The sequence below is a fragment of the Rhizobium sp. Root1334 genome (assembly GCF_001426665.1).
Classification (GTDB): Bacteria; Pseudomonadota; Alphaproteobacteria; order Rhizobiales; family Rhizobiaceae; genus Pararhizobium.
On the sequence record NZ_LMEY01000001.1, the window covers coordinates 680,617 to 1,136,941 of the forward strand.

The window sequence follows — 456,325 nt, forward strand, 5'->3', positions numbered from 1 at the left end:
TTCCCGTCGCAGCGGGTGCTGGCGAACTAGCCAAGGAGGAATGGGAGACGGCGGCAGTCACGTGCCAGATGGTGGCGGTTGCCGGTTCTGCTCGCGCCAGGAGACGGGACTGAGGGACGTGACCCGCCGGAACTCGCGGTTGAAGTTCGATTTCGTCTGGAAGCCGCATTCGAACATGACGGCAGTCACCGGCATGCCGGTCTCGCGGAGCAGCCGGCAGGCCTCGGCAATTCGAAAATCATTGATGTACTGAGAGACGTTCTTGCCCGCGAGCCGGTTGACCGCGCCGGAAATCTGGCGGGCCGGGACGCCTGCGCGCCGGGCCAGCCGCGACAGGGTCAGGTTTTCGTCGCGTGATAATTTCTGATCCACCAGCAGACGATCGATCTTATCAAGGATGTCGCGGTCCTGTGCAACCAGAGACAGGAGGTGGTCGCCGCTCGGGACCGGCACGGGAGCCGCACGCTCACGGGCGGCGACAAGAGCGGTGACGCCCAGCAGGAACAACCCCAAAAGATTGGCATTGCCGATGAGCAGCGCCATATTCTTCCCCTTGCTCCACTCGAATTCCAGCAGGATTACCAGGTCGAACAAGGCTGAAAGGCAAAGCCAGGCAGCGGCCAAAAACAGGGCGCGATGCGCGGCAATAGCGCCTTCGAAGCGCGCATCGTCCAATCCGTCGGCACCGCCGCGGGCAAGATCCAGTAGCGCGAGCGCATATCCGACGAACAGAGCGATCAGGGCAATATCGATCAATTCGGGCGCCAGAAGCAGCAACGCGACCATCGCGAATGGCGGCGCAGCATGCATCCAGCTCATCCTGCCAGTTGCCGATCCCTCATGATGAACCAAACTGCGGAAACTTGCCCATACGAGAGGCGGTACAGCGCTCGGCAAGATTGGAAGGATGAATTGCAGCGTCTCGATGCCGTAGCCCCATCGCAAGCCGACAATAATCGACTGAACCGCACAGACGGCGACCAGAGCCAGGAATGGCCGGTTTCCCTTGGAAGGTTCCGTGCTGCGCAAGATCGCGGCCAGCAGGATGAGGAGCAGCAAGGCGACGACAAACGGCAGGGGCACGAAGATCAAGGGACGTCCTTTGCGTGGCATTCAATGCGTCAATGTTGGCCCATATCGCGATTCGAGACGACCTGGATCGTGATCTAGGAAGCGGTCAGGCCAAGCAACCGTGATCATGCGGATGTTCGACCAAACCAAGCGAGATCCTCATGAACCTTTTTCAAGCCTTTTGTTCCCTCATCCTTCCCATCACATTCGCCGTTCCCTGCCATGCAGCCGAAGTCGGCATGCGCCAAATCAGTGTAGCCGCGCCTGAGCGCGAGCGCGATCTTACCGTTACTGTCTGGTATCCTGCAGAGGCCGGCGGCGAGCCTGTCCTTGTCGGCGACAACAAGATCTTCAAGGGCGCACTCGCCTTTCGCGATGCGCCGCTCATCAAAAGGAACTTTCCGCTCGTAGTGATGTCGCATGGCTCGGGTGGCCGTATCGAAGCCATGACCTGGCTTGCGACCGAACTCGCCAAGGCAGGCTTTGTCGTTGCAGGCCCCAATCATCCCGGCACGACCAGCGGCGACTCGACCCCGGCCGACACGCCAAAACTCTGGGAGCGCACGCAGGACCTGTCCGCAGTGATCGACGCCCTCACGACGGACACGCATTGGAGCGGCGCTATCGACGCTGCCCGCATCGGGGTCGTCGGCTTCTCGCTTGGCGGGGCCACCGCCATGGAGATCGCAGGCGCCCGGGCCAGCCTGGATGCCTATGCGCGCTATTGCGACACCTACACGAAATGGGATTGCGCCTGGTTTTCAGGCGAAAAGGGCTATGTGAACGACGAGCCGGTCAAGGTCGATAAAGTCGATCTGCGGACCATCGACAAGGCCCGTTTCGACCAGTCAAACCTTGATCGCCGTGTTCAAGCCGCCGTTCTCGTCGATCCGGGCCTAGCGCAGGCTTATGAAGCGGAAAGCCTGAAAGAGATCGTGATCCCGATGAGCTTCATCAATCTGGGCAGCAGCGGCACGATCCCCGCAGCCGTGATCGCCGACCGGTTGGCGAAGCTGCCTCCACAAGGTTCCTACGCGACGGTGGCCGGCGCCGACCATTTCAGCTTCCTGCCGGAATGCAAGCCGGGTGGAGCGGAAAAGCTGGTGACGTTTGGCGAGGTCGATCCAATTTGCACCGATAGCGGCACCCGCTCGCGGGCGGATATCCATACCGAACTGACGGGGCTGATCCGAGAGGCCTTGCGGAAGACGCTCAAGGATCGCCCCTAACACGGCATCTGTACCGTCGAGCAACGAAAAAAAGAGGCAGCTTAAAAGCTGCCTCGATAAGTTGAATGCTAAAACAGGTGCTCGAGAGGTAATGACATCATGTCTGCGCTGGCATCTCTGCCAAAGCCAACCCCACATCGGGTGGCCTCAAGTTGAGATCAACATGCGCTGCCATTCGTAAACAAAACCTTTCCAGCTGACCCGCAAATTTTAAGTATCGGCCCGGAAGACCTAAGCTTTGGTTAATTCGGCGAACTTGAAATCGTTAACGCCGCCGCTCAATTTCCAAGCTCGGCGAGGTTGGCGTAGAGATCGAGCGCTTCCGGATTGGCCAGTGCTTCCTTGTTCTTGACGGGGCGGCCGTGCACGACTTCACGTACTGCAAGCTCGACGATCTTTCCGGATTTGGTCCGCGGAATATCGGTGACGGCGATGATCTTGGCCGGCACGTGTCGCGGCGAAGCTCCGCTGCGGATTCTGGCCTTGATCGCCTTGACCAGATCGTCGCTCAAGACGATCCCTTTCGCCAACCGAACGAACAGGATGACGCGCACGTCGTCGTCCCAGTCCTGGCCGATGCAGATAGCTTCCGCCACTTCGTCCATCTGCTCGACCTGATTGTAGATTTCGGCCGTGCCGATGCGCACCCCGCCCGGATTGAGCGTCGCGTCGGAGCGGCCATGAATGACGATGCCGCCATGTTCGGTCCACTCGGCAAAATCGCCGTGGCACCAGATATTGTCGAAGCGCTCGAAATAGGCAGCCTTGTACTTGGCGCCCTCCGGGTCGTTCCAGAACATCACCGGCATCGAGGGAAACGCTTTGGTGCAGACAAGTTCGCCCTTTTCCTGGCGCACCGGCTGGCCGTCATCATCCCAGACATCCATAGCGAGGCCCAGACCCGGCCCCTGGATTTCGCCACGCCAGACCGGCTTCAGCGGATTGCCGAGCACGAAGCAGGAGACGATATCCGTGCCGCCGGAAATCGACGCCAGCTGGACATCCGGCTTTATGCCTTCGTAGACGAAGGAGAAGCCTTCGGGCGACAGCGGCGAACCGGTCGAGGTCATCAGCCGCAGCGACGACAGATCATGGGTGGAGACCGGCGTGAACCCGCCCTTGCGCACGGCGTCGATATATTTTGCCGAGGTGCCGAAGATGGCGAACTGCTCGTCGCGGGCATAATCGAACAGCACGTTGCCATCGGGATGGAACGGCGAACCGTCGAACAGGCAGAGCGTTGCGCCGAGAGCCAGCCCGGAGACCAGCCAGTTCCACATCATCCACCCGCAGGTAGTAAAGTAGAACAGCTTTTCGCCCTCGCGCAGCCCGCAATGGAAACGATGCTCCTTGAGATGCTGCAGCAATGTGCCACCGGCCGAATGGACAATACATTTCGGAACGCCGGTCGTGCCGGAAGAGAAGAGAATATAGAGCGGATGCCCGAATGGCAGTGCAGCGAATTCAAGCTCGCCTGCAGTAAAGGGCTTGATGAAGCCAGCCAGTGTCCTGCCATTGTCGAGCGAAGCAGCGAGCGTTTCGGCATGACCGGCATAGGGGATGATCAGGGCAGGCACGCCGAGTTTCCGGGTAACCGCCTGGGCCTTCGCCGACACGTCCTGCAGCTTGCCGGCATACCAGTAGCCGTCACAGGCGATGAACAGTTTCGGCTCGATCTGGCCGAACCGGTCGAGCACGCCCTGCTCGCCGAAATCCGGAGAACAGGACGACCAGATGGCACCGATGGACGCCGTTGCCAGCATCAGCGCAATGGTTTCCGGCATGTTCGGCATCATCGCGGCGACGCGGTCACCCTTGCCGATACCCTCTGCCTTCAAGGCCTGCTGCAGTCTTGAGACCAGCGCCCGCAGTTCATCGAAGGACATGCGCGACTGCACCTTGTCCTCGCCCCGGAAAACCAGAGCATCACCGCTGCCGGTATGGCGCAGGAGATTTTCGGCGAAATTGAGCGTGGCGTCCGGAAAAAACCGCGCGTCGAGCATGACGTCGCCGTTGATCAAAACTCGTTCGCCGCGATTGCCGATGACGCCGCAATGGTCCCAGACCGCCGTCCAGAAGTCGGCACGCTCGGTGATCGACCACTGATGGAACCCATCATAGTCCGCAAAAGTCTTCGAAAAGCGTTGTCCGCACCAATCGATGAACGCCTTCATCGGCGTCTGTTCGATGAATTCTGCCGACGGTATCCACAGGGGCCGATCTGACTGCATTTTTTCCTCCGCTTCCCAAGCCAGCCTCTATATCATGCTGCGACGCAAGATAAACAGGCCGGGCAAATGAAGGCTGTGGCAGTTGCGACATTTCGCGTGTCAACCGTTTGATTTCCGAGCGATGAAAGCCTATCCAGAGGCCTTCAAAACGATTGAAAGTGCCCCGGACGGCCATGAGGCAATTCTTCACCATCGCTAGCAGAAAAATCGGATGGAAAGAGTTCTTTCTATCGCGAACCATCGCCTGGCTGCTTGTCGGTGCGGTTATCCTCACCGCCCTTTTCAAGATCGCCCTGCCGCTGTTCGTCTCCACCGCCAGCGTCAAAACGAACATGGAGAATGTTCTGTCGTCATGGACGGGCGCGCGGGCAAATATTGTGGGCGACCCGCAGATCAGCTTCTGGCCGCATCCGGTCCTGACGCTGCGCAATGTCACTTTCGAAGGCGGCGATGCGGCCGCCCCGGAACTGCTGGCGAAGGCTGACGCGATTGCCGCCGGTTTCGACATTCTCGCTGCCCTGCGCGGCACGCCCCTCTTTTACGACTTTCATCTGGTCAATCCGGTTTTCAAGGTGGAACGCCGGCTCGACGGAACGTTCAACTGGCGCCGTGCCGGCTGGATGGCTGATGCGATCGCCGATGCCTCGGGCAAGACGCCGTCGCCCGCCCGCAACACGCCGCTCGGCGATATCGAAATCATCAACGGCACACTCGAATTGACAGATCGTGTCACGTCCAGCGCCCATCGCGTCACGGCGATAACCGGTGCCGTGCAATGGCGGACGCCGACCGCGCGACTGAATGCCAGCCTTTCAGCTGTGATGAACGGCCAGCCTGTTCAATGGTCCATCACCTGCGACGAACCGCTGATGCTGCTATCGGGCCAGAACGGCACACTCCAGACGGCGTTCAGCTCCATACCGCTCACCTTCAGTTTCGACGGCAACGGCAATATTTCAAACCACCCCTTCGCCATCGGCCAGCTTCAGCTCAAAGCAAGATCGACCAGCACGCTGGAAGCCTGGTTCAAAGGCCAGCCATTGCCACCCGCTGGCACCGGTGCCATTGCCGTCAATACCAGCGTGACGATGTCGGCGCAGGCCTGGAAAATGGACAATCTTTCGCTGTCCCTTGATGAATCCAACGCTACCGGCGTTCTTGGCATCGCCTGGAACGAGACGCGCGGGCCACGCATCGATGGAACGTTGGCCTTCGATCAGCTTGACCTGGCGCAGATTATTTCGTCCGCACAATCCGGCTCTGTACTCCCCCTCGACAGGACGCTACTCCAACAGTTCAACCTTGATCTCCGCCTGTCGGCGCAGGAGGTCAGCTATGACACGGCCGCCCTGACGGATGTTGCCGCCGGCGTCATGGTGGAAAATGGCCGCGCGTCCATCGATGTCGGCGACGGCACTTTTGCCGGAGGCACGATCAGCGGCCGCATCGTTTTGGCCAACGGTGGCACCGAAGGTGGTCAGATGCAATTCGCCCTGAAGAATGCCGACCTCGCCCCCGTTGCGGCCAGCCTTGGACTGACAGGGCCGCTGCCGCTGGGCCGAGGTATTCTGAGTGTCGATCTATCCGCCGACCGTCCCTTGCAGACACTGACCAAAGACGGCATTTCCGGCGAAATTCACTACTCAGCAAACAATGGCACCGTGGTGAATTTCGATCTGCCGGAGTTTGAGCGTCTTGCCGCGCAGGGCCGCGCCTTCAGCATCAGCCACGCCACCAATGGCTCCTTCCCCTTTATGACAGCGGATATCGCCGCGACCTTGCGCAAGGGCGTTGTCGAACTGACGAGCGCGGATATCACGGGCGAAGGCCGGACGCTGTCGCTTGCCGGGACCATTCCCGTCAGCAGTGGAACGCTTGCGCTGGTCGGCGGCGTCCGGGCTGGCGATGACCCAACGCCTGCGACGCGTTTCTTTGTCGATGGCTCCTGGCCGAACCCACTCATTTCACCGCTGCCTGCGATTATCACACAGCCATGACCGGCGCAGATCGGTAAGCCATTCGCGGCATTTATGAGATCACCAGCGAGCAAACGTGCGCGCAAATATCCTTGCACTGTATTCCTGCCGCACGAGAGAGAATGCGAACGCGGCTGACGCGCCCGCTGTCTTCCCCTCAGTGTGCGAAAGCGGCCTGCTCGTCCTTGACACGCTGGATTTCCCGGCGGCGGGAAACCACCGAGGCGATCAGCACACCCATCGCGACAATGCCGATCAGGATGGTGCAGACAGCGTTGATTTCCGGCGTCACGCCCAACCGCACCTGACTGTAGATCCGCATCGGCAGCGTGGTGGCGCCGGGGCCGGAGGTGAAGCTGGAAATCACCAGATCGTCCAGCGACAGCGTGAAAGCGAGCACCCAACCGGAAAACACGGCCGGCGCGATCACCGGCAGGGTCACCTGCAGGAAGGTTGCGACCGGCGTGGCGCCGAGATCCATCGCCGCCTCCTCGATCGAACGGTCGAAGCTCAGAAGCCGGGATTGCACGACGACGGCGACAAAGCACATGGTGAAAGTGATATGCGCCAATGTCAGCGTCCAGAAGCCGCGATCAAAGCCGATGGCAACGAACAGAAGCAGCATCGACAGGCCGGTGATGACTTCCGGCATGACGAGGGGCGCGTAGATCATTCCGGAAAACAGCATGCGGCCGCGAAAGCGCGTGTAGCGCGTCATGGCAAGTGCCGCCATCGTACCGAGAACCGTTGCCACCGTTGCCGAGATCAGGCCGACCCGGACGGTCACCCAGGCGGCATCGAGAAGCGCCTGATTGTGGAGCAACTGCACATACCACTTGGTCGAGAAGCCCGCCCAGACGGTGACCAGTTTGGATTCGTTGAAAGAGAAGATCACCAGCAGAACGATCGGCAGATAGAGGAAAGCGAAGCCGATGACGATCGAGGCGATGTTGAAACGGGACCAGCGCTGCATGACTATCTCCCCTCGCTATCGGCTTTGGATTGCGCGTGCTGGAAGAACATGATCGGCACCACGAGGATGAGCAGGAGGATGGTTGCAACAGCAGCCGACACCGGCCAGTCGCGGTTGGCATTGAACTCGTTCCACAAGGTCTTGCCAATCATCAACGTTTCGGAGCCACCGAGCAGATCGGGGATGACGAATTCGCCGACGGCCGGAATGAAGACCAGCATGCAGCCGGCGACAACGCCGGGCATCGACAAAGGAAACGTCACGCGCCAGAACGCCCGGATCGGCGTGCAGCCGAGATCCTGGGCAGCCTCCGTCAGGCTGTGATCCATCTTTTCCAGCGACGAATAGATCGGCAGCACCATGAACGGCAGGTAGGAATAAACGATACCGATATAGATCGCCCAGTTGGTGTTGAGGATGATCAGCGGCTGATCGATCACCCCGAGCGTCAGGAGCAGTTGGTTGAGCAGCCCTTCCGGCTTCAGGATGGCGATCCAGGCGTAAACGCGAATCAGAAAGCTTGTCCAGAACGGCAGGATGACCAGCATCAGCAGCGTCGGGCGAATGGTGTTGGGCGCCTGCGCCATGCCGTAGGCGACCGGATAGGCGATCAACAGGGTCAGGAATGTTGAAACCAAAGCAATCCAGAGGCTGGATATATAGGCCTTGGCATACAGCGCGTCTTCGGTCAGCCAGATATAGTTATCGATCGAAAACTGCTTGATGTTATCGATAATGCCGCCAATGCCGGATGCGAGATCGAAAACCGGCAGATAGGGCGGCATCGCCACGGCGGTTTCCGACAATGAAATGCGGATGACGATGAAAAACGGTATCAGGAAGAAGAATAGCAACCAGGCATAGGGGATGATGATCACCAGCCGGTTGAACAAAGCCGATCCGAGTTTTGCCATGGCCTCAATCCTTCAGCACGACGCCGGCATTTTCATCGAACGATATCCAGACCTCCTGGTCATAGCCGATCGGATCCTCGACCGCGCGAACGGCGTTCAGCGAGGATGCCTTGATGACCTTGCCGTCCTTTAGCTTGACGTGGAACACCGTCATGTCACCGAGATAGCCAATATCCCAGATTTCCCCCTGGACGGCATTGAGGGGGGCACAGGCGGGCCGGTCGCGGCCGACGCGAATCTTCTCCGGACGCACGGCAAAACCGGCATTGGCGCCGACTGCGGGTAGTTCGGCGGAGGCGACGCGGACGGTAAAACCACTTTGCGTGGCGATCTCGACAGTGCCGTTACCGGCGGATGAGACCGTGCCGTCGAAAATGTTCACGTCACCGATGAAATCGGCGACAAAACGGGAGTTGGGCGCTTCGTAGATTTCCGGCGGGGTTGCGACCTGCACCACCTTGCCATGTGCCATGACGGCGATGCGGTCGGCCATGGTCATCGCCTCTTCCTGGTCGTGGGTGACGACGACAAAAGTCAGGCCGAGTTCCTGCTGCAGGTCCATCAGTTCGAACTGGGTTTCCTCGCGCAGCTTCTTGTCGAGCGCGCCGAGCGGCTCATCCAGCAGCAGCACCTTGGGGCGCTTGGCCAACGAACGGGCGAGCGCCACGCGCTGGCGCTGACCACCCGAAAGCTGGTGCGGCTTGCGCTTGGCAAACTTGTCGAGCTTCACCAGCTTCAGCATCTGATCGACGCGGGCGGCGATATCGGCCTTCGGCATGCCGTCCTGCTTGAGGCCGAAGGCAATGTTGTTTTCCACCGTCATATGCGGAAACAGCGCGTAGGACTGGAACATCATGTTGACCGGCCGCTTGTAGGGCGGGATGCCCGCGAGGCTCTGTCCATCAAGGATGATTTCACCCGACGTCGGTTGCTCGAAGCCGGCCAGCATGCGCAGCAGCGTGGACTTGCCGCAACCGGATGCGCCGAGCAGTGCGAAGAATTCGCGCGGGTAGATGTTGAGCGAGAGATCATCGACCGCGGTGAAGTCGCCGAATTTCTTGGTGACGTTCTTGACGGCGATGAACGGTACGGATTTCGGATCGGCCCAGGGAGCAAAGGAGCGCCGGATACTGCCAAGTGACTTCATCATCTATCCCCAAATGACATGCACAAACGGCGCCTTCCCCAGCGCCATAAAAGAAAATTGCCCGGATTTTCAGGTCCGGGCAATTCTTTTCGACTTACTGGCCGGTGACCACTTTGGTCCAGAGCCGCGTCACCAGACGCTGCGATTTGGCGTCATAGGGTGTGACCGTGAAGAGCTTGGCAAGCACCTCCGGTGTCGGATAGATCGCGGTGTCGTCAAGCACTTCCTTATCGACGAACTGTTGCGAGGCCTTGTTGCCGTTGGCGTAGAACACCACGTTCGAGGCCTTGGCGACGACTTCCGGCTTCATCATGTAGTTCAAGAATTCATGTGCTTCGGCGACATGCGGCGCATCGGCCGGAATGGCCATGACGTCGAACCACATCTGCGCCCCGGTCGGCGGGATGACATAGTTGACCGTCACACCGGCATTGGCTTCGGCAGCGCGGTCGCGTGCCTGGAAGACGTCACCCGAATAGCCGACAGCCAGGCAGATATCGCCATTGGCCAGCGCATTGATGTATTCCGACGAATGGAACTTGCGAACGTAAGGACGAATGGACGTCAGAAGCTCTTCCGCCTTCTTCAGATCGTCCGGGGTGCGGCTATCGGGATCGAGGCCGAGATAGGACAAGGCGGACGGCAGGACATCTGAAGCAGAATCGAGGATGTGAATACCGCAATCCTTGAACTTGGCAGCAACTTCGGGCTTGAAGATCACGTCCCAGGTCGGCGCATCGTCGGTACCGAGAATCTGCTTCACCTTCTCGACATTGTAGCCGATGCCGGTCGTGCCCCACATATAGTCGACAGCATATTCATTGCCAGGGTCGTATTTCTGGATGCGTTCGGAAATCACGTCCCACATGTTGGAGAGGTTCGGCAGCTTCGACTTGTCGAGCTTCTGGAAGACACCGGCTGCGATCTGGCGCTGCAGGAAGCTTGCCGTCGGCACGACGACGTCATAGCCGGTGCCGCCTGCCAGCAGCTTGGTTTCAAGGATTTCATTGCTATCGAAGACGTCGTAGACGACCTTGATGCCGGTTTCCTTGGTGAAATCTTCCAGAATGCTGGCATCGATATAATCGGACCAGTTGTAGACATTGACCACGCGCTCCTGCGCGGTGGCAATCGTTGCGGACCCTGCGAGGATCAACGCGGCAAAGGCGGTGGCAATCGTACGCGACATAGAATTCCCCTTGGTTTTATCGGGTCAGTATAGGCCTGCTGCCGTCGCCTGCCTGTCTGCCCCTCCGTATGCGCGTTTGGAAGGTAGGCATGTTTTCAAACAACCACAAGCGCTTTTACTGGTCCCACGCGAACCATCCAGAGGCAGCGCAATTTTAGCACTCACTGGCAAAAGCCGAATCTTTTCAGTGCGGCATGACAGGCCTGAGACCGGAATGGCCGGACGGCGCACGCAGATTAACCATAAGCTCAGATCGAGCTCGAACCGCGGCGTTTACGATTGCTTAACCATGCCCGGAATGCGATTTTGCGCCGCAACGGTTGTGCGTTTCGGAGTTGGCCATCATGAGTGTGAAGTCGCAGCGGATCGACCCACGGGAGTTGAAGCGGCTGTCAGTGTTGCAGTCCCACAGTACGCTTCTTGCCATCGGCTTCGACTGGGTGTTGATCGCCGGCGCCATCGCCGTCAGCAAATATATGCAACATCCGCTTGTTTATCTCGCCGCCGTGCTGGTCATTGCCGGACGCATGCACGCGTTCGGCTGCCTGATGCATGAGGCAGCCCATTACCGCATCATCAAGAACCGCAAAGTCAGCGACTGGATGAGCGACCTTTTGCTGGCATGGCCGATCATGGCGACGGTGGACGGCTATCGCATGAACCATCTTGCTCATCATCAGCACACCAATACCGATGATGACCCGGACTGGGCTGCCAAGCTCGGCATGGCACAGTTCACCTTCCCGCAAAAAGTCTGGCGCGGCGTCGTGCAACTGCTCGGCTATCTCGTCGCAGTGAATTCCGTTCGCGATATCCTGCACATGGCCAAGCGCATCGCCAAACACGACCGCTCGACGCGGACCTACAAGCTGCTGCGCATTGGCTTCTACGCCGTTGCTGCCATTGTCTTCTCGGTCTTCGGGCTCTGGACAGACTTCCTGCTGTATTGGCTGGTGCCGTTCTTCACGTTCTTCTGCCTGTTCCTCTACGTCCGCAGCGTTGCCGAACATTTCGGCAGCATGGACTACTCCGATGAACTGGGCAGCTCGCGCACGGTCTATCCCTACGTGTGGGAAAAGCTGTTTTTCGCGCCCCACAACATCAACTACCATCTGGAACACCATCTTTATCCCGGCGTGCCTTATTACAACCTGCCGGAACTGCATGCGATCCTGATGAAGAACCCCACCTATGCCGCCAAGGCGCACATCACCCGTGGCTATACGACAGGCCTGCCGGCAGAATGCTTTGCGCCAGATGCGCCGCTGCTGCCCGCGCATCATCCGGTCAGCTACTGATTACTGGAAATCGAAGGCGCTCAAACCCGTCACCATTTCATCGAGCCCAAGTGGCCGGGTGACCGGCGGTTCGGCACGGGCAAGACAGCCCTGCCGCTCGCAGAGGCGGCAGGCGGTACCACCGGCGACGATCGCAAGTGGCGCGCCGCCATAAACGGTGTCCGGCGCATGGGCGGCATCGCAGCCGATCAGGATCGCGGTGCGGCGAACGCGCTCCTGAAAATTCGCCCGCGGTCCCTCGACAGTCCGGGCGATGGTCAAAAACTCCCCGCCTCCGAAAATCTCCACCTTGTCAGCCAGAACCTGCCCGGCTTGCGCAAATGCCGTGTGGACATTGAGCTTGGGACAGTCGCCACCGAAACGCGCCTGCGGAAAGCCTGATGCACCAGCCTTGCGCAGCCGGTTCCCGGCATGATCGATCTCCATCATAAAGAACGGTACCCCTGCAGCACCGGGCCGCTGCAACGTCACCAACCGGCTTGCGACTTGTTCGAACGACACCTGGAACCGGGCGCTGAGGACATCAATATCGTATTTCGTCCGCTGTGCTACGGTGAGAAATCCCGCATACGGCATCATGATCGCATGTGCCGCATAGCGGGCAAGCTCGAAGCGCCCGATGCGGCGCGCCTCACCCGTCGAGAATGCCAGCTGCTGGAGATCGGCGGCGATCGCTTCCGGAAAGGCGATCTGCGCCGCCTCCATGGCGATTTCCCGCAGCTGATCCTGTGCCGACAGCCGCTCGGACAGGAACAGCCGCATCGAATGACGATCGAAGCGGCGGCGCAAATCCGGCATGACATGCACCGGCAGCACCCGGACGGTCAGACCATGCTCCCTGCGCAGAAAGCCTTTCAAGGCACCGGCAAGATCGTCGCCGGGAGAGAGCTGTGAATGAAAGGCTTCGGCGGCCTCGTCTATCCCGGCAAAATAATGCGGGCGGTTTTCGAAGATGTCGCGCACCTCGTCCATCGGCAACCGCGCATCCGACAGAGCCGCCATATGCCCCTGATCGGACAGGAGCGCACTCAGATCCTTCAGCCGCAGCGATTGCTCCCGATAGGCACGATAGAGCTTGAGAACGCCCATTGCTGCATTGGGGGCAGCTTCCGCAACTTCGATCAGCTCCTGGTCACCCGGCAGCTCGCCGGAGAGCAGCGGATCGGCAAAGACTTCCCGCAATTGCGTGACGCTGCTCGTTGCCTCGCCCTGCAACTCGTCGAGATCAACCTTGTACACCGAAGAGAGCTTCAACAGCAGCTGCACCGTCAACGGCCGTTGATTGCGCTCGATCAGGTTGAGGTAGGACGGCGAGATGCCGAGCGCCTCGGCCATCGCCGTTTGCGTCAGCGACAAACCATTGCGGATGCGCCGGACGCGGGCACCGGCAAAAATCTTGTTCTCAGCCATTTGTCACACCTGTTACAAAATCGCGGACATTCGAAATCTTTACATCATTTACAAAATGACAAACGCCTTTTGTAAAAGGCAAGACATGATAACCCTTTTCAACGCCGCGACAATCCTTTTGTTCTCGCCGTTTTGTGCGGCGCACTGTAAAACTCGTCACATCAAATTCGTGGATCGGACGGTCATTCAACCAAAGTCGAATGACACTCTGAAGTTTGCAGGAGGAAATCTATGACTGATTTTTACAATCTCATTCCCGGCGCACCGCAGGGCCGCTTCGACGGGCTGGACCGCCCTTACACCGCCGAAGACGTCAAGCGACTGCGCGGCTCCGTCCAGATCCGCCATACACTGGCCGAAATGGGGGCCAACCGGCTGTGGCAACTGATCCACGAGGAAGATTTCGTCAATGCGCTCGGTGCAATGACCGGCAACCAGGCCATGCAGCAGGTCCGCGCTGGCTTGAAGGCAATATACCTCTCCGGCTGGCAGGTTGCCGCCGACAGCAATACCGCGTCATCGATGTATCCCGACCAGTCGCTTTATCCAGCCAACGCGGCACCGGAGCTGGCGCGGCGCATCAACAGGACGTTGCAACGCGCCGACCAGATTGAAACGTCCGAGGGCAAGGGTCTTTCGGTCGACACCTGGTTCGCACCGATCGTTGCCGACGCCGAAGCCGGTTTCGGCGGATCGCTCAACGCCTTCGAGATCATGAAGGCCTTCATCGAGGCCGGTGCTGCCGGCGTCCACTATGAAGACCAGCTGGCATCGGAAAAGAAGTGCGGCCATCTTGGCGGCAAGGTTCTGATCCCGACGGCGGCCCATATCCGCAATCTCAATGCCGCGCGGCTTGCTGCCGACGTCATGGGTACGCCGACGCTGGTCATCGCCCGCACGGACGCCGAGGCCGCCAAGCTGCTCACCTCCGATATCGACGAGCGCGACCAGCCCTTCGTCGATTACGATGCCGGCCGCACCACGGAAGGCTTCTATCAGGTCAAGAACGGTATCGAGCCCTGCATTGCCCGCGCCATTGCCTATGCACCCTATTGCGACCTGATCTGGATGGAGACCGGCAAGCCGGATCTCGAACAGGCCCGCAAGTTTGCCGAAGCCGTGCACAAGGTGCATCCGGGCAAGAAGCTTGCCTATAATTGCTCGCCGTCATTCAACTGGAAGAAAAACCTCGATGACGCGACGATCGCCAAGTTCCAGCGCGAGCTCGGCGCCATGGGCTACAAGTTCCAGTTCATCACGCTTGCCGGCTTCCACCAGCTGAACTTCGGCATGTTTGAGCTGGCCCGCGGTTACAAGGACCGGCAGATGGCTGCCTATTCGGAGCTTCAGGAGGCGGAGTTCGCCGCCGAGGTCAACGGCTACACCGCGACCAAGCATCAGCGCGAAGTCGGCACCGGTTATTTCGACGCTGTTTCGATGGCCATCACCGGCGGCAAGTCCTCGACCACAGCCATGCATGAATCGACCGAACACGAGCAATTCCGCCCGGCTGCGGAATAGAGGAACTCCGCTCCCCGCCATTCTGGAGGTGGGGAGGGCAACCAAAACGTCCCTTCAAGAACCCCACATAAGAGGAGAAATGCGATGACAGTCCAGGCCACTATCAAGACACATGTCAAGGAACGGGCGGAGGAGCAATCCTCGGCCATGACACCGGAACAGCAGGCAATGATCCGCATGGTCGCCAACGACCTGCACAGGCTCAACCAGGCTGTCATGAAGGCCGTGGATGCCGGCGTTTCCGTCGAACTCGTCCGTTCCGCCCGTCATCATGGTGGCGAAGGCAACTGGGGCGACCTGCTGATCCCCGTCATCGTGACGCAAGGCCGAGGCTGAGGCATGGCGCTCTGTCCACAAAGATTCCGGCGGGACTTTTCTCGCCGGAATCTTGCATTTTCATACAGTTCTACAGGCTTCGGCTTGGCCTCTTTCCGGCAAACAGATCGGCGTGGCTTTTCAGCAGCCGGAACAATCGGTCCGAGACCGTGCGGATTTCGCGCCGGTGACGATCTTCGCTATTGGTGACGATCCATTGGCCGTGTCGCAGCTGTTTCAGCTCTTCACCCGCCCGCTCCAGGCCGGGATCGAGATCGCCGACGAAACAGGGCAACACAGCCTGCCCCGCCCCGGCCTTTGCAAGATCGAGCAGCGAGCGCGGGCGGCTGACGATGACAGCGATCGAGGCTGCTGCCTGCTCATGCGGAAAGCGTAGATAGGGCGAGATGGCATCCTCTTCGGATACTGCAAGCCAGGCCGATGAAAGCCCTTCCGGCGCATTACGCTGACGGTAGGCAGCATAGGCGACATCGCCGGTATGACGGCTAGCCAGATTTGGCTCTTCCGGCGCCACCGCGCGCACACCGACATCGCTTTCCCGGTGCGCCAGCGTTGCCCGGCGCTCGGAGACGGACATATCGAGGCGAAAACCATCGCGCTCGCTCCAGATGGCCTGGATGTTTTCGCAGACCAGCCAGGTCACCCAGGTTCCGGCCATCAACCGCACCACCGACGCGCCATGCGCCTCCTGCCGCCAGCCATCGACCTTACGGACAACAGCATCCATTGCTTGCAACTGCTCGAAAAGAGCCTGGCCATCGGCGGTCAAGCGGTAGCCGGTCTGGCTGCGGACAAACAACTGCCGCCCAATTCCCTGTTCAAGATCAAGAATGCGACGACCAACCGTCGCCGGGCTCAAACCATTGGCCTGCGCAGCGCCGGTCAGTCCGCCATGACGCGCCACAGCCAGAAATATCTGATAGGCATCCCAATTTATGTCTTTCATAATTGAAAAACATACTCCGTTTTCTTGCGTTTATAAACTGATTTTTGAATCATAGGTTCGAGGCGTAAACGGAGTGCGGCTGAACCGCCTCCCCACCCAGATTGAAGAAAGTTGGCTGCAGGACACCTTGTCCGGCAACGGCTTTCCATTGCCGAAGGAGACCTGCGATGCCAGAAATGATGGGAGTAGTTTTGTTGGCGGATATGCTGGCGAAAGACGGGCGCAAACAGCACGAATTCCAAGAAGTGATCAACCGGAACCGCCTGCCTAACAGGATGTCCAGCGCGTTGCGCCTGCTTTGCCTGCGCTGGGTGCGGTAAGGCGGCAAACAGAAAGCCCGACGATTAAACGCCGGGCTTTTCCTCGTTCAATTGTCCGTTTGATCAGGCCGCGCGGCCGATCTGATGACCCGTACTGACAGGCTCCAGGCGGAACTGTTCGACCAGCATCATCAGCGTATCGGCCTGATTAGCGAGTTCGCGGCTGGCGCTGGTCGCCTGATCGACCATGGTGGCGTTCTGCTGGGTCATCTGGTCCATCTGGTTGACGGAGCCATTGACCTCATGCAGGGCTGCCGCTTGATCGCGGCTGGCTGTGGCGATCATTTCGACATGGCTGCTGACCGAGACGATCTGCTGGCTGATCGAGGCAAGCACGGCGCCGGTTTCCTGAACCAGCTGCGACCCGGAATTCACCTCGCTGGCAGACTTGTTGATCAGCCCCTTGATCTCGCGGGCGGCTCCCGCCGAACGCTGCGCAAGCTCGCGGACTTCCTGCGCAACCACCGCGAAACCCTTGCCCGCATCGCCCGCCCGTGCGGCCTCGATACCGGCATTGAGTGCAAGAAGGTTTGTCTGGAAGGCGATCTCGTCGATGACATCGATGATCTGCTCGATCTGGTGCGAGGCATCTTCGATCCGCCCCATTGCTGCAATCGCATTGCTGACGACAACAGCCGAGCTGTCCGCGCTCTTCTTGGTATGTGTGACGGCAACATTGGCCTCGTGCGCCCGTTCGGCCGATGAGCGGACAGTGACGGTGATCTGGTCGACGGCGGCAGCCGTTTCTTCCAGTGACGCGGCCTGCGCCTCGGTGCGCTTCGACAAGGAATCCGCCGATGCATGCATGTCATTGCCGCTACGCTGGATCGACAGGGCATTGTTGCGGATCTGCAGGAGGGTGTCCTGCAGGCGGATCAGCGATCCGTTGAAGTCCATACGCAACTGCTCGAGGCGCCCGGTGAACGGCGTGTCGATTTGCTGCGAAAGGTCGCCCTGCGCCAGGCGGCCAAGGCCGGCGGCAAGCTGGCTGACGGCGAAATCGATCTGGCTGTCGAGCGTACGCTTTTCCGTATCATTGCGGGTGCGTTCGGCATCGGCCTGCGCACGCTGCTCTTCGCTTTCGGCTTCGATGCGGACCTTGGAAAGGGCGTTTTCCTTGAAGATGCCGAGCGCCCGGGCCATGTCGCCGATTTCGTCACGGCGAGCCCCGCCATCGATCGAGGTATCGAGCGCACCATCAGCCAAACGGCGCATGGCGGCGGTGATCTGGCCGATCGGGCCCTTCAGCGTCAGCACCAGTGCACCGCCAGCGAGAAGCGCGATCAGGATACCCACGACCGTCGCGAAGACGGAAACCTGGTTGGCCTTGTCGCGCTCGACCGAAGCGGTGGTTTTCTGGCCTTCGGCAAACGCCGTCAGCTGTCCCCAGATATTATCGATTTCCGCTGCTGCGGCGGTGAATTCGGCTTGGCGGGCGGCGCTACTGTCAACGAGCGCGGCACTGTCAGCCTGCATTTTCTCCGTCACCGGCTTCACAGCAGCGACGAGATTGTTGAAGAACGGCAAATCGCCAGCCGACTGGGCCAGGCTCTGGATTTCCTGTTTCATGAGACTGAACTCGCGCATCAACCGTTCTTTACCGTCGGCATCCGTCTTTTCCAGAAAGCTCGCGGCTGCGATGCGGATCGAGTAGACGGAGTTGACGATCGAGCGGGTGCCGGAAAGGACAGAATTTGCCTTGACGAGCGCTGCATCCAGCCTGCCGAACGTTGCTGTTGCATCACGCATTTTCAAAGTCGCGGCGCCGTTCAGCTGGATGCTCGTCTGGCGGAAGCGGGCCATCAGCCTGCCGATCGCAACGGCGGCTTCGTCGGACTTGTCGCCACTGTCCAGCAGTGTCTTGATCTCACCGATGGTGGTCTTGAAGGTTTCAGAAACCGCCTTCTGGCTTTGCGGCAGCCCCGAACTGATCTTGCGCAGGACCTTGGTCAACGCACCATGGGAATCGGCCGCGACCTTTATCTTGTCTTCGGCAGTGGCAGCCTTGGCAAAACTCGTGTTGAATGCAGCGAGCGTGTCGCTGGATGAGGTCAGGCGTTCCGCCTCGCGCAGCAGCGACTTTGCCGCCTCCTCGTCCTGACGGACGCCCTGCTCCATGGTGGTTGCTTCGTCGAGGATTTTCATCTGTGCAGCGAGCAGCAGGCGGAGGCTTCCGTTGATGGACTGGCGCAAGGCCACTTCCTGCTCGTAGAGCCTCCACAGGCCATCAACCCGCTCGCCTATCGTCGTACTACCGTTCAAGGCCTGCTGAAGCTGGTCGCGACCGTTCTCGTCATCAACCTGTTCAAGCGTCCCTTCGAGAACCGCACGCTGGGCCGTAATCTTCTCAAGCACGGCCTGGCGAGACTCTTCGGTCGTATTCTTCAGGAAGCTGTTCATACCCGCATAAACGTCCTTGAAGCCGCTCAGCGACTGCAGGACGCTATTGGAAATCTCCATGCGCCCCTGCAGCAGGCCGGACGCATAAAGCCCGGTAATACCGACAGCGCAAATGCTGACGACGAAGGGCAGAATGAACAGCAGCACCTTGGTCTGGATTTTGAAGCGGGCAAGAATCTTGTCGATGAACATGAACGCACCTTGGCTCGCAGCCTGCGTCCGCTCCCCAAGCCGTGAGAGGCTTCCCCGGTGCGCCAACAAGCTGGTGATTTAATTGAAAAATCATACGGCGCATCGCCGCCAGCCTGCCAGGCATTCATTGCATGATCGGCCGCCTCCCGGGGCTAAGATCACGGCAGGCTCCGTTGCGAAACATTCTTCAACGGCAACAATTAATATTTGAATAAATGCGGTCTAAATCGTTTCAGATTGACTCTACCGCATATCCGCAGGGAGCGCGGCACAGGATCGTCACAACATGACAGCATGACGCATAGCGCACTTTGATCGCTATCATTCCGAGGCCGGAAGCCGGATCGAATGCTTAGAAGGACCAGAAAGACGGCAGGGCCACGAGCGCTGCAAGAGCGAACACGGCGATCACTGAAGCGCGGATCAGCAAAGTCTTGCGCGCTGCGCTTTCGTCGGCTTTCGCAATTGCGATTGCGCGGGCTGTGGAACGGCTGCGTGACTGATTCATGGCATCATTTCCTTTCGACCTAAGCAACAATAGACCCGGATGATCCGGACCGCCAGCCCACTTCCTGTTGCAACAGCTCACGAAAGAGCAAAAATGTCACGTTTCTGAAACAATTCCTGAAAACTGCATCCTTGCCGCGCCGCAAAGCCGTGGAGCCAGCGTTTCAAACAGGTTCCGCCAGATATCTTAACAATGGCTGAAGCGGCCTGCGCTTTGTCCGGTCATGCCGCCTGTCCCGCCGAAAAGCCCGATGCCCAGGCCCACTGGAAATTGTAGCCGCCGAGCCAACCGGTGACATCAACACATTCACCGATGAAATAGAGGCCGGGAACGTCGCGTGCCCGCATGGTGCGGGAATCGAGCACCCTTGTATCGACACCGCCCAGCGTCACTTCGGCCGTGCGGTAACCTTCCGAGCCGGCCGGCGTGATGGCCCAGTCCTTGATCGTCAAGCAGAAAGCATCGATGGCCTTGTCGGAGAGATCGGCGAGCGGCCGGTTGCTCAGCCCGGCGGCCTCGGCAAAAAACTGCGCCAGCCTTTTCGGTAGAGGTTCGGCCAGCGCCGTCTGCAGCGCCTGACGGCCATTCTCCTTGCGCGCCGCCTTCAGCACAGCAGCGATATCGACATGCGGCAGAAGGTTGAGGCGGATATCGCCACCCTCGCGCCAGTAGGAGGAGATCTGCAGGATGGCAGGTCCGCTCAAGCCCCGATGGGTGATCAGCAGAGCTTCCTCGAACATCGTCTTGCCGCAGCGCGCCTGTGCATCGACGGCAACACCGGCAAGCGCACTCAAGCTTTCAAGTTGGACGGGATCGAGCGTCAGCGGCACCAGCCCCGGACGCGTTTCGACCAGCGGCAGGCCGAACTGCTCGGCAATCCTATAGGCAAAACCCGTCGCGCCCATTTTAGGGATAGACTTGCCGCCGCTGGCAACGATCAGCGAGGAACAATCGATCGCCCCATCCGCCGTCACGATGCGAAATCCTGAAACGGCTTTGTCGATCGTCCGGATTTCTGCGCCCAACCGCAGCACCGCGCTGGCCTCCTTCATCTCCGTCAGCAGCATGCGGATGATGTCCTTGGCCGTATCGTCGCAAAACAGCTGGCCGAGCGTCTTTTCATGCCAGGCAATATTGTAGCGATCGACCAGGCTGATGAAATCATGTGGCGTGTAGCGCGCCAAAGCCGACTTGCAGAAATGCGGGTTGGCTGACAAGAAATTCTTCGGGCTCGCATGGATATTGGTGAAGTTGCAGCGCCCGCCGCCGGAGATGCGGATCTTCTCGCCCGGCGCCTTGGCATGGTCGAGCACGATGACGCGGCGGCCGCGCTTGCCCGCCTCGATCGCCGCCATCATGCCGGCTGCCCCTGCCCCGATTATCACCACGTCAAACTGTTCAGCCAAGACATCCATTCCTGTTTCAGTTTCCTTTCGAAGGCAAGGACGCCAAAGTCAATCGCTGTTGCTGTGATGCGTGAGAATACAGCCTGTGCGGCAGAAAAAGTCCCAGCTTTCACCCTAGCCAATTGCCAAACTGTGGTTATGATGCCTCATCCGAACCCAAAACCGGTGATTTATGCCCGTCAGAAGAAATGCTGCCCAACCAACTGCAAGGACTGTCAAGAGCTCGAAAATACCCGCCGCACTACAAGCTCCACGTGGGGTAAAAACCTGGAAAGAAGCCGCCGACTGGCTGAAGATCCGCGGTATCGAAGATATCGAATGCATCACGCCCGATATCGCCGGCGTTCCGCGCGGCAAGATGATGCCGTCTTCGAAATTTACGTCCAACACATCCCTTGCCCTTCCGTCGGCGATCTACCGCCATACGATTTCCGGCGAATATCCCGAAGAGACGGGCAATTTCCGCTATGACAGCCGGGACAGCGACATCAAGCTGGTGCCCGACCTTTCGACCCTCTCGGTCGTCCCCTGGGAAAGTGACCCGACGGCGCAGGTGATCTGCGACATTGCAGGTTCACAGGGCGAAAAAGTTCCCTACACGCCGCGCAACGTTCTGAAGCATGTGCTCGACCTCTATCATCAAAGAGGCTGGAAGCCGGTGGTCGCACCGGAAATCGAATTCTATCTGGTCGCCAAGAACGAGGACCCGGATTATCCGCTGCATCCGCCGAAAGGCCGCTCCGGACGCGCCATCCAAGGCGGACAGGGTTACTCGATTGCCGGCGTCAACGAATTCGACGAACTGATCGACGACATCTACCATTTCTCGGAAAAGCAGGGTCTCGAGATCGACACGCTGATCCATGAGGAAGGTCCGGCACAGCTGGAAATCAACCTTCGCCACGGCGATCCGATCGAGCTTGCCGACCAGGTCTTCCTGTTCAAGCGGACCATCCGCGAGGCGGCGCTGAAGCACGGCATCTACGCCACCTTCATGGCCAAGCCGATGCAGGCGCAGGCCGGGTCAGCGATGCACATCCACCAGTCCGTCATCGAAGTGAACACAGGCCGCAACCTGTTTTCGAATGCTGACGGCTCGCCGTCCAAAGAGTTTTTCTCCTTCATCGGCGGCATGCAGAAATTTGTCCCGAAGGCGCTGTCGATGATGGCCCCTTATGTGAACTCGTACCGGCGGCTGACGCCAGACATGTCGGCACCGGTCAACAATGCCTGGGGTTACGACAACCGGACGACGGCGTTTCGCATTCCCGTCTCAGAACCTGTCGCCCGGCGTGTCGAAAACCGCCTGCCGAGTTCGGATGCCAATCCCTATCTGGCGCTCGCCGCGTCCCTCGGCTGCGGCTATCTCGGCATTGTTCAGGGACTAGAGCCATCGGCACCGGCAGATGCGTCGGCAGATAAAGGGACGATTGACCTGCCCCGGGGCCTGCTCGAAGCGGTATCGCTGCTCGAGGCAGAGCCGGCTTTCGCCGAGATCTTCAGCCCGGAATTCATCGCCATCTATGGCGGGGTGAAGCGGGGTGAGTTTGAAACCTTCATGCAGGTGATCAGCCCCTGGGAGCGCGAATTCCTGCTTCTCAATGTCTGATATGAAAGGCACAGCCATGCCCTGGCAAAGCCCGATCTCACCGGGGATTTCCTGGTATGAGTCCAACGTCGCCGAGCGGCCGGAATACCCGGCTCTCTCAGGCTCGGTGGAAACTGATGTCGCCATCGTCGGCGGCGGCTTCACCGGGCTGCAGGCGGCCTACAATCTGGCGAAAAAGGGTGTTCGCGTCACGTTGATCGATGCCTATCGTTTTGGCGATGGCGCCTCCGGCCGCAATGGCGGCCAGCTCGGTACCGGCCAGCGCTGGTCTCCCGAAGAGATGGAAGGCACGCTCGGCTTTGAGCGGTCCAAGGCGCTGTTTGATCTTGCCGAGGACGCGAAGAAACATCTTCTCGACTTTGCATCCGCGCATGACATCGACATTGAATATGTCGAGGGGCAGATGAACGTCTGTCATAAATCACGTTCAGAAAAGGAGTATCGCGACAGCGTCGAGATCGCCGCAACGCGTTATGGCTATCCGCATCAGAGCTTCATGGGCCGCGACGAAACCGTGACGCGGCTGGGCTCGAAGCGTTACCTGTTCGGCATCCGCGATACCGGCACCGGCCATATCCAGCCGATGAAACTGCTGGTCGGGCTGGCAAAGCAAGCGGTACTGGCCGGTGCCTCGCTGCATGAGCAGACCAAGGCGTTGAAGATCAATCAGGCCGGCGGCCGCGTCAGCATCGAGACGGACAAGGGCACGATCAGTGCCGACCGCGCTTTGATTGCCTGCAACGGCTATATCGGCAATCTCGAGCCGGTGACGGCGCGCCATGTCATGCCGATCCGCTCGTTCATCGGCGCCACCAAGGTGCTCAGCGACTTTCCGGATGTGCTGCCAGGGGGCGAGGCCGTTGCCGATTCGCGCTTCGTCGTGCGCTATTTCCGCAAATCCAAAGACGGACGCCTGCTGTTCGGTGGCCGCGAGGCCTATACGGCCGACAATCCCCGTGAGATTTCCGAGCATATCCGCCGGCAGATCAGCGAAATCTACCCGTCGCTCGCCAATGTGGAAATGACCCATGCCTGGGGCGGTTCGGTCGGCATCACGTTGCCGCGCCAGCCTTTCGTGCGCGAAGTCATGCCCGGCGTTACCTCGATTGGCGGCTATTCCGGCCATGGCGTCATGCTGTCAAACTATTGCGGCAAGCTCTATTCCGACATGGTCACTGGCAACCGCTCGGACCTCGACCTGTTCCGGGAGCTGAACATTCCAGCATTTCCCGGCGGCACGCGGTTCCGTTCCGTGCTTTTGTTCGTTGCACTCAGCTGGTATGCCTTGCGCGACAAATTTTAAAAGCCGCATCTGAAAAGCGGGTGAAACGCAATTTGTTGCGTCGCACCCTAGCGCTTTTAAATCGATTAGATTATACACTCCTCAGACCAGAACGAGATCGAGATTTCTCATGAGCAGCCAGATCATTCCTGTGGAACCCTTTGACTATGTGGTTTTTGGAGGCACCGGCGACCTTGCCGAGCGCAAATTGCTTCCAGCCCTTTATCATCGTCAGCTGGATGGCCAACTGAGCGATCCGACACGCATCATCGGCGCTTCGCGCAGCGTGCTCAGCCATGAAGAATACCGCAAATTTGCCGCTGATGCCCTCAAGGAGCACCTGAAGACAGGCGAGTATGACGAGGCGCAGGTCAAGATCTTCACCGACCGCCTGTTCTACGTGCCGGTCGATGCCAAATCCGATGGTGGCTGGGATCAGCTGAAGGCGCTTCTCGATGAAGGCAAGGACCGCGTCCGCGCATTCTATCTTGCGGTAGCACCCGCAATCTTCGGCGACATCTCGGAAAAGATCCGCGACCACAAGCTGATCACCAAGACGACGCGCATCGTCGTCGAAAAGCCGATCGGCCGCGACCTTGCCTCGGCGCTGGAACTCAACGACACGATCGGCAAGGTCTTCAAGGAAGAGCAGATCTTCCGTATCGACCATTATCTCGGCAAGGAAACTGTGCAGAACCTGATGGCGCTGCGCTTTGCCAACGCATTGTACGAGCCGCTGTGGAACTCGTCCTACATCGATCACATCCAGATCACGGTTGCCGAGTCGGTCGGGCTTGAAAGCCGTGCCGGCTACTATGACAAGGCTGGCGCCCTTCGCGACATGGTGCAGAACCATATCCTTCAGCTCCTCTGCCTGGTCGCCATGGAAGTTCCGCCGTCGATGAACGCCGAAGCCGTACGCGACGAAAAGCTGAAGGTCCTGCGCGCGCTGAAGCCGATCAATCCGGGCAATGTCGAGAAGATGACGGTGCGTGGCCAGTACAAGGCTGGCGCTTCGGCAGGTGGCGCGGTCAAGGGCTACCTCGAGGAGCTCGAAGGCGGCGTCTCCAACACCGAGACCTTCGTTGCCATCAAGGCCGAAATCAACAATTGGCGTTGGGCCGGCGTTCCCTTCTACATCCGCACCGGCAAGCGCATGGCCGGCCGTATGTCGGAAATCGTCATCACCTTCAAGCCGATCCCGCATTCGATCTTCGACGAGGCCGCAGGCCGCATCGAGGCCAACCAGTTGATTATCCGCTTGCAGCCCGATGAAGGCGTCAAGCAGTCGCTGATGATCAAGGACCCGGGCCCGGGCGGCATGCGCCTGCGCAACGTCTCGCTCGACATGACGTTTGCCGAAGCCTTCAATGCCCGCAGCGCCGACGCCTATGAGCGCCTGCTGCTCGACGTGGTGCGCAACAACCAGACCCTGTTCATGCGCCGCGACGAAGTCGAAGCCGCATGGCGCTGGGTCGATCCGATCCTGAAGTCCTGGGAAGCCGTCAACCAGCAGGTCCAGGCCTACACAGCCGGCACCTGGGGACCGAGCCAGGCCATCGCGCTGATCGAGCGGGACGGCCGCACCTGGCATGAAGTGATCTGAGGACGAAAGCCATGACGGCTGCGATGCATGTATTCGACAATGGTGCTGATCTGGCTGAGGGCCTTGCGGAAGCAGTGGCTGCAGCCCTGTCATCCGCTGTTGCAACGCGCGGAGAAGCGTGCATCGCCGTCTCCGGCGGCTCGACGCCAAAGGCGTTTTTCAAGGCGCTGTCCGGCAAGGCCATCGACTGGGCCAAGGTCACCGTGACCCTGATCGATGAGCGCTTCGTCGCACCCGACAGCGACCGCTCGAACGAGAAGCTCGTCAAGGACAACCTGCTCACCAATGCTGCAGCCGCAGCGCGCTTCCAGCCGCTTTATTATCCGGCGGCGACGGCTGAAGAAGCAGCGGCCGCCGCGGTGAAACAGACTGCCACGCTCGGCTGTCCCTTCGATGTCGCCATTCTCGGCATGGGCGGCGATGGACACACGGCCTCGTTCTTTCCGGGTGGTTCGCGCCTTGCGGAAGCACTTGATCCGGCAACGCCCCGCGGCGTGATGACGATGGAAGCCGAAGGAGCCGGCGAGCCGCGTCTGACATTTACATTCTCCAGCCTTCAGGATGCCCGACTTCTGGTGCTCCATATGGAGGGAGCGGCCAAGAAGGACGTTCTTGCCAAGGCTGAAGCGCCCGGTGACGAGGCGGAGATGCCGATCCGGGCGATATTGCGCCGGGCCGCCTCCCCGCTTCAGATTTACTGGGCACCCTAAAGCGGGGCGCGATCTCTGAGGATCGCTTCCTGCGCTTTGGGCCTTTGATTTTACGCATGTCGTTATCGCAAAACCGCTGACCACTTTTGCGCGACACGCTTTAAGCCCGCAATCCGGGGACCCAAGACCCGGATAACCGCAACCATGCCGACCACAGGAGTGCCGACCACTCCGGAACAGGATTGCCATGTCCGCCGACAGCCGTATTGCTGCGATTACCGCCCGCATCGTTGAACGCTCGAAGCCCTACCGCGAGCCCTATCTTGCTCGCGTGCGTTCGGCTGCATCCAAGCGTGTCACCCGTTCGGTTCTCGGCTGTGGTAACCTGGCTCATGGCTTCGCCGTCTGTTCCCCCTCCGAGAAAGTGGCGCTCTCGGGCGACGAAGTACCCAATCTCGGGATCATCACCTCCTATAACGACATGCTGTCTGCCCATCAGCCGTTCGAAACCTATCCGGCCCTGATCCGCCAGGCGGCCCATGAAGCCGGTGGTGTGGCGCAGGTGGCTGGCGGAGTTCCGGCCATGTGCGATGGCGTCACCCAAGGACAGCCGGGCATGGAGCTTTCGCTGTTTTCCCGCGACCTGATCGCCATGGCGGCAGGCGTCGGCCTGTCGCACAACATGTTCGATTCGACCGTCTATCTCGGCGTCTGCGACAAGATCGTGCCCGGCCTGATGATTGCCGCCATGACCTTCGGCCATCTGCCCGCCGTGTTCATTCCGGCCGGTCCGATGACAACAGGCTTGCCGAACGACGAAAAATCGCGTGTTCGCCAACTGTTTGCCGAAGGCAAGGTCGGCCGCGAGGAACTTCTGGAAGCAGAATCCAAATCCTACCACGGCCCCGGCACCTGCACGTTCTACGGCACGGCCAATTCCAACCAGATGCTGATGGAGATCATGGGCTTCCACCTGCCCGGCGCTTCCTTCATCAATCCAGGCACGCCGCTGCGCGACGCGCTGACGAAGGAAGCCACCAAGCGGGCGCTAGCCATTACCGCGCTCGGCAACGAATACACCCCTGCCGGCGAAATGATCGACGAGCGGTCGATCGTCAACGGCGTTATCGGCCTACATGCGACTGGCGGCTCGACCAACCACACGATGCACCTCGTCGCCATGGCCCGTTCGGCCGGTATCGCGCTGACATGGCAGGATATTTCCGAGCTTTCCGACATCATCCCGCTGCTCGCCCGCGTCTATCCGAATGGCCTGGCAGACGTGAACCACTTCCACGCCGCGGGCGGCATGGGTTACCTGATCAGCCAACTCTTGAAGCATGGCCTGTTGCATGACGACGTGCGCACCGTCTTCGGCCAGGGGCTGGATGCCTATGCGATCGACGTCAAGCTTGGCGCTAACGGTACCGTCGCCCGCGAACCGGCACCGGAGGTCAGCCACGATCCAAAGGTGCTTTCGACCGTCGAACATCCCTTCCAGCATTCCGGCGGCTTGAAGATGCTGACCGGCAATCTGGGCAAGGCTGTCATCAAGATTTCGGCGGTCAAGCCGGAGCGTCACGTCATCGAAGCACCAGCAAAAATCTTCCACGATCAGTCGGAACTGCAGGCGGCCTTCAAGGACGGCAAGCTGGAGGGTGACTTCGTTGCTGTCGTCCGCTTCCAGGGGCCGAAAGCCAATGGCATGCCGGAATTGCACAAGCTCACCACTGTGCTCGGCATCCTGCAGGACCGCGGCCAGACGGTGGCGCTGGTCACCGACGGCCGCATGTCCGGCGCCTCCGGCAAGGTGCCGTCGGCCATCCACATGACGCCCGAGGCCAAGGATGGCGGACCGATTTCGAAAATCCGCGAAGGCGACATCATCCGGCTGGATGCCATTCACGGCACGATCCAGGTGCTGGTCGATGCTGCCGAGTTGGCCAGCCGGGCGCCGGCCGAAGCCGATCTGTCAGAGAATGACTTTGGCATGGGCCGTGAAATGTTTGCGCCTTTCCGCTCGGCCGTCGGCGCCGCAGAACACGGCGCGAGCGTCTTCTTTCACTGAAAGCTACGCCCTCGACGGAAAATCGAGGGCTTAGCAAACTTAAAGTTTTACGGTAGCGGCCCGGGATGCATGTCACTCCGGCCATCGTAACGTTCGATGTTCAGTTCGAAAATATCGATGCCTTCAATACAGCGCGCGTTCACAGACACGCGTTCACCCGGATAGCCGCTGCGCATCAGGGCAACGCCGCATGTCGCGCAGAAATGGTGGCCTTCGGTGATGCTACGCCAGACATAGGTAGAAATCCGGCGTTTTTCGTTGACGAGTGTGATCTTGCTTGCCGGAACCTTCCAGTGCAGGAAGCCCGAGCGGCGACATGTCGAGCAGTTGCATTCGACCACCTCGGAAATCTCGGCATCGATTTCAAAGCAGATATCGCCGCAATGACAGGAAAGGCGATAGGGTCGTTTCATCGGTCATCGTCTCGCTTCAATCACTCGGCATCTATCAATCCGCCTCCCGCAGATGAAGTCAAGCGCTTGCGCGCATGGGAAAGCCGGCACCCTCCTCTCCGAGACGGAGGAGAAATGCCAGCCCAACCACAGAGCGATGCAGCAGGAAGATCAGCTATAGATATCGAGCACGCGATTACGATGATTGGGGTGTGTCGAATAGACGAAGATCCGATTGAGATCGCGCTCGGACATAAGCCGCAGGAACCGGGCTTCGATGATGTTGTTGGCATGCACGCGCTTGACGATGCAGCCGACCATGCCGATGCGGGCGCTGGGAATATCGAGATAGAAATTCTGCGGCAGCTTGAACTGCGTGGCGATGCCCAGAACCGCACTGCTTTTCGATATTTTCAGCAGTTCACAGCGGCGGGAGGTGAGATTGAGCATACCGTTTTCAGTGTACTCGATCCGGGCATCGTTGCGTGTGTCCTCCATCGGGAAGTTGGCTTCCCGGTCGTACATGAACGACTCTTCCCGGCTGAGATATGTCGGTTTATCTGATGTCTGTCCCCGCATCTTTTTCTCCATGCACCTTTGTTTTTTTTGAACTTTAGCGCTGGAGATTTAACAGAGCGTGAGTCAGCGTCCGATTGTGGCACACCGCGCGTAAAAAAGCCCGCCCGGAATCACACGCCCAGGCGGGTCTTGAGGATACTGGACCGCTCTATGCCCGGTAGCTTTTTCCATTCTCATCAAACAGATGCAGCTTTGCCTTGTCGGCCGTAAAGCGTACCTTCTCGCCCCGCTTGATGTCGAGGATACCAGGCACCTTGGCGATGATCGGCTCGTTGGCAACCAGCCCTTCGATATAGAGAAGCGTCACTTCACCCAAAGCTTCGATGATGGCGACCGTGCCTTCGAACAGGAAGCTGTCGCCAGTCGAAACACGCAGGTCTTCTGGCCGCACGCCGAAACTTGCCGCCTTGCCGTTTTCAGAGGCGGCCGTTGCGATATCAAGCACGTCCTTCTTGCCGCCCGGCAGTTCGACGGTGGTTTCAGCGCCGGTTCCAACAATCTTGGCCGGAATGATGTTCATCGCGGGAGAGCCGATGAAGCGGGCCACGAAAAGGTTGGCCGGGCGTTCATAGAGTTCCAGAGGCGGGCCGACCTGCTCGATGTGCCCCGCCGAGAGTACGACAATGCGATCGGCGAGCGTCATCGCCTCCACCTGATCGTGCGTAACGTAGATCATCGTCGTATCCGGCATGGACTCGCTCAATTTGGCGATCTCGATACGGGTTGCGACACGCAACGCAGCATCGAGGTTCGACAGTGGCTCATCAAACAGGAAGACCTTCGGGTTGCGGCAAATGGCACGACCGATGGCGACGCGCTGCCGCTGACCGCCGGAGAGCGCCTTGGGGAGGCGATCGAGATACTTGGTGAGTTGCAGGATATCGGCGGCCGAGCGCACGCGGCGGTCGATCTCTTCTTTGGATTCCTTGGCGATCCGCATACCGAAGGCCATGTTGTCGTAGACCGTCATGTGCGGATACAGCGCATAGGACTGGAAGACCATGGCAATGCCACGCTGCGATGGCGGCACATCGTTGACCTGACGGCCAGCGATATACATTTCGCCACCAGAGATTTCCTCAAGGCCGGCGATCATCCGTAGCAGCGTCGATTTTCCGCAGCCGGAGGGGCCGACGAAGACGACGAATTCGCCCTGCGTGATATCCAGATCGATGCCATGGATGACATCCACCGCGCCATAGGACTTGCGGATATTCTTCAGTTGCAAACCTGCCATGTCATCCTCCCCTTCATTCTCTCGTTTCTGACCGGTTCTCCATTCATCCGAACCGGTTGATCCCATTCAGTCGACCCGGGCAAAAAAGCCGCTCCAGGCCGGTAGTGTGATGGTGTCGCCGGTCAATGCCGATCCGAATCCATGGCCTTCGAGCACATCGAGCTTTTCAACCGGCCGTTCGATGGTCACCGCTTCGTTGCTCATGTTGAACAGGCACAAAATCGTCTCGTTGCCGGACTTGCGTTCAAAGCCGAGCAGCGGCGCTTCGTAGGCGCGAAACTCGATGTCGCCCTTGGCAAAGGCCGGATGCTGCTTGCGGAATGCGAGAAACCGCCGGTAGTGGTTGAGAACCGAATTCGGGTCCGTCTGCTGTTCTGAAACGGCGCGGGCGAGATGTTCTTTCGGCACCGGCAGCCACGGCTTGCCCTCGCCAAAGCCACCGTTGACGGCATTCTTGTCCCAGACCATCGGCGTGCGGCAGCCGTCGCGGCCCTTGAAATCCGGCCAGAACTGAATGCCGTAGGGGTCCTGCAGATCTTCAAAGGCGAGCTCGGCTTCGGTCAGGCCAAGCTCTTCGCCCTGATAGATGCAGACCGAGCCGCGCAGGGTCATCAGCAGACTGGCCAGGAATTTTGCATGCGCATCCTGATCGGCGATGCCCTTGCCCCAGCGGCTGACATGGCGAACAACGTCGTGATTGGAAAACGCCCAGCAGGCCCAGCCTTCCGGGGCTGCGCGGGCAAAATCGTGCAGCACCTGCGCGACGCCGGCCGGGGTCAACGGATCGGGCGCCAAGAATTCGAAGGCGTAGCACATGTGCATCTTGTCATTGCCGGACGTATACTGCCCGGCGATCTCAAGACCGATCTGGCTGTCCCCGACTTCGCCGACGGCGGCAATCGCCGGGAACTCGTCCATGACGGCGCGGAAGCGCTTGAGGAATTCGAGGTTTTCCGGGCGGTTCTTGTCGTAGAGATGTTCCTGATAATTGTATGGGTTGACCGCCGGTGCCGTATTGGCATTGCGGCGCTCAGGCGCCAGCGCCGGGTTGTCGCGCAGTTCCAGGTCGTGGAAGTAGAAGTTGATCGTATCCAGCCGGAAGCCATCGACGCCCCGTTCCAGCCAGAAGCGCTCGACCGCCAGCAGCGCGTCCTGCACTTCGGGATTGTGCAGATTGAGGTCCGGCTGCGAGGTCAGGAAGTTGTGCATGTAATATTGCAGACGCGTGGGATCCCACTGCCATGCCGAGCCGCCGAAGATCGACATCCAGTTGTTCGGCGGCGTGCCGTCTGGCCTGGAATCGGCCCAGACATACCAGTCCGCCTTGGGATTGAAGCGGCTCGACCGGCTTTCGGCAAACCACGGGTGCTGATCGGAGGTATGGGACAACACCAGATCGATCATCACGCGGATCCCGAGGTGGTGGGCTTCGGCGATCAGCGCATCGAAATCGGCAAGCAGACCGAAGATCGGATCGACGCCCGTATAGTTCGACACGTCATAGCCGAAATCCTTCATCGGCGAGGTGAAGAACGGCGAGATCCAGATTGCATCGACGCCCAGCGAGGCAACGTGCGGCAGGCGGGCGGTGATGCCTTTCAGGTCACCGATGCCGTCACCGTTCGAGTCCTGGTAGGATCGCGGATAGATCTGGTAGATCACCGCACCCCGCCACCAGTCCCGGTCGGCCTGCAATGTGGAGCCACTTGTCTGGGTCATACTCATAGTCATTCCTGTAGAAGTCTTTGTTTGTGAAGTCTCAGCCGCCCTTGACCGATCCCGCCAGCAGGCCGCGCACGAGGTAGCGCTGCAGGGTGAAGAAGACGATCAGGGGTACGATGATGGTGATGAAGGCCGAGGCCGTCAGGATTTCCCAGTTGCCGCCGCGCGAACCAAGCAGGTTGACCAGGCGACCCGTGAGGACCAGCTCGTCATTACCGGTTCCAAGGAAAACCATGGCGACCAGAAGATCGTTCCAGGTCCACAGGAACTGGAAGATCGAGAAGGATGCGAGAGCGGGGAACGACAGCGGCAGGATGATCTTGATAAAAATGTCGAAATCGCTGGCGCCATCGACGCGGGCCGATTCCATGATCTCGCGCGGCAGGCCGGCCATGTAGTTGCGCAGGAGGTAAATGGCGAGCGGCAAGCCGAAGCCCATATGTGCCAGCCAGATGCCGACATAGGTCTTGGCCGGAACACCGAAGAACGCGCCGACACCATTGTACAATTTCAACAGCGGGATCAGCGACATCTGCAGCGGCACAACCAGCAGGCCGACAACGACGGCGATCAGGATCGCCCGGCCGGGAAACTTCATCCAGGCCAGCGCATAGGCAGCGAAGGCAGCGACCAGGATCGGGATGACCGTTGCCGGAATGGCGACGGTCAGCGAGTTGATGAACGACGCCCCGATGCCGGCAGCCCGCATCACTTCGCGGTAATTATCGAAGGTGAAGCGCGGCGGAACGGCAGCAGTATAGAAAATACGCTGGCCGCGGGTGCCTTCCATGCGCGTAGGCGAGACGATTTCATAGCTGCCATCGTCCTTGACGGTCAGCGTCTGTCCGTCGCCGATATCAGCGACGGCGCCAACCTCAAAGGCGGTGGGCTGCAGCGGCCGGAAGCCGAAGGCCGAGACCTTGGCATCGCTGCCCTCCAGCAGATTGCCGGCGATAACGAACTTGCCGTCACGTTCTATCTGCGTTTCGGGGGAAGCCGCGCGGCCGGTCATGTTCTGTGATGAGGTCGACAGAGCCGTCCACCAACCGGAAACGGCAAGCTGATCCTTGTCGCGCAACGACGAGATCAAAAGGCCGGCGGTCGGCAGGGTCCACAGAGTGACAAGCAGGATCACGGAAAGATGGACGACCCAGATGAGGGGGGAGCGGGAAGAAGCAATCATCTCAATGGCCCTCCATTTCCTTGGCTGCGTTGCGGATGTTCCAGATCATGATCGGGATCACCAGCACCATGATGATGACGGCGATCGCAGCGCCGCGGCCGAAGTCACCGCCCCCGCGGAACATCCAGTCGAACATCAGATTGGCGAGAACCTGGCTTTGCCACTGCCCGTTGGTCATGGCGAGAACGATGTCGAAGACCTTCAGCACCAGAATGGTGATGGTGGTCCAGACAACGGCGATCGTGCCCCACATCTGCGGGATCATGATCTTGAAGAAAATCTGCAGGCCATTGGCGCCGTCGATGACAGCGGCCTCGATTGTCTCCTCCGGAATACCGCGCAAAGCGGCCGACAGGATCACCATGGCGAAGCCGGTCTGGATCCAGATGAGGATCACCATCAGGAAGAAATTGTTCCAGAAGGGTAACGTCACCCAGGCTTCAGGCGTGCCGCCGAAATAGACGACGACAGCATTCAGGAGACCGATCTGCGCCGTGCCTTCGGCACGATAATCGTAGATGAATTTCCAGATGACCGAGGCACCGACGAAGGAGATCGCCATCGGCATGAAGATCAGCGTCTTGGCGATATTGCCCCACCAGATGCGATCGGTCAGCGCTGCGATGATCAGGCCGAAGAACGTCGCGGCAGCGGGCACGACCAGCAGCCAGAGGAAGTTGTTATAGATCGACTGGCGGAATTCGCCGTCGTTGAACATCCAGATGAAGTTGTTCAGACCGACGAAATTCTCGCCCGCCCTGTCATGCAGACTGAGCCAGACGGAAGCGATCACCGGATAGATGAGATAAATGGTCAGCGACAACAACGCCGGACCGAGGAAGAGCCATGGCCGGATGGCATTGGTGATGCGCAGATTGCGTGAGGCGACCGGCCCCGTCAGGCCTTTCGAAGGAAACAGCTTGTCGAGTATCCAGTTCGTGCCGAAGAAATAGGCGGCGCAGCCAAGAACGCCGGCGGCCATCGTGGCAATGGCAAAAATCAACTGCTGCATGGCAACGTCCTCCCCAGGAATAAGGCCGGATCAACGGCCTGCCCGCCCCTTGGCCTATGGCTCCCGGCTTTTCGGGAGATCATGTGCGGCCAGAATGATCACGTCACTCGCATGCCCGAACCTAAACGGCGGCCGGCAAGGACGTGTTCATTTCAACGGGCTTCTTTTGTCAGCTTTCCCCAAGCCGTTCCGCCGTACCAACTCTACCGGGCGGCTTGGCGAACAGCACTTCAGGCTTCGCAGTCTTTTGAAGTGCGGCTCCGGGGTTTTCGCCGGGAGCCGCTGCGTATCAAGCGATCCTACTTGATCGAATCCCAAGCCTTCTGGACGCCGTCCGCGACATCCTTGGCCGACTTGCCGCCAACGTAATCGACCATACCGGTCCAGAATGCGCCGGCGCCAATCTTGCCAGGCATCAGGTCGGAACCGTCAAAACGGAAGGTCGTGGCGTTGAGCAGGATTTCTCCCTGCTTCTTCATCGGGCCGTTGGCATAAACATCCTTGTTCGCACTCTTCAGCGGTGTCAGGAAACTGGTCTGGGCCATCCAGACTTCATGCGCGATCGGCGTTTCAAGGAACTCGATGAAGGCGCGTGCTGCCGGCGTATCCTTGGTGATCATGGCCAGCGTGCCAGCACCGAGAACCGGATTTCCGAGTTCGGGCTTGCTTGCGTAAGGCGGCATATAGAAGAAGTCTGCGTCTTCGCCAACCTTGGTACCTTCCGGGAAGAAGGACGGGATGAACGATGCCTGATGATGCAGGTAGCACTTCGGCGGCGACGCAAACAGGCCCTTCGGGCTGTCGCGGAAGTCGGCGGAGGCAACCGCAGCGGCGCCACCATCAACGTTCTTGTCGTTCTTGGCGAACCAGCCGAATTCATCAATGGCGCCGACGACAGCCGGGTCGTTGAACGGAATGGCATTGGTGACCCACTTGTCATAGACGTCGGCCGGCTGCGTGCGCAGCATCATGTCTTCGACCCAGTCGGTGGCCGGCCAGCCGGTCGCACCGCCGGAACCGAGACCAATGCACCACGGCGTGCCGCCATCGGCAACGATCTTTTCGGTCAGCGCCTTCAAGTCTTCCATCGTCTTCGGAACTTCATAGCCCGAATCCTCAAAATTTTCCGGCACGTACCAGACCAGCGACTTCACGTCGATCTTGTAAGGAAACGCGTAAAGAGCCTTCTTGCCGTCCTTGCCGGCATAGGTCGAAAGATCGACCCACGACTGACCGGCAGCATAATTGTCGAGCAGCCACTTCTGGGTCTCGTCGCCGAGCGGCGTCAGATAGCCCTTCGAAGCGAGATCGGCGATCAGGCCCGGCTGCGGTAGGATGGCGACATCCGGCGGGCTGCCGGCCTGCGTGTCGATAACGATCTGCTGTTCATAATTCTCGGACGAGGAATATTTTACATCGACGCCGGTCGCATCGCGGAAGTAATCGAGCATGGACTGCGCCAAGGCTTCGTCTTCGCCACGCCAGGGACCGAAGATGGTCAGCGTCTGACCCTTCAGGTCATGACCCTTCTTGAACTCTTCGAAGCTTGCCCAGTTGAATTTTGAATCTTCGCCCGGCTTGAATTTCAGCTCGGCGGCGTTGGTGGCACCCGCCACAAGCGCAAGCGCCGCCACTCCCAACAAGAATGTTCTCTTCACGTCATTTCCTCCCAAGAAAGACCCGACCCATTGATGCCGGGCGAACACCGCAGCGCCGCCAAAATTCAAAGCGCTTTGAGTTTGCTAACAAACCATTGCGACAGGCACCAAGTCAAGAGCTTTCCCTTAAAGGTCGAATTAAGGCCCACTTCCTGCAGTGCAGCGAAGGTTTGCAATGCAATGCAGCTGATTTTTCTGGTTGATGCGTAAAGCCGATGATACAAAATCCGTCGCGCGTTGGAGTTTGAAAGCAAAAACAAAATACAAATCAAAGCGCTTTGGGAGTGCGCGCTTGCCATGAACGTGAATTTGAAACAGCTGGCGGAGATGTTGGGCCTGTCGCAAACGACAGTCAGCCGGGCACTCAACGGCTATCCGGAAGTCAACGCCGAAACACGCCAGCGTGTCTTGAGCGCGGTCCGCGAAACGGGCTACCGGCCAAACCGTGCGGCTCAAAGACTGGCAACAGGGCGCGCAGGCTCGATCGGGCTGGTCATGCCGATCGCGCAAGGCATCGATTCCGATGTGCATTTCGGCGAATTCCTTGCCGGGCTTGGCGAAGAATCCGTCCGGCACGATTTCCATTTCGTCATCAATCCGAGCGCGCCCGACGACGAGGAGGCGACCTTCAAGCGGCTGGCCGCCAGCGGCAATGTCGATGCCCTGTTTCTCGCCTATGTGCGGGCCAACGATCCGCGCATCGCCATGCTGAAATCCCTGTCGATCCCCTTCGTTGTCCATGGCCGGGCGGTCGGCCAGCCCGCCGACTATCCGTTTCTCGATATCGACAATACCGGTGCCTTTTATGATGCGACGCGATTGCTCATTCAGTTGGGGCACCGGCGGATTGCGCTGATCAACGGCCCGGGAAACCTGACCTTCTCCATTCGCCGCCTGAAGGGAATGCGCCGCGCACTCGAGGAGAACGGGCTGCAGTTCGATGAAAGGCTGGTTCAGAATTCACTGATGACCGACGAATATGGTCACCGCGCCATGCAACAGTTTCTTGAACAGGGTGAGCCGCCGACCGCCGTTCTTTGCTCCAGCACCGTGATCGCGCTTGGCGCAGTCAGGGCAATCCATCGGGCCGGGCTGCAGATGGGCGAGGATATTTCGCTGATTGCCCATGACGACGTGCTGCCGATGCTGAAACCGGAAAACTTCAGCGTACCGCTGACGACCACGCGTTCATCACTTCGGGCGGCAGGATCACGGATCGCCACCCGGCTAATCTCGCGCATCTTGAAGACGGGAGATTATCCGGAACAGGAGCTGTGGCGAACGGAACTGATCGTCAGGGCCTCGACCGGCCCTGCTCCGAAATCGTAAGATCGTCCGCTTTTTCCGGATCAGAACTTTGGTGCGGTCTTACCGGCCTTGCGGTAGGCGGCGATGACCGTGTTGGCCATCAGCATCGCGATGGTCATCGGGCCGACGCCTCCAGGCACAGGCGTAATGACAGCGGCTACCTTTGCGCATTCCTGGAAGGCAACATCACCGACCAGACGCGACTTTCCTTCACCTTTTTCAGGCGCAGCAATACGGTTGATGCCGACATCGATGACGGTGGCGCCGGGCTTCACCCAATCGGCCTTGACCATCTCCGGGCGGCCGACAGCGGCGACCAGAATATCGGCATTGCGGCAGACACCCGGTAGATCCTTGGTGCGCGAATGGGCGATGGTCACCGTCGCATTGGCGGCAAGCAGCAGCTGCGCCATCGGTTTGCCGAACAGGTTGGAACGGCCGATGACGACGGCATTCAGCCCCGAGAGGTCCTCTCCATGCGTGCGCTTGACGAACACCATGGCGCCAGCAGGCGTGCAGGAGACGAGACCGCCATCGAGATCGCCCGTCGCCAATTTGCCGGCATTGACGACATGCAGACCATCGACATCCTTTTCCGGCAGAATGGACTGAATGATCGGTTCGGAATTCAAATGTTTTGGCAGCGGAAGCTGGACGAGAATGCCGTGCAGGCTCTCATCCCTGTTAAGTGTCTGAACGAGAGTAGCCAGTTCTTCCTGCGTCGTTTCCTCCGGCAGCGTATGCTGAACCGAGGTAAAGCCGCATTCCTTGGCCATCTTGCTCTTGGAGGAGACATAGGCGTGGCTTGCCGGATCATTTCCGACGATGACGACGGCGAGACCGGTCTTGACGCCGGTCTGTTCGGTCAATGCCTGCGATGCGGTTTTCACGGCATCGATCACCGACGCTGCAACTTGCTTGCCATCAATCACGGTCGTCACGGAGTTCTCCCAGATTCTCGTTTGTTCTGTTCAGTCTAGTTTCAGCAAAAAACAGCGCTCGCCTCAATGCGTCCTATGCTGTTCAGATCGAATAAATTCACCACTGATCCGCGCCAGGTCCAGCATAAACATCACGACGATTTGCATTCCTATCATTCATGAGGGATTTCTGCCTGGGGCAAGTCAGCCTCTATGGATACAGAGCGCTAATACCGCCGGCCGCCGGCCCGCTGTTTCGCATAGTGCTCGACACGCGATCGCAGCGCGCGCAGGTTTTCCTGCACTTCGGCGATATCGCCGTTGTCCGTGGTGCTATCCTGCATTTCACGCAAATAGTCCCGCAGACTGGCCGCATCTGCCTCGTCGTTTCGCGGAGGAAACGCTGACAGTGCTGCGGCGGACGCGGCTACGTGATGCGCCGATGGCATCCGCGCCCGGTAGGCCACAGGTGCGGGCAATGGATCCTCGATCTCCTGCCGTGTTCCCGGACCATCCGGGTGATGATCGTCCCTTCCGGGAGGATCACGCTGTGGAGCCACGGCAACCGGCCGGCTCGAACGCTGGAGCAGATCCTTGAGGCTGCGGTAGGCGCCGAGCGCGATGCCCAGCCCGACCCCGGCGATGAAGCCGGCCATCATGCCGCCGATCGCAATCAGCTTGCGGGACGGCCCGGTAGCCTGAAGCGGCGGCTGCGCCGAGGCGATCACCCGGATATTCTTCGAGGTCAGTTTCTCCTCCTGGCCGGTTTCACTCGCCCGCTTGAGGAAGGATTCGTAGATCGTCCGGGTTGCGGTGGCCTTGCGCTCCAGCTCCCGCAGCTCGATGAAGCCGGTGGAGGAGTTCATCTGCTGTGCCTTCTGCACCGCCAGTTGCTGGACGAGATCCTTTTCCGTCCGCACCGCGCGGTCGAGTTCGGTCTTCGCCGTTGCGGCGATGCGGCGAAGCGCGTTGCCAATTTCGGAGCGTGCGACCTCAAGCGACTGGACAGCAGCCAGGCGCTGCGGGTGCCGCGGCCCAAGGCTCGCATCCAGCGCACCCAGCTGGGCGCGCGCCTCGGAATACTGCTTGCGCAGATCCTGAAGCGTCACGGAACTCACCTCTTCGGGAAATGCACCGCTCAAGACGTCGTTCAAGCTGATCCTGGCCGCCAGGTCGACCTTCGCCTGCGCATCGGCGATGCGATTGCGGACGGCACCGACCTGATCATTGAGGGCCAGCAACTGCTTGTCGAAGATCAACTCGCCGGCGGCACCGACAATGTCGTGGTCGGCCTTGTATTTCTCCACCGCATTTTCAGCCGCGTCCAGTTCCGTGCGCAGATCGGCCAACCGGCTGTCGAGCGCCTGCGTCGTCCGCTGGAAGAAACCGGATTGGGCAGCCTGCTCCTCGCTGAGGAATGTCGACACGAGGCGATTGGCGATCAGTGCCGATTTGGCCGGATCCCGGCTCTTGACCTCGATGGTCACGATGAAGGTTTTCGGATCTCGCGATACGGAAACGGCGTCGCTCAATTTTTCCAGTGTGCGCGGGTTGACGCCGGACGCTGGCGCCGGTTGCGCCTTGCCGGGGGAAACGATGTCGCGAATGACGCCGATGCCGTCGGAAATGCCGCCCTTGCCGCTCGATACGCCGCCGAATTCGGCATCGCGGTCCAGCCCCAGATCAATGGCAACCTTTTCCAGAACGGTCCGCGAGCGCAACACTTCGAGCTGGCTGTCGACAAGCGCCAGGATCGCTTCAGTTGCCAGGCTTTCCTTGGATAGATCGGAATCCGTCAATCGGACTTCGCGCGGATCGACATAAAGCTTGCTTTGGGAAACGTAGACACTCGGGGTCGACATGGCGATCAACACACCGCCGACGGCACCCGCCACCGTCAGCACCACGATGGTCTTTCGCAGCTGCCAGACGGAAGACATGATGGTGGCGATATCGATCAATGGCCGGTCCTGCGGCTCTCCATAATAAACTTCAGCGCTCACGGCAGGCTGGGAGAGGACAGCATCGGCTTGCACTGGGCTGGCCAGTGTTGCTTTTCCTGCCTTGAACCAGCCGGAGAAACGCCCGGGCGGCTTTTCCACTGATGCTTTGGCAGGCTGCTGATCATTGCCCGGTATTTTCAGCTTCACGGCAGGACTGCCAAGACGGTCCAGCAACTCGCTGGCGGTCCGCGCCACCGGCGCTCCGCCACGCGCCGACATGCGCGAACGCAAAGACGACCCCGCCTCCCTCGATCCAGGGCCGGCCGGGGAGCGATGCACCACAGTCCTTTTGTTGTCTTCCGGATCGAACATCGATGCCTGCAAACGCCCGCAATTGGGCAAAGTGACGAATTGTGAACGAAGCTTAAGTTTTTATGGAAAACAAACCGTTAACAGACTGCAAATTCATCTCCGGGGAGACCACGAAACCGCAGGGCCACACCCCTCATTAAGCTTTCCCGGCTAGAACGGGCCAGCACATCCGGACCATCCTCGTGATCGATTTCGCAAAGACCCTCTACGCACGCCATAAAAGCGTCATTCACGCCTATATCTCGATGACGAGCGGGTCTGCGGGCAGGCTTGTGCTGTCGCTGGTCTATTTCATCTGCATTGCCAACGGGCTTTCGATTGCCGAGTTCGGCTTGTTTGCCACGGCATCGGCCGCAGGCATCATGATCTCCCGCGTGCTTGCCTTTGGTTTCATGTCGCCGCTTTACCGGGTGGCAACCGTCAAGCCCTTGCTGGTCGGCATCTATAGCGCCGGCTTCGCCGCCGGCGCGCTTCTGTCGCTGCCCTTGATCGCTGTCCTTTGTCTTGCGGTCTATTATGCCGTTTTTGCAGGCGATGTTGCGCTTGTGGTTTTCAGTGCCTTGATGGCCGCCGAAATCCTTTGCTGGCGGGGGCTTGAGGTCGTTGTTATCGTTCTCAACGGTCTCGGGCGCTTCGGCCGCGCCGCCCTTCTGGTGGTGATCGGTACAGGCATCCGCACCGTTGCCGCGCTCGCCTTTTCGCTGTCGCACTCGGCATCGCTCGATACCTGGTCGTTTTTCTATCTTGGCGCCAACTTTGCTGCTCTCGTGATCGCGCTGGTGTGGTTTTTTCCGAAAGTCCGGCTTCGTTTTCGCCCGGCGCTCTATATTCGCCGTTGGGCGGATTCGGTCACGGTGGCTGGCGCCGAAGTGCTGTTCTATATCCAGTCGGAATTCGACAAGATCGCGGTTCTTGCAATCGGCGGGCCGGAGGTTTCCGGCATATATGCGATCATCATGCGGCTTGCCGACCTGACGGCGCTGCCGGTGCGCTCGTTCAATACGCTCCTGGTGCAGAAGATCATGCGCACGCCCGCAACGATCTCGTCCTGGCGCACCCGGCTGACGATCGAGACACTGGTAGCTGCCATATCCTTCCTGGCAATTGCAGCGATGGCGGGATATCTCTGGATCTTCCCGAGCGGCCTGGGAAACAACGTCGCCGAGGCTGCGCCCTATATGATGGCGGTGCTATTGGTGCCATCCTTCCGCAATCTTGTCGAATATCACTCCGAATTGCTCTACGCGACCGGCCGAACGGTACGCAGGATGGCCAATCTGGTGATTGCAGGCATCATCAAGGTCGCGCTGCTCGCCGCCGTTTTCAAGACCAGCACGGATGTTGCCTATTGGGCGCCGCTTATCAATGCTGTCTACCTGGCCCTTTACGCCGCATCCTTTACCCTCACCTATTCCGCTCTGCGCAGCCAAACCGGCCGGGTCATCTGACAGGATCAGGCGGCGCGTTCGAGAACAACGTTCCGGATGTCGGTGAGATCATGGCCGACGAAGGATTGGACGCCGATCCCGATCTGATGCGGTCCCATATCCCGCATGAAATGCCTGAGCCCGCTGATATCGCGCGCATAGCTATCGTCGAACCAAAGCACGTGGCAAAGCCCTTCGGCAGACGCGACATGGCCCTCCCCCATCAGCACCTCATCGACAAAGCGGCCATAGATCAGGCATTCTGAAAACTGGCGCGAACGAACGATGGCGCGTACCCAGTTGCAGCCATGGAGGGCCTCGACATGATCGAGCAGAGCCCGGCAGGTGTCGGTACGCCACGCAATCAGCGTATTGATGTAATCGTTGGCAGGCAGGCTGAAGGGACCGATGCCCAGCAGCCGGTCGGAATGAGCAAGCCACTCGAGATGATTGGAGCGCATGCGCTCGCCGATAGCCCCATCCTGGCGATAGAGCGTCAGGCGGCCGCCCTGCCAGAGGTCGGCCGGATCGAAATCGCGCAACAGCACCACGTCGGAATCGACGGCAAACATCGTTGCCTCGCCGATATGCCGTGACAGTGCCAGACGGCGCAGTTGCTGGGCATGCCAGCCTCGCAGCGGCAAACTGTATGGGCTGATCCAGAGCTTGCGCCTACCGGCTGAAAGCGGATCGGGAATGGCCCGCAGCCACCACGGCAAAAGATCGCTCTCGCTGATGACCTGGCGCCGTGAGCCTTCCAGCTGCCGGAACAATGCCACGTCGAAGGGCGCCACGAGCAGATAATGAACCCAGTCGCCCTTCAGCCGCATATCCATGCTTTCACACAGCAGCCGGCAGCGCTCGAAATCATTGGCGTAGGAGGCTGTAGCGACAGCAGTGCGCATGATGGTTTCCGTTAGAACGATCGTGACCCGGCACGATGCCCGTCCACTCGCGATGGCGGCTCTCGCCCGCTCAGCTTATGGCGGAGAATATAATATATGAACAACGGATTGCCGAGCAGGTAACGCCGCCACAAACGGCGCGGCTCATGCACCAGCCGATGCAGCCACTCCAGCCGCAGGCGCCGGACGGTGGGTGAAGCGCGCGGCACCTCCTCGGCCATGAAGTCGAAGAGCGCACCAACGCTGATCACCAATCGGGCGTGTCCGGGGCCGACATGGCGGTCGATCCATTTCTCCTGCTTCGGACTGCCCATCGCAATCAACAGGATATCCGGCTTCACAGCGCGGACCTTGGCCATGATCTCATCGGATTGCACTGGGTCGAAAAAGCCATCGGAAACAGCAATGAACTGGTGCCATGGCGCGTGTTTCTGGAAATTTTCGGCGGCGCGTTTCAGCACGTCCGCTCGCGCACCGACCATGGCAATGCGCTTCGGCGCCGTCATGTAGGTCATCAGTGCCGGGACGAAGTCGGTACCATTCAGGTTGGCTGGAAAGGTCTTTCCGTGGAACAGCCAGGAAGCAAGATCGACGCCATGCCCATCCGGCAGGACAATGTGCCGACCGAGCACGGCCCGGTATTCCGGATCATGCATCATCAAATTGGCATTGTGGGCATTGAGGAACGATATGACTGTCTGCCCGATCGGCAGCGAGGCGACTTCGTCGGCAAATGCGAAAGCGTCCGCCCAACCGAAATCGCAGACCGGCATGTCGAGGATCATGCGCTGCGAGGCAACGATCGATGTACCCGGAAAAACGTTCATCGAGATTTGCCCCCCTCATGCACTGCAAGACTGTAAGATGCGCTGACAACTTTGGTTGCCCGCGGACGCGCTTCATCTCTCGTAAAAGCCGGGTCAGATGCGGCAGTCGTTTTGCCGAACCACGACAACCCCTCATCCAGCGTCTCAAGCAGCTTTGTTTTCTGAGCCTGATGAAAAATCGCGCCCGATAGGCGCTGATGGTTGCCCGCCCGCACTTGCGCGACCTTGTCGATCAACAGTTTCGCGAATTCGGCAGGATCGTCGGCGACCGAGCAGTTGCCGGGTAACGCGCCGATGCCGCGCAGGGATGCGCGCGTGGCAACGCTCGGCATGCCAAGTTCGAAAGTCTCGATGGTCTTCAGTTGCACACCGGTGCCACCACGGCTGATCAGCGGCAGAACGGCGCCGGAGCAGACGAAGGCGCGGGCATCAGGCACCCTGCCAAGCAGGCGCACGCCGGGATGGGCAATCACGGGTGCATCCGGCAGCTGGCCAGCAATGCCGATCGTCATCTCGGCCGACAGCAGCGGCACGACCTTTGACAGAAACCAATCCAGGCCGAGCCTATTGGACTGCCAACTCCAGGTTCCAATCAGCGCCAGATCGTATTGCGGCAGTTTTTCCGGGCCGCCTTGAGCAAGGTCCCATCGAGTGACAAGCGGCAGGACGGTTGCGCGGCTGGAGACGGCATGGCCAAAGCCAAGGCGATCGGCTTCCGCAAATGTCCAGATCACCGAAGCCGCCTGTGTCAGCGTCCGCTCAAGCCGTTCGAGATAGTACGCTTCGCGCCTGAACAGCCAGCGCTGCAAAAGACTGGAGGCGGTGGCAGCGTTTTCACGCGCCGAGCCTGCTTCGACATTATGCGCGATGTAGATCGTCTTGTGTTTCTGGAATGCGGCGGCAAAGGCGCCGGGCAATTGCACGGAGTTGAGGACGATGCCGTCGAACGGCTGCAGGCGCTGCAACAGGGCCTCGACATGCGCGCGGCTAACCTCGAGCATCTTCGCCGAAGACAGCGTAGTGCGATGAAGGCATGCCTTTGCCAGCCAACGCAGCTTGGCGGCAGCGCCGACCTTTGCATTGGTGACTTCCAGTTGGCCCAGCAGATGAACATCTTCGTGCGAAGCAGCGGCCTGTCCCGGCTGCAGATAGCCGATGACGCTCACCTTGTGGCCAAGCGCGCGAAGACCGTCGAAGACGGCGCGGTTTGCGATGTCGAACCCCGATGAAGGGTTCTCCACCGGCACCAGCGAGGAAACGAAGACCAGATGCATGCTGCCACGTGAGACTTGAGAACAACTGCCCGGACTGTAGCAACACGGCGTGAAGCGAGCTTTAAACCATTCATTCGAAAGCGAATTTGGAAATTCAGCATCTGTTTAGGAACATTTGCTTTAGTGCTTGCCAGTTCTTCGCCTTCAACAGGTAGCCGCCATGACCCCGCCCGCCCAGGATGTGACCGAATTCTACCGGACGGCGGTCGATAGCCGTGACAGTATTGAACTCGTCGTCACACTGCCGACATTCCGGCGTCCTGAGCATCTGCTCAAGACCCTGAAAACCGTTATTTCGCAGGCTCCAGGCTGCCCTTTTGCGATCGTGGTCATGGAAAATGACGCGGATGGGCTGGAAGGCGCGAATGCCGCAAAAATGTTCTTCGCCGACCACCGGGTCAACGCGCTGGTGGTGATCGCGCATCAGCGCGGCAACTGCCATGCCTACAATGCCGGCTGGTCGATGGCGCTTGACGTCTACCCCAATCTGCAGGCTATCGCCGTGATCGACGATGATGAACTGGCGGCACCCGATTGGCTCGACAGTCTCGTTTCAGTACACCGGCAGACGCGTGCGGATCTTGTTGGCGGACCGCAGCTTCCAGATTTGGAGGACAAGACCCGCAATGACCGCAAGCGGCACCCGGTCTTCATGCCCCACTATGACACGACCGGCCCCGTCCCGATCCTATACTCTTCAGGCAATGTCCTGATTACGCGCCCTGTTCTCGATGCCATGCCGCGGCCGTTCCTCGACCCGTTGTTCAATTTCATCGGTGGCGGAGACAGCGATTTCTATCGCCGGTGCAAGGAGAAAGGCTTTTGCTTTGGCTGGGCAGCGGAAGCCTGGGTGGCCGAAACCATTCCGGCGCGGCGGACAGAACTGTCCTGGATCAGATCACGAAGCCTGCGAAACGGGGCAATTTCCGCCTTGCTCGAACATCGCGCTACCCCCGGCTTTGCCGGACGGGTGAGGACGATCGCCAGATCCCTGGCCCTTTTGGCCGCCTCGCCGTTTCGCGGCATTTCGCTCTGGAAATCATCCGGCCTGCCTTCGGCCGGCCTCTACCATTTTTATGTGGCGTGCGGGCGGCTGATGATGGAGTTCGGCTTCGTCAACGAGCAATATCGCAACCCGGAGAAAAACTGAGCCGTACGCCGTGTCCGTTCAGTGGCCTGCGGCAGCCGCGCGCTTTTCGCTTTCCGGCATCTCGTCGTTGGCCACCTGACCATTCTTGTCGACGATCGGCACGGGCTTGCGCTGTTTTTCGTTCGCCGCATTGGCGACGCGGGCAACGTCTGCTTTCGACAGATATTCGAGCTGCTCGACCAGAACCTGGAAAATCACCTCTTCACGCAGCTGCTTGTTGAGCTGGTCCTTGACGATCGTCTTGAAGCTGGCGAGATCGAAATTGCTGGTATCCGCGACGTTGATCAGTTTCTGGCCGACCAGAATGTCGAACAACGCATTGGTCACCGATTGCTTGAACGGCACTTCCATGGTCTTGGCCTTGGCCTTGTCGACCGAGAACGAGAGTTTTGTCAGAAAGTAGCCCTGCACCGCGCCATCGGTGATGACCGGTACGGTGATCAACTCGCCCGGTATGTATTCCTGCAATGCGCGGCGCTCAGCCTCCGCATCCGATTCCACCGGTGCCGACGCATGCTGGATCGAAAAATAGACGGATCCGAGCGATACGGCGCAAATCCACACACCGGTGAAAACAAGCTTCAGCATCAGAAATCGCCGTAGCGGAACTGCTGTTCGGTGTAGATGCCATCCGCGTCGGCGTCCTGAACAGCCGCCTTCAGCAGGTCGACCACCGAACGGCAGGCTTCCATATGGGCGTTGACCTTCTGCGAATTGGTCATCAGCTTGGTCTTGATGTGCCGGGTCTGCGATACGAATGCCGGCGAAATTTCGTCCGGCGAAGCGTCGCGATGCAGCATTGTCAGTTCATAGAGGCACCGGCTCTTGCGGGCGTTCGACGTCTTCAGATCGAAGCTCGGATCGACGCCGATCCGGGTATTCTCATTGTCGAGGATCATTTCAAGCCGCCCCAGTACATTCTGGATACGTACGTCACTCGATGCTGCAACTTCCATCATTTGGCTCCCATTGGCGCTTTCGGCACGCAGGGCCCAAACCCTTGGCGTGATGAGTGCGCGAAACTTCTTTAAAATCAGCCCGGCCGATGACCGGCCCCGCCTCAGGCTTGATCGTTATTGTCCTGCGTGCCCGTGAAATTGGCGACCGCCTTGCGCTCGTATTCCTGAACCATGCTCAGCGCGACATTGCTGCTATTCCCATCGAGCGATGCATTGACCCGGTCGGGGCCTTCACCGACGATGCGGTCCGTGACCATGCGCTCGGCTATGCCGACACCATCGCCCTGCGCCATGACGTTACCGATCTGCTCGGCCATCATGCTCTTCCACATGTCGCCAGACGTACCCTTGCCGTAAACCTCTTCGCTTTCGGTGGGGAGCATCGACTTGACGAAGTTCTGCAGCACCATGGCTTCGAACTTGCGGTAGCTTTCCGGAATCTTCTTGGCCTCGGCGCGGTTGGTGACGTCGCCAAGACTGTTAGTCGGGCTGTCCTGGTTGAGGACCGCAACCGTGTTGGCAAACCCGTTCCCGTTCTCGGCGAGGCTGGTCGCCTGGAACGCCGCCCGATTGGCCTTCAGCCGCGCCTGCGCTTCCTGCACTTGAGCTGGATCCGCGGCGCGCACGACATCCAGCACCAGGTCGCTTGGAGGAGAAATGGCCATGCGGTATCCTCTCGGTTACGAAGCCTGCTGCAAGCGCCTCTGTCAAGGCCAGCGGTAACTCCATAAAATCAATATCTTAAAGAACGGATCGGCCGTAATATGCCACCATTCCTGCCGGTACTATGACCGGCCAACCTTACCGGAAGCTGGTGATCCGCTCATCACGTGCTGATCGACGAGGTCATAAATGGCGTCGTCGGCTTCGGTCCGGTCTTCCAGGACGCGAGCGTCCTTCATGTTTTCCTCAAGCCGGTCGCCCTTGGCCCGTTCTTTCAGAACCCTGGCCTCATGCCCTTGCTGGATATCCAGAAGCATCTGGTCCTTCATCGCAAGGCGGCCGAGCTGCGAGGCGTAGTGTCCGGAAAACATCGCGTGCAGCGGACTTGCCGATCCCATGGCATCGACGACCACGTCGATTGTATCGGCAAGATCGCGGCGCTTCCTTGCGGTTTCGGCAAGATCGTTTTCCGCCATCTGTTCCAGGTGCCGCTGGACGGCCACGAGGCGCTTGAGTTTTTCGGATCGGCTCTTCATCTGGCTAGATCCCTTGCATCATCGAACCGAAGCCATCGGCAAACAGTTTCAGCATCGCGGCGATACCAAGATAGAGCAGGAACATGCCGCCCATGATGAGATAGGGCAGCGAGATGAAGTAGAGCGGCATCTGCGGCGCAAGCTTGTTGACCATGCCGATCGCGACGTTGAACAGCAGGCCGTAGATGATGAAAGGGCTCGCCAGCCGCAGCATGATATAAAACGTGGTCTCCAGCGCATTGGTCAGCGTGATCAGCACGCCCTGCGGATCAAAGCCGACGCCGAGCGGCATCACCTTGTAGGAATCGACAAGGCTCGACAGGATGACATGGTGGAAATCCAGCATGAACAGAACCATGAGACCGGCAAAGCTGATCAGGTTGGTCAGCTGGTTTTCCGCCGTGTCTTCCAACACGTCGTTGGCCGGAGGAGCATTGAACCCCATCATCATCGTGATCACCGTGCCGGCAAACTGCAGACCAAGCACATAATAGCGTGCGATCAGTCCTATCACGCCGCCAACAACGGTTTCGGTCGCGACGATGTAGATATAGGTATGACCCTTGCCGGAAATCTGCGGATAGATCTCGTTCCACATGATCGGCAGGATCGCCATCGAGATTGCCACGGCCACGAAGAGCCGGATCTGCACCGAAACGCGGGCGGTGGAAAATCCGGGCATGACCATGATGCAGGCGCCGATCCGGCAGAATGCGGCGAAGAGCGCCAGCACTGTGCCTTCCGGATCGGTGATCATGAAATCGAGCCGATGATCTTTATCTCGAGGCCCTTGGCGAGCTCGACATGCGAGAGAACCGGCAATGTTGCAAAAAGACGCTCGATGATCATGCGGACATAAGAGCGGGATTCGGGCGAACTTACCAGTACGAACGGCATGCCGCGGTCAAGATGTTCACGGATAACCTTGGTCGCTTGCTCGCTGAACTCCTCCAGATGGCGCGGATCGATGTCGAATTCGACGATATCGCCCTTGGCGTCGCGCTTCAGCGCCTGATGGAAGACCATGTCCCATTTGCTGCCGAGACGCAGAACGCGCAGTGTGCCGTTGTCGGCGAGATCGCCGCAGAGTTGCTGCGACATACGCACCCGGACATGCTCGACGATCTGCTCGGTTTTCCTGACATGCGGCGCGAGTTCGGCGACCGCTTCGAGGATCAGATGCAGGTTGCGGATCGAGACGCGCTCGGCCAGAAGCAGCTTCAGCACGGCCTGCAGGCCCGAATAGGACATGTGCGAGGTGCAGATTTCGTCAGCGAGCTTGCGGTATTCCGGGTCCAGCCGCTCGATCAGGATCTTGACGTCCTTGTAGGACAGAAGCTGCGGCAGGTTGTTACGGATCACTTCGGAGAGATGCGTCAGTACCACCGACACGTTGTCGATCGGGTGGAAGCCTTCGCGCTTCAGATCCTCGGTAAAGGTTTCAAGGATCGACACGGCGGGCATGCCGAATGCGGGTTCGCGAATATCGTCGCCTGGAACGCTGGGCTTGCGGCCGCCGCCGGTAACGACGATGACCTCGCCGACGCGCACCGTGTTCGACGCGATCGTCGTGCCGTGGATACGGACGTGATAGGCCTTGTCCGGGATGCTGATATCGTCGGAAACCTTGATCTCCGGGACGATGAGCCCGTATTGGCCTGCGAACTTTCGGCGCATCTTGCCGACACGGAAAGCCAGTTCCTGATGAGCGCCGAGCAGGCGTGTGGAGACCTGCTTGCCGAGCAGCAATTCGATCTCGGCTGTCTTCAAGACCGACTTGACCGAGTCCTTTTCGCTGTCCGTCTTCAGCTGCGCCGTCTGCTGGTCCTGATCATGCTTGAGCTTGTTGGCCGCAGCCAGCTGACGGGGAATGACCCAGCTGAGGAAGGCCATACCGCCGCCGAGAACAGCGAACGGAATGAACGGGAGACCCGGCATCAGCGCCAGCATCAGGATCAGGCCTGATGCGACCATCAGCGCGCGCGGATAACCGGCAAGCTGATTGATGACGGCCTGATCGGTGGAACCGGAGGTGCCGCCACGCGATACGAGCAAGCCGGCAGCGAGCGATACGATCAAAGCCGGAATCTGGGAAACCAGGCCGTCGCCGACGGACAGCTTGACGAAGACGTCGGCAGCTTCGCCGATCGACATGTCGTGGCGCGCGTAACCGATGATGATGCCGCCAAAAACGTTGATGGCGGTGATGAGAAGGCCGGCGATCGCATCGCCGCGCACGAACTTGGACGCACCATCCATTGAACCGTAGAAGGAGCTTTCCTCCTCCAGTTCGCGCCGACGGCGTTGCGCTTCCTTCTCGTCGATCAGGCCGGCGGACAGATCGGCATCGATCGACATCTGCTTGCCGGGAATGGCATCGAGGGTAAACCGCGCGCCGACTTCGGCGATACGGGTGGCGCCCTTGGTGATGACGATGAAGTTCACCGTGATGAGGATCAGGAAGACGATCAGACCGATGACAAAATCGCCACCCATGACCAGTTCGGCAAAACCGGCGATGACACCGCCGGCCGCATCATGTCCTTGATGACCATGCGAAAGGATGACGCGCGTTGTCGCAATGTTGAGCGCCAGCCGAGTCATGGTGGAGATCAGCAGGATGACCGGAAAGGACGAGAAATCCAGCGGCTTCTGAATCCAGAGCGATACCATCAGGATGAGCACGGAGAATGCGATGGAGAAAGCCAGCCCGACGTCGATCAGAAATGGCGGTATCGGCAGGAAGAGGATCGACAGGATCGCTACGATGCCGAGCGCGAAGCCGACGTCGCGGCCTTTGGGCGCGACTTTCGGAATGATCAGAGCAGGAGGTTGTGCCATCGGAAATTCCGTCTCTTCATGAGAGGCGGACAGCATTCATACCTGCTGCCCATACTAAGCAGCAGGCCTAACGCACCAAACTTGCGCGAAGGTGGCATCGATGTCGAAAGGAAGGGGATGACACGCTTTTCTCAGCATCATCCGTTTCAATTTCGCCGGAAGGTCAGAACCCGGTTTGAATGCGGGAAAACACCACGTCGGTGAAAATCGAAATCTGCGCACCGACAAAAGAGGCGGAAAGCGCGATGGTGACAAGCACAGCAAGGATTTTAGGAACGAAGGTCAGGGTCATTTCCTGAACCTGGGTCAGCGCCTGAATGAAAGCGATGACGACGCCGACAATCATGGCGGCGAGAACGGCGGGCCCGGAAGCGACGACCACTGTCCAGATCGCCGCTTGCACGATATCGAGGGCATCCGCCTCATTCATTGGCTATCACTTTATGGTAACACCCGGGCCTACGACAAGTTCCTTGCCGGTATCGAGCACCGCGATGATTCCATCCGAGTATAGCTTTACTTCCTTGACGACACCAGTTGTCTTGCCATCGGCGCTGGTCACTGTCTTGCCGATCACGGCATTGGCCTCACTGAGCGACGTGCGCTGCAGCAGGCTTTCCAGATTGGTGTTCGTCTTGATCGTCTGTTCAACCTGCGAGAAGGTCGCCAGCTGGGCGATCTGCTGGGTCGAATCCATCGGCTGGGTGGGATCCTGGTTCTTCATCTGGGCCACGAGCAGCTTGAGGAAGCTGTCATAGTTCAGGCTGGCCTTGGCGGAATCGTTTCCGGATTCCGTTCCCGACGCGGTCGGCACATAACTGTTCGCCGAATTGACGCCACTTACCGCCATGGTGCGATCTCCTTGCGAATCTGCTCGATCGTTGCAGGGGTGATTTCCTGGTTGTTCAGGATCCGGTCTTCCAGGGCGTAGAGACCACGGATCGCCTTCAAAGCATCGAAGGCGCGGCCTTGCGTCACCATTCCGTCGATTTTCTTCAGCTCGGAAACGATCTCTTCGTTCTTGAAGCAATTCAAAAGCATGACGACCGACTTGCGGAACATGTTCGTCGACTGCTCGGCGCCTTCCGGATTGATCAGGATCATCTGTGCGATGAAATAGAGCTGCTTCAGCGGGGTCGTCGCATCTTCCGGCTGCAGGACATGGTTTTCAAGCAGGAACGTCACGTCGTTCAGGAATTCGACGGCAACCTTGCGGTCGACACGCAGCACGGCCCCGTTGACAAAAATCCGTTCGCCAGACTTCAGCGAAATACGCAGTGTGCTTTTCATTTGAGTCCATCCCTGATGATGGTTGTGATATCGATAATGCCCTGGAAGTTCGAGGATTCGCGCTTGCGGATCTTCTCTGTCTCACCGAGAATCCAGATGGCAATGGAAATAAGGTTGGCGCGCAGTTCGTCGTTCAGCTGATTGTCCGAAGCACGAAGATCCTCGATGAACCGAATCCAGACCCGCCTGGTATAGTAGATCGCCTCGATGGCCTCTCTTGAGTAGCCCTGCTGTCGCTTTGCGGCCGCGAGCAGCGTGATCGATCGGTCGAGCACTTGCCGTTCCCGATCCTTGGAGTCGGCAACGCCATCCTCCATGATCTCGGCATATGAAAACTGATACATTCAGACATCCTTCATGTTTGTCCTGGTCCTCACCGCATCAGAGGAAATTAATCAAACTCAACTGCTGAAGCCGCGCGGTCAGCGTGTAGGAGGTCTCAAGCTGGCTCTGCAAAGTCTTGAGCATGGTCGATGCTGCGAAGGTATCGATGCCCTCAAGATCAAGCTGATTGGCCTTGATGATCTTGGTTTGCGCCTCGATCGAGGTGTTGGCTTTCTTGACGCGCTCCTGCGACAGACCAAGATTGCTTTGCATGCTGATCAAACCGGTGACAGCTTCACCCATGAACTCGATAGCCTTGCCGGTGACCGCGCCACGAACGTCGTCGCTCAAGCCGACGCTGAGAAGTTCAGTCGAGATGAGGCTGGCCAGGGCGAACTTCCGTGCACCCTCGGCATTGAGGTTTGCGGAACTTTGAATGACTTCATTGGCGCTGATGCGGCTCGTCATGTTCTGGCTGGAAGCGTCCGACCAATCCGTCCACTTCGATCCGGCAACCGACGGATCCGCGTACATCGGCGCCAGCGAGTTGTCGATGAAGTCGGTCATCTGCGCCTTGGTGAACTGGTTCACTGAGTTCAGCGGCGGAACCTGAACCGGCTGTGCCGCGATAAAGGTCGACAATGCCGCATCGTAGGAAGCCTTGGCAGCGGAGGTGGGTGTGTATTCCGTGAAAGGCTGGACATCGGTGTTGATGCCCGAGAACAGGTATTCCCCATTCAAGGATGTGTTGGCAGCCGACGTGAACGTCGTCATCGCCGCAGCGTTCTGGTCCTGCGCGATTTTCAGAAGATCGGCAGTGCTGTTGTCTCGGAAGGCCATCAGCGACGACAGCGACTTCTGGGCCGCATCCTGCATCGTCTTCAAGGCTTCCTGAGAACCGGCAAGTCTTTGCGTGACGATGGAATTGGTGCTCTTCAACGTCGCCAACCGGTCAAGCTGCGATGAGATGTTGACGGATTTCGAGGTGGAGGCCCCAAGTGCCAGACCGTAATCGGCATGAACGCCGGTCGACACCTCGTCGTTCAGCTTCATCATTTCCACCTGACCTCTTTGGATGGTCAGGCGCATGGCGTTTTGAACAGCCAGATTGGAAACGAAAGACGTTTTCATGATTTTATCCTACAGCTTGCAGAAGGGACGTCATCATGGCGTCCACCGTACTGACCAATTTCGCCGATGCTTTGTAAGACTGCTCAAGGTCCAGCAATTGCGACAGTTCCTCGTCAAGGCTAACGCCTGTGACGTTGCTCAACGCATCTTGCGTGCGCGACAGCATGGCCATCTTGTTGTCGTTGGCAGTTGAGGCACCGCTCCTCAATTCTTCCAGCCAGCCGATCGAGGAAGCCGAAAAATCCAGGATGCTGCTTGAACCGTCGAGCCCCGTGGCCGGATCGAACTGCATGTCGGCGCTAAGCGATGTCACGAACCCGTCGAGAAGCGCTGTATAGCCGGAGTTTCCGGTGGTATTTGACTTGTAGGTAGGACCGTTGAAGCCACCGTCACGGACATATGTCGGGTTGCTTGTAGCCAGCGGATTGATTGTGAGCGACGCCGCCATACCGGGGACTGCCGTGCCAGCTGCCGGCACAGTGCCGCCTGCCCAGGTGAAAAGACCGGGCAGTGCTGTCGTGGCAGGCGTCGTGTTTTCCTGAAACAATGTGACCAGACCGCGTGCGATCTCGTCGAGCTGCGACTGAAATTTCGGCGCTGTCTCGTCGCGCAGCTGAAGCAGGCTGGCGAGCTTGCCTTCGCCAGACGTATCGGCCCCCTTGCCGGCCTTCAGCGCCACGCCATCGACGTAAATCGCGTTGCCGACTGTGGTTGCGCCGAAACCGGGGGTCGGCTGAAACGTCACAGTGCGCGCGGTGTTTTCAAACAGGACCGTACCATCGGACGTAAAGATGACCGTATCGTTGTTGGCGCGCGTGACCGTCGAAATACCAACGACCTCGGAAATCTGGCGAAGCAGCTTGTCGCGCTGGTCGAGCGCATCGCTTGCATCCGAACCACTGGCCGCCGCGCCCTGCACCGCACTGTTGGCTTTTTCGAATTCGGCCAGCAGCCCGTTCAACTTTTTGACAGACGCGTCGATTTCCTTGTCCGCATCATAGCGTACGTCCTGGACGGCGGAAGACGTCTTGTTCAGCGACTTGGCAAGATCCGCTGCGCTCGACACCGTCGTCGCCGCAATGGACGTATTACCGGGTGTCGCCGCAAAGGTTTGCAGGCTGTCACGGAAGGATTTGAGGTAGTTCGACGGCGAGGTTTCATAACCGTTGCCGCCGAGCGCCGCCTTCACCGCTTCCAGACCCGTCAGAAGCGCATCCTGGGCGGAAGCTTGCGAAATGCTGATGGAATGCTGTTTCATCAGCGCGTCGTTCTGGGCACGCTGAATGGATACGATCTGCGCGCCGTTGCCACTCGTGCCCAGCATTGCCATGCGGCGCGAATAATCCGCATTGCTGACATTCTGGATATTCTTCGAAACGAGCGCCGTTTGGGCGGCCGTGTTGTTGAATATCGTCTGTGCGGTGTTGATGGCTGATGACAGCGACATGACGCAGACCGTACCTTTTCAATTATCGCTTCAGGTTCACAAGAACGTCCAGCAGGTCGGCGCCCGTCTGGAAGACCTTCGAGTTTGCCGTGTAGCTGCGCTGGGATTCGATCATCGCCGTCAGTTCGTTGGCGATATCGACGTTGGAGCCTTCAAGGGCGCCCGACTGGATGCTGCCGAAATCGCCGGAGCCAGCAAAACCGGTGACGATGACGCCCGAATCGACCCCCTGCGAATAAACGTTGCCGGACTGCGGAACGAGGTTGTCCGGGCTCTGAACGGTGGCCAGCGCCACGCGGTAGCGCGGATCGAGCTTGCCGTTTTCGTACTTGACGTAAACGATACCTTCCTTGTCGATCTGGTAGCCAGCAACCTTGCTCGGGGCATTGCCATCGATGGAGCCACCATCGGGGTTAAACTTGTAGCCGAGCTGCGTCGTTTTGGTGAGATCGATCGCCAAGGGCGCTAGCGTCGCGCCGGTGCCAGCAAAAGGCCCCTGAGCCGAGGTTGTTAGGGTCGCCGGCGAAGTAGCCAAACTCCCGTCAGCATTGAAGCTGAGAGCCGAAGTGCCGATCGTGGTGCCTGATGTCCGGTCAACCACCTTAACGCTCCAAGCGTTGGCAGCTGTCTTGGTATAAGTAAAGTCGAGTAGGCGCGAGTTCCCCTGGCTGTCGAACACGCTAAGTGACGTCTTCGATTCGTCACCGATCGCATCGCCGGAATTCAAATTTGCGCCCATGGCGCCAGCTGTCGAGCCCTTGGCAACGAGACCATCAGAGGAGAGATTGACCTTCGTCAGGCCGTCAAAGCCGTTGACCACTACCGTCGGATCGACGCCCGCCTTGTATTCGTAGCCCATCAGCGTGTAGCCGGCGGAGTTTACCAGGTCGCCATCGCCGTTCTGCGTGAAAGCGCCGGCACGTGTGAGGGCATTGGCCCCATTGGCACCCGAAACGATGAAGAAACCACCGCCGTTGATGGCCATGTCTGTGCCTGATGTCGTGTAGCTGGTCGGGCCTTGCTCCGAAATGCTGTAACGCACCTTGGTTTCGACACCGCCGGAATTGTACGAACCGTTGCTCGTTGGCAGGATCAGCGAAGAGAACTCCGTCGAAGCGCGCTTGTAGCCGGTGGTGTTGGCGTTGGCGATGTTTTCAGCGACCGTCCCCAGGCGGTTTGCCTGAGCATTCATGCCGGAACCACCGGTTCGCATCATTCCGTAAAGACTCATGTCCGATCCTCGTTTTCGTCGTTATGGCGAGACTATGGGGTGGGCCTTGCGTGAACCTGTCTTGGGATGCCAGGTGCGCGGCTCCAAAACCCAATTGCAGGATCAGCTCCAGTCGATGCAGTAGCCAAGGAAACGCTTGGAATCGATCGGATCGAAACCCAGCCGCTTGCGCAGCTTCTTGCGCAGCTTGCTGATATGGCTTTCGACGACGTTTTCTTCGACATCCTCATCGAAAATGCCGTAAATCGCGTTGAATATCTGCGACTTGGAAACGCGACGCCCCCGGTTTGCGACCAGATATTCGAGAATACGGCGCTCGCGGCGCGGCAAGGCAAAAACCTCGCCCTGGACTTCCGGATCACGGCCGTCAGAAAAGACCCGGATCGGGCCGATGTCGGTGAAATTCACCAGAGCCTTCAGGCGGCGGCGGATTGCTGCTGCCCGCGCCAGGATCTCGCGCGGATGGACCGGCTTGCGCACCACATCATCGACGCCACAGTCGAAAAACGCCAGTGTCGTTTCCAATGAAGGACTATCGCTGATTGCAATGACCGGCGCCGTGGAACGATCCCGGATAGCGCGTGGAAGGCTCATCGCCCTTTCGCCCTGGCCAATCAGGAACGCCTCGACGGCGTCGATATCGCTATCGGCCGCCTTTGAAACCCAATCACCGAATTCGCTTGGATCGAACCCTTGGGAAGGCACGCCCTCCCGTCCAAACAGTGAAGTATATCCGTCTTTCACGAGCTCACGCTCATCAACCACTACGATCATTCGTCCGCCTCCGAATCAGCATGGCACCACTATGGTTAAGAGGTACGAATCGGGGGATTCATGAACAACTATGGAATGTTAGTGGCTGAAATTAATACTAGATTAAGATTTGTGTACCGATTTGAACTAGATATAGTGGCACCAGGCGAATATGGCACTAATTTTCATGTGGAAACGTTAACGGCATATTAAGAAATCGCTTGTGGTCATTTTTCTAACTCAATGTTGACGCAATCGTCCGAAGCGGAAATTATTTTGCTAATTCACGCAGTGATTGAGTTATTGACAGAAGTTCGACGCGTTCGTTGTCCATTTCCCATAGCCCGTAGCAACCAGATTGGCGATCACCCGGCAGACATATTTCTTCTGTGCGGGATCATTGTTGGGGCCTGCATGATAACGGGCGACTGCCATCGTCCAGGTCTCATGCCGCGCGTGAAGCCTGGAGAGAAACTGAGCGGCATATTCGACATTCTTTCGCGGGTTGAGCATCTCGTCCGGCGAGCTGAAATTTTCTCCGTGGAAATAGTAATTGATCTGCATGCAACCAAGATCGATCAGTTTGGCACCCTGCGCCCGCGCCGCCGCAAAGCGCTGCAGAACGTCTCCGGCGCTGTTTTCAAAGTAAGCCTTGCCCTCGATATTCATCGCAAACGGCTGAAGCGATCCCTTCCTGCCGGTCTCCGTCAAACCGACAGAATAGAGAATGCCCGCCGGTATCTGATACTTCGCCGCCGCCGCCGTGATCTCGCTTTCGCAGACACCGGCGCTCGCGAATACGCTACATGTAGACGTCACCAGTGCGGTTAAGCTCAGCCCCAGAAGACGCATCGCCCGTCCCTTCATTGCCCGTCCACCTTCCGCGACCTTGTTCCTGACCGCCATTGTCATTGCGCTGCCCTCTCGAGCCATCCCCAGCCGCCTCGCGGCCCTGCTGCCCCGCCTGAGGCTGTGCCTGCTGCTGCGCGTTGTTGCTGCTGGAGGTATCCGAGGCATTGAAAACGATGTTGACCTGATCGACGGCGAAACCCTGCGCGCGCAAGGCCCTGACCATGGCGGACTGATCGTCGCTCAATTGCCGGAACGCATCACCGGTTTCCACCTTGATCTCAACCTGCAGCTCGTCATCCTTGAGCCTGAGCGTCGCGGTCACCATGCCGAGGTCGATCGGGTGCATCTGGATCTTCAAGGTGTTGAGAACTTTGCCGGTGGAGGCCTGCGTCAACGGTGTCTCGGCCCCAGTGCCACCCGGCTGTAGCGCACGGGCCCATTCCGGATTGCCAGCGATCTGGTTGGTTACGGCCGCCGCATTGCTGGAAGGTGCTAAGCCGAGATACCGGCGCGCTTCCAGCACGGTGACGTTTTCAGCCTTGGCAGTAGCGGCAGACACGTCGTTCTTGGCGACAGTCCTGTCTCCGTCCGACGCCAGGCTCATGGACACCGCCTGCCCCTTGCCATCGGCGCGGGCGAAGCGGAACACTTGATCGGTTCCGGCCTCAGTGGCGTTCTTGACCGCGTTCGCATCGCCAGCCATCTGCGCCTCGGCCTTGACCGCATCCTTCCCGGCAGGCTTCGCCTTGCCGGCCCGTTCGGCCAGCGCCTGGAATTCAGACATTCCCCGCGTCGCTTCTGCTCCAGCAGGCTGGTTTGCAACAACCGGTTTCTGGGCTGCATCCAGAAGACTGAGCAGTTGACTGACATCGCCCGTCACCGCGTCCATCGCTTCATTCTGCGGGTTCTCCGCCGATGCCTCATCGGGTTTTGCAGTTTTATCGCCGGTCTTGGTGGCGCCTACTTCAGCATTCTTCAACAGGCTGGCACTCTTTTCCCCGATCGGCCCATCAACGGTTTTGCCCGCGTCCTCACCAATTCCTGCAAAGTTTGCCTGCATCAGGGAGAACTTTTGCGCATGATCGCCCTTTGCTGCGGCCAAAGAACCTTGCGCCGGGATTGTCTTGCCTGAGAGGTGAGCGTCCGCCGTGCTGGAAGAGCCGAATGAGGATTTCATGAAGCCATCGCTTTCCGTAGCAAGATCCTGCAGCGACGGAAGAGCCTTCGCTTCGGCGTCGGAAGCCAGCGGATCGATGCCGCTCTCCTTGGCCGACGCAGTAAGCTTTTCAGCCGCGGAATCGGGCTTCGATGGGAGATCGTCGGCAATGGCCGGCTGCTTCTTCTTGCCGGCATCGGCGAAAGCACTTTCGAAGGCCGCCTTCTGATTGGCGGCGTCCATGTCATGCGACTTGCCTGACGCGTTGGCGCCCGCCTTGCCCGAGCGTACCGGACTTGCGGCCAAAAGGTTATCGTCCACGAATGTCATGGCTGGTCTTCCCCCTTCAGGAGAGAATCGATCTCGTCGAGCTTCGAGCGGCCTGTGCTCAGAAACGCATCGAGAACCGGATCAACTGGCCCCTGCTCAGACGAGGCCGCCTGCGGCACCGCATTGGGTTGAGCCGCTTTCAAAGCCGCTTCCGATGCCGGTGTTGCAAACGGGCTGTCACCGCTGCCGGTGGCCACTCCGCTCTCTTCCATGGTAATATCGGATTTGACATTAGAAACAGATGCTTGCGTCAAGCTTTCCGGATTGGGTGCACGCAGCACTTCCTCCGCGATGACCCTCGCCGCCTCACGCAACGCGCGATCCCTGGGCGAGAGTTCCGCTTCGGGAATGGCGCTGATGTCCTTGACCGCTTCAAGAATGCCTTTGGAGGGAATACCGACAAGGCCGGAATAGAGGCTGGCCAAGGCCTTGGGACCTGCATCTGCGGCATCGGAGAGATCTTGCGCCCGCGTCGACGCGAGCGTTGCCAGTTCCTGCATGCCGCCGATCGCTGCGCGGCGAGCAATGCGCAAATAGACCTCGCGCTGCCGCGGCTTGTCCATGAAGCCAAGAATTTCCTGGATCTTTATTTCCGTCTTCTCATTGTAGTTGGCAACAGCCAATTCGACGAAAACATCGGCGAACTGGCTGGCATAGGGAGATGTCAGGAAGCGCCGGGCATAGGAGAGCGAATAGGCAAAGCCCTTGTCCGGCATGCCGCCCCGGGTTGCCAGCGCGATCGAACGCCGCAAGGCAGCTTCCTCGATATTGGTACCCGGTGAGGTCAGACGCGCCCAATCGTAATATTGCACCGATTTCGCCGGGTTCTGCTGGGCTGTCGCATTTCCTAGCACCAGATAGAGATAGGGGCCGACCCGTGAATTCCGGTATTCCGGAACGGCTTTCGCCAAGCTTTCCACCATCAGCCCACCCTTGCCGGCCAGATAATGGCTCAGCGCGTCGATGACGCGGGTATCGAAATTGCCTTCGATGTCGTGGTTGGCAAGGTAGGACAACGTTTCCGGATTGCCGCCGCTCATCGCATAGATGAAGGCAGCATCGACATTGCGCGGATCATCGAAGACCGTGGGATCGGCCTCGCGCAACCGCTTGTCGATCGCCGCCAGCATGAAGCGCTGCATTTCGGCTGCTGAATGATCGCCGAGCACGATGGCGTCCTGGATTGCCTGCAGCGAGCGCAGCATCTTGTAGGGCGCCAAGTCCTCCGGACCTTGCGCATGCACGGCCGTCGCCGGGGTTGTCCCGACGGCACATGCACAAAGAAGGAGGGTGCGGATCGCCTTCAGCATAACCATCAGCCCTGGTTCGTCTGCAGCAGGATTTCGATACGACGATTGGCCGGTGCCAGCGGATCCTTGGTATCTTGGAGGCGCTTGTCGGCAAAGCCGCTGATCTGGCTGACGCGGCTCTCCGCAAGGCCGCCGCGAATGAGCATATAATAGGCGCTCTGGGCGCGATCGGACGACAGCCGCCAATTGTCATAGGCGCCCTTCTTGAACGGCCGTGCGTCCGTATGGCCCCGAATGGCAATGGCGCCGCTGCGAGCCGATAGGAGCTTTCCGATCTTTTCCATGGCGATGACCATGTCCTTTTCAGGTACGGCCGAGCCGAGCCCGAACATCGGCGTGTCGGCCTGCTCACTGATCGTCACCAGAAGCCCTCCCTCCGTTGGCGTTACCAACAGACCTTCGGCGAGCTTACCGGCGGAACCGCCGATTTCCTTTTCGATATCGGCCTTAAGGGACTTGGCGGCATCTTCACCGGATTTGACCGGCGTCGTGCTTTCGGCGGCAGCAGGCGCATCAATTGCGGACTTGTCCGATGCATCCTTCTTGGCGGCCTCGGACTGATCTGCCAAGGCTGCAATCTCTTGCTTGGATGCGTCCGCCGGACCGTTACCAGCCTTGGCTTCGAGACTGTCGCCACCTTTTTCCGCGTTCTGCAACTCGACCTGTTTCGTCCAGAAGTCAGGGTCGAACGGATCGCGGTAGGCTTCGCCACCATCTGCACCGGTCGCGGGTCCAGACGTCGATGCGCCACCCTCACCCTTGGCGCTGATATTGGCATTGCGGCCGACTTCGTTGACGATTTCAGACATGACCGAATAGGGATTTTCAAAGAAGTCGGCGTCGGAATACTGGGTTTCCTCGCCTGACGTCGCAGTCATGTCATCGCCGCTTTTCGCCGATCCGCCGGTCTTCGTCTCCGTTCCATCGACCTTCGACTTCATCTGGTCTTCTTCACCCTTGGCATCCTTGGCCGGCTGCTTGACGCCTTTTTCGGACGGCTTTGCGTCGGTCAGTTGCACGGGGTTGAAATAGGACGCGAGCGCCGCCTTCGTCTGCGGGTTGGCGGCATTGATCAACCACATGACGAGAAAGAACGCCATCATCGCCGTCATGAAGTCGGCATAGGCAATCTTCCAGGCGCCACCGTGATGTCCGTCGTGGCCGCCACTGTGACGCTTGATGATGATGATTTCGTTCTTGCCGTGGTGGTGGCCGTCATTCTCGCTCATGCCAGCACCTTGCCTACGGTATCGGCCCAGGCGGCCATACGCGTCACCAGAATGGAATCGCCGAATTCGACCGAAAGATCGACATCGTCGGTTTCCAGGTGACGGAAAATCAGGGTTTCATCATTGAGGTGACGTTTCAGCGCCTCGAAGAGCGGCGCAGGCCCCTTGACGGTGATCTTGACGCCCTCGCCGGCGCCGATCGACAAGGTGATCATCCGGGCGAGATCGGCGATAGACTTCTGCAGCAGCACGCTGTCCATGACGGGCGCCAGCACCCGTGCCGTCTGATCTGACAGCATAGCCGCAAGCTGCGACCCCATGTCGGAAAAGCGATCGTAGATCATCGCGGCGATTTCGTTTTCGCAGCGCACGCGCATGGCCTCAAGTTCGGCAGCGTGGCGCGCATTCAGTGCGCTGATTTCAGCCTCGTTTAGCGCAAGCTGCTCCTTTTCCGCTTCCCGCCGCCCCTGCGCGAACGCCTCACTGCGCTCGGCGTCAATATCGATCTGGGGCTGGGCCTGCGGCTTCATGACAAAAGCACCATCAGCCGGGAAGTCGTCGTCCAGATCCGGAAAATACCTTGGCGGAACCAGGGACAGCTCGACCTTCGGCGCGCTGAAATCCTTGAGATAGCGGGAGATGGACGCGCTCATCGGCGGCCTCCACAGTCCGTGGTCAAGACCGGGTCAGCCATCCATACGGACCGCGTTGGGCTAACAAGCCTGAAAACAAAAGTCTGTGACACTTCCGGAATGTCTCCTTCAGGACCCAGCGGAGCAGGAGTGCCGCAGGCCCGAACATTTTCAATCCGTACCAGCCTGCCGCCGGAAGGACCGGCAGTACAGACAGCATACAACGGCAGCACAACAATCATCTTGGCTGGCAACCCGGATGAGGATGGCTGCGATTGGAGACTATCCGGTCAAACTTGTGCGAAAATGTAGGTCAGAGATATATCAGCCCGGCGGAAAATCTCCGGCAGGCGAAACCGGCAAAAGGTGTTGGACCGCACCTGGGCAATAGGCGCGGTCCAACCGTTTCCACCTGCCGATGACCGGCGGCCTGGCGGAAAAGAGGCCGTCCCCTCACGAAAGGGGGAACGGCGGCAGGGGTGCCGAGACCGGTTTCATGCCCGCCGGTCCGGCGCGTTCAGGCTTACTGTTGGAACAGACGCAGGATGTTTTCGGAATTGGTGTTGGCAATCGACAGTGCCTGAATGCCCAGCTGCTGTTGCGTCTGCAGCGCCTTCAGCCGGGTCGATTCCTCGTTCATGTCGGCATCCACCAAACGGCCCACGCCCTTGTCGATCACATCCATCAGATTGGCGACAAAGTTTTCCTGCATGTCGATGCGGCTGGTGATGGCACCGAGCGTCGAAGCGGAGTCGGTCAAGCTACTGAAAATGGCATCGACAGCTTTGATCATGCCTTCGATATCATCATAGCTGGTGCCAGCCGTCAGTTCGATGACATTACCTGCCGCCGCAGTGCCGCCGCTAAACGCAAGCAGCTTATAAGTTGCAGTTGCGGTCGTCGTGCCGTTCGGCTGCGTGACCACAACGCCCTTGGTCAACTGCCCCTTGGAGGCATCCTTGGTATCGATCAGGATTGACGCAGCAGTGTCGTAGTCCAACGTCGACACCGACACCGTACCGTTCGTCGAGCGGTTGAAGGATGCCACGATGGACTTGGTACCCGCCGGCGTCGTGCTGTCATTGTACAGCCAGTTTTCGCCCGAGAACGACGCGGATTCAGCTGCGGATGCCAGCTGGTTCTTGAGCTCGGTCAGTTCCTTGTTGATTTTCGTCTTGTCCACGCCCGGTTCGCGTGCGGCGACCAGCTTGGCCTTGATCTCGGACACGACATCAATGGCGGAACTCATACCGGCATAGGATGTGTCAACCTTCGCAGCACCCAGCCCGAGCGCGTCCTGAACGGTCGAGAGAGCGGCGTTGTCGGAGCGCATGGTGGTCGCGATCGACCAGTATGCAGCGTTGTCGGCTGCGGTCTCGACGCGATAGCCGGACGAAATGCGGTTCTGCACTTCTTCCATGTTCGTATTGATCGAACGCAATGTCTGGAGAGCCGCCATCGCGGCGGAATTGGTCAAAATGCTGGTCATGGTCATTGCCCCAGTTCGAAATTAAACGGAACATTCCGGATCGGACCGGCAGCGACGGGACCAGCGTCATGCAAACTGCCCCATGTTTTGCCCAGGGACAGCCTATCGCTCTTAACGAACACTTAACAATCATATGGTTAACAAATCATTAAGCGCGTTAGCAAGTGCGTAATCAAAATGAACAAAAATAAAGATCAATTGCCATTTCGTTAACGACCGCGATACGAGGTAAGCAAGCACGAAAAAGCCGCGCCCCTTGTGGGACGCGGCTTGTAGGCTATCCGGCGGGCCAAAGGTGAACTTAGCTCGCCGACGCTATCGTCTTGCCTGTTCCGATTAACGGAAGAGCGAGAGGATGTTTTCCGAATTGGAGTTGGCGATCGAGAGCGACTGGATCCCGAGCTGCTGCTGTGTCTGCAGGGCCTTGAGGCGGGTCGACTCTTCGTTCATGTCGGCATCGACGAGGCGGCCGACGCCCTTGTCGATCACGTCCATCAGAGGGCCTTGAGGCGGGTCGACTCTTCGTTCATGTCGGCATCGACGAGGCGGCCGACGCCCTTGTCGATCACGTCCATCAGGTCGGCCATGAAGTCGTCCTGCATCGAGATGCGGGTGTTCGTGGCGCCGAGCGTGGCAGCAGCATCCGTGAGGTTGGTCAGCATCTTGTCGACGGCGCTGATCATGCCTTCGATGTTGTCGTCGCTGGTTGTTGCCGTCAGTTCGATGACGGTACCCGTTACGCCGGTACCACCAGCACTGACCAGGCGATACGTAGCAGCAGCCGTCGTTGCGCCGCTCGGCTGGGTGACAGCAATGTCCTGGGTCAGCCGACCCTTTGTGGCATCCTTGGTGTCGATCAGAACCGATGTCGAAGCATCGAATTTCAGAACGCCAACCGCAACGTTGCCAGAAGCGTCACGTGTGAAGGAGCNGACCCTTTGTGGCATCCTTGGTGTCGATCAGAACCGATGTCGAAGCATCGAATTTCAGAACGCCAACCGCAACGTTGCCAGAAGCGTCACGTGTGAAGGAGCCGACCATTTCCTTGGTACCGAGGGCAGCGGTCGAGTCGTTGTAGAGCCAGTTTTCACCGGAGAAGGAAGCCGACTGCGCCGTCGAAACCAGCTGGTTCTTCAGTTCCGTCAGTTCCTTGTTGATCTTCAGCTTGTCAACNGTTGTAGAGCCAGTTTTCACCGGAGAAGGAAGCCGACTGCGCCGTCGAAACCAGCTGGTTCTTCAGTTCCGTCAGTTCCTTGTTGATCTTCAGCTTGTCAACACCCGGTTCGCGGGAAGCAACCAGCTTGGCCTTGATTTCCGAAACGACGTCGATAGCGGCGTTCAAACCGGTGTAGGCGGTGTCTGTCTTGGCAGCGCCGAGACCGAGAGCGTCCTGAACCGTGGAGAGAGCCTTGTTGTCCGACTTCATGGTCGTTGCGATCGACCAGTAAGCGGCGTTGTCGGCAGCGGTTTCGACGCGCAGGCCGGAAGAGACGCGGCCCTGGGTCATTTCCATGCCGGAATTGATCGAGCGCAGCGTCGAGAGTGCTGCCATTGCAGCCGAATTGGTGAGAATGCTTGTCATGGTAATACTGCCCCTTTTGAACAGGTGAAAATGGAAGGGACATTCCGGTCGTTACCGGGAAACAGCGGCCAGCCTCATGCCTGCTAACGCGTTAATTTCTTTGGTTAACCCGCTGTTTCGATGGGCATAGAAAACACCAACATGGTTAAAGAAAACCTAAAGACGGAAAACATTTTTTCGCGGCAAAGAAAAAACCGCACCTCTTGCGAGATGCGGTTTTCGATAGGTCGCGGGATCCGCCGTTTGGGGGGGATGGCGGCCCCGTACCTTTTTTCGATTAGCGGAACAGCGACAGGATGTTCTGCGAGTCCGAGTTGGCGATCGAGAGAGCCTGGATGCCGAGCTGCTGCTGTGTCTGCAGGGCCTTGAGGCGGGTCGACTCTTCGTTCATGTCGGCATCGACGAGGCGGCCGACGCCCTTGTCGATCACGTCCATNTTGAGGCGGGTCGACTCTTCGTTCATGTCGGCATCGACGAGGCGGCCGACGCCCTTGTCGATCACGTCCATCAGGTCGGCCATGAAGTCGTCCTGCATACCGATACGCTTGTTGGTAGCGCCCAGCGTTGCAGCGGAGTCCGTCAGGTTGGTCAGCATCTTGTCGACGGCGCTGATCATGCCTTCGATGTTGTCATCGCTGGTTGTTGCCGTCAGTTCAATGACGGTACCCGTCGCACCTGTACCACCAGCGCTCACCAGGCGGTATGTGGCAGCAGCCGTCGTTGCGCCGCTCGGCTGGGTGACAGAGATGTCCTTGGTCAGCTGACCCTTTGTGGCATCCTTGGTGTCGATCAGAACCGATGTCGAAGCATCGAATTTCAGAACGCCAACCGCAACGTTGCCAGAAGCGTCACGTGTGAAGGAGCCTAGAGCCAGTTTTCACCGGAGAAGGAAGCCGACTGCGCCGTCGAAACCAGCTGGTTCTTCAGTTCCGTCAGTTCCTTGTTGATCTTCAGCTTGTCAACGCCCGGTTCGCGAGCAGCAACCAGCTTGGCCTTGATTTCGGAAACAACGTCGATGGCTGCGTTCAAACCGGTATAGGCAGTGTCTGTCTTGGCAGCGCCGAGACCGAGAGCGTCCTGAACCGTGGAGAGAGCCTTGTTGTCCGACTTCATGGTCGTTGCGATCGACCAGTAAGCGGAGTTGTCGGCAGCGGTGCCAACCTTCAGGCCGGACGAAATACGACCCTGGGTCGTTTCCATGTCGGAGCTGATGGAGCGCAGCGTCGAGAGTGCTGCCATTGCAGAAGAGTTTGTCAGGATGCTTGTCATTGGGGTTGTCCCTCTAGATACAAAATACAAGATTGGGGACATACCGGACTAAATACTTACCGGTGATAACGGCTCGGCATCATGCCACTCGGTCCCTGTTGGTCAGGAAATCCAAATCCGTTATGTGAGGGCAATGTCGCAGGCAAACGTTGCGATATGTTTAAATGCCCTGCGGACATGCGCGCTGCACCGGTTGTCCGCGCATGCAGCCAAGATCGCAGACAATCAAAAATTATTGTTACAATTCAATTAGTTGGAAATTTCCGCCAAGACGTTTCCATCTCAAAAAAGAGACGAAACGTTAACCACGACGGCGAGATCAGCTGAACGATCGGACCAAACTGCCGACCAGGAGGTTCCAGCCGTCGATGAGCACGAAGAAGAGGATCTTGAAAGGCAACGAGATCGACGTCGGTGGCAGCATCATCATGCCCATGGCCATGGTGATGGTGGCAACGATCAGGTCGATCACCAGGAACGGCAGCATGATCAGAAAGCCGATCTCAAACCCGCGCCTGATTTCCGAAATCATGAAGGCCGGCACCACGGCACGCAGATCGACCTTGTCTCCGACGACGACAGTCTGCCCCTTCTCTTGGGCGATATCGATGAACAGTTGCAGATCCTTGTCGCGGGTGTTTGCGAGCATGAATTCGCGGAACGGTTCCGAGATGCGCGTCATCGCCTCCGTTTCCGTGATCTGGTTCTGCAGCAGCGGATTGACGCCATTCTGCCAGGCCCGGTCGAAGGTTGGCGCCATGACATAGAAAGTCATGAACAGCGCAAGGCTGACCATGATCATGTTGGACGGCGTGGTAGCGAGCCCCATGCCGGTGCGCAGGATCGCAAACGCAATGACGAAGCGCGGAAAGCTCGTCACCATGATGAGAATGCCAGGCGCGACCGACAGGACGGTCAAAAGGCCGAATGTGCGGATGATCCACGACGCCACCGAGCCGTCGATAGGCGTGTTGAGGATATCGGCGGGAAAGCCTTGCGCTCCCGCGATACCTGACATCGCCACCATGGCGGCTATGAATGCGATAGTCCGGATCATGAGCGAATCATTGAATAACGAATGTCCTGAAGATGACATTGGTTACGCGCCCTTCGGAGCGAAGGTCAACCCGTTCTTCGATGTCATCCTTGAGATACTGGAATCCGCGTGGCCCTTGTATCTGCTGCAGTGACACAGTTTTGAGGTAGGCAGCGATGTCCTGATGTATCTGTTCCGCCATCGCCACGTCGGGCGCACCTTTGAAAAGAAGAGCAACTTCAAGCCGGATCCAGTTTTCGGTCGGATAGGCAAGATTGGTGGTGATCGCGTCAAGCTGCACGACGCCGTTGGCCTCGGTTGCGATCTTCGGCAACCCTTCGTCCTTCTTGCCGGCTTCGCCCTCGGGTTTCTGGCCGGCGTTTTTCAGGGCGACTGCTGCCTTGGCGTCCTCGACGATCTTGGCCTCTTCGGCGGTCAGCGGTTTGGGCGCCAGCATGCCACCGATCAGCCAGCCGCCGCCACCGGCGATCATTGTCAGAACCGCAAGCGCGGCGATCATGATGACCGGCGACGACTTCTTCGGGCCGCCAGTGGCGAGATCGGCTTCTTCCATCTTCAAAATCCATCAAGAGTTGGCGCTTACGCGGCACTGCCTGCCGTCAGATCGGCGAAACGATGTCCATGACCTGCTGGCCCCATGGCGGTTGCTGAACCTCGGTCAACCGGCCGCGCCCACCATAGGAGATGCGTGCCTCGGCAATCTTCTCGTAGGAAATCATGTTCTTCGCATCGACGTCGTAGGGCCGTACGATGCCGGCGACATTGAGAATGCGAATTTCGTGGTTGACGCGGACCTCCTGGGAACCGCTGATCAGGAGATTGCCGTTTTCGAGAACGCCCGTGACGACAGCTGCGACCAGGAGGACAAGCTTTTCGGAGCGCTCCGTCGTGCCCTCGCCCTTCGACTTGGTGTTCGAGCCATAGTCGAGCCCGCCATTCCAGCCAAAGTCGCTCGTCTGGGACTTACCATTGGCGCCGATTTTGAAACCGCTGTCATTGGTGCGGCTTCGATCCGTCTTGTTGTCGAACGAGGCCTTGTCGTCGATGCGGATATCCACAGTCAGGATATCGCCGACCTTCAGCGCGCGGGCATCCTTGAACAGGGCCGACTGATTATCGCTCCAGAGCGAATAGCCGTTCATGACCTGGCGCGGCTCCTTCGGATACATCGCCATCTGCGGCGTCTGCGCATATTGCAGTCCGCTACCGATCGGGCTCATGGCCGGAGCCCTGCCGATCTCGTTGAATGTCTGGTTCTGGCAACCTGCCAGCATGCTGGCGGCAAGAAGAACCGAAATCGGATATCTCATGACGGTTCCTTCGATGTATCCGGGTCTGTGGCGCTCGAGATGACATTGGTGACGACCGCTGCCTTCTCATTGCTCATTTCGCTTAGGATCAGGCTCGACTGGCGCGGTGGAAGCGACATGATGATCGCCGCAGCGACACCGGGATTGACAAGCTCCAGCTTGGCCGCCGCCGCATCCGCCTTCATTGTCTTGTAGATTCCGACGAGACCGATCTGCGCCTGCTTGAGAAAATCGTTACGGCGCTTCAGCCAGTCCTCGTATTCGGAGCGGCGCTTCTCGAGCGTCGCGATGCGTTCATCAATCTCGAACTGCAGCTTCTCAAGATCCTTCTTCTGCAAAAGATACCGCTGGTCACGTGCCGCGTCGGCGATGTTGGTGCAGAACCGCTGGATCTCGTCGCCATTGGCCGGAATAGCTGCGGCCGGTGCGGCAACCTCCTGAGCGAACGCGCCGGGAATGGCCAACATGGTGCAGCCGGCGGCGATCATCATCAGGCGGCGGCGCAGGCCACTGGAAACGCTGGGTAGACGATGGGTCATCATTGCAAGACAAGCTCCGCCTGAAGGGCACCCGCTGTCTTGATGCCCTGGAGAATTGAGATGATGCCGTCCGGCTTCACCCCGATACTATTGAGGCCGGAGACGAGCGAACGCAGGTTGGAGCCGTTGAGGATAGCCACCGTGCCACCGTCCTCGGAGGCCTGAATTGTCGTGTTCGGCTCAATCTCGGTACGGCCGCGCGAGAATGGTTCCGGCTGCACGACGGTCGGCGTTTCGGTTACCTGGACTGTCAATGTTCCATAACTGACCGCGACCTGATTGATCCGCACGTCCTGGCCGATGACAATTGTGCCGGTTCGCTCATTGATGACCACGCGCGCAGGCACATCGGTCTCGACAACGAGATTCTCAATATCGGCCATCAGGCGGGACAGATCAGCCATCTTCGGCTTGTCGATGACGACGGCCTGGGAATCACGAGCCTCGGCAATGCTACCGCCGAATTGGGTCTTGCCGTAACGATTGATGGCAGCCGCCATGCCGACCGCAGTCGAAAAGTCCGGATTTCTCAACTGCAGAACAAGATTGAACCCATCCTTGAATTTGGCTGGGAGTTCACGCTCGATGATCGCACCGTTCGGAACGCGGCCGGATGTGGTGATACCCTGCGTTATGGACGCGGCATCGCCCTGCGCACTGAAACCGGTCACGACGACCGATCCTTGCGCCACCGCATAAATCTGACCGTCAGCGCCGGAAAGGGACGTCATGACCAGCGTGCCACCGCGAAGCGATGTGGAATCACCAAGCGACCCAACCGTCACGTCGATGCGGCTTCCGGGGCTGGCAAAAGGCGGTAGGTTGGCAGTAACCAGGACCGCCGCAATGTTCTTCGAACGGGATTCGTTGTCCTGTGTCGAAATACCGAGATTCTGCAGCATGGCGCGCAAGGATTGCGCGGTAAACGGCGCGGAGCGCAGGCTGTCGCCGGTACCCTGAAGTCCGACCACCAGGCCATAACCGATCAGCTGGTTTTCGCGGCCAGCCTGTAACGAGGCGATATCCTTGATGCGCGATGCGGCCTGTGCCGGCGCGATCGTCATCGAAAGAACCGCAGCGATTGCCAGGCACCATTTGCCGAAACGAAAGATCATTTTGCCACCACGTGAATTGTACCGTCGTCCATCACCGTTCCGGAGACGATGATGCCGGAATCGGTATTGCGCACCCGGATCAGATCGCCGACTGCGGCATTTTCCAGCGGCGCACCGCCGGCTGTGATCGTGAGGGGGCCGTTGGAAAAGACGATCCGGACCGCCTTTCCGCGCTCGACCGCATAAGGCTCGCGCAATGCAGAGACGAGAATGACGCGCCCCTGAAGCAGGGTGCGGCTCGTCACCTTGCCAGTCACCTGGTCGGCCGAGACCGCATAGTCGCCGGTCAGAGCCGGGTTAGTGACCTCGACCTCTTCCAAACGATGGGCATCAATGACTTCACCAGGATAGATCGTCTGGGTCGGAATGACCGCCATGCGCCTTTCGGCCAGAACCGGTTGCGAAGACAGCAGTCCGGCACACATGACGCCAGTGACGCCCAGCACCCGCAAAATCAAATTCCCGCAGGTAGCGACAGCCTTAAGCCGCGGCAGATTGGCAGTCCGGCGAAACGTCATGTTTGCCACTCCCTCTTTTATCTCAGGTTCTTGCTGACCGTCGCGGCCATTTCGTCGGCGGCCTGGATGATCTTGGAGTTCATTTCATAGGCGCGCTGAGCGGAGATCAGGTCGGTGATTTCCTTGACCGGATCGACGTTCGACGCTTCGAGGTATTTCTGCTTGATCTGGGCATAACCCGGATCGGCCGGAGTGCCGATCACGGCCTCGCCCGAAGCCGGCGTCTGCTTGAAGAGATTGTCGCCCTGTGGCTCGAGGCCCGCCTCGTTGACGAAGTTTGCGATCGTCAGCTGGCCAAGCACGGTCGGCGTGGTGTCGTTACCCACACGGACTGAAACTTCACCGGACGCACTGACGGTAATTTCGCTGGCGTTCTGCGGCACAGTGATTTCCGGAACGACCGTATAGCCATCGATGGTGACGAGCTGGCCATCCGCATTGGTGTTGAAAGCGCCGGCGCGGGTATAGGCCGTCTCGCCATCCGGCGTCTCGATCTGGAACCAGCCGCGGCCGATCAGCGCCATATCCAGGCTGTTGCCCGTGCTGATCAGGCTGCCCTGCAGATGCAGATTGCGGACGGCGGACGTCTGCACGCCGAGACCGATCATGGCGCCTTCCGGAACGATCGCCTGGTTGGCGCGGTTCGGCACGCCCTGGGCGCGCTCGGTCTGATATAGAAGGTCGGAGAACTCGGCCCGTGCGCGCTTGTAGCCAGTCGTGTTGATGTTCGCGATATTGTTCGCGATCACTTCCAAGTTCAGCTGCTGGGCATTCATGCCTGTCGCGGCGATCGAAAGAGCCTTCATTACATTTTTCCTTTAGATCGGCATGCGTGCGATTTCGAGATAGGCGCTGACGACCTTGTCCCGGATGGCGATGGCGGTTTGCAGCGACTGCTCGGCGTTCATCACGGAATCGATGACTTCGCGGGTATTGGCTTCGCCGCGGATGCCCTGGATCGAGTTGACTTCCGACTGCCTCAAGCCGTTGGTCATCTCGGTCGCCATGTTGCCCATCACCTCGGCAAAGCTCTGCGACTTGCCAGCAGTGGCCGCGCCACCGAGAATGCTCTGGGCCGACGAAGCGCTCGACGTGGACGTCGCGTCCTTGACGGTCGAAATTGCCGCGTTGATGGTCTTGATTGCGTCGATCATTATTGTGATGCCCTGAGAAGGTCGATTGTTGCGGAGATCAGGTCACGTGCCTGCTTCGTTGTCTGAAGATTGGCCTCGTAGGAGCGGTTTGCTTCCCGCATGTCGGCCATTTCGATCAGCACGTTGACGTTCGGCATCTTGACCATGCCCTTGTCATCGGCTGCCGGGTTGCCCGGATCGAATTCGACGGAGAAGTCGGAATCGTCCGTTCCCAGGCGCTGAACTTCAACGGTGGAGGCGCCGCTGGCGCGATCGATTTCCGCTGCGAAACTGACCGTCTTGCGGCGATAGGGATCTGTGCCCGGCGCATCACCGCTGGAGCGCGCGTTGGCAATGTTTTCGGAAACGATGCGCAGGCGCGTCGATTCCGCTTCGAGACCGGAGGCCGAAACCTTGAGAGCTGAAACGAGAGGATCCATCGCCGTTATTTCCGTACCGTCATGAGCATCATCCGGTGAAACGCCTTTACGAGCCCCGCATTGAGCTCATAGTCGCGCTTGATTTCACCGGTTTTCATCAGTTCCTTCTCCAGCCGGACGCTGTTGCCCGACTGCTGAACCTCGACATCGTCAAGCATGCTGGTTTCCGTCACCTGCGCGGCGCTGCTGCCATCGGTAAAGTGCGCGGGATTGGTGGCTGCCATCTGAAAGCCGGTTTGCTGCATCACGCTTTCGAACGGCTTGACGTCCTTGGCTGCGTAATGCGGCGTGTTGGCATTGGCGACATTGCCGGCGACGACGTTCTGGCGGACTGCCAGCCATTGCGCCTGCCGGGACGCGAGATCGAAAAGCTGTATAGGTTGCATCATGCGACTCCATGCTTGTTGCTGGAGAACCTAGGTACGCAATCTTGCGTGGGACTGAATTGGATGGCGTATTGGAAGCGCGGCGGCGGCAGGCTTTGCAAGGTGATGCTTTTTGGCACTGCATTGGCCTGCCCGGCACAAGAGGCGGGAGCGGCAGTGCGAACGGCCTTGCCCATTTCCGGTCAAAGGACCGGAAAGCATGGATCATACTCGATGATCAAGAATCACAGGTTTGATCAGCCTGATCGTCAGATCAATCCGCCTGAAAAACATCCCCCTTGGAAGTGATCATCACCCAGCGCCCGTCGCGCTGCTCCAGTGTGGCAAGCCGGCTGTTGTCGGGAAGTGCGGAGCCAATACGGACAATGTACATACCGTTGCTGTCTTCGATCAATGCGCGACCGTTGGCAACGTGCATCAGCTTGAAGCTGGTCGCAGAAGGGAATGGCTGTTCCAGGTCATCCTGGACGCCGGGCTTTTTAGGCCCCTCAGAATTCGGGACCGTGGCAGTCGTCAGCTGGTCGATGGCAGACTGTGTCGCCGCATCGCGCTCCAACATGGCTGTCGGAGATGCGGAACCGCCCGGGCCTTCGCGACCCGGCACATCGCGCGTATTGCCCTGCCAAAGTGCCGGCATCGAGAACTTGTCCTGGTGCAGGAAGGCATACCAGGGAAAGAATGTGGCAGCCGCGGCGAGCGCAACACCCGTCACACCCAAAGCCTTGTCGATCAGCGGCGTGCGTTCGCTACGCTTGCGCTGCGGCACGATTTCATCGGCGTCATAATCAATCATGACCTATCCCCTCCGCATGTTTCCGACCTGACCGGCGTTGGCTGCCGCCTTCAGCGCATTGGCGAGGTCGGTGAACGCATCGAAGGCCGGGCGCTCGCCGGGTGTCTGTTTCAAAATGTCGTAGATGACGGGGACCTGCTTGATCGCCATGTCCAGATCCGGATCACTGCCCGGCCGGTAACCGCCGATCAGGCGTAGATCGCGCGTTTCCTCGAAGCGGTGAATAAGCGACTTCAGCCGCCCGACAAGCTTTTCCTGATCCGGCGTCCAGGCTTTTCGCGCCAGGCGCGAGACGGAAGCAAGCGGATTGACCGGCGGGTAGCGCCCTTCCTCGGCAAGGCTGCGGTCCATGACAATATGGCCGTCGAGAATACCGCGGGTCGAGTCTGCGATCGGATCGTTGTGATTGTCACCGTCGACGAGGATCGAGATGATCGCGGTGATCGTCCCCGCCCCTTCCGCACCCGGACCTGCCCGCTCCAGCAGCCGCGGCAGCTCGGTAAAGACCGACGCAGGGTAGCCGCGGGCAATCGGCGGCTCGCCCGATGCGGTGGCGACTTCGCGGATGGCATGGGCAAAACGGGTGACGCTGTCGACGATCAGAAGCACGTTGTCGCCCTGGTCGCGGTAGTGCTCGGCAATGGTGATGGCCGTCAGCGGCGCCATCTTGCGCAGCATCGGGCTTTCATCGCTGGTCGCGACTACGGCGACCGACTTGGACAGGTTTTCGCCGAGCGTATCCTCGATGAATTCGCGGACTTCACGGCCACGTTCGCCGACCAGCGCAATGACAACCTTGTCGAACGCATCGGCACGCGCCAGCATCGACAGCAAGGTCGACTTGCCGACACCGGAACCGGCGAAGACGCCCAGACGCTGGCCAAGGCAGAGCGGAGAAAAGATGTCGATCGCCCGCACACCGGTACGAAATCCGTGCTCGACCCGCTTGCGGGTCATCGACGGCGGCGCAGTATTGGAGATCGGCCGACGGACATCGCCCTGCAGCAGGGGGCCGCGTCCATCAATGGGTTCACCGAGCGAATTGATCGTGCGTCCGCACCAACTTTCCGTCGGCGCAATGCGGAAGGCACCCTTGCGGATCACCGTGTCATGAATGCCGATCGGATCGCCCGGTTCGATCGGGCAGACAACCACTGTTTCCTGCTCGACCTTGACGACTTCGCCAAGATGGACGCCGGTTGAACTCTTGTGGGCTACAAAATCGCCAAGGCGGACATGCCGGGACAGCCCGGTGACGGTATAATATCCCGCCGAAATCGACTGGACGTGGCCGCCGGGTGCGATCGAGAATTCCGGATTGGAATAGCGCCCGACGAGGCCGCCAAGCGCTGCAAGCGATGTCGACGAATTGCTGATCTGGATCTTGTCGTTCTGCATGCCGGTTCCTGCCGTCTGCCGCAATGCCGGAAAAGCACCGGGGCGTGGCGTTGGTCCTGTCGAAAATCTGAAATGCTACTTGCTGCCGCCGAGTGTCTTGATCGCTTCGCTCAGCGACGTTTCGCTGTCGCGCATCAACGCCGAGATATTTTCGAAGGCGCGCGATACCATGATCAGCTGCGACATTTCCTGAACCGGGTTGACGTTGGATTCCTCGACATAGCCCTGCATCACGCCGACATCGAACCGATCGACAACCGGCTCCGGTGCGGAGTTTGGAATTACGGCGCTGTTGTCATGGCGGGCAAAGCCATTGGCGAAATTGGCTTCGTAGAGCCCGAGCACTGCAACCTGGGTTCCATCCTGCTGAATGGCGCCATCGGCACCAACCTTGATTTCACTGGCTTGCGAGTTGAGCTGGATCGGCGCGCCGCCTGCATCAAGAACCGGGTATCCGCGCAGCGTGACCAGGTCGCCCGTTTCCGTCATTGTGAAGCGGCCATCGCGTGTCAGCGCCAAGCCGCCGGGCGTTTCAATCTGGAACCAGGCGTCCCCCTTGACGGCGAAATCCAGCTGATTGCCCGTCTGACTCAGACCACCATTGTTGGTATTGAGAAATTCCTTGCCCTCGGACACGAACGACACCTTCGTCGGGCGCGTGTCACCGAGCACCTGATTGAATTTCACTTCCGTCGAGCGGAAGCCGACGGTACTGGAATTGGCGACATTGTCGGCCAGCGTGTTCATGCGTTTTTCAAGCGCCATCTGCGAAGAGACGGCAACATAGAGACCGGTCTGCATTTCAGCGTCCCCCGAGTTTCAGTGTATTGATGGAAAGGAGGAGATCGGAGGAAATGCCATAACCGCTGGATGAGCCAAACACGGCCAGCGGGTCATAAGGGTCCGAAGAATTGTTGAGTTCCCAAAGAGCGGTAAACCGTTCGAGCAGTTTCGACAGTTTGGCCGGGTCCTTGAAATCCTTGATATCGATTGCCTTGTCGATGGCGGCTGCCTGCTTGTCGATATCGGCAGCGGCAAACTCGTCCGGCATCTGCAGCAGGGTGCGCGTGACCTGCGCCAGCGCGTCGTCGGCCAGCAATCCGAAGGCGCTGGTAATGGTCGGCGCAGTGCGCTCGAAATAGAGCGCCAGCCGGACGCCGGCATTGTCTTCGCCTGCGGTCTGTTCCAGGGTCTGGCGCATGTATTTGTCCGCCACGCCCTTTTGGGCCTTCTCGAAAGAGGTTGCCGCCGTGCCGTTGCGGGCAAAGTTCAGCGATTCCACCAGGCTCGAATAGCGGCTGTCGGTGAGCTGCTTGGCAAACGCATCATCCTTATCGACGCCTTCCGTCAGAACCTTGCGCATGAACGCCTTGGCGTACCCCATGTCCTCAAGGCCGTGCGCCTTGATCGCGTAATTATAGAGCCGCGTATCGGCGAAGAAGTCGTCGACGGTTTTGACGTTGCCGATATTGGCGAGGTAATATTCGGTCTCGCGCGCCACATCCGGCTGCTCGGACACCCGCTCCAGCGACTTGCTGAGATTGCCTGCGATCATCTGGTAGCTGGTGTAAGTCGTCGTCACGACGTTTCCCCGTTCATCCATTTTAAAGACGCATTGCGCGCCGGTTGAACGGAAACCTGACGGTTGTTGCTTGCGCGAACCTGATTCCCTGCAAGGCCGCGCAAAAGTGGCCAACAGCCAGCCTCACGCAAGGCTGACGGCCTAACGATACCGTCGAAAATCCACCATTGCGGCAGGTATCGAAATGAACATCATCATCGGGCTCCTCTTGACATTGGGCTGTATCCTCGGCGGCTTCATTGCCATGGGCGGCCATATGGAGGTCCTGAATCAGCCCTTCGAGCTTGTCATCATCGGCGGTGCCGGCATTGGCGGCTACATCATGGCCAACTCCATGAAAACGCTCAAGGATACCGGCAAGGCGCTGGGCGAGGCTTTTGCCCACAAGGTGCCGAAGGAGCGCAATTATCTGGATACGCTGGGCGTGCTCTACAGCCTGATGCGCGACCTGCGCACCAAGTCGCGCAACGAGATCGAAAGCCACATCGACAATCCGGACGAATCCTCGATCTTCCAGTCGGCTCCAACTGTCCTGAAGAACAAGGAACTGACAGCCTTCATCTGCGATTATGTCCGTCTCATCATCATCGGCAATGCCCGCAGCCACGAGATCGAGGCGTTGATGGACGAGGAAATCAACACCATCACCCATGACAAGATGAAACCCTATCACGCGCTGACCACCATGAGCGACGCCTTCCCGGCCATCGGCATCGTCGCCGCCGTTCTCGGCGTTATCAAGGCCATGGGCGCCATCTCCGAATCCCCGGAAGTGCTGGGCGGCAAGATCGCCGCCGCACTCGTCGGCACCATGCTTGGCATCTTCCTGTCCTACTGCGTCGCCAGCCCGGTCATCGCCAACATCAAGGCTGTTCGCGACAAGCAGAACCGCCTCTACATCATCGTCAAACAGACGCTGCTTGCCTACATGAACGGCTCGGTTCCGCAGGTTGCGCTCGAATACGGCCGCAAGACCATTTCGGCTTACGAGCGTCCGTCGATCGATGCCGTCGAGCAGGAAATGATGAACCCTGGTGGCGGCGGCGAAAGCAAGGCGGCCTGATCCGATGACCTCAGCGACCCAGAACAACGTCTATACCTTCGACCGCAAACTGCTCGCCCGGATGACCGGTGCGCTCGGCGATACCAAGACGATCAGTAAACTGTGCAGCGATCTCGGCCACGTCTTTGCCGAGTTCCTGCCCGATATTTTCCACAACGAGACCGGTCTCGACATCGAGATCGGCTATGCTGGCTTCGATATGGGCCTGAAGAGCGAGCTGATCGCCAATCTCGGCAATGGCGTTGCATTGTGCGACACCTCGTTGCGTAACTGGTGCCCCGATTTCGTCATCAGCTGCGATAGCCCGGTCATCATTACACTGATGGAAATCCTGCTCGGCGCGCCGGCAAATGCCATCGAGGAACCGAAGCCCAGGTCGCTATCGAACATCGAGCTCGATGTTGCGACGATGATCTTCGAAAAGGTCGCCGATGTGCTGAAATCGGCAGTCGCGGTTGCCGGCAGCTTCGAACCCGTCGTCGGACGCCCTTACAATGCCAGCCAGCGGCCGGCTCCGGATCCAGACGTCGCCGATGTCTACGCCGCCTGCATCAACGTGACGATGGGCCTTGGGCCCGTTCTTTCGACCTTCTCGATCATCGTGCCGCAGCAGACCCTGTTGAAAACGGCCGTTGTCTTCCCAAAAGGTGTTGGTCAGGGTCGCAAGGCCAAGGGCGCCTGGGGCGAACAGCTTGAACAGCAGGTTCGCCGTTCGACGGTAAGCCTGGAAGCGCGCATCAAGCTGCAGAGCCTGACGCTGGATACAATCAGCCGCCTTCAGCCCGGCGACGTCATTCCGTTCCAAGATGCCAAGGATGTGCGCGTCGAGATCAACGCCAACGGCCGCGATCTCTATATCTGCGAATTCGGGCGCGCTGGCACAAAATACACGGTGCGGATCAAGGATACCCACGGTTCGGAGAGCGACATTCTCCACCACCTGATGAGTTAAAAACCCCCTGCCTTACCCGGCAACATGGTTGGGGCAAGTTTCAACTGGAATAGTTTGCACATGGCACCGAAGAAAGCACCAATAGAAGACCAGGCGATCCTGAGCGGCGGCGATGCCGAGCTCGATCAGGCCATCGACGATCTGCGTGGCGTCCTGCAAAGCGATGCCACCGGCACCACGCCGGCCTCGGATTTCGGCATGGATTTCGCAACCACCTCGACGGTTGGCGAGACATCGGATTTCGGCAGCACATTTTCGGCCGAAACTGATCTCAGCAGCTTCGGCGGCGATTTCGGCGCCAGCAACAGCTTCGCCGACCTGACCCAGACTTCGGCCGCTCCAAGCTTCGACGCCGGCTCGTTCGGCGAAACCACATTCGGCGGCGGCACGTTCGAAGACCAGCCCGCTGGCGAACCCGGCAGCGGCATGACGGCCAATCTCGACCTGATCATGGATATCCCGATCGATGTCCAGATTGTTCTCGGCACCAGCCGCATGCAGGTCTCCGGCCTGATGAACCTGACGGAAGGTGCGACGATCGCACTCGACCGCAGGATCGGGGAACCGGTGGAAATCGTTGTCAATGGCCGGGTCATCGGCCGCGGCGAAATCACGGTTCTCGATGAAGACGAAACGCGTTTCGGTGTAAAGCTCATCGAAATCAAGGGTACCCGTAAAGTTTGAACCCGGTTAGGGTCATGAGGATCAATCCATGATGGATTTCGACAATTTCGAGGCTTCAGCGCCCACAAGGCCACTCACCCAAATGGACAAGGCCGCTGCGGTTCTGCTTGCAATGGGCAAGCCCATTGCCGGTAAGTTGTTGAAATTCTTCACGCAGAGCGAATTGCAGGGCATCATCGCTTCCGCGCAGTCGCTCCGCTCGATCCCGCCCCATGAACTGGAGATCCTGGTGAACGAGTTCGAGGACCTGTTCACCGAAGGTGCCGGCCTGATGGACAATGCCAAGGCCATCGAAGGCATTCTCGAAGAAGGCCTGTCACCGGACGAAGTTGACGGCCTGCTTGGCCGCCGCACGGCATTTGCCGCCTATGAAGCCAATATCTGGGACCGCCTGCAGGATTCCGACCCGGCCTTCGTCGCCCAGAGCCTGGGCAAGGAACATGCGCAGACCATCGCCTATGTCCTGTCGATGATGCCATCGACCTTCGGCGCAAAGGTCCTGCTGCAGCTGCCGGAGAGCGGCCGTGCCGACATCATCAACCGTGCCGTCAACATGAAGAGCGTCAGCCCCAAGGCTGCCCAGATCATCGAGGCTCGCGTGGTCGAGATGATGCGCGAGATGGACGCCGAAAAGAACTCGATCGGGTCGATCAAGATTGCCGAGGTCATGAACGAGCTGGAAAAGACCCAGGTCGATACGCTGCTTGCCTCGCTGGAATCGATCAGCACCGAATCGGTCAAGAAGGTTCGTCCGAAGATCTTCCTGTTCGACGACGTTCTCTATATGCCGCAGCGCAGCCGCGTCCAGCTGTTCAACGACGTATCGGGCGACATCATCACCATGGCCCTGCGCGGCTCCGGCATGGAACTGCGCGAATCGGTCCTCGCCTCGATTGGTGCGCGTCAGCGCCGCATGATCGAATCGGATCTAGCGGCCGGCGACGTCGGCATCAACCCGCGCGATATCGCCATTGCCCGCCGCTCGATCACCCAGGAAGCCATTCGCCTGGCAGCCAGCGGCCAGATCGAACTGAAGGAAAAGGAAGCCGTGGCCGCCTGACCGGCCGCTTCACCGCCGGACGGATATCTGGAGCCCTTCAACCAAGCGCGGTTGGAGGGCTTTTTGCTGGGCGCCTGCCCGTGTCCGTCTACTTTCTGTGAAGCATTGGTTTCCCGCGCATATCTTCCTTGCATGCCCTCCTGCCCCGGCTCACAACAGCTTTGACAGCAAACACTGCTGCATCCCCATGCAAGAGGTCTTCATCCGATGTCGGACGATCAGGACAAAGACAGTAAAACAGAATCGCCGACCGAGAAAAAAATCACCGACGCGATGGAGAAAGGGAACACCCCGTTCTCGCGCGAGGTCACCATGTTCGCCTCCGTCGTCGCCATCTACATCTTTGTCGTTTTCTTCCTGCCGCAGGGCTTCGCCACGGTCGCGGAATCGCTGAAGGATATTTTCGAGCAACCGGAAGCCTGGCGTCTCAACACATCGAACGATGTGGTTGCATTGATCATGCACCTCTTCGCGAAGGCAGGCACCTTGCTGATCCCCTTTTTCGTGCTTCTGATCGTGTTCGGGATCGGTTCTTCCATTTTGCAAAACCTGCCGAGCCCGGTTCTTGATCGCGTCGCACCCAAGATGAACCGGATTTCTCCGATTGGCGGATTCAAGCGGATCTACGGGATTCAGGGCATCGTCGAATTCGCCAAGGCCTTTGCCAAGGTGGCCGTCGTCTCGCTGATCATCGTCCTGACACTCTGGAACGACTACTACGCCACGCTCGATTCGATGTTCTCGGACCCGTTGACGATCTTTTCGACGATGTCGAAGGACTTCAACAAAATCATGATCGTCATCCTGATCTCGACCGCTGTCATCGCCATCGCCGATTTCTTCTGGACACGGCACCATTGGTACACCGAACTGATGATGACTAAGCAGGAGGTCAAGGAAGAGCTGAAGCAATCCCAGGGTGACCCGATCATCCGTGCGCGGCTTCGCTCGATTGCCCGCGACAGGGCCCGCAGGCGCATGATTACCTCGGTTCCGCGGGCCACGCTCGTCATCGCAAACCCGACGCACTATGCCGTTGCGCTGCGTTATGTCCGCGAGGAAGGCGATGCGCCGATCGTCGTTGCCAAGGGGCAGGACCTCGTCGCGCTGAAGATTCGCGAAATCGCCGAGCAAAACGGCATCCCTGTTTTCGAGGACCCGCCTCTCGCACGCTCAATGTTTGCGCAAGTCTCGGTGGATAGTGTGATTCCACCGGTGTTTTACAAGGCAGTCGCTGAACTCATTCACCGGATCTATGCAACGCAGCCGAAACGGATGACGTGATCCCAATGAAAAAATGCGAATATTCGGAACAACGCGAGAAAATAGTAGCCGACGCCATTCGTCCTGTCGCGACGGAGCTGCGGCTGATCGATGCCGCCGACTTTATCGCGATGCTGCGTTTTGAATCGCATGGGAGCCTGGCGGACCTGGTGTCATCGGCCGCAGAACTCTATTTTCTGCCCGGTACCGTCAACTTCGGTATCGGCGGCAACTATTCCCTGGACTGGGGCACGGAGCCAGAGATCACCCTTGATCTCGAACTGAAGCCGGATGGCGTCACCGTCTATGCACAACTTGCCCTGGGCAAGGACACAGCCGGTCTCGAAATCAACCATATCGCTTTTCAAAGCCCGTCCACCGATCCGGACGAGAATACGGCGTTCCTGGCCCAGAGCCTGAACGCGGCGAAATTCGTCAAATCCTATCCGACCGCTCTTGCGAGCTGATCTTCGGATACCCGGCCATGACGGCCGAAAAATCCCTTTAGCTGATATAACCGAGACGAATGGCCTTCGCGATCGCCTGGATTCTGTTGACCGAATCCAGCTTGGTGGTTGCGGCGCCGAGATATGCGTTGACCGTGTGAACCGACAATCCCATCTTCTCGGCGATTTCTTCGCTGATATAACCGTCTCCGGCCATCTGCAGGCAGCCGATTTCGCGGTCGCTGAGCGATTCCGACGGAAGCATGCGCCGTTCGTCGGCGGCGAGAAGATCGGTCATAATCTGGCAGCTGCGTCCGTGCAGATCGATGATTGCCTCGCTCGACACGTCGATATAGCTGCCCATGAAGAGCACATAGCCATTGCCCTGCGCACCAAGCCTGACCGGCAAGGCAATCCCGGAATAGGGCAAGACGCGAGCGGAAAGGCGCTGGGTAAAGCGGGCGAAATCCGGCGTCTCCGCCGTCTGGTGCTCGCCCATGCCGTTCCACAGGATCGGCAGAAGCGACGCATCGAGATGCGCCAGCATCTCGCCACCATAGGCAGCCACCAGTTCGTGCGCCATCGCTTCGCTATCGACGCCCCAATTGTCGAGGACGCAGCTCAGCTTGCGCGTTGCCGGAAGGCCGTTTCCATTCAGCCGCAGAACTGCGAAATTCTTGGCATTGATCTGCTTCTGCATCGCTTGCAACCGCGCAACAAGCGTCGCCGCCTTGGATGCCCTCGCCTGCAACCGGCCAGCCTTGGCATCGTCGCCCGTTCTCGCATGGGGGAGGAAATAGGTCACGGCCGCCTCCTAGACGAGATTGTTGCGAACGGCATAGGCGATGGCCTCGGAGCGGGTCTTCGTCGCCGTCTTGCGCATAACGCTGGTGATGTAGTTGTTGATCGTGTTGCGCGAGATACCGAGGATCACCGCAATCTCGTCGCTGGTCTTGCCCTCGGCGATCCAGAACAGGCATTCGAGTTCGCGTTCCGTCAGCTCGAAATCACGATCGGAACGCACGCCGCGCTCGGTCGTGAAGCTGGCGAAGTAACCGGTCAGCAGACCGACATCTCTCAGGTTTTCCTGCGAAAGGATGACGTCCTGCGGAAAGAGCAGCATCAGCGATAACCGCGCGCGGCCGACATTAAAGGTTATGGCGCAATATTCGCGGCTGATCCCACGGCTGATGTCGATGTCATCCGGCAGGCCCATGAACACCGGCTGCATGACCGAAAGGCATTTCTCCATCTCATTGGTCTTGGAGTGGAGTTGCGACATCACCTTTCCGAGGCGCTTGACGACGTCGAACGGCCAGTCTGAGCATACGACAAAATCCAGACCGTCATCCTGGGACAAATCATAGCGCGCGAGGAGATAGTGGGTTGCTCCCACATAATCCGTCAGCGCCGCCAGCCCTTTGCTCAGATTGCCGCGCTCGGCGAATTCGCCAAGCCTGCGAATGAGCTGTTCTTTGGAAAGAACCCGCCCAACACCGCGCGTCGCCGACCCTGGCAATGGCCAAGCCGCAACCTCTGTCTGTAGAGCATCCATGACATTAACCCCCGTGATGGATTCGTCCGTGCTCAAAATCGCCTTCGCCGCCGCCGGCAATAGCATCGAAGCGTCCGCATTCTTCGACACAAGCGAATCAGTACGCGAATCACTACATAAAATGTACATCGCCCCTTGCGAAAAACTACTGCCTCCTTATCGGGATTTACATTTCCGAGGAACCGTGAATCGATTCGCGCTCCGGCAACGACAAAAGGAATGCTCTCAGCGAACAACCGGAGGAAAATTCTCTTTAATCTATGTAATTATTATGATTTTCAAAAAACCTTCAATCAGAAACTCATCCAATCTCGCCTGAGAAACGGCGCAACACCTCCGAGCAGGTGTAAAAATCGCAAAACAAATCACCGCCGATTGAATCTTCATCTTTTGTCAAGTTTTCATTTTTTTATTTGTTTCTGGCGTTGTTGCGAAATTGCATCATCGAAATAGAGTGTTTAAATTACAGAACAAAACGTAAACTAAAGAAATTCTGGCCATAACCCCCGAATAATATTTCATTAAAACCGGAACATTACTGAATCTGGGAATCAATACCTGGCTTGCTCCACGCACAACGGCAGACAAACCCGATTTTCCCCAGGGAAAAATTAACGATTTGTTAAATATAACGAATCCGGGAGCGCCATGTTACATCGTTCGAGCAACACTCGATTCTTGCAACCCGCCCTTAGTGAGAAGGCAATACAGAAAACAGGGCCGCATCTAGTTTTTTCAGAGCAAAATCCTGTTGCTGGCCGCAGACAGGAATCCGGATAGCCTGAGCGACTTCGGGCTCATATCCCGGCAAATCTCTCCCATTCATCTGACGTCTCAAGTTGAACCGTGCATTTTTCTACGGAAAAACCCGCCGGCAAGGGCGGGTTTTCGTTGTACTTGATACGAGACGAAAAAGGCGTCTGTCTCAGGCTGCTTTTTCGGCGACCCACTTGCGCAGGATCTTGGCGGCGCGCTCTTCACTGATTTCGACCATGCGAGCGAGCCGCCGTTCCGGGCCTTCCTTTACGCGCCGGTTGAAGCCACCTTCGCTGTCGTCGCCGAGGCTGAGCAGGTCATCGGTGCTGTCAAAGCCGAAGTCCGAACCGAAGCCTTCCATTAGCGCTCCTCCGGCGCCGCCGTTCGCAGCGGGCGAGAAGTCCGGCAACTCCAGGCCAACGGGTTCGTTATCGTTGAGTGCAACACCCGGACCTGTCAGGCCCATCGAGCGAGCCAGCGGGCGCATTCCCATCCAGACCACCAGGAAGGCCACCAGGATGAAGGCAAGCGCGTTGATGATGCCGCCGAGATTGCGGGTCAACGTCTCCATGATGCCGGGGCCTGCAACCGCTTCATCGAGCAACTGCGTGTTGACGAAATCCATGGCCGTTAGCGTGATCATGTCACCGCGCGCCGGGTCGAGGCCAACCGCCGAGGCAACGATTTTCTGCATGTCCTGGATATAGGCGTCGATCTTTGCCTGGTCGGCACCCTCGCCGACCATGGCGGCAACCCGGCCGCGATTGACCACGACGGCGACCGAGAGCTTTTCGAGTGTATAGCTGCTCTTGACGGTGGCGACGGTCTTCGAGTTGATCTCGTAATTGGTCTGCTCTTCCTTCTTCTCGGTCTGGTCGTTCGACTGAGGTCCGGTAGCGCCACCGGTCGGAGCGGCTTGCGGTACGTTCTGCTGAACCGTCGCCGCATTGTCTGCCTGCTGCTGACTGGACTTCTGCTGTTCCTTGGTTACCCGTGTCGAGCGCTCGACGCGCGATTCCGGATCGAAGACCGTTTCCTGGATCTGCTGCGTATCGGTATTCAGCTTGGCGGTGACGCTGGCGCGGAAATTGTCCATGCCGAGGAAAGGCGTCAAAGCTTTGTCGATATTGTTTTCTATTTCCTTCTGGACATTCTGGATGATGCCAAGCGACTGATTCATGGCGCTGTTGGCAGGATCGTCACCCGATGCCAGGAGCTGGCCGGTCGAATCGAGGATCGTCACGTCGTCAATACCGAGGCCCGGAACGGATGAAGCCACCAGATGGCGGATCGAGGCGGCGGCATTGCGGCCAATGTTGGCACTGGCACGGATCATCACCGAAGCCGTTGGGTTCTGTTCGGCTTTTCTGAAGCTGCCGCGGTCGGCCATGACGATGTGGACGCGGGCGGCGGAAATTCCGGAGATCTGCTGGATGGTGCGGGCGATTTCACCTTCAAGGGCGCGGACGCGGGTGACTTCCTGCATGAAGGAGGTGAGACCGAGGGAACCGACGTTGTCGAAGAGCTCGTAACCGGCATTGGCGCTGTTGGGCAGGCCACGTTCGGCCAGGTACAGGCGGGCCTTGCCCGTCATGCCGACCGGAACCTGAATGCTCGCGCCATCAGAGCCAACCTCGAAATTGATATTGGCTTCGGCGAGGGCAACACTGACCTGATTGAGATCGTTGCTTTCCAGCCCGACATACAGCGTTTCATAGGAAGGCTTGTTGACGTAAAGGCCCGCGGCAAGAACGATCGCCACCGCGACAACACCGGCTGAAATCAGCGCGATGAGCTTGCCTTGCCCGAGACTGGCCAGGTTCTTCGTGACCGTCGAAAGTTGATCCAACAGATTCATTCTGTTTCCGCACCCAGTGGCGCATGTTCCGTTCAGACAACATCGCCTGGGGAGTAAACATGCGCAGATCCAAACATTCGGGTTGCTGATGGATTCGACACATGCGGCTTCGTCAAATCACGCGCAAATCTACCAGTCCCGATTGGCACACTAGAAAACGAAACTTGCGCGAACTTGTCTTGGCCCGCCTGAACCGACTTGTTTACCACCTCACTGCAGGACGATCTGGCTTCTATCGCGGACCGTTTCGAGCCGATTGCAGACGAGGCACCTTTGGCCAAACAGCACAAAAAAGCACAGCCGACAGGATCGAGCCAAGCCGCCGGCTGGCTACAAAATCTTGCCTTAAAAACGGAATGCATCAATGATCATCTTGAAAGCAGGGGAATTCTGCCGCCTGCCCGGGTAGCAGACATAATGGCCTCGAAACGCCGGCAACTGCTCAATCCAACGCGAGCTCTGCGACTTCCACCGCTCACGGGAAACGATTCCGTCCAGCAGGCCTGACATGGCTCACGACCGCGCATCCAACGCTGACTGGCAACGTCAAATTCATGAATTTCTATCGGTTCAATGGTATCGAGGCAATCGGCGCATCCGTTCCCGTTCGACCATCATGCCAAAGGTCCATTGGCTATCAAAGCCAACCGGGAAGCCGTGACGCGACGCGGCCGTTCACAGCGGCCTCGACGCAATCGACCAGACTGCCGAAGCGGACGGTGCGGTTGCTGAGGCCAGGGCCGTAATGGGCATATTTGCCGGAGTTGGTAATGAGCGTGCGAGTGTGCACCGGGAAAACAGGTTCACTGATCGAGCACCAGCAGAGATCCGGCACGATGCGCACGCCACTTTGTTCGAGGCGTGATAATGTGCCGTCCTCACGCGCATCGGTGATCACCTGGCGGCCTGCGGTGACGATGACGGTGACATCCGGGTGGCGCTTGCGCCCGGCGAGCCCTGCAGCCAGCGCCCGGCATTCGTTCAGCGAGGCATGCGGGCTACCGATAGCAACGAGCTCGACCTGCTCCGGGCCTGCGTTCAGCCGTGTCCAGGCCTGCGCCATCTCGGCGCGGGTGATGGTTTTGCGGCTTGCCCCCGGCGCTGCCGCACCTTCGGCTTCGGGCGTTACGCCCTCGACATGCAACATCGGCGCGGCCGACGTCGTGCCGAAGGCAGCGCACAGCGCCTTGAGATCGTCTGTCGAGGGTTGTGCCGAGGCGAGACCGCGCAGCAACGGGATGCGATCGGGCGCTGCATGGCCGGCGAGATAACCGATCAGCGGCCAGAAGGCGTCATCGACATTCTCGGGCAGCTCGACGTCAATGACTGTCCGGGCCTTGCGGTTTTCCGTCAGATAGACGCCGGAAAGTGGCGCACGGCCGGTGAGCGCGATGCAAAGGTCGAGGAAATCCGGATGTTTTGGCGTGCGGGCTCCGAGCACGGAGTTAGCAAAGATCACCGCGTTGGATTCCGCCCAGGCAATCGCCTCACCCGCCTGCGGCGCGCTGTCCAGAAGATAGGGGGAACAGGTAAATGTCGGACGGCAACCCATGCGGACATAGGCATCGGCAAGGCGGGCTGCCGGATTGCCAAAGGAACTGGACACACCTTGCGCCTGCCAGTTGGCATGATCGACCGAGATGGCATTCATGGTGGTCGGCACGCAAACCCTGGCTCCCATATCCGCCATGCGTTCGGCAAAAGTGAGATTGGCCGGGCTGGCATAGATGCAGCCGTCGATATGCCCTTGTGTCACGTCGGTCAGACAGCGTGCGCCCTGCTGGGCAGCCATGGCGCAGATGATCCGCATGGCCTGCTGGATCGCCTGGCCCTGCACACCTTCAAACATTGCACGGTCGTTGTCGCTGAGATCGAGCGTCGCAAGGCGCGGCGGCAAAACCGGAATCGACAGGCCATCCGCCTCGATCGAGTTGGCAGTGATCCGTGCGGTTTTGGCCCGCGACAGCGCCGCAAAACTCTCAGGCGCGAGGCGCAACACAGGAAGCGGCTTGCCGAACATTTCAGCGGCAATCAGCGCACCCAGTGTCAGCACGTCCTCGGCTTCGCTGAATACCAAAGCCGCTGGCGCCCGGCCGGTGAGGATCAGATCGAGAAGCACGCCCGATCCGGTGCAGGACCCACGGCTCGACGGCATCATCAGGATGCCGCCGGTCAGACAGACCCCGTGGAGGGGATGATGCACGTCGATAATGCTTCCGGTTTCCGGGGAAACACCGCCCCAGAAGCTCAGGGGCTCCGATGAGGCGATAACCGGTCCATCAGCGGTGCCGGCAAGGATGCTGTTCGCGTGCATCAGGTCACTCACTTGACGACAAAACCATGGGCAAAGGGATCGCGGTCATCGATGAAGATCGTGTTGATACCCGTCATCCGGGCCCAGCCTGCGATCGAGGGGATGATCGCATCGCGATCGGCCACCTTCGTTGCCGCTTCGACCCGTCCCTTGAACAGCGAACCGATGATCGACTCGTGGATGAATTCGTCGCCAACAGCGAGCTTGCCCTTGGCGGCCAGCTGCGCCATGCGCGCCGAGGTACCGGTGCCACAAGGCGACCGGTCGATGGCCTTGTCGCCGTAGAACACGGCGTTGCGGGCATGGGCGGTTGCATCCGTCGGCTTGCCGGTCCACTGGATGTGGCTCAAGCCACGGATTTCGGGATGTTCGGGATGAACGAACTCGTATTTTTCGTTCAGCGCGGCGCGCAGCTTGGGGCTCCAGCCAATGAGTCCGCCCGCCGTATGATCGGCCATATCGCGGAAATTCTTCTGCGGCTCGACGATGGCGTAGAAGTTGCCGCCATAGGCAACGTCGACGACGATTTCGCCCAGACCTTCGACCTCGGCCGTCAGGCCTTCGGCATAGAGGAAGCCGGGAACGTTGGTCAGGCGGACTTCCTCGACGAAGCGGCCTTCCTGGCGATAGGTGATATCGACCTTGCCGGCCGGCGCATCGATTGACAGCTTGCCGGGTTCGCGCGGCATGATCAGGCCGTTCTCGATCGCCATGGTGATAGTGCCGATCGTGCCGTGGCCGCACATCGGCAGGCAACCGGATGTCTCGATGAACAGAACCGCGACGTCGCAGTCCGGACGGGTTGGCGGATAAAGGATCGATCCCGACATCATGTCATGGCCGCGCGGTTCGAACATCAGGCCCGTGCGGATCCAGTCGAATTCGCGCAGGAAGTGGGCGCGCTTCTCCAGCATATTGGCGCCCTCAAGGCGCGGGCCACCGCCGGAAACGAGGCGGACGGGGTTTCCGCAAGTATGACCGTCGAGGCAGGAAAAGGTATACGTGGCCATGGTGAAAGACCTTATCAGAAGCGTTGAGGCGAAAGGGATGTAATGTCGATGGCTGGTGTCTTACCAGTCAAAAGATCGGCGACCAAACGGGCGGTGCCTGCCGATTGCGTCAGGCCGAGATGACCGTGCCCGAAGGCATGGATGACCCGGGGCGTTGACCGGGCGCGGCCGATGGCGGGCAGGCTGTCGGGCAGCGAAGGACGGAATCCGAACCACTGTTTGCCGCCCTCAGTCTTCAGGCCGGGCAGGAAATCCTTGGCCTTCTTCAGCATGGCTTCCGAACGGCGGAAATTCGGCGGCAGTTCCAAGCCACCCAGTTCGACGGCGCCGCCGACACGGATGCCGGTGGACAGGCGCGTGACGACAAAGCCGTGACCACCAAAAGTAACCTGAGTCCGTAGATCGAACGCATCGGCGTGCAGCGTGGTGTTGTAGCCACGTTCGGTTTCCAGCGGAATGCGCTCATCAAGGCTACGGGCAATACGGTGGGAAAAGGCACCTGCCGACAGCACGACCTGCGATCCACGGCGAATTTCACCGCCTTCGGCGATGATCTCGACACCATCCTCGACCGGCCGCAGCGCGGTCACATTGGCGCGCTCCAACACCCCACCCTGGCCGCGGAAATAATCTGCCAGCGCAAGCGTGTAGAGTTTGGGATCGGCAATCGAAAACCAGCCAGGTGTGAAGGTTCCGTGGGTAAAGCGCGCATCGAGCCCCGGCTGGATATCGGCCATGCGGGATGCGTCGACATGGTAGAATTCGATACCGTGTGCTTCACGGACTTTCCATCCGGGCAGCGAGGCATTCAGCTCCGCCTGACTTTCGTAGACCTGCAGATTGCCGTCCTTGCGCAGCATGGGCAAAGTGCCGGTGCGCTGCAGGAAAGGCTCAAGCTCGGCCCTCGAGAGGTCCATCAATGCCGTCTGCACTGTCGTGGACTTTTCCACCTGCGCAGGCGAACACGCCCGCCAGAAGCGGAACATCCATGGGGCAATCTTGAACGCGTAAGCCGGTGGAACGGACAACGGGCCAAGTGGATCCAGCAGCCATTTCGGTGCCTTTTTCAGGATTCCCGGCGACGCAAGCGGCAGGATATCCGTAAAGGCAAAGGCGCCGGCATTGCCGGCGGAGGCGCCGGCTGCCGGACCTTCACGGTCCAGCACCGTAACCGTCATCCCGCGTGCCTGGGCGGCAATCGCCGCCGAGAGCCCGACCACTCCGGCGCCGATAACAATGACGTCTGGATGCGCCATTAGCGGACGCTCGCCAGGAACGCCTGAGTATCGGGATGCTGTGGCGCCCCGAAGAGCTGATCCGGCGTGCCGATTTCCGCCATGACCCCCTGATGAAAGAAGGCGACCCGGTCAGAAACATCGCGGGCGAAGGCCATCTCATGGGTGACGCAGATCATCGTCATGCCCTCTTCGGCAAGCATTTTCAGCGTGTCGAGGACTTCGCCGACCAGCATCGGGTCGAGCGCCGAGGTGACTTCGTCGAACAGCATGTATTCCGGCGACATGGCCAGTGCGCGGGCAATCGCCATGCGCTGCTGCTGGCCGCCCGACATGCGGCTCGGATAGACTGTCAGCTTTTCGCGCAGGCCGACATGGGTCAGCTGCTTCACCGCGATCTCTTCGGCCTTTTCCTTGGAAAGGCCGAGCACCTTGCGCGGCGCCAGCATGACGTTTTCAAGCACCGTCAGGTGCGGGAAAGCATTCCATTGCTGGAAGACGATGCCGACCTTGCGGCGCAGCTTGTTGAGATCGGTATCCTTAGCATGAACAACCGTGCCATCGATGGTGATCTGCCCGGCATTGATCGGCTCGAGGCCGTTGATGCAGGTCAGAAGCGTCGACTTGCCCGATCCGGAGCCGCCGATGATGGTGACAACCTCGCCCTTGTTCACGGTGAGGTTAATCCCCTTCAAAACCTCCAATGTGCTGAAGGATTTGCGAACGTCTTTAATTTCAATCATTGGGGGACCACCGTTTTTCGAGATACCCGCCAAACCGGGCGATGGGGAAGCTGATGACGAAGTAGATTACGCCGCAGATCAGAAGGATGAACAGCGGCTCCTGCAGGCGGGTAACCAGAATCTGCGACGCGCGCAGAAGCTCGATAAGGCCAAGCCAGAGAACCAGAGCAGAATCCTTCATGACACCGAGCGTCAGGCCGATCCACGCGGGAAGCGAAACGCGGGTGGCAAGAGGCGCCACGATATAGCGCATGTCCTGCCACCAGGTCATGCCGAGCGAACGGGCCGCGCGGCGGGTCGTTGCCGGGACGGCTTCAATGCCGCCGCGGATGATTTCCGAACAATAGGCCGCCGTATAGAGCGACAGGACCACGCAGGATGTGGTGAAGGGCGCCCAGCCAAGCTTGGCAATGGCCTGGATCGCGTTGCCAAGCACGAGCTGGATCAACAGCGGCACCGAGCGGAAGACATCCAGCACGAATGTCAGCGGTGCGGCCCAGACGGCACCCAACTGGACACGAAGAACACCGAAGATGATTCCGAGCACGGTACCGGCGGTCACGGACACTGCGGTGACCGCAAGGGTCATCGCCGCGCCTTGCGCCAGAAAGGCGAGGTCATTCCAGCTGAGGGTGGTATCAAACATCTCTCACCTCTCTCAGTAGCGGAACATGCGCGCGGCAAGCAGGCGCGCGGCAAGTGTCACAAGCTTGGCGATGATGTAATAGATCACCGCGGCAAGAGCGAAGAATTCGAAGGTGCGGAAGGATCGCGCGTTGAGTTCCTGCGTGATACCAGCCAGATCGGTGTTCATGCCGACGGTGACACCCAGCGATGTCATCAGGATTGCCCAGACCATCTGGTTGGTGACCGGCAGGAAGGCGATACGCAACATCTGCGGCAGGACGATCAGCCGGAAGGCCTGAACCGGCGTCATACCAAGGGAACGGCCTGCGCGGGTCTGGGTGTCTGGGATAGCTTTCAGCGCACCGCGAAAATTTTCCGCCAAATAACCCGCGTTGTTAAACGCGATGCCGACCAGAAGTGCCGTGTAGGGGCTGAGATGGATGCCGAAATTGCCGAGGCCGAAATGGGCCATGTAAATCTGGAACAGTGCGGGCGTGTTGCGCGCGATCTCGACCCAGGTGGTCGCAAATCCGCTGAGGATGCGATTGCCTGAAAGGCGAAACGCGGTCAGGGTCAAGGCAAGTGCCAGCCCGATAACCATCGACAGGAGCGCGATCTGCAGCGTGACGAGAGCGCCGTCCAGCATCTGCGGCAGCGCTTTGAATGCCTGGTTCCAATGAAAGGTGTAATTCAACATTGCCGTTTCATCTCCTGGAAAAGGACAGCGGCGCGAGTGTTACCCGCGCCGCCAGCGAAACGATTTGATTAGCGATAAACGCCATTGACCGAAAGGGACGGAACCTCGCCGCCAACCCACTTGCCATACAGCTCGGCATAACGGCCGGTACGAACCTGCTGGTTGATGAAGAGGTTGAGGTAGTTGATCAGCCCGTATTCCTCGCGGTTGGTGAACAGCGCAACGTAGTCGATATCGAACGGCGCCTTGCCGACGACAGCGATGCCGGGGAACTTGCCGGTCTTGACGTTGGCCTGTGCTACCGTCGAGGTGGAAACGGTCGCATCGAGCTGGCCCTGGCTCAGCGCCAGGAACACGTCAGCCTGCGTCTGGTACGGACGGAACTCACCGGCGCCCCAGGCCTTGACCTGTTTTTCCAGAGCAATGGCTTCATAGGTGCCGGCAGTGGCGCCGACGACCTTGCCCTTCATGTCTTCAAACGACTTGACGCCAGACTTCTCGTTGGCAGTTACGGCCATTTCAAAGGCGAAGTAAGGAACGGTCATGCCGACGGTCTTGGCACGCTCAAGCGTGTCGGAGGTCGAGGCAACGCCGACATCGACGCGGCCGGACATCAGGGCAGGAATACGCTCGGGGAACGGTGTTTCAACGATTTCGGCGGTGACGCCGAGGGCCTTGGCCAGATCGTTGCAATAATCGACGTCGAAGCCGATCGGATTGTTGCTTTCGTCACGCGATCCCATCGGCGGGAAATCCAGCACGACGGCGCAACGCAATGTGCCCGAGGAAATAATATCGTCCAGCTTATCGGCGTGGGCCTGGCTGGTCAGAACGGTTGTAGCCAGGAGGCTGAACGCGAGGACCGAAAATTTCATCTTAATCTCTCTCCCTAGATTGATGCGCCGATCTGCGGCAGGCGCACTATTTCGATTCATTGCGTGCAAATCAATGATAAAATACAAAACGTATACAAAAAGTACGCAAATATTCGTCTTCACTGACTTGCACGCAACATTCGGAAACACAAGGCGGGCGCAGCCGCACGATTATTTAAGCAAATCCTTAGGCAATAGCGCCTTCGGCAAATTCTGGTAGGACACCGGCCGCAGGAACCGGCGGATCGACATGGTGCCGACGCTGGTCGCCCCGAAGTTGGTAGAAGCCGGATACGGACCACCATGGACCATGGAATCGACCACCTCGACACCTGTCGGGAAGCCGTTGACGAGGATGCGGCCAGCCTTCCGCTCCAGCAGCGGAAGCAGCCGTTTCGCTGCGTCAATGTCGGCGTCATCCATGTGCAACGTCACCGTCAGCTGACCCTCGATCGCCCGCGCGACGCTTTCCATTTCCTCCTGCGATTTCACCCGCACCAGTAGGCCAAGCGGGCCAAAGACTTCTTCGCTCAGCGCATGATCGGCCAGAAAACGGTCGCCGGTCGTTTCGAACAGGTTGGGAGACGCGGCACGGCCGGTTGATTCCGTGACCAGCAACGGCTCGACCGTGTTGCGGGCGGAAAAACCTGCCTGTCCGTCATGATAAGCCTTGGCAATTCCATCGGTCAGCATGGTCTGCGGCGCAACCTTGCCCAGCGCCTCGACGGCGGCCGCGGCAAAGCGGTCAGCATCGGCACCATCGATCACAACGGCAACACCGGGATTGGTGCAGAACTGCCCTGCCCCCATGGCCAGCGAACCTGCCCAGCCCTGACCAAGCGCCTCCGCCCGTTCCGCGACCGCGGCAGGCAGCAGGAACATCGGATTGACCGAGCCGAGCTCGCCGAAGAACGGAATCGGTTCAGGCCGTGCGGCGCAGAGATTGAACAGAGCGCGGCCACCGGCCTGCGAACCGGTAAAACCGACCGCCTTGATCAGCGGGTGCTGCACCAGCGCGTGCCCGACATCGCGGTTACCACCCTGAATGAGCGAGAACACGCCCGGGTGAACACCAGTACTACGAATGGCCGCTTCAACCGCCTGTGCGACGATTTCACCCGTACCCGGATGGGCGGAATGTCCCTTCACCACGACAGGGCAACCGGCTGCGAGTGCCGCCGCCGTATCGCCACCCGCCGTCGAGAAGGCCAACGGGAAATTTGACGCGCCGAACACCGCAACCGGACCGACAGGGCGCTGCATCAGGCGAATCTCTGGACGTGGAGCTGGCTGGCGGTCCGGCAAGGCCGCGTCGAAGCGGCGGTCGAGATAATCGCCGCTTTCGATATGGCTGGCAAACAACCGCAACTGGCCGGTCGTGCGGCCGCGCTCGCCGATCAGGCGGGCTTCGGGCAGGCCGGTTTCCTGGCTGCCGATTTCCGTGATCTCGTCGGCGCGCGCATCGATCTCGTCGGCGATGGCGCGCAGGAAGGCAGCGCGGGTGCTGCGGTCGGCAGCGCTGAAACTCCAGAACGCAGCTTCAGCGGCTTCGCAGGCACGATCGACCAGTTGTGCGGTTCCGATGGCGAACTGATGCACCGGCCCTTTGGCGGGCGAGGATGCAAAAGTACCGGCTCCATCGAGCCATTCGCCTGCGACAAGGTGTTTTCCGCTGGGGATGAAGGGCATGGACAGATCCTTTTTTCGAAACTGGCGCGCAAGCGGCAGGCTATGCTGGGCCGGATTATGTTTGGCAAACTTGTATACTTTTTGTATGCAGGATATCAACTCATTTAGATGTTACTGCGCCTAAAAAGGAGGGGCACACTATGAGCGATACCCACACCCTGACGATCGCCGATCTGGAGGAGCGCGTAAAAGCCGTCTTCATCAAGGCCGGGCTGAGCGCGTTGCAAGCCGCAGCCATTACCCGCGTTATCGTTGCCGCCGAACGGGACGCCTGCAAATCGCACGGCATCTACCGGATCGAAGGCGCACTGCGCACCGTCAAGGCCGGCAAGGTCAACCCGACCGCCAAGCCCGAACTTCTACCACAGCAGCGGTCTGCTGTCGTCAAGGTTGATGCGAAGGGCGGCTTTGCCAATGCGGCGTTCGAACTGGGCCTCCCGGTTCTTGCCGAACGCGCCCGCTCCAGCGGCATTGCAGCCCTCGCCATCAATGACTGCACCCACTTCTCCGCCCTTTGGCCGGAAGCCGAGGCGCTGACAGAGCTCGGGCTGGCCGGTATCGTCATGTGCCCCAGCTATGCGACAGTCGCACCAAGCGGTGGAACGAAGCCACTGCTCGGCACAAACCCGCTGGCTTTCGGTTGGCCACGCCCGGGCAAATCCCCTTATGTCTTCGACTTCGCGACATCGGTTGCGGCGCGCGGCGAAATCGAGCTGCACAGGCGAGCCGGAAAAGCTCTGCCGGAGGGCTGGGCGATCGATGCCGATGGTCAGCCGACCACGGACCCGGAAGCAGCGCTCGCCGGTGCCATGTTGCCGTTCGGCGAACACAAGGGCTCGGCGATCTCCACAATGATCGAGCTTCTGGCCGGCATCATGATCGGCGACCTGACCAGCCCGGAAGTGCTGGATGCGCTTGGCTCGACTGCCCTTGCGCCCGCCCATGGCGAGCTGATCATCGCGTTTTCTCCCGAAGGTTTTGGTGGGGATCGTCCAGGCAATCCGTTTGCCCGGGCCGAGGTTCTGTTCGAGGCAATGGTCGGCCAAGGCGCACGCCTGCCCTCGCAGCGCCGCTACGCAGCGCGCGCGAAATCGCAGACCGGCGGCATCATCCTGACCGCTTCCGAGATGGAGCAGTTGGACCGGCTGCACGCGCTTGGATTGGACGCTGTCTAACAGCATCCCGTCACCGGCCTGCGCAATCACCGCAGGCCCCACAAATGCGAAGGCCCTCTGATCACTCAGAGGGCCTTCGTTAATTCAGGAGAGCGTCAGCTCAGCCCTTGTACTTCTGGACGGCGCCGGGAAGCTTGCTCCACTCGGCATACCAGCCGTTGAACAGCTTGAACTGAGCCTCGACATAGCCGCGCTGGCTTTCGGTCAGCGCATCGGTCGCGTTGAAGTGCAACGTGTATTCCTTGTCGCCCTTCAGCACCATCATGTGCTTGAAGTAGAGAACGAGGTCTGCACCTTCATCGAACGAGGACAGGACGGCAAGCGCCTGTTCCAGCTCTAGAGCGCGCAGACGCGCATCGGCGTCACCTTCGGCAGCTGCTTGCGACAGGTTGCAAAGGTGCAGGACTTCCTTCGGAAGAACGTTGCCGATACCGGTGATAGCACCAGTCGCACCGCAATTGACGAAACCGTGGAACACGGCAGTATCAACGCCGATCATCAGCGAAACACCGTCCTGGCTGGTGATGTATTCGGCCGCGTAACGCATGTCGGCCGCGCCACCGAATTCCTTGAAGCCGATGAGGTTCGGATGCTCGGCGCGCAGAGCGAAGAACAGGTCAGCGCGGGTGGCAAAACCGTAATAGGGGCTGTTGTAGATAACGGCCGGAAGGTCCGGAGCTGCAGCGAGGATGGCCTTGAAATGGGCCTTCTGTGCTACGACGGAAGAGCCGCGCGACAAGACCCGCGGAATGACCATCAGGCCCTGGGCACCAACAGCCTGGGCATGCGCGGCATGCTTGACGGCCAGCGCACTGTTGACGGCGCCCGTACCGACGATAACCGGAATGCCGGCCTTCACCAGGCGCTCAACGCCTTCCATCCGCTGCGCGTCTGTCAAAAGCGGCCAATCACCCATCGAGCCGCAATAGACAACGGCCGACATTCCCTGGGCAATCAACTCTTTTCCCTTGCGCACGAGGGCGTCGAAGTCCGGGGTACGGTCTTCTTTGCAAGGGGTCATCAGCGCGGGGATCACGCCAGAAAAGATTTTGGCCGTCATAACAAACTCCTTTTGACCTTGCCGGACGGGCAGAGAATGGCGCGCACCTTTGCAGCCCCGATCCTGTGCCTCTGGAGCCATATTGCACGTTGTATATTATTTGTCGACAAGAATTTTATCGATCAGAGCGCCACGTCGAGCCTGTCTTCCCGGGCAAACAATTTCTGGATCTGATGAACGATCTGCTCAGCGTGCAATTTCGCCAGACGGTCTGCTTCCTCGATGTCGCGATTGGCAATGACGGCGATAATATCATCGTGCTCTTCGACGAAACGCTGCGGCAACCGGTCGTCGTAAGACTGATAGTACAGCCTCAGCATCCGCCGCCCCTCGTCCAGAAGCCGGTTGAACAATCCCGTGAAATACGCGTTGCGACCCGCTTCGGCGATGGCAGAGTGGAACGCGGCGTTGGTGGCGATCATCGCCAGCGCGTCCTGCGCCTGCACTGCAGCGGCGAATTCGGCCTGATGCGCGCGGATTACCTTCAGGTCTTCCGGCCTGTGATATTGCGCTGCCAGCTTCGTGGTGACGCGGTACATCAGCACAAGCGCATCGAAGAAGGTGTGCATGTTGAGAAAGTCGATATTGGCAACCATCGTCGAACGGTTGGGCAGCGTATCGATCAACCCTTCGCCGGCGAGCCGCACCAAAGCCTCGCGGATCGGGGTTCGCGACATCTTGAAGCGTTCGGCCAGCTGCACCTCATCGATCGGGCTGCCGGGCGGCAGCACGAGATCAAGAATCTCGTCGCGCAAGAGGTCGTAGACCATCTTGACGCCGGAGCCGCGCTTGCGTTCGGGAATGGGGCTGGTGTCGATATCTGTCATGTCATCAATCCTGTGTCGACAAAAGGAATACTTTTCCCTGTCTGCAGGATCAACCGTTTCCGCAAGCGCGATCGGCAAAGGTGGCAACAAACTTGGTGATGATGCGTTTTTGCGACTTCAACCAGTCCGTGCGAGCGCCATCCCGCCCCGGGTTCCCGTCTCAGGCATTGCCCGCCGTCAGGCCCGCTGATCTTTCAGAAAGGCAACAAGGGACCGTCCGGCATCCAGAACGTGATCCCGCGTCAGCCGGGACGCAAGGCTGGCATCACCGTTCAGGCAAGCCTCGAGAATAGCTTTATGCTCACGGTCAGCCCGCATCACCCCATTCGTCAGCGTCAACTGCGCCCGCAAATAACGATCGATCCTGTCGAGCGATGTACGAACGATCTGCAGGTAGTAAGGCCGTCCGGATGCCGCATAAAGACTGTAGTGAAAACTCCGGTTGATTTCGCCCCACCGGGCGGAATCGGTCTCCCGGCTGAATTCCTCGCAGTATCTGCGCGCAGCAGCCAAGGCATCCTCACCGAGATTTGGCACGGCAAGCCGCATGACCTCGGCTTCCACAAAAGCGCGGAATTCGAAGATTTCGTCGATCTCTTCGATCGAAAGCCCGGCGACCACTGCACCCTTGTAACGCTCTGTGGTGATCAACCCATGCTGCTCCAGCCGCGACAGAGCCTCGCGCACGGGAATCCGGCTGGTATTGAACATCTGCGCAATCTGATCCTGCCTGAGATTCTCGCCTTCGGCGAGGTCACCCTCGATGATCGCCTTGCGCAGCGCGTCATAGACAATATCGGCTGCGGATGCGGCCTGCCTGACATCGACGGCGGCAAGTTTCATGAATTCAAATCCCGTTGTTTCAAGCGCGGCGCGCGGTGTCAGTTCCCATCCTTGGGTCATAGGTGCAATTCGGGATTCAGGCAACGGAGCGGATATTCTCAGCCGATCCATTTTTGATATTGTATATTGGATCCAATTTTTCTAACAGTGGGACACAGGCTCTGCTACCCGCTACAATCTTCTTGGGCAGATGGCGGCCGGATCGCAATTTTTTCAGGGAGCAGACTATGCGCAGCAGCAAGGTAATCCACATCGTTTCCTGCCATGCCGAGGGCGAGGTTGGCGACGTCATCGTTGGCGGGGTCGCGCCGCCACCCGGCAAGACCCTGTGGGAACAGCGGAAATTCATTGCCGAGGACCAGACGCTGCGCAACTTCGTGCTCAACGAACCGCGCGGCGGCGTATTCCGGCATATCAATCTCCTGGTACCACCGAAGGACCCGCGGGCGACGATGGGCTTCATCATCATGGAGCCGGAGGACACGCCGCCAATGTCGGGCTCCAATTCCATCTGTGTCTCGACCGTTCTGCTTGATACGGGTATCGTGCCGATGCAGGAGCCGGAAACCAGAATGGTGCTGGAAGCACCGGGCGGCTTGGTCAACGTGGTTGCCGCCTGCCGCAATGGCAAGGCTGAGCGCATTACTGTTACCAACGTGCCTTCCTTCGCGGCCAAGCTCAATGCCAGGCTCGAAGTGGAAGGTCTTGGCACGCTGACAGTCGATACCGCCTATGGCGGCGACAGCTTTGTCATTGCAGACGCGCGTTCTCTCGGCTTTTCGGTCACGCCCGACGAAGCTCGCGAACTGGCCGAAACCGGAATCAAGATCACGCGCGCCGCCAACGAACAACTCGGGTTCTCCCATCCCGAAAATCCGGAATGGAACCATATTTCCTTCTGCCAGCTGACCTTGCCGGTCGAAGAGCGCGACGGCATGCTGCATGGGCGCAATACGGTGGTGATCCAACCGGCCAAGCTCGACCGTTCGCCAACGGGCACCGGTTGCTCGGCACGCCTGGCTGTGTTGCACGCCCGCGGCCAGATCAAGCCGGGACAGAAGTTCCGCGGTGAATCGATCATCGGGTCGCATTTCGACTGCCAGATTGTCGGCGAAACGACCGTCGGCGGCCAGAAGGCGATCGTGCCCGAAATCTCCGGCCGCGCCTGGGTGACCGGCACGCATCAGGTCATGCTCGACCCAGCCGATCCATGGCCGGCCGGCTACCGCCTCGCCGATACCTGGCCACGCAAGCAATAGGAAACTGCCGACGCCGAGGGCTCTGGATATTGCAGAGCCCTCGGCGTACGCGATGCCTGGGCTGTCTGGGTCACCGACCTATAAAGCGCATCCAGATTTTGGCCGAAGCGAGTTTGACGAGAGTAACGCAGTTTTCGCTTTGACGGTAACGGCACGTTCCCGATCGTCGACCGAGTCGGCACCGGCTACATCACCATGGATCAGATGCGCCAGCACTACGCCGGTCCCGGAAAGTTCAACGCCACGCCTGACGCACCGAAGGCCTTACCCTTCAACGACTTCGCTGATCTGCACGATGGGGGCGATGTCCGTATAGCGGGCGACGTCCGCGGAGATTTCCGCGCGGTGGGGACCCAACGCCTCCTGAAATGTCGCCAGACTCGGCGAGTAGACGTGGCACGCCGCGACAAACTGCGGCGCGCTTCCTGGTTCGCGACCCGCAAGGCCCTTGTCGATCTCGTAGCGCAGGCAGGCATCGCCGAGCCGTTCCTGGAGCAGTGGCATATGGCGGGTGCGGTAGTAGTCGTGATCGAACTTCGAGCCACCATCGGCCGGATAGTAGACGCTCATCTTGATCATGGTCGGGCTCCTGTCTGAACGCCGAGCGTTCGAGGGGCCTTTCTAGCTCACCGACGTGTAAAGCGCATCCAGATTCCGGCTGAAGCGAGCTTGACCAGAGCAAGCAGTTTTCATTGTACTTTCCGAAGCGGGTGCGACCGCACGGAAGCCCTCTAGCATTGGAAGCCGAAAATCGCAGATCTTATCGGAAAGGCATGCTGTTCGCGCGGCATGCGCGCTCTGGGGCGTTGAGATCGCTTTTCACCCTCGATAACGTGGATGTAGCAAATGAACGCCTCATCCGCGGCCCGCATCAAAGCGTCAGGGACCACATCCGCCGGCCCGGCTCCCTGGAGAGCATCCAGGCAGGCCTCAAGTGCATTTGTGTAGGCACCGCCAGCGGTCGATGGCCATTGGTGAATCAGCATCGCCGCCGCATCATCGACGGATTCGACCATTTTGTATCGCTCTCCAACACCCATGAGCAGCCAAAGTGGAGGAAAATGGCGCGACTTGTCCGGACTCATGACACAATTCCTCGCGTTGCGTTTGTATATTAGCAAATACGCAAGAAACATTCCAGTTAAGCCGGGGGCGCGCTGCCGCTGCTTATCCAACAATCCGGGTTAGGCTGCGCATCCGGTCCGGCCCCAAGCAAAACGATTGTGTAGAAAGAAGCCGTCGCAAAGAAATGCAACGCATCTGCGGAGGGTGTGGAAGCGTTTCCGGACAACGCTTCCACACCGGTAGACTTAAGCCGCCAGATGTTCAAACAGCCGTGCCACCGCCTCCGCACCAGGATCGATATGACCTTCGAGTTGTTTCGCATTGATATAGGCGGCTCGTCCGGCCTTGGCCTTGAGCATGGTGGCCGTGAGGTTCGCGCCAGCGCGTGCGGCCGCGGCCGCCGGTTTGAAACCCTTCTCAAGCGCATCGAGCGCCGGTGAAAGTGCGTCCACCATCGTCCGGTCGCCGAGGTGGGCACCGCCGATTTCCTGCATACGGGCAAGTCCCGCCTTTAGTGAATCGGCCATCGGCAGACCGCTTGAGGCGGCATCACCGGCGGCCGCAAAGAAGATGGCGAGCAGAACACCGGACGATCCGCCCATCGTCTGGCTCAATTCCTGGCCGATGGCGCGATAAAGCTGGGTGTGATCCGAGAGCGGCATGCGGTCGATGGCATTGATGAGCGCGCGCGCAGCGCCTGCGAGCGTGGATCCTGTGTCGCCGTCACCGGATTTGGCATCCAGCGCGTTCAGATCCTCTTCGGCCGAGATCAATACCTTGCAGCAATTGATCAGGAAGTCGCGCGTCTCCTGATGGTTGGACGGTTGGGGTGTGATCGGTGTCAGTCCGTCCGGCAGCATTTCGATCCGGATGGGTTTGACGGCCGACAAGCCAGGCCAGGCCGCCATCGTAACCGGTGCGCCCAATGCCTCTATGTCCGCCTCGTCGGCTGGATAGAGCGAGATGGAAAAGCCCTGCATGTCGAGGGATGTCATCATCGGCGCCGGTCCGACGACATGGGAAATCCGGTTGCCGATCGACGAAGCGATCAGTTCGTGGGTCAGCACCGACATTTCGAGGGCGGAGGTGCCACCAAGATTATTGATCAGCGCAACATGCGGCCTATCCTCGATGGCCGCGGCCAGTTTGCTGACGACTGCTCCCATCGCCGTTCTTGCATCGACAAATGCGATCTGTTCCACACCGGCTTCCCCATGGATACCGAGCCCCAGCTCGGCCATACCGGCAGGAATACGATCTTCCTTCGGCGAGCCAGGAACCGTGCACGTGTCCAGCGACATGCCGATACTTTTTGCTCCAGTGATCACGCGCCGGGCAGCGGCCGTTACCGTTTCGAGATCCGCGCCTGCCTGCGCAAGCGCGCCCGCGATCTTGTGGACGAAGAGCGTTCCCGCCACGCCGCGCGCCTGCGGCAGGTCGGGCAGAGCAACGTCATCGCCAACGATGACCATGTTGACATTCAGGCCAAAAGCGCGCGCGCGCTCAGCCGCCAATCCGAAGTTCAGCCGGTCACCGGTATAGTTCTTGACGATCAACAGACATCCAGCCGGACCTGTGACAGCCAGAATGCCGGCGAGAACCGCATCGACACTCGGCGAGGCGAAGACGTCGCCACACACGGCCGCGGTCAGCATTCCCTTGCCGACGAAACCGGCATGCGCCGGCTCGTGTCCAGAGCCTCCGCCGGATACCAGCGCCACCTGCGACTTGTCCCAATCGCCGCGCAGAACCACGCGAATATGCGGATAGCCGTCAAGACGCACCAAAGAGCCGCCGCTGACGGCCAGCAGACCATCGATCGCCTCGGTGACCACGTCTTCCCGCTTGTTGATGAACTGTGCCATATCTGCTCCCTTACCCTAAGCGCATGCCGTCCGCGTCGAAATAGAGCGGCTTGTCCGGCTGGATTTTGACGATGTCTCCGCTCTTCAGCCTGGTATCGGCGTCGGTCACGGTGACGATGTCGTTTTTCTTGAATACCAAATGAAGGCGCGTCTGGTCGCCGAGATGCTCGACCCGTTTGACCAGTGCCTCCTGACCGTCGCCCTGGGTGATATGCTCAGGGCGCAAGCCGATGCTCACCGCTCCCGGCGGCGAGCCGGGGAACGTATCGGCGGCAAGCACATTGATCCGCGGCTGACCGAGCCTTGTCGCGGTGTAGAGGCTCACCGGCCGCTCATAGATTTCGCGCGGCGAGCCAAACTGCACCAGCCTGCCTTCGTGAAGAACGCCGATATGGGTCGCCATCGTCATCGCCTCGATCTGGTCGTGGGTGACGTAAAGCAAGGTGGCACCCGAATTGGCTTGGATACTCTTGAGTTCGATGCGCAGATCGGCCCGCAGCTTGGCGTCGAGAGAGCTGAGCGGTTCGTCCATGAGATAGATTTGCGGATTGCGCACCAGCGCCCGGCCGATCGAGACGCGCTGCATCTCGCCGCCCGAAAGATTGGTCGCCTTGTTGTCGAGCTTGTGAGAAATCTGCAGCATCTCCGCGATCGATTTCACCTTGCGGTCGATATCTGCCTTCGAAGTCCTCAACAGAGGTGATTTCAACGGGAATTCGAGGTTCTGGCGCACGGTCAAATGCGGATAGAGAGAATATTGCTGAAACACCATCGCGACATTGCGCTCGGCGGGCGTAAGGTCCCTGACGGAGCGGCCGGCAAAATAGATGTCGCCACTGTCCGGCTTGTCCAGACCCGATACCATGCGCAGCGCCGTGGTTTTCCCAGCGCCGGTCGGCCCCAGGAGAACGACGAAGGAACCGCCGGGGATCGTCAGGGACAGATTGTCGAGCGCCGCGTGGCCGGCAAATGTCTTCGTCACATTTTCAAGAACCACATCAACCATGACGCAAGACCCTCTCATTGGCTTCAGACAGCAGCGCCTGCCCTTTCATATCGTCGAAGATGGTCAGCGTTTGCGGATCGAATTCAAGACCGATGATCTCGCCCGACGTTACGGACTGCTTCGCAGGCGTGCGTGCCTTGATCTCCCCGTTGGGTGTGGCCATCGTGACGATCTGGGTCGTGCCGAGATATTCCGTGGCGAGCACCCGTCCGCGGTAGGCCGAGGCATCGGAAAAGCGGATGTGCTCCGGCCTGACCCCCAGCGTCAACTTTCCGCTGGCCCCCTGACGCGACAAGGGAACCGTAACCCGGTGTCCGGAAAGCTCGATGACATTGCTTCCGATACCGATCATGCCGTCAAAATCGAAGAAGTTCATCGCCGGGGAGCCGATGAACTTGGCCACGAATTTGGTGGCTGGCCAATCATAGATGTCCTGCGGCTTGCCGAACTGTTCAACGACGCCGTGGTTCATGACGACGATCTTGTCGCCCATCTGCATCGCTTCAAGCTGATCATGGGTGACGTAAACCGTTGTCGCGCCGATGCGATCGTGAAGGGCGCGCAGCTCCTCGGCCATATGTTCGCGAAATTCCGCATCGAGGGCACCAAGGGGTTCGTCCATGAAAAAAGCCTTCGGCCGGCGCACGATGGCACGGCCAAGCGCAACGCGCTGGCGGTCACCGCCCGACAGCCCGCCGACCGGCCGGTCGAGAATATTCTCGATCTTGAGGATACGCGCCACCTCTTCCACCCGCGTTTTCGCCTCGGCGCGAGACATTCCCTGGCTCAGCAGCGGATAGGAAATGTTCTTGCGTACATTCATATGCGGATAGAGCGCGAACATCTGGAAGACGAAGGCAATATCGCGTTGACTTGCCGGCTTCATGCCGACTTCCTCGCCATCGATATAGATTTCACCGCTGGTCGGCAGTTCGAGGCCCGCCATCATGCGCAACGTTGTGGTCTTGCCGCAACCCGACGGTCCAAGCAACATGAAGAACTCGCCGTCCTCCACGGTGAACGAGGAGGACTGGACAGCAGTGAATGCTCCGAACTCCTTGCGCACATTCTGAATTCTGATCTGTGCCATGGTTACTCCGGAAAATGACTGACGATGATGAACATCACGGTGCCCACCAGGGTGACGATGAAGGACGCGGAGTACAGCGACAGGGCGAATGGTTGCATCAGCATGAACACACCGAGCGCGATGAGGATCGATGCGACCATCTCCCAGGCGCCGCGCCTGAACCCGCGCAATCCCTTTATGAATTCCGTCATTTGCGGACAGCTCCAAATGTAATGCCGCGCAGCAGGTGCTTGCGAAGGACAATCGTGAAAATCATGACGGGCACGAGAAACAGCGTCGCGCCTGCGGCCACTGCTGGCCAATCCTGACCGCCGACACCGATGATGGTTGGAATGAAAGGTGGCGCGGTCTGGGCCGTGCCCGAGGTCAGGAGAACGGCGAAGGCATATTCGTTCCAGGCAAAGATCAGGCAGAAGATTGCCGTCGATGCGATGCCGGTCATGGCCTGCGGCAGGACGACCTTGTAAAACGCCTGGAAGCGCGTGTAGCCGTCGATCAGCGCCGCCTCTTCGTACTCGATCGGAATCTCGTCGATAAACCCCTTGAGGAGCCACACCGCCAGCGACAGGTTGACGGCCGTGTAGAGCAGGATCATGCCGGCATGAGTGTCATTCAGCCCGAGAGACCGGAACATCAGGAAGATCGGGATGGCGACGGCGATCGGCGGCATCATGCGCGTCGACAGGATGAAGAACAGCAGATCATCCTTGAGCGGAACCTTGAAGCGCGAGAAGGCATAGGCCGCTGCCGTGCCCAGCACGATGCACAGAACGGTCGAGCCGAAACCGATGATCATCGAATTCGAAAACCGCTCCAGGAAGCGCGATGGCCCGGCAATCACGAAACCATCCTTGCGCACGATACGGTCATACCAGGTGTTGGGTTCGCCGAGCTCCTTCAAATCCTGCTCCGTCGCCCGGGTGCGGGTAGTGAACAGGTTGACATAACCTTCAAGGGTTGGCTGGAAGACGGTCTTGGGCGGATAGGCGATGGCATCTGACGGTGACTTGAAGCTCGTCGCGATGATCCATAGGAGTGGCAGGATCGTGATCAGGGCATAGATAACGACAAGCGTTCCGGCAGCCCATTTCTGACGAACGGAAGGTTCTGTAACGGAATAGCTGCTCATCTTTGCTTCACCTTGTTCAGGGCTTTGACGTAGATCGACGCGAGGCCGAAGACTGTCACGAAAAGGATGACCGCGTAGGCCGACGCATATCCAGTGCGCCACTTTTCGAAGGCTTCCCGCTTAAGGTTGATGGACGTCAGTTCCGTGATCGACCCAGGCCCTCCCCCCGTCAGCTGAACCACGAGGTCGAACATCTTGAAGTTCTCGATGCCCCGGAAGAGAACTGCAAGCATCAGGAACGGCAGCACCATCGGAATGGTGATCGTCCAGAACTGCCGCCATTTGCTGGCGCGGTCGCACTCGGCCGCCTCGTAGATGCTGCTGGGGATGGAACGCAGGCCCGCCAGGCAGATCAGCATGACGAACGGCGTCCACATCCAGGTATCGACAATGACAATCGCCCAAGGGGCGAGCGAGACGTCGCCGATCATCGAAAAGGCGGAAGGGTCCGTACCAGTGAGATAACCGACCGCGTAATTGAACAGGCCGATTTGCGGCTGGTAGAGGAATGTCCAGAAATTGCCGACCACCGCGGGGCTCAACATCATCGGCAGGACGATGACCGTCGTCCACAGGTCGTTGCCGCGAAATTTCTTGTTGATCAGATAGGCCAGCGCGAAGCCGATCAGCACCTGCAGGACGATAGTCCAGATCAGGAAATGCGCCGTCGCCTGCATCGTCTGCCAGATATCCCCGTCCGTGAGGACGCTGATGTAATTTTTCAGCCCGACAAACTGAACCTCGGCATTGGGGCGGTTGACCCGGAAATTGGTAAAGCTCAGCCGCACTGTCCATATCAAGGGAAAGATGTTGACGGCGAGCAGCAGGAAGATTGATGGCGCCACGAACAGCCAGGCGATCGCTCTATCGGAGAGCCCTTGGCTGCGTTTGGACACGACAGGCGACGTTTCGCCCACGGCCCGGTCGGCCGATGAATCGAGCATGGTATTCCCCTAAATCAGAAGCAGCATAGTTCGCAGGACCGGCTGGCAACCAACCGGTCCTGCACAGACACCCGGAACCGCGGGGAGGTCACGCGGTCAGCGTCTAGTACTTGCCTTCGTCTTCGAAGATCGTCTTCCAGTCATCGACAAGACCATCAAGCGCTTCCTTGGCGGTGCCCTGCCCGGCAATGACGTAGTTGTGGAAGCGTTTCTGCGACGCCTGCAGCAGCGAGGCATAGGACGGCTCGGCCCAGAAATCCTTCACGATTGCCATGGAATCAAGGAAGGTCTGGGCATAGGGCTGGCTTTTGGCAAAACCCGGATCCTCGACCACCGCGCGCAGCGCCGAATACCCACCCAGCTGCCACCACTTGGCCTGGACGTCAGGCTGGGCGAACCACTTGATGTATTCAAGGGCTGCATCCTGCTTTTCGGAAACAGCAACCACCGAGATGCCCTGTCCGCCAAGCTGAGCGAACTGCTTGCCATCCGGCCCCGCCGGGTTGGGGAAGTAGCCGGACTTGTCGCCACCGACATTGGGGTCAGCATTGATGCCAGGCCAGGTGAAGGCGAAGTTCATCTGCAGCGCCACCTGGCCGGATTTATAGGCGTCGATGTTCTCCGACATATAGGCGTCGGATGATCCGGGAGGAGCGCAGCAATTGTAGAGCTCCTTGTAGAACTCCAGTCCTTTTACCGATTTGTCGGAATTGACATATCCGTCGAGTTCGTAGGGCTTGTCCGGGTTCTGGTATTCGAAGCCGTAGCTGTAGAGCACGTCCATTGCGCCCATGGTGATGCCTTCGGAGCCGCGTTCGGTATAGATCGCGGCGCCATACACGGTCTTTCCGTCAATCACGCGGCCCTGGAAGAATTCCGCGATGTGCTTCAGTTCTTCGAAGGTTTTCGGAACAGCAAGATCGTGGCCATATTTCTGCTTGAACTCGGCCTGCAGCTCGGGCCGCGAGAACCAGTCCTTACGGTAGCTCCAGCCGACGACATCGCCGAAAGCGGGAAGCGCCCAGTAGTTCGGCGTTCCCTTGGGCCATTCGGAATAGCCCGTGACGGTTGCCGGAATGAAGTCGCTCATCTTGATGCCTTCTTTGTCGAAGAAGTCATTGAGCTTCACATACTGGCCATTTTCTGCCGCGCCGCCGATCCACTGACTGTCACCGATCATCAGATCGCACAGCTTGCCGCCGGAATTCAGCTCGTTGAGCATGCGGTCTGCGAAGTTTGGCCAGGGAACGAATTCGAAGCTCATTTTATGGCCGGACTTGGCCTCAAAATCCTTGCTGAGCGCTACCAGCGCATTGGCCGGATCCCAGGCAGCCCAGCACAAGGTCAAGTCTTCCGCCTGAGCCGATGTTGCCGCTCCCAGCGACATCAGTCCGGTCACGACGCCGGCCGCTAATGCCGATTTCAGATATGAACGTGGCATGAAATCTCCTCCCTAGTGACACTCCGACCTCCATCGGCACGTGTCTGAACGCTCTTGGCGAGCACAACTAAGGCCAGCCCAGCGGACAAGCCCTCCCTCCAACACCCGGCTTCGCAGTCTGTCGACCGCCTTCGCCGCCGTCGTTGGCATGGTATAACTGAGGTGCGCACCTCAGTGCAAGATGATTTTGAGGTGCGCACTTCAATTTCTTGCTTTTTTGCGCAGACTGATGGAAAACAGGATCGGGCCAATGCGTAAGAACGGAAGACTATAGATGATACGACCCACCGCGAAGGATCTGGCCGAAGCCGCCGGCGTCAGCTTGGCAACGGTCGACCGGGTACTGAACGACAGGCCGAATGTCAGCGCCCGGGCGTCACGGAGGGTTCATGAGGCCATTGAAAAAATTGGCTTTGTCCGCAATCTCGCCGCAGTGGCTCTTGCCCGCAACAAAATCTATCGGTTCCGCTTCGTCCTGCCGAGCAAGGGAGATCAATATCTGCAGGAACTGCTTCAACGTGTGGCCGAAGCAAGCCGGACACTCAAATCCGACCTGACGGAAATTACCGTTGATCAGATTGCGACCGACGACCCCTATCAACTCTCACGGCATCTGGCGGCGATCGAAACCGAAGACGTGGATGGCGTTGCCGTCATGGCGCCGGAATCGCCACAGGTGCGCGATGCACTCGGCCGCCTGATGACGCGCGGCATTCATCTTGTCCAGTTTCTATCCGGCCAGGAAAAATTGAAGACCGCGGATTTTGTCGGCGTCGACAACTTCGCCGCTGGCGCAACCGCCGGCAGGATCATCGGCCGCTTCCTCGGCAACGAGCCCGGCAAGATCATGATTGTCGCCGAAACCATGGTGGCGCGCGACAGTATCGAACGCCGCCGCGGCTTCGACAGCATCATCAACGAACAGTTCCCGCACCTGCGCGCATTGCCATCGCTTGAGACCTATGGGGACCAGAGCCGGGCAGCCGCAATCATACAAAATGTCGTTGAACGCCATCACGATATCCGGGCGGCCTATGTCCTCAGCCCGGAAAGCCGAATCCCGGTTTCAGCGATCTCGCAGCACGCCGACCTGCAGAAAGTGACTGTTGTCGTCCACGAACGCACACCGTTCAGCGAGGAAGCCCTACGCACGGGCCGCATCGATGCCATCATCGCGCAAGACCCCGGCCACGCCGTCCGCAGCGCTGTCCGCATCATGCGCGCCCGCGCTGATCTGCGCGACCCCATAGCCGCGCAGGAAAAAATCAGGATCGAAGTTCTGCTGAAAGAGAACCTGTGAGCAAAACATCCAGGCGGGCCGCAACGGGCTTCCGTTAAATCCAGAAATGCGGCGATGCCTGGATACCGTTGAGGTAGAACCGGCCGAGATCATGCGCACAGGGTCGAACGCGCACCAGCAAAACCTCAACCTTCGCAGTGATTTCGTTCCAGCCAGCGCTTCGTAGCGCGGTCTGCATAGCCGTTTCTGCACATGTTTCCGGCTGATGGTCGGCGCGAGCGGCAGGCATGGCGTGACGTTCGAGAAAACGTGTCGCCCATCACGCGCCAACCGTCTTGAGCTTGTGCTCGGCCTGCAATTCACGCCGTTTGACCGCCTCGATGTCACGATAACCGTCAGCTGGATGGGTCTTGGGCAAGTAAGGTCCGTCACCGAACAGCTTTTCCCTGAGCGTCCCCGGCTTGTAGGCCGTGGGGTATGCGCCGCGCTTCTGCAATTCCGGCACGATATGGCCGACGACATCCTCAAAACTGTCTGGTGTCACCGCATAGGCTATGTTGAAGCCGTCGACACCGGTATCCTCTACCCACTCCTGCAGGATGTCGGCAATCCGCTCAGGTGAGCCGACGAAGACAGGCCCCATGCCGCCGATGCCGCCGAACTGTGCGAGTTCATCGATCGTCCACGATTTGTCGCCGCCGGCAATGTGCTCGACGAAGGAGTGGATCGCATTGGTTTCGATCTTCTCCACCACGTCAGTCCGCGCATATTGGCCAAAGTCGATACCGCTCCAACCAGACATGAAGGTCAGCGATCCGTCATAGGAGACGTAGCTCTTGTACTCCTCGAACTTCTTTTGCGCCTTCTCTTCGGTTTCGCCGGTGATGATGGTGATCAGCGTGTAGATAAACACCTTTTCCGGATCGCGGCCCGCCTGGGCGATGCGTTCCCGAATGTCGGCGACATAGCCCTTGAGCACTGATCGGGTCGGGGCGGCGACAAAGATGCACTCGGCATGGCCAGCGGCGAAAGACTTGCCGGGGCCTGACGCGCCGGCCTGATAGAGCACCGGCGTCCGCTGCGGCGAAGGCTCGCTCAGATGATAGCCCGGCACATCGAAATACTTGCCCTTGTGGCCGATCTCGTGAACCTTGGCCGGGTCGGTGAAGATGCGCTTCTCGCGGTCGCGCAGAACCGCACCCTCTTCCCAACTGCCCTCGAAGAGCTTGTAGAGCACTTCGACATATTCATTGGCGACCTCGTAACGGTTGTCATGGCCGCGAAGACCGCCTTGGCCGATATTCTTCGCTCCGCTCTCCAGGTAAGACGTTACGATGTTCCATCCGACCCGGCCTTTGGTGTGATGATCAGCCGTCGCCAGCCGGCGAGCGAAGGTGTAGGGGTGCTCGAACGAGGTTGATGCCGTGATGCCGATGCCGAGATGCTCGGTGGCGAGCGCGATCGGGGCGGCAAGCTGCAGCGGATCGTTCACGGGGATCTGCGCCGCCTGGTGGATCGCATGATAATTCGACCCCTTGTAGACGTCGTAATAGCCGATGACGTCGGCGATGAAGATACCATCGAAGATGCCGCGCTCCAGAGTACGGGCCAGATCCTGCCAATAGTCGAGATCCTTGTATTTCCACGACAGGTCGCGCGGATGCGACCACAAGCCCGGCGACTGGTGGCCAACGCAGTTCATGTCGAAAGCATTGAAACGGATTTGACGGGCCATGGATATCTCCGGTTTGCAGACTGACAGCATTGGAAATGCCGCCATAACCCGGACAAAAATAGTCGTAAATCGCCACAAATACAGATAATCTATGTTTTTTATATTCTAAATGGGGGAATCGAATTCCAGTGCGACGCCTCCCGATGAGACCCCGCAAGCCTTAAGTGATGATCGATGTGGTAAGCATTCGCAGCGCGAAAGATAGCGGCGAAACGCTGCGGCCCCGCGCGATCGGCCCATATGTCCGCAACCTGTATGTAGCGATACGGATTGTTGCGAAAAACTGAGATATAGATTGCTTCATTCACTTCAGCATTAGGACAGGTGCTACCTTTGCCGCCGATTGAAAACACCGGCAGTCCGAGGTGGCTTAAAACAAAACCACCGCCTCAAGACGATTGTCGAGGCGGCGGTAAACGCACGAGAGAAACGTTGGTCGCGGCTAAAAGGCCTCGAAATCTCCCGCAGCTTCGGTCAGCGGCTGCGAATGGCCATGCCGCAGCATGCCGTTGCCGAGCGACTTCTGCATATCGGCAAGCTTGACGAGATTGAGGGCGGTGGTCACATCGACAAGCCACGACTGCGGAATGGCCGCGGTGACGGTGTCGATGAACTCCGCAAGCCCGCGTGTCTTCTGAACGGCCAGATCGATCCCCTGCAAGACCTTTATCCGATCAGGCGATTCCAGAACCGCCTCGCCGTGGATATCGCTGAGCATCGGCTCTATCCGCTCGATGAGATAAGCCACATCGTAGAGTTCCGAAACGATGCGCATCATCACGTCCGGGAGTGCCTCATCGACGTGAGGCATATGGCTCTTCATTTCAGTCAGCATTTCACGCCCTCACGCTGGCAACCAATGCCGTTCGGAACTACCCCCACCGAACGGCTACGCTAAACACTTTGCCAAAGCACATCCCGGGCTTCCGGAATGTGACCCAAGCGCTAGAAAAACTCGATCGCATTGTCGACCGGCTTCGGCACCGGCCTTGGGCGCTGCTCCTGCGCCACGGCTTTCTGCGCTTCCACGCCCGTCAGCGCATATTGCCGGGCCCGGCCGCTCAGCGGCCAGTATTCAAGCTTGCGGCCGTGATCGCCACCAGTGCTCTCGCCGACCACCTGGATCCCCTCGTCCATCAGGAACTGGCGCGCGAACAGCGCGTTCTGCTCCCCGACATTCGAGAAGCGGGCGATCGTCTTCGCACCACCAAAGATTTTCGCCTCCAGCCGTTCGCGGCGGGCTCCTTTCTTCAGGAGCCCGTTGATCAGCAGCTCCATCAAATGCACGCCGTAACGCGTTGCATCGCCGCCCGACGAAATGGCATCCGCCGAGCCCGGCAGAAGGAAATGGTTCATGCCACCGACGCCTGCGACCGGATCGCGCATGCACGCTGCCACGCAGGAGCCGAGGATGGTCGAAAGCACGACATCTGGATCGTTGACCACCTTCCATTCGCCCTGGATGACATGCACACGCCTGGTCGCAGCCTCAGTGATCATTTCAATGCCCCAAATACGGCTTCGATTGCGGCCTTCATCTTTTCAATGGTGAAAGGCTTGGCGAGCACATTGTTGGCTCCGAGCGCTGCGGCCTTGGTGACCAATGCACGGTCGCCCTGCGCCGTCAGCATGATGAAGGCGGCCTTCTTCGTGGCCGGATTGTTGCGCACGGCAGCAAGCAGGCCAAGGCCGTCCATCTTCGGCATGTTGAAATCGGAAATCACCAGGTGATGCGGCTGCGCTGCCATGATCTTGGCACCCTGCTCGCCGTCGCCGGCAACCGTGATCTGCTTGAAACCGAGCTGCTGCAAGGCATCGCCCAGCAGCAGGCGGCTGGTGACCTGATCATCAACGATCAGAACTTTGATTTTTTCCGCTAGGGACATTATTCGCTTCCTTCTCTTCGGGCGGCAGTACTTTTCAGGACTTCTTCCCCGATTGAGCCGAGGGGGAGTTGTGTTTCGACGGCACCCAGTTCGTAGGCAACCCTCGGCATTCCATACACAACACAGGTTTTTTCATTCTGACCGAATGTGCGGGCACCTGCGTGGCGCATTTTCAAGAGACCGGATGCGCCATCACGGCCCATTCCGGTCAAGATCACACCGACTGCGTTGCGGCCTGCAAGTTCCGCAACGGAATCGAACAAGACATCTACGGACGGGCGGTGACCGTTGACCGGTTCGCGGTCCAGCAGGCGGCAGCTGGGTGATGTTGGATTGACGACCTGGAGGTGGCGTTCACCGCCTGGGGCCAGATAGATCTTGCCGATCTCTAGCCGAGCGCCATCCGTTGCTTCCGCAACCGTTGGGGCGCAGATGCGGTTGAGACGCTCGGCAAAGCTCTTGGTGAATGTGTGCGGCATATGCTGCGTGATCACCGTCGGCGGGCAATTGGCCGGGAATTTCTGCAGAACCGTGATCAGGGCTTCGACGCCTCCGGTGGACGATCCAATCGCGACAATCTTGCGGCCGGCCCGGTAGTCGGAAGCCGCATTGGTGCTGGCAGCGCTTGGAGCCGCGACCTTGTTGCCGGAAATGATGAACTTGCGCTGCGAGCGCGCCGCAGCCTTCACCTTTTCGGCAAGATCGCGAAACGGATGCGGATCGCCCGGCAACGGTTTGCCGACGCAATCGAAAGCCCCGATTTCGAGAGCCGCCAGCGAGGCTTCCGCGCCCTTGTGCGTCAAGGTCGAAACCATGATCACCGGCATGGGACGCAGACGCATGATCTTTTCGAGGAATTCCAGCCCATTCATGTTGGGCATCTCGATGTCGAGCGTGATGACGTCCGGGTCGAGATCCTTGATCGCCTGGCGCGCCTGCATGGCGTCGGCCGCCTGGCCAATGACCTGGATGTCGGGATCGCTGCTCAAAATAGCCGTGATCAGCCCGCGCATGGTGGCCGAATCGTCAACGACAAGAACGCGCGCAGCACTCATGAGCGGCCTCCATGTGGTTTACCGGTGTAGCGATAGGTGGTGATGCCGATATTGTCGAACACCGACTTCGCGTCGCCGGACACGCGTTCGGAATGGCCGATATAGAGATGACCCTTGGGGTTCAGCATGCCGGCAAAGCGCGACCAGATCTTCATCTGGGTGGGCTCATCGAAATAGATCACGACGTTGCGGCAGAAGATCACGTCGAACTGGCCCTTGAACGGCCACTGTGCCATCAGGTTGAGTTCGTTGAAGGTGATCAGCTTCTTCACCCGGTCATCGACCTGCCATTTCTGACGGCCGTTGACACTGGTTTCCGTGAACCACTGCTTGCGCATGGCCGGGCTGACGGTTTCAAGAGCCGTTGCGTCATAGCTTCCGGCCCGGGCCAGCGCCAGAATCTTCGGATCGATATCGGTTGCAAGAATACGGAAATCGAGGTCGGCCGCATTCGGCAGCATCGACAGAACCGTCAGCGCAATCGAATAGGGCTCCTGCCCGTCCGAGCAGGCAGCCGACCAGATACGCACCCGGCCACCGTTCTTCGCGCGGGCGATCAGTTCCGGCAGGACGTCCGATTTCAGGTGCTCGAAATGGTGGTTCTCACGGAAAAAGCGGGTAAAATTCGTCGTCAGGTGCGAAAGCATGTCGCGGCGCTCGGCGGCACCGGCAGGCGATGAGACCAGCTGGCAATATTCGCGAAAACCCTTCAGGCCGATATTGCGGATATGCTTGGAAAGCCGCGAGTAAACGAGCGAAGCCTTCGATTCATTGAGATAGATGCCGGCATCGGCATAGATCATGGCAGCGATCTCCACGAGGTCGCGGCGGGTCAGCGGATATTCTCCGCTCGCCAGGCACTCGTCCGGGGGCAGCTTGCTGTCAAAGGCGGCCGGCATGCTCATGCAGCTTCACTTTCGTAATGAGGAAAGACGGCCTCAAGCTCAATCAGGCAGATCATCCGCCCTTCGATCGCCAGGATGCCGCGGGCAAATGTCCGCTCGAACTCGGAGGTCATATCCGGCGTCGGTTGGATATCTTCGTCCTTGATCGTCAGGATGTCGGAGACCGCCTCGACCAGAAGGCCGACGAGCCGGTTCTTGACTTGCGTGACGATGATGACGTGGCGTACCGTCGGCTCGGCCGGCGCCATGCCGAGACGGGCGGACAGATCGATGATCGGCAACACTGCACCGCGCAGGTTGATGACGCCCAGAACATACTGTGGCGCATGTGGCATCGGCGTCGCCGGCGTCCAGCCGCGGATTTCCCGTACAGACATAACGTTGACGCAGAATTCCTGATTGCCCATGCGGAACGCGATCAATTCGCGCCCGCCATTCGCCAGACTTTTTGCCAGATACGTCATAGTCTTACCCTGCGGCGGCCAGCGATGTTTCGTGTTGCAAGGACTGGCCGCGCGAGGCTGCAACAACAGCATCGACGTCCAGAATAAGGGCTACACGGCCGTCGCCGAGAATAGTGGCGGCGGCGATGCCGGGCACGTGGGTGTAGTTGGCCTCGAGGCTCTTGATGACGACCTGACGCTGCCCCTGGATGGCATCGACCATCAGAGCACGCTGGCCACCGCCTTCGGATTCCACCAGAAGGGCGACGCCTTCGACCGGATTGGCCTGGGTTGCACGGAAATTCAGAATACGGCCGACATCGACCAGCGGGCAGAACGAATTGCGGATCGAGATCAACCGCTGCGTCGCACCGAAGGAATGAATCGCTGCGGCATCCGGCTGCAAGGTTTCGACAATCGCGGTCAGCGGCACGACCAGCGTCTGGCCGGCAACGGTGACGACCATGCCGTCGAGAACGGCCAGCGTCAGCGGCAGGCTCATGGTGAAGACCGAGCCATGGCCAGGCTTCGACGAGATGTTGATACGCCCGCCGAGCGCCTGGATGGAGCGCTTGACCACGTCCATGCCGACGCCCCGGCCGGACAGGTCGGAAACCTTGTCGGCGGTTGAGAAGCCGGCGTGGAAAATCAGGTTGTCGATTTCCTCGTCCGACAGATTGGCATCGGCGGCGATCAAATCGTTGTCAATCGCCTTCTGGCGCACCTTCTCGCGGTTGATGCCGGCGCCGTCGTCGGAGAGTTCGATGACGATACGGCCAGAGCGGTGCTTGGCGGTCAGCTTAACGGTGCCTTCGGCATTTTTACCGGCGGCAATACGCTTTTCCGGCATTTCGAGACCGTGATCGACCGCGTTGCGGATCATGTGGGTCAGCGGTTCAGCGAGCTTGTCGATGACGGTCTTGTCGACTTCAGTGTTTTCACCCTCGGTGACGAGGCGGACCGACTTGCCAGTGATATCGGCAATTTCACGGACAGTACGAGCCATGCGCTGGAAGACCGGCTTCACCGGCTGCGCGCGGATCGCCATGACCGAGTCCTGGATCTCGCGGGTGAGTTGCTGCAGCTCTTCGAGACCCATATTGATCGAGGAAACACCGTTCGAATCGTTCTCGATGACGCTCTGCGACAGCATGGCCTGGTTGATGACCAGTTCGCCGACGAGGTTGATCAGCCGGTCAACTCGATCGAGATCGACGCGGATGGTCGGAGCGGCGGCAGACGAAGCCTGCTGGGCATTGTTCTGGGCAGCGGCAGCGGCTGCACCCTTGTCAGCGGCGGGAGCACGCGACGCGCTGGCCGCCATCTGAACGACATTGGACGCAGCTTCGGCGGCCGCGACGGCTTCCTGCACGGCGGCGATCTGCTCTTCTTCTTCAACCACGCCAAGCGGCGCATCGGGCTCGTCGTCGAGCGCAGAGAGGTCAAACGGCACCGGCTGCATTGGCAGGTCGTCAGCGACAGCCTCCGAAGCCTCGCCCGTTTCGTGCGCCGTTACTTCGAGATCGCAATCCCACTCGGCGAATTCGAAGACCGAACGGATGGCATCTTCGCCCTTGTCGGTTTTGATCGAAACTTTCCAGGAGAAATAGGCCGCTTCCGGATCCATCTGGTCAAGGGATGGCAGGCCATCCATATTGCAATGGATGCTCATTTCACCGAGGCGCGAGAGATCGCGCAGGAGCAGCGTCGCCTCATTGCCCTTGGTATAGAGTTCCGACTTCGGCTTGAAGACAATTTCATAGGACGGAAGATCGGCTACAGCCTCATCTTCATCGCCGAAATCGTCAAAGGAGAAGGCGACGGGAACGAAGCCTTCATCGTTGCTGACTGGAGCCGGCGCGACAGGCGCCGCAACCGCTTTCGGGGCAGCCGCGACGGGAGCGGCCGCCGGAGGCGCCTCGCCCTTGGCCAATGCCTCAAGTTCACGGATCAGTTGCGCCGAACGCGCCTGATCGACACTGCCGCCGTCGCGGGCGACATTGGTGAGGTCGGCCAGCACATCTGCCGATTTCAGCATGACCTTCAGGACATCCTGGTTTGGTTCCAGCTTGTTGGAACGAACGCAATCAAGCGTGGTCTCGAACACGTGCGCGAAAGAGACCAGATCATCCAGCCCGAACGCTCCGGCGCCACCCTTGATGGAGTGGACCGCACGGAAAACCGCGTTCACCGTTTCCGGATCGCGATCGCCGTCATTGAGCCTCAGGAGACCGGATTCCAGTTCGGCGAGCTGCTCCTCGCATTCCTGAAAGAAAATCTCTTTGATTTCGTTCATATCCATGGCGGGAATCCTGGCGTTAGGCGGTTACGCGCTCGATTGCATCGATCAGCTTGGTCGGATCGAACGGCTTGACGATCCAACCGGTCGCGCCGGCCTGGCGTGCGCGGTTCTTCTTTTCCGCGTCGCTTTCGGTTGTCAGAACCAGGATCGGGATTGCCCGGAATTTCTCGTTCTTGCGCACGCCTTCGATGAAGCCGAAGCCATCGAGACGCGGCATGTTGATGTCGGTGACGATCACATCCGGATTGGCATCTTCAAGAACTTCGAGGCCCTCGATGCCGTCTTCGGCCTGGATCGTTTCGAAACCGGCATTGTTCAATGTCACCAGAAGCATGTTCCGGATGGTTCTGGAATCGTCGACTGTGAGAACTTTCTTTTTCATGTCTCAAATCTCCTTTGCCATCAGGTGGTCGATATTGACCCCGATGAGCTGTGTCGTTTTCGTAAATGCGTCCGACACCTTGGCGAAGGTGAAAGACTGATTATCCTCTTCCCAGCTTTTTGCCCCAGCCATCAGGACCTGAACGCAGAGGGCTCCGACGCGCTCGACCGCGGATGCATCGATCGCGAGCGGATTGCCGCGTAGAGCCATCAGCTTGCCATGCAGCGCGTTGGCCTCGTTGAGGTCGAGGACCGGAGCGAGGCTCAAACTTTTCCGAGCGGCTTTCTTGGCTGCCATCTCTACTTTCCTTGTCTGGCTGAGAGTAATTTACACGGATGGTTCAACTGGTTTTCAGTGCGCCCACGCGAACGCAGATACTGTCCCTCAACGATCGCCAGTCTCGGCAATGTGTGTTTGCAACGGCTCTGCATCAGCGCGACCACCCGGCAAGACGGCCCTGAAGACCATAACTGTCATCGAAGCCGTCATTGTTTTCGCCCGCGATTTCGCCCGGCCGTCCGGCTGGCGCAATCACCGCAGGCGTCGAATAGGACGATGTGAAGGCGGTCTTCGGCGCCTGCCGCTGGACATGGAACTGGCGAATGGTCTGGCCGAGCTCGAGAATGACGGTATGCAAGTCGTCGCAAGTTTCCTTGGCGCCCGCCGCCTGCTGGGCACTGGCGCCGATTTCGGCACCGATGCGACCGAGATCGGATGTTGCGGCCTGAAGACCGGTGACCTGTTCGGCGGTTTCTTCGGCGATACCGGCGATCGCATCATTGATGCCGCGCACCTGCTCGACGATATTGCTGATGGCGTCCTGGGTGCGGCCAACACGCTCGACCCCCGCCTCGACCTGGGACTTGGTGCTCGATACCAGCTGCTTGATTTCACGGGCCGCATCACCAGAACGCTGCGCCAAGGCGCGCACTTCCTGGGCAACGACCGCAAAACCGCGGCCGCTTTCGCCAGCACGCGCCGCCTCGATGCCGGCATTCAGCGCCAGCAGATTGGTCTGGAAAGCGATCTCATCGATGACACCGATGATCTGTCCGATTTTTTCCGCAGACGCTTCGATATCGGCCATCGCCGAAATGGCCTGTCCGGCAATCTCGCCGCTGTGTTCAGCCGACTGGCGGGTCACGGCAACGCTCTTTTCGGCCGCCCGCGTCTGGGTGGCATTGTGCTTGACCCGGTCGACGATAGCACCGAGCGACCGGACGGTCTCGCCGAGCACGTCCGACTGCTGTTGCGCAACCTCGGCAAAGTGTCCAGTCTGACCGGCAAGATTGCGCGACGATGTTTCGAGCGTGACGGCGCGGTCCGCAAGACCGATGAATTCGTTCTGGATGGCGTCGAGCGCACCATTCAGGCCCTGGGCCAACGGCTGGTATGCCGTGGCCACGTCTTCGGACGTGCGGACGGAAAGGTCGCCGCGGCCAAGCGCCTGGGTGACATCGCCAAACAGAGCCAGTGCCTCGGCTTCGCCTGCCTTGCGCTGTTCGGCCAGCTGGCGCTGGTGGCTGTGGCGCTGTTCGTTGAAGCGCAGGGAAACGCAAATCTCGGTATCGACGAACACGGTGCGGACGAGGGCAGCGACGAGATCCGTCAATTCCTTCCTGCTCGCCTTGCCAAGCGACAGCATCGATTTCGGCCAGAACTGCTCGATCATCGAACAGATCAGGCGTTCGAGCACAACCGAATGGCCGGCAATCTGCCAGCGCGGGTCAAGGCCCATCTTGCTTTCGGTATCCGACAATACCTTGACGCGCTCGGCATAGAGGCTGTCGAAGCGGGCGTCGGTCAGCACGCTCCAATGCGACGACTGGAGGTCATGCAGCCGGTCGATCTGGCGGTCGCTGGTGAAATGGCGCGCGGCATCCGGAAAGGTCTGAAGACGCTGGAACAGGTCGCGCAACGCAAGCTCGACCTCTGTTCCAAGCGACTGGCGGTGTTTTCGCAAAACGTCGGTCTGGTCTTCATCAAGCCCGGCAAAACGCAAGCGCTCCAGCAGGCTGCCTGCCTGAGCTTTCCTCGTCTGATCTGGCGATGTTTCCTGCCTCACGCTTTTCCCCGGTCCGGTATCTCATCTCTGCAAACCGCATGGCTTTCAGAGGTATCCTGTAGAAAATCAAACTCTTGCGGCATGTCCGCATGCCGTGAACGGCGCACAGTGCATCCACTCGTCACCGGATGTTCGAAAGGGGCTTTGCCCAAGCATGCCGTCTTGCAAGACGCCAAGTGGCGACGGCTATTGCCGGCTGGCCACGGCGATCGGCCGCTTCGTTCCCAAGAAATATCCGGTGAAAGTGCATACCGGGTCAGAACCGGTTCGTCGGTACGGCGTCATGCCTTGCGGGGAAGTAGATTTTCCCACTCCAACGTGTACGACCATGTTTATGGTTAATTCCTTGCTTGAAGGTTAACGGTTGATAGTCCGTATCTTCTTTCACTAAAATTGGCGGCATATTGCCTTCACGGGGCGCAACCGCCTGTGAAACGGGGGTTTGTGCGGCATTGGAGAAACAACAGGTTTTCAATGGTAAAACTTGGCAGTTGAACTTGAGACACCCCGCCATTAACTACTGCCTATTCTGACCGGCACAAGCCATACGCAAGCATAGCCGGCCAAGGTGAAGCGGCATCATGATGATGACGTAGAAGGAACGGGCAATGATTGTTCTGGGACTAAGCGCTACGCTTATCGCCACCCTGACACTGGCAGCAGTCTCCATCCTCCTGACTATCGAGGATGATAGCAAATCTGTGAACGCCCGGATCTTCTAGGATATAGTCAAATCATACGTCGGTCCGGCAGCATATTTGTGTTGCAGGACATGCCGTATTGTTGCGTGTCCTTGGACACGCGAAGTGCCGCAGACCTTGAAGGCTGCAGCCGCCAGTTTGCCCCTCGTTTTCCCACGGTTCCTTGAGCGCCAACGCTACAGCCGGTGAGACCCGCCCCGAAGGGCGGGCCGCAGGGTCATTCGGCTGGAGCGTATTGCGCGCCTGCCGGGATTTCGGCACGGCGCGGCAGTGTCAGGGCAACGATCAGCCCCAAAACGGTTCCCACAGCAGCCAGATAGACGGCGAACCGGGTCCCTTCGATCAGCCCGGCCACGGCCGTTTGGCCGGTCGCTTCGCCGACGCCGTTGGCGACAGCAACCAGAATGGCGAGGCCGACGGCCAATCCAACCTGCAGGCTGGTCGATGCCATGCCCGACGCCACGCCCTGTTCCTCCTGCGCAACCCCAGTTGCCGAGACGATCCACATGGCAGTCCACACCATGCCCTGGCCGACACCGAGCACAGCCATGCCCGGGACAAGCCCCGCATAGCCCCATTCCGGCGAAATCCCGTAGGCGAACGCAACCATGCCGGCGACGCTGAGGACCTGGCCGATCACCAGGCTTGTGCGAACGCCCGAGCCCGTCGCCATGCGCTCGCCCAGTTGCGTGCCCACGAAGATGGCAATGGCTGGAACGAGGAAGGCCAGGCCAGTCCACAGGGCGTCAAAGCCGAGCATGCCCTGGAAAAGGACGGTCTCGAAGTAGGGCAACGCACCCAAGGTGGCGCCGAAGAACAGCGTCAGCAGCATGCCCGCCAGCGCGTAGCGGTTGGACAACAGCCGCAATGGCATCAGCGGATCATCGCTGCGGGCTTCGATGACGAAGAAGGCTGCCAGCAGGATCAGACCGGCAACCAGAGCCACCAGGATCGAAGACGACGCCCAGCCAACTTCCGGCCCTTCAACGAGGACGTAAACCAGCAGCGTAATGCCGATTGTCGCGGTCAGCGCACCCGGAAGATCGAAGCTGCGATGCGAGCCCTGGCTGACATCACGCGGCATGACGATCAGGGCACCGGCGATGATGATGACAACGAGTGGCACGTTGACGTAAAACACGGCAGGCCAGCCATAAGCACTGGTGAGGATGCCGCCGAGAAGAGCGCCGACCGTCAGGCCGGAAGCACCGGCACCGCCCCAGATCGCCAGGGCGCGGTTGCGTTCTCGCCCCTCGGCAAACAATGTGGTGACGAGAGACAGGGTTGCGGGAAACAGCAAGGCGCCGCCGACACCCTGGATGGCCCGGGCGATGATCATGGCACTTGGACTTGCCGCCAAACCACCGACCAGCGAGGATACGCCGTACAGCGCGAGGGCAAAGATGAAGATACGGCGGCGGCCGAGAAGGTCGGCGGCGCGGCCGCCCAGAAGCAGGAAGCCGCCAAAGGCGACACCATAGGCGCTGACTACCCATTGCAGGGTCTGGCGCGAGAAACCAAGTTGCGCGCCGATGTCAGGCAATGCGACGAAGACGATATTATAGTCGACAGCGATGACGAGCTGGGCAAAGGCGAGCAGGAACAATGTCCAGCCCAGCCGCCGGTGACCGCCGGTTGCGGGTGATGGTGACATGATGGATATCTCTTTGTTGCGGGAGCAAGGCTGCGCAGTCTTGATGATTTGATAGTACGGATAGAATCGTACAATTGTCAACGTGACGCAGTCAAAAAGTTTGACTGTACGCGAACTGTTTATTATCTTCGCATGATGAACGACCATCATCCCACGCGTGAAGACCTTCGCCTGCCCGACATCCTTTTGGCTCTGGGAAACCCCATCCGGCTGGCCGCGGTCAAACAGATTGCGCTCGGCGAGTGTATCTGCAGCGATTTCGTGACCGATGTTTCGAAATCGACGATGACGCATCATTGGCGCGTGCTGCGCGAGGCCGGGGTCATCCGGCAACGGCCGGAGGGCCGGGTCATCTATATGTCCTTGCGGCAGGATGACCTGGAGGCGCGGTTTCCGGGCCTCTTGTCAGCAATCTTCTGCGCCGACAACAGGGCCGGATCGGCATAAGCGACGCATGCGTCCCCGGCGCCGTCTATAAAGACTGGATGTGTTTCATCCAGCTTGCCGCATAGGCAACATACGTTTCAGGAACGGAACCTTTAAATTCCACCGTGTGCGCCTGCGCCTGGCTGGCATCGGCAAGACAGGCGGCGCCAAGGCTGGTCCCGGTGGCACTCTGGCTGCCGATCAGCACCGGCCGGCCGGTCGCCGCCTTCAGCATCCGCAGATAACTCGAATTGACCGCAAACGGCCCTTCGACCACGATCTCACCTTGAGCGCCGATCAGTTCGAGCGAACTGGCCGTCATCATCGCCAGATGGAAAGAAACAACGGCGAGCCGCTGCGGGCCTGTCAACGAGGCCTCGTCGCAGGTCCAGCGCGCCTTGGCATGCGGGAAAGGCCCCGAACCTTCCGGCACCGATGGCAGAAGCATCCATTGGGCAGCCGCCACGTGCGCCTCGACATCCTCCGAAACCGCGACTGCCGGATCAGTGATCAGCGTCGAGAATGCCCGTCCGCCCATGAACCGCGCCGATGGGACGGGATCGCCGAGCGCATTGACGTTGATCAGCGTGTCGCGCGCTTCGTCCAGCGCCACTTTCCTTGCGCCCATCGCCATCATCACCACCCAGGTCCCGGTGGACACAACCGAGAAAGGGGCGGCCCGCGTCAGCACATGCGGAAGCAGCGAGGAATTGGAATCGTGAATGCCGCAATAGACCGGCAGACCGATGGGTAGGCCGGTGTCCCTCGCCGCCTGCGGTGTCAATCCACCCAGAACATCGCTGGCGCGCCGAACGGGTGCAAACAGCGGCCGCCAGCCGCGAGTGTCGACCATCGTGGAGAAGTCGGCAAAATAGGGATTCCACAGATCGGTATGGCAGCCGAGCGACGTCAGTTCGGTGGAAAGAACACCGGTCAGCCGGTAGGACCAATATTGCGCATAGGTCAGGATGCTGGCGACATCGGCAAACTGGTCAGGGAATGTCTGTTCCTGCCAGTAGATCTGCGCACCGATGTTCAATCCCATTGGTAGCCGCGCCGCGCCGGTCTCGGCAAAGAGCGGACGTACTTTGTCATAGTCACCGGACAGTGTGTCAGGGCCGGTGAATTCATAATCCAGTAGTGGCAGGGCGAGATCGCCGTTCTTGTCGAGCAGCACCGCTGTTGCCCCATGGGTGGTCACCGAGATCGCGTCGAACGGCGTCTCGGCATTCAGTGCGGCGAGACTTTCGGTGATGAAACGCCACAGGCGCTCGACATCGAAATGCGGATAGAGACCTTCGGTCACGACGCCGTTGGCGGTCTTGCGCACCGCCGTTTCCTCGAACCGGTCGAGATCAACCAAGGCGACCTTGGCATTCGTCTTGCCGATATCGATGACGGCGATGGTCTTCATGGGATCACTTCATATGAAAGACGGGAACAAGCGGGACGGCGACCGGTTCGTTATCGGCCTTCGTCTCCATGATGTCAGCCATATAGGCCCACCATTTCTGCATCACCGGATGTTTGGGCAGATCGGCCATGGTGTGATCATCCCGCCGCCAGAGAACACCGAACAGCAGGTTAGTCTCTTCATCGAGATGGATCGAGTAATCCGACACCCCGGCCTCCGCCAGCAACGCGGACAGTTCCGGCCAGATCGCGTCATGCCTCGCCTTGTATTCTTCAGTCATGCCTGGGTTGAGCCGCATGCGAAAAGCGTATTTTTCCATAATATCCTCAATGCGCCCTGCGGCGGCGTGCGCGTGACCACAGGATCGGCAATGCGATGACGGAAATCAACAACACGCCGATGAAGATCGACATGACGATACCCGGTACATTGAGAAGCCCGAAGCCGAAGGTGACCATGCCCATGATGAAGGCGGCAAGCACGACGCCCGGAATGGTACCGGAGCCGCCGAGAATGCTGACACCACCGAGCACCACCATTGTCACCACTTCCAATTCGACACCGAGCGCGATCGACGGACGCGTGGAGCCGAGGCGCGAGGTCAGGCAGATCGAGGCAATGCCGGCCATCAGGCCCGTGAGCAGGAACAGGATGAACTTGACCCGGCCGACGCGGACGCCGGAAAACAGCGCCGCCGTCTGATTGTTGCCGATGGCATAGACGGCGCGGCCAAAATTGGTCTTGTGCAGCAGCACGCTGTAGACAATTGCGAAGAACACGAACAGCGCGAATTCGAACGAGAAGACCCACCAAACATAGCCTTGGCCGAAATAGGCGAAGCTGGCCGGATAGCCCGTATAGGCCTGATCGCCCAATATGATGAAGGACAGGCCGCGAAACAGGCTCATAGTGCCGATAGTCACCACGATCGATGGCAGGCCCAGACCGGTGATCAGCAGGCCGTTGATAGCACCGCAAAGCAGACCGGTGCCGAGACCGACGACGACAAGCATCGGCATATCGGCGCCCATGGTGACGGCAAGCCCCATGGCGGTCGAGGACAAAGCGATGATCGAGGCGACGGAGAGGTCGATCTCGCCGGAAATGATGACCAGAGCCATGGCGAAGGCAATCAACGCCTTTTCGGTGAAATTGAACGTCGCGTCGGACAGGTTCCACGGATCGAGGAAATAGGGCGACGCGAAGGAATTGATCGCGAAAATCGCAATCGCCACCACCAGAAGCAGGCTCTCCCAGCTTTTTAGCGCCCGGCTGCCCCGACTTTGCAGCCGGTCCGGAATGATCCGGGGTGAAAGATGCGCCTCCGCCATCAGACCGCCTCCGCTTTCTTCAGAATGACACGTCCCTTGCGCTTTTCGGTGCGGGCGTTGACGGCAACAGCGATGATGATCACCGTTCCGGAAATCGCCAGCTGGGCAAAGGGCGAGATATTGATGACCGGCAGAGCATTCTTGATGACGCCGAGGAACAGGCCGCCGAGCACGGCACCGCCGACCGAACCGATGCCACCGGCAATCGAAATGCCGCCAATGACGCAGGCCGCGATGATATCGAGTTCGAAACCGGCGGCGATATCGACGTAAGCAACGGCATAGCGCGATACCCAGAGATAACCGGCGAGACCCGCGAGACCGCCGGACAGGCAATAGGCGAAGAAGCGCGTGCGGCCGACATCGATGCCGGTATAGACGGCCGCATGCGGATTGCCGCCGACAGCGAAGAAAGCCCGGCCGACCGCCGTGCGCGTCATCAGGATATAGACGGCGGCGATTGCCAGAACTGAGAGCCAGGACAGAACCGGAAAGCCGATCAGTGATGTGCGTGGCAGCGCCTTGAAGGCATCGCTCATCTGATGGGCGTTGATCCACGCGCCCTTGCTCAGAAGGAAAATGCTCCCGCGAAAGATGGTGAGCGTTCCGAGCGTCACGACAATCGGCGGGATTTCCAGCTTCCAGACCAGCAGGCCATTGATCGAACCGAGGAGAGCGCCAAGGGCCACAACCACCAAAATGACCAGCGGAATCGGAATGCCCGGAAACGCCGCATTGAGCATGGCGGCGACCATGCCGCACAGCGCCAGATTGGCCGCCATCGACAGATCGATGCAGCGCGTCAGAATGACGGCCATCTGGCCGAGCGCCAGAATGATCAGGATCGACGTGTCATTATAGACACGCGCCAGATTGGCAGGCGCGATAAAGCCTGGGAAACGCAGGGTAATCGCCGCAAGCAATATAGCGATGGCGACGACCAGCAGGATTTCGCGGTTCTTCAACAATTTTGCCATCACGCAGCCTCCCCGATGCCAGCGGCGGCCCGCACCAGCTTTTCAGCCGTCAGTTCGGCACGCTCAAAACGCCCGGCAATGCGGCCTTCGCGCATGACGATGACCCGGTCGGCCATGCCCATGATTTCGGGAATTTCCGAGGAGACCATGATGACACTCAATCCCTGCCCTGCCAGTTCGCTCATGAAGGCATGCACCGCAGCCTTGGAGCCGATATCGATGCCCTTTGTCGGTTCATCGAGGATGATCACTTTCGGCTGCGTCGCCAGCCATTTGGCGATCACCACCTTCTGCTGGTTACCGCCTGACAGTGTGCCGACATCCTGATCGAGCGAGGCAGCGCGAAGATCGAGGCGCTGCGTATAGTCGCGCGCCAGGGCAAACTCATTGGCGAGCTTCAGGAAACCGGCCCGTGAAGTCTTCTGCAGCGAAGGCAGCGTGACGTTCTGGAAGATCGGCAGGCCGATGATCGCGCCTTGACGGCCGCGCTCCTCCGGTACGTAAACGATACCGGCCTCGATCGCCTCGGCGGGAGATCGGATGACCAGCACTTCGCCGTGAAGTTTGACCGCACCCGCGGATGGCCGGGTGATACCGATCAGCGACTGCATGAATTCGGAGCGGCCCGCACCGATCAGACCGTAGAAACCAAGGATTTCGCCGCGGCGCAGCTCGAAATTGATGTCTTCGAATTCAGTCGGATGACGGTAGCCCGAAACCGTCAGCACCGGTTCGCCGATATCGACATCGACCTTCGGGAAGACCTGACCGACATCGCGGCCGACCATCATTTTGACCAGCTGATCCTGGGTGACGTCGGCAATCAACCCCTCGCCGACCATGCCACCATCACGGAATACGGTGTAGCGGTCGGCAATGCGGAAGATTTCATCGAACTTGTGGCTGATGAACAGGATCGCCTTGCCGTCTGCTTTTAGCCGGTCGATCAGTTCATAAAGCTCATGGATTTCCTTGTGCGACAGGGCAGCCGTCGGCTCGTCCATGATCACGACGCTGGCGTCGATCGACAGGGCGCGGGCAATCGCCACCATATGCTTGTTGGCAATGCCGAGGTCGCGCAGCCGGATGGTCGGATCGATATCCGCACCGACACGGCGCAGCAGGTCACGGGCATTGTTATTGAGCGTCGTCCAGTCGATCAGCCCGAAACGGCCGCGCGGCGCATGGCCGAGGAAGATGTTTTCAGCGACCGACAGTTCATCGAACAGCACGGTTTCCTGATGGATCGCCGTGACACCGGCGTGTGCGGCGGCCATGGCCGTCGGGAAATGGGTTCCTTCCCCATTAACCCGGATCGTGCCGCCGTCCGGCTGGTAGATGCCGGTGAGGATTTTCACGAGCGTCGACTTACCCGCGCCGTTTTCGCCGATCAGCGCCGTGACGGAGCCGGGATACAAGGCGAGCGAGACGCCGGACAGCGCTTTAACGCCCGGAAAGGACTTGGAAATGCCCTCAAGCGCGACAGCGGGTTTCATCCGCGATGTGGTCGTTTCCTGCAGCAAGAGGCAATCCACCGGTGTGATTTGAAATTGAAAATTATCGGCAGGCTATCGCTTGCGCGATTGCCCCTCACCCTAGCCCTCTCCCCGCAGGCGGGGAGAGGGGATGACCGAGGCCGCCGCTTGTTCCTTCTCCCCGTTTACGGGGAGAAGGTGCCCGACAGGGCGGATGAGGGGCATCAGCCTGCGAGTAGGCCTTCAAAAATCAGAAGATCTTGGCGAACTCTTCGACGTTCTTGGCATCGTAGACGAACGGGTCGGCCATGGCGCCTTCGTTGTTGTCGTCGAGCTTGACGGTGCCCATGCGGCCCATCTTCAGTTCGGCGCCCGGCTTTGCTTCCGCACCGCCGATCAGGTCATAGGCGATCATGGTGGCGGAATAGCCGAGGTCGATCGGGTTCCAGATGGCGAAGGACTTCGACGAACCGGCCTTGACGTGGCCCGCCATTTCCGAGGGAAGGCCGAGACCGGTGACGTTGATCTGGCCGACCTTACCCGCGTCTTCAACGGCCTGCGCTGCCGCAACGATGCCGACGGAGGTCGGAGCGATGATCGCCTTGAGGTTCGGGTAGGACTGAATGAGGCCCTGCGTTTCGCGATAGGACTTGTCGGCAAGGTCATCACCGTAAACGGTGGCAACGACATTGATGCCCTTGTAGTTGCCCTGAACCTTCTTCATTTCCTCGATCCAGGTATTCTGATTGGTCGAGGTGGCCGTTGCAGAGAGAACGGCGACGTCACCGCCATCCGGCAGCTGGTCGGCGGCAAGCTTGATGATCATATTGCCGATCAGCGGGCTGGACGACGGGTTCAGGTGCATCGAACGTCCTTCCTTGGCGACACCCGAATCCCAGGAAATGACCTTGATGCCGCGGTCCATGGCCTTCTTCAGCGCCGGAACCAGGGCATCGGTGTCGTTGGCCGAAACTGCAATCGCATCGACCTTCTGGGCGATCAGCGAGTTGATGACCTCGATCTGGCCTTCGGCCGTCGTCGTCGTCGGGCCGGTGTAGATCACCTCGACATCGCCGAGTTCCTTGGCCGCTTCCTGGGCGCCCTTGTTGGCCGCTTCAAAGAAGCCGATGCCGAGCGCCTTGACGACCAAGGCGATCTTCTTGTTTTCCGCATGCGCCGCGCTTGTCATCAGTGCCAGCGAAACCGCTGTCGTGACCATCAATGCCTTGAAAATTTTCATGACGTTCTCCTCCCTGAAGCCGCGCGGTCACAATGATCGCGTTCATTCGGCCGTATGCTCTCAAAACTTTGCCAGCCGGCTTGATGCCATCGGCGGTTCCCACTCCCCTCCTCCCGCCGACCTTATGCCGACGAGGAAGCATTCTCTTCAACAATGCCCGAGCGCGTATTGGCGATGACCAAGCCGACGCCTGCATCTTCGAGCATCTGGACATGCCGGTCCTCGATGCCCGAATCCGTGATCACCGTGGTGATGCGCTTCAGCCCACACAGAATGAGGCTGGAACGTTTGTGAAATTTCGACGAGTCGATCAGGACAACGAGTTCATCGGCCTGGTCGATCAGCTTCTGCTCCGCCTGGATGAGCAGCGGATCGCCTTCCATCAGGCCGAGCGGGCCGAGCCCCTGCGCACCCATGAACATGCGGCGCGCATAAAAATTGCGCGTCACGTCATTATCGAACGGGCTGAGGATGATGTTCTGCTCCCGGTAGATCGTGCCGCCGGAGAGCATCACGGTGTTCTTTGAGTGCTTGAGCAGGTGCTCGGCAATCGGAAAGGAGTTGGTGAACACCTGCATGCGGCGATTGGCGAGGAAATGCACCATCTGGAATGTCGTGGTGCCGCCATTGATGATGATCGGCTCGCCATCCTGACAGAGCGCCACGGCCTCCTTGGCAATCGCCTGCTTCTGGCGGGCATGCAAGCCCTCGTTGACACTGAACGGGCGGCCGGCAAGGCCGACGAACTGCGGTGGATTGATCGCTTCAGCACCACCGCGCACCCGGCGCAGGCGTTTTTGCACATGCAGCGCCGCGATATCCCTGCGGATCGTCGCTTCAGAACTATCGGTCAGATCGACCAGTTCAGGCACGGTGATGACCGGCTTGTCCTGGACCGCTGACAGAATGATCCTGTGTCGCTCTTTCTCGTGCATTAGGTTCCTCCAATATTGTCTATGCTTCCATCATGACCGCGCATTGTCAATCACAAACAATCATATTTTTTCATTGTGCAGTGCAATATGATTGTTTTTGATCGTTTATGATTGACATGCGGCCGAATTTTGTGTGATCTGATCGCAACGAATGCGCCCTTTGCCCCGCAAAATCCAGCAGGCCAGCGCAAAATTGACCGGGAGGAATGATCGATGCTCGACAAGCAACAAGGCTCGCGCCTTGCCAATCTCTGGGATGACGCCAAGGCAGCCGCGATGAGCGAGCCGGAACGGCTTCTCTATCGTTCCAACCTGCTCGGTTCCGACAAGCGCATCACCAATTACGGCGGCGGCAACACCTCCGCCAAGGTCATGGAAAAAGACCCGCTCGGCGGCGGCACGGTCGAGGTTCTCTGGGTCAAAGGCTCCGGCGGTGACGTCGGCACTATCAAGATGGACGGCTTTTCGACACTCTATATGGAGAAGCTGGAAGCGCTGAAGGGCCTCTATCGTGGCCTTGAGCATGAAGACGAAATGGTCGGCTATCTGCCACACTGCACCTTCAACCTCAATCCGCGTGCCGCTTCGATCGATACACCGCTGCATGCCTATGTGCCGAAGAAGCATGTCGATCACATGCATCCGGATGCGATCATCGCCATTGCAGCATCGAAGAACAGCCGGGAACTGACCCAGAAAATCTTTGGCGCCGATATCGGCTGGCTGCCCTGGAAGCGTCCCGGCTTCGAGCTTGGCCTTTGGCTTTCGAAATTCTGCGCTGAAAATCCGAACGCACGCGGCCTGATCCTAGAAAGCCACGGGCTCTTTACGTGGGGCGACACAGCCAAGGAAGCCTACGAGACCACCGTCGAGATCATCAACAAGGCGATTGCCTGGTTCGAGACCGAGAATACCACTCCCGCCTTTGGCGGCGCAGTAAAACTCGTTCTGCCGGCCACTGAGCGCCGCGCCATTGCGCTGAAACTGATGCCGGTCATTCGCGGCATGATCAGTGCCGACGAGCGCAAGCTTGGGCATTTCGACGATAGCCAGGCCGTGCTTGATTTCGTCACATCGAAAAACCTAGAGCCACTGGCAGCGCTCGGCACGTCCTGCCCTGACCATTTCCTGCGCACCAAGATTTGCCCACTGGTGATCGATTTCGATCCGGCCTATCCGGACATCGACAAGACGCTGGCCGGCCTTGAAGCCGCGATCGCCGAATACCGCGCCGGTTACGCCGCCTATTACGAACGCTGCAAGCGCAGCAACAGCCCTGCCATGCGCGACCCGAATGCGGTCGTCTATCTCATCCCCGGCGTTGGCATGATCACCTTTGCCAAGGACAAGGCAACGGCCCGTATTTCCGGCGAATTCTACGTCAACGCCATCAATGTCATGCGCGGCGCATCCGGCGTCTCGACCTATGTCGGCCTGCCGGAACAGGAAGCCTTCGATATCGAATACTGGCTGCTTGAAGAAGCCAAACTGCAGCGCATGCCGAAGCCGAAAATGCTGGCCGGCAAGATCGCGCTGGTCACCGGCGGCGCCGGCGGCATCGGCAAGGCGACAGCTCACCGCCTGATGCAGGAAGGCGCGTGCGTCGTGCTTGCCGATATCGATGAGGCGGCGCTTGCCTCCGCCTTGGGCGAACTCGGTGGCCGCTACGGCAAGGATTTCGTCCGCGCTGTCACCATGAACGTCACCGATGAAGCCGCCGTAGAAAAGAGCTTTGCCGACACGCTTCTCGAATTCGGCGGCCTCGACATCCTCGTTTCCAATGCCGGTCTCGCCTCTTCTGCGCCGATCGAAGACACGACGTTGGCGCTGTGGAACAAGAATATGGATATTTTGGCGACCGGGTATTTCCTGGTATCGCGCGAAGCCTTCCGTATCTTCCGCAACCAGAAGGCTGGCGGCAACGTTGTCTTTGTCGCCTCCAAGAACGGCCTTGCCGCCTCTCCCGGCGCATCCGCCTATTGCACGGCCAAGGCTGCCGAAATCCATCTCGCCCGCTGCCTGGCGCTCGAAGGCGCGTCCGCCCAGATCCGTGTCAACGTCGTCAATCCGGATGCCGTTTTGCGCGGTTCAAAGATCTGGAGCGGCGAGTGGAAGGAACAGCGCGCCGCCGTCTACAAGACGGATATGGAAGGACTGGAAGCGATGTACCGTGAGCGATCGATGCTGAAACTCAGCGTCTTCCCGGAAGACATTGCCGAAGCGATCTACTTCCTCGCCTCCGACATGTCGGCCAAATCGACTGGCAACATCATCAATGTCGATGCGGGCAATGCCCAGTCGTTCACGCGCTGAGCCGGAGAAGCCCCATGACACGGATGATCAAACAAGACGTCATCGACGCCGACAATGCTGCGCACCTTGCCGACCTGAAGGCCGATTACGATCACCTCGGGACGCAACTGGCGCGTCGGGGCATCGATATCGGTGCCATCAAAGCGAAAGTATCTGCTTACGGAGTTGCCGTTCCATCCTGGGGCGTTGGCACCGGTGGCACCCGCTTTGCCCGCTTTCCCGGTACCGGCGAGCCGCGCAACATTTTCGACAAGATCGAGGATTGCTCGGTCATCCAGCAACTGACGAAGGCGACGCCGACGGTCTCGCTGCATATCCCGTGGGACAAGGTCGATGACCTGAAGGAACTCAAGGAAAAGGGCAACGCGCTGGGTCTCGGCTTCGACGCGATGAACTCCAACACCTTCTCCGACGCGGCCGATCAGGCGCATTCCTACAAGTTCGGTTCACTCAGCCATTCCGATGCGGCGACACGCCAGCAGGCGGTCGATCACAATCTCGAATGTATCGCCATCGGCAAGGCGCTCGGCTCCAAGGCACTCACCGTCTGGATCGGCGACGGCTCCAACTTCCCCGGCCAGAGCAATTTCACCAAGAGCTTCGAGCGTTATCTCGACGCGATGAAAGCGATCTACAAGGGACTTCCGGAGGACTGGAAAATCTTTTCCGAGCACAAGATGTTCGAACCGGCCTTCTATTCGACCGTGGTGCAGGACTGGGGCACCAACTATCTGATCGCCCAGGAACTCGGCCCCAAGGCCCATTGCCTGGTCGATCTTGGCCACCATGCACCGAACGTCAATATCGAGATGATCGTTGCCCGGCTGATCCAGTTCAAGAAGCTCGGCGGCTTCCATTTCAACGATTCGAAATATGGTGATGACGATCTGGATACGGGCTCGATCGATCCTTATCGCCTGTTCCTTGTCTTCAACGAATTGGTCGATGCGGAAACGCGCAAGGCCGATGGCTTTGCGCCAATGCACATGCTCGACCAGAGCCATAATGTCACCGACCCAATCGAAAGCCTGATGAACTCGGCGACCGAAGTCAGCCGCGCCTATGCGCAGGCACTGCTTGTCGATCGCAAGGCGCTGGAAGAATATCAGGATGGCAACGACGCGCTGATGGCCACGGAAACGCTGAAGGCGGCGTTCCGCACCCATGTCGAGCCGATCCTGGCCATGGCGCGCTACGAGGCCGGCGGCGCCATCTCGCCGGTTGCCGCCTACCGGGCCAGCGGTTACCGCACCAAGGTTTCCGGCGAACGGCCAGCCTCAAGGAGCGGCGGTGGCGGGATCGTCTAAACCGTCCGTTGATCCAACAAGAGCGCCCCTCATCCGCCCTAACGGGTCCCTTCTCCCCGTTAAAGCGGGGAGAAGGGACAAGCGGTAAACTCCGTCATCCCCTCTCCCCGCCCGCGGGGAGAGGGCTAGGTGAGGGGCAATCCATGAATTTGCTGCTTATGCGTTGGAATCGCCTATATTTCTGAAAGCTTCCCCTTATCGCGAACCGGTTCCTGCACTAGTTTCTTTCAAAGATACAACGGAAAGGAACCATCCATGGGTATCGAGAGCATTGTTGTCTTTCTTATCGTCGGCGCCATTGCCGGCTGGCTTGCAGGCTTGATCGTTTCGGGTTTCGGCTTCGGCCTGATCGGGAATATTGTCATTGGCATTATCGGCGCGTTCATCGCCGGCACACTCTTTCCCTACCTCGGCGTTAGCATCGGCAGCGGTATCCTGGCAGCCATTATCCATTCGACAATAGGCGCCGTTATCCTTCTCGTGCTGATCCGCGTTATCAAGCAAGCTTGAGGCGTCATGGCATCGTGCCGGTTTGGCCACCGGCATGCCCACGACCTTTCTTCAGGAGATATCATGTCTGACGTTTACGATCCGCGGATCGAACAAGCAATTCAATCCTTCATTTCCGATCATCCCGGCATGCACACACGCGACGAGGCAATCGCCGCGATCCTGATCAACTGGTTCACCAGCCATGGCTACCTGCCGCACGACCAGGAAGGCATACGTCCGGAAAATCTTGACGCATCGAACGACGACTGAAAGATTACCCGCACTCTATCGCCCGGGCCATCCGGGCGGCCCCCATCAGAAAAGCCACACCATCCAATGAGCATCTCTTCCGTCAAGACCTTCTTTGCCGAACACGCCCCCGATATTGCCGTCATCGAGCTTGCGCAAAGCACCGCCACCGTGGCGCTTGCGGCCGAGGGCCATGGTGTCGAGCCGGCGCAAATCGCCAAGACGCTGGCCTTACGGGTGGCAGATGAAGTGATCCTGATCGTCACGCGCGGCGATGCCCGGCTGGACAACAAGAAGTACAAGGCCCGATTTTCGACCAAGGCCCGCATGCTCGGTTTCGAAGAAGTCGAGGAAGAAACAGGTCATCCCGTTGGCGGCGTCTGTCCCTTCGGCCTTGCCAAGCCGCACAAGGTCTTTTGCGACATTTCACTGAAGGCCTATGACGAGGTGGTACCTGCCGCTGGCGCCCCGCATGCAGCAGTGCGGATCAATCCGGAGCGGATGGCCCGCCTGGCCGCCGCAGAATGGATCGATGTCTCAGAGACCTGAGGCTTACCCGCGCGGCTCGGGTGCGCCTGCCTTGGAATGAACACAAATGTTTCCTTGAAGTTAATATCAGTCGCGGTACACATCGCCCCGTGAAGCGCGCTTGCTGCTTCCCTTTTCTGACATGACGAAGGAGTTGACGACGCAATGAACAGGCTTGTTTGCCCGCTCTTGCTGATCGCCGCGATTGCGGCGCCGGCAGCAGCCATGGATCAGTCACTGGTCAAGCAATTCGAAAAACTCGACCCGCAGACCCGCCTGGAACAGCGATGCGACACGGAGGCAATGTGGAAGATCAGCGCCGACCAATCATCGTTCAAGCCTGACAAGGTCATTGCCTACACGTTTGCGGACCCGATCGTCGATGCCGACAATCTGAAGGCGCCGGGCGCCGTGTTTCGCAGCAAAGGCGAATGGTACAAGCTGAAATACAAGTGCAGCACCGGCCCCGACCATATCGAGATTCTGTCGTTCAATTACAAAATCGGTGACCTCATCCCGCATGACCAGTGGGACGCGCATTATCTCTATCCGTGAGCAGCGCTTTTGCTGCTATAGAGCGATGAACAGGACCATGATAGCGCCGAAAGACAGCGCAGCCATGATGTTCAAGAGTGTCTTCATGATATGGTCGGTCATGTCGAACATCCTTTGACCCGCAGGAATGCGTGAGACCGTATGGCTCCCGGCCTGCGGTGATCTTTGCCCGCCTCGGCAGGATTATTCCGCCGATTGCGCCAAATCTCTTCTCAAGTAACGCACCAGCGAACGATTCAGGTGCACCCAAAGAACGATTCCGCCCAAATTTGCGCCTCAAAGGTTAAAATTTCGCCACACCCGCCTTCGGCGTCGGTAATATTTGTTAACCATGACCGGCTTGCAAAGCTCGTAAGGCCAAAAGCGCAGATGCTCTGTCGGCAGCATCCATCATGAATGCACGATGTAAATGATGGTTCGAACGATAGTCCGGCAACGACGGCCAGCCATCCCCTCCAAGATGCGGAACAACAGTCAACGCACCACCTCAGCACCGCAACGGCGCACGATCCCCGCGAGTGCGGCAATCGGAATTTTCAGCCTGATGGCCGTTCAGGATTTCGGCTTCTGTTCCTCACGGACGGCTTCGTCGTGATACCAGTTGCTGTAATCGACGGTAAGGACCTGCTTCGGCCGGATATCCGCGATCGTGGCAGACTGCTCGAAGCGGCGGCCACCCAACTTCCGCCCACCGGCGGGGAACTCGATAATCTTGGCCGTATCGGCCGGAGACATCATTGCCATAGTGCCTTTTCCTTTTTCACAGACCTCAATGGGGCTGCTTGCAACGAGCATAACAGACTCGCGCGCGATTTGCGCGGATTGATTAAAAAAAAATCAATCCGCCTAAAATATAGGCTATTTTTTAGGCATGGCGCTTTTCGGGGAATTTTCGAGATAAATTTTGGGCGTATGCACTCAAGTCAAATTGTCGCAAGCTCTGCGCATTTTTTACTCAGGACGCTCCCTTCTCCCTTAAACAAGAAGAGAAAGACACGCCGAAATCAAGAAAACCGGTGCAAAAAGCTCAATCATGCCAGCGCCTTCAATGCAGCCAACCGCTTTATGATTTTGATGCGTCCCGCATATCCCCTTCTGCCTCAACAGCAAGAAAACCGAGTGAAACGGCGCCCTCTCCCGAAACTGGCACGGGCCATGCATGTAGGTTGTCAGCCGTTGGCGGCGCAGCATGACTTAAACGATCCGGATGCTGTGCATCAGCAACCCATGAGAGGTTAGAAATGACGAAATTTAAGCTCGAGTATATCTGGCTCGACGGATATACCCCGGTCCCGAACCTTCGCGGCAAGACACAGGTCAAGGAATTTGACGCATTTCCGGCGCTCGAGCAGCTGCCGCTCTGGGGCTTCGATGGTTCCTCGACGATGCAGGCTGAAGGCCGCTCGTCGGACTGCGTACTGAAGCCGGTTGCGATCTATCCGGATCCGGCCCGCACCAACGGCGCGCTCGTCATGTGCGAAGTGATGATGCCGGATGGCGTCACCCCGCATGCTTCCAACAGCCGCGCCACCGTCATTGACGACGAAGGCACCTGGTTCGGCTTCGAGCAGGAATATTTCTTCTACAAGAACGGCCGCCCGCTCGGCTTCCCGGAAACCGGCTATCCGGCTCCGCAGGGTCCATACTACACCGGCGTTGGCTATTCGAATGTTGGCGATATCGCCCGCACGATCGTTGAAGAGCATCTTGATCTCTGCCTCGCGGCCGGCATCAACCACGAAGGCATCAATGCCGAGGTGGCCAAGGGCCAGTGGGAATTCCAGATTTTCGGCAAGGGCTCCAAGCGCGCCGCCGATGAAATCTGGATGGCCCGCTACCTCCTGCAGCGTCTGACCGAAAAATACGGCATCGACATCGAATACCATTGCAAGCCGCTCGGCGACACCGACTGGAACGGCTCGGGCATGCACGCCAACTTCTCGACCAAGTACATGCGCGAAGTCGGCGGCAAGGAGTATTTCGAAGCCCTGATGGCCGCCTTCGAAAAGAACCTTCTGGATCACATCGCCGTCTACGGCCCCGACAACGACAAGCGCCTGACCGGCAAGCACGAAACAGCTCCGTGGAACAAGTTCTCCTACGGCGTTGCTGACCGTGGCGCGTCGATCCGCATCCCGCACTCCTTCGTCAACAACGGCTACAAGGGTTACCTGGAAGATCGCCGCCCGAACTCGCAGGGCTGCCCCTACCAGATCGCTTCGCAGATCCTGAAGACGATTGCCGAAGTTCCGACCGCAGGCAGCATTTCGGCCGCAGCCTAAGTTCGGCAGCAATACCGGATGGACTTTCATGGCGTCGCCTGTTCAGGGCGGCGCCATTTCTATTACGACTGTGCAGAACTCAGACAGAACCGGCCATCGCGCCAGGGCCGACACCTCCTCGTGCTTCGAATACGATAGGCAACTTCCGACACTGGTATTCGCGCTTCACCGTGACTAAGTTTGTCGTTCAAAGTGCCGAAGACCACGACAGGATGTATTCATGCAAGTTCCATCCAGCGCCGCTTCCAGCCTGCCTCGCGAGAGCGCTGACACGCTGCCGGGCGACAGCAGCAGCATCATCGACTGGCTGATGACCGAGACGCGCGACGAGCGTTTCATCGACAATATCTTCGTTGAGATGTGCGCCAGGCTCAATCAGGCCGGTATACCGGTCTCTCGCGGCACGCTTCACTTCCGCATCCTTCACCCGCAATGGCTGGGTGCGCGAATCCTGTGGCAGAGAGGCATGCAGGAAGCTGATATCCAAACCTTCGGTTTCGGCATCGAAGATAGTGACCGCTATCGCCACAGCCCCGTCAACGACATCCACAGCGGCGCAAAGGTGGTCCGCCAGCGCCTCGAACCGGCAGCCTCCGCCAACGCCCCACCCTATCCTCTTTATGATGAACTGCGCGCTGAAGGTCACACGGATTACATCGCCTGGCCGCTAGAGCATACATTGGGCAAGCACCACATCATTACCTTCGGCAGCGACCGGCCGGGCGGCTTCACCGATGACGATGTTGCGGCGCTGGCCGACTTGCTGCCGGCCTTTGCGCTGGTCAGTGAAATCCGCCTGAAAAACCGCCTCGCCCGGACACTGCTCGAAACCTATGTCGGGCCGCATGCAAGCGAGCAGATCCTTGCCGGTGCCACCACGCGCGGCAGCGGGGTTACGGTCCGCGCTGCGATCCTGATCTGCGACCTGCGCGACTTTACCGGCATTTCCGACATGTGGCCGCGCGACGACGTTATCGAGCTGCTCAACGGCTATTTCGACGCCATGGCCGAGCCAATCGAAAAGCACGGCGGCGAGATCCTGAAATTCATGGGCGACGGCCTGCTGGCCATTTTCCCGCTCGACAAGACCAGCGCGTGCGGCGATCTTCTTGCGGCGATCCGTGAAGCGCAGGCCGCGATGGCGACGCTGAATGAGGAGAACGTCAAAAAGGGCCATCAAGCCCTTGGTTATGGCATCGGCGTGCATGTCGGTGACGTGATGTATGGCAATATCGGTTCGCGCAGCCGCCTCGACTTCACCGTCATCGGCCCGACGGTCAATGTCGCCTCGCGGCTCGAAAGCCTGACGAAGGAACTCAAGCGGCCAGTCCTGCTGTCGCAGGCTTTTGCCGAAATGGCCAAATGCCAGACCGACCTGGAGAATCTCGGTTCCTACACGCTAAGGGGTCTCAGTGAGCCGATTGGGGTCTTCGCTTTCTGATGACCGTCCGCCTACCTGTACAGATAGGTGGAACCGGGACCTCCCGGATGAATCATCGACTGTACCGCTTCCCCGGTCAACGCCGGGGCTAGCACCGTCGCGCTTTCCGGCGCCGGCATGGTCAGCTTTCCAGCGGCGATATAGAGCAGGAACGAGCCGATCTGATAGGGGAAGATCACATCGATTTCCGCAAAAGAGCGCACGAACAACAGGGTGGAAATGCCAAACAGCACCAAGGGTTCAAAACCCTGCCTCTCGGCCAACACTCTTTTGAGATGACCGAACAGACCTGCAAGAAACAGCGCGGTCAAAAGAAGAAGCCCGATCGCGCCGGTTTCGACCATCGTTTCGATATAGGTATTGTGGAAATGAAAACCGCCGCGGGAACCGATGAAGAACTCCTCCCACAACCGTTCCGGTTCGGAAAAACCCTGTACCCAATAGGCCTGATAGCCGATACCGATCACCGGCGATGCGCGTGCCGCCTCAATTCCCTGTTGCCATAGATACGTGCGGCCGGTGAGGGTCGAGTCCTTGCCGAAAGCACCGAGAACACTGTCGATCGCGCCACCATATATGGCCCCGATCACAACTGCCGTACCGAAGATGGTGGCGGCAACGAACAGCAGCTTGCGGCTTTTCGGCGGCAGCAGCGAAAATACCTGCATGCCGACGGTGATCCCAAGGACTGCGACCGTTGTCAGAACCGAAGTTGCGGACTGCGATGCATAGAGACAATAGGCCGCAAGAAGACCGATCACCCCACAGACCGGAAGCCACAGCCCTCGCTGCTTCAGCAGCACGACCGCCGAGAAACTGAAGAAGACCGCAAGCGACGCATAGAAGCCGAGCTGGTTCTTGGAATCGAACGCCCCGACGAAACTAACTGTCCCGTCGAGCGGATCAAAATGATAAACGCCGAACAGCAGTGAATAGAGCAGCACCAAGCCGGCACCCGTGACCGAGCCGAGCGTCAGCGTTTTTACATCCAGTGCCCGCATGGCAATCAGCGCGCAGATGACATGGGATAGATACTGAATCCCCGCTCTTGTCGTGGTGCCAGGTGCGGCCGACCAGAAGACGGAGAGCAGCGCGAAAACTGCAAAGGCGAAGATCCAGATATATTTGACGTAATTTCCCAGTGCCCGTCGGTAGTCAACAAGCACCAGAGGCAGCCAGACGGCGTAATAGACCAAGATCGAGATCTGGCCGAAGCGCCCGGAATAGGCGAAGACGAAATAGGAAATGGTGAGGGCGAAAACCCCGTAGAGGAAGTTTTCGCCCGGCTTCACAAGACTGGCCTTCGCAATCTTCATTCCGATCGCCTTACTGGGTATTGAGGGCCGGTTCGACCTTCACGACATCGCCGGGCTGCACGGGTGTTCCCTCGTCAGCCGCGATCCTGGTCGATTTTCCATCCTTCTGGCGGATGATGGAATAGTTGATATCGATAGTCCTGCCAGGCTTTGGCGTCTGGGCGGCATCGGCCGACTGAACCAGCGCCTCCGTCATCAAATCACGGCTGGTGATCAGTTTCAGGGCCAGCGTGTCCAACTCGGCCTCGGTATTCTGCAGTTCCTGGGCAAGCTGTGCGTCCCAGTCGTTGCGCAGGTTGGTCTCATCCTGGCTAGCCTGACTGACGGCCTGCTTGGCCTTCAGCGAAGCGGTATCGATATCGAGCAAGGCGGCCTGAAGATCGGCGGCCCGCTGCTCGACGGCAAGCTTTCGGGCACTGAGCGCCAGCCCCTTTTCCGCCAAAACATCGACCCGCCCCTTGTCTTCGACCACAAGTTCCAGCTGCCGCGTCTGTGTCACAGACTTTTTGCCAAGCGCTTCGATTTCGCTTTGCAGGAGCGATTTGAGTTCGGCCAGCGCGGTCAACTGCAGCTTCTGCCGTTTGTCGCGAGAGACCATCAGCGCCATTTCGCTTTCAAGAAGGTCAGGCGCCGCTGCAACGCCCTTCAACTCGGCGGGCAGGGTAATCTCGGTCTTCTCGGCGATCTCCGCCTGTAGCCGCGCGCGGCGAACCAGAAGCCGGTTTCGCTCGGTGATCTGCACCGACGAATCCCCCTGCGCGTTGATGAAATCACGCGCAAACCGCTGGCCGTTTTCGCCGCGGCGCAAGCCACCACCCAAGCTGACGGCCTTGAGAACCGTCAGATCGGGTGCAAACGGGTACTCGCCCGGCGTTTGAACTTCGCCTGCGAGGTAAATCGGCCGGTATTGAGCAAGCTCGACGGACGCTGATGGGCGATCGGGCAAGCCGAACAGCTTTTGCAATTGCAGACCGACTTCGTCGGCGATCTCAGAGGTGGTCTTGCCGGAGGCAGGCACCGTTCCAAGGAAAGGCAGGGAGATGGCGCCAGAGGCGCCGACCGTGTAATCGCCGCTGACAGCAGACCAATCCCGGACCGACCCTTCCGCCGTCTGCCATTCCGCGACGCGTATTCTCAGTTTATCCATGGCTCCGAGCGTATACTCGCCAGCAAAAGCGCCATGGATGCCGGACACGCTGATGGCGATGGCGAGCGCGGAAAGACGCGCAGCGCCCCGGACTTTCCGGCCGAGGGCTGGAAGTCCCTGGTGAAGACTTCTCTTCATGAAATTTCCTCACTTAACAACAAAGCCGATCCCGGCGTTATGACGGAAGCGGCATATTCACGCTGAATGACTGTGATCAGTAACTGCCCCGGGACAGGCAGACAGCAGGAATTGTCTTCGCAACGATGACCACATCGTTGATGAGCGACCAGTTGGTCACATAATGCGTATCGAAGGCGATACGGGCGGCATAGGAAACGTCGTTGCGGCCGCTCACCTGCCAGAGCCCTGTCAGACCAGGGCGTGACTTCAGATAGAAGACCGCTGAATGTTCATAAAGCTCGAGCTCGTCTTCCACGACAGGACGCGGACCAACGACACTCATTTCTCCACGGATGATGTTGAGCAACTGCGGCAACTCATCCAGGCTCAGCTTACGCAAAACGCTACCGACGACGGTAACGCGCGGATCGTCCTGGAGTTTACGTGTTGCCTGCCATTCCTCGTAGGCCTTGGGATTCTTGTGCAGATGGTCCTGCAGGATCCTGTCGGCGTCCGGCGCCATCGTCCGGAACTTGAGGCAATGGAAGAAGCGGCCATTGTGACCAACGCGGCGGTGTCCATAAAATACCTTGCCGCCATCGGAAAACTTGACGAGCGCCATCAGCAGCAGAAAGAGCGGGCTGAAGACGATGAGCGCCAAGGACGCAGCAAAGATATCGAAACCTCTTTTTGATATTCCCCCTATCGGCCGGTGTCCCCCGGATTCGATGGTCGTAAAATACGGCGAGCTTGCCGATCGAGTCGCAGACTTCATGGGAGAAAGCTCCATTCGGGTTGGCGATTGGTCGGGTTCCCAGCGGGTACTGGGATCAATTACATGTGAGAGTGTAGAGGGAGATTTTGATTTTTAAAGGCAACTTTCACCCCGATGCCGCCGTTCAAAGCAAATGCGGCCAAGATGAATATCAAAGTCACATTTTCCAATGCCTAGATGAAGGCATCATTCTCCGCCTCATAAAGCACCAAAGAAAATCTCCATCGATTTTACATTAGATATCTTCAGTCATATTGCGAAATATGACTTCTCCGAAACGACATAGAGTTGATGTAGATATTTAAAAACTCTTCACCATAGGAAACAATACGTATTTTATTTTCCCTCCGGTAAAAATATTGCACTGCAGCATTAATTTTGCACTGCACTTTTATATATTCGTATTTTCTAATTTTGTAACAAAAGTTGATTGTCAGGGGGGATTTATCCACCACCAGAGGATAGATGCCCTAGAAAATACACGCCCTGAGCGTGGATCATAAGGCAATGCATCCCCAAATGTGGCCGAGCCCTGCCGATACCCACTTTTACATTGAAAAATCGCTCACTGCGGCGAAATTAGCGCTGTATTTCACCGAAAATGGTACCGTTGATGGGCAATCGATAGATGATTTTAAATGCGGGCTAAGAATTCACGCGTTAAATGACCGAAATGTAATGGAACAGAGTGCCTTTGCACGATTGAACCGGCAATGCATGTTCGATATGTTAATAACTGCCTAAGAAGGCAAGGTGGATTTTTCAATGACGTCTGCAAATCAAGACAGAATATTGAGGACAATCTGATGTTTGCACCACGGGTTTTCGTCAGCATGATCGGCGCGCTGGCCGTTTTTGCCATCGTGACCTTTATCCTGACCGGTTCCGCCTGGACGACAGCCTGGCAGACGCTGGTTTGTGCGGTGCTTGTACAGGCTGGATATTTCATTGCCGTGCTATTTCTGGTGGCCAAAGAAGGCCGGGACCGCCGCAACGCCGCGCAACGTCCGTCGCCGGCCTCTCCCTTGCCCGGCGAGGACAAGGAACCGAAGGCAATTCGCGTATCCAACAATCAAGGCCACTTTAATTCCTAACAGGCTTCTGAAGCTGGCTTTGTTTTTTAGTCGACCCGGCACCTTTTCCCGCGTGTAACATCGTCATCTCTTCGCATCTGCAACATCGCGCCTTGCCGCCTGTCCAAAGCCGACCTAGGTTCGGCGCGACAGCGATGAAGGAATGCGATCATGAAACCGAATGCAGACGTCTGCGTCATCATCGCCGCGAAGAACGCGGCTGAAACGATCGGACGGGCGATCATCTCGGCACTCAGAGAACCTGAAACCGCCGAGGTCATTGTCGTCGATGACGGATCGAGCGACGGCACCGGCGATGCCTCCCGAAAGGCCGATGACGGCTCCGGACGCCTGACAATCGCCCGGTTCGAGGTCAATAAGGGGCCGGCTGCCGCCCGCAACCACGCCATTTCGATTTCCACAGCGCCGGTTCTGGCGATTCTTGATGCGGATGACTTCTTTTTCCCCGGCAGGCTGAGCAGTCTCCTGGCGCAGGCGGAGTGGGATTTCATTGCCGACAACATTGCCTTCGTCGATGAGGAGACGGCTGCGGATGCGCATCTTCGGCTTGAGAGCTTCCCTGCAGCACCGCGTATTCTCAGCCTCGACGAATTCATTGAAGGCAATATCTCCAAGCGCGGTGTCCGGCGCGGAGAGATCGGATTTCTCAAACCGCTGATGCGGCGCGATTTTCTCGACGCCCACAAGCTCCGCTATCAGGAAAGCCTTCGGCTGGGGGAGGATTACGATCTTTATGCCCGCGCCCTGACCAAGGGGGCGCGCTACAAGATCATCCACAGCTGCGGCTACGGCGCCGTCGTCCGCGGCGATTCCCTCAGCAGCAGCCACCGGACGACGGACCTGAAGCGGCTCTACGAGGCGGACAGGGCAATTCTTTCCCGGACGGATCTATCCCCCCAGGCAAGGGCACTCATTGCCAGGCACGAACAGCATATTCGCGGACGATATGAGCTTCGGGAATTTCTCGACATCAAGCAGCAATCTGGCTCGAAAACCGCGCTGTTTTACGCGCTTGGCAACCCCGCCGCCATTCCGGCCATCGCCTGCGGGATATTCGCCGACAAGACAGAACGTTTTCGCCGGCAACCTGATGCGGCACCGGTGGCACTCGGCGGAGCCGGGGGCTTGCGCTACCTCCTGCAGCCGCCATCAACTGCCCGGTAGGGCAGTTGATGGCGGCTGCAGGAATGGCTGCGGCTTAGAAATAGTCGCGGCGCACCGAGGCGATGACGTCGAGAAAGCGCTCCTTGCGCGCGGTCAAGGCGTGATCTGCACTCAGCTGCGGTGCAGCACGCGCCGCTTGCCAGAGGGACAGGGCCGAAGGAGCCGCCAGCACTTGTTTGGCGGCAACCCGCAAGGAAGTCTGCTTGGGGGCACGGGCAGCGACGATGACGCTTTCATCGATCTGCCGCTTGTTGGGATCATCGAGCACCGGCTGGTGCGCGTCGAAATCGACGCCCCAGAACTTCGCACCCTTGATGATGGCCTCCGCCCGGCTGGAAACCGGAACATGACGCGGGCGATAGGTGACGCCAACGGTATGGGCCCAATCGTTCCATTTGAAGCTGTTGATGCTGCTGGACGTCGACACGGCCACCCACGGCACACGGAAAGCGTCGGCAAGGATGGCGCCATGCATTGATTCCGCGATGATGACTTCCGACTGGGCGATCTCGCGAATAACGTCCTTCGCGTCGCCACGCGGATCGATGTAATGCAGGCCGACGGTCTGGCAGATAGCTGGCCACATGCCGGCAATCGCCGACTCCCAATGTGGCACAAAGCTCTTTTTGTACTTCTTCGGCAGGCCTTTGAACTCCGGCATTTCGGCGACCATGACCGCCGGATCGATGATGCCGAGCTTGGGATCAACGCCGACTTTCTGCGCGGTCAACGGTCCGCGAACGCAACGGATGTCCCATTCCCGGGTGTCGCTCATATCCGGCAAGGAGCCGTAACCAAAACCACTGCCAAGCACCAGCTTGTGCCGGCCTTCCGGCAAGAGCGCGCGGTTCAGCACCGTGCCAACCCCGACGAGAAGAGTGTCTGGACGAACATCGCGAAATCCCGGGATCAGGAAATCCCAGAGCCACAGATTGAGATCGTCGCCGAAGTTTCCGTGTGCGGATTCCCAATAATACGGGTCCATGACTGTCTCCTTCATGCGTTGCGAAAGGAATTGCGAGCGCGAGACAGGCGATGGCCGTCACGCACGTCGATGGGCGCAGCAAAAAATGCTGCACCTGCGAAGGCTACCGTGATAACTTGCCGACGGCAAGCTGCAGCGCGCTTTGCAGCAGCTTGGGATCGCGCCAGGCCCAGCGGGCAAGCAGATTGAACTGCGGCATCTTCCGCCGCTTGATCAGCCGGGCCTGGCTCCAAAGAGCCTGCCGGCGCGCGGTATGCTTGTAAGAATGGATGGAGGCGATTTCCGCCGGTTTGCGGGAAAAGCGCCCTTCCAATGTGTCGAGCGCAACCCAGGTGTTGAATTGCTGTGACAGGAACTGCGGAGAATCGCTATCGATGCTGTGGAAGATGTTGACACCCTCGCCGCGCACTGCACCTGGCTCGTTGCACAGAATGATGCGGTCAGCCGCAATGGCGCAATCGCAGAAGAACAGCACGTCTTCCGCAGCCAACCGCAGCTCGGCCTCAAAGCGGACGGTCTCGAACAATTTTCGCCCGATCACCATGCAGGACAGGTGCAGGAAGCTCCAGTTACGCAACATGACCTGGGAAAACTCTGGCACTTCCAGAACCAGCGGTTTCTCGGAAAGCCGCATTACCTTTTCGGTCTTTTCCAGTTCGGCCATGTCGAAATGATAGTAGAAGGCATCACCGCCAGTAATGGATGCCCAATAGCAGTCGGCCGAAAAGCGGCTCATCGTCTCATGCGCATTCTGCAGATGGTCCGGTGTCCAAAGATCGTCGGAATCGAGAAAGGCAACGAAATCGGTTTGCGCCGCGACGTTGTTCAAGCCCGTGTTGCGCGCGCCGCCCGGGCCGGCATTCGGCTGCTTGATGACGCGGATGCGCGCCTGCTGTTCGGCGCTCAGGGTTTCAAGATCGGTTTCGATCGGAAAAGGCGACTGGTCATCGACAATGATGACATCGAAATCCTGGAATGTCTGCGCAAAGACGGAGCCCAAGGCTCGGCTCAGAATTCCTGCCTGTTTCTGATAGTACGGAATAACAACTGTAAACTTCGCCATCTTTTTGCCCCTGCGGTTTTCCTAGAAGGTGCTTCCTGGTTCCTCCCATCAGGTTGCGGCTGCGTGTCTAGCGCGTCTCCTCTGTCCTTGATCCTCCCCATCGCCACACAGGATTTACGCCATGCCCCCTACAGTTAACGTCAAATCCGTCACGAGCAATGTCGGTTGGAGTATTTTATCCAAGACAAGTACATTCGGGCTTAAGTTTGTCACGGTGCCGATTTTGGCCCGCATTCTGACGCCGGAAGAGTTCGGCGCCGTCGCGGTGGCGCTGACCGTCGTGCAGTTTCTGGCCATGATCGGCGGGGCGGGATTGACCTCGGCGTTGGTGATCCAGCGTGAGGAAGAGATGGAAACCGTTCACTCGGTCTTCTGGGCTAATCTGGCGATTTCCTGCCTGATGGCGCTCGGTCTTTTCATCTGGGCGGACTTCTTTGCAACCCTTCTCGGCGCGCCGGAAGCAGCCTATCTGCTGAAAATCATGAGCTTTCTCATCCCGCTCCAGCTTGGAGGCGACGTCGCCTATTCGCTGCTCGCAAGACGGATGAATTTCAGCAAGGACGCCGTCTGGAGCATGATTTCCGAGTCGCTCGGCGCCATCGTCGCCGTCGTTCTGGCGCTTTTGGGCTGGGGTGTCTGGGCCTTGATGGCACAGCTTTTCGTCTCGGCACTGGTGCGGCTTTGCGGCCTCTATGCCGTGTCCCGCTACATGCCGCGCTTCGTTTTCCATCCCAAACGGGTTTTGGGCTTAAGCCGCTTCAGCCTGGGCATGATGGGCTCCGAAGTCGCCAATTTCATCACCTTCCAGTCGCCGATGGTGATCATCTCGCGCTATCTGGGCCTTGCCGATGCCGGCGCCTATTCGGCCGCCAACCGGTTTGCCAGCATTCCCAACCAGGTGGTGCTTTCCGCTGTGATGGGTGTCCTGTTCCCGGCCTTCAGCGGCATGATGGACGACAAGGAACGCCGTTCGCAAGCACTGATGTTCTCGACACAAGTGACCACGGTGCTGCTGGCACCGATGATGTTCGGCCTTTGGGCGCTGGCTGAACCGGCGATGCGCGTGCTGTTTGGTCCGCAATGGGCTTATGCCTGGCCCGTGCTGGGATTGCTGGCGCTCTCCAAGGGGATCCTCACGCCTTGCAGCACCTTCATTCCCTACCTCAAGGGCGTGGGGCATGGCCGGGCGTTGTTCTGGTCGGCTATCATTCGGGCGATCGTCACCTGCGCTGCCGTTGCCTATGGTGCAAGCACGGGGACGCTGATCGATGCGATGATCTCGCTCTGCATCGTCAACGCCGTCACGCTGATCGGCTACTCGTGGGCGGTCTTCAGGGCGGATGGAACACCGTTCTTCAAAGGCCTGTACATCAGCAGTCGCCCGATGCTGATGGCCCTGGCGATGGCGCTCGCGGTTCGCTATCTGCTCGATACGTTCGGTTCGCTGATGCCGAACCCCATCCTGCAGATTCTCGCCGGTGCAGCGGTCGGTAGCCTGATCTATGTCTTGGCCGTGCTTCTGTCGGAACGCCTGCTTTTGACGAAAATCTATAAACTCGTCAAAAACAGGCGGGGGTGAGGCAAGGGCGCCTTATTTCGAAACAGGCGCCTTAACATCACGAGGATTTTACAAACCATGACGTGTGGAATTGCGCATTTCCGAAACTAATTTTTGCGCCCGATGAATCTCGCGGCAGCGGATATATAACAATATGCTGATATTCAGCAACATCCTATCCCCACGCATTTTTCCCGGCTCCCAGACGAATTTCCGGCAATTTTCACAGCGGATTTGTTCATCCGGAAATCGCGTGCATTGCAGCATCCAAGTGATTTTTTCTGCTGCAGCGCCATATTTTTCGAGGCGCCCTGCCCTATCTTCGAGATGCAGGTTCAAGTCTGCTCTGGTTGAAACGCCGCTTCGGGGGAAGCGGCCCAACAGGGGATGTCGTCTTGGTTATCGACGCGAATATATCATCGCGGATCAATCTGATGCGCATCTTGCTCATCTCGGGAATTGTCTTTGTACACGTTCCTTTTGATCCGCAGACCAGCCCATTTCTCGGCGCCAATGGCTTCATCGACTGGGTCAGGGTCTTTCTCGGCGACAGCCTTTTCAGGGTTGGCGTGCCGTGTCTGAGCGCGATTTCCGGCTACCTCATGTTTCGCCGCGGGCTTGATGCCTTCGATTACGGCAAGACCATCCGCTCAAAGGCGCGCACGGTTCTGCTGCCGTTCCTGATCTGGAATCTATCCTTTCTGGCGCTGGTGGTGCTGGGCCAAAAGGGCGGCATCGGCTTTGGTTATCTCCCCGACGCAATCAACGCGGCTCCCCGCGATCTGGCAACTCTGAGCTTGGCAACCGAGGGCTTGCCGATCAATGTTCCGCTGTATTTCCTGCGGGATCTCCTCCTGTGCATCCTGCTTGCGCCCGTTCTCGGCATCCTGATCAAACGCTATCCGCTGACGATGCTGGCACTCTTTTTCGCCTATGCCGTTTTGCCGGTCCCGGGTGTCATCTTCCTGAAGAAGTCGATCCTTTTCGGGTTCAGCTGCGGCATCTATGCGAGCCTCCACCAACTCGATATCCGGTCACTTGACCGGCACGCCGCAATGATTTCCGCGCTTTTCCTGACGGCAGCCATCCTGCTCGCGACTGCACTCTATTGGACCGGCCCCGATTATCCTGTGTGGATCGACATGCTGCGCAGCCTCACGGCAATCTGCGGCATAGCCGGCTCCTGGGCAATCTCGGCGATCCTGATCCGCTCACGGCTCGGCCAGCAGCTTTCCGGGTCGGAAGGCCTGAGCTTCTGGATATTCTGCGCACATTACCCCTTGCTCATCGCATTCTGGATGCTGTGGAACCGCACGGCGCATCCCGGTCTCTACCCACTATTCTACTTCGCAACACCCGTTCTGGCCCTCCTCATTCTGGTCGCCTCTCACAGTGTGGCCAAGCGCCTGGCACCCAAGTTGCATGCCGTTTTGACCGGTAGCCGTGCAGGCCGCTCCACCTCCTCGGCAAAGCGCATCGCAGAAAGCGGGCCAAACCAGACGAGTTGGTCCGATACCTCTTCTCCAAAGGAAAAAGCGATACGATGACCCAATCGATCTCGAAAATGCTTCTCGCCCTTTCCGCATTCTCCGCCGCCGTTCCGGCATCAGCCTTTGCGCAAAGCGCGATCAACGGCACTTCGTTCGTCGAGACTTTCGACACGATTGACAACAAGTTCTGGTACGTTTCGGACGGCTGGGACAATGGCGCCCATCAGAACTGCACCTGGTCGAAAGATCAGGTCGCGGTTGAAAATGGTGTGCTCGAACTCACCTTCGAGCAACGCAAGGCCGGCAAGCGCGACTATGCCTGTGGCGAGATCCAGACCCGCAAACGCTTCGGCCACGGCACATACGAAGCGCGGATCAAGACGGCAGAAGGCTCCGGGCTGAACTCGGCCTTCTTCACGTATATCGGACCAACCGACAAGAAGCCGCACGACGAGATCGACTTCGAAGTGCTGGGCAAGGATTCCAACAAGGTGCAGGTCAACCAATATATTTCGGCCAAGGGGGGCAACGAGAAGCTGGTCGACGTTGAAGGCGGTGCCAATGTCGGTTTCAACGATTACACCTTCGTCTGGGAAAAGGACCGGCTGCGCTACTACCTGAACGGCAAGCTGGTGCAGGACGTTACCGACCCCTCGAAAATCCCGGTAAACGACCAGAAGATTTTCTTCAGTCTCTGGGGCACGGATACCTTGAGCGACTGGATGGGCAAGTTCGACTATCAAGGCCCGGCAAACATGCAGATCGACCGGGTGGCTTACACCGCCCCCGGCGAAAAATGCCTGTTTCCCGAATCCCTCACCTGCACGCTCGATTGATGCTTATTAGCATGCGCAACATGAATGTTGCGATGCACAAAAAACTAAACTAAGCTCGGTGGAAGCTGAGCGGGGAACGGGAAGTTTTCATGCTGGATGTACTGTACCTGGCACATGATGTGGCAGACCCTGCGATCAGGCGTAGAACCCTGATGCTTGAGGCGGGTGGTGCGAAAGTGACGCTGGCGGGCTTCCGGCGTGGCGCAGACACACCTGCCGCCAATGGCGTCATCGAACTCGGCGTCACCAGGGATGGACGGTTTGGTCAGCGGATCGCCGCGGTTGCCAAGGCTGCAATGCTTCTGCGTCACAAACTCGGCGGGGCCGCGAGACCCGGCATCATCATTGCCCGCAATCTCGAAATGCTTGCCCTCGCCAACAGGGCGAACGCGGTTTTCGGCGGCAACGTTCCGATCGTCTACGAATGCCTGGACATTCACCGGCTCCTGCTGCGCAAGGATTTTGCCGGCCGCACTTTGCGCACTGCCGAACATTATCTGGGGCGGAACGTCAGCCTCCTGATCACCAGTTCGCCCGCCTTCATCGAAAATTACTTCCGGCCGGTTTCGCGTCTCAAGGCGCCGATACTGCTGCTGGAAAACCAGGTGATCGAGCTCGCAGAAAGCGTTGGCATGCAGACAGCGCGCCCACGCCCGCCACAGGCCGGCGAACCCTGGAAAATCGGCTGGTTCGGCGCCTTGCGGTGCCGCAAATCGTTAAAGCTGCTCGCTGAATTCACCCGTGCCATGGACGGGAAATTCGAAGTGGTGCTGCGCGGACGCCCCGCCTATTCGGAATTCGACGATTTTGACGGCTTCGTCGAAAACGAACCTTTCATGCACTTCCACGGAGCCTACAAGAATCCCGAGGATCTTGCCCAGATTTACGACGACGTGCAGTTCTTCTGGGGTATCGATTTTTTCGAGGAAGGCTTGAACTCCAGCTGGCTGCTGCCGAACCGGCTGTACGAGGGATGCCGCTACAACGCTGTCCCGATCGCCATGCGCGGTACGGAAACGGCGCGCTTCATCAGCGCCAAGCATATCGGCCTCGTTCTCGACAGCGATGACAGTGCTGCACTGGCCAACCTCTTTTCCGGCATGACGCGGGAACGCTATTTCGCCGAATTCGGCAAGGTTGCCGCCACCGGGGCATCGGCGTGGATCTTCGATCGGGCCGATTGCCAGCGGCTGGTGAACCGGCTTGCCGCGCTGCGGGCCAGCGATGCCCACGCCGCATCACTCCATGAGCTCTCCCAAACGCACAGCAACAAGGGTGGACTGCTATGAGCGCCGATGATTTCAAGCATGGCCGCAGCCTGATTGTTATTCCTTGCCTCAACGAGGCCAGATATATCGAAGCCCTGATCGCCAAGCTCGCGAGTGCGATGCAGGACCTCAACGCCGATCTGGTCGTTGTCGATGGTGGCAGTACCGATGGCACACGCGAGATCGTGGAGCGAATTTCGACCGTCAACCCGAAGGTCCGGCTGCTGGACAATCCAAAGAAGATCCAGAGTGCTGCCGTCAATCTCGCGGTCGGGACGCTCGGTGCTGATTATGAATACATGATCCGCATCGATGCGCATGGCGAGTATCCGGCTGACTATTGCCAGCGCCTGATGGAGGATGCCGTTGTAACCGGCGCGGATTCCGTCGTCGTTGCCATGCAGACCGTCGGCTTCAGCACTTTCCAGAAAGCCACCGCCTATGCCCAGAATTCCAAGCTCGGCAATGGCGGCTCCAAACACCGTACGGGCGCCATCGGGCATTGGGCCAATCATGGCCACCACGCACTGATGCGGATTTCCGCGTTCCAGGCGGTTGGCGGTTATGACGAAATGTTCAGCCATAACGAGGACGCCGAGTTTGACTATCGCCTGAACAAGGCGGGCTACCGGATCTGGATGACCGACAAGACCAGCATGATCTACCACCCGCGCAGCACAGCAAGAGCGCTTTTCCGCCAGTATTTCGGCTATGGCCGTGGCCGGGCGAAGAATTTCCTGAAGCACCGCGCCATGCCGAGCATCCGGCAGATGTTGCCGCTTGCCGTCGTTCCCGTCGCCGTCGGCGCCCTGCTGGCGGTCATCAGTTGGGCCGCCGTCATTCCGTTTGGCCTCTGGGCCGTGGCCTGCCTTGGCTACGGCGTGTGGATGGCGCTGGGCGAAAAAAACCCATACGGGCCACTGGCCGCCGTTTCCGCGATGGTAATGCATTTTGCCTGGTCGGCCGGTTTCTGGCGCGAACTTCTGGATTTCCGTAACCGCCGGGTCGCCTCATGAAAACAGGTAGCGACCTTATCCATATCGATATCGGCGTCTGCACCTATCGACGCCCGGAACTCGAACAGACGCTGCGCTCGCTGGGCGGCATTGCCGTGCCTGAAAACGCTCAGATCCGCATCATCGTGGCTGATAATGACGACACACCGAGTGCGAAAGCGCGGGTAGACGCCTTGCGTGCCGTCATTCCTCACGAGATCGCCTACGTTCATTGCCCGGCTTCCAATATCTCGATCGCCCGCAATGCGTGCCTCGACAATGCCAGGGGAGATTTCCTGGCATTCATCGACGATGACGAGACGGCGAGCTCGGACTGGATTGCCCGGTTGATCGAGACGGCGCAGGCAGGCCATGCAGATGCTGTGCTCGGTCCGGTAAAGGCCACGTACGGTACGGATGCGCCGGGCTGGATGCAGCGCGGCGACTTTCATTCGACATTTCCGGTGTGGGTCGGCGGCCGGATCATCACCGGCTATACCTGCAATGTTCTACTTCGCCTTGCCGCGCCTTCGCTTGCCGGACGCCGCTTCAACCTGGCGCTTGGCCGCAGTGGGGGCGAGGACACAGAGTTCTTTACCCATATGCACCGCATGGGCGGAAAAATCGCCTATGCGCCAGAGGCCTGGGTTGAAGAACCGGTGCCGGCTAAACGCGCGGCCTTTTCCTGGCTTGCCAAGCGAAAATTCCGCTTCGGCCAGACGCATGGCCGGCTGATCGATGACGGGACAGGCGCTGTGGGCAAAATCCGCCAACTGGCGCTTGCGGCGGCAAAGTCCGGTTTCTGCGCGCTGGCCAGCGCCATTCTGTTCTTCTCTTCCGTTCGCCGTAACCGGTACGCCCTGCGCGCTTGCATGCATGCGGGGGTCGCCGTCGGGCTTCTCGGTGTCCGGGAGATCGAGCAGTACGGCGCAGCGGAAGCAAGGACGTCCTGATGGACCAGCAACTCCAGGCGACATTCATCATTGCAGCCTTCAAGGCGCAGGACACGATCGAGCGCGCTATCGACAGCGCGCTCGCCCAGACCGGTGTCAGCGTCGAAGTCATCGTCATCGACGATTGTTCGCCAGATGACACGGCCGAGATCGTCGATGCCTATACCGATCCGCGCGTCCGGCTGATCCGGCTTGAAAAGAACCGCGGTCCCGGCGGCGCCCGCAACGCAGGCCTTGCCGCCGCGCGGGGGACGTGGATCGTCATTCTGGATTCAGACGATGCGGTTTCGCCGGACCGCACCGCGCGCATGATCGCGCGGGCCAAGGCCGCCAACGCCCAGATCGTCGTCGACAATGTCGATGTCGTGCCGCTCGACGGCCAGATGAAGCGGATGTTCGAAGGGACCGATCTGGCCGCAATGGAAACGCTGACGCTTCCGGCTTTCATCGGCTCGAACGTGCTGTTTAAGTCTGAGCACAATTACGGCTACATGAAACCAGCCTTCGAGCGCCGGTTCCTTGAAGAGCATGGCTTGCGTTTCGACGAAAGCCTGCCGATCGGCGAGGATTATCTGCTTCTGGCATCGGCGCTTGCAAAGGGCGGCCGCTGCGCCGTCGAGCCAACAGCCGGCTATACCTACTATATCCGCAGCGGATCGATTTCCCGGGTGTTGAAGCTGCACCAGGTGGACGCGATGCTGGCAGCCGATGCCGCGTTTCTCGAAAGCAACCGGCTGGATGCGGCTTCGATGGCAGCGCAAGCCCGGCGTCACCGCAGCATGGAGGACGCCCGGTCCTTCATCATCTTGGTCGATCAGATCAAAGCACGCTCTCTTTTCGGCGCGGTCAAGACCGTGTGGAAAAATCCGGCGGCAGTCTGGCATCTGCGGATGCCCATTGCCGTCAGACTGCGGCGCCTGGCGGCGCCGTTCACTGCAATTCACTCTTTCGGTCCCCCGCCGGAAACGATGAATAGAACCACTCCGGGCAACAGCCCGCACAAGAGCAAAGGATAGTTCTATGGCTCCTATCAGACCCGTTCGCAAAGCCGTAATTCCAGTCGCCGGAAACGGCACCCGGTTTCTGCCGGCAACCAAGGCGATGCCGAAGGAAATGCTGACCATCGTCGACAGACCCGTCGTGCAATATGCCGTCGAGGAAGCCATGCAGGCCGGTATCGAGCACATCGTGTTCGTGACCGGCCGCAACAAGCAGGCGATCGAGGACCATTTTGACGATGTACCGGAGCTGATCTCGTCCTTGACGCGTTCAGGCAAGGATGCCCAGCTTTCCGAATTGGCGCGCATGCTTCCGGCTGCCGGCTCCGTCAGCTTCACCCGCCAGCAGGCGCCGCTTGGCCTTGGCCACGCAGTCTGGTGCGCCCGCGACCTGATCGGCGACGAGCCGTTTGCCCTGCTGCTGCCGGACATGATTTCCTACGGTGCCCGCGGCTGCATGGCCGGCCTGATGGAGCTGTATAACGATGTCGGCGGCAACGTCGTCGCCGTCGAACAGTGCGCGCTCGAGGAAACCTCGAAATACGGCATCGTCGGCATGGGCGAGCAAACGCGGCATGGATTTGAAGTGACGCAGATGGTCGAAAAGCCACCCGTCGCCGAGGCACCGTCAACCTACTACCTGAACGGCCGCTATATCCTCCAGCCGGAGATCTTCTCGATCCTCGCCCATCAGCAGCGCGGCGCCGGCAACGAGATCCAGCTGACCGACGGCATGCTGCGCCTGTCGGCAGACCAATCGTTCCACGCCCATCCCTACGAAGGCCGGACCTTCGATTGCGGTTCCAAGCAAGGCTTCATCGAGGCGAACGTCGCCTTCGCGCTGGCGCGCGCCGACATTGGCAATCTGGTGTTCGAATCCGTCCGCGAGATGGTTCTGTCGCACGAACAATCGATGCAGGCTGCGTGAAAACAATGATTATTCAGTGACTTGATGAAACTGGAAGACCTGGTCTCACCCCTGCCGCGTTTTGGGGTGAGAACCAACCACGAAAAAGTACCCGGAGACCAGACGGCCCATGAATCAAAGACCTCTTCCGTTGAACACCGTTCCATCGCTGAAAGGCGATGAGTCCGACACGTTCATCGATCTGAACCGGCTGACCGCAATCGCGTTTCGCCGTTCAAGGGTCGTGGCCCTCTGCGTTGTTCTCTGCTTCATGCTCGGCGTGGCATATCTGGTGTTCGCGACACCGGTCTACACCTCGCAGACGCAAATCCTGCTCGACGAAAACCTGTCTAAATATGCAGAGGAAGCGCCATCGCCCCAGAGCGCCCAACAGGCCGACACCCAGCTTTCCAGCGCGGTCGAAATCCTGAAATCGGGCGAATTGGCACTTCGCGTTACCGACGCGGAAAATCTCGGTGAAAACGAAACCGTTCTCAACCCGCCGCGGTCGTTGATGTCAACGGTGAAAGCAGCTGTCAAATCCCTTACTGGCATGTTCAGTTCAGGGCCGGAGATTTCCGAAGCGGCGGCACGCAACGGCAAGCGGGAAACCGCCGCCGCATATATCCAGCAGGGCCTGACGGTCGAGCGGGTAGCGCGAAGCTCCGTCGTGGCGGTGTCCTACAAATCCACCGATCCGAAACTCGCAGCAACCATTACCCGCGCCTATGCCAATGCCTATCTGACCGACCAGCTGAACGCGAACTTCGACGCTACCGAGCGCGCTTCCGTCTGGCTCCAGGAACGCCTGACCGACCTTGGCCAGCGCGCGCAGGCAGCATCGCTCGAGGCCGAGAAGTTCAAGGCTGACAATGGCCTGACCTCGACACGCGGTGAGCTGATGTCGGAGCAGCAACTGTCCGACCTCAACAGCCAGCTGATTGTTGCGCAGGCCGACAGCGCCAGCGCCTCCGCCCGCTACAACCAGTTCAAGTCTATCATCGACCAGGGCGCCGAAAACGCGGTGAACAACGCGACGATTTCGTCAAACCAGACCGACAATTCGGTCATTCAAGACCTGCGGACGCGCTATCTGGCCATCAGCAAGCGCGAGCAGGCCGTCACGCAGAATTTCAGCGCCGATCACCCCCAGGCCGTCAGCCTGCGGGCGGAGAAGACCGAACTTGCCGGTCAGATCTTCCGGGAATTGCAGCAGATAACCAGCAGCTACCGCAACGAGTTCGAAGTCGCCCAATCTCGCGAGGCTTCCCTGCGCAAGAGTATCAAAGGTGTGGTCGGCAACAATTCCGAGGCCAACCGGTCGCTGGTGCAATTGCGCGGGCTCGAACAGCGTGCGACGGCCCTGAAGACACTTTACGAATCCTATCTCGGGCGCTTCGAGGAAGCAGCCCAGCAACGCTCATTCCCGATTGCAAAGGCCCGCATTATCTCCGATGCCGGAGTGCCAGTCTCGCCATCCAGCCCGAAACGGACGATGGTGCTTGCACTCTCCATCGTACTGGGCTTCATGCTGGGCGCTGTCATTGCCGGCCTGCAGGAATTCCGCGAGCGATTCTTCCGGCTGGAGGAAGACATCAGATCGGTTCTCGGACACAAGTCACTCGGCTACCTGCCGCTGATCGGCAAGAAGACCGTCAGCATGTGGAGCAAGACACGGGAGCGTCTTTCCAAATCGGAACAGGATAAGGCGGACAAGCCGGCTGACGCCGACGTGCCGCTGAACCGCATGACACGGATTGCCGTCGACGCACCGCGATCGGCGTTTGCCGAAACACTCCGCAATGCCAAGCTTGCCAGCGACGTTATCCTGCAGGGCCGCCCCAACCGCGTTATCGGTGTCGTCTCGGCGCTGCCGGGTGAAGGCAAATCGACGATCGCCGCGAATTTTGCCGGGCTGCTTGCGGCCAGCGGTAAACGGACGCTTCTGATCGACGCCGACATCCGCAACCCGGCGATCAGCAAGATGATTTCGCCAGCCCCGAAAACTGGATTGGTGGATGCTGTCCTGGGCGAAGAAGAATGGACGTCGGCGCTCAGGGTCGACCCGCAGACCCGGCTGGCGATCCTGCCGATCGCACCGCGCGACCATCTCTACCATACCAACGAGCTGCTTGCCTCGCAGGGCATGGAGACGCTGATTGCCAATGCCCGCAAGAGTTTTGATTATGTCATCGTCGATCTGGCGCCGCTGGCTCCGGTTATCGACGCCAAGGCATTCTCGCCCTTTGCCGACGGTTTCCTGATGGTCATCGAATGGGGCAAGACGCCTGCCCGTCTGGTTCGGGACGTGCTGCATTCCGATCCGCAATTCAACGCCAAGATCCTGGGCGTCATACTCAACAAGACGGATATGGACGAGCTTGGAAAATACAGCGATTTCGGCGCGGCGGAAAAATACCGCAAGAGCTATGAGAGCTACTATATCGAGCAGCCATTCAAGGCTGCGCGCTGAGGGATTTTCCTCAGCGCAGACCGGGCTGGCGCTCCGCGTCCAGCCCGAAGACCGCCACAAGCGCCATCAGAACAACCACCATCGCAATCGCGGCGGTGCAAACAGCATAGACGATCAGGTACTCCAGAAGGCAGGGCAGAAAAAGCAACACCCGGACAGCGACGGGTTGCGAGCGTGCCCAACCACCCATGCCGTTTCTCATGTAATTTTCGAAACGATGCGTGACGCTCGACATGGCTGATCGCTCCATTAATCTTAAGATAAAATTTACCAAAGATGATGGAGCCAGGCAACCGATACCCGCCTTTAAATCCAATAGGAGCCTGCGCTTTGTGAGGTTTCGCGTCGCATCGCAACCTATCTGGCGTCATGAAAAATAATGCCGGCGGTGTGGCGCATGCCTGAGCGAATGCGGCTGACCCCGTGGCGCAGATTGACCCGGTAATTGCCTCTTGAGCCCTGAACCGGCCGATTGTGAACAGCGAATGCCACTGCATCGCCCTGACGCAACGGCACGACCTCTGCGCGGCTCTGCATGCGCGGGCGCTGCTCCGTCAACACAAACTCGCCGCCGGTGAAATCCTCGCCAGGCTCCGAGAGCAGGATCGCCACCTGGATCGGGAAGGCAAGATCGCCATAGAGATCCTGATGCAGGCAATTGAAATCACCCGGGACATATTGCAGCAAAAGCGGTGTTGGCCGGGCTTGGCCTGCATCGTGGCACTGCTGGAGAAACGCTGCATGCCCGGAAGGATAGCGTTCAGCTATGCCCATGCGCTCGTTCCACGCATTGGCGACGTCGGAAAGGCGGGGATAAAGCGCACTGCGCAAATCCCCAATGAGATCCGGCAACGGATATTTGAAATAGCGATACTCGCCCTTGCCAAAACCGTGACGGGCCATGTGGATATGGCTGCGGAAGTGTTGTTCCTCCGGGTAGAGCCCGGCAATCTGCCGGCATTCCTCGGGGAGTAATAGCTTCTCAATGACCACGCACCCGAAGCCGTTGAGTTCTTTGTCGAGGTGGTTCCAGTCATACCCGGCGATACGCGCCTCGGCGGACAGTGCTGAAGAAACCGGCGGGGTTTTCGAATAGACATTCATGACAGAGCCTCCAAGATTCTCGTGTGACAGCGAAGCTTCTTGAATGACGGTTAGGCAGGCTGGCCGCCACCCGTTTCCTGCACGGCTTCGTTTCGGCTGCGCAGAGAAACGGTAAGATTTAGCTTACATTCCGACGACACAGGCTCCGCCTGTCAATCCCGCTCCTGCCGCCGTCAGGAGCAATTTCTCTCCGGGCAAAACGGGCGCCACTTGATGGGCGAGCGATAAGGAAAGCGGGATGGTGGCAGCGGAGGAGTTTCCGTATTCGCCGATCGTGCGGACGGTCCTTTCAAGTGCGATACCGAGATCGTGACAGACGGCATCGAATATACGGACATTGGCCTGATGCGGAATGAACCGGTGGATATCCGTCACGTCGATCCCGGCGTCATCGAGCGCCCGGCGCGCGCAACCGCTCATCATCCCGACCGCCTGCGTGAACATTTCGCGCCCATCGCGCATCGTCATCAGGCAATCCTGTGCGTCGACATCCGCCGCGAAGGGACGGTTGCTGCCACCGGCCGGAATGGAGATCAGATCGTAGCGGCTCCCATCTGCGGCGAGATCGACACCGAGCAGTCCCGTTTCCTCATCACGCGCGGGCATCAAAACGACCGCGCCGGCAGCGTCGGCAAACAGAACGGAGCTCGCCCGCTCGGCAGGATTGATCCGGCGACTGAGAATATTGGCGGCAACCACCAGCACCGGTCGGCCATGCGCGCGAACAAAGCCATCGGCGAGCGTCAACGCATAGAGGAAACCGGAGCACGCCCCGGCGAGATCGATAGCGCCGGAATTCACCAACCCGAGGCGATGAGCGAGCAGCGGTGCCGATGGCGGCAACAGATGATCGGGCGTCGAGGTGGCGAGTAGCGTCAATGCGATGTCTTCCCGCAAGATGCCAGCGTCTTCGATTGCGGCCTCGCCTGCCCGTGCCGCAAGCCCGGACAGGGTATCGCTGGGTTCGGCCCAGTAACGCGTCCTGATCCCGGTCCGGCGCTCGATCCAGCCCGGTTCAAGACCGAGGCTGCCCTCTATTTCGGCGTTTTCGACACAGCGCCCCGGCACGCTGTGACCGAAACCGGCAAGCCGGGACGAGCGGGCGCCTCTCACAGGCGGCCCGCTGCGAACCATGCCGCTGCCTCGTCAATCGCATCATAGGCCCGGTCAAGGTCGGTGGCAGCGACACAATAGGGCGGCATCAGATAGATCACGTTGCCGAGCGGCCGGATCAGCAGTTTGCGCACACGGAAGAAGGCCCTGAGCTTCGGGCCAACCTCTGACAGATAGCCTCCGGCTGGCACTGTGAGATCAAGCGCGGTGATCGTCCCGGTCTGGCGGACATTGCTAAAGCGCCGATCCGACTCAAAGCGGGCCAACCTCTCCGTTTGCATGACCTCCAGCGACCGGATGCGCTCGCGAACCGGCTCGTTTTCCCAGACAGCCAGATTGGCGACCGCGGCGGCACAGGCAATCGGGTTGGCGGTGTAGGAGCTGGAATGGAAAAATGTCTTCCGGCGGTCGGCCGAAAGATGCGCCTCAAAAATCTCGGCCGTGCACAAAGTTGCCGCCAAGGGCAGCGCGCCACCAGTCAAACCCTTGGAGGTGCACAGGATATCCGGTGCTACACCGGCCTGTTCGCAGGCAAAGACAGTGCCGGTGCGCCCCCAACCGGTCATCACTTCATCGGCGATCAACAAAGTGCCGTGGCGTTCGGCGATCCGCTTCAACTCGCTGAGAACCGAGGCGGGATAGGTGAGCATACCGCCTGCCCCGAGGATGAGCGGCTCGATCAGCAAGGCGGCCACATCTCCCGTCGCACAGAACCGCTCGAAGGCATCCAGCGTCTCTTGTTCGCGGCCGGGCCTGGGGAACGGCAGGCGATCGACGCCGAACAGCATCGGCTCGTAGGCCGCATTGAAGACACCACGTTCGCCAGCCGACATCGTGCCGATCGTGTCGCCGTGATAGCCATGTTCCAACACGCAGATACGGCGGCGCTGGGCGCCGGAATTGTGGAAGAAGCCGAGGGCCATTTTCAACGCGACTTCGACGCAGGTCGAGCCGCTGTCGGAATAGAACGCGTGCGAGAGCCCCCGCGGTGCGACCCGCAACAGGCCGCGCGCCAGCTCTTCGGCTGGTTCATGGGTGTATTCAGCGAATATGATCTGGTCGTAGGTTTCGCATGCCGCCTGGATCGCCGCCGTGATCGCCGGGTGGCGGTGACCATGCGTGATCACCCACCAGGAAGATATGGCGTCGAGAATACGCGCGCCGCTGTCATCGGTCAGGTACGCGCCGCCGGTCTGGACAATGCGTTTCATCGCAGGTTCCAGCGCGTGCTGGGTGAAAGGGTGCCAGACTGGAGAACTCATGCCATTTTCTCCCGGAACGCGGAGAGTTGAAAGTTGTCGCGAAATACCTGGTGCAACGCATCTGGCGTCAACGGATCGAGACGCGGCAAGCGTCCGAGAATAAGCACCTTGCCCATCGCCGCGATGATCCGCTGGGTTTCGGCCTGCTCATCACCGATGAAGGCGACGCCGAAAATGGGAACGGCTCGGTGGCGCAGTGCTTCCAACGACAGGAGCGTGTGATTGATCGTTCCGAGCCCCGTACGGGCGCAGAGGATGACCGGGATCTGCCAACGCGCGAAGACATCGGCAAAGACGACCGTTTCTGTGAGCGGCACCAGCAGGCCGCCCGCACCCTCGATGACCAGAGGCACGGCTGTCTCCGGTGGCGTGATCCGCTCCGGGTCGATCTCGACATCGTCCAGCCGGGCCGCAAGATGAGGCGAGGCCGGTGTTTGCAACCTGTAAGTCTCGGGCAGGATACGGTCCGGCGGCAGGCGGCCGAGCCGATGGACGACCTGACTGTCCGTCTCCTCATCCAGTCCCGATTGCACCGGTTTCCAATAATAACCGCCAAGTGCCGCCGCCAGTGCGGCGGAAAACACCGTCTTGCCGATGCCGGTATCTGTGCCTGTCACCACGAAACGCCTCATGGTTTTTCCTCTGTCATTATGGCCGCCAGCCGAGTGAACATGCGGCTTATCGTTGGCCGGTCGACATTCAGCGTGATGGCGATGCGCAGCCTTGCCGTGCCTTCCGGCACCGTCGGCGGCCGGATGGCGCGGATATCAAAACCTTCCGCCCGCATGCGCGCCGCAACCCGGACGGCGCTTCCATTGTCGCCGATCAGAACCGGCAGGATTTGCGATCCGCTGCCGGCGACGCCGAGTTTCGCGGTCAGTTCGGCATTGGCGAAATTGCGCAGTTCGTCGAAATCGGTGCGGCGCTGCGGTTCATCCACCAGCGCCCGCAAGGCTTCGCGGACCGCAGCCGCCATCAGCGGCGACGGCGCGGTCGAATAAATGAAACCTCGCGCCCGGTTGACCAGGTAATCGCAAAGTACTGCGCTTGCGCCGAGCAGCGCGCCGGAGACGCCAAGCGCCTTGCCGCAGGTGTGAAGGACGATGACATTGGATCGGTTTTTCAATTCGGCAGCAAAGCCGCGGCCATCGGGACCGAAGACGCCAGTTGCATGGGCTTCATCGATCACCAGAAAACCGCCGTGCTTTTCGGCAAGGGCCGCAAGTTCCGTCAGCGGCGCACGATCGCCATCCATCGAATAAAGACTTTCCACGGCAATCCACGGATGGCCGGTTCCACCCTGACTGCGCCACTGTTCGATCGCCTGCGCAAAGGATCCAACGTCATTGTGGGCAGCGGCCGCAGTCTGCGCCTTGCCGGCCAAAATGCCTTCATGGGCGCTGGCATGTACCAGAGCGTCATAGACGACGAGATCGCCTCGCTGCGGCAGCGTCGAGAAAAGTGCCACGTTCGCGGCATAACCGCTGCCGAAATAGAGGACACGCTCTGCTCCGAAGAAGGAGGCCGCCTCAGCCTCCAGCGCTTCGTGCTCCGGGTGATTGCCGCGCAGCAGCCGGGAACCGCCAGCCCCCGTTGGAACGCCGCGCTGAAGGGCAAACGCAATCGCTTTCGCCAGCCGCGCCGATCCGGCAAGCGCCAGATAATCGTTCGAACTTAAATCAGCCCCGGCCTGCGGGACCAACATGCGCCGCCTGCCCTTCCGCTCCAGCCCCGCCAGAGTGGTTTCATAACGGGCAAGGCCCTGATCCATCATTCGCCCGGCCCCAGGTCCATCGGCTTCAGGCCAAGGCGGCGGAACAGGGCCGTGTCGTGATCCTCGCCCGGATTATCCGCCGTCAGCAGCGTATCGCCGGCAAAGATCGAGTTGGCACCGGCGAAGAAACAGAGCGCCTGCATCTCGTCGCTCATCTGCGTGCGCCCGGCCGAGAGGCGCACATGCGAACGCGGCATCAGGATACGGGCAAGCGCGATGGAGCGGACGAATTCGATCGGATCGACCGGCTCGGCATTGGCAAGCCGCGAGCCGGGGATCGGGATCAGCATGTTGATTGGAACGCTTTCCGGTGGTTCCGGCAGGTTGGCGAGCGTCACCAGCATGGAAATGCGATCGTCGGTCGTTTCTCCCATGCCGAGAATACCCCCAGCGCAGACCTTCATGCCGGCATCGCGGACATTCGCAAGGGTATCCAGCCGGTCAGCAAACGTCCGGGTGGTGATGACCTGCGGATAGAATTCTTCCGACGTGTCAATGTTGTGGTTGTAATAGTCGAGCCCGGCTTCGGCCAGCGTCCCAGCCTGCTGCGGCGACAGCATGCCGAGCGTCATGCAAGTCTCAAGCCCGAGCGCCTTGACCCCCTCGACCATCGCGACCAGCGTTTCCATGTCGCGATCCTTCGGGCTGCGCCAGGCAGCTCCCATGCAATAGCGGCTGGCCCCTTCGGCCTTGGCCTTGCGCGCTTCCGCCAGCACCTTTTCCACCATCATCAGCCGGGAGGCCTTCAGCCCCGTCGGAGAGCGTGCCGACTGGCTGCAGTACCCGCAATCCTCGGCGCATCCGCCCGTCTTGATCGACAGGAGCCGGCTGATCTGCACGGCATTCGGATCGAAGTTTTCTCTGTGAACCGATTGCGCCCGGAACAGCAGATCATTGAACGGGGAATTATAGATAATTTTTGCATCAACGAGAGAATGCCGCTCCGTTCCGGCGCTTTCATCGTGCGAATTTTCCTTTAAAAGACCCATTTCAATCGGGAAATCGGCAGAACTTTCGTTTCTCAGCATCATCCACCTAGCATGATAGATTAAAAATAATAATTATCTATAATTTATCCAAAGCCACGGAATCGCAACCGCCTTTTTGGTGTATGGCGTAAAAATTCCCGCAGTACGCGCCTCCATGATCCGGAGAGACGCACCGAAAGCAGTCAAAATCAGGAAAAAAGGAAGTGGAAAATAATTCTCAGCCGACGATGGCGAAGGCATCCCGCGTGGCGCCGGAGGCGTTACGGACGGGCTTCTGGCCTATCCATTGCACGTGACGCTCGAGGACAGGAGCGGCGTTCTCGATATTGCCCTGACGCAGAAAGGTCAGGATGGCGCGGTGATCATGATCGGTGCGCACTTCCCATTCCGACCGCCAACTGGCGAACAGGAACCGGGCACTGGCCGCATGCAGATCGCTGATCGCTGCAAGCAGCCGCGGCATGCCGCAGGGCGTGAGAATCAGCGTGTGAAAACGCCGGTTTGCCTCTTCCCAGGAGCGGACATCGCGGGAATTGTCACCCGCGACCGTCGCTTCTTCAGCCTGATCGAGGATCGCAGGCGTCAGATGCGGTGCCGCGTGGCGAAGGGCTAAAACCTCAAGCGCAGCGCGCATCTGCGCAACTTCGCGCACTTCCTTCAGATCGAAGGACGCGACCCGCACGCCCCGGCGTGGCTCGCTGACCGCAAGCCCCTGCGCCTCCAGCCGCCGGAAAGCCTCGCGCACGGGCACATGACTGGTCCCGAACTCCTCGGCAATATGGTCCTGGCGCAGCTTCGTACCCGGGTCCAATTGTCCGGTGACGATCCTGTCGGCCAGGATGCGGCTGATGCGGCTGGCAATCGTGTCTTCGCTCGCTGAGGTCATGTTTTATAGATAATTTGCCGGGGCGGCGCTGTCGAGGGCGCGCTTGTAATCATTGAACATCTTCACAGTCTTGCGACGGGCAGAGAGCAGCGGCCGGACGACGGCGCACCAAACGGCCCTTGACGCTTCGTCCAAAACTGTGCCTAGATTGGCACATTCACCAGGGGGGTCCCGACAAGGGGCTGAGATTCTGCTGGCGCGAACGGTGGCTTTTGCCACCCTCAAGCAGCGCAGTGACCCGTTGAACCTGATCCAGTTCATACTGGCGTAGGGACGGTGCAAGCGCTGCGACGACTCGGATTCCGTGTGCGGATTCGCGTCAGCGTCTTTTCATCATTCCGGCTCTGATGACTGGGTCTCCAACTTTGGAGCCTCAACCATGACTATTGCCGCCAAGAACCTCACTCCCACCGTTACCACCGGCCCGTTGCCGGCCTCCCGCAAGGTGCATATTCCGGGCGAACTCTACCCGGATATCCGCGTTCCCATGCGCGAAATTGCCGTGCACCCGACCTCTGGCGAACCACCCGTCTCCGTCTACGACCCCTCCGGCCCCTACACCGATCCGGCCCATCTCGTCTCGATCGATGCCGGCCTTCCCCGGCAGCGCCAGGCCTGGGTCACCGCCCGCGGCGATGTCGAGGCCTATGACGGCCGGCACATCAAACCGGAAGACAACGGATTTGCCACCGGTGAACGGCTGACGCCGGAATTTCCGATCCGCAATCATCCCCTGCGTGCCAGAAACGGCAAGGCCGTCACCCAGATCGCCTATGCCCGCGCCGGCATCATCACCCCGGAAATGGAATATATCGCCATCCGCGAAAACCTTGGCCGCAAGCCGCCGGAGGGTGCGCTGGTGCGCGACGGCGAGAATTTCGGCGCCAGCATTCCCGATCACGTCACGGCCGAATTCGTCCGCCAGGAAATCGCCCGCGGCCGGGCCGTCATCCCGGCCAATATCAACCACCCGGAATCCGAGCCGATGATCATCGGCCGGAATTTTCTGGTGAAGATCAACGCCAATATCGGCAATTCCGCCGTCACCTCGTCGATGGCCGAGGAAGTCGAGAAGATGGTCTGGGCGACGCGCTGGGGTGCGGATACCGTCATGGACCTGTCGACCGGCCGTAATATCCACAATATCCGCGAGTGGATCATCCGCAACTCGCCGGTCCCGATCGGCACCGTGCCGCTCTATCAGGCGCTGGAAAAGGTCAACGGCATCGCCGAGGACCTGAATTGGGAGGTTTATCGCGATACGCTGATCGAGCAGGCCGAGCAGGGCGTCGATTATTTCACCATCCATGCCGGGGTGCGGCTCGCCTATATCCCGCTCACCGTCAACCGCGTCACCGGCATCGTCTCGCGCGGGGGCTCGATCATGGCCAAGTGGTGTCTTCATCACCACAAGGAAAGCTTCCTCTACGAGCATTTCGACGAGATTTGCGACATTGCTCGCGCCTATGACGTGACCTTCTCGCTCGGCGACGGCCTGCGTCCCGGCTCGATTGCCGATGCGAATGATGCCGCACAATTTGCCGAACTGGAAACGCTTGGCGAACTGACCCAGATCGCCTGGGCGAAAGATTGCCAGGTCATGATCGAAGGCCCTGGCCATGTGCCGATGCACAAGATCAAAGAGAACATGGACAAGCAGTTGGAAGTCTGCGGCGAAGCGCCATTCTACACGCTTGGACCGCTGACGACCGACATTGCCCCCGGCTACGACCACATCACCTCAGGCATTGGTGCCGCGATGATCGGCTGGTTCGGTACGGCGATGCTCTGCTATGTCACACCGAAGGAGCATCTCGGCCTGCCCGACCGCAACGACGTCAAGGTCGGCGTCATCACCTACAAGATCGCCGCCCACGCCGCCGATCTCGCCAAGGGGCATCCGGCCGCGCAATTGCGTGACGACGCCTTGTCGCGCGCCCGCTTCGAGTTCCGCTGGGAAGACCAGTTCAACCTGTCGCTCGATCCGGAAACGGCGCGTTCCTTCCACGATGAGACCCTGCCGAAGGAAGCCCACAAAGTGGCGCATTTCTGCTCGATGTGCGGGCCGAAATTCTGCTCCATGCGGATTTCCCACGATATCCGCGCCGAGGCGCAGAAGGAGGGGCTTGAGGCGATGGCCGCGAAATTCCAGGCGGGTGGCGCGCTCTATATGCCCCTTAGCCCGGATGGCACCGTTGTGCCAGCCGGAGAGTGACCATGCGTATCCTCGTCAAAGGGGCCGGCGTTGCCGGCCTCACGGTCGCCTGGCAACTCTACCGCCACGGATTCGAGGTCACCATCCTCGAACGCGCCGAAAGGATCGGCACCGGCGCGTCAGGCTTTGCCGGCGGTATGCTGGCCCCCTGGTGCGAGCGGGAAAGCGCGGATGAACCCGTGCTGACACTCGGCCGAGTGGCCGCCGACTGGTGGGAGGCTGCACTCCCCGGCCATGTGCAGCGCTGCGGCACGCTGGTCGTCGCGGGCAGCCGTGACACTGGCGAACTGGACCGGTTTGCCGGCCGCACCACCGGCTGGGAGTGGCTGGACGAAGCGGCGATTGCGGCACTGGAACCGGACCTCGCCGGCCGTTTCCGCAAGGCCCTGTTTTTCCGACAGGAAGCCCATCTTGATCCACTGCAGGCATTGTCCGCGCTGACCGGAGCGCTGGAGGAAACGCGTATGCGTTTCCTGTTCGGCGCCCGGGGCGTCCCAGCGGAAGCCCATTATGACCGCACCGTCGATTGCACCGGCCCGGCACAGATCGGGTTGCTTCCCGATCTTCGCGGCGTGCGTGGAGAGATGCTCCTACTCGAAACCGGCGAGATAAGCCTTTCCCGCCCCATCCGCCTGCTGCATCCACGTCACCCGATCTATATCGTGCCGCGCGGAAAGAACCGTTTCATGGTCGGCGCGACCATGATCGAAAGCGATGATGCCGGCCCCATCACGGCCCGCTCGCTGATGGAATTGCTGAATACCGCGTATGCACTCCACCCCGCCTTTGGCGAGGCGAAGCTTATCGAAACCGGCGCGGGCGTGCGCCCTGCTTATTCCGACAACCTACCGCGCGTAACCGAGGAGGGGCGCACCCTGCATGTGAATGGCCTTTACCGCCATGGCTACCTGCTCGCCCCCGCCATGGCTGGAGAGGTGGCACGGCGTCTCCTTGGAGAACAAAGACAAAGGATGGCTTCATGATTTTCATCATCAACGGCGAGGAACAGCAGGTCGCGGCGGCAACACTCGCCGACCTGCTGGCTGCTCTCGATTACGAAGGCGAATGGCTGGCGACGGCCGTTAACGGTGAGCTTGTGCATCGCGAAGAGCGTAGCGGATTTCCGCTCGGTGAACGCGACCGGATCGAGATCCTGTCGCCGATGCAGGGGGGCTAATGATGTTGACGCTCTACGGAACCTCGGTATCTTCGCGCCTGCTGCTCGGCACCGCCCGGTACCCCTCTCCCGCCGTTCTCGCCGAAGCGGTTCGGGCATCGAGAACCGATATCGTCACGGTGTCGCTGCGCCGGGAAACAGCGGGCAGCCGCACCGGCGGCGCCTTCTTCGAGCTGATCCGCACGCTCGGCGTCCGGGTTCTACCGAATACAGCGGGCTGCCATACTGTTTCCGAAGCAGTTTTGACCGCCAAGATGGCCCGCGACTTGTTTTCCACCGACTGGATCAAGCTCGAGGTGATCGGCAATCATGACACGTTGCAGCCAGACGTCTTCGCGCTGGTCGAAGCGGCCCGCATTCTGAGCGGTGAAGGCTTCAAGGTCTTTCCCTACACCACCGACGATCTTGTCGTGGCGGAAAAGCTGCTCGATGCGGGTTGCCAGGTGCTGATGCCCTGGTGTGCTCCCATCGGCTCGGCCATGGGTCCCGTAAACCTGCCGGCACTGCGTAGCATGCGGGCAAGCTTTCCCGAGGTGCCGCTGATCGTCGATGCCGGTATCGGCCGGCCATCGCATGCCGCCACCGTCATGGAACTCGGTTTCGACGCCGTTCTGCTGAACACAGCCGTTGCAGGAGCCGCCGATCCGGCTGCGATGGCCGCCGCCTTTAGCGGCGCGATTGATGCGGGCCGCATAGCATTTCACGCCGGCATGCTGGAGCCGCGCGACATGGCCGTTCCCTCGACGCCCATCATCGGCAAGGCGGTGTTTTCATGAAGCTTGATCCCTTTTACCTGATCGTCGACAGCGCCGACTGGATCGATCGCCTCGTGCCGCTCGGCGTCAAGCTCGTGCAGTTGCGGATGAAAGACAGCACCGATATTGAGCTGCGAACGGCCATCCGACGCGCCAAAACGGTCTGTAGCGCCCACGGTTGCCAGTTGATCATCAACGACTATTGGCGCGTTGCAATCGAGGAAGGCTGCGATTTCGTCCATCTCGGTCAAGAGGATCTCGCCGAAGCCGATGTCACCGCCATTCGCGCCGCTGGGCTCAAGCTCGGGCTCTCCACCCATGATGCGACCGAACTGGAGACGGCGCTTGCGGCTGCGCCGGACTATGTGGCGCTCGGGCCGGTCTGGCCGACCATCCTGAAGAAGATGAAATGGGCGCCACAGGGGCTGGAGAAAGTGCGCGACTGGAAGACACGCGTCGGCGCGCTGCCGCTGGTGGCGATCGGCGGCATCAATATCGACCGGATCGACGGCGTCTTTGCCCATGGCGCTGATAGCGCCGCTGTTGTCACCGACATCATCCTCAATGCCGATCCGGAAGCGCGGACCCGTGAATGGATTGCACGCACGGCGCGTTTCCGGTGAGGGCGTTTCGATGAACCACGTGCCCCACGTGCTTGTTGTCGCCGGCTCGGATTCGTCCGGCGGCGCCGGGATCGTGCGCGATATCGAGACGCTGGCCGCCTTTGGCGTCAAGGCTTCGGTGGCGATCACCGCCGTCACGGTTCAAACACATAAAGGCGTCGAGCATATCGATGCCGTTCCACCCGACCGCGTGGCGCAGCAGATGCGTGCCGCGCTATCGGCCAATCCAATTGCCGCCATCAAGATCGGCATGCTCGCAACCGCAGAGACGATTGCCGCTGTTGCAACGGTGCTTGCGGACAACCCCGGCATTCCTGTGGTTCTCGACCCGGTTCTGGTTTCGACGTCCGGCCGCACCCTTCTTGCTCCGGCCGCGACGGCCGCGTTACGCGATCTTTTCACGGCATGTACGCTCATCACGCCCAACCTGCCGGAGCTTTCAGTGCTGGCGGCATCGATGGTTGCCACATCGCCCGGCAGTGTGGGTGACCAGGCCCGGAGCCTCTTGAGGGTTGGAGCAAAGGCGGTTCTGGTCAAGGGCGGACATGCCGGTGGCGTGGAAGCCATCGATCTGCTCTTCCAACCGGACCAGATTGATCGATCCTTTGCGTCCCCTCGCCTCGCTGCGGCGATGCGCGGCACCGGCTGCATGCTCGCCAGCGCGATTGCCGCGCGCCTGGCCTTTGGAGACCCGCTCGCGGCGGCAATCGCCCAGGCCAAGGCCTTCGTGCATGGAAAGTTCCGCGAAACGTGAACAGCCATTTACCCGCCGATCTGCGATGATCGCAGGCGAAGAAATACCTTGGGCTGCATCGCTCCATCCTCTTTTGCTAATCTTTCTTAGGGATAGCGCTTCGGACGCGCTATATTTCGGAGGTGAAGACCGTGGTGGAGAGATTCGCGCCGATGCCGCATGACATGAATGGTAAGAGTAACCAGCGTGTAGAAACCGACGACGAGCAGCCCTTCTTCGATCAGCTCCGCATGATGCAGCGAGCCTTTGTCGCCTCGCCCGTCCGCAAGACCATCATATGGCTCTCAATCGGGATCATTACCGTCATATTGGCGACTGCGGTCGGGCAGATCTTGCTGAACCGATGGTACAAACCATTCTACGATACGCTCGAGCGGCGTGATCTCTCCGCGTTTCTAATGCAGTTCATCACCTTCGGCCAGATTGCCGGTACGCTGCTGATCCTCAATGTGCTGCAAACCTGGCTCAACCAGTGGATCCGGATCAAATTGCGTGAGGGGCTGACGCTCGATCTGATCGGCGAATGGATGAAGCCGGCGCGGGCCTTCCGCCTTGCCAATGCAGGCGCCATCGGCATCAATCCCGATCAGCGCGTGCACGAGGACGCCCGTCATCTCGCCGACCTGACGGCGGGCCTTACCATCGGCCTGTTCCAGTCGGGCATTCTGCTTGCCAGTTTCGTCGGCGTTTTGTGGTCGCTTTCGTCCGGCTTCATTTTTCACATTGGCGGCTATGATCTCAATATTCCCGGCTACATGGTCTGGGCGGCCTTCCTTTACGCCGGGACCGCTGCGGCCGTGAGCTGGGTGGTCGGACGCCCGCTCGTCAAGATCAATGGCGACCACTATGCGCGGGAAGCCGCCCTGCGCTTCTCACTGATGCGGGTCAACGAACATATAGAAGCGGTGTCACTGTCCTCCGGCGAGGCCAATGAAAAGCGCCGTCTCCAGCGTGATCTGGCCTCGGTTCTGGAAATCAGCAACAAGCTGATGATGGCCCTGACACGGCTGACATGGGTCACGTCAGGCTATGGCTGGCTTACGGTCGTCGCCCCTATCGTCATCGCAGCCCCCGTCTATTTCAATGGTGATCTCAGTTTCGGCGGCCTGATGATGGCCGTTGGCGCGTTCAATCAGGTGAACACGTCGCTACGCTGGTTCGTCGACAATATCGACAGCATCGCCGACTGGCGGGCAACGCTGCTTCGGGTCGCCGCCTTCCGCTCCGCAATCCTGATGACCGACGAACGGCACGAAAACGACAAGCGCATCGAATTTGCCAAGGCTGAGGGTGACCGCCTGACCATCGACCGCCTGGAAATCGCCCTCCCGTCCGGCTGCATCAAGCTCGCCGACCAGCATATCGAAATCGGGCCCGGCGAACGCGTTCTCGTGACCAGTGATTCGGATGTGGAAAAAGCGCCATTCTTCCGGTCGCTGGCCGGCCTCTGGCCATGGGGACACGGACGCATTGCTCTACCCGGCGGTGACAACATCGCCTTTGTGCCACGAACACCCTATTTCTCACCCGGGACGCTGGAGGAAGTCCTCAGCTATCCCGAAAATCCAGGAAAATTTAAAAAATCCGATCTGGTCTCGGTGCTGTCCAAGGTCGGTTTGAGCAAGCTGCAAAACAGCCTCGATCAGGACATGCGGACAAGGCTGAAACTCAACGAAGTCGAAATCAGGCTTCTGGCCATTGCCCGGCTGGGACTGCACAAACCGGGCTGGATCATCATTGACGAGGCGCTCGATACCCTGGACCGCGATGCCTACCAGCAAGTCCTAACCTTCATGGAGCAGGAGCTGGGCAATGCGGCTATCGTGAACATCGGCAGGGTGGCATCCGGCAACCGCTTCTTCACACGCGTATTGCAACTGCAGGGCAGCCCGGCAGGCAAGGCCATCCGTTTGCTCAGACCCAAAAGCCTTCGCGCGGACAATCCTGAACTGGCGGATTGAACTGACTGCGTGCGCCAACGCAAGCCAGCTTTTGAACTTTCCCCCTTCAAGAAGACGAAGGGGGAAAGCGGGACGATTTAGTTGACGGCTGTGAGCGTCACCGATGTGCCGCCAGCAGCAAGGTTGAGGCCGAGCTGGCCCGTCACGCTGATGGTCTGGAGGTGGATCGAGCCGGACGTGCCGCCCACGAGGACATTGGCGCCGACGCCCGCACCGACCGTGGCTTCAACACTTGCGCCCTGGTAGAGACCGCTGAGCGAACCCTGATGGTAGCCTGCCGTCGGCGCAAGCACCGCCCAGACAAGCTTGCTGCGCGTCGTGAAGCCGAGGTCAACGCCCATCTTCCTGACAGCGCCGGTATAGTGGTCTGTGCGTTCCTTGCCGACTGAGGAATGGAACGTGCAATCGATTTCCTTGGCCGAGCCCAGAACATAGCCGGCGCCACCGCCAACCTCGCATTCGAGGTAGCCGATCTTCACGCCGCCACGCACGTCGCTCTCTTGATAGCTGGGAGCCGGTGCGCCAGTTGCCAGATCGGCAGCCTGAACGGCAATTCCGCCCGTCAAGGCCAGGGTCGCGGTGGTGAGCGCCAAAGCAAGTGTCTTTTTCATCATTCTTTCCTTCTCAAACCGGGGCCGGTAGGGCACGCAGCCGTTCAGTCGATAGATTCATTCACGTCATCGAGTGTTTCGCAGCGATCCCAGCTGGCGCAATGAAGGCGAGACAGGCTGGAATCGGTTGCAGATGACAGGCCTTCAACTGTTTACCGGTTATTAGGACATTTCGAAGGCAGTCCCGGCAGCCCGAGCGGTACGCCCACAGACGCTGGCTGCCCGTCACCAAAATCACACAGAACCGGGCCGCTCCCTATGAAAAAACGAGATTGCTATGGGAGGGGATGGTGAATGCGTTCTGGCACGCCAACACTGATGCCGCATCTGGCGCTCTGGGGAGCTCTATCCCCGCTGACTGACGCTTTGCGAACGCAACGCCAGGTCAAAATGAAAACCCCGCCACCACGATAGCGATGACGGGGCAAATCAAGCGTCGAAACGCTTATTCTTCGATCGTGTATTCGCCCAGCTCACAGAGATCCTGTGTGTCGGTGGTGACGTCGAGATCATCACCCTGGAATTCGAAGCGCATATCGTACTTGCAGACGTCGCGGCCGTCGGCGATGGTGATTTCCATGGTCTCGCCCGCGCCAAGCGCCTGGCTGCCGAAGATATCGTCTTCCCACTTGTCGACGCCGACCGGCGAAGCGTGGAAATTGTTGAGCACCGATTTCGTGCCGTTCTTCAGCGTGAAGACGAGGTCTTCCGCATGAGAGGCACTGGCTGTCAACAACACCGCAGCGGCGGCAACGGCGATTTTCATTCTCTGCATTTTCTACTCCCTAAAGCCCAATCGGCTGCAGGCTTTAAAGCGCTCCAAATGTGAATGCGGCATGAATGAGGCAGGTGTAATTCGGCCCACCCTAATGCGCGCATCGCGATTAATTTTTGACAATAATCACCCTGAAGGAGCAAGCGCCTCGACGCACTGACAACCAATCAACTCATTGTTTTCACATGAAATTATTGAGAATTCATGCTCATTCCCAGCAATCTCCCGGACGCGCTCTCCCTGTGAAAGTCACGCTGAGCCAGCCGCCAATGACGATTCCAGCCCCATGAACATGCAAAACACCCCCAAAGATGGCGCAGCCCGATTAGTCAATTCTGTGCAGCGCCACCCACAAAGCAGCAGAATAGCCTCCACAGACCGCCAGTTGGGTGGACAGCGGACATGGTCCGATAGCTCCGGACATCATATCAAGGATCCATCCCGTGTCACGATCCATCGCTCGATGCCGCGGCCATCGAGATCTGCTCAACGCATCGGAGTGGACGTGTTGCACAGCGGCCGCCGTGGAGAACGACGCTACCTGGCTGCAGCCCGCTGCTTGTCGGCGTGTTTCAGTTCGTTGACGTCGTGCTGCAGCACGAGCGCCTGCAACACGGGATGATCCCAGATCGTTTTGCCCTGCGGGGCCTGCAAGGGCTCGACATCCAGCGGGAAGGCATCAATAAGCTTCTGCGCATCGAAGGCCCTTTCTACCCAGGCCCGATCGATTGCGGCCATCAGGTCTTCCCAGTCGGTCGGTTCACGATGGGACTGCGTATAGACCGGCAACTCGGACATGCCGAGCCCCCGATAGAGATCGATCACCCGCGTATCGAGGTCGCAGCTGTCATCGAGCTTGCGCACGTTCAATCCCTTATGAGGACCGTGCGTTGGAAAGTGAAGGCACGGGATACCGTAGCTTTCTGCGAAGACCATGCCGTGCAGGCTGGTCGAGACGATCCGGTCGCAAGCAAGAATCTCGTCGATCTTGTCCTTGATGGCATTCATCCCGATCGGCGTCACGGTGTTGATGAGATGGACATGGTCGTGCAGATGCTCGGGAATGCCGTAGCGCAAAAGGTCCGGCTTGACGTGGGTTTCCGGGTCGCGGTCGGAAAGCTCCGAAAGATGGACGATGACGCCGAGCTTCCATTTCTTGACCGGCGCAGGATTGTAAAAGCGGGGAAGCAACCAGACAGGATCACCATAAACGCCCACCGACCCTTCCGGTTTTCCTGTGAGGAGTTTTTCCGAATACGGGCCGCGCGTCGCCGTAACATGAAAGCCCGCCTCGCCGGCCACACTGAAGCGGCGGCGATCTTCCATCGGCGCGCTCGGATTTTCCCAAGCCGAAGCGCCGGTACCCCAGAACCAGACCTCGCCGCCGGCAAAGCCGTGGCCAATCGTTCCGACGCAGGCCATGCGCAGCGATTGTGATTTCGACGGAACGCGCTCGATGTCCCGGCCGGACAGAAGCGCCACCATGACAGCGCTGAGCGCATCGCCGACATTGAGGTAATCCATCGTCGATGTGGATCCGGCCCAGGACAAAGGAACCTTGCCATGACGGCGGGTGTAACGCGCAAGATTATTGGATTTCTTGCCGGATGCACGATCCATCAGCGCATTGAAAATCGATCTCACCAGGAATTCCTCTGCAACACGGCCTCGCAAATGGAAGCTAATATACGGATGTCAGCCAGTATACAAAAATGGGACGATTGAACAGTTCATTCGTATTCGCACGTGACGACGCAGCGAACTCCGGGTCGTCCAGCACTCACCGTGCGCGGCAGAGTCAGTATGCTTTCTCGCAAGAGTATTTCGTGTGATGTCAGTTGACTATCGCCGTTCAGTGAATAAACATTTTGGCACAACCGGAGATATGGCTGTGGCGTTATTTGAGTATGTTCAGGATGGTGAAGTGAAGAAAGCTTCTGGGAGCTTCTTCAGAGGGGGGCATACGAACTTTCACCCGACCAACAACTCCTTTTCTCAGCCGGACTTTATTGATGAGTATGTGATGAAGGGCTGGGAGCCGTCATCAAAGTTCGTTACCAAGGACACGCCCATCGTCGCGTTCGGTTCGTGCTTCGCCGCCAACATCAGTAACTATCTGCACAATCGTGGCTACACCGTTCTGACCAAAGGGGACAACAAGGCGTACATTACGCAGATGGGCGATGGCATCGTCAACACCTCCGCCATCCTCCAGCAGTTTGAATGGGCTTGGCTGAACAAGATACCCAAAGGAGATCTGTGGCACGGCTTCAAAGCCCAGGAGTTTGGCTATGAGGAGAGTGTCAGGCTGGACACCAAGGCACTCTTGGATAGTGCAGGGCTGTTCATCATCACGCTTGGCCTATCGGAGATATGGTACGATGAGGTTACCGGAGAGGTTTTTTGGAGAGCCGTACCGAAAGATCGCTACGACCCGGGCAGACACAAATTCAGGGTGGCGACCCACGCCGAAACCCTTGCCAATCTTAAGGCCATCCATTCGATAATCCGGCAATTCCGGCCGGACGCTCATATCGTTTTTTCAGTTTCCCCGATTCCTCTGACGGCGACCTTCCGGCCGATCTCCTGCCTCACAGCCGATGCCGTCTCAAAGGCTGTCATTCGGGGAGCATTGGATGAATTCCTGCGAGGACACGGGGATGATGACCGGCTTCACTATATGCCCAGTTACGAGGCAGTGACCCGCCTTTTCAATAACCAGTGGGAAGTCGATCGTCGTCACGTCCAGCCCCACATCCTGGATTTCAACATGCAGATGTTCGAGTCCTTCTACTGCACCCCAGGACTCTCCAAGGATTCACTGACGAAGACTTTCAAAGCCGCCATAGAGGAAGACTTGAAGATCGGGATGAACGGTCAAGAGAGCGATGGCTTGACCTATTCCGAAATCAGGCGGCAGAAGATAGAGGAAAGGCGGGAAGCCCGCCGTCAAGCGAGAATAAGGGAAAGAGTGTCGGCCAGAGCCGACGCCAAGCGGATGCTTGTACGGGAGGCAGCCGCCCCAGGAAAACCCCAATCCAAGATAAAACGCGTTGCAGGAATCCTTTCCAAGGTCGCTATTGGTCTCTTGGCACTTCAAGGCGTTGTGGAGCTGGTAACCTGAACAATCCTGTTCCAGCCGCCCTGCACCGAAGATGGACTTCGCACGCAATCCAAGACTACGCTTGCCGAAAGCTAGACAGTGGCAACAGCATTGCTGTGTTCCAGAGGGTTTATCCACGAAGAATAATGGTGCTGCTAGAGAGATTTGAACTCTCGGCCTCTCCCTTACCAAGGGAGTGCTCTACCCCTGAGCTATAGCAGCATCGTGCGCTGGATCAGTGTTTGTCCGGCGCGAGCGAGGGCCTATTGCCATAGCTTGTTGCGGAGCGCAAGCAGCAAATCGAAGTTTTCACTGGATGGCGTGTTCGAAAAACACGCCGCTCTTCCGGAGTGCTTGGTTTTGCGGTATCTGAGCGGTCATGCAAGATAATAATGATCAGACACGCAAACACGCTGCAACGCCTGCTGCGCCAAGCAAGCTCGAAGCGGGCAAGCTTGAACCGGGGCATGAGGCCGAGCGGCAGGCCGAGGCACGACGCGAGCGGGCGGCAAAGACGCTGCGCGACAATCTTTTACGGCGCAAGCAGCAAGGACGGGCGCGCCGCGCCGGGGCGGCCGACGAAACATCCGGCCTGCCTGCCGCAAAAACGGACGAATCGGCTGAATAATCCCCCGCCAGCACCATTGACCGGATCCGGGGGCGGATCGCCGGTGGTTGGCGAAGTCATTGTTACGTCCAAGACCACGCCGATGTCGACGGGGCCTGCGGATTAGATCATCCAGACTGTGTGGTGTTGTATCTGCATATCTCCGAATGCGGCTACACCGCCTTTGTTCAATTCGCTTCTCATTTCACGGTGCATCCTTTATGGAGACGCCAATCTCTTAAAAGTCCGGACTATCAGGAAAGGCGGGCGGCGCCCGTAAGGTACCCTATGGATCGCATCAGAATTACCGGCGGCAACGAGCTGCGCGGCATCATCCCGATTTCCGGCGCCAAGAACGCCGCGCTGCCGCTCATGATCGCGTCGCTTCTGACCGACGATACGCTGACGCTCGAAAACGTGCCACATCTGGCCGATGTCGAGCAGCTGATCCGCATCCTTGGCAATCATGGCGCCGACATCTCCGTCAATGGCCGCCGCGAACGCCAGGGCGAAGGCTATTCGCGCACCATTCATTTCACGTCGCGCAACATTGTCGATACGACCGCTCCTTATGAACTGGTCTCCAAGATGCGCGCCAGCTTCTGGGTCATCGGCCCGCTTCTCGCTCGCGAAGGCAAGGCCCGCGTCTCGCTGCCGGGCGGCTGCGCCATCGGCACGCGGCCCGTCGACCTGTTCATCGAGGGCCTGACGGCGCTTGGTGCCAATATCGAGATCGACAGCGGCTACATCAATGCAACGGCCCCAAAAGGCGGCCTGGTCGGCGCGCGCTATGTCTTCCCGAAGGTTTCGGTCGGCGCTACCCACGTGATGATGATGGCGGCGACGCTTGCCAACGGCACGACGGTGATCGGCAATGCCGCACGCGAGCCGGAAGTTGTCGATCTCGCCAACTGCCTCAACGCAATGGGCGCCAAGGTTTCTGGTGCTGGCACATCGACGATTACCATCGAGGGCGTCACCTCGCTGTCGGGCGCACGCCACCGCGTCCTGCCTGACCGGATCGAGACCGGCACCTATGCCATGGCTGTCGCCATGACCGGCGGCGATGTCGTGCTCGAAGGCACCAATGCCAAACTGCTCGACACGGCGATCGAAGCGATCCGCCGCGCCGGTGCCGAAATCACCGAGACCGAAAGCGGCCTTCGCGTCGTGCGCAACGGTGGCGGCATCAAGCCTGTGGACGTGGTGACTGACCCCTTCCCGGGCTTCCCGACCGACCTGCAGGCCCAATTCATGGGCCTGATGACCAAGGCTGCAGGCACCTCGCACATTACAGAGACGATCTTTGAAAATCGTTTCATGCACGTACAGGAACTGGCCCGTCTCGGCGCCAAGATCACCCTGTCCGGACAGACGGCGAAAATCGAGGGTGTCGAGCGCCTGAAGGGCGCCCCTGTCATGGCGACCGATTTGCGTGCATCCGTATCGCTTGTCATCGCCGGTCTGGTGGCCGAGGGCGATACCATGGTTTCGCGCGTCTATCACCTCGATCGCGGTTTTGAGCGACTGGAAGAGAAGCTGAACAATTGTGGTGCGCAGGTCGAGCGCGTCAGCGACTGATCCGGCCTTTCGAATCCGCGTCCACGGTTGCGGATTCGACGCTGGCGTCCTATGTCCTTTCTCATGATGACGGTGGCCTCTGGCTGCCCAGGCAAGGGATGATTGGCATGGACGGTTTGAAGCTGATGGCGCTGGATCAGGAAGATCTGGAGATCGTGTCCGCCCATGTGCAGGACGCGGTCTTCAAGGTTTCCGGCCTCGATTACGCGCCGCGCTTAAAACAGTTGTCCTTGGTCATCAATCGCTTCGTCTGGGAAACGGCCGAAGGTCGCGGCAAGTCGTTCGAGCGCCGCCGCAGCCTGCTCGCCTTCAAGCGCGTCACGGCCGTCCGATCAATCGGCTTCAGCCGCAAGGACGACGAGAAGGTGCTGTCGCTTCTGGCCATCCAGTTCGAACAGAACGGCGAAGGGCCGGACGGAACCGTCGAGTTCATCCTGTCCGGTGAAGCCTCGATCATGCTCGATGTGGAATGTATCGAGGTTCAGCTTGCAGATACCGGCGGTGCATGGGAAACCGGTTTCAAGCCGCGCCATCCCGCCGGCGCCTGATATCCTGACCGCCGGCCCAAGAGGGCCGCGCATCTCTGCCGACCGCGCATAAGGACGTTTCCATTGGCCATCCGTCTCGACTATCTGACCCCGGGCTTCGAAGCCGAATTCGCAGCCTTTCTGACGACCAAGCGGGAAGTGTCCGAAGACGTCAACGCCGTGGTCAAGACGATCATCGATGACGTTCGTCTGCGCGGTGACGTGGCGCTGGCCGAATACACAAGGAAATTCGACGGCCTCGATTTCGCTGTTACCGGCATGGCGGTGACGGCGGACGAGATTGATGCCGCTATCAACGCCGTTCCCTCCGAAGTGCTGGGCGCACTTAAGGTCGCCGCCGTACGCATCGAGGCGCATCACGCCCGCCAGCGGCCCAAAGACGATATTTACGAGGATTCAATGGGCGTCGGCCTCGGCTCGCGCTGGACGGCGATCGATGCTGTCGGTCTCTATGTGCCGGGCGGCACGGCGAGCTATCCAAGCTCGGTGCTAATGAATGCGCTGCCGGCAAAGGTTGCGGGTGTCGAGCGCATCGTGATGGTCGTTCCCGCCAATGGTGGCGTGATCAATCCGGCCGTTCTCGCCGCCGCCCGCATGGCCGGGGTCTCGGAAATCTACCGTATCGGCGGCGCCCAGGCGATTGCGGCCCTTGCCTATGGCACGGCAACCATCGCCCCGGTCGCCAAGATCATGGGCCCGGGCAATGCCTATGTCGCCGCCGCCAAGCGCCAGGTGTTTGGCGCTGTCGGCATCGACATGATCGCTGGCCCTTCGGAAGTGCTTGTGATCGCTGACCGCGACAATGATCCGGACTGGATCGCCGCCGATCTTCTGGCCCAGGCCGAACACGATGTTGGCGCCCAGTCGATCCTGATTACCGACGACGCAGCCTTTGCGGCCGCGGTCGAGGCCGCGGTCGAGCGCCAGCTGCGCACCCTGCCCCGGGCGGAAACGGCGAGCGCCAGCTGGCGTGATTTTGGTGCCGTAATCCTGGTGCCTGATTTTGACGTGGCCGTGCCGCTCGCCAACCGCATTGCCGCCGAACATCTCGAACTTGCCCTCGCCGACGCCGATGCGATGATCCCGAAAATCCGCAATGCCGGTGCGATCTTCGTTGGTCGCCACACGCCGGAAGTGATCGGCGATTATGTCGGCGGCTCCAATCACGTGCTGCCGACCGCACGCTCCGCCCGGTTCTCCTCCGGCCTCGGCGTGCTTGATTATATGAAGCGCACCTCGATCCTGCGGCTCGGCGCCGACCAGCTGCGCGATCTCGGACCGGCCGCCATCGCGCTTGCCCGCTCAGAAGGCCTGGAAGCCCATGCGCGCTCGGTTGCCATCCGCCTCAATCTCGGGGGCGAGGGATGACATCCAGCCACCGTCTCTGCGATGTCCTGCTCGACGAAACCATCGGCCGCTCGACGCCCGATGTCGAGCATGAACGGGCGGTTGCGATCTTCGATCTGATCGAGGAGAATTTCTTCGAGCCGGCCGGCCACATCGGCGGCCCCTACCGGCTCAAACTGTCTCTGGTCGATTCCAAGCTGGTTTTCGCGATTACCACCGAGACCGACGCGGGGGTTGCCACCCATATCCTGTCGCTGACACCGTTCCGGCGGATCGTGAAGGATTATTTCATGATCTGCGAAAGCTATTACGAGGCGATCCGTTCCTCAACGCCAAGCCAGATCGAAGCGATCGACATGGGGCGGCGCGGTATTCACAATGAGGGCTCGCAGACGCTGATGGACAGGCTGTCGGGCAAGATCAAACTCGATTTCGATACGGCGCGGCGTCTGTTCACGCTGGTGTGTGTGCTCTACTGGCGGGGATGACGGTGACGGTCGCTGCTTCCCCCAACAAGCCGCAGCGGAGCGTCAAATCGCCGGGATCGGTGCTGTTCATGTGCGGCATGAACGCGATCCGCTCACCGATGGCGGAAGTGCTGGCAAAGGCGATGTTGCCACAAGGCACCTATGTCGCGTCGGCCGGGGTTCGCCCCGGAGAGCGCGATCCTTTCGTCGATGTGGTTCTGGAGGAGATCGGGCTGACGGCAGGGCGGCACCAGCCGCATACGCTAGACGAACTGGAAGACGACTATTTCGATCTTATCGTCACGCTGGCGCCCGAAGCGCATCATGCGGCACTGGAACTGACGCGGTCGATGGCGATCGATGTGGTCTACTGGCCAACGCCGGATCCGACGGTGGCCACCGGCACCCGCGAGCAGATCGTTTCGGCCTATCGCGAGGTTCGAAATCACATTGCCAGCCTGCTCAAGCATCGTTTGCTTGGACAAATGCCGGATAAGATGGCATAGGGCGCTGACCAAACCGGAAAATGAAGCCGCTGCTGTTCACAAAACCGCGGCGATTGTGTAGTTTCCGCCAAATTTTTAAAAGGCGCGGCACGCGCCTCTACCGAAGCACAGAAAGACATATCCTACATGGCGAAAGAAGAAGTCCTCGAATTCCCGGGCGTCGTTACCGAATTGCTTCCCAATGCAACGTTCCGCGTCCAGCTCGAAAACCAGCATGAAATCATTGCCCATACGGCTGGCCGCATGCGCAAGAACCGCATCCGCGTTCTCGCCGGCGACAAGGTCCTGGTTGAAATGACGCCTTACGACCTGACCAAGGGCCGTATCACCTATCGCTTCAAGTAAGCGCAGTGCGGCCTCAGCCGCAAACTCGAGATCGATGGCCCTGTTGCGATGGCATTGACACATAAGCTGATCCTGGCTTCCGGCTCGCCGCGGCGCGTCGAACTGCTTGCGCAGGCAGGCATCGAGCCGGCGCGCCTGATGCCGATGGATCTCGACGAGACACCGAAGCGCACCGAGCATCCGCGCTCGCTCGCCTGGCGGCTGTCTGCCGAAAAGGCCAAAGCTGCGCTCGCTGCCATCAAGGGCGAGCCCGGCTGGGAGGGGAGCTATATCCTCGCCGCCGATACTGTCGTGTCCGTCGGCCGCCGTATCCTTGGCAAGCCGGAACTGGTCAGCGAAGCCTCAAGCGCGCTGCACCTTCTGTCCGGTCGCAGCCACCGCGTCTATACCGGCGTCTGCCTGATCACGCCGGACAAGACGGTGCGCCAGAAGGTCATCGACACCAAGGTTCGTTTCAAGCGCCTTTCCAGTCACGACATCGACAGCTATCTGGCGTCCGGCCAGTGGCGCGGCAAGGCAGGTGCTTATGGCATCCAGGGCATTGCTGGCAGCTTTGTCGTCAAGCTGGTGGGCTCCTACACCAATGTCGTCGGCTTGCCGCTCTATGAGACCGTCAGTCTGCTTTCAGGCGAAGGCTACGACGTGCATGACAGCTGGATGAAGGGCTAAGGCCATGAGCTCAGACGAAACCAAGGGCGCCTCCAACGTGGCGCCACTGCGCAAGACCGTGCCCTGCCCCGAGTGCGGGCGCCCGTCGCACCGCGAACACTACCCCTTCTGCTCTGACCGCTGCCGCAATGTCGATTTGAACAGATGGTTGACCGGCTCTTATGCGATTCCAGTCGCCGACGATGAATCAAAAGCCAACGGCGAGGATTGAGAACGCCCGGATTTTCGCGGGATATCCGTTGTTTTTCAATTATTTGCATCAAATGACATTTTCCTGTCGAAAAAACGTCATTTGGTGCTGGACACCGCCGAACAAGATGTTATAACCCCGCTCGCTTCCGGGGCGAAACCAACGCCCCACGGTTCTGAAAGCGGAACCATTGCCCGCAAAGGCAGGATGCCCGGATAGCTCAGTTGGTAGAGCAGCGGATTGAAAATCCGCGTGTCGGTGGTTCAAATCCGCCTCCGGGCACCATTCACTTGCTGAAAACGCCAAGTCTTTGGAAACCCGTTGATCCCGCTTACGCTGGCAACACGTTAATGAACGTCCAAAATACCTCTGCAAAACTGCGTTTTTCCTTCAAGGCCTTGCTTCGGAAAAATCGAGCCTCGTCTGTCTGTACCCGACTGACAGGAGAACTGTGACATCTATCCGATGCCACAGCAGATCCTACTATATCGTCAGCGGATTTTCGCAGGCCGGGTGCGGATTGCGCCGGACATGCGTCAAACTCGGCTCTGCAGGTATGCAACGCCAGAGATCATCATCGAAGGTTTTCAAGCGCGCGCGCCAATAGTCCTGGTCTCCACCTTGAGGCCCGAGTTTGACCGGGAGCGATACTCACCTCAAAGCCGCCTTCGCGTCGATCTCCGCGAATATGGCATCGAATCGTGACCGGGCGCGGGCTGGGACCTCCAATGCCCGGATAGCGCTGGTGAGTTCGGCTTCACCCACCTTGATCAGCATGATCATGCCCATGGCGAAATGCGGTGAGCACTTGATGCCGTAAAAACCTGCTTGGTCGAAGGTAACCTCGATCTCCTCGTTGATCTTGCCCTTGAAGCCGGCATAACCCTCCGGAACCATGCCATCGATCGACGCGGCATTATGGCTCTTGTTGGTGGCAATGAACTTGACCCGATCACCGGGCTTCAACTCGATGTAGTCGGGCTCGAAAACCATCGACCCCTTCTCTCCGCGATTGCGCATCTTGACCTCGAACGTCTCGGCCAAAGCGGGGAGCGAGGTCGAGAACAGGAGAGTTGCCGCAATAAGGGTTCTTGTGATTGAGATCATGATATTCTCCGGATGGACTGCTGGACAGGAACGGACGTGCCCGGCGCGCGATAGCGGATATGGCACCCGGTTTCCCCCTCATGTTCGATGTCGGCATCCACGCCGAACACGCGCTTGATACAGTGTGCATCCAGAACCTCGCGCGGGCTGCCGAGTGCCGCCAGACTGCCCCTCTCCATGACGGCGATGCGATCACAGAACATGGCCGCATGGTTGAGATCATGCAGGGCCGCGACCACGGTAAGGTTCTGCTCGCGCACGAGATGCAGCAGGCCGATCTGATGGCCTATATCGAGGTGGTTTGTCGGCTCGTCGAGCAGCAGGATGGAGGGCTGCTGGGCGAGCGCCCTGGCAATGTGCAATCTTTGACGTTCACCGCCCGAAAGCGTATGCCACCATCGCCCGGCAAAGCCTTCCATATCGACATTGCGGATCGCCTCGTCGACGATTGCATCATCACTCTTCGACCAGGGTGATAGCGGGCCGAGATGCGGGGTCCGGCCAAGCTCGACGGCCTGGCGCGCAGTGATGCGCTCAGCGGTTTCGGCCTGCTGCTCGACAAGTGCTATCCGCTTGGCGATCTCCCGGCGGCCAATCGAATGGATTGGCTGACCGTCCAGCAAGACGGTGCCCGAGTGGGGCTTGCGGATCCCCGACAGCAAAGACATCAGGCTGGTCTTGCCCGAACCGTTGGGGCCGACAATACCGAGAAACTCGCCGGGGACGACATCCAAAGACACGTCATGAAGAATGGTGGCACCACCGGCCGACCACGAAACGTTTTGCGCGGAAAGGTTCACGCCGGCGCCCTCCTGCGGCTGAGGATCAAGGCGAAGGCTGGGGCGCCAAAGAGCGCGGTGATGACGCCGATCGGCAGGACCTGCCCCGGTATGATGACCCGCGATATGATATCGGCAGCGATCATGAAGACGGCGCCGATGAGGGCAGATGCAGGGATAAGCAATCCATGCCGCACGCCAACGACCATCCGGGCAGCATGCGGGATCACCAGCCCTATGAAACCGATCGAGCCGACAATGCTGACCATGACCGCCGTCATCAGTGCCGACACGCCGATCAGGATGGCGTAGACGCGGCGGACATGAATGCCCAAAGAGGCGGCCGATTCCGAGCCGAAGGTGAAGGCGTCAAGCGCGCGCGCCTGCCAGAGGCAGACCGCAAGGCCGATCACGGCGACGGGAAGCGCAAGCGAGACGTCAGTCCAGCGGACACCGGAAAGGTTTCCAAGCAGCCAGAACATGATACCGCGGGCCTGCTCCGCATTGGCCGCCTTCGTGACAATGAAGGACGTCAGCGCATTGAAGAGCTGCGAACCGGCAACACCGGCCAGAATGATCGCGCTGGTGCCCCGTCCGGCGCGCAAGGCGAGCAGGCTGACGAGGCCAAAGGCGATCAGAGCTCCGGCGAATGCGCCTGCAGGCATCGTCAGAAAACCCGCTCCGAAGCCGAGAATTGCCACGCCGACCGCGCCGGTCGAAGCCCCGGCGGAAATGCCGAGAATATAGGGATCAGCCAATGGGTTCCGGAGCAGCGCCTGCAACACGACACCGGAAACCGCCAAGGCCGAACCGCAGCAAGCGGCGACAACGGCGCGGCTCATCCGGTAGTTCCAGACAATACCCTGATCGAGCGGATCGAGCGGATAGCCCGCGTTCCAGAGCCGATTGGCCACGGTCTTGGCGACGATGTCCATGGGAATGGCAGTCTCGCCGATCGCCGCGCCCAGCCAGAGCGCTGCGACCAGAACGACAAGCGCCAGCAGGATGGCGCTTGTCTTTGAGAGGGAAGAGGTGATGGCGATCACTTGTTGAGGCCGGATGCGGCGATCGCGTCAGCGAGCACCTCGATGCCCTCGATAGTGCGGATCGTCGGGTTCATCGCCTGGGCGTCCATGACCACCACGTGCCCCTCCTTGACGGCAGGCATCAGGCTGGCAACGGGATCGGTCGTCAGGAATTCCTGCTTGACCGCGATGTCATCGGCCGGAAAGCGGCGGCGGTCCAACGCGCCCGCCACGATGATGGTCGGGTTTGACTTGGCAATCGTTTCCCAGCCGACCGTCGGCCATTCCTCTTCGCTGTCGATGACGTTCTTGATACCGAGTGTGCGGAGAATATAGCCCGGCGCACCATTCCTGCCCGCGACATAAGGGTCGATGTCCTTCTCGGCGCTTGAGAACCAGAACACGGCAGAGAGCTTGTCGTTGGCGGTGGTGATCTTTTTGCGAGCCGCCTCTTCGCGCGCCTTGAGATCGGCGATGACCTTCGCGCCCTGGTCCTGAACGTCGTAGATTTTCGCGAGTTCGGCGATTTCCTGATAGATCAGGTCCATGGTGAAGACACCTTTGCGGACACCGTCGCCACCGCTCGAATTGTCCTTGCCGACACAATCCGATGGCGAGACATAGACGGGGATGGCCAATTCCTCAAACTGCTGCGGCGTACCAACGACGCCTTCTGGGCCAATCATCCACTCGAACTGGGCTGTCACCAGATCGGGTTTCTTGCCGATGACGCTCTCGAAGCTTGGATCATTATCCGCCAACCGTTCGACCTTGGCATTGATCTCCTCGTACCCTTTCAGAACAGGGCCGATCCACAGCGCCGTGCCGACCATTTTTTCGTGAACGCCGAGCAAGTAAAGGATTTCGGTGGTGCTTTGTCCGATTGAAACAGCGCGTTCTGGAGCCTGATTGACGGTAACCTCACGGCCGCAATTGTGGAATGTCAGCGGATACTGGGTCTTCTCGGCAAAGGCCTGCGTCGATGCAAGGGCCGCAAGAACTGCGGCATTGGCCAGCACGACCAGCGATTTGCCGATATGCCGGGATGTTTTGGAAATGAACATTTAGTCCTCCGGATGAATCACGCCTCTGGACGGATTCTGTGAGGGCAAAGACGTCGTGGCGAACAACACCAAACACGGCATGTTCGCTGCCGAAGCCTTTCAGCCCGCGATGAAACAGATGCCGCGTGGTGGGAAATCCGGGAGAATACGTATGAATACGCTGTTAGGCCGGCAGGAAACCGTCATCAAATTCTCCTGTTCAGGGCATCCCCGCCCGTGACGTTGGATCGATCTTTTGACGGCAGGTCTCCTGGCTTACGGATATCTGCATCTCATCTGCCTTCCCGGGAGTTCTCCCAGTGGCATGACGCATTTTCGCGTCACGAGGATGAGCGGCAATCCGCTTACAGTTGCGGGGGCAGCCACGGTCTAGGTCCCTGCTGGGTCGTCCTCACCGTGTTCCCTATTAATCCCCTCGGAGTCATCGCTCGGGGAACCGTCGGCGGCGAGTTAGCATCAGGCATCAAGGCGCGTCAAGGCGAAACAGATGGCGTCTTGCGCTTTACGGTTGATTCTCGATTTGCTCTCAAAACCGGCTGACTGAAGCTTGGCCGACGAAGCTTCTTCCCCAAAACCAAGCGCCTCAGGCCGAGTTTATCAGTCCATTGACTCTTGCTTGAAAATGGAACATAAAGTGAACAAATGAGGCAATGCAGGCCGGCAGGCATCGTATCCTTGCTTGGCAGGATCACTCCACCGGATAACCGTTGAGGTAAGACATGAGCCATGTTGATGAAATTACGGCGCGGACACAGGCGGTTCTGGCGCGGTCGAGGGCATTCCGGGAGCGTTCGCAGGCGATGCGGGAAGAGCACAAGGCTCTGATCGAGCGCGCCTCGATCAAGTCGGGCCAGCTTCATTTCGTCTTTCCCGCGTCAAACCAGGACAGACCCAAGCACTAGGAAACCAACTCAGCGCCAGACCTTCCGCCGCGAACGGCCACGCTTGAATGTGCCGCCAATACCGCTACATTCTTTCGATGAATGCCCTCGCGGAGTAGACCCGATGAAACCTCTCATTTTCCTGAGTGTAGCCGCGCTGATGCTGGCCTCGTGCACCGCGCCGGATGTCGAGCCGATCCCGGGCAGTATCACTTATGGCGGCCAGCCGCGCACGAAGCTGACGAAATCACCGGTCGGCAGTGTCGTGCACAATTCGTTCCGCACCGTGACCGGCGTTGCCTACGAAACCTATATCATCCAGCCGGATCGCTCGCTGAAGCTGATCCGCCGCGAAATCCGCAGCGACTTTTTCGATCAGAATTGAGCTCCGGCGCCGCTTCAAGCCGCGGGTGCAGCTCTTGGCGACCGCGCCACCAACCGCGCATAGTCGATTGCCGATAGCATATTGACGTGATTGGCCTTTCCCGTACCCGCGATGTCGAAGGCCGTGCCGTGGTCGACCGACACCCGGTCGATCGGCAGGCCGAGCGAGACGTTGACGGCGGTCTCGAAGGCAACCAGCTTGATCGGGATATGTCCCTGGTCGTGGTATTGCGCGACGACGAGATCGAAGGCGCCGCCATAGGCGCGGGCATAGACTGTATCGGCGGAAATCGGGCCGACCACATCGATGCCCTTGGCCTGCGCCAGTTCAACTGCAGGCGCCAGGAATTTCGTGTCCTCATCGCCGAACAAGCCGCCCTCGCCGCAATGCGGATTGATGCCGGCGACGGCGATACGCGCCTTTTTGCCAAGACGCAGAAAATGGCGGTGCCCCGCCTCGATCGTCGCCAGCACACGCTCGACAGTCGCCCGTTCGATGGCGGTGCGCAGCGAAACGTGTGTCGAGACGTGGATGGTGTTCAGGCGCTCGGATGCCAGAAGCATGAAGGAGCTTTTCGATCCGGTCAGATGCGCCAAAAGGCCGGTATGGCCGTCGAAATGATGGCCGGCGAGGTTCATTGCTTCCTTGTTGATCGGCGCGGTGACGATGCAATCGACTGCGCCGGACATGGCCAGCTCAACCGCGCGCTTGATGTAACGTACGGACGCATCCCCAGCGACCGGGCTCACCTTGCCGATCGCAGGCAGGCTGCCATCAATCGCAACTTCATCGACGGCGATCGTGCCTGCGGCGGGCGTGGCGGAAAAATGCAATTCCGTTCCCGTTACCCTGTTGGCCCGTTCCAGCGCCTCGACATTACCGACGATGACGAAATTCGCCCTGTCGGCTTCGGGCAGCGCGGCCAGCGCCTTAACGATGACTTCAGGCCCGACGCCGGCCGGATCTCCCAGCGTAACGGCTACGCGCGATGTGCTCATGTTCAGTCCTCCGTGCGGCGCAGCGGCCGTTCCTGCGCTCCGGCTTGGCCGCGGCAGGCCTGTTCCAGTCAATAGGCGGCTTGATAGATCGAAAGAATGTCGGCGCGCTCAAGATCGCGCGGATTGTTGTCCAGCAGGCGGCGGATGGCAAAGGCATCATCAGCCATGACACCGAGATCCGTTTCCGGTACGCCCAAGGCCGAGAGCCGCATCTCGATACCGAGTCCCGCGCAGAAACCGGATGTGGCGTCAAAAACAGAAGCCTGATCCGCACCAGCCTTGAGATTGAGTGCCGCAATCACCTGCGCCGTCTTGTCCACGACGGCCGGAGCGTTGAAAGCCAGCACGTGCGGGAAGATCAGGGCATTGGCGGCGCCATGCGCCACATGCCAGCGCGTGCCGAGCGGATAGGCAAGCGCATGGCCACCGGCAGTATTGACCGGGCCCAGACAGAAACCGCCATAGAGCGACGCAAGCGACAGGCCCGCCCGCGCCTCGGCGTCAGAACCATCAGCAACGGCGCGAGCGAGATAACGGCCGACGAGACGCACGCCCTCTATCGCATAAAGGTCGATCATCGGATGCGCCTTGCGATTGGTAAAAGCCTCGACACAATGGGCCATGGCATCGACGCCGGTTGCAGCAGTCGTCGCAGCAGGCACCGTGAAGGTCAGACCGGGATCGATGACTGCAATGTCGGCGAGCATATGGATGCTCTCGACGGCAAGCTTGGCCTGCGTTGCCGGATCGGTGACCAGGGCGCGAATACCCGCTTCGCTGCCGGTTCCGGATGTGGTCGGCACCTGCGCCAACCCGGCACGGCGGCGCGCAGCCACCTTGCCCGCACCAACGACGTCGCGCAGCGTCTGGGTAGAGCCCGACAGCACTGACACAAGCTTGGCGAGGTCCATGGCGCTACCGCCGCCGAAACCGACGATCAGATCGGCCTGCGCAGCATTGGCTGCCGCAAGCACCAGATCGAGATTGTCCGCATCCGGCTCAGGCTTCACCTGTGAGAAAACAGTGACATCTCCCGGCAACTCAAGCAAATCGACACGGGATGCGTTGAACGCATCGGATATGACGAGAATGCGCGCGAAGCCCTGACTTCTGGCCCAGCTTCCAAGCTTTGCAGCCACACCGACGCCAAACTCTATGATCTCCGGCCGGATAATCGTGATGGGAGCACTCAAGCTGGTCATGGACATGTCCTCGTTGTTTTCGTCGCCAGATCCATCGAGGACCGCAACCAACATGTAAATTTGTTACATATAACCGCTATACATGGCAAGCACCAAGCTGCAGCGAGACCGCATTTTATCTCCATCCATATGCATTTTCCGAATTCAGGATGGTGCACGACAGAGAAAAAACTGCTGTTTTTATTGGGATATTATCGTTTAACTCATAAGATTCTTCGCCAAGCGCGACAAATCTTGTAGCGGGAGGGGAGCATGTCAAAACGGATGAGAGATCTTGTAAACAGACGTACGAATTCCGTGTCAACCGCCGCGGAATTCGTCAAACAGATACATACTTGTCAAAATTCTACCTGGGTGGTGCCCGATTTTTCACAGTTGTAAAAACCTCTTTTTCGTCTGCAACCCGGATGCGCCGCGCGTTAACCACTGCAACAGGGCCTCAAAAACCGTATCCGGGCTCCAGCCGCACATATTTGATCGCCCGGCGATAATAGGTGTAGGCGATATGGAGCGCGCCATCCGGCCCCTCGACAATCGATGGATAGGAATATTCGCGGTTGAGGGCATCCTTGGAATTGTTGGTGAGACAATAACCATCGCCGGTTTCCAGATAATCCGGGATACCAAAGGTCTCTCCACCATCACCAGAAAAAACAAGGCTCATCGGCGCACGAGGCACACCCCAGATCGCCCTCGGCCGGCCATCGGCGGCAGATACCGTCTCAGCTGGCACGGCCTGCGCCCCCTCCTCCGCCTCGATCTCGTCATACAGAGAATGGCGCCGGTCACTCGATGTCAAAGCATTGGAATGATTATAGATCAGCGCGATTCGGCCATCCTTGAGGGCCGCCGCCTGGATCGATGAATTGTTGTTGGGCAGCCCGGTTTCCGCCGGTGCGCTCCAGGTGATGCCATCGTCATCGGAATGGCTACACAGGATCTGCGCGGCAAACCGGTTGCGGAAAAAGGCGACCATTCGTCCATCACCGCGCGGGACGATATTCATGTGGACAGCCCCGACACTGTCAGGCAGGTCGATCATATCCCAGCTGGCTCCAGCATCACGGGAGATCAGAACGGCGGCGGTATCGGCATCACCGGTCCAGCGCTGGCCGGGCTCGCCAATGCAACGGAAAACAGGCAACAACCAATCGCCCCTCGCGGTGACGATAATCGGCTGGCGCACGAATGTGCCGGGATGATCGCAGAGAATCTCGACGGGACCGAATGTGCGCCCGCCATCAGTGGAGACCCGCCGTTTGACGACAGCACCATCCTGGTTTCCGGAGGTCTGCGACGTGAAGATCAGCCAGATATCGCCATCCGGAGCCGTGAAAATCAGCGGGTTCTGCTCGGACTTCTGCGGATCATCCGACATTTTTTCAGGTTGCGACCAGGCGTTAGAACCTGGCTTCAGCCGCGACATGTAGATCGAGATATCGCCCATGCCCTCCATGGTGCCACCGAACCAGACGCAGGTCAGAGTACCATCGGCGAGATAGGCCAGATTGGCGGCGTGGTTCTGCACACAGGGCGACGGCAGGAAGGCGTCAAAACGATGCTGCCGGGCGCCATGCGGACCAACAAGGCCGTTCATAAGCGGCGGAATTTCCTCATGCTTCAAACCCGAACCGGCTGTCATGACACAATCCTCTTTACGGCAGCTGCGCAAACTTGACCGCGAGATCAGCCTGATCTGCAGCACTCAAAGCCATCAGCGGCGGACGCGGGCGTGCCCAAGCGGAGTTGCCGTTCTTCAGTCCGACCATCGCCTTGATTGTCGGGATCTGGACATAAGAATTGGACAGTGAGCGATAGGCATTAATGCGCGCCTGCGCTGCCTCGACATCGGCTGCGCGTGCCGGATCCTTGGCATGGTCGTAAACGGTACGCAGGGAGTTTGCGACCAGGTTGGACGTTGCAGTGATGCACCCCGCCCCGCCGGCCTTGATCAGCGGCAAGAGCAGTGGATCAGCACCTGCAAGCACGGAAAAACCCGGGAATGCGGCAAGAAGCGCTTCCATATTGGCGAAATCACCAGCGGAATCCTTGATGCCGACCACCGTATCCGGGAAGGCTTCGATCAGCCGGCCGATCAGCGGCAAGCTGAGCGGAACGCCGGATACCTGGGGAATGTGGTAGAGCACGACCTGCAGCCGGTCATCGGCGATCGCTTCGATGATCCGCGCATAGGCGGCAAAAAGGCCCTCGTCCGAAACACCCTTGTAATAGAAGGGCGGCAGCATGACGACGCGGGTGACGCCAACGGACAGCGCATGCCGCGTCAGTTCAACAGTCTCGGGAATGGCGGCAACGCCGGTACCCGGCATCAACTGATCGCCGGATATCCCGACCTTCAGCGCCGCTTCCAGGATATCGCGGCGCTCGGCGGACGAAAACGAATTGGCTTCACCGGTCGTACCCAGCAAGGCCACACCGTGACACCCTTCACTCAAGAGCCGCTGGCAATGGGCCGTGAAAAGACCAAGATCCGGCGTGTCGTCAGCATTGAGCGGCGTCGTGGCGGCGCTGTAGACGCCGGTAATCCTGTGAATCGTCATTTTTGCAAATTCCTCCGCGGCGCCGCGCCATCCCGTGACTGCAGCCCTCCCGCTTTTTCCTCAACCATGACAACTTGTCAAGAAAAAATCCGGGTTAAAAATTTCAACACAAAATTATCATATTGAAAAATATGTATTTTATTTTTGATTCCTTACATCAATCGAATATGACTCGGAATTAATGTTGACATATTTACAATAAAAATCCAATGTCCGGCCTCATCATGGCGCGGCAGACTGTCCGGAACCGGCAGAAGGAGGGCGCGATGACAGCATCTATTGGAGGATCAGATGTCTAATCAGAACAAGGAAGGCGGCTCGTCGCAGCCGCAGATGACGCGCCGCAACGCCTTGAAACTCGGCCTCGGCACCAGTGTGGCGCTTGGCCTGTTCGGCCTGAATGCCCGGATCGTCATGGCCCAGGAAGGCCAGGTACTCAAGGTCGCAAACCCGGCCTTCAACCAGGATTGGTCACCATTGCGCGGCGGTGGCGTGCCGTATCGCTGGAATTCCGCCTGGTGGGCGTCGCCGATGTATTTCGACTCGAAGGGCGAACTGCACCCTTACGTCTTTACAAGCTGGGAGCCGGATGCCGACAGCAAGACATGGACCTTCAAGATCGATCCGAAGGCCGTTTTCTCGGATGGCAGCAAGATCACCGCTGAAGACGTCAAGGGTTCCTGGAATGTCTCAGCCATGCCGAACACCAAGAACCAGCGCGCCGACCAGGTCTTGAGCAAGGTTGCAGGCTATGCCGATGTCAGCGCCGGCAAGGCCAAGGAAATTTCCGGTATCGCAACGCCGGACGAAGGTACAGTCGTCGTCACCCTGTCGGAATCCGACCCGATCTTCTTCATGCGTCTCGGCAACCATATCGCGCCGATCACCAAGGCCTCGCAATCTCGAGGCGAAGATGGCGAGGAAATCACCGACTGGTACATGCCTGATAGCAGCGCCGTCTATTCCGGTCCCTTCAAGCTGACCAGCATCGATCTCGATGCCGGCAAACTGGTGTTCGAGCCCAACGAAAACTTCTTCGGTCCGAAGCCGAAGCTCGCCCGTATCGAGATCGACTCGATCGAAGACAACGTCACCGCGACATCGCTCCTGAAGTCCGGCGAATACAATGCCCATACGGAACTGGTCACCTCGACCATCATCCAGGACCTCGGCGCGAGCTTTGCCGAAGGCCCGCTGATCCCGACCAGCCAGCATTTCTGGTTCAACTCGGCGCGCGCGCCGATGGACGATCCGAAAGTCCGCCAGGCGCTGATTATGGCCGTCGACCGCGATGGCCTGATGAAGGCGTCCTTCCCGGATGGCCCGCACAAGAAAACCGACCAGGTCATCAACTCCGTTCCCGGCGCCGACAATTCCGGCTTCGAGCCTTATCCCTACGACCCGGAAGGCGCCAAGAAGCTGCTGGCCGAATCCAGCTATGGTGGCCCGGAACGTCTTCCCAAGCTGCTCTTCGTCGGCGTTTCCGGTCCCGCCATCGAGGCTGCCGCCCAGTTCATCGCCGAGCAATGGCGCCAGAACCTCGGCATCACCGCCGTCGATATGAAGCCGCAGCAGGATGCCTATGCAGGGCCTGACCAGAATGCGGTGCAGATCTTCCGCGACGACGTCGGCACCCGTGTTCCCGATGCGGTGTCCTATCTCGCCGGTTCCATCGCCTCGACTTCGTCGAACGCGCAGAACAAGCTTGGCGGCTACAAGAACGACAAGGTCGACAGCCTGCTGGCGGAAGCCGCCACCAAGTCAGTGGACGATCCGCAGCGTGTGGCTCTGGCGCTAGAAGCCCAGAAGGCCTTCCGCGAAGACTGGAGCTTCATCCCCTGGTACGCGCAGGCGATGTCGCGCTGGGCGACCGACAAGGTCACCGGCATGGACAAGAACCTCGACTGGCAGGTTGTTGCCCCCTGGGACATTTCGGTCGCTGGCTAAGGCGCCGCGCTGACACCTTATTCTGTGCGGAGGCGGAAACCGTTTCCGCACAGATTGCGAATGCTGGAGTATGATTGCGGCGCTTGACCCCGCAGGGCAAAGCTCGAAGCTTCATCTTCTGAAACCAAGGGTGGGAGACTGCCATGCTGCGTTACATCGCGACCCGTTTCGTCGTCTGGATACCATCCGTCCTTCTTGTCATGCTCGGCGTTTACGCGCTGGCCTATTACGGCGCCGGCGACCCGATCAAGTTGATCTTCCTGCGCGCGCCCGGCGACGTTGCCTATAATCCCGAGCGCATCGAGGCGATCCGCGAAAGCGCTGGCCTCAACCGGCCGTTCCTCATCCAGTTCGGCAGCTATATCTGGAACCTGCTGCACGGCAATTTCGGCAATTCGCTGAGCTCCGGCCGGTCCGTCTGGGCGATGATTTCGGCCGCGGCTCCCGTATCCTTCAAGCTGGCGCTCTGCTCCGTCATCCTGACCGCTGTCGTTGCCATTCCTCTCGGGCTGATCGCAGCGCTCAACCAGAACACCCGCACCGACTATGCCATTCTCGGCTCGGCGCTGTTTCTCTGGGCAATCCCGGCCTATGTCGCAGGCCCGATGCTGATGGTCATGCTGATCATGATCCTGCCGGGCTCCGCCGTACCCTATGGCTGGGGCGGTGTTTTCGACGTACGCATCCTGCTGCCGCTGCTCGTTCTTTCCTTCCAGCCGATCGCGCTGATCGTGCGCCAGACCCGCGCCGCCGTGATTGAAGTTCTGTCGGAAGATTTCGTCCGTACTGCCCGGGCCAAGGGCGTGCCGGAAATGATGGTGGCACTGCGCCACATCCTGCGGCCGGTCCTGACGCCCGTTGTCACCCAGCTCGGCCTGATCATGATCACCATCGTCAACGGCGCCATCTTCGTCGAGCTGGTCTTCGGCCTGCCCGGTCTTGGCCGCCTCACCGTTCAGGCGCTGACCAATACCGATTATCCCGTCATCCTCGCCATCACGCTGATCGGCTCGTTCCTGGTGATGATCTCCAACCTGCTTGTCGATGTGCTCTATCCGTTACTCGACCCGCGCGCCAACGATACAAGAAGGAGCCGCTGACCATGTCCGTCGTTCCCATGCCCGGCACCGCCGCCGAAATCGAACCACCCGTCAGCCTCTGGCGCGATGCCTGGCACCGGCTGCGCCGCAACAAGCTCGCGGTCTTCGGTCTCGCCGTCGTGGTCATCCTGGCTTTTACCGCATTGTTCGGGCCGTACCTGACGCCCTACGACTTCCTCAGCCAGGACCTGAATTCGCGTAACCTGGCCCCGTCCTTGTCGCATCTGTTCGGCACCGACGACCTCGGCCGCGATGTCTTCAGCCGCGTTGTCTACGGTACGCGCACAGCGTTCCTCGTCGCCATCGTCGTCACCTTCATTGCTGTGGTGATCGGCGTAACGCTCGGCGCCTTGGCGGGCTTCTTCGGCGGATGGCTGGACCGGATCGTCATGTGGCTGACCGACATGACCATGTCGATCCCCAACCTTCTGCTTGTCGTCGTCATCAATGCCTCGCTGAAATCGCCAATCACCAGCTGGATGGAAAGCCGCTACCTCGCAACGCTCAATCCGGTCTACCGCGAAACCATCTGGGTGGATTTCCTGCTGGTTTTCGGCTCGATGGCGTTGATCTCCTGGCCGCCCTATGCCCGTCTCGTCCGCGCCCAGGTTCTGTCGATCCGCTCGCGGCCTTATATCACCGCAGCCCAGGCGCTGGGGCTGACCAACCGCATCATCCTGATGCGCTATGTCGTGCCGAATGCGCTGGGTCCGCTGATCGTCGCCGTCAGCGCCGGTCTCGGCACCGCCATGGTTCTGGAAAGCGCCTTCTCGTTCCTCGGCGTCGGCGTCAACCCGCCGACTCCGAGCTGGGGCAACATGATCTCCGACGGCCTGCGCGTGTGGCAGCATTATCCGCATCTGCTGGCAGCACCTGCCGCAGTCCTCGGCCTTGCCTCCGTCGCCTTCTCCTTCCTCGGCGACGGCCTCAACGATGCCCTCAATCCGCGCGGAGCGAAGTGATGATGATGGCCAACGATATCCGCCCAGAACCATCGGCCAAGACCGGCGAGCGCCTGCTCGACGTCAAGGGCTTGACCATCGAGATCGACACCCGCAATGGTCCTGCCACCATCGTCGATGGCATCGACCTGCACGTGAACAAGGGCGAGACCCTTGGCATCGTCGGCGAATCCGGCTGCGGCAAGAGCCTGACCATGCTTAGCATGATGCGGCTTCTGCCCAACAAGATCAAAGTCACCAAGGGCGAAGCCAATTTTGCCGGGCGTGACCTGCAGAAAATGTCGAATTCGGACCTGCGAAAGGTGCGCGGTGGCGATGTCGGCTTCATTTTCCAGGATCCGATGACCTCGCTCAATCCGGTGATGCGCATCGGCCAGCAGTTGGCCGAGCCGCTGATCTATCACCGCGGCATGTCGAAGGCGGAGGCACGCAAGCGGGCAGGCGAACTTTTGAAGCTTGTCGGTATTCCCGGCGCCGAAGATCGTCTCGACGCCTATCCGCATGAACTCTCCGGCGGTATGCGCCAGCGCGTGATGATCGCCATCGGCCTTGCCTGCAATCCGCAGCTTTTGATCGCCGACGAGCCGACCACCGCGCTGGACGTGACGATCCAGGCGCAGATCGTCGATCTGGTGAAGGACCTGCGCGACAAGCTCGGCATGTCGGTTGTCTGGATCACCCATGATCTGGCGCTGATCGCCGGTCTGGTCGACCGCATCAACGTGCTCTATGCCGGCACGGTGGTCGAGGACGCACCGGTCGATGCGTTGTTTGCCAATCCGAGCCACCCCTATACGCAAGGGCTGCTCGCCTCGATCCCGAAACTGTCCGACGAGCGATCGACGCGTCTCAGTTCCATCGGCGGCACACCGCCAGAACCCGGCCGCCGCCCAAAAGGCTGTCCGTTCGCGCCGCGCTGTCCGCTGGCGGAAGCGATCTGTCATGAGCGCGTTCCGTCCCTGGAAGGCCTTGGCCAAAACGGCGCGCACCGTGTCGCCTGCTTCGTCGCCCAAAGAAAATTGGAGGCCGCGTGATGGGTGCTCAGCCGCTGATGCGCATCGAAAATCTGGTCAAACACTTCCACGTCCGGCTCGGCGCGTTCGGGGAGCGGGCCGCCACCGTGCATGCGCTTGATGATATCACCTTCGATATTCTGGAAGGTGAGACCTTGAGCCTTGTCGGGGAATCCGGCTGCGGCAAGTCCACCACCGGCTTCACCCTGCTCAATCTGCACCGGGCCACCGAAGGCAAGGTGATTTATCAGGGCAAGAATATCGTCGAACTCGGCGAAAAGGCCATGCGGCCCTATCGCCGCCAATTGCAGATCGTCTTCCAGGACCCCTATTCGACGCTCAACCCGCGCATGACCATTGGCGAAGCCGTCGGCGAACCGATCCTGTTTCACAAGCTTGCCACCAAGGCCGAGCTGAAGGACCGGATCGCGACACTGCTTGCCGATGTCGGCCTGCCGCCACGCTTTGCCTCCCGCTATCCGCACGAACTGTCCGGTGGCCAGCGCCAGCGCGTGGCGATCGCCCGGGCGCTCGCTTGCCAGCCGAAATTCATCGTCTGCGACGAGGCGATCTCGGCGCTCGACGTTTCCGTGCAGGCGCAGATCATCAACCTGCTGCTTGATCTGCAGCAGAAATACGGACTGACCTATCTGTTCATCGCCCATGATCTCGCCGTCGTCCGCCATATCAGCGACCGCGTCGGCGTCATGTATCTCGGGCGTCTTGCCGAACTGGCCACCCGCGAGGAATTGTTCGAGCACCCATTACACCCCTATACCAAGGCCCTTCTCTCAGCCGTACCGGAGGCCGATCCGGCGCATGAGCGCAGCCGCCAACGGCAGATCCTGCAGGGCGACGTGCCAAGCCCGCTATCTCCGCCATCCGGCTGCCGCTTCCACACTCGTTGCCCCATCGCTATGGAGATCTGTGCCAAGGCGGTGCCGGAATGGAGGGAGGCCCGCGCAGGCCATATGGTCGCCTGTCACGCCGTCACCGAGGGCCTGCCCGGATGACGCTGCAAGCCGCCATCATTGCCGACGACCTGACAGGCGCGCTCGATACCGGAACACCCTTTGTCGAAGCAGGCCTGAAGGTGGCGGTGGCGATCGACATCGAAGCCGTGGCCGAAGCGCTGGCGCGCGATCCAGATGTGGTCGTGATCAGCACCGCATCACGGGCGCTTTCGGCTGACGAAGCGGCGCGCAAAGTGCAGGCAGCTGTTGCCGCGCTGGGCTCGGTCATGCCACCCATTTTGTTCAAGAAGATCGATTCCCGGCTGAAGGGCAATGTCGCGGCGGAAAGCCTGGCGCTTGCGGAAGTTGCCGCCCGAAGCCGGATCGTCGTGGCGCCGGCCATTCCGGATCAGCAACGCTTCACTATTGATGGCGCCGTCACCGGCCGGGGCGTCGACACACCACTGCCGATCCACCTCTTGTTCCCTACCGGCGCGCTTGCGGTTGATGTTCATGATGCCCGTACCGATGCCGATCTGGATGATCTCGTTCGGCAAGCCAACTGGTCAACCGTGATCGCCGTCGGCGCGCGCGGCCTGGGGAGCGCCCTCGCCCGTTGGCTGACCATTGCAAACACCCCTGCTCCATCATTGTCACTGTCATCAAAGACGTTGTTCGCCTTCGGATCCCGTGATCCGATTACATCGGCGCAGATCAACCATCTCGCCGACCATCGCCACCTCGCAGCGATCGCCGATGCGCCTGCAGGCGAGCTGTCTGCACATGATATCCTCGCACTTCCAGCCGTGGCACGATGCTCCGGCGCACAGACCTCCAGTCCCCAACAGGTCGTTGCCCGCTTTGCCGACGGCATCCGGCATGTGGTAGAGAAAACACGGCCTGACATGTTGATGCTGGGCGGCGGCGATACCGCCCTGGCAATCCTGAAAGCGCTCGGTGCCAGTGTGCTGACCCCCAATGGCGAGATCGAAGCGGGCATTCCCTGGTTTCAGATCGAAAGCACCGACGGCGGGACAATCAATTGCGCGGTCAAATCGGGGGGCTTCGGGACGATCGATTCTTTGCTAAAACTCATTCCCGAGAATCGGTTAAGTCAAACAACATCCTCTCTGACAAGGATCGAAAAACAGGCGTGATGAAGAAAATGGCGCAGGATGTCCCCGCAGTCGAAGAGCCCGGCCCAAACGCCAAACCGGAGCGTGCTAAATCCGTGCGCCTGGTTGATCGCGTCGCTGACCAATTGCGTGAGCGTATCCGTTCCGGCAATTATCCGCCGGACTCGCGCCTGCCCGGGGAACATGAACTGGCATCTATCATGGGCGTTTCCCGGCCGATCGTGCGCGATGCGCTGGGACGATTGCGCGAAGAGGACATGGTCTATTCACGCCAGGGAGCCGGCACCTTCGTCAGCGCCCAGGCATCCCCGGCCACGCACCTCGCCTATTCGCCAGTCAAGACAATTGCTGACATCCAGCGCTGCTATGAGTTCCGCCTGACAATTGAACCGGCCGCCGCCTTTTTCGCCGCCCAGCGGCGCGACGAAGCCGCCATCCTGAAGATCGCCGCCGCCCTTGCCGACTTGCGCGAAGCGACAAGCCATCAGTTGCATCGCACCGACGCCGACTTCGTTTTCCACAGGAGTGTGACGGAGGCCGCCAACAATCATTATTACACTGCCTCCATCGAAGCTCTGAAGCCTCACATCGCCGTCGGCATGCATCTGCATGGCTTGTCGCTGATGGGCCCCCGTCTTGGACTGGAAAAGGTCTTCGACGAGCACAATGCCATCTATCAGGCGATCGCCGATGGGCGCGCAGACGATGCGCAGAAGGCCATGCGCCTCCACCTCGAAGGCTCCCGCAACCGCCTGTTCGAGGACCGCGTGCTGGACCTATCCTTCTGACCAGACGGAAAGGAAGAGGCCGGCGCTTCGGCTTTTCGTGTTTAGAAAAACACTGTCAGTCGCGATCAACCTGGACATCCTACACGACGCGCGCGTCACCAAACTTGGCGTTTGAATTTCGACCTGGGCTATTGTATTCCATGGGAATTCTAACGGCCAAAATTGTGATCACCTTTTTAAAACGACAATCATTGCTCATAATTCATAGACATATCCGACCAATGATGCCCAATGCGCCTTTCTGGCAACAGGTCCTCCAAAACGATTACCGCCTGACTTGATAATTGTCTTGGGGCCCACCATGCGCCGTGTATGTTCCCAGGAGAGGGGTTGAAACCTCGTGAACATGATTTAAAAAGCCACTAATATAGCTGACACCAAAGCAATGACGAGATGATCTGCGGACCCGGAGAAGAAGTTCCAATTGCTTTTTCGCGTATCAAGTGCAATCAGCAAGACAACTTACAGCAATCTAGAACGTTCGAGAAAATATGACAGTTGAAATCATAGGGCGCGCATGTCTCGCCCCTGGAGCGAATTCGCCACAGGCGTTGTTTCGAGTTTTGCGCCAGGGCAAATGCACGGTCACGCGCATTCCGTCTGATCGTTGGGACCTTGCGCGCTTTTGGCATCCCGTCATCGGCAATCCGGGCAAGACCTATTCCTTCGCCGCCGGGGTGCTCGACAGCATTTATGATTTCGATCCGGCAGTCTTCGGCATGTCGCAGCGCGAAGCCATGCACATGGACCCGCAACAGCGGGTTTTGCTGCAACTGGCTTGGCGCGCGCTCGAAGATGCCAACATCTCGATCCCTTCGCTGCACGGTGAAAATGTCGGTGTTTATATTGGTGCGTCGAACCTCGACCACGCCAATCTCACCGTCGAGGATCCGGCCGCCGCCGGCCCCTACTTCATGACTGGAAACACGCTCTCGATCGTTTCCAACCGTATTTCCCATATTTTCGGTCTGAGCGGACCGAGCATGACGGTCGATACCGCCTGCTCCTCGTCGCTGGTCGCGCTCGATCAGGCGATGAGGGCACTGAATGCAGGCGAAATCGACACTGCTATCGTCGGCGGCGTCAGTATTCTTGCCCACCCGCTGCCGTTTGTCGGGTTTGCGCAGGCGCGCATGCTATCCCCGGAAGGGCTTTGCCGCGCCTATGACAATGATGGTGCCGGCTATGTCCGCGCCGAAGGCGGTGTCGTGTTCGTTCTGCGCCGGTCCGACAGGGCACGGCAGGAAAAGGACCGCAGCTACGCCAAGATCGTCGCGACCGGCGTCAATTCTGCCGGACGCACCAATGGTATTTCCCTGCCATCGCGCGAGGCCCAGGCCAATTTGTTGCGCTCCATCTATGAAGGCAACAATATCGATTCCAACCAGGTTGCCTTCGTCGAAGGCCACGGGACAGGTACCAAGGTCGGCGACCCCTCCGAAGTCTGGTCAATCGGCACGGTGATCGGCGCCAACCGGCGTGCGCCGGTACCGATCGGTTCGATCAAGTCAAACATTGGCCACACGGAACCGGCGTCCGGCCTGTTCGGCATGCTTAAGGCCGTCATGGCACTTGAGAACAACTACCTGCCGGCATCGCTGCATTTCGAAACCCCCAACGAGAACATCGATTTCGACGGGTTGAACGTGCGCGTTACCGCAAACCCGATCGAACTGCTGCGCGGCAAGCGCGCCCGTCTTGCCGGGATCAACTCCTTCGGTTTTGGCGGCGCCAATGCTCACGTCGTCATCAGCGATCCGGATCCCGTCCAGGAAGAACGCAGCCGCAACAACGCGGCTGGCCATGTCTTCATGGCAAGCGCCCATACCGCCCATAGCCTCGAGGAGTTGCTGAAGTCGTACAAGTCGACGTTCGCCAAAACCTCAAAGGATGAAGCTCGGACTGTAATCGCCGCGTCCGGTGTCAACCGCACGCAGATGCGCCACCGTTTTGCGGCGCGCAGCGATCATCCGGAAGACATCATCCGCGCCATTGCCAGCCATCTCGAAAAGCCAGCCTCCGATATCGGTGAAACCGGTGAAGCCGTAACGAAGGATGCGAAGGTTGCGTTCGTATTCTCCGGCAACGGTTCCCAGTGGGCCGGCATGGGGGTTGAGGCCTTCCGCGAAAACCTGCATTTCCGCCAGTGTTTCACCTCGGTCAGCGCGCTGTTCAAGTTCCATTCGGACATCGTTCTAACCGACCTGCTGACAGACCCGGATCTGGACAAGAAGCTTTCCGACACGAAATTCGCCCAGCCGCTATTGTTCGCCGTCCAGGCAGCATTGTCGGATTCGCTTGTTGCCATGGGCATCAAGCCGACGGCGGTATTTGGTCATTCCGTCGGTGAAATCGCTGCAGCTTACGCGGCCGGCGCTCTCTCGCTCGTTGACGCCGTTTCGATCGTTGCCAAGCGCTCGCTGCACCAGGACCTTCTGGCTGGCCAAGGCACCATGGCCGCCGCCATGCTCGGCGAAGAGGCCGCAAATGCCTTCGCCAAGTCCCGCGGACTTGAGCAGATCTGTGTGGCTGCGATCAACGCGCACAACTCGGTAACGATCTCCGGCCCGGCACACGAAGTTTCCGCCTTCCGCGATGCCGCACGCAAGGCGAAGATTCCCGTTCAAATTCTCGATATCAACTATCCGTTCCACCACCCGATCATCGATCGCGCCAAGAAGGCCTTCCTCGCCGATATTCCGGACATCGCGCCGCGCAAATCGGAACTTGCCTATCTGTCGACCGTCACCGGCGAGCGGATGGATGGTACGCAACTGGATCCGGATTACTGGTGGAAGAACGTCCGCGAACCGGTCCGTTTCCAGGCAGCGACCGAAGCTGCCATCGAACTCGGCTGCAGCCTGTTCATTGAAATCTCCCCGCGGCCGATTCTATCGTCCTATCTCAAGGAAACGGTCAAGCAGGCGTCGATCCCCGGCACGGTCGTTGCGACCCTGTTGCGTGACGCCGGCGAAAAAGGTCAGGATCCCATTTCGCGTGCAATGGCGCGTGCGATTGCGCATGGTGCCGCCTTCGATGAAGCGCGCCTGTTTGGCAAGCGCAATGCGTTCGTGAGCCTACCAAGCCTGCCGTTTGAACTGGCCGAACTGCGTCCGGCATCGACAAGCGACGCCACCGACGTGTTCGGCCGTGGTGCAAAAACACCTTATACGCTGGCTGGCTGGCGGAGCGACCTCAATAGCGGCAGCTGGAAGAACCACGTCGACGCGCATCTGTTCCCTGATCTGGCGGAACACATCGTCGACGGCAAGGCTATCCTGCCAGGCAGCGGTTTCATCGAGATCGCCATTTCCGCCGCGCAGCAATACTATGGTACCACAGAGGTCGATATCACCAATCTGGAGATTGTGCGGCCGCTGGAGCTTGCCGACAATCGGATGATGGAACTTTCGACCATCCTGTCTCCAGAAACCGGCGATATCGAGATTCGCTCCCGCGAGCGCCTTTCGGAAGATGACTGGGCTGTACATGCGGTGGCAAGAAGCCGCAAACCGATCCCCGCCGATCCGGTCACCTCCGGCAACATCTTTGCCGGTGTGGAAAAGACCGCGACCGTGACACCGGCGAAGGCCTATGAAACTGCGCGTCAGTTCGGCCTGGATTACGGTCCTCGCTTCCAGCTGATGGCAAGGGCGGTCTGCTATGGCGACCGGTTCATCGATGTCGAATTGAAAGAGCCCGAGAAAACGGGCAATCCCTTTGTTTCCTACAGCCTCAATCCGATTTCCGTGGATGCAACCTTCCATGGACTGGTAGCGCTGTTTGATCGCTTTACCGGTGATGCCGGCGGTGCGCCTTATATCCCGGTGCGCTTCGGCTCCGTGCGCCTGACAAACTCCGGCCTCACGGTGAAACGCGCCGTGGTGGAGATCGAGCGCATTAGCGCCAACTCGATCAAGGCAAAATTCCGTTTCTTCGGCAAGGGTGGCGAAGTCATTGCGGCATTCGACGATTGCCGTTTCCGCCGGACCTATTTGCGCCAGCACAAGACGCTGGACATGCTGTCCTTCCACTATGAGGCTGTCCCTTCCGATCGGTCCCTACCGCTTGCAACGCTGGGGCAATCGCATGCGCTTCCGCTGCCGTTGCTTGCCGCAACGGAAGAGAGTGGCATCGACAATACGACGCTTCTGTTCAACGCAGCGATCTACCGCGCCTGCCACGAAATCGCGCTCAAGCTCGGCAAGGGCACGGCCAAGGTCGATACGCGGTCGCTTCCCGGCGATTTTGCCTTCCGCTGCTTCCTCGCCAATTGCCTCTATGTCCTGGAAGACGCCGGCTTGTGCGAACACAAGGGTGGTAGCTGGAAGATCGCCGCCGAGTTTTCGCTTCCTCCCGTTGGCGACATTCTCAAGGAACTCTATGGCGAACGCTCCGAGCGCGCCGTGGAAGCTGTGTTGATCAACAATTCCTACGCTGAAGCGCTGGATCGCATCGACAGTCTCTTTGCCGCCGAGCTATCGGGTAACGAAGTTGAAGCAATAAAGCCGCAGGGCTTCATCAGCGATGCAACGCTCGATCACCAGACCGTGCATTCCGAGTCCACCCGTCAACGCATGGATCTCATTCTGGCGGCGGCCGAAAAAGCGCTCACCAGCAAAGAGGGCAAAACCAACCTGCGGATTGTTGAAGCAGGCACCGTCTCTGCCGGCTTCACCCGCAAGCTCGCGACGTTGGCGGCAAAATATGGCGCCAGCCTGATCGTTGTCGAACCACGCGAAAATGCCCAGCGCAATCTGGAGATCGCCTTCGAGGAAGACGCACATGTCCGCGTTCTGAAAAAGGACGCATTCGCGTCGCTTCCGGCTTTCGATCTCGTTGTCAGCGCTTCGGATACGATTTTCACCCTGATCGATGAAGACGGCGCCATTCGCAATGCGCTGCGTGTCTGCCTGCGGGAAAATGGGGCTCTTGTCGCTGCGACCAATGCGCCGACAGTGTTCAGCGACTTCGCCTTCGGATTGACCGAAAGCTGGTTTGCCCGCACCCAGGCCGTCGAGTTTCCGATCGGCAAGCTGGCTACGATCACGCAATGGCAAAAGGACCTGACCGATCTCGGCCTTCGTAACATCTCCGTTGCAGATCGCGAATTGCCATACGGAAACATCATCACGGTCGAGGCGCAGGGCGGCCTGTTTACCGAGATCGCCCCAACTGCCGACGCCCAGCCCGCAGAGGTCGCAAGGCCGGTGCTTGTGCTGCACGAAGGTAATGTTTCTAGCCTGCAGAACACACTTCCTTCAGGCAAGGATGCCATTCAGGCTCCTCTTATCCAGGTTCAGTTGACTGGCGATTTCGAAATCGACAAGGACAAGATCACTGAGGCCGTCGCCGGATTGAACGAAAAACCGATCCGCGCCGTCTACCTGTCGGCAACCACTGCGGCGGATCGCAGCCAGGATTCGGCTGCTCTGCAAAATCGCGTCCTGTCGCTCAGTGCCTTTGCCGAGTCGCTTCGACAGTATTATGCGCATGCGGAACCTGCAGCCGATCAGCGTCCGCGTCTCGTGATTGCTGCTCCCGGTGGCGCGCCGGTCACATCGAACGGGCGCGGCAAGGATGTGTCCGGATCAAGCGTCAACAGTGGCCTGTGGGCATTCGCCCGCGTGCTTCAAAACGAGTATGATATCCTCGATATCCATTCGCTCGATTTCACTGGACCCAAGGCCGGACCTGGTAACCAGCTCGCTGCGGCGATCTCGCTACTGAGCGATACAAGCGGAAACCGCGAATGGCTGCTTGACGGACAGAACGGTATCCTTTCGGAAATCCGCGCCGTACCCGGCCCGGTCGATCAAAGCTTGCGCAAGACGACGGGCTTCAAGGCCGCGACCATCCGCCAGCGTGTCAGCTCGCAGGTCGGCAGCATTGCCTGGGAACAGTCAGACATCCCGCAGGCTGGCCCGGACGACGTCGTCGTTGCGGTCGCTGCAACCGGCCTGAACTTCCGCGACGTCATGTGGGCGATGGGACTTTTGCCGGAAGAAGCGCTGGAGGACGGTTTTGCCGGAGCGACGATCGGCATGGAGCTTTCCGGCCATGTCGTTGCCATCGGCAGCGGCATCAAGGACCTGTCGGTCGGCGACGCCGTAATGGCGATCGCGCCCGCAGCCTTTTCCACCCATGTGGTCGTTTCGCGGTCCGGCGTTGCCAGACTGCCGGAAACCGTCAGCCCCGTCGCAGCAGCAACCGTGCCAGTTGCCTTCCTTACCGCCTATTACGCGATGATCGAGCTTGGCCGTATTCGGCCTGGCGAAACGATCCTGATCCACGGCGCTGCCGGCGGTGTCGGCCTTGCAGCCCTGCAGGTTGCCAAGCTTGCCGGTGCCAAGGTGATCGCCACAGCGGGAACGCGCGAAAAGCGCCGTTTCCTGAAGATGCTCGGTGCTGATCACGTCTTCGATTCGCGTTCGCTGGCCTTCGTCAACGAGATCCTCGGCGTTACCGGCGGCGAAGGTGTCGATCTGGTACTGAACTCGCTGTTTGCCGAAGCCATGGAACAGAGCCTGTCGCTGGTGAAGCCGTTTGGCCGCTTCCTCGAACTTGGCAAACGTGACTACTACGGTGACAGCAAGATCGGCCTTCGGCCTTTCCGCCGCAATATCAGCTATTTTGGTATCGATGCCGACCAGTTGCTGGTCAACGCGCCGGACCTGACGAAGCGGATTTTCACAGAAATCGGCGCGCTGTTCGAAGAAGGCAAACTTGTGCCTCTCCCCTACCGCGCCTTCGGTTTCGACGAAATCGGCAACGCTTTCCGCCTGATGCAGAATGCCGGCCATATCGGCAAGATCGTCGTTTTGCCACCCGTTGCCGGACGCGATGAAGTTGCCAACCGGCCGGCCGGCCGCATGTCTGTCGATAGTCTTGGCGTGCATTTGGTCGTTGGTGGTATCGGCGGGTTCGGTCTTGCTGCTGCCAACTGGCTGGTTGAAAAGGGTGCGCGCAACATCGCGCTCGCCACCCGCCGGGGTATCGCCGATATCGAGACCCTGGAAGCGATCAAGCGATGGGAAAACATGGGCGTCTCGGCGACCATCCACGCCTGCGACGTGACGGACGAAGCTGCTGCAGACGCTCTGCTGAAAACACTTCGGCAGATCGCCCCCCTGAAGACCGTCGTTCACGCCGCAATGGTCCTCGACGACGCGCTGATCAACAATCTCAGCCGCGAGCGTAACCGTCCGGTCATCGACGTGAAGGCGCAGGGCGCAGCCGTTCTTGACCGGTTGACCCGCGCCGATACGCTCGAACATTTCATCATGTTCTCGTCGGCAACCACATTGGTCGGCAATCCAGGCCAGGCCAACTATGTGGCTGCCAACGGCTATCTTGAGGGTCTTGCCCGCGCTCGCCGGCTTGAAGGTCTGCCGGGGCTCGCCATCGGCTTCGGTGCGATCGCCGACAAGGGCTATCTGGCACAGAATACCGACGTCAACGATCTGCTTTCCAAGCGTATCGGCAAAACGGCTCTGAAGGCGCAAACCGCCCTCAATCAGGTCGAGAGCTATATCCGGTCCGATCCGGGTACCGTCGATGCCGCCGTTGCAATGGTTTCCGAACTCGATTGGGCCGCGGCGCGTAACCTGCCGGTGGTCCGCAATGCCCTCTTCGAGGTCATCCTGCGAACCGCCGACCAGCACACTGCAGGCAGCGACGGTAAGACCATGGATCTTGTGGCAATGATCGACGGAAAATCGGCGCAAGAGGCCGAAGATATCCTCTATGATCTGGTTGCCAGCGAAATCGCAGCTATCCTGCGCGTATCAAAGGATACGATTTCGCGCAGCAAGATCCTGAAGGAAATCGGTCTCGATAGTTTGATGGCCGTTGAATTGGGGATCAGCTTCCAGCAGAATACCGGCTTTGACATGCCGTTGAGCGGCGTTGCCGACAATACGACCGTTGGCGATGTTGCACGTAAGCTCTACGACAAGGTGAGCAAGCGGGATCACGGCAGCGACGAAGACAGCGAGCCAACGGACAACAAGATCGTCAACGAGCTCGCCCAGCGCCATACCGGCACCGGTACGGAAAAGGCAGTGAGCCAATGAGCGAGAGTGAGGAACGCAACAGCGCTGCGAAGATGAACAGCAGCCTGAAAGAGAACCTTCTGGACCAGATGCGCAATGCGCATCAGTCGTCAGAGCGCAATCGTATGGCCCGTTCAGAGCGCGACGTTCCTCCGCCCGTCAGGCGCAAACAGACGCGATTCGAGGATTTGCCGGAGTACAAGCAGGTCCAGACCCAGAAAGTCGCCAGCGAACAGCTGGGTATCGACAATCCGTTCTACCGCGCGCATCAGACGGCAGCCGGTGCCACGACAGTGATCGACGGACGCAAGCTGATCAACTTCGCGTCTTACGATTATCTCGGCCTCAACAGGCATGCACATGTTCTGGCACAGGCCCGCGACACCATCAGCACCTTCGGTATCTCGGCATCAGCCAGCCGGCTTGTGGCCGGCGAACGCCCGGCGCACGCCGAACTCGAAGAGCGTATCGCCGCTTTCTACGGCGTCGAAGCGGCCGTCTGCTTTGTCAGCGGCTACCTGACCAATGTCGCGGCAATCAGCTGCCTGATGGGTCCGAAGGATCTCGTCGTGCACGACGAGTTCATTCACAACAGTGCACTCGCCGGCATCAAGCTATCTGGCGCTACGCGCCGCCTGTTCAAGCACAATGATGCGAACGACCTGGAACATGTACTGCGGACGGTTGCCGGCGATTATCGCCGCATTCTGGTGATCGTCGAAGGCGTCTATTCCATGGACGGTGATATCGCCAATCTGCCCGCGATCATGAAACTGAAGGCCGAGTACGGCTTCTGGCTGATGGTCGATGAGGCCCATTCGCTCGGCATTCTCGGCAAACGTGGCAAAGGTACGTTCGAACATTTCGGCATCGATCCGCGCCAGGTCGATATCTGGATGGGAACACTTTCCAAGACGACATCGAGCTGCGGCGGGTATATCGCCGGCAGCGGTGCTCTGGCAGCCGTACTGAAGGCAACCGCTGGAGGGTTCGTCTACAGTGTCGGCCTCGCACCGGTTCTGACTGCATCGGCCATCGCCAGCCTGGATATTCTGGAAGGCGAGCCGGAACGTGTCGCCGCCTTGAGGCGCAACGGCACACTCTTCCTGAAGCTTGCCCAGGAAGCCGGTCTGGACACGGGTCTGAGTGCCGGCTTCTCCGTAGTTCCGGTTCTGGTTGGTGATTCTCTGCGTGCAGTGCAACTGTCAAACGATCTTCTGGCCGCCGGCATCAACGCATTGCCAATCATCCATCCGGCAGTCCCGGAAGGAATGGCGCGTCTGCGGTTCTTCATCACCAGCGAACATACGGAAGAACAGATCCGCCAGACTGTGGCGATGACGGCTGAAAAGCTCAAGGATCTGACTGAGCGGAATTTCGGTCTCGCATCGATCGATGTCCAGCAGATGATGAAGATGCTCGCCACCCGATAACGCGCTCCCGAAACAGCCAGGCGAACGTCCATGAACCGAACCGGTCTTGCGGCATGACTCATGTGATCATTACCGGCGGATCAAGCGGGATCGGACTGGCACTGGCGCGTATCTATGCTGCCCGCGGCGTACGCATATCGCTGCTCGCACGCTCCCTGCCCACGCTTGAGGCGGCCAGAACCGAACTTATCAAAGATCACGGCGAAGCATCGATCCGCATTGAAAGTGCCGACGTTGCCGACGAAGATCAGGCATTGGCGGCAATACACAAATGCGAAGATGCCTTCGGCCCCTGTGACATCCTGATCACATCTGCCGGAATTGTCGAACCCGGACGCTTCGATACGCTATCTCCGGCTGCCTTCCATCGGCAGATTCAGACAAACCTGTTCGGCAGCGTCCACGCGGTGCGCGCGGTTTATGCGACCATGAAGCAAAGGCGCTCCGGCCGGATCATGCTGGTATCGTCCGGCGCGGGTTTGATCGGTATCTATGGCTACACGGCCTATTGTGCCTCGAAATTTGCCCTGCATGGTTTCGCCGACGCTCTTCGTTCGGAAGCAAAGCCGCACGGGGTCAAGGTTTCTGTCTGTTTCCCGCCCGATACAGAAACGCCGCAGTTTTCCCGCGAATTGGAACATCGGCCGCTTGAAGCAACGGTTATCATGGGACGGGTTGCTCCCTGGTCCTCCGCTACCGTTGCGCTGCAGATCGTGCGGGCCATCGACAGAGGCCAATTCGAGGTGTTTTTCGGCTGGACGCTGTGGGCGCTGGGACGTTTTGGCTCGACGGTGAAGCCGGTTCTCAACTGGTGGTTCGACAGGGGTATTCAACGGATAAGCGACCAGCGCTGAACAGTAGAGCCTGCTTGTATCCGCCGTGAATAGGTTTTAAGTGTCGCTCAGCCGCGGCGGTGCATGACGCATCGGTAGGCGATGAAAGATCAAAGGTATTCGTTTGGCGTTCACGTCGCTCCATATGCACTACCATCCGGTAACGCTGACCTTTCTCTGCTACGCGCTGGCCTGTGCTGTCATCCTGTATACAGACAAGTTTGCCTTGCCCGCACGCGAGCGCCGGAGACACCGGCCGCCATCCAGCCGCCGCCGCGCCACCGTCGATATCCTGTCACGGCTGCCAATCATTGCTCTCGTGTTTGCGGGCTTCTTCTCGATCTCCTGGCGCCCTCTCTATGCGAGCGCCGGAACGATGAGCTTCTTCGTCATCTTCACCGGAATATCCCGGGCCAAATACAGGTTCATTCGCGAACCGCTGGTCTTTTCAGATATCGCCCTGGTCGCCGACGTCTTCAAGTACAAGACGATCTTCTACGCCCACTCGCTCAACATCGTTTTCTGGGTTGTCGCCTTCCTGTATGTCTTCGGCGTCTCGGCGCTGTACATGTATTTCGAGCCCAGCATCCTGCCTGCCAGCCACAAGCTGCTCTGGATTATCCTGATGATCCTGATCGCCGATCTACCCTGGATTCTGCTGTTCTATGGTCCGGTGAACAGGCCGGTGGCCGATTTCGTGCAACACCTTGTCGGCAAGCCGAACGTCAAGGTCAGCACCATCCGTTTCGGAACCTTCGCATCCGTTATTTTCCATTTCATCCTCTGGCTGGGCCGCCGCCGTGAAAAGATCGTGGCCGAATTGCAAGAACGCTTCTTCGCAGCCGTCCATGATCTGATCGGTCACGATGCCGACAACAAGGCACCGCTGGTCATTGTCTGGCAGTCAGAATCCTTCATCGACATGCGCCATTGCGGTGTAGACAGCATCAAGCTGCCGACCATCGACAGGCTGCAGAAACTTGCCGTGCAGTGGGGGCGCCTCGCAACGGTGTTTGAGGGCGGGTACACGCTGCGCACGGAATTCGCGGTGTTGAGCGGCCTTGTTCCCGACGACCTGCATATTGATGCAAGTTATCCCTACCTGCGGGCGGGCCACTATACCAATGTGGTCTGGCCGACGAAGCTGAAGAATGCGGGCTGGAGCACGCATTTCATGCACCCCTATGACCGGACGTTCTTCCTTCGCCACAAAGCCATGCCGCAACTCGGCTTTGAAAAGATGACCATGCTCGACGACTTCGACCATGATCCCCTCCGCGACGGCCCCTATGTTTCGGATAGTGCCCTGACCCGCAAAGTCATCGCTGACGTGGAAAGCCAGACCGATGACAAGGGTAGTTTTCTCTTCGTCGCATCGATGGCCAACCATGGACCTTGGGAGCCCAACCGCGTTGAAGGAATCGTCGATCCTGTCGGGATCTATCTCGATATCCTGCAGCAATCCGACAAGGCGCTGGGTGAACTCGTCGATCACCTAGACACGCTCGATCGCCCCGTCTGGCTGGTTTTCTACGGTGACCACGCGCCGCTGCTAAAATCCTTTGCCGACCCCTTCCCCGATCCCCGCACCGATTACTTCATCGTGCCACTGGCCGCCGCGCGCACATCGCAGAATGCTCCGTCGTCTCCGCGTAGCGTAGAACCTTGGAAGCTGCTGGAAGCCATGTTGAAACATGCCAATCTGCACAGGGATGATCTGCAATAGTGCCGGCATTATTTTCGAAGGTGCAGGGACAATGACTTTGCAAAATGCGCCGCAACAGCGTGTCTTCCTGTTTCTGCAAGGACCATCCTCGCCGATCTTTGCCAAGACCGCCGACCGGCTGGAAGCCAAGGGCCATCCCTGCCTGCGGATCAATCTAAATCCGGGTGACCAGATTTTCTGGCGGCGCAAGGGCGGGTACAATTACCGTGGCCGTGCCGGAAACGACTGGCGCACCTATGTTGCCTCTTTCATGGACCGGCATGCGGTCACGGACCTCGTCCTCCTTGGAGAGGAACGTCCCTACCATCTCACTGCAATTGATGCAGCCAAGGACCGTGACATAACGGTATCGGTCGTCGAGATGGGCTACCTTCGGCCGGACTGGCTGACACTTGAACGCAACGGGATGTCATCCAATTCGCATTTCCCCAACGATCCGCAGCAGATCGTCGAAGCGGCCCATACCCTTCCGGAACCGGATTGGACGAGACGTTACAGCCAGAGCTTTACAGTCGAGGCCGCCTATGACCTCCTATACAATCTGCCGAATGTTTTCCTGTGGTTTCTGTTTCCGCACTATCGCCGCCACGCCCTGTTTCATCCCCTGGCGGAATATGCCGGCTGGATAATACGGCTGACGAGCGGCAGAAAAAGAGCCGTAGCCGCAACAATGCTTGTTGAGAACATGCTTGCCGGCGACATTTCGTTTTTCGTTTTCCCGTTGCAATTGCAAACTGATTTCCAGTTACGGGCGCATTCACCCTATAATGATCAACGCGAAGCAATCACCGAGGTGATCACGTCCTTTGCCGCTCACGCCCCGCGCGCATCCCAGCTCGTGGTCAAAGTACATCCCCTCGACAACGGGCTTATCGACTGGCGGGCCTATGCTGGAGAACTGGCAACCAGGCTTGGCGTTGGCGGGCGAGTGCAGTTCCTGGATGGGGGCGACCTGAATGCGCTGCTGGCAAAAACCGCTGGCGTTGTCACCATCAACTCCACAGTCGGGCTTCATGCCTTGCAACTGGGTACACCCGTTAAAGTGCTGGGAACGGCCGTCTTCGACATTGCCAAGCTTAGCGATCAGCAAGAGCTCGATCAATTCTGGGCGGCGCCAACAATCCCGCAGGAGCCGGTCCAATCAGCCTTTTTTCGCTTGCTTGCGGCGGCAATTCAGGTTCGGGGCAATTTCTACTCGGCCACCGGCACGGATGCCGGCGCAGAGGCGATCGCCGAAAGGCTACACGCCCGATCGATCAATCAACCCGGCGCCTTCATCGACCCGCCTCCGCGCAAGAAACCGCACAAAAGAGGCTCTCGTTCTCATTGACCGGCCCGGCCTCGACGTGTTTACGCCGTCTCAGCGGGACTTGCTGCTTTCGATCAGGGCGAGCACAAGCGTAGAAAGTAACGTAAGAGGCGGGGTCGCGGCGCTCTGGGGCTTGGAACTTTCGTTCGGGCTGAGGCCCACCTTGCCAACGGGTTTATCATCAGCATCCACGCCGCTATTGCCGAGCGTCCACCATCCGTTGCGCAAAATCTTTTCGATCACGAAGGTTGCAACGTCAAGCGAGCGCGAGGGTGAACCTGGCGGCAGGACGTCAGCTGACGTCGGATTACGCTCATTCATCACCGAATAATAGACACGCCGGATATCGTCATCGATGTCGTCGGTGCCTTCAGATGCAGTATTGATCTTCTGCCTGAGCTTGCGCAGGTCGGCGACAGTGACGGTCAGGGTGTCCGCTATACCGTTCAGCTCCTCGGCAAAGACATCCGGGTTGCTGCCATCCTCCGTAAACAGCTCAGAAAGCGCGGAGCCCGGGGCTGCCTGGCGATTGCGAATAACCTTTGCAGCGCCCCGGATACCATCGCGAAAAGCCTCTTTACGCATTTCGTCCTGCTTCGCAATCAGCGCCGAAGTGGCGGAACAGACTTCGAGAAGAAGCGTCGATGCATTTTGATCCGGGGATGCCAACGCCACTTCTCTCGCCTTTGCGAGAAGGTCATTCAGAGACGATATTTGATCGGTCATCGACGGCCTGATTTCTGCGTCATAAAATTTATGCCTGACGATTAAAGTATCTTATTTGAACTTTGCATAAAGATCTTGCAGGCGCTCGCGGTATTTCTCCGGGGAAAACAGCTTCGCCCGTTCCATACCAACGGCCTGATAGTGCTCCACCAGTCCATCGTCATTTGCCATATCTCTTATGGCCTGCGAGATTGCATTAACATTGTAGGGATCGACGATCAACGCACTGTCCCCCGCCACCTCCGGGTTAGCACCTTCACTGCCGGTGATGACGGCAGTACCCAATTGCATCGCCTCCAGGATTGGCAGCCCGAAACCCTCGTACAACGAGGGAAACACGACGGCTCTCGCACAGCGGATCAGGGACGTCAGCAAATTGAGAGGGAGATACTCCAGCCGGATGACAGAGGACGTTTTCGAGACATGGCCGACTGTCGGATCGCTAAACTGTTTCTTCGCTGATTTGTCCGTGTCCTGAGGAACGCCGAGGAGACGAAGTTCATTTGCGTTCTTCCAGACCAGCTGGCCAACGATAACAAGCGGGCGATTCGTCTGGCTCGCAAGATAGGCCTCGATGATACGGGCGACATTCTTTTTCGGTTCGATCGCGCCGAAAAACAGGAAATACTCCTTGTGTTCGAGGCCGAAAATGGATTGGACCTCTTGACGAACTTCATCCTCGGGACGGTTGAGAATATAGCTCGGCAGACTGGCCGCCTGATAGGTGTTGGTCACGCGGCTTTCATCAACGCCGAGCAAGTCGATAATATCTCTCTTGGAAACTTCCGAAACCGTAACGATGTGATCCGCTTTCTCGCTGATACGCCGGACCTTCTTCAAGAACTCTCTCTTGTTGTCGAGTGTCGTATAGGGCAACCTCAGTGGCACGAGATCGTGGATCGTATAGAGATTAGCAGCGTTCTTCAGTGTTACGGGCAGCGGATAGGTCCAATGCGCGATGTCAGCCGCACCGGGATAATCGACGTTCAAAAATTGGCCATAGGTCCGGAAGTGCCAGCGGGAGATCGTGTAGAGATCACGCGCATTGAAGATTCTATCATGCACAGGAAGCCCGCCCGCAGCGGTTCTTGCGATAACTTTACCGGTTATCGGAACCTGCCTTGCCGTAGCGCCCAGCGGCGAAGTGATGAGGCGCTTGACGATGTCCTGGGTCTTCATCCGCTTTATCGAGGGATCAAAAAAGCTGACTTCTGCCAGAAGTTCGTTTTTTCCGGCCGATGACCGGACCCCGTACATCAAGTCCACCTGATGACCAAGCGCCGTCAGTTGCTCGCTCAGATTCCGGGCATAGGTCGCAACCCCCGTTCCCTTTTCCAGGGCAAGATTATAGCCATCAACCATGATGCGGGCATTGGACATGAATTAATAATCCTAGTTGTTGCTGGCTATACCAGATCTGGATGATGCATTCCGTCAAGCCTGGATCCTTGCGCAAGCGCTTGACAGGGGAAGCCCGGCACCGGGTGTGATTAAGCAGTCGATTGCTATCTAGGGGATTGCCATATGGGACGCAACCTCATGCATTCCTAATCCGCATGCAGCGCCATTCTCGACGGTCGTTCCGAACCGCCAGAGAATGGCGGCACGCTGAAAAAAGCTCTTGATTTGGCCGAGACCGAGTGATTGTTCACTGAACGCCGCAAGTGGCTACTCGGTTTAGCCAGCCACCTCCAAAATTGGCAATACCTCCGGATTTCCATCGCCCATAAGGATCGGCAGCGATTACATCAAAGCGACGTACATCGCCCTGTACCTTCAAGCGCAATGCGATGTTCCGGCGGAAACAACCCGATCGGTCTCTCGGTTTTCTGACAAAAAAATACAAGCAGCAAGGCGGCTGAAGACAGCCATTTGCAGTTATACCGGAATCACATCGTTGTCTTCGCCATCCGCGACATGCTCGAGTTCTCCGGCACCGTCCTTGAGTTTATCCTTTCCGAACCAGTTTTCCGCCTCTTCGGCAGAATCGACTTCTCGAAGCATGAAATCGTCAATGATAAAAAAATCACTGCAATATTTCTTCAACAAGCTCGGTGAGGAAGTCACCATAAGAAAGCCCGCCGACTGCATGCGGTCCAAAACAAGTTGTTCGCATTGGGCTCTGAATGCCCCACGTCCACCGATGATGCTCTCATCGACAATATAGGTCTCAAAAGGGATGGCATAACAGGAGGTGAACAGAAGCTTTGTGCGTTCATCCCGATTAAGATGCTTGAATGGCTTGTCGATCGATTTCCCTATTCCCGTGAAATCCAGCACGAACCGGATAATGGGAACCGGGTCGAAACCGAAGACACGGCATAGAAAGGCCAGATTTTCGCGGCCGGTCAGTGCCCCGTTGAAAACGCCGCCAGAAGCCACTGGAAACGAGACAAGCGACGATCGCCGCACTCTGCCAATATCGGGCCGCAGCTTTCCCGTCATCAGATTAGCGACAACAGTCTTTCCACTGCGCGGCGGCGCAAGGATGCCGGTCAGACGATCCGGTCTGAATTCAGCATTCGCCCCTTCCAGCACCTTGGTCCGGTGGGACTTCTGCCTCAGCGTCTTGTGAACATTAATAAACTCGATCATCGCATCCGCCTCTCATCGGCTATCTCTATGCCCGCCTGCTCTTGCGGCAATCTCTGCGAGCCAACCGATCCCGTCCAGGGGATTCAGAAAAGTCGTACCAGGTGGACCAACCTCCCGAAACACAGGAATATCGGACGCTATGCAGGGGACACCAAGAGCCGCTGCCTCCAACATGGGAATGCCGAGCCCCTCAGCAAAGGACGGAAACAGAAGAGCACTTGCCTGTTGCAACATCGTCTGAACGTCAAAATCCGAAAGGCCGTAAAACACGAAGACCGAGTCCCTAATCGCCTCGCAGCGCTCCAGCATGTCTACTACATTCTCATTTTCCCAGCCGAGTTTTCCGATAATGCACAGACGTGGCGAACCTTCCCGCTGCGCCAATTCACGCCACACCTGCAGCAGAAGAAGGTGGTTTTTTCTGGGCTCGATCGTGCCGAGCACAATGAAGAACGGCCCCCTATTCTCCAGAAACGCTTTCACGTGCGGCGCTAAGGGTCTTTCTAGTGCACGCTGGAAATCCAGTGTCGGCACGACGACGTCCGTCGCTTTCAAAGTCCAGCCGTTCGCCGACGCGAATGCCAAGACACGTCGATGCGTATCCCACGAATTGCTGACGGCGATCACCGGAGCATCCGTCAGTTCTTTCAGAAAATCGAGGAATTGCTGCTTCGTTTCAGGCCGCTGGTATTCCGGATATTCGATGGGAATGAGGTCGTGAATATAAATAAGGCGTTGCATCTTGCGATGCGGATCGAGACGCCGCATCGCTCCTTTGATCTTCCCAACACCCGAATGCGAAGCCACCACATAGGTCGTTTGTTCGGATATTATCTTTCCACTCAGGGGCAGGAAATTCCGAACGAAAGGCTCGTTCTTCAGCCGGAACTTGCTAAGGGGGCTCTCTTTTTCTTTGAGCACGGCATCATCGTTCCAGCCATACCGAAGGTGTTCAAGAACGGCCTCTCCGAAATCCTGCGGCAGAATGCAGACGCCATGGGGGCCGGCATAAACAAAATGACATTTGGCGCCAAATCGCTCGAAAAGGTCCAGACCGATTGCCAGGTCGATACGATCCACGCCTGTGCCGAAGGATTTTCCGTAACTGCGGACAAGCCGCGAAATATCAAAAAGAACACGCGGCGTTTCAATCGAAAGAGGCCGCATAGAAAGACGATACATTTATGCCTACAGGTCCCGACTATTCTCACCCGCGCCAAATGCTGTTCATGGGCGAACAGGACTTTATATCGGGTTGCACCTGCGCCACTTTCGCACATTAAAGCCGTGTGGTATAGGCCGCCGTAACTGAAACGGCGATGGCATCTTCAGGGGAATGTATCTGAAGCCTTTATCGTAAGCCAGTATGGTGAAATTTGTCGCAAGAACTCCTTGATATCATTCGCTCCGAAAAAGCGATCCCCCTGTCGTGGGTTACCACCCGCAAAGATCAGAACTACCTCAACCTGGGCGACGCCCTTTCTCCCGTCATCGTCTCCATGATGTCGGGTTTACCGGTCACTCATACAGCCACGAAGTCGAACACCGTGAGACTGGCGGCAGTCGGCACGATCGGCCATATGTTTGCGGGTGGTAATGTATCCTTCTGGGGAACGGGAACGTCTCCAAGCGCCAATCCCAATCAGTCGGAACAACCGAAGATTCCTTACACCCGGCCCGCCGATACCCGGTTTCACACCTATGCAACACGCGGGCCGTTCAGCCGGCGGATTCTGACGCCTGATGCAACCGGCCCCGCAGTTTATGGCGACCCTTTGTGGCTTCTGCCGCGCTTTCACGAGGCTCCTAAGGAAAAGACCTACGAACTGGGTGTGATTCTGCACCTGTCGGAACTGGCGGACCGGGAGCATGAAGCGCATCCGAAGGCGGATACGCTTCGTCACGGCATTGACAGCGCCGACCGGCAAACAGTGAAGCTGATCAATACGGTAACGCCCGTCTCAATAGAGGGCCTGAGAGAACGGCTCGACGAGATTCTGGCTTGCAAGCGGATCGTCTCGACAAGCCTCCATGGCATGGTGTTCGCCGAATCCTATGGCATTCCCTGCCTTTATTTCTCCCCGAGGTCCAGAACACCGGGATTGGGGCGGATCGACCTGACGCTTGAGGAAGGACTTGACCTCAGATTCGTGGATCTCTACCGTGGCCTCGGGCTGAACCAGCTTGATGTATGGTATCAGCCGCGCAATGAGCAAACGGACTGGGAGACACTGATCCGGACAATTGACCGCGTCTGGGAACAGAAATACCTCGACGAAGATCCGCTCATTGAATCCTTCCCACTTCCTTCATCGTCCATGTTGGAAAAGGGTCCGACGGGCAGCGCATTTGATCACCCCTTGATTCGTGCCGTACCAGTTGGCCGGGAACCCAGCCTTGCCGAACGCGCCAAACGCGGCCCGCTTGCACGGCTTTTCCGGCGGCTGCGATAGAGGGTGTTTGTCTCCATGGGATTAAAAACTGTCAAACGCTTGTTGCGCTTGGAAATTCCTCCGGCGGCAGGAGTGTTCTCCAAGGAACGATCAGGTCGACAAAAAAGGATCCGGTTGTCCTGGGTCTGGTCCACCAAACAGCATCCGGATGCGAACCTCGGCGACGCCCTGAGCGCCGTGATGGTGTCCGCCATGTCGGGGTTGGAAATCAAGCCCGCAGCCTTCAATCATTCTGAAGAGAGAATGGCTGCAGTCGGCACCATAGGCCATGCACAGAGCGGTGGAAAAGTGCATATCTGGGGTACTGGCTTTGATTTGAACCGCGGGCCGACCGGCGCCGTTGGGGCGTATCAGGTACCGGAAGACACCACATTGGTCGTTCACGCTGTGCGGGGAAAGCAGACGGCGATGGGATTGCGCAGGCTTGGCGTGGAAGTGCCCGACATTTTCGGCGACCCCGTCTGGTTCCTGCCACGTCTCTTTCCTTTTACCGATCTCAAGAAAAAATATGAACTGGGCGTCATCGTCCATATTTCCGAACTGGACGAACCCACAGCGCGAGCCACTGTTCGCAAAAATCTCACGCGTTATAATATCCCGCCCGAACTCGCGGAAAATATTAGGATAATCAATACTTATACCGACGCCAACCTGACCGGCATGCGCGACAAGATTGAGGAAATAGTCTCCTGCCGCCGCATTCTTTCCACCAGTCTTCATGGTTTGGTCATTGCTGAGACGTACAACATCCCGTGCGCTTGGTTCTCAACCAACCGGGGCGAGTCCGGCTCTCTGCCGATCGACGGATCACGGGCAATCGATCATCGCATGATCGATTTCTACGGCGGCGCAGAGCGGGATTCGGTGTTGAGCTATCTACATCCGCTTCATGAGGAAACGGACTGGGAAAAGGCAATGGCATTCATCGATACACATTGGCAGCCACTGGATTACTCCGGAGAGGCACTTTTCAATGCGTTTCCCCTGCCTCGCGCGGTCCGCTTCGAGGACAAGGTGTGGCGGTGTCCATCAGAAGTGTTGCAAAAAAACCGTTATTGATCGGTCTTCGTTGATGTTGTGTGTCGCCTTTAACTCAAACCTGTTCTTTCGTCAGGCAATGTCATTGTCTGGACGCTGACGGTGCGATATCCAAGACGCAAATCGAGTTTGAAAATGGGCTTGGATAAGAGCCGGCAGTGCAGGGTTACCATGGGGCATTTGGACAAATTCACCAAAATTTCGTTGATTGCGCTCTGTATTGCATTGTCGTCCTGTACGATGCCAAGTTCGGGTCCGAGCGCGAACAAGATCGCGGCGGAAGCCAAGGAACAGTATGCGCCATACACGCTAATCAATGTGAACTCCAACGTCGTTGCGGCTCTGGATCAGAACTCCGACCAGCAACTCGCGGCGTCACTGGGAAATAACAAGAAGCGGAGCTCGGCGCTGATTGGCGTTGGCGACACGGTGGCGATTTCCATATGGGAAGCATCGCCTGACGGTCTGTTCTCAAGCGGCGCAGGTCGCGGCGGCGGAACGCAGATTCCGGAGCAGCCGGTCTCGGAAGCCGGGACGATCAGTGTCCCATATGCAGGTGTCATCCAAGCAGCAAACAAGACGCCGGACCAAGTAAAGGAACTGGTCGAGCAGGCCCTCGTTCGCATGGCCGTTCAGCCGCAGGTTCTCGTCAGCGTTATAAAGAACGTTTCCAACACGGTCACCGTAACTGGGGAAGTCGCAAACAGCGGGCGAGTCCCCCTCTCCCCGCGCGGCGAGAAACTACTGGACGTCATCGCCATAGCTGGCGGGCCGCGTATGGAATCCCATCAGCTTTCCGTACAGATCACACGAGGCAGACGGACAGAAACCATTCCGATGGAACGCCTCATTTCCGATCCCAGCGAGAATATCTATGTCCAATCGGACGACGTCGTGGCACTCATCCGCCAGCCTCGCAGCTTTACGGTCTTTGGAGCTTCGACCGCCAATGCCTCGGTGCAATTCGACGAATCGCAGCTTTACCTGAACCAGGCACTTGCAAAGGTTGGCGGCCTGAACGACGAACGGGCGAATGCAAAGGGTATCTTTATCTATCGCACGGAATCGACAAAGCTGCTTCGTCGCCTCATGCCGGGAAAGGACTTTTCGTCATACGGCCCGACAGCGAACGTTATCTACCAGGTCGATTTGACCGATCCGAGCGGTTTCTTCCTGTTAAAAGGGTTTACCCTACGTAACCGCGATCTGATTTACATTGCGAATTCGTCGCTTGCCGAAGTGCGCAAATTTGCCACTCTGGTCAGTTCGACGGCGGCACCGATTGCGCAGGCAGCATCTGTCTCGAATACGCTATCCGATCTGAGGGACTAACGCCTGAAAAGGCGTCATCTTAAAGCTGCCTAGTTGTTGTGTTTAGAGCCCCATCGGCTGTGCCGATGGGGCTCCTCGTCTGATGCACTTTTTCGAATTATGAATCCGTGGTATGAGGCCTGCTCGGAGCAGGCTAGGCGCTCAATTCAGGAGATGAAGTTTGAAGGACATGTCCGGGGCGGCAAAGCTCGATAAATCGAAAGCACGCTCGGAGGATACCGGCGCGTTGGTTTTAAGGCTCGACGAAGTGAGGCCAATGCGTCAGCAACCCGGCGCAGCGCCCGTTGTTCTTCCGAAGCAATTTCCACGCAAGACGACCGTAACGTACAAGTCGGCGCGCATAACCGGGATGGTCGCCAAGGCCAAGGGTGGCCTCTCCGCCACCGCGATTTCCTTTTTCCTGATGGTCGTCCTGCCGACGATCATCGGCGCTCTTTATTTTGCCTTTGTCGCGTCTCCCCAATATATGTCCGAGTTCCGTTTCTCTGTTCGCCCGACCGACGGAGCCGCCGCCTCTTCCACGATCGCGGCAGACGCGGCGCTTGCCATGTCGAACAGTTATATCGTCTCCGATTACGCGTTGAGCCGCGATGCAGTCGACGCCCTGGAGAAAAAAATCGGCCTGCAGGAAATTTATTCGAAAGCCAGCATTGATGGCTTTTCCCGCCTCTCCGAAGGAGCGTCTCTCGAACGGCTCGTGGATTATTGGCGCAAACGCGTATCGACGAGCTACGATATCATGACAGGCATCAACGTGATCGAAGTCACGGCTTTTTCGCCAGAGGACGCTCATAAGATTTCCGCCGCTTTGCAAGCACTCTGTGAGCAGCTGGTGAATGATATCTCCGAGAAGGCGCGACAGAGCCAGATGGCCTTTTCCAAGGGTGAGCTCGATCGCGCTGAAGCGCGTCTGAAGGAGGTTCGCCAAAGCGAAACGGAGTTGCGCTCCGGTCAGAAAAGCATCGACATCAGAAAAGAGGCTGAAGGAAAAATCCTTTTGAACAACAAACTGCGCGGCGACCTCGCCGATCTGGAAGGGCAGTATTCGGCACTGTCGAGCTATATGGATCCGACGTCGCCGCGCCTGACGGTCCTCAAGAACCAGATTGCAGCCGCCCGCGAGCAGATCGGAAATCTGAAGACACAGATATCAAGTGGCGATGGCTCGACATCCGGCAACCTGGACGATGCCCAGCGCGTCACAAAGTATGACCAGCTGCAGACCGATGTGGAAATCGCCACGAAACTGTATGAATCGTCTCTCACGAATTACGAACAAGCGCGCATGCGCGCCAACAACAACCAGACCTATCTGGCAACCTATGTCCAGCCGAGCCTGGCGCAGATTGCGTCTTACCCCCGCGTTTTTGTCGATACGTTGCTTGTGTTCCTGTCAGCCATCGGCATCTGGGTAGTATCGACGCTGATCTATTACAGCATCCGCGACCATGCTTGAGCAGGGTGGACTTGAGTTGGGATTGCATCCATGAATTCACTCGCGCTCGGCCTTTCCCGGCAGATGCGGATTGTCAGCGCGCTGACGATCCGAGAGGTCAGGCTGCGTAACAGCAAGCACGCTTTCTCGCAGTTGTTCGACCTGCTTGAGGCCGTCGTCTTCATCGTCGCGCATTTTATCATTTTTAAGTTTCTGGGACGGCATCTCCTTATTGGAGACAGCCTCCTGCTGTTCATCACCACCGGCATTCTTCCCGTTCTGTTCTTCCGAAGCATAAGTATACGAACATCTTCCGCGCTGGAGTCGGCAAAAGCGGTCACTAGCATCCCGTTTATTGAAGCCATCGATTACGCAATTGCACGTGGATTTGTGGAGTTCTTGTCCTTTACGCTGGCTTTCATCGGCTTTTTCGCGCTGATCGCCGCCTTCGACATGTCGCGCTATGCAGTACCCTTCAACCCGGTACCCCTCGTTCAGTTTATAGTTCTGATTTCGTTTTTTGCCTTCGGGATCGGCCTGATCAATTCGTTTTTGATTTTCCTGTTTCCTTTGTGGAAATTCATTTGGGGCATGTTTTCGCGCGTTCAGATTTTCTTCAGTGCGGTATTTTACATCCCGGAATACATGCCACCGCAGATTAAGAATATATTGTCCTACAACCCGATCATGCACTTTGTGGCTTTGTTCCGTACGGCTTTTTACCCGACATACCCAACGCATATGATATCGATGAACTACATGCTCGGTTGGACCTGTGTCGTGATGATACTGGGTCTGGCACTTGAGAGAACGCTTCGAAACCATCGAGCCCATGGCCATTGAACGCTCAACCAAACTGAGATGATCCAGCGACTCCTCCACGAGAGCGACATGCGATTAACATGACCGGCATCCCGTTGCGTTGAAGCGGTTCAGGAAGCCCGCTCCGTTCCGGCTTCATATCGCGGATGAGATACCTATCCAAACGGATAGATGATGCGGCCGATCAACCGAAACCTTGGATTGGACAACTCCCGGAAGAACAGGATCGGATCCTGGCGGAATATCGCCGCGTCATGACTGTTGCCAATTTTGGAGACGATCATTGCCAAGAGCGGTGTTATCAAATGCCTCCAGCCAAGAACGCCATAGGGGCCCCACGCCCGCCACTTGGGACCAGGGGAGTGCCGCGGCAGATCGGGCTCTCTTCTTGTTGCGAAGTACCGAGATATCCCCTCCACCGTTTCCTCAAATGAGAGGCTCTTTCCGCTCTGAGGATCAAAGTATCGTGGATAGAGAAGGTAGGCACCGGCAAACAACGCTTCGATGCTAAGGGCGCGCCCGCGGCGATCATTTGGCTGGCGATCGTCGGTCAGTCCCCAGCCAGCGTAGAACGGGCAGCCATAGACGGTCACCTTCAAACCTCGCAGCAGGGCCTCGAAGCCGGCGAGCGAGGTGATTGTATAGACGTGATCGACTGTTTCGAATGCCTGACTTAGCGAGAGAGGTTGCTTAATTATCTGGCAAAGATGCTGAACATCCTGAGGATCGGATTGGGCAAGACGAACGCGGTTGAGAATATCCGGATGCGGCTTGTAGATAATCTGCGCGCCCGGGTTCTCCCTGGCCGCCAAGCGCACCAGATCGTTGTTCGTCACGGGGGAGAGGCAGCCAAATTGAATGGATGCGTCGTCCTCGACCTGACCAATCACCAGGACGCGCTTTCCAGATTTCGGACCATAGAGGCGATCAAGATCGGCCCTGGCGCCGCTGTTGTATTTACTGACGCCGGTGTCGAGCAGGAACCGGATGCCCGCCGATGCACGCGCCAGAAGCTCCGGCGCGCCATCGAAATCATAGCAGCAAAGCAACCGCTCCAGATCGGATGGTTCGCGGCAATCGAAATAGGCCGTACCCTGGTCAAGTGCGAGGGACAAAGGCGGGGTGCGGCTGGCATTGGCCACGACCGAACGGATGAAGCCGTCTTCAATGTAGAAGACCGGGATATCATGCTCTAGCGCGAAGGACTTGAGCCTCTTTGGCGCCCGCAAGCTCCAGACGAAAATCTGAGGATCGGCCTCACGAAGAATTCGAGCCGCCCAGCCCTCAAAATCGGACTCACGCGCATACATCGGAACGAAAACAAATGCCCGATCGGGAAAATAGCGCTTGAAAAGCTCCTGTTTCCAACCGTGGATATGAAACGCATAGGTCGTAATCATCTTGGGCGGTTGAGACACAGCAGGCACCTCGCCAGCGAACGGTTGCTCAGAATGCAAATTCGCGGGTTGGTGTTGCTCAGACAAGGGCATCTGCTCGCAAGGCCATTTTCCGAACCCATCTCTTCAAAGGAGCAGAATCAATACCATCGAAAGCCAACGGCTGGAAACCCTGCTCACCAAGCCTGCGTCTTCAATTCAGGCGACACCAGCGCGCAACAGATCGTGGATATGGAGTATTCCACTCGGCAGCCCGGCATCGTCCACAAGGAAGAGTACGGTTACCTTCTGTGCCTGCATGATTTCCATGGCAGCGCTTGCTAACGAGCTACCTTTGATAACCCGTGGACTATGTGACATGACCGTATCAACGGTCTCAAGCAGCAGATCGTGTGACATATGGCGGCGCAGGTCACCATCGGTGATCACGCCAACGAGCTTACCTGTGTCGTCGGTGATTCCAACGACCCCAAAACCTTTCGACGACATCTGGATAACCGCGTCGCCCATCGCGCTGCCAAGCGGCAACAGCGGGATCGCATCGCCATCATGCGCCAACTCCTGAACGAGAAGAAGCTGCGAACCGAGCTTGCCACCAGGGTGGAATGTCTTGAAGTCCTGCGCGGAGAACCCGCGCCGCTCAAGAAGAGCAATTGCCAGAGCGTCGCCCACGGCCAACTGCAGCATCGCCGAAGTGGTTGGCGCCAGTCCGTGCGGACACGCTTCCTGCACCTTCGGCAGCGTGATGGCGACGCTGGAGTTGCGCGCCAGCAGGCTTTCGGCATTGGATGTGACCGAGACGACGGGAACATTGAAACGCTTGGCATAGGCCAGCATGTTGCCAAGCTCGACGGTTTCGCCAGACCAAGACAAGAGGATAAGCAGATCCTCGGACGTGATCATGCCGAGGTCGCCGTGGCTGGCCTCTGTCGGATGCACGAAATAGGCGGATGTCCCGGTCGATGCCATGGTTGCAGCGATCTTGCGGCCGATATGGCCACTCTTGCCAACCCCGGAAACGACCACGCGGCCACGGCCCCCTGCGATCAGTTCAACAGCATCAACCAGACTGCGCGAAAGTGCCGGATCGGCGGAAAACTGGGTTGCAAAGGCGCTGATGCCGTCAACCGCCGTCGCGATCGATCGCTTCAGCGATTCAATGACAATACCTTCCAGAGGAGTGTTCATATCGACTTGCCTGAGACCCATAAGTACCGCTCCAAACCACAACGAGGCATCCGGTTATAACCAGAGCGCTCTCAGATCAAACCAAAACGGCCAATTTGCGTTCGTTATTGACAAAACAGGAAAAACCACCAACCCTGGGAAGCGTGGAAGGGTACCTGCGGATCAGCTTGCGCGCTGCGCTATGATTTCGTCTTCCCCGAGGATCATCTGGCCCGGATTGCTGATAAACGCTTCCAGCGTCATCGTATCGAGAATATCAGCGATGGCATCGCGCACCGTTGTCATCGACCGGCGAACTTCACAAGTATCCGGATCGTTGCAATCGTCACAAACTTCGTAAGCCGTACGGCTGGCACAGCGGATCGGCGCCAGTGGGCCGTCCAGCGTTCGCACAACCTGCCCGATGCGGATTTCGGATGCCGGCCGCGACAGCGAATAACCGCCACCAGGCCCCTTTTTCGAGCGCAGGATGCCGGCGTTTCGCAGTTCCAACAGAATAGTATCGAGAAACTTCTTCGGGATATTGTTCCGGCTTGCGATCTCGGTAATGAAGGCTGTCTCGCCCGGATCAAGCCGCGCCAGATCGACCAGCGCCTTCAATCCGTATTTTCCCTTTTTGGTCAGCATCGCAGTTCGCTCTTTGAACAAACAGGCACTGAAACCGCGCCTGTCTGCAGATTGCCATCACATGACCCGGCATACCACATGGGAAGCCGTGCCAATATACCGATTTAGTGAAAAAATGGCCAAACTGCGGTTTCTGCGGAATATTTATGCCTCACGCCGCCGCGTAGGCGGCGGGTGTGACCAAAGATGCCGATACCGGCAGCGGAGAACGCTGCGAAACCATCAACTGGCGAACGGCTGCCCTCGCCTCGTCGGCCGAACGAAAATGCCGTGAGTCGAGATCCCAGACATGGTATTTGACAGCGACGAACTTCAACCGGCCCGCATCCGGAACCACGACACCGACAGCTTCCCCGCCGAATTCTATAACCTGCTTGCTCATGGGATAATGCTCCTGCCGCGCCTTGGCGCGGATCATTCAAATCGTGCAACATTCAAGGAAAAGACTGCGTAGAATTCACATTCGCCAGAAGGTGCGAATGCAAAGGTCTTTCGTTGTGCGACAATGGGAATGTTTGCCGCGGAAAGTGGCTATGCGGGCATTGTCAGACATGGCTCTCTCCTTCGGCAAAGGCCCGGCGGGATGCTCCCGGGCGTGTTACAGGTCTCCGCTCTGGCTCCTGCCATCAGCGAATAACCACAAAATATGGTAGACCACAAATTTAGTCAATTAAATTTGTCTACCTGCGAAAAATAATACTACTTCATTCGTCATTCCAGCCAAACGAAGCAAGGCTTGTTCATGATCCGGGACATCGTAGAATGAAAATCTAGTTTTCGTAGAAATCCGAATCGCGTTCACCGCCATTATGTAGGCTCTCCATGAGACGAAAAAAGGGCAGCCGAAGCTGCCCTTTTGATTTTTTCCATTGAGAGACCGATCAGCTCTTGGCGAGCTCGGTTCCCGGTGCGCGGGTCGCCTCGCGGTCCTTCCACCAACGGCTGAGGAACAGAAGGATCGGGCCACCGATATAGATCGACGAAGTTGTCGCAACGACGACGCCGAACACCATCGGCCAGGCGAAAGGCTTCACCGGATCGCCACCCCAGATCGCCATCGGCAACAGCGACGCGAGAATAGCGACAGAGGTAAAGATGCATCGCATCACCACCTGGTTGATAGACAGGTCGATCAGGTCGGTAAACGGCATCGTCTTGTACTTACGCAGGTTCTCACGCATACGGTCATAGACGACGACCTTGTCGTTGACCGAGTAACCAATCAGCGTCAGCACCGCCGCAATAGCCGTCAGGTTGAAGTCGATCTGCGTCAGCGCAAAGAAACCGATCATCTTCGTAATGTCGAGGATAAGGGTAACGATTGCACCCACCGCGAAATGCCACTCGAAGCGCCACCAGATATAGAACAGGATCGCCACCATCGCGAGGCCGACGGCGAGGAAGCCCGAACGCGCCAATTCCGCACTGATGGTCGGCCCGACCACTTCGGTACGCTCGAAAGCAGCACCCGGGATGGCCTCAGCGACGGCACCCTTGATGGCGTTCAGAGCAACCGTCTGCTCCGCCTCACCGCCCGGCTGACGCTGGACGCGGATCAGAACCGACTTGCCCTGATCGAAATCCTGCAGCGCCACTTCACCAATGTTCAATTCCTCGAGCTTGGGCCGCAATGCGCCAAGGTCGAGCTGCGTCTGCGAGGTTGCCTCGACTTGAATACCACCGACGAAGTCGATGCCGTAGTTGAGGCCAGGCGTGAAGAACAGCACGACAGAGCTGGTCGACAGGAACGCCGACATGCCGATCGCAACGTAACGGCCGCGCATGAACGAGAAAGTCGGGATCGCAGGAACCTTGCCGAAGATCGAATGGATCTCGATCTTCTTTAGCTTCTGACGCACAACCATCTGGTACATCATCAGGCGTACGACGGTGATCGAGGTGAACATCGAGATGACGATACCGATCATCATGGTGATGGCGAAGCCGCGGACCGGGCCAGTGCCGAACATGAAGAGCAGGATGGTGCCAACCAGCGTCGTCACGTTGCCGTCAACGATTGTGGCAAATGCCTTGTTGAAACCGACATCGAGGGCCTTCATCGCACCCGCGCCAGCCGCCGTCTCCTCACGGATACGGGCGTTGATGAGAATATTGGCATCGACGGCCATCCCGATACCCAGAATGATACCGGCAATACCGGGAAGCGTCAGCGTCGAACCCAGCATGCCGAGCACGGCGATCGTCAATACGGTGTGCAGGACGAGGCCGATATTGGCGATCACACCCCAGGATGTGTAGAGCACCAGCATCATAACGACGACGGCGGCAAAGCCGGCAAGACCGGTATAGACACCCATGCGGATGGAGTCGGAACCGAGATTTGGACCGACGGAGCGTTCTTCGATGATGGTCAACGGGGCCGGCAGGGCGCCGGAGCGCAGCAGTGCCGAAAGGACAGTTGCTTCCTGTGCGGTGAAGTTACCGCTGATCTGGCCCTGGCCGCCAGGGATCGGTTCGTTGATGCGCGGCGCTGTCAGAACCTTGCCGTCGAGAACGATGGCGAAAGGCAAGCCGACATTATCGCGGGTGATTTCGGCAAACTGACGTGCACCCTGGCTGTCAAACGTGAAGGAAACGATTGGTTCGTTGGTCTGCTGGTTAAAGCCGGCCTTGGCGTCTGCGAGACGTTCGCCGGAAATCGCAACCCGGCTTTCGACAGCGTATTTCGCGCCATCATTGGTGCCCGGCAGGATGTCAACGCCGCGCGGCGGTGTCGTGGTGTTCGGGTCGACCGACGTGTCGACCATATGGAAGCTCATCTGCGCGGTCGAGCCAAGCAGCTGGCGCAAGCGTGTCGGGTCCTGCAGGCCCGGCAACTGGACGAGAATACGGTCGGAACCAACACGCTGGATCAGCGGTTCGGCAACGCCGACTTGGTCGACGCGGCGGCGGATGATTTCAAGGCTCTGATCTACAGCCGCCGTCATACGCTCGCTGAGACCGGCCTCTGTCAGCTTGATGGTGATCGTATCGTCAGCCGTCGTGACGTCGATATCGGAGGTTGCCGTACCGAAGCCGAGCGTACCCGCCGGAACGGCAAGTTCCTGGATCTTCGGCATGATCTTGTCGCGATCGGCCTGATCGGGGATCTTGACGGCGATGGAATCACCGGCAATGCGAGCCGAGGATGTTGGAAGCCGTTCGGTGCGAAGCGCACCGCGGATATCGTCGAGCAGCGTGTTAAGACGCGCTTGCCGCAGGCCGGCCGCATCGACCTCCAGAACCAGATGGGAGCCGCCCTTCAGGTCAAGGCCGAGCGTAACCGGCTTGACCGGCAGGAAAGAAGCATATTGCTGCTGGACCGAGGCCGGCAGTACGTTGGGCAGCGCCGCGAGTATCCCAAAAAGGGTAACCGCGACATAGGCCAGAATGGCCCATTTCGAAGTGCGCATGTTGAGGTTCCATTATAGTCCGCGTTCCTCAGGCAATGCCCAGGACAGCGGATGTGATGCGTAAAGGAAATGTTGCGCTGACGCGCTAGGACTGCCCGCAAGGACAGTTATCAGACGTTGGACGCAGGTGGTCCACGTACACGAACAATACCGCCAGGCGCGGCGGTGAGAACAGCTTCCGAAAAAGCTGCAAGGGACATGCTGCCGTAAAGGACAGTAGCAACCAAAACCGGTGCCGGAAGCAGCAATGGCCCCGGCCCACCCGGCGAGGCTTTGCCATCGGCCCTGTCAGCGGTAAAGCGCAGATCTGCAACGGGAAAAGCCCGTACGATGTGACGCGAAAGGGCGGTATCGGACGTGCCGCTTTCCGGAATGGAGAAATTCCCGGCGCCTTGCTGCGTGGCAAACCGCGACGAAAAACCTTGCGCCGAAGCAACGAACTGCATGGCAATGGCAGCTGCCAGAATCCACAGCACGGCAAAAAGCTTGCCTGCCTGGCTCCTGTCGATGCTGTTGCCGTTCATGCCCATCGAGGACATTGTCCTTCCCGTTGGCGTGCCATTTTCACAGCAGGTCGCCGAATTGCACGCCGATTCACCGTGCAAGCGGGCCTAAAAACCATCGCCCGGCGCCAAAGTCAAATCTTACCATCAGTCACGTCCGTTGAACATCCTTGAGGCTGCCGCTCTCAGGCCGTGACCCCAGCGGTTCGCGTCTGGTGGATTTCAATCAGCGAAGGACCGCCGCGTTTGCGTGCGTCCATCAGTGCCGCGCCCAGATCGCCCGCCTTCGACAGCCGCACCGCCGGTACGCCATAGGCGCTGGCGGCGAGCAGGAAATCCGGGGCGGATGGCTTTACGCCTTCCGGCGTGATCCCGGATTCAACCATGAAGCTCTCGATCTCCTGGTATCCGTCATTGTTCCAGACGGTGAAGATCACATTTGCGTTGATATCTGCCGCCGACCCAAGTTCGGCCAGCGAGAACTGGATTCCCCCATCGCCGACAAGGCAGATGACCGGGCTTTCCGGATCAGCCACAGCCGCACCGACAGCTGCTGGTGGCGCATAACCCAGCGCACCGAAACCGGTTGCTGAGTTGAACCAGCTCTTTGCCCGCGGCGCGTCGCAATAGAGATTGCCGGCGTAAACGGCCTGAGTGCTATCCCCAACGATCACCGCATCCGGCAAGGCTTGATAGATAGTGTCGATCACGGCAATTTCCGCCCGCATCTTTGCGGTCAGCTCGGCCATCGCTGCCTTGCGGGTTGCCGCTGCACGCTCTGCAGCCCGTGCCGCGGGTTTTGCGGTAAGGAATACAAGGATGCCGGATATCGCCGCCTTGGCGCCCGACAAAATGGAAAGCGCTGCATGTGGCCCGCGCGCGAGCTGTGCTGCGTCGATATCGGTGCGGATCAGATTTCCGAGGATCGGGAAGCCGCCATCCGCATACATATCGTAGTCGGTCTGTCCCATCTCGGTTCCGAGTGCGATCACCAGGTCGGCATCGGAAATCAGCGAGCGGACGGCCTTAAGGCTGGGGCTTGCCGGAACCCGGAGCGGATGACCAGCGAGCATGCCACGCGCATTGACGGTCATGACAACAGGCGCGCCGATGCGCTCAGCCAGCTCTCGAATTTCAGCTTCGGCCGTGATTGCGCCGCCGCCACAGAGAATGACCGGGCGTTGCGCATCGCCACAGAAAATGGCGGCTTTCTGCAGTGTTTCAGCATCAGCTCGCGGACGGGTCGCCGCCGCTTTGCGGAGTGGCGGCGTGCTGATGCGCGCCGTCATCACGTCGGTCGGGATTTCGATATGCACCGGCCCCGGCCTACCGGAGGTGAGGATGGCAAAGGCGCGCTCGACCACGGGACCAAGATCAGCGGGGTTGAGCAAGGTCTGCGAATAGAGCGCCAGCGTCTTGATCATGCCGTGCTGGTCAGGCAGTTCATGCAGCAGTCCACGGCCATGGCCGAGGGAATCGCGGCGGTTGACGCCTGATATCACCAGCATCGGGATCGAGTCCTGCCGCGCCTGCGCCATCGCTGTGATGGTATTCGTCAGTCCCGGCCCGGTGATGACCAGCGCCACACCTGGCTTGCCGCTGACCCGGGCGTAACCATCGGCCATGAAGCCAGCGCCCTGTTCGTGGCGCGGCGTCACATGGCGGATTTTTGAAGCCGCAAGGCCGCGATAGAGCTCGACCGTATGCACACCCGGAATGCCGAACACGACTTCGACGCCATTGGCCTCAAGCAGATCGACCAGCACTTCACCGACGGTTTTCAGTGCCTCGCTCATGCCCGGCGCTCCTTAGGCATCTGCAGCCGGATCGCCAGCTTGGTGATGCGCTGGCAGGCTTCCTGAATGACGGTATCCGGCACCGTCAAGCTAACGCGCACGAATGAGGTCGCCTCATTGCCGAACGAAGCACCCGGCATCACTGCGACATGCTCCTGCTCCAGAAGCATCCAGGCAAAGGCTTCACCCGTCAGGCCAGTGCCTGCCACGTCGATCAGGGTGAACATACCGGCTTCCGGCGGCAGCGGCACGATACCGGGCACATTCGACAGCCCCTCGACGATCAGGTCCGCCCGCGTCTTGTAGGACGCGCGCATAGCAGCGGACGTGCCGATTTCATGGGTCAGCGCATAGGCCGTCATGTCGGCGATGAAGGGCTGAACGCCGAAAAGCATGGTTTCGGATACCGGGAGCAAACGGCTGGCGAATTCAACGGGGCCGATCGCCCAGCCGCTGCGGAAACCGGGCGCGGCGTGCGACTTGGAAATCGACGATACGACGATGGTGCGTTCGGCAAGGTCCGGATCGTCAAAGGGTGAGGCGAACGGGCCGTTGAAGATCAGCTCCTCATAGACCTCGTCGCAGACGATCCAGAGATCATGCTTGCGGCAGATATCGCCGATCGCCTTGATCTCATCCGCGGTCAGCACGGCACCAGTCGGATTGTGCGGCGTGTTGAGCAGCAACACCCGGCATTTCGAGGTGATCGCCTTTTCAAGGTCGGCGGCCTGCATGTGAAAGCCATGCTCGGGCTTCAATGGCACGGTGACGCGATGAGCGCCGGTCGACTGGATGACCCCGTCATAGGTGGCATAGAGCGGATCGCCGACCAGCACACCGTCACCCGCCTCGACCAGGCCGAGCATGACCGCAAACAACGCGGTCTGCGTGCCCGGGAAGCAAAGCACGTTTTCCGCCGTCACATCCGCGCGGCGCTTGCCGTAGCGGGCGGTCAGCGCATTGACCACCGAGGGCTCTCCACGACCATTGGAATAGCGGTAACGTCCAGCATTCATCGCCCGCTGTGCTTCAGCCAGCAACGAGGCATCCGGCGGCATGTCGGGTTCACCAATCGTCAGCTGGATGACCTCCGTGCCGCTTGCCTGCATCTGCCGTGCGCGGATGTGCAGCGCCCATTTTTCCGATCCGAGATCGGCCAGACGGTCGGTGATCGATGAATAGCGCATAGGAGCCTCCTGCCCTCAGTCAAAATATTGCGGCATCCCTGCCAAACGGCAATCCCAACAGGGCCTCGCTCGACGACAATGCGATTGCCACAAGCTCGGCCTCTTCGAAAAGCTCGCCGGCAAGGCAGGCTTCCAGCCACAACCCGTCTATCATGCCATTGATGGCAATCGCATGGCGGCGGCAATCTGCCTCCTCCGACGGCCGACCTTTCGCCTTCAGGAAATCGCCGATCAAGCCCTGCAAATCATTGCGGAAACCGAGATAGCCTTCGCGGTGGATGGCGGCAAGCTCCGGATCCAGCCGGACCTGGCTGATGAACGACGCCCAGAGCGACAGGCTGCGGTCATTGGCAACCGGCGCCGTCAGGTTGAGCGTGATGAAACGCTTCAGCCGTGTTCCCGGATCGCCCGAAACATCGGATGCCTTGGCCGCAAATGTGGCGAGCACCGAGCGATAGGCCTCCTCCACCATCTGGTCCTTGGACGCGAAATAATGCCGTACGAGACCGGCGGTGACGCCGGCCCGGATGGCGATCTGGCGGACGGTCGCACCGCGCAGGCCAAGCTCGGCAATCGTATCGAGGGTTGCCTCGATCAACTCCTGCCGCCGCTCTCCCTCCGGTGCGCGATGGAACGTCCGGCGGCTCATGCGGCTCGCCGCAGGACCGGCCGGGTCAGGCAGGTCGGGCCGCCTTCGCAGGCGATACACAGCGCGTCAGCCTCGAAGGTCTCGACCTTGCAGCCCGCCGCTTCCATCGCCGCCTTGGTCTTGGGGAAACCGGCGACCATGATGACTTCGTTCGGCCGGACCGGCAGCACGTTGAGGCTCAAACCGTTGCTGGCATGAAACTCGTCGGCCGGCGCCTCGATCAGGGTGATGCCCCATTCTTTCAGGAGTTGGTAGAACGACGCCGGCAACAGCGGCGCGAACACCAGCGCCAGATCGCGCGACAGCGGGCTCATCACCGACATCAGGTGCAGGCAGGCTTCCTCGCCATGCCAGAGCGGCAGGTCGTAACCCAGCACGGTGATGCCGTGCGGAGCGAGCATTTCCGTCAGCTGGGAGATGCCCTCCTCGTTGGTGCGTACGCCGCGGCCGACAACAAGCGTTTCGGCATCGAGCCAGATGCAGTCGCCGCCCTCCACGGTTCCCGGTGAAACGATGCGGCCGAGGATCGGGATGCCGGCCGCCTTGTAGGCCGCTTCGTGCAGCGCTGTTTCCTTTTCGCGCAGCGGCTTTCCCATGCGCAGGAGGATAGCGCCATGATCGGACATCAGCGACGGATCATGTGTGAACATGGCATCGGCGAGACCATCGCCCTTGTCCTCCAGCCAGAGGATTTCTGCACCGGACTTTTCCACCAGCCGCGCAAATTCCGTATACTGGTGCACGGCCTTCTCGCCGTTAAAGGTGGGGCCATAGTGCCATTTCGCAGGATCGGCAGCGGCAAGGCTGGCGCCTGGCCGGCGCATCAGCACGCGTGTCAGATTGGCCGACATTTCCTGCGAACCATAAGCCGTCATCGTCTACTCCTGTTGGAAAATCATTCATCTGGCGGGGCTGCCAAAAAAGCAGCGTCGAAATTATTATACGGTTGAATAATTTCTGCACAAGTGCCACGATGCGCTTCATGGAACAGCGTGACAGGCAAAAATGCCGCACGACAGACTAAACAGGGGAACTGTTTTCATGCGTTCAGATTTGGCGACCTGTCTCGACAGGACAGACTTTTCATGACGAAACCAGCCCAGGCGATTGCGGTCACAAACCTCCACAAACGTTTCGGGCCGCTCGAAGTGCTCAAGGGCGTTTCACTGACTGCAAATGAAGGCGACGTCATCGCCATCATCGGCGGCAGCGGTTCGGGCAAATCGACCTTCCTGCGCTGTATCAACATGCTGGAACTGCCGACATCCGGTTCGGTCACGGTGCATGGCGAAACCATCGCCATGAAGAAAGACGGTCACGGCGGCCTGATGCCCGCGGACCGCAAACAGGTGCAGCGCCTGCGCACCCAGCTCGGCATGGTGTTCCAGAGTTTCAATCTCTGGCAGCACATGACCATCCTCCAGAACGTCATCGAAGTTCCGATCCATGTGCTCGGCAAATCCAAGGACGAGGCCACGGCCACCGGCGAAGCGCTTTTGCGGCGCGTCGGCCTGTTCGAGAAACGCGATGCCTATCCGGCCTTCCTTTCCGGCGGCCAGCAGCAGCGGGCGGCGATCGCCCGGGCCTTGGCGATCCAGCCGCTGGTTATGCTGTTCGACGAGCCGACTTCAGCGCTTGATCCGCAGCTCGTTGGTGAGGTGCTGACGGTCATCGGTGATCTTGCCAAGGAAAAGCGCACGATGATCCTGGTCACCCACGAGATGAAGTTTGCCCGCAACGTTGCCAACCACATCGTCTTCCTCGCCGATGGCGTCATCGACGAACAGGGAACGCCGGACGAAATCTTTGGAAATCCGAGGTCCGAACGCCTGAAGAAATTCATCAGCTCCATCCACTGAAACCACGAAAACCAAAAAAGGGAACAGCATGAAAAAGACGCTCAAAACCATCGCCTTGTCGCTCGCCCTGGGCATTGTTGCCGCCGGCGCCGTCGCCGCCGAACCCCTCAAGGTCGGCTTCGCGGCCGAGCCCTACCCGCCCTTCACCTCGCCGGATGCCTCGGGCAACTGGGAAGGCTGGGAAGTTGAATTCGAGAAGGCCATCTGCGCGGAAGCCAAGCTTGAATGCGTGATCACGCCGGTCGCCTGGGATGGCATCATTCCGGCGCTGACCTCGAAGAAGATCGACATGATCATCGGTTCGATGTCGATCACCGAGGAACGCCTGAAGACCATCGATTTCTCCGACAAGTACTACAACACTCCGACCGGCGTCATCGGCCCGAAGAGCGAGAGCTTCGAAGCCACACCTGAAGGTCTGAAAGGCAAGACGATCGGCGTTCAGGTTTCGACCATCCACCAGGTCTATGCCAACAAGTATTTCGGTGAAAACGGCGCGACCGTGAAGGAATATCAGACGCAGGACGAAGCCAACAACGACCTCGCCGCCGGCCGTCTCGACGCCGTCCAGGCCGACAGCATCGCGCTCGGCGCATTCCTGAAAAGCGATCAGGGCAAGGAATGCTGCGACCTGAAGGGCATGGTCAAGGATGATCCGGCCATTCTCGGTGCCGGTGTCGGCATCGGCATCCGCAAGGGTGAGGACGAGCTGAAGGCCAAGCTGAACGCCGCCATCAAGGCAATCCGCGCCAACGGCACCTACGACACGTTCTCCAAGAAGTATTTCGACTTCGACGTTTACGGGCAGTGATGCGGCCGACAGAGCGGCTCAACGCCCCTCATCCGGCCTATCGGCCACCTTCTCCCCGTTTGTACGGGGAGAAGGAACTTGCGGCAACTCCGTCATCCCCTCTCCCCGCCTGCGGGGAGAGGGTTAGGGTGAGGGGCAACCACCGAGGCAAAGACCAAGTTTCATGGCCGATCCTGTATCCTTCATAAACTGGAGCCTTCTGGCACTGGAACCGCCCGGCTGGGGTGGCGTGCTGTTGCGCGGCCTACTGAATTCCATCCAGATCGCCATCGGCGGATACGCGTTCGGGCTGCTGCTCGGCATCGGCGGTGCATGCGGCAAGCTTTATGGCGGCCCGATCACCCGCGACCTGATGGAATGTTACACGACGATCGTGCGCGCCGTGCCGGAACTGGTGCTGATCTTGCTTCTCTATTACGCAGGCACCGACGCCCTCAATTATGTGTTGAGCCTCGTCGGAATCGGTGAGGTCGATATCAGCGGGCTGGTCGCCGGCATTTTCGTCATCGGTGTGGTGCAAGGCGCCTATACGACCGAGGTGTTGCGCGGCGCGATCAAGGCCGTGCCAGCAGGCCAGATCGAGGCGGCGCGCGCCTACGGCATGTCACCCACCAAGGTGATGACGCGGGTGACCCTGCCTGCCATGCTGCCCTACGCCATTCCAGGGCTTTCCAACCTCTGGCTGATCGCCACCAAGGATACGGCTCTTCTTGCCGTCGTCGGTTTCTCCGAACTGACGCTGGTCACCCGTCAGGCGGCCGGGTCGACCAAGGCCTATCTGCTGTTCTTCTGCGCGGCCGGTGTGCTCTACCTGATCCTGACGCTTGTCTCCGACTTCTTCATCAAGATCATCGAGCGCCGGGCACGGCGCGGCTTCGTGGAGCAGTCATGACCGAGACGCCCACCACCGACGTCACCACCCATGCCATGGCGATCACGCCGGAAGACCTGCCGGCGGCAGACAGCTTCTTCAAGCCGCATCGCATCGTCCTGCTCGCTATCGCGGCCGGGTTGGTCTTCTGTATCGTCTGGTTCATGCGCTGGGACTGGATCCCGCAATATCTGCCGCGGCTCGCCAACGGAATTCTGGTGACGCTTGCCATGCTGTTCAGCACGGCGATCCTCGGCTTTCTTCTCGCCGTCCCGCTCGGCCTTGTGCAGGTCACCGGCCCCTGGCCGCTGAAGGCACTGGCGAAGGGTTTCTGCACGATCATTCGCGGCACGCCGCTGTTGCTGCAGCTCTGGCTTCTGTACTACGGGCTTGGTTCGCTGTTTCCGCAGTTTCCGGCGATCCGCCAGTCGTTCCTGTGGCCATACCTGCGCGAATCCTGGCCCTACGGTGTCGCGGCACTGACGATCTCGTTTGCGGCTTATGAAGGTGAAGTCATGCGCGGTGCCTTTGCCGGGGTTCCCGCGGGCGAAATCGAGGCGGCGCGCGCCTATGGCATGAGCCGCTGGACACTGTTTCGCCGCATCTGGCTACCGCGCGCCATCCACCGGGCGCTGCCGACACTCAACGGTGAAACGGTGCTACAGTTGAAGGCAACGCCGCTGGTTGCGACCATCACCGTCATCGACGTCTATGCCGTCATTTCCAAGGTGCGGCAGGATACTTATATCACCTACGAACCGCTTCTGCTGCTGGCATTGATCTACATGTGCCTGACGGGCATTCTTGTCTTCGCCTTCCGTTATCTTGAAAATCGCATACCAACCCGTGGTGCCTGACATGACCTTGAATGTGAACCTGACCAACGCGATGCCGGAACTGGTGGCCATCCGCCACGATCTGCATGCCCATCCCGAACTGGGGCTCGAGGAGGTCCGCACCTCCAATTTCGTCGCTACGTGCCTTGAAGGCCTTGGCTATACCGTGACGCGGGGCCTCGCAAAGACTGGCCTTGTGGCAACGCTGAAGAACGGCACCAGCAACCGTTCGATCGGTATTCGCGCTGACATGGACGCGCTGCCGATCCTTGAGGAAACCGGGCTCGACTACGCGTCGAAGACACCCGGCCTGATGCATGCCTGCGGCCATGACGGCCACACGACCATGCTGCTGGGCGCTGCCCGCGCCATCGCCGAGCGCAAGAATTTCGACGGCACCGTGCACCTCATCTTCCAACCGGCGGAAGAGAATTTCGGCGGCGCCAAGATCATGATCGACGAAGGCCTGTTCGACAAATTCCCCTGTGACGCCGTCTTTGCGCTCCACAACGAGCCCGGCCTGCCCTTCGGCCAGTTCGCTTTGCGGGAAGGCCCGATCATGGCTGCCGTCGATGAAGCGAAGATCACCGTTCACGGCCTTGGCGGACACGGTGCCGAACCGCAGGAAACCGCCGATCCGATCGTCTGCGGCGCATCGATCGTCATGGCGCTGCAATCGATCGTGTCGCGCAACATCCACCCGATGGACCCGACCGTTATCACCGTCGGGTCGTTCCACAGCGGCTCGGCCAGCAACATCATTCCGGAACGAGCCGAAATCGTCGTCGGTATCCGCTCGTTCGATCCGAAGGTGCGCGACGAACTGGAACGCCGCATCCGGCTGATCGCCGAAAATCAGGCGGCAAGCTATGGGATGACGGCAACGGTCGACTACAACCGCAGCTACGATGCCACGATCAACCACAAGGCTGAAACCGATTTCGTCCGCGATCTCGCCATACGCTTTGCCGGAGCAGACAAGGTTGTCGATCTCGAACGGGCCTTCATGGGCAGCGAAGACTTCGCCTATATGATCAAGGACCGGCCGGGCACCTATTTTTTCCTCGGCTCCAGCGTCACCGGAACTGAAAAATCGCTGCATCACCCCGGCTACAATTTCAACGACGATCTCCTTCCGATCGGCGCCGCCTTCTGGACCGAGCTGGCGGAAGCCTATCTCGCCCGGCCCTAACCGGTCCAAAAGAAAAAGCCGCAGGAAGGGACATTCCTGCGGCAAGTCGGGACAGTGTAAGCAGTCGATCGCCAAAAACGATCAGTCGAAAGATCGGGCCTGCACGCGACCGCAAAGATTTGACGGGTGGTGCAGGCCATCAGGATCGAAACCCGGCAAAGACACAGTTGGCATCGTGCAACGGGACCGTTCGGCAGGCTTCGTTCTTCGATACACCGACCATAGCCGCCAGGATTTTCAGGCCGCTTAAAACGACTGTTAAAATTTTACGGATGTCGCATTTCAGGACGACCACCCTCAAGCTCCCCGACAACGGATGAAGAATCTGCGGCCTGAATCTGGCCGATGCAACTATGCCGCAGGTGGGCGATTGTCGCAGTGTGACATCATGGTTGCAACGATGTCATTGATTTTTTGCGGCATTGAGCCAGACTATGATCGCAAGGGTTCGGCGCCATGCTCATCCGCCACGGCCGGGGACAAACCGTGGCGAACGGACAGGCCAAGAGACGGCGGCCAGACCCTCGAAAGGATTGTACCGTGTTCGAGAGTTTTGACGCGACATTGCTCGCCCGTATCCAGTTTGCCTTTACGGTGTCGTTTCACATCATCTTCCCAGCCTTCTCCATCGGCCTTGCGAGTTTCCTCTGCGTGCTCGAGGCGCTGTGGCTGTGGAAAAAGGATCAGGTCTACATGGACCTGTTCAACTTCTGGAAGACGATCTTCGCCGTCGCCTTCGGCATGGGTGTTGTTTCGGGTATCGTCATGTCCTACCAGTTCGGGACCAACTGGAGCGTCTTTTCGGACAAGGCCGGGCCGATCATCGGGCCGTTGATGGGTTATGAGGTACTGACCGCGTTCTTCCTCGAAGCTGGCTTCCTCGGCGTCATGCTGTTCGGCCTGCACCGGGTCGGACCGAAGCTGCATTTCCTCGCCACCTTCATGGTCGCCTTCGGCACGCTGATCTCGGCCACCTGGATCCTTGCCGTCAATTCCTGGATGCAGACGCCAGCCGGTTTCGGCATGAACGAGGCGGGGCAGTTCATTCCGCTCGACTGGTGGAAAGTGGTCTTCAACCCATCCTTCCCCTACCGGCTCGTGCACATGGTGCTGGCCGCCTACCTCACCACCGCCTTCGTCGTCGGCGGCGTCGGCGCTTGGCACCTCCTGAAGAACACCGCGCCGCGCCGCTCGCGCACCATGTTCTCGATGGCCATGTGGATGGCGACCATCGTCGCACCGATCCAGATCATGGCCGGCGACTTCCACGGCCTCAACACGCTGGAACACCAGCCGGTCAAGGTCATGGCGATGGAAGGGCATTTCGACAGCCATCCCAACGGCGCGCCGCTGATCCTGTTCGGTATCCCGAACACGGCGGAGAAGCGCATCGATTACGCGATCGAGATCCCGAAATTTTCGAGCCTCATCCTCAAGCATGACCTCAACGCGCCGCTTGCCGGTCTCGATACTATCCCGGACAATCTCGAGCCGCCGGTCGCTGTCGTCTTCTGGTCCTTCCGCGTCATGGTCGGCATCGGTTTCGCCATGCTCGGCATCGGGCTGTGGAGCCTGTGGTGTCGGTTCAGAGGTACGCTCGACAGCGCCGACTGGCTGCATCGGGCGGCCGTCCTGATGGGGCCTGCCGGTTTTGTCGCCGTGCTCGCCGGCTGGATCACCACCGAGGTTGGCCGCCAGCCCTATACGATCTATGGCCAGCTCCTGACGGCGGACTCGATCTCGCCGGTCGCAGCGCCTGCCGTCGCCGCCTCGCTGATCGCCTTCATCGTCGTCTATTTCTTCGTCTTCGGCTCCGGCACCTTCTATATCCTGCGGCTGATGAAGCGCCTGCCACGCGATCCGATGCCCGATCTTGACGACGGGCCGATCAGGACCTCGGGCATCATGCCAGGACCCGCGACCGGACATACCCATGGGAGCACACATCATGGCCATTGATCTTCCCTTCATCTGGGCTGCCATCATCGCCTTTGCGGTGCTCGCCTACGTCATCCTCGACGGCTTCGACCTCGGTATCGGCATCCTCTTCCCGTTCTTTCCGGAAAAACGCGACCGTGACGTGATGATGAATTCCGTCGCCCCGGTCTGGGACGGCAACGAGACCTGGCTGGTGCTCGGCGGCGGCGGGCTGATGGCGGTGTTTCCGCTGGCCTATTCCGTCATCCTGTCTGCTCTCTACGCGCCGATCATCGCCATGGTGCTGGGCCTCGTCTTCCGCGGTGTCGCCTTCGAATATCGCTGGCGCACCAAACGCGGCGAGTTCCTGTGGAACTGGGCCTTTGCCGGCGGGTCGATGGTTGCAGCCTTCGCGCAAGGCGTGGCACTCGGCGCCTTGGTGCAGGGTATCCCGGTGGCCGACCGTGCCTATACCGGCGCCTGGTGGGATTGGCTGACGCCGTTTTCCATCGCCACCGGTTTTGCCATCCTGATTGGCTACGCGCTTCTCGGCTCGACCTGGCTGGTGATGAAGACCACCGGCGAGTTGGCCGAGAAAGCCCGCAGGATCGCGTTGCGCACATGCTTTGCCACCGTCGCCGCCATGGGTATCGTCAGCCTGTGGACGCCGTTCCTCGAGCCGATCTACCTGGAGCGCTGGTTCAAATGGCCGACTGCGATCTTCAGCTTCATTGTGCCGGTGCTGGTGCTGGGTTGCTTTGCGCTGCTGCTCATGGGAATTCGCGGCAAGCGTGATGTCCAGCCGTTCCTGGCCGCACTGGGGCTTTTCGTGCTCGGCTTTGCCGGCATCGGGATCAGCTTCTATCCCTATATGGTACCGCCATCGGTGACCATCTGGGATGCGGCAGCGCCGGACTCGAGCCTGGCCTTCCTGTTGTGGGGGGCGGCCTTCCTCGTGCCGATCATCCTGATCTATAGCGGATATGCCTATTGGGTGTTCCGCGGCAAGATGGATCCGGAAGAGGGCTATCACTGATGCCGGACGAAAATAGCGTTTCGAAAAAGCTCCTGTGGTTCGTCGGCCTGTGGTTTCTGGGCGTTCTGACCGTCACCATCATCGGCTTTGCCATCAAACTCTCGCTCGGCGCATAACGCGCCGTGCATCCTGCCTCTCCATGCAAAGCTTCGCTCAAGTTTCCTGCGTTATCCCTAAACCACACGTCAGCAGGCAATGGCTTCCGCCGAGAGACAGGACCGCACCCTCCTCTTCGCAGAAGGTACTTGTCTGCTGATGTGACCATTTTCCGGATTGGTCACGGCAGTGATGGTCCGGCAAGGACCGCTGACGTCACGAGGCAAGCCATGACCAAACTCTCGATCTGCATTCCCGTGGAAACCGCCACGCAGGATGTGCTGCCGCTGGTGACGCTGCTGCTGGAAAAACCCAGCGAGAATTTCGAGATCGTTATCGCAAAACCGGCAGATGTCGCGCTCCCAGGCGCCATTGCCGAACTTGCCGCCGACAGTGCGCCGATCGTGATTGCCGATGTCGCCGCAGGCTCAACCCGCCAGCATCTCTGGCGCCACGCCGTCTCGGCCACCAAAGGCGATTGGGTGACATTGGTCAATCCTGGCGACGTCATCGAAAGCGACCTCGCAACCATGGTCGCCTTCCTTGAAACGACGTCGCCCAATGTCGATGCGCTCGCATGGAATGCCTTTCAGATCGATCGCCATGCTGAGCCCGGCAACGCGAGCTCGGTCGCCATTCCGGCCAGCTACCACATCGAAAAACTCGACAAGACCATCATGCTGAAGGCTTTTTTCTACTGGGAAAACAGCCTCAACAGCCCGAAAATGCCGTTCGGCCTCTATCATGCGGCGATCCGCAGGTCGCTTCTGGATGCACTGTTGCAATTACCGGAGCTGCAGGACTGGTCGACGCCGGTACCGCAATATGAATGGGCGGCCAAGGTTCTTTTGTTTGCCAATGAACTGGCCTTCTGCGCCAGACCGATGTCGGCCATCAACCTCGTCCCATTTAGCGCTGAGCCGCCGCTTCATCCCTGGAATTTCCCCTTCCATTCCGGCCTAGGTATCGCCGGAGCAGTGGCGGAGGTGCAGTTTCATGTACTGCGCGAGCTTGATACGCCTTGGTCCGGCGGCGGCGAAGCCTTTGTGCGTGCGCTGATGATCGACTGCATGATGGAAACCAGCCGCGAGGCCTACAAGAACAAGGGCAACGCCTATTTCGCTGCGCTGAAAGAGTTCGAGGGCGGCCATCTCGCGCCGTTTTTCCGTCCCGAATTCCACGAGGTACGGCAAAAGGATCACCGGCGTGGCTTGCATGACGGTGTACTGCTGATCGATCGTTTCGTTGCTGGCGCACGCGACGCCACGGAATTCTATACGACAGTCAGACTGATGATGGCGCCGGTCGAGCTGATCTGTGGAGGCGCCCTTTACAGCAAGGACACCAAGGCCGCATGAACCCGACCGTGTCGAGAATCTCCTATACCAGGCCCTCGATTACCGAGCTAGAAGTTGCCTACGCCGCCGACGCCGCCACCAATGGTTGGGGGGACCGCTGCTACGACTACATCATTCGTTTCGAGGACGGTTTTCGCCAACACCTTGGCGTCAGCCATGCGATCGCCACATCGAGCTGCACCGGCGCGATGCACATGGGCCTGGCAGCCCTTGGCATCGGGCAAGGCGCCGAGGTAATTCTCGCCGATACCAACTGGATTGCCACGGCGGCCCCGATCGTCCATCTCGGCGCCACGCCGGTCTTCGTCGATATCCTCCCTGACAGCTGGTGCATCGACCCGACCGAAGTCGAGCGCCACATCACGCCAAAGACCAAAGCGATCATCGCCACCCATATCTACGGCAATCTTTGTGACATGGACCGGCTTCTCGATATCGGCCACCGTCACGGTATTCCGGTCATCGAAGATGCGGCCGAAGCGATCGGTTCCGAATGGCACGGCCGCCGCGCCGGATCGATGGGTACGTTCGGAACCTTCTCCTTCCACGGCACCAAGACACTGACGACGGGTGAAGGCGGCATGTTCGTCACCAGCGACGACGCCCTGTTCGAAAAGGTACTGACGCTCAGCAATCACGGCCGCGCCCGCTACCAGAAAAAGCAGTTCTGGCCGGATGATATAGGCTTCAAGTACAAGATGTCGAACATCCAGGCGGCACTCGGCTGTGCTCAGCTTGAACGCGTCGATGGCCTGATCGCCCGCAAGCGCGAGATTTTGGCCAGTTATGCCGAAAAATTGAATGCCTTTCAGGGCATCAGCCTCAACCCTGAAAACACCGGCACCATCAACGGTGCCTGGATGCCCACCGCCGTCTTCGACCGCGACATCTGTATCACCCGCGAAATGCTACAGCAGGCTTTCAGCGCCGCCAATATCGACGCGCGCGTGTTCTTCCATCCGCTGACCAGCCTGCCAATGTTTCAGGAGCAGCGCAGCAACCAGCATGCCTGGGATATCCCGGAACGGGCCATCAATCTACCGAGTTATCATGACATGACCGAAGGCGAGATCGGACGAGTAACCGATGTCATCGTCAGCCTCATCCACAGCCGGGCAGCCGGCGAACCACCCCTGGCGAAATCCGCTTGAAACATCGGCGCATCACCCGCCGCCGGCCACACGGCCCCAGACAGCCGTCTTGAATGACAAAGGTACCGCATTCCATGACAACCAAAGACGATCGCCAGGAATTTGAAGCGCACAAGCAGGAGATGTGCCTGGCGCTTGGCAAGGATACGCAACTCTTCAAGCAGTCGCTCGATACGATGATTGCGCTGGATACCTACGATTACTCCTATCTCTGGAGCTGGATGGGCGTACCGATTATCCAGCTGCCGGCCGATATCATGGCGACGCAGGAGATCATCTGGAACACCCGGCCCGACATCATCATCGAAACCGGCGTCGCGCGCGGCGGCTCGATGATCTTCATGGCCTCTCTGCTGGCGATGACCGGCAATGACAAGGGCAAGGTGATCGGCGTCGATATCGACATCCGCGCCCATAACCGCGACGCGATCGAGACCCATCCGATGGCGAGCCGTATCGCGCTTATCGAAGGCGGCTCCGTCGACGGCAGCACCCTGCAGGCCGTCCGTGATCTCATCCCTGACGGTGCAAGGGTCATGGTGGTTCTCGACAGCGACCATTCCTACGACCACGTGCTGGCCGAATGCCGCGCCTATGGTCCCCTTGTGACGCCCGGTTGCTATCTGGTGGTCGCCGATACGGCCGTTGGGCATGTGGAAGAAGAACAGTCTCCGAAAAAACGCTCGAAATCCTGGTTCCGAGGCAACGATCCTTTGACTGCCGTCAACGACTATCTCCAGGAAAACGACCGCTTCCAGGCCGATCCAGTGATCAACGGGAAGCTCGTGTTGGCATCGTCTCCGGGCGGATACTGCATCCGTCTACCCGACGCCGCCTGACACGCAGTCTTCATTGCTCAAGGCCTGCGTTCTGTTGGTGCAGAACGCAGGCCTTTGCATGCCTGTATCGTAAATTTGGGGCAAGGGGAATGGCCAGGATCCTCGCCATCCGCCGCAATCAGACGGCGAGCGTAATCCTGTCGATCCTGCCGCCGATCTGTGCGCCGATGTAAAGGTTTTCGTAGAATCTCGCCTCGAACCCTGCTTCCTTCATGTGGAATGCAGTCTCATCGATGTCGTACTCGACCCGGCGCAACTCTATATGTCCATCCTCGAACGTCGCAAACGCAGCGCGCGGATCACCATCACGCGGCTGCCCGACGGCGCCAGGATTGCAGAACGTCTTGCCGTTCACGTCGAGCAGAACCTGTACATGGGTATGCCCGGCAAAGAACGTCTCGGCCTCCACGGGAATATCCGTCTCGGCAATAGCATAAAGATACTGATCGACCGGGTCCTGCCAGCCTCCGTGGATGAAATAGATCGCCCCGTCGATGATGTAGGAACGCGACTGCGCGAGCCAAGCGATTTGCTCCGGCGAAATGATGCCGCGCTGGTACTCGGTAATGTCGGAGACCAGTTTCGAGCGCGGGCAGCCCTCGCCGCTGACAATGTAATGATCATGATTGCCGAGGATATTGACGACGCCTCGATCGCGCAGCAGGTCAACGCATTCGCCGGGTTGAGCATAATATCCAACGACATCACCAAGCGAGATGACCGTTTCGCAGCCAAGTGTATCTATCTTTTCCAGCACCGCTTTCAGCGCTGGAAGATTACCGTGAACGTCCGAAATGATCGCGATCATGTCACCACAAGATCTTCATAGTAACGCCAGCCACGTCCCAGGCGGATCTCGGGCAGCGGCGGTCTCTTACCCCACAGATAATATTCAACCGACATGGCAGCCTCGTTATACCCGAAAGCTGCCCGCAGCGACGTGCTACTGGAAAAACGCGGATTGATCTCCAGAAGATAAGGCGTCTCGCCGTCCATGCGGAACTGGTAGTTCGTCGGCCCGACCGGTTTGAAGATTGCTGCAAGCCGGGTCACTGCCTCAGCAAGGACAGGGTGATCGACAACCTCGGCATACTGGGTATTGCCGGCAACCGACAGCTTTCGCTTAAAGATGATCGGCATCAGCGCCGTGCCGTCGCCAAATCCGAAAGCACCGACGGTAAATTCCTGCTCATCACTCCCGATGAATTTCTGGATCAGGAATGCGTCCCTGCTCTTGCCGCTCCAGTAGTTAAAGTCGTCCTCGTCGCGCAGAAGCGCGATACCGCGCGAACCGTTGCCCTGTCGAGGTTTGAGGAGGAGCGGCAGGCCGAGATCCCGGACACATTCTGCCCAGCCAGCGCCGAGCAATGCCGGAATGACGGATAGTCCGAGCCGCTGCAGTTCCAGTCCGAAATCCCACTTGTCCTGCGCCAGTTCGATAACGTCGGGGTCGTTAAGCACGATGCGGGCATTCATATTCGCAAATGCTGCCCGGTTTCGGCTGAAGAACAGGACATCGAGTTCCAGCCCGGGCAGGACAAGATCGACGCCTTCATCTGCCAGCAGAGTTTTCCAGAAGTCGAGATATGTGTCTGAGCTCTCATCAGCTACTGGCTTGGCAAAGAACACGTCGCACCAATAAGGCCCGATACCGTGGGGATCGCGGTCCACACCGATGATTCGCATCGGAAGCCCCGACAAACGCAGTGAGCGAATGATCCCCTGTCCGATCAGCGCACCGACCGCTGTCACCACGACGGCGATCGTGTCGCCGGGCTTTTTCACTGCGCTGTTTGGCATATCCCGACCTGGCTGATCATGTTCATTGAGGCCGGGCTTCCATCAGAAGCGCCACACAGAGATCAGGGAAATCGATCCCAACGCGCAGCATAGCATCGAGATTTTCCTGGAAATCGGGGAGTGTCTTCAGGACGCCAAGTGGCAAGGGTTTAAGGTAGATGCCTTCCTCTAAGCTGACGGAGTAGCCGCGGCTCTGCACTTCATGCTTGAGCGTATCCCGGCAATATTGCCTTTTATGGCCGAAAGCATGATCATTGGCATTCAGACTGTAGATGTCGTCGATCTTGCCAAGCTCGACGCCGAGCCGCCGGTTCATTGATTTGGCGTTCGGAACGGCCACGAAGATGCGTCCGCCCGGCTTCAGAAACCTCTTGAAGCGCTCCAAAAGCATGCCCGGATCATCCACGTGCTCGAGAATGAACCCCATGATGATGACGTCAAACCGCTCTTCTGTTTCAAACTCTTCGAAATAGGAAAAAACGACTTCGCCGGCAAAATCCGGGCTTTTCGCCTTGAACTGATCAATGACGAACTGCGACCCTTCGATGATGACGTGGCGATCGCAGGCCGCGTTGAAAAGGCCGGGTGTAAAACCATGGCCGATCCCTAGCTCGAGGATGGAGCCGACCGAACCGAACCGCCGGATGATGCGTTCGGGATACCAGTTGAGGATAAGATCGTTTTCGATCGCCGTTGCGGCATCCGGGCGATACTCGGTTGCAACAGCATCGAGATTTTCTGTTTTCATTGCATAAATTCCTTCCAACCGACTGTTCCTGACTGAATCACGGTGACGCCCTGCGGGCCACGATTGGCCACGAGATCCAAAGCGGTGACGTAAGGTGTGAAGTCGCCGTGCAATTGCGGATAGGGCGTGCGCTGATAATGCATGTATTCGACTGAGATGCCTCTCTCCTCGAAAAGTTCATGATTGAGATATTTCCGTGCACCGTGCCCTGTGACGTAGATGTTTCCGCCAAGATAGTCGACTATATCGCAGACCCTCTCGCTGCTTGCGCCTGGAATCGGGAGCGTGTCCGAAGAGAGAAACCTCGGCCTGTCCAGTCCGAAATAGACGGAAAGCTCCATCATCGACCGGCGCGAAACATCCGCCACCGTTGCCGCTTCGTCGGCAAAGACGCGATCCACAAGGTTGAGCATCTCGTCGCGAAAAGGCGCCTTGCGATAGGCCTGGCGCAGCATTTCGCGATGCTTGGAACGCCAATCGATCCGGTCGTCGAGCATCACCTCATCAATCCGTTGACCAAGATGATAATCGCGCAGCGGCAGCGTCATCCAGCCAATGCCGTTGATCCCCTTGACCTGAACACGATTGCTGAAGCTTCCTTTGGAATATTGCACATCATCATAATGAACAAAGACATCCGCCAGGCGGATTTGCTCCAGCAGACCCACCCAGGGAAAGTACATCGACTGTGAAATAACGATGGTACGGTTCATGACCCGTTCAAACATTGTGCATATGTTGTTGCATTGGTACACCGTCATAGGCTGCAGCAACCAAGGTAATCAGGCAGCCCGCAAACGAGTCCCGACGCCTTTCTTGAGGCTGTCTACGACATCGCCTCAAGCCGCCCTAAAACGCTCCTGCGATTTAAACGTGAGTTCGTGCTGTGGTGCGATTAGCTGCTCTACCAGTTGATACAATTCCGCTGGGGTCTGGACGCCACCAATATCCTCATCGATCACGAGACTATCGTTGGTGACCCCCGAGAACAGTTTAGCGTCGCTTACCGGGATGTAATCTACCGGGACAAAGTCCGGTAGATATTTTCCGCCCTTCCAACGGCTGAAAACGGCTCTATACCCTTCCGCGACGGCTTCATAAGCCGCGAAATCATCCATCATGCCGCAACTGATCCCACAAGCTTTAGCAAAATTGGTTTCCCATCCTGGGATCGGCTTATAGCCGTAAGTGGTCAGGAACCAATTCTGGGTTTGGGCTATACAAGCGGCGAGACCGAGAGATGATGGAAATGGGAACGTCTTCATATGCGGATCATCATCGATGTTCCTGCCAACCTCGCTCATAAACAGTGCATGCCGCTCCTTGGCATCGACCACCTGTCCTATTTTCGCGGAGTTGCTTTCGACGCAGGCGCCCAGCACCGAGAACGGCCGTTCCGAGTAGAAAAAATGTTCCGCCGTTACGAGAACCTTGCAGACGTTGTCGAAATCGACGGTCGGATACTCGCAATATTTCCCTCCGAAGCGGGCCTTGATCTTGTTCATGACCTGCATGGAGACAGCACCGTGATAGAAGCCGAAGGCCATGTTCGGCGTCCCCGCCTCCCCTTTCCAGGAGAAAAATTCCCGATACAGGGCGGAGCGCGGAATTTTGTGAACTTCGGTTTTCAAGGGAATGGTAACATTGCACCGCTTCGCCCGGTTATCCGGCCAATTGTAACTCAGCCGGTTCCAGACGAAGACATCGACGCTGGAATGCTGGGCCTGTGTTCTGGCAATCAGGTCCACAACATTTACGTCCACATGGTCATCGTCACCGATCATGCAGATGAATTCGCCAGTCGCCATCTCGACGCAACGGTCCCAGTTTTCGACCATGGAGAGGACACGGCCCACAGAGGACAGGTACTTTACCCGCGGATCTCCCGCAATTTCCTCCATGAAACCGTTCATGATCGAGACGTCATCAGAATTATCGGCGAAAATGTACTCGACATCCGTGCGCATATTCACCAGCAGACTTCTGATCGTTTCCTGGAAATATCGCTGGCGGTTACGCGAAGGTACACAAATCGTCAGTTTCGGCTGGGCGAACATGAAATTTCTCCGTTTGCCGTACATTAGCGGCAACGCCTTTCGCGAAGCTTGCCCGCGACCCTTTGGCCACCTGTCGGGTTTTCGGCTTTTCAGGAGTGGGATGGCTTGATAAGCAGCGTCACATGCGGCCTTGCGATACAGCAACGCCGTGAAAGACACTCGGAGACCCGCATGCAGAAACGTCCGGCAGACTGCGCCTCGATGACAGAGATTCGCGTCGAGATCGATCGGATTGACCGGGCCTTGATCGCACTTTTTCAAGAGCGCTGGGGCTATATCGGCCGCGCTGCGGAGATCAAGAAGCCGGCAGGGCTCAAGGCCGACATCCCCTCACGCGTCGACGAAGTCCGGCTGAACGCGCGCCGCAATGCCGAGCAGGCAGGGCTTGATCCGGACTTCTACGAGAACCTCTGGGCGCGCCTGATCCAGCATTCGATCGAACATGAGTTGGTTATCCTCGGGGAAAGCGGGAAATAGCCGCAAACCGGCGTTCAGCCGATCTTGATGCTGGCCGTATCCGCCTTCTTGGCCGGTGCATCGTCCGCGACATCCGGCAGAGCGGCGATGACACCCTCAGCTACGGATGCACCGTCAGCGTCGGCACCGCCGTTACGAACTTGCCACCCCAATCGCTGATATACGAAAGTTGCTGTTTGATTTCGGCCTGAAGATTCCATGGCAGTATTACCACTCTTTCCGGTTTTTCGGCTTTGAGAAACTCTTCCGTGACAACCGGGATGCGGCTGCCAGGGAGAAGCAGACCCTGCTTGGCGGGGTTCCTGTCTACGACAAAGGACAGGAGATCGGGTTTGACACCGGCAAAGTTGATCAGTGTGTTGCCCTTGGCCGCAGCGCCATAGGCCGCGACTTTCAACCCCTGGCGGCGGCTCTCGATCAGGAAGGTCAGGCAACCGTCACGCACGGTTTGCGCCGCTTCCTGGAAATCCGTGTAGAAGCGATCATCCAACATGCCGGCAGCCTGCTCTTCAGCGAGCATCGTTGCCACCGAGCTTGCGGCTGGATGTCTTCCGGTATCGCTGCGCTGCGCGAACACGCGCAGGCTACCACCATGCCAGGGCGTCGTCTCCACATCGAAGACGGACAGACCGTTAGCTTCAAACACGCGGCTGACCGATGTCAGCGACAGATAGGAATAGTGTTCGTGATAGGCGGTATCGAACTGCGCCTCTCGCACCATGTTGAGCAGATGTGGAAATTCGAAGGTCGCGACGCCGTTCTCCTTCAGCAGACGGGCGAAACCGGCAACGAAATCGTTGATGTCGGGCACGTGCGCCAGAACATTGTTGGCTGCGGTCAAATCGGCCGAACGGCCTTCGGCTGCAAGCCTTTCGCCGAGTTCAGAGCCGAAAAATTCTTCGACGATCTCGATACCCTTCGCCCGCGCCGCCTTCGCCGTGCTGGCCGTCGGCTCGATGCCGAGGCAACCGATGCCGCGTTCCCTCGCATATTGCAGCAGATAGCCGTCATTGGCGGCAACCTCGACGATATGGGAGGCTTCGGTGAGGCCGAAGCGAGCCTGCATGTCGGCGACATAACGCTTGGCGTGATCGAGCCAGGAGGTCGAAAACGAGCTGAAATAGGCATAACTCGAGGAGAAGAACGTTTCGCGATCGGCAAAATCCTCGGTCTGCACTAGGCGGCATTCCTGGCAGCAGCGGATGACCAGCGGATACCAGAACTCCGGCAGGTGCCGCTCATTGGCATTGACGTAGGAATTGGAGGGTGGCGCGGTCCCCAGATCGAGGAAGGGCACCATATGCGTCGATCCGCAGTGACGGCATTTCATACGGCTACTCCACGATAGTCCGGCGACAGCAGCGGATGCGCCGCATCGCGCGGCGACAGATTGATGACCGGCAGCGGCCAGTCGATGTTGAGCGCCGGATCCTGCGGATGGAAGCCGGCTTCCGCATCGGCGGCATAGGGCCGCGAATGGGCATAGATCATCCGTACGTCATCGGTCAGGGCCTGGAAGCCGTGGGCAAAACCCTTCGGAATCAGCAGCGAGCAGGCATTGTCTTCCGACAGTTCGACGACGAAATGCTGAAGAAAGGTTGGCGAGTGCGTCCGGATGTCAACGGCGACGTCGAGAACGCGGCCACGGGTGCAGGTAACGAGCTTGATCTCCGCATGCGGCGGGCGCTGGAAGTGCATGCCGCGAACCGTGCCTTTGTAGAGCGTACCGGTCTCATTCAGCTGTGCGATGTGCCCTTGCCAACCAAAGGCCGCGAGGTCTTCTTCGCAAAACAGCCGCGACAGGAAGCCCCGGTCATCCGAAAGGGTTTTGCGGCTGATGACGGAAAGCCCCTGAAGAGGCGTTGCGTGCGCCGTGAACCGCGCACTCATCCGGCCGCCCGTAAAAGTTCGTTCTTCGTGGCAAGCCCGGCAAAATCGCGGATATCGCCGAGGCAGAGATCAAGAGCCGCTTGGCCCTGCCCTTGCGCCCGATACCACTCCATCGTCCGTTTGACGGTTTCCGTCAGGCGCCAGCGCGGCTGGTAGCCGAGATCGGCGCGCGCCTTGGCGCTGTCGAGCACCAGATAGCCCGCTTCGTGCGGCCCGTCTGTTCCATCGCCAAGCATCATTGCACCGCCACCGAAGTGACGCTCGGCCATCCTGAGGACAGCACCCACAGATGCTGCCTCACCGTGATCCGGGCCAAAATTGTAGCTCTCGATTCCATCCGGCATCTGCCATAGGCGCTCAGCCAATCCCATGTAGCCGCCGAGCGGCTCCAGCACGTGTTGCCAGGGGCGCACGGCACGCGGACGGCGCACCTGCAATGTCTCGCCCCCTTGCCAGGCCCGCACAGCATCCGGGATCAGCCGGTCTTCCGCCCAGTCGCCACCGCCGATGACATTGCCGGCGCGCGCCGTGGCAAGACCGATCTTGCGGGCTGCAAAAAACGAAGAGCGATAGCTTGCCGCGACGATTTCAGCTGCCGCCTTGCTGGCGCTATAGGGATCGTGGCCGCCGAGTGGATCGCTCTCCATGAAGGCAAGGCCCGTCTCGGCATTGTGGTAGACTTTGTCGGTGGTTACCACGACGATCGAGCGCACACCCTCCGAGACGCGCAGGGCATCGAGCAGATTGGCAGTGCCGATGACGTTGACGTCATAGGTCTCGACCGGATTGCGATAACCGGCGCGCACCAGAGCCTGCGCCGCCAGATGGAAAACGATCTGCGGCTTGGTCTTCAGCACATGATGCGTCACCGCATCGCGGTCGCGGATATCGATGATGCCGGGGCCATCCATACTGCCGCCAAGCAAAAGGTGCAGCGAAGGGTCGGTCTGCGGCGCCAGCGAGAGGCCCGAAACCTCGGCGCCCAGTTCGCGCAGCCACAGCGTCAGCCAGCTGCCCTTGAAGCCCGTATGTCCGGTGACAAGCACCCGTTTTCCGCGCCAGAAGTCATGTGTCATCGTCATCACCAGATTTTCCAGGGTGGGGCACCGCTTTGCCACAGGCTTTCAAGATGGTTCTTGTCACGCAGCGTATCCATCGGCTGCCAGAAGCCTTCATGGAAATACGCCTGCAGCTCGCCGTCCTTGGCCAGCCCCACCAATGGGTCCCCTTCCCAGCTTGAATGATCCGCGTCGATCCTGCCGATGACGCGGGGTGAAAGCACAAAGAAGCCACCGTTGATGAAGCCGCCCTCGCCTTCCGGTTTTTCAATGAAGCCCTGAACCTCGGTGCCTTCCAGCTGCAACGCGCCATAGCGCGCCGGCGGGCGCACGGCGGTCACGGTCGCCTGCTTGCCGTGGCTCTTGTGGAAAGCAATGGTCTTGCCGATATCGATATTGCCGACACCGTCGCCATAGGTGAAGCAGAAGGCCTCTTCGTCCCTGAGGTAAGGTGCAACGCGCCTCAGGCGGCCGCCGGTCATCGAGTTTTCACCGGTATCGACCAGCGTGACGCGCCAGTTTTCAGCGCTTTGGCGATGAAATTCGATCGAGTTCTGCGACAGATCGAAGGTAATGTCCGACATGTGCAGGCCATAATTGGCGAAATATTCCTTGATTACATAGCCCTTGAAACCGCAGCAGATGATGAAATCACGCACGCCGTGAGCGTAGTAGAGCTTCATGATGTGCCAGAGGATCGGCCGCCCGCCGATCTCGATCATCGGCTTTGGCTTCAGATGGGTTTCTTCGGCGATGCGCGACCCAAGGCCGCCGGCAAGAATAACTGCTTTCATCCGCTCCTCCCCGTTAGAAGTTCAGACGAGCGCAGACAATGTCCGCGATGGCCTGGCGAGAGGGAGCAGGATTGCGGTTGGCCGGTGATGGAGCAGAACCGGAGCCACGCGGTGCCTTCGACAGCAGAGCCTCAAGCCTTGCGGTTGGAGGTTTTTTAAAGCGCGGAAATTCCATCATGCTCGAGGTCCAATCAGTCCATTCTGACCGGTAACCTAGAGGGTGAAACTGTCGTCAAACTGGAGAGGCCGCCCGGCTTTGCGGCTGGCGGCCCGAGGTTTGCGTCCTAAAACATGGAAGCGTCTGTATTCTTAGGTATTCTTAGAAGGAATTTTTCCGCATCAGATGCAATTCCCAATCCAGCGCACTGCGGATGATACCGTTAAGATCATCATATTGCGGTACCCAGCCGAGTTCCTGCTTGGCCAGGGCCGGGTTGGCGACGATCATCGCCGGGTCGCCTGCGCGCCGTTCCGAGAAGGTGACAGCAAAGTCCGCACCATGCACCTTGCGCACGGCATCCAGCACCTCAAGCACCGAGAACCCGTGACCATACCCGCAATTGGCCGCCAGAGAACCGCCGCCGGCGCGCATGCGCTGCAAGGCTTTCAGATGCGCCTGAACCAAGTCCCAGACATGGATATAGTCGCGCACACAGGTGCCGTCCGGGGTTGGATAATCCGTGCCGAAGACGCTCATCGAGGAGCGCTTGCCGAGCGCGGTGGCGCAGGCAACCTTGATCAGATGCGTGGCAAGTTCGGAGGATTGTCCACTCCGGCCTTTCGGATCAGCACCGGCGACGTTGAAGTAGCGCAAGGCCGTATAGGTAAACGTATGTGCGGCAGCCGTATCGCGCAGCATGATCTCGGTCATCAGCTTCGATGAGCCGTAGGGCGATTCCGGCTTGAGATTGACGCTCTCCGTCACCGGCTCCAACACGTCGGGCGTGCCATAGACCGCCGCCGTCGAAGAAAACACGAAATAAGGGATACCGGCTTCGACCGCGCTGGCGATCATGCTGCGGGATTTGACCGTGTTGTTTTCGTAATAGCCGAGCGGATCGGCGACCGATTCCGGCACGACGATCGAGCCGGCGAAATGAATGATGGAATCGATGTCATTCTCGGCAAAAATCTGCCGCATCAGGGCCGCGTCGGCGATATCACCTTCGTAGAAACGGGCTTCCGGCGCGATCGCCCAACGAAAACCGGTCGACAGACGGTCGATGACAACGACCCCTTCGCCGGCGTCCAGCAACGCCCAGACCATATGGCTGCCAATATAACCGCCGCCGCCCGTTACCAATACCGCCATTGCCTGCTCCTGCGCTGTTCAAGTGAGCGGGATAAAACCCGTTCACGGCGCGATTCACAAGGGTTATGTGCAGGAACAGGCGGCCAAAACAGGATCAGAGCGCGGCGATGTAACCCGCCAGCCGTTCGGCCGCGATGGCGATCTGCTTGGGGTCGCGCAGGAAACAAGCGCGCATGAACAGCGATCCACCCTCGCCGAACGCGGTTCCGGGTGCGAGGCCAACCCCGGTCTTGTCGACGATATCGAGAGCTGCGCGCCGTGCATCGGTCACGCCGTCGATCTTCAAAAAAGCATAGATAGCGCCGTCCGGCTTCAGCGTCTGCACCCGGTTGGTGGCGATCAGCGCATCGCAGAGCAGATCGCGCGACCGGGCAGCCTTGGCAACATTTTCCGCAACGAACGCATCGCCTTGATCAAGCGCCACGACGGCGCCCTGCTGAATGAACTGCGCCACGCCAGATGTCGAATATTGAATGAGATTTTCCAGCACCTGGCCGATCGCAGGCGGTGCCACGATCCACCCGGCCCGCCAGCCGGTCATCGACCAGTTCTTGGAGAAGGAATTGACGAACAGGATACGCTCGCCTTCCTCCATCACATCGAGGAAGGACGGGGCACGATCGCCGTTGTAGGAATAAAGAGCATAAATCTCATCAGCCATGATCCACAGGCCGTGCTTGCGTGCCAGCGCCAGGATGGCTTTCAGATCATCATGCGTGGCCGTCCAGCCGGTGGGATTGGAGGGCGTATTGACGAACAGCGCCCGCGTCTTTTCGGTAATCGCCGCCTCGAGCTTACCGATATCGAGCTGCCATTTTCCGTCTTCGAAACTGAGCGGCACGGCAATCGGGCGAACGCCGGACAGTTCGGCACTGGCGGCAAAATTCGGCCAGGCCGGAGTGAGAAATACCATTTCGTCGCCCGGCGAGGTCACGGCCTCGATGGCAAGCTTGATGGCCTGCATGCCCGAACCGGTCACGTAGAAATTGTCAGACGACAACGTCTTGCCGAAATGGCGCTGATAGTAGCGCGACAGGGCTTCGCGCAACGGCGGAATACCGCGCTGCCAGGTGTAAAAGGTTTCGCCGGCTTTCAGCGAATCCTGCGCCGCCTGCGAAATGAAATCCGGTGTCGGCAAGTCCCCCTCGCCGACCCAGAGCGGAATAAGCCCCTCGCGACCGCGCGCATAATTCACCAGTTCAACGATGCCGCTTTCCGGCGCGGAAAGGGATCGGGGGCTGAGGCTGGCAAGTATGGTCATCGGCGGGCTCCTGTTTGCCCGCCGCTTCTAGCTGTTTTTCAGATCACGATCACGCGATATTCAGTGACGGATTTATCGATTCTGGTGATGTATCGAAGCCCACCTGAAAACCGCGAAATGTGCCTTACACGCGCTGCGTTTTCAGCAGGTCGCGGATCTCAGTGAGGAGCTGCACGTCTACCGGCGGCGGTGCTGCCGGTTCGGCTTCCTTCTGCTTTTCCAGAGAAGCCCGCATTTTGTTGACGCCCTTGACCATCAGGAAAATGATCCAGGCAAGGATCAGGAAGTTGATCACCACGGTCAGAAAGTTGCCATAGGCGAAGACTGCGCCCTGTTCGCGCGCTGCAGCGAGCGACGTTGCTGTGACTTTGGAGGAGAGCGGGAAGAAGAAGTTGGAGAAATCAAGGCCGCCGGTGATGGCGCCGATGACCGGCATGATGATGTCGCCGACCAGCGAATTGACGATCAGCGTGAACGCGCCGCCGATGATGATACCGACCGCAAGGTCCATGACATTGCCGCGGGCGATAAACGCCTTGAATTCATTCAGCATTACTCTCTCCTTGTTGCACCTTAAGCCAACTGCGCTTGCCTGATTCTTACGCAGTGGAACGCACGTCGGATGCTAAACGAAAACCAAATTATGTAAATCACAGGCAAAAATAACGGCACATGAGCAAATTGCGGCCTGATGGGAAAAGAGCCGTGGTTTCTTTGACTTAAGGCTTAGGCCATCGCGATTTTCTTCCCAACCGTCTTGTCCTATGCTCCAGGTGAGAGAAGGAGGAGACATGCTCTCGGGCTCGATCATTTTCGCTGCCGCCTTCGGCTACCTGCTGCTGCTGTTTGCGGTGGCAAGTTATGGCGATCGCAAGGCGTGGAAGACCGCCCCTGCCGGAAAGGGCAGGCCGCTGGTCTATGCCCTCAGTCTGGCGATCTACTGCACCTCATGGACTTATTTCGGCGGCGTCGGCCTTGCCGCCGAGCGGGGTCTCGAATTCACCGGCATCTATATCGGCCCGATCCTGATGTTCACCATCGGCTTGCCGGTCATCCGCCGGATCATCGCGCTGGCCAAGGCCGAGAAACTAACCTCAGTTGCCGATTTCATTGCCGCGCGCTACGGCAAGAACCCGATGGTCGCCGCCATCGTCGCGCTGATCTCGCTGGTTGGTGCCATCCCCTATATCGCGCTGCAGCTCAAGGCCGTTTCGAGCTCAGTATCGGCCATGGTCGACACCAGCGGCTACGGCATCGGCTCCGGCCAGGATTTCATCGACCTGCCGCTGCTGGTGACGCTTTTCCTTGCCTGCTTCGCCATCGTTTTTGGCACGCGCCATACCGATGCAACCGAGCATCAGGACGGGCTGATCCTGGCGATCGCAATGGAATCGGTGGTCAAGCTTCTGGCTCTGGTGACCGCCGGGATCTATGTCGTCTTCTTCCTGTTCGACGGCCCGGGCGACCTGTGGGCGAAGGCTCTTGCCAACCAACAGGTGATGACGGCGCTGCACTACGAGACGCCGCTGCCACGCTGGATCCTGCTGATTGTCCTTTCCGCCTTTGCCATCATCATGCTGCCGCGGCAGTTCCATGTGACGGTGGTGGAGAACAGGACGGAAAGGGACCTGCGCACCGCCGGCATTCTGTTTCCGATCTATCTCATCGCCATTAACCTGTTCGTACTGCCGGTTGCGATCGGCGGCGTGCTGACTTTCGCCGGCACCGGCGATGCCGATCTCTATCTGCTGACGCTGCCGCTTGCTGCCGATATGCCGTTGCTGACCATGATCACCTTCATCGGCGGCTTCTCCGCCGCGACGGCCATGGTCATCGTCGCTTCCGTGGCGCTGTCGATCATGATTTCCAACGATATCGTCATGCCGGTGTTCCTGCGGCGCAACCTGATGGGCCGCGGTGGCTCGCAGGATGTGGCTGGCACCCTGCTCAATGTCCGGCGCACCGCGATCTTCGTGGTGCTGCTGCTCGGATATGCCTACTATCGCTCTGCGGACATGGGCTCCGGCCTTGCCTCGCTCGGCCTTCTCGCCTTTGCCGCAATTTCGCAGATGGCACCGGCCCTGTTCGGGGGCCTCGTCTGGCGGCAGGCAAATGCGCGCGGCGCGATTGCCGGCATGACGCTCGGTTTTCTCGTCTGGGCCTATCTCCTGTTTCTGCCGAGCCTTGGCGGACCTGATAATTCGCATGTCGCGGCAACCGTGCTTGGCTTCCTGTTCCCGTTCACCTCGGTCTTTTCCGGTCCCGAAGCCGATCCGCTGGTCAATGCCTCGGCGCTCAGCCTGCTGGTCAATGTCATGGCCTATGTCATCGGCTCGCTCACCCGGGCGCCGAAACCATTGGAGCGTCTACAGGCGGGGGTGTTCATCCGTCGCAAATCGCGCACCGAAAAAGCCTTTCGCGGCCGCAAGACCAAGATCACCGTCCTCGATCTGAAAACCACGATCGCGCGCTATCTCGGCCAGGAGCGGATGGAACGCTCCTTCCAGACCTACGAGCGTCAGTCGGGGCGCTGGCTGGAGGATCACCTGCCCGCCGATATGGGCCTTATCCATTTCTCCGAACAACTGCTCGGCAGCGCCATCGGTTCGTCTTCCGCCCGGCTGGTCCTGTCGCTGGTGCTGCAGCGGCTGGACGATGCGTCATCGGACACCGCCTGGCTTCTCGACCAGGCATCGGAGGCGCTGCAATACAATCAGGACATGCTGCAGACGGCACTGTCTCAGATGGACCAGGGTATCGCCGTCTTCGACAGCTCGAACAACCTGATCATCTGGAACCGCCGCTTCCGCCAGCTGCTCGACCTGCCGGAAACGGCCGGACAGGTCGGCTTTCCGCTGGCGGATATCGTCTCGATGCTCACCCAGCGCGGCGATATCCGCAGGGAAGACGGCAAGCGGCTGGTCGCCGACTTCCTCACCCTTGACAAGCCTTTCCTGCTGGAACTCTCCGGTGGCACGCGGATCATCGAGGTACGCACCAATGCCATGCCCGACAAGGGCATCGTCACCACCTATACCGACATAACCCAGCGCGTTGCCGCAGATATGGCGCTGAAGCAGGCAAACGAGACGCTGGAATTGCGCGTTGCCGAACGCACCGGCGAACTCACCCGCGTCAACAAGGAAGTGGCCGAAGCCCGCGCCGCCGCCGAAGAGGCCAATATCGGCAAGACGCGGTTCTTCGCCGCCGCAGGCCACGATATCCTGCAGCCGTTGAACGCCGCCCGCCTCTATTCATCGTCTTTGGTTGAGCGTCTGGGGGAATCGGAAAACAGCGCGCTGGTGCAGAATATCGATTCCTCGCTGGAATCGGTCGAAACCATCCTTGGCGCAGTCCTCGACATCTCCCGGCTCGATACCGGCGCGATGAAGCCGCGCCTGCAATCCGTGCCGCTCAATGATCTGCTGCGGCGCATCGAGACGGATTTCGCACCGGTCGCCCGCGCCGCGAATCTCAAGCTGACCGTCATGCCGACTTCGCTGACGGTGCGCACCGACCCCAACCTTCTGCGCCGCCTGGTGCAGAACCTCGTCTCTAATGCCATCAAATATACGCCGGCCGGCAAGGTGCTCGTCGGCGTACGCCGCGAAGGTGGCGATGCCGTCATCCAGGTGCTTGATTCCGGCATCGGCATTCCGGCGTCCAAGTTCCGCACCGTCTTCAAGGAGTTCGCCCGCCTTGATGAAGGCGCTAAGACCGCAGCCGGGCTCGGGCTCGGGCTTTCGATCGTCGACCGCATTTCGCGGGTTCTCAACCACAGCGTCGACCTGCAATCCAAACCGGGCAAGGGCACACGCTTCCGGGTGAGGCTGCCCATTGACCGCACCGTTGCCAGCAGCGCCAAGGCCACGGCATCAGACCCCATTCGCACCGCCGAACCGCTGCATGGACTGCGTGTGCTGTGTATCGACAACGAGCCTTTGATCCTGGAGGGCATGAAGCTGCTGCTGGAGGGCTGGGGCTGCAACGTCGCAACCACGCCATCCCTCGACATCTGGCAGCAAGGCCTGACCGCCCATGACCCGCGCCCCGACGCGATCATTGCCGACTATCACCTGGACAACGGCACCGGCATCGACATGATCCGCGCTATCCGGCTCTATTTCGGCACTGAAATCCCGTCGCTTTTGGTCACGGCCGACCGTTCACCCGAGGTCCGCGCGAGCGCCGAGCGCGACGGTATCACCCTGCAAAACAAGCCGGTCCGGCCCGCCTCGATGCGAGCCTGGCTGACGCAACTGTCGGTCTCGATGAAGGCGGCGGCGGAGTAGCAGATTTGCCTTGGGGGACGGGAAACGCCGCCTGTTGTCAATAGATGTCAGTTCAAGCCGCCACGGCTGAAATCTTGCCCAGCTGGATGACCGCCTGCGTCCGGCTGTCGACATCGAGCTTCAAGAGAATGGCCGAGACATGCGCCTTGATCGTTGCCTCTGAGACGCCGAGTTCGTAGGCGATCTGCTTGTTGAGCAGGCCTTCGGCGAGCATGCCGAGCACGCGGGATTGCTGCGGCGTGAGCGTCTGCAGACGGTGCAACAGAGCCGCCACTTCAGGCTCGTGCTCCATGCCGCGCTGGAAACCTGGCGGCGTGAAGATATCGCCGGCCATCACCGTATCGATTCCCTGGCGAATTTCATCGATCCCGGCAGACTTGGAGAGGAAGCCGGAAGCGCCGAGTTCGAGCGCGCGCTGGATGGTTGCCGGATCGTCATGGGCGGAAACGATCATCACCGGCAGGCTCTGGAATTCGGCGCGGAGCGCAATCAGTCCCGAAAGCCCGCTGACACCCGGCATGGTCAAATCCAGCAGCATCAGATCCACGGATACATTGTCAAGCACCGCCTGCCGGGCCGAGGTGAAGTCCCCCGCCTCGATAATCGCCGGGTTGCCCGGCATGCCGCCCAAAGCCTGACGCATCGCGCCACGAAACAGCGGATGATCGTCCGCAATGATGATGGTCAATCCTGACGTCATGACGCTCCCTCCCAAGAGCACGGCCGCAAGGCCCGTCACGGCGGAAAATCCTCCAATTCGTCCGCTGTGACGTCCGGATCCGGTCAGGTCTTTTGAGGCACATCCTCCGTCTTGCCAGACGGCGGCTTTTCCTCACTTTCCAGATCTTTTACAATTCCCATGAAACTGCGCATCATTCTTTCCATGACGCCCATCGTCTGGTCAATCTCTTCCTTCGTCGGAAGCCTTGGTTTGACGCCCAACGGGCCTTCCGATGCGGCCTTTTCCAGGGTTTCCACACGTTTGGTCAGCAAATCGAGTTCCAGTTCGAAGGCCGTGCGCTCGTCGGCCGCCATCCGGCAGACGATGTCGCCGTCCTTTTCCTGGCAGAGCGAGACTTCCCCGGTCTGTGTATCCAGCCGTGCGATGCCACTGTCGGTCTTCTGCATGGCATACCGCCCGGGCGCGGGCTCCTGCGCCAAAGCGGCACACGCTGCAAACATGCCGCCAAGGGCGACTACCGGCATCAGCATCCTGTTCATTGCATTCTCCTTGCCTAACAAAAAACCGTTGATCCTCAAAAATCAGGATCCCGTCCCGCTTGCCGGTGGACATTCGCAGAAGATTACGGCAATCCCGCAAAGGATATCGTCCAAGCTTTCAGGAAACGGCGGCATGCGCAGTATTATCTACAAAATCGTTCCGGCAACTCTATGGCAGAGTGCGCGCGACAGCGGAGAATTCAAGGGCGCGCCGATCGATCTGACCGATGGGTACATCCATTTTTCGGCCGCAGATCAGGTCAAACAGACCGCTGCCCTGTATTTCGCCGGCCAGGGCGACCTGCTGCTTGTTGCCGTCGATGGCGAAAAGCTGGGCGACAAGCTGGTCTACGAGGCCTCGCGCGGCGGCGCCTTGTTTCCACACCTCTTTGCCACTTTGCCGCTGGATGCGGTCATTTGGGAAAAGCCATTGCCGCTCGACGCAAACGGTATCCACGTCTTTCCGGAGCTTGATCAATGATCGACGTTTTCCAGTCGCTGGCCCGCCGTGGCCTTTTCCTTCTCGATCCGGAAGCCGCTCATGGCTTGTCGATCAAGGGGCTGAAGACCGGCCTTGTGCCTGCCTGCACAGCTCCCGCCGATCCGCGCCTGGCACAGACAGTGGCGGGTCTGGCCTTCATCAATCCGATCGGCCTTGCGGCCGGCTACGACAAGAACGCCGAGGTGCCGGAAGCACTATTGAGGCTCGGTTTCGGCTTTACCGAGATCGGCACGGTGACGCCGAAGCCACAGGCAGGCAATGACAAGCCACGCATCTTCCGGCTGGTCGAGGACGAGGCCGTCATCAACCGTCTGGGCTTCAACAACGAAGGTCATCATGCCGCACTCCAGCGCCTCAAGGCCTGTGATAGTAAAGCGATGATCGGCGTTAATATCGGCGCCAACAAGGACAGCGCCGATCGCATCGCCGATTACGTTACCGGCATCCGCACCTTCTACGGTGTCGCCCGATATTTCACCGCCAACATTTCTTCGCCGAACACGCCCGGCCTGCGCGACCTGCAGGCGCGCGAAAGCCTTTCGGCGCTGCTTTCCGCCGTCCTTGCCGCTCGCGATGACGAAGCTACCAGGGCTGGCATCCGCGTGCCGGTATTCCTGAAGATCGCGCCGGATCTGACCGAAGAGGGCATGGACGATATCGCCGCTGTCGCATTGGCGCATCCCCTCGATGGCCTGATCGTCTCCAACACGACACTATCGCGCGATGGCCTCAAGGACCAACGGCAAGCCAAAGAGAGCGGCGGCCTGTCCGGCAAGCCGCTGTTTGAGAAATCGACCATCGTGCTGGCCAAGATGCGCAAGCGCGTCGGCGCCGATCTGCCGATCATCGGCGTCGGCGGCGTCTCGTCGGCCGAAACGGCTGCGGAAAAGATCCGCGCCGGCGCAAATCTCGTCCAGCTTTATTCCTGCATGGTTTACGAAGGCCCATCGCTACCGGGCAGGATCGTGCGCGGCCTTTCACAACTCTGCGACCGCGAAAAGCTGGCTTCAATCAGCGATATCCGTGGCAGCCGGACGGATTACTGGGCCGGCAAGAACGCCTGAGCCGAACGGCGCGGCACCAGCACCATCAGGAAGAGGCCGCGAAACAAAAGGAAAAGATTGAGCGCGGCCCAGAGACCGTGATTGCCGAAGACCGGCACGAGCAGACAGAGCGCTGCGCCATAGCCGGCAAAGGCCAGCAGCATCATGTTGCGCATGTCGCGTGACCACGTGGCGCCGATGAACACGCCGTCCATCAGGAAGGCGAGCGCGCCGGTCAGTGCGGTGATCGCCGCCCAAGGCATGTAGCTATAGGCCTCGGCGCGCACATCGGTTGCCGTCGTCAGGAGATCAATCAGCCGGTTGCCGAAAATGAGGAAGGCGATGGTGGTGAAACCTGCCAGCGCAAAGGACCAGATTGCCGTCATCCTTAACGCGCGGTCGAAGGCGGGGCGGAAACGCGCGCCAATTGCCCGGCCGGTCAATTGCTCCGCAGCATTGGCAAGTCCGTCGAGATAATAGCCTGCCACCAGAAAGATGGTCATCAACACCGAATTGGCCGCCAGCGTGACCGGTCCAAACGATGTGCCGATCCGCGTCATCAAGGTGAACGCCGCCAGAAGCACGAAGGAGCGGATCATGATATCGCGGTTTAGCCCGAACAGCGGCTTCAGGCGCGCGGGGGAAAAGACGGTTGCCCAACTCGGCGCAACCGACCGGTCAAACCGTGCGAAAACCACGACAAAACCGACGACGGCGCCAATCACCTCTCCCGTCACCGTCGCCAGCGCCACGCCCATCACGCCCCAGCCGAGATGCAGCCCAAGAAAGATCGACAGGACAATGTTGATACCGTTGATCAACGTCTGAAGAAGCAATCCCGTCGTGCCCTGGCCACGGCCGAGCACGAAACCGAGGATGGCATAATTGGCGAGCGCGGCAGGAGCGGCGAGAATCCGATACGTAAAATAGATCCGCGTCACGCCTTCGATATCCGGCCCCGGCGCCAGCAGCCAGATCCCGGCTGCAAGCAGCAGCGGCGACAACACGAGCGCTATGGAACCGCTGACGAGCGCAATGCTGAGCGAACGCCAGAAGACCGCCTGCTCCTCCGCTTTGTCACCGCGCCCGAAGGCCTGGGCGACCAGTCCGGTCGTTGCGGAGCGCAGGAAATTGAATGTTGTGAAAATCAGGTCAAACACGATTGCGCCGACGGCGAGCCCCGCCAGCATCGTCGCCTGCCCAAGCTGGCCGACGACGGCGGTGTCGACAAGACCAAGTAACGGCGTGGTGAGAAACCCCAGCGTCATCGGCACAGCGATCGAAAGAATCAGCCGGTTGGTGACGAGAAAGGGTCCCGCTCCGTGGGCGTTCTCGCGAATATCCGTCGTTGGCGCTGCAGTCATGGCCGCCCCCTCTCAGAACCAGCCGCAAAACGTCAGAATCACATCAGCTGGTCGACAGCACCATGGCCCAATAGGGCCGGTTTCCGGAAGCCGGATTCCGCATCACGGCGACGCCGAGGCCGTTGTAATTCGGGCCCAGCATGTTCTCCAGATGCTTGGGCGAATTGAACCAGGCGGCATAAGCCCTTTCGGCGCTGTCCTGACCCACCGCGATATTTTCCGCCGCCGGCAACGGCACGCCGTCGCCCTTCATGCGGGCGAGGAAGCTGTCACCGATGCCGATCAGATGTGACATCTTTCCAGCCTTTGCCATGCGGGAGGCCTGCGACAGGGCCGCTTGCGCCGCAGCCGGATCGCGGGCCAGCGGCTTCAGGCCCTTTTGCTTTCTCAAGTCGTTGATGTAGCCAAGCGTGGCATCCGTCTGGTCGCTGCCATTGCCGCTCGGGGTAATCTTGGGCGTACCGCAGCTGGCAAGCAGACCGAGCGAAAGAACGGCACCCGCGCGCAGCATCGTGCGCCGGGAAACGGAGAATGTCTGATCGTGCATGTTACCGCCGGTAGCTGAGGACGCGTAGGATGATGAAGACTGGGATCACCACGGCAGCACCGAGCAGGAGGTAATCGCCGACGCGGCCAAGAGCTGCGAAGCCGGAGTGCCAGAGATCAAGGACAAAGTCCCTGATTGTGTAGAGGATGCCATAGGGCGTCCAGCCGAAAACCGCCATGACGAAGCCGACGATGATCGAGACCACCAACAGCTTGACGAGCACCCGAAGCGGCGAATCGCCAAGAAATCTATTCACTCCATCGGCCATGGCCCACGATTCTCCTGTTTTTCTTCACATAAGCTCCTGCAGCCCCTGCTGCAAGCCATCAGCGCTTCTGGCGGTCCCGCCGTCAAATCGCCGCTTGCCATTTCTACACTTGCACGCGACAAGCGCATAACGCCCAGCCATCGGCAGATGGTGCACAATCGAGACGCGGAAACATGACGCTCAACCAGCTTTCTTCCGGCGATCTCATCGCCGACCGCCGCGCCGAATATGCGCATATGCTTGCCGATAGCGGCGACAATGCGGATGCAGCAGATTTGATGACCCAGGCGCTGGAATTGGCACCCGATTGGGCAGCGGGCTGGTTCCGCCTTGCCGGTTATGAAGAAAAATCCGGCCGCAAAGAGGCAGCCATTTCGGCCTTGCACAAGGTTCTCGACCTCAATCCCGATGATGTCTTCGGTGCCGGCCTGAAGCTCGCTCTTCTCGGTGGGGCGGAAACACCCGAGCAGCCGTCCAGTCTCTATGTGGCGCAACTGTTCGATGACTATGCCGACCGGTTTGACAAGGCACTGGTCGAAAAACTGGAATATACCGTTCCGGAAAAACTGGCGGCGCTGATCATAGACCATACGGCCGAAGCCCGCTTTTTGAACGTAATCGATCTCGGCTGCGGCACAGGCCTGTTTGGCGAGCGCATTCGCGACAAGGCGGACCGGCTGGAAGGCTTCGACCTATCGGCCAACATGCTGGCGAAAGCGGAAGCCAAGGGCTGCTATGACCTTCTGGCTCAAGCCGATCTGTCGCTGCCGCCGGAAACCTCCGGGCTGTTTGCGGACATGCGGGATCACCGCGCCGATCTGGTCAGCGCCGCCGACGTCTTGATGTATCTTGGCAACCTCGACAGCGTCTTCGTCATCGCTCTACAGCTGCTGGGCAGTCAAGGCGTGTTTGCCTTTTCCGTCGAGGATGCCGATGCACAAGGCGATTTCGTTCTGCGCCCGTCGCTGCGCTATGCCCATTCGGAAACCTATATCGAGGGTATCTGCAAGCGCTTTGGGCTCAAGATTCTCGCAACCAGCAAAACCACCATTCGCAATGATGGCGGCAAACCGGTCTTCGGCATTCTGTTCCTTACGCGCAGATCGGCGTGAGCGCAGTTTTCTTGCGAAGTTGAAATAGGTCAGTATTGCTTACATATTTTGCTTGATTGGAACGGGCAGAATCCCGATAATTGCTGCACTGCACACAGGCGCCGCGATCGAAGGGATCGCCGGGGCACATGCACTTTCATTCCTTGTTGGTATCGCCGTTCGGGTCCGCCCGGCGCGCATCTGGCTGTCTTTGGAGATCGCGACATGAGCATCATCAGTGCCCTTGGCTTTTTGAATACCAGCGCGACGCGCCACACGCCGGTTGAAGATGTGCAGGGCATCTTTTCGGGCAGCCTGGTCGCAGCCCTCGGCCTCTATGTGCTTGCCAGCGCCGGTCTCTTGACGGGCAGCACCGCCGGTGTTGCCTTCCTCCTGCATTATGCGCTCGGCATCACTTTCGGCCTTGCGTTCTTTCTGCTCAACCTGCCGTTCTTTTACCTGTCGTGGAAGCGTCTCGGCATGGCCTTCACGGTGAAGACCTTTATCGCCATCGCGATCACCTCGCTTTTGACCAATGTTCAAAGCCATGTGTTCGAAATCGCCAGCATTCATCCGGCCTGGGCGGCGCTGCTCGGTGGCCTGCTTCTGGGTTACGGCGTTCTGGCACTCTATCGCCATCGCGCCAGCCTCGGCGGCGTCGGCATTCTTGGTATTTATATGCAGGAGCGGTTCGGCATCCGCGCCGGGCTGGTGCAGCTTGCCATCGATCTCTGCGTGCTGGCAGCTGCCTTCTTTGTCACTACGCCGCCGATCGTGTTCTATTCGGTGCTCGGCGCCGTCGTGCTCAATCTTTTCTTGACCATCAACCACCGCGCCGACCGCTATATCGCTTTGTGACGACGCCGGTCTCTCAGGCGGGGAGGCCGGTCAAGCAAAGCAAGGTGGCGAGGGGTATGCAGGTTCAGCAACGAACTTGCCGGCCACAGCATGGGCAGCACTGGCTGTCCCTCGCCCAACCTTCCATGGTCTGCAGGTGGTGAGCGCGGGACCGGCGCAGCCAGTCCCCGCACTCCGGCGCCGCGCTCCTGAAAACGGTGCGCGGCGCCGTTCTGTTTTTACTCAGGCAGCCTTGGCCGGCTTATCGATCGGATGCTGCGTGCGGAAACCAACTGCCAGCCGGTTCCAGACGTTGATCGCGCCGATGGCGACCGTGATATCGGTCATTTCCGCCTCGGTGAAATGCTCCTTCAGCGTGTTGAAAACATCGTCCGGTGCACCGGTCTGCGCAAGATTGGTGACGGCATCGACCCAGCCGAGCAGCGCGCGTTCGCGGGCATCGTAGACCGGCGATTCACGCCAGACGCACATGAGATTGATCCACTGCTCGCTCAGGCCGTCGTGACGCGATTCCTTGACATGCATGTCGACGCAATAGGCGCAGCCGTTGATCTGCGAAGCGCGCAGCTTGATGAGGTGGATGAAGCGGCGCTCGAGATTGCTCTCCTGAACATATTGCTCCAGAGCAGCAACGGCCTTGTAGGCTGCGGGGGAAGCTTTGGCGAAGTTGAAACGAGGCTGCATGGTCTTCTCCTGTGGTGATGGCTCAGCGAGCCGTTTTGCGTTCGTGAATTTCCAGGAAGGCGCAGCCTCTTGCTGCGATCGATCCATCATCGATTTCGGCCAGTTGCACGCCGAGATCGGCAATCGTGGTCTTGGCCAGTTCCGCCCTATAGACGCGCTCCGCCCTCAGCATGGTGGCCGAGATATTGCAGGGCTTGGAAAAGAAATGATTGGCGACCGGGTTTGGGCCCCGCTGGCGGATTTCACCGCAGCGGAAGGCCGGCGCCGGGCCTTCGACGGCAAGCACGATATCGAGCAGGGTGATCTTTTCCGCCGGTCTTGCCAGCCTGTATCCGCCCTTCGGGCCTGGCACCGTGTCGAGAATTCCGGCACCCGACAGCGATTGCAGATGCTTGAGCAGATAGCTGGTCGACACGCCGTGAAACTCGGCGATTGCAGCAGCAGATAGAACCCCACCCTCGGACAGGCCGGACAGCATGGCGACGCTGTGAATAGCCTGCTCGACGCCCTCACCCATCTTCATCGCCCCACCTCCCTTTTTTATCGTGGATAATTTATATCCACGATTATTCCGGCCGTCAAGCGGAGAAATCGCTCACAAAGCTTGCGTTCGCAAAACCGCAGGATAGAAGGGCGGATACAGACGACGGGAAACAGTGACGATGACGGCAACACCTGCAAAATCAGCCTTTGCGGCATTGATGAATTCGAGCGCCGAGCGGCATTCCATCGCCGATGATGCTCAAGGCGTCATTTCCGGCAGCATGCTGGCCGTGCTCGGCATCACGCTGTTTTCCAGCGCCGGACTTCTGACAGGCGGCACGCCCGGCATAGCCTTTCTCGTTCATTACGCGACGGGCATCAGCTTCGGCGCCTGCTTCTTCGCCGTAAATCTGCCTTTCTATTATCTGGCTTTCAGACGCATGGGCCTGGCCTTCACCGTGAAGACCTTCATCGCCGTCGCGCTGACATCGGCCATGTCCGAAGTTCTGCCACGCGCGCTGGGGATCACCCATGTCGATCCGCTGATCGGCGCGCTGTTTGCGGGCCTTGTGGTTGGTGCCGGCCTGCTCGCCCTGTTCCGCCATCGCGCCAGCCTTGGCGGTATCGGCATTCTGGCGCTTTATCTGCAGGATCGCTTCGGCTGGCGCGCCGGGCTTGTCCAGCTCGGCTTCGACGGCGCAATCGTCGCCTGCTCGTTCTTCCTCGCAAGCCCGTACATCATCGCCTGCTCGATCGCCGGTGCCGTGGTGATGAACGTCACGCTGGCGATGAACCATCGCAAGGATCGCTATATCGCGATGTAAGAAGACAGGCAGTTATGTTCGCGAGGGCGCAACGGCCAGCAAAGCAGTCGTGATGATGGCATCGCCGAACTCCCGCGAGACCGGGCGATGCCCGACAAGCAGCCGAAAAAATACCGGTCCGTAGATCATATCGAGCAAGGCCTCCAGATCAGGCGGTTGTGATATCTCGCCCCTTGCCAAGGCCTGCTCCAGGATGACGCGGCCGGCATTGCGGCTCGACAGGATCACCCGGTTGCGGAACGCCTTGGTGAATTCGCTTTCCGGGTCTGCCGCCGCCAGCGCCATCGTGATCTGGCGCCCGCGCGTGCTGGCAAAGGCCGTGACCAGCCCACGCATCTGCGCGCGCAACGCAACCTCAGCCGTTGCCCCCTTCGCCTCGACTTCCGGCATCGTGTTGACCAGCAGCGCAGCCATGGCCAGTTCCTGCGCATTCGCCCAGGAGCGGTAGATCGTCGGCTTGCCGACACCCGAGCGCGCGGCAACCGCCTCGACCGTCAAACGGCCGAAACCCTCCGTCATCAGAATATCATGGGCAGCTTGCAGTGCACGCCTCTGCGCAGCTTCGCTCGGCGGGCGACCGCGTTTTCTTGACTCGGTGTTTCCATCTTGACTCATATCATTACGATACGTAACGTTAATATACGACCCAGTCAAGGAGGAGCATCCGATGTCCGCTACCACCCGCAAAGTCAGCGTCTATTTCGTCGTGAAGAATGCAGTCCAGGCCATCGAATTCTACAAACAGGCTTTTGGTGCGCAAGAAATCTTCCGCATGACCGACCCCACCGATGGCCGCATCGGCCATGCAGAATTGCAGTTCGGCGAAACATTGATGATGCTCGCCGATGAATATCCAGATTTCGGCGCCCTGTCGCCGGACACGATCGGCGGATCGCCGGTGACGTTCCATGTCGACACCGGATCAACCGATGCCGCCGTGGCGCAGGCTCTTGCTGCCGGAGCGACCCTGCTGCGCGCCGCCGCCGATCAGAGCTTTGGCGAGCGGGTGGCGCAGGTGCTCGACCCCTACGGCCACCGCTGGATGTTGTCACAGACCATCGAACACGTAACGCCGGAGGAAATGCAGAAGCGCTGGAACGAAGGCGCATCGGCCTGAGCGTTGTTGCCTTGAAAATAGCCCAACCGGTCGCGCTGCCCGCGACTGTGATCAGTCCATCGTGCATGCTGTTTGGTCCGGGATTCTCACCGCAGCGACCGACATCCGCCGCAGATAATGCGTTCAGCCGTTTTCGCGGCCGATTCCTCTCTCCCGTTCACTCTGAGAAGACAGATGCCACCGCTCATGAAGCCGGTTGTCCGCTACAGGACGCATCACTGCCCGTCGTGTTTTTTTAGCTGGTCGATCGCATTCAATGCATCATAGGGAGACCAGCCAGCATCGACGGCTGCTTCCACCAACTGGGTTTCCACTTCCTGTTCGAGCTTTTGATAGAGTGGTTCGAGTGCCTCCTGAACGGTCAGGATATGATCATTCGGTGGAATGATTACCTTATCGGTTGCTGAAGACGGCATGCCCCTCTCCCTTTCGACTGCGCCTGTTTGATTTTGGCCGAATTGTTCGAACGCCCACCACGAAAGAAGGTTCCCTCGCGGCCGGGCAATTTTTCCATCGCAAACCACGCCCTTCAAATTCGCCATATTTGATCTACATTTGTTCGCGTGAACCAGATCGATTCCATCCCTCGTGCCAAAACGCAAATGCTCCTGCCCGCCCCTTTCCTGCGCTGGTTCGCAGACAAGGGCTGGCATCCGCGAGCGCATCAGCTGGAGCTTCTTTCGCGCGTGCAGGGCGGTGAAAACATGCTCCTGATCGCCCCGACCGGTGCAGGAAAGACGCTCGCTGGCTTCTTGCCCTCACTTGTGTCGCTGACGGAGCGCGGAAAGATCCCGCCGGGATCGGCCTTCACCGGCATCCACACGCTCTATATCTCGCCATTGAAGGCGCTCGCCGTCGATATCGAACGCAACCTGATGAAGCCAGTCGGCGACATGGGCCTGCCGGTCCGCATCGAAAACCGCACGGGTGATACGCCCGCCGCCAAGCGCCAGCGCCAAAAACTCAATCCGCCGGATATCCTGCTCACCACGCCGGAACAGGTAGCGCTACTCCTGGCCAATGGCGAAGCCGAGCGGTTCTTCAAGGACCTGAAATATGTCGTGCTCGACGAGCTGCATTCGCTGGTCACCTCCAAGCGCGGCCATCTGCTCTCGCTCGGGCTTGCCCGCCTGCGCCAACTGGCACCTGGCATGCAGGCCATCGGCCTGTCCGCCACCGTCGCCGACCCGATGGACCTGCAGCGCTGGCTGGCACCCCAGAGAGCGGGCGAAAACAATCATGCCGGATTGATCACGGTCACCGGCGGCGCACGGCCGGAAATTTCGATCATGCGGACGGATGAACGGGTACCGTGGGCCGGCCATTCCGCCGCCTATGCCATCGGCGATATTTACAAGGCGATCGGTGAAACCAAGACGACACTTCTGTTCGTCAACACCCGCAGCCAGGCGGAACGCGTCTTCCAGGAACTCTGGACGATCAACGACGACAACCTGCCGATTGCTCTCCATCACGGCTCGCTCGATGTCGGCCAGCGGCGCAAGGTCGAGGCGGCAATGTCCGAGAACAAGCTGCGCGCCGTCGTCGCCACCTCGACGCTTGATCTCGGCATCGACTGGGGCGATGTCGACATGGTCATCCATGTCGGCGCGCCAAAGGGCGCGTCGCGACTTGCCCAGCGTATCGGCCGCGCCAACCACCGCATGGATGAGCCCAGCCGCGCCATCCTGGTGCCGGCCAACCGCTTCGAAGTGATGGAGTGCCAGGCGGCGCTCGACGCCAATTACATCGGCGCGCAGGACACCCCGCCCGTCGGTAAGGGCGCGCTCGACGTGCTGGCGCAGCACGTGCTCGGCATGGCCTGTGCCGCGCCTTTCGATCCGCTGGCGCTCTACGCCGAGATCACCAGCGCCGCACCCTACGCCACTCTGACTTGGGATACCTTCGAACGTATCGTCGATTTCGTCGCGACCGGCGGCTATGCGTTGCGCGCCTACGAACGCTACACCAAGATCCGCAAGACGCCCGAGGGGTTCTGGCGCGTCTCCAATCCGATGATTGCCCAGCAATACCGCCTCAATGTCGGCACCATCATCGAATCGCCGATGCTCAACGTGCGCATGGTCAAGCACAACGCCCGCGGTTCCCTTGGCCGGGGCGGCATGGCGCTCGGCAAGGTCGAGGAATATTTCATCGAAATGCTGTCGCCCGGCGATACCTTCCTGTTTTCCGGCAAGGTGCTGCGCTTCGAGGGCATCCGCGAAAGCGAATGTCTGGTCAGCCAGGGTTACAAGCTGGACCCCAAGGTTCCCTCCTATAATGGCGGCAAGTTTCCGCTCTCCACCTACCTTGCCCAGCAAGTCCGCAAGATGCTCGCCGACCCCAGCCGCCACGCCACCCTGCCCGAACAGGTGCGCGACTGGCTGTCCCTGCAGAAAGACCTCTCGATGCTGCCGAAGGAAGATGAACTGCTGATCGAGACCTTTCCGCGCGGCAGCCGCCATTACATGGTGATCTATGCGTTCGAAGGGCGGCTCGCTCACCAGACTCTCGGCATGTTGCTGACCCGGCGGCTCGACCGCGCCGGGCTGAAACCGCTCGGCTTCGTCGCCACCGATTATTCACTGGCCATATGGGCGCTGGAGGATCTCGGCGAGGCTTTCACATCCCGGCGGCCGCAGCTTGCCGACCTGTTCGATGAGGATATGCTGGGCGATGATCTCGAAGCCTGGCTGAACGAGAGCTTCCTGTTGAAGCGCACCTTCCGCAACTGCGCCGTCATTGCCGGACTGATCGACCAGCGGCATCCCGGCAAGGAAAAGAGCGGCCGCCAGGTGACGGTGTCGGCCGACCTTATCTACGACGTGCTGCGCAGCCACGAGCCGGACCATATCCTGCTGGAGGCCACCCGCAACGATGCCTCTACCGGGCTTTTGGAGATCGAGCGGCTTGGCGATATGCTGTCACGAATCAAGGGCCACATCACCCATCGTCCGCTCGACCGCATCTCGCCGCTGGCCGTTCCGGTCATGCTGGAAATCGGCAAGGAAGCGGTCAATGGCGATGCGCAGGACTTTTTGCTCGCCGAAGCCGCCGACGAACTGTTTGCGGATGTAATGGCCACGGCATCGCCATAAACCTTGCTCAAAGACTGACCGACAACGCCGCGCCGGAAACCCAATGCACCGCATCGCCCAAGCCATTTCTGCCCTTCCGGACAATCCGGCGCTGTCGGCCCGCATCGTCGTCAACGGCGTGATCGGCATCTGCGATCCGCTCGGCGGGCTGTATCTACCCGATCTCGATATTCTCGTCGTCTCCGACCTGCATCTGGAAAAGGGCTCGGCCTTTGCCCGCCGCGGCATGATGCTGCCGCCCTATGACACGCTGGCGACATTGCGCATCCTCGACGCGGTGATCTCGCGGCACAATCCGAAAACTGTCATCAGCCTCGGCGACAATTTTCACGACCGGGTTGGCTCGGCCCTGATGCCCGACCTGTTTCGCAGCATGATCGAAACCATGGCGCGCGGCCGCGAATGGATCTGGATCAACGGCAACCACGATCCTGACGGCACCACCGCCCTGCCCGGCGCATCGATGGACGAACTCACCCATTCCGGCCTGATCTTCCGCCACGAGCCGGCGCTGAATGCGTCCACGGGCGAAATCGCCGGCCATCTGCATCCGTCGGCCACCGTACGGCGGCGCGAAAAATACATGCGCCGCGCCTGCTTTGCCACCGATGGCCGCCGCCTGATCATGCCCGCCTTCGGCGTCACCACCGGCGGCCTCGACCTGCGTCATCAGGCCATGCGCGGCCTCTTCGACCACCAGAGCCTTGTCGCCCATATGCTGGGGCGGGACCGGATTTATTCGGTGCGGTTTGCCAATTTGCTCGGCTAGGACGCCGTTTTCTCCGTCTCATAGCGCAGAATGACGCCGCCCGACTCCAGTGGCCGGGATTCCAGCAGTTTCAGCGGCTTGCGCTTGGCTGCAGGTTTGAACAGCGGTGTTCCCTTGCCGAGCAGGACCGGTACGACGCAGAGCATGATCTCGTCGATCACATCGCTTTGCAAAAGCGACGAGACGAGGTCGGCACTGCCGAAAATGTAGATATTCTTCTCAGTCGCCCGCTTCAATTGCGCGAGTTCGCCGGCAATGTCCTTGGCGATGCGGCTGTTATTCCAATCCGCCGTGTCCAGCGTACGCGACGCGACGATCTTTGGAAGCGCGTTCATGTAGGCCTTGACCTCGGTGTCGTCTTCCGCGGTCGTCCAATAGGCTTTCATGCCCTCATAGGTCACCCGGCCAAAGACCAGCGCTGCGGCCTTCTTGCCGAACTCCTTGCTCGGCGCCTCAAGTTCCGGCCCCCAGGCCTGCATGTGAAAATCGAGATCCCATTTCTTCACCCCTTCGAAATAGCCGTCGAGGGTAACAAGATTCCAGACGATGACCTTGCCCATATCGATCTCCTTCGATCAAAACAGATTGGCATTCGCAAACTGGCCTGACGTTAATCAAACAGATTGCAAAATGCAATCGGTTTCCATGAAGACGCCGATAGGCGGAGTCACAGTTTCTCAACCCGGGAATCGCCCCATCCAACCGGCCTGCCGTCGGCCGAGCGTAATGCCAACTTTTCAACCGGTTTCCCGGCAACCACGTCCACCAGAACGGAATGCCGTTCGCCAGGCGCGTAAAGATGCTCCTGCCCCCATTGCCGCAACGCCACGACGACGGGAAAGAGCGCGCGGCCTTTTTCCGTCAGCAGATAGTCCTGATAGGCACTGCCATCGGACGCTGGTGCCGTTTCCAGCACGCCACAGTCGACAAGATCCCGTAGCCGGGCCGTCAGCATGCCCTTGGCGATGCCGAGGCTGCGGCGGAATTCGCCGAACCGGCTGATGCCATCGAATGCGTCGCGAACGATCAGCAACGACCACCAGTCGCCGATCGCATCAAGCGCGCGGGCAACCGGGCAATCCGCCTCTGTCAGGCTTGTGCGTTTCAAAATCGTCACTCCGCTATCGATATGCGGTCTTAAAATAAGACTAGACTCACGTTGAAGCAACTGGTCTTATTATAGGACTACATAAACAAAAATTATGTGAGGCCCCAGTGACGGATATGACGAGAAATGCCCCGGCCGGATTTTCCGGCGCAATGACCATGATATTTGCCGTGGCGGGCGGATTGAGCGTGGCGAACGTGTATTACGCCCAGCCTTTGCTCGCTGCGATGGCTCAGGATTTCGGCATCGGCACGGCGTCTATCGGCATCATCGTGACGGTGACACAGATCGGCTATGCCCTGGGGTTAATATTCATCACGCCGCTTGGAGACATTCTCGACAGGCGCCGGCTGATCACCGTACAATCGGTGCTGTTGTCCGTGGCGCTGATCGCCGCCGGGCTTGCGTCAAGTGTCGGCCTGTTCATGGCAGCCATGATTGCCGTCGGGCTGCTGTCCGTTCTGGTCCAGACGTTGATCGCCTTCGCCGCTGTCCTCGCCAGCCCGGTTACCCGCGGCAGGACCGTCGGCATCGTCACCAGCGGCGTGGTCATCGGCATCCTCTGCGCCCGGTTCGTCTCGGGCGTGCTGTCGGATATCGGCGGATGGCGATCGGTCTACCTGACTTCGGCGGCGCTGACCCTGATCATGGCTATCATACTCCACCGGATGCTGCCGGATCACCGCGAGGAGCAGCCAAAGCCGGGCTATGGGAGCCTGCTGCGCTCCATCCCTGTTCTGTTCATCGAGGAGCCGGTGTTGCGCCAGAAGGCTGGCATGGCGTTCCTGATCTTCGCCGTATTCAGTATTTTCTGGACATCGCTGGCGCTGCCGCTCGGCGCCGAACCGCACTCGATGTCGCATACCGCGATTGGCCTCTTCGGCCTTGCGGGCGTTGCCGGTGCGCTTGCCGCAGGAGGCGCGGGACGGTTGGCAGACCGGGGTTTGGGCAACCGGACAACAGGCGTTTCGCTCGGCCTGCTTTTGGCCTCCTGGGGTTTGATTGCCATGCTCCCCACATCGATACCCGCCCTGATCGCTGGCACGGTGCTTCTGGATCTGGCCATCCAGGCCATCCATGTCACCAACCAGAGTGCCATCCTGTCGATCCGGCCGGAGGCCAAAAGCCGGATCATCGGCGGCTACATGGTGTTCTACTCAGCAGGCAGTGCCAGCGGCGCCATCGCATCGACGGCGATCTACGCTCAAGCAGGCTGGGCGGGCGTCTGTTTCTTGGGAAGTGCCGTCAGCTTATTGGCCCTGATCTACTGGGCGGCCACGCTGCCGCGCCGGAGACAACGGCCGGTGGAGCCCTGCCAGGCCGGCTAGAACGCGTTGAACGTCAGCGTCGTCAGCGACCGGTTGATGCCCGGCACGGTGGCGATGTTGTCGTTGATGAACTTGCCGATATCCTGCTCTTCATCGACATAGACCTTGATCAGCAGGTCATAGTCGCCGCTGGTCGAATACATCTCCGAGACGATTTCCTTCTTGTAGATCACGTCGGCGACTTCATAGGTCTTGCCGGGGGCGCATTGCAGCTGGACGAAAATCGGCTTCATGGCTCAGTCTCCTGATGTTTCGATCGCAAATAGCCTGTTTTGAAGACAAGGCAAAGCCGGATGCGGTTAATCCCTGCGGAAGACGATGCTGGCCAGCCAGCCGGTGATCACGGCCAGAAGCACGGCAACCATACCGTACAGGAACGGCTGCTCATGCGCTGCGGTGGTGATCGCCTGTTCGAGACCGGTCTTGACCACCCGCAGTTCCAGCGCCTTGGCGGCAACGAAAAGGCCGTCACGGAACAGATAGGCGCGCACGATATGCGACCCGTTCGGCACGTCGGCCGGCAGCCGCAGGGAGGCCTTGAACAGGCTGGAGCTGATGAACTGCACCCCGCCGGGGTCGCGCTGGTAGATGCCGGTGGTTTCCCGCAGCCGCCGGAACGCGTCGCGGAATTCGGTCAGGTTGCTGCCATCACCGATAAAACCGATCGGTGTCAGCGGCATGTGATCGACGCCGATACCCATGTTGTTCATGTCGCCAGGCGGCGCGATCGTTTCGATGTCGCGCGTACTCGACAACGAATAGGATTCCGGCACTTTTTCGAAGGTCATCGATTTGGTGTTGATCCAGATGCCGAAAACGCGCTCCTTGCGGCGCACCGTGGTGTTTTCCTTCGGCCCTTCCAGCGCCACGACAATATTGTACTTTCCCTGCGCCAAAAGACCGGGATCGGCGCCATCAATGGCGCCGAAGATCGTCAGGTCGGCACCGCGAAAATCCGAGGTGATGGCGATCTCGTCGGTGGAAATTCCGATATCGAGCTTTTCAGTAAAATCGAGTGGTTCCGCCTGCGCGGCAAGCGGCGCGGCAAACAGCAGACCGGAGAGCAAAAGGGCCAGATACGTCCGCATCAGAAGCCGAGCCCCGCGGAAACGATCGAATAGACTTCCTTTGGCGGGATCACCAACTCAATGGCAAGACGGATGCCGACGGCGAGAACCAGAAGTGCCAGAAGCGCCCGCAACTGTTCGCCGCGCAATCTCTGCCCGACCCGCACGCCATATTGCGCGCCAATAACGCCGGCGATCATCAAAACGAAGGCCAGCACGATATCGACGGTGTAATTGGCCGACGCCTGGACGATGACGGTATAGGCGGAGACGAAGATGATCTGAAACAGCGAGGTGCCGACGACAACGTTCGTCGGGATGCGCAGCAGATAGATCATCGCCGGCACCATGATGAAGCCACCGCCAACGCCCATCACCGACGTCAAAATGCCGATGCAGAAGCCGAGCACTGCGACCGGGATGACGCTCAGATAGATCTTGGACTTCTTGAACCGCATCTTCAGCGGCAGGCGGTGGACCCAGTTGTGATGGCCCGGCCGCTTCAGCGTCACAGTCTCGTTCTTGGATGCCCGGCGCAGCGCGTTGATGCTCTCCCATAGCATCAACGAGCCGACCGTGCCGAGCAGAAGCACATAGGCGAGCGAAATCACCAGGTCGAGCTGACCGATGCGGCGCAGCAGCGAGAAGATCCAGATGCCGACCGTCGCGCCCGCCAGACCGCCGCAGAGCAACACGGTTCCAAGCTTGATATCGATCGTACCACGCCGGAAATGGGTGATGGCGCCGGAGATCGAGGAGGCAACCACCTGGTTTGCGCCGGTGGCGACGGCAACGACAGGCGGGATATTGTAGAAGATCAGAAGCGGCGTGATCAGGAAGCCGCCGCCGACACCGAACATGCCAGACAAAAAGCCGACGGCCGCGCCCATTCCCAGGATGATGAAAATGTTCACCGACAACTCTGCAATGGGCAGATACACCGTCACGGCCAGACCTCTAAATATGCCAATAGCCCGCAAGGCGGGCGGAAAACATCAAAGTGGCAAGTGATTCACCACGGGAGATAGGGAATGAAACAGTCTTGAAAACCAATTATAAAATTGCGAATTCAACGCCGTTCCGTCATGCGCCCCGGCGCCTGGCCTGTCAACCTTTTGCAGGCTCTGACCGTAACCCGTAGCATGTCACTGTGTCCGGCCGGTCTGCGGCATTATTGCGGCCGCAGACGCCGTTCTTAGGCATCACCGGCCAAATCGCCGGCCTGTGCCTGAATGGACACAGGATGCCTTAGCCGTTGCGCTTCAACAATTCCTTGACGAGCGCGTCGGTGATCTGGCCCGTCGGCTCCTGGTTGATCGACTTTTGGAAAGCCTTGATCGCCGAGATGGTCTTCTGGCCCATCTCGCCATCGGGCTTGCCGGCGTCGAAGCCGTTGTTGTTGAGGATCGCCTGAATATTGCGCAGCGCCTTCTTCATGTCGACCGATGCGGTCTTGGTGCCCTTGCCGACCCAGGTATCCGGCACGTCGACCGAATTGGCCTTGGCGTCGAGTGGGGTCTGCTTCCAGGCATCGAATTTCGCCTTGGCGCTTTTCAACTGGTCGGGCTTCAAAGCCTTGCCAACTTCATCGCGCTTCTGGCCGGCATCGGCATCGCCATCGCGGGCAGCGATCGAAAACCACTTGTAGGATTCTTCGAGATCCTGGCTTACCCCGTTGCCGCGGGCATAGAGGATGGCGAGGTTGAACTGGCTGTCACGGATACCGCGATCGGCAGCCATGCCAAACCACTTGCCGGCGCCAGCGAAATCAGGCGCAGCCCCACCACCACTTGCCAGCATGACGGCAAGATTGTGCATGGCGCTGGCATTGCCCTTTTCGGCCGCCTGCTGGTAGAGCGTACGCGCCTTGGTCAGGTCGCGGCTGACGCCGGTGCCCTTTTCGTAGAGGCTAGCCAGGCGATATTCGGCAGGCGTGACACCGGCATCGGCAGCGCGCTGATACCATTTCGCAGCCTGGGCGAGATCGGCCTTGATGCCGCGGCCTTCGGTATAGACGGCACCCACTTCGAACAGGGCCAGCGGATCGCCCTTGCGGGCAGCTTCGGCCAGCGCCTCCGGCTTGATTTCGGCGGGAACGATCAGTGCGGCTTCGCCTGTGGCAGGCTGCGCGGCTGCCGTGCTGGCCTCGTCATTTGCGGTTTCCGGGGCAGTCCCTTCGATCACTGGCGACAGCATCCGGGCATTGACGGTTCCGGTTTCCGGCATGGCCTGAGCTGCGGCGTCCGGCAATTTGGCGTCCGGCTGCACGGTTTCAGAAACGGTCGTTTCCGGCGGCATCCCTTGCGGGGCATCACCCGATGTCTCCCCGAGAGCCTGATCCCCGGACTGTGGTTGCAATGTGCTGAGCGGCTCGACATCCGTGTCGGCGGTCTCGATCGCAGGCGCTACATTCGCGGTGGCCGGCATGTCAGCGGCAACCGGTGTTTCAACCTTCTGCTCGATGGCAGCTACCGGCGCTTCGACCGGCGCCTTTTCGCCGCGGATCAGCGTGTTGACCAGCGGATAGGACATGATCGCCAGGAGCACGGCGCCGACCGCCATCAGGATCGGACGGCGATGACGGGACAGTGCGCCGCCAATCGGCGAAGCGCTGGCACCGCCCTTGCCGCGGTTCATCGAATCGACCTCTTCGGCGGCCTGCTGGGCAGCCCGGCGGGCGGCAGCGATGAAATCCGCCTTGTCCGTTTCGCTTGGCGGCGCATTGCGGCCGGTCTGACCGGCGCGAACCCGCTCGAGGATTTTCTTCACATCCGGAACGCCGGAGCCAGGCTCCAGCAATTGGTTTGCCACATCCGGCTCGATGGCATCAGCCGCATCGATCGACGGCGTCGGGTCGATGACCTGACGTTCGGCGGCAAGAACGGGCTCCGTGCGCTTGCTGGTAAACCGCTTGGTCAGCCCCGCGAGAAGACTGGGCTTTGAAGCAGGCAGCGGCGCTGTCTTGATATCGCTCTGGTGCACCGCCGCTTGCTCCGTGACGACGGCAACGGCTTCCGCAACCTCTTCACGCGATGGACCAGCAGGCTCTGCCTCGGTGACAAACCCCTGCATGTCGCGCTTCAGGTCTTCGTAACGGCGTCCGAAATCAGCTTCGGCGAAGGGATCGTCCTGCGTCTCGAAAACCGGTTGCTCGGCTCTGGGCATCTGCGGTTGAACGTCCCGCGTCCCGAAGACGCGCGGCGCATCCGGTTCCTGGCCGCGCTCTTCCAGCCGCTCCAGCTTTTCGGCGATATGCACAAGGGTTTCGTGCAGCGCTTCAAACGTGCGCGCCGTGCGCTCCTCGCTCGAGCGGCTCATGTCTTCCAGAACCTTGAGATCGTCGGCCAGCGCCGAGATCGCAGCCATGTCCGTGCCACCGGAAGCAGACTGGCCAACGCCATTCTTCGAATAGGCTTCCATGACCGCTTCGGCCGCCTGGCGGGCTGCCTCGATGATGTATTCATCACTGGTCGCCAGATAATCCTCAAGCGCGCTCATCCGGCCTTCGAACTCGGCAGGAACAGCAGCCGGCGCCATGTCGCGCGGTTGGCTGACAAGGCTCGACAGGTTGGCGATCTGATCCTGCAGGCTGCGCAGGATCTCGCTGTCGTCAAATGGCGCCGCCTGGGTTTCCTCGAGGCGGGTGGCGATATCCGACAGCCGGCCTTCGAGCCGGTCGAAACGGGCGTCGCCCATATCGGACGTCGCAGGCGCGTCAAGCTGGTCGATGCGGCGGGCAAGATCATCGAGGCGCTCGGCGAGCGCATCGTTGACCGAACCCTGGTCGAGCGCATCGATCTTGCGGGAGATGTCAGCGAGATATCCCGTCAGGTCCGGCAGTGCGGACGCCTTCTGCGAGCGCTCCAGCATCTGCGATAACTGTTCGAGACGCTCTTCTAGACGGACGGCGGCTTCTTCGTTGGCCAGTTCCTCGACGCGAGCAGCCAAGGCCTCGATGCGCGAACCAACGCCGTTGTCGCTCGGGCGCTGCAGGCTGTCGATCTGGCGGGAAAGGTCGGCAAGACGGCCCTCGACGCGGGTCACGCCGGCGCTGTCAGGGCCGCTCGCGCGGCCGCTGGCAACGATGGCACGGCTGATCTCGTCGAGACGCGCATCCAGATCGGCAAATTGCGATGCCATATGACGATCGTCAGGCTGCATGTGGCGGCCGATCATTTCGATCGCCTGCGCCACCGAAATCAGCTTATCCTCCAAGGCGTGAATGGCCGGGCCGCTATTCATCGAGCCGATCTGCGACTTGATTTCGTCGAGCCGGTAGGCGAGCGCCACCAGTTCGTCGTCGCGGTTGGAATCAAACGCATTCATCCGATCTTCGACGCCGGTCCAGCGTGCTTCCATGCGGTGCACGCTGTCCTCGCGGGCAAGACCGTCGATCATGATGCGCAGTTCGTCAAACTCGACCTTCAACGCGTCGGCCTGCGATGGCGATGCCTGACGGCCAAGCTGGTTGATGCTGTCGGACAGACGCTGCAGATCGCCGCGGATATCCTCCGCCATCGTCTGGTCCTGAGCCGCATCGGCAGTAATGCCACGAATTTCGGCGCGCAGCGTCGTCATCTCGCGCGACAGGCCGTCGGCGATATCCTTCTTCAATTCCTGGCGCAGGCCAACAAGCGCCTGGGCGATCTCGGCCATAGCCGGATCGGGGCGCTGCGGCTCACTGCGGTATTGTTCCGAGCGTAAGGGCTCGCTGCGGACAGGTTCCGGACGCTGGTGGGTGGGTTCGGGGCGCAGGCTCTCTGGGCGCAGATTTTCCTGGCGGACCGTTTCGCGGCGGAACGGCTCGCTGCGATAGACCTCGCTGCGCAACTGTTCGCTGAGCGGTGGTGCCGCCGGCAGTTCGCGGCGGGGCTGCGCAGGTGCCTGGAATGCTGGGGGTTGATATGCCGGGGCCTGGGAAACGCTGTGCTCCTCATAGGAACGCGGCGCCGCACGGGACTGGATACGTTCGCGAACGGTGTCCCGGTCACGGACAGCATCGCGTTCCCGGATAGCATCGCGCTCCCGCGTAGCCGTCAGTGTCCGTTGCCGCTGCATGATTTCCGTGATCGGGTCTGGAACAGCCACCGGACCATCAGCCGGGACACGGCCCCGCTGATCACGCCCAGCCGTTCCCATCAATCCTTCGATGCGCGCTTCCAAGCCTTCGATCGTGCGGTTCAGCGCGTCGAGTGACGACCTGTCGCCATAGGACTGGGCGCCTGGACGGGGAGTGTTTGATCGCGATCCGTTCATCGTTCTTCGCCTCTTTCATCGGCCTTGATCGGAATCCGGGCTTCTGAAAGGCAAATCCCCGCCTCTCGGGAGTTCCGGTACCGATCCGGACAGAGCTGCAACGACGCGAAGACAAAACTATTGCAACTGTGACCATCTCAACACGCACTTTCACGAAACGTGGTAAATAAGCCGTTAACCTGACTGAAAATTTTTTAACGATTTGGGCGCATGCTGCCGTCGGGAGGCTTCCACATGACAGTTTCGGCACATCCGGCTCGCCGGATCCCCTGATCGATCAAATTTTGACCCTCCGCAAATTTTGACGTTTACGCGCACGTCAAAGTTTTGTAGCATGATGGAAATCACATGGAGCGCTGCTGGAGAAGCCGCCCCGTGACACGGTTACAGGTGAGGAACACGAGACATGCCCAGCTACAAGGCCCCGGTCGAAGACACGCTTTTCATTCTCAACGACGTTCTCGGCATCGAGCGCTACAACAACCTTCCCGGCTTTGCCGACGCAACACCCGACATGATCGAGGCGATCGTCCGCGAAGCGGCCAAGCTTGCCGAGGAAGTGCTGTTCCCAGTCAACCTGTCCGGTGACCAGGAAGGCTGCGAGCGCAACGACGATGCGACAGTGACCACACCAAAGGGCTTCAAGCAGGCCTTCGACCAGTATCGCGAAGGCGGCTGGCTCGGCCTGTCAGTGCCGGAAGAGTTTGGCGGCCAGGGTCTGCCTTACACACTGCATACCGCGATCGGCGAATACATGTCCTCCGCGAACATGGCGCTCACCATGTATCCGGGCCTGACGCAGGGCGCCATCGCCGCCATCCTCGTTCACGGCACCGATGCGCAGAAGGCAACCTATCTGCCGAAGATGGTTTCGGGCGAGTGGACCGGCACCATGAACCTGACGGAACCGCATTGCGGCACCGATCTCGGCCTGCTCCGCTCCAAGGCCGTGCCGCAAGGCGACGGCTCCTACAAGATTTCCGGCCAGAAGATCTTCATCTCGGCTGGCGAACACGACATGTCGGACAATATCATCCACTTGGTTCTCGCCCGTATCGAAGGCGCGCCGGACGGAGTGAAAGGGATCTCGCTGTTCATCGTGCCGAAATTTCATGTCGAGGCTGATGGCACCGTCGGCGCGCGCAATACGGTTTCCTGCGGTGCGATCGAGCACAAGATGGGCATCCACGGCAATTCGACCTGCGTGATGAACTATGACGACGCCATCGGCTATCTTATCGGCACGGAGAACAAGGGCTTGAACGCCATGTTCGTGATGATGAACGAAGCCCGTCTCGGCGTTGGCCTGCAGGGCCTGTCGGTGGCCGAAGTCGCCTATCAGAACGCCGCCAACTATGCCCGTGACCGTATCCAGGGTCGCTCACTCTCCGGCGCCAAGGCTCCCGACAAGAAGGCTGACCCGATCATCGTCCATCCGGACGTCCGCCGCACTCTGATGACCATCAGGGCGTTCAACGAGGCCGGCCGCGCCTTCACGCTGTGGACGGCGCTGAAGTCGGACATCGCCCATCGCGGCGACAACGATGCGGATCGCCAGGCAGCCGACGACATTCTCGGTCTGATGACCCCGATCCTCAAGGGTGTGCTCACCGACAAGGGCTTCGATCACGCCGTCATGGCCCAGCAGATTTTTGGCGGCCACGGCTATATCGAAGAACACGGCATGAGCCAGTATGTCCGCGATGCCCGCATCGCCATGATCTACGAAGGCGCCAACGGTATCCAGGCGCTCGATCTCGTCGGCCGCAAGCTGGCGCTGAACGGTGGCCGAGCGATCGCGGCGCTGTTCAATGAGATCGGTGATTTCTGCGAAGAGAACCGTTCTGACGAAAAGCTGGTGACCTACACCAAGGGCCTGAAGAAGGGCTTGAACGACCTGCAGGCCTCCACCATGTGGTTCATGGGCAATGCCATGGCAAAGCCCGACAATGCCGGTGCCGGTTCGACCGACTACATGCACCTCTTCGGCCTCGTCGTGCTTGGCTACATGTGGGCGAAGATTGCCAAGACGGCCGAGGAAAAGCTGGCCGAAGGCGCTGGCGACCGCGAGGCCTACCTGAAGAACAAGCTGATCACGGCAAAATTCTTCATGGAGCGCATCATGCCGGAAACGGCACTGCGCAAAGCCCGCATCGAAACCGGCGCCGACACAATGATGGCACTGGATGCGGCAGCGTTTTGATTGAGCTTGCCTCTTCTCCCCATCGGGGAGAAGGTGGCCCGAAGGGCCGGATGAGGGGGCGCCGAAGGCGCCACGTATTTGGCTCCGGCTTCACCGGAGCCCCCTCATCGCCTCGCGTTGCTCGGCACTTCTCCCCGCTGGGGAGAAGAGGAAAACAACAGTTTCACGGCGCAAGGCCGACAGGGAGAAAACAATCATGACCGACGTCTTCATTTACGACCACGTGCGCACGCCGCGCGGCCGGGGCAAGAAGGATGGCGCACTGCACGAAGTGCCGACGCCGCGTCTGGCTGCCAAGGTTCTGGAAGCGCTGCGCGACCGCAACGGGCTCGACACGTCGACCGTCGACGACATCATCATGGGCTGCGTCGATCCCGTGTTCGAAGCGGGCGCCGTCATCCCCAAGGCCGCCGCCTTCGAGGCCGGTTATTCGAACCGCGCGCCGGGCATGCAGATCTCCCGTTTCTGCGCCTCGGGTCTCGATGCCGTCAATTTCGCCGCCGGCAAGATCGCCGCTGGCGCCGATGACATCGTCATTGCCGGTGGCGTCGAGAGCATGTCGCGTGTCGGCATGGGCATGTCGGGCGGCGCCTGGTACATGGATCCGTCCGTCAACTTCCCCGGCTATTTCATGCCGCAGGGCGTCTCGGCCGATCTGATCGCCACAAAGTATGGCTTCTCCCGTGAGGACGTCGATGCCTATGCCGTCGAGAGCCAGAAGCGCGCCGGCCATTCCTGGGACAATGGCTATTTCAACAAGTCCGTCATTCCGGTAAAGGATCAGAACGGCATCACCATCCTCGCCAAGGACGAGCATATGCGTCCGACGACGACGATGCAGAACCTTGCGTCGCTCAACCCGTCGTTCCAGATGCCGGGCGAGATGGGCGGCTTCGAGGCCGTCGGCATCCAGGCGCATCCGGAAATCGAGCGGATCAACTACGTCCACCACGCTGGCAATTCTTCCGGCATCGTTGACGGCTCAGCCGCGGTTCTCGTCGGCTCCAAAGCCGGTGGCGAGGCGATGGGCCTGAAGCCCCGCGCCCGTATCAAGCATTTCGCCAATATCGGCTCCGATCCGGCGCTGATGCTGACCGGCCCGGTCGATGTCACAGAAAAGCTGTTGAAGCGCGCCGGCATGACCATCGGCGATATCGACCTGTTCGAGCTCAACGAGGCCTTTGCCGCCGTCGTGCTCCGCTACATGCAGGCCTTCGACATTCCGCATGACAAGATCAACGTCACTGGCGGCGCTATCGCCATGGGCCACCCGCTCGGCGCCACCGGCGCGATGATTTTGGGCACCGTACTCGACGAGTTGGAACGCCGCGGCCTGCAGACCGCGCTCGTGACGCTCTGCATCGGCGCCGGCATGGGCACGGCGACGATCATCGAGCGGGTATGAGGTCTTTCCCTCCCCCTTGTGGGGAGGGTGGGCCAAAGGGCCGGGAGGGGTTTTCGCCACGTGGCAGGAAGCCCCTCCCCAACCCCTCCCCACAAGGGGGAGGGGCTTACCCAGCCGGATCGCCCTCAATTTCAGGCGGCGGCATCGAGCGAAGCCAAGATTTCAAGGGAGAGGAATTCCCACATGACCACCTACACCAATTTCACTATCGAGACCGACGCTGACGGCATTGCGCTCATCACCTGGGACATGCCCGGCAAGTCGATGAACGTCTTCACCGTCGAGGTGATGAAGGAACTCGACGCCATCGTTGACCAGACCGTGGCCGACGAAGCCGTCAAGGGCGTCGTCTTCACGTCCGGCAAGTCCAGCTTCTCCGGCGGCGCCGATCTGTCGATGATCAAGGGCATGTTCACGTTCCAGCAGGAACAGAAAAAGATCGATCCGGACAACGCCGCGCAGAAGCTGTTCGAGCTCACCGGCCAGATGACCGGCCTGTTCCGCAAGCTCGAAACCTCAGGCAAGCCGTGGGTTTCGGCGATCAACGGCACCTGCATAGGCGGCGCATTTGAGTTGTCGCTCGCCTGCCACGGCCGCGTTGCCGCCAATTCCAAGTCGGTGAAGCTGGCTCTGCCCGAGGTCAAGGTCGGCATCTTCCCGGGTGCGGGCGGTACGCAGCGCGTTCCGCGGCTCACCAATGCGCAGGATGCCCTGCAGATGATGACGACCGGTTCATCGCTCACGCCGCAGCGCGCCAAAGCCATGGGCTTGATCCACGAGATCGCCGAACCCGCCGAACTGATCAATACCGCCAAGGCGATGATCAAGAATGGCCTGAAGCCCGTCCAGCCCTGGGATGAAAAGGGCTACAAGGTTCCGGGCGGCGGCATCTGGACACCGGCAGCGGCGCAGCTCTGGCCAGCCGCATCCGCCATCCTGCGCCGCGAAACCTCCGGCAACTATCCGGGCGGCCTTGCCATCCTTAAATGCGTCTACGAAGGCCTGCAGGTTCCCTTCGATACCGGCCTGAAGATCGAGCAGCGCTACTTCACCGAAATCCTGCAGACCACCGAGGCGTTCTCGATGATCCGCTCGCTGTTCGTCTCGATGCAGGAACTCGGCAAGGGCGCCCGCCGCCCCGCCGGCGTGCCGAAGACCGAGCTGAAGCAGATCGGCGTCGTCGGCGCCGGCTTCATGGGCGCGTCGATCGCCTATGTCGCCGCGGCCGCCGGCATCGAAGTCACCCTGATCGATCGTGACATCGAGGCCGCAACCAAGGGCAAGGCCCATTCGGAAGGCCTGGTCAAGGATTCCATTGGTAAGGGACGGCTAACGCAGGACGACGCGGCGGCCCTTCTTTCCCGCATCACGCCGTCGGCCGATTACAACGACCTGAAGGGCATCAAGCTCGTCGTCGAAGCTGTGTTCGAAGACCGCCAGGTCAAGAAGGACGTGATCGAGAAAGTCGAGGCCGTCCTGTCCGAAGACGCCATCTTTGCCTCCAACACCTCGACCCTGCCGATCACTGGCCTTGCCAAGAATTCGAAGCGCCCGGCGCAGTTCATCGGCATCCACTTCTTCTCGCCGGTCGAAAAGATGATGCTGACGGAAGTCATCCTCGGCAAGGAAACCGGCGACGCGGCGCTTGCCACCGCGCTCGATTTTGTCGCCGCGATCAAGAAGACGCCGATCGTCGTCAACGACACGCGCGGCTTCTATGTCAACCGTTGCGTCTTCCGCTATATCCACGAAGCCTATGACATGCTGATCGAAGGCGTGCCGGCGGCGATGATTGAAAATGCGGCCAAGATGGCCGGCATGCCGGTCGGACCGCTGTCGCTCAACGACGAAGTGGCGATAGATCTTTCCCAGAAGATCCTGAAAGCCTCGATCGCCGATCTCGGCGAAGGCTCTGTCGATCCGCGCCACATGACGCTGATCAACAAGCTGGTTGACGATCTCGACCGCCGCGGCCGCAAAAATGGCAAGGGCTTCTATGAATATCCGGCCAAGCCGGCGAAGAAGTTCCTGTGGCCCGGCCTCAAGGACCTCTTTGCCCAGAAGCCGGCGGAAAGCTTCGACGTCGAAACGATCAAGCAGCGCTTCCTCGTCACCATCGCGCTCGAAGCCGCCCGCACCATCGAAGAAGGCATCGTCACCGACCCGCGCGAAGCCGATGTCGGCTCGATCCTCGGCTTCGGTTTTGCCCCTTATACCGGCGGCACGCTGAGCTATATCGACGGCATGGGCGTGAAAACCTTCGTGGCACTCTGCGAAAAGCTCGCCGCTTCCTACGGCGATCATTTCCAGCCGACGCCGTTGCTCAAGGACATGGCCGCTAAGGGCGAGACCTTCTACGGGCGGTTTGACCCCTATGCAGCGGCCGCCAAGGCTGCCTGACAAGGGACGCTGATATCCGGCGACATTCACAACCAACAGTCAGGCCCTCCGGGGCCTGAAGGCCCCTCGCCGCGCAGACGCGCGGCGGCTGGATGCCTGTGACAAACACAGGCATGACGGAGCTTGGGGGGCCGCACATGCCAGCCAACAAGCCCCGAGGGGCCGGCCTCTGCAAGTGTCTGAAGGCAATGCCCCTAGCCAGACGCCTCCCAAACGATACACTCGCCACCACGCCAACCCGGACCACCCCATGGACGCCTCCCCCCATGCCTTCACCACCCCAGCCGAATGGGACACATGGCTTGCCGCCAACCACGCCCAGTCCACCGGCATCTGGCTACTGATCGCCAAGAAGAACGCCAAAAGGCCGCTGATCACCATCGGCGAGGCGCTGGATGTTGCGCTCTGCTACGGCTGGATCGACAGTCAGCGGAAGGGCTTTGACACAGAATGCTATCTGCAGCGCTATTCGCCGCGGCGGGGCAAAAGCCCGTGGTCGCGGTTGAATGTCGACCGGGTAGCCGCGTTGATCGAGGCCGGGCGGATGCAGGCGGCGGGTCTTGCGGAGGTGGCGGCAGCCAAGGCGGACGGCCGCTGGGTGATGGCCTATGAGCCACAGCGCCATGCCGGGCTGCCGGAGGATTTGGTCGCAGCGCTGAACGGCAATGCGAAAGCCGCTGCCGTATTTGCGGCACTCGACAAGACCGGCCAATACGCGCTGATCCTGCCGCTCCTGAAAGCCACCACGCCAAAAATCCGGCTGGCCCGTCTCGAGAAGGCCATCGCCCGCCTCAGCGGGGATAAATAAAGTCCGCCTTTGCCGTCAAAGGCCGCTGCGCCCGGCATTTCGAATAAAAAACCATCCCCGTTCATCCCCGGCCTGAAAAATGCGGCCATACGTCTTCCCGTCTCAGCCGCCGGAGTGTTTCGCGAGACGGTCGCGGGCAGGTGGAGGCCGGCGCAGCGGATGAAACGGGTACATACAAAAACCGCCGGCAATGCCGGCGGTCGAAGCTTGAAGTCGCGGTGGATGCAGCGCTTAGGCTGTCATGCCCTGGATGGCCGAGACCTGCCAGTCGCCACCGCGCTTGCGCAGGAACGTCCAGAGTTCGACGGTTTCCGTCAGGTTGTCCGGATCGCCCTCGACGACACGGCCGGTGGCGCGGTCGCGCACCACATCGATGCTTTCGTAGCGCATCGCGACGGTCGCGTAGTCATCGCCATCCTCGTTCCAGGCTTCGGCGACGTCGCCCTGCACCAGATGCACGTCGCTGACCTCGTTTTTCAGGCCCTTGGTGGCGTTGTCGCTCAGCTCTTCGGCCAGCCACGACATCGCTTCCGGCGTCGTCAGCTTGCGCAGCGTGGCGTAATCTTCGGCCGCATAGGCAGCCTGAACCTGCTTCAGCATTCCCTCGAACTGGCCGAGATCTTCTTCGCCGATACCGATTTCGTCTGTCGTATCATCGGCCATGCGCGGCTGAGCCGGGCGAGATGCGGCCGTAGCAGCGGCACCGCCACCACCAATCGACGGGATCTTGAAGGACGGCATGCCCGAACCAAAGCCGGAGCCCTGGCCCTGCGTGCCAAAACCCTGCATTGGCGAGGCGCTGGCGCCACGCGGCGCGTAGCCTGCCGGTGCTGCCGTCTGGCGATTGCGGAAGAAGCGCAAGGCGAGCATCACGGCGCCGCCGATCAGAGCGATCTGCAAGAGCATGCCAAGCATGCCGGCCATGCCGCCGAAACCATTGCCCATCATCATGCCGATCAGGCCGCCGAGGGCGAGACCACCGATCATGGAGCCTGCGAAGCCACCAAAGAAGCCGCCCGGACGCTGGGCGCCGGGACGGGCCGCCTGGCCCATGTTCTGCTGGCCGGCCGCACCTGGCGTCGTCGCCTGGCTCTGCGGGGTCATCGTGCGGTTGATCGGCGTCGCATCCGCCGGCGCCGTGCGGGTGACGGGCGGTGCCGAGAATGTGCGGGTACCGCGGCTGCCGAAGCTGCTGCCACCACGCCGCGCCTCGGCCAGATCGACCACCGTCAGCATCACCATGGAAGCGACCGCAACGGTCGCAAGAACGCGTCCAACTCTAAACATGAAACCCAATCCTGTTGTTTCTCCCGGCCCGCAAGCGCGCGCCTCTTGGCAAACATATGGGGGCAATGGCTGGCGAATTGAAGGCTTTTGGGCCGCAGTTCACCGTAAAGCGGGCGTGGAAGACGGGTGAAATCGGAGAAAAAAGCGCCCACGATTATCCCCGCAGCTTGAAACAGAGGAAATAATGCCAAGGAAAAAGGCGGCACTCCCGCCGCCTCTACGTGTTTGTTTTTGTTGGCGGCCTTAACCGATAAACGTGTCGTAAAGCAGCTTGAGATTGAGCACGACGATGATCGAGGCGACGATCCAGGCAAGGGCGGCAACATATTTCGGGATGACGAAAGTGCCCATCTTCTTTTTGTCGGAAACGAAGCGGACCAGCGGAATGACCGCGAACGGCAGCTGCATCGACAGGATGACCTGGGAGAACACCAGGAGTTCCGCCGTACCCTTTTCACCATAGATCCAGGTGACGACGACAACCGGAATGATGGCGATACCACGGGTAATCAGGCGTCTCGCCCATTGCGGAATGCGCAGCCGCAGGAAACCTTCCATGACGATCTGGCCGGCCAGCGTCGCCGTCACCGTCGAGTTGAGGCCAGAGGCCAGCAGCGCCACGGCGAAGAGTGTCGAAGCGATACCAAGACCAAGCAGCGGCGACAGGAGTTCGTAGGCCTGGCCGATTTCAGCCACGTCGGTACGGCCGTTGGCATGGAAGACCGAAGCGGCAATGATCAGGATGGCGGCATTGATGAACAGCGCCAGCATCAGGGCAATCGTGCTGTCGGCCGTCGCCCATTTGATCGCATCACGCTTGCCCTCATCGGTGCGCTTGTAGTTGCGGGTCTGGACGATCGAAGAGTGGAGATAAAGGTTATGCGGCATGACGGTGGCGCCGATAATGCCGATGGCGATGTAGAGCATGGCCGGGTTGGTGACGACTTCCCTCGATGGCAGGAAGCCGGAGAGAACGGCAGCCACCGGCGGCGCGGCGGCGGCGATCTGGACGAGGAAGCAGCCGGCGATGACGATCAGAAGCGCGATGACGAAGGCCTCGAGGTAACGGAAGCCCCTGTTCATCAGAAGCAGAAGAAGGAAAGCGTCCGCCGCGGTAATCAGCGCGCCGCCGATCAGCGGGATGCCGAACAGAAGTTGCAGCGCGATCGCCGTACCGATTACTTCGGCAAGGTCACAGGCGATGATTGCCGCCTCGCAGGCAAGCCAGAGCATGAAGTTGACCGGCCTGGAATAGGTCGCCCGGCAGGCCTGGGCGAGATCGCGGCCGGTGGCGATGCCAAGACGGGCGGCCAGCGCCTGCAAAAGGATCGCCATCAGGTTGGAGAGCAGAATGACCGTCAGCAGCGTATAGCCGAACTGCGAGCCACCAGCGATATCGGTCGCCCAGTTGCCGGGATCCATATAGCCGACAGACACCATGTAGCCCGGCCCCATGAAGGCGAGCAGACGCCGGAACCAGAGGCCGCCGGATGGTACGGGAATGCTGGCGTTGACCTCGGGGAGACTTGGCCGCGCGTCCTCCTTCGGACTGGAAAAGGTCCAGCTCTCCTGCGGTGGAAGGACGGCTTCGGAATTGGACATGCACGGTCTCCGGATACGGAATGGGCTCTGTTACCCAAAAACTATGCCAGGGCAAAACATTATGCAATATGCTATATTTTATCGTTTTAGCTTTTTTCAGCAAATGGGAAGACACGCCGGGCGGCAATGTGGAGGACGGGATAAATCATTATGAAAAATCCAAGCGCGTGATATGAAACGCCAAAAGCATCAATGAAAAAACCTGAGAGGACATCGCCCCTTGCCGCGCCGCCCTGTCCCCCGCACGGACCCGCTCCCAGACGCGGACATTCATTCCGAGGGTTTCCGGCAGACCCGCGAGGCACGGCGCGGTGCGTTGATCGAGGATTATGTCGAGCTGATCGCCGATCTGATCGAGGATGGCAATGAGGCGCGCCAAGTGGATATCGCCGCCCGTCTCGGCGTCGCTCAGCCGACGGTTGCCAAGATGTTGGCCCGGCTTGCTGCCGAAGGACTGGTGTCACGCAAACCCTATCGTGGCGTATTCCTGACCGAGGCCGGCCAGAAGATGGCGCTTGAAAGCCGGGCGCGCCACCAGACGGTTGAAGCCTTCCTGCGCTGCCTTGGCGTTAGCCCGGAAACCGCCCGCATCGATGCCGAGGGTATTGAACATCATGTCAGCGTCGAGACGCTCGAGGCCTTCCGCCGGTTCATCGGCAAGAAGACCTAGCCGGCCCGCAGCCGGCGGCTGAAACGTTCGCCCAGAATGATGATCATGCCGGCGGAAAAGATCAGCGCCGCGCCGGCGAACACCTGGGTTGCAGGAATATCCCCCCAGATCAGGAAGCCGAGCCCGAAGGCCCAGATCAGCGAGGAATATTCGAACGGCGCCAGCATTGAGACCGGCGCGCGGCGCATACCTTCGAACAGCGCATATTGCGCAATACCGGCAATCAGCCCGGTTCCCACCATCAGCCCGACATCGAGAAGACTTGGCGGAACCCAGGTGACGATGACGGCAATGCCGGTGAACAGGATGAAGAAGCCGCTCGACAGCGTCATCTGCACCAGCGTCACCTCCTGCATCGCGGTCTTGCGCAAGAGTACCGTCGAAAACGCCCAGAACACCGCGGCCTGCAGCGCCAGCCAGACAGGCAAGGACAGTTTCATGGCCGACCCGAATGGGTCGGTCGCCACCAGCACACCGATGAAACCAACGACGACCGCGATCCAGCGTAAGGGCGGGACATCTTCCTTGAGGATCGGCACGGCGAGAATGGTGATCAGGATTGGTGCCGCGTAATAGAGCGTCGTCAACTCGGCCAGTCCGAGATCGCGGGCGGCGGTATAATAGGACAGCCAGGCGGCGAGCAACAACAGGTTGCGCAGGATCATCGGCTTCAGGACCGGCGAACGCAGCGAGCGGACAAGCAGCGGTCCGCGGCCGATGGCAGCACAGATCGCAAAGATCGTCACGCTGCGCACGAACAGGATCTGCCAGACCGGCAGCGCCACCACCAGCCATTTGACCGAAGCGTCCTGCAGCGTGAACAGGAAATAGGAAAAGATCGTCAGCAGAATGCCTGAAAGCACGGAGGTATTCACGGAGGGCTCCCGAAGGCGCTGCGCAAATCGCGCGCGCGATCTGTGATATCGCGAGGCCAGCGTGCACGGAAGAGGCATGACAGCGCGATGTGTGGCGAAAAATGGGGGCGCGGCAAGAAATACCGCCTGACGATCAGCCTTTCCGGTTGCCGGGATTTAGCTCACAACGGCTCAAGTCAGAGCCCGATCACCGACAACATGACGAATGTGGCGAACAGGACGAAATGGGTCATGCCCTCGATGGCATTGGTTTCGCCGTCATTGAGGTTGATGGCAGCAACGATCAGGGTAATCGTCACCATCACCGTCTGCACCGGCGTCATCGCCATGATGAAGGGCTGGCCGGTATAGAGCGCGATCGCCTCCATCACCGGCACCGTCAGGATGACGGTCGACAACGATGCGCCAAGCGCGATGTTGACGACGGCTTGCATCCGGTTGGCAAGGGCCGCGCGCATCGCCGTCATGATTTCCGGCGAGGCGGAAATGGCCGCAACGACGATCGCCGCCAGGACCGGCGGGGCACCGGTTCCCTTGAGCCCGGCCGTCAGCAGCCCCGACATGACTTCGGCAAGCGCGCCGATGATGACGATACCGACGACCAAGATGGCAATCGAAACCGCCACCGGCTCATCCTCGGACGAGTGCTTTTCACCGCCCTCGCGCTTGGGGTAGCTGTAGCTGAAGAAATAGCTGTGCACCCCAACCTGCATTTTCAGGAAGACAGCGTAAAGTGTCACCATCGCCACAATGGTGAAGGCCGAATAGAGGTGCCATTTGGCTTCAGGAACGAATTCCGGCACCACCATCGAAATGCCCATCGCGGTCAGGATCATCACGCTATAGGTCCGGCTGGAGTCGTCGTTATAAGATTGCTCGCCGTGCTTCAGGCCGCCCAGTAGTGCTGCCAGCCCGAGAATACCGTTGATATCGAGCATGACGGCGGCATAGATCGTATCGCGCACCAGGGTTGGCGAGATCTCTTCGCCGCTCATCATGATCGCCAGGATGATGACTTCGACGAGCACCGCCGACAAGGTCAGGATCATCGTGCCGTAGGGATCGCCGACCTTGGCAGCCAGCACTTCGGCATGATGGGCGACCCGTAATGAAGCGAGCACGATGGCAAAGACCAGAACGGCTGCACCGGCAAGAGCCGCCACCTGCCCGTTTTCCAGCAACGCATGTTCGAGCAGGAAGCCGGCAGCCGCCAAAACCAGTGCTGCGCCCAAGAGGATTTCGGACTTCAAAATCGAGAACAAATGCTGCGCCTCGCAACCAGCGGGATGGGTCCACTGGAGTATAGGCGGCATGCGGCGTATTTCAATTGGACCGTGCCCCTGATTGCGCCGCGAAAGAGGCAGGATTATTTTCCTTTACTGCTTTACTCAACGTCACATTTTGACTATTCTGCACAGACACCCAATCAAGACAGCAAGAAGCCAGAACACACAGGAAAGCGTCACGCTTCACCGCTTGCAGGATGCGCAACGATGTTTTCACATGACCGGATCTGGAGTGCGATCGATGCGCTCGCCGAACGGCACCAGCTGTCCCCTTCGGGCCTTGCCCGGCGGGCTGGGCTCGATCCGACCTCTTTCAACAAGTCCAAGCGCCATTCGGCCGATGGGCGCGAGCGCTGGCCCTCGACGGAATCGATCGCCAAGGTGCTTGACGCGACTGGCTCGACGATCAACCAGTTCATGGACTTCCTGCGGCCGGGACCTGCATCCGGAGCCGTGCCGGAGGGTGCTTTTCCGCCGCAGGCCGGCTCTATTCCGCTGCTCGGCTTTGCGCAGGCTGGGGCCGGCGGTTTCTTCGACGATGGCGGCTTTCCGGCAGGCCAGGGTTGGGATGTCGTCGAATTTCCGGCAGCTCCCGGCACGAAGGCTGGCGTCTATGCACTGGAAATCCAGGGCGACAGCATGTTGCCGCTCTATCGCGACGGCGATGTGCTGATCGTCGAACCCGGCGCACAGATTCGCCGCGGTGACCGCGTGGTGGTCAAGACCACCGAGGGCGAAGTGATGGCCAAGGTGCTGGTACGCCAGACCCCGCGCAGCATCGAGCTGCTCTCGCTCAATCCCGAACACCCCAACCGCACATTCGAACTCAGCGACGTCGAGTGGATCGCCCGCATCATCTGGGCCAGCCAATAGGACAGTTTTCCTGATGAAGCGGCATCTGCTCACCATTGGCGGCGGCTTGGCCGGAATTGCTCTGACCGTAGCGCTTCTGCAGGCAGGCGCGTCGGTCATCCAGGGGCGGCAGGACGCCCAAACCTCGGATTTCACGCTCGAAACACCTGACATTGCCGATGTGCCCGATCTGGCCGACGGAGGAATGGATCCCGCCAAAACCACGGCCGGCGAGGACACGCCAGTGCTTGCTGCACCCGCCGACCCTGCGCACGAAGATCCCGCAACCACTGTTTCCACCGGCAACGCGCTGCCCCAGGCAGAGGACAAAACCGTGCGCGATATCGCGCCGGAACAGTTCGGACTGCCGGACGAAGTACCAGCAAAACCGCTGGAGCGTATCGAGCCGCGCACGCCGCTGTCGCAACCTCTTGCCCGGCCGGAGCCGGTTCCCGCCGTCCTGCGTCATCCGGTTGCGCTGTCCGCTGGCCTTATCCAGTTCGGCGACCGGTTGCTGCAACTTGAGGGGATCGAGCCGGAAAAGGCGGATCGCATCTGCGGCGAAACAGGCAAGACATGGCCCTGCGGCATGGTGGCCCAAACCGCCTTCCGCAATTTCCTGCGGGCGCGCGCACTTTTATGCACCGTGCCGAAAAATGGCTGGCAGGGAACACTGACCACCGCCTGCAGCGTCAACAACATCGACCCCGCTGGCTGGCTTGCCGAAAACGGCTGGGCGGACGCGGCCGCAGGATCGCCGCTCGCCGGCAAAGTGGCCACCGCCCGCCAGTCCCGTCTCGGCTTTTTCGGCGATGATCCACGCGATTTGAACACCGCGCCCGCGCCGCGGGAGGAGACGCTGCACCCGGGGGATGCGGAGACCGGCGTTGATATGACCGGTGAGGGCTTGTAGACGGCTGCAATGGTTCATACCTCACAGAACCGGTACAGCAACACGGATATCCCATGCCCAATACCATGAGCCATCACGAAGCCCTTATCTACGTCATGGTGATGATGTCGGCCGTCGACACGGCCATGACCGATACGGAACTGGAACGTATCGGCAGACTGACCAGTTTCCTGCCGGTCTTTGACGGTTTCGACCATGACCACCTGATGCATGCCGCACGCGAATGCACTGCCCTTCTCGACGGCCCGGAGGGGTTGGACATTGCACTCGAAGTCGTGCGCGAAGCCCTTCCCGCGCGCCTCTACGACACGGCTTACGCGCTGGCAGTCGAGATTGCCGCCGCTGACCTTTCGATCGTCCAGGAGGAAATCCGGCTGCTGCAATTGCTGCGTGACCGGCTGGGACTGGACAAACTGACCTGCGCTGCCATCGAGCGCGGCGCCATGGCCCGCTTCCGCAAGTGAAAGAAAGCGGATTTCCGCTTCACGCCAAAGTGCATTCATCTTGATCACCGCGCCGATAGAATGGCTGCCGGCGAGACAAGGATGGGAGAGGTATGACGGTACAGATATTCGGCATCGGCGAACCGGCCTGGCGCCTGGCCTTCTTTGCCGCAATCTTCCTGTCGCTTGCCGCACTCGAATTGGCTCACCCCCGGCTGGAGCGCCCGGAACTGATGCGGGCGCTGAAAGCGCGGCGGTGGTTTACCAACCTGTCCATCCTCGTCCTGTCGTCGCTGATGTTGCGGCTGATCTTTCCGGCTGCGGCCACCGGGATCGCCCTGTTCGCAGACGCGCACGGATACGGACTTTTACCGATGCTCGGGCTGCCACCCTTCGTCAGCGGTGTTTTGGCCTTCATCATTCTCGATTTCGCCATCTGGCTGGAGCATGTGATCTTTCACAAGGTGCCGCTGTTCTGGCGCATTCACCGGGTTCACCATGCCGACACCGGGCTGGACCTGACAACGGCGCTGCGCTTCCATCCGCTGGAAATCCTCTTGTCGGTGCTGTGGAAATCGGCCGTCATCGTTTCGATCGGCGCGCCGCCCGTCAGCGTCCTGATCTTCGAAATCGTCCTGAATGGCGCAGCCATGTTCAACCACGCCAATCTGAAACTTCCCGCCCGCGCCGATCTTGTGTTGCGCCGCCTGATCGTCACGCCGGACATGCATAGCATCCATCACTCCACCGATCCGGACGAGACCGACACGAACTACGGTTTCAACCTTTCCGTCTGGGACCGGCTGTTTTCAACCTACCGGGAACGCTCGAAATGCCCGCCGGACACCATGGAGATCGGGCTTGCCCAGTATCCCGGCGCTTCGCCTGCACGGCTCGTCTGGTCGCTGCTGCTGCCGTTCCGAAAGCTGGAATGACAGCCGTTCAATAGATTCCGGCCGGAAAATAGCGCAGGTAGATCTCGTTCAGCCGGCCCTTGCGGGACAGCTCCAGCAGCGCGTGGTCGATCGCCTGCGTCAGTGCGGAATCTCCCTTGCGGTTCATGATCGCCAATCCCTCGCCCAGGAAGCGTTGCGAGAAATAGGCGCCGTCGATCAGCGCGCAGCAACCGGCGGCATCGCTGCCGGCCGTCCAGAAGGATAATTGCATGCCGTCTGAAAACACTGCGGCGACGCTTCCCTGCTTCAAAGCGGCCAGCATTGTGTCTCGGCTCGGGAACGGCCGCACATCGAGTTTCGGAAAGAATGCCTTGAGCATGGCCTCATGCGTGGTTCCCGACACGGTTCCAACCGGTTTTCCCGCCAGCCCTGCCACCGAAAGATTGCTTCCCATCACCTGACGGTTGGCCGCAAAGCGGGCCGGAAGTTGCATGAATGCGCGCGAAAAGGCGAACCGTTGCCGCAGTTCCGCGCTGGTACCAATCCCGGCGATCACAGCTTCCCCTTGTCCGCCCTCAAGCGCTGGCAGCAACTCCGCGAAGGTCACGGCCTGGATCTGGCACTTGGCGTCGATTTCCAGTTCGCGGCAGATTTCGCGGACCAGATCAACATGGAAACCGGCAAGTTTGCCGGACTGGTCGATGAAGTTGAACGGCGGAAAATCGACAGTGGTCAGGAACCGCAGGCGCGCCAGGCCACTCAGGTCCGGCTTCGCGATCCGCTCCCGCGCGTCGAACAACAGCGGCAGATCGTTAACCCCCTCCGCCGCACGGGGTGCAGCCGGAAAAGTTGCAACCAGCAACACGCACAGCGAGAAAATCCCGTAAAATTTTAGAGATGCACGGAAAGCGCGTAACATTATGATCATTCCCGGGACAAGATAGGGGGTTTGCCGCGTCACGCGGCAATGGGGTTTTCATGCGTCTGGAAGAATATCCGGACAATTCCGGAATGGCTACCGCGAATGAACCGCCGGCCGGGCGATCGCAGCCTGATACCGCCGTGGGAGGATTCGCGCCTGCATTGAAGCACGAGGGACGGCTGCTACTTCAAATGGGTATCGGCAAACCTTCGATTGCGCGGGCCATGCAGCTTGCGCAGGCGCATGGAACGACCGTCGAAGACGAATTGCTCGCATCCGGCGAGATCGACGAGACACTCTATTTCGAGGCACTGGCGGAAACACTGGGGCTTGATTTCCTGCCCGTGATCGATCCCGGCCGTGTTCAGGACGTAGAGGGGCTCGATACCCAGCTCACGCGGCCGGAAATAATCCGGGTCCATCATGCGAGCCGTCCACCGGTCACCGTCATCGTTCCTTCGTTAAACCGCATTGCCGGGCTTGCATCCCTTTTACAGCGCATGCCGCAGCTTCGCCCGTCACTCGCCGCCTCCACGCCATCAACGGTGCGTGACACCGCCTGGCGGGCCGGACGCCAACGGCGCGTTTCGGCGGTGACGCGTGCGCTCTTCGAGACCGTACCACTCCACAGTGCCCGCATCACCTTCTGGGGCAAACAGGGTTTTTATGCCGGGATTGCGCTGTGCACCATGGCCGTAGCCGCAGTCGTTATTCCGCTCGTCAGCATGCTGATCCTGCATATCGTGCTGACGCTGTTCTACCTTGCCAATTTCCTGGTGCGGCTTTACGCACTCGGCTTCGCCCTGCTGCAGACGCGCGGAGAGCAACAACAACACGCACCAGACACCCCCGGGCCGCTGCCGGTCTATTCGGTGCTTGTCGCGCTCTACAGAGAAGAGAGCGTCGTAGCGCAACTTGTCCAGGCGCTCGACCAGCTCGACTGGCCACGCTCGCGCCTCGACATAAAGCTGATCTGCGAGGAGGACGATATCGCAACCATCGCCGCGCTCAGGGCTTTGCGGCTGGCGCGCGAATACGAGATCGTTCTGGTACCTGTCCACATGCCCCGCACCAAGCCGAAGGCCTTGGCCTATGCGCTTCCCGGCGTTCGCGGCACCTATGTGACCGTCTATGATGCCGAAGACCGGCCGCATCCCGGCCAGTTGCGCGAGGCTCATGCGGCCTTTACGGCGGCACCGCCGCAGGTCATTTGCCTGCAGGCGCCGCTGATCATCACCAATGCGCGGCAATCCTGGTGGAGCGCGTTGTTTGCCCTGGAATATGCCGGACTGTTTCGTGGTCTTTTGCCGATGCTGTCCCTGACCGGCCTGCCCTTGCCGCTTGGCGGAACGTCCAATCATTTTCGCACAATGGAGCTGAAACAGGTCGGCGGTTGGGACCCTTACAACATGACAGAGGATGCCGATCTGGGGCTGCGGCTGTACCGGCTTGGCTATCGCTCGCGCGTCATCTTCAAGCCGACGCTTGAAGAAGCGCCGGTCTCGCGGTCCGTCTGGCTTGGCCAACGCACCCGCTGGTTCAAGGGTTGGCTGCAAACATGGCTGGTGTTGATGCGCAAACCCGGGCAACTGGCGGGTGAGATGGGGTGGCCCGCCTTCATCGTCTTCCAGATCCTGATTGCCGGCCTGCTGCTCTCCGCACTCAGTCATCCCATCATTGTCGGCTTCCTCGCCTATCTGACATGGTTGATATTGGACGATAGGCCCTCCTCGGAAAGCTGGCTGACTTTCTGGCTGTTTACCTGTGATATCATCAATATCTTCGGCAGTTACGCGGTCTTCATCTCACTCGGCCGGAACCGGATGACAGGCCGTGAGAAGCGCGCAGTAGGCTGGCGCTGGATTTTCGTGCCTATCTACTGGCTGGCCATGTCCCTGGCGGCGTGGAAAGCCCTGCTGGAGTTGCGAACCAACCCGTTTTCCTGGAACAAGACACCGCACGTCCCCGTCAGCGGGCACGGCGAGTGTTGACGCTGCTCACTGTTTGGAAGGCGAGCAGGCCGTATGCTTGAAGGGCGTAGAGATTAAGCGCAGCACCACTTGAGAAACAAAGTGGAGCGGGTAGCGGGAATCGAACCCGCACGATCAGCTTGGGAAGCTGACAAGCTACCACTACATCATACCCGCCTTGCGCTGGAGGTTTCCACCAAGCACGGCTGCCTGTCAAGGCGGCAGCCGGTTTTGCGGGCGTCTATTTACTCCGAGCGGAAATGCTTGGAGAGTTTCAGGCCCTGCGCCTGGTAGTTGGAACCAAGTCCGAGACCGTAAAGACCTTCGGGACGCTCCATCATATGTTCATAGACCAGACGGCCGACGATCTGGCCGTGTTCGAGGATGAACGGAACTTCATGGCTGCGGACTTCGAGCACGGCGCGGCTGCCCTTGCCACCCGCCGAGACATGGCCAAAGCCCGGATCGAAGAAACCGGCATAGTGGACGCGGAATTCGCCGACCAGCGGATCGAACGGGGTCATTTCAGCGGCGTAAAGCGGCGGGACGTGCACGGCTTCGCGCGAGACAAGGATATAGAACTCGTCGGGATCGAGGATCAGTTCGTCGCGGCCGCGGCTGTAGAGCGGCTCCCAGAAATCAAAGATGCCGTGCTCGGCCTTCTTGTCGACATCGACAACGGCCGTGTGGTGCTTGCCACGGTAGCCGATCAAGCCGTCGGCGCCGGTGCCTTTCAGATCGATCGACAGCGCGATGCCGGCGCCTGAGACGTTCGGCTTGTCGCTGGCAACGAGGACGTCGCTTTCATGCAGCGCCAGGACTTCCGTTTCGGTGAGCAGCGCATGGCCGACGCGAAAACGGATCTGCGACAGGCGCGAGCCGCGCCGGACGATGACCGGGAACGTCCGCGGGCTGATTTCGAGATAGAGTGGGCCGGAATAGCCGGCCGGGATCTTGTCGAACTCCTGAGCCCGGTCGGTAATGACGCGGGTGAAGATATCGAGGCGGCCGGTCGAACTCTTCGGATTGGCCGAGGCCGACATATCCGGCGACAGGTCGAGGCTTTCCATCAGTGGCACGATGTAGACGCAGCCGGTTTCCAGAACCGCACCTTCGGTAAGGTCAATAACGTGCAGTTTCAGCCGGTCGAGCTTGTCGGCTACCAGATGGCTGGGGCCGGGCATGAAGCTGGCACGGACCCGGAAGGCCTTCGAACCGAGGCGCAGATCGAGGCTGGCCGGCTGGATCTGGTCGGCATCGAGCTTCGCCTCGCTTTTCAACCGCCCCGCATCAAACAGCGCAGCAATGGCGCGATCAGCTAGAATGCCTGTGGCCCTGGTCATTTCCATCGTCCTCTTTGCCGCTACCGGCACGTCATAACTCAAATTGTCCCTGTGACATATCTTGTTGTTCACGGGAATTGACGCAAGCGCGCCTTATCAGTAAATACGAACTTATCCCGTGGTGATTTGGCCGGTCGGCTTGCAGCCACGTTAAACAAATAGCTAAAAAGGCCGGGTTTGAAACCGGCTTGCTTTTTCGCGGCCGGTTTTTTTTGTGTTGAAAGAGACGATCGATGAGCAAAAATTGGCGCCCCGCGACCCAGCTCGTTCACGGCGGCACGACCCGTTCAAACCATGGTGAAACCTCCGAAGCCATCTTCATGACGCAGGGCTTCGTCTACGAAACTTCCGAAGCCGCAGAAGCGCGCTTCAAGGGCGAGACGGACGGCTTCATCTATGCCCGTTACGGCAGCCCGACCAACGATATGTTCGAACAACGCATGTGCGCGCTGGAAGGTGCCGAGGATGCGCGCGCTACCGCGTCCGGCATGGCCGCTGTTTCGGCTGCGATCCTTTGCCAGCTGAAGGCCGGCGATCATATCGTTGCAGCCCGCGCCCTGTTCGGCTCCTGCCGCTGGGTAGTGGAAACGCTGGCGCCGAAATACGGCATCGAATTCACCCTGATCGACGGCCGTTTCCTTGAAAACTGGGAAAAGGCCGTCAGGCCGAACACCAAGGTGTTCTTCCTCGAAAGCCCGACCAATCCGACACTGGAAGTGGTCGATATTGCCGGAGTCGCCAAGATCGCCAATCAGATCGGCGCCAAGGTCATCGTCGACAACGTTTTTGCAACCCCGCTCCTGCAAAAGCCGCTGGAACTGGGCGCCCATATCGTCGTCTACTCCGCCACCAAGCATATCGACGGTCAGGGCCGTTGCCTCGGCGGCGTGATCCTTTCCGACAAGGAATGGATCAGCGAACACCTGCAGGATTATTTCCGCCACACAGGGCCTGCTCTGTCGCCGTTCAATGCCTGGACGCTGTTGAAGGGCATCGAAACCCTGCCGTTGCGTGTGCGCCAGCAGAGCGAGAATGCCGCGCGTCTCGCCGACTTCCTCGCCGAACAGAAGCAGGTCGCCAAGGTGATCTACCCCGGCCGCAAGGACCATCCGCAGGCCGATATCATCGCCCGGCAGATGAAGGGTGGCTCGACACTGGTCTGCTTCGAGCTGAAGGGCGGCAAGGAAGCTGCCTTTGCGCTGCAGAACGCGCTGGATGTCGTGCTGATCTCCAACAATCTCGGCGATAGCAAGAGCCTGATCACCCATCCGGCGACGACGACGCACAAGAACCTTTCGGACGAAGCCCGCGCCGAACTCGGCATTTCGCCCGGCACCGTGCGCTTCTCGGCCGGGATCGAGGACAGTGAGGATTTGATCGAGGATTTTGCCCGCGCGCTGAAGTCGGTCCAGGCCTGATTATTGAATTTTGTGAAACGCCCTTATCTCCGGATGCGGGCGTTTTTCTATGCCTGGCTCTCTCTTTTGAAACTCGCTCTGGCCAGCATGGTGCGCGACAGCGCCGTATAGAAACAGACGAGCGCGAAGATCACCGCGATCTCGGAAAACCATTGCGGGAACAGGCAGAAAGCCAGGAAGACAGCGATCGTTTCGGTCGCCTCGGCAAGTCCCGTGGTGAAATAGAGCGACTTGGCACCGCGCACCTCCGTCGAGAGACCGCGCCTTTCGGCCATGATCGAAAAAGCAAGGAAGCTGGCGCCGTTGACATAGAAAGACAGCAGCAGCAGCCCGCCGGCAATGCCATTCTCATAGGGATCGGCAAGGATGAAGGCGAACGGGATGAGACCGTAGAAGGCGAAATCGAGCACGATATCGAGAAAGCCGCCGAAATCGGTTTTTTGGGTCGATCGCGCGACGGCACCGTCGAGGCCGTCACAAATCCGGCTGATCCCGATCAGAATGAAAGCCCAGACGTAAGAATCCAGGACGATAGCGACCGCAGCCGCGAGACCGATCAGAAAGCCGGTGACGGTGACGGTGTTCGCCGTGATACCATGACCAGCCAAAGCGCTGCCAGCCCGCTCCAGCCAAGGGTCAATCCACCGCCTCACATGACCGTCGAGCATGCCGTACCCTATCCTTACAGTTTACCCTATGCGTTATTCTTGACGAAACCATCTTGCTGTAGAATATCGCCTATGGACTTGAAAAGGGTTTGCATATGTACCGCGCGCTGACACGCGACATCGAGGTGACCGTCGAGCCTTATTATCTGGAGGAGCAGTCCGATCCGGATGACAGCCGCTATGTCTGGGGTTACCGGATCCTGATTTCGAACCTGTCCGGCGAGACAGTCCGGCTGATGACGCGCTATTGGCATATCACCGATGAAAACGGCCAGGTCGATGAGGTCAACGGCCCAGGTGTGATCGGCGAGCAGCCGGTTCTCAATCCCGGCGACACCTATGAATATTCATCCGGCTGCCCGCTCGATACACCATCCGGCGTCATGTTCGGCCATTATTCGATGGAAAACACGCACGGGGAGTCGTTCACCGTCGACATCCCCGCTTTCTCGCTGGATTCGCCCGGCCAGAACCGGACCTTGAATTAGAGCCGCAGCGTTTTTACTGCGGCTTCACTTCCGTCGCTTCAAACCGGTAGGTCGTCGAGCAGAATTCGCAGGTGACCGATACCAGTCCATCCTCGGCCGCGTGATCGATATCATCCTGGCTGAGGCTTGCCAGAACATCCCGCAGTTTTTCGCGCGAGCAGCTGCATTTGTCATAGACCGCTTGTGGCGGATAGACCTTGACGCCGCGCTCGTGGAACAGCCGGTAGAGCAGACGCTCGGTACCCACGGTCGGATCGGTCAGTTCGTCGGCATCGATGGTCTGGACCATGACGCTGGCTTCATCCCACAAATCATCGACCGCAAGAGCGCCGTTGCCGTCATCCCCGTCGCCACCATGCAGATCGGCCTGGCGCATACGATCCGGCGCGTCCGGCAGGAACTGCGCAACCATGCCACCAGCCCGCCAGCGATGACGCGGCTTGCCGTTTTCATCGCGGTCGAGCAGTTCTGCGACGCCAAGGCGGACCTTGGTCGGGATCTGTTCCGACTGGCGGAAATAGACGCCGGCAATTTCCTCCAGCGAGGCTCCGTCGAGCGGCACGATGCCCTGATAGCGCTGCATATGCGCACCCTGATCGATGGTGAACGCAAGAACGCCCTCGCCCAGCAGATGCTGAGGCTGGGTCAGGCCGTTCTCTTCAGCAATCTTCAGAGCCTCTTCATCGTAGCGGGCATAGGCGCGTACCCGGTCCGGCGTCGCGAAATCGGCGACGACCAGATCGACCGGACCATTGCTCTTGGTCTGGATGATCAGCTTGCCTTCGAACTTCAATGACGTACCGAGAAGTACCGTTAGAACGACGGTTTCAGCGACGAGACGGGCGACCGGCAGCGGATAATTGTGGCGCTCGAGGATCGCGTCCAGCATCGGGCCGAGCTGGACGGCGCGGCCGCGCACATCAAGGCCTTCCACCTGAAACGGCACGACATGATCGTCACCGGCGTAATCGAACTGGCCAAGGCCCACGTTTGCTTCCGTCATCGCTCTAACTCCTAGCCCTCGAACGTCTGCCCGCCGTGAAGGCCGGGACGCTGTTCGATGCTTCTATTGATCCTGGGCAGGCCGGTTTTGTCCAGATCGCTCCTGAAAAAACGGCCGTCGCTCTGCCGCCTCCAATCAGGACGGCGGCGCGGATGGATGGTTGCTTTTGAATACGAACGACCGGCGAAGGCGGACACGCCACCTGCCGGTCATCAGCTTGATGCATAGATCGTGTGCCGCTGCCCGGTTTTCAATATGCCGGGCCAGACCGCTAGAGCGCGCCAAGGCACCAGGCAAGGACGGATTTTTGCGCGTGCAGGCGGTTCTCGGCTTCATCGAACACCACCGACTGCTTGCCATCGATCACATCATCCGTCACCTCCTCGCCACGATGGGCAGGCAGGCAGTGCATGAACAGCGCATCCTTGTCGGCCTTCGCCATCAGCGCGGCGTTAACCTGGAAGGGCTGGAAGACGTTGTGGCCACGGGCGCGGTGTTCCTGGTTCATCGATACCCAGGTGTCGGTAACCACGCAATGGGCGCCATCCACGGCCTGATCGGCATCATGATAGAGCTTTATATCGCCACCATTGTTGCGCGCCCAGTTGAGGATCTTGTCGTCAGGCTCCGAACCGAGCGGCACAGCCATGTTCATCCGGTAGCCGAACTGCGCCGAGCCTTCGATGAAGGAGTGCAGCACGTTGTTGCCGTCGCCGGTCCAGGCAATCGTCTTGCCCTTTACCGGGCCTGCATGCTCCTCGAACGTCATGATATCGGCCATGATCTGGCAGGGATGCGTCGCATCCGTCAGTCCGTTGATCACCGGCACGGTGGCATGCTCGGCCAGTTCCAGCAGCCGATTGTGATCAGTGGTGCGGATCATGATCGCATCGACATAGCGCGAAAGAACCTTGGCGGTATCGCCGATGGTTTCGGCGCGACCGAGCTGCATTTCGGTGCCGGACAGGAACAACGTCTCGCCGCCAAGCTGGCGCATACCGACATCAAAGGACACGCGGGTGCGCGTCGAAGGCTTTTCGAAGATCATCGCCAGCATCTTGCCGGCCAGCGGCTTTTCAGCGGTGCCGGCCTTGGTGGCAGCCTTGCGCACGCGGGCGTCTTCGATGATCGACCGCAAGTCGGTTGTCGTCATGGCAGAAAGATCGAGAAAGTGTCTGGTACCGGCCATTCTATTCAGAGTCCTGTGTTTTTCAGCGTGTCAGTGAAGCGTCGTTCAGGCCGATGCCTGTCGTCGCTCCGCTGTCAGCTGTTCGGCGGCGCGCTCGAGACGCGCCAGGCCTTCACGGGCTTCCTCGGCCGTCGTCACCAGTGGCGGCAGCAGGCGGATAACGTTTTCGCCCGCTGGTACCGCCAGCAGCCGTTCGGCACGGATGGCCTTCAGGAGATCGGCAGACGGCACCTTGGCCTTGATGCCGAGCATCAGGCCCTCGCCACGGATTTCCTCAATAATCTCGGGGAAACGATCGGCAAGTGAAGCAAGCCCCTGGCGGAAGACCAGCGAGACATCGCGGACGTGCTGGAGAAAATCATCGGCCATGATGACATCCATCACGGCATTGCCGACAGCCATGGCCAGCGGATTGCCGCCATAGGTCGAGCCGTGGGTGCCCGCGACCATGCCGGAGGCTGCCTCTGCCGTGGCAAGGCAGGCGCCGAGCGGGAAGCCACCGCCGATACCCTTGGCAACCGCCATGATATCCGGCGTTACGCCCGCCCATTCATAGGCAAAAAGCTTGCCAGTGCGGCCGACACCGGACTGGACCTCATCGAGGATGAGCAGCAGGCCATACTCGTCACAGAGCGCACGCAGTTCCTGCAGGAATTCCTTCGAAACGGTGCGGATACCACCCTCACCCTGGATCGGCTCGATCAGGATCGCGGCAGTCTCTTCGCTGATGGCAGCCTTCAGGGCGCCCATGTCGCCAAACGGCACCTGATAGAAACCCGGCGCCTTGGGGCCGAAGCCTTCCAGGTACTTCGCCTGCCCACCGGCAGCGATGGTCGCCAGTGTGCGGCCGTGGAACGCGCCTTCAAAGGTAATGATGTGGAATTTTTCAGGCTGACCCTTGGCGAAATGATAGCGCCGCGCCGTCTTGATCGCGCATTCGAGCGCTTCTGCACCGGAATTGGTGAAGAACACCTTGTCGGCGAACGTCGCTTCCGTCAGGCGGCGGCTGAGGCTTTCCTGGCCGGGGACTTCATAGAGATTTGACAGGTGCCAGACCTTGTCCGCCTGCTCCTTCAATGCCGATACAAGATGCGGATGTGCATGACCGAGCGAATTGACCGCCACACCGGCGGCGAAATCGAGATAACGGGTGCCGTCCTCAGCAATCAGCCAGACGCCTTCGCCGCGCTCAAACCGCAAGGGTGCGCGTGCATATGTGTCATAAAGCGGCGTGGCATCGGCCATGGCGCATGTCTCCTCAAACCATCACGGCCATTGTATAAACGGCGCCGTCAACAAGGCTGTGACCAGCCCATAAAAAATCAAAATGCCGCCTTTCGGCGGCAATGGCACTATCTTCACTTCGCAATGCGATGTCAACAAAAGCCCATGATTTCCAGCAATTCGCGGATATACAGCGGCCGCAAATTTTTTAGCCGGATACCCTTGCAAAAATGCCACGCATCGCAAGCAAGTTGGGGAAAACTCGGAAATCGATTCGGTGGGATTCTCCGGACTCTTGTCAGGGAGTCCCACGGGCTCTACGTTAAGAAATAATTACTAGAACGCATGCGGCGGACCTAGTCACCAAAAGTGTTATCGCGTTTCAGCCTCGGGTTACACCCAGGGCTCGGTGGAGGATTCGACCATCACCAACGCTGGGAATGGAGACAAGACCATGAACTGGACTGACGAGCGGGTCGAAAAACTCAAGAAATTGTGGGCCGAAGGCTTGAGCGCGAGCCAGATCGCAGCACAGCTCGGCGGCGTCAGCCGTAATGCCGTCATCGGCAAGGTTCACCGTCTCTGCCTGCCCGGCCGCGCAAAGGCTGGTGGCAGCACGGCAACGGCCCGCGTCAAGCGCCCGGCACCTTCCGCCGCACCACGCGCACCGAACTATACCGCATCGCGCATCACCGCCACCCGCACAGTGACCCGCACCACCGGTGCGACCGTCATGAAGGAAGAGGTGGAAATCGACGCGATCGAGAATCTGGAGACAGCACCGGCTGGCAACAACGTTGTTATTCCGATGTCTCGCCGTCTGGTCCTGACCGAGCTGACCGACCGTACCTGCAAGTGGCCGATCGGCGATCCGATGAAGGACGAGTTTCACTTCTGCGGCAACGATTCCCCGGACACTTCGCCGTACTGCACCTTCCACGCCAAGCTGGCCTACCAGCCGTCCGGCGAGCGCCGCCGGGCACGCTAAGGCCGGATCGGCCGTGCGTTTTGTCAATCCCATCCCGTTTGTACGGGATATCAGCATCTCGAAAATCTTCTATAGCGAGATGCTGGGATTGGCAGTCAGCCGTGATTTCGGCAATTTCGTCTTATTTGAAACGGGATTTGCCATCCATGATGGCAAATCCCTCGAAACGACGGTCTGGGGACAGCCGTCAGACGTTTCCGGGCCGTACGGCCGTCAAAATATCCTGCTCTATTTCGAACATGATGATCTGGATGCGCTTTTCGGGCGCATCGGCAGCCTTGTAAACCTCATCCACCCCATCGAGACGCAGGCTTGGGGCCAGAGGGTTTTCCGCTTCTACGATCCGGATGGTCACGCCATCGAGATTGGAGAACCGCTCGGCAACGCCTGACGGTTCTTTCCTGTACGATTTCAGCTTTCCAGGGAATAGCCCGCGCCGCGCACTGTACGGATCACGTCCTGCATATTGGAAAAGTTCAATGCTTTGCGCAGGCGGCCGACATGGACGTCGACGGTGCGTTCATCGACATAGATATCGTGGCCCCAGACGCCATCCAGCAGCTGTGAACGCGAAAAGACCCGGCCCGGCGATGCCATGAAGAATTCCAAGAGACGGAACTCCGTCGGCCCGAGACGGACCTCGCGCGTCTTGCGGTGGACACGGTGGGTTTCGCGGTCGAGTTCGATATCGCCGCACTTCAGCAGCGTCGACAGCACTTCCGGCTTGGCGCGGCGCAACATCGCCTTCACCCGCGCCATCAGTTCCGGCGTCGAGAACGGCTTGACGACGTAATCGTCGGCGCCCGTAGCCAGACCGCGAACACGCTCACTCTCTTCGCCACGCGCTGTCAGCATGATGATCGGTAGCCGTTCGGTTTCCGGACGCTGGCGCAGCCGGCGGCACAGTTCGATCCCGGAAACACCCGGCAACATCCAATCGAGGATCAGGAGATCGGGCAGACGTTCCTGCAGGCGCATTTCCGCCTCGTCGCCACGGTTGATGGTGTCGACTTCGAACCCTTCGGCCTCGAGATTGTATCGGAGGAGGACGCTCAGCGCCTCTTCGTCTTCAACAACGGCAATTCTTGGCAACATTCAGTTCTGCTCCTTGGCGTCCGGCCGGATGGCCGGAGGCGTGCCGAGCGGCTCCAGCGGCCGCTCGCGCGATCATTGCGTAAGAATTTACTTACTTTCTCAGGCGATCAGTTGCCGATCGCACCGACCGTATTGGCTGTGTCGTCCTTTGGACGTTCGCCAGCCGGCTGCGCGCCGGTCGCCATGTAGTAGATTGTTTCGGCGATATTGGTGGCATGGTCGCCGATGCGCTCGATGTTCTTGGCGCAGAACAGAAGATGCGTGCACGGCGTGATGTTACGCGGGTCTTCCATCATGTAGGTCAGGAGTTCGCGGAACAGCGACGTGTAGATCGCGTCGATCTCGTTGTCGCGTTCGCGGATGCTATTGGCCTTTTCCGGCGAGCGGGAGGCATAGACATCGAGCACTTCCTTGAGCTGAACGAGCGCAAGCTCGGCCAGATGCTCCAGACCACGGGCCAGTTGGCGCGGCAGGCTGGCGCTCGCGACCGCGATGACGCGCTTGGCGTTGTTCTTGCCAAGGTCACCGACCCGTTCAAGATCGGCGGCAATGCGGATCGATCCCATGATTTCGCGCAGGTCGGCAGCCATCGGCTGGCGCTTGGCGATGGTGACAATGGCCTTTTCGCCGATCTGGCGTTCGGCCTCGTCGAGAATGGCGTCGTCGGAAATGACCTTCTGGGCAAGCGCCAGGTCGGAATTGACCAAGGCGCGTACGGATTCGGCCACCATCTGTTCGGCCAGACCGCCCATCTCGGAGATGCGCCGGGTCAGGTACTTCAGATCTTCGTCGTAGACGGAAGCAATGTGCGTAGACATGATTGTTTTTCCTTGCGATCACAATCCGGGTTGGAAGACCACCACCCTGCCCTCATGACAGGGTGGCAAGCTCAGTCCTCAGCCGAAGCGGCCCATGATGTAATCCTGGGTCCGTTGGTCATCCGGGTTGGTGAACATCTTGTCGGTGTCGTTTTCCTCGACGAGATTGCCGAGGTGGAACATCGCGGTCCGCTGCGACACGCGGGCTGCCTGCTGCATCGAGTGTGTGACAATGACGATCGTGTAGTTTGTCCGCAGCTCGTGGATCAGTTCCTCGACCTTGGCGGTCGCGATCGGGTCCAGGGCCGAGCACGGCTCGTCCATTAGGATGACTTCCGGGCTGACCGCAACGGCGCGGGCAATGCACAGGCGCTGCTGCTGACCACCGGAGAGGCCGGTGCCGGATTCATGCAAGCGGTCCTTCACTTCATTCCAGAGGCCGGCCTTCTGAAGGCTCGTCTCGACGATCTGATCGAGGTCCGCTTTGGTGCGGGCGAGGCCATGGATCTTCGGACCGTAGGTGACGTTCTCGTAGATCGACTTCGGGAACGGGTTCGGCTTCTGGAACACCATGCCGACGCGGGCGCGGAGTTCGACGACGTCGATGCTCGGGTCGTAGATATCGCCGTCATCAAGGGTGATCTTCCCGGTGACGCGGCAGCTGTCGATCGTGTCGTTCATGCGGTTGAGCGTGCGCAGGAACGTCGACTTGCCGCAGCCCGACGGGCCGATCAGCGCGGTGACGGTGTTTTCGCGAACGTTGAGGTTTACATCGAAAAGCGCGCGCTTCTCGCCGTAATAAACCGAAACGTCCTTTCCGATCATCTTGAAGGGAACAGTGTTCATTTTCTGGTCCAGCGCCTTTTCAACTGCTGCTTCTGACATCATGTTCATGTTCTTACCTCACTACCAGCGACGCTCAAAGCGACGCCGCAACAGGATTGCGCCAAGGTTCATGACGACGAGGAAGATCAAGAGGATCATGATCGCACCCGAAGTCCGTTCGACAAATGCACGTTCGGCTTCGTTGGCCCACATGTAGATCTGGACCGGCAGAGCAGTGGACGGGTCCATCGGCGAGCCCGGATAGTCGACAACGAAGGCCACCATGCCGATCAGGAGCAGCGGCGCGGTTTCGCCGAGCGCATGTGCCAGGCCGATGATCGTACCGGTCAGGACGCCCGGCATGGCGAGCGGCAGGACGTGATGGAAGATGGTCTGCATCTTGGAAGCACCGAGACCCAAGGCTGCCGAGCGGATCGACGGAGGAACCGCCTTCAGAGCTGCTCGGGTGGCGATGATGATCGTCGGCAGCGTCATCAGCGTCAGCACCAGGCCACCAACGACGGCAGCCGAACGGGGCATGCCGGCGAAGTTGATGAAGATCGACAGGCCGAGCAGACCGTAGACGATAGACGGCACCGCCGCGAGGTTGTTGATGTTGACCTCGATCAGATCGGTGAGCCGGTTCTTCGGCGCGAACTCTTCGAGATAGATCGACGCCGCGACGCCGATCGGAAGGGCAAGCACAAGGACGATCAGCATCATGTAGAGCGAGCCGAGGGCGGCGACGCCGATACCCGACGCCTCAGGACGGCTCGATGCACCATAGGTGAACAGCCCGGTATTGAACTGCTTGGCCATTGCGCCGGTTTCGGACAGCTTCTTCATCCATTCGATCTGCTGATCCTTCACCTTGCGGTTGGCTTCAGCAACGGTCAGGTCGATCTGGCCCTTGTTGGCGCTATCGATATTGCCTTCCGCCAGAAGCGAAACAGTGGCGGTGGTACCGATGATCGCCGGATTGGCAACGACGAGATCGCGCAACTGTGTGCGGGCACTGGCCGAAACCATGTCCGTCGCCTGCTTGACGAGCGGCTTGTTGGCGGGATCGATGCCGAGGGCCTTTACCAGCGCGTCACGCACCAGCAGCGGATAATTCGCCGTCATCAACTTGGCGGGATTGGCGCCACGTTCGTTCTTCGGATCGATGATCTTTTCCGAAAACTCGATCGGCAGGGTAATCGCCGTCTGCTGGAAGGCCGTGTAGCCTTTGGAGACAACGGTCCACAACAGCACGAACAGAAAGAACAGGCCGATCAGGATAGCTGTCAGGCCGTAAGCCTTGAAGCGGCGTTCGGCAGCATAGCGCCTCTTGATGCCGATATCGCGTCTTGCCTGCGCCGGGCGCACAAAGGTGGACTGTACGGAGGATGTCATGTCGGTCATTCGTACTGTTCCCGATACTTGCGCACGATGTAGAGTGCATAGATGTTGAGGCAGAGCGTGATGGCAAACAGAGTGATGCCAAGAGCGAAAGCCACCAGCGTCTGCGGCGAGTTGAACTCAAGGTCGCCCGTCAGCTGATTGACGATCTTGACGGTGACCGTGGTCATCGCCTCGAACGGGTTGAGCTGCATGCGGGCGGCAACACCGGCAGCCAGCACCACGATCATTGTTTCACCGACAGCACGCGAGGCCGTCAGCAGCAGGGCGCCGACGATACCGGGCAGCGCCGCCGGCAGGATGACGCGCTTGATCGTCTCAGAGCGCGTCGCACCGAGGCCGAGCGAGCCGTCGCGCAGCGAGCGGGGGACCTGCGTGATGATGTCATCCGACAATGAGGACACGAACGGGATCAGCATGATGCCCATGACGAGACCGGCTGTCAGAACGCTCTGTGCCTGGATGAAATTGACATAGTTGCCAGTGACCAGGCCGTTCAGCTGGGCGGAGATATCGCGCAGGAAAGGCCCGACGGTCACCAGCGCGAAGAAGCCGTAGACGATAGTCGGGATACCGGCGAGAATTTCCAAGAGCGGCTTAGCGATGCCACGCACGACGGGCTTTGCATATTCCGCCATGTAAATGGCCGCGAACAGGCCGACCGGCACAGCAAACAACATGGCGACAAGAGCGATGTAGAGCGTGCCCGCGAGAAGCGGCAGAAGACCGAACTGGCCTTCCGTGCCACCGCTGCCGGCTGCCGAAAAGCGCGGGTCCCAGACCGTGCCGAAGAAGAACGCACTCGGGGACACCGACTGGAAGAACCGGATGGCCTCCGACAGCATGGAGCCGACGATACCGACCGTTGTCAGGATCGCGATCGAAGAGGCAACAAGGAGCGTGCCCAGCATGACGCGCTCGACGCGGTTTCTGGCCCGGAACGGCGCGCTGATACCGCGAATGGCGAAGACGGCCCCGGCAATAGCAATGATCAGCACGACTAGGCTCATTACCCACCGGCTGCCATCTCTGAGGGAATTATAGTGCTGCGCGGCTTCCACCATGTAGGGCTCGCCGGCATTTGCCATCGGCACACCCTTGGCGGCCAGCGCCTCCCGAAGGTTGCTGGAGCCGCTGGTGACGGCCGCAAGCTCATCGCTGCTCAGCCGCTTCAGGCCGTTGGCTACCTGCATAACCTGACCGAGCATCAGCTCGGTGGTCGCAGCGCCCTGGCTTTTCACCGTATCCGGCAAGGCGGAGCGCACGGAATTTTCAATGAAGAACGGGCTGGCAAGAAGCCATACGGCAAGAACGAACGCAGCCGGCAGGACCGCCCAGATGGCAACATAGACGCCATGATAACCAGGAAGCGAATGCAGGGCGGAAAGCTTGCCTTTGGAGCTGGCCATCGCGCGCGCGTCCGGCAAAATATGCCGCAAGGCCAACGATCAAAATGATCAAAAGAATAAGAGAAGTGCTCATCGATATGTCCCCCCGGCTTTTCACTCATTGAAAGCCGGCAAATCCGCATACTCGGGATGCCCGGCACGGCAAAGCTGCCGTGCCGGTTTTTGCACTAAATTAGAGCATGTTACCGTCGGTGAAGGCCTTGCGGTCGGCTTCGCGCTCGGCATCCGGAGCCGGAACGAGACCGTAGGCAGCCAGCGGGCTGTCCGGGCCGACCATCTGGTCGTCGAGGAAGAATTCAACATATTCCTTCAGGCCCGGGATAACGCCGAGGTGAGCCTTCTTGACGTAGAAGAACAGCGGGCGCGAAACCGGATATTCGCCCGAAGCGATCGTTGCGCCCGACGGGACAACGCCGCTGACGGTCGCGACCTTCAGCTTGTCAGCGTTGTTTTCATAGAAGGACAGGCCGAAAACGCCGATGCCGTTCTTGTTGGAAGCGATACGGGCGAGCGTTTCGGTGTAGTCGCCATCGATGTCGATCGCCAGACCGTCCTTACGGACGGCGATGCACTTCTTGGCAGCTTCCTTTTCGTCGGCGACGAGACCCTTGATGGCAACGTCAGCGCCAGCGTCCTTGCAGCCGTGAGCCAGCATCTTTTCGTCGAAGACTTCGCGCGTGCCGTGCTTTTCGCCCGGGATGTAAGCAGCGATTTCTACGTCCGGCAGGTCTTTGTTGACTTCCGACCACTTCTTGTAGGGATTGGCAACGAGCTTGCCGTCGATGACGAGCTCAGCGGCGAGCGCGAGGTAGAGGTCCTTCGGAACGAGCTTCAGATCGGCATTGCCGCTGTCCGTTGCGAAGACGATGCCGTCATAACCGATCTTGACTTCCTGGACTTCGGTAACGCCGGCTGCCTTGCAGGTTTCCAGCTCGCTGTCCTTGATCTGGCGCGATGCATTGGCGATGTCGATCGTGTCCGGGCCAACGCCCTTGCAGAATTCCTTGAGGCCCGCACCGGTGCCGCCGGATTCAACAACCGGGGTCTTGAAGTCAGGGAAGGTTTCGCCGAACGTTTCGGCAACGATCTTTGCATAAGGCAGAACGGTCGAGGAGCCGGCAACCTGGATCTGGTCGCGAGCAATGGCAACGCCTGCAAACGCGGCGGATGCAACCAGAGCTGCAACAGTAAGTTTCAAGGACTTCATCAGAATACTCCCGTAATGGGCTTGTGTGGGTGCGCTTTTCACCAGCGCTCGCTTTCGCCGTGTCGATCGGCCGCCCTAGTTAGCGCCCGATGCCCACACCTTTTATGTCAACTTGACGAAACATTTGTGACATATCAATCAATTGAAATAATTGACTATTTTCTAAAAATGACATTTTCGGAGACAGGTTTGTGTCAAAACCTCACGGTAAAGACCGTGCCCTTGCCGACTTCAGACTGAACCAGCAGCCTGGCGCGATGCCGGGTGAGGATATGCTTGACGATGGCAAGCCCGAGGCCCGTGCCTTTTTTCGACCGGCTGGCCTCGACATTCACCCGGTAGAATCGTTCGGTAATGCGCGGAACGTGCTCCGCGGGAATGCCCGGCCCGTGATCGCGAACGGAAACTTCTGCCGGAGCATCACCTCCACCGGAGAGCGTGACCTCGACCTTTTTGCCCTCCTGGCCGTATTTGCAGGCGTTTTCGATCAGGTTCTCAAAGACTTCCGTCAGCTCGTCACGGTCACCCTGCACGGTCACTGGCTCATCCGGCACGATCAGCGAAATTTCGACACCGACGTCTTCAGCAAGTGGTGCCAGAGCATCGCGGACATGACCAAGCAGCGGCCCCAGGCTGATCGCTTCATCCGGCGCGATATGGGACTTGAGTTCCAGCCGCGACAGGGACAGGAGATCATCGACCAGCCTGCTCATCCGCGTCGCCTGCTCGTGCATGATGCCGAGAAACTTTTCGTGTGCCTTCTGGTCGTTGCGCGCAGGCCCTTGCAAAGTCTCGATAAAACCGCGCAACGAGGCCAGCGGCGTTCTCAGTTCATGGCTGGCATTGGCGACGAAATCGGAGCGCATCCGGTCGATCCGACGCGCCTGGGAAATATCCCTGTAGGACAGGACATAAAGCCGCTTGTCGGCCCGCTGGCCAACCTCGGCCGGCGCGACCCGGACGATGTAGACCGCGTCGGATGGAAACCGCTCCGAATGTTCGATCTGGTTGACCTTGCCGGTGACGATGGTCTCGCGAACCATATCGAGGATGCCGGGCGAACGCACCCGTGCCGACAGGTCCGTGTTCGGCGGAATGGTGCCGAACGCCTTTTCCGCCGCCTGATTTTGTAAAAGCACTGTTTCATCGGGTGCGACCACCAAAATTGGCGTGTCGAGTGCATTGAAGCCCGTCGCGAGCATGTCGAGATCGGTTTCTTCCACCACGGACGGCACGGCAACCGGAATCGGCGGCTTGGTGTCTGCGGAACGATTGAACAGGACCGTCATCCAGACAAGCCAGAACAGCAGCACAGCTGCGGCATGAATGCCCGAAAAAACGAGACCTGCAGCGGCAGCAACGGACAGGCCGATGACCCATTTCTCCGACTTGGCGGTCTCTTTCAGTCGAACCCAGACGTTGTTTGTATCTTCCAAGATTTTCTCACGAGCACGGTGCAATTGACCGGTGATAGCGGAGGTTCATGACATGATTTTCACGGCATGCTTGAATTCGCAATGCAATTGTGGCCTCCTCCCATGAAATCGGCGACCGGCAGCAACAATATCCAGCGAGGGTACATCATGATGGACATGGAAAAAAACAAGCCGGTCGAACTCGTGATCAATGGCAAGGAGCGGGTTTTCGACATCGACAATCCGAAGCTGCCAGACTGGATCGACGACAAGGCGCTGGCTTCCGGCGACTACCCTTACGAAAAGAAATTCGACAGCGACGAATATGACGATCTTCTGGAAAAGCTGCAGATCGAGCTGGTGAAGGTCCAGTTCTGGCTGCAGGCGACCGGCAAGCGTGTTGTCGCCCTGTTCGAAGGGCGCGATGCGGCCGGCAAGGGCGGCTCCATCTATGCCATCCGGTCTTATATCAATCCCCGCTCCGCTCGCGTCGTTGCCCTGCCCAAACCCACCGAGACGGAACAGGGACAGTGGTATTATCAGCGCTATATCTCGCATTTTCCGACGGCCGGTGAATTCGTGATGTTCGACCGATCCTGGTACAACCGGGGCGGCGTTGAACCTGTCATGGGCTTCTGCACGCCAGAACAGCACAAGAAGTTCCTGAACCAGACGCCGCGGCTTGAAAAGCTGATCACCGGCGATGACATCCATTTCTTCAAGTTCTGGCTGGATATCGGCCGGGAAATGCAGTTGAAGCGGTTTCACGACCGCCGTCACGATCCGCTGAAAGTCTGGAAGCTCTCGCCGATGGACATTGCGGCGCTGACCAAGTGGGACGACTACACCGAGGCGCGCGACACGATGCTGCGGGAAACGCATACCGACCATGCGCCCTGGGTTGTCGTTCGCGCCAACGACAAGAAACGTGCGCATCTCAACCTGATCCGTCACCTTCTGAATTCGGCCGATTATGACGGCAAGGACGAGAAGGCGATCGGCAAGATCGATGACAAGATTCTCGGCTTCGGCCACGGCTTTGTGAAATAGCCGCAGCGCTTACCAAAAAGCTTATTGGCCGGGAAGGACCCGCACCGCATAGACGCTGACGCTGTTGCCGGCACCCGTGACATCGCTGTTGATCAGGATATGTCCAGGCGAACTCGGGGCAAGACTGCGATCGAATGTCACCTGGAACAGCATGTCGTTCTTTTCATCGTTCACCGTGAACCGGTGGCGGCCGCAATCGCCGAGCGAGGCAAAATCGCATTCGACAGAAAATTGCGTCTGCTTACCGGTATCCGCCTGAACGCTGAGGGCGACAGTCGATGTCTTGCCGGAAATCTGCTCAAGCACCGAAACAGGAATCTCGATCGACACATTGCCGTCGGCATCCGCCGTCGCCGAGGTGATACGAAGACGCTGGCCACGCTCGTCGCTGACGGGATCGGCAGCAGCACGGCTACTGGCCTTGACGTTGCTTGCATCAGCAGGTGTGAAGACCTCAACCCAATCGCCGGAAAAGCCCGCTTGCGCTCCAAGCGTCTTCAAACCGGCCGCGCCGTCGAAATCCTCCGATTGCACTGTCGAGGGCGGATTGGCGACACTGGTATCGCGCTCTGCCGCCGTTTTCAAAAGTCCGCTGGTTTCAACCCACCACGCCCCCATGACCACCGCTGCAACCAGCGTGGTGATGACCATGACGAAGGAGAGAAAACTGCCGCGCTTGCGCCGCCGGGGTTTTACTGCCGCCGCATCTGCCTTTGCGGCCTTGCCGCGCTTGCCGGCGGCCGGTTCCGTCAAGGGTGCCGTGTCCGCAGCACGCGCGCCGTCGCGGCGCTCCGGACGCAGGCCCGCAAGGCCACCATCCGCAACAGGACTACCGGTACGACCCGCATGCCGTTCGGATGGCATGCGGATGTCGTGATCAAGCTCTGCCGAAGGAACCGGCGCGCTGCGGGTCTCAACCTGGATCGGCGGCGGCACGGATGCAGCGGCTTTCAGGCTGGCGCGCTCCTCCAATTCGATGGCGTGAATGACGCCTTCGAGCCGGTGGCGCTGCTGGGCAATCACCTCGGGATCGTGCACATCCTGCTTTCTAAGGCCGGCCTCCAGCGCGTTGCGCGCCGATTGATAGATGCGCGCACGCGTTTCGGAGTTCGCCCGCTCGGAGCGTTCCAACGCCTGTCTGATAGCAGTTTCCAGTCCGCTCACTCTTCGTCCTTCTTGGTGCAGGCATTCACGCCCTTGCAAAGCATACTGCGCGCATCGAAAGCCGAAGCGGCCGGATTGCTGTTACCCAAAAACCATGCACGACCGGCTACGGGCCTTACAATCAAATCCATCGTCATGGCCTGACATCCTTTTAGGAAACCCGGCACGCTTTTGAATATGTTAACAATTGGGTAACGGTTGACGCTGCGATCTGCAAGCCTCGCGCATCAAACGGGCCATCAGCGCCGGGGAAAACCCGGTGGTTTTGGCCGAACCATGACCAGCAGCCACGACAAATCGGCCTTGCAAAACACAAAGCCGCTGCTAAGGTTCTTACGTTTACGGAAACGTCAAATAACAAACCGGGAGTGAACCTTGTCCCTGCCAGCCATCCTCAACGGCACCACGCGCCTGCCCGTCGTCGCAGCACCGCTCTTCATCATCTCGCACCCCGCCCTGACGCTGGCGCAGTGCAAGGCCGGTGTCGTCGGCTCGTTTCCGGCCTTGAATGCGCGGCCGGAGGCACAGCTGGACGAATGGCTGGCCGAGATCACCGAAGACCTCGCCGCTCACAATTCCCGTAATCCCGGCAGGCCGGCAGCCCCCTTCGCGGTCAACCAGATCGTCCACAAGTCCAACAAACGGCTTGAGCACGACCTGATGCTCTGCGTCAAATACAAGGTGCCGATCGTCATTTCCTCGCTTGGCGCTGTGCCCGAGGTCAATGCGGCCATCCATTCCTATGGCGGCATCGTGCTGCACGACGTGATCAACAACCGCCACGCCAACTCGGCCATCCGCAAGGGCGCCGACGGACTGATCGCCGTTGCGGCCGGTGCTGGCGGCCATGCGGGCACGCTCTCTCCCTTCGCCCTTATCCAGGAGATCCGCACGTGGTTTGATGGACCCCTGCTGTTGTCCGGGGCAATCTCGACCGGCGGCGCGGTTCTGGCTGCACAGGCAATGGGAGCCGACATGGCCTATATCGGCTCGCCCTTCATCGCCACGACCGAGGCGCGCGCCAGCGACGCCTACAAGCAGATGATTGTCGGCAGCAGCGCCAGCGACATCGTCTACTCCAACTTCTTCACCGGCATTCACGGCAACTATCTCAAGCCCTCGATTGCCGCTGCCGGCATGGACCCCGACCATCTACCGGAAGCCGATCCTTCCAAGATGGATTTCGAGACGGCCACGACCGGCGCCAAGGCCTGGAAGGATATCTGGGGCTGCGGCCAGGGTATCGGCGCCGTCACGGAAATCGCTCCCACCGCCAATCTCGTCGACAGGCTGGCCGAGGAATATGCGGCAGCAAGGCAAAAACTGGCGCTGTAGAAGGCGCCATTCGAACTGCCGGAAGCTTTTTTCCCGTTCTCAAAACTGATGGCTTGAAATCGCATCCGTTTGCAGGTATCAGCCCCTCACACATCGTTTCGCGGCATCGCGCAACGCATGCTGGCCGCTTTAGCTCAGGTGGTAGAGCACATCATTCGTAATGATGGGGTCGCAGGTTCGAGTCCTGCAAGCGGCACCAGTTTTCTCCCAAAAAGCATGACGAGAACAGGCCTTTACGAGGCTGCGTGGATTCCCGTCACTCCAAAGTCTAGCACTCAAGGCGCAACAGGCTCGCTCCGGTCAGTTAGCCAGTTGGTAATAGGGATCTTCCCTGTAGGTCGCACCGACGTAGCAATTCGTCCCGAAGCATCGGGGGCTTCTGCGGTCTCCCGATTGAACGTAGAAAACGCGCGGACTGCGCCGATGATAATAGCTCGGCCCTTGCCTGACGTCGTAATAGCGCTGCTCTATCACCACCCGCTCGCGATAGGCGGTGGGCACAGGCGCATTGGTATAGAGATATCCGCTGTCATCGACGCAACCGGACAAGATCGCGCCGGACGCTCCGAGGGCAATGAGAATCATAACTAACTTGTGGCTCATGCTTCCTCCAGAATGGGGAGATGGCGCGACGTTGAAACAGGGCAAGTCCTTTTATCTGGGTATGTTTTCAGATTTCCGGCCGATCTGCAAATCCAATGACGGTGCGCGGACGCGGAACACGAAAATGACGCCGCAGGACTGTTCAAATCCTTAATCGAAGGTTAATGCGAAGCGTAGCACCACATCGGGATGTTCAAGCCCGGCGCAAGCGACGCAACCTATCTTGCCCTCACCTCCGGCATGATGCCGGGCAGCAGAGGACAATGACATGTCGAACATCATCGAATATTCAGGCGAGCCCAACGACGCAGCCATCGCGCTTTTTCTTCAGGACGACAACGGCGACAAGCTGACCGATATTCTGGTGGACGCACTCGACGAGGCCTTCCGGATTCTGAGCGACGACCTGGTTGGCGGATCATTGAACTAACGCAGCCCTAGCTCCAAAAAAGCTGCACGACTCCCGGATGTCTTACAACAGGTGTAGGATCGGTGCGGCACGCATGGCGTCCTCGATCGCGCTTCGCCCGAAAACATGGTTAATTTTTTAACTATTTTCCGGCTATCACCGGAACGGTTCGGCGAACTGGCCGTTGATGCGAAAAACCGGGAGGACCTGCGATGATCTTCAATCTTCTCAAGGCAAAGCGCGATGACGCTGACGATACCGGCACCTATGCCGACGGCGTTTTTGAGCTGACGGCATCTGAAATCAAGTCTGAACCGCGGCGCCTCCGTGGCCATATGGCCCATCAACGCGATTATGGCAGCGACCGGGCGATCGCGCCCATTCCCGCCGGATTTGCCTGAGGCTTTCCGGCAGGAACACGCGACACACTTGCCGCAGCTTAGGCGCGCGGCTTCAGTTTCATGTGGCGGTTGACGTCCTTGTAGAGCAGATAGCGGAACTTTCCGGGGCCGCCAGCATAGCAGGCCTGCGGGCAGAAGGCGCGCAGCCACATGTAGTCGCCGGCCTCGACTTCGACCCAATCCTGATTGAGCCGGTAGACGGCCTTGCCTTCCAGCACATAGAGCCCGTGCTCCATGACATGGGTTTCTGCAAACGGGATGACGGCGCCTGGCTCGAAGGTGACGATCGTTACGTGCATGTCGTGGCGCAGGTCGTTGGGATCGACAAAACGGGTCGTTGCCCATTTGCCTTCGGTGCCAGCCATCGGTGACGGCGCAATATCCGCTTCGTTGAGGAAAAGAGGTGTCGGGACATCGAGTCCCTCGACAAATTCATACGCCTTGCGGATCCAGTGGAACCGAACCGTCTGGCCGGAGGTATTGCGCACCGACCACTTGCTCGCGGGCGGGATGAAGGCATAGCCGCCCGGGCGCATCTGATGCGCTTCGCCATTGAGCGTCACCGTCAGTTCGCCCTCGACGATGAACAGCACACCTTCGGCGCCATCGTCGAGTTCCGGCCGGTCGCTGCCCCCCCCGGGCGCGACTTCCATGATGTACTGCGAGAAGGTCTCGGCAAAACCGGAGAGCGGACGCGACAGAACCCAGAGCCGGGTATCTTCCCAGAACGGCAGGAAGCTGGTGACGATATCCATCATCACGCCCTTGGGAATGATGGCATAGGCTTCGGTAAAGACGGCGCGGTCCGTCAACAGTTGGGTTTGCGCTGGCGCGCCACCCGTGGGGGCGTAATAGGTGCGGTTCATCTGCTTTCCTGAACTTTCGAATGGATCAGCCATGACAGCGGCGGGATGCCATCAGGCATCAAAAACCATTAGCGCAACACGGCGCGCAGATCACGCGGCAATTCCCACCAATCTCTGGATTCACTTTCGCGCAAGAGAAGGAAATCGGCTTGGCGCGGATAAGGGTTGGCGCGATCAGGACGACGCCGTCAGTCTGGCTTGATGATCGTGCCTGGTGGCGTTGGAGCCGTCACCTCGCGCAACCATTCCCGCCAGATCGATACGAGCAGCGCCATCAGCACCGGTCCGACGAACAGGCCGAGGAAGCCCATCGTCTTGACGCCGCCGACGAGCCCGAAGAATGTCGGCAGGAAGGGCAGCTTGATGGGGCCGCCGACCAGCCTTGGCCGAAGCGTCTTGTCGACAATGAACAGTTCGACCGTTCCCCAGACGAAAAGCGCCGCGCCGGCCACGGGCGACCCGCTGGCGACGAGATAGATCGACACGAGTGTGAAGCACAGCGGCGCACCGCCGGGAACGAGTGCCATCATGCCGGTGATGATGCCGAGCGTCACCGGTGACGGAACGCCCGCCATCCAATAGGCGATCCCCAGCACGATACCTTCGCCGATGGCGATGACACCCATGCCGGTCACCGTCGAGCTGATGGTCAAGGGCACGATGCGCGAAACGCGCTCCCAGCGCATCGGCAGTATCCGTTCACCCAGGTGATCAAGTTGAGAGACGAGCTTTTCTCCGTTACGATAGACGAAGAAAAGCGTGATCAACATGAACAGAAGCGTCAGCATCGACTGGAAAGCCGATGCGCCGACGACAAGCACGCCGCGATAGATATTGCCGATATTGGACCCACTGACGAGCTGCACCAGTTCGCCGAGCGCACCGGGATGGCCGACATATTTTGCCCACTGGACACTCAGCCAAACGCCGATGCCGGGGATTTGCGTCAGCCACACCGGCACCGGTGCACCGGCGGCGTTGGTCTCGATCGTCCAGACGGCCCAGTTATGGACCTCATCGACCGCATAGACGGCTGCAAGCGAGATAGGCGCGACAATGAAGGAAATCACCGCAATGATGGCAATCGTCGCCCCGATCGTCCGGTTGCCACCGATAGCGCCAAGAAGCCTGCGGTAGATCGGCCAGCTGGCGAAACCGATGACGAGGGCCGCCAGTACCGGCACGAGAAAGCCATGGAAGAAATAGACGCCTGCCAAGAGAACGAAGACCAGAAGCCAGCGCGCAGCCGCAATCGGGCCAACCAGCGCCGAACGTTCATAGGCCGTCCGCCCGAAAAGCCGCGGTTCCGACGGCAGTTCACCGCGCTCACGATTGCTCAATTGCAAAAGGCATTCCTCCAAGTGTCACTCAAGATGACAGCAAAACTCACGGCTAGCCAGCGTGTTTCCATTACCAGCGGTAACCCGTCAACATGCGGCATAAGTAAGTATGCCCGCATGGTCAACACAAGCCGATGACAAACAATAACAACCGGGAAGAACAACGGCCGGACGCAGCATCATTTTGCCGAAGGCCTCGCCTTTAAGCGGTTGCAACCTTCGAGCGGTCGAGGAAGACTGACGACAGGAAAATGCCGATGCCCGCCACAGACATCATCGCGCCCACAAGGCCGGTCGATGTCCAGCCGTAACCGGCCGCAATGGAGAGGCCGCCGAGCCAGGCCCCGAGCGCATTGGCCAAATTGAAGGCCGAATGGCTGGCGGCGGCCGCCAGGGTCTGCGCCTCGCCCGCCACATCCATCAACCGCATCTGGATACCCGGCACGACGGCAAAGCCCCCACCGATAAGCAGAACGTTGATCACCGCCATCCACGGCGTTGTCATGGTGAAGTAGAACAGTACGTAGGCGACGAGGTTGAAGACCAGTGCGATACCGATCGCCGGCATCAGCTTCCAGTCGGCCAGACGCGAACCGACGATATTGCCAAGGATCATACCCGCGCCGAACACGGACAGCATGATCGGAACAGTTCCAAGCGATATGCCGGCAACTTCGGTCAGGGCCGGAGTGATATAGCTGAAGACTGCAAACATGCCGCCGCAACCGATGGCGCAGATGCCGAGCGTCAGCCAGACCTGGCTCTTGCCGAGAGCACCCAGTTCCTTCAATGGCGTAGCTGCTGGATTGGCCTTGTCCTTTGGCACGAAAAGCCATGTCAGCACGACCGTCAGCACACTGATGGCGCCGACAATGGCAAAGGCGGCGCGCCAGCCGAGCGCCTGGCCGAACCACGCAGCAAGCGGCGTGCCGAGCAGGGTCGCAACCGTCAGGCCCATCATGACGCGGCCGATGGCGCGCGCCCGCTGGTGCGGAGCCGCCATGCCGGCGGCGACCAAAGCCGCCACGCCGAAAAAGGCGCCATGCGGCAGGCCAGCGAGAAAGCGGGCGGCAACCAGAAGGCCGAAACTTCCGGCGGCGGCGCTGGCAAGATTACCAAGCGCAAACAGGCTCATCAGGGCAAGCAGAACATTGTGCCTTGAAAACCGCGCGGCCAGTACGGCGATGAGCGGCGCACCTACAACAACACCGATCGCATAGGCACTGATGACGTGGCCAGCAAAGGGTACCGAAACCGAAAGATCGCCGGCCACCTGCGGCAAAAGCCCCATGATGGCGAATTCACCGGTGCCGATGCCAAAGCCACCGACGGCAAGGGCCAATTCTGCACTGGACATGCCGCCCCAGCGAGCGGCCGGAACGGAAGAAAGAGCGTCGTCTGACATAGCAAGTCCTGCCTGGAGCCGCATCGGCCCAAAGGATTTTCGTTCTGAAATGGGAAGCCAAGGCGGAAACGGGAGGAAAGCCTGGGCGCTATTGCAATGCAATATACCCTTTTGCGCCTGCTCGCAAAGAGATTGATGCGGCGAGATACCACGAAATCTGGCCGGATGCACACCACTTATTGACGTTTACGTCAAGGTCATATAATCCGGAATGATCTTGATGGCGTGCAACAAAAGCCCCATCTTGACCGGGCGGAGAATCTGGAGGGATTTTCGCTGATGCGCAGTGCGCTTTCCGGAGACATTTTCGGACAGGGTTGCGCATGGAAAAGGGAGAGACGGTGCGCTTCTTTTTTTGGCTGCGCGGCGACGGATCGATGAGGGAGAGAGATGATGCCTGATACATTGATGCAGACCCCAGGCCCGCAAACGGCCAAACCCTGGCTTCAATCCTACCCGCCGGGCATGCCAGCCCATATTGATCCCCTACCCTATGCTTCGATCGGCGATCTCTTCGCGCAATCCTGCAAGAAATATGCTGATCGCGCCGCCTTCACCTGCATGGGCAAAACGCTGACATTCGGCGACCTCGATGCGCAGAGCCGCAAGATTGGCGCGTGGCTGCAATCGACCGGCCTTGCCAAGGGTGACCGCGTTGCCGTGATGATGCCGAACATCCTGCAGAATCCGGTGATTGTCTTTGGTATCCTCCGGGCCGGCTATACGGTGGTCAACGTTAACCCACTCTACACGCCTCGCGAACTGGAACACCAGTTGAAGGATTCCGGCGCCAAGGCGATCTTCGTGCTGGAAAACTTCGCCCACACCGTCGAGCAGGTGGCGGCACGCACGGATCTGAAGCATACAGTCGTTGCGACGATGGGCGATCTTCTCGGCCTCAAAGGGCTGATCGTCAATATCGTCGTGCGCAAGGTGAAGAAGCTCGTGCCTGCCTGGTCGTTGCCGGGGCATCTGTCCTTCAAGGCGGCGCTGGCAAAGGGTGCCGGTCAGACGCTCAAGGCCGTCGATGTGAAGCCCGGCGATGTCGCATTCCTGCAATATACCGGCGGCACGACAGGCGTCTCCAAGGGCGCCACGCTGACCCATTCCAACCTTTTATCGAACATGTCTCAGATGGGGCTCTGGTTGGAAACAGCCTTCCTCGACAAGAAGCGCCCTGACCGGCTGGTGTTCCTCTGCGCCCTGCCGCTCTACCATATCTTCGCCCTGACGGTGAATTCGCTGATGGGCCTGAGCACCGGCGGCGAGAACATCCTGATCCCCAACCCGCGCGACATTCCGGCTTTCGTCAAGGAAATCGCCAAGTACAGGGTCAATATCTTTCCCGGCCTCAACACGCTGTTCAACGCCTTGATGAACAATGCCGATTTTCAGAAGCTGAACTTTTCCGACCTGGCGCTGACCTTTGGCGGCGGCATGGCTGTGCAGCGCCCTGTCGCGGAACGCTGGGAAAAAATGACCGGCTCGCCGATCAAGGAAGGCTACGGCCTGTCGGAAACCTCACCAGTTGCGACCGCCAACCGGCTCGATGGCAATGCGTTTACCGGCACGATCGGCCTGCCGCTGCCGTCGACCGATGTCGAGATTCGCGACGAGGACGGCAACACCCTGCCGCTCGGCGATATCGGCGAAATTTGCATCCGCGGGCCGCAGGTCATGGCCGGCTACTGGCAGCGGCCGGATGAAACCGCCAAAGCCATCTCCGCCGACGGCTTCTTCCGTTCTGGCGATATCGGTTTCATGAACCCGGAAGGGTTGGTCAAAATTGTCGACCGCAAGAAGGACATGATCCTGGTTTCCGGCTTCAACGTCTTCCCCAACGAGATCGAGGAAGTGGCGATGACCCTCGCCGGCATTCTCGAATGCGCCGCCATCGGCGTGCCGGACGAACATTCGGGCGAGGCCGTCAAGCTGTTCGTCGTCAAGAGGGACCCGAACCTGACGGAAGCGGACGTCAAGGCGCATTGCGCGGCGAACCTCACCAACTACAAGCGGCCAAGATTTGTCGAGTTTCGCACCGAACTGCCGAAATCGAATGTTGGCAAGATTCTGCGCAAAGACCTGCGCGGGTAAAGGCTGCGTTCGCTTGTAAGAGTGCCGCAAAACATCTATTTTGGCGGAGTGGTGACTGGAGCGTGAACTCCAGCCACCTTTGCTAGGCTAAGAAATTGACCCGCACGGTGATTAACCAGCTCGTGCGGATTTTTCCTATGCCAAACGTGACGCTAAATGGCCGGAACCACATAGATCACCTCCACATTCGAGGACAGGGCTGTGTCCTGCTACAGTCCGGAAAGCCCATCTGTCCGGATGCGCCAGCTGGTTTGACGTTGCTGCTTAGCCCTCTAACGCGAAGAGCATACGGCAAATACGCCCACCTGCAACCATAAGGCGATATTTGATCGTCGCCCGAAAAAGCCGCTGGGCTTTTTTAGTGTTGGCATGAGGACAGACTTGATTTGCCAAGGGCAAAGCGACTAGCTATCGCAACCCTTCCGCAACGCAAGGAACCTGCCATGAGCGCGCTTGTCGAACAGCTGAAATCCACCGTTTCCGACACCAACGCAACAGACATCCGGGCTGCTTTCGCGAGCGATCCCAAGCGTTTCGCCAAATACAGCGTCACGCTGGACGACATGCTGTTCGATTATTCGAAATGCGCCGTCAACGACAAGGTGCTGGACGGGCTGGAAGCCATCGCCAAGGCTGCGAAAGTTGCCGAGAAGCGAGACGCGATGTTTGCAGGCGATATCATCAACATCACCGAAGGCCGCGCCGTACTGCACACCGCGCTGCGCAACCGTTCCAACACACCGGTCCTGGTCGATGGCAGGGATGTGATGCCGGATGTCAACGCCGTGCTTGCAGCCATGGGCGTCTTTTCCGACGGCATCCGCTCGGGCACACTGAAGGGCGCCACCGGCAAGAAGATCACCGATGTCATCAATATCGGCATCGGCGGCTCGGACCTCGGCCCCGTCATGGCGACCCTGGCATTGGCGCCCAATCACGATGGCCCGCGCCTGCATTTCGTCTCCAACATCGATGGCGCGCATATCGCCGACACGCTGAAGCTGCTCGACGCGGAAACGTCGCTGTTCATCGTTGCATCCAAGACCTTCACCACCATTGAGACGATGACCAATGCCGCGACCGCGCGGGCGTTCATTGCCGAAAAGCTTGGCGAAAAGGCCGTCGGCCATCATTTCTGCGCCGTCTCGACAGCGCTCGACAAGGTTGCCGCCTTCGGCATCGACGCGGACCGCATCTTCGGTTTCTGGGATTGGGTCGGCGGACGCTACTCGATCTGGTCAGCGATCGGCCTGCCGCTGATGATTGCCATCGGCAAGGAGAATTTTGGCGAGTTCCTGGCCGGTGCGCACGCGATCGACAACCATTTCCGCACGGCCCCCTTGCGCGAAAACATCCCGATGCTGCTCGGTCTTCTCGGCTTCTACCATCGCAACGTGCTCGGTTACGCCACCCGCGCCATCCTGCCCTACGATCAGCGCCTGTCGCGTTTCCCGGCCTATCTGCAGCAGCTGGACATGGAATCAAACGGCAAGGGTGTGACGCTGGACGGAACACCGGTCGAGGGCAATTCCGGCCCGGTCGTCTGGGGCGAGCCCGGCACCAACGGTCAGCACGCTTTCTATCAGCTGATCCATCAGGGCACGAGCATCATCCCGGCCGAATTCATGATCGCCGCCAACGGCCATGAGCCAAACCTGCGCCACCAGCACCAGCTTTTGATGGCCAATTGCCTTGCCCAATCGGAAGCATTGATGAAGGGCAGGACGCTCGCTGAAGCCAAGGCCCAAATGGCGTCGAAGGGCCTGGACAAGGACTTCATCGACCGGATCGCCCCGCACCGCGTCTTTACAGGCAACCGTCCATCGCTGACATTCGTCTATGACCAGATGACGCCATTCACGTTCGGCCGCCTGATTGCTCTTTATGAACACCGCGTTTTCGTTGAAGGCGCCCTGTTCAACATCAACTCCTTCGACCAGTGGGGTGTCGAACTCGGCAAGGAACTGGCAACAGGCCTGCTGCCGGTCGTTGAAGGCAAGGAAAGCGCTACCGGTCACGACAGCTCCACAGCAGGCCTGGTTGCCGCCTTGCTGAAGGCAGCGAAATAACGCTGCTCCATCCAACCGCGATGAATACAGGCTGAACGCACAATTCAGCCTGTATTCGGACACAATGCGCTATCCCTGAACCTGCGTCCTCAAGCCGGAGAAATCTCCAGCGGCGCATGGGTTCGGGGCATAACGTGGAACACTATTTCTTCGATCTGCATTTCGGCAATGAACAGGTTGTCGATGAAGAAGGCGTCGACCATTTCGACGTCGGATCGGCCGTCTATTATGGCCAGAGGATTGCCGACAGGATTGGCCGCGATAGCGATTATCGCTCGCTCACCGTCCATGTGCGTACCTTCGAAGGTTCGCTCTTGGCCGTCGTCGCCGCCTCGGCTGGCCGCGGATACGAGCAACTGGCCTTGATGAGCAGATGACGAGCTGAGCAGCTGCCGCAGGCCGCATCATGTCCGGAACAGGTTTTCGCTCATGAACCTGACGAACGCCTGCACCTTTGGCGACAGATGCCGGCTGGACGGCCACAGAATGCTAAACTCGCCGACGTCCTCGATATAGTCGCCCAAAACCGGCACAAGCTTTCCCCCGGCGATCTGGGCGTGAACCGTGAAGAGCGGCAAACAGGCAAGGCCAAGCCCCTGCTCTGCCATGCTGACCAGCGGTTCCAGCGTGCTCGCCATGGAGGACACAGGCAGCTCCAATTTCCCCTGTTTGACATCATGCCTGAGCGGCCAGCGTTCGAGCTTCCCGGAAGACGGGTATTTGTGATGAAGGCAGATATGTGCCGACAGATCCTGAGGCTTTGCGGGAATTCCGAAGCGCGCCAGGTATTCCTCCGTTCCGACGATACGATGAGAGAATTTACCGACGCTGCGCATCATCAGGCGGCTATCGCTTATGTCTCCCGTTCGAACGACAGCGTCGAAACCCTCTTCAATCACATCGACCAGACGATCCGTGAAATCGAGATCGATGGAGACTTCCGGGAACAGGCGCATGAACTTGGTAATCGCCGGCATGAACAGCATGCCGGCAAGTGGCAGGCTGACGCGAAGACGGCCGCGCGGCGCGGCAAGCGTTTGCGACAGTTCCTGCTCCGCGGCTTCTATCTCGGAGAAAATCCGGCGGCAACGCTCGAGGAACATTGTGCCCTCTGCGGTGATCGCGATGCTGCGGGTACTGCGGTGAAACAGCCGGACACCAAGCCTCTTCTCCAGACGGGCCATTGCCTTGCCAACAGCCGACGAGGAGATACCGAGAACCTCCCCTGCTCCGACAAAGCTGCGGGTTTCCGCCACGATCACGAACACATTCAAGGAACCAATGGTTTCCACGACGACGCTCTATTACGGACATCCACGTCCGTTATCAACGGAGCCATAACCCGTTTTTCCAAGCGTCGCCACGCACTAAGTCTCGACCCGACGGCATTTTCCGTCGATCGTTTTGCGAATGGAGACAACGTGACTCACTCCCCAAAAGCCGAATTTCAAATCACTCCCCAGCCAACCGTATTTGTCGTGAACGTCATCCACGCCCACCCAGGCAAACAGGATGAGGCGTTCCAGATCATCCAGGACGTCGTGCACTATGTTGCCGAACGCAAGGCAGGCTTTCTCTGGAGCAACCTGTCGAAAAGCACCGACGGCAAAACCGTCGTCAACATCGAGGCAATCCACAGTGCTGACAATGTCGACGAATTTTTCTCCGATCCCGTCTTCGTGGAAAAATTCAAATCCCTCGACACCGTGTCCACAAGCGAATTTCATATCTACAAGGTCGGAGATCTCGTCCTTCCCGCCTTGAGCGCACAATAGGATCAGCAGAACCGGGCGCAGCTGCGCCCGGTTCTGCTGCCTCCCCCTGAGGCCGCTCGCCGATATGGCAATCATCTGCCTGTCATCAGAGCATGATCAAACGGGCCAAATGCAGCAGCCACCTGATTCGAGGTCAGCCGGTGCTCCCGCAGGTGCCAAAGCCGCATCGAGGCGACTTATGGAAAAAACCGTTCTCGTTGTTACCGACGCCTGGCATCCGCAGGTCAATGGCGTTGTGCGCACGCTCGATGAACTCGCCCGCTCGTTGAAAGAACAGGGCATCGCCATTCACTTTCTGACACCGGAACGCTTTACCACTTTTCCGTTGCCCTTCTATCCCGACATCCGGCTGGCGCTGCCGACGCGTAAGCAGGTGGCGGGCGAAATCGACGCGGTGGCGCCCGACTACATCCATATCGCCACGGAAGGGCCACTTGGTCTCGTGGCACGCGGTATCTGCCTGCGCCGGGGCCTGCCGTTCACCACGAGCTATCACACGCGCTTTCCAGAGTTCGTCAGCGCCCGCCTGCCTATCCCCGAAAGTTGGAGCTATTGGTGGCTGCGCCAGTTTCACAATTCCGGTAATGGCATGATGGTGGCGACCGCGTCGCTCGGCACCGAAATGGCCGCGCACGGCTTTCACAATATCAAGCGCTGGACGCGGGGTATTGATACGGCTTTGTTCGATCCGGCACGCCGTCAGGACCTGCCGTTTCCCCGCCCGATTTTCCTCAATGTCGGGCGGGTTGCCGTGGAGAAGAACCTGCCGGCCTTTCTCGATCTCGACCTGCCCGGGAGCAAGATCGTCGTTGGCGACGGCCCGGATCTGGCCGCTTTGCGGCAGCGCTATCCGGATGTGTATTTCCTCGGAAAACGCCTGGGAACGGACTTGGCGACGCTCTACGCATCGGCTGACGTCTTCGTCTTTCCAAGCCGGGTCGACACGTTCGGTAATGTCATCCTCGAGGCACTCGCCAGCGGCTGCCCTGTTGCCGCTTTCCCAGTGACGGCGCCGAAGGATATTCTGGGAGACGGCAGCGGCGCACTGTCGAGCAACCTGCAGCAGGCGGCGCTTGCCGCCCTGGCATTGTCCCGGGAGGACGCACGGCAGAAAGCGCTGACGTTCAGCTGGAGTGAATGCGCCCGCCAGTTTCTGTCAAATCTCGCAGGCGTGCCCCAAAATGCCTTTGCAGGACGAGGCCGCCGCTTACGGCTGATGTAGATTGCCGAGGCAGCAATACCTCACCCTCCCCTTGAGGGGGAGGGTCGGCACGCAGTGCCGGGGTGGGGTGAGTTGCGGGGCATATGCAATTGATTGTGGCGTTCGTGGTGGTCACCCCCACCCGCCGCTTCGCGGCGACCTCCCCCCTCAAGGGGGAGGTGGATTACAGCCCGATCTCGTAGCTCCACGGCGGGTTTGCCCCCGCCCGCGAAACGGTAACGGCGGCCGCCTTCGCACCCAGTGCCAAAGCGTCGCGGACGGCGCTCTCGCTGAGGTTTGCAACCTGTTCCTTGGTGAGCAGATTGTTCATCTTCAGCGACGCCAAGATACCCGCATCGAACGTGTCACCAGCACCGACCGTATCGACCACCTCGACCTTTTCGCCTGGTACCGACACCTTGCCGCGCGTCGTGTAGCCGTCGGCCCCATCGGCGCCCTTGGTGATGACCACGAGTTTCGGGCCGCGCTGCAGCCACTTGGCCACCAGTTCGTCATGCGTGCCCTCTTCGCCAAACCAGTCGAGATCCTCGTCCGAGAACTTGACGATGTCGGACATTGCCGCCATCCGCAGCATGCGGGCCTTGTGGGCTTCGGCATCCTTGATGAAACCGGGGCGGATGTTGGGATCGAAGGAGATCACCCGCTTCTGATGCTCGCGGGTCATCAACGCTTCGTAAGTCGACCCGCACGGTTCAGGGATCAGGCTGATGGCGCCGAAATGCAGCGCCTCACAGAAATCGCCGAGCGCCGGAAGGTGATCCTTGGTGATCATCCGGCCGGCCGTGTTTTCGTCGAAGAAGGCATAGGTCGCCGAACCGTTGACCAGCTTAACAAAGGCAACGGTGGTGTGCAGCGACAGGGTTGCGCAGGGACCGAAATCGACATTGCTGGATTTCAACGTGTCGCGCAGCATGTCGCCGAACATGTCGTCGGAGAGACCGGTGAAGAAGCCGGTGGGGATGCCGAGACGCCCAAGAGCGATGGCCGTGTTGAAGATCGCACCGCCGGAATAGGGAGCAAACGCTGTTTCGCCCGCCGTCGTCTGGCGTGGCAGCATGTCGATCAAGGCTTCCCCACAGCAAACGATCACGGCAACGTCCTCCCTATCCTGGATGTCATTTCAATCGATTTAAACCAAACTCCGCCGGATTTCCAGCGCCGTTTTCAAGCTGTCGCGAGTTCGCTGACACCCCCGTTGCGACCGGACCATTCGAGCGGCGCATTGAGGAAGGCCTCGACCTCCGACAACGTCTTTTCGTCGAACAATTTCTGCAGCTTGGCAACAGCCAGTACATCGCGCCAGGTGGCGATATTGTGCAGCGTCACGCCCTTGTCCAACATCTCGCCCCGCGCCTTCGGGAAGATATCGTAGTAGAACAGAGCCATGCCGTGATCGACGACGCCGCCAGCGGCGCGGATGGCATCGATGAACTTGAACATCGAGCCGCCCGCTGTCGTCAGGTCCTCGATGACGAGAACGCGGGCGCCTTCCGGCATATGACCTTCGATCTGGGCATTGCGGCCATGGCCCTTGGGCGCCTTGCGGACATAGATCATCGGCAGCGCCAGGCGCTCGGCCAGCATCGCAGCGAAAGGGATACCCGCCGTCTCGCCACCGGCAATGATATCGAATTTTTCGAAACCGGCTTCGCGCAGCACTGTGGCCGCGGCAAAATCCATCACCGCCGAGCGGATGCGCGGATAGGAAATCAGCTTGCGGCAATCGATATAGACAGGGCTCGCCATGCCGGATGCCAGCTTGTAGGGCTTGTCGGCACTGAAATGCACCGCCTTGATTTCCCAGAGCATCTTGGCAACGAGTTCGGCCATCACGGCCTTGTCGGGAAAGGATGTCTGGATCATCGGCGGGGCTCCTGCAGCTTCGGATTTTTATCACCCGCCGCATAGCAGGTCGGGCCGCGCAATGCCAGAGGTGGAGGGCGCGGCAGAGCCGCCGCGCCGCCAAAATCAGCCGTTCTGGCTCTCGCCCTGCTGCTGGCAGAAGGTGATGCGGTTGTTGAAGGGATCGATCACCTCGACCTCCAGCCCCCACGGTGCCTTTGTCACGCCGGGCTTCATGTAGCGGTAGTTTTTGGCCGCCAGTTCCGCCTGCAGCGCCACGGCATCGCCGACGCGGACGAAGGCACGGGCGCCGGGGCTCGCGTCACCGGCGTGCTCGCTCAGATGCAGGATCATGTCTTCCCGGGTGACCTGGCAATAGAGCGGAAAATTGTCGCCGAAGCGGTGTTCCCAATCGAGCGTGAAGCCGAGAAAACCGCAATAGAACTCCATCGCCTTGGCGACATCGAAGATGCGGAAGATCGGGATCGGCGGCTGAATGCCGACGTGGCCGTCCTGCCTTTGCGGCTTGTCTGCCGCGTCGATCTTTGCCGACAGGATATTCCATTGATCGTAGCCAAACTGACCGGCGACGATCTCAAGGGCTTCGCTGTGGGAAAGGTTTGTGTTGCGATCGGCAAAGGCTTGTTTCAGCACCTTTGCCATCAGTTTTGCATCGCGAAAATCGCGCATGGTTCATCCTCCGTCTGGCGGCAAACAGGACGATCAGTGCCCGCTCTGCTGACCCGTTCGCCATCAACGCCAAAAGGCAAGGATGAGAAGGTTTGGATGGATGCATTCACCATTCGTGCCAAGGCACTGCGGGGCGGCTGGCCGCATCCGGCCTGCCCCATTGTTAGGCGAAGTTTTTTCCCCGATCAAGTCCGCCGCTCGCCGATTTCAAACAGCACTCTGTCACCGGGTCAGCGTAGCGCGCCACCGGCAAGATCCGCCAGATTAATTCTTGGTAAGCTTCAGCTATATTAGAGAAAAAACCACGATCCGGACACAAACCGGGAGACATATCTGTAGTTGAGGCGGACGTTCAACGCGTCGCTGAACGCCTGATGCCCTCGTATCATGAGGTTATCCAATGAAGATGATCAGCCTTGCCACCCTCGCCGCTCTTTCTCTTGCTCCCTTCGTCCTGTCCTCCGCCGCAAATGCCATGAGCATGACGGATTGCAGCGCCAAGTATAAAACGGCCCAGTCGGCCGGAACGCTGAACGGAATGAAGTGGAACGATTTCCGCAAAGCGCAATGCGGAACCGATGCCGCCGCGACATCCATGACACCGGCTTCCACGAAAACGGCCGCGAAAAAACCGGCTGCGATGAGTACCGACCAGGAACCAACGATGGCCAATACGGAGAATATGCCGGAACCGGCCAAGACCACGGCAAAGGCACCGAAAGGCGTCGTCTTCCCGACCAAGGTCGATTCCAAATATTCGACCGAGACTGCGGGCAAGGCCCGGATGCATACCTGCCTCGATCAATACAAGGCCGACAAGGCCGACAATTCACTCAACGGCCTTGCCTGGATCCAAAAGGGCGGCGGCTTCTACAGCATCTGCAATTCGAAGCTCAAATCCTGACAGCACAACGCCTGTTTCCCGGAGGCGGGCTTTGGCTCACCTTCAGGAAACGGCCCAATGCAGCGGAAACATCGGATCGAACACCGTCACCGTACCTGCTTCCGTCTCGATCTTTTCCGGGAATGTCAGAGCGTCTGCCTGCTTGCGCAATGTGATCGTCTCCTCGTTGACCGGCAGGCCGTACCAGGCCGGACCATTCAGCGATGTGAAGGCCTCCAGCTTGTCCAGGGCATTTTCCTGTTCGAACACATGCGCAAGGCAGCTCATCGTGTTGATCGAGGTATAGATACCGGCACAGCCGCAGGCGCACTCCTTCAGCGGATCGACATGCGGCGCAGAATCCGTGCCGAGGAAGAAACGGCCATCGCCGGAGGTTGCCGCAGCCCGCAGCGCCAGACGATGCAGTTCGCGCTTGGCGACCGGCAGGCAATAGTAATGCGGGCGGATACCGCCGACCAGGATGGCGTTGCGGTTGATAATCAGATGATGGGTGGTGATCGAACCGGCGAGATTGCTCTTTGCCGACTTGATGTAGTCGATACCGTCCTTGGTGGTGACATGCTCCATCGTCACCTTCAGTTCCGGCAGGCGGGCACGAAGCGGCTCGAGCACGGTTTCGATGAAGACGGCTTCGCGGTCGAAAATATCGATTTCCGGCGTCGTCACCTCACCGTGGACACAAAGCGGCAGGCCGATCTTGGCCATCCGCTCCAGAACCGGCATGGCATTTTCAAAGTTGCGCACGCCGCCATGCGAATTGGTGGTCGCGCCGGCCGGATAGAGCTTGACGGCCTTGATCAGGCCGCTGGCATGACCAGCCTCGACGTCATCCGGGTTGGTTCCCTCGGTGAGATAGAGCGTCATCAGCGGCTCGAAACGGTCGCCCTTCGGCAAGGCGGCCATGATGCGTTCGCGATAGGCCGTCGCATCGGCGGTGGTCACCACCGGCGGCACAAGATTGGGCATGATGATGGCGCGGGCGAAGTGGCGGCTGGTGTCACCGATGACGCCCTTGAGCATGCCGCCATCGCGCAGATGCAGATGCCAGTCGTCGGGACGGCGGATCGTCAGTTCGGTGACGGACTGTGGGCTCATGGCGGTATCTCCAGACGCAATCTTTTGCGCATGGGTTCGGGCATGCGCTGACCGAAGGCTCCGATAGCATCATTGTGTGGCGGAAAACAATGATCGATTGCCCGGCATCAGGCCGTTTCGAAAATCTCGATGGCGATATCGGCCGGCCTCGAATTGTCGATGATCCGTTTGCCGTTCGGCAGATCGTTGCCGTAGAGCTTCCATTCGATGCCCGCGGCATCCAGCCCATAATGGACCCAGCGCTGCCGCAGCCGCTCTTCCAGCACCTCATAGGGTGGACCGACGAAGATCGACAGGTCGAACATGCCATCGAGCCGCGACCACGGCGCCTCGTTCAGCAGCAGGTAATTGCCTTCAGCAAGGATGATACGCATTTCCGGCGATACCGGCCGGGCCGACGCAATGGCGATTTCGCGCGACCGGTCGAATACCGGCACGAGAACCTCTTCATCGGCCTTGCGCACCGCTGAAACGATATCGATGAAGGCGCGCACATCGAAGGTCTCCGGCGCGCCTTTGCGCTTCAGCAGGCCGCGCTCTTCGAGAATGCCGTTGTCCATGTGAAAACCGTCCATCGGCAGCACGGCCGATTTTTCGCCACGGCGCGTCAGCTCCTCCTGCAGCGCATCTGCAAGCGTGGACTTGCCGGCCCCCGGGGGGCCGGCGATGGCGACGATGAAGCGGGACGACTTACCCGCCTTCTCGACGATGCTATCCGCGATGGCGGCAAGCGTCATGGTCATGCGACGGCAGCCTCCGGCGGAACCTTGGCCCCTGTCATAAAGGCGACGGCATCCGACATCGTATAGTCCTTCGGATTGATGACGCAGAGGCGTTTGCCAAGCCGGTGGATGTGGATGCGGTCTGCCACCTCGAACACATGCGGCATGTTGTGCGAGATCAGCACGATCGGCAGGCCGCGCTTGCGAACGTCGAGGATCAGCTCCAGAACCTTGCGCGATTCCTTCACCCCAAGGGCCGCCGTCGGCTCATCGAGAATGATGACCTTGGAGCCGAAGGCTGCGGCACGCGCCACCGCGACCCCCTGTCGCTGGCCGCCGGACAGGGTTTCCACCGCCTGATTGATGTTCTGGATCGTCATCAGCCCCAGTTCACTCAATTTGTCGCGGGCGATCTTCTCCATCTTCGGCCGGTCAAGCATCCGGAACAGCGAGCCCATCGGGCCGCTCCTGCGGATTTCGCGACCGAGGAACATGTTGTCGGCGATCGACAGAGCCGGCGACAGCGCAAGGTTCTGATAGACGGTCTCGATGCCAGCGGCGCGCGCCTCCATCGGATTGGAAAAGTGCACGACCTTTCCGTCAAGGCGGATTTCCCCCTCGTCGGGCCGGACGGCGCCTGAGATCGCCTTGATCAGCGAGGATTTTCCCGCACCATTGTCGCCGATCACGGCGAGGATTTCGCCGGGATAGAGATCGAAATCGGACTGATCGAGGGCCGTGACGCGGCCGTAGCGCTTGACGATACCACGTGCGGTGAGAAGGGGTTCCATCAGCCGGCTACCTTTCTGATCCATTGGTCGACCGCGACGGCCGAGATGATGAGGACACCGGTAAGACCGACTTTCCATTGCGGATCGGCACCGAGCATGTTGAGGCCCATCGAGACGACGCCGACGATCAGCGCGCCAAACAAGGTCCCGAGGATGGAACCACGGCCGCCAAACAACGAGATCCCGCCAATCACCGCTGCTGTAATGGCCTGCAGGTTGTAGTCGGTCACCGCCCAGGAGGGCGAGATAGAACCATTGCGGCCGATCGAGACCCAGGCGGCAAGCCCGGCAATCAGACCCGCCAGCGCATAGGTGCCGAGCAGGACGCGGTCGGTGCGGATACCGGAAAGTTTAGCGGCTTCAGGATCGTCACCGACGGCATAAAGGTGCCGCCCCCAGGCGGTGTGATTGAGCGCATACCAGAGTACCAGCACCAGCACGACCATCATGATCACGCCGAGCGTGAACACCGCCGAGCCGAGCTTCAGACTGTACCCGAAGATCCCAAGGAAGGGCGCCGACGCCTCGATATCGGCGCGGCGAATGGTTTCGTTGGCGGAATAGATGTAGTTCGTCGCCGCGAAAATGCTCCATGTTCCAAGCGTGACGATGAACGGCGGCAGCTTCAGCCGGGCAACGAGGAAGCCGTTGATCAGACCGCAAACGCCGGCGACGATAAAGCCGACGAGCACGGCGAGCGGCGCCGGCATGCCATAGGTGACCGCGCAGTTGCCCATCGCAACCGCGGAGAGGACCATAATCACGCCGATCGAGAGATCGATACCGGCAGTCAGGATGACCAGCGTTTGCGCCGCGCCAAGAATACCGACGACGGCGATCTGCTGCAGGATCAAAGTCAGCGTTCCGGCGGTGAAGAACCGCTCGCCCTTGAGGACGCCGAACACGATAATGGATACAATCAGCACGATTGCCGGCACGGCGGCCGGTGTCGAATGCAGGAAATGCTGAACGCGCCGCAGAAGCGAACGATCTTCGAATGAAGCGACTGTTTTGTCGCTCTGATCCAGTGTTTTTTCGAATTCCTGGACGCTTGTCATGACAACGCCTCCCTCCCAAGAGACCGGCCTACCAACCGGTTGTTGAAAAGGGCGGCCATGAAACCGCCCTTCCATATTGATTGTGTGCTCAAAGCCCTAAGGCATCAACCCCAGCACTTGTCCGTGCCAGTCTTGACGTCGATCGACTCGACGCCGGCGGCCGGCTTGTCGGTGACGAGTGCCACGCCCGTATCGAAGAAGTCCTTGCCTTCGGTCGGCTTCGGCTTGGTGCCGTCCTTGGCGTACTGGGCGATCGCTTCGATGCCGAGCGAGGCCATCAGCAGCGGATACTGCTGCGACGTTGCACCGATGACGCCTTCAGCCACCGACTTGACGCCCGGGCAACCGCCGTCGACGGAAACGATCAGAACGTCCTTTTCCTTGCCGACGGCCTTCAGCGCTTCATACGCGCCGACTGCAGCGGGTTCGTTGATCGTGTGGATGACATTGATGTCCGGATCCTTCTGGAGAAGGTTTTCCATGGCGGTTCGGCCGCCTTCTTCGTTGCCGTTGGTCACGTCATGGCCGACGATGCGCGGATCGTCCTCATCGCCAATCTTCGCCGGATCCTTGGGGTCGATGCCGAAGCCGATCATGAAGCCCTGGTCGCGCAGAACGTCGACGGTCGGCTGCGAGGGAACGAGATCGAGGAAGCCGATCTTGGCATCCTTTGCCTTGTCGCCGAGGGTGGCGGCGGCCCAGGCGCCGATCAGCTTGCCGGCCTGCAGGTTGTCCGTTGCGAATGTTGCATCGGCGGAACCGGGCGGATCCAGTGGGGTGTCGAGCGCGATCACGAGAAGGCCGGCATCCTGCGCCTTCTTGACCTGGTCAACGATGGCCTTGGTGTCGGAAGCGGCAATCAGGATACCCTTGGCGCCATCGGCGATGCAGGATTCGATGGCAGCAACCTGACTGTCATGATCGCCATCGACCTTGCCGGCATAGGACTTCAGGTCAACACCCAGTTCCTTGGCCTTGGCTTCGGCGCCTTCCTTCATCTTGACGAAGAAGGGGTTGGTATCGGTCTTGGTAATCAGGCAAGCCGAAACACCGGCGGCCTGGGCAGGGGCTGAAAATACGACGCCAAGCGCCAGCGCGCCGAGAGCGGCGGAAACAATAGTCTTCTTCATGAAATCCTCCCAAGGATTGAAAAATGGAACCGGCGAACCGGTCCGTCAGGCTTCGCCCACCGCAACATCTCCTCTGTGCGGGTGGCGCTTCCGGACACAAAACAAACATCAAAATGAAATGCTGTCAATAAATAAATCAAATTGAATTATTAAAAATCTGTGCCATTCTCTGCGCAGAAAATCGGCATGCGCCTCTCTTGGTTGCAGTGCATGCAAGAAACAAAATAAAGGCGCGATCAGGAGGCCAGTCCGGAACAACCCAGCCCGGATAGGAGGTCACGCTTTAGGGAGGTAACGGGCATGACATCTCAGGCCGGTTCCGGCGGTGCATCGACCGTTCCGGACGTCTTCGACCCCGGCGGCGGCGCAAATCTGACTCGCGTGCGGGCCTACAACGAACGGCTGGTCATGTCGCTGGTGCGCCGCCACGGCAGCCTGTCGAAGGCCGACATTGCCCGGCGTTCCGGCCTTTCGGCACAGACGGTGACGGTCATCATGCGGGCGCTGGAAAAAGACAACCTGTTGATGCGCGGCGAACCCGTGCGCGGCCGTGTCGGCCAGCCCTCGATCCCGATGCGGCTCAATCCGGATGCGGTCTATTCCTACGGCGTCAAGATCGGCCGGCGCAGCTGCGATCTCGTGCTGATGGATTTCGTCGGCAATATCCGCCTGCAGTTACATCAAGCGCATGCCTATCCGATGCCCGGCGACATCCTGTCCTTCATCGTAGAAGGTATCCCCAAACTCGAAAAGATGCTGACTGCGGAGCAACGCGAACGTATCGCGGGCGTCGGCATCGCTACCCCTTTCCAGCTCTGGAGCTGGGCCGAGGAGACCGGCGCACCGCGCGAGGCGATGAACAGCTGGCGCGGTTTTGATCTGCGCGAAGAGGTGGCGGCCCGCACCCATCACCCCGTGCTGATGCAGAACGATGCCACCAGCGCCTGCGGTGCCGAACTGATCTTCGGAGTCGGCTCTTCCTATCCGGATTTCATCTATTTCTATATCGGCTCGTTCATCGGCGGCGGTATCGTCCTGAACTCGGCGCTGTTTTCCGGCCGCACCGGAACGGCAGGCGCCGTCGGCCCGCTGCAGGTTTCCGATAAGAATGGCAAGCCGCAGCAGCTGTTGAAGATCGCTTCGATATACGTGCTCGAAAATCTGCTGCGCGATAAGGGCATAGACCCAAAGCCACTCTGGTATTCCGCTGATGAATGGATCGATTTCGGCGAACCGCTGGAAACTTGGATTCAGCTGACGGCCGCGGCACTGGCGCAGGCCATCGTCTCCTCCGCCTCGATCATCGATTTCGGCGCCGCCGTGATCGACGGAGGCTTTCCCGGCTGGGTACGCGAACGCATCGTCGCGGCAATCCGCAATGCGGCGGGCGAACTCGATCTTGAAGGCGTCATCCTGCCTGACATCATTGAAGGTGCTGTCGGTGCCCAGGCCCGCGCCATTGGTGGCGCCAGCCTGCCGCTGTTCTCCCGTTACCTCATAGATACCAACGTTCTTTTCAAGGAAACACCCTGATGCTGAAAGGTCTGAACCCGCTTTTAAGCCCCGAGCTTTTAAGCACGTTGCGCGCCATGGGCCATGGCGACGAAATCGCATTGGTCGATGGAAATTATCCCGGCATGGAGCATGGCCGCCGGCTGATCCGGCTCGACGGGCATCATCTAATCCCGGTTCTCGACGCCATCCTCAGCGTTCTGCCGATCGACGACTTCGTGCAGGAAGCCATTTTTCGCGCCACCGTGAAACAGGATCGTGATGCACTCGACCCCGTGCATCAGGACATTATCGACTGCTGCGCCAAATACGAACCCGACCGTGCAGTCACACCACTTCTCGGGCCGGAATTCTATCCGAGGGTTCGCGCAGCCCATACCGTCGTCCAGACCAGCGAACCGCGGCTTTACGGCAATGTCATCCTGCGCAAGGGCGTCATCTATCCTTGACGATTATCCAGACACGAAAAAGCCCGCCGATTTTCCCAATCGGCGGGCTTTTTTTATTCAGCTATTCAGCAATCAGGCGCGCTTGGCATCGACCGAAAGGGAACCGGCACCGAAGGTGGCGACGAACAGGAAGCCGCCAGCCATGGCCAGGTTCTTCATGAAGTGGATGTCGTTGCCGGCAACCGAGAAGTCACCATGGCCGATGAACGCCGTGGCAACGCAGAAGAGCGCCAGGATGTAAGCTGCCGGGCGGGTGAAGAGGCCAACGAGAATGGCAAGACCACCGAGCAGTTCGACGGCGGTGACGAGGATGGCCGTGACCATCGGGAGCGGCAGGTTCATGCTGCCGAAATAGCCGGCAGTGCCGCCGAGTGCGGTGAGCTTGCCGTAGCCGGCGATAATGAAGAGGATCGACAGAAGGATACGTGCGACGAGGAGGACTGCATTCTGCGGCATTGGAAGAGACTCCGGTTGGGTTCTTTGTTGGCGACAGATTTATCAGCAATTCCCAATTCATCCAGCCCATGCGCCGGAGACAGATCGTTCACAATAAGTAGACGCCTTGCGCAGATCGTCAACCGAGCAAACGGTCACGTGTAATGAACATCGTTGTGACAGCGAAACCACCATGGCAGCGCCAGCATATCCCGGGCATTACCGCATCCTGAGTGTTTTTTGTTGCAACGCCTTAAAGACTGCGAGAAGAATTTCGGCGGGGCAGCAATGAATTTGCGGATGGGGAAGCAAATGAGCGAGATCAACAAGAGTCCAGCCTTCTGGCGTTCCTTTCCGATTTTCGAGGAATTCGACAAGGAGACGATTTCTGCGATCGCAGCACTTGCGACCTATCGCAAATGGACGCCGGGAACGGTGATTTTCCAGCGCGGCGATGAGGGTAATTACATGATTGCCGTCCTGTCCGGCCGCATCAAGCTGTCGCTGATCACGCCACAGGGCCGCGAATTGCTGCTTCGCCATATCGAGGCTGGAGCGCTTTTCGGCGAAATGGCCATTCTCGATAACCAGCCGCGTTCCGCCGATGCAACGGCGATCACGGCGACTGAAGGCTATGTCATCAGCAAGAAAGCCTTCCTCGACTTCATCACCCACACGCCGAATGCAGCGGAATCGATCATCCGTTATCTCTGCTCGCAGCTGCGCGACACGACAGACCGGCTGGAGACGATCGCGCTTTACGACCTGCACGCTCGCGTCGCGCGTTTTTTCCTCGCCACACTGAAACAGATCCACGGAACCGACCTGCCCGAAAGCGCAAATCTCCGCATCACGCTCAGCCAGTCCGACATTGCTGGAATACTCGGCGCCAGCCGCCCCAAGGTGAACCGGGCCATTCTGGCGCTGGAGGAAAGCGCCGCGATCAAGCGGGTCGACGGCGTCATCACCTGCCACATCGGCCGCCTGCAGAAGATCGCGGAACCGGAGGAGGAATAACCCTTTGAAAAGTTTCCGCCTGGCCCGAATCCGGCCGCTTTTTGCGGGGGCGGCTGCGAGCCTTTTCAGCGCATTGCTGCTGTTCTTCTATGGTGGGCCTGCGCTTGAGACACAGCGGGAACAGTTTTTCGATTCCCTCACCCAATGGGTTCCGGCGCCCCAATCGGCAGAAATCGTCGTCATCGACGTCGATCGCAAATCGATGCAGCAGTTGCAGGACAAGACCTGGGGCCGGAGCGAAATGGCCGGTCTCTTGTCGAAATTATCAAAGGCGGGCGCCAGGGCTGTCGCCCTCGATTTCATCTTCAGTACGGCCTGCGATCCGGCGGAACCATCCAACATTGCCCTGACGCAGGCGATTTCCGGCGTGCCCGTCATTCTCGGCTTCCTGATCGCCGATGGGGGACCGGAGCATCCGGCCCCCGTGCCGCCGGTTGCGGTCCGCAAGCCGGTCACCATTCCCGATCTCTGGTTCATCAATGGCGCGGAAGCATCCTGCAGCTTCCTGCAAACGGCGTCGCACTCGGCAGCAGCGGCGTTTCTGGTGGGCGACGAGGATGCCCGTATCCGCCGGGTCCAGGCTTTCTCGATTATCGGCAATGACGCCTATCCGGCGCTGGGGCTGGAAGCCGCGCGGTTGGCCGCAGGCGGCCGCACGCCAATTCTGGGCGGGCAACCCGCCTGGCTGAAGCTTGAGAGCCGGTTGATCGAGCTGGACGAGGATGGCAGCCTGCGTTTTGCCGCCAGCCCGATTGGCGCCATCGAGGCGCGCACGGTGTCGGCGGGCGATGTGCTGAGCGGCGCGGTTGCCGAGGGACGTTTCAAGGACAAGACGGTGCTGATCGGCAGCAGCCTGCCCAATCTCGGCGGACTGCGCTCCACCGCCTCGATGCCGCTTGAGCCATCGGTGCAAATCCATGCCGACATCGCCAATGCCGTGCTTACCGGCTTCATTCCCGAGAGACAGGCAAGACTGCCCCTGTTCGAAGCGGCGCTGGCCCTGATCGGCGGGCTTTTGGTGGCTTTTGTCGCCACGCGCCTGCGGCCGGTCACCGCCGTTGCCCTCGGGCTTCTGGCCATCTCCGCCACGATCGCCGCGGCCACCGCGATCTATGCCGGCTCCGCTCTCCTGGTCGATGCCGTCGGCATCAGCCTTGCTCTGATCTTCGTACTTGCCGTGACCAGCACGCTGCAATTCGCCCGTGTGCGGCGGGCGGAATCCGCGGCGCGCAGCAAATTCTCGCAATACCTGCCGCAATCCGTCGTCGCGCGATATATCGATAACCCGGATGACGACCGCGTGGCGGGAGAAGAACGCCCGGTCACTGCCCTGTTTACCGATATCGAGGGCTTTTCCACACTATCCCAGAAGCTTCCGCCACGCGATCTCGTCACCCTGCTCGACATCTACTACGCTGAGGTCAACGGTCTCGTCGCACAGTATGGCGGCATGGTCGACAAGGTGGTTGGCGACGCGGTGCATGCCTTCTTCAATGCGCCGGAGGATCTGGATGACCACGTCAACAAGGCGATCGACTGTGCCGAGGCAATCCGGGCTCTGACGGAGGAAATGCGGCAGCGTCCGGGTTTTGCCGAACACCAGTTCGGCCGCACCCGCATCGGCATCGAAACGGGGATCGCCGTGCTCGGCGAAGTCGGCGCCGGTGGCAAGCTCGACTATACCGCGCATGGCGACTGCATCAACCTTGCTGCCCGGCTTCAGGAAGCCAACAAATTTCTCGGCACCGCCATCTGCATCGGCCCGGAAGCCGCCGTCCAGAGCGGCCGCACACTGCGCTCGGTCGGCATGCACGAAATCCGGGGCTTTGGCGAAATGGAGCTGTTCACCAGTCAAGCCTGAACAGGCTTGGAGCGCTTCTGTCTAACGATGGGCCGCTCTAACGTTTCAGACCGGCGCTGGCATAAGCCTCGACGATCCGGGCTTCCTTCCATTTCACAGTCTCGTTCGGCGCTTCGCCCGGCTTTGCAATCTCGATGCCTTCACCGGCACCAACCAGCCGCTGGACTCCGCCGGCATCCACAGACACTTGGCCGTGTTCGACGAAGACGGCAAAGACACCGCGATTGGGGCCAGCAAAAAACTTCGTGCCCCGCACGCCGATCATGCCGAACGTGGTGCGCAGCGCCAGATCGATCTTCGGCAGGCCCTCCGGCCGGTCAAAAACCATCTGCCCCATCCCGAGCTCCATCGTCCCCCCCTGGCCGGCAATGAAGCTGTCGAGCAGCAGCTCCGTCTTGCTGCCCAAAAGGATGCGCGTGTCACCGACCAGCGCCAGATCGGCAAAACTGTCGCTGCCGGTCGCCACAAAATCATTGTCCATGATCTGCGCGCCCGTTGCCAGCCCTTCCTGCTTTTCCGCCCGCTTGAGATTGACCTTGCCGCGCACGTCAGATGCCTTGCCGATCACCGTACTTGCCTGGGTCGGTATGGCCGCAAGACCACCGGCGACCAGCGCACAGCCGGCGATGAATGTCCGCCGCCCGATAAGGCCTTGCCGCAGCAGTTGAATGTCTGGCGTCATTGTCCTTGCTCCTTGTTCACATAACCCGGTTTTCGGCGAGCGATCCATATCGGCGGGGTGGGAAATCCCGCTTCCGTCTGGATGCCGCTTTTCCCGGCCTGTCCTGATCCTCCTCTCCGGCTGCACCACGGACTGTTTCCCAAGGAACAGCCGCAGACCGGCGTGCGCCATAGGGTGACACAAACGCCAAGGAGAACGCCATGAAAAACGGACCCAGCAAGCGCATTTCAGCCATCAACGCGATCCTGCTTACCGCCGTCAGTCTGCTTTCAGTCGCCGCGATCGCCATTCCTTCCGCTCGCGCTGCCTCGGCGCTGCTGCCGGCAGACCAGTGCGATGCGGAAGCAGGCAGTGAACACGATCTGCAACGCAACCTCGCCTTTCGCCCCGTCGCGACCGAGGACATCCGCATCGGCATTGCCCTTTCGGCTTGCCGCGAGGCTTACAACCAGGGCAGCGGCCCCCGGCAGACCTTTGAGCTTGCCCGCGTGCTCCATGCTGCCGGCCAACGCGGGCAAGCCATGGCGATGCTGGAAAAGGCGGCGGAGGGCAACCATGCGGTCGCGATGGTGAATTATGCCGTGATGCTCGGTGAACGTGGTGACCATGCAGCGGAGTTTGCGCTCTACCAGAAGGCTGCCGCTACCGGCAATATTCTCGCCGCCTACAATCTCGGCGTTGCCTATCGCGACGGCATCGGCACGTCGGCCAACGGTGAACTTGCAGCGCAATGGTTCGAGCGGGCATCGGCCGCCAAGGATAATCTGGGCGCCTTCAATCTCGCCGTCATGCTGGATGAGGGCACGCAGATTCCGGAAGATAACCACAAGGCCGCACAATTTTACAAACTCGCCGCCGATCGCGGCAATGTCGATGCGATGGTCAATCTCGGGCTGATGCTGGAGAACGGCGAAGGCATGCCCGTCGATCGCGCTGCCGCAACTGCAATGTTCAGCCAGGCCGCCGAAATGGGTGACGTGTTCGCGCAAGGCAAGATCATTCAGCCGGCAATCGCCATCGCCGCCGCGACCGGCATCGAGCCGAACGAACAGGCAAGCCTGACTGTACCAAAGGCGGGCCGGGTAAAGTGAAAAGCCAGAACTGCGGCGCGGCACCGTTTTCCCCGGATACAGACCGGCCGCGAAATTGATCTATCCGCTGACGGTTACCACGCCCGCGGATTTTTCACATCGATAGTCCGCCTTGATGAGTACGGCGTGCCTTACCAAGGGCGTGGCCTGGGATGTGGTTTGAAACCGGCCCCTCTGATCGAATCCTCCCAATTATGTTGCTTGACGTGCGCCGCATCCAGCGACAGCGTGAATCTATTAATTAGAGTTTTCTTTTTTAATCGGATTTCCGCGAAATGACGAAGCTCATTATCTTCACCGACCTGCATATGGTGCCCGTGGGGCAGTCCATCATTGGCCTCGATCCGTTCAAACGGCTCGCCGCCGGTATCGACCACGTCAACCGTTACCACGCCGATGCGGACAGGATCATTGTCATGGGCGATCTGGCCCACCGGGCCGATCAGCCCTCCTACGAGCGGCTGAAAGGTCTGCTGGACCAGCTGATCCCGCCGCTTGCCATCACCATAGGCAATCATGACAACCGCGAAACCTTTCGCGATGTCTTTCCAGACGTTGCGACAGACGACGACGGTTTCGTCCAGCAAGTCATCGATTTTCCCGATTGCCGCGCCGTGATCCTCGATACGCTGTTTGCACCGCCTTACGACTACCCGCGCAGCCATGCCGGTTTCCTCTGCACCAAGCGGCTTGCCTGGCTCGACCGCCAACTGGAGACCGCAGGCGACTTGCCGGTGCTGTTGTTCATGCACCATCCGCCGCACGCCACCGGCTTTACCGGCATGGACCTGATGCGGCTGATCAATGAGGTGGATTTCTACGACGTCGTCAAACGCCGGGGCAATGTGCTGCACATTTTCGCTGGCCATGTGCACCGGACGATTTCGGGCTCCAGTCGCGGCATTCCGTTTTCGGTGTTCAAGAGCCCAGTCCACCAGCAGCCGATGCCCTTTGATGCGCCTGACCCTTCGCTCTCCGTCGACGAACCCGCCGCCTATGGCATCGCTGTGATGACCGACACCGGCATTCTGGTGCATACGGAAGACTATGAGATCGCGATCAGGGAAGCGGCGGTGGCGTGATGGGTCAGGCCCCTCCCCCTCGTGGGGAGGGGTTGGGGAGGGGACTTTCTGTTTATAAAAGAGCCCCTCCCCTCCGCTTCGCTACGACCCTCCCCACAAGGGGGAGGGTTAACCCGTGTATGACGCCACCCCATTCCGTTCCCGCATGATTTCAGCTACCCTACCCGCATGACCCTTGCCGTTCCCACCGATGATTTCGACTGCCAGAGTTGCGGCGCGTGCTGCAGCTATTCCGAAGACTGGCCACGGTTTTCACTTGAGACTGACGAGGAACTGGACCGTATCCCGGCAGAATATGTGTCAGCCGATCTTGGCGGCATGCGCTGCGAGGACAATCGCTGTTCGGCGCTCGACGGAAAGCTGGGCGTTCATGTCGGTTGCAAGATCTATGCCGTGCGCCCGATTGTCTGCCGAACCTGCATGCCGGGCGATGACGAATGCCTGATGGCTCGCCATAAACTATCCCAGAAAGTGCTTCTCTGACACCGGATCATCCGGCTCAATCTGGATACGGCCGCAGAGTGTACGGTCTTGACAATCATAATCGGTGAAACATCCGCCGTAAGTCTCATTTTCCCGGATAGCTATCCGGAGCCGTCTACCCTATTTTGCGCCCATGAATTCCGGGCCACACTGCGTGTGCCTGACAGCTTCGAACAGGGACGATCTGATGAGCCAGCCGCTGCCGCAAAACACTTCTAATAGCCCGACCGCTCCCTTTGCCGATTTCGCCCCGCCGATTGCCGAACAGACCGCCTTGCGTCAGGCAATCACCGCCGCCTATCGCCGCCCCGAGACCGAATGCCTGCCGCCGCTGGTGGCGGCCGCGACGCTTCCCGATGATGTTCGCGCCCGCGCCAGGACGACGGCCCGCAAACTGATCACCGCCCTGCGCGCCAAGCACAAAGGCTCCGGTGTCGAGGGTCTGGTGCATGAATACTCGCTGTCGAGCCAGGAAGGCGTGGCCCTGATGTGCCTGGCCGAAGCCCTGCTGCGCATTCCCGACACCGCAACCCGCGATGCGCTGATCCGCGACAAGATCGCCGACGGCGACTGGCGCTCGCATATCGGCGGCGGCCGCTCCCTGTTCGTCAACGCTGCCACCTGGGGTCTCGTCGTCACTGGCAAGCTGACCTCGACCGTCAACGATCGCAGCCTGTCGGCCGCGCTCACCCGCCTGATCGCACGCGCTGGCGAGCCGGTGATCCGCCGTGGCGTCGATATGGCGATGCGGATGATGGGCGAGCAGTTCGTCACCGGTGAAACCATCGACGAGGCGCTGAAGCGCTCGCGGCCGTTGGAAGCCCGCGGCTTCCGTTATTCTTACGACATGCTGGGAGAGGCCGCGACGACAGCCGCCGACGCCACGCGCTATTATGCCGACTACGAAAACGCCATCCACGCCATCGGCAAGGCGTCCGCCGGCCGCGGCATCTATGAAGGCCCGGGCATCTCGATCAAGCTGTCGGCCCTGCATCCGCGCTACGTCCGCGCCCAGTCGGCCCGTGTCATGGGCGAACTGCTGCCAAAGGTGAAGGCGCTGGCGCTGATCGCCAAGAGCTACGATATTGGCCTCAACATCGATGCCGAGGAAGCAGACCGGCTGGAACTGTCGCTGGATCTTCTGGAATCACTGCGCCTCGACCCGGCCCTGTCCGGCTGGAACGGCGTCGGCTTCGTCGTCCAGGCCTATGGCAAGCGCTGCCCGTTCGTGCTCGATTTCATCATCGATCTCGCCCGCCGTTCCGGCCACCGGATGATGGTACGCCTCGTCAAGGGCGCCTATTGGGATGCCGAGATCAAGCGCGCGCAGATCGACGGTCTCGAAGGTTTCCCGGTCTATACCCGCAAGATTTACACCGACATCTCCTACATTGCCTGCGCCAGCAAGCTGCTTGCCGCCAAGGACGTCATCTTCCCGCAATTTGCCACCCACAATGCGCAGTCTCTGGCAACGATCTATGAGATGGCCGGGCCTGACTTCAAGGTTGGCGATTATGAATTCCAGTGCCTGCACGGCATGGGCGAGCCGCTTTACGACGAAGTGGTCGGCAAGGCCAATCTCGACCGCCCGGCCCGCATCTACGCACCAGTCGGCACGCATGAGACGCTACTTGCCTACCTTGTCCGCCGCCTGCTCGAAAACGGCGCCAACTCCTCCTTCGTCAACCGCATCGCCGATCCGGCCGTCTCGATCGACGACTTGATCGCCGATCCGGTCGATACCGTCCGCGCCATGCCGGTGATGGGTGCCCAGCATGATCAGATCAAGGCGCCGGTCGATCTCTACGCCGGGCGAGCGAATTCCGCCGGTCTCGATCTTTCCAACGAGACATCGCTGTCGATGCTCTCGGAAGCGTTGAAGGCAAGTGCCGCGACGGACTGGAAGGCTGCGCCACATCTCTGCGCCGAAACCCTGCGCGGCGAGAGCCGCCCGGTCCTCAATCCCGGCGATCACCGCGATATCGTCGGCTCCGTGATCGAAACGGCCGAGGATGACGCGCGCCGTGCCGTCGAGATCGCCCGCGCCGAAGGTGCCAAGTGGAGCGCCGTTTCGCCCAGCGAGCGCGCCCAATGCCTGGTGCGCGCCGCCGACCTGATGCAGGACCGCATGCCCGCACTCCTCGGCCTGATCGTCCGCGAGGCCGGCAAGTCGCTGCCCAACGCCATCGCCGAGGTCCGCGAAGCCATCGACTTCCTGCGCTATTATGCCGAACAGGCAACTCGCACGCTCGGCCCGGCGCATCAGGCGCTCGGCCCGATCGTCTGCATCAGCCCCTGGAACTTCCCGCTGGCCATCTTTGCCGGCCAGATCGCCGCAGCGCTGGTCGCGGGCAACCCCGTGCTGGCCAAGCCCGCCGAAGAAACGCCGCTGATCGCTGCAGAAGGTGTTCGCATCCTGCATGAGGCAGGCATCCCGGCCGAAGCGCTGCAATTGCTTCCGGGCGACGGCCGTGTCGGGGCTGCCCTCGTCGGCGCGCCCCACATTGCAGGCGTGATGTTCACCGGCTCGACCGAAGTCGCCCGGCTGATCCAGGCGCAGCTTGCCGACCGGCTGTCGGCCTCCGGTAAGCCGATCCCGCTGATTGCCGAAACCGGCGGCCAGAACGCCATGATCGTCGATTCCTCAGCACTTGCCGAACAGGTTGTCGGCGACGTCATTGCATCCGCCTTCGACAGTGCCGGCCAGCGCTGCTCGGCGCTGCGCGTGCTGTGCCTGCAGGACGATGTTGCCGATCGCGTGCTGACCATGCTGAAAGGCGCCCTGCACGAACTCGATATCGGCCGCACCGACCGCCTCGCCGTCGATGTCGGCCCGGTGATCACCGGGGAAGCCAAGGGCATCATCGAAAAGCATATCGCCGCCATGCGCGGTATCGGCGCCAAGGTCGAGCAGATCGCGCTGTCGCCAGCCACGGCGCAAGGCACATTCGTGCCGCCGACGATCATCGAGCTGAAGCAGCTTTCCGAGCTGAAGCGTGAAGTCTTCGGTCCGGTGCTGCACGTGCTGCGCTATGAGCGCGACGATCTCGACCGGCTGATCGACGATATCAACGCCACCGGTTATGGCCTGACCTTCGGCCTGCATACGCGCCTCGACGAGACGATTGCCCATGTCACCTCCCGCGTGAAGGCCGGCAATCTCTACGTCAACCGCAACATCATCGGCGCCGTTGTCGGCGTGCAGCCCTTTGGCGGACGTGGCCTGTCCGGCACCGGCCCGAAGGCCGGCGGCCCGCTCTATCTCGGCCGCCTCGTCACCACGCCGCCGGTTCCGCCGCAGCATAGCTCGGTTCACACCGATCCGGTCCTGCTCGATTTTGCCAAGTGGCTGGACAGCAAGGGCCTGAAGACACAAGCGCAGGACGCCCGCGAAACCGGCAGCCAATCGGCACTTGGCCTGACGACCGAGCTTGCGGGACCGGTTGGCGAGCGCAATCTCTATGCGCTGCATCCGCGTGGCCGTATCCTGCTCGTGCCGGAAACAGCCGATGGCCTTTACCGCCAGCTGGCCGCAGTGTTCGCCACCGGCAACGCCGCCGTCGTCGATACCGCTTCCGGCCTCAAGGAAGCGCTCGCTTCACTGCCCGCCACCGCCGCCGCCCGGGTTTCCTTCACCGCTGACTGGCGGATGGATGTGCCTTTTGCCGGTGCATTGATCGAAGGCGAAGCGGAGCGCATCCGAACGGTCAACAAGAAGATCGCAGCACTTCCCGGCCCTCTGGTCCTGGTTCAGGCAGCCTCGACGGCCGAGCTTGCCAAAAACCCGGACGCCTATTGCCTCAACTGGCTGCTCGAAGAAGTCTCCACCAGCGTCAACACGGCGGCGGCTGGCGGCAATGCCAGCCTGATGTCGATCGGCTGATAGGACGCTTCTTTCCCAGCCCATCCTGGTCTTGACCGGGATGGGCAGAAACCTTTCTCGCCTGTTGGCATCAAGGCTCTCGATGCGCTATCACCGCGCAAACGGAACCGGCGAATGTTTACGCTTCAGCGCATCGAGACCCAGACACAGGAAATCAAGAAAAGCCGTTTCCTGGCAATCTGCGGGCCTGTGGGCAACGAAGAAGAAGCCCGCGACTTCATCACCCGGCATTCGGACCTGACGGCCAGCCACAATTGCTGGGCCTATCGCATCGGCCAGACCTATCGCTTCAGCGACGATGGCGAACCCAGCGGAACGGCGGGAAAACCGATCCTCCAGGCAATCGACGGTCAATCGCTGGATCACGTCGCCGCCGTCGTCACCCGCTGGTTCGGCGGCACGTTGCTCGGCAGCGGCGGGCTGATGCGCGCCTATGGCGGCACGGCGGCGATGTGCCTGCGGGCGGCGGAGAAAACCGAAGTCATCGAAACCGTGACGGGCAGCGCGGTCTGCGACTTTTCCGATCTCGCTCTCATCAAGGCGCGGCTTACCGCGCTTGGCATCACGATCAGCGCCGAAGCCTTTACCGGCACTGGAGCGGAACTGTCGTTGCAAATTCCCAGGGATACGGCCGAGACCGCTTCCGCCATCATCCTCGACCTCAGCCGTGGCCGCACGTTTCTGAAGCTCGGCGACTGAGATTTTTGCCCGTGCCCCGGCTTGACCGGCGCGATCCCCGCCTATCTTTTTCCGCAACCGCATCGATTTTGCATTTCGGGCGTTTAACGATACCCATCAGGATACGCCCATGCGCACGGACCAATGGCTTTCTCTCCTTGTCATCGCCCTGATGATGGCCGCATTCCTATGGGGGCGTTACAGGTACGATATCGTCGCTGCCGGATCGCTGCTGGTGGCCGTTGCCATTGGGATTGTCCCGGTCACGGAAGCATTCTCCGGCTTTTCGGATGACATCGTCATCATCGTTGCCAGTGCGCTGGTGGTTAGCGCCGCCATATCCCGATCCGGCATCATGGAAATCGCGCTGCGCCGCTTCTCGCCCGAACGGCGCGGCCCGCGGGTCCAGTTATTCATTCTGGTCGCGGTCGTGGCTGTTCTCTCCGCTTTCATCAAGAATATCGGTGCTTTGGCCATCATGATCCCCGTTGCGTTCCAGATGGCGCGGAAGTCGCGGGTTTCGCCATCGCTGTTCCTGATGCCCATGGCTTTTGCCTCACTGCTGGGTGGGCTGATGACACAGATCGGCACCTCGCCGAACATCATCGTTTCGCGGGTGCGCGAGGAAATCACCGGCACGCCGTTCACGATGTTCGACTATACGCCGGTCGGAGCCGCCCTTACGCTGGCCGGCATTGCTTTCCTCGCGGTCTTCTACAAGCTCCTGCCGGAACGAGTGAAAGAACAGGCTTCGCTCGACGAAGCGCTCCGGATCAAGAACTACACCACCGAAGCGCGCGTCACTGCGCAATCATCGGCAACCGGACAATCCATCAGCTGGCTGCAGAAGCCGGCGCAGGGCGACGCCATGGTGACGGCCATCATCAGCAATGGCGACAGGAAGCGCTCGCCGCTGCCGGACACTGTGCTCAAGGAAAGCGACCTGCTCATCATCGAAGGCGAACAAGCCGCACTCGACCGCATCGTCAAGGAAGGCAAGCTCCAGCTCTCCGATCGCAAGCATGAAAAGGATACGATCAAGGACGTCGGCTCCGTCGAGGCTGTTGTCGGCGAACATTCGCAATTGATCGGGCTCAGCGCCAAGGATGTGTCGCTGTTTGAAAACACCGGTCTCAACCTTCTGGCCGTCAGCCGCCGCGACAAGCGCTTCACCGAACGCCTGGGTGAAATCAAGATCCGCAACGGCGATGTGCTGGTGCTTCAAGGCGACCTTCGCCGCCTGCCGGACCTTTTGCGCGAATGGGGCTGCCTGCCGCTGGTGGAGCGCGACCTGAAGCTTGGAAGCGTACGTAACAGCATCGTTCCACTGCTGATCCTGATCGTCACGATGGGCGCAACAGCCTTTGGCGGCGTTCCCGTCGCCCACGCTTTTTTCGCTGCCGCATTTTTGATGGTGGTGTCCGGTTCACTGCCATTGAAAGACGTCTACGAACATCTGGACGCGCCGATCCTGATCATGCTCGCCGCCTTGATCCCGATCAGTGATTCCCTCAGAACCACCGGGACGACAGATATCATCGCCAGCCTTCTGTCCAAACTCGCTGCCATGCTGCCGCCCTCCGGTGCCCTGGCGCTCATTCTGGTGGCCGCCATGGCTGTGACACCATTCCTCAACAATGCGGCAACGGTGCTGGTCATGGCGCCTATTGCCGCGACCTTTGCGGAAAATCTCGGTTTCCGGCCGGATGCGTTCCTGATGGCGGTGGCGATCGGCGCCGGTTGTGATTTTCTCACCCCTATCGGACACCAGTGCAACACGCTGGTCATGGGACCCGGCGGCTATCGTTTCGGAGACTATGCCCGCCTTGGGCTGCCGCTGTCGGCCATCGTGCTGGTCGTCAGCATTCCGATGCTGTTGCTGGTCTGGCCAATATAGATGCGGAAGACCGGAACCGGCCGCTTGGTTGCCTGTCACATCCGGCATAAGAATGTCTTTTAGAATAAACTGCCCTCCTCCCGACGGGAACACCAAGGCGGCATGACTGCCAAACGAGGAAATACGCGATGAAAAACAGAACATTGGGACGCACAGGTGCTGCCATTTCCGAAATCGGCTTCGGCGCCTGGCAGATCGGCGGCGCCTGGGGCGACGTGACGGAGGAAGACGGCAAGCGCGCCCTGAACGCAGCCCTCGATGCCGGCGTCACGTTCGTCGACACGGCCGACGTCTATGGCGACGGCCGCTCGGAAAAGATCATCGCGTCCGTCTTGAAGGAACGCGGCGGCGAAAAGCCCTTCGTTGCCACCAAAGCCGGCCGCCGGTTGAATCCGCATGTGGCCGAAGGCTATACCGCCACCAATATCGAAGCCTTCATCGATAGAAGCCTCACCAATCTCGGCGTCGAGACACTCGATCTCGTGCAGCTTCACTGCCCGCCGACGGAAGTGTTCTACCGGCCGGACATGTTCGGCGCGCTCGACGACCTGACCGTCAAGGGCAAGATCCGCAGCTATGGCGTCTCCGTCTCCAATGTCGAGGAAGCGCTGAAGGCGATCGAGTATCCGGGCGTCGCGACGATCCAGATCATCTACAACATCTTCCGCCAACGCCCGCATGACCTGTTCTTCGAGCAGGCGCAGAAGAAAAATGTCGGCATCATCGTCCGCGTCCCGCTGGCGTCTGGCCTCCTGTCCGGCAAGATCACTGCCGATACCAAATTTGCCGATGACGATCATCGCAAGTTCAACCGGAACGGCGAATTCTTCGATGTCGGCGAAACTTTTGCCGGTGTGCCGCTGGATGTGGCGCTCGAAGCCGTCGAGCAGGTGCGGCCGCTCGTGCCACAGGGCGCGTCGATGGCGCAGTTCGCGCTCGCCTGGATCCTCCAGAGCCCGGCCGTCTCCGTCGTCATTCCAGGGGCTCGCAACGAGGCACAGGCGAAGGCCAATGCCGCGGCAAGCGAACTCCCAGCCATCCCAGCAGAAACGCTGGCAGCCCTTGCCGATGTCTATGAGCGCCTGATCAAGGTTCACGTTCACCAGAAATGGTAAAAGCCAATGCCGCGCCGGTTCTTCCGGCGCGGCACGCTTATGCTGATTGGAGTTCTCCCAATCAGGTTTTGGCAATCGCACCAGAGACGAAACAGTTTTTTCCGGCTATAGCGGCCCTGCCGGAACGTATGATCGCCCGGTCAGCAACGACACCGGAGAACACCATGGCGTTTGATCCCATCAAGGCACTTACCAACTATTCGGACGCGGAGTGCACGGTACAGTTCTTGATTGCCGGCGCTGCGGCCTCAGTCTTTCCGTCGCTGGAAGCAGCCGTAATCTTTGCCCGCGAAAACGGCGCCGGCTGGAAAGACGTCGAGATTACCGTGCATCTCGACCGCGAAGACATCACCTACGCGACAGGAAAAACCCGCACCCTGATCGAAGCTCTGCGGCAGAAGAAATAACCCCGCATGATCGGCCAAGCGGGCGTGGCGGCAAACAGCGGCTGCGCCGCTGTTACTTGAGCGGGATCAATCCCGCATCCGTTTGGGTAAAACCGCAAGCGTCGAAATAGAACGGGCGGAGGTCGGGATCGAAATCGACATGAAGCCACTCGCAACCGGCTTCCCGCGCGCGTTCAGTCGCTTCTTTTATCAACTCTGTCGCAAGACCCCGCCGCCTCGATGTAGCTGCTATCATCGTGTCCAGAACGAAGGCATGGACGCCTCCATCCCAGGCGACGTTGACGAACCCGATGAGCTTCCCTGATCGCCGCAAACAGACCCAGCCCAAGCTGAAGTGATTGACCTGAGTCCACCAATCATCCTCGAACAAACGATGCTCGAAGCACTCCGCATGCAGCAAGTTGACTTCGCCGTTCTCAAATGGACCCCGCCACTCGGTAATCACCGGCGGTTCGGTTGCGTCATCATAGAGAGCTGAATTCATATCGACGGAAACTCATCAGCGCAGCGCCTGAGATCACGGACGATAGCGTTCAGATCACGGGACCGCAGTTGAAATTGCTATGACCTTGGCCATCGCGTCAAGCGATGCAATCAGTGGCATTTGTCGTTGATATTTCTGTAAAAAAATGGCGCACCCGAAGAGATTCGAACTCCTGACCCCCAGATTCGTAGTCTGGTGCTCTATCCAGCTGAGCTACGGGTGCGTTTCGCTGCGGCGTCAACCGCTTGCGTGGCGATCCTCTAAAACGTCCCACCGGGGAATGCAAGCGAATTTCGGCAAAAAAATTCTTTTTTGATGAAACTACCCGCTTATACCCTTGAAACTGTGGATGGATTTCAGCCGCAAAGCCTTTCCACAGCGCTGTTTGGGGCGCGTGGGAGAGGGCTTCAAAAAAATTGGGCAATCAGTGACGAGCTTTCGAGCGGAAAGCGTCCAGGGGGACGGGACGGTCGGGTAACTCGATTCTGAACAGGGTTCCCGGTGTCGATTTTTCCACCAGCGCGATGGTGCCGCCATGCGCGAGCACCAGTTCACGCGCGATCGCGAGCCCGAGGCCGGTGCCACCGGATCGGGCAGAGCCTCTGAAGGCGGTAAACAGGTTTTCGCGCGCCTTGGGCGGCATGCCGGGGCCGGTGTCATCGACAGAGATGCTGACGACACTGCCCGTGCGCATCGCCGAAACGCTGATGAGGCGCGCAGCGCCGCTGTCGGCATGATCGTTCATCAAGGCCTGTACGGCGTTGCGGCAGATATTGTGGACAACGCGAAACAGTTGCTCACTATCGGCATCAACCTGCAGGCCGTCAGGAATTTGAATCTGGAACTCGATCCCGGCATTCGGGTCTATCGCCAGCATTTCGCCGACATCGCTTACCAGCGGCCGCAACGCGACGAAACGCCGGTGTGGTTCCGGCTCGGTGGTGCGCCCATAGGACAGAACTTCGGTCGTGTAACCGACGGCCCGGTCGATGGTGCGCAGCAGCGTCGGGGCGAAGCGCTTGACGATGGGATCGTCGACATCGGCAAGGCGGTCCGAGATCAGCTGCGCCGACGCCAGGATGTTACGCATATCGTGATTGATCTTCGACACAGCAAGCCCGAGATCGGCCAGGTTCTTCTGCTGCTTCAGCGTCTTCTGCAATTGCTGCTGCATCGCCGACAGATGCTGGCCGGCGATCGAGAGTTCGTCCCGGCCCGGCGCCGGTTCCAGGACGCGGGCCGGATCGGCCGGAGCGGCCGCAAAATCCTGCATGTTGGTGGTCATCCGGCGGATCGGCACAATCATCAGCCGGTTGATGGCAAGAAAGATCAGCGCGGCCGTAAACAGGGAGATGGCCAGCGACAGGAAGAAGACGTTGCGCGAATAGACCAGCATCGCCTTGCGCAGGCTGGCATCCTCCATCACCACTTCGATGATCGCGTTGCTCTCACCGATCGGCCCATAGATCCGCACCACCTTGTCGCCGCCGAACAGCAGCGTGTCGAAGGCATCGCGGATCGCGGCGATCGGGGTCATCGCGGCGACGTCATACTGGGCATCGATTTCCGGCGGCATGTCCACGGCGGCGATCAGCCGCGATTCGTCCTTTCGCCGGAGAACGATGGCCTTGGTTCCCGTCGCCATCAGGGTTTCTTCCTGCAGAGGCCGCGACAGCTGCACGTCTTGCAGGCCATCGACCACAACGCCGGCGGCGGCGGCCGTGTTCAAGCGGTCTTCCATCCAGCGGATGCGCATATTGGCAACGGACGGCACGAAGATCAGCACCTCGGCGAGCATGACGAAGACAACGGTCAGAAACAAAAGCCTGCCGGAAAGGCCGCGGAAAAAGCCAACGCGGGCCGGCTGCCTTTGAAGGGCCGTGGTTGCTGTCGTCTCTGCCGTCATGTCGTCGAATTCCATCGTCTCAGCCGAAGCGTCTGAGCAGGCGGATGATGGCCCGGACGAACGGCGCGCGTGTCAGGGGCGTATAATAGGCGATGACGGCCCGTTTTCCAATCTCCGTCATGGCCGGATAGGGGACGATGGCATTGCGGACATGACGCAGCGACTGGCCGTTGGCAATCAGCAGGCTCCACATGTTGATCATTTCGGCCGCTCCGGCCCCGGTTATGCCGACGCCGAGAATCTTTCCGCGCTTGCCCGTGACGATCTTGATCAGGCCCTCGGTGGCACGTTCCGCCTGGGCGCGGTCATTGTCCGCATAGGGCCAGCGAAGAACCTCGACGGCGCCGTAACGTCTGCGGGCTTGCTCTTCATCCAACCCGGCAGAGGCGATTTCCGGATCGGTGAAGGTGGCGCGCGGGACGATGTCACGGTTTTCGCGGGCGGGCAGCCGGAACAGGATTTCCCGCAGCACCAGCGAGGCGTGGTAATTGGCGGCATGGGTGAATTGCAGCCCGCCCGCCACGTCGCCGATCGCATAGACCCTGTGGTTCTGCGTCCGCAGGCTGCGATCAACAGAAATGCCCGTTACCGACACGCCGATACCGGCAGCCTCGAGGCCCAGCCCCGACGTATTGCCCCGCTTACCGGCCGCGACGAGCAGGGCGCTGCCTTCGATGGTGACCGGGCCAGCCGGCGTTTCGCAGTGGAGATGCAGGCCAGCCGCCGTTTTCCCGACAGACAAAACCTGGCTGTGTTCGAAAATATCGATGCCTTCGCCACGCAATCCGTCAAGCACGATGCCCGCCAGTTCGGGGTCCTCCTTGGCCAGCGCCCTGCCCGCATCGACGACCGTCACTCTCGCCCCCAGCCGCCGGTGCGCCTGCGCCATCTCCAGCCCCACCGGCCCGGCGCCGATGATGATGAGATGCTGCGGCAGGCTCTCGAGGTCAAACAGCGTTTCGCTGGTGAGGTAATCGATACCGGCAAGGCCCGGAACCGGCGGGATGACCGGCACGGATCCCGTCGCGATGACGAAACGGCGGGCGCGGATGGTATAGTCTCCGGCGATGACGGTATTACCGTCGGTGAATTGTGCATCGGCCTTGATGACTGTGACGCCCATGGCGGCGAACCGTTCGGCCGAATCATTCGGCGCGATGGCATCGATCACCGAACGGACATGCGCACGCACTTTCTCAAAATCGATCAACGGCTCACCGGCGATCACGCCGAACTCGGCCGCCTTGCGGACCGCATGGGCGTGTTTGGCGGCGGCGATCAGCGCCTTCGACGGCACGCAGCCGGTGTTCAGGCACTCGCCGCCCATCAGCCCGCGCTCGATCAACACGACGGGCACACCGAAGGCGGCCGCACCTGCGGCAACGGAAAGCCCCGCCGAACCGGCACCGATCACGCAGATATCGGGAGAAAGTACCGTTGCCACGCCGTCAGTCTTGTCCACGATCACCCGCCGCCTGCCGTTTTTCGCGAGCAAATTGCACCAGAAGCGGCAGGGCGGCAATGACGGCGAGCGCCATGAAGGCGACGGTCAGTTTTGGCGTCAGGAAATCGGACAACCGCAGGGCCCTTCCATGTTCCGCCGCCTCGCCGATAGCCTCCTCGAAGCCGCAGCCAAGCCATGTGTAGGCGAATGTGCCCGGAATGATGCCGACCACGGTGGCCAGCGCAAAGGTGCGCAGACTGACGGCGAAGAAAGCGGGTGCGATATTGACGACGAAGAAGGGAAACATCGGCGCAAGACGCAGCACCAGCAGATAGCTGAAGGCATTGCGGCTGAAACCCGCTGAAAAGCGTTTGAGAAACGGCCCGGCCCGCCGCCGGAGAATATCACCGAACACCGTGCGTGCACCGGCAAACAGAAGACAGGAACCGATGGTGGCAGCAATGACGACGATGATGCCGCCAGCCAGCCAGCCGAACAGGAAGCCGGCAAAGATCGTCAGCACCGATGCCGCTGGAACCGACAACGCCACAACGGCAGCATAGACCGCGAAGAACAGCACCACTGCCCGCACCGGATGGCGCGCCACCATATCGAGCAGCACCTCGCGCTGATCCGCCAGCCAGCCGAGCGACACATAACGGTGCCACCCCAGCCCATAGGCAAGGGCAAGGCCTGCGGCCAGCACGAGAAGCGGAGCAATGCGCAGCGCCAGCGGCGGCCCTCCCGGCACCTTGTCCCCTGCTGTCGTTTCCTGGCCGCCTTCCACTGTCAGCTGCTGCCTTTCGCGCTCATTCTGTTCCATCGCCCAGCATTAGAAGGAAAGTGCCATCCGGACCAATAACGAATGATCGCGTTCAACAACGTCGCCGTGATCGGAATGCAAAATCCCGCGGCGAGACCGGCTCGCCGCGGGATTTCTGTTCACGTCCGATATCCTGTTAAGGATCAGAATTCTTCCCAATTGTCCTTCGCCACCGCGGCACTGGCCGAGCCGCCGCCAAAGGCGCGGGCGACAGTACCCATCATCTTGCGGGCAGGCGATGCGACCGGCCGGGTGTTTTCGCGAACCGGAGCCGCGACCGCACGCAACGGCGCACTATCGTCCAGCTTGAAGTGGGAGATCAGCCGCGCCAGGCTGTCGGCTTCGGCCGAAAGCTTGTGGGTGGCGGCATTGGCTTCTTCGACCATCGCGGCGTTCTGCTGGGTCACCTGGTCCATCTGGTTGACGGCGGTGCTGACTTCGCCGAGGCCGGTCGACTGTTCGCGGGCAGCTGTGGCGATCGAATGGATGTGATCGTTGATGCTCAACACCCGCGTTTCGATCTTGCCAAGAACCTCACCCGTTTCCTGCACCAGCTTGACGCCGGTCGCGACTTCCGAGCCGGACTTGGCGATCAGACCCTTGATGTCCTTGGCGGCACTTGCGGCACGCTGGGCCAGTTCGCGGACTTCCTGGGCGACGACGGCAAAACCCTTGCCCGCATCACCGGCACGCGCAGCCTCGACACCGGCGTTGAGCGCCAGAAGGTTGGTCTGGAAGGCGATCTCGTCGATCACGTTGGTGATCTGGCCGATCTCGCTGGAAGCCTGCTCGATCCGGCCCATCGCATCGACGGCCTTACGCACGACTTCGCCGGACTGGGCAGCACTCTGTTTCGCCTCCGTGACCATGACAGTCGCTTCCTGGGCGCGGTCGGTGGAGTTGCGCACGGCGGCGGTGATCTGCTCCAGTGCAGCAGATGTTTCTTCGAGCGCTGCGGCCTGCTGTTCTGTGCGCTTCGACAGGTCATCGGCGGCGGAGCGCAGTTCCGAGGAATTGCCGTTGATCGAGTCCGTCGTGGTGCGGACTTCCCGTAGCGTGCTCTGCAGGGTCGACAGCGTGTCGTTGACGTTCTGCTGCAACTCGGCAAAGGCGCCCTGGAAGTTGCCGTTCATGTTCTGCGTCAGGTCACCGCCCGAAAGGCTGGCGATAACGCGGCGGGTCTCGTTGACACCGCTGTTCACACCATCGACAAGCTCGTTGAGGCTGGCGGCAAAGCGATTGAGGTCGGCATTGCCGTAATCCTTGCTGATCCGCTGGGTAAAGTCGCCAGCGGCGGCAGCGGTGACGACGACGGCAATGCTCGACTGCAGATCGGCGCTCTTTTCGCGCAGCGCACTCTCCTGCGCATTCAGTTCGCGCACGGCCAGGCCATTGCGCTTGAACACCTCGACAGCACCGGCCATTTCGCCGATTTCGTCCTTTCGGCCGGCAAACGGCACGTTGGCATTGAGATCGCCGTCAGCCAGCCGCTTCATCGTGCCTGTCAACTGCAGGATCGGCTGGCTCAGTTGCTTGGTGCCGATGTAGAAAGCCGTACCCGCGCCGATGACCAGGCCAACGCCCGCCGTCAACAGCACCATGAGGATCATCCGACTTTCAATCGTGTTGACTTCATTCTCGATCGTATCCAGAGCCGCGCGGTCGGTGTCGACGAGCGCATCGATCTCGGCCTGGAAGGCCTTGCGGTTGGCGCGGTTAAGTTCGTTGTTGCCCTGTTCGTTGGCAGCCTGCGGCGAGACTTCCTGGCTAAGACGGGCTGTTTCCGTGCGGAATGTGCGGAATTCGGCGGCGCGTTTGACGACCGCGTCGAAGGCTGGAATTTCTTCGGCGGGAACGAGCGGCTTCCACTCGGTGAGGAGAGCATCGATCTTGTCGAGGTTTTTCAGCAGGCCTTCAGCGAATGGCTTGGATTTTTCCATCGTCGGAGCTGCGTAGATACCGCGCGCTTCCATGACGACAGCCGTTACCAGTCGGTTGAGATGCTCGCCGTTCAGCGCGCGATCCGAGGCGTTGTCGAACTGGACGAGTCTCGAATTATATTGTGTGACCACTGTCAGCGCCATGCCGGTCACAGCCAGTGTGATCAGGCTCATCAACCCGACGATGAGATAGATCTTGCCTCGAATTTTCATTTACGTGTCACTCCCCTGGGACCGGCAGCAGACCATGAAAGGCGCAGCTTGCGGGTACTTGTCTCAGGCGTGACACTAAAGCAGCGATGGTTAATGAAGCCTCATGCGGCACTCAACAATTCTACTGATCGGGTCTTAGGGCTTTGTTTAAGCCGTTGCATTATTATGCACCAATACTCAATTTTAAGTTGAATAGACCCAAGGACACCCCAACCGGCTGCTGATCCAGCAGAACGGCAAAACCCGCGCTGATTCCAGCTTTTCCGCCCCGGCAATTGACTTTCGCGGCTCTTTGCTCTTATAAGCCGCCCACGTCCGGACAAGTCCCCTTGCCCTGTGCAATGCCATGCCCGGAACGTAACGCTCCCTTGCTAAGAAGCAAACCCAAGAAGGGCCGCACACCGCGGTATTAAAATAAATGACGAAGCGTACCTACCAACCGTCCAAGCTTGTTCGCAAGCGCCGTCACGGCTTCCGTGCACGTATCGCCACCAAGGGTGGCCGCAAGGTTATCGTTGCCCGCCGGGCACGTGGCCGTAAGCGTCTGTCGGCTTAAGGCCGTCTGGCGCGTGCCGCGTCTTCGCGCACTTACCTTCGCGAAACCTGCATGCGCGGCTTCACGGCGCCGGAGCATCCATCAGTCGTCTCTAGGGACACTGGATGCTCCAGCGCCAAGAAGGAGCGCGGGCGAATGACATCACCCAAGCCTAAATCAACTGCCGGGCGGCTGAAAAGCCGGCCGCAGTTTCTTGCTGTGCGCAAGGGAGAGCAGCGGAAAGGTCCGTTGTTTCTTCTGGAAGTTCTTGATCGCAACGAACCGGATACCGGGCCGCGTGTCGGTTTCACCGTCACCAAGAAGCATGGCAATGCCGTCGAACGCAACCGGATGCGCCGGCGCCTGAAAGAGGCCGTGCGGCTTTCCGCCGGATTTGCAATGAAGCCCGGACATGACTATGTGATTGTCGCCAGACGCGACCTTTTGAACGCACCCTTCAAGCGGATCGAAAAGACCCTCTGTGAGCGGATCGAAAGCAAGCAGAAATATTCACGGCCTCAACAGGCCGGCTCCAGGAAAGAATGATGGAAAAAAACCGCAACTACTTCGTGGCGATCGGGCTATCAGTGCTCATTCTGATTGCCTGGCAATTTCTCTATGTGAACCCGAAGATAGAGAAAGAACGGATTGCGGCGGAAGCCCATCAGAAGCTCACCCAGCAGACCCAGCCGGCCGGCACGCCTGCCGTTCCCGGTCAGGCTCAACCGGCTCAGGGCGCCGTCCCCGGCGCCGTTGAAACCCGTGATCAGGCGATCGCCAAATCGGCCCGTGTTTCCATCGACACGGCAGCGCTGATCGGCTCGATCAACCTCACCGGCGCACGTTTTGACGACCTGAAGCTCAAGGAATACCACGAGACCGTCGACGACAAGAGCCCGCTGATCACGCTGTTCAGCCCCTCCGACACGCCGGACGGTTACTTTACCGAACTCGGCTATATCGGCAACGACGCAACCGGCACCGTTCCCGGCCCATCGACCATCTGGACAGTCAAAAGCGGCGACAAGCTGACGACCGAAACCCCTGTCGTCTTGACTTATACCAACGAGAAGGGCGTGGTTTTCACCCGCACGATCTCGATCGACGAACACTTCATGTTCCAGGTCGTAGACTCGATCAACAATGGCAGCGGCGCTCCGGTATCGCTGTCGACCTACGGCCGCGTCACCCGCTTCAACAAGCCGACCACGCCCAGCGTCTACGTTCTGCATGAAGGCTTCATCGGCGTCATCGGCGAGCATGGCCTGAACGAAATCGCCTACAGCAAGGTGGAAAACGACGTTCCGGTCAAGCACGAGAAGGCAACGACCGGCTGGCTTGGCATCACCGACAAGTACTGGGCTGCCGCCATCGTTCCGCCGCAGACACTGGCTTACGAATCCAAGTACGAGCACTTCACCGATGGCCGCCCGCGCTTCCAGGCTGACTACAAGCAGGACGCAGTCACCATCGCGCCGGGCCAATCCACTGACCTGAAGACCCTGGTCTTTGCCGGCGCCAAAGTCGTCTCCGTTGTTCAGAGCTACTCAAAGGACGATAGCTGGTTCAGCTCAATGTTCTCGAGTTTGACGAACGCTGACAAATCGAAGGCAGCCGCCTATAACATTCCACAGTTTGATCTTTTGATCGATTGGGGCTGGTTCTACTTCATCACCAAGCCGATGTTCATGTTAATGGATTTCTTCTTCCGTTATTTCGGCAACTTCGGCGTTGCGATCCTTCTGACCACCATCGTCGTCAAGGGCCTGTTCTTCCCGCTTGCCTCGAAGCAGTACGCTTCGATGGCGAACATGAAGAAGGTTCAGCCGAAGATGGAGGAACTGAAGAAGAAGCACGGCGACGACCGCATGGCGTTGCAGCAGGGCATGATGCAGCTCTACAAGGAAGAGAAGATCAACCCGATCGCCGGTTGCTGGCCGATCCTGTTGCAGATCCCGGTGTTCTTCGCGCTCTACAAGGTGATCTACGTCACCATCGAAATGCGCCACGCGCCGTTCTTCGGCTGGATCCAGGATCTTTCCGCGCCGGATCCGACCTCGCTGTTCAACCTGTTCGGCCTTCTGCCTTACGCGGTTCCGCATGCGCTGGTCATCGGCGTCTGGCCGCTGATCATGGGCATCACCATGTTCCTGCAGATGCGTATGAACCCGACGCCGCCGGATCCCACCCAGGCGATGCTGTTCACCTGGATGCCGCTGGTCTTCACCTTCATGCTGGCAAGCTTCCCGGCCGGTCTGGTCATCTACTGGGCCTGGAACAACACGCTGTCGATCATGCAACAGGCGTTCATCATGAAGCGCCACGGCGCCAAGATCGAGCTGTTCGACAATCTCAAGGGATTATTCTCAAAGAAACCGAAACCGGCCGAATAGGCCGGAACCGGGACCAGGAATGCGAAAACCCCGGATCGGCTGATCCGGGGTTTTTTCTTGGCGAAAAACTTGCACCGCAACGGCTAGACCATGCGCTGCATCTCCTCCCCGAGCCATTTGCGGAATTTCCGCGTCATGCGGTTTTCATGACGATGGAAGACCACACGGTAATGACCGAGGTCCACCGGCCCGAAGCCCGGCAAAACCACCAGCCCGCCTGAGCGGATCTCGCGCTCCGTCAGGAACGCCGGCGCCAGAACCATGCCCAGACCGGCCGTGGCTGCATGCAGAGCCGTATCGTCGGTGTCGAACACATGCTGGATCTGTATGGCGCCGCCATCGAGGCCGAGCGTGCGGGTCCACAATGCCCAGTCCCAATTGTCCACCGAGCATTGAAGGGCTGGCACCTTTCCAAGATCGCCGGTCCCGTCATACCCGACGGCCGCCAGCAGCGCCGGCGACGCGACGGGACGGCTCATATCGGCGGCAAGCCACTCCCCTTCTGCAGGGTTCGTACCAGCACGGTGATAGGAAATTGCCAGGTCGCCGGACCCGAGAGAGATGCTGGAACCGGTTTTCGTCTCGACACGCACACGGGCGGCCGGATGCATCGCCTTGAACCGCTCCAGCGCTGGGATCAGCCAGCGAACGGCAAGCGAAATCGAGACGCGGACGACGATTTCGTTCTGGTCGCGGCTCAGCGCCTCTGCCGAACGGTCGATCGCAGCAATGGCAGCGGCGGCATCATCATGGAAGCGGCGACCCGCATCCGTCAGGTCAAGGAAGTTGTGGCTCCGCTTGAACAGCGCCACGCCCAGCTCACCCTCCAGCTTCTTGATTTGATGACTGACAGCGCTCGGGGTAACGCCGATTTCTGCGGCGGCCTGGACGATACTAAGATGGCGGGCCGTCAGGACAAAAACCCGCACCGCATTGAGCGAGACGTTCCGCTTGTTCTGCATCGAAATTACTCATCCAGGGCTCAAAAATCGAATTTGCATTGCGGCAGGGTCATTTGGCAAGAGTTGGAAGAGAAACCTTTGAAAGTTAAGGCCTTGCGTAAAAACCTGCTGAACTCGAATGCTGAAGCGATGATCTGGGTTGTACTCGGAACGGCATTATTTTCCTTGATTTTTGCCTCTGGCAAATTCGGGGGAGACAGCCTGTCCGTCGTACAGATCCAGTTCCTGCGTTATGTCAGCGGCCTGGCAACGCTTCTGGCTGTGGTTGCCTTCAAGCGCGACAGCTTGCGCGTCTATCGCAGTGCCCGGCCGTTTTCCCATGCCATGCGCGCCGCGTTCGGTGTTTCCGGCGGCTTCGCGCTGATTTATGCCTCTGCGGCGATGCCGATTGTCGATGCAACGGCGCTTGGTCTTCTCTACGTGGTTTTCATCATCCCGCTGGCGGTTATCGTCCTCAAGGAAACTGTGACGAAGCAGCATATGGTCGGCATCACCCTCAGTTTCGCCGGTGCCGGTTTCATCATGATTTCACGCGGCGCCTTCACCCAGTTCGAGCCCGCCTATCTCGTCCCCGCAGCTATTGCTGTTCTCGGTGCCGCGTTACTCGCCATCGAAGGGCTGATGATCCGTGTCCTCTCCCATGCCGACCGCCCGCTGACGGTCCTGCTCTATGTCAACGCCTTTGGCATCCTGTTCCTGGCGATACCGGCGTTCTGGACATGGAAGGAAGCGTCCCTCTCCTCCATGGTCCCGTTTCTGCTGCTCGGCCCGATCGCGGTGGCGGCACAATACTGCGTCGTCCGCGGCTACCGGCTTGCCTCACTGGCGATCGTCGGTCCGGTCGATTATGCTTGGCTGGTCTTTGCCGCCGTCATCGGCTTCCTGTTCTTCAACGAAATTCCGACGACGGGCGTGATCGCCGGTGCGGCCATCATCGCCATTGGCGGTGTGATTCTTGCCGTGATAAAGCCCGAACCGGACAAAACCGCCGCCGAGATTCAATAGTTGCGTCACATAAGGCACACAGGAAGGTTTGCGACAGCACCCTGTCGCGGATACCAGCGCGCGCCGGACCGTTCGCTCCTACACTGCAGCACCGCAACCGGATTCCCGCCATGTCGCAGCCTCTGCCGCAATCCGTAACCGATGGCCAAAACAGCGCAACCCAGGGCGCAGCCTTGGTGCTCGGCTCGGCCATCGTCTGGAGTTTCGGCGGCACGCTGGCGCGCTTCCTGTCGATCGAGGATGGCTGGACCATCGTGTTCTGGCGCTCGCTGTTTGCCGCCCTGTTCCTCATCGGCTTCATGTTGCTGCGCGACGGGCCACGCGGCACCGTCTCGCTGTTTCGCAACATGGGCCTGCCGGGCATCGCGGTCGGGCTGTGTTTTGCCATCGCCTCGACCTCATTCATCCTGGCGCTTGCCTATACCACCGTTGCCAACATCGTTCTCATTCAGGCCGGCGTGCCGCTGATTGCGGCGCTGATCAGCTGGATCGTGTTTCGGGAACGCGTCTCGCTGCTGACCTGGCTTGCCATCGCTGCCGTGATTTCCGGCGTAGCGATCATGGTCTCGGATTCCGTGAACGGCGCGGTCTCGCCCGTGGGCGATGCGCTGGCCATCCTGATCGCCTTCGTCTTCGCGCTCGCCACCGTCATCACCCGGCGCTATGCCCATGTGCGCATGACACCGGCTGCCTGTTTCGGCACCATCGTCGCCGGAACGGTCGCAGCCATTATGGCGTCCGGCCTCAGTGTCACGCTGCCGGAGCTCGGCATCCTCGTGACGTTCGGCGCGCTCAACTTCGGCCTTGGCCTCGCCTTCTTCGTCACCGGCGCGCGGTTGATCCCCTCGGCGCTCGCGGCCCTGCTCGGCACCGCCGAGACGATCCTGGCGCCGCTCTGGGTGGCGCTGATCCACGGCGAGATCCCAAGCCTCAACACGATCCTCGGCGGCACGATCGTGCTGATCGCCCTCCTCTCCTATCTCAGCATCGAGATGTGGCGGCAGCGGCGTACCATGGCCTGAGCCAAATTGGCGAAAATCGCGAGTTTTCTTGACATGGCGGCGCAAAACCGTGAAGTCCTGAACAAAAGCCAAGGACAGGATACCATGACAGACGCCACGCAGCAGGACGACAAGCCCCTTTTCGGGCGGCCATGGGTATTCATCCGCGGTGTGCCGTCGATGAAGTTCCTGCCGCCGGAGGGCCCGTTCGAGATCGCCTTTGCCGGCCGCTCCAATGTCGGCAAGTCGTCGCTGATCAACGGGCTGGTCGGCCAGAAGGGGCTTGCCCGCACATCCAATACGCCAGGCCGTACCCAGGAACTCAACTATTTCGTACCGGACGGCTATTCCGGTCAGCCCGGCGACCTGCCGCCAATGGCGCTGGTCGACATGCCCGGTTACGGTTACGCCCAGGCGCCGAAAGAGCATGTCGATGCCTGGACCAAGCTGGTCTTCGACTATCTGCGCGGCCGCTCGACGCTGAAGCGCGTTTACGTCCTGATCGACAGCCGCCATGGCATCAAGAAGAACGACGAGGACGTCTTGAGCCTGCTCGACAAGGCGGCAGTCTCCTACCAGGTCGTGCTGACCAAGACCGACAAGATCAAGGACCCGGCGGTTCCGCGGCTGATTGCCGAGACGCTGGAAAAGATCAGGAAGCGGCCTGCGGCGTTCCCGGAGGTGCTTGCAACATCGTCCGAGAAGAACCTTGGCATGGAAGAACTGCGCGCCGCCATCAAGGTCGCCATCTCCACCTGACGCACAGCAATCACGCTAAAGCATGCCGCGCATTTTTGCGCGGCATGCTTTAATTGCATCTGTCACACTACCCCGACATGAACTGTGCTCTATCTCCCAGCGCGGGGCGGCCTTCCGGCGACCTCCAATGCGTTGAGAGTTCAAGGAGAACACGACATGTCCGATCTGATTGTGGTGGGTTTTGACAGTACGGAAGAAGCCGACAAGGTGCTTCTGAAGCTGAATACGCTGAAGAAGGAATATCTGATCGATCTGGAGGATGCCGTCGTCGTGGTGCGCGACGAGACCGGCAAGGTTCACTTGAAGCAGAGCATGAACCTGACGGCCATCGGCGCGACATCGGGGCTTCTCAGCGGCTCGCTCTGGGGCGGCCTCGTCGGTCTCCTGTTCCTCAACCCGCTGGCCGGCTTTGCCATCGGCGGCGCGATCGGCGCCGGCACTGGCGCGCTGTCGGGATCGCTGGCCGATTACGGCATCGATGACAATTTCATCAAGTCGCTCGGCGATACCATTCCCAACAATTCCTCGGCGCTTTTCGTGCTGGTGCGCAAGGTACAGCCTGAAAAGGTTCTGGCGGAGTTCCACGGCCTGCGCGGCAAGGTCTTGAAGACCTCGCTGTCGCCGGACCAGGAAGCCAAGCTTCAGGCGGCGCTGTCCGATTCCCAGCCTGCGGCTCCAGCAGCCCTTTAAACGGTCAGGCAGCCGATGCTGGCGTGAACGTCATTGCGAACCCGTTGATGCAATGGCGCATGCCAGTCGGCTGCGGCCCGTCATCGAAGATATGCCCGAGATGGCCACCGCACCGGCGGCAATGACATTCGGTGCGGGTCATGAACAGCGACGTGTCCTCACGCTTGCCGACAGCATCCGGCAGCGATTCCCAGAAGCTCGGCCACCCCGTGCCGCTGTCGTATTTCGCGTCCGACGAATAGACCGGCAGATCGCAACCGGCACAGTGAAACGTGCCCTTGCGTTTCTCGGTGTTGAGCGCGCTGGTAAACGGCCGTTCGGTGTCTTCATGCCGCAGGATCTGGTATTGCTCGGCGGTCAGGATCGCTTTCCATTCGGCATCGGTTTTGGTCACTTCGAACGTTTCGGCGGCGATGGCCCCGGGGCTGCCTCCGCGAAACGCCACCGCAGCGGTAAGGGCTACCCCGGAAAGAAGAAAAAAGCGTCGGCTTGTCATGGTCATCTCCCGTCTGCCTGATGGTGCCGGCAACACCTGAAAACTAATGCGGCGTTCGCCCGGGGGCAAAACAAATGCCAATCAATCCCGCGTGAGCAATCGCTTGAATACGAGATAAAAAGGCCACCGGCGAGTGAAGAGCCGGTGGCCTTGAGGCCGGAGAGGTCTCCGGCCCGGAGCCGAAAATGCATCGAGGATGCATCCGGCTCCCAAGCCACAAGGGCGTGGATCAGGATTTCGGCAGCAGCACCTTGTCGATCACATGGATGACACCGTTCGACTGCTTGACGTCGGCGATGGTAACATGCGCGACCCCGCCCATTTCATCGGTGAGCGTGATCTTGCCGCCCTTGTCCTTGGCCTTCAGAATGCAGCCGCCAACCGTCTTGACGTCATGGGTGCCGCCATCATCCTTGACCATCTTGGCGATCGCCTTGGACATTGCATCCGCTGCCACCACATGGCAGGTCAGAACCTTGGTCAGCATCGCCTTGTTTTCGGGCTTCAGAAGGGTTTCCACAGTGCCCTTAGGCAGGGCGGCAAAGGCTTCATTGGTCGGAGCAAAAACCGTGAACGGCCCCTTACCCTCAAGCGTTTCGACGAGGCCGGCAGCCTTGACGGCGGCGACCAGCGTCGTGTGATCCTTGGAATTGACGGCATTTTCGACGATGTTCTTGTTGGCATACATCGGCGCGCCGCCGACCATCGGATTTTCAGCGTGCGCTGCAAAGGAACCTGTGGCCAGTATCGAAGCGACGGTGACCGTGCACAGCATGGACTTGAACATTTCTCTTCCTTCCTGTTGATCTCGCGGACCCGCGTTGCGGATCTCTCCCAAGTTTTTTCTGGAATTCTTGTTCTCTGCGCAGAGGACAGAACAAGGTACGCAAGGTCGCCGGAAAGAGTTTCAGGAAAAATATGAACAATCCAAATAATTGATTTCATTTACCTCTTCGGAAGTCGCGCGCGGCACAATGAATAAAGGCCGCCCTCTTGCAAGGGCAGCCATTCGGTAACCAATTACTTACAATAAGCCGCTACGGCCGCCGCGTCTTGCCGACGGCAACGACCGGGCCGGTGGCCGTGCCGGTCGGCGAGCCGCCGAAAGGCTCGACACTGACGGCGAGCGTGACGCCTGCACCGAACTTCGAACGTAGCTCCGGCGGAATGATGATCTCACCCTCGCCCGTCTGCGGCAGGATGCCCAGCGACTTGGCGGGGTTATCGCCTTCGATCAGCCAGAGTTCCAGCGATTTGGCCTCGGCCTGCTTTGCCGCCACCGGCGTGATCTTCAGGGCGCCGTTGCCGGCGTCGTATTGCGCCAGAAGATTGATCGTCGTGCTGGCATCGCCAGTCAGTTCGGCCACCAGCGGCTTCGTCTGACTGACAGGCGTCAGGACACCCGTGGCGAAGGTCGCAACCGTCACGAGACCCGCCACCGATGCCAACGTCAGCATGCGCCACAGGGCCAGAGAATTCCATACCCCCGTGGCAGCAACAGCCGGTTTGGCCTGCGCGGCAAACAGGCGGCGCTCGACAGCGACCAGCACCTGCGGTGGCGGCGTGACCGGCTCGTAAGCATCGTCGAAAGAGGAGAGATTGCTCTGCCAGTGATTGACCATGGCAGCAAAGGCGCCATCGAGAACCATGCGCGCCTCGACCTTGCGGCGGTCGTCGGCAGACAGAACACCCAGAACATACTCGCCCGCAATCACCTGGTCGCGGCGGGAATCTCCGCTTTCGGGATTCTGTGTGGTCATCGCTCCATGCACTCTCTGAGTTTCAACAGACTGCGGCGCAGCCATGTTCGCATCGTGTTCAGCGGCGTGCCGAAAAGGTCGGCCAATTCCTGGTAGCTTAACCCTTCGACATAGGCCTTGCGTACGGCATCGGCGCGATCTGCCTCGAGTTCATTCATGCAATTGTCGATCCGGCGGCCCTCTGCCGTATTGATGGCAGCTTTTTCCGGGTCCGGCGCAGAATCCGCCAGATCATAGGCCTCGTCAATCGTGTTTGCCACCGGCTTTCTTGCCCGCAGATGATCGATCGCATGATTGCGCGCAATCGCCGAAAGCCAGGACATCGGATTGGTGTCGCCGCTGGCAAAACGGTCTGCCCGCTGCCATATCTTGATGTAGATTTCCTGCAAGGCTTCTTCCGCTTCCGTCCGGTCTCTCAAAATACGGACGCAAATGGCGAAAAGTTTCGGACTGGTCTGCCTGTAGAGCGCGGAAAAGGCGGCACGATCTTTCAGCGAGATCCGGCCGATCAGCGTGGAGATGTCGTCTGTGGTCATTGATGCTCCGGTCCTCGTCCGTCAGCGGCGAACATAGGGCACAAATCCGGGGATAAAAAGGGGAGTTGCGGCAGATAAAAACGGTGATAGAGGCTGATGTCACACCGGCTTTATCTTTGCCACGGATCATTCCCTCCACCGGAAACTTGCGCTAAACAGCACCCGGCTAATTTCGAGGTATTTCCATGTCCGCATCAGAAAGCGAAATCCAGGCAAATCTTCTCGCCAAGGCGCTGCCCTATATGCAGCGCTACGAGAACAAAACGATCGTGGTAAAATATGGCGGCCACGCCATGGGCAATGCCGAGCTCGGCAAGGCCTTTGCCGCGGATATCGCGCTTTTGAAGCAGTCGGGTGTCAACCCGATTGTTGTTCATGGCGGCGGTCCGCAGATCGGCGCGATGCTGACCAAGATGGGCATCGAATCAAAGTTCGAAGGCGGCCTGCGCGTCACCGATCAGAAAACCGTCGAGATCGTCGAAATGGTTCTGGCCGGCTCGATCAACAAGGAAATCGTCGCGCTGATCAACCAGACCGGCGAATGGGCGATCGGCCTGTGCGGCAAGGACGGCAACATGGTCTTTGCCGAGAAGGCCAAGAAGACCATCAAGGATCCGGACAGCAATATCGAACGCGTTCTCGATCTCGGCTTTGTCGGCGAGATCGTCGAAGTCGACCGCACCCTGCTCGACCTGCTCGCCCGCTCGGAAATGATCCCGGTCATCGCCCCGGTCGCTCCCGGCCGCGACGGCGCCACCTACAACATCAACGCCGACACGTTTGCCGGCGCCATTGCCGGCGCGCTGAACGCCACGCGCCTGCTGTTCCTCACGGATGTTCCGGGCGTGCTCGACAAGAAGGGCGAACTGATCAAGGAACTCTCGGTCGCCGAAGCGCATGCGCTGATCAAGGACGGCACGATTTCCGGCGGCATGATTCCGAAGGTCGAAACCTGCATCGAAGCGCTTTCCCGCGGCGTCGAAGGCGTCGTCATCCTCAACGGCAAGACGGCACACTCGGTTCTGCTCGAAATCTTCACGGAACATGGTGCGGGAACGCTAATCGTTCCGTAAGGCTGGCCGTAACGGATCTTCCTACCTCCGTCATTCCTGCTGTACTTGCCACAGGAATCCGGCCACGCGACATCCGTCGTGTGAAAAATCTTTCAGCGGCGCGGATGCGCCGCTACTGAATCCCCGCCACAGGTCCTTGGGTTAAACTCGAGGAGAAGATGACGGGAGAGTGAGATTGCCGCTCCAGAATCGTTAACCCGCGCGAGCGGTGGGAAACCCAAGCCCTCAGCCCTGCTGATATACCTTTGTCGCCTCACCCTTCAGCCACTCGATCATCGCCCGGTACGGGCCTGGCCCAAAGCTGATCCGCGCGACACCCAGCGCCGCCAGCGCCTTTATCTCCATGCCCGGCCGCATCATGATGTTTACCGGCAGCGCCACGGCCTCGCAGACACGGCCTATCAGGTCCGGATTCGACAGTCCCGGCACGAAGAAGCCGCTGGCACCGGCTTCGGCATAGGCCGCCGCCCGTTCGATTGCCTCATCAACCAGCGGCGCATGCCGGACAGGATCGGAGAGCTTCAAAAACAGATCGGTGCGGGCATTGATGAAGAAGGGAATGCCCTTTTCGTCGGCCTTGGTGCGGATCGCCTTCACCCGCGCCGCCTGCGCTTCGACCGTATGCAGCCCGCTGCCGCCAACCACCTGATCCTCGAAGTTGATGCCGACGGCACCGGTATCGATCACCCGGCCGACATTTTCAGCGGTCGACCCAGCGTCTTCGGCATATCCGCCCTCGAAATCGATCGACACCGGCAGGTCGGTCGCAGCGACAATGCTGCGGGCGATATCGACGAGTTGCAGCATCGGGATCTGCTGGCCGTCGCCGTAGCCATTGGCATCGGCCACCGACCAGCTTCCGGTCGCCAAAGCCTTGGCGCCGGAGGCCGCCACAGCCTTGGCCGTGCCCGCATCCCAGATGTTGTAGAGCACCACCGGATCGCCCTTGCGATGCAGATTGGCGAATGCCTTTGCCTTGTCCGTCTGGTTCATCATCTTTCCTCCGAAAACAATCCCGTTGGCCTCATCCTGCCTTCATGCCGCAAAAGCCACTGCTTGCGCCAGATGCCGCCGCCATATCCGGTCAGCGAGCCATCTGTACCAATGCAGCGATGACAGGGAATGACAATCGAAATCTGGTTGGCGCCATTGGCCTTGGCAACGGCCCGGACCGCTTTCATCGTATCCACGTCGCGGGCGATATCACCATAGGATCGTGTCTCGCCTGGCGGAATATCCTGCAGTTTCGCCCAGACCTGCCGCTCGAATGCCGTTCCGTTCAGGGCCAGCGGCGTCTTGAAGGCGTCCGGCTTGCCGGCGAAATAGTCCGAAAGCTCAGTCTCGATCTGCGCGATCGGCGGCGTCTTTCCGGGCGCCACGGACGAGCGCGTGTTCCGCTTCAGCTTCTCCATCTCGGCCGGCAATCCCTTGCGATCATGAAACTCCAGGAGATGCAGGCGTGTCTCGTCGGCCACCGCAACCATCGGCCCGAGCGGCGTTTCCATCCAGTCGGCATAAAGCAGCGTCCGCCCCTGCGACATCGCCGGGGCTCCGCCGATCAGCCGCGCGAAGGCGGCACGAAAGCCGCTTGGCGATTCATAGCCGGCCTCGATCTGGGCATCGATGACGCGGCCGCCATCTGCGAGATGCCGTGCTGCGGCACCCAGCCTTCGATGCCGGGCGAGATCGAGGAAAGTGATGCCGAGATGGCGCTTGAAGGCGCGGCGCACGGTCGAAGGATCATAGCCGCGACGGATCAGATCGGTCTCGCTCCAGCGCCGTTCGGGATCGGCGTCAAGCGTCTGCATCAGGCCGTCGACGATCGCATCCTTGCCACCCGCCGTCTCGAGTGGACGGCAGCGCAGGCAGGGCCGGAAACCCGCCTCCAGGCAGGTGCCGATCGAATCGGTGAAAATCGTGTTCTCACGCCGGGGTTTTCGCGCCGGGCATGAGAGACGGCAGAAGATGCCGGTGGTTTTGACACAGACGAAAGCCGAACCTTCATAGTCGGTGCTGCGCGCCAGGAGCGCGTCGTAAAGGGTGTCTTCAGGGGGCAGATCAAACAGCATGATCCCTTCTACCACCGGACGATTCTGAGCGCCGCCGAAAATCGGGCGCGTATTTTTTAAAGAACCAGCAGCATCACCACGCCGAGCACGATCAGCAGGCAACCGAGAACTTCCAGCTTGTTGATCCACTCGCGGAAGATGAAGACGGCGGAGGCAAAGGTGAACAGCATTTCCACCTGCGCCACCACCTTGACGATCGCCGCCTGCTGCAGCGTCATCGCCATAAACCAGCCGAACGAGGCGGACGCGCCGGCAAACCCGACCAGCAGGCCCGGCCGCCAGGCCTTGACCACCCGTTTCAACTCATCCGGCTCGCGGATCAGGATCCAGACCAGCATCGTCACGGTCTGCAGCAGGATGACGAAACCGAGCGTGAAGCTCGCCTGCATGACGAAATCCGGCTCGGGCAGGCTAGGCGCCAGCGCCAGCGATGCAGACCGGTAAGACACCGCCGACAGGCCGAAGAACGTGCCGGACAGAACGCCGATCCCGGCTGTGCGGGTAAACACCGACGTCACCAGCGATGTGACGCTGAGCGGCGTGCGCGCCACCGAAATGATCATCACGCCGACGACGGAAATCGCGATCGCAACCAGCGTCCCCCGGCTTGCCGCTTCGCCGAGAAAGATCAGCGCAAACAAAGCCGCCTGTGCCGGTTCCGTGCGCGAATAGGCGGTTCCGACGGCAAAATTGCGAAAGGAAAACAGATGCACGAGCAGGAAGGTCGCGGCGATCTGCGACAGACCGCCGATCACAGCCCACAGGAAGAAATGCGCATCCGGAACCGGCAGCGGCCGGTCGAACCCGCGCCAGAGAATGGCGAGGTAGACCAGCGCGAACGGCACGCCGTAACCGAAGCGCACGAAGGTCGCCCCGGTCGTACCCATCACACCCTTCAGGTGTTTTTGCATGGCGGAGCGGATGTTCTGCAGGAAGGCAGCCGCGATGGTGATGACGATCCAAGTTTGCATCCTTGCGGGCTAGCATGCCCGGCGGCGGGAATCCATCACCGCGCATCGCGCAACCGGGCCATTGTCGCCTTTAGGCAACAAGGCCGCTGGCGTTTTCGCCACAAACGCCAGGTCACGGACCTCCACGCTTGCGCGGCGCATGCGGTTGGGTAGCGTCAGCGCAATTCAGACCAGGGACGCCGGATGCCAGATCTGCACTATGAAGAGCCATCGCTGGCGGAGCTTTACGATCTCGACAGCGGCTGGTCGCTCGACCGCGATTTCTATCTGGCGCTGGCCGGCAAGGCGCCGCAGCGGGTCCTCGATCTCGGCTGCGGGACCGGGCTGCTCTGCGACGCCTATGCCGCGCTTGGCCATGTGGTCACCGGCGTAGACCCTGCCAGAGCCATGCTCGATATCGCCCGGCAAAAGCCCAACGGCGACCGGATCGATTGGGTGCAGGCCGCAGCCCAGCATTTCCGCTCGCCGGAACGGTTCGACTTGATCATCATGACCGGTCACGCCTTCCAGGTCTTTCTCGACGACAGCGACGTGCTCGCCGTGCTGGCAACGATACGCCAGCACCTTGCGCCGGGCGGCATGATCGCCTTCGAGAGCCGCAACCCGGCGATCGACTGGCCCGCCCGCTGGAACCGCGATGCCGACCTTGCGGCCGAAGGACACTCCATCCGCCAGTCGCGCCGGGTTTCGCGCATGGCCAACAGGCGCATTGCATTCGACACCCACTATGAACTGCCCGGCCGTACGCTCGTTTCGTCCAGCGAACTGCTCTTCCTGTCGCGAACCGAGATCGAAGACCATCTGACCGCATCCGGCCTGCGGGCAGAAGCCGTCTATGGCGGCTGGCTGTCGGAACCGTTCGACGAGGCCGTTTCCGAGGAAATCATCGTCATCGTCCGGGCGGCATGAACAGAGCGACACATTTCCCATTTGCGTCCGCCGCGACCCATGGCATAACGCGCAGATGACCCAGCTCGACCGCCTGCCGACCCAAGCCGATTTCGCCCATGTCACTGACTGGGTGTTCGATCTCGACAACACGCTTTATCCGCATCACGTCAATCTGTTCTCGCAGATCGACCGCAACATGACGGCGTATGTCTCTGCCCTATTGACCTTGGACCCGGTTGAAGCGAAGAAGCTGCAGAAGGAATATTACCGTGATCACGGCACCACGCTGCAGGGGCTGATGATCCATCACGGCATCGATCCCAACGATTTCCTGCAAAAGGCGCATGCGATCGACTATTCCGTCGTTCCGGCCGATCCGGCGCTCGGCGAGGCGATCAAGGCGCTGCCGGGACGCAAGTTCATCTTCACCAACGGTAGCGTCAAACACGCTGAAATGACGGCGCGCGCGCTTGGTATCCTCGATAATTTCGACGATATTTTCGATATCGTCGCGGCCGACTATGTGCCCAAGCCCGCCGGCGACACCTATCACAAGTTCATGAGCCTGCATCGGGTCGATACCAGGCACGCCGCCATGTTCGAAGACCTGCCGCGCAACCTGATCGTGCCCAAAACGCTCGGCATGAAGACGGTTCTCCTGGTTCCGCGCAATTTCGAATATGAGTTCGCTGAATCCTGGGAAAAGACGGAGGATGGGTCAGCGCAGGTCGATTACGTCACAGAAGACTTGACGGACTTCCTCAACCGGCTGTTGTCCGAAGGCTGACATCGCTCCCGGAACACAGTTTTGACACTGAAAAACCCTTTTCTTGTCAAAGACTTACATTACCAAACTTTAACTGGCCATCCCGGCCAGCCTGTCTATCCTCATCTCAGGGTCAATGATCACTGAAAGGATTTCGACATGCGAAAGAACACTTTGATTCTCGGCGCCGTCGCCGCCAGCCTCGCTCTCACCGGCTTTGTTGCCCCCACCTTCGCCGCCCGGCAAAAGCCGACGCCGGAGCAGCGGGCCGAATGGACGATCAAGCGCTTCGATACCAATGGCGACAACAAGGTTTCGCCGGACGAAATTCATGCCCGCATGACAGAAGCCTTCAAGGCTTTCGATACCGACGGCAACGGCCAGGTCACCCGCGAAGAAATCGAGGCAGTGCGCAAGGCGCGCGGCCAGGAATGGCGCGCCGCCAAGGAAAAGACCGGCGCAGACAGGACTGCAGCGATCGAAAAGCTTAAAGAGACACGCCCGGCCATGCTGCCCGGCATCCGGCACAAGGGCTTCGATCGCGCCGATACCGACAAGAACGGCTCGCTCAGCCTTGCTGAAGTCACAGCCCGGGCCGATGCAATGTTCAAGCGCCGCGACACCAATGGCGACGGCGTCATCGACGCCTCGGATTTCACCAAAACCAAGAAAATCTGATAGCATGACCCCGGCCAACCCTTTGGCCGGGGTCCTCAGCTTGCAGTCAATCTCTTACTACGGCGCAAAGCGGATGGCACGCCGGAAGAGCGGGTAGCTCCAGTCCAGCACCAGCATCACCACCAGCGAGATTCCCACCAGCGGAAAGAGAATGCCGCCGATCGCGAGCAGCGCGATCAGGCCGCGAAACACCCTTCTGTCCGAAGGCATCGGCGGCACACCGAGCGACCCCTTTGGCCGGCGCTTCCACCACATGACAGCGGCCGAAACCGCAAGCAGCACGATGGCGATGCAGGCCGCGAGTAGTACGAGTTGATTGATGAGCCCGAATTCCTGCCCCATATGGACATTGATGCCCCACTCCAGCGCCCTGCCGAGCGGGCCGTAATCGGCATAGCTCATGTCGATCAGCGGCTTGCCGCTATACTGGTCGAGATGCACGACGCGCTGCTGCGAAACATCGTCAGGATAGACGGAGCCGGTATAGACGCCTTGCGGCTTTGCCGGAATGTTGACGGCATAGCCATGATGCAGGCCTAGCCTGTCAAACGTGGCGACGGCCTGATCGAGGCTGATCGGCACGACACCTTGTCCTGTCGATTGCGGAACCTGTGCCTGTTCCAGCGACCACGTCGTCTTGGCGATATGATCAAGATGTTCGCCGGACATCGGCACGGCTGTGCGCACGCCGGCCGGATAGCCGAAATTGTTGCCGTTCGCCCATTCGTTGACCTTCTCGCCCCAGACGCCCGACCAGGGCATGCCGGTCACGGCGAGAAAGACAATGAAGAAGCCGACGAAGATGCCGCTGACCGCATGGGTGTCGCGCCAGAATACCCGCCGTTTCGGCGTGCCGCGTACGCTCACAACCCCGCCTGTCTGGGTGCGGGGCCACCAGAGATAGATGCCGGTGGCGACCAGAAGTATCGACCACCCCGCCGCAATCTCGATCAGCGTCCGCGCGAAAGAGCCGAAATATTTCAGGCTGTGCAGGCTGCGGATGGTCCACATGATGGTGCCGCGATCAGGCAACGCGCCCAGTATCTTTCCGTCATAGGGATTGACGTAAACCGCCATCCGGCCGGCAGCAGGCGTGCTGACGGTGATCTCGACGGAATCGGTTGAGGATGGCGGATCGGTATATTTGATCGCCGTGCCGGGATAGGCGGCCAGCGCCGCCGCGACCATCACTGAGGGTGCGGCCGTGGCGGTATTTTCCTGAACCTCGACCCGCTTCAGGTCGGCATAGACGAGACCATCGATCTCGTCGCGAAACAGATAGAGCGCGCCGGTGACTGCCAGCGTGATCAGAAACGGCAGAACCAGAAGGCCTGCATAGAAATGCCAGCGCCAGACGGCGCGGTAAAGGTCGGACGGCGAACGCACCGCAACAGCAGCGTCCACGCGGCCGATGGTGAAATCGGACATGGGTTTCTCCAGATGAGCTTAGATAGCGGCCACCGCGTCACGCGCGGCCGGGATTCAAGACGTCATGCGGAAGAGGATGGAGGGGCTCTCGCCTCGGCGAGGAAGCTGCGTAAAACAACACGCGGAGTTGGCTTTGCGACGACATAGATTTCGGCCGCCGCACGAAGAACAGGCGTTAGGATATCGATCGAACGGCCAGGCAAAGCAGGCGTATAGCCAGCCGCTATCTGGCAGAGCGTAGCGCACAGGTCATGGGCGGCCTTTGCAGGCCCACCGTCAGGCAAAGTCTGCTGCGGCCCGTCCTCATGCGCAATGCAAAGGATGTTGAACGGATCGACGGCAGCGCTGGCCATCGTTCCATGGGCAACACCGGAGAGAAGCCCCTGGACCAACAGCATGGCAGCGAACAGCACGGCAATCGCGCTGGCCGACACTCTATCTCTCAAGACAAGCCGCAGGGTTTTCATCACGGCTCATTGCCACAGCCGCGGCGCGCTGTCACTGCGACACAACGCCGGTTGCGCTACTGGCGGCGGCAGGGACCCGTCGGACGCCTAATGGCGTCGTTTGGCGGCCGCCAACTTGACTTCACCCTCATCCTCGCCGTCCCAGTAATGCGCCCGGACGGCGCTGATCCTGATCAGAACCATACCTTTGGTGTCGATGCCGTCCTTGAACCAGTCATCGAGATCCGGCGTCCAATGCTTCTTGAACATGGCCTTGTCCTTGATGACATCGGCTTCGCCTTCCACCGCCACCATGAAGGCCTTCTGCCCCTGGAAGGACAGACCCACTTTGGAGTTGCGTTTGATATCATCGACCATCCGCGACTTTTCCCAGGTGAAATAATAGGAATCGCCGTCGTAATCGACCTCGCCATTGTTGCTCATTGGACGTGCGGCGATGGCACCGCCATCGGTGTGGGTCGATAACATGGCGATATCGATATCGCGCATTTTCGAGGCTATGTCGGAAAGGTTCTTGTCACTCATGATCGTCTCCCATGTCGATGACTGACGTGAAAACGCAGCCCGCGCCGATTGGTTCAGACGCGGGCCGGAAAAGACGGCATCGTGATCGCTTTATCGCGCGCCGGAGGCCACGGGCACTGTTGCCGGATCAACCGTCTCGTAGAATTTCGAGATGATCTCCCAGGCTTCCTCGGCAGTTTCGACGAACTGAACGAGATCGAGATCGTTGGGCGCGATGGTGCCGAAATCGGCCAGCGCCTCGAAATTGATGACGCTGCGCCAGAATTTTTCGCCAAACAGGATCAGCGGCACCAGTGCCATGCGGCCCGTCTGCATCAGCGTGATCGTCTCGAACAACTCATCGAACGTCCCGAAACCGCCCGGAAAAACCGTGACGGCCTTGGCACGCAACAGGAAGTGCATCTTGCGGATGGCGAAGTAGTGGAAGTTGAACGACAGGTCGGGCGTCACATATTGATTGGGAGCCTGCTCGTGCGGCAGCACGATGTTCAATCCGATCGACGGCGCGCCGATGTCGTCGGCGCCGCGATTGCCCGCCTCCATCACGCCCGGCCCTCCGCCGGTGGTCACCACATACTCCGTATAGCCGGACTCGGCCGAATGCTGGGAGCAGAGGCGGGCGAATTTGCGAGCCTCCTCGTAATAGACAGAGGCAGCCGTCAGGTTCTGGCGCTGGGTGTCGTTCTTCGCCGCCCAGGCATCGCCGCCGGGCTCGGGAATGCGGGCGCCGCCGAACATCACCACCGTCGAATTGATGCCGCGTTCGGCCATGATCATTTCGGGCTTCAGCAATTCCAGCTGCAACCGCATGGGGCGCAGCTCTTCGCGAGCCATGAAATCATCGTCCGTATAGGCGAGCCTGTAGGATGGTGACATTGATTGTGGTGTCTGTGGAACGCCCGCCGCGCGCTTGCGCGTCTGCTGGCTATCGACCAGGGGATCCCAGACCCCATCCTTGCGCCGCAGATTCCGCTTCTTCATTCTTGCCATGTCAAACTTTCCTGCCGCAAACCGGCTGCAAATCATCGCTGCCGGATGCTCCTTTCAACATCCTGGTCGCTACGGATCAAATCACCCGTGCTCATTCCGGGACATACACCTTCATCCAGCCCCGACTGCAACCGAAAACCACTTCAATTTTTCGGGATCATGCTCTAGAGCAGGTTACGATAGACGCCGAAGTTTAAGGAATTCCGATGACGACCCATGATCTCGCCTCCCTGTCGCAGACCATCGACACCGCGTTCGACAACCGCGACAGCGTCACCATCAACACCAAGGGCGAGATCCGCGATGCGGTGGACACGGCTCTCAATCTGCTCGACGGCGGCAAGGTGCGCGTGGCCGAACGCGGCACTGATGGCAACTGGACCGTCAATCAATGGCTGAAAAAGGCCGTTCTCCTGTCGTTCCGCTTGAACGACATGGAGGTCGTCAAGGGCGGCCCGGGCCAGTCCACCTGGTGGGACAAGGTTCCCTCGAAATTCGAAGGCTGGGGCGAAAACCAGTTCCGCGACGCCGGTTTTCGCGCAGTGCCAAATGCTGTTGTGCGCCGCTCCGCCTATATCGCTCCCAATGCCATCCTGATGCCGTCCTTCGTCAATCTCGGCGCCTATGTCGGCGAAGGCACGATGGTCGACACCTGGGCGACCGTTGGTTCCTGCGCCCAGATCGGCAAGCATGTGCATCTGTCCGGCGGCGTCGGCATCGGCGGCGTGCTGGAACCGATGCAGGCCGGCCCGACGATCATCGAGGACAACTGCTTCATCGGCGCCCGCTCGGAAGTGGTCGAAGGCTGCATCGTGCGCGAGGGCTCGGTGCTCGGCATGGGCGTGTTCATCGGCAAGTCGACCAAGATCGTCGACCGCGCAACCGGCGAAGTGACCTATGGCGAAGTACCACCCTATTCCGTCGTCGTCGCAGGCTCGATGGGTTCCGGTGCAGTGATGCCGAACGGCTTGGTTGCCCCGAACCTCTATTGCGCCGTCATCGTCAAGCGCGTCGATGAAAAGACCCGCTCGAAGACCGGCATCAACGAACTCCTGCGAGACTAACCACAATGCAAATAGAGGGGCAGCAGAGCATGTCCTGGCTGTTCTTCAGCCCCTCCGGCCGCATTGGCCGCCTGCTTTATTTCCTCGGCTGGCTGTTCTGGGCCGCCATGAGCGGCTTTGTGCTGTCGCGTGTCTTCGCCCATCAGGGCAATGACATCCCGCTGGCGCTCTGGACCCTGATCCTGGTGGTCACTGCGCTTGTCTCTACCGCTTCGATCGCACTTTTGACCATCAAGCGGCTGCACGACATCGGCTATCCCGGCCATCTCGCGATTTGCCTGTTCATTCCTGTCCTCAGCCCTGTTCTTTTCCTCGCGCTCTGTCTGTGGCCGGGCACCCAAGGGCCAAACCAATACGGCCGCTGAACAACAGAGAAGCCGGAAAAATGCCGCCTATTGCTGCGGCATCTGGAAGGTGAAGCGCGTCTCTTCCTGCGTCGATGTCACCTGAAGAAAGCCCCTATGCGCCTTGGCAATCTCCGAGGAAATATAAAGTCCGAGACCGAGGCCCTCCAGATTTGCCTTGGCCGAAGCGCGCACAAACGGCTTGAACAGGTCCTTGACCACCGCTTCCGGGATGGGTTCGCCGGTATTGCTCACCGTCAACTCGAAGCGGCCGCCTGGAATCGCCGAGCGTATCCGGATCGGCGCCTCCGGATCGCCATGCGTCAGCGCATTGGCCAGAAGATTGGACAGCAATTGCCCGACCCGGCCTTCGTCGCAGCGCACCATCGCCTCCGCCAGATCAGCCTCGATCCTCCGGCCCGGATTGGCCATTTTCAGTTCCGCGACCACCTGCTCCAGCACAGGCCGAAGCGGCACGCGGTCGGCCTGTTCGATCGAAATGCCGCCGCCCAATCGGCCACGAGCGAAATCGAGTACGTTGTCGATCAGGCCCGACATCCGCGAAATGCTGTTCTGCATCAGCGCAAGAACCGTCTTGCCCTTGTCATCCGCCACCGTACGCTGCAGCATCCGTGTGCCGGCGTCGAGCGAGGCGAGCGGATTGCGCAGGTCGTGACCGAGCACCGCGATGAACTGTTCACGCAACTCGCTGCTCTGCCGCTCCTGATCCATCCGGTCATGGGCGTCGAGATGAAACGCGATCAGATTGGCAAACAGCTGAAACATGCCGACGATTTCGGGCGTGTTCAATGTGCGCGGCACCGTATCGATGGCGCAGAGCGTGCCGAAGAAGGAGCCATCGGCCAGCGTGATCGGCATGGAGATATAGCTCTGCAAACCGTAATGCGCTGGCGTATGATGGCCGCAATACAGTGGATCCTCGGCCACGTTGTCGATGATGACGGGTTGGCGGTGATCGCGGATTTCGTTGCAGATCGTCGTCTCGATCTTTAGCTCGCCGCCCGGCTCCAGCCCGAAAGCCAGGTTGTCCTGAACACCGCAGGCAATCCACCGGTCAGTGCTCACCCGCGCCACCGCTGCAAAGCGCATGCCGGTCGTCCTGCAGACCACATCGAGAATGGTCGGCACGGCGCTGATCTGCGCGATGGCATCGACGGCGGCGGCGGGGTTGTCGTTCAATGCATGTCTTTCGAGATTAGATATTAAAAGCAGTGCCCTCTTTCTCGGCGGAATGTGCCGCAGATGCAAGCCCGATGATGGCAAGGGCGGCGCAAACGGCCGCCCCGCGCCGTCATGCTTTCGCTTCGAACGGCTGTGGCCGGCGGGCCGCTCCCTGCCGTTCCAGCATCCAGCCCGGATATTCCGGCGGCAGGGCGCTGACAGCATCGAGCTTGGCCATGTCATCGGCATCGAGCCGGAGCTTCACCGCTTTCAGGTTTTCCTCCAGCTGCTCCACCCGCTTGGCGCCGATGATGACGCTGGTGACGAAGGGCTTGGCGAGGATGAAGGCGAGCGCCACTTCGGCGACGCTGGCACCATGTTTTTCCGCAACCTCGCGCATGGCGGCCACACAGGCCCAGGCCCGGTCCTTGTCGACCGGCGGAAAATCGAAATTCGCCCGGCGGCCCTCGCCATTGCCCGGTGCGCCCGGTCCATACTTGCCCGACAACAGGCCACCTGCGAGCGGCGACCAGACCATCAGGCCCATCTTTTCCTCGGTCAGCAGCGGCACGATTTCGCGCTCCAGATCGCGTCCGGCGATCGAGTAATAGGCCTGCAGCGTCTCAAACCGGGCAAACCCCTTGCGCTCGGAAACACCCAATGCCTTGGCGATCTTCCAGGCCTGCCAGTTGGACATGCCGACATAACGGACCAGTCCGCCGGAAACCAGGTCATCCAGCGCCCTGAGCGTCTCGTCGATCGGCGTCACCGTGTCGGTGCCGTGGATCTGGTAGAGATCGATATGGTCCATCTGCAGCCGGTCCAGGCTCTCCTCGACCGAGTCCATGATATGGCCGCGGGAAGCGCCACGATCGTTCGGGCCATCGCCCATCTGACCATAGACCTTGGTGGCGATCACCACGTCCTTGCGCTCGACGCCCAGATTGATCAGCGCCTGCCCGAGCAGGCGTTCGGATTCACCGGCTGAATAGACGTCGGCGGTATCGATGAAATTGACACCGGCAGCCAGGGACCGTTCGACGATCCGGTCGGCCGCATCCTGGTCGACACCGGCGATGCCGCCCCAGAAGGCGCCTTCGGCCGATCCGAAGGTCATTGTTCCCAGGCAGATTTCCGAAACGAACAGGCCGGTATTGCCAAGCTGATTGTAACGCATGGTTAGCTCCATAGTTCTGTAAGGATAGCGGTGGAAGATCCCGGCCCTGCAGGCGGGGTTCTCATGGGCGATAGGACGCAATGGCCGTTTTGCCAGCGCGTCCACGGCTTTTCGAACGCCACTCTGCGCGTTCAAAACTGTTGTGTTATTCGGCCGCGACCTGCGTGCGTAGCATCGAGACATCGCGCAGCGGCGACTGGCCGTAGAAACGGGTATATTCCAGGCCGAACTGCGACGGGCTCTGGTAACCGACGGTATGCCCAGCCATGCCGGCGTCCATATTGTCGACCAGCATCAGGCGGCGCGCTTCATAGAGCCGCAACTGCTTCTGGTATTGCATCGGCGTCATCGCCGCCACCGCCTTGAAATGATGATGCAGTGACGAAACGCTCATGCCGCAATGGTCTGCCAGTTCCTCGATCCGCAGCGGCCGCACGTAGTGTTCCCGCAGCCAGGCAATCGCCTTGGCCACCCGGTTTCCCGGACTGTCGACCGTGGCGATCTGGATCAGTCGCGGCCCGTATGGCCCTGTCAGCAGCCGATAGAGAATTTCCTGCTCGACAAGAGGTGCCACGCCCGCGATGTCGCTTGGAGTATCGAGGAGCCTCAGATATCTCAGCGTCGCATCCACAAGGGCTGGCGATGCCTTGTGGATGGCCAGGCCCCGCATGCCGTCTGCCGTTGCCGCAACAGGTGGAACCGCGATCCGCTGCAACACTTCGCGCAGACGGTCGGGATTGATCACCATGCCAAGCCCCAGATGTGGTGCCTGCGGGCTGGCGACGCTGACGCGCGAGACGACCGGCAGGTCGAACGACACCACGACACAATCGCCAGCCCCGTAATGATAGACATCCTGCCCGAGCGTCACGGTTTTCTGTCCTTGGGCAATGAGCGCGAAGGCCGGGCGGTGGGCCAGATGCACAGGGTCGGTTGGCGCGGTCTGGCGCCCCAAAAGCAGGTTGTCGATCGCCGTCGGAAACATCCCCGTCCCCGAGGTATGCCGCGCAATGATCTCAGCGATTTCACCGAAACGTTCTGTCTGGTTCTGCATGGAGCGGAAGCGATGTCCTGATTTTCGACTGAACCGACGCTACTGCGGAATTTCGGCGCTGGGAATGTCTCCTCCTCCACATTTGCAGGATCGCATAGAAATCTCGGAGTATCGTTGTAACGCCAAAGCCCTTGTCTGCCGCATGCTTGGCTCATCGGATCAACATGTCCGAAGAATCAAGGAAATTGCTATGACCAGATTGACCGGAAAAACCGCCGTCGTCACCGGCGTTGCCAATGGACCAGCGGCGCGGATCGCCGCCCGCCTTGCCGCCGAAGGTGCAGCCGTCATCATCAATGATGCCGCCGATAGCGAGGGTGCGTCCCGTCTTGCCGCAAAGATCGTCCGGGGTGGCGGCCGGGCTGTCGCCGTCGAAGGCGACGTGTCGAAATCTGAGGATGTGAAGCGCATCTTCCGGGCCACGATCGAGATTTTCGGCCGGCCTGATATCGTCGTCAACAATGCCGGCATTGTCCGGGCCGCCCCGCGGCAGGCAGAGGCAGACCCCAACCGCACCTTTGCCGTCAATGTGTTCGGCACGTTCCTGATGTGCCAGGAGGCGGCCCGCCAGTTCGCCGGCAGGGGCGGTGTCATCATCAACATGAGCGCGGCGGCCAATGCCACACCGGCGGCCGGAACTCCGGATGCGGAAACGCTGGCCACCGTCAAGAGCGCCATCGACATGCTGACACTCGGCCTCGCCCGCGACTTCGCGGAGCGTGGCATCCGTGTCCTCTCGATCGATCCGGCGGGTTTCGACGCTGAAAACCTGTGCAGCCCCGACCTGCCCGAAAGGACCACGCGCCGCACGACAGCCGTGGCTTCACTGCGCCGCGGCCGTCTCCCCGGCGCCGGTACGCTTGCTGCTTCCGACGACATCGCCTTTATCCGCAACGACCTGGTGGCATCCACGGGCTGGCGCGGCTGGTAAAACGGTGCCGGCTGATAACGCAACCGCCTATGCTTTGGACGTCAGCCAGACGCCAACCAGTGTCACCGCCAGACCGATAAACATGGTTACCGTCAGCGGTTCGGAGAACAAGGCCCAGGCCCACAGCATGGTCACGGGCGGGCTGAGATAGATCGCAGCACTCACCTGCGCCACGGGAAACAGGCGCAGGCTGGTATAGTAGACCGAATAGGCAGCAAAGGTCGCAATCAGCACCAGCCATGCCATGCCGATGGCAAAATTGGCAGTCATCGGCGGGGCAAGGCTCCCCTGCATCAGGGCACACACGGCAAAGAGGGCCGAGCCGGTCAGCGTCTGGACACACAGGCTCTGATGGACAGGCATATGCTGGGTGCGCCGCCGCCGGTAAAGAACGGATGCCAGCGCAAAGACCAGCATCGAGCCCACCGTCAGGGCATAGGCCCATAACGGAGCCGCGCCAAAACTCAGGCTGTCGAGCGAGACGAACAGGACGCCTGCGACCGCGATCGCCGTTCCCAGCCATTGCCGCGCTGTCAGCCGTTCGCCGAGGACAGGCTGTGACAGACATGCAATCGCCAGCGGCAAAAGATCCGAAATGAGAGCGACAAGCCCCGTGGGAACCCGTTGCTCGATCGCCAGGGCAAAGCCGCCGAGATACAGAAATACCGACATGACGCCGAAGGCCATTTGTTCGAGCACGCCGCGCCGCGTCATCCGCGGCCCGATCAACAGCGCGAACGGCAGGAGGATCACCCCTGACAGAAGGGTGCGCCAGAACAACACCAGCACGACGCTTGCCTCTTCGATGGCAAAGCGAATACCGACAAAGCCGGAACTCCAGCCAATGATCAGAAGTGTCGCCAGCAACGGCCAGAGGAAAGGGCTTCGCTGAGGCTTTGGCCGGGAGAGAGCTTGGTCGGTCATGGAATACTCGCTGGGATATCGGTCCCGTCGAGCCATAGAGGAAACACGATGCGCCGGCACATGACAAATTTCGATCACGACATGACATAGACTCCGCTTTCGTGATGGAAACTTGCGAAAATTATTGGCGAAGCGCATGGTTTCCGAACATCACATCGTGAGTGTTGCCATGAGTGAACTCAACAGCCGCAGACTTGAAATCGACGCCTTGCGCGTCTTGCTGGCTATTCGCCGCCATGGCGGAGTTACGCGTGCGGCAAAATCTTTGGGCCTGTCGCAATCGGCCGTGAGCCACAAGATCAAGCGGCTGGAAGGCAGCCTCGATTGTGATCTTCTCAGCCGCAAACCGGGTGCTGCGGTCTTTACGGCCGCCGGAGAGGATCTGCTGGATTATGCCGAGCGTATCCTTGGCCTCCACGACGAAGCGTTGCTCAGCCTGACGAAAACGCCGCTGGCGGGGCGCATCGCGCTAGGGCTCACCGAAGACACGACCTGCACCGATCTCGCCCGCATACTGGGGCGGTTTCGCCGCCTGCACCCTCATGTCGCGGTGCGCACCAAGGTCCGGATGAGTCTGGTCCTGCGGGCCATGCTGGAGCGGGGCGAGCTGGATGCCGCGATCATACAGATTTTCGCGCATGAGGTCCGCCCGACGGACGTCGTCCTTTTTCGCGAACAGCTGCACTGGGTCAAACATCCCGACGTCATTCTGCCGCCGGACGGTCCCATTCCGTTTCTGTCCTTCGACGACGAGTGCTTCTACCGGCAATGGGCCTTCGATATCGGCCAGGACGGCGATCTCTTTCTCGAGACGGTCTTTGAATGCTCAAGCGCTGCCGGGATTGTCGCGGCAGTCACATCGGCACTGGGCGTTGCGCTGCTCAGCGAACGCCATCTGCGCCCCGAGATGAGCATCGTCACCACTCCGCTGCCGGCGCCTCCAGCCTTGGCCTATGTGGTGCGCCGGGCACGAAAGTCCCGCAATCCCGCGCTGGACACGCTTGTCGCCGAAATCGAAACCGAAGTGAGCCGGCACGGCGGCCTGTCCCTGGCCAGCTGACGTACCAGTCCGGTCACGCCGCGCACCGCGTCTCAGCCGCGCCGCGCCGCTTCGATCACCGCGACATCGATCTTCTTCATGGTCATCATCGCATCGAAGGCGCGCTTTGCTTCGCCGCCGCCCGCCGCCATCGCTTCCATCAGGACGCGCGGCGTAATCTGCCAGGACACGCCCCACTTGTCCTTGCACCAGCCGCATTCGCTTTCCTGGCCGCCATTGCCGACAATGGCATTCCAGTAACGGTCGGTTTCCTCCTGATCTTCCGTTGAGATTTGAAAGGAGAAGGCTTCGTCCTGCTTGAATGTGGGACCTCCGTTCAAGCCGATACAGGCAACACCGGCAACCGTGAATTCAACGACCAGCACGTCCCCCTGCTTTCCATCCGGGAAGTCTCCGGGCGCCCGCATCACGGCCCCCACCGCGCTGTCGGGAAATGTCTCGGCGTAGAAACGGGCGGCGGCCTCGGCATCCTTATCGTACCATAGGCAGATGGTATTCTTTGCCATCGTAGTGTCCTTTCGTTTTCCGGGTCTGGCCAAAAATAGAAGCCGGACACGGTTTTTCCAGCCTCGGGCGTTCGAAATGCCTTCCGGGCGCCGGCTATGCGATGGCGATGATCTCCAGTTCCTGATCGCCCGCGCCAACGACATCGCCAACGGCCTTGCCCGTCAGAAGCCGTGCCACCGGTGAGACATAGGAAATCGACCCGGCCTTGGGATCGGCCTCATCCTCGCCGACAATACGGTAGGTCTGCACACGCCCGTCGCTGCGTGCGAAGGTCACCGTGCTGCCGAAGGCAACCGTATCGGTCGACTCCGGCGCAGCGACAATCTCGGCCGTATGAACCCGGGCGGCAAAGTAGCGGGCATCGCGCATGGGGGTTGCCACTTGGCGCCGCCGTTCGTTGACATCCTCGATGACACTCGCGGCCTCATAGGCAGCGCGTGCTTGCTCAAGCTGCAGTTCCAGCGCTTTCAATCCGGCCACCGTCACCCGGTTCGGGTGCGGGGAAATCGGACGGTCCGGCAGATGGGTTTCCGCAGCCGTTTCAGCACTGTCATCCTTGGCAAAAGCAACACTCAATTTCAAAACTCCATCTCGGCACGTTGCGCCGTTACCGGCGCACGGGGAATGACCGCGTGTTTGTCAGAAACCCACATGGGAAGACAAGGAATGATCCACCGGTCGTCCACCATCCTGCGCCTGCGCTGGTTCAGGGTATTCCCGGCAGCAAGATAGCATGAACCTGCCGGTTATTCTCACGTGCTACCGGTGGAATTTAGACATGGCAATTCGGGCCGAACGCAACCGCCGCCCGCGAACACCTCATCCTCGGGCATGTCCGCGGGGACGACGGAGGAAATATCCATCTCCCGGGTGCTAAAAAATCATCTCGCGTGAGCAGGACAAAACGAGCATCTTCCCTTTAACGCCAAATACTTGTCGCCCAATCTCCCCTACGCCCGCGCACCCCAATCGCACCGAAAATCATCCCCGCAAATCCCCGCGATCAAAACCTGTGCCATCATCATTGCGTCCTGTCATCGGCGAGACCGCTAGGCGTAGCGGTGAGACAGGGCCGGTGCCGTCAGAAAGTGGTTTCCCTCCCGTCTGCAAAATGGCGGGGCGTGCCTGTGAGGCACACATGAGGACCGGCGAGCGGTATTGCGACAGCAATATCTTTCCTGGCGCGGCGGCAACGTCAGCGTCAGCCCGTATCAAAAGGGCGCCGCCATCCCCGCAGAGAAACCGGAGTTGCCCATCGTCGAACACTGAACGGGGCGCTGGAAGGCGTCATATACTTTACTTTGTCCCGGCACTTTCCAGCGCCCCGGCCAAGTAAACAATAGAGAAAACCACGGCGGATTTTCCGGGCGTGGTTATAGNGGAAGGCGTCATATACTTTACTTTGTCCCGGCACTTTCCAGCGCCCCGGCCAAGTAAACAATAGAGAAAACCACGGCGGATTTTCCGGGCGTGGTTATAGGCGTTGAGGAAGGCGGCGATCTCCCTCTTGAGGACGGAGGTCGCCACGCAGTCGCGGCTGGCGGCAACCATTGCAAACGCTAAGCGGAACCCCGTGACAGCCCCGCATGGATCGGCTAAACCAAGCCCCGCGAAACAACAGGCTTTCTTGATGACCGCTATCGATCCCGTCGCCAATCTCTCCGCCCTGATCCGCTGCCCGTCCGTGACGCCTGCCGAGGGCGGCGCACTGACAGCGCTCGAAGCGATGCTCAAACCGCTCGGCTTTACCATCGACCGGGTAATGGCGACCGAAGAAGGCACGCCGGATATCGAAAACCTCTATGCCCGGCTAGGCACCGGCGGCCCACACCTGATGTTTGCCGGTCATACCGATGTCGTGCCGGTCGGCGACGAAAGCGCCTGGACGCATGGTCCATTTTCTGCCGATATTGCCAATGGCGAAATGTATGGCCGCGGCGCCGTCGACATGAAGGGCGGTATCGCCTGTTTTGCCGCCGCCGTTGCCCGCCACATCGATAAGCATGGGGCGCCGGAGGGCTCGATCTCGTTCCTGATCACCGGCGACGAGGAAGGCCCGGCGATCAACGGCACCACCAAGCTGCTCGAATGGGCGGCCGCCAGGGGCGAGCGCTGGGATGCCTGCCTGGTCGGCGAGCCGACCAATCCGGACCAGCTCGGTGACATGATCAAGATCGGCCGTCGCGGCTCGCTGTCCGGCACCATTACCGTGCACGGCGTTCAGGGCCACGCCGCCTATCCGCATCTGGCCGACAGCCCTGTGCGCGGCATTCTCTCGCTGACGCAGGCGCTGATGGACCCACCCTTCGATGGCGGCACCGACAATTTCCAGCCGTCCAATCTGGAAGTGACGACGATCGACGTCGCCAACAAGGCGGTCAACGTCATCCCGTCCAAGGCATCGGCGAGCTTCAACATCCGCTTCAACGACACCTGGGACGCCGATAGCCTGAAGGCCGAGATCATCGCCCGGCTGGATCGTGCCGCAGCCGAAAGCCCGCTTCGCCCCGGCCGCCCGCCGGTCCGCTACGATCTTGCCTGGAGCGAACGCCCGAGCCACGTCTTCCTCACCCGCAACAATGCGCTGATCGCCTCGCTGTCAGGCGCTGTCGAAGCCGTCACCGGCCGCGAGCCAAAACTGTCGACCACCGGTGGCACATCGGATGCGCGCTTCATCAAGGATTACTGCCCGGTAGTCGAGTTCGGCCTTGTCGGTCAGACCATGCACATGGTCGATGAACGTGTTGCCGTCGCCGATCTCGAGACCCTGACGCAGATTTACGAAACCTTCATCAGCCGCTGGTTTGGCCATGCCGCAGATTGAGGAAGTCGGTGCCTATCTGAAGGGTATCTGGCTGCTGATCCTCGGCGACAGGAGCGGCTTCGACTGGCTCGACATCACGGCCGCCGGCGTCTGGCGTTCGTTTGCCGCGTTCCTCTGGTGCCTTCCGGCCATGGCGGTCGGCTGGGCAGCGTGGCGCTTGTTTTATCTGGAGCAGATGCCGACCGGAACGGAAACCGGGATCGGCTTCATTTTCAAGCTGTTCCTCGTCGATGCGACGATGTGGATCGTGCCGCTGGTGCTGGTGGCCGTGCTGGCAAAACCACTCGGCTATGGCGGCATGCTGGCCTCGATCATTATCAGCACCAATTGGCTGGCCGTGCCGACTGTCTATGCCATGGCAGTTCCACTGGCGATCAGGCTGGTCTTGCCCGGCAGCCAGGGGCTGGCCTCTCTCTTGTCCCTCATGTTGTTAATGGTCAATTTCACCGTGATTTTCAGGCTGATGAAGACGGTGACCAACAACCAGTTGCTGCTCGCTTCGGCGATCTCGGCCCTGCTGATCCTGCCGTCCCTGATGCTCAGCGAAGCCCTGCCGCCCATGCTCGGTCTGATGCCGATCTATCCCGCCGCCCTTCAGTAATCGACCTGCATGAAATAAAGCCCGTCGGGCGGCGCAACCGGGCCGCAGGCCTTGCGGTCCTTGGCCTCGAGTGCCGCCCGCACATCATCCGGCGTCCACCGGCCGTCGCCCGCCATTTTCAACGTGCCCGCAAAAGAACGTATCTGGTTGTGCAGAAAGCTCTGTGCCGTCGCCCGGATTTCGATGACGTCGCCATTCCGCGTCACGTCCAGCCGGTCAAGCGTCCGCCAAGGGCTGTTCGCCTGGCAATGGGTGGAGCGGAATGTGGTAAAATCATGATAACCGACCAGCCTCTGGGCCGCTGCGTGCATGGCTTCATGATCGAGCGGCTTCGACACCCACCAGGCGCGCTTCGCCTCCAGCGCTAAGGGTGATGGCCGCGAAATGATGCGGTAGAGATAATGCCGTCTCAGGGCTGAAAAGCGGGCATCGAAATCATCCGGCACTTCTGCCGCATCGATGATCGACACCTGCTGCCCGGCCTGGCCGAGATAGGCATTCAGCGCATTTCGCAACGTCCGCGGATCCCAGGCCCGCGAGAGATCCACGTGTGCCACCTGCCCCCTGGCATGCACGCCGGAATCGGTGCGCCCTGCCCCGCGGATCAGAGCGGGCTCGCGGGTCAAAGCCAGGATCGCCTTTTCGACGGCACCCTGCACCGACGGCCCATTGTCCTGCCGCTGCCAGCCGACATAATTGGAACCGTCATACTCGATCGTCATGCGGAAACGCGGCATCAGGAAAGCCTTGTGCCGGCAGGAATCGGCGTACCGCGCCTAAAATCCTCGGCACCCAGCACCTTGCCGCCCGCCTTCTGCAACCGGGTCAGCCGAACCGACCCATCGCCGCAGGCAATCGTCAAATCGTCAAAAAGTGCCACCCCAGCCTCGCCACCGGCGGTTTCGACCACCGAAGAGAGAACCTTGATCCGCTCCGGCTTGCCATTGATCTCCAACTCGAACCAGGCACCTGGAAAGGGCGACAGTCCGCGAATGTGATTGTGAACTTCCGTAGCTGTCTTGGAAAAATCGATTCGCGTCTCCGCCTTGCTAATCTTGGCGGCATAGAGAACGCCCGTCTCCGGTTGAGGGGTCAGCGGCAGGTCGCCGCCGTCAAGCTTTTCCATCGCTTCCCTCATCAGGCCCGCACCGGCCAGCATCAGCTTGTCGTGAAGTTCACCAGCCGTCATCTCGTCACCGATCGCAACCACCTTGGTCAGTGCCACGTCGCCGGTATCGAGCCCCTTGTCCATCTTCATCACCATCATGCCGGTCTCATGATCACCGGCCATGATCGCCCGCTGGATCGGCGCCGCACCCCGCCAACGCGGCAGAAGCGACGCATGGCCATTGTAGCAGCCAAGCCGGGTGCCATTGAGAATCTCCTCCGGCAGCAGCAATCCATAAGCCACGACAACGGCAACATCGGCATCGAAATCGCGAAAGGTCTCACGGTCCACAGCATCCTTGAAATTGATGGGCGTCAGCACCTCGATGCCGAGCAGTTCGGCCGCCTGATGCACCGGTGATTTCTGCAGGTCGAGACCGCGGCGTCCGCCGGGACGGGGCGGCTGGGTGTAGACGGCAACGATGGTATGACCGGCCTCAGCCAGTGCTGCCAGCGTCGGGACCGAAAACTCCGGCGTTCCCATGAAGATGATGCGAAGCGGCATGGCGCGCGGTTCCCCGTTCTGATCAGGCCTCTTCAAACGGGTTTACGAGCTTCAAATCAAGCCCCTCGAAATCTTTTGTAGTGCGGGTCGCCAGCGTCGCGCCATGCGACAGGCAGATCGCTGCAATCATGGCGTCCTTGGTTTCCATCGTCTTGCCTGCCTTCTGGCGCTGGGCGGCAATGATTCCATATCGTGCTGCCGCAGTTTGCGAGAAACTCAGGATCCTGCTGGAAAACTCATTCTCAATTCGCAGGAACGTCTGACGCAGGCTCTCTTGCCGCACCCCCGAATCCAGCAAAGCGATACCGAAGTGAATTTCTGCCAGCGCGATGGCCGTCAGAAAAACCACTTCACTGTCATAGCTGTCCAACCATCGCAGAATGCGCTCGCTATGCTGCCGCCCCTGAAGTTCGGAAATGACGTTCGTATCAAGAACGATCATGTGAAGTCCGGCGGGGCACGATCAGACTGCTTGCGAAACGCCTCGATGGCGCGCAACTCCTCATCTTCAAACGTCGCCTCGCCCAGAATCGAGCGCAGACGCTGTCCCGCGGTTTGCCCGCGCCGCCGCTCCTTTTCCAAGGCGGACCGAATCTGCGCAATCGCTTCATCCGAAAGACTGCGGCCATTGCGGCGTGCACTTTCCTGCAGCTCGATTTTCAGAGCATCGTCAATTCCGCGAAGAAGCAGATCGCCCATGCGCAACCTCCACTATGATATCACTGATATCATAGTCCCGCAGGCCCAGGTTTTCAACGGAAGCGTCAGATCGCCTTGGCGCCGCGGGTCTTGGCGGCCTTGGTGAACTTGCGGATCACCATTTCGCGCTTGAGCTTGGAAATGTGGTCGATGAACAGCACGCCGTTCAGATGATCGATCTCGTGCTGCAGGCAGGTCGCCAAAAGGCCGTCGGCCTTGGCGGTCAGCTTCTTTCCTTCCAGATCGATGTACTCGACCGTAATCGTCGCCGGCCGCTCGACCTCGGCATAATAATCCGGGATCGACAGGCAACCCTCTTCGTAGACCGACCGCTCATCCGACGCCGTCAGGACCTTCGGGTTTATAAAGACCAGCGGCTGCTTGTCCTCGCCTTCTTTCGAGACGTCGATGACCAGCATCTGGCGCGGGACGCCGATCTGGATCGCCGCAAGGCCGATGCCCGGCGCATCATACATTGTCTCCAGCATGTCGTCCGCCAGACTGCGGATTTCGGCATTGACTGTTTCCACCGGCTGGGACAGCTGGCGCAATACGGGATCGGGAAGAATGATGAGCGGCTTGATGGTCATCTGGCTCCCATAACTGATCTTTTGCGCCGATGGAATTCTCGTTTTCAAGATTTTTGCAGCAAATGCAGCAGTTTGTATCGATCGATTTACCAATGTTCTTGTTTTGATCTAGTCAGCAAAGCCGAATCCACCTAGGCTGCCTGGATGGAACCGACAATTCTCACCCTCGACCAGCCACTGTTCATCCTTGGCTCCTACACGGTCACGCTCGGCATGTGCCTGTTCGGTGCTGTCGTCATCCTGCTGTTTGCCGGTATTCCGGCGGTTCTCAGCAGGCGGCGTGACCGGCAGGCGGCTGTTGATGCAGAGCAGCGCATGACGGCGCTTCTCGCCGCGCAGACGGAGATGCAGGGCCGTATTGCTGCCATGGCCGACGTGTTCGGCGCGCGCCAATCCGAGCTTAACCAGTCGATCAGCCAGCGGATTGACGGCATGACGCACCGGCTCGGCACCTCGATTACCGAACAAACCAAGGCAACACATGAAAACCTGCGCCGGTTGCAGGAACGGCTGGCGGTCATCGACACCGCGCAGACCAATATCCAGTCGCTGGCCAAGGACATGGCCGGACTGCAAAGCATCCTGTCCAACAAGCAGACGCGCGGTGCCTTTGGCCAGTCACGCATGGAAACGATCATCGCCGATGGCCTGCCGATGGGGGCTTATGCCTTCCAGGCAACGCTATCCAACGGGTCGCGGCCGGACTGCACCATCCGCATGCCAAACGGCCAGCCGGATCTGGTGATCGACGCGAAATTCCCGCTCGAGGGCTGGAATGCGATCCGCAGTGCCGAAAATCCGGAGATGATCCGCCAGGCGCAACAACAGTTCCGGCGTGACATGGAGGTGCATATCCGGGATATTTCGGGGAAATACCTGATCCCCGGCGAGACCCAGGAAACGGCCTTTCTCTTCGTGCCCTCCGAATCGATCTTTGCCGAAATCCACGAGCATTTCGAAGGGATCGTCCAGAAGGCGCACCGTTCGCGGATCGTCATCGTCTCGCCGTCACTGCTGATGCTGTCGATCCAGGTCATCCAGGCCATTCTCAGGGATGCCAGGATGCGGGAGCAGGCACATCTGATCCAGGGCGAGGTAATCCGGCTGATGGAAGACCTGACCCGCCTCGACGACCGGGTGCGCAAGCTGCATGGCCATTTCCTCACCACCCAAAAGGATGTCGACGACATTCTGGTTTCCTCGGAAAAGCTGAAGAAGCGTGGCACGCGCATCGAGGCACTGGACCTGGCAACATCGGGGGCGATGCCTGACGGCAAGCCCGATCAGAAATCCTTCGATGCGCGCATGGGGCAATTGAAGCTGCGGGTGGTTGACGAGGACTGACCCTGTCGGGCACTGTCCCGCGAAAATCGACTGCCCCGGGAGAGACTTCAGATGATTACAGTTTTCGGTTCCATCAACATGGACCTGATCGCCACCACCGCACGCCTGCCAAAGCCCGGTGAAACGGTGACCGGCACCGGCTTCACCACCGCCGCAGGCGGCAAGGGTGCCAACCAGGCCCTGGCAGCGCGGCGGGCGGGAGCCAGCGTCCGCATGGCGGGCGCAGTCGGATCGGACAGCTTTGCCGATGGCGCGCTGGCCCTCCTGAAACAGGCAGGCACCGACTTGTCGCTGACGAAAACCGTAAGCGAGCCGACCGGCACCGCACATATTCTTGTCGGTGGCGACGGTGAAAATGTCATCGTCGTGGTGGCCAGCGCCAATGGCACGGTCAGCGCTGGCGATGCACAGTCCGCCGTCGAGACGATGGGCGCCGGCGATACGCTGATGCTGCAGCTGGAAATCCCGCCAGCATCGGTGGAGAAGGCGCTTGCTGCGGCAAAGAGCAAGGGCATCACCTCGATCATCAACATCGCGCCTTTGACTGCAGATGCCGCCCGGCTTGGCCGTATGGCGGATATCGTCGTTGCCAACGAGACGGAATTCGAGCTGCTTGCCGGACGCGAAGGCCTTTCAGCAGCCGAGCGTGAAGACGCCATGCAGGCTCTGTCGCGGGAAACAAGCCAGACCGTCATCGTGACGCTGGGCGCCGAGGGCGTTGTTGCGGTGCGGGGCGGCAACGTCCATCGTGCCAAGGGCCTGAAGATTGAGCCGGTCGATACCGTCGGCGCCGGAGACACGTTCTGTGGCTATCTCGCCGCCAGCCTCGATGCCGGTCTTGATTTCGATGCAGCCTTGCGGCGCGCGGCCGTTGCCGGTTCGCTTGCCTGCCTCAATCCGGGTGCTCAGCCAGCCATCCCCTTGGCCGCCGAGGTCGACGCAAAAATCTGAGCGGCTGCGGCCGGCAGAGCGCTTCCGCGCAATCAGAACAGCCGACGTCGCCGCCACGGCACTGCGGAGGAAATCCCGTGAAAACTACGGGATTTCGGTCTCCAACGTTGTTCTAATTTTAATAAATACCACGTTATCAAACACCTGAAAGGGCTGTCTTCCCAAGATCATGGGCAGCCCAACGATGCCGGTTGGCATCCGGCGCTCCATGAGGGGGCATCTCCCACCCAAAGATCGCGTCATTCCGCGGCTTCAACCCGCGGACCTCTCACCATGCGGGGACATTCATGTTCAAGTTCCAGGCCAAATCGCTAGCGACCAAGCTTATCGCGGTCACGGGCGGCACCATTGCGCTCGTCCTTCTTGCTTCAAATTACGTGCTCATCTCCCAGACGCAGGACCGTGTTGAAACGCTGGTTCTCGACCAAGCGCGTACCGAGGCGAAATCCATCGCATCCGACATTGCCAGCAACATTGCCGAACTGGCGGGCGCTGCCCGCTCAACAGCCGGGATCATCAGCCGCGGCCAGGAAGGTGGCTATCTCGATCGCAAGGCTGTCGTCGATTTGCTGAAAGCCAATGTCGAGAAGAATGCATTCGCTTTCGGTAGCTGGTTTGCCGAGGAGCCGAATGCTTTCGATGGCAAATCCAAGGACTTTGCAGGCCAGAAGGAATTCGGCGCCAGCAAGGACGGTACGCTTAACCCCTACTGGACCAAGAGCAAGACCGGCATCACCTTCTCGACCTTCGATTCCGACTACTCGGCCGACTGGTATGCGCTGGCGGCCAAGAGCCTCAAGGGCGCCATGTCGCCGCCCTATACCGAAAGCACGACGGGCGACAACAATTCGATGTCCTCGATCGCCTATCCGGTCATCTCCAACGGCAAGCTGATCGGCGCCAGCGGCGTCGATGTTTCCCTCTCCTCGCTTGCGAACAAGGTCAAGGATATCCGCCCCTTCGGCACCGGCCGCGTGACGCTTCTCTCGCAGACGGGCAAATGGCTGGTCGCCCCGATCCCGGACCTGCTGATGAAGGAATATGACGGTGTTGGTGCAGATATCGTCAAGAATGCCCTGTCCACCGCACAGCCGGGTATGATCCATGATCTGACCTATGACGGTAACGAGACCTTCGAACGGGTGGTCTATCCCTTCAGCCTGCCCGATGTGAACACGACCTGGGTGGTCCTCGTTGACGTACCACAGAGTGCCATCAACGCGCCGGTCGTCGATCAGACCTACATGATGATCATCGGTGGCCTGATCGTTCTTGGCGCCGTGCTTCTCGGCCTCTACCTTTCCGTTCGCAGCTTCGTCCAGAAGCCGCTTGCAGGGCTGGTCAGCGATGTCGAGAACCTCAGCAAGGGTGTCTACTCCAACGCCGTGTCCGGTCAGGACCGTACCGACGAAACCGGTTCCGTCGCCAAGGCGCTGGAAGGTTTCCGTCATCGCCTCGCCGATACCAAGCGCCTGGAGGCCGAAGCGCAACAGGAGCGTCAGTCGTCCGAGCAGCAGCGTAACCAGTCCGAAGCCGAACGCGCCCAGTCGAACGCAACCCAGCGCGAGATTGTCGCCAAGCTCGCCAAGGGCCTGTCGCAGCTTTCTTCCGGTGACCTCGCCTACCGCATCACCGACGATTTCCCGGGCGAATATGCCCAGCTGAAGACTGACTTCAACTCCGCCATGGATAGCCTCGAAGAGACGATCCAGACGGTCAACAGCTCGGTCGTCAACATTAGCACCGGCACCAGCGAAATCAGCAATGCTGCCAATGATCTGTCGCACCGCACAGAGCAGCAGGCCGCAAGCCTGGAAGAAACGGCGGCAGCGCTCGATCAGCTGACTTCGCAGGTCAATGCCAGCGCCGACAACGCCAAGGTCGCGGCAAAGTCCGTCGAGACCGCCAGCACGGATGCCGAACAGTCCGGCGAAGTGGTACAGAAGGCGATTGCCGCGATGAAGGGCATCGAACAGTCGTCAGGCGAAGTCAGCCGCATCATCGGCGTCATCGACGAAATCGCCTTCCAGACCAACCTGCTGGCGCTCAACGCCGGTGTCGAAGCTGCCCGCGCTGGCGATGCCGGCAAGGGATTTGCTGTCGTTGCGCAGGAAGTGCGTGAACTGGCACAACGTTCGGCCAATGCCGCCAAGGAGATCAAGACATTGATCAACACCTCGGCTGGCCAGGTTCGGGATGGTGTCGATCTCGTTGGCCGCGCCGGTGGCGCGCTGCAGAAGATCGCCGATCAGGTGGTGCAGATCAATGGCCTGATCCGCCAGATCTCCGGTTCGGCTTCCGAGCAGGCCGTTGGCCTGAAGGAGATCAACACGGCGGTCAACCAGATGGACCAGGTGACCCAGCAGAACGCTGCGATGGTGGAAGAAACCACCGCCGCCAGCATGGCATTGAACGAGGAAGCCCGCGCGCTGAGCACGCTGGTCTCCCGCTTCCATGTCGCCCGTCAGAACCTGTCTTCGGCTGACATGCTGCGCAGCACGGCAGACAAGATGCGCACCCCTGCCAAGCCATCCACTGCGAGCTACAGCGCGCCGGCCAAGACCGCACCGTCCCGCTACAGTGCTCCAGCGCCACGGGCCGTGCCGCAGGTTTCCGGCAACACGGCTCTTGCCCAGGACAACTGGGAAGAATTCTGAGCCACACGGATCACCAACGAGAAACGGCGCCCTTGCGGCGCCGTTTTTGTTTCATGTTGATGCTGCCGATCAGAGACGGGCCAGACGTTCCGTCAGAAGATCGAAGAAACCCTGATCGTCGACTTCGCGCATGACCTTGGCGTTGTGCTTGCGGCCGGTCACCTGCCACCAATCCACGACTGTCATGCCAACGGTCAGCTCCGACTTGGTTTCGATCTCGACATTGCAATCGCGGCCCTTGAACAGCTCCGGGCGCAGGAGATAGGCGATGACGGTCGGATCGTGCAGCGGGCCGCCATCGGAACCGTATTTTTCGATATCGAAGCGCTCGAAGAATTCCAGCATTTCGGCCATGGCAACGGCGGCCGCCGAGCCGATCGCCTTGATCTTTTCAACGCGGGTCTTGTAGGTCAGCACCCGGTGGGTGACATCAAGCGGCATCATCACGATCGGGATGCCGGACTTGAAGACGATATCGGCGGCATCCGGGTCGACATAGATATTGAATTCGGCCGCCGGCGTGATGTTACCGCCCTCGAAGAAGCCGCCGCCCATCATGACGATTTCACGGACTCGCGGGGCAATCTGCGGTGCCTTGTTGAGCGCCAGCGCGATGTTGGTGAGCGCACCCAAGGTGCAGAGCGTCACGGTTCCCACGTCTTCGGCCAGCAGGGTCTCGATGATGAAATCGACGGCGTGCTGTGTCTGCATCGGCATGGTCGGCTCTTCGACCACCGGGCCATCCAGGCCGGTCTTGCCGTGCACGTGCTCCGCCGTCACCAGTTGACGAACCAGAGGCTTGTCAGCACCCGCATAGACCTTGACGTCAAGGCGATTGCAGAGTTCACAGATCACCCGGATGTTGCGCGAGGTGAGCGCCACCGGGACATTGCCGGCGACCGCCGTAATGCCCAGCACATCAAGCTCACCAGGGCTGCCGAGCGCCAGCATGATCGCGGCGGCATCGTCCTGCCCCGGATCGGTATCGATGATAATCTTTCTCGGCTCGGCCATGCAGGTCTCCTCCAAATCAGCGAGCGGGACTATGATTTGCCTGTTGGCGCAGTGCAAGCGCCTTGCACTCGCTACGCACAGCTACCATATTGAGGCCTCGCGGATGCTGCCTCGCAGGTCCGTCAAAACGGTCGCTTGAGCTGCAAGGACTAGACATGACCCGGATCACGCCCTTCACGAGCCCGCTTCTGCTCGGTTTCGATGCGATGGAAAAGACCCTGGAGCGCATCGCCAAGGGCAATGACGGTTACCCTCCCTACAATATCGAGCGGGTGCGCCGGGACGAGTCGGTCAATGAGCCGGACAGCCTGCGAATCACCCTGGCTGTCGCCGGTTTTTCAGAAGACGACCTCGACGTCACGACCGAGGAAAACCAGCTGATCATCCGCGGACGCCAGTCAGAGACCGGTGAACGCGACTATCTGCACCGTGGCATTGCAGCCCGCCAGTTCCAGCGGATGTTCGTTTTGGCTGAGGGAATGCAGGTTTCCAAGGCGGAGCTGAAGAACGGCCTGCTGTCGGTCGACCTCATTCGTCCGGAACCTGTCCGTATGGTAAAGAAAATTAATATTTTGGTCCCAGAGTAGGATAACCGGCAGTTCATGCTGGCTGCACCTAGGACCCGGCCGCTCCCAATGGCCCCGAACTTCGTACAGGAAAATCAATGTGTTGCGAGTTTCTTCGCCTTTCCCGGCGATGAAACCCGCAAAGCCACGGAGTACGACTCATGGGATTGAAACACGTCAGCTCACATCTGTCGAAAAACGACCTGGCCCATCTCGGCGCCGGTGAGGTTGGCTATATCCGCAAGATGCGCTCGGACGAAGTGTCGCGCGTTTTTCCGGAAGCGCCCAATATGGACCCTGATCTTGACCTGTGGGCCCTGTTCGGCGCCGACGGCACGCCGATCCTTTTGACCGACAACCGTTCCAGCACCTTCTTCAAGGCCGCAGAAGACGACCTGCGCACTGTCAGCCTGCATTAAGACCCACAGACTGACATGACATTCCGGCCTAGACGCGCCGGAATGTCAGATAAGCGGACTTGCGGCCTTCCCGGCGCGCCTTGGCCTCGTAGCGTGTGCTCGGCCAGCCGGCATAGGGCGTCAGCCAGTCCGAGGCATTTTCCGCCGTCCATTCGAACGCCGCGTGATTACGGCAATGTTCGAGCGTCCAGTTGACATAGGTGTCGATATCCGAGGCGAAGCAGAAAATGCCACCGGGTTTCAGCACGCGAGCGAACCGATCGAGATTGACCGGAGAGACGAAGCGGCGCTTCCAGTGCTTCCGCTTCGGCCATGGATCCGGATAGAGAAGATCGATCTGATCGATTGAATTTTCCGGCAGCCAATCCAGCACCTGCGTTGCATCATCATCATGCAGGCGAATATTCTTCGCGCCACGCTCCTCGATATAGCCGACCAGCTTTGCCATGGAATTGACGAAGGGTTCGACACCAATAAAGCCTGTCGACGGGTCTTCGACGGCACGGTGAATCAAATGCTCACCACCACCAAAGCCGATCTCCAGCCGCACGCGTTCGACAGGATGCTTGAACAGCGTCTTGACATCCACCGGTGCTGGCGATGCCAAATCCAGCCGAAGCAAGGGCAGGACCGTATCAAGATGCGTCGCCTGCAGCGCGCGCAACGGTTTGCCCTTGCGGCGGCCGAAGAAGGCTTCGGTCGAGCGGCTGCGGTGCTGTTCGGTCATGGCAATGGTCTTTCACGATAAAAGCGGATGTCTCCGTCAGGAAACATCCGCTTTACAGTTTTATCGGCAGGTCCGTAAAGAGCCTGATCAGGCGGCCTTCAGCGCTTCTTCCTTCAAAGCATCCTTGAGCGGCTTGACGAGATCGAGCTTTTCCCAGGAGAAGGAGCCGTCGCGGCCGGCCTTGCGGCCGAAATGGCCGTAAGCCGAGGTCTTGGCATAGATCGGCTTGTTGAGGTCGAGATGACGGCGGATGCCCGACGGGGACAGATCCATCGTCTTGCGGATCGCGCCTTCGACCTGGTCTTCCGTGACCTTGCCGGTGCCATGCAGGTCGACATAGATCGACAGCGGCTGAGCGACACCGATCGCATAGGCGATCTGGATCGTGCAACGGTCTGCCAGGCCAGCGGCCACGACGTTCTTGGCGAGGTAGCGCGCAGCATAGGCAGCCGAACGGTCAACCTTGGTCGTGTCCTTGCCGGAGAACGCACCGCCACCATGCGGGGCAGCACCGCCATAGGTGTCGACGATGATCTTGCGACCGGTCAGGCCTGCGTCGCCATCCGGACCACCGATGACGAACTTGCCAGTCGGGTTGATGTACCAGGCGCAATCGTCGGCAATCTCGATGTCGTGCAGCGCTTCGCGGATATAGGGCTCGACGACGGAGCGCACCTTGGCCGAATCCCAGGCCTCATCAAGATGCTGGGTCGACAGGACGATCGACGTGACTTCCGACGGCTTGCCGTCGATATAGCGGACAGTGACCTGGCTCTTGGCGTCGGGGCCAAGACGGCCAGCCTCATCAGCGCCCTTCTTGCGGGCGGCGGCCAGAAGATCAAGAATACGATGCGAATAATAGATCGGCGCCGGCATCAGTTCTGCCGTTTCCTTGCAGGCGTAACCGAACATGATGCCCTGGTCGCCGGCACCTTCGTCGCCCTGCTTGTCGGCGGCATTGTCAACGCCCTGGGCGATGTCGGCCGACTGCGGATGAAGCAGCACGTCGATCTTGGCGGTCTTCCAGTGGAAACCAGCCTGTTCGTAACCGATTTCACGGATCGCCTTGCGGGCTGCGGTCTTGAACTTCGACGGGTTGATGACCGGATGACCAGCGGCGTCCTTCAGGACGTTGCCATCCTTGTCTTTCTTCAAAAGCGTGTCCGGCACCCGGACTTCACCGGCAATAATCACCCGGTTGGTGGTTGCCAGCGTTTCGCAGGCGATGCGGACACCCCAGGGATCAACGCCGGTTTTTGCGGCTTCACGATACACAAGATCGACAATTTCATCGGAGATCCGGTCACAGACCTTGTCTGGATGACCTTCTGCCACGGATTCACTCGTAAACAGGTAATTAGCGCGCATGCGGGAAGTCCCCTCAAAGAAAAAATGCTTCAGACGTGTTAGTGATTTTGCCACGAAATGACAAGCACACAAGGACATAAATATATCTTTATATCCGCCAGAAGGGAACGTTTTTCCGGGCTTTTGATGCTTTAATGCCGCATCTCGGCATTCTGCCACTGTGAGGGCGACAGTCCCGCCCTGGATCAGAACACAAAAAAAGCGGCACTGTCCGGCCGCTTTTTTTCATGCCATGTCTGCGGGCAGATTTATTCGGCTTCCGCTTCTGCGGCCAAGGCCTTGACGAGGTCTACAAGCTTGCGGCGCACCTTGGGATCGCCAATCTTGACGAATGCGCGGTTGAGCTGGAGACCTTCCGAGGACGACAGGAAATCGACCACGTAGTTCGAGCTTGAGGCTTCTGCCATGCCAGACGGACCGGTTGAGGCATCGCCCGGTGCATCTTCGAAAAAGAAGGAGACCGGAACATTCAAGATGCTTGAAATGTTCTGAAGGCGGCTGGCGCCGACCCGGTTCGTACCTTTTTCATATTTCTGGATCTGCTGGAAGGTGATCCCGAGGCTCTCTCCGAGCTTCTCCTGGCTCATGCCCAGCATGGTGCGGCGAAGACGAATCCGGCTACCGACATGAATGTCGATAGGGTTCGGCTTCTTCTTGTTTTCTATCATAACGGTTTCCTAATAAGCGAAGTTGCAGTTGCTCCATAACCTGGACACTTGCCGAGAGCAGACTACACGATACGTTGTGCAGCCGGGGCGGAAACCCCCCGAACATAGGTGAAGATCGATGGTAAATGCCACTATGCAATTTTAGGGGTTTTTGGTCAATTCTCTCGCAGAATAAAACTTGCGCGGGAAATAACGGCCAAACCGAAGAGAAGGAGCGCAATCAGGATTGCGCTCCTTTCTTGCGCCTCAGGGCTCATTAGCAATACATGTTTTCCCGGCAAAATTGTGTCTACAAAGCCTTTTGTTCCGAACGGAAAGCCGGTGACTATCTCTCCACGCCCATTGATAACAGCCGAAATACCGGTGTTGGCATCGCGGATGAGCGGCAAACCCGTCTCCACGGAGCGCAGCCGGGCCTGCTGGAAATGCTGATAGGGGCCGGGTGTATTGCCGAACCATGCATCATTGGTGAGGTTCAGCAGTGCGTCGCCCTGGAGCGCATCCATGCCGATTTCGCCAGGAAAAATAGCCTCATAGCAGATCAGCGGATAGAGCGTCTTGCCACCTGGCAACGTCAGCAGCGTGCGTGTCGCCGCGGCGGAAAAGCCGCCAGGCATCGCGACCGTATCCAGCCCCGCGGCAGAGAGGAGGCTTTCCAGCGGCAGGTATTCCCCAAACGGAACAAGATGGACCTTGTCGGACGCGCCGACGATCTGGCCGCGATCGTCAATCACATAGATCGAATTATAGTAGCGCGGTGGCTGGCCGGCGCCGCTGGCTTCAGCCCGCACCGCGCCGGCGATGAGCAGTTGGCCATCTTGCAACACATCTGAAATCCTCAGCAGCGCATCGGGATTCTCGGTCAGGATGAACGGGACCGCGGTTTCCGGCCAAACGACAATATCAGGCCGTTTGCCGCCATCGGCGGGAGGCGCCTGCGTCAGCTCCAGATGCTCTTCAAAGATCGCCATCCGCTCGTTGTCATCGATCTTCTTCGACTGATCGATCAAAGGCTGGACAAGCCGGATCGTCAAAGCAGGATCGGCGGGCGGCGGCAAGGGCTGCGCCAGCCGGTAGAAGCCGTAACCGAAATGTGCCGCAACCAGCAAAACAGCAAGACTCAATCCCACGCGCAACCCCTTGCGCGTACCGATGAGCGCGGGTGCTGCGAAGACGAAGACCGCCAGCATGTTGACGCCTGCCAGTCCGATCACGGCGGCAGACTGCATCATCAGCGGAACCGGCATGGCCGCATAGCCGATCGCGTTCCAGGGAAACCCGGTGAGGACAAAGCTGCGCAGCCACTCGAAAAGCCCGAAAGCAAAAGCGAGCGCCGCAATCCGGCCAAGGCCGTCCGACCAGAGGATGCGGGCGACTGCGGTTGCCAAGGCATAAAACAAGGCGAGGAACGCCGGCACACCGAGCACGGCCAATGGCACTGCCCAGGCAAAATCATCAGCCTCGACGAGCAGCGCGTTGCCCAGCCACCAGAGGCCACCGAGGAAGTAGCCGAAACCAAAACACCAGCCGATCCAGAATGCCGGAAAGCCGCGCCTGAGCACACCGTGACCGGGATTGCCCGAAGCACCATCGAGCAGCCAGACAAGAATCGGAAAAGACAGAAACGGTGCTGCGAAAATGCCGAAGGGCGGCAAGGCGAAAACCGCAATCAAACCGGCGACGAAGGCGACAAGTGCCCGGCGGGCTCCCGACAACAGCATGATCCTGCCCGCAAGCCACTCCATTCACTTCCCCCAATCGGCGCAAACCGCCACCCGGCCACCGGCGCGGCAAACAACGCGCGCAGTGACCGTCAATCCGAATCAACGTGGGGCAGTGTTCCAAAAAAGCGGCGGCTTGTCGTGCCTGGAAACGCTGTTTAAGCGTTCAAAGCAGGAGGCTTAGCCGGTTTCGCGCAGCGATTTCTCCGGCGCATCGGCTGGAGCGGCCTCGAAAGGCACCTCCTCTTCGCCCTTTGCTGGACGACGGCGGGCGGGCGGGCGCTTGCGGACGATCCGCACGCGCTTCACCCGGCGCGGATCGGCATCCAGAACCTGGAATTCGAAGCCGGGGATAGCCTGGACCACCTCACCCCGAGCCGGGATGCGGCCGAGCGAGGCAAAGACCAGACCGCCGAGCGTATCGACATCCTCAAGCTGCTCGCGCACGTCGAAATCCGGGCCGATCGCTGCGGCGATCTCTTCCAGTTCAACGCGGGCATCGGCAACAAAAACGTCGTCGGACGTCTTGGCAAACATGACTTCTTCGTCGTCATGCTCATCTTCGATATCACCGACAACCATTTCGACGATATCCTCGAGCGAGGCGAGGCCATCGGTTCCGCCGTACTCATCGATCACCAATGCCATCTGGATGCGGGCGGCCTGCATGCGCTGCATCAGGTCCGAGGCGTGCATGGACGGCGGCACGAACAGGACCTGGCGGATGATGCCGGCCTCTTCGACGGTCTTAGACAGGTCGATGCGGCCGAGATCGAAACTCGGCTTGGGCTGGCGAACCGGCTTTTCGGATTTTTCAGCCGTGGTTGCCGCAGCACTCGCAGAAGAACGGCTGCCGGTGCGCCGTTTGTTGCGGGCCTGCTTGGTCACATAGGAAAGCAGGTCGCGGATATGAACCATGCCGCGCGGGTCGTCGAGGCTTTCGCTATAGACCGGCATGCGCGAGCGGCCGGATTCCTCGAAGATCACCATCAGTTCACCGATGGTGATGCTGAGATCCACGGCCTCGATATCGGCGCGCGGAACCATGACATCCTCGACGCGGACTTCGCGGAACCGCAGGATGTTGTTGAGCATGGCGCGTTCGGCCGGCGAAAACGCCGTATCGCCATCCGCAGCCCCTGTCATCAACGCGTCGGTAAGATCTTCACGAAGGCTGGAGGCATTGCCCGCACGCCAGATCCGGGCTGCACGGCTCCAGAAGGAGGAGCCTGACTTGCCGTTCTCAGGTTTGGGGGCGGTGCTACTACTGCCCGCCTCGTCCTGACTGGAGGCTTCCGCCTCGTCTCTAACAGCCGCTGCCGGCTGCGCTCTAAAATCGCTCATTGTTCCAAACTATCAAACGGGATCACTGTCCCCATAGGGATCAGATAAACCAAGACCGGCCAAAATGCGAGTCTCAAGGTCCTCCATTCTTTCGGCGTCACTCTCATCGATATGATCATAACCGAAAAGATGCAGGAATCCATGCACCAGGAGGTGGGTCAGGTGCTCATCGAAAGGCTTGCCGAGATCATCGGCCTCGCGCACCAGCGTCTCATGGGCAAGGATGATATCGCCGAGCATCGGACCCGGCATCTTGCCCGGCGTCACCGGGAAGGCGGGAAACGACAGGACATTGGTCGGTTTATCCTGGCTGCGCCATTCTGCGTTGATTTCCCGGATGGAGGCATCATCGGTAAACACTAGCGACACTTCCGGCGGCATTTTGGGAAATGGCTGTTTTTCTTCACGCTTCAGGAAATCGGCGCTCGCGCCAAGCACACGTTCACTGAGAGACGCAAGTTCCGCTTCGGAAGGCCATGGGCCTTCCTCGACGCTGATCTGGATATCAAGGCTCGTCATGATTGGCTTGCTTCCGCCTTAGCGGTCGCCCTGCTCGCTTTCGTCATGCACTGCCGTCGTTGCCTCATAGGCACGGACGATACGGGCAACCATCGGATGGCGGACAACATCGACATCCTTGAAGCGGACAACCGATACGCCTTCAACGCCTTTGAGGATCTGCAGGGCCTCGACCAGGCCGGACTTGACGCCACGCGGCAGGTCGACTTGGCTTGGATCGCCCGTGACGATCATCCGGCCGTTTTCGCCGAGACGCGTCAAAAACATCTTCATCTGCATCGTCGTGGTGTTCTGTGCCTCGTCGAGAATGACGGCGGCATTGGCGAGCGTACGTCCGCGCATGAAGGCGAGCGGGGCGATTTCGATGACGCCAGCAGTGATTGCCCGCTCGACCTTGTCGCCGGGCATCATGTCATAGAGCGCGTCGTATAGCGGCCGCAGATACGGATCGACCTTGTCCTTCATGTCACCCGGCAGGAAGCCGAGGCGTTCGCCGGCCTCCACGGCAGGGCGCGACAGCACGATGCGATCGACCGCGCCGCGCTCGAGAAGCTGGGCAGCATGCGCAACGGCAAGATAGGTCTTGCCGGTACCGGCCGGGCCGACGCCGAACACCAATTCGGACCGCTCCAGCGCGCGCATATAGGCGTCCTGCGTCGGCGTGCGGGCCGCAACAGTCTTCTTGCGCGTCGAAATCTGCGCGAGGTTCAGCTTGGCTTTCTTTTCCATGGTCGGCAACTGGAGCTGGTCATCGGCAGCGACCGCCATGCGGATGGCGCCTTCGACATCGGAGGGTTCAACGGTGCTGCCATTCTGCAGGCGCCCGTAGAGATAATCGAGCGCCCGGCGGGCCTGATTGGTGGCGACGACTTCACCGGAGATCGCGACGGAATTGCCCCGCGGCCGTGCATCGATATGCAGGCGCTGCTCAATCAATTTGAGATTCTGGTCGAACTGGCCAAACAACTCGCTGGCGAACCGGTTGTTCTCAAATGTGAGCACGAAGTGATTGACGTCTGTCGCGGATGTTTTCGACTGGCGCGGCGAAGATGAAACCAATTCGTGTCCGTTCAAGCGGTCAGGCTCCTTGAGTTAGCGGTCCTTCAGCTTACCACTTCGGCAAACAGACTGTTAGGCCCCGCACCAGTGATTCGTACAGAAACAATGTCACCGATTTGCGATGCGTTTGCATCAACATTCACGGACTGCAGCCAGGGCGAGCGGCCGATCAGCTGGCCCGGCATGCGGCCCGGCTTCTCCAGAAGCAGGTCGATCGTCTTGCCGATACAGGCTTGAGCAAACTCGTTTTGCTGTTTTAGCAACAAAGCCTGCAATCTTTCCAAGCGTTTGGCTTTTACGTCTTCCGGCACCTGGTCTCCAAGATCGGCGCCGGGCGTTCCGGGGCGGGTCGAATACTTGAATGAAAATGCCTGTGCATAACCAACGGTTTCAACCAGGCGCAGCGTGTCCTCGAAATCCTCGTCGGTTTCGCCGGGGAAGCCGACGATGAAATCGCCAGAGAGCGCGAGATCGGGCCGGGCCGCCTTGATGCGGGCGATCAGCGCGATGTATTCGGCCGTCGTGTGCCGCCGGTTCATCGCCTTCAGGATGCGGTTGGAGCCGGACTGGATCGGCAGGTGCAGATAGGGCATCAGTTGCGGCAGATCACGATGGGCGTCGATCAGGCTGTCATCCATGTCGCGCGGATGGCTGGTGGTATACCGCAGGCGGGAAAGACCTTCGATCTGCGTCAGGCGATGCAGGAGGTCGCCGAGACCCCATTTTTCGCCGTTGGCGCCAACGCCATGCCAGGCATTGACGTTCTGGCCGAGCAGAGTGATTTCGCGCACGCCAGCATCGACCAGTTTCTGTGCTTCGGCAACGATCTGGGCAACCGGCCGGGAGACTTCGGAGCCACGCGTGTAAGGCACGACGCAGAAGGTACAGAACTTGTCACAGCCTTCCTGAACCGTGAGGAACGCGGTGACGCCCCTCGCCTTTGTCTTGGCCTTGTCGGGTGCCGGCAAGTGCTCGAACTTGTCCTCGATGGCGTAATCGGTTTCCAGCACCCGCTCGCCACGTTTGACGCGCTGAAGCGCCTCGGGAAGCCGGTGGTAGGTCTGCGGCCCGATGACGAGATCGACGGCGGGTGCCCGGCGCAAGATTTCGTCGCCTTCGGCCTGCGCGACGCAACCGGCAACGCCGATCATCATTTCGCGGCCTTCGCCGGCCTTTTTCTTCTTCAAGTCACGCAGCCGCCCAAGCGCCGAGTAAACCTTCTCAGCGGCTTTCTCACGGATATGACAGGTGTTCAACAGGACGAGATCGGCGTCCTCCATGACATCGGTTGCGACATAGCCATCCTTGGCCAGCGCATCGGTCATCCGGTCGGAATCGTAGACGTTCATCTGACAGCCGTAGGTCTTCACGAAGACCTTGCGGACGGCTGAGCTCTCAAGAGCCACATCGGGCTTTGCGGATAAAACGGCGATTTCCTGTGTCATGCCCGGTTCCATAGAGCATCAAGGGCCAAAATTGAAGCCCTTTCCCTTGGCCACGACAGCCTCAGCGGCCACGCAGCTTGAGAGCCAGCATCTCGCGAATGCTCTTCTCCACCTGGCGGCTGACGACCTTGCGGTTGCTCTCTGCCGTATAGGTGATCTGCTCGCCGTAGATCACGTCGACATCGACGGCGCCCTCGTAGAGGATACCGAGCAGATGCGGCGCCAGCGCGATATCGCCCGGCCAGGCGGCGACCGGCCGGTGATAGCGGCCCATCGGCATGCCGTGAATGCCGGTATAGGCAATGGCCAAAGGTTGGACATGGACGGCACCCGTCGGCGACATCGGAACGGCGGCGGCAGCGGCACCGAACAGCGACGTCTTGATCTCCAGAAGCCGGTTGCCATCCGAGGTCGTGCCTTCGGGAAACAAAACAACGATCTCGCCATCGGCCAGACGCTTGCCGATCTCGTTGACCTGATTGCCGGTGGTGCGTTTCTGCTCGCGCTCGACGAAGATCGTTGCCTGCAGACGCGCCAGAAGGCCGAAGACCGGCCACGCCTTGACGTCGGACTTGGCGACGAACACCACGTCGGCGATCGAGCCGAGAACGAGAATATCCTTCCAGCTGGCATGGTTCGATACCAGCAGCAATGGCCGCTGCCGGTCCGGCGTGCCATGGACGCGGACCCGGATGCCGACGAGGCGGCAGGCCATGCGATGCCACAGGCGCGGCAGGGTGCGGCGTTGCGGTGTGTCCAGCCACAGAAACAGGATTTGCAGCGGCGCCATGACAACGGTCGCCAGAACGAGAATTGTCATGCACAGCGTGACGCGCAGCCAATTGATCACGCGCAGCGCCTCGGCACGCCATCCGGCGTCAGCATCAAGGACACTGTGCTGCGTCTATCGTGATCTCTGCTTGGTCTGTCGGCATTGCGGCGCAAGCGCGTCTCTCTTCCTGGTCCGCTTCACATCATTCGGTTCAAGGCAGCTACGGCTAACCAAGATCGAGCCGCATGACAAGGGCAGCGGTTTTGGCGCCGTTAACATCCTGATAATAAGCACGTCTTTCGCCGACCTTGGAAAATCCGAGTTTCCGGTAGAGCGCGATCGCGGCAGTATTGGTCTCATCGACTTCGAGGAAAACGGCTTCAGCAGCCTGATCGCGCGCTTCGCGCAATGCCGCCCGCATCAACCGCCAGCCGAGGCCGAGACGCGAAAACCGCGGATCGACGCCGATCGTCAGGATTTCCGCTTCACCGGCCGCCACCCGCGACAGGACAAAGCCGCCGATAAGTGGTTGCGTGATAAACGGCCGCGTATAGGCATTGTTCTGGCGGGCGATGAAGCCGAAAACGGTATCCTGGTTCAGCAGCGAATGCAGTTCGCCGTCGCTCCAGGCATGCGTGAACCGCAATTTATGGACGGCCGCCGCCTGCGGCAGGTCGGCCGTTTCCAGGGCAAAGATTTCGAATTCGGGCTTGCGGACAAAAAAGTCGGTCAGCGACATCTTACGCTCGCGCCACCGCAAAGCCGGCCTGCGACTTGACGTCGGGGCCGCGCAGATAGAGCGGGCTCGGCTTGCCCAGTGAAGGATCGGCCGCAGCACCAAGGCGGGCGACAAGACGGATATCCGTGAGGTCCGTTTGGGCGGCGCTTTCCGGAACGTTGTCTGTCAGATGCCGGGCGGCGGTGCCGCAGATGAAGCCGTCGAAACCGGCAAACATCCTTTGGGCGTCTGGAATTTCCAGCATCAACGCTTCGCTACGCGCCGTGCCGTCGGCTTCGAAACTCTGGCAATAAAGCTCGTCACGCTTTGCATCGATCGTCGCCAGGATGGCGCGGCCCGGATGCCTTTCCCGGGCAGCTTCGGCAATGGCAGCAAGTGTTGAAACACCAACGGCCGGCACGTTCAGTGCCAGCGCAAAACCACGCGCCGCGGCAACGCCGACGCGGATGCCGGTGAAGGAGCCCGGACCGATGGTCACCGCGATGCGGCCGATATCGGCAAGCACCTTGCCACAAGCGGCGAGCGCCTCGTCGATAAACCCCATGAGTTGCTCTGCATGGCCACGGCCGATATCGGCCCCGGCCGAGGCCAGAACCGTATCGCTATCGCTGTCGTAGACGGCTGCAAAACAGCCCGCCCCAGCCGTATCAATGGCCAGGACGATCATGATTTTTCAACTTTTCTGGATAGTCGCGGCACGGATAATCGCTCGCTTAGACGGCTTCGACCGCCTGCACTTCAGGAATAAAATGATGCAGCAGGTTCTGCACGCCATGCTTCAGCGTTGCCGTCGAGGACGGGCAGCCGGCGCAGGCGCCCTTCATGTTGAGGAAGACAGTGCCATCGCGAAAACCCTTGAAGGTGATATCGCCACCATCCTGGGCGACAGCCGGGCGAACGCGGGTTTCCAACAGTTCCTTGATGGTCGCAACGATGGTCTCGTCGCCCTCTTCGAAGAACTCGCCGTCCTGATCACTTTCTTCAGCGCGCGTATGCACCGCCATGACCGGTTGCCCGGACATGAAGTGTTCCATGATCGAGCCGAGGATGGCAGGCTTCAAGTGCTGCCATTCCTGCGCTTCCTTGGTGACCGTGATGAAATCATAGCCGAAATAGACGCCGGTCACACCGGGGATCATGAACAGGCGCGCGGCCAGCGCCGAACCGGCTGCGGCTTCTTCCGCGTCGCGGAATTCGGCCGTGCCGTTTTCCATCACAACCTTACCCGGCAGAAATTTCAGCGTGGCGGGGTTCGGCGTGGCTTCGGTCTGGATGAACATGTCTTTACTCCGCGTCGGCCGGGATCGCGTTCAACCAGCCTGTTTAGAACTATTCAAAAGAATATAAGCGGTTTGGGCGGCTGCTTCAAGATGCGTGGGCCAGCGTTTCAGCCGCGCAAGGATCAATTCCATTGATCCTTGTTTTGGCGGCAAGGTTCAGCTCAACGCATCGATTTCCTCGTCCGTCAGCAGATCCGGGATGACAGTTACCGGGATCGGGAATGCGGCTGTCTTGCCGGCAATAGACGAAACCAGTGGACCTGGGCCATCCTTGGCCGAACCGGCGGCCAGCACCAGAATGGCGATGTCGCGGTCTTCCTCGATCAGGCTGTAGATCTGATCCGTTGCGCCGCCTTCGCGGATCACCATTTCCGGCTCGATCCCGATCGTTTCGCGCACCATCTGGGCGATCTTGGCAAGCGTTGCCTCGGCCTCGGCCCGGGCTTCCGCCCGCATGATCCCCTCGACACCCAGCCATTGCTGGAAGTCGGCATCGGCAATGACATAGAGCAGAACGAGACCGCCATTGGAGTTTTTAGCGCGCATGCCGGCATAGTGAACGGCGCGGCCGCATTCCGGGGTATCGTCGATCACCGCCATGAATTTGCGGCGGTGACCTTCCAGTCTTGAGAGTCGTGTTGAAACCATGACGCGACTCTTACACCCGATATTTTTGGCTGCAAGGTTTCTTTTGCGGCGGATTATTGCAGAAAGCCGACGATTTCCCGAACCTGTTTCATCGTCACTTCCGCCCGCGCCCTGGCCCGCTCGCCACCATCGCGCAGGATGCTGTCGATATGGGTCGTGTCGTCCATCAGGCGGCGCATTTCGCCCGAGATCGGGGCAAGAACGGTGACCGCGAGATCGACGAGCGCCGGCTTGAAGACGGAAAACTGCTGGCCGCCGAATTCTGAAAGCACCTCAGCCTTGGTCTTGTCCGACAGGGCGGCATAGATACCGACGAGATTGTCGGCTTCCGGGCGGCCCTTCAGGCCATCGACCTCGCTTGGCAAGGCGTCCGGATCGGTCTTGGCCTTGCGGATCTTCTTCGAGATCGTCTCGGCATCGTCCATCAGGTTGATGCGCGACAGATCGGATGCATCCGACTTCGACATCTTCTTGGTGCCATCACGCAACGACATGACGCGCGGCGCCGGGCCGCCGATCAGCGGCTCAACCATCGGGAAATAGGCATGCACCGGCTCTTCGCCGACCTTGATATCGACACCGTAATCGGTCCGGCGGATATGATCGCCGAAATCGATGTTGAACTTCTGCGCGATATCGCGGGCAAGTTCCAGGTGCTGCTTCTGATCATCACCGACAGGCACGTGCGTCGCGCGGTAAACGAGAATATCAGCAGCCATCAGGCTCGGATAGGCAAGCAGGCCCAACGACATCTGTTCGGCATTCTTGCCGCCGGATTTGTCCTTGAACTGGGTCATGCGTTCCATCCAGCCGATGCGGGCGACGCAGTTGAAGATCCAGGCAAGCTCGGCATGCTGCGGCACGGCCGACTGGTTGAAGACGATGTGTTTCTTCGGATCGATGCCCGAGGCGATGAAGGCGGCGGCAATCGAGCGGATCTGGCCCGGCATGTCCTCATGCACCAGCTGCGCGGTGATCGCATGCAGATCGACGACGCAATAGATGCAGTCATTGTTTTCCTGCAGGGCGACGAATTTGCGGATCGCGCCGAGATAATTGCCGAGGTGGAGATTGCCTGTCGGCTGAACGCCGGAAAAAACGAGCGGCTTGAATTCTGACATCGTGTCCTCATTCGGGCTTGTGGAGGGCCCGGCCTCTGTTGCTGTTGGCGGGCTTATGCACACAGGCGCAGCTGCGATCAAGAGGATTGCGGCCAGTGTCTGCGGCAAATTCCCTCCAGGGTGGAGGAAGAGAATGCCAAGACCTTGAATCCAAAGATTCAAATTGGAATTTTTTCCTCTAATGTTCAATTTCAATTAATGAACATGGCGGCAATACGGCATAGCTATTTAGAGCTAAAAGAAGAAAATTCCATAAATTTGCTGCAATTCGGATGAATTTGCCAATCCGCCAACACAACCAGGTTCCTAGGCCGAGCTCTCAGCTGTACTGCGCACATCGATGGCGCGGCGAACCGACATTTGCATGTGCTCCGATCCAATGAAGGACGCTGACGGGCCATGCCAAGGGGATTGTCATGCGTAATCTTTTATCGCTCGCACTCGCGTGCCTGCTTGCCGTTTCCGGTTTTTCCCTCGCCGAAGCCAAGGACGACAAACAGCGGAAAGTGAAGCTTCCCGTGCACAGCAGAACGACAGCCTACGCCGTGCAGACCGTATCGGTCAGAACCGGCTGCTTTTCACCGCGTCTGGAGGGCATTCTGGCGCATATCGCTGCGAAAACCGGCCGACGGCCACTGGTCACCTCCGGCCACCGGCCGAGCTCCCACCGTTCCGGCTCGATGCACCGGTTCTGCCAGGCCGCTGATATCCGCGTGCCCGGCGTTTCGGAAAGTGCGATCCTTGCCGCCGCGAGATCGGCGCCGGGCATCGGCGGTATCGGCCGTTACTGCAATGGTATCGTTCATGTCGATACGGGCGCCAAACGCCAATGGGCCTATTGCGGCAAGTCGAAACGTCATTTCCTCAGCGCCAAGCGCCGCTCGGGAAAGCGCGCCTGAAGCCTTTATAGCCTTAACTATCCTCTGGCGGCGTTGCGCTGGCAGCGCCCTTGCGCTTGATATTGCGCCGGATCATCGAGAGATCAGCCCCGCCAATCAGGAAGGCGGCTGCGAAGTAGACGACCATCGACACCCCGATCAGAATTCCAAGCGCCCCCAGCTTCGTCCAGAACGGCGATCCTGACGCCAGCGAGGCGGCGAAGACGCTGCGCAGGTAATAGAGAACGCCGCCCATGATCGACGCGGCGACAACCAACAGCGCCGTGCGGCGTACGAGCGCCCATTCCCAAGCCAGATGACCGCGGCGCAGCAGCGTGACAAAGAGCAGCACTGTGCTGATCCAGCCTGCCGTTGCTTCGGCGACCGCGATGCCCGGAGCGCCGAGGCGTGGAAACAGCGTGATTGCCAGAGCACAATTGACCACGACAGCAATAGCCGAAAAGCGCATCGGCATCTTGGTATCTTCGCGCGCGTAAAAACCCGGCTGCAGCGCCTTGATCAGCACGAAAGCCGGCAGGCCGATGCCGTAGATGGCAAGGATCGAACCGACAACGGCGGTATTTCCGGCGTGGAATGCACCCCGTTCAAACAGCACCCGGATGATTTCGTCGGAGAGGATCCACAGCGCAAAGGCAGCCGGAATGGTCAGGAACAGAACAAATTCGATGGACCGGTTCTGCAGGTTTCCGGCCTCGCGCAGATGACCGCCTTTGAGTGCGCGCGAGAGTTCCGGCAACAGTACGACGCCGACGGCGATACCGACCACGCCAAGCGGCAACTGATAGATCCGGTCGGCATATTGCAGGGCGGCGATGGCGCCGTCCTGCGCCGATGCGATCGCCTGACCAATCAACTGATTGATCTGGGTAATGCCACCGGTGATCGCAGCAGGTACGGCCAGGATCAGCAGGCGTTTGACGTTAGGTGTGAAACGAGGGAATTTGAGCTTGATGCTCATGCCGGCATGCAGCACGCCGAAATAGACGACAGCAAGCTGCAGGACACCCGCAACAAGCACACCCCAGGACAGATACCAGGCGGTCGTCAGCGGATCGGCGCCGGTATAAAGCGCATAGAATAGCGCGCCGATCATCACCACGTTCAGAAAGATCGGGGCGACGGCGGCGGCAAAGAAATGATGCAGCGAATTGAGCATGCCGCTCATCATCGCCGTCAGCGACATGCACATGAGGTAGGGGAACATCACCATCGCCATGCGCACGGTCAGCGCTGACTTCTCGGCATCGTCGGCGAAGCCCGGCGCGATGACGAAACGCACCAGGAGCGGCATCGACAGTTCCATCGCGATGGTGATCAGCAGCAGGACGGTGAAGAGCACACCGAACACTTCTTCGGAGAAACGTTTGGCACCATCCGTGCCATTGGCTTCGATCTCCTTGGAGAACAAAGGCACAAAAGCCGCATTGAAAGCGCCCTCGGCGAAGAGCCGGCGAAACAGGTTGGGGAACCGGAACGCCGCATAAAACACGTCGGCCATCGGGCCAGTACCGAGTGCCGCGGCCATCAGCATTTCACGGGCGAAACCGAAGATGCGGCTGCCGAGCGTGGCGCCACCGACGGTCATGAATTTCTTGACGAGGCTCATGATTCTGCCTTGGATTTTTTTGCACCCGTGACGGAGCGCGTGTGTTGCGGCGCGATCATGCCCGACGGCATGCGGTCGCGCATCTCGTCCGCCTCGTCCGACATCACAGCCTTCAGCCGCGCAACAATATTGCTCTGCCGGGCTTCCGTGGTGATCTTCTGGCCGACAAGGTCGGTGACATAGAACGTATCGATGACCTTCTCGCCGAAAGTGGTGATATGCGCCGAGGCGATGTCGAGCGACAAGTCGGAGAGCACCGCAGTGATTTCCGAAAGCAGGCCGGTGCGGTCGAGGCATTCGACCTCGATGACGGTGAACTTGTTCGACAGGCTGTTGCTGATGGTGACGGCGGGCGGCACCGTGAAGGCCTTGTTGCGCTTGCGGTGTTTCGTCCGGCTGGCGATCACTTCCGGCAGGCGTTTCTTGCCGGACAGCACATCCTCGATCATCTTGCCAATATTCGCAGCACGGCGCATCTCGTCGTCATCGACCGAAAACTCGCGGGTGATCAGGATCGTATCCAGCGCCCGGCCGTCCGACGTCGTGAAAATCTGCGCATCGACGATATTGGCACCTGCTGCCGCACAGGCCCCTGCAATCACCGCCAGTAGCCGCGGATGGTCGGGTGACAAGATGGTGATTTCAGTGATGGCGTGGAACTGGTGGGTGCGCACCATCGTCGCCAGCGCCCGTCCGGTCTTGTCGGCCTCCCGGATGAAACGGGCATGGCGCAGCTGGTCTTCGAGCGGCACCGACAAGAGATACGGCTGGTAATGCAGCTTGGTATAGGTCTTGCGGTCCTTCTGGCTCCAGTCGGACAGGGCATCGAACAGCACGTCGGCTGCATGTGCCGCACGCTCCTTGCGCGGCAGATCGGAGAAGCCGCCGGACAGAAGCAGTTCGGTCTCATAGTACAGCGTCCGCAGCAGCTGGCCCTTCCAGCCGTTCCAGACGCCGGGACCGACGGCGCGGATGTCGGCGATGGTCAGGATCAAAAGCATTTTCAGGCGGTCGAGCGATTGGACCTTTTCGGCAAAGTCGATGATCGTCTTGCGGTCGTTGAGGTCGCGCGTCTGCGCCACCATCGACATGGTGAGATGCTCCTCGATCAGCCACGCCACCGTTTCGGTCTGCTTGGGCGTCATGCCGAAGCGCGGGCAAAGTTTTCGGGCAACCTTGGCTCCGGCGGTCGAATGGTCTTCCGGACGGCCCTTGGCGACATCGTGCAGAAGAACGGCAACGAACAGTGCAGTGCGATCTTCGATCGAGGGCATGAGCTTGAAAGCGAGCGGATGCAGTTCCTCGTCGCGGCCCTGATCGATCCTCGACAGCACATCGACGGCGCGCAGCAGATGCTCATCGACGGTATAGTGGTGATACATGTTGAACTGCATCAGCGAGACGATCTTGCCGAACTCCGGAATGAACCGGCCGAGCACGCCAGCCTCGTTCATCCGGCGCAAGATCAACTCGGGATCGCGGCGCGAGGTCAGCATCGACATGAACAGCCGGTTGGCTTCCTCATTGTCGCGTACGGCCGGTGTGATCAGGCCAAGCGACCGGGTGACCTGCTTCAGGGCGGCAGGATGGAACTCCAGTCCATTGATATCGGCCACATGAAAGATGCGGATCAGATTTATCGGGTCACGCTTGAAAATATCCGGACTTGCAAGCGCAATACGGCCGCCGTCATCGACGAATTCCAGCGTACCGGCGATCTTACGGACGCGGTGAGTGAAGCGGCTGAGCGCAGCGGTAAACCCCGGAAGCTGCTTGGCCTGCTGGTCTTCCAGCGCAGCACAGAAGATGCGGGTGAGATCACCGACACTCTTGGCGACGAGGAAATAGTGCTTCATGAAGCGCTCGACAGCGGTCAAGCCAGGATGATCGTGATAACCGAGGCTTTCGGCAATCTCGCGCTGGATATCGAAGGATAGCCGCTCTTCCGCCTTGCCGGTCAGGAAGTGCATGTGGCAACGCACCGCCCAGAGAAAATCGTCGGCTTTCTGGAACAGGGCATATTCCTGGCGCGACAGGACGCCGAGCTTGATCAGGTCGGCCGAATCCTTCACCCGGTAGAAATATTTAGCGATCCAGAACAGCGTATGGATGTCGCGCAGGCCGCCCTTGCCTTCCTTGACGTTCGGCTCGACCAGATAGCGCGTATCACCGGCCTTGCGGTGGCGCTCGTCGCGCTCGGCAAGTTTGGCGGCGATGAAATCGGGGCCGGTATTCTTGACAATTTCGCCGTCGAAGCGGGTTTCCAGTTCCTCCGTCAACTCCTTCGAACCGCAGATATAGCGAGTTTCGAGGATAGCCGTGCGGATGGTCATATCGCCGCGCGACAGCCGGATGCACTCGTCGATGGTGCGCGTCGCATGGCCGACCTTGAAGCCCAAATCCCATAGGATATAGAGCATGAACTCGATGGCAGGCTCGGCCCAGACCGCCTTCTTGACCGGCAACAAGAAGAGAAGATCGATATCGGATCCCGGCGCCAGCGTACCGCGGCCGTAACCGCCGACGGCAGTGACGGCGATGCGAGTCCAAGGCTGGGCATTGGCGGCGTCGAAGACCTCATTCAGGACGAAGTCGTGCAGGAGGGTGATGAGCTGGTCCTGCAGCCAGGAAATCCGCTCGGCGCATTTCAGCCCGCTGCCGTCTTGAAGCAGCAGTTCACGCGCCTTTTCACGGCCGGCCAGATTGGCCTGCTTGAACGCGGCCAGCAGCGCCTGGCGCATCATGTCGCGGTGTTCCGCATGCGCCGAAGCGATGAAACTGCACTTGGCCCTGAGTGCCGTAACATTCAGGATATCGGGAAATGACGTCTCATGTATGGTCATCAAAGGCCGACCGTCTTCCTGTCCGGCAGGCTCTGCGAGCCATGCTTGTGCATGCGCTATAGCCTTTTTGCCCGAGAATGGACAAGACTCTTACGATCAAGAATTACCAAGCTGCTTCTTCAGCGCGTAAAGCGCATCCATCGCCTCGCGTGGCGTCATGTCATCGGGATTGAGGCTTTTCAAAGCCTCCTCCACCTTCGACGGACCCGCCTTGACCTGTTCCTCGCGGCGGATTGCCACCTGGAACAGCGGCAGGTCATCGATCAACTGGCTGGCCGGGTTCTTGCGGTCGGCGTCCTCGAGCTTTGCCAGAACATCCTTGGCCCGGGAAACAACGGACGCCGGCAAGCCGGCAAGGCGGGCGACCTGGATGCCGTAGGACCGGTCGGCAGCACCAGGCCCGACCTCATGCAAGAAGATGACGTCGCCATGCCATTCCTTCACCCGCATGGTGGCATTTGACAGACGATCGAGCTTTTCCGACAGAACCGTCAGCTCGTGGAAATGTGTAGCGAACAAGCCGCGGCAGCGGTTGCCCTCGTGCAAATGTTCGACGGAGGCCCAGGCGATCGACAGGCCGTCGAACGTCGCGGTGCCACGGCCGATCTCATCGAGGATGACCAGCGAGCGGTCCGTCGCCTGATTGAGAATCGCGGCCGTCTCGACCATCTCGACCATGAAGGTGGAGCGGCCACGGGCGAGATCGTCCGACGCGCCGACGCGCGAGAACAGCCGGTCGACGATACCGATATGGGCGGATGCTGCAGGCACGAAGGCCCCCATCTGCGCCATGATGGCGATCAACGCGTTCTGACGCAGGAACGTCGATTTACCGCCCATGTTGGGACCGGTCAAAAGCCAGATCGCCCCATCGCCCTCGCCGTCATGCGGCGACAGATCACAGGTATTGGCAACAAATGCGGCGCCGGACTGGCGGCGCAACGCCTGTTCCACCACTGGATGACGGCCACCGTCGATGGCAAACATTTTCGATGTATCGACCAGCGGGCGGCAATAGGCCTGCTCCTCGGCCAGCGTCGCCAGCCCGGCAGACACATCGACCACAGCAAGCGCAAGGGCGGCGGCTTTGATGGCTTCAGCCTCCGCCACCACCATGGCCGACAGCCGATCGAAAGCCTCAAGCTCGATGGTCAGCGCCCGGTCGGCGGCATTGGCGATCTTGGTCTCGAGATCGGAGAGTTCGGTCGTGGTGAAGCGCATGGCATTGGCCATGGTCTGGCGATGGATGTAACGCGCCTTGGCCTCGGGTGTGTCGGTCATCGGCCCGGCATTGCCCTGGGTCACTTCGATGAAATAGCCGAGCACATTGTTATACTTGATCTTCAACGACTTGATGCCGGTTTCCTCGGCATAGTCGAGCTGCAGCCCCGCGATCACCCGGCGGGACTGGTCACGCAGTGCCCGCATTTCGTCGAGTTCGGCACTGGCGCCATCGCGCAAAAAGCCGCCGTCACGCTTCAACAGCGGCAATTCATCACCGAGAATGGCTGCCAACTGCTGGACCATATCCTGCGGCAGCGTCTTGATGGCCAGAAGCGCGCCGCCCAGCTCTTCCGAGAGATCCCCGCGACTAAGCAGGCCAGCAACCTCGACCGCAGACTGGCAACCGGCAAGGATGCTGCCGAGATCACGTGGGCCGCCACGGCCCAGAGACAGGCGCGACAGCGCACGCGGCATGTCAGGCACGTGTTTCAGGGCGGAGCGCAGATCGCTGCAGAACGACGGCTGGTCGGCAAGCGCACTAATGGAATCAAGCCGGGCATTGATGCGCTCCGGATCCGTCAGCGGGGACATCAGCCGTTCGGCCAGCAGCCGGGCGCCGCCGCCGGTGACGGTACGGTCCAGCGCCTTCAAGAGCGTGCCGTTGCGATCGCCGGACTGGGTTTTCACCAGTTCGAGATTGGTGCGGGTTGCCGGATCGATGAACAGCGTCGAGGCGGCACTTTCGCGCTCCGGCGCGCCCAGCGGTGGACGCTCCGCGAGCTGGGTTTTTTCCACATAGGAAATTGCGGCAGACGCAGCCGCGAGTTCGGCGCGCGAAAAGCTGCCGAAACCATCAAGCGTCTTGACGCCATAATAGCGGGCGACGCGGTTTTCCGCCGTGGCGCTGTCGAACAGCACGGCCGGCTGCGGCACCGCGACTCGGCCGAGAATGTCGATGACCGGGCGCATCTCCGGATCATGGAAGACCGTATCGGCGAGGATCAGCTCACGCGGCTCGATACGCAGGATATCGGCGAGCAGCCGCGTTTCCGTGGTTTCCGCCAGCCGGAAGACGCCGGTGGAAATATCGATCCAGGCCAGCGCGATGGCAGGCTCATTGCCGCCGCGAATGCGGGCAAGCGCCATCAGGTAGTTCGATTCCGATGGCGAAAGCAGCTTGTCTTCGGTGATCGTGCCGGGGGTAACGAGACGCACGACATCGCGCTTCACCACCGATTTTCCGCCGCGCTTCTTGGCCTCAGCCGGATCCTCGACCTGCTCGCAGACAGCGACACGGAAGCCGAGACCAATCAACTTTTGCAGATAATCGTCTGCCGCGTGAACCGGCACGCCACACATCGGGATGTCCTGGCCGAGATGCTGGCCGCGCCGCGTCAGCGTGATCCCAAGCGCCCGCGACGCCTCAACCGCGTCCTGAAAGAACAGTTCGTAAAAATCGCCCATCCGGTAAAACAGGATCGAATCCGGGTTGTTCGCCTTGATCTCGATGAACTGTTCCATCATCGGCGTGGCCGTGGCGCGGCTCTCTTCCGTCGCCAGCTGGGCGGCGGTCAGAACCTCGGGAGGACGGATAATTGGCTCTGCTACAAAAGTCATGCTGGTTCCAAAAAAGTGGTGCCACACTATCCATGCGCGTTTATAGAAGACAACACCAAAGCGGCTAAGGAGAGCCGTCGCCCACAAAAGGTTGGAGGACCCATGGCCGAAAATGACAAGACCAGTCGCAGCGCGACCAGCGTGACCGATCAGGAAGCCCTCGACTTCCATTCGCAGGGGCGACCCGGAAAGCTGGAGATATCGCCGACCAAGGCGATGGCGACGCAGCGCGACCTGTCACTTGCCTATTCGCCAGGTGTGGCCGTGCCGGTCAAGGCCATCGCCGCCGACCCGTCCAAGGCCTATGACTACACGACCCGCGGCAACATGGTCGCCGTCATTTCCAACGGAACCGCCATTCTTGGCCTCGGCAATCTTGGCGCACTCGCCTCCAAGCCGGTGATGGAGGGCAAGTCCGTGCTCTTCAAGCGGTTCGCCGATGTCGATTCGATCGATCTTGAAGTCGACACCGAGAATGTCGACGAATTCATCAATTGCGTACGGTTCCTCGGCCCGTCCTTTGGCGGCATCAATCTTGAGGACATCAAGGCACCGGAATGTTTCATCATCGAGCAGAAACTGCGCGAGATCATGGACATCCCTGTCTTCCACGATGACCAGCACGGCACCGCGATCATCGCCGCCGCCGGCCTGATCAACGCGCTGACGCTGACCGGCCGTGATTTCAAGACGACCAAGCTCGTCTGTAACGGTGCAGGTGCAGCCGCAATCGCCTGTATCGAGCTGATCAAGTCGATGGGCTTCAACCCGGCCAACATCATACTCTGTGACACCAAGGGCGTGATCTACCAGGGCCGCACGGAAGGCATGAATCAGTGGAAATCGGCGCATGCGGTCAAGACCGATCGCCGCACGCTGGAAGAAGCCATGAATGGCGCGGATGTCGTCTTCGGTCTTTCCCAGAAGGGAGCTTTCTCCGAAGACATGATCCGTTCGATGGCGGACCGGCCGATCATCTTTGCGATGGCCAACCCCGATCCGGAAATTACACCGGAGGAAGTGTCCCGCATCCGTGACGACGCGATCATGGCAACGGGACGATCAGACTACCCGAACCAGGTCAACAACGTCCTCGGCTTCCCCTACATCTTCCGCGGCGCGCTCGACGTACATGCCTCGACTATCAACGAAGAGATGAAGATCGCTGCAGCGCAGGCTCTGGCAAGCCTTGCCAAGGAAGATGTGCCGGACGACGTGGCTGCCGCCTATCAGGGCAACCGTCCGCGTTTCGGCCCGCAATATATCATCCCTGTCCCGTTCGACCCGCGGCTGATCTCGGCGATCCCGATGGCCGTTGCCAAGGCGGCGATGGACAGCGGCGTTGCCCGCAAACAAATCCCGGATCTGGCCGCCTATGGCCGGCAGCTGTCAGCCCGCCGCGACCCGATCGCCTCGACACTGCAGCGCATCTATGAGCGTGTTCGCCGCCAGCCGAAGCGCATTGTCTTTGCCGAAGGCGAAGAGGTGCAGATGATGCGCTCGGCGGTTTCCTATGCCAACCAGGAACTCGGCACCGCCATGCTGCTCGGCCGCGAAGACCGGATGCGCCAGACGGCGGAGCGCGAAGGCATTGATCTCGACCGGCCGGGTATCCAGCTCGTCAACGCCCGCATTTCCAAACGTACCGGTGCCTATACCGACTATCTCTACGCCCGGCTGCAGCGGAAGGGCTACCTGTTCCGCGATGCACAGCGTCTGATCAACAACGACCGCAATCACTTCGCCGCCTGCATGGTGGCACTCGGCGACGCCGATGGCATGGTGACGGGCATCACCCGCAATTATTCCACGGCACTTGAGGACGTTCGCCGCTGTATCGATCAGAAACCCGGCCACCGGGTGATCGGCGTGTCGCTGGCTCTCTGCCGTGGCCGTACCGTGCTGGTTGCCGATACGGCGGTTCACGATATGCCGTCTGCCGATGAACTGGCCGATATCGCCGAGGAGGCCGCCGGCCTCGCCCGCCGTCTCGGCTACGTGCCACGTGTGGCGCTTCTGGCCTATTCGACATTCGGCCACCCGTCGGGAGAGCGCTCGGAACGAGTCCGTGAAGCCGTCAAGCTGCTCGACAAGCGCCGTGTCGATTTCGAGTATGATGGCGAGATGGCGGCCGATGTGGCGCTGAATGCCAAGGTGATGGAGCAGTATCCGTTCTGCCGCCTGTCAGGTCCGGCCAACGTGCTGGTTATGCCGGCGTTCCACTCGGCTTCGATCTCGACCAAGATGCTTCAGGAACTGGGTGGATCGACGGTGATCGGCCCCCTGCTCGTCGGCCTCGACAAGTCGGTCCAGATCGTCTCGATGTCGGCCAAGGACAGCGATATCGTCAACATGGCGGCCCTGGCGGCGCACAACGCTAATAGCTGAGCGCGCATCTGAAACACAAAGAGCCCGCCCGGCAAACCCGAGGCGGGCTCTTTTTATGCGACATGTCGATCTTGATCAAAACACAACTGAATACACGTTCCGCAATATTGGAAGCCCGATCAAAACGTTCACTTGCATGTAAACTGCATTCCAGAACGCCAAGCGGCGCCTTCAGCTCGCGAAGCGGCCAGCATCGGCACCATAGTAATTCAGGTAGCGGCCGGAGATATTGGTGATCGGCAAAACGATCAGCACATCGGTGGTGCGGAACGCGTGATCGACCACGGCGCCATTCCCGACCATGGCGCCAAGGCGCATATAACCCTTGATCAACGGCGGCAAAGCGGCAAGCGCCTTGCGCATGTTGATGGCTTCAACCGGCATCAGGTCCATGGTGCGATAGAGTTCCGGGCGGGCAGACACGTCCCACTCGTCACGAACGACCACGTTATGATGCAGGAAAGACAGCGCCAACGCGTGCTCTTCGGGAATGACACCCGGAAACGAGCCGCAGCCAAACATGGCGTCGACGCCATACTTCAACGCATAGGCCCAATTGCCCTGCCATAAAAGCTCGACAGTGCGCTTGGTGCGGTATTCCGGCAGGACGCAGGAGCGGCCAAGCTCCATGAACTTCTTGTCCGGGTGCCGCTCGAGAAGCGAGCCGACCGAAAACTCCGAAGCCGAATAGAAGCCGCCTGTCCGGGTCGCGACGTCCTGGCGAAGCAGGCGATAGGTTCCGACGATCTGGTCTTCCGGGTCACCCTCGATCGACGTGTCGAGCACCAGAAGGTGATCGCAGACCAGGTCCCACGCATCGGCGTCACGTTTGCGGCGATCGGCGTCCAGCGGGATTTGCGCCTTCATCTCCTCGACGAAAACCTTGTAGCGGACCGCCTGCGCGGCATCGATTTCAGACGCGTTGCGGGCAAGCCGCGTCTCGAGATTGCCGATACGTCCGAGTATGTCATGCGCCGGGGCATTGACGCCCCGGACACGGGTCTGCGGCTGTTCAGCCACCACAACCAGATCCAGAGTTTCGATTGTCATCGTACGTCATCCTAGTCGCTTTATCCTGCCCGGCTTAAACCATGTTTCTGCGACAGGATAGTGACATCGAAGGCCCAAGAAAACCGTCAAAGTCACGAAGCAAGCAGGCGATCGATTTCAGCGGTCAGCGCTTTCGGGTCCGCGGGTTTGGACAACACCGCGCTTGCTCCGGCAGCCATGAGTTTCTGGCGCGTATCGAGCTGCGTGTCGGAGGTCAGAATGATGACCGGGACGGGCGCGCTGCCGGACTGACGCTCGTGCTCACGCAGCCGCTCCAGCATCGACAGCCCATCGCCGCCGGGCATATTCAGGTCGCTGACGATCAGTTCCGGGGCAATACGGACAGCGGCTGGCGCATCAAACAACGTTAGGGCAAGCACGGCAAAATCATCGACGACGCGAACGGTATGGCCGGCTTTCTCCAGAACAGAACGCACCATGAGGGCATTGATCGGATCGTCCTCAGCCAAGAGCAGACCGCCTTCGGCCGGCCTGTCCCGCTGCGCGGGGACCTCGCGCAGCATCGGGCGGTTGTCGTTGAATGCGTCACGCACTTCCATTCCTTTCATGCGGCCTCGCAGCACCTCGACCAGAGATTTTTCCCGCAGCGGCCTGATCAGCCACGCATGATAACCATCCATCTGGTTGATCTGCCGGCCGTTGCGTTCTTCCGGATTGATCAGATAGGTCTTGCGCAGCTTCTGCTGTTCGAGGCTTGGCATCTGCGCCAAAAGCCGGCGAAACTGTGCGGCGTGGCGATGATCGACGATGATGTCGGTCAGTGGCATCCCCGTGGACAGCGCCCGCACGGCGGCGGCCTGCGCATCTTCTATCGTTTCGGCGCGTTCGCAGAAACCGCCGAGCGTCCGGATCGTCGCAAAGAGCGCGGCCGAGGCAGGGCCAGCCGGTGCCATGACCAGCACGCGGGACATTCCCAGCACGTCTTTTCTGGCGAGAGAGGCATTCGCGAGATCACACCCCAGGGCGGGGAAGCGGATTTCAAACGTGCTACCTGTCCCGGGAACGCTGGAGAGCGTCAGTGAACCGCCAAACTCCTCCATGATCCGCCGGGAGATAGCGAGACCGAGACCTGTGCCGCCGGCACGCTGGGATCTGGCCCCAGCTTGCTCGAATTCATCGAACACCCGAGCCTGTTCCCGCGCGTTCATGCCGGGCCCGGTATCATTAATACTGACGATAATCGTATCGCGCTCCCGCGCGGCGCTGACAAGCACACCGCCGGTATGGGTGAACTTGACCGCATTGCCAATGACGTTGAACAGAACCTGACGCAGCCGGGCCGCGTCGAAATCCATCAGGCCCGGCACGTCCGCGGCAATGGTGGCGCCGATCTCGATACCCTTTTCATGCGCACGGTGCGACAGCATCTCGACGACGCTTTCAATCGTTTCGCGCAACGGTTCCGGCGCCGGGCGCAATTGAAAGCGGCCAGCCTCGATCGAGGAAAAATCGAGCAGATCATCAACCAGTTGCACCAGCGCATGGCCTGACTGGCGCATGCCGGCGAGGTAATTCTTCTGCTCGCTCGTCAACCGCGTCTGGCTGATCAGATGGCTCATGCCGAGAATGCCCGACAGTGGCGTGCGGATTTCATGGCTGACGGTCGCCAGCAATCGTGACTTCGCCTGGCTCGCCTGTTCGGCGCGGCGGCGCGCCTCCTCGCTTTCGCGGGCGATACGGCTTTCCTCAGTGACATCCCGGGCGATGCTGTGAAGCATAAAGGCACCACTGGCTGGCTCGCGGGCGATCACGTCGTGCCAGTCGAATATTTTCGTCCCCGCATCCGTGACGATGCGAACCCGGTAGTGATTGGAGCCGGGGGCCGGTTCGAAGTCGATCCCGAGCGCCTCGCAGGTCCGTCCTTCGGGCTTCAACCAGCCTGTCAGGCGGCAAAATACCGAATTGGCCTGAACGATCTTGCCGCCCGGCTCGCGGATGATGGCGATATCGCCGAGGGCATCGTGAATGGTGGAGAGAAGCTGCGAGGTCTCGCTGCGCTCCCAGCGGCTATCGCTGGCTTTTTCGTCCCGGATGCGCCCCTTGGCTTCGGCGGGCCCGGCGACGGATCCGTACCAATCTTTCAGCAGCAGGGCCGCGCCAGTGACACCGGCAATAGCCAGACCAGCCGAAAGCAAATAGAACCCGGCATCAATGCCTGCGCCGAGAACAGCGGCCGAGCCGAGCAGCCCAACGCCGGCAAGGGCCGGTTTCAATCCCGGATAACGCTCCTTCGCTCCACCGGGACCTTCTTCCGGTTCCAGCGAATGCGGATCTTCGGCCAAGGGCGCATCAGATGCGCGCCTGTTGTTCAACGTCCGCTTCGGTGCGCTGAACTCAACAGTAATCCGTTTTCTCAGGTTTGGCAGGTCGCTCATGACGCTTGGCCTAGCATGGCAAGCGTTTTGATTGGCTTCAGCCGGTCTCTAAGATTTTAGCGATCCTGCTTTTTCATGTGCAGGATTTCGTCGAGAATGATCGAACCAGCGCCGATCGTAATGAAACTGTCGGCGAGGTTGAAGACGGCAAAAGACCATGTCGGCAGGTGAAACAGCACGTAGTCGATGACATAGCCGAAGATCAGGCCATCGATCACGTTGCCGATGGCTCCTGCGATGATCAGCGCATAGCCGAGATGCGTCAGGAAACGATCGGCCGGCGTCTTGCGCCAGAGCCAGATGACGAAGGCCACCACCACAATTCGAAGACCGATGATGGCCCAGCGCTCGACGCCTGAAAACAGCGAAAAGGCAACGCCGTAATTGTAGACGCGGTGGAGAGCCAGGAATGGCAGGACGGCAACACTTTCGCCATAGGGCAGCCAAAGTTCGACGGCGGCTTTGATCGCCTGATCAAGCAGGACGGCGACGACGATCAGGATTGCGACCGGCACCGGGCGCGAAAAAAGGGCAGTCTTTTGCATCAGGTTCTATCGTCCAGCGTCAGCAGATGGCGGCGCGCCTCAAACAGCATGATGCCGGTGGCGATGGCCAGGTTGAGCGAATCGGCCCGGCCTTGCTGCGGAATCCGGGCAAGCGCCGTCGCCTCCCTCGCAAGCTCCTCCGGTAAGCCAGCCTGTTCATTGCCCATCAGGATGACGACAGGCTTCTTGCGGTAGTCGATGGTGCGATAATCGACGGCACCGGCAAGATGAGTGGCGGCAAGCTGCACGCCGGCTGCCTTCTGCCACTTGATGAAGTCGCTGACATTGGCGCGCATCAGCGGCATCGCAAACACCGACCCCATGGTGGCGCGGACCGTTTCCAGCGAAAACGGATCCGTGGTCTCGCCGACGAGGATGACGCCGGAGGCACCTGCGGCATCAGCCGTGCGGATAATTGTGCCGAGATTGCCGGGATCGCGGACGCGGTCGAGCGCCACATAGGTTTCGCCTAGCACAGGCTTTACGTCACGCAGGTTGGCGTAGCGCTGTTCGAAGACGCCGACCACCATCTGCGGATTATCGCGCCGGGTGATGGCGGAGAGCACTTTCTCGCTGACTTCAAGAACGAGCCCGCCGGTGGCAACCGTCTTCAGCGCGACCTGCTCGACCTGCGCCTTGCCCTTGGCGGCTTTCGCGTAGACCAAGGTCTTAATGGTCCAGCCAAGGTCCAGCGCATCGATGACCAGCTTGAGACCTTCGGCGATGAAGGAACGGGTTTCGTCGCGCTCCTTCTTGTTGGCGAGTGCCTTGATGTCCTTGATGATCGGATTGGCAAGGCTGGTGACTTCCTTCACCTGGCCGACACGCCGGGGTCCCTGATTATAGTCGTTCATTTCGGCACCCAACGGGAAAAGAGAGAGGTGGACAGCGCACGGCCCGGCTCGTTGCCGTCAAGACCGCCTTCGCGCAGGATCAGTTCGCCCGATTCCACTGCACCGCCGCGGCCGCGCATCGTTTCACGCATCAGTTCGTGGATGGAATAGAAGCTTGCGCGGATCGAGTAGGCGGTCAGCACCAGGCCCTTGGCATCCGGCGACAGGATTTCGCGGCAGATATCCAGCATCAAGGCAAGATGATCGAAAAGCTGCCAGACCTCGCCATTGGGACCGCGGCCAAATTTCGGCGGATCGGTCAGGATGATGTCGTAGCGGCTGCCGCGGCGCTCCTCGCGCTGGATGAACTTCATCGCGTCTTCGCAGATCCAGCGGATCGGCAGATGGTCGTTGCGGCCAAGCGCCTGGTTTTCGCGCGCCCAGCCGATCGCCTTCTTCGAGGCATCGACATGGGTGACCTCGGCGCCTGCCTTCGCGGCGATCAGCGAGGCAACACCGGTATAGCCGAACAGGTTGAGAACCTTCAGCGGCCGGCCCGCCGTCTCGATCTGCTCCTTCATCCAGCTCCAGTGGGCCAGCTGTTCCGGAAAGACGCCGACATGGCGAAATGCGGTGAAGCGACCGTAGAACTCGGCGTCGAGAATCTGCATCGGCCAGGTTTCGCCAAGCGCCTGCCGCGGGAAGCGCCAGCGCCCCATGCCGTCTTCGTCGGTATCGCCGGTGAAAATCGAATCGGCATTGTCCCAGACATGCGCGGGCAGCGTCTTTGGCCACAGCGCCTGCGCTTCGGGGCGAACGATACGGTAAGGGCCATATTGTTCGAGCTTCAGGCCATCGCCGCTGTCGATCAGGTGATAATCGCGCGCCCCCTTGGTTTCAAGGATGATCGGGATACGCTCGTCCGGCTTGGTGCCGGTGCGGATACGCACCTCGGCACGCGGCGCTGGATCCGAAGCCGCCGATTTTGCCGCTGTTTTCTCCCCGAACGCCTTGGCAGGAGGCCGCACCTCACCGCTACGCATCGCCTGGGGTTTGGATTGCTGCGGCTTGGATTGCGATGACCGGCTGGCCGGTGCCTGCGCGGCACGGCCCTGCACGCCGCGCGACGACGTTGCCGGTGCGGTTTTGCCCTTTGGCCGTCTGTCTTTATCTTTCACGCCGTTTCGCCCGTCAGCTGCTAGTGTTCAAAGGCTGCAAATAGCACCGCTCTTTCTCTTGGCAAAGCTGTTTCCGATCTGCGATACATTTGGGCAGACATGATCAGGGAGGATCATCATGGAGATGCAGGGCGAAGAACGCATTGCTGCGCGCCGCGATATCGTTTGGGCGGCGTTGAACGATCCCGAGATTCTGAGGCAATGTATTCCCGGCTGCCAGTCGCTGGAGCTGACGTCGCCGACCGAACTCTCAGCCACAGTCAAGATCAAGATCGGCCCAGTTTCGGCTTCCTTTTCCGGCGATGTGGTGCTGTCCAACATCGACGCACCCGAAAGCTATACGATTTCCGGTGAGGGCAAAGGCGGCATTGCCGGTTTTGCCAAGGGCGGCGCGGATGTTGTTCTCAAGGAAGATGGCGACGAGACCATTTTAACCTACGAGGCCAAGGCCGAAATCGGCGGCAAGCTGGCACAACTCGGCTCGCGGCTGGTAGGCTCCAGTGCCAAGAAGCTTGCCCAGCAATTCTTCGCAGACTTCAATGCGGCCGTGACGGCGCAGGCTGCAGCAAACAGCTGAACGGAATTATTTGGAGGAGGCCGGAAGCAGCGTTTGTGCGGCAATGGTTTCGGCGCGCGCGCGGTGCTTGTCGGCTTCCGCATGCCATTTCACCGCTTCATGCGCCTCGTTGCGGGCCCGCTTGCGATATTTGCCCTGGGTAAACCACGTGGTCAGCGAGCCGACGATCATGCCGAAGATCACCGCGAGAAACAGGAACACGAAGAAGGGTGCCGAGGCCGACAGGACGCTGTCGGTGGGATTGAACGGATTGAGCGCCAGCGTCACCATCTGCCGGTTGGCGACGGACAGCACGATCAGGATGATCGCGACCGGAACCAGCACCACGATGTTCAACAGCTTCTTCATCATCATTCCACGTCTCCGTCATGTCGCCTGCCCGGCGCATTCAAGCACCGGGCGGACGTTTCATTCATCATCTTCGTCATCGGCGCCAGGATTAAGGCGCTCGCGCAATTCCTTGCCGGTCTTGAAGAAGGGAACCCATTTTTCCTCGACGAAGACGCTGTCGCCGGTGCGCGGATTGCGGCCGGATCGCGAAGGCCGGTTTTTCACCGAAAACGCGCCGAAGCCACGAAGTTCGACCCGGTTTCCGCCCGCCAGGGCATCTGTAATCTCATCAAGAACGGCATTGACGATATTTTCGACATCACGGTGATAGAGATGCGGGTTGCGCGCCGCAACAATCTGCACCAGTTCTGACTTGATCACTGTCGCCCCCTGTTGTGAATTTGTATGTGATCTTAAAGCGTTAAGCCCATCGGACGGCCTTGTCCACCTCTTGTGCGGAGTAGCATGCCGTTTTCAAGCCTCCAAAAACGGCATCCAAAAGGCCATCGCGTCTTTTCAGTCGCCGCCAACCTGCCAAACGGAAACCAGACCGTCAAGAAACAACTTGTCCCGGCCCAAACTTTCGAGCGCGCCGAAAGACGGAAAAGCGTCATATCCCAAGGATTTGGCAAGAGCTGTAGCGGCCGATCCGAGCCCGAACGGTAAGGATGAACTGGGCGCCTTCCATTCGATCACATCCAGCCCCTTGCTAACCTTGCGGCTATCGAGGAAGGCGCGGATCTCGTCATCACCGCCGAGCTCATCGACAAGCTTCAACTTCAGCGCCTGGCGGCCGGTGAAAATCCGACCGTCGGCAAGCTTGAGGGCCTCATCGCGCGGCATTTTCCGCCGGTCGGCAACCAGATCGACGAACCAGTTGAAACTGTCATCGATCATCGCCTGGATCACTGCCTTGGCATCGTCGCTGGGCGGGTGGAACGGCGACGGTTCCGCCTTCAGAGGCGCGGATTTGATTTCCTCCAGCGACACGCCGATCTTGTCCATCAGGTTTTTGAACTGCGGATACTGGAAGATCACACCGATCGAGCCGGTGATCGAGCTATCCCCTGCCACAATACGGTCGCCGGCAAGCGCGATCATATAGCCTGCGGAGGCAGCCAGCGTGCGTACATCGGAGACAACCGGCTTCTTGGCCGCAACCTTGCGGATGGCCTTGAACAGCACTTCGCCGCCATAAGTCGTCCCGCCCGGCGAGGAAATGGTGACGACCAGTGCCTTGACCGCATCGGTTTTGGCGATGGTGTTCAACCGCTCCAGCAGTTCGCGGTCATCCTGGATGATGCCGGAAATGGTAACGCGGGCAATATGTGGCTGACTGAGGCCACCCGCCCGGCCTGTGCCGGAATAAAAATAGGCGGCAACGCCTGCGCAAAGTACAAGAGCAATGGCCACAAGCCGCCAGAAACCGAGCTTCCGCCGCAGTTGGCGCCGGTCGGCGATGGCAAGCTGATCCATGGTCTTTCCTCCTGTTCAGGGGTATTGGGGACAAACGGCCCGGCGCGAGAAGCGCACGGTTTCATAGCGCCAGCGCGGCCGTGTTGTAACCCGGCTTGAACAAAATTCGCGCCTCACATTGTGGTGGAACAAAAAAATCTCCATATTCGCGCTCACTCACATCGCTTGACAGCCAAGGCAAATGCGCATTTGCGCCGCGATGTATTTTGAATAACGGGTCTATTTCATGCTGAATGACGTGCAATTTACCGGCGCCTTGCCGCATTCGGGGCCGATCCTGACCGACGCTTATACGGTCGCGGCGCGCCACTCGAGGCGGGTCAAGCGGCTGAAAGTCATACTGCCTCTGATCGCGGTGCTCATCGGTGCCATCTTCGTTGCCGTTTCCGTGGTGCGGGCTTTTCTGCCAGAAAACGTCACGATCGAGAACGCGACAATCGAAAATGGCAAGATCGTCATGCAGAACCCGGCGATTTCCGGGCGCAACAAGCAGGACATCAGCTATTCGATGAAGGCGACGCGGGCGCTGCAGGACATCGCCAATCCGGACATCATCACCCTTGAGACGATCCATGCCGAAATGCCCGTCAACGACACTTTGATTGCCACCGTCGAGGCGATCAGCGGTATTTATGACCGCGGACGCAACACGCTGGATATGAATGCCCCCTTCAGCATTACCATGAACAATGGGCTGATCGCCGATTTCGAAGCGGCCTATCTCGATATCAATGCCGGTGAGATGGAAACGAAGAAGCCGATCGCAATCACCATGAAGGGCGGTTCCATTGTTGCACAGTCGTTGAGAATGACGGATAAGGGACGCATTGTTACATTTGAAGGCATGGTAAAGGTCGTTGTCGATCCCGCAACCATCCGTAAAACCGCCAACTAGAAAACCGGGGCACATATGTCGGCCACTTCAGCCTTTTCCTTTCGGCTTGCCGGAACAGCCATTCTCTTAAGCCTTTTTGCCAGCGCCTCCATGTCTCCGGCCGCCGCCCAGGCGACCACGAGCAAGATGAAAGGCATGCAGCTTTCCAACAATGAGCCAATTCAGATCGAAAGCGACAAGCTTGAAATCAAGGATGCGGAAAGCAAGGCCATGTTCACCGGCAATGTGAAGGTCGTTCAGGGAACGACGACATTGCAGGCCGGTAAAATGGTGGTTTTCTACAAGAAGGGCGGCGGCTCGATTTCCGGCGGCAATGCCGAGATCGATCGCATTGAAGTCGATCAGAAGGTCTTCCTGCAATCGGGAACCCAACAGGCGACAGCCGACACCGGCGAATTCAACATGACGGCACAAACGCTGGTGCTGAAAGGCAAGCAGGTCGTTCTGTCGGAAGGCAAGAACGTTTTTAGCGGCTGCCAGCTGAACGTTCAGATGGACACCGGCGAGGCACAGCTCGAAGCCTGCGGCGGCCGCGTCCAGATTCAGCTCGACCCGAAGTCCCAGAAAACGAACTGATGCAGACGCCCACGTGAATATTCCCTTTCTTCACAAGCGCAAACGGGGCGCCAAACCTGAGGCTGCCCCGGCTGCCCGTGCCGTGGACAAGGCGCGCTATGAAGGCACGCTGATCGCGCGCGGCTTGACGAAGGCCTATCGCGGGCGGCGGGTCGTGGACGGCGTGTCGCTGGTCGTGCGCCGCGGCGAAGCCGTTGGCCTGCTCGGCCCCAACGGCGCCGGCAAGACCACCTGTTTTTACATGATCACCGGCCTTGTCCCTGTCGATGAAGGCTCGATCGAGATCAACGGCAACGATGTCACGTCGATGCCGATGTATCGCCGCGCCCGCCTTGGTGTCGGCTATCTGCCGCAGGAGGCCTCGATCTTTCGCGGCCTCACGGTCGAGGAGAACATCCGGGCCGTCCTTGAGGTTCATGACAAGAACAGCGAACGGCGCGAAAGCAAGCTGAATGAACTGCTCAGCGAGTTCAATATTTCCCACCTGCGCAAATCACCGGCCGTCGCGTTGTCCGGCGGCGAACGGCGCCGGCTGGAAATTGCCCGGGCGCTGGCGACAGACCCCACGTTCATGCTGCTCGACGAGCCTTTTGCCGGCGTCGATCCGATTTCCGTTGCCGACATCCAGGCGCTGGTGAGGCATCTGACGTCACGCGGCATCGGCGTGCTGATCACCGACCACAACGTCCGCGAAACACTGGGCCTGATCGACCGCGCCTACATCATCCATGCCGGCGAAGTGCTGACGCATGGACGGGCCAACGATATCGTCACCAACCCGGACGTCCGGCGTCTCTATCTCGGCGACAATTTCAGCCTCTGAGGCTCAAGCAGGAGGCGGCGGCAAGCCTGCCGCTTTCGGAAAAGAGCCTTTCAGCGCATCCGGGCAGCCTGCCTATTCACCTTATTTGCCGCTGCCGCTTGACCAAACCCCATTAATAAGCAATTTTTGGGCCAGTTGAAGAACCGGCAATTTCACCCCCTCGAAAGATGAGAGCCGGCTCCGGTCATCAAGCGGAGTTTTGCGTCAGAATGGCACTTTCGGCCAGCCTTTTCCTGCGTCAAAGCCAAACCCTGGCCATGACGCCGCAATTGATGCAGTCAATCCAGCTGCTGCAGATGACCCATTTCGAACTGAACCAGTTCATCGAGCTGGAAGTCGAGAAAAATCCCCTCCTGGAATTCGCGGCCAATGACGACGCGCCGGCCAGTCCAGACCGCCATGGCAAGGACGACCAGCATATCACCCAGGACGAGCGCAGCGATCGGGACAATGCCGAAAGCCCCGCATTCGATCCGATGGGTGACGTGTACGACAGCACGACGTCTGCGACCGGCGAACGGATGAGCGAACAGCTCGACGCCAATTTCGAAAATGTCTTTCCAGACGATACAGCGCCGCAGCGCGCCGATGCGCCAGAACTTCTCAGCCAGTGGAAATCCATGCCCGGCGGCGGTGAAGGCGAAAGCAGCGACGGCTACGACCTCGACGATTTCGTTGCCAATCGCGTCACGCTGCGCGATTTCCTCAACGAGCAGGTTCCCTTCAGCGTGCATGGCGCAGCCGACCTGCTGATTGCCCAGCACCTGATCGACCAGCTCGACGAAGCCGGCTACCTGCATGCGGATATCACCGAGACGGCGGAACGGCTCGGGTGCGCGGCGGCGGATGTAGCGCGGGTGCTCGACAGCCTGCAGCAACTCGACCCGCCGGGCGTCTTTGCCCGCTCCCTCAGCGAATGCCTGGCGATCCAGCTCAAGGCACGCAACCGGCTCGATCCGGCGATGGCCGCCTTGCTCGACAATCTGGAACTGCTCGCCCGGCGCGACTTTGCCAGCCTGAAGCGGATCTGTGGCGTCGACGAGGAGGATCTCATCGACATGCTTGCCGAAATCCGCAAGCTCGACCCCAAGCCCGGCACCGGCTTCGAGGCAAGCCCTTCGGAAGCGATCATGCCGGATATCGTCGTGCGCCCGGCGCAGGACGGCAGCTGGGCGGTGGAACTCAATCCCGACACGCTGCCGCGCGTTCTCGTCAACCAGACCTACTACGCAACGGTTTCCCGTCATGCCCCGAAGAACAGCGCGGACCATGCCTTCTTGACGGAGTGCCTACAAACGGCCAATTGGCTGACCCGCAGCCTTGACCAGCGCGCCAAGACGATCATGAAAGTGGCGACGGAGATCGTGCGCCAGCAGGACGCCTTCCTGGTTAACGGCGTCGATCATCTGAGGCCGCTGAACCTCAAGACGGTCGCCGATGCGATCAAGATGCATGAATCGACCGTCAGCCGCGTTACGTCGAACAAATACATGCTGACGCCACGCGGACTGTTCGAGCTGAAATACTTCTTCACCGTCTCGATCGGATCGGCGGAAGGCGGCGACGGCCACTCGGCAGAATCCGTGCGGCACCGCATCCGTAACATGATCGTGCTGGAAAGCCCGGACGCTGTTCTTTCGGATGACGATATCGTCGATCTCTTGAAAAAAGGGGGCGTCGATATCGCCCGCAGGACTGTGGCGAAATACCGCGAAGCGATGAACATCGCCTCCTCCGTTCAGCGCCGAAGAGAGAAAAAGGCACTCGCGAAGGTCTCCGCCTGACTGTTTGGAGCGCTTGACCACAACCGCATAAATTACACATACTTATCCCCGATATCCCGGCTTTTCACGGGCTTTCGGCCTCAAATTATGGTTTCCTTAACTGTTTCGTTGACTCCAGAAGCAACCGGTAGTATGAGGCCGCCGCAATGGGCACGGGCATAGAGCCTGCCTCAAGTATACCCCTCCAAATCCTGGCCGTTCTGACGCAATTTTTTTTTGCGTGCGTGAAATGCTTGGATGACGGATGCGGTTGGAATAGACTGGCTACGCAAATCACGAAAAGAGAGGAAACTCCATGAGTGTGCGTGTATCCGGTAAACACATGGAAATCGGCGAAACGTTTCGTCTTCGGATCGAAGACCAGATCGAACAAGCTGTAACCAAATATTTTGACGGAGGGTATTCAAGCCAAGTCACTGTGGAAAAGTCTGGATCGCGTTTCAGCGCCGATTGCAAGATACACCTCGATTCTGGTGCTGCCTTGCAGGCGAGCGGCGAAGCAAACGACCCGCAAGCGGCATTTGACGCAGCGTCGGAGCGGATTGCCAAGCGCATCCGCCGGTACAAGCGCAAGCTCAAGGACCACCACAATGGCAATGGCCATGCTGGATTTGCCGAAGTAGCCTACACCGTAATGGATTCAGTGCCCGACGAAGACGATGAGCTTCCGGACAATTATGCACCGACGATCGTTGCGGAGAGTTCAAAACAACTGAAGACGATGTCTGTCGCAAACGCCGTGATGGCGCTCGACATGACAGATGATCCCGTTCTGATGTTCCGTAGTCCTGGTAATGAACAGTTGAATATCGTCTATCGACGCAACGATGGAAACATTGGCTGGATCGACGCAGCCAATATAAAGAGCTAAGTAGATATCGTCCGGGGCCGGTCAGCCGGTTCCGGACGGTCTGCTTTTTTCTGGTGGTTTACGCATGGAAGACCGTTGACGGTCCGCCGGTAAAGCGCCGAGAGAAAGATGGATGGGAGCCGCCGTCCGGCATTTTGCCGGGCGATGCGGTTTCTACCTGCGAACGAGGACAAAAGAATGGCATTGGCAGGCTTGCTGCAGCAGAATGCGATACTTCCGGCCATGAAGGCCAATTCGAAGAAGCAGTTGCTTCAGGAATTGGCGGCAAAAGCATCCAAGATCACGGATTTGCCCGAACGGGAAATCTTCGACGTTATCCTTCAGCGCGAACGACTGGGCTCGACCGGTGTCGGCAATGGCATTGCCATCCCGCATGGCAAGCTTGGCCATCTGACATCGATCGTCGGTATTTTTGCGCGCCTGGAATCGCCGGTCGATTTCGAAGCGCTGGACGACCAGCCGGTCGATCTGGTCTTTCTGCTGCTCGCGCCGGAAGGCGCCGGCGCCGATCATTTGAAAGCCTTGTCACGGATTGCGCGCGTGCTGCGCGACCCGGAAATGGTTGCCCGGCTGCGCGCGACGGATTCCGCATCGGCTATCTACGCCTTCCTCAGCGACGATCAGGCCTCCAACGCGGCCTGATCCGATCCCTCAATACAGGTTATGCTGATTGAGATGGTCGATGAAAATGCGAAACAGCTCCGCCTGGCTGGAAATGGCCAGGCGCTTGTAGATGTTCTTGCGGTGAATGCGCACCGTCCCTTCCGAAATGCCGATGCTTTCACCGATCGATGCGTTGCTGTGTCCGCGCAGGATAAGCCGCACGATGTTGCGCTGCTGCAGCGTCAACCGGTCGGCGCAAAGCCGGCCAAAAGCTTCCTCCATCAGATCATCCTGACCGGCCTGCGGAAATGCGCGGATTGTCTCGCGCTTCCAGCTTGACCGGATTGCCGCCTGTACGATCGGCTCGTAGGCGCGCAGGTTCTCCAGTTCGCTGTCGCTGAATCCCGAATGGCCCTTCACCCGCATCAGCGAATAGGTGGCCGTGAAACCGCCATCCAGCGGTACCAGAAATCCGATTTCCTCGACCAGCGATCCTTCCTCCGTCGATACACACGGATGAACCTCCCGCGAAGTGCTGAACTGCGTGTCGAAAAACTCATCCGGCGCCAGATCCCGCATCCGCCATAGGCCGGCCGGGTGACTGTTGTTGCAGGCGACATAAAACGGATCGAGCAGATAGGCGCCGCCGAGATAGGCTGCCCAGGCCTTGGGTGCAACATGCCGGGTATAACCGTCATGCAGCAGGAGCGGACGGGCATCGTAGGGAAAGACGAAGACGCCGGACAAATCGAAACCGGCGACCTGTCGCAGCATGGCATCGAGCGCGTCGCCGAATCCCGGCGTCGAGAGACCATCAATCAACGCGGCAATCTGGCGGGATTCGTCGGGCAGCAAAGCGGACTTTCCTTCGTCAAGCGATCTATCCCCTATGGGATATCGACAGCCCCCATTGCGTCAACAATAATCCTTGAAAAGCAAGAGCACGAGGAGAACGGCAATGGCAGGCAGACTTTCAGGAAAGACCGCACTGATCAGCGGAGGCGCTGGAGGATGCGGCCTTGCGGCCTCCCAGCTTTTTGCCCGCGAGGGCGCACGCGTCGGCATCGTTGACCTGCCGCGCAGCAAGGGCGAAGAGGTTGCTGCCCAAATCCGCGCCGAGGGTGGACAGGCCGTCTTCGCACCGGCGGATGTTTCCGTCTCCTCAGAGGTCAAGGCAGCTGTCAAAGCAGTAGAGGATGCGCTTGGATCGATTACCGTTCTCTTCAATCATGCCGGCATTCTCGCCGTCGGACCTTTCCTGGAAACGGAAGAGGATGAGTGGGACCGGCTGATGGCGGTCAACGTGCGCTCGATGTTCCTGATGACCAAGGCCGTGCTGCCCGGCATGCTGGCGGCCGGTGGCGGCAGCATCGTCTCGACCTCCTCGATCTCGGCCGTTGCCGCGACGCCGATGGAGGTGCTTTACGACACGACCAAGGGGGCCTGCCACATGTTCGCCCGGGCGATTGCGGTGGAATTCCGCGACCGCGGTATCCGCTCAAACGCTGTCTGCCCCGGCTTCATCGCCACCGACCACGGCAAGCGCGAGCTGGTCGGCCTTGCCAAATACGGCGTCGATGTTTCCGATGCGGCGATTGCCGCCCAACAGGGCCGGATGTGTGATCCGATGGAGGTGGCGCAAGCCGCGCTGTTCCTGGCGAGTGATGAGTCGAGCTTCGTCAACGGCACGCATCTGTTTGTCGACAACTGCTTCACAGCGGTCTGAACAATCAAGGGGAGAATGGGATCATGATGGAAGCAGGCGGCCACTGGCGCAACTGGGTGGGAAATCAATCGTGCATCGTCCGGCACCGGGGCGCGCCCGACAGCGAGGCGGCTCTGGCCGAAATGGTCCGGGAGGCAACCTCGAACGGTTTGAACGTTCGCTGTGCCGGTTCGGGCCATTCGTTCACGCCGGTGGCACTGACGAGCGGGCTACACCTGACGCTCTCTGGCCTGCAGGGCATCAGCCATATCGACACGGCGCGCAAGCGCGTCTCCGTCTATGCCGGCACGACGATCAACACGCTCGGCAAGGCGTTGAAGCGCAACGGCCTGTCGATGATCAACCAGGGCGACATCGACAGCCAGGCACTGGCAGGCGCCTTGACTACAGGAACCCACGGCACCGGCATCAAGCTTGGCAACATGGCCTCGCAGATCGTCGGCATGCGGCTGGTACAGCCGGATGGCAGCATCCTTTCGATCGACGACAGCGAACCGGACATGCTGAACGCCGTCCGCGTTTCCATCGGCATGCTCGGCGTCATCTCCGAAATCACCCTGCAGGTGATGGACAGCTACAATCTGCATGAAAAACTGTGGCGTTGCACCTTTGACGAATGCATGGAGCAACACGACGATCTCGCCGCCAACCACCGGCATTTCGGCTTCTTCTGGTGCCCGGTGCCGGAAAGCCGCCATTGCTACTGCCTGCCGGACACATCTTCTGTCTCGACCACCACGAGCCTTTCTGACGTCTGCGAGATGAAGACCATCGACATCACCGATCAGCCGCCGATGGAGAGCGCGTTCGAGAAAGTCGCCTATTCCTCGGAAATCTATCCGATCGAATATGTGCCGAACTTCCACGAACTCGAATACGCAGTGCCGGTCAAATACGGCAAGCAGGCCTGCACCGAAGTGCGCAAGCTGATGCTGGAGAAACACCCGACCTGCATCTACCCGATCGAATACCGCTTCACCGCCGGCGATGGCGGCTGGATCAGCCCGTTCTTCGAACAGGATTCGATCACGCTCTCGGTCTCGGGCCAGCCGGGCACGGACTACTGGAACTATCTGAAGGATGTCGACGATATCCTGCGCCAGTTCGGCTCGCGCCCGCATTGGGGCAAGCTGCATTTTCTGGGGAGCGAGGACGTGACGGCGCTCTATCCACGCGCAGGGGATTTCCGGGCGCTGCGCAACAAGCTCGATCCGGAAGGGCGGTTCCTGAATGATCACTTGAAACAGTTGTTTGGGTAATATTATGCAGTCTGGCCGTCGCGACAGATAATGCACTGCCACGCAAATTGTTGGGAGACGGTGAGCGTGGTAGAGACATCAAGCGCTCATCGTTCGTGAGCGATCTCGCGGAAATGGGCGGATGGGAGGCTGACCATGAACGGTGCTGATATTCTGTGCGATGTGCTTTTGGCCAATGACGTCAACGTCTGCTTCGCCAACCCGGGCACGTCGGAAATGCATTTTGTCGCGGCTCTCGATCGCCGGCCGGACATGCGTTGCGTGCTGGGGCTTTTCGAGGGCGTGGTGACAGGCGCTGCCGATGGTTACGCGCGGATGACCGGCCGCCCGGCCGCGACGCTGCTTCATACGGGGCCGGGATTGGCAAACGGGCTCGCCAACCTGCACAATGCCAGGCGCGCCCGCGTTCCGATGATCAATGTCGTCGGCGACCATGCCTCCTACCATCTTCCGCTCGACGCGCCGCTGACAACGGACATCGAGAGCCTGGCTGCGCCGATGTCCGACTGGGTACGGCGGATCGAAGGGCCGGACGACGTTGCCGCGGCAACGAAAGCGGCGATCCAGGCCTCGATGTCGCCTCCGGGCATCGCGACCCTGATTCTGCCTGGCGACGCGGCATGGGGTGAGGCAAAGCCACCTGCATCGGCAGTGATCAATCGTCCCCAGCCTTCCGCTACCAAGGATGAGGCAATCCGCAGTGCAGCGGAAGCGATCCGCAAAGCTCGCGGCCGGAGTGCATTGCTTGTCAGGGGATTGGCAGCACAGGCTGGCGCCCTGGAGATCGCCGGGCAAATTTCCGCAGCGCTCGATGTGCGCCTGTTCGGCGAACCGCAGGTCGCGCATATGCAGCGCGGTGCCGGCCGTGTGGCACCAACCCGCATCCCCTACCCCATCGACGCGGCATTGGAGATGCTCGCGGATATTGACGTTCTTATCCTTGTCGGAGCATCGGAGCCGGTTGCTTTCTTCGCGTATCCGGGCAAGCCCGGTCGGCTCGTTCACAAAGGCTGCCAAGTCATGACCTTGGCAGATCATGGCGCGGACCTGAAGGCGGCACTGGAGGGGCTTCGGGATGAACTGGGGATCAAAAGCTCCCAGGCCGTACTGCTGGCAAAGACAATCCCGGATGAAGGGCGGCCGAGCGGAGCACTGTCGGAAGACGCAGTCGCCGTGATCGTGGCGCAAAAACTCCCGGACAATGCCATCGTTTGCGATGAAGCCATCACCTCCGCGCGAAGGTTCTTTGCTTTATCCGAACGGTCGGCTCCCCATGACTTCATGATGAACACGGGGGGCGCCATCGGCATCGGCATCCCCCTGTCGATCGGCGCCGCGATCGCCTGCCCTGACCGGAAGGTCCTGAACCTGCAAGCTGACGGAAGCGGGATGTATACCGTTCAGGGCCTGTGGACCCAGGCCCGGGAAAATCTCGACATCATCACGATCGTCTTTGCCAATCGCACCTACGCGGTGCTGCATGGGGAAATGCGCAATGTCGGCGTTCAGACGATCGGCGAAAACGCCCGGAAAATGCTCGATCTCGACAAGCCGACGCTGGACTGGGTGTCAATGGCAAAGGGAATGGGCGTTGAGGCTGCGCGTGCCAGTACCTGCGAGGCATTTATCTCTCTCCTCGACCATGCACTGTCGCGTGGCGGCCCCTTCTTGATAGAAGCCGTCATCTGACGGGTAACCGTAACGACCCCGAGAGCCCCGTATCAAACCGGTACGACCGGGCTTTACCTCCCCCTTGAGAGGGAGGCAGCAGCGAAGCTGCGGGTGGGGGTGAATGTCAGGGGCGCACAAAGATCACCCCACCCCGGCACTGCGTGCCGACCCTCCCCCTCAAAGGGAGGGTAGAAATCAAGCCGCCGGTGTTTCGTCCGTTGCAGGTGCCTTCGGGCCGCCCTTGGAGACGCCAACCATGGCGGGGCGCAGGACGCGCTCGCCGATCGTGTACCCGGCCTGAACGACCTGGACGACGGTATTGTTCGGTACTTCCGGATTCGGAACTTCGAACATCGCCTGATGGAAGTTCGGGTCGAACTTCTGGCCGACCGGCTCAAGTTTCTGGACGCCGTGACGCTCAAGCGCCGACAGCATGGCGCGCTCGGTCATTTCCACACCCTCGATCAGCGAGTTGAGACCGACATCGCCGGCATCGCGGGCTTCGGCCGGGATGGCGTCCAGCGCACGGCGGAGGTTATCCGAGACGCCGAGCATGTCGCGGGCAAAGCCAGCGACGGAGTAGGACTTGGCGTCCTTGACGTCGCGCGCGGTGCGGCGACGCAGGTTGTCCATTTCGGCGGCAAGGCGCAGATAGCGGTCGCGCATGTCCGCGGCTTCTGCCCTGGCAAGCTCCAACGGATCCGGCTCGGAAACGGCTGCATCGACCTGCTCATCGGCGGCTTCGGCATAGGCTGCAGCGGCTTCGTCCGCGTTCACTTCAGCACCATGTTTGTTCATATCGTCGGTCATGACGGTCTCCGGAATGTCAGTATGTCTAGGATTTGGTGTCGATATCGAGCTTTGAGGCCGAAAAATCAAGGGTGCAATCGAAAGCTGCCGGAAAAACCGGCCGCTTCACGGCTGGTTACCGCGACAAACGCGACATCAATTGCGCAGTATAGTCCACCATCGGCACGATGCGCGAATAATTCAGCCGGGTTGGGCCGATGACGCCGACGGCGCCGACGATCTTGTCGTCGCTATCCTTGTAGGGGGCGACGATCAGCGACGAACCGGAGAGCGAGAACAGCTTGTTTTCCGACCCGATGAAGATCCGCACCCCCGGCCCGCTTTCGGCCAGGTTGAGGATTTCGATCAGGCTGTCCTTCTTTTCCAGATCGTCAAACAGCATGCGCAGCCGGTCGACATCCTCGGCACCAGCGAG

The 456,325-nt window shown here is 59.7% G+C and carries 429 protein-coding genes, 5 tRNA genes, 6 pseudogenes and 3 riboswitches (2 of these 443 running past the window's edge); of the genes and pseudogenes, 175 read left to right on the forward strand and 265 right to left on the reverse strand.

The features are described 5' to 3' along the window. Positions 1-30, forward strand: partial view of a PAS domain S-box protein gene (locus ASD36_RS03300; protein ID WP_060504688.1) — the 3' end only. 3,792 nt of this gene lie to the left of the window's left edge; the window shows 30 of its 3,822 coding nt (coding positions 3,793-3,822); its start codon lies beyond the left edge, outside the window; the stop codon is at positions 28-30. 27 nt (positions 31-57) lie between these two features. Here ASD36_RS03300 and ASD36_RS03305 read toward each other — a convergent pair whose 3' ends face one another. Then, a complete protein-coding gene (locus ASD36_RS03305; protein WP_347360121.1) occupies positions 58-1,083 on the reverse strand; it encodes an AraC family transcriptional regulator in 1,026 nt (341 codons plus the stop codon). A 149-nt stretch (positions 1,084-1,232) separates the two neighbouring features. On the opposite strand from ASD36_RS03305, the gene ASD36_RS03310 reads away from it, so the two are divergent. Beyond that, positions 1,233-2,300 carry an alpha/beta fold hydrolase gene (locus ASD36_RS03310; protein WP_060504686.1) on the forward strand — a complete coding sequence of 356 codons (1,068 nt, stop codon included), beginning with the start codon at positions 1,233-1,235 and terminating at the stop codon, positions 2,298-2,300. A gap of 278 nt (positions 2,301-2,578) precedes the next feature. Here the strand turns inward: ASD36_RS03310 and ASD36_RS03315 are convergent, their stop codons facing one another. Beyond that, positions 2,579-4,531 carry an acetoacetate--CoA ligase gene (locus ASD36_RS03315; RefSeq protein ID WP_060504685.1) on the reverse strand — a complete coding sequence of 651 codons (1,953 nt, stop codon included), beginning with the start codon at positions 4,529-4,531 and terminating at the stop codon, positions 2,579-2,581. A gap of 173 nt (positions 4,532-4,704) precedes the next feature. Between ASD36_RS03315 and ASD36_RS03320 the strand changes: the two genes are divergently transcribed. Next, a complete protein-coding gene (locus tag ASD36_RS03320) occupies positions 4,705-6,528 on the forward strand; it encodes an AsmA family protein (RefSeq protein ID WP_060504684.1) in 1,824 nt (607 codons plus the stop codon). Positions 6,529-6,664: 136 nt separating this feature from the next. Here ASD36_RS03320 and ASD36_RS03325 read toward each other — a convergent pair whose 3' ends face one another. From ASD36_RS03325 to ASD36_RS03340, 4 genes are all read right to left on the reverse strand, one after another. Further along, complete coding sequence (locus ASD36_RS03325; protein WP_060504683.1) at positions 6,665-7,480, reverse strand: ABC transporter permease subunit; 816 nt, start codon at positions 7,478-7,480, stop codon at positions 6,665-6,667. Between the two features lie 2 nt (positions 7,481-7,482). Then, the gene (locus tag ASD36_RS03330) at positions 7,483-8,394 is read right to left on the reverse strand and encodes an ABC transporter permease subunit (protein WP_060504682.1); all 912 of its coding nucleotides are present in this window, start codon (positions 8,392-8,394) and stop codon (positions 7,483-7,485) included. A gap of 4 nt (positions 8,395-8,398) precedes the next feature. After that, a complete protein-coding gene (locus ASD36_RS03335; RefSeq protein WP_060504877.1) occupies positions 8,399-9,541 on the reverse strand; it encodes an ABC transporter ATP-binding protein in 1,143 nt (380 codons plus the stop codon). Positions 9,542-9,635: 94 nt separating this feature from the next. Beyond that, the gene (locus ASD36_RS03340) at positions 9,636-10,730 is read right to left on the reverse strand and encodes a polyamine ABC transporter substrate-binding protein (protein ID WP_060504681.1); all 1,095 of its coding nucleotides are present in this window, start codon (positions 10,728-10,730) and stop codon (positions 9,636-9,638) included. A 344-nt stretch (positions 10,731-11,074) separates the two neighbouring features. Here ASD36_RS03340 and ASD36_RS03345 point away from each other — a divergent pair, with 344 nt between their 5' ends. After that, positions 11,075-12,028 (forward strand): fatty acid desaturase family protein, encoded by a 954-nt coding sequence (locus tag ASD36_RS03345; RefSeq protein WP_060504680.1) that lies wholly within the window; start codon positions 11,075-11,077, stop codon positions 12,026-12,028. Here the strand turns inward: ASD36_RS03345 and ASD36_RS03350 are convergent, their stop codons facing one another. Beyond that, positions 12,029-13,438: a helix-turn-helix transcriptional regulator gene (locus tag ASD36_RS03350; RefSeq protein ID WP_060504679.1), complete on the reverse strand. Its 1,410-nt coding sequence runs from the start codon at positions 13,436-13,438 to the stop codon at positions 12,029-12,031. Between the two features lie 231 nt (positions 13,439-13,669). Between ASD36_RS03350 and aceA the strand changes: the two genes are divergently transcribed. Together aceA and ASD36_RS03360 are read left to right on the forward strand one after the other, a co-directional pair. Then, positions 13,670-14,959 carry an isocitrate lyase gene (gene aceA, locus ASD36_RS03355; RefSeq protein ID WP_060508742.1) on the forward strand — a complete coding sequence of 430 codons (1,290 nt, stop codon included), beginning with the start codon at positions 13,670-13,672 and terminating at the stop codon, positions 14,957-14,959. A gap of 84 nt (positions 14,960-15,043) precedes the next feature. Beyond that, on the forward strand, positions 15,044-15,295 hold the full coding sequence (locus ASD36_RS03360) for a hypothetical protein (RefSeq protein WP_060504677.1): 252 nt from the start codon (positions 15,044-15,046) through the stop codon (positions 15,293-15,295). Between the two features lie 70 nt (positions 15,296-15,365). Here the strand turns inward: ASD36_RS03360 and ASD36_RS03365 are convergent, their stop codons facing one another. Beyond that, positions 15,366-16,241 (reverse strand): LysR family transcriptional regulator, encoded by an 876-nt coding sequence (locus tag ASD36_RS03365; protein ID WP_060504676.1) that lies wholly within the window; start codon positions 16,239-16,241, stop codon positions 15,366-15,368. 167 nt (positions 16,242-16,408) lie between these two features. On the opposite strand from ASD36_RS03365, the gene ASD36_RS30450 reads away from it, so the two are divergent. Beyond that, positions 16,409-16,561 (forward strand): hypothetical protein, encoded by a 153-nt coding sequence (locus ASD36_RS30450; RefSeq protein WP_156393800.1) that lies wholly within the window; start codon positions 16,409-16,411, stop codon positions 16,559-16,561. A 63-nt stretch (positions 16,562-16,624) separates the two neighbouring features. On the opposite strand, the gene ASD36_RS03370 is transcribed toward ASD36_RS30450, so the two are convergent. From ASD36_RS03370 to ASD36_RS03375, 3 genes are all read right to left on the reverse strand, one after another. Then, a complete protein-coding gene (locus ASD36_RS03370; RefSeq protein WP_060504675.1) occupies positions 16,625-19,153 on the reverse strand; it encodes a HAMP domain-containing methyl-accepting chemotaxis protein in 2,529 nt (842 codons plus the stop codon). 352 nt (positions 19,154-19,505) lie between these two features. After that, complete coding sequence (locus ASD36_RS30995; protein WP_164491956.1) at positions 19,506-19,661, reverse strand: hypothetical protein; 156 nt, start codon at positions 19,659-19,661, stop codon at positions 19,506-19,508. Between the two features lie 221 nt (positions 19,662-19,882). Continuing rightward, positions 19,883-21,067: an NAD(P)/FAD-dependent oxidoreductase gene (locus ASD36_RS03375; protein WP_082512176.1), complete on the reverse strand. Its 1,185-nt coding sequence runs from the start codon at positions 21,065-21,067 to the stop codon at positions 19,883-19,885. 172 nt (positions 21,068-21,239) lie between these two features. Between ASD36_RS03375 and ASD36_RS03380 the strand changes: the two genes are divergently transcribed. The 5 genes from ASD36_RS03380 (at position 21,240) to edd (ending at position 28,282) form a co-directional block, all read left to right on the forward strand. After that, on the forward strand, positions 21,240-22,676 hold the full coding sequence (locus ASD36_RS03380; protein WP_060504673.1) for a glutamine synthetase family protein: 1,437 nt from the start codon (positions 21,240-21,242) through the stop codon (positions 22,674-22,676). A gap of 16 nt (positions 22,677-22,692) precedes the next feature. Beyond that, positions 22,693-23,979 (forward strand): FAD-binding oxidoreductase, encoded by a 1,287-nt coding sequence (locus ASD36_RS03385; RefSeq protein ID WP_060504876.1) that lies wholly within the window; start codon positions 22,693-22,695, stop codon positions 23,977-23,979. A gap of 109 nt (positions 23,980-24,088) precedes the next feature. Beyond that, positions 24,089-25,564 carry a glucose-6-phosphate dehydrogenase gene (gene zwf / locus ASD36_RS03390; RefSeq protein ID WP_060504672.1) on the forward strand — a complete coding sequence of 492 codons (1,476 nt, stop codon included), beginning with the start codon at positions 24,089-24,091 and terminating at the stop codon, positions 25,562-25,564. An 11-nt stretch (positions 25,565-25,575) separates the two neighbouring features. Then, on the forward strand, positions 25,576-26,274 hold the full coding sequence (gene pgl, locus ASD36_RS03395; protein WP_060508743.1) for a 6-phosphogluconolactonase: 699 nt from the start codon (positions 25,576-25,578) through the stop codon (positions 26,272-26,274). 187 nt (positions 26,275-26,461) lie between these two features. Beyond that, complete coding sequence (gene edd, locus ASD36_RS03400) at positions 26,462-28,282, forward strand: phosphogluconate dehydratase (RefSeq protein WP_060504670.1); 1,821 nt, start codon at positions 26,462-26,464, stop codon at positions 28,280-28,282. 47 nt (positions 28,283-28,329) lie between these two features. On the opposite strand, the gene ASD36_RS03405 is transcribed toward edd, so the two are convergent. The 7 genes from ASD36_RS03405 to ASD36_RS03435 all read right to left on the reverse strand — a co-directional run bounded on the left by ASD36_RS03405 (position 28,330) and on the right by ASD36_RS03435 (position 36,065). Further along, positions 28,330-28,695: a GFA family protein gene (locus ASD36_RS03405; RefSeq protein ID WP_060504669.1), complete on the reverse strand. Its 366-nt coding sequence runs from the start codon at positions 28,693-28,695 to the stop codon at positions 28,330-28,332. Positions 28,696-28,845: 150 nt separating this feature from the next. Further along, complete coding sequence (locus tag ASD36_RS03410; protein WP_082512175.1) at positions 28,846-29,253, reverse strand: hypothetical protein; 408 nt, start codon at positions 29,251-29,253, stop codon at positions 28,846-28,848. A gap of 148 nt (positions 29,254-29,401) precedes the next feature. Then, complete coding sequence (gene ugpC / locus ASD36_RS03415; RefSeq protein ID WP_060504667.1) at positions 29,402-30,490, reverse strand: sn-glycerol-3-phosphate ABC transporter ATP-binding protein UgpC; 1,089 nt, start codon at positions 30,488-30,490, stop codon at positions 29,402-29,404. A 66-nt stretch (positions 30,491-30,556) separates the two neighbouring features. After that, positions 30,557-32,215, reverse strand: a complete 1,659-nt coding sequence (locus ASD36_RS03420; RefSeq protein WP_112834559.1) for an alpha-glucosidase family protein — start codon at positions 32,213-32,215, stop codon at positions 30,557-30,559. 34 nt (positions 32,216-32,249) lie between these two features. Further along, positions 32,250-33,395 carry a carbohydrate ABC transporter permease gene (locus ASD36_RS03425; RefSeq protein ID WP_060504666.1) on the reverse strand — a complete coding sequence of 382 codons (1,146 nt, stop codon included), beginning with the start codon at positions 33,393-33,395 and terminating at the stop codon, positions 32,250-32,252. Position 33,396: 1 nt separating this feature from the next. Continuing rightward, positions 33,397-34,407 (reverse strand): sugar ABC transporter permease, encoded by a 1,011-nt coding sequence (locus ASD36_RS03430; RefSeq protein ID WP_060504665.1) that lies wholly within the window; start codon positions 34,405-34,407, stop codon positions 33,397-33,399. A gap of 299 nt (positions 34,408-34,706) precedes the next feature. Next, positions 34,707-36,065, reverse strand: a complete 1,359-nt coding sequence (locus ASD36_RS03435) for an ABC transporter substrate-binding protein (protein ID WP_060504664.1) — start codon at positions 36,063-36,065, stop codon at positions 34,707-34,709. A gap of 297 nt (positions 36,066-36,362) precedes the next feature. Here ASD36_RS03435 and ASD36_RS03440 point away from each other — a divergent pair, with 297 nt between their 5' ends. Beyond that, positions 36,363-37,394: a substrate-binding domain-containing protein gene (locus tag ASD36_RS03440; protein ID WP_060504874.1), complete on the forward strand. Its 1,032-nt coding sequence runs from the start codon at positions 36,363-36,365 to the stop codon at positions 37,392-37,394. A gap of 20 nt (positions 37,395-37,414) precedes the next feature. Here ASD36_RS03440 and folD read toward each other — a convergent pair whose 3' ends face one another. Together folD and ASD36_RS03450 are read right to left on the reverse strand one after the other, a co-directional pair. Beyond that, entirely contained in the window at positions 37,415-38,314 is a 900-nt protein-coding gene (folD, locus tag ASD36_RS03445; RefSeq protein ID WP_060504663.1) for a bifunctional methylenetetrahydrofolate dehydrogenase/methenyltetrahydrofolate cyclohydrolase FolD, read from the reverse strand. 206 nt (positions 38,315-38,520) lie between these two features. After that, a complete protein-coding gene (locus ASD36_RS03450) occupies positions 38,521-40,491 on the reverse strand; it encodes a GumC family protein (protein WP_162246372.1) in 1,971 nt (656 codons plus the stop codon). A gap of 299 nt (positions 40,492-40,790) precedes the next feature. On the opposite strand from ASD36_RS03450, the gene ASD36_RS03455 reads away from it, so the two are divergent. Further along, positions 40,791-42,056, forward strand: a complete 1,266-nt coding sequence (locus ASD36_RS03455; RefSeq protein ID WP_060504661.1) for a lipopolysaccharide biosynthesis protein — start codon at positions 40,791-40,793, stop codon at positions 42,054-42,056. 5 nt (positions 42,057-42,061) lie between these two features. Here the strand turns inward: ASD36_RS03455 and ASD36_RS03460 are convergent, their stop codons facing one another. The 3 genes from ASD36_RS03460 to ASD36_RS03470 are packed head-to-tail and all read right to left on the reverse strand — an operon-like array spanning position 42,062 to position 45,041. After that, positions 42,062-42,940, reverse strand: coding sequence for a DUF6492 family protein (locus ASD36_RS03460; protein WP_060508747.1), 879 nt, complete (start codon positions 42,938-42,940; stop codon positions 42,062-42,064). A gap of 11 nt (positions 42,941-42,951) precedes the next feature. Further along, a complete protein-coding gene (locus tag ASD36_RS03465; protein ID WP_060504659.1) occupies positions 42,952-43,767 on the reverse strand; it encodes a WecB/TagA/CpsF family glycosyltransferase in 816 nt (271 codons plus the stop codon). Next, positions 43,764-45,041: a glycosyltransferase family 4 protein gene (locus ASD36_RS03470; protein ID WP_060504658.1), complete on the reverse strand. Its 1,278-nt coding sequence runs from the start codon at positions 45,039-45,041 to the stop codon at positions 43,764-43,766. Before ASD36_RS03470 ends, ASD36_RS03465 begins: the two co-directional genes overlap by 4 nt. 160 nt (positions 45,042-45,201) lie before the next feature. Here ASD36_RS03470 and ASD36_RS03475 point away from each other — a divergent pair, with 160 nt between their 5' ends. Then, positions 45,202-46,191 carry a glycosyltransferase gene (locus tag ASD36_RS03475; protein ID WP_060504657.1) on the forward strand — a complete coding sequence of 330 codons (990 nt, stop codon included), beginning with the start codon at positions 45,202-45,204 and terminating at the stop codon, positions 46,189-46,191. An 18-nt stretch (positions 46,192-46,209) separates the two neighbouring features. Here the strand turns inward: ASD36_RS03475 and ASD36_RS03480 are convergent, their stop codons facing one another. From ASD36_RS03480 to ASD36_RS03665, 38 genes and pseudogenes are all read right to left on the reverse strand, one after another. Beyond that, positions 46,210-46,779 carry a hypothetical protein gene (locus ASD36_RS03480; RefSeq protein WP_060504656.1) on the reverse strand — a complete coding sequence of 190 codons (570 nt, stop codon included), beginning with the start codon at positions 46,777-46,779 and terminating at the stop codon, positions 46,210-46,212. Next, on the reverse strand, positions 46,779-47,147 hold the full coding sequence (locus ASD36_RS03485) for a hypothetical protein (protein ID WP_060504655.1): 369 nt from the start codon (positions 47,145-47,147) through the stop codon (positions 46,779-46,781). Before ASD36_RS03485 ends, ASD36_RS03480 begins: the two co-directional genes overlap by 1 nt. Before the next feature lie 104 nt (positions 47,148-47,251). Next, positions 47,252-47,815: a rod-binding protein gene (locus ASD36_RS03490; protein ID WP_060504654.1), complete on the reverse strand. Its 564-nt coding sequence runs from the start codon at positions 47,813-47,815 to the stop codon at positions 47,252-47,254. A gap of 120 nt (positions 47,816-47,935) precedes the next feature. Continuing rightward, positions 47,936-48,349: a hypothetical protein gene (locus tag ASD36_RS03495; protein ID WP_060504653.1), complete on the reverse strand. Its 414-nt coding sequence runs from the start codon at positions 48,347-48,349 to the stop codon at positions 47,936-47,938. 4 nt (positions 48,350-48,353) lie between these two features. After that, a complete protein-coding gene (gene fliR / locus ASD36_RS03500; protein ID WP_060504652.1) occupies positions 48,354-49,106 on the reverse strand; it encodes a flagellar biosynthetic protein FliR in 753 nt (250 codons plus the stop codon). Further along, entirely contained in the window at positions 49,103-51,190 is a 2,088-nt protein-coding gene (gene flhA / locus ASD36_RS03505; RefSeq protein ID WP_060504873.1) for a flagellar biosynthesis protein FlhA, read from the reverse strand. Before flhA ends, fliR begins: the two co-directional genes overlap by 4 nt. 163 nt (positions 51,191-51,353) lie before the next feature. Next, positions 51,354-51,620 carry a flagellar biosynthesis protein FliQ gene (gene fliQ / locus ASD36_RS03510; RefSeq protein WP_060504651.1) on the reverse strand — a complete coding sequence of 89 codons (267 nt, stop codon included), beginning with the start codon at positions 51,618-51,620 and terminating at the stop codon, positions 51,354-51,356. A 6-nt stretch (positions 51,621-51,626) separates the two neighbouring features. Continuing rightward, positions 51,627-52,040: a flagellar hook assembly protein FlgD gene (flgD, locus tag ASD36_RS03515; protein WP_060504650.1), complete on the reverse strand. Its 414-nt coding sequence runs from the start codon at positions 52,038-52,040 to the stop codon at positions 51,627-51,629. Beyond that, complete coding sequence (flbT, locus tag ASD36_RS03520; protein WP_060504649.1) at positions 52,031-52,480, reverse strand: flagellar biosynthesis repressor FlbT; 450 nt, start codon at positions 52,478-52,480, stop codon at positions 52,031-52,033. The genes flgD and flbT overlap by 10 nt, the downstream gene beginning before the upstream one ends. Next, positions 52,477-52,824, reverse strand: coding sequence for a flagellar biosynthesis regulator FlaF (flaF, locus tag ASD36_RS03525; RefSeq protein ID WP_060504648.1), 348 nt, complete (start codon positions 52,822-52,824; stop codon positions 52,477-52,479). The genes flbT and flaF overlap by 4 nt, the downstream gene beginning before the upstream one ends. 37 nt (positions 52,825-52,861) lie before the next feature. Further along, positions 52,862-53,935 carry a flagellar hook-associated family protein gene (locus ASD36_RS03530; protein ID WP_060504647.1) on the reverse strand — a complete coding sequence of 358 codons (1,074 nt, stop codon included), beginning with the start codon at positions 53,933-53,935 and terminating at the stop codon, positions 52,862-52,864. Between the two features lie 4 nt (positions 53,936-53,939). Further along, entirely contained in the window at positions 53,940-55,382 is a 1,443-nt protein-coding gene (gene flgK / locus ASD36_RS03535) for a flagellar hook-associated protein FlgK (protein WP_060504646.1), read from the reverse strand. 22 nt (positions 55,383-55,404) lie between these two features. Beyond that, on the reverse strand, positions 55,405-56,613 hold the full coding sequence (locus ASD36_RS03540) for a flagellar hook protein FlgE (RefSeq protein ID WP_060504645.1): 1,209 nt from the start codon (positions 56,611-56,613) through the stop codon (positions 55,405-55,407). A 102-nt stretch (positions 56,614-56,715) separates the two neighbouring features. Further along, a complete protein-coding gene (locus ASD36_RS03545) occupies positions 56,716-57,387 on the reverse strand; it encodes a response regulator transcription factor (protein WP_060504644.1) in 672 nt (223 codons plus the stop codon). 279 nt (positions 57,388-57,666) lie between these two features. Beyond that, positions 57,667-58,218 (reverse strand): lytic transglycosylase domain-containing protein, encoded by a 552-nt coding sequence (locus tag ASD36_RS03550; RefSeq protein WP_060504643.1) that lies wholly within the window; start codon positions 58,216-58,218, stop codon positions 57,667-57,669. Then, positions 58,169-59,704, reverse strand: a complete 1,536-nt coding sequence (locus ASD36_RS03555; protein WP_060504642.1) for a flagellar hook-length control protein FliK — start codon at positions 59,702-59,704, stop codon at positions 58,169-58,171. Before ASD36_RS03555 ends, ASD36_RS03550 begins: the two co-directional genes overlap by 50 nt. After that, entirely contained in the window at positions 59,701-61,014 is a 1,314-nt protein-coding gene (motC, locus tag ASD36_RS03560; protein WP_060504872.1) for a chemotaxis protein MotC, read from the reverse strand. The genes ASD36_RS03555 and motC overlap by 4 nt, the downstream gene beginning before the upstream one ends. Positions 61,015-61,019: 5 nt before the next feature. Next, positions 61,020-62,243, reverse strand: coding sequence for a MotB family protein (locus tag ASD36_RS03565; RefSeq protein WP_060504641.1), 1,224 nt, complete (start codon positions 62,241-62,243; stop codon positions 61,020-61,022). Then, positions 62,240-62,896 (reverse strand): hypothetical protein, encoded by a 657-nt coding sequence (locus ASD36_RS03570; RefSeq protein WP_060508749.1) that lies wholly within the window; start codon positions 62,894-62,896, stop codon positions 62,240-62,242. Before ASD36_RS03570 ends, ASD36_RS03565 begins: the two co-directional genes overlap by 4 nt. Positions 62,897-63,398: 502 nt before the next feature. Further along, positions 63,399-64,364: a flagellin gene (locus tag ASD36_RS03575; RefSeq protein ID WP_060504871.1), complete on the reverse strand. Its 966-nt coding sequence runs from the start codon at positions 64,362-64,364 to the stop codon at positions 63,399-63,401. A gap of 336 nt (positions 64,365-64,700) precedes the next feature. Next, positions 64,701-65,295: pseudogene (locus ASD36_RS31150) on the reverse strand (flagellin); the annotation flags it as partial. 243 nt (positions 65,296-65,538) lie between these two features. Further along, positions 65,539-65,946 (reverse strand): annotated as a pseudogene (locus tag ASD36_RS03590) (flagellin); the annotation flags it as partial. A gap of 277 nt (positions 65,947-66,223) precedes the next feature. Then, positions 66,224-66,382: flagellin (locus ASD36_RS31240; protein ID WP_277995988.1), on the reverse strand; the 159-nt coding region annotated here is incomplete at its 5' end. 1 nt (position 66,383) lies between these two features. After that, positions 66,384-67,215 (reverse strand): annotated as a pseudogene (locus tag ASD36_RS03595) (flagellin); the annotation flags it as partial. Positions 67,216-67,534: 319 nt separating this feature from the next. Next, positions 67,535-68,272 carry a flagellar type III secretion system pore protein FliP gene (fliP, locus tag ASD36_RS03600; protein WP_060500185.1) on the reverse strand — a complete coding sequence of 246 codons (738 nt, stop codon included), beginning with the start codon at positions 68,270-68,272 and terminating at the stop codon, positions 67,535-67,537. A gap of 7 nt (positions 68,273-68,279) precedes the next feature. After that, a complete protein-coding gene (locus ASD36_RS03605) occupies positions 68,280-68,825 on the reverse strand; it encodes a flagellar basal body-associated FliL family protein (protein WP_060500187.1) in 546 nt (181 codons plus the stop codon). A gap of 46 nt (positions 68,826-68,871) precedes the next feature. Then, positions 68,872-69,582 (reverse strand): flagellar basal body L-ring protein FlgH, encoded by a 711-nt coding sequence (gene flgH, locus ASD36_RS03610; protein ID WP_060500189.1) that lies wholly within the window; start codon positions 69,580-69,582, stop codon positions 68,872-68,874. Further along, positions 69,579-70,073: a MotE family protein gene (locus tag ASD36_RS03615; RefSeq protein ID WP_244481802.1), complete on the reverse strand. Its 495-nt coding sequence runs from the start codon at positions 70,071-70,073 to the stop codon at positions 69,579-69,581. Before ASD36_RS03615 ends, flgH begins: the two co-directional genes overlap by 4 nt. Before the next feature lie 47 nt (positions 70,074-70,120). After that, entirely contained in the window at positions 70,121-71,185 is a 1,065-nt protein-coding gene (locus tag ASD36_RS03620; protein ID WP_244481803.1) for a flagellar basal body P-ring protein FlgI, read from the reverse strand. 47 nt (positions 71,186-71,232) lie between these two features. Next, entirely contained in the window at positions 71,233-71,661 is a 429-nt protein-coding gene (gene flgA, locus ASD36_RS03625) for a flagellar basal body P-ring formation chaperone FlgA (RefSeq protein WP_244481805.1), read from the reverse strand. A gap of 110 nt (positions 71,662-71,771) precedes the next feature. After that, positions 71,772-72,560 carry a flagellar basal-body rod protein FlgG gene (gene flgG, locus ASD36_RS03630; RefSeq protein ID WP_060500195.1) on the reverse strand — a complete coding sequence of 263 codons (789 nt, stop codon included), beginning with the start codon at positions 72,558-72,560 and terminating at the stop codon, positions 71,772-71,774. Positions 72,561-72,572: 12 nt separating this feature from the next. Beyond that, the gene (locus ASD36_RS03635; protein ID WP_060500197.1) at positions 72,573-72,908 is read right to left on the reverse strand and encodes a flagellar hook-basal body complex protein FliE; all 336 of its coding nucleotides are present in this window, start codon (positions 72,906-72,908) and stop codon (positions 72,573-72,575) included. After that, positions 72,908-73,327 (reverse strand): flagellar basal body rod protein FlgC, encoded by a 420-nt coding sequence (gene flgC / locus ASD36_RS03640; protein ID WP_060500199.1) that lies wholly within the window; start codon positions 73,325-73,327, stop codon positions 72,908-72,910. Before flgC ends, ASD36_RS03635 begins: the two co-directional genes overlap by 1 nt. A 5-nt stretch (positions 73,328-73,332) precedes the next feature. Next, positions 73,333-73,713, reverse strand: a complete 381-nt coding sequence (flgB, locus tag ASD36_RS03645) for a flagellar basal body rod protein FlgB (protein ID WP_060501310.1) — start codon at positions 73,711-73,713, stop codon at positions 73,333-73,335. Between the two features lie 253 nt (positions 73,714-73,966). Then, positions 73,967-74,506: a hypothetical protein gene (locus ASD36_RS03650; protein ID WP_060500201.1), complete on the reverse strand. Its 540-nt coding sequence runs from the start codon at positions 74,504-74,506 to the stop codon at positions 73,967-73,969. A 3-nt stretch (positions 74,507-74,509) separates the two neighbouring features. Beyond that, complete coding sequence (gene fliI / locus ASD36_RS03655; RefSeq protein WP_060508755.1) at positions 74,510-75,904, reverse strand: flagellar protein export ATPase FliI; 1,395 nt, start codon at positions 75,902-75,904, stop codon at positions 74,510-74,512. Positions 75,905-75,979: 75 nt separating this feature from the next. Further along, a complete protein-coding gene (gene flgF / locus ASD36_RS03660; RefSeq protein WP_060500205.1) occupies positions 75,980-76,705 on the reverse strand; it encodes a flagellar basal-body rod protein FlgF in 726 nt (241 codons plus the stop codon). 1 nt (position 76,706) lies between these two features. Then, positions 76,707-77,486, reverse strand: a complete 780-nt coding sequence (locus ASD36_RS03665; RefSeq protein ID WP_060501312.1) for a DUF1217 domain-containing protein — start codon at positions 77,484-77,486, stop codon at positions 76,707-76,709. Between the two features lie 184 nt (positions 77,487-77,670). Between ASD36_RS03665 and motA the strand changes: the two genes are divergently transcribed. The 6 genes from motA (at position 77,671) to ASD36_RS03695 (ending at position 82,975) form a co-directional block, all read left to right on the forward strand. Then, positions 77,671-78,549: a flagellar motor stator protein MotA gene (gene motA / locus ASD36_RS03670; RefSeq protein WP_060500206.1), complete on the forward strand. Its 879-nt coding sequence runs from the start codon at positions 77,671-77,673 to the stop codon at positions 78,547-78,549. A gap of 4 nt (positions 78,550-78,553) precedes the next feature. Further along, positions 78,554-79,501, forward strand: a complete 948-nt coding sequence (locus ASD36_RS03675; protein ID WP_060501314.1) for a FliM/FliN family flagellar motor switch protein — start codon at positions 78,554-78,556, stop codon at positions 79,499-79,501. A gap of 60 nt (positions 79,502-79,561) precedes the next feature. Further along, positions 79,562-80,185: a flagellar motor switch protein FliN gene (gene fliN, locus ASD36_RS03680; RefSeq protein ID WP_060508756.1), complete on the forward strand. Its 624-nt coding sequence runs from the start codon at positions 79,562-79,564 to the stop codon at positions 80,183-80,185. Between the two features lie 28 nt (positions 80,186-80,213). Beyond that, the gene (gene fliG, locus ASD36_RS03685) at positions 80,214-81,245 is read left to right on the forward strand and encodes a flagellar motor switch protein FliG (RefSeq protein ID WP_060500211.1); all 1,032 of its coding nucleotides are present in this window, start codon (positions 80,214-80,216) and stop codon (positions 81,243-81,245) included. Between the two features lie 207 nt (positions 81,246-81,452). After that, positions 81,453-82,529, forward strand: a complete 1,077-nt coding sequence (gene flhB, locus ASD36_RS03690) for a flagellar biosynthesis protein FlhB (protein WP_060500212.1) — start codon at positions 81,453-81,455, stop codon at positions 82,527-82,529. Positions 82,530-82,534: 5 nt separating this feature from the next. Beyond that, on the forward strand, positions 82,535-82,975 hold the full coding sequence (locus ASD36_RS03695) for a hypothetical protein (RefSeq protein WP_060500214.1): 441 nt from the start codon (positions 82,535-82,537) through the stop codon (positions 82,973-82,975). 37 nt (positions 82,976-83,012) lie between these two features. On the opposite strand, the gene ASD36_RS03700 is transcribed toward ASD36_RS03695, so the two are convergent. From ASD36_RS03700 to fliF, 3 genes are all read right to left on the reverse strand, one after another. Then, positions 83,013-83,759, reverse strand: a complete 747-nt coding sequence (locus ASD36_RS03700) for a helix-turn-helix transcriptional regulator (protein ID WP_244481777.1) — start codon at positions 83,757-83,759, stop codon at positions 83,013-83,015. A gap of 9 nt (positions 83,760-83,768) precedes the next feature. Next, on the reverse strand, positions 83,769-84,509 hold the full coding sequence (locus tag ASD36_RS03705; protein ID WP_060501318.1) for a helix-turn-helix transcriptional regulator: 741 nt from the start codon (positions 84,507-84,509) through the stop codon (positions 83,769-83,771). Positions 84,510-85,434: 925 nt separating this feature from the next. Further along, positions 85,435-87,123, reverse strand: a complete 1,689-nt coding sequence (fliF, locus tag ASD36_RS03710; RefSeq protein WP_060500216.1) for a flagellar basal-body MS-ring/collar protein FliF — start codon at positions 87,121-87,123, stop codon at positions 85,435-85,437. Between the two features lie 198 nt (positions 87,124-87,321). Between fliF and ASD36_RS03715 the strand changes: the two genes are divergently transcribed. Then, positions 87,322-87,630 carry a hypothetical protein gene (locus ASD36_RS03715; protein ID WP_060500219.1) on the forward strand — a complete coding sequence of 103 codons (309 nt, stop codon included), beginning with the start codon at positions 87,322-87,324 and terminating at the stop codon, positions 87,628-87,630. A 130-nt stretch (positions 87,631-87,760) separates the two neighbouring features. On the opposite strand, the gene ASD36_RS03720 is transcribed toward ASD36_RS03715, so the two are convergent. The 8 genes from ASD36_RS03720 to ASD36_RS03755 form a co-directional block, all read right to left on the reverse strand. Further along, positions 87,761-89,449, reverse strand: coding sequence for an aconitase X (locus ASD36_RS03720; protein ID WP_060500221.1), 1,689 nt, complete (start codon positions 89,447-89,449; stop codon positions 87,761-87,763). Further along, entirely contained in the window at positions 89,446-90,447 is a 1,002-nt protein-coding gene (locus ASD36_RS03725) for a 4-hydroxyproline epimerase (protein WP_060500223.1), read from the reverse strand. The genes ASD36_RS03720 and ASD36_RS03725 overlap by 4 nt, the downstream gene beginning before the upstream one ends. Before the next feature lie 14 nt (positions 90,448-90,461). Then, on the reverse strand, positions 90,462-91,703 hold the full coding sequence (locus ASD36_RS03730; RefSeq protein ID WP_060500225.1) for an FAD-binding oxidoreductase: 1,242 nt from the start codon (positions 91,701-91,703) through the stop codon (positions 90,462-90,464). After that, positions 91,703-92,425 carry an amino acid ABC transporter ATP-binding protein gene (locus tag ASD36_RS03735; RefSeq protein WP_060500227.1) on the reverse strand — a complete coding sequence of 241 codons (723 nt, stop codon included), beginning with the start codon at positions 92,423-92,425 and terminating at the stop codon, positions 91,703-91,705. Before ASD36_RS03735 ends, ASD36_RS03730 begins: the two co-directional genes overlap by 1 nt. After that, the gene (locus ASD36_RS03740) at positions 92,418-93,071 is read right to left on the reverse strand and encodes an amino acid ABC transporter permease (protein ID WP_060500229.1); all 654 of its coding nucleotides are present in this window, start codon (positions 93,069-93,071) and stop codon (positions 92,418-92,420) included. Before ASD36_RS03740 ends, ASD36_RS03735 begins: the two co-directional genes overlap by 8 nt. Positions 93,072-93,083: 12 nt before the next feature. After that, positions 93,084-93,749, reverse strand: coding sequence for an amino acid ABC transporter permease (locus ASD36_RS03745; RefSeq protein ID WP_037109417.1), 666 nt, complete (start codon positions 93,747-93,749; stop codon positions 93,084-93,086). Positions 93,750-93,817: 68 nt separating this feature from the next. Next, the gene (locus ASD36_RS03750; RefSeq protein ID WP_060500230.1) at positions 93,818-94,624 is read right to left on the reverse strand and encodes a transporter substrate-binding domain-containing protein; all 807 of its coding nucleotides are present in this window, start codon (positions 94,622-94,624) and stop codon (positions 93,818-93,820) included. Between the two features lie 171 nt (positions 94,625-94,795). Next, entirely contained in the window at positions 94,796-96,313 is a 1,518-nt protein-coding gene (locus tag ASD36_RS03755; RefSeq protein ID WP_060508758.1) for an aldehyde dehydrogenase (NADP(+)), read from the reverse strand. A gap of 140 nt (positions 96,314-96,453) precedes the next feature. On the opposite strand from ASD36_RS03755, the gene ASD36_RS03760 reads away from it, so the two are divergent. Beyond that, positions 96,454-97,488: an Ldh family oxidoreductase gene (locus ASD36_RS03760; RefSeq protein ID WP_060500233.1), complete on the forward strand. Its 1,035-nt coding sequence runs from the start codon at positions 96,454-96,456 to the stop codon at positions 97,486-97,488. A 100-nt stretch (positions 97,489-97,588) separates the two neighbouring features. Here ASD36_RS03760 and ASD36_RS03765 read toward each other — a convergent pair whose 3' ends face one another. From ASD36_RS03765 to ASD36_RS03775, 3 genes are all read right to left on the reverse strand, one after another. Continuing rightward, positions 97,589-98,548, reverse strand: a complete 960-nt coding sequence (locus ASD36_RS03765) for a dihydrodipicolinate synthase family protein (protein ID WP_060500235.1) — start codon at positions 98,546-98,548, stop codon at positions 97,589-97,591. Positions 98,549-98,670: 122 nt separating this feature from the next. After that, positions 98,671-99,375: a GntR family transcriptional regulator gene (locus ASD36_RS03770; RefSeq protein WP_060500237.1), complete on the reverse strand. Its 705-nt coding sequence runs from the start codon at positions 99,373-99,375 to the stop codon at positions 98,671-98,673. Positions 99,376-99,552: 177 nt separating this feature from the next. Continuing rightward, positions 99,553-100,218, reverse strand: coding sequence for a GntR family transcriptional regulator (locus ASD36_RS03775; RefSeq protein WP_060501320.1), 666 nt, complete (start codon positions 100,216-100,218; stop codon positions 99,553-99,555). 227 nt (positions 100,219-100,445) lie between these two features. On the opposite strand from ASD36_RS03775, the gene ASD36_RS03780 reads away from it, so the two are divergent. Beyond that, positions 100,446-101,477 (forward strand): proline racemase family protein, encoded by a 1,032-nt coding sequence (locus ASD36_RS03780; protein WP_060500239.1) that lies wholly within the window; start codon positions 100,446-100,448, stop codon positions 101,475-101,477. Between the two features lie 264 nt (positions 101,478-101,741). Here the strand turns inward: ASD36_RS03780 and ASD36_RS03785 are convergent, their stop codons facing one another. The 9 genes from ASD36_RS03785 to ASD36_RS03825 all read right to left on the reverse strand — a co-directional run bounded on the left by ASD36_RS03785 (position 101,742) and on the right by ASD36_RS03825 (position 110,017). Further along, the gene (locus ASD36_RS03785) at positions 101,742-102,056 is read right to left on the reverse strand and encodes an EthD family reductase (protein WP_060500242.1); all 315 of its coding nucleotides are present in this window, start codon (positions 102,054-102,056) and stop codon (positions 101,742-101,744) included. A 152-nt stretch (positions 102,057-102,208) separates the two neighbouring features. Continuing rightward, positions 102,209-102,562, reverse strand: a complete 354-nt coding sequence (locus tag ASD36_RS03790; protein WP_162252439.1) for a DUF982 domain-containing protein — start codon at positions 102,560-102,562, stop codon at positions 102,209-102,211. Positions 102,563-102,787: 225 nt separating this feature from the next. Next, positions 102,788-104,407 carry a dihydroxyacetone kinase subunit DhaK gene (locus tag ASD36_RS03795; RefSeq protein WP_060500245.1) on the reverse strand — a complete coding sequence of 540 codons (1,620 nt, stop codon included), beginning with the start codon at positions 104,405-104,407 and terminating at the stop codon, positions 102,788-102,790. A gap of 10 nt (positions 104,408-104,417) precedes the next feature. After that, positions 104,418-105,413, reverse strand: coding sequence for an ABC transporter ATP-binding protein (locus ASD36_RS03800; RefSeq protein ID WP_060500247.1), 996 nt, complete (start codon positions 105,411-105,413; stop codon positions 104,418-104,420). Further along, positions 105,406-106,503 (reverse strand): ABC transporter ATP-binding protein, encoded by a 1,098-nt coding sequence (locus ASD36_RS03805; RefSeq protein WP_060500249.1) that lies wholly within the window; start codon positions 106,501-106,503, stop codon positions 105,406-105,408. The genes ASD36_RS03800 and ASD36_RS03805 overlap by 8 nt, the downstream gene beginning before the upstream one ends. A 2-nt stretch (positions 106,504-106,505) precedes the next feature. Further along, positions 106,506-106,694, reverse strand: coding sequence for a hypothetical protein (locus ASD36_RS03810; RefSeq protein WP_060500252.1), 189 nt, complete (start codon positions 106,692-106,694; stop codon positions 106,506-106,508). After that, positions 106,691-107,632: a carbohydrate ABC transporter permease gene (locus ASD36_RS03815; RefSeq protein WP_060500254.1), complete on the reverse strand. Its 942-nt coding sequence runs from the start codon at positions 107,630-107,632 to the stop codon at positions 106,691-106,693. The genes ASD36_RS03810 and ASD36_RS03815 overlap by 4 nt, the downstream gene beginning before the upstream one ends. Next, complete coding sequence (locus tag ASD36_RS03820) at positions 107,629-108,576, reverse strand: sugar ABC transporter permease (protein ID WP_060500256.1); 948 nt, start codon at positions 108,574-108,576, stop codon at positions 107,629-107,631. The genes ASD36_RS03815 and ASD36_RS03820 overlap by 4 nt, the downstream gene beginning before the upstream one ends. Before the next feature lie 103 nt (positions 108,577-108,679). Continuing rightward, positions 108,680-110,017 (reverse strand): extracellular solute-binding protein, encoded by a 1,338-nt coding sequence (locus tag ASD36_RS03825; RefSeq protein WP_162246305.1) that lies wholly within the window; start codon positions 110,015-110,017, stop codon positions 108,680-108,682. A 277-nt stretch (positions 110,018-110,294) separates the two neighbouring features. Between ASD36_RS03825 and ASD36_RS03830 the strand changes: the two genes are divergently transcribed. Continuing rightward, positions 110,295-111,317, forward strand: a complete 1,023-nt coding sequence (locus tag ASD36_RS03830; protein ID WP_060501324.1) for a LacI family DNA-binding transcriptional regulator — start codon at positions 110,295-110,297, stop codon at positions 111,315-111,317. A 34-nt stretch (positions 111,318-111,351) separates the two neighbouring features. Here ASD36_RS03830 and ASD36_RS30455 read toward each other — a convergent pair whose 3' ends face one another. From ASD36_RS30455 to ASD36_RS03890, 13 genes are all read right to left on the reverse strand, one after another. Further along, positions 111,352-111,495, reverse strand: coding sequence for a hypothetical protein (locus ASD36_RS30455; protein WP_156393802.1), 144 nt, complete (start codon positions 111,493-111,495; stop codon positions 111,352-111,354). Between the two features lie 81 nt (positions 111,496-111,576). Next, positions 111,577-112,992, reverse strand: a complete 1,416-nt coding sequence (locus tag ASD36_RS03835; RefSeq protein ID WP_060500258.1) for an LLM class flavin-dependent oxidoreductase — start codon at positions 112,990-112,992, stop codon at positions 111,577-111,579. A gap of 442 nt (positions 112,993-113,434) precedes the next feature. Beyond that, a complete protein-coding gene (locus ASD36_RS03840; RefSeq protein ID WP_060500261.1) occupies positions 113,435-113,827 on the reverse strand; it encodes a hypothetical protein in 393 nt (130 codons plus the stop codon). A 110-nt stretch (positions 113,828-113,937) separates the two neighbouring features. Then, entirely contained in the window at positions 113,938-114,492 is a 555-nt protein-coding gene (gene cheD, locus ASD36_RS03845; protein WP_037105537.1) for a chemoreceptor glutamine deamidase CheD, read from the reverse strand. Further along, positions 114,489-114,878: a response regulator gene (locus tag ASD36_RS03850; protein WP_037105534.1), complete on the reverse strand. Its 390-nt coding sequence runs from the start codon at positions 114,876-114,878 to the stop codon at positions 114,489-114,491. The genes cheD and ASD36_RS03850 overlap by 4 nt, the downstream gene beginning before the upstream one ends. Continuing rightward, the gene (locus tag ASD36_RS03855; protein ID WP_060500263.1) at positions 114,878-115,933 is read right to left on the reverse strand and encodes a chemotaxis response regulator protein-glutamate methylesterase; all 1,056 of its coding nucleotides are present in this window, start codon (positions 115,931-115,933) and stop codon (positions 114,878-114,880) included. The genes ASD36_RS03850 and ASD36_RS03855 overlap by 1 nt, the downstream gene beginning before the upstream one ends. Then, positions 115,930-116,838 (reverse strand): protein-glutamate O-methyltransferase CheR, encoded by a 909-nt coding sequence (gene cheR, locus ASD36_RS03860; protein WP_060500265.1) that lies wholly within the window; start codon positions 116,836-116,838, stop codon positions 115,930-115,932. The genes ASD36_RS03855 and cheR overlap by 4 nt, the downstream gene beginning before the upstream one ends. Beyond that, on the reverse strand, positions 116,835-117,302 hold the full coding sequence (locus ASD36_RS03865; protein WP_060500267.1) for a chemotaxis protein CheW: 468 nt from the start codon (positions 117,300-117,302) through the stop codon (positions 116,835-116,837). Before ASD36_RS03865 ends, cheR begins: the two co-directional genes overlap by 4 nt. Positions 117,303-117,306: 4 nt before the next feature. Further along, positions 117,307-119,583, reverse strand: a complete 2,277-nt coding sequence (locus tag ASD36_RS03870) for a chemotaxis protein CheA (RefSeq protein ID WP_060500270.1) — start codon at positions 119,581-119,583, stop codon at positions 117,307-117,309. A 16-nt stretch (positions 119,584-119,599) separates the two neighbouring features. Next, a complete protein-coding gene (cheY1, locus tag ASD36_RS03875; RefSeq protein WP_037105517.1) occupies positions 119,600-119,965 on the reverse strand; it encodes a chemotaxis response regulator CheY1 in 366 nt (121 codons plus the stop codon). Between the two features lie 3 nt (positions 119,966-119,968). Further along, positions 119,969-120,262: an STAS domain-containing protein gene (locus ASD36_RS03880; RefSeq protein ID WP_037105515.1), complete on the reverse strand. Its 294-nt coding sequence runs from the start codon at positions 120,260-120,262 to the stop codon at positions 119,969-119,971. Positions 120,263-120,395: 133 nt separating this feature from the next. Then, positions 120,396-122,030, reverse strand: coding sequence for a globin-coupled sensor protein (locus ASD36_RS03885; RefSeq protein WP_082562689.1), 1,635 nt, complete (start codon positions 122,028-122,030; stop codon positions 120,396-120,398). 918 nt (positions 122,031-122,948) lie between these two features. Next, entirely contained in the window at positions 122,949-124,385 is a 1,437-nt protein-coding gene (locus ASD36_RS03890) for an MFS transporter (protein WP_060501328.1), read from the reverse strand. Positions 124,386-124,517: 132 nt separating this feature from the next. On the opposite strand from ASD36_RS03890, the gene ASD36_RS03895 reads away from it, so the two are divergent. Beyond that, positions 124,518-124,832: a helix-turn-helix domain-containing protein gene (locus tag ASD36_RS03895; protein ID WP_200954867.1), complete on the forward strand. Its 315-nt coding sequence runs from the start codon at positions 124,518-124,520 to the stop codon at positions 124,830-124,832. Positions 124,833-124,857: 25 nt separating this feature from the next. Here the strand turns inward: ASD36_RS03895 and ASD36_RS03900 are convergent, their stop codons facing one another. The 7 genes from ASD36_RS03900 to ASD36_RS03930 all read right to left on the reverse strand — a co-directional run bounded on the left by ASD36_RS03900 (position 124,858) and on the right by ASD36_RS03930 (position 132,183). Further along, positions 124,858-126,225, reverse strand: a complete 1,368-nt coding sequence (locus ASD36_RS03900) for an FGGY-family carbohydrate kinase (RefSeq protein ID WP_060500272.1) — start codon at positions 126,223-126,225, stop codon at positions 124,858-124,860. 4 nt (positions 126,226-126,229) lie between these two features. After that, the gene (rhaM, locus tag ASD36_RS03905; protein WP_060500274.1) at positions 126,230-126,544 is read right to left on the reverse strand and encodes an L-rhamnose mutarotase; all 315 of its coding nucleotides are present in this window, start codon (positions 126,542-126,544) and stop codon (positions 126,230-126,232) included. 7 nt (positions 126,545-126,551) lie between these two features. Further along, on the reverse strand, positions 126,552-127,556 hold the full coding sequence (locus ASD36_RS03910; RefSeq protein ID WP_060500276.1) for an ABC transporter permease: 1,005 nt from the start codon (positions 127,554-127,556) through the stop codon (positions 126,552-126,554). Continuing rightward, positions 127,556-128,536, reverse strand: coding sequence for an ABC transporter permease (locus tag ASD36_RS03915; protein ID WP_060500278.1), 981 nt, complete (start codon positions 128,534-128,536; stop codon positions 127,556-127,558). Before ASD36_RS03915 ends, ASD36_RS03910 begins: the two co-directional genes overlap by 1 nt. Continuing rightward, a complete protein-coding gene (locus ASD36_RS03920; RefSeq protein WP_060500280.1) occupies positions 128,533-130,029 on the reverse strand; it encodes a sugar ABC transporter ATP-binding protein in 1,497 nt (498 codons plus the stop codon). The genes ASD36_RS03915 and ASD36_RS03920 overlap by 4 nt, the downstream gene beginning before the upstream one ends. Before the next feature lie 229 nt (positions 130,030-130,258). Then, positions 130,259-131,248, reverse strand: coding sequence for a rhamnose ABC transporter substrate-binding protein (rhaS, locus tag ASD36_RS03925; RefSeq protein WP_060500282.1), 990 nt, complete (start codon positions 131,246-131,248; stop codon positions 130,259-130,261). 122 nt (positions 131,249-131,370) lie between these two features. After that, positions 131,371-132,183 carry a DeoR/GlpR family DNA-binding transcription regulator gene (locus ASD36_RS03930; protein ID WP_037105479.1) on the reverse strand — a complete coding sequence of 271 codons (813 nt, stop codon included), beginning with the start codon at positions 132,181-132,183 and terminating at the stop codon, positions 131,371-131,373. A gap of 213 nt (positions 132,184-132,396) precedes the next feature. Between ASD36_RS03930 and ASD36_RS03935 the strand changes: the two genes are divergently transcribed. The 6 genes from ASD36_RS03935 (at position 132,397) to ASD36_RS03960 (ending at position 137,627) form a co-directional block, all read left to right on the forward strand. Next, on the forward strand, positions 132,397-134,496 hold the full coding sequence (locus ASD36_RS03935) for a bifunctional rhamnulose-1-phosphate aldolase/short-chain dehydrogenase (protein ID WP_060500283.1): 2,100 nt from the start codon (positions 132,397-132,399) through the stop codon (positions 134,494-134,496). A 14-nt stretch (positions 134,497-134,510) separates the two neighbouring features. Next, positions 134,511-135,803, forward strand: a complete 1,293-nt coding sequence (gene rhaI / locus ASD36_RS03940; protein WP_060500285.1) for an L-rhamnose catabolism isomerase — start codon at positions 134,511-134,513, stop codon at positions 135,801-135,803. A gap of 255 nt (positions 135,804-136,058) precedes the next feature. After that, entirely contained in the window at positions 136,059-136,313 is a 255-nt protein-coding gene (locus tag ASD36_RS03945; RefSeq protein WP_060500287.1) for a GlsB/YeaQ/YmgE family stress response membrane protein, read from the forward strand. 63 nt (positions 136,314-136,376) lie between these two features. Further along, on the forward strand, positions 136,377-136,565 hold the full coding sequence (locus ASD36_RS03950; protein WP_060500289.1) for a hypothetical protein: 189 nt from the start codon (positions 136,377-136,379) through the stop codon (positions 136,563-136,565). 66 nt (positions 136,566-136,631) lie between these two features. Next, positions 136,632-137,093, forward strand: a complete 462-nt coding sequence (locus tag ASD36_RS03955) for a YbaK/EbsC family protein (protein ID WP_060500290.1) — start codon at positions 136,632-136,634, stop codon at positions 137,091-137,093. A 144-nt stretch (positions 137,094-137,237) separates the two neighbouring features. Beyond that, the gene (locus ASD36_RS03960; protein WP_060500293.1) at positions 137,238-137,627 is read left to right on the forward strand and encodes a DUF930 domain-containing protein; all 390 of its coding nucleotides are present in this window, start codon (positions 137,238-137,240) and stop codon (positions 137,625-137,627) included. A gap of 552 nt (positions 137,628-138,179) precedes the next feature. Here the strand turns inward: ASD36_RS03960 and ASD36_RS03965 are convergent. Then, on the reverse strand, positions 138,180-138,371 hold the full coding sequence (locus ASD36_RS03965; protein WP_060500294.1) for a DUF2735 domain-containing protein: 192 nt from the start codon (positions 138,369-138,371) through the stop codon (positions 138,180-138,182). 497 nt (positions 138,372-138,868) lie between these two features. Here ASD36_RS03965 and ASD36_RS03970 point away from each other — a divergent pair, with 497 nt between their 5' ends. Both ASD36_RS03970 and ASD36_RS03975 read left to right on the forward strand, forming a co-directional pair. Beyond that, on the forward strand, positions 138,869-139,909 hold the full coding sequence (locus ASD36_RS03970; RefSeq protein WP_060500296.1) for a glutamine synthetase beta-grasp domain-containing protein: 1,041 nt from the start codon (positions 138,869-138,871) through the stop codon (positions 139,907-139,909). 220 nt (positions 139,910-140,129) lie between these two features. Then, a complete protein-coding gene (locus ASD36_RS03975) occupies positions 140,130-141,350 on the forward strand; it encodes an adenylate/guanylate cyclase domain-containing protein (RefSeq protein ID WP_060500298.1) in 1,221 nt (406 codons plus the stop codon). A gap of 11 nt (positions 141,351-141,361) precedes the next feature. Here ASD36_RS03975 and ASD36_RS03980 read toward each other — a convergent pair whose 3' ends face one another. The 3 genes from ASD36_RS03980 to ASD36_RS03990 form a co-directional block, all read right to left on the reverse strand. Continuing rightward, positions 141,362-142,666, reverse strand: a complete 1,305-nt coding sequence (locus ASD36_RS03980; RefSeq protein WP_082511880.1) for an O-antigen ligase — start codon at positions 142,664-142,666, stop codon at positions 141,362-141,364. 10 nt (positions 142,667-142,676) lie between these two features. Then, complete coding sequence (locus ASD36_RS03985; RefSeq protein WP_060500300.1) at positions 142,677-143,951, reverse strand: polysaccharide biosynthesis/export family protein; 1,275 nt, start codon at positions 143,949-143,951, stop codon at positions 142,677-142,679. 76 nt (positions 143,952-144,027) lie between these two features. Further along, positions 144,028-144,708, reverse strand: coding sequence for a sugar transferase (locus tag ASD36_RS03990; protein WP_060500302.1), 681 nt, complete (start codon positions 144,706-144,708; stop codon positions 144,028-144,030). 806 nt (positions 144,709-145,514) lie between these two features. Between ASD36_RS03990 and ASD36_RS04000 the strand changes: the two genes are divergently transcribed. After that, a complete protein-coding gene (locus tag ASD36_RS04000) occupies positions 145,515-145,802 on the forward strand; it encodes an exopolysaccharide production repressor protein (protein ID WP_060500305.1) in 288 nt (95 codons plus the stop codon). A 150-nt stretch (positions 145,803-145,952) separates the two neighbouring features. Continuing rightward, positions 145,953-146,966, forward strand: coding sequence for a glycosyltransferase family 2 protein (locus tag ASD36_RS04005; RefSeq protein WP_060500307.1), 1,014 nt, complete (start codon positions 145,953-145,955; stop codon positions 146,964-146,966). Positions 146,967-147,000: 34 nt separating this feature from the next. On the opposite strand, the gene ASD36_RS04010 is transcribed toward ASD36_RS04005, so the two are convergent. Then, complete coding sequence (locus ASD36_RS04010) at positions 147,001-147,951, reverse strand: polysaccharide pyruvyl transferase family protein (protein ID WP_060500309.1); 951 nt, start codon at positions 147,949-147,951, stop codon at positions 147,001-147,003. Positions 147,952-148,054: 103 nt separating this feature from the next. Beyond that, positions 148,055-149,014 (reverse strand): glycosyltransferase family 2 protein, encoded by a 960-nt coding sequence (locus tag ASD36_RS04015; RefSeq protein ID WP_060500310.1) that lies wholly within the window; start codon positions 149,012-149,014, stop codon positions 148,055-148,057. 121 nt (positions 149,015-149,135) lie between these two features. Here ASD36_RS04015 and ASD36_RS04020 point away from each other — a divergent pair, with 121 nt between their 5' ends. Continuing rightward, positions 149,136-150,593 carry a lipopolysaccharide biosynthesis protein gene (locus ASD36_RS04020; protein ID WP_060500312.1) on the forward strand — a complete coding sequence of 486 codons (1,458 nt, stop codon included), beginning with the start codon at positions 149,136-149,138 and terminating at the stop codon, positions 150,591-150,593. Between the two features lie 48 nt (positions 150,594-150,641). Here the strand turns inward: ASD36_RS04020 and ASD36_RS30460 are convergent, their stop codons facing one another. Next, positions 150,642-150,911, reverse strand: a complete 270-nt coding sequence (locus tag ASD36_RS30460) for a hypothetical protein (RefSeq protein ID WP_156393803.1) — start codon at positions 150,909-150,911, stop codon at positions 150,642-150,644. A gap of 95 nt (positions 150,912-151,006) precedes the next feature. Between ASD36_RS30460 and ASD36_RS04025 the strand changes: the two genes are divergently transcribed. From ASD36_RS04025 to ASD36_RS04060, 8 genes are all read left to right on the forward strand, one after another. Further along, complete coding sequence (locus tag ASD36_RS04025) at positions 151,007-152,119, forward strand: acyltransferase (RefSeq protein ID WP_112834487.1); 1,113 nt, start codon at positions 151,007-151,009, stop codon at positions 152,117-152,119. Positions 152,120-152,136: 17 nt separating this feature from the next. Further along, positions 152,137-152,898 carry a glycoside hydrolase family 16 protein gene (locus tag ASD36_RS04030; protein WP_244481807.1) on the forward strand — a complete coding sequence of 254 codons (762 nt, stop codon included), beginning with the start codon at positions 152,137-152,139 and terminating at the stop codon, positions 152,896-152,898. Positions 152,899-152,987: 89 nt separating this feature from the next. Continuing rightward, positions 152,988-154,187 (forward strand): hypothetical protein, encoded by a 1,200-nt coding sequence (locus ASD36_RS04035; RefSeq protein ID WP_060500318.1) that lies wholly within the window; start codon positions 152,988-152,990, stop codon positions 154,185-154,187. Next, positions 154,184-155,182, forward strand: coding sequence for a glycosyltransferase family 2 protein (locus ASD36_RS04040; protein ID WP_060500320.1), 999 nt, complete (start codon positions 154,184-154,186; stop codon positions 155,180-155,182). The genes ASD36_RS04035 and ASD36_RS04040 overlap by 4 nt, the downstream gene beginning before the upstream one ends. Further along, a complete protein-coding gene (locus ASD36_RS04045; protein WP_060500322.1) occupies positions 155,179-156,114 on the forward strand; it encodes a glycosyltransferase family 2 protein in 936 nt (311 codons plus the stop codon). The genes ASD36_RS04040 and ASD36_RS04045 overlap by 4 nt, the downstream gene beginning before the upstream one ends. Beyond that, complete coding sequence (locus ASD36_RS04050; protein WP_060500323.1) at positions 156,114-157,130, forward strand: glycosyltransferase family 2 protein; 1,017 nt, start codon at positions 156,114-156,116, stop codon at positions 157,128-157,130. Before ASD36_RS04045 ends, ASD36_RS04050 begins: the two co-directional genes overlap by 1 nt. 4 nt (positions 157,131-157,134) lie before the next feature. Then, positions 157,135-158,040 (forward strand): UTP--glucose-1-phosphate uridylyltransferase, encoded by a 906-nt coding sequence (locus ASD36_RS04055; RefSeq protein ID WP_060500325.1) that lies wholly within the window; start codon positions 157,135-157,137, stop codon positions 158,038-158,040. Between the two features lie 109 nt (positions 158,041-158,149). Beyond that, entirely contained in the window at positions 158,150-160,492 is a 2,343-nt protein-coding gene (locus tag ASD36_RS04060; protein ID WP_060500327.1) for a polysaccharide biosynthesis tyrosine autokinase, read from the forward strand. A gap of 10 nt (positions 160,493-160,502) precedes the next feature. Here the strand turns inward: ASD36_RS04060 and ASD36_RS04065 are convergent, their stop codons facing one another. The 8 genes from ASD36_RS04065 to ASD36_RS04100 all read right to left on the reverse strand — a co-directional run bounded on the left by ASD36_RS04065 (position 160,503) and on the right by ASD36_RS04100 (position 167,620). Further along, entirely contained in the window at positions 160,503-160,727 is a 225-nt protein-coding gene (locus tag ASD36_RS04065; RefSeq protein WP_060500329.1) for a hypothetical protein, read from the reverse strand. Positions 160,728-160,849: 122 nt separating this feature from the next. Further along, positions 160,850-161,596, reverse strand: a complete 747-nt coding sequence (locus ASD36_RS04070) for a 2OG-Fe(II) oxygenase (protein WP_060500331.1) — start codon at positions 161,594-161,596, stop codon at positions 160,850-160,852. 123 nt (positions 161,597-161,719) lie between these two features. Beyond that, positions 161,720-162,730, reverse strand: coding sequence for a beta-ketoacyl-ACP synthase III (locus ASD36_RS04075; protein WP_060500333.1), 1,011 nt, complete (start codon positions 162,728-162,730; stop codon positions 161,720-161,722). Then, complete coding sequence (locus tag ASD36_RS04080; protein WP_060500334.1) at positions 162,706-163,971, reverse strand: adenosylmethionine--8-amino-7-oxononanoate transaminase; 1,266 nt, start codon at positions 163,969-163,971, stop codon at positions 162,706-162,708. The genes ASD36_RS04075 and ASD36_RS04080 overlap by 25 nt, the downstream gene beginning before the upstream one ends. Beyond that, positions 163,968-164,603: a dethiobiotin synthase gene (bioD, locus tag ASD36_RS04085; protein ID WP_060500336.1), complete on the reverse strand. Its 636-nt coding sequence runs from the start codon at positions 164,601-164,603 to the stop codon at positions 163,968-163,970. Before bioD ends, ASD36_RS04080 begins: the two co-directional genes overlap by 4 nt. Further along, positions 164,600-165,745 (reverse strand): 8-amino-7-oxononanoate synthase, encoded by a 1,146-nt coding sequence (locus ASD36_RS04090; RefSeq protein ID WP_060500338.1) that lies wholly within the window; start codon positions 165,743-165,745, stop codon positions 164,600-164,602. Before ASD36_RS04090 ends, bioD begins: the two co-directional genes overlap by 4 nt. Beyond that, positions 165,742-166,734: a biotin synthase BioB gene (bioB, locus tag ASD36_RS04095; RefSeq protein ID WP_060501332.1), complete on the reverse strand. Its 993-nt coding sequence runs from the start codon at positions 166,732-166,734 to the stop codon at positions 165,742-165,744. Before bioB ends, ASD36_RS04090 begins: the two co-directional genes overlap by 4 nt. Before the next feature lie 217 nt (positions 166,735-166,951). Continuing rightward, positions 166,952-167,620, reverse strand: a complete 669-nt coding sequence (locus tag ASD36_RS04100; RefSeq protein ID WP_060500341.1) for a GntR family transcriptional regulator — start codon at positions 167,618-167,620, stop codon at positions 166,952-166,954. A 152-nt stretch (positions 167,621-167,772) separates the two neighbouring features. Next, a riboswitch (TPP riboswitch) is annotated at positions 167,773-167,912 on the forward strand. 87 nt (positions 167,913-167,999) lie between these two features. Between ASD36_RS04100 and thiC the strand changes: the two genes are divergently transcribed. The 7 genes from thiC to ASD36_RS04135 all read left to right on the forward strand — a co-directional run bounded on the left by thiC (position 168,000) and on the right by ASD36_RS04135 (position 175,105). Beyond that, positions 168,000-169,835 carry a phosphomethylpyrimidine synthase ThiC gene (gene thiC / locus ASD36_RS04105; protein WP_060500342.1) on the forward strand — a complete coding sequence of 612 codons (1,836 nt, stop codon included), beginning with the start codon at positions 168,000-168,002 and terminating at the stop codon, positions 169,833-169,835. Between the two features lie 2 nt (positions 169,836-169,837). After that, a complete protein-coding gene (thiO, locus tag ASD36_RS04110) occupies positions 169,838-170,818 on the forward strand; it encodes a glycine oxidase ThiO (protein WP_060500345.1) in 981 nt (326 codons plus the stop codon). Beyond that, positions 170,815-171,012: a sulfur carrier protein ThiS gene (gene thiS / locus ASD36_RS04115; RefSeq protein ID WP_060500347.1), complete on the forward strand. Its 198-nt coding sequence runs from the start codon at positions 170,815-170,817 to the stop codon at positions 171,010-171,012. The genes thiO and thiS overlap by 4 nt, the downstream gene beginning before the upstream one ends. Before the next feature lie 2 nt (positions 171,013-171,014). Continuing rightward, positions 171,015-171,788 carry a thiazole synthase gene (locus ASD36_RS04120; protein WP_060501334.1) on the forward strand — a complete coding sequence of 258 codons (774 nt, stop codon included), beginning with the start codon at positions 171,015-171,017 and terminating at the stop codon, positions 171,786-171,788. After that, entirely contained in the window at positions 171,785-172,390 is a 606-nt protein-coding gene (locus ASD36_RS04125; RefSeq protein ID WP_060500349.1) for a thiamine phosphate synthase, read from the forward strand. Before ASD36_RS04120 ends, ASD36_RS04125 begins: the two co-directional genes overlap by 4 nt. 10 nt (positions 172,391-172,400) lie before the next feature. Then, entirely contained in the window at positions 172,401-173,144 is a 744-nt protein-coding gene (locus ASD36_RS04130; RefSeq protein WP_060500351.1) for a hydroxymethylpyrimidine/phosphomethylpyrimidine kinase, read from the forward strand. Positions 173,145-173,275: 131 nt separating this feature from the next. Continuing rightward, positions 173,276-175,105, forward strand: a complete 1,830-nt coding sequence (locus tag ASD36_RS04135; protein WP_244481780.1) for an ABC transporter ATP-binding protein/permease — start codon at positions 173,276-173,278, stop codon at positions 175,103-175,105. A 77-nt stretch (positions 175,106-175,182) separates the two neighbouring features. On the opposite strand, the gene ASD36_RS04140 is transcribed toward ASD36_RS04135, so the two are convergent. From ASD36_RS04140 to ASD36_RS04150, 3 genes are all read right to left on the reverse strand, one after another. Next, positions 175,183-175,716 (reverse strand): DUF992 domain-containing protein, encoded by a 534-nt coding sequence (locus tag ASD36_RS04140; protein WP_060501338.1) that lies wholly within the window; start codon positions 175,714-175,716, stop codon positions 175,183-175,185. Between the two features lie 445 nt (positions 175,717-176,161). After that, positions 176,162-176,491, reverse strand: a complete 330-nt coding sequence (locus tag ASD36_RS04145; RefSeq protein ID WP_112834481.1) for a hypothetical protein — start codon at positions 176,489-176,491, stop codon at positions 176,162-176,164. Positions 176,492-177,028: 537 nt separating this feature from the next. Next, positions 177,029-178,135, reverse strand: a complete 1,107-nt coding sequence (locus ASD36_RS04150; RefSeq protein WP_244481781.1) for a polysaccharide pyruvyl transferase family protein — start codon at positions 178,133-178,135, stop codon at positions 177,029-177,031. A gap of 187 nt (positions 178,136-178,322) precedes the next feature. On the opposite strand from ASD36_RS04150, the gene ASD36_RS04155 reads away from it, so the two are divergent. Next, positions 178,323-179,615: a GSCFA domain-containing protein gene (locus ASD36_RS04155; protein ID WP_112834482.1), complete on the forward strand. Its 1,293-nt coding sequence runs from the start codon at positions 178,323-178,325 to the stop codon at positions 179,613-179,615. 126 nt (positions 179,616-179,741) lie between these two features. Here ASD36_RS04155 and ASD36_RS04160 read toward each other — a convergent pair. Next, positions 179,742-179,816 (reverse strand) — tRNA-Thr (locus ASD36_RS04160). Between the two features lie 157 nt (positions 179,817-179,973). On the opposite strand from ASD36_RS04160, the gene ASD36_RS04165 reads away from it, so the two are divergent. The 10 genes from ASD36_RS04165 (at position 179,974) to ASD36_RS04210 (ending at position 186,139) form a co-directional block, all read left to right on the forward strand. After that, positions 179,974-180,222: a hypothetical protein gene (locus tag ASD36_RS04165; RefSeq protein WP_060500356.1), complete on the forward strand. Its 249-nt coding sequence runs from the start codon at positions 179,974-179,976 to the stop codon at positions 180,220-180,222. 267 nt (positions 180,223-180,489) lie between these two features. After that, entirely contained in the window at positions 180,490-181,782 is a 1,293-nt protein-coding gene (gene murA, locus ASD36_RS04170) for a UDP-N-acetylglucosamine 1-carboxyvinyltransferase (RefSeq protein WP_060500358.1), read from the forward strand. A 107-nt stretch (positions 181,783-181,889) separates the two neighbouring features. Further along, a complete protein-coding gene (locus ASD36_RS04175; protein WP_060500360.1) occupies positions 181,890-182,330 on the forward strand; it encodes a DUF2948 family protein in 441 nt (146 codons plus the stop codon). A 63-nt stretch (positions 182,331-182,393) separates the two neighbouring features. Further along, positions 182,394-183,698: a histidinol dehydrogenase gene (hisD, locus tag ASD36_RS04180; protein WP_060500362.1), complete on the forward strand. Its 1,305-nt coding sequence runs from the start codon at positions 182,394-182,396 to the stop codon at positions 183,696-183,698. Next, on the forward strand, positions 183,695-184,165 hold the full coding sequence (locus tag ASD36_RS04185; RefSeq protein WP_060500364.1) for a UPF0262 family protein: 471 nt from the start codon (positions 183,695-183,697) through the stop codon (positions 184,163-184,165). The genes hisD and ASD36_RS04185 overlap by 4 nt, the downstream gene beginning before the upstream one ends. After that, positions 184,162-184,650, forward strand: a complete 489-nt coding sequence (locus tag ASD36_RS04190) for a low molecular weight phosphatase family protein (RefSeq protein WP_060500366.1) — start codon at positions 184,162-184,164, stop codon at positions 184,648-184,650. The genes ASD36_RS04185 and ASD36_RS04190 overlap by 4 nt, the downstream gene beginning before the upstream one ends. Before the next feature lie 126 nt (positions 184,651-184,776). Continuing rightward, positions 184,777-184,995 carry a translation initiation factor IF-1 gene (gene infA / locus ASD36_RS04195; protein WP_037105236.1) on the forward strand — a complete coding sequence of 73 codons (219 nt, stop codon included), beginning with the start codon at positions 184,777-184,779 and terminating at the stop codon, positions 184,993-184,995. A gap of 48 nt (positions 184,996-185,043) precedes the next feature. Beyond that, positions 185,044-185,664 carry a Maf-like protein gene (locus tag ASD36_RS04200; protein ID WP_060500367.1) on the forward strand — a complete coding sequence of 207 codons (621 nt, stop codon included), beginning with the start codon at positions 185,044-185,046 and terminating at the stop codon, positions 185,662-185,664. A 4-nt stretch (positions 185,665-185,668) separates the two neighbouring features. Further along, the gene (yacG, locus tag ASD36_RS04205; RefSeq protein WP_060500369.1) at positions 185,669-185,875 is read left to right on the forward strand and encodes a DNA gyrase inhibitor YacG; all 207 of its coding nucleotides are present in this window, start codon (positions 185,669-185,671) and stop codon (positions 185,873-185,875) included. Positions 185,876-186,063: 188 nt separating this feature from the next. After that, positions 186,064-186,139 (forward strand) — tRNA-Phe (locus ASD36_RS04210). Between the two features lie 366 nt (positions 186,140-186,505). On the opposite strand, the gene ASD36_RS04215 is transcribed toward ASD36_RS04210, so the two are convergent. From ASD36_RS04215 to ASD36_RS04230, 4 genes are read right to left on the reverse strand one after another with little or no spacing between them, the layout of a single operon-like run. Then, complete coding sequence (locus ASD36_RS04215; RefSeq protein WP_060500452.1) at positions 186,506-186,961, reverse strand: pseudoazurin; 456 nt, start codon at positions 186,959-186,961, stop codon at positions 186,506-186,508. After that, positions 186,958-187,761 (reverse strand): ABC transporter ATP-binding protein, encoded by an 804-nt coding sequence (locus ASD36_RS04220; RefSeq protein ID WP_060500454.1) that lies wholly within the window; start codon positions 187,759-187,761, stop codon positions 186,958-186,960. Before ASD36_RS04220 ends, ASD36_RS04215 begins: the two co-directional genes overlap by 4 nt. After that, on the reverse strand, positions 187,758-188,786 hold the full coding sequence (locus ASD36_RS04225; protein WP_060500456.1) for an iron ABC transporter permease: 1,029 nt from the start codon (positions 188,784-188,786) through the stop codon (positions 187,758-187,760). The genes ASD36_RS04220 and ASD36_RS04225 overlap by 4 nt, the downstream gene beginning before the upstream one ends. After that, complete coding sequence (locus ASD36_RS04230; RefSeq protein WP_082562690.1) at positions 188,783-189,829, reverse strand: ABC transporter substrate-binding protein; 1,047 nt, start codon at positions 189,827-189,829, stop codon at positions 188,783-188,785. The genes ASD36_RS04225 and ASD36_RS04230 overlap by 4 nt, the downstream gene beginning before the upstream one ends. A 222-nt stretch (positions 189,830-190,051) precedes the next feature. Beyond that, positions 190,052-190,285: riboswitch (cobalamin riboswitch) on the reverse strand. Positions 190,286-190,548: 263 nt separating this feature from the next. Between ASD36_RS04230 and ASD36_RS04235 the strand changes: the two genes are divergently transcribed. Then, the gene (locus ASD36_RS04235; protein ID WP_060500458.1) at positions 190,549-190,731 is read left to right on the forward strand and encodes a hypothetical protein; all 183 of its coding nucleotides are present in this window, start codon (positions 190,549-190,551) and stop codon (positions 190,729-190,731) included. Positions 190,732-190,834: 103 nt separating this feature from the next. Further along, on the forward strand, positions 190,835-191,095 hold the full coding sequence (locus tag ASD36_RS04240) for a hypothetical protein (RefSeq protein WP_060500460.1): 261 nt from the start codon (positions 190,835-190,837) through the stop codon (positions 191,093-191,095). A gap of 14 nt (positions 191,096-191,109) precedes the next feature. Here the strand turns inward: ASD36_RS04240 and pdxA are convergent, their stop codons facing one another. The 4 genes from pdxA to ASD36_RS04260 all read right to left on the reverse strand — a co-directional run bounded on the left by pdxA (position 191,110) and on the right by ASD36_RS04260 (position 195,856). Beyond that, positions 191,110-192,093: a 4-hydroxythreonine-4-phosphate dehydrogenase PdxA gene (gene pdxA, locus ASD36_RS04245; protein ID WP_060500462.1), complete on the reverse strand. Its 984-nt coding sequence runs from the start codon at positions 192,091-192,093 to the stop codon at positions 191,110-191,112. Positions 192,094-192,161: 68 nt separating this feature from the next. Continuing rightward, positions 192,162-193,295: an iron-containing alcohol dehydrogenase gene (locus ASD36_RS04250; protein ID WP_060501346.1), complete on the reverse strand. Its 1,134-nt coding sequence runs from the start codon at positions 193,293-193,295 to the stop codon at positions 192,162-192,164. 439 nt (positions 193,296-193,734) lie between these two features. Continuing rightward, positions 193,735-194,937 (reverse strand): exo-alpha-sialidase, encoded by a 1,203-nt coding sequence (locus ASD36_RS04255; protein ID WP_060500464.1) that lies wholly within the window; start codon positions 194,935-194,937, stop codon positions 193,735-193,737. 13 nt (positions 194,938-194,950) lie between these two features. Beyond that, positions 194,951-195,856, reverse strand: coding sequence for a dihydrodipicolinate synthase family protein (locus ASD36_RS04260; RefSeq protein ID WP_060500466.1), 906 nt, complete (start codon positions 195,854-195,856; stop codon positions 194,951-194,953). 291 nt (positions 195,857-196,147) lie between these two features. On the opposite strand from ASD36_RS04260, the gene ASD36_RS04265 reads away from it, so the two are divergent. The 12 genes from ASD36_RS04265 to ASD36_RS04320 all read left to right on the forward strand — a co-directional run bounded on the left by ASD36_RS04265 (position 196,148) and on the right by ASD36_RS04320 (position 217,131). Further along, a complete protein-coding gene (locus ASD36_RS04265) occupies positions 196,148-197,803 on the forward strand; it encodes an ABC transporter substrate-binding protein (RefSeq protein ID WP_060500468.1) in 1,656 nt (551 codons plus the stop codon). 143 nt (positions 197,804-197,946) lie between these two features. Next, positions 197,947-198,903 carry an ABC transporter permease gene (locus ASD36_RS04270; protein ID WP_060500471.1) on the forward strand — a complete coding sequence of 319 codons (957 nt, stop codon included), beginning with the start codon at positions 197,947-197,949 and terminating at the stop codon, positions 198,901-198,903. A gap of 2 nt (positions 198,904-198,905) precedes the next feature. Continuing rightward, positions 198,906-199,865, forward strand: coding sequence for an ABC transporter permease (locus ASD36_RS04275; protein ID WP_060500472.1), 960 nt, complete (start codon positions 198,906-198,908; stop codon positions 199,863-199,865). Then, positions 199,865-200,899, forward strand: coding sequence for an ABC transporter ATP-binding protein (locus ASD36_RS04280; RefSeq protein WP_200954868.1), 1,035 nt, complete (start codon positions 199,865-199,867; stop codon positions 200,897-200,899). The genes ASD36_RS04275 and ASD36_RS04280 overlap by 1 nt, the downstream gene beginning before the upstream one ends. Beyond that, positions 200,899-201,891, forward strand: a complete 993-nt coding sequence (locus ASD36_RS04285) for an oligopeptide/dipeptide ABC transporter ATP-binding protein (protein WP_060500474.1) — start codon at positions 200,899-200,901, stop codon at positions 201,889-201,891. The genes ASD36_RS04280 and ASD36_RS04285 overlap by 1 nt, the downstream gene beginning before the upstream one ends. Further along, complete coding sequence (locus ASD36_RS04290) at positions 201,888-202,988, forward strand: four-carbon acid sugar kinase family protein (RefSeq protein ID WP_060500476.1); 1,101 nt, start codon at positions 201,888-201,890, stop codon at positions 202,986-202,988. The genes ASD36_RS04285 and ASD36_RS04290 overlap by 4 nt, the downstream gene beginning before the upstream one ends. Positions 202,989-202,996: 8 nt before the next feature. Then, positions 202,997-203,755, forward strand: a complete 759-nt coding sequence (locus ASD36_RS04295; RefSeq protein ID WP_060501350.1) for a FadR/GntR family transcriptional regulator — start codon at positions 202,997-202,999, stop codon at positions 203,753-203,755. Positions 203,756-204,246: 491 nt separating this feature from the next. Continuing rightward, a complete protein-coding gene (locus ASD36_RS04300; protein WP_060500478.1) occupies positions 204,247-211,830 on the forward strand; it encodes a type I polyketide synthase in 7,584 nt (2,527 codons plus the stop codon). Beyond that, on the forward strand, positions 211,827-213,242 hold the full coding sequence (locus ASD36_RS04305) for an aminotransferase class I/II-fold pyridoxal phosphate-dependent enzyme (RefSeq protein WP_060500480.1): 1,416 nt from the start codon (positions 211,827-211,829) through the stop codon (positions 213,240-213,242). The genes ASD36_RS04300 and ASD36_RS04305 overlap by 4 nt, the downstream gene beginning before the upstream one ends. Before the next feature lie 53 nt (positions 213,243-213,295). Further along, a complete protein-coding gene (locus ASD36_RS04310) occupies positions 213,296-214,096 on the forward strand; it encodes an SDR family oxidoreductase (RefSeq protein ID WP_060500482.1) in 801 nt (266 codons plus the stop codon). 124 nt (positions 214,097-214,220) lie between these two features. Then, positions 214,221-215,801 carry an LTA synthase family protein gene (locus ASD36_RS04315; RefSeq protein ID WP_060501352.1) on the forward strand — a complete coding sequence of 527 codons (1,581 nt, stop codon included), beginning with the start codon at positions 214,221-214,223 and terminating at the stop codon, positions 215,799-215,801. A 31-nt stretch (positions 215,802-215,832) separates the two neighbouring features. After that, positions 215,833-217,131: a capsular biosynthesis protein gene (locus ASD36_RS04320; RefSeq protein WP_060501354.1), complete on the forward strand. Its 1,299-nt coding sequence runs from the start codon at positions 215,833-215,835 to the stop codon at positions 217,129-217,131. Between the two features lie 30 nt (positions 217,132-217,161). Here ASD36_RS04320 and ASD36_RS04325 read toward each other — a convergent pair whose 3' ends face one another. The 4 genes from ASD36_RS04325 to ASD36_RS04340 all read right to left on the reverse strand — a co-directional run bounded on the left by ASD36_RS04325 (position 217,162) and on the right by ASD36_RS04340 (position 221,613). Then, positions 217,162-217,785, reverse strand: coding sequence for a hypothetical protein (locus tag ASD36_RS04325; protein ID WP_156393804.1), 624 nt, complete (start codon positions 217,783-217,785; stop codon positions 217,162-217,164). A gap of 102 nt (positions 217,786-217,887) precedes the next feature. After that, positions 217,888-219,216 (reverse strand): glycosyltransferase family 1 protein, encoded by a 1,329-nt coding sequence (locus tag ASD36_RS04330; RefSeq protein ID WP_244481787.1) that lies wholly within the window; start codon positions 219,214-219,216, stop codon positions 217,888-217,890. Positions 219,217-219,714: 498 nt separating this feature from the next. Continuing rightward, positions 219,715-220,431: a hypothetical protein gene (locus ASD36_RS04335; protein ID WP_060500486.1), complete on the reverse strand. Its 717-nt coding sequence runs from the start codon at positions 220,429-220,431 to the stop codon at positions 219,715-219,717. A gap of 12 nt (positions 220,432-220,443) precedes the next feature. Next, positions 220,444-221,613, reverse strand: a complete 1,170-nt coding sequence (locus tag ASD36_RS04340) for a glycosyltransferase family 1 protein (RefSeq protein WP_060500487.1) — start codon at positions 221,611-221,613, stop codon at positions 220,444-220,446. 194 nt (positions 221,614-221,807) lie between these two features. On the opposite strand from ASD36_RS04340, the gene ASD36_RS04345 reads away from it, so the two are divergent. The 5 genes from ASD36_RS04345 (at position 221,808) to ASD36_RS04365 (ending at position 227,532) form a co-directional block, all read left to right on the forward strand. Next, positions 221,808-222,884, forward strand: a complete 1,077-nt coding sequence (locus ASD36_RS04345) for a polysaccharide pyruvyl transferase family protein (RefSeq protein ID WP_060500489.1) — start codon at positions 221,808-221,810, stop codon at positions 222,882-222,884. Positions 222,885-222,899: 15 nt separating this feature from the next. Next, positions 222,900-223,943 (forward strand): polysaccharide pyruvyl transferase family protein, encoded by a 1,044-nt coding sequence (locus ASD36_RS04350; RefSeq protein WP_082511886.1) that lies wholly within the window; start codon positions 222,900-222,902, stop codon positions 223,941-223,943. Positions 223,944-224,093: 150 nt separating this feature from the next. Beyond that, on the forward strand, positions 224,094-225,254 hold the full coding sequence (locus ASD36_RS04355; protein ID WP_060500493.1) for a polysaccharide biosynthesis/export family protein: 1,161 nt from the start codon (positions 224,094-224,096) through the stop codon (positions 225,252-225,254). 160 nt (positions 225,255-225,414) lie between these two features. After that, a complete protein-coding gene (locus ASD36_RS04360) occupies positions 225,415-226,710 on the forward strand; it encodes a hypothetical protein (RefSeq protein WP_060500496.1) in 1,296 nt (431 codons plus the stop codon). Between the two features lie 30 nt (positions 226,711-226,740). After that, positions 226,741-227,532: an ABC transporter permease gene (locus tag ASD36_RS04365; RefSeq protein ID WP_060500498.1), complete on the forward strand. Its 792-nt coding sequence runs from the start codon at positions 226,741-226,743 to the stop codon at positions 227,530-227,532. Between the two features lie 134 nt (positions 227,533-227,666). On the opposite strand, the gene ASD36_RS04370 is transcribed toward ASD36_RS04365, so the two are convergent. From ASD36_RS04370 to ASD36_RS04415, 10 genes are all read right to left on the reverse strand, one after another. Continuing rightward, positions 227,667-228,911, reverse strand: a complete 1,245-nt coding sequence (locus ASD36_RS04370; RefSeq protein WP_244481809.1) for a capsular polysaccharide biosynthesis protein — start codon at positions 228,909-228,911, stop codon at positions 227,667-227,669. Between the two features lie 195 nt (positions 228,912-229,106). Beyond that, positions 229,107-230,096: a KpsF/GutQ family sugar-phosphate isomerase gene (locus ASD36_RS04375; protein WP_060500500.1), complete on the reverse strand. Its 990-nt coding sequence runs from the start codon at positions 230,094-230,096 to the stop codon at positions 229,107-229,109. A gap of 162 nt (positions 230,097-230,258) precedes the next feature. Beyond that, the gene (locus ASD36_RS04380; RefSeq protein ID WP_060500504.1) at positions 230,259-230,723 is read right to left on the reverse strand and encodes an Rrf2 family transcriptional regulator; all 465 of its coding nucleotides are present in this window, start codon (positions 230,721-230,723) and stop codon (positions 230,259-230,261) included. A 151-nt stretch (positions 230,724-230,874) separates the two neighbouring features. After that, a complete protein-coding gene (locus tag ASD36_RS04385; RefSeq protein WP_060501359.1) occupies positions 230,875-231,105 on the reverse strand; it encodes a hypothetical protein in 231 nt (76 codons plus the stop codon). 499 nt (positions 231,106-231,604) lie between these two features. After that, complete coding sequence (gene secD / locus ASD36_RS04390) at positions 231,605-234,136, reverse strand: protein translocase subunit SecD (RefSeq protein WP_060500505.1); 2,532 nt, start codon at positions 234,134-234,136, stop codon at positions 231,605-231,607. 110 nt (positions 234,137-234,246) lie between these two features. Continuing rightward, positions 234,247-234,675 carry a hypothetical protein gene (locus ASD36_RS04395; protein WP_060508760.1) on the reverse strand — a complete coding sequence of 143 codons (429 nt, stop codon included), beginning with the start codon at positions 234,673-234,675 and terminating at the stop codon, positions 234,247-234,249. A gap of 149 nt (positions 234,676-234,824) precedes the next feature. Further along, positions 234,825-236,435, reverse strand: coding sequence for a 5-guanidino-2-oxopentanoate decarboxylase (locus tag ASD36_RS04400; RefSeq protein ID WP_060500509.1), 1,611 nt, complete (start codon positions 236,433-236,435; stop codon positions 234,825-234,827). Further along, on the reverse strand, positions 236,432-237,622 hold the full coding sequence (locus tag ASD36_RS04405) for a pyridoxal phosphate-dependent aminotransferase (protein WP_060500511.1): 1,191 nt from the start codon (positions 237,620-237,622) through the stop codon (positions 236,432-236,434). Before ASD36_RS04405 ends, ASD36_RS04400 begins: the two co-directional genes overlap by 4 nt. A 19-nt stretch (positions 237,623-237,641) precedes the next feature. Continuing rightward, entirely contained in the window at positions 237,642-238,271 is a 630-nt protein-coding gene (locus tag ASD36_RS04410; RefSeq protein ID WP_060500513.1) for a TetR family transcriptional regulator C-terminal domain-containing protein, read from the reverse strand. Further along, positions 238,268-239,146 (reverse strand): arginine deiminase family protein, encoded by an 879-nt coding sequence (locus tag ASD36_RS04415; RefSeq protein WP_060500515.1) that lies wholly within the window; start codon positions 239,144-239,146, stop codon positions 238,268-238,270. Before ASD36_RS04415 ends, ASD36_RS04410 begins: the two co-directional genes overlap by 4 nt. Before the next feature lie 210 nt (positions 239,147-239,356). Between ASD36_RS04415 and ASD36_RS04420 the strand changes: the two genes are divergently transcribed. From ASD36_RS04420 to ASD36_RS04465, 10 genes are all read left to right on the forward strand, one after another. After that, positions 239,357-240,130, forward strand: a complete 774-nt coding sequence (locus tag ASD36_RS04420; protein WP_060500517.1) for an ATP-binding cassette domain-containing protein — start codon at positions 239,357-239,359, stop codon at positions 240,128-240,130. A 28-nt stretch (positions 240,131-240,158) separates the two neighbouring features. After that, positions 240,159-240,941 (forward strand): transporter substrate-binding domain-containing protein, encoded by a 783-nt coding sequence (locus ASD36_RS04425; protein WP_060500518.1) that lies wholly within the window; start codon positions 240,159-240,161, stop codon positions 240,939-240,941. A gap of 163 nt (positions 240,942-241,104) precedes the next feature. After that, positions 241,105-241,833, forward strand: coding sequence for an ABC transporter permease (locus ASD36_RS04430; protein ID WP_060500520.1), 729 nt, complete (start codon positions 241,105-241,107; stop codon positions 241,831-241,833). Further along, positions 241,830-242,669, forward strand: a complete 840-nt coding sequence (locus ASD36_RS04435; RefSeq protein ID WP_112834483.1) for an ABC transporter permease — start codon at positions 241,830-241,832, stop codon at positions 242,667-242,669. The genes ASD36_RS04430 and ASD36_RS04435 overlap by 4 nt, the downstream gene beginning before the upstream one ends. A gap of 1 nt (position 242,670) precedes the next feature. Beyond that, entirely contained in the window at positions 242,671-243,840 is a 1,170-nt protein-coding gene (locus tag ASD36_RS04440; protein ID WP_060500521.1) for a M20 aminoacylase family protein, read from the forward strand. 540 nt (positions 243,841-244,380) lie between these two features. Beyond that, positions 244,381-245,799 (forward strand): cytochrome ubiquinol oxidase subunit I, encoded by a 1,419-nt coding sequence (locus ASD36_RS04445; RefSeq protein ID WP_060500523.1) that lies wholly within the window; start codon positions 244,381-244,383, stop codon positions 245,797-245,799. Beyond that, positions 245,789-246,793, forward strand: a complete 1,005-nt coding sequence (cydB, locus tag ASD36_RS04450; protein WP_060500528.1) for a cytochrome d ubiquinol oxidase subunit II — start codon at positions 245,789-245,791, stop codon at positions 246,791-246,793. The genes ASD36_RS04445 and cydB overlap by 11 nt, the downstream gene beginning before the upstream one ends. A gap of 326 nt (positions 246,794-247,119) precedes the next feature. Beyond that, complete coding sequence (locus ASD36_RS04455; RefSeq protein WP_060500530.1) at positions 247,120-248,247, forward strand: hypothetical protein; 1,128 nt, start codon at positions 247,120-247,122, stop codon at positions 248,245-248,247. After that, the gene (locus ASD36_RS04460; RefSeq protein WP_060500531.1) at positions 248,244-249,398 is read left to right on the forward strand and encodes a DegT/DnrJ/EryC1/StrS family aminotransferase; all 1,155 of its coding nucleotides are present in this window, start codon (positions 248,244-248,246) and stop codon (positions 249,396-249,398) included. The genes ASD36_RS04455 and ASD36_RS04460 overlap by 4 nt, the downstream gene beginning before the upstream one ends. 74 nt (positions 249,399-249,472) lie before the next feature. Then, positions 249,473-250,237, forward strand: coding sequence for a CmcI family methyltransferase (locus tag ASD36_RS04465; RefSeq protein WP_060500532.1), 765 nt, complete (start codon positions 249,473-249,475; stop codon positions 250,235-250,237). A 118-nt stretch (positions 250,238-250,355) separates the two neighbouring features. Here ASD36_RS04465 and ASD36_RS04470 read toward each other — a convergent pair whose 3' ends face one another. From ASD36_RS04470 to ASD36_RS04490, 5 genes are all read right to left on the reverse strand, one after another. After that, positions 250,356-251,045, reverse strand: a complete 690-nt coding sequence (locus ASD36_RS04470; protein ID WP_060500533.1) for a metallophosphoesterase family protein — start codon at positions 251,043-251,045, stop codon at positions 250,356-250,358. Then, complete coding sequence (locus tag ASD36_RS04475) at positions 251,042-252,037, reverse strand: ATP-grasp domain-containing protein (protein ID WP_060500535.1); 996 nt, start codon at positions 252,035-252,037, stop codon at positions 251,042-251,044. The genes ASD36_RS04470 and ASD36_RS04475 overlap by 4 nt, the downstream gene beginning before the upstream one ends. Positions 252,038-252,059: 22 nt before the next feature. Then, complete coding sequence (locus tag ASD36_RS04480) at positions 252,060-252,785, reverse strand: class I SAM-dependent methyltransferase (RefSeq protein WP_060500537.1); 726 nt, start codon at positions 252,783-252,785, stop codon at positions 252,060-252,062. Next, complete coding sequence (locus ASD36_RS04485) at positions 252,782-253,498, reverse strand: WbqC family protein (protein WP_060501362.1); 717 nt, start codon at positions 253,496-253,498, stop codon at positions 252,782-252,784. Before ASD36_RS04485 ends, ASD36_RS04480 begins: the two co-directional genes overlap by 4 nt. A 126-nt stretch (positions 253,499-253,624) precedes the next feature. Then, positions 253,625-254,842, reverse strand: coding sequence for a glycosyltransferase (locus tag ASD36_RS04490; protein WP_060508763.1), 1,218 nt, complete (start codon positions 254,840-254,842; stop codon positions 253,625-253,627). A gap of 171 nt (positions 254,843-255,013) precedes the next feature. Between ASD36_RS04490 and ASD36_RS04495 the strand changes: the two genes are divergently transcribed. Beyond that, the gene (locus tag ASD36_RS04495; RefSeq protein ID WP_060500541.1) at positions 255,014-255,319 is read left to right on the forward strand and encodes a chorismate mutase family protein; all 306 of its coding nucleotides are present in this window, start codon (positions 255,014-255,016) and stop codon (positions 255,317-255,319) included. Positions 255,320-255,419: 100 nt separating this feature from the next. Here the strand turns inward: ASD36_RS04495 and ASD36_RS04500 are convergent, their stop codons facing one another. The 7 genes from ASD36_RS04500 to mscL all read right to left on the reverse strand — a co-directional run bounded on the left by ASD36_RS04500 (position 255,420) and on the right by mscL (position 262,187). Continuing rightward, positions 255,420-256,649 (reverse strand): class I SAM-dependent methyltransferase, encoded by a 1,230-nt coding sequence (locus ASD36_RS04500; RefSeq protein ID WP_060500542.1) that lies wholly within the window; start codon positions 256,647-256,649, stop codon positions 255,420-255,422. Continuing rightward, positions 256,646-257,209, reverse strand: coding sequence for a dTDP-4-dehydrorhamnose 3,5-epimerase (gene rfbC / locus ASD36_RS04505; RefSeq protein WP_060500543.1), 564 nt, complete (start codon positions 257,207-257,209; stop codon positions 256,646-256,648). Before rfbC ends, ASD36_RS04500 begins: the two co-directional genes overlap by 4 nt. Next, the gene (rfbG, locus tag ASD36_RS04510) at positions 257,206-258,291 is read right to left on the reverse strand and encodes a CDP-glucose 4,6-dehydratase (protein WP_060500544.1); all 1,086 of its coding nucleotides are present in this window, start codon (positions 258,289-258,291) and stop codon (positions 257,206-257,208) included. Before rfbG ends, rfbC begins: the two co-directional genes overlap by 4 nt. After that, complete coding sequence (gene rfbF / locus ASD36_RS04515) at positions 258,291-259,061, reverse strand: glucose-1-phosphate cytidylyltransferase (protein ID WP_060500545.1); 771 nt, start codon at positions 259,059-259,061, stop codon at positions 258,291-258,293. Before rfbF ends, rfbG begins: the two co-directional genes overlap by 1 nt. Before the next feature lie 319 nt (positions 259,062-259,380). Continuing rightward, entirely contained in the window at positions 259,381-260,373 is a 993-nt protein-coding gene (gene galE / locus ASD36_RS04520) for a UDP-glucose 4-epimerase GalE (protein ID WP_060500546.1), read from the reverse strand. 94 nt (positions 260,374-260,467) lie between these two features. Then, positions 260,468-261,634 carry a pyridoxal phosphate-dependent aminotransferase gene (locus ASD36_RS04525; RefSeq protein WP_060500547.1) on the reverse strand — a complete coding sequence of 389 codons (1,167 nt, stop codon included), beginning with the start codon at positions 261,632-261,634 and terminating at the stop codon, positions 260,468-260,470. A gap of 124 nt (positions 261,635-261,758) precedes the next feature. Then, positions 261,759-262,187, reverse strand: a complete 429-nt coding sequence (mscL, locus tag ASD36_RS04530; RefSeq protein ID WP_037105026.1) for a large conductance mechanosensitive channel protein MscL — start codon at positions 262,185-262,187, stop codon at positions 261,759-261,761. A gap of 238 nt (positions 262,188-262,425) precedes the next feature. On the opposite strand from mscL, the gene ASD36_RS04535 reads away from it, so the two are divergent. After that, the gene (locus tag ASD36_RS04535; protein ID WP_060500549.1) at positions 262,426-265,926 is read left to right on the forward strand and encodes a NahK/ErcS family hybrid sensor histidine kinase/response regulator; all 3,501 of its coding nucleotides are present in this window, start codon (positions 262,426-262,428) and stop codon (positions 265,924-265,926) included. A gap of 52 nt (positions 265,927-265,978) precedes the next feature. Here the strand turns inward: ASD36_RS04535 and ASD36_RS04540 are convergent, their stop codons facing one another. Both ASD36_RS04540 and ASD36_RS04545 read right to left on the reverse strand, forming a co-directional pair. Then, a complete protein-coding gene (locus ASD36_RS04540) occupies positions 265,979-266,626 on the reverse strand; it encodes a response regulator transcription factor (RefSeq protein WP_060500550.1) in 648 nt (215 codons plus the stop codon). An 83-nt stretch (positions 266,627-266,709) separates the two neighbouring features. Continuing rightward, on the reverse strand, positions 266,710-267,138 hold the full coding sequence (locus ASD36_RS04545; RefSeq protein WP_244481811.1) for a hypothetical protein: 429 nt from the start codon (positions 267,136-267,138) through the stop codon (positions 266,710-266,712). 142 nt (positions 267,139-267,280) lie between these two features. Between ASD36_RS04545 and ASD36_RS04550 the strand changes: the two genes are divergently transcribed. Next, complete coding sequence (locus ASD36_RS04550; RefSeq protein ID WP_060501364.1) at positions 267,281-267,628, forward strand: DUF952 domain-containing protein; 348 nt, start codon at positions 267,281-267,283, stop codon at positions 267,626-267,628. Beyond that, positions 267,625-268,713 carry a quinone-dependent dihydroorotate dehydrogenase gene (locus ASD36_RS04555; RefSeq protein WP_060500552.1) on the forward strand — a complete coding sequence of 363 codons (1,089 nt, stop codon included), beginning with the start codon at positions 267,625-267,627 and terminating at the stop codon, positions 268,711-268,713. Before ASD36_RS04550 ends, ASD36_RS04555 begins: the two co-directional genes overlap by 4 nt. Here ASD36_RS04555 and ASD36_RS04560 read toward each other — a convergent pair. Genes ASD36_RS04560 through ASD36_RS04570 form a run of 3 tightly spaced genes read right to left on the reverse strand, consistent with a single transcriptional unit; the run spans position 268,689 to position 270,871 of the window. Beyond that, positions 268,689-270,056, reverse strand: coding sequence for an MATE family efflux transporter (locus tag ASD36_RS04560; RefSeq protein WP_060500553.1), 1,368 nt, complete (start codon positions 270,054-270,056; stop codon positions 268,689-268,691). The genes ASD36_RS04555 and ASD36_RS04560 overlap by 25 nt on opposite strands. Before the next feature lie 43 nt (positions 270,057-270,099). Further along, positions 270,100-270,603 (reverse strand): CAP domain-containing protein, encoded by a 504-nt coding sequence (locus tag ASD36_RS04565; protein WP_060500554.1) that lies wholly within the window; start codon positions 270,601-270,603, stop codon positions 270,100-270,102. Position 270,604: 1 nt separating this feature from the next. Continuing rightward, positions 270,605-270,871, reverse strand: coding sequence for a DUF6460 domain-containing protein (locus ASD36_RS04570; RefSeq protein ID WP_060500555.1), 267 nt, complete (start codon positions 270,869-270,871; stop codon positions 270,605-270,607). Between the two features lie 173 nt (positions 270,872-271,044). Between ASD36_RS04570 and ASD36_RS04575 the strand changes: the two genes are divergently transcribed. Then, positions 271,045-271,983: a methyltransferase domain-containing protein gene (locus ASD36_RS04575; RefSeq protein WP_060500557.1), complete on the forward strand. Its 939-nt coding sequence runs from the start codon at positions 271,045-271,047 to the stop codon at positions 271,981-271,983. A gap of 204 nt (positions 271,984-272,187) precedes the next feature. Then, entirely contained in the window at positions 272,188-272,820 is a 633-nt protein-coding gene (locus ASD36_RS04580; protein WP_060500559.1) for a YitT family protein, read from the forward strand. A 222-nt stretch (positions 272,821-273,042) separates the two neighbouring features. On the opposite strand, the gene ASD36_RS04585 is transcribed toward ASD36_RS04580, so the two are convergent. Then, entirely contained in the window at positions 273,043-273,504 is a 462-nt protein-coding gene (locus tag ASD36_RS04585; RefSeq protein ID WP_060500561.1) for a carboxymuconolactone decarboxylase family protein, read from the reverse strand. A gap of 22 nt (positions 273,505-273,526) precedes the next feature. Then, positions 273,527-274,027: an Rrf2 family transcriptional regulator gene (locus tag ASD36_RS04590; RefSeq protein WP_060500562.1), complete on the reverse strand. Its 501-nt coding sequence runs from the start codon at positions 274,025-274,027 to the stop codon at positions 273,527-273,529. A 139-nt stretch (positions 274,028-274,166) separates the two neighbouring features. Here ASD36_RS04590 and ASD36_RS04595 point away from each other — a divergent pair, with 139 nt between their 5' ends. Further along, positions 274,167-274,811, forward strand: a complete 645-nt coding sequence (locus ASD36_RS04595; RefSeq protein WP_060500564.1) for a YitT family protein — start codon at positions 274,167-274,169, stop codon at positions 274,809-274,811. A 12-nt stretch (positions 274,812-274,823) separates the two neighbouring features. Here the strand turns inward: ASD36_RS04595 and ASD36_RS04600 are convergent, their stop codons facing one another. Then, positions 274,824-275,426, reverse strand: a complete 603-nt coding sequence (locus tag ASD36_RS04600; protein WP_060500566.1) for a TetR-like C-terminal domain-containing protein — start codon at positions 275,424-275,426, stop codon at positions 274,824-274,826. A gap of 52 nt (positions 275,427-275,478) precedes the next feature. Between ASD36_RS04600 and ASD36_RS04605 the strand changes: the two genes are divergently transcribed. Then, positions 275,479-275,928 (forward strand): VOC family protein, encoded by a 450-nt coding sequence (locus ASD36_RS04605; RefSeq protein WP_060500568.1) that lies wholly within the window; start codon positions 275,479-275,481, stop codon positions 275,926-275,928. Positions 275,929-276,143: 215 nt separating this feature from the next. Here the strand turns inward: ASD36_RS04605 and ASD36_RS04610 are convergent, their stop codons facing one another. Continuing rightward, positions 276,144-276,344: a hypothetical protein gene (locus tag ASD36_RS04610; RefSeq protein ID WP_060500570.1), complete on the reverse strand. Its 201-nt coding sequence runs from the start codon at positions 276,342-276,344 to the stop codon at positions 276,144-276,146. A gap of 186 nt (positions 276,345-276,530) precedes the next feature. Here ASD36_RS04610 and ASD36_RS04615 point away from each other — a divergent pair, with 186 nt between their 5' ends. After that, positions 276,531-279,026: a ligase-associated DNA damage response DEXH box helicase gene (locus ASD36_RS04615; RefSeq protein WP_060500572.1), complete on the forward strand. Its 2,496-nt coding sequence runs from the start codon at positions 276,531-276,533 to the stop codon at positions 279,024-279,026. A gap of 43 nt (positions 279,027-279,069) precedes the next feature. After that, positions 279,070-279,795, forward strand: coding sequence for a ligase-associated DNA damage response endonuclease PdeM (gene pdeM, locus ASD36_RS04620; protein WP_060500577.1), 726 nt, complete (start codon positions 279,070-279,072; stop codon positions 279,793-279,795). On the opposite strand, the gene ASD36_RS04625 is transcribed toward pdeM, so the two are convergent. Both ASD36_RS04625 and ASD36_RS04630 read right to left on the reverse strand, forming a co-directional pair. After that, on the reverse strand, positions 279,792-280,355 hold the full coding sequence (locus ASD36_RS04625; RefSeq protein ID WP_060500580.1) for a dihydrofolate reductase family protein: 564 nt from the start codon (positions 280,353-280,355) through the stop codon (positions 279,792-279,794). The two genes, pdeM and ASD36_RS04625, sit on opposite strands and share 4 nt — an antisense overlap. Before the next feature lie 107 nt (positions 280,356-280,462). Continuing rightward, a complete protein-coding gene (locus ASD36_RS04630) occupies positions 280,463-280,903 on the reverse strand; it encodes a helix-turn-helix domain-containing protein (RefSeq protein WP_200954869.1) in 441 nt (146 codons plus the stop codon). Positions 280,904-281,055: 152 nt separating this feature from the next. Here ASD36_RS04630 and ASD36_RS04635 point away from each other — a divergent pair, with 152 nt between their 5' ends. Next, positions 281,056-282,231: an MFS transporter gene (locus ASD36_RS04635; protein ID WP_200954870.1), complete on the forward strand. Its 1,176-nt coding sequence runs from the start codon at positions 281,056-281,058 to the stop codon at positions 282,229-282,231. Here ASD36_RS04635 and ASD36_RS04640 read toward each other — a convergent pair. From ASD36_RS04640 to ASD36_RS04655, 4 genes are all read right to left on the reverse strand, one after another. Then, on the reverse strand, positions 282,228-282,464 hold the full coding sequence (locus ASD36_RS04640; protein ID WP_037104964.1) for an Lrp/AsnC ligand binding domain-containing protein: 237 nt from the start codon (positions 282,462-282,464) through the stop codon (positions 282,228-282,230). The genes ASD36_RS04635 and ASD36_RS04640 overlap by 4 nt on opposite strands. 66 nt (positions 282,465-282,530) lie before the next feature. Next, positions 282,531-283,319, reverse strand: coding sequence for a TIGR02186 family protein (locus tag ASD36_RS04645; protein WP_060500586.1), 789 nt, complete (start codon positions 283,317-283,319; stop codon positions 282,531-282,533). Then, entirely contained in the window at positions 283,319-284,245 is a 927-nt protein-coding gene (locus tag ASD36_RS04650; protein WP_060500588.1) for a sulfite exporter TauE/SafE family protein, read from the reverse strand. Before ASD36_RS04650 ends, ASD36_RS04645 begins: the two co-directional genes overlap by 1 nt. Before the next feature lie 301 nt (positions 284,246-284,546). Beyond that, positions 284,547-288,554, reverse strand: coding sequence for an SEL1-like repeat protein (locus tag ASD36_RS04655; protein WP_060500590.1), 4,008 nt, complete (start codon positions 288,552-288,554; stop codon positions 284,547-284,549). Between the two features lie 406 nt (positions 288,555-288,960). On the opposite strand from ASD36_RS04655, the gene ASD36_RS04660 reads away from it, so the two are divergent. The 4 genes from ASD36_RS04660 (at position 288,961) to ASD36_RS04675 (ending at position 295,370) form a co-directional block, all read left to right on the forward strand. Continuing rightward, positions 288,961-290,757: an acyl-CoA dehydrogenase C-terminal domain-containing protein gene (locus ASD36_RS04660; RefSeq protein ID WP_060500593.1), complete on the forward strand. Its 1,797-nt coding sequence runs from the start codon at positions 288,961-288,963 to the stop codon at positions 290,755-290,757. A gap of 196 nt (positions 290,758-290,953) precedes the next feature. Next, entirely contained in the window at positions 290,954-292,162 is a 1,209-nt protein-coding gene (locus ASD36_RS04665; protein WP_060500595.1) for an acetyl-CoA C-acetyltransferase, read from the forward strand. Positions 292,163-292,345: 183 nt separating this feature from the next. Further along, on the forward strand, positions 292,346-294,562 hold the full coding sequence (locus ASD36_RS04670; RefSeq protein WP_060500597.1) for an FAD-dependent oxidoreductase: 2,217 nt from the start codon (positions 292,346-292,348) through the stop codon (positions 294,560-294,562). A 250-nt stretch (positions 294,563-294,812) separates the two neighbouring features. After that, positions 294,813-295,370 (forward strand): YdeI/OmpD-associated family protein, encoded by a 558-nt coding sequence (locus ASD36_RS04675; RefSeq protein WP_060500599.1) that lies wholly within the window; start codon positions 294,813-294,815, stop codon positions 295,368-295,370. 231 nt (positions 295,371-295,601) lie between these two features. On the opposite strand, the gene ASD36_RS04680 is transcribed toward ASD36_RS04675, so the two are convergent. Next, positions 295,602-296,657 carry a Tim44 domain-containing protein gene (locus ASD36_RS04680; RefSeq protein WP_060501366.1) on the reverse strand — a complete coding sequence of 352 codons (1,056 nt, stop codon included), beginning with the start codon at positions 296,655-296,657 and terminating at the stop codon, positions 295,602-295,604. A 243-nt stretch (positions 296,658-296,900) separates the two neighbouring features. Next, entirely contained in the window at positions 296,901-298,259 is a 1,359-nt protein-coding gene (locus ASD36_RS04685) for an Nramp family divalent metal transporter (protein WP_060500601.1), read from the reverse strand. A gap of 220 nt (positions 298,260-298,479) precedes the next feature. On the opposite strand from ASD36_RS04685, the gene mntR reads away from it, so the two are divergent. Continuing rightward, entirely contained in the window at positions 298,480-298,929 is a 450-nt protein-coding gene (gene mntR, locus ASD36_RS04690; protein ID WP_060500602.1) for a manganese-binding transcriptional regulator MntR, read from the forward strand. Here the strand turns inward: mntR and ASD36_RS04695 are convergent. Together ASD36_RS04695 and ASD36_RS04700 are read right to left on the reverse strand one after the other, a co-directional pair. Beyond that, a complete protein-coding gene (locus ASD36_RS04695; protein ID WP_060500604.1) occupies positions 298,926-299,804 on the reverse strand; it encodes a DMT family transporter in 879 nt (292 codons plus the stop codon). The two genes, mntR and ASD36_RS04695, sit on opposite strands and share 4 nt — an antisense overlap. A 176-nt stretch (positions 299,805-299,980) precedes the next feature. Continuing rightward, a complete protein-coding gene (locus ASD36_RS04700) occupies positions 299,981-301,066 on the reverse strand; it encodes a calcium:proton antiporter (protein WP_060501368.1) in 1,086 nt (361 codons plus the stop codon). A 231-nt stretch (positions 301,067-301,297) separates the two neighbouring features. Here ASD36_RS04700 and ASD36_RS04705 point away from each other — a divergent pair, with 231 nt between their 5' ends. The 4 genes from ASD36_RS04705 to ASD36_RS04720 all read left to right on the forward strand — a co-directional run bounded on the left by ASD36_RS04705 (position 301,298) and on the right by ASD36_RS04720 (position 304,233). Next, positions 301,298-301,963, forward strand: coding sequence for a helix-turn-helix transcriptional regulator (locus tag ASD36_RS04705; protein WP_060500606.1), 666 nt, complete (start codon positions 301,298-301,300; stop codon positions 301,961-301,963). Positions 301,964-301,976: 13 nt separating this feature from the next. Next, on the forward strand, positions 301,977-302,855 hold the full coding sequence (locus ASD36_RS04710) for a thermonuclease family protein (RefSeq protein WP_060500608.1): 879 nt from the start codon (positions 301,977-301,979) through the stop codon (positions 302,853-302,855). 53 nt (positions 302,856-302,908) lie between these two features. Beyond that, positions 302,909-303,319, forward strand: a complete 411-nt coding sequence (locus ASD36_RS04715) for a tellurite resistance TerB family protein (RefSeq protein WP_060500610.1) — start codon at positions 302,909-302,911, stop codon at positions 303,317-303,319. Positions 303,320-303,411: 92 nt separating this feature from the next. Further along, complete coding sequence (locus tag ASD36_RS04720; protein ID WP_060500612.1) at positions 303,412-304,233, forward strand: sterol desaturase family protein; 822 nt, start codon at positions 303,412-303,414, stop codon at positions 304,231-304,233. Positions 304,234-304,240: 7 nt separating this feature from the next. Here the strand turns inward: ASD36_RS04720 and ASD36_RS04725 are convergent, their stop codons facing one another. After that, positions 304,241-305,113 carry a transporter substrate-binding domain-containing protein gene (locus ASD36_RS04725; protein ID WP_060501369.1) on the reverse strand — a complete coding sequence of 291 codons (873 nt, stop codon included), beginning with the start codon at positions 305,111-305,113 and terminating at the stop codon, positions 304,241-304,243. 92 nt (positions 305,114-305,205) lie between these two features. Between ASD36_RS04725 and ASD36_RS04730 the strand changes: the two genes are divergently transcribed. Next, complete coding sequence (locus tag ASD36_RS04730) at positions 305,206-307,107, forward strand: glycosyltransferase family 2 protein (RefSeq protein ID WP_244481790.1); 1,902 nt, start codon at positions 305,206-305,208, stop codon at positions 307,105-307,107. 82 nt (positions 307,108-307,189) lie between these two features. On the opposite strand, the gene ASD36_RS04735 is transcribed toward ASD36_RS04730, so the two are convergent. Both ASD36_RS04735 and ASD36_RS04740 read right to left on the reverse strand, forming a co-directional pair. Then, positions 307,190-307,263, reverse strand: a tRNA-Gly gene (locus ASD36_RS04735). Between the two features lie 68 nt (positions 307,264-307,331). Then, positions 307,332-308,429, reverse strand: a complete 1,098-nt coding sequence (locus ASD36_RS04740; RefSeq protein WP_060501371.1) for a 2'-deoxycytidine 5'-triphosphate deaminase — start codon at positions 308,427-308,429, stop codon at positions 307,332-307,334. Between the two features lie 108 nt (positions 308,430-308,537). Next, positions 308,538-308,616, forward strand: a riboswitch (SAM riboswitch). A gap of 46 nt (positions 308,617-308,662) precedes the next feature. Here ASD36_RS04740 and ASD36_RS04745 point away from each other — a divergent pair. Then, positions 308,663-309,847, forward strand: coding sequence for an O-succinylhomoserine sulfhydrylase (locus ASD36_RS04745; RefSeq protein WP_060500616.1), 1,185 nt, complete (start codon positions 308,663-308,665; stop codon positions 309,845-309,847). 47 nt (positions 309,848-309,894) lie between these two features. Here the strand turns inward: ASD36_RS04745 and ASD36_RS04750 are convergent, their stop codons facing one another. After that, the gene (locus tag ASD36_RS04750) at positions 309,895-310,515 is read right to left on the reverse strand and encodes a CDP-alcohol phosphatidyltransferase family protein (RefSeq protein ID WP_060500618.1); all 621 of its coding nucleotides are present in this window, start codon (positions 310,513-310,515) and stop codon (positions 309,895-309,897) included. Between the two features lie 95 nt (positions 310,516-310,610). On the opposite strand from ASD36_RS04750, the gene apaG reads away from it, so the two are divergent. Further along, positions 310,611-311,003: a Co2+/Mg2+ efflux protein ApaG gene (apaG, locus tag ASD36_RS04755; protein ID WP_060500620.1), complete on the forward strand. Its 393-nt coding sequence runs from the start codon at positions 310,611-310,613 to the stop codon at positions 311,001-311,003. Positions 311,004-311,016: 13 nt separating this feature from the next. Here apaG and ASD36_RS04760 read toward each other — a convergent pair whose 3' ends face one another. The 3 genes from ASD36_RS04760 to ASD36_RS04775 form a co-directional block, all read right to left on the reverse strand. After that, positions 311,017-312,006 (reverse strand): Hsp33 family molecular chaperone, encoded by a 990-nt coding sequence (locus ASD36_RS04760; RefSeq protein ID WP_060500622.1) that lies wholly within the window; start codon positions 312,004-312,006, stop codon positions 311,017-311,019. Positions 312,007-312,277: 271 nt separating this feature from the next. Beyond that, positions 312,278-313,195: an ornithine carbamoyltransferase gene (argF, locus tag ASD36_RS04770; protein WP_060500626.1), complete on the reverse strand. Its 918-nt coding sequence runs from the start codon at positions 313,193-313,195 to the stop codon at positions 312,278-312,280. 45 nt (positions 313,196-313,240) lie between these two features. After that, the gene (locus ASD36_RS04775) at positions 313,241-314,440 is read right to left on the reverse strand and encodes an aspartate aminotransferase family protein (protein ID WP_060500628.1); all 1,200 of its coding nucleotides are present in this window, start codon (positions 314,438-314,440) and stop codon (positions 313,241-313,243) included. A 433-nt stretch (positions 314,441-314,873) separates the two neighbouring features. Between ASD36_RS04775 and ASD36_RS04780 the strand changes: the two genes are divergently transcribed. Both ASD36_RS04780 and ASD36_RS04785 read left to right on the forward strand, forming a co-directional pair. Beyond that, positions 314,874-315,407: a GcrA family cell cycle regulator gene (locus ASD36_RS04780; protein WP_060500630.1), complete on the forward strand. Its 534-nt coding sequence runs from the start codon at positions 314,874-314,876 to the stop codon at positions 315,405-315,407. A 13-nt stretch (positions 315,408-315,420) separates the two neighbouring features. After that, the gene (locus ASD36_RS04785) at positions 315,421-315,798 is read left to right on the forward strand and encodes a VOC family protein (protein ID WP_060500632.1); all 378 of its coding nucleotides are present in this window, start codon (positions 315,421-315,423) and stop codon (positions 315,796-315,798) included. A 20-nt stretch (positions 315,799-315,818) separates the two neighbouring features. Here ASD36_RS04785 and phoB read toward each other — a convergent pair whose 3' ends face one another. The 7 genes and pseudogenes from phoB to phoR all read right to left on the reverse strand — a co-directional run bounded on the left by phoB (position 315,819) and on the right by phoR (position 323,598). Next, positions 315,819-316,502: a phosphate regulon transcriptional regulator PhoB gene (gene phoB / locus ASD36_RS04790; RefSeq protein ID WP_060500634.1), complete on the reverse strand. Its 684-nt coding sequence runs from the start codon at positions 316,500-316,502 to the stop codon at positions 315,819-315,821. A 107-nt stretch (positions 316,503-316,609) separates the two neighbouring features. Then, a complete protein-coding gene (phoU, locus tag ASD36_RS04795; protein ID WP_060500636.1) occupies positions 316,610-317,323 on the reverse strand; it encodes a phosphate signaling complex protein PhoU in 714 nt (237 codons plus the stop codon). A gap of 75 nt (positions 317,324-317,398) precedes the next feature. After that, entirely contained in the window at positions 317,399-318,214 is an 816-nt protein-coding gene (gene pstB, locus ASD36_RS04800) for a phosphate ABC transporter ATP-binding protein PstB (protein ID WP_060500638.1), read from the reverse strand. A 12-nt stretch (positions 318,215-318,226) separates the two neighbouring features. Continuing rightward, positions 318,227-319,549, reverse strand: coding sequence for a phosphate ABC transporter permease PstA (gene pstA / locus ASD36_RS04805; RefSeq protein WP_060500641.1), 1,323 nt, complete (start codon positions 319,547-319,549; stop codon positions 318,227-318,229). Further along, positions 319,546-321,028, reverse strand: a pseudogene (gene pstC / locus ASD36_RS04810) (phosphate ABC transporter permease subunit PstC). The gene pstA and the pseudogene pstC overlap by 4 nt, the downstream one beginning before the upstream one ends. Positions 321,029-321,127: 99 nt before the next feature. Next, complete coding sequence (locus tag ASD36_RS04815; protein WP_060500645.1) at positions 321,128-322,162, reverse strand: substrate-binding domain-containing protein; 1,035 nt, start codon at positions 322,160-322,162, stop codon at positions 321,128-321,130. Positions 322,163-322,356: 194 nt separating this feature from the next. Further along, on the reverse strand, positions 322,357-323,598 hold the full coding sequence (phoR, locus tag ASD36_RS04820; RefSeq protein WP_060500647.1) for a phosphate regulon sensor histidine kinase PhoR: 1,242 nt from the start codon (positions 323,596-323,598) through the stop codon (positions 322,357-322,359). A gap of 150 nt (positions 323,599-323,748) precedes the next feature. Here phoR and ppk2 point away from each other — a divergent pair, with 150 nt between their 5' ends. Then, the gene (gene ppk2 / locus ASD36_RS04825; RefSeq protein WP_200954878.1) at positions 323,749-324,627 is read left to right on the forward strand and encodes a polyphosphate kinase 2; all 879 of its coding nucleotides are present in this window, start codon (positions 323,749-323,751) and stop codon (positions 324,625-324,627) included. Between the two features lie 21 nt (positions 324,628-324,648). On the opposite strand, the gene ASD36_RS04830 is transcribed toward ppk2, so the two are convergent. Further along, entirely contained in the window at positions 324,649-325,791 is a 1,143-nt protein-coding gene (locus tag ASD36_RS04830; protein ID WP_060500649.1) for a hypothetical protein, read from the reverse strand. Further along, entirely contained in the window at positions 325,788-325,928 is a 141-nt protein-coding gene (locus ASD36_RS30465) for a hypothetical protein (protein ID WP_156393805.1), read from the reverse strand. The genes ASD36_RS04830 and ASD36_RS30465 overlap by 4 nt, the downstream gene beginning before the upstream one ends. A 238-nt stretch (positions 325,929-326,166) precedes the next feature. Here ASD36_RS30465 and ASD36_RS04835 point away from each other — a divergent pair, with 238 nt between their 5' ends. Together ASD36_RS04835 and ASD36_RS04840 are read left to right on the forward strand one after the other, a co-directional pair. Continuing rightward, the gene (locus ASD36_RS04835) at positions 326,167-327,126 is read left to right on the forward strand and encodes a nitronate monooxygenase family protein (RefSeq protein ID WP_060500650.1); all 960 of its coding nucleotides are present in this window, start codon (positions 326,167-326,169) and stop codon (positions 327,124-327,126) included. 123 nt (positions 327,127-327,249) lie between these two features. Next, positions 327,250-327,325, forward strand: a tRNA-Thr gene (locus ASD36_RS04840). A gap of 101 nt (positions 327,326-327,426) precedes the next feature. Here ASD36_RS04840 and ASD36_RS04845 read toward each other — a convergent pair. Then, the gene (locus tag ASD36_RS04845) at positions 327,427-327,729 is read right to left on the reverse strand and encodes a hypothetical protein (protein WP_060500652.1); all 303 of its coding nucleotides are present in this window, start codon (positions 327,727-327,729) and stop codon (positions 327,427-327,429) included. 268 nt (positions 327,730-327,997) lie between these two features. Here ASD36_RS04845 and ASD36_RS31000 point away from each other — a divergent pair, with 268 nt between their 5' ends. Next, on the forward strand, positions 327,998-328,159 hold the full coding sequence (locus ASD36_RS31000) for a hypothetical protein (protein ID WP_164491957.1): 162 nt from the start codon (positions 327,998-328,000) through the stop codon (positions 328,157-328,159). Positions 328,160-328,350: 191 nt separating this feature from the next. Beyond that, entirely contained in the window at positions 328,351-328,539 is a 189-nt protein-coding gene (locus ASD36_RS04850) for a hypothetical protein (protein ID WP_060500654.1), read from the forward strand. Positions 328,540-328,577: 38 nt separating this feature from the next. On the opposite strand, the gene ASD36_RS04855 is transcribed toward ASD36_RS04850, so the two are convergent. The 3 genes from ASD36_RS04855 to ASD36_RS04865 form a co-directional block, all read right to left on the reverse strand. Further along, complete coding sequence (locus ASD36_RS04855) at positions 328,578-329,405, reverse strand: bifunctional allantoicase/(S)-ureidoglycine aminohydrolase (RefSeq protein ID WP_060500657.1); 828 nt, start codon at positions 329,403-329,405, stop codon at positions 328,578-328,580. 188 nt (positions 329,406-329,593) lie between these two features. Beyond that, positions 329,594-330,751: an AI-2E family transporter gene (locus tag ASD36_RS04860; protein WP_060500659.1), complete on the reverse strand. Its 1,158-nt coding sequence runs from the start codon at positions 330,749-330,751 to the stop codon at positions 329,594-329,596. A gap of 196 nt (positions 330,752-330,947) precedes the next feature. Further along, entirely contained in the window at positions 330,948-332,150 is a 1,203-nt protein-coding gene (locus ASD36_RS04865; protein WP_060500662.1) for an MFS transporter, read from the reverse strand. 393 nt (positions 332,151-332,543) lie between these two features. On the opposite strand from ASD36_RS04865, the gene ASD36_RS04870 reads away from it, so the two are divergent. The 3 genes from ASD36_RS04870 to ASD36_RS04880 all read left to right on the forward strand — a co-directional run bounded on the left by ASD36_RS04870 (position 332,544) and on the right by ASD36_RS04880 (position 336,690). Then, positions 332,544-334,244 (forward strand): long-chain fatty acid--CoA ligase, encoded by a 1,701-nt coding sequence (locus ASD36_RS04870; protein ID WP_060501375.1) that lies wholly within the window; start codon positions 332,544-332,546, stop codon positions 334,242-334,244. A 443-nt stretch (positions 334,245-334,687) separates the two neighbouring features. Next, a complete protein-coding gene (gene pgi, locus ASD36_RS04875; protein WP_060500664.1) occupies positions 334,688-336,313 on the forward strand; it encodes a glucose-6-phosphate isomerase in 1,626 nt (541 codons plus the stop codon). Between the two features lie 134 nt (positions 336,314-336,447). After that, positions 336,448-336,690 (forward strand): hypothetical protein, encoded by a 243-nt coding sequence (locus ASD36_RS04880; protein ID WP_082511916.1) that lies wholly within the window; start codon positions 336,448-336,450, stop codon positions 336,688-336,690. Positions 336,691-336,717: 27 nt separating this feature from the next. Here ASD36_RS04880 and ASD36_RS04885 read toward each other — a convergent pair whose 3' ends face one another. Further along, positions 336,718-337,605, reverse strand: coding sequence for a LysR family transcriptional regulator (locus tag ASD36_RS04885; RefSeq protein ID WP_060500668.1), 888 nt, complete (start codon positions 337,603-337,605; stop codon positions 336,718-336,720). Between the two features lie 129 nt (positions 337,606-337,734). Here ASD36_RS04885 and ASD36_RS04890 point away from each other — a divergent pair, with 129 nt between their 5' ends. Next, entirely contained in the window at positions 337,735-338,088 is a 354-nt protein-coding gene (locus ASD36_RS04890; RefSeq protein WP_060500672.1) for an antibiotic biosynthesis monooxygenase, read from the forward strand. Between the two features lie 178 nt (positions 338,089-338,266). After that, entirely contained in the window at positions 338,267-339,310 is a 1,044-nt protein-coding gene (locus ASD36_RS04895; RefSeq protein ID WP_060500674.1) for a glycosyltransferase family 1 protein, read from the forward strand. A gap of 163 nt (positions 339,311-339,473) precedes the next feature. Here ASD36_RS04895 and ASD36_RS04900 read toward each other — a convergent pair whose 3' ends face one another. From ASD36_RS04900 to ASD36_RS04910, 3 genes are all read right to left on the reverse strand, one after another. Beyond that, a complete protein-coding gene (locus ASD36_RS04900; RefSeq protein ID WP_060500676.1) occupies positions 339,474-340,400 on the reverse strand; it encodes a carbohydrate kinase in 927 nt (308 codons plus the stop codon). Between the two features lie 74 nt (positions 340,401-340,474). After that, entirely contained in the window at positions 340,475-341,173 is a 699-nt protein-coding gene (locus ASD36_RS04905; protein ID WP_060500678.1) for an orotate phosphoribosyltransferase, read from the reverse strand. Between the two features lie 105 nt (positions 341,174-341,278). Next, a complete protein-coding gene (locus ASD36_RS04910; protein ID WP_060500680.1) occupies positions 341,279-341,842 on the reverse strand; it encodes a glyoxalase superfamily protein in 564 nt (187 codons plus the stop codon). Positions 341,843-342,242: 400 nt separating this feature from the next. Between ASD36_RS04910 and ASD36_RS04915 the strand changes: the two genes are divergently transcribed. Next, positions 342,243-342,746 (forward strand): hypothetical protein, encoded by a 504-nt coding sequence (locus tag ASD36_RS04915; protein WP_060500682.1) that lies wholly within the window; start codon positions 342,243-342,245, stop codon positions 342,744-342,746. A gap of 42 nt (positions 342,747-342,788) precedes the next feature. Here ASD36_RS04915 and pyrC read toward each other — a convergent pair whose 3' ends face one another. The 5 genes from pyrC to ASD36_RS04940 form a co-directional block, all read right to left on the reverse strand. Beyond that, on the reverse strand, positions 342,789-343,841 hold the full coding sequence (gene pyrC, locus ASD36_RS04920) for a dihydroorotase (RefSeq protein ID WP_060500684.1): 1,053 nt from the start codon (positions 343,839-343,841) through the stop codon (positions 342,789-342,791). Positions 343,842-343,948: 107 nt separating this feature from the next. Beyond that, positions 343,949-344,584 (reverse strand): nucleoside triphosphate hydrolase, encoded by a 636-nt coding sequence (locus ASD36_RS04925; protein WP_060500686.1) that lies wholly within the window; start codon positions 344,582-344,584, stop codon positions 343,949-343,951. Next, positions 344,581-345,378, reverse strand: a complete 798-nt coding sequence (locus ASD36_RS04930) for an ATP-binding cassette domain-containing protein (protein ID WP_082511891.1) — start codon at positions 345,376-345,378, stop codon at positions 344,581-344,583. Before ASD36_RS04930 ends, ASD36_RS04925 begins: the two co-directional genes overlap by 4 nt. Beyond that, the gene (locus tag ASD36_RS04935; protein ID WP_060500690.1) at positions 345,354-346,412 is read right to left on the reverse strand and encodes an ABC transporter permease; all 1,059 of its coding nucleotides are present in this window, start codon (positions 346,410-346,412) and stop codon (positions 345,354-345,356) included. The genes ASD36_RS04930 and ASD36_RS04935 overlap by 25 nt, the downstream gene beginning before the upstream one ends. Positions 346,413-346,516: 104 nt before the next feature. Then, positions 346,517-347,542: a sugar ABC transporter substrate-binding protein gene (locus ASD36_RS04940; RefSeq protein WP_060500692.1), complete on the reverse strand. Its 1,026-nt coding sequence runs from the start codon at positions 347,540-347,542 to the stop codon at positions 346,517-346,519. Positions 347,543-347,842: 300 nt separating this feature from the next. Here ASD36_RS04940 and ASD36_RS04945 point away from each other — a divergent pair, with 300 nt between their 5' ends. After that, entirely contained in the window at positions 347,843-349,075 is a 1,233-nt protein-coding gene (locus tag ASD36_RS04945) for an ROK family transcriptional regulator (protein WP_060500693.1), read from the forward strand. Then, entirely contained in the window at positions 349,075-349,503 is a 429-nt protein-coding gene (locus ASD36_RS04950; RefSeq protein WP_060500695.1) for an RbsD/FucU domain-containing protein, read from the forward strand. Before ASD36_RS04945 ends, ASD36_RS04950 begins: the two co-directional genes overlap by 1 nt. 72 nt (positions 349,504-349,575) lie before the next feature. Here the strand turns inward: ASD36_RS04950 and ASD36_RS04955 are convergent, their stop codons facing one another. Then, entirely contained in the window at positions 349,576-349,959 is a 384-nt protein-coding gene (locus tag ASD36_RS04955; protein ID WP_060500697.1) for a DoxX family protein, read from the reverse strand. Positions 349,960-350,250: 291 nt separating this feature from the next. On the opposite strand from ASD36_RS04955, the gene ASD36_RS04960 reads away from it, so the two are divergent. Both ASD36_RS04960 and ASD36_RS04965 read left to right on the forward strand, forming a co-directional pair. Further along, entirely contained in the window at positions 350,251-350,955 is a 705-nt protein-coding gene (locus ASD36_RS04960; protein ID WP_060500700.1) for a Crp/Fnr family transcriptional regulator, read from the forward strand. A gap of 4 nt (positions 350,956-350,959) precedes the next feature. Then, the gene (locus ASD36_RS04965) at positions 350,960-352,816 is read left to right on the forward strand and encodes an adenylate/guanylate cyclase domain-containing protein (protein WP_060500702.1); all 1,857 of its coding nucleotides are present in this window, start codon (positions 350,960-350,962) and stop codon (positions 352,814-352,816) included. 37 nt (positions 352,817-352,853) lie between these two features. Here the strand turns inward: ASD36_RS04965 and ASD36_RS04970 are convergent, their stop codons facing one another. After that, a complete protein-coding gene (locus ASD36_RS04970) occupies positions 352,854-353,477 on the reverse strand; it encodes a FecR family protein (RefSeq protein WP_060501376.1) in 624 nt (207 codons plus the stop codon). A gap of 221 nt (positions 353,478-353,698) precedes the next feature. Here ASD36_RS04970 and ASD36_RS31745 point away from each other — a divergent pair. From ASD36_RS31745 to ASD36_RS05010, 9 genes and pseudogenes are all read left to right on the forward strand, one after another. Next, positions 353,699-354,244 (forward strand): annotated as a pseudogene (locus ASD36_RS31745) (sel1 repeat family protein); the annotation flags it as partial. A gap of 18 nt (positions 354,245-354,262) precedes the next feature. After that, positions 354,263-354,589, forward strand: coding sequence for a tetratricopeptide repeat protein (locus ASD36_RS31750; protein ID WP_347360122.1), 327 nt, complete (start codon positions 354,263-354,265; stop codon positions 354,587-354,589). A 275-nt stretch (positions 354,590-354,864) separates the two neighbouring features. Beyond that, complete coding sequence (locus tag ASD36_RS04980) at positions 354,865-355,671, forward strand: phosphodiesterase (RefSeq protein WP_060500704.1); 807 nt, start codon at positions 354,865-354,867, stop codon at positions 355,669-355,671. A gap of 168 nt (positions 355,672-355,839) precedes the next feature. Continuing rightward, positions 355,840-356,154, forward strand: coding sequence for a YkgJ family cysteine cluster protein (locus ASD36_RS04985; protein ID WP_037204632.1), 315 nt, complete (start codon positions 355,840-355,842; stop codon positions 356,152-356,154). Positions 356,155-356,341: 187 nt separating this feature from the next. Further along, positions 356,342-360,037: a trifunctional transcriptional regulator/proline dehydrogenase/L-glutamate gamma-semialdehyde dehydrogenase gene (gene putA, locus ASD36_RS04990; protein WP_060500706.1), complete on the forward strand. Its 3,696-nt coding sequence runs from the start codon at positions 356,342-356,344 to the stop codon at positions 360,035-360,037. 114 nt (positions 360,038-360,151) lie between these two features. Then, positions 360,152-360,736, forward strand: coding sequence for a YigZ family protein (locus ASD36_RS04995; protein WP_060500709.1), 585 nt, complete (start codon positions 360,152-360,154; stop codon positions 360,734-360,736). 109 nt (positions 360,737-360,845) lie between these two features. Continuing rightward, positions 360,846-362,612, forward strand: a complete 1,767-nt coding sequence (locus ASD36_RS05000) for an SLC13 family permease (protein ID WP_060500711.1) — start codon at positions 360,846-360,848, stop codon at positions 362,610-362,612. 128 nt (positions 362,613-362,740) lie between these two features. Next, positions 362,741-363,727, forward strand: a complete 987-nt coding sequence (locus tag ASD36_RS05005) for an aldo/keto reductase (protein WP_060500713.1) — start codon at positions 362,741-362,743, stop codon at positions 363,725-363,727. 164 nt (positions 363,728-363,891) lie between these two features. Further along, complete coding sequence (locus ASD36_RS05010) at positions 363,892-364,134, forward strand: hypothetical protein (protein WP_060501378.1); 243 nt, start codon at positions 363,892-363,894, stop codon at positions 364,132-364,134. A gap of 52 nt (positions 364,135-364,186) precedes the next feature. Here ASD36_RS05010 and ASD36_RS05015 read toward each other — a convergent pair whose 3' ends face one another. From ASD36_RS05015 to ASD36_RS05040, 6 genes are all read right to left on the reverse strand, one after another. Beyond that, the gene (locus ASD36_RS05015) at positions 364,187-364,618 is read right to left on the reverse strand and encodes a GNAT family N-acetyltransferase (RefSeq protein ID WP_060500715.1); all 432 of its coding nucleotides are present in this window, start codon (positions 364,616-364,618) and stop codon (positions 364,187-364,189) included. Positions 364,619-364,764: 146 nt separating this feature from the next. Beyond that, positions 364,765-364,841: transfer RNA gene (locus tag ASD36_RS05020), tRNA-Arg, on the reverse strand. A 201-nt stretch (positions 364,842-365,042) separates the two neighbouring features. Beyond that, positions 365,043-366,524, reverse strand: coding sequence for a HAMP domain-containing sensor histidine kinase (locus ASD36_RS05025; protein WP_060501380.1), 1,482 nt, complete (start codon positions 366,522-366,524; stop codon positions 365,043-365,045). Positions 366,525-366,543: 19 nt separating this feature from the next. Then, the gene (locus ASD36_RS05030; protein WP_060501383.1) at positions 366,544-367,968 is read right to left on the reverse strand and encodes an FAD-dependent oxidoreductase; all 1,425 of its coding nucleotides are present in this window, start codon (positions 367,966-367,968) and stop codon (positions 366,544-366,546) included. Between the two features lie 4 nt (positions 367,969-367,972). Then, entirely contained in the window at positions 367,973-368,791 is an 819-nt protein-coding gene (locus ASD36_RS05035; protein ID WP_082511894.1) for a TVP38/TMEM64 family protein, read from the reverse strand. Between the two features lie 143 nt (positions 368,792-368,934). Further along, positions 368,935-370,944, reverse strand: a complete 2,010-nt coding sequence (locus ASD36_RS05040) for a methyl-accepting chemotaxis protein (RefSeq protein WP_060500716.1) — start codon at positions 370,942-370,944, stop codon at positions 368,935-368,937. A gap of 418 nt (positions 370,945-371,362) precedes the next feature. On the opposite strand from ASD36_RS05040, the gene rpmH reads away from it, so the two are divergent. The 3 genes from rpmH (at position 371,363) to yidC (ending at position 373,872) form a co-directional block, all read left to right on the forward strand. After that, complete coding sequence (gene rpmH, locus ASD36_RS05045; protein WP_037104763.1) at positions 371,363-371,500, forward strand: 50S ribosomal protein L34; 138 nt, start codon at positions 371,363-371,365, stop codon at positions 371,498-371,500. 135 nt (positions 371,501-371,635) lie between these two features. Further along, positions 371,636-372,025 (forward strand): ribonuclease P protein component, encoded by a 390-nt coding sequence (gene rnpA / locus ASD36_RS05050; RefSeq protein WP_060500720.1) that lies wholly within the window; start codon positions 371,636-371,638, stop codon positions 372,023-372,025. Continuing rightward, positions 372,025-373,872 (forward strand): membrane protein insertase YidC, encoded by a 1,848-nt coding sequence (gene yidC / locus ASD36_RS05055; RefSeq protein WP_060500721.1) that lies wholly within the window; start codon positions 372,025-372,027, stop codon positions 373,870-373,872. Before rnpA ends, yidC begins: the two co-directional genes overlap by 1 nt. 83 nt (positions 373,873-373,955) lie before the next feature. Here the strand turns inward: yidC and ASD36_RS05060 are convergent, their stop codons facing one another. Then, positions 373,956-374,834 carry a LysR substrate-binding domain-containing protein gene (locus tag ASD36_RS05060; RefSeq protein ID WP_060500723.1) on the reverse strand — a complete coding sequence of 293 codons (879 nt, stop codon included), beginning with the start codon at positions 374,832-374,834 and terminating at the stop codon, positions 373,956-373,958. Positions 374,835-374,912: 78 nt separating this feature from the next. Here ASD36_RS05060 and ASD36_RS05065 point away from each other — a divergent pair, with 78 nt between their 5' ends. From ASD36_RS05065 to ASD36_RS05080, 4 genes are all read left to right on the forward strand, one after another. Further along, a complete protein-coding gene (locus tag ASD36_RS05065) occupies positions 374,913-375,839 on the forward strand; it encodes a DMT family transporter (RefSeq protein ID WP_060500725.1) in 927 nt (308 codons plus the stop codon). A gap of 110 nt (positions 375,840-375,949) precedes the next feature. Beyond that, positions 375,950-376,861: a DMT family transporter gene (locus ASD36_RS05070; RefSeq protein ID WP_082511897.1), complete on the forward strand. Its 912-nt coding sequence runs from the start codon at positions 375,950-375,952 to the stop codon at positions 376,859-376,861. A gap of 84 nt (positions 376,862-376,945) precedes the next feature. After that, on the forward strand, positions 376,946-377,599 hold the full coding sequence (gene yihA / locus ASD36_RS05075) for a ribosome biogenesis GTP-binding protein YihA/YsxC (RefSeq protein WP_060501388.1): 654 nt from the start codon (positions 376,946-376,948) through the stop codon (positions 377,597-377,599). 156 nt (positions 377,600-377,755) lie between these two features. After that, the gene (locus tag ASD36_RS05080) at positions 377,756-378,289 is read left to right on the forward strand and encodes a DUF1269 domain-containing protein (RefSeq protein WP_060500727.1); all 534 of its coding nucleotides are present in this window, start codon (positions 377,756-377,758) and stop codon (positions 378,287-378,289) included. 4 nt (positions 378,290-378,293) lie between these two features. Here ASD36_RS05080 and msrB read toward each other — a convergent pair whose 3' ends face one another. The 4 genes from msrB to ASD36_RS05100 form a co-directional block, all read right to left on the reverse strand. Beyond that, on the reverse strand, positions 378,294-378,785 hold the full coding sequence (msrB, locus tag ASD36_RS05085) for a peptide-methionine (R)-S-oxide reductase MsrB (protein ID WP_060501390.1): 492 nt from the start codon (positions 378,783-378,785) through the stop codon (positions 378,294-378,296). 229 nt (positions 378,786-379,014) lie between these two features. Next, positions 379,015-379,572, reverse strand: a complete 558-nt coding sequence (locus ASD36_RS05090; RefSeq protein ID WP_060508764.1) for a fasciclin domain-containing protein — start codon at positions 379,570-379,572, stop codon at positions 379,015-379,017. A gap of 250 nt (positions 379,573-379,822) precedes the next feature. After that, entirely contained in the window at positions 379,823-380,545 is a 723-nt protein-coding gene (locus tag ASD36_RS05095) for an anti-sigma factor (RefSeq protein WP_060500731.1), read from the reverse strand. Then, positions 380,542-381,081: a sigma-70 family RNA polymerase sigma factor gene (locus ASD36_RS05100; RefSeq protein WP_060500733.1), complete on the reverse strand. Its 540-nt coding sequence runs from the start codon at positions 381,079-381,081 to the stop codon at positions 380,542-380,544. The genes ASD36_RS05095 and ASD36_RS05100 overlap by 4 nt, the downstream gene beginning before the upstream one ends. A gap of 185 nt (positions 381,082-381,266) precedes the next feature. On the opposite strand from ASD36_RS05100, the gene argB reads away from it, so the two are divergent. Next, complete coding sequence (gene argB / locus ASD36_RS05105; RefSeq protein WP_060500735.1) at positions 381,267-382,154, forward strand: acetylglutamate kinase; 888 nt, start codon at positions 381,267-381,269, stop codon at positions 382,152-382,154. Between the two features lie 225 nt (positions 382,155-382,379). On the opposite strand, the gene ASD36_RS05110 is transcribed toward argB, so the two are convergent. Genes ASD36_RS05110 through ASD36_RS05120 form a run of 3 tightly spaced genes read right to left on the reverse strand, consistent with a single transcriptional unit; the run spans position 382,380 to position 385,194 of the window. Continuing rightward, positions 382,380-383,147 carry an isocitrate lyase/phosphoenolpyruvate mutase family protein gene (locus ASD36_RS05110; protein ID WP_060500737.1) on the reverse strand — a complete coding sequence of 256 codons (768 nt, stop codon included), beginning with the start codon at positions 383,145-383,147 and terminating at the stop codon, positions 382,380-382,382. After that, complete coding sequence (locus ASD36_RS05115) at positions 383,147-384,223, reverse strand: trifunctional transcriptional activator/DNA repair protein Ada/methylated-DNA--[protein]-cysteine S-methyltransferase (protein WP_060500739.1); 1,077 nt, start codon at positions 384,221-384,223, stop codon at positions 383,147-383,149. The genes ASD36_RS05110 and ASD36_RS05115 overlap by 1 nt, the downstream gene beginning before the upstream one ends. Positions 384,224-384,279: 56 nt before the next feature. Further along, positions 384,280-385,194 carry an EamA family transporter gene (locus ASD36_RS05120; RefSeq protein WP_060500741.1) on the reverse strand — a complete coding sequence of 305 codons (915 nt, stop codon included), beginning with the start codon at positions 385,192-385,194 and terminating at the stop codon, positions 384,280-384,282. A gap of 183 nt (positions 385,195-385,377) precedes the next feature. Between ASD36_RS05120 and ASD36_RS05125 the strand changes: the two genes are divergently transcribed. The 3 genes from ASD36_RS05125 (at position 385,378) to ASD36_RS05135 (ending at position 387,529) form a co-directional block, all read left to right on the forward strand. Further along, positions 385,378-386,103 (forward strand): class I SAM-dependent methyltransferase, encoded by a 726-nt coding sequence (locus ASD36_RS05125; RefSeq protein WP_060500743.1) that lies wholly within the window; start codon positions 385,378-385,380, stop codon positions 386,101-386,103. Between the two features lie 55 nt (positions 386,104-386,158). Further along, a complete protein-coding gene (locus tag ASD36_RS05130; RefSeq protein ID WP_112834485.1) occupies positions 386,159-386,872 on the forward strand; it encodes a pyrimidine 5'-nucleotidase in 714 nt (237 codons plus the stop codon). 138 nt (positions 386,873-387,010) lie between these two features. Beyond that, a complete protein-coding gene (locus tag ASD36_RS05135) occupies positions 387,011-387,529 on the forward strand; it encodes an EF-hand domain-containing protein (protein ID WP_060500745.1) in 519 nt (172 codons plus the stop codon). 57 nt (positions 387,530-387,586) lie between these two features. Here ASD36_RS05135 and ASD36_RS05140 read toward each other — a convergent pair whose 3' ends face one another. The 4 genes from ASD36_RS05140 to ASD36_RS05155 all read right to left on the reverse strand — a co-directional run bounded on the left by ASD36_RS05140 (position 387,587) and on the right by ASD36_RS05155 (position 390,939). Further along, a complete protein-coding gene (locus ASD36_RS05140) occupies positions 387,587-388,957 on the reverse strand; it encodes a PepSY domain-containing protein (RefSeq protein WP_060500747.1) in 1,371 nt (456 codons plus the stop codon). Positions 388,958-389,019: 62 nt separating this feature from the next. Then, complete coding sequence (locus ASD36_RS05145) at positions 389,020-389,424, reverse strand: hypothetical protein (RefSeq protein WP_156393807.1); 405 nt, start codon at positions 389,422-389,424, stop codon at positions 389,020-389,022. A gap of 87 nt (positions 389,425-389,511) precedes the next feature. Beyond that, a complete protein-coding gene (locus tag ASD36_RS05150) occupies positions 389,512-389,949 on the reverse strand; it encodes a pyridoxamine 5'-phosphate oxidase family protein (RefSeq protein WP_060500751.1) in 438 nt (145 codons plus the stop codon). Between the two features lie 90 nt (positions 389,950-390,039). Beyond that, positions 390,040-390,939: an LOG family protein gene (locus tag ASD36_RS05155; RefSeq protein ID WP_060501393.1), complete on the reverse strand. Its 900-nt coding sequence runs from the start codon at positions 390,937-390,939 to the stop codon at positions 390,040-390,042. Between the two features lie 206 nt (positions 390,940-391,145). Between ASD36_RS05155 and dapD the strand changes: the two genes are divergently transcribed. Further along, on the forward strand, positions 391,146-392,003 hold the full coding sequence (gene dapD, locus ASD36_RS05160; protein WP_060500753.1) for a 2,3,4,5-tetrahydropyridine-2,6-dicarboxylate N-succinyltransferase: 858 nt from the start codon (positions 391,146-391,148) through the stop codon (positions 392,001-392,003). Between the two features lie 5 nt (positions 392,004-392,008). Next, positions 392,009-392,368 (forward strand): DUF805 domain-containing protein, encoded by a 360-nt coding sequence (locus ASD36_RS05165; RefSeq protein WP_060500755.1) that lies wholly within the window; start codon positions 392,009-392,011, stop codon positions 392,366-392,368. A gap of 27 nt (positions 392,369-392,395) precedes the next feature. Here the strand turns inward: ASD36_RS05165 and ASD36_RS05170 are convergent, their stop codons facing one another. From ASD36_RS05170 to ASD36_RS05180, 3 genes are all read right to left on the reverse strand, one after another. Further along, a complete protein-coding gene (locus ASD36_RS05170) occupies positions 392,396-393,547 on the reverse strand; it encodes a GAF domain-containing sensor histidine kinase (protein ID WP_060508766.1) in 1,152 nt (383 codons plus the stop codon). Positions 393,548-393,659: 112 nt separating this feature from the next. Then, the gene (locus ASD36_RS05175; protein ID WP_060500759.1) at positions 393,660-394,706 is read right to left on the reverse strand and encodes an aldo/keto reductase; all 1,047 of its coding nucleotides are present in this window, start codon (positions 394,704-394,706) and stop codon (positions 393,660-393,662) included. A gap of 145 nt (positions 394,707-394,851) precedes the next feature. After that, on the reverse strand, positions 394,852-395,760 hold the full coding sequence (locus ASD36_RS05180; RefSeq protein ID WP_060500761.1) for an AraC family transcriptional regulator: 909 nt from the start codon (positions 395,758-395,760) through the stop codon (positions 394,852-394,854). 190 nt (positions 395,761-395,950) lie between these two features. Here ASD36_RS05180 and ASD36_RS05185 point away from each other — a divergent pair, with 190 nt between their 5' ends. Further along, complete coding sequence (locus ASD36_RS05185) at positions 395,951-396,691, forward strand: SDR family NAD(P)-dependent oxidoreductase (RefSeq protein ID WP_060500763.1); 741 nt, start codon at positions 395,951-395,953, stop codon at positions 396,689-396,691. A 27-nt stretch (positions 396,692-396,718) separates the two neighbouring features. Here ASD36_RS05185 and ASD36_RS05190 read toward each other — a convergent pair whose 3' ends face one another. Beyond that, entirely contained in the window at positions 396,719-397,615 is an 897-nt protein-coding gene (locus tag ASD36_RS05190; protein WP_060500765.1) for a DMT family transporter, read from the reverse strand. A 169-nt stretch (positions 397,616-397,784) separates the two neighbouring features. On the opposite strand from ASD36_RS05190, the gene ASD36_RS05195 reads away from it, so the two are divergent. Further along, positions 397,785-398,675, forward strand: a complete 891-nt coding sequence (locus ASD36_RS05195; protein ID WP_060501395.1) for a LysR family transcriptional regulator — start codon at positions 397,785-397,787, stop codon at positions 398,673-398,675. Between the two features lie 32 nt (positions 398,676-398,707). On the opposite strand, the gene ASD36_RS05200 is transcribed toward ASD36_RS05195, so the two are convergent. Then, positions 398,708-399,181 carry a VOC family protein gene (locus ASD36_RS05200; protein WP_060500767.1) on the reverse strand — a complete coding sequence of 158 codons (474 nt, stop codon included), beginning with the start codon at positions 399,179-399,181 and terminating at the stop codon, positions 398,708-398,710. A gap of 94 nt (positions 399,182-399,275) precedes the next feature. After that, positions 399,276-399,758 (reverse strand): transcription elongation factor GreA, encoded by a 483-nt coding sequence (gene greA, locus ASD36_RS05205; RefSeq protein WP_060500770.1) that lies wholly within the window; start codon positions 399,756-399,758, stop codon positions 399,276-399,278. A 1,054-nt stretch (positions 399,759-400,812) separates the two neighbouring features. On the opposite strand from greA, the gene dapE reads away from it, so the two are divergent. Both dapE and ASD36_RS05220 read left to right on the forward strand, forming a co-directional pair. Further along, entirely contained in the window at positions 400,813-402,006 is a 1,194-nt protein-coding gene (gene dapE / locus ASD36_RS05215) for a succinyl-diaminopimelate desuccinylase (protein WP_060500773.1), read from the forward strand. After that, positions 401,993-402,607, forward strand: coding sequence for a hypothetical protein (locus ASD36_RS05220; protein WP_060500776.1), 615 nt, complete (start codon positions 401,993-401,995; stop codon positions 402,605-402,607). Before dapE ends, ASD36_RS05220 begins: the two co-directional genes overlap by 14 nt. Here the strand turns inward: ASD36_RS05220 and truA are convergent. The 5 genes from truA to def form a co-directional block, all read right to left on the reverse strand. After that, on the reverse strand, positions 402,601-403,344 hold the full coding sequence (gene truA / locus ASD36_RS05225; RefSeq protein WP_060500778.1) for a tRNA pseudouridine(38-40) synthase TruA: 744 nt from the start codon (positions 403,342-403,344) through the stop codon (positions 402,601-402,603). The genes ASD36_RS05220 and truA overlap by 7 nt on opposite strands. Continuing rightward, a complete protein-coding gene (fmt, locus tag ASD36_RS05230; protein ID WP_060500780.1) occupies positions 403,344-404,279 on the reverse strand; it encodes a methionyl-tRNA formyltransferase in 936 nt (311 codons plus the stop codon). Before fmt ends, truA begins: the two co-directional genes overlap by 1 nt. Before the next feature lie 22 nt (positions 404,280-404,301). Continuing rightward, positions 404,302-404,721 (reverse strand): type II toxin-antitoxin system VapC family toxin, encoded by a 420-nt coding sequence (locus tag ASD36_RS05235; RefSeq protein WP_060500782.1) that lies wholly within the window; start codon positions 404,719-404,721, stop codon positions 404,302-404,304. Further along, entirely contained in the window at positions 404,718-404,978 is a 261-nt protein-coding gene (locus tag ASD36_RS05240; RefSeq protein ID WP_060500784.1) for a hypothetical protein, read from the reverse strand. The genes ASD36_RS05235 and ASD36_RS05240 overlap by 4 nt, the downstream gene beginning before the upstream one ends. Positions 404,979-405,043: 65 nt before the next feature. After that, entirely contained in the window at positions 405,044-405,568 is a 525-nt protein-coding gene (def, locus tag ASD36_RS05245) for a peptide deformylase (protein WP_060500787.1), read from the reverse strand. A 144-nt stretch (positions 405,569-405,712) separates the two neighbouring features. On the opposite strand from def, the gene ASD36_RS05250 reads away from it, so the two are divergent. From ASD36_RS05250 to ASD36_RS05260, 3 genes are all read left to right on the forward strand, one after another. Then, positions 405,713-406,912, forward strand: coding sequence for a DNA recombination protein RmuC (locus ASD36_RS05250; RefSeq protein ID WP_060500789.1), 1,200 nt, complete (start codon positions 405,713-405,715; stop codon positions 406,910-406,912). Between the two features lie 51 nt (positions 406,913-406,963). After that, a complete protein-coding gene (locus ASD36_RS05255; protein ID WP_060500790.1) occupies positions 406,964-407,863 on the forward strand; it encodes a ribokinase in 900 nt (299 codons plus the stop codon). Between the two features lie 287 nt (positions 407,864-408,150). Continuing rightward, complete coding sequence (locus tag ASD36_RS05260) at positions 408,151-410,520, forward strand: methyl-accepting chemotaxis protein (protein ID WP_060500792.1); 2,370 nt, start codon at positions 408,151-408,153, stop codon at positions 410,518-410,520. Positions 410,521-410,589: 69 nt separating this feature from the next. Here the strand turns inward: ASD36_RS05260 and ASD36_RS05265 are convergent, their stop codons facing one another. After that, positions 410,590-411,534, reverse strand: coding sequence for a nucleoside hydrolase (locus ASD36_RS05265; protein ID WP_060511953.1), 945 nt, complete (start codon positions 411,532-411,534; stop codon positions 410,590-410,592). Positions 411,535-411,689: 155 nt separating this feature from the next. Between ASD36_RS05265 and ASD36_RS05270 the strand changes: the two genes are divergently transcribed. After that, entirely contained in the window at positions 411,690-412,121 is a 432-nt protein-coding gene (locus ASD36_RS05270) for an Hsp20 family protein (RefSeq protein WP_060500797.1), read from the forward strand. A gap of 140 nt (positions 412,122-412,261) precedes the next feature. Beyond that, positions 412,262-412,519 carry a DUF1150 family protein gene (locus ASD36_RS05275; protein ID WP_037104558.1) on the forward strand — a complete coding sequence of 86 codons (258 nt, stop codon included), beginning with the start codon at positions 412,262-412,264 and terminating at the stop codon, positions 412,517-412,519. A gap of 28 nt (positions 412,520-412,547) precedes the next feature. Here the strand turns inward: ASD36_RS05275 and trmB are convergent, their stop codons facing one another. The 14 genes from trmB to trpS all read right to left on the reverse strand — a co-directional run bounded on the left by trmB (position 412,548) and on the right by trpS (position 425,930). Next, on the reverse strand, positions 412,548-413,246 hold the full coding sequence (trmB, locus tag ASD36_RS05280; protein ID WP_060500799.1) for a tRNA (guanosine(46)-N7)-methyltransferase TrmB: 699 nt from the start codon (positions 413,244-413,246) through the stop codon (positions 412,548-412,550). Positions 413,247-413,333: 87 nt separating this feature from the next. Then, a complete protein-coding gene (gene metK, locus ASD36_RS05285; protein WP_060500801.1) occupies positions 413,334-414,614 on the reverse strand; it encodes a methionine adenosyltransferase in 1,281 nt (426 codons plus the stop codon). A gap of 248 nt (positions 414,615-414,862) precedes the next feature. Continuing rightward, positions 414,863-415,282, reverse strand: a complete 420-nt coding sequence (locus ASD36_RS05290) for a helix-turn-helix domain-containing protein (RefSeq protein ID WP_060500804.1) — start codon at positions 415,280-415,282, stop codon at positions 414,863-414,865. Between the two features lie 155 nt (positions 415,283-415,437). Next, positions 415,438-417,027, reverse strand: coding sequence for an apolipoprotein N-acyltransferase (lnt, locus tag ASD36_RS05295; protein WP_060500806.1), 1,590 nt, complete (start codon positions 417,025-417,027; stop codon positions 415,438-415,440). A gap of 156 nt (positions 417,028-417,183) precedes the next feature. Next, positions 417,184-418,347: a hemolysin family protein gene (locus ASD36_RS05300; RefSeq protein ID WP_060500807.1), complete on the reverse strand. Its 1,164-nt coding sequence runs from the start codon at positions 418,345-418,347 to the stop codon at positions 417,184-417,186. 12 nt (positions 418,348-418,359) lie between these two features. Next, entirely contained in the window at positions 418,360-418,866 is a 507-nt protein-coding gene (gene ybeY / locus ASD36_RS05305) for an rRNA maturation RNase YbeY (protein WP_060500810.1), read from the reverse strand. 18 nt (positions 418,867-418,884) lie between these two features. After that, the gene (locus ASD36_RS05310) at positions 418,885-419,940 is read right to left on the reverse strand and encodes a PhoH family protein (protein WP_037104536.1); all 1,056 of its coding nucleotides are present in this window, start codon (positions 419,938-419,940) and stop codon (positions 418,885-418,887) included. A 29-nt stretch (positions 419,941-419,969) separates the two neighbouring features. Beyond that, complete coding sequence (gene miaB / locus ASD36_RS05315; protein WP_060501397.1) at positions 419,970-421,370, reverse strand: tRNA (N6-isopentenyl adenosine(37)-C2)-methylthiotransferase MiaB; 1,401 nt, start codon at positions 421,368-421,370, stop codon at positions 419,970-419,972. 61 nt (positions 421,371-421,431) lie between these two features. Continuing rightward, positions 421,432-422,220, reverse strand: coding sequence for a 1-acyl-sn-glycerol-3-phosphate acyltransferase (locus ASD36_RS05320; protein ID WP_060500812.1), 789 nt, complete (start codon positions 422,218-422,220; stop codon positions 421,432-421,434). A 148-nt stretch (positions 422,221-422,368) separates the two neighbouring features. Beyond that, positions 422,369-422,881, reverse strand: a complete 513-nt coding sequence (locus ASD36_RS05325; protein WP_060500814.1) for an N-acetyltransferase — start codon at positions 422,879-422,881, stop codon at positions 422,369-422,371. 1 nt (position 422,882) lies between these two features. Further along, the gene (gene tsaB, locus ASD36_RS05330; RefSeq protein WP_060500816.1) at positions 422,883-423,548 is read right to left on the reverse strand and encodes a tRNA (adenosine(37)-N6)-threonylcarbamoyltransferase complex dimerization subunit type 1 TsaB; all 666 of its coding nucleotides are present in this window, start codon (positions 423,546-423,548) and stop codon (positions 422,883-422,885) included. Positions 423,549-423,594: 46 nt separating this feature from the next. Then, the gene (locus ASD36_RS05335; protein ID WP_060511956.1) at positions 423,595-424,161 is read right to left on the reverse strand and encodes a NifU family protein; all 567 of its coding nucleotides are present in this window, start codon (positions 424,159-424,161) and stop codon (positions 423,595-423,597) included. A gap of 156 nt (positions 424,162-424,317) precedes the next feature. Beyond that, on the reverse strand, positions 424,318-424,809 hold the full coding sequence (locus ASD36_RS05340; RefSeq protein WP_060500819.1) for a universal stress protein: 492 nt from the start codon (positions 424,807-424,809) through the stop codon (positions 424,318-424,320). 53 nt (positions 424,810-424,862) lie between these two features. Further along, positions 424,863-425,930 (reverse strand): tryptophan--tRNA ligase, encoded by a 1,068-nt coding sequence (gene trpS, locus ASD36_RS05345; protein WP_060500821.1) that lies wholly within the window; start codon positions 425,928-425,930, stop codon positions 424,863-424,865. A gap of 416 nt (positions 425,931-426,346) precedes the next feature. Here trpS and ASD36_RS05350 point away from each other — a divergent pair, with 416 nt between their 5' ends. Continuing rightward, entirely contained in the window at positions 426,347-426,829 is a 483-nt protein-coding gene (locus ASD36_RS05350; RefSeq protein ID WP_060500823.1) for a D-Ala-D-Ala carboxypeptidase family metallohydrolase, read from the forward strand. Between the two features lie 13 nt (positions 426,830-426,842). Here ASD36_RS05350 and murJ read toward each other — a convergent pair whose 3' ends face one another. The 3 genes from murJ to mutS form a co-directional block, all read right to left on the reverse strand. After that, complete coding sequence (gene murJ / locus ASD36_RS05355; RefSeq protein ID WP_060500824.1) at positions 426,843-428,435, reverse strand: murein biosynthesis integral membrane protein MurJ; 1,593 nt, start codon at positions 428,433-428,435, stop codon at positions 426,843-426,845. Beyond that, positions 428,432-431,278 carry a [protein-PII] uridylyltransferase gene (locus ASD36_RS05360; RefSeq protein WP_060500826.1) on the reverse strand — a complete coding sequence of 949 codons (2,847 nt, stop codon included), beginning with the start codon at positions 431,276-431,278 and terminating at the stop codon, positions 428,432-428,434. The genes murJ and ASD36_RS05360 overlap by 4 nt, the downstream gene beginning before the upstream one ends. Before the next feature lie 96 nt (positions 431,279-431,374). Then, complete coding sequence (mutS, locus tag ASD36_RS05365; protein WP_060500828.1) at positions 431,375-434,119, reverse strand: DNA mismatch repair protein MutS; 2,745 nt, start codon at positions 434,117-434,119, stop codon at positions 431,375-431,377. A gap of 102 nt (positions 434,120-434,221) precedes the next feature. On the opposite strand from mutS, the gene ASD36_RS05370 reads away from it, so the two are divergent. Next, a complete protein-coding gene (locus ASD36_RS05370; protein ID WP_060500830.1) occupies positions 434,222-436,507 on the forward strand; it encodes an NADP-dependent malic enzyme in 2,286 nt (761 codons plus the stop codon). Positions 436,508-436,678: 171 nt separating this feature from the next. Here the strand turns inward: ASD36_RS05370 and ASD36_RS05375 are convergent, their stop codons facing one another. From ASD36_RS05375 to ASD36_RS05395, 5 genes are all read right to left on the reverse strand, one after another. Beyond that, on the reverse strand, positions 436,679-437,557 hold the full coding sequence (locus ASD36_RS05375) for a GNAT family N-acetyltransferase (RefSeq protein WP_060500831.1): 879 nt from the start codon (positions 437,555-437,557) through the stop codon (positions 436,679-436,681). A gap of 92 nt (positions 437,558-437,649) precedes the next feature. Further along, entirely contained in the window at positions 437,650-439,953 is a 2,304-nt protein-coding gene (locus tag ASD36_RS05380) for an ATP-binding protein (RefSeq protein ID WP_060511958.1), read from the reverse strand. 56 nt (positions 439,954-440,009) lie between these two features. Beyond that, positions 440,010-440,501, reverse strand: coding sequence for a signal peptidase II (gene lspA / locus ASD36_RS05385; RefSeq protein ID WP_200954879.1), 492 nt, complete (start codon positions 440,499-440,501; stop codon positions 440,010-440,012). Next, positions 440,498-441,352 carry an RNA methyltransferase gene (locus tag ASD36_RS05390; RefSeq protein WP_060500836.1) on the reverse strand — a complete coding sequence of 285 codons (855 nt, stop codon included), beginning with the start codon at positions 441,350-441,352 and terminating at the stop codon, positions 440,498-440,500. The genes lspA and ASD36_RS05390 overlap by 4 nt, the downstream gene beginning before the upstream one ends. Then, the gene (locus ASD36_RS05395) at positions 441,349-442,509 is read right to left on the reverse strand and encodes a class I SAM-dependent rRNA methyltransferase (RefSeq protein ID WP_060500838.1); all 1,161 of its coding nucleotides are present in this window, start codon (positions 442,507-442,509) and stop codon (positions 441,349-441,351) included. Before ASD36_RS05395 ends, ASD36_RS05390 begins: the two co-directional genes overlap by 4 nt. Positions 442,510-442,627: 118 nt before the next feature. On the opposite strand from ASD36_RS05395, the gene ASD36_RS05400 reads away from it, so the two are divergent. Next, positions 442,628-443,086 carry a carbon monoxide dehydrogenase subunit G gene (locus ASD36_RS05400; RefSeq protein ID WP_060500840.1) on the forward strand — a complete coding sequence of 153 codons (459 nt, stop codon included), beginning with the start codon at positions 442,628-442,630 and terminating at the stop codon, positions 443,084-443,086. 6 nt (positions 443,087-443,092) lie between these two features. On the opposite strand, the gene ASD36_RS05405 is transcribed toward ASD36_RS05400, so the two are convergent. The 3 genes and pseudogenes from ASD36_RS05405 to sppA all read right to left on the reverse strand — a co-directional run bounded on the left by ASD36_RS05405 (position 443,093) and on the right by sppA (position 444,892). Continuing rightward, positions 443,093-443,437: a DUF1049 domain-containing protein gene (locus ASD36_RS05405; protein WP_060501398.1), complete on the reverse strand. Its 345-nt coding sequence runs from the start codon at positions 443,435-443,437 to the stop codon at positions 443,093-443,095. Positions 443,438-443,494: 57 nt separating this feature from the next. Next, positions 443,495-443,815, reverse strand: a pseudogene (locus ASD36_RS05410) (integration host factor subunit beta); the annotation flags it as partial. Positions 443,816-443,932: 117 nt separating this feature from the next. Then, the gene (sppA, locus tag ASD36_RS05415) at positions 443,933-444,892 is read right to left on the reverse strand and encodes a signal peptide peptidase SppA (protein WP_060500842.1); all 960 of its coding nucleotides are present in this window, start codon (positions 444,890-444,892) and stop codon (positions 443,933-443,935) included. A gap of 226 nt (positions 444,893-445,118) precedes the next feature. Here sppA and lptC point away from each other — a divergent pair, with 226 nt between their 5' ends. The 6 genes from lptC to ptsN all read left to right on the forward strand — a co-directional run bounded on the left by lptC (position 445,119) and on the right by ptsN (position 450,483). After that, positions 445,119-445,787 (forward strand): LPS export ABC transporter periplasmic protein LptC, encoded by a 669-nt coding sequence (gene lptC / locus ASD36_RS05420; RefSeq protein WP_060500844.1) that lies wholly within the window; start codon positions 445,119-445,121, stop codon positions 445,785-445,787. A gap of 15 nt (positions 445,788-445,802) precedes the next feature. Then, positions 445,803-446,363, forward strand: a complete 561-nt coding sequence (locus ASD36_RS05425) for an LptA/OstA family protein (RefSeq protein ID WP_060500845.1) — start codon at positions 445,803-445,805, stop codon at positions 446,361-446,363. A 13-nt stretch (positions 446,364-446,376) separates the two neighbouring features. Then, positions 446,377-447,186: an LPS export ABC transporter ATP-binding protein gene (lptB, locus tag ASD36_RS05430; RefSeq protein WP_060500847.1), complete on the forward strand. Its 810-nt coding sequence runs from the start codon at positions 446,377-446,379 to the stop codon at positions 447,184-447,186. A gap of 209 nt (positions 447,187-447,395) precedes the next feature. Continuing rightward, the gene (rpoN, locus tag ASD36_RS05435; protein WP_060500849.1) at positions 447,396-448,970 is read left to right on the forward strand and encodes an RNA polymerase factor sigma-54; all 1,575 of its coding nucleotides are present in this window, start codon (positions 447,396-447,398) and stop codon (positions 448,968-448,970) included. A gap of 295 nt (positions 448,971-449,265) precedes the next feature. Further along, complete coding sequence (gene raiA / locus ASD36_RS05440; RefSeq protein ID WP_060500852.1) at positions 449,266-449,841, forward strand: ribosome-associated translation inhibitor RaiA; 576 nt, start codon at positions 449,266-449,268, stop codon at positions 449,839-449,841. Positions 449,842-450,018: 177 nt separating this feature from the next. Beyond that, a complete protein-coding gene (gene ptsN, locus ASD36_RS05445; protein WP_060500853.1) occupies positions 450,019-450,483 on the forward strand; it encodes a PTS IIA-like nitrogen regulatory protein PtsN in 465 nt (154 codons plus the stop codon). 9 nt (positions 450,484-450,492) lie between these two features. Here ptsN and ASD36_RS05450 read toward each other — a convergent pair whose 3' ends face one another. Beyond that, entirely contained in the window at positions 450,493-451,299 is an 807-nt protein-coding gene (locus ASD36_RS05450; RefSeq protein ID WP_244481793.1) for a helix-turn-helix transcriptional regulator, read from the reverse strand. A 103-nt stretch (positions 451,300-451,402) separates the two neighbouring features. Here ASD36_RS05450 and ASD36_RS05455 point away from each other — a divergent pair, with 103 nt between their 5' ends. From ASD36_RS05455 to ASD36_RS05465, 3 genes are all read left to right on the forward strand, one after another. Beyond that, positions 451,403-452,170: an SDR family NAD(P)-dependent oxidoreductase gene (locus ASD36_RS05455; RefSeq protein WP_060500855.1), complete on the forward strand. Its 768-nt coding sequence runs from the start codon at positions 451,403-451,405 to the stop codon at positions 452,168-452,170. Positions 452,171-452,190: 20 nt separating this feature from the next. Then, positions 452,191-453,429 (forward strand): D-arabinono-1,4-lactone oxidase, encoded by a 1,239-nt coding sequence (locus ASD36_RS05460; protein WP_200954880.1) that lies wholly within the window; start codon positions 452,191-452,193, stop codon positions 453,427-453,429. 135 nt (positions 453,430-453,564) lie between these two features. Next, positions 453,565-455,118, forward strand: coding sequence for an acetolactate synthase large subunit (locus ASD36_RS05465; protein WP_060500859.1), 1,554 nt, complete (start codon positions 453,565-453,567; stop codon positions 455,116-455,118). A gap of 177 nt (positions 455,119-455,295) precedes the next feature. Here ASD36_RS05465 and grpE read toward each other — a convergent pair whose 3' ends face one another. Both grpE and hrcA read right to left on the reverse strand, forming a co-directional pair. Continuing rightward, entirely contained in the window at positions 455,296-455,910 is a 615-nt protein-coding gene (grpE, locus tag ASD36_RS05470; protein WP_060500860.1) for a nucleotide exchange factor GrpE, read from the reverse strand. Positions 455,911-456,025: 115 nt separating this feature from the next. Next, positions 456,026-456,325 carry the 3' portion of a heat-inducible transcriptional repressor HrcA gene (gene hrcA / locus ASD36_RS05475; protein WP_037104461.1) on the reverse strand. The gene runs 780 nt beyond the window's last position, so 300 of the gene's 1,080 nt are visible here — the last part of the coding sequence; its start codon lies off the right edge, out of view; the stop codon is at positions 456,026-456,028.

Excerpts from the sequence above, each read along its gene's own strand:
- ASD36_RS03540 (WP_060504645.1), bottom strand. The coding sequence starts at position 56,613 with ATGAGTCTTTACGGAATGATGCGAACCGGTGGTTCCGGCATGAATGCT.
- galE (WP_060500546.1), bottom strand. The coding sequence starts at position 260,373 with ATGGCGGTATTGGTAACGGGCGGCGGCGGTTATATTGGCAGCCATATG.
- ASD36_RS03320 (WP_060504684.1), top strand. The coding sequence starts at position 4,705 with ATGAGGCAATTCTTCACCATCGCTAGCAGAAAAATCGGATGGAAAGAG.
- ASD36_RS30995 (WP_164491956.1), bottom strand. The coding sequence starts at position 19,661 with ATGAATCAGTCACGCAGCCGTTCCACAGCCCGCGCAATCGCAATTGCG.
- ASD36_RS04065 (WP_060500329.1), bottom strand. The coding sequence starts at position 160,727 with ATGTCGAGCGTCACGCATCGTTTCGAAAATTACATGAGAAACGGCATG.
- fliQ (WP_060504651.1), bottom strand. The coding sequence starts at position 51,620 with ATGAATGAGGCGGATGCCCTCGATATCGTGCAAGCGGCGATCTGGACA.
- ASD36_RS05375 (WP_060500831.1), bottom strand. The coding sequence starts at position 437,557 with ATGACAATCGAAACTCTGGATCTGGTTGTGGTGGCTGAACAGCCGCAG.
- bioB (WP_060501332.1), bottom strand. The coding sequence starts at position 166,734 with ATGGGTCTTTTAAAGGAAAATTCGCACGATGAAAGCGCCGGAACGGAG.
- ASD36_RS04440 (WP_060500521.1), top strand. The coding sequence starts at position 242,671 with ATGACCTTGAATGTGAACCTGACCAACGCGATGCCGGAACTGGTGGCC.
- ASD36_RS03385 (WP_060504876.1), top strand. The coding sequence starts at position 22,693 with ATGCCCTGGCAAAGCCCGATCTCACCGGGGATTTCCTGGTATGAGTCC.
- ASD36_RS04850 (WP_060500654.1), top strand. The coding sequence starts at position 328,351 with ATGATCTTCAATCTTCTCAAGGCAAAGCGCGATGACGCTGACGATACC.
- pdeM (WP_060500577.1), top strand. The coding sequence starts at position 279,070 with ATGCACCGCATCGCCCAAGCCATTTCTGCCCTTCCGGACAATCCGGCG.
- ASD36_RS03780 (WP_060500239.1), top strand. The coding sequence starts at position 100,446 with ATGCGCAGCAGCAAGGTAATCCACATCGTTTCCTGCCATGCCGAGGGC.
- ASD36_RS04425 (WP_060500518.1), top strand. The coding sequence starts at position 240,159 with ATGAAAAAGACGCTCAAAACCATCGCCTTGTCGCTCGCCCTGGGCATT.
- ASD36_RS05070 (WP_082511897.1), top strand. The coding sequence starts at position 375,950 with ATGTCGCAGCCTCTGCCGCAATCCGTAACCGATGGCCAAAACAGCGCA.
- ASD36_RS30450 (WP_156393800.1), top strand. The coding sequence starts at position 16,409 with ATGCCAGAAATGATGGGAGTAGTTTTGTTGGCGGATATGCTGGCGAAA.
- zwf (WP_060504672.1), top strand. The coding sequence starts at position 24,089 with ATGAGCAGCCAGATCATTCCTGTGGAACCCTTTGACTATGTGGTTTTT.
- ASD36_RS04595 (WP_060500564.1), top strand. The coding sequence starts at position 274,167 with ATGACGGCAACACCTGCAAAATCAGCCTTTGCGGCATTGATGAATTCG.
- ASD36_RS05275 (WP_037104558.1), top strand. The coding sequence starts at position 412,262 with ATGGGATTGAAACACGTCAGCTCACATCTGTCGAAAAACGACCTGGCC.
- ASD36_RS03935 (WP_060500283.1), top strand. The coding sequence starts at position 132,397 with ATGCTCGACAAGCAACAAGGCTCGCGCCTTGCCAATCTCTGGGATGAC.
- ASD36_RS04265 (WP_060500468.1), top strand. The coding sequence starts at position 196,148 with ATGTCTAATCAGAACAAGGAAGGCGGCTCGTCGCAGCCGCAGATGACG.
- pgi (WP_060500664.1), top strand. The coding sequence starts at position 334,688 with ATGAGCGCGCTTGTCGAACAGCTGAAATCCACCGTTTCCGACACCAAC.
- ASD36_RS04375 (WP_060500500.1), bottom strand. The coding sequence starts at position 230,096 with ATGAACACTCCTCTGGAAGGTATTGTCATTGAATCGCTGAAGCGATCG.
- ASD36_RS04155 (WP_112834482.1), top strand. The coding sequence starts at position 178,323 with ATGTCAGTTGACTATCGCCGTTCAGTGAATAAACATTTTGGCACAACC.
- ASD36_RS03745 (WP_037109417.1), bottom strand. The coding sequence starts at position 93,749 with ATGTTGAATTACACCTTTCATTGGAACCAGGCATTCAAAGCGCTGCCG.
- ASD36_RS04615 (WP_060500572.1), top strand. The coding sequence starts at position 276,531 with ATGCTCCTGCCCGCCCCTTTCCTGCGCTGGTTCGCAGACAAGGGCTGG.
- ASD36_RS05145 (WP_156393807.1), bottom strand. The coding sequence starts at position 389,424 with ATGAAAACCCTGCGGCTTGTCTTGAGAGATAGAGTGTCGGCCAGCGCG.
- ASD36_RS05390 (WP_060500836.1), bottom strand. The coding sequence starts at position 441,352 with ATGAACGACTATAATCAGGGACCCCGGCGTGTCGGCCAGGTGAAGGAA.
- murJ (WP_060500824.1), bottom strand. The coding sequence starts at position 428,435 with ATGAGCCTCGTCAAGAAATTCATGACCGTCGGTGGCGCCACGCTCGGC.
- ASD36_RS04305 (WP_060500480.1), top strand. The coding sequence starts at position 211,827 with ATGAGCGAGAGTGAGGAACGCAACAGCGCTGCGAAGATGAACAGCAGC.
- cheY1 (WP_037105517.1), bottom strand. The coding sequence starts at position 119,965 with ATGAAAAAGAAAGTTCTCACAGTCGACGATTCCAGAACCATCCGGAAC.
- ugpC (WP_060504667.1), bottom strand. The coding sequence starts at position 30,490 with ATGGCAGGTTTGCAACTGAAGAATATCCGCAAGTCCTATGGCGCGGTG.
- ASD36_RS04685 (WP_060500601.1), bottom strand. The coding sequence starts at position 298,259 with ATGTCCAATTCCGAAGCCGTCCTTCCACCGCAGGAGAGCTGGACCTTT.
- ASD36_RS03795 (WP_060500245.1), bottom strand. The coding sequence starts at position 104,407 with ATGGCACAGTTCATCAACAAGCGGGAAGACGTGGTCACCGAGGCGATC.
- ASD36_RS03870 (WP_060500270.1), bottom strand. The coding sequence starts at position 119,583 with ATGGATATGAACGAAATCAAAGAGATTTTCTTTCAGGAATGCGAGGAG.
- raiA (WP_060500852.1), top strand. The coding sequence starts at position 449,266 with ATGAGTGTGCGTGTATCCGGTAAACACATGGAAATCGGCGAAACGTTT.
- ASD36_RS05240 (WP_060500784.1), bottom strand. The coding sequence starts at position 404,978 with ATGGGCGATCTGCTTCTTCGCGGAATTGACGATGCTCTGAAAATCGAG.
- ASD36_RS05380 (WP_060511958.1), bottom strand. The coding sequence starts at position 439,953 with ATGAGCGACCTGCCAAACCTGAGAAAACGGATTACTGTTGAGTTCAGC.
- ASD36_RS04775 (WP_060500628.1), bottom strand. The coding sequence starts at position 314,440 with ATGGCCGATGCCACGCCGCTTTATGACACATATGCACGCGCACCCTTG.
- thiS (WP_060500347.1), top strand. The coding sequence starts at position 170,815 with ATGATTTTCATCATCAACGGCGAGGAACAGCAGGTCGCGGCGGCAACA.
- ASD36_RS04040 (WP_060500320.1), top strand. The coding sequence starts at position 154,184 with ATGAGCGCCGATGATTTCAAGCATGGCCGCAGCCTGATTGTTATTCCT.
- ASD36_RS03990 (WP_060500302.1), bottom strand. The coding sequence starts at position 144,708 with ATGAAGTCTGCGACTCGATCGGCAAGCTCGCCGTATTTTACGACCATC.
- ASD36_RS05405 (WP_060501398.1), bottom strand. The coding sequence starts at position 443,437 with ATGATGAAGAAGCTGTTGAACATCGTGGTGCTGGTTCCGGTCGCGATC.
- ASD36_RS03440 (WP_060504874.1), top strand. The coding sequence starts at position 36,363 with ATGAACGTGAATTTGAAACAGCTGGCGGAGATGTTGGGCCTGTCGCAA.
- ASD36_RS03705 (WP_060501318.1), bottom strand. The coding sequence starts at position 84,509 with ATGGATGCTCTACAGACAGAGGTTGCGGCTTGGCCATTGCCAGGGTCG.
- trpS (WP_060500821.1), bottom strand. The coding sequence starts at position 425,930 with ATGTCAGAATTCAAGCCGCTCGTTTTTTCCGGCGTTCAGCCGACAGGC.
- ASD36_RS03805 (WP_060500249.1), bottom strand. The coding sequence starts at position 106,503 with ATGGCACAGATCAGAATTCAGAATGTGCGCAAGGAGTTCGGAGCATTC.
- ASD36_RS03740 (WP_060500229.1), bottom strand. The coding sequence starts at position 93,071 with ATGTTTGATACCACCCTCAGCTGGAATGACCTCGCCTTTCTGGCGCAA.
- rfbC (WP_060500543.1), bottom strand. The coding sequence starts at position 257,209 with ATGAGTGCGCGGTTCACGGCGCACGCAACGCCTCTTCAGGGGCTTTCC.
- apaG (WP_060500620.1), top strand. The coding sequence starts at position 310,611 with ATGTACCGCGCGCTGACACGCGACATCGAGGTGACCGTCGAGCCTTAT.
- ASD36_RS04415 (WP_060500515.1), bottom strand. The coding sequence starts at position 239,146 with ATGACGGCTTATGGTTCGCAGGAAATGTCGGCCAATCTGACACGCGTG.
- ASD36_RS03620 (WP_244481803.1), bottom strand. The coding sequence starts at position 71,185 with ATGACGATCGCGCCGGCACAGGCCGCATCGCGCATCAAGGATATCGCC.
- ASD36_RS03900 (WP_060500272.1), bottom strand. The coding sequence starts at position 126,225 with ATGAAGACCATCGCCGTCATCGATATCGGCAAGACGAATGCCAAGGTC.
- flgF (WP_060500205.1), bottom strand. The coding sequence starts at position 76,705 with ATGCAGACCGGTCTCTATGTTGCCGTCTCTTCGCAGATGGCGCTTGAA.
- ASD36_RS03840 (WP_060500261.1), bottom strand. The coding sequence starts at position 113,827 with ATGCTGACTGAAATGAAGAGCCATATGCCTCACGTCGATGAGGCACTC.
- ASD36_RS04145 (WP_112834481.1), bottom strand. The coding sequence starts at position 176,491 with ATGCAGAGAATGAAAATCGCCGTTGCCGCCGCTGCGGTGTTGTTGACA.
- aceA (WP_060508742.1), top strand. The coding sequence starts at position 13,670 with ATGACTGATTTTTACAATCTCATTCCCGGCGCACCGCAGGGCCGCTTC.
- ASD36_RS05000 (WP_060500711.1), top strand. The coding sequence starts at position 360,846 with ATGCGCACGGACCAATGGCTTTCTCTCCTTGTCATCGCCCTGATGATG.
- ASD36_RS04670 (WP_060500597.1), top strand. The coding sequence starts at position 292,346 with ATGACCACCTACACCAATTTCACTATCGAGACCGACGCTGACGGCATT.
- ASD36_RS05425 (WP_060500845.1), top strand. The coding sequence starts at position 445,803 with ATGTCGGCCACTTCAGCCTTTTCCTTTCGGCTTGCCGGAACAGCCATT.
- ASD36_RS04925 (WP_060500686.1), bottom strand. The coding sequence starts at position 344,584 with ATGACCATGACGCTTGCCGCCATCGCGGATAGCATCGTCGAGAAGGCG.
- ASD36_RS04380 (WP_060500504.1), bottom strand. The coding sequence starts at position 230,723 with ATGCTGACCAAAAAGGGAAAATACGGATTGAAGGCGCTGGTCGATCTG.
- ASD36_RS04370 (WP_244481809.1), bottom strand. The coding sequence starts at position 228,911 with ATGATTACGACCTATGCGTTTCATATCCACGGTTGGAAACAGGAGCTT.
- ASD36_RS04555 (WP_060500552.1), top strand. The coding sequence starts at position 267,625 with ATGATCGACGTTTTCCAGTCGCTGGCCCGCCGTGGCCTTTTCCTTCTC.
- ASD36_RS04035 (WP_060500318.1), top strand. The coding sequence starts at position 152,988 with ATGCTGGATGTACTGTACCTGGCACATGATGTGGCAGACCCTGCGATC.
- ASD36_RS03770 (WP_060500237.1), bottom strand. The coding sequence starts at position 99,375 with ATGACAGATATCGACACCAGCCCCATTCCCGAACGCAAGCGCGGCTCC.
- yihA (WP_060501388.1), top strand. The coding sequence starts at position 376,946 with ATGACAGACGCCACGCAGCAGGACGACAAGCCCCTTTTCGGGCGGCCA.
- ASD36_RS03735 (WP_060500227.1), bottom strand. The coding sequence starts at position 92,425 with ATGATTGAAATTAAAGACGTTCGCAAATCCTTCAGCACATTGGAGGTT.
- ASD36_RS04430 (WP_060500520.1), top strand. The coding sequence starts at position 241,105 with ATGGCCGATCCTGTATCCTTCATAAACTGGAGCCTTCTGGCACTGGAA.
- ASD36_RS03350 (WP_060504679.1), bottom strand. The coding sequence starts at position 13,438 with ATGGCTGAGAACAAGATTTTTGCCGGTGCCCGCGTCCGGCGCATCCGC.
- ASD36_RS05400 (WP_060500840.1), top strand. The coding sequence starts at position 442,628 with ATGGAGATGCAGGGCGAAGAACGCATTGCTGCGCGCCGCGATATCGTT.
- ASD36_RS03650 (WP_060500201.1), bottom strand. The coding sequence starts at position 74,506 with ATGATTGATTATGACGCCGATGAAATCGTGCCGCAGCGCAAGCGTAGC.
- ASD36_RS05270 (WP_060500797.1), top strand. The coding sequence starts at position 411,690 with ATGACCCGGATCACGCCCTTCACGAGCCCGCTTCTGCTCGGTTTCGAT.
- tsaB (WP_060500816.1), bottom strand. The coding sequence starts at position 423,548 with ATGATCGTCCTGGCCATTGATACGGCTGGGGCGGGCTGTTTTGCAGCC.
- ASD36_RS04200 (WP_060500367.1), top strand. The coding sequence starts at position 185,044 with ATGGCATTGACACATAAGCTGATCCTGGCTTCCGGCTCGCCGCGGCGC.
- ASD36_RS03970 (WP_060500296.1), top strand. The coding sequence starts at position 138,869 with ATGACGAAATTTAAGCTCGAGTATATCTGGCTCGACGGATATACCCCG.
- ASD36_RS04705 (WP_060500606.1), top strand. The coding sequence starts at position 301,298 with ATGTTTTCACATGACCGGATCTGGAGTGCGATCGATGCGCTCGCCGAA.
- ASD36_RS04915 (WP_060500682.1), top strand. The coding sequence starts at position 342,243 with ATGAAGATGATCAGCCTTGCCACCCTCGCCGCTCTTTCTCTTGCTCCC.
- cheR (WP_060500265.1), bottom strand. The coding sequence starts at position 116,838 with ATGAGCATGCCGGCCGCCTTTGACAGCAAGCTGCCCCCGGACGAGTGC.
- ASD36_RS03695 (WP_060500214.1), top strand. The coding sequence starts at position 82,535 with ATGAAAAAATGCGAATATTCGGAACAACGCGAGAAAATAGTAGCCGAC.
- ASD36_RS03675 (WP_060501314.1), top strand. The coding sequence starts at position 78,554 with ATGACCTCAGCGACCCAGAACAACGTCTATACCTTCGACCGCAAACTG.
- ASD36_RS03815 (WP_060500254.1), bottom strand. The coding sequence starts at position 107,632 with ATGAGCAGCTATTCCGTTACAGAACCTTCCGTTCGTCAGAAATGGGCT.
- argB (WP_060500735.1), top strand. The coding sequence starts at position 381,267 with ATGTCCGCATCAGAAAGCGAAATCCAGGCAAATCTTCTCGCCAAGGCG.
- ASD36_RS05260 (WP_060500792.1), top strand. The coding sequence starts at position 408,151 with ATGTTCAAGTTCCAGGCCAAATCGCTAGCGACCAAGCTTATCGCGGTC.
- ASD36_RS03330 (WP_060504682.1), bottom strand. The coding sequence starts at position 8,394 with ATGGCAAAACTCGGATCGGCTTTGTTCAACCGGCTGGTGATCATCATC.
- ASD36_RS05110 (WP_060500737.1), bottom strand. The coding sequence starts at position 383,147 with ATGAACCAGACGGACAAGGCAAAGGCATTCGCCAATCTGCATCGCAAG.
- ASD36_RS04410 (WP_060500513.1), bottom strand. The coding sequence starts at position 238,271 with ATGAGCCGCCGGACGTTCCATCGCGCACCGGAGGGAGAGCGGCGGCAG.
- ASD36_RS04680 (WP_060501366.1), bottom strand. The coding sequence starts at position 296,657 with ATGTTTAGAGTTGGACGCGTTCTTGCGACCGTTGCGGTCGCTTCCATG.
- ASD36_RS03910 (WP_060500276.1), bottom strand. The coding sequence starts at position 127,556 with ATGGCGGAGGCGCATCTTTCACCCCGGATCATTCCGGACCGGCTGCAA.
- ASD36_RS04270 (WP_060500471.1), top strand. The coding sequence starts at position 197,947 with ATGCTGCGTTACATCGCGACCCGTTTCGTCGTCTGGATACCATCCGTC.
- ASD36_RS03420 (WP_112834559.1), bottom strand. The coding sequence starts at position 32,215 with ATGAGTATGACCCAGACAAGTGGCTCCACATTGCAGGCCGACCGGGAC.
- ASD36_RS03365 (WP_060504676.1), bottom strand. The coding sequence starts at position 16,241 with ATGAAAGACATAAATTGGGATGCCTATCAGATATTTCTGGCTGTGGCG.
- ASD36_RS04895 (WP_060500674.1), top strand. The coding sequence starts at position 338,267 with ATGGAAAAAACCGTTCTCGTTGTTACCGACGCCTGGCATCCGCAGGTC.
- ASD36_RS03850 (WP_037105534.1), bottom strand. The coding sequence starts at position 114,878 with ATGTCCCTAGCGGAAAAAATCAAAGTTCTGATCGTTGATGATCAGGTC.
- bioD (WP_060500336.1), bottom strand. The coding sequence starts at position 164,603 with ATGAGGCGTTTCGTGGTGACAGGCACAGATACCGGCATCGGCAAGACG.
- rpoN (WP_060500849.1), top strand. The coding sequence starts at position 447,396 with ATGGCACTTTCGGCCAGCCTTTTCCTGCGTCAAAGCCAAACCCTGGCC.
- ASD36_RS03895 (WP_200954867.1), top strand. The coding sequence starts at position 124,518 with ATGATGAACGACCATCATCCCACGCGTGAAGACCTTCGCCTGCCCGAC.
- ASD36_RS03825 (WP_162246305.1), bottom strand. The coding sequence starts at position 110,017 with ATGCCACGTTCATATCTGAAATCGGCATTAGCGGCCGGCGTCGTGACC.
- ASD36_RS05005 (WP_060500713.1), top strand. The coding sequence starts at position 362,741 with ATGAAAAACAGAACATTGGGACGCACAGGTGCTGCCATTTCCGAAATC.
- ASD36_RS05200 (WP_060500767.1), bottom strand. The coding sequence starts at position 399,181 with ATGGCAAAGAATACCATCTGCCTATGGTACGATAAGGATGCCGAGGCC.
- ASD36_RS04385 (WP_060501359.1), bottom strand. The coding sequence starts at position 231,105 with ATGAGCAAGCAGGTTATAGAATTCGGCGGGGAAGCTGTCGGTGTCGTG.
- ASD36_RS04025 (WP_112834487.1), top strand. The coding sequence starts at position 151,007 with ATGCGCATCTTGCTCATCTCGGGAATTGTCTTTGTACACGTTCCTTTT.
- ASD36_RS04710 (WP_060500608.1), top strand. The coding sequence starts at position 301,977 with ATGAAGCGGCATCTGCTCACCATTGGCGGCGGCTTGGCCGGAATTGCT.
- ASD36_RS04365 (WP_060500498.1), top strand. The coding sequence starts at position 226,741 with ATGAATTCACTCGCGCTCGGCCTTTCCCGGCAGATGCGGATTGTCAGC.
- secD (WP_060500505.1), bottom strand. The coding sequence starts at position 234,136 with ATGCGCACTTCGAAATGGGCCATTCTGGCCTATGTCGCGGTTACCCTT.
- ASD36_RS05195 (WP_060501395.1), top strand. The coding sequence starts at position 397,785 with ATGAGTGAACTCAACAGCCGCAGACTTGAAATCGACGCCTTGCGCGTC.
- ASD36_RS03835 (WP_060500258.1), bottom strand. The coding sequence starts at position 112,992 with ATGGCCCGTCAAATCCGTTTCAATGCTTTCGACATGAACTGCGTTGGC.
- ASD36_RS05220 (WP_060500776.1), top strand. The coding sequence starts at position 401,993 with ATGCCGCAGATTGAGGAAGTCGGTGCCTATCTGAAGGGTATCTGGCTG.
- ASD36_RS04400 (WP_060500509.1), bottom strand. The coding sequence starts at position 236,435 with ATGAGCGAGGCACTGAAAACCGTCGGTGAAGTGCTGGTCGATCTGCTT.
- grpE (WP_060500860.1), bottom strand. The coding sequence starts at position 455,910 with ATGACCGACGATATGAACAAACATGGTGCTGAAGTGAACGCGGACGAA.
- ptsN (WP_060500853.1), top strand. The coding sequence starts at position 450,019 with ATGGCATTGGCAGGCTTGCTGCAGCAGAATGCGATACTTCCGGCCATG.
- flgK (WP_060504646.1), bottom strand. The coding sequence starts at position 55,382 with ATGTCGCTGTCATCAGCCATCAACACCGCACAGACGATATTCAACAAC.
- ASD36_RS04070 (WP_060500331.1), bottom strand. The coding sequence starts at position 161,596 with ATGAATGTCTATTCGAAAACCCCGCCGGTTTCTTCAGCACTGTCCGCC.
- flaF (WP_060504648.1), bottom strand. The coding sequence starts at position 52,824 with ATGTATCAGTTTTCATATGCCGAGATCATGGAGGATGGCGTTGCCGAC.
- ASD36_RS04485 (WP_060501362.1), bottom strand. The coding sequence starts at position 253,498 with ATGAACCGTACCATCGTTATTTCACAGTCGATGTACTTTCCCTGGGTG.
- ASD36_RS04455 (WP_060500530.1), top strand. The coding sequence starts at position 247,120 with ATGACCAAACTCTCGATCTGCATTCCCGTGGAAACCGCCACGCAGGAT.
- ASD36_RS05265 (WP_060511953.1), bottom strand. The coding sequence starts at position 411,534 with ATGGCCGAGCCGAGAAAGATTATCATCGATACCGATCCGGGGCAGGAC.
- ASD36_RS04300 (WP_060500478.1), top strand. The coding sequence starts at position 204,247 with ATGACAGTTGAAATCATAGGGCGCGCATGTCTCGCCCCTGGAGCGAAT.
- ASD36_RS04865 (WP_060500662.1), bottom strand. The coding sequence starts at position 332,150 with ATGTCAGACGACGCTCTTTCTTCCGTTCCGGCCGCTCGCTGGGGCGGC.
- rhaS (WP_060500282.1), bottom strand. The coding sequence starts at position 131,248 with ATGAAAATTTTCAAGGCATTGATGGTCACGACAGCGGTTTCGCTGGCA.
- ASD36_RS04760 (WP_060500622.1), bottom strand. The coding sequence starts at position 312,006 with ATGACGGAAGCAAACGTGGGCCTTGGCCAGTTCGATTACGCCGGTGAC.
- ASD36_RS03730 (WP_060500225.1), bottom strand. The coding sequence starts at position 91,703 with ATGGCGCATCCAGACGTCATTGTTATCGGCGCCGGAGTGGTCGGGCTC.
- ASD36_RS04720 (WP_060500612.1), top strand. The coding sequence starts at position 303,412 with ATGACGGTACAGATATTCGGCATCGGCGAACCGGCCTGGCGCCTGGCC.
- flbT (WP_060504649.1), bottom strand. The coding sequence starts at position 52,480 with ATGAAAAGCACACTGCGTATTTCGCTGAAGTCTGGCGAACGGATTTTT.
- flgH (WP_060500189.1), bottom strand. The coding sequence starts at position 69,582 with ATGAGATATCCGATTTCGGTTCTTCTTGCCGCCAGCATGCTGGCAGGT.
- ASD36_RS04285 (WP_060500474.1), top strand. The coding sequence starts at position 200,899 with ATGGGTGCTCAGCCGCTGATGCGCATCGAAAATCTGGTCAAACACTTC.
- fliR (WP_060504652.1), bottom strand. The coding sequence starts at position 49,106 with ATGATCACCGATCCGGAAGGCACAGTGCTGGCGCTCTTCGCCGCATTC.
- dapE (WP_060500773.1), top strand. The coding sequence starts at position 400,813 with ATGACCGCTATCGATCCCGTCGCCAATCTCTCCGCCCTGATCCGCTGC.
- rnpA (WP_060500720.1), top strand. The coding sequence starts at position 371,636 with ATGACATCACCCAAGCCTAAATCAACTGCCGGGCGGCTGAAAAGCCGG.
- ASD36_RS03880 (WP_037105515.1), bottom strand. The coding sequence starts at position 120,262 with ATGGCAGCCAAGAAAGCCGCTCGGAAAAGTTTGAGCCTCGCTCCGGTC.
- ASD36_RS05175 (WP_060500759.1), bottom strand. The coding sequence starts at position 394,706 with ATGCGTTACAATCAGCTTGGCAATACCGGCCTGTTCGTTTCGGAAATC.
- ASD36_RS03550 (WP_060504643.1), bottom strand. The coding sequence starts at position 58,218 with ATGCGTCTTCTGGGGCTGAGCTTAACCGCACTGGTGACGTCTACATGT.
- ASD36_RS03340 (WP_060504681.1), bottom strand. The coding sequence starts at position 10,730 with ATGTCGCGTACGATTGCCACCGCCTTTGCCGCGTTGATCCTCGCAGGG.
- ASD36_RS03315 (WP_060504685.1), bottom strand. The coding sequence starts at position 4,531 with ATGCAGTCAGATCGGCCCCTGTGGATACCGTCGGCAGAATTCATCGAA.
- ASD36_RS04480 (WP_060500537.1), bottom strand. The coding sequence starts at position 252,785 with ATGAAAACAGAAAATCTCGATGCTGTTGCAACCGAGTATCGCCCGGAT.
- ASD36_RS04320 (WP_060501354.1), top strand. The coding sequence starts at position 215,833 with ATGACTTTGCAAAATGCGCCGCAACAGCGTGTCTTCCTGTTTCTGCAA.
- ASD36_RS03820 (WP_060500256.1), bottom strand. The coding sequence starts at position 108,576 with ATGCTCGATTCATCGGCCGACCGGGCCGTGGGCGAAACGTCGCCTGTC.
- motA (WP_060500206.1), top strand. The coding sequence starts at position 77,671 with ATGAACATCATCATCGGGCTCCTCTTGACATTGGGCTGTATCCTCGGC.
- ASD36_RS05235 (WP_060500782.1), bottom strand. The coding sequence starts at position 404,721 with ATGATCGTTCTTGATACGAACGTCATTTCCGAACTTCAGGGGCGGCAG.
- ASD36_RS05080 (WP_060500727.1), top strand. The coding sequence starts at position 377,756 with ATGTCCGATCTGATTGTGGTGGGTTTTGACAGTACGGAAGAAGCCGAC.
- ASD36_RS04605 (WP_060500568.1), top strand. The coding sequence starts at position 275,479 with ATGTCCGCTACCACCCGCAAAGTCAGCGTCTATTTCGTCGTGAAGAAT.
- ASD36_RS03930 (WP_037105479.1), bottom strand. The coding sequence starts at position 132,183 with ATGCACGAGAAAGAGCGACACAGGATCATTCTGTCAGCGGTCCAGGAC.
- ASD36_RS04460 (WP_060500531.1), top strand. The coding sequence starts at position 248,244 with ATGAACCCGACCGTGTCGAGAATCTCCTATACCAGGCCCTCGATTACC.
- fliP (WP_060500185.1), bottom strand. The coding sequence starts at position 68,272 with ATGATCCGGACTATCGCATTCATAGCCGCCATGGTGGCGATGTCAGGT.
- ASD36_RS04645 (WP_060500586.1), bottom strand. The coding sequence starts at position 283,319 with ATGCGGACGTATCTGGCCCTTTTGCTCTCCGGTCTGCTGTTTGCCGCG.
- ASD36_RS05155 (WP_060501393.1), bottom strand. The coding sequence starts at position 390,939 with ATGGCAAGAATGAAGAAGCGGAATCTGCGGCGCAAGGATGGGGTCTGG.
- metK (WP_060500801.1), bottom strand. The coding sequence starts at position 414,614 with ATGCGCGCTAATTACCTGTTTACGAGTGAATCCGTGGCAGAAGGTCAT.
- ASD36_RS04950 (WP_060500695.1), top strand. The coding sequence starts at position 349,075 with ATGCTGAAAGGTCTGAACCCGCTTTTAAGCCCCGAGCTTTTAAGCACG.
- ASD36_RS03615 (WP_244481802.1), bottom strand. The coding sequence starts at position 70,073 with ATGATGATCGCCGCCGGCTGCACCATGTTGGCCATTCCCGGCGCGTTC.
- ASD36_RS05135 (WP_060500745.1), top strand. The coding sequence starts at position 387,011 with ATGCGAAAGAACACTTTGATTCTCGGCGCCGTCGCCGCCAGCCTCGCT.
- ppk2 (WP_200954878.1), top strand. The coding sequence starts at position 323,749 with ATGGACATGGAAAAAAACAAGCCGGTCGAACTCGTGATCAATGGCAAG.
- ASD36_RS05150 (WP_060500751.1), bottom strand. The coding sequence starts at position 389,949 with ATGAGTGACAAGAACCTTTCCGACATAGCCTCGAAAATGCGCGATATC.
- ASD36_RS04075 (WP_060500333.1), bottom strand. The coding sequence starts at position 162,730 with ATGGTTCGCAGCGGGCCGCCTGTGAGAGGCGCCCGCTCGTCCCGGCTT.
- ASD36_RS05010 (WP_060501378.1), top strand. The coding sequence starts at position 363,892 with ATGGCGTTTGATCCCATCAAGGCACTTACCAACTATTCGGACGCGGAG.
- ASD36_RS04315 (WP_060501352.1), top strand. The coding sequence starts at position 214,221 with ATGCACTACCATCCGGTAACGCTGACCTTTCTCTGCTACGCGCTGGCC.
- def (WP_060500787.1), bottom strand. The coding sequence starts at position 405,568 with ATGACCATCAAGCCGCTCATCATTCTTCCCGATCCCGTATTGCGCCAG.
- ASD36_RS05090 (WP_060508764.1), bottom strand. The coding sequence starts at position 379,572 with ATGTTCAAGTCCATGCTGTGCACGGTCACCGTCGCTTCGATACTGGCC.
- ASD36_RS05465 (WP_060500859.1), top strand. The coding sequence starts at position 453,565 with ATGAACGGTGCTGATATTCTGTGCGATGTGCTTTTGGCCAATGACGTC.
- ASD36_RS04845 (WP_060500652.1), bottom strand. The coding sequence starts at position 327,729 with ATGAGCCACAAGTTAGTTATGATTCTCATTGCCCTCGGAGCGTCCGGC.
- ASD36_RS04730 (WP_244481790.1), top strand. The coding sequence starts at position 305,206 with ATGGCTACCGCGAATGAACCGCCGGCCGGGCGATCGCAGCCTGATACC.
- ASD36_RS04550 (WP_060501364.1), top strand. The coding sequence starts at position 267,281 with ATGCGCAGTATTATCTACAAAATCGTTCCGGCAACTCTATGGCAGAGT.
- ASD36_RS04745 (WP_060500616.1), top strand. The coding sequence starts at position 308,663 with ATGAGCAAAAATTGGCGCCCCGCGACCCAGCTCGTTCACGGCGGCACG.
- ASD36_RS03775 (WP_060501320.1), bottom strand. The coding sequence starts at position 100,218 with ATGAAACTTGCCGCCGTCGATGTCAGGCAGGCCGCATCCGCAGCCGAT.
- ASD36_RS04660 (WP_060500593.1), top strand. The coding sequence starts at position 288,961 with ATGCCCAGCTACAAGGCCCCGGTCGAAGACACGCTTTTCATTCTCAAC.
- edd (WP_060504670.1), top strand. The coding sequence starts at position 26,462 with ATGTCCGCCGACAGCCGTATTGCTGCGATTACCGCCCGCATCGTTGAA.
- ASD36_RS04190 (WP_060500366.1), top strand. The coding sequence starts at position 184,162 with ATGACGGTGACGGTCGCTGCTTCCCCCAACAAGCCGCAGCGGAGCGTC.
- argF (WP_060500626.1), bottom strand. The coding sequence starts at position 313,195 with ATGGCCGGTACCAGACACTTTCTCGATCTTTCTGCCATGACGACAACC.
- truA (WP_060500778.1), bottom strand. The coding sequence starts at position 403,344 with ATGCCGCGTTTCCGCATGACGATCGAGTATGACGGTTCCAATTATGTC.
- fliF (WP_060500216.1), bottom strand. The coding sequence starts at position 87,123 with ATGAATCTGTTGGATCAACTTTCGACGGTCACGAAGAACCTGGCCAGT.
- ASD36_RS03635 (WP_060500197.1), bottom strand. The coding sequence starts at position 72,908 with ATGATCGACGCAATCAAGACCATCAACGCGGCAATTTCGACCGTCAAG.
- ASD36_RS04030 (WP_244481807.1), top strand. The coding sequence starts at position 152,137 with ATGCTTCTCGCCCTTTCCGCATTCTCCGCCGCCGTTCCGGCATCAGCC.
- ASD36_RS04945 (WP_060500693.1), top strand. The coding sequence starts at position 347,843 with ATGACATCTCAGGCCGGTTCCGGCGGTGCATCGACCGTTCCGGACGTC.
- ASD36_RS05455 (WP_060500855.1), top strand. The coding sequence starts at position 451,403 with ATGGCAGGCAGACTTTCAGGAAAGACCGCACTGATCAGCGGAGGCGCT.
- murA (WP_060500358.1), top strand. The coding sequence starts at position 180,490 with ATGGATCGCATCAGAATTACCGGCGGCAACGAGCTGCGCGGCATCATC.
- ASD36_RS30465 (WP_156393805.1), bottom strand. The coding sequence starts at position 325,928 with ATGACGATGGATTTGATTGTAAGGCCCGTAGCCGGTCGTGCATGGTTT.
- ASD36_RS04535 (WP_060500549.1), top strand. The coding sequence starts at position 262,426 with ATGCTCTCGGGCTCGATCATTTTCGCTGCCGCCTTCGGCTACCTGCTG.
- ASD36_RS04185 (WP_060500364.1), top strand. The coding sequence starts at position 183,695 with ATGACATCCAGCCACCGTCTCTGCGATGTCCTGCTCGACGAAACCATC.
- ASD36_RS04055 (WP_060500325.1), top strand. The coding sequence starts at position 157,135 with ATGGCTCCTATCAGACCCGTTCGCAAAGCCGTAATTCCAGTCGCCGGA.
- ASD36_RS03430 (WP_060504665.1), bottom strand. The coding sequence starts at position 34,407 with ATGCAGCAGTTGATTTTTGCCATTGCCACGATGGCCGCCGGCGTTCTT.
- ASD36_RS03495 (WP_060504653.1), bottom strand. The coding sequence starts at position 48,349 with ATGAAGAGCCGATCCGAAAAACTCAAGCGCCTCGTGGCCGTCCAGCGG.
- ASD36_RS03950 (WP_060500289.1), top strand. The coding sequence starts at position 136,377 with ATGTCTGACGTTTACGATCCGCGGATCGAACAAGCAATTCAATCCTTC.
- lptC (WP_060500844.1), top strand. The coding sequence starts at position 445,119 with ATGCTGAATGACGTGCAATTTACCGGCGCCTTGCCGCATTCGGGGCCG.
- flgC (WP_060500199.1), bottom strand. The coding sequence starts at position 73,327 with ATGGATCCTCTCGTTTCAGCTCTCAAGGTTTCGGCCTCCGGTCTCGAA.
- ASD36_RS04290 (WP_060500476.1), top strand. The coding sequence starts at position 201,888 with ATGACGCTGCAAGCCGCCATCATTGCCGACGACCTGACAGGCGCGCTC.
- ASD36_RS05325 (WP_060500814.1), bottom strand. The coding sequence starts at position 422,881 with ATGTCGCTGACCGACTTTTTTGTCCGCAAGCCCGAATTCGAAATCTTT.
- ASD36_RS03975 (WP_060500298.1), top strand. The coding sequence starts at position 140,130 with ATGCAAGTTCCATCCAGCGCCGCTTCCAGCCTGCCTCGCGAGAGCGCT.
- ASD36_RS03855 (WP_060500263.1), bottom strand. The coding sequence starts at position 115,933 with ATGAGTGCTGCGCGCGTTCTTGTCGTTGACGATTCGGCCACCATGCGC.
- ASD36_RS03370 (WP_060504675.1), bottom strand. The coding sequence starts at position 19,153 with ATGTTCATCGACAAGATTCTTGCCCGCTTCAAAATCCAGACCAAGGTG.
- ASD36_RS04910 (WP_060500680.1), bottom strand. The coding sequence starts at position 341,842 with ATGCGCGATTTTCGCGATGCAAAACTGATGGCAAAGGTGCTGAAACAA.
- ASD36_RS04750 (WP_060500618.1), bottom strand. The coding sequence starts at position 310,515 with ATGCTCGACGGTCATGTGAGGCGGTGGATTGACCCTTGGCTGGAGCGG.
- ASD36_RS05250 (WP_060500789.1), top strand. The coding sequence starts at position 405,713 with ATGGAACCGACAATTCTCACCCTCGACCAGCCACTGTTCATCCTTGGC.
- ASD36_RS04540 (WP_060500550.1), bottom strand. The coding sequence starts at position 266,626 with ATGACGTCAGGATTGACCATCATCATTGCGGACGATCATCCGCTGTTT.
- pdxA (WP_060500462.1), bottom strand. The coding sequence starts at position 192,093 with ATGAGCACATCGCGCGTAGCCGTTACGCTGGGAGATCCGGCCGGCGTC.
- rfbF (WP_060500545.1), bottom strand. The coding sequence starts at position 259,061 with ATGAAAGCAGTTATTCTTGCCGGCGGCCTTGGGTCGCGCATCGCCGAA.
- ASD36_RS05060 (WP_060500723.1), bottom strand. The coding sequence starts at position 374,834 with ATGCAGAACAAGCGGAACGTCTCGCTCAATGCGGTGCGGGTTTTTGTC.
- ASD36_RS03325 (WP_060504683.1), bottom strand. The coding sequence starts at position 7,480 with ATGCAGCGCTGGTCCCGTTTCAACATCGCCTCGATCGTCATCGGCTTC.
- ASD36_RS04020 (WP_060500312.1), top strand. The coding sequence starts at position 149,136 with ATGCCCCCTACAGTTAACGTCAAATCCGTCACGAGCAATGTCGGTTGG.
- ASD36_RS04280 (WP_200954868.1), top strand. The coding sequence starts at position 199,865 with ATGATGATGGCCAACGATATCCGCCCAGAACCATCGGCCAAGACCGGC.
- ASD36_RS04655 (WP_060500590.1), bottom strand. The coding sequence starts at position 288,554 with ATGAACGGATCGCGATCAAACACTCCCCGTCCAGGCGCCCAGTCCTAT.
- mscL (WP_037105026.1), bottom strand. The coding sequence starts at position 262,187 with ATGCTGAATGAATTCAAGGCGTTTATCGCCCGCGGCAATGTCATGGAC.
- ASD36_RS04405 (WP_060500511.1), bottom strand. The coding sequence starts at position 237,622 with ATGCGCTATTCATCGATCACCGACCGTCTGGCCGATCTCGGATCGGAA.
- ASD36_RS04120 (WP_060501334.1), top strand. The coding sequence starts at position 171,015 with ATGTTGACGCTCTACGGAACCTCGGTATCTTCGCGCCTGCTGCTCGGC.
- ASD36_RS03965 (WP_060500294.1), bottom strand. The coding sequence starts at position 138,371 with ATGGCAATGATGTCTCCGGCCGATACGGCCAAGATTATCGAGTTCCCC.
- ASD36_RS04050 (WP_060500323.1), top strand. The coding sequence starts at position 156,114 with ATGGACCAGCAACTCCAGGCGACATTCATCATTGCAGCCTTCAAGGCG.
- yidC (WP_060500721.1), top strand. The coding sequence starts at position 372,025 with ATGGAAAAAAACCGCAACTACTTCGTGGCGATCGGGCTATCAGTGCTC.
- ASD36_RS03485 (WP_060504655.1), bottom strand. The coding sequence starts at position 47,147 with ATGGAAGTTGCAGCATCGAGTGACGTACGTATCCAGAATGTACTGGGG.
- ASD36_RS04960 (WP_060500700.1), top strand. The coding sequence starts at position 350,251 with ATGAGCGAGATCAACAAGAGTCCAGCCTTCTGGCGTTCCTTTCCGATT.
- ASD36_RS04985 (WP_037204632.1), top strand. The coding sequence starts at position 355,840 with ATGACCCTTGCCGTTCCCACCGATGATTTCGACTGCCAGAGTTGCGGC.
- flgB (WP_060501310.1), bottom strand. The coding sequence starts at position 73,713 with ATGCAACCTATACAGCTTTTCGATCTCGCGTCCCGGCAGGCGCAATGG.
- ASD36_RS03920 (WP_060500280.1), bottom strand. The coding sequence starts at position 130,029 with ATGAAACCCGCTGTCGCGCTTGAGGGCATTTCCAAGTCCTTTCCGGGC.
- ASD36_RS04525 (WP_060500547.1), bottom strand. The coding sequence starts at position 261,634 with ATGACCATACTTGCCAGCCTCAGCCCCCGATCCCTTTCCGCGCCGGAA.
- ASD36_RS04015 (WP_060500310.1), bottom strand. The coding sequence starts at position 149,014 with ATGGCGAAGTTTACAGTTGTTATTCCGTACTATCAGAAACAGGCAGGA.
- ASD36_RS04635 (WP_200954870.1), top strand. The coding sequence starts at position 281,056 with ATGACCATGATATTTGCCGTGGCGGGCGGATTGAGCGTGGCGAACGTG.
- ASD36_RS04625 (WP_060500580.1), bottom strand. The coding sequence starts at position 280,355 with ATGGGCAAGGTCATCGTCTGGAATCTTGTTACCCTCGACGGCTATTTC.
- ASD36_RS04255 (WP_060500464.1), bottom strand. The coding sequence starts at position 194,937 with ATGACAGCCGGTTCGGGTTTGAAGCATGAGGAAATTCCGCCGCTTATG.
- trmB (WP_060500799.1), bottom strand. The coding sequence starts at position 413,246 with ATGACCGAACAGCACCGCAGCCGCTCGACCGAAGCCTTCTTCGGCCGC.
- ASD36_RS05340 (WP_060500819.1), bottom strand. The coding sequence starts at position 424,809 with ATGGTTTCAACACGACTCTCAAGACTGGAAGGTCACCGCCGCAAATTC.
- ASD36_RS05185 (WP_060500763.1), top strand. The coding sequence starts at position 395,951 with ATGACCAGATTGACCGGAAAAACCGCCGTCGTCACCGGCGTTGCCAAT.
- ASD36_RS05165 (WP_060500755.1), top strand. The coding sequence starts at position 392,009 with ATGCAAATAGAGGGGCAGCAGAGCATGTCCTGGCTGTTCTTCAGCCCC.
- pyrC (WP_060500684.1), bottom strand. The coding sequence starts at position 343,841 with ATGAGCCCACAGTCCGTCACCGAACTGACGATCCGCCGTCCCGACGAC.
- ASD36_RS05025 (WP_060501380.1), bottom strand. The coding sequence starts at position 366,524 with ATGACGGCAGAGACGACAGCAACCACGGCCCTTCAAAGGCAGCCGGCC.
- ASD36_RS03465 (WP_060504659.1), bottom strand. The coding sequence starts at position 43,767 with ATGAACGTTTTTCCGGGTACATCGATCGTTGCCTCGCAGCGCATGATC.
- ASD36_RS04175 (WP_060500360.1), top strand. The coding sequence starts at position 181,890 with ATGGACGGTTTGAAGCTGATGGCGCTGGATCAGGAAGATCTGGAGATC.
- ASD36_RS04000 (WP_060500305.1), top strand. The coding sequence starts at position 145,515 with ATGTTTGCACCACGGGTTTTCGTCAGCATGATCGGCGCGCTGGCCGTT.
- ASD36_RS03725 (WP_060500223.1), bottom strand. The coding sequence starts at position 90,447 with ATGGCCACGTATACCTTTTCCTGCCTCGACGGTCATACTTGCGGAAAC.
- ASD36_RS04130 (WP_060500351.1), top strand. The coding sequence starts at position 172,401 with ATGAACCACGTGCCCCACGTGCTTGTTGTCGCCGGCTCGGATTCGTCC.
- ASD36_RS05300 (WP_060500807.1), bottom strand. The coding sequence starts at position 418,347 with ATGAGCGATTTTAGAGCGCAGCCGGCAGCGGCTGTTAGAGACGAGGCG.
- pstB (WP_060500638.1), bottom strand. The coding sequence starts at position 318,214 with ATGAACATGATGTCAGAAGCAGCAGTTGAAAAGGCGCTGGACCAGAAA.
- ASD36_RS30455 (WP_156393802.1), bottom strand. The coding sequence starts at position 111,495 with ATGCAGACCGCGCTACGAAGCGCTGGCTGGAACGAAATCACTGCGAAG.
- ASD36_RS04610 (WP_060500570.1), bottom strand. The coding sequence starts at position 276,344 with ATGCCGTCTTCAGCAACCGATAAGGTAATCATTCCACCGAATGATCAT.
- ASD36_RS03565 (WP_060504641.1), bottom strand. The coding sequence starts at position 62,243 with ATGAGCGAGAATGACGGCCACCACCACGGCAAGAACGAAATCATCATC.
- ASD36_RS04780 (WP_060500630.1), top strand. The coding sequence starts at position 314,874 with ATGAACTGGACTGACGAGCGGGTCGAAAAACTCAAGAAATTGTGGGCC.
- rhaM (WP_060500274.1), bottom strand. The coding sequence starts at position 126,544 with ATGGAAAAATACGCTTTTCGCATGCGGCTCAACCCAGGCATGACTGAA.
- thiC (WP_060500342.1), top strand. The coding sequence starts at position 168,000 with ATGACTATTGCCGCCAAGAACCTCACTCCCACCGTTACCACCGGCCCG.
- ASD36_RS04260 (WP_060500466.1), bottom strand. The coding sequence starts at position 195,856 with ATGACGATTCACAGGATTACCGGCGTCTACAGCGCCGCCACGACGCCG.
- fliI (WP_060508755.1), bottom strand. The coding sequence starts at position 75,904 with ATGCAGAACGACAAGATCCAGATCAGCAATTCGTCGACATCGCTTGCA.
- rfbG (WP_060500544.1), bottom strand. The coding sequence starts at position 258,291 with ATGACGATGACACATGACTTCTGGCGCGGAAAACGGGTGCTTGTCACC.
- ASD36_RS05370 (WP_060500830.1), top strand. The coding sequence starts at position 434,222 with ATGGCCGAAAATGACAAGACCAGTCGCAGCGCGACCAGCGTGACCGAT.
- ASD36_RS04940 (WP_060500692.1), bottom strand. The coding sequence starts at position 347,542 with ATGAAGAAGACTATTGTTTCCGCCGCTCTCGGCGCGCTGGCGCTTGGC.
- ASD36_RS04930 (WP_082511891.1), bottom strand. The coding sequence starts at position 345,378 with ATGGATCAGAAAGGTAGCCGGCTGATGGAACCCCTTCTCACCGCACGT.
- ASD36_RS04715 (WP_060500610.1), top strand. The coding sequence starts at position 302,909 with ATGCCCAATACCATGAGCCATCACGAAGCCCTTATCTACGTCATGGTG.
- ASD36_RS04740 (WP_060501371.1), bottom strand. The coding sequence starts at position 308,429 with ATGACCAGGGCCACAGGCATTCTAGCTGATCGCGCCATTGCTGCGCTG.
- ASD36_RS04465 (WP_060500532.1), top strand. The coding sequence starts at position 249,473 with ATGACAACCAAAGACGATCGCCAGGAATTTGAAGCGCACAAGCAGGAG.
- lnt (WP_060500806.1), bottom strand. The coding sequence starts at position 417,027 with ATGGAGTGGCTTGCGGGCAGGATCATGCTGTTGTCGGGAGCCCGCCGG.
- thiO (WP_060500345.1), top strand. The coding sequence starts at position 169,838 with ATGCGTATCCTCGTCAAAGGGGCCGGCGTTGCCGGCCTCACGGTCGCC.
- ASD36_RS04725 (WP_060501369.1), bottom strand. The coding sequence starts at position 305,113 with ATGTTACGCGCTTTCCGTGCATCTCTAAAATTTTACGGGATTTTCTCG.
- cheD (WP_037105537.1), bottom strand. The coding sequence starts at position 114,492 with ATGATCACTGAGGCTGCGACCAGGCGTGTGCATGTCATCCAGGGCGAA.
- ASD36_RS03425 (WP_060504666.1), bottom strand. The coding sequence starts at position 33,395 with ATGATTGCTTCTTCCCGCTCCCCCCTCATCTGGGTCGTCCATCTTTCC.
- ASD36_RS05040 (WP_060500716.1), bottom strand. The coding sequence starts at position 370,944 with ATGAAAATTCGAGGCAAGATCTATCTCATCGTCGGGTTGATGAGCCTG.
- ASD36_RS04060 (WP_060500327.1), top strand. The coding sequence starts at position 158,150 with ATGAATCAAAGACCTCTTCCGTTGAACACCGTTCCATCGCTGAAAGGC.
- ASD36_RS04640 (WP_037104964.1), bottom strand. The coding sequence starts at position 282,464 with ATGAAGCCGATTTTCGTCCAGCTGCAATGCGCCCCCGGCAAGACCTAT.
- ASD36_RS04140 (WP_060501338.1), bottom strand. The coding sequence starts at position 175,716 with ATGAAAAAGACACTTGCTTTGGCGCTCACCACCGCGACCCTGGCCTTG.
- flgA (WP_244481805.1), bottom strand. The coding sequence starts at position 71,661 with ATGTGTGCCGGACTGCTGTCTTCGCAACCGGTTCTGGCCGAAAGGCGC.
- ASD36_RS04165 (WP_060500356.1), top strand. The coding sequence starts at position 179,974 with ATGCAAGATAATAATGATCAGACACGCAAACACGCTGCAACGCCTGCT.
- ASD36_RS04395 (WP_060508760.1), bottom strand. The coding sequence starts at position 234,675 with ATGTCCTCGATGGGCATGAACGGCAACAGCATCGACAGGAGCCAGGCA.
- ASD36_RS03810 (WP_060500252.1), bottom strand. The coding sequence starts at position 106,694 with ATGACGGAATTCATAAAGGGATTGCGCGGGTTCAGGCGCGGCGCCTGG.
- sppA (WP_060500842.1), bottom strand. The coding sequence starts at position 444,892 with ATGGATCAGCTTGCCATCGCCGACCGGCGCCAACTGCGGCGGAAGCTC.
- ASD36_RS05125 (WP_060500743.1), top strand. The coding sequence starts at position 385,378 with ATGCCAGATCTGCACTATGAAGAGCCATCGCTGGCGGAGCTTTACGAT.
- ASD36_RS04100 (WP_060500341.1), bottom strand. The coding sequence starts at position 167,620 with ATGACCTCAGCGAGCGAAGACACGATTGCCAGCCGCATCAGCCGCATC.
- dapD (WP_060500753.1), top strand. The coding sequence starts at position 391,146 with ATGACGACCCATGATCTCGCCTCCCTGTCGCAGACCATCGACACCGCG.
- mutS (WP_060500828.1), bottom strand. The coding sequence starts at position 434,119 with ATGACTTTTGTAGCAGAGCCAATTATCCGTCCTCCCGAGGTTCTGACC.
- ASD36_RS05140 (WP_060500747.1), bottom strand. The coding sequence starts at position 388,957 with ATGTCCGATTTCACCATCGGCCGCGTGGACGCTGCTGTTGCGGTGCGT.
- ASD36_RS03755 (WP_060508758.1), bottom strand. The coding sequence starts at position 96,313 with ATGCCCTTCATCCCCAGCGGAAAACACCTTGTCGCAGGCGAATGGCTC.
- ASD36_RS05255 (WP_060500790.1), top strand. The coding sequence starts at position 406,964 with ATGATTACAGTTTTCGGTTCCATCAACATGGACCTGATCGCCACCACC.
- phoB (WP_060500634.1), bottom strand. The coding sequence starts at position 316,502 with ATGTTGCCAAGAATTGCCGTTGTTGAAGACGAAGAGGCGCTGAGCGTC.
- ASD36_RS04490 (WP_060508763.1), bottom strand. The coding sequence starts at position 254,842 with ATGTTCGCCCAGCCGAAACTGACGATTTGTGTACCTTCGCGTAACCGC.
- ASD36_RS03480 (WP_060504656.1), bottom strand. The coding sequence starts at position 46,779 with ATGCTGAAGCTTGTTTTCACCGGTGTGTGGATTTGCGCCGTATCGCTC.
- flhA (WP_060504873.1), bottom strand. The coding sequence starts at position 51,190 with ATGGCACAACCTCCTGCTCTGATCATTCCGAAAGTCGCGCCCAAAGGC.
- ASD36_RS04420 (WP_060500517.1), top strand. The coding sequence starts at position 239,357 with ATGACGAAACCAGCCCAGGCGATTGCGGTCACAAACCTCCACAAACGT.
- ASD36_RS05180 (WP_060500761.1), bottom strand. The coding sequence starts at position 395,760 with ATGCAGAACCAGACAGAACGTTTCGGTGAAATCGCTGAGATCATTGCG.
- ASD36_RS04350 (WP_082511886.1), top strand. The coding sequence starts at position 222,900 with ATGGGATTAAAAACTGTCAAACGCTTGTTGCGCTTGGAAATTCCTCCG.
- ASD36_RS04600 (WP_060500566.1), bottom strand. The coding sequence starts at position 275,426 with ATGAGTCAAGATGGAAACACCGAGTCAAGAAAACGCGGTCGCCCGCCG.
- ASD36_RS03475 (WP_060504657.1), top strand. The coding sequence starts at position 45,202 with ATGACCCCGCCCGCCCAGGATGTGACCGAATTCTACCGGACGGCGGTC.
- ASD36_RS04585 (WP_060500561.1), bottom strand. The coding sequence starts at position 273,504 with ATGCAGCCTCGTTTCAACTTCGCCAAAGCTTCCCCCGCAGCCTACAAG.
- ASD36_RS04250 (WP_060501346.1), bottom strand. The coding sequence starts at position 193,295 with ATGACCAGCTTGAGTGCTCCCATCACGATTATCCGGCCGGAGATCATA.
- ASD36_RS03785 (WP_060500242.1), bottom strand. The coding sequence starts at position 102,056 with ATGATCAAGATGAGCGTCTACTATCCGGCCGATGGTGGCTCGAAGTTC.
- ASD36_RS03545 (WP_060504644.1), bottom strand. The coding sequence starts at position 57,387 with ATGATCGTAGTGGTTGATGAGCGTGAGCTCGTGAAAGACGGATATACT.
- ASD36_RS05100 (WP_060500733.1), bottom strand. The coding sequence starts at position 381,081 with ATGACCACAGACGACATCTCCACGCTGATCGGCCGGATCTCGCTGAAA.
- fmt (WP_060500780.1), bottom strand. The coding sequence starts at position 404,279 with ATGCCGCTTCGCATCATCTTCATGGGAACGCCGGAGTTTTCGGTCCCG.
- pstA (WP_060500641.1), bottom strand. The coding sequence starts at position 319,549 with ATGACCGACATGACATCCTCCGTACAGTCCACCTTTGTGCGCCCGGCG.
- ASD36_RS03405 (WP_060504669.1), bottom strand. The coding sequence starts at position 28,695 with ATGAAACGACCCTATCGCCTTTCCTGTCATTGCGGCGATATCTGCTTT.
- ASD36_RS03865 (WP_060500267.1), bottom strand. The coding sequence starts at position 117,302 with ATGACGTATCTGGCAAAAAGTCTGGCGAATGGCGGGCGCGAATTGATC.
- putA (WP_060500706.1), top strand. The coding sequence starts at position 356,342 with ATGAGCCAGCCGCTGCCGCAAAACACTTCTAATAGCCCGACCGCTCCC.
- ASD36_RS03955 (WP_060500290.1), top strand. The coding sequence starts at position 136,632 with ATGAGCATCTCTTCCGTCAAGACCTTCTTTGCCGAACACGCCCCCGAT.
- ASD36_RS04590 (WP_060500562.1), bottom strand. The coding sequence starts at position 274,027 with ATGAAGATGGGTGAGGGCGTCGAGCAGGCTATTCACAGCGTCGCCATG.
- ASD36_RS03960 (WP_060500293.1), top strand. The coding sequence starts at position 137,238 with ATGAACAGGCTTGTTTGCCCGCTCTTGCTGATCGCCGCGATTGCGGCG.
- yacG (WP_060500369.1), top strand. The coding sequence starts at position 185,669 with ATGAGCTCAGACGAAACCAAGGGCGCCTCCAACGTGGCGCCACTGCGC.
- ASD36_RS05035 (WP_082511894.1), bottom strand. The coding sequence starts at position 368,791 with ATGGAACAGAATGAGCGCGAAAGGCAGCAGCTGACAGTGGAAGGCGGC.
- ASD36_RS05130 (WP_112834485.1), top strand. The coding sequence starts at position 386,159 with ATGACCCAGCTCGACCGCCTGCCGACCCAAGCCGATTTCGCCCATGTC.
- motC (WP_060504872.1), bottom strand. The coding sequence starts at position 61,014 with ATGCTGAAGGCGATCCGCACCCTCCTTCTTTGTGCATGTGCCGTCGGG.
- ASD36_RS03570 (WP_060508749.1), bottom strand. The coding sequence starts at position 62,896 with ATGAGCGCGTCCATCTCCCGCTATCTCAAGGATTTCAGCGCGCCGAAG.
- ASD36_RS03380 (WP_060504673.1), top strand. The coding sequence starts at position 21,240 with ATGCCCGTCAGAAGAAATGCTGCCCAACCAACTGCAAGGACTGTCAAG.
- fliG (WP_060500211.1), top strand. The coding sequence starts at position 80,214 with ATGATGGATTTCGACAATTTCGAGGCTTCAGCGCCCACAAGGCCACTC.
- ASD36_RS04010 (WP_060500309.1), bottom strand. The coding sequence starts at position 147,951 with ATGGACCCGTATTATTGGGAATCCGCACACGGAAACTTCGGCGACGAT.
- ASD36_RS04435 (WP_112834483.1), top strand. The coding sequence starts at position 241,830 with ATGACCGAGACGCCCACCACCGACGTCACCACCCATGCCATGGCGATC.
- ASD36_RS04340 (WP_060500487.1), bottom strand. The coding sequence starts at position 221,613 with ATGTATCGTCTTTCTATGCGGCCTCTTTCGATTGAAACGCCGCGTGTT.
- ASD36_RS04045 (WP_060500322.1), top strand. The coding sequence starts at position 155,179 with ATGAAAACAGGTAGCGACCTTATCCATATCGATATCGGCGTCTGCACC.
- cydB (WP_060500528.1), top strand. The coding sequence starts at position 245,789 with ATGGCCATTGATCTTCCCTTCATCTGGGCTGCCATCATCGCCTTTGCG.
- infA (WP_037105236.1), top strand. The coding sequence starts at position 184,777 with ATGGCGAAAGAAGAAGTCCTCGAATTCCCGGGCGTCGTTACCGAATTG.
- ASD36_RS03800 (WP_060500247.1), bottom strand. The coding sequence starts at position 105,413 with ATGGTTGATGTGGTTCTTGAAAATGTGACGAAGACATTTGCCGGCCAC.
- ASD36_RS04560 (WP_060500553.1), bottom strand. The coding sequence starts at position 270,056 with ATGACTGCAGCGCCAACGACGGATATTCGCGAGAACGCCCACGGAGCG.
- ASD36_RS04090 (WP_060500338.1), bottom strand. The coding sequence starts at position 165,745 with ATGATGGATCAGGGCCTTGCCCGTTATGAAACCACTCTGGCGGGGCTG.
- ASD36_RS04935 (WP_060500690.1), bottom strand. The coding sequence starts at position 346,412 with ATGACAAGCGTCCAGGAATTCGAAAAAACACTGGATCAGAGCGACAAA.
- rhaI (WP_060500285.1), top strand. The coding sequence starts at position 134,511 with ATGACACGGATGATCAAACAAGACGTCATCGACGCCGACAATGCTGCG.
- ASD36_RS04870 (WP_060501375.1), top strand. The coding sequence starts at position 332,544 with ATGCCTGATACATTGATGCAGACCCCAGGCCCGCAAACGGCCAAACCC.
- ASD36_RS03790 (WP_162252439.1), bottom strand. The coding sequence starts at position 102,562 with ATGAGTCCGGACAAGTCGCGCCATTTTCCTCCACTTTGGCTGCTCATG.
- ASD36_RS04500 (WP_060500542.1), bottom strand. The coding sequence starts at position 256,649 with ATGAAATGCCGTCACTGCGGATCGACGCATATGGTGCCCTTCCTCGAT.
- ASD36_RS05350 (WP_060500823.1), top strand. The coding sequence starts at position 426,347 with ATGCGTAATCTTTTATCGCTCGCACTCGCGTGCCTGCTTGCCGTTTCC.
- ASD36_RS03890 (WP_060501328.1), bottom strand. The coding sequence starts at position 124,385 with ATGTCACCATCACCCGCAACCGGCGGTCACCGGCGGCTGGGCTGGACA.
- ASD36_RS04470 (WP_060500533.1), bottom strand. The coding sequence starts at position 251,045 with ATGATCGCGATCATTTCGGACGTTCACGGTAATCTTCCAGCGCTGAAA.
- ASD36_RS04675 (WP_060500599.1), top strand. The coding sequence starts at position 294,813 with ATGGACGCCTCCCCCCATGCCTTCACCACCCCAGCCGAATGGGACACA.
- ASD36_RS03750 (WP_060500230.1), bottom strand. The coding sequence starts at position 94,624 with ATGAAATTTTCGGTCCTCGCGTTCAGCCTCCTGGCTACAACCGTTCTG.
- ASD36_RS04240 (WP_060500460.1), top strand. The coding sequence starts at position 190,835 with ATGAAACCTCTCATTTTCCTGAGTGTAGCCGCGCTGATGCTGGCCTCG.
- ASD36_RS05290 (WP_060500804.1), bottom strand. The coding sequence starts at position 415,282 with ATGATAGAAAACAAGAAGAAGCCGAACCCTATCGACATTCATGTCGGT.
- ASD36_RS05015 (WP_060500715.1), bottom strand. The coding sequence starts at position 364,618 with ATGAATTCAGCTCTCTATGATGACGCAACCGAACCGCCGGTGATTACC.
- ASD36_RS03765 (WP_060500235.1), bottom strand. The coding sequence starts at position 98,548 with ATGACGGCCAAAATCTTTTCTGGCGTGATCCCCGCGCTGATGACCCCT.
- flgG (WP_060500195.1), bottom strand. The coding sequence starts at position 72,560 with ATGAAGGCTCTTTCGATCGCCGCGACAGGCATGAATGCCCAGCAGCTG.
- ASD36_RS03490 (WP_060504654.1), bottom strand. The coding sequence starts at position 47,815 with ATGGCCATTTCTCCTCCAAGCGACCTGGTGCTGGATGTCGTGCGCGCC.
- ASD36_RS04665 (WP_060500595.1), top strand. The coding sequence starts at position 290,954 with ATGACCGACGTCTTCATTTACGACCACGTGCGCACGCCGCGCGGCCGG.
- ASD36_RS04080 (WP_060500334.1), bottom strand. The coding sequence starts at position 163,971 with ATGAGTTCTCCAGTCTGGCACCCTTTCACCCAGCACGCGCTGGAACCT.
- ASD36_RS04330 (WP_244481787.1), bottom strand. The coding sequence starts at position 219,216 with ATGTCCAATGCCCGCATCATGGTTGATGGCTATAATCTTGCCCTGGAA.
- ASD36_RS04125 (WP_060500349.1), top strand. The coding sequence starts at position 171,785 with ATGAAGCTTGATCCCTTTTACCTGATCGTCGACAGCGCCGACTGGATC.
- ASD36_RS03555 (WP_060504642.1), bottom strand. The coding sequence starts at position 59,704 with ATGACATTCGTGGACGATAACCTTTTGGCCGCAAGTCCGGTACGCTCG.
- pgl (WP_060508743.1), top strand. The coding sequence starts at position 25,576 with ATGACGGCTGCGATGCATGTATTCGACAATGGTGCTGATCTGGCTGAG.
- flhB (WP_060500212.1), top strand. The coding sequence starts at position 81,453 with ATGTCGGACGATCAGGACAAAGACAGTAAAACAGAATCGCCGACCGAG.
- ASD36_RS03530 (WP_060504647.1), bottom strand. The coding sequence starts at position 53,935 with ATGAAAACGTCTTTCGTTTCCAATCTGGCTGTTCAAAACGCCATGCGC.
- ASD36_RS04215 (WP_060500452.1), bottom strand. The coding sequence starts at position 186,961 with ATGATCTCAATCACAAGAACCCTTATTGCGGCAACTCTCCTGTTCTCG.
- ASD36_RS04855 (WP_060500657.1), bottom strand. The coding sequence starts at position 329,405 with ATGAACCGCACCTATTACGCCCCCACGGGTGGCGCGCCAGCGCAAACC.
- ASD36_RS04230 (WP_082562690.1), bottom strand. The coding sequence starts at position 189,829 with ATGTTCATTTCCAAAACATCCCGGCATATCGGCAAATCGCTGGTCGTG.
- ASD36_RS04005 (WP_060500307.1), top strand. The coding sequence starts at position 145,953 with ATGAAACCGAATGCAGACGTCTGCGTCATCATCGCCGCGAAGAACGCG.
- ASD36_RS04310 (WP_060500482.1), top strand. The coding sequence starts at position 213,296 with ATGACTCATGTGATCATTACCGGCGGATCAAGCGGGATCGGACTGGCA.
- ASD36_RS05190 (WP_060500765.1), bottom strand. The coding sequence starts at position 397,615 with ATGACCGACCAAGCTCTCTCCCGGCCAAAGCCTCAGCGAAGCCCTTTC.
- ASD36_RS03345 (WP_060504680.1), top strand. The coding sequence starts at position 11,075 with ATGAGTGTGAAGTCGCAGCGGATCGACCCACGGGAGTTGAAGCGGCTG.
- msrB (WP_060501390.1), bottom strand. The coding sequence starts at position 378,785 with ATGACAAGCCGACGCTTTTTTCTTCTTTCCGGGGTAGCCCTTACCGCT.
- ASD36_RS04955 (WP_060500697.1), bottom strand. The coding sequence starts at position 349,959 with ATGCCGCAGAATGCAGTCCTCCTCGTCGCACGTATCCTTCTGTCGATC.
- ASD36_RS05335 (WP_060511956.1), bottom strand. The coding sequence starts at position 424,161 with ATGTTCATCCAGACCGAAGCCACGCCGAACCCCGCCACGCTGAAATTT.
- ASD36_RS04545 (WP_244481811.1), bottom strand. The coding sequence starts at position 267,138 with ATGCTGATGCCGGTAGTCGCCCTTGGCGGCATGTTTGCAGCGTGTGCC.
- ASD36_RS03460 (WP_060508747.1), bottom strand. The coding sequence starts at position 42,940 with ATGCGCACTGCTGTCGCTACAGCCTCCTACGCCAATGATTTCGAGCGC.
- ASD36_RS03310 (WP_060504686.1), top strand. The coding sequence starts at position 1,233 with ATGAACCTTTTTCAAGCCTTTTGTTCCCTCATCCTTCCCATCACATTC.
- ASD36_RS04475 (WP_060500535.1), bottom strand. The coding sequence starts at position 252,037 with ATGCCAAACAGCGCAGTGAAAAAGCCCGGCGACACGATCGCCGTCGTG.
- ASD36_RS04275 (WP_060500472.1), top strand. The coding sequence starts at position 198,906 with ATGTCCGTCGTTCCCATGCCCGGCACCGCCGCCGAAATCGAACCACCC.
- ASD36_RS05360 (WP_060500826.1), bottom strand. The coding sequence starts at position 431,278 with ATGACCATACATGAGACGTCATTTCCCGATATCCTGAATGTTACGGCA.
- ASD36_RS03945 (WP_060500287.1), top strand. The coding sequence starts at position 136,059 with ATGGGTATCGAGAGCATTGTTGTCTTTCTTATCGTCGGCGCCATTGCC.
- ASD36_RS04235 (WP_060500458.1), top strand. The coding sequence starts at position 190,549 with ATGAGCCATGTTGATGAAATTACGGCGCGGACACAGGCGGTTCTGGCG.
- ybeY (WP_060500810.1), bottom strand. The coding sequence starts at position 418,866 with ATGACGAGCCTTGATATCCAGATCAGCGTCGAGGAAGGCCCATGGCCT.
- ASD36_RS03575 (WP_060504871.1), bottom strand. The coding sequence starts at position 64,364 with ATGACCAGCATTTTGACCAATTCCGCCGCGATGGCGGCTCTCCAGACA.
- ASD36_RS03335 (WP_060504877.1), bottom strand. The coding sequence starts at position 9,541 with ATGAAGTCACTTGGCAGTATCCGGCGCTCCTTTGCTCCCTGGGCCGAT.
- ASD36_RS04565 (WP_060500554.1), bottom strand. The coding sequence starts at position 270,603 with ATGCACGATCAGACATTCTCCGTTTCCCGGCGCACGATGCTGCGCGCG.
- miaB (WP_060501397.1), bottom strand. The coding sequence starts at position 421,370 with ATGACACAGGAAATCGCCGTTTTATCCGCAAAGCCCGATGTGGCTCTT.
- ASD36_RS04575 (WP_060500557.1), top strand. The coding sequence starts at position 271,045 with ATGACGCTCAACCAGCTTTCTTCCGGCGATCTCATCGCCGACCGCCGC.
- ASD36_RS03980 (WP_082511880.1), bottom strand. The coding sequence starts at position 142,666 with ATGAAGATTGCGAAGGCCAGTCTTGTGAAGCCGGGCGAAAACTTCCTC.
- rpmH (WP_037104763.1), top strand. The coding sequence starts at position 371,363 with ATGACGAAGCGTACCTACCAACCGTCCAAGCTTGTTCGCAAGCGCCGT.
- ASD36_RS04335 (WP_060500486.1), bottom strand. The coding sequence starts at position 220,431 with ATGATCGAGTTTATTAATGTTCACAAGACGCTGAGGCAGAAGTCCCAC.
- flgD (WP_060504650.1), bottom strand. The coding sequence starts at position 52,040 with ATGGCGGTAAGTGGCGTCAATTCGGCGAACAGTTATGTGCCGACCGCG.
- ASD36_RS03360 (WP_060504677.1), top strand. The coding sequence starts at position 15,044 with ATGACAGTCCAGGCCACTATCAAGACACATGTCAAGGAACGGGCGGAG.
- ASD36_RS03985 (WP_060500300.1), bottom strand. The coding sequence starts at position 143,951 with ATGAAGAGAAGTCTTCACCAGGGACTTCCAGCCCTCGGCCGGAAAGTC.
- ASD36_RS04905 (WP_060500678.1), bottom strand. The coding sequence starts at position 341,173 with ATGATCCAGACATCCTTTCCCGACAAGGCCGTGATGGCCGAACTCGTT.
- ASD36_RS04815 (WP_060500645.1), bottom strand. The coding sequence starts at position 322,162 with ATGAAGTCCTTGAAACTTACTGTTGCAGCTCTGGTTGCATCCGCCGCG.
- ASD36_RS04580 (WP_060500559.1), top strand. The coding sequence starts at position 272,188 with ATGAGCATCATCAGTGCCCTTGGCTTTTTGAATACCAGCGCGACGCGC.
- ASD36_RS05095 (WP_060500731.1), bottom strand. The coding sequence starts at position 380,545 with ATGACCACACAGAATCCCGAAAGCGGAGATTCCCGCCGCGACCAGGTG.
- ASD36_RS05120 (WP_060500741.1), bottom strand. The coding sequence starts at position 385,194 with ATGCAAACTTGGATCGTCATCACCATCGCGGCTGCCTTCCTGCAGAAC.
- ASD36_RS04995 (WP_060500709.1), top strand. The coding sequence starts at position 360,152 with ATGTTTACGCTTCAGCGCATCGAGACCCAGACACAGGAAATCAAGAAA.
- ASD36_RS05115 (WP_060500739.1), bottom strand. The coding sequence starts at position 384,223 with ATGCTGTTTGATCTGCCCCCTGAAGACACCCTTTACGACGCGCTCCTG.
- ASD36_RS04980 (WP_060500704.1), top strand. The coding sequence starts at position 354,865 with ATGACGAAGCTCATTATCTTCACCGACCTGCATATGGTGCCCGTGGGG.
- ASD36_RS03470 (WP_060504658.1), bottom strand. The coding sequence starts at position 45,041 with ATGCATCTGGTCTTCGTTTCCTCGCTGGTGCCGGTGGAGAACCCTTCA.
- ASD36_RS03605 (WP_060500187.1), bottom strand. The coding sequence starts at position 68,825 with ATGGAAGAAGCCGATCTCGCCACTGGCGGCCCGAAGAAGTCGTCGCCG.
- ASD36_RS03410 (WP_082512175.1), bottom strand. The coding sequence starts at position 29,253 with ATGCGGGGACAGACATCAGATAAACCGACATATCTCAGCCGGGAAGAG.
- ASD36_RS04570 (WP_060500555.1), bottom strand. The coding sequence starts at position 270,871 with ATGGCCGATGGAGTGAATAGATTTCTTGGCGATTCGCCGCTTCGGGTG.
- ASD36_RS04355 (WP_060500493.1), top strand. The coding sequence starts at position 224,094 with ATGGGGCATTTGGACAAATTCACCAAAATTTCGTTGATTGCGCTCTGT.
- ASD36_RS03760 (WP_060500233.1), top strand. The coding sequence starts at position 96,454 with ATGAGCGATACCCACACCCTGACGATCGCCGATCTGGAGGAGCGCGTA.
- ASD36_RS04295 (WP_060501350.1), top strand. The coding sequence starts at position 202,997 with ATGGCGCAGGATGTCCCCGCAGTCGAAGAGCCCGGCCCAAACGCCAAA.
- fliN (WP_060508756.1), top strand. The coding sequence starts at position 79,562 with ATGGCACCGAAGAAAGCACCAATAGAAGACCAGGCGATCCTGAGCGGC.
- ASD36_RS04495 (WP_060500541.1), top strand. The coding sequence starts at position 255,014 with ATGCAGAAACGTCCGGCAGACTGCGCCTCGATGACAGAGATTCGCGTC.
- ASD36_RS31000 (WP_164491957.1), top strand. The coding sequence starts at position 327,998 with ATGTCGAACATCATCGAATATTCAGGCGAGCCCAACGACGCAGCCATC.